General features: G+C 68.8%; 367 protein-coding genes and 5 pseudogenes (2 of these 372 only partly in view). 180 read left to right on the top strand and 192 right to left on the bottom strand.

Features of this window, described 5'->3' with window-relative positions:
* On the bottom strand, positions 1-629 hold the 5' portion of the coding sequence (locus tag ACVTJA_RS28750; protein ID WP_465824372.1) for a C39 family peptidase. 427 nt of this gene lie to the left of the window's left edge; only the first 629 of its 1056 coding nucleotides appear in the window; the start codon lies at positions 627-629; its stop codon lies off the left edge, out of view.
* A 190-nt stretch (positions 630-819) separates the two neighbouring features.
* Positions 820-1308, bottom strand: a complete 489-nt coding sequence (locus ACVTJA_RS28755; protein WP_465824373.1) for a VOC family protein — start codon at positions 1306-1308, stop codon at positions 820-822.
* 146 nt (positions 1309-1454) lie between these two features.
* On the opposite strand from ACVTJA_RS28755, the gene ACVTJA_RS28760 reads away from it, so the two are divergent.
* Complete coding sequence (locus tag ACVTJA_RS28760) at positions 1455-3296, top strand: vWA domain-containing protein (RefSeq protein ID WP_465824376.1); 1842 nt, start codon at positions 1455-1457, stop codon at positions 3294-3296.
* Positions 3297-3563: 267 nt separating this feature from the next.
* Here the strand turns inward: ACVTJA_RS28760 and ACVTJA_RS28765 are convergent, their stop codons facing one another.
* Positions 3564-4301 carry a class I SAM-dependent methyltransferase gene (locus ACVTJA_RS28765; protein WP_465824378.1) on the bottom strand — a complete coding sequence of 246 codons (738 nt, stop codon included), beginning with the start codon at positions 4299-4301 and terminating at the stop codon, positions 3564-3566.
* A 122-nt stretch (positions 4302-4423) separates the two neighbouring features.
* Positions 4424-4696: a carboxymuconolactone decarboxylase family protein gene (locus ACVTJA_RS28770; protein ID WP_465824379.1), complete on the bottom strand. Its 273-nt coding sequence runs from the start codon at positions 4694-4696 to the stop codon at positions 4424-4426.
* Between the two features lie 115 nt (positions 4697-4811).
* Between ACVTJA_RS28770 and ACVTJA_RS28775 the strand changes: the two genes are divergently transcribed.
* Both ACVTJA_RS28775 and ACVTJA_RS28780 read left to right on the top strand, forming a co-directional pair.
* The gene (locus ACVTJA_RS28775; RefSeq protein ID WP_465824380.1) at positions 4812-5423 is read left to right on the top strand and encodes a pyridoxamine 5'-phosphate oxidase family protein; all 612 of its coding nucleotides are present in this window, start codon (positions 4812-4814) and stop codon (positions 5421-5423) included.
* Positions 5424-5707: 284 nt separating this feature from the next.
* Entirely contained in the window at positions 5708-7159 is a 1452-nt protein-coding gene (locus tag ACVTJA_RS28780) for a serine/threonine protein kinase (protein WP_465824382.1), read from the top strand.
* A 136-nt stretch (positions 7160-7295) separates the two neighbouring features.
* On the opposite strand, the gene ACVTJA_RS28785 is transcribed toward ACVTJA_RS28780, so the two are convergent.
* On the bottom strand, positions 7296-7694 hold the full coding sequence (locus ACVTJA_RS28785; RefSeq protein WP_465824383.1) for a VOC family protein: 399 nt from the start codon (positions 7692-7694) through the stop codon (positions 7296-7298).
* Positions 7695-8022: 328 nt separating this feature from the next.
* Here ACVTJA_RS28785 and ACVTJA_RS28790 point away from each other — a divergent pair, with 328 nt between their 5' ends.
* On the top strand, positions 8023-8232 hold the full coding sequence (locus ACVTJA_RS28790) for a hypothetical protein (protein ID WP_465824384.1): 210 nt from the start codon (positions 8023-8025) through the stop codon (positions 8230-8232).
* Between the two features lie 199 nt (positions 8233-8431).
* Here ACVTJA_RS28790 and ACVTJA_RS28795 read toward each other — a convergent pair whose 3' ends face one another.
* The 3 genes from ACVTJA_RS28795 to ACVTJA_RS28805 are packed head-to-tail and all read right to left on the bottom strand — an operon-like array spanning position 8432 to position 9704.
* Positions 8432-8821 (bottom strand): type VI secretion system accessory protein TagJ, encoded by a 390-nt coding sequence (locus ACVTJA_RS28795; RefSeq protein ID WP_465824386.1) that lies wholly within the window; start codon positions 8819-8821, stop codon positions 8432-8434.
* Positions 8822-8851: 30 nt separating this feature from the next.
* Positions 8852-9328 (bottom strand): SRPBCC domain-containing protein, encoded by a 477-nt coding sequence (locus ACVTJA_RS28800; RefSeq protein ID WP_465824389.1) that lies wholly within the window; start codon positions 9326-9328, stop codon positions 8852-8854.
* Positions 9329-9338: 10 nt separating this feature from the next.
* Positions 9339-9704 (bottom strand): ArsR/SmtB family transcription factor, encoded by a 366-nt coding sequence (locus ACVTJA_RS28805; RefSeq protein ID WP_465824393.1) that lies wholly within the window; start codon positions 9702-9704, stop codon positions 9339-9341.
* A gap of 385 nt (positions 9705-10089) precedes the next feature.
* On the opposite strand from ACVTJA_RS28805, the gene ACVTJA_RS28810 reads away from it, so the two are divergent.
* From ACVTJA_RS28810 to ACVTJA_RS28830, 5 genes are all read left to right on the top strand, one after another.
* Entirely contained in the window at positions 10090-10278 is a 189-nt protein-coding gene (locus ACVTJA_RS28810) for a hypothetical protein (protein ID WP_465824396.1), read from the top strand.
* Between the two features lie 183 nt (positions 10279-10461).
* Positions 10462-11454 (top strand): siderophore ABC transporter substrate-binding protein, encoded by a 993-nt coding sequence (locus tag ACVTJA_RS28815; protein WP_465824397.1) that lies wholly within the window; start codon positions 10462-10464, stop codon positions 11452-11454.
* A gap of 15 nt (positions 11455-11469) precedes the next feature.
* Positions 11470-12429, top strand: coding sequence for an ABC transporter permease (locus ACVTJA_RS28820; protein ID WP_465824399.1), 960 nt, complete (start codon positions 11470-11472; stop codon positions 12427-12429).
* Positions 12419-13393: an iron chelate uptake ABC transporter family permease subunit gene (locus ACVTJA_RS28825; RefSeq protein WP_465824400.1), complete on the top strand. Its 975-nt coding sequence runs from the start codon at positions 12419-12421 to the stop codon at positions 13391-13393. Before ACVTJA_RS28820 ends, ACVTJA_RS28825 begins: the two co-directional genes overlap by 11 nt.
* The gene (locus tag ACVTJA_RS28830; protein ID WP_465824402.1) at positions 13390-14148 is read left to right on the top strand and encodes an iron ABC transporter ATP-binding protein; all 759 of its coding nucleotides are present in this window, start codon (positions 13390-13392) and stop codon (positions 14146-14148) included. The genes ACVTJA_RS28825 and ACVTJA_RS28830 overlap by 4 nt, the downstream gene beginning before the upstream one ends.
* 45 nt (positions 14149-14193) lie before the next feature.
* Here ACVTJA_RS28830 and ACVTJA_RS28835 read toward each other — a convergent pair whose 3' ends face one another.
* Positions 14194-14511, bottom strand: coding sequence for an alpha/beta hydrolase (locus ACVTJA_RS28835; protein WP_465824404.1), 318 nt, complete (start codon positions 14509-14511; stop codon positions 14194-14196).
* A complete protein-coding gene (locus ACVTJA_RS28840) occupies positions 14481-15239 on the bottom strand; it encodes a hypothetical protein (RefSeq protein ID WP_465824407.1) in 759 nt (252 codons plus the stop codon). Before ACVTJA_RS28840 ends, ACVTJA_RS28835 begins: the two co-directional genes overlap by 31 nt.
* 284 nt (positions 15240-15523) lie before the next feature.
* Here ACVTJA_RS28840 and ACVTJA_RS28845 point away from each other — a divergent pair, with 284 nt between their 5' ends.
* Both ACVTJA_RS28845 and ACVTJA_RS28850 read left to right on the top strand, forming a co-directional pair.
* Positions 15524-17245, top strand: a complete 1722-nt coding sequence (locus ACVTJA_RS28845) for a hypothetical protein (protein ID WP_465824409.1) — start codon at positions 15524-15526, stop codon at positions 17243-17245.
* Positions 17246-17752: 507 nt separating this feature from the next.
* A complete protein-coding gene (locus tag ACVTJA_RS28850; RefSeq protein WP_465824411.1) occupies positions 17753-20791 on the top strand; it encodes a TIR domain-containing protein in 3039 nt (1012 codons plus the stop codon).
* 5 nt (positions 20792-20796) lie between these two features.
* On the opposite strand, the gene ACVTJA_RS28855 is transcribed toward ACVTJA_RS28850, so the two are convergent.
* A complete protein-coding gene (locus ACVTJA_RS28855) occupies positions 20797-21426 on the bottom strand; it encodes a hypothetical protein (protein ID WP_465824413.1) in 630 nt (209 codons plus the stop codon).
* Positions 21427-21790: 364 nt separating this feature from the next.
* On the opposite strand from ACVTJA_RS28855, the gene ACVTJA_RS28860 reads away from it, so the two are divergent.
* The 3 genes from ACVTJA_RS28860 (at position 21791) to ACVTJA_RS28870 (ending at position 25024) form a co-directional block, all read left to right on the top strand.
* Positions 21791-22951 carry a hypothetical protein gene (locus ACVTJA_RS28860; RefSeq protein WP_465824415.1) on the top strand — a complete coding sequence of 387 codons (1161 nt, stop codon included), beginning with the start codon at positions 21791-21793 and terminating at the stop codon, positions 22949-22951.
* Positions 22952-23046: 95 nt separating this feature from the next.
* Positions 23047-23874, top strand: coding sequence for an SH3 domain-containing protein (locus tag ACVTJA_RS28865; protein WP_465824418.1), 828 nt, complete (start codon positions 23047-23049; stop codon positions 23872-23874).
* A 22-nt stretch (positions 23875-23896) separates the two neighbouring features.
* Positions 23897-25024 (top strand): NHL repeat-containing protein, encoded by a 1128-nt coding sequence (locus ACVTJA_RS28870; protein ID WP_465824420.1) that lies wholly within the window; start codon positions 23897-23899, stop codon positions 25022-25024.
* Here ACVTJA_RS28870 and ACVTJA_RS28875 read toward each other — a convergent pair.
* The 4 genes from ACVTJA_RS28875 to ACVTJA_RS28890 are packed head-to-tail and all read right to left on the bottom strand — an operon-like array spanning position 24961 to position 30460.
* Positions 24961-25104 (bottom strand): hypothetical protein, encoded by a 144-nt coding sequence (locus ACVTJA_RS28875; RefSeq protein ID WP_465824421.1) that lies wholly within the window; start codon positions 25102-25104, stop codon positions 24961-24963. The genes ACVTJA_RS28870 and ACVTJA_RS28875 overlap by 64 nt on opposite strands.
* 24 nt (positions 25105-25128) lie before the next feature.
* Positions 25129-25323, bottom strand: coding sequence for a hypothetical protein (locus ACVTJA_RS28880; RefSeq protein ID WP_465824423.1), 195 nt, complete (start codon positions 25321-25323; stop codon positions 25129-25131).
* A gap of 32 nt (positions 25324-25355) precedes the next feature.
* A complete protein-coding gene (locus ACVTJA_RS28885; protein ID WP_465824424.1) occupies positions 25356-29591 on the bottom strand; it encodes a hypothetical protein in 4236 nt (1411 codons plus the stop codon).
* A gap of 32 nt (positions 29592-29623) precedes the next feature.
* A complete protein-coding gene (locus ACVTJA_RS28890; protein ID WP_465824426.1) occupies positions 29624-30460 on the bottom strand; it encodes an exonuclease/endonuclease/phosphatase family protein in 837 nt (278 codons plus the stop codon).
* 320 nt (positions 30461-30780) lie between these two features.
* Between ACVTJA_RS28890 and ACVTJA_RS28895 the strand changes: the two genes are divergently transcribed.
* Together ACVTJA_RS28895 and ACVTJA_RS28900 are read left to right on the top strand one after the other, a co-directional pair.
* Positions 30781-32643 carry an Ig-like domain-containing protein gene (locus ACVTJA_RS28895; RefSeq protein WP_465824428.1) on the top strand — a complete coding sequence of 621 codons (1863 nt, stop codon included), beginning with the start codon at positions 30781-30783 and terminating at the stop codon, positions 32641-32643.
* A 125-nt stretch (positions 32644-32768) separates the two neighbouring features.
* Complete coding sequence (locus ACVTJA_RS28900; RefSeq protein ID WP_465824430.1) at positions 32769-32951, top strand: hypothetical protein; 183 nt, start codon at positions 32769-32771, stop codon at positions 32949-32951.
* 425 nt (positions 32952-33376) lie between these two features.
* Here ACVTJA_RS28900 and ACVTJA_RS28905 read toward each other — a convergent pair whose 3' ends face one another.
* On the bottom strand, positions 33377-35524 hold the full coding sequence (locus ACVTJA_RS28905) for an FG-GAP-like repeat-containing protein (RefSeq protein ID WP_465824432.1): 2148 nt from the start codon (positions 35522-35524) through the stop codon (positions 33377-33379).
* Between the two features lie 294 nt (positions 35525-35818).
* On the opposite strand from ACVTJA_RS28905, the gene ACVTJA_RS28910 reads away from it, so the two are divergent.
* Together ACVTJA_RS28910 and ACVTJA_RS28915 are read left to right on the top strand one after the other, a co-directional pair.
* On the top strand, positions 35819-36043 hold the full coding sequence (locus tag ACVTJA_RS28910) for a hypothetical protein (protein WP_465824434.1): 225 nt from the start codon (positions 35819-35821) through the stop codon (positions 36041-36043).
* Between the two features lie 282 nt (positions 36044-36325).
* Complete coding sequence (locus tag ACVTJA_RS28915) at positions 36326-39127, top strand: hypothetical protein (protein ID WP_465824436.1); 2802 nt, start codon at positions 36326-36328, stop codon at positions 39125-39127.
* 100 nt (positions 39128-39227) lie between these two features.
* Here ACVTJA_RS28915 and ACVTJA_RS28920 read toward each other — a convergent pair whose 3' ends face one another.
* On the bottom strand, positions 39228-39785 hold the full coding sequence (locus tag ACVTJA_RS28920) for a hypothetical protein (protein ID WP_465824438.1): 558 nt from the start codon (positions 39783-39785) through the stop codon (positions 39228-39230).
* A gap of 27 nt (positions 39786-39812) precedes the next feature.
* Positions 39813-41192: a serine/threonine protein kinase gene (locus ACVTJA_RS28925; RefSeq protein ID WP_465824440.1), complete on the bottom strand. Its 1380-nt coding sequence runs from the start codon at positions 41190-41192 to the stop codon at positions 39813-39815.
* Positions 41193-41677: 485 nt separating this feature from the next.
* Here ACVTJA_RS28925 and ACVTJA_RS28930 point away from each other — a divergent pair, with 485 nt between their 5' ends.
* On the top strand, positions 41678-42049 hold the full coding sequence (locus ACVTJA_RS28930; protein ID WP_465824441.1) for a spore germination protein GerW family protein: 372 nt from the start codon (positions 41678-41680) through the stop codon (positions 42047-42049).
* A gap of 91 nt (positions 42050-42140) precedes the next feature.
* Here ACVTJA_RS28930 and ACVTJA_RS28935 read toward each other — a convergent pair whose 3' ends face one another.
* On the bottom strand, positions 42141-43577 hold the full coding sequence (locus ACVTJA_RS28935; RefSeq protein WP_465824443.1) for a hypothetical protein: 1437 nt from the start codon (positions 43575-43577) through the stop codon (positions 42141-42143).
* Between the two features lie 302 nt (positions 43578-43879).
* On the opposite strand from ACVTJA_RS28935, the gene ACVTJA_RS28940 reads away from it, so the two are divergent.
* Positions 43880-46309, top strand: coding sequence for a WD40 repeat domain-containing protein (locus ACVTJA_RS28940; RefSeq protein ID WP_465824445.1), 2430 nt, complete (start codon positions 43880-43882; stop codon positions 46307-46309).
* Positions 46310-46318: 9 nt separating this feature from the next.
* On the opposite strand, the gene ACVTJA_RS28945 is transcribed toward ACVTJA_RS28940, so the two are convergent.
* A complete protein-coding gene (locus ACVTJA_RS28945; protein ID WP_465824447.1) occupies positions 46319-46591 on the bottom strand; it encodes a hypothetical protein in 273 nt (90 codons plus the stop codon).
* On the opposite strand from ACVTJA_RS28945, the gene ACVTJA_RS28950 reads away from it, so the two are divergent.
* Positions 46592-46987: a hypothetical protein gene (locus ACVTJA_RS28950; RefSeq protein WP_465824448.1), complete on the top strand. Its 396-nt coding sequence runs from the start codon at positions 46592-46594 to the stop codon at positions 46985-46987.
* Here ACVTJA_RS28950 and ACVTJA_RS28955 read toward each other — a convergent pair whose 3' ends face one another.
* Entirely contained in the window at positions 46988-48421 is a 1434-nt protein-coding gene (locus ACVTJA_RS28955) for a serine/threonine protein kinase (protein WP_465824450.1), read from the bottom strand.
* 336 nt (positions 48422-48757) lie between these two features.
* On the opposite strand from ACVTJA_RS28955, the gene ACVTJA_RS28960 reads away from it, so the two are divergent.
* From ACVTJA_RS28960 to ACVTJA_RS28990, 7 genes are all read left to right on the top strand, one after another.
* Positions 48758-49681 (top strand): GNAT family N-acetyltransferase, encoded by a 924-nt coding sequence (locus tag ACVTJA_RS28960; protein ID WP_465824451.1) that lies wholly within the window; start codon positions 48758-48760, stop codon positions 49679-49681.
* A gap of 30 nt (positions 49682-49711) precedes the next feature.
* Positions 49712-50521 carry an SDR family oxidoreductase gene (locus tag ACVTJA_RS28965; RefSeq protein WP_465824452.1) on the top strand — a complete coding sequence of 270 codons (810 nt, stop codon included), beginning with the start codon at positions 49712-49714 and terminating at the stop codon, positions 50519-50521.
* Between the two features lie 367 nt (positions 50522-50888).
* On the top strand, positions 50889-53390 hold the full coding sequence (locus ACVTJA_RS28970; protein ID WP_465824454.1) for a hypothetical protein: 2502 nt from the start codon (positions 50889-50891) through the stop codon (positions 53388-53390).
* Between the two features lie 44 nt (positions 53391-53434).
* Positions 53435-53740 (top strand): hypothetical protein, encoded by a 306-nt coding sequence (locus tag ACVTJA_RS28975; protein WP_465824455.1) that lies wholly within the window; start codon positions 53435-53437, stop codon positions 53738-53740.
* A gap of 352 nt (positions 53741-54092) precedes the next feature.
* Positions 54093-54812, top strand: a complete 720-nt coding sequence (locus ACVTJA_RS28980; RefSeq protein ID WP_465824458.1) for a DUF2652 domain-containing protein — start codon at positions 54093-54095, stop codon at positions 54810-54812.
* Positions 54813-55002: 190 nt separating this feature from the next.
* The gene (locus ACVTJA_RS28985) at positions 55003-57915 is read left to right on the top strand and encodes a hypothetical protein (RefSeq protein WP_465824459.1); all 2913 of its coding nucleotides are present in this window, start codon (positions 55003-55005) and stop codon (positions 57913-57915) included.
* A gap of 131 nt (positions 57916-58046) precedes the next feature.
* Entirely contained in the window at positions 58047-59219 is a 1173-nt protein-coding gene (locus tag ACVTJA_RS28990) for a hypothetical protein (RefSeq protein WP_465824461.1), read from the top strand.
* Between the two features lie 50 nt (positions 59220-59269).
* Here the strand turns inward: ACVTJA_RS28990 and ACVTJA_RS28995 are convergent, their stop codons facing one another.
* Positions 59270-59674, bottom strand: coding sequence for a phosphopantetheine adenylyltransferase (locus tag ACVTJA_RS28995; RefSeq protein WP_465824463.1), 405 nt, complete (start codon positions 59672-59674; stop codon positions 59270-59272).
* Positions 59675-59704: 30 nt separating this feature from the next.
* Here ACVTJA_RS28995 and ACVTJA_RS29000 point away from each other — a divergent pair, with 30 nt between their 5' ends.
* Positions 59705-60520 (top strand): helix-turn-helix domain-containing protein, encoded by an 816-nt coding sequence (locus ACVTJA_RS29000; RefSeq protein WP_465824465.1) that lies wholly within the window; start codon positions 59705-59707, stop codon positions 60518-60520.
* Positions 60521-61247: 727 nt separating this feature from the next.
* The gene (locus ACVTJA_RS29005; RefSeq protein ID WP_465824467.1) at positions 61248-61952 is read left to right on the top strand and encodes a trypsin-like serine peptidase; all 705 of its coding nucleotides are present in this window, start codon (positions 61248-61250) and stop codon (positions 61950-61952) included.
* Between the two features lie 105 nt (positions 61953-62057).
* On the opposite strand, the gene ACVTJA_RS29010 is transcribed toward ACVTJA_RS29005, so the two are convergent.
* Positions 62058-63092 (bottom strand): aldo/keto reductase, encoded by a 1035-nt coding sequence (locus tag ACVTJA_RS29010; RefSeq protein ID WP_465824469.1) that lies wholly within the window; start codon positions 63090-63092, stop codon positions 62058-62060.
* 245 nt (positions 63093-63337) lie between these two features.
* Between ACVTJA_RS29010 and ACVTJA_RS29015 the strand changes: the two genes are divergently transcribed.
* The 13 genes from ACVTJA_RS29015 to ACVTJA_RS29075 all read left to right on the top strand — a co-directional run bounded on the left by ACVTJA_RS29015 (position 63338) and on the right by ACVTJA_RS29075 (position 79916).
* Positions 63338-65047 carry a serine hydrolase domain-containing protein gene (locus ACVTJA_RS29015; protein WP_465824471.1) on the top strand — a complete coding sequence of 570 codons (1710 nt, stop codon included), beginning with the start codon at positions 63338-63340 and terminating at the stop codon, positions 65045-65047.
* 645 nt (positions 65048-65692) lie between these two features.
* A complete protein-coding gene (locus ACVTJA_RS29020; RefSeq protein ID WP_465824473.1) occupies positions 65693-66538 on the top strand; it encodes an HpcH/HpaI aldolase/citrate lyase family protein in 846 nt (281 codons plus the stop codon).
* 52 nt (positions 66539-66590) lie between these two features.
* The gene (locus tag ACVTJA_RS29025; RefSeq protein WP_465824475.1) at positions 66591-67823 is read left to right on the top strand and encodes an aminotransferase class I/II-fold pyridoxal phosphate-dependent enzyme; all 1233 of its coding nucleotides are present in this window, start codon (positions 66591-66593) and stop codon (positions 67821-67823) included.
* A gap of 31 nt (positions 67824-67854) precedes the next feature.
* A complete protein-coding gene (locus tag ACVTJA_RS29030) occupies positions 67855-68385 on the top strand; it encodes a MaoC family dehydratase (RefSeq protein WP_465824477.1) in 531 nt (176 codons plus the stop codon).
* A 4-nt stretch (positions 68386-68389) separates the two neighbouring features.
* Complete coding sequence (locus ACVTJA_RS29035; protein WP_465824479.1) at positions 68390-69388, top strand: NAD(P)H-quinone oxidoreductase; 999 nt, start codon at positions 68390-68392, stop codon at positions 69386-69388.
* Positions 69381-69653, top strand: coding sequence for an acyl carrier protein (locus tag ACVTJA_RS29040; RefSeq protein WP_465824481.1), 273 nt, complete (start codon positions 69381-69383; stop codon positions 69651-69653). Before ACVTJA_RS29035 ends, ACVTJA_RS29040 begins: the two co-directional genes overlap by 8 nt.
* 23 nt (positions 69654-69676) lie before the next feature.
* Positions 69677-71044 (top strand): aminotransferase class III-fold pyridoxal phosphate-dependent enzyme, encoded by a 1368-nt coding sequence (locus ACVTJA_RS29045; protein WP_465824484.1) that lies wholly within the window; start codon positions 69677-69679, stop codon positions 71042-71044.
* Positions 71041-71457, top strand: a complete 417-nt coding sequence (locus ACVTJA_RS29050) for an acyl-CoA thioesterase (RefSeq protein ID WP_465824486.1) — start codon at positions 71041-71043, stop codon at positions 71455-71457. The genes ACVTJA_RS29045 and ACVTJA_RS29050 overlap by 4 nt, the downstream gene beginning before the upstream one ends.
* Positions 71406-71936, top strand: coding sequence for a 3-hydroxyacyl-ACP dehydratase FabZ family protein (locus ACVTJA_RS29055; protein WP_465824488.1), 531 nt, complete (start codon positions 71406-71408; stop codon positions 71934-71936). The genes ACVTJA_RS29050 and ACVTJA_RS29055 overlap by 52 nt, the downstream gene beginning before the upstream one ends.
* A complete protein-coding gene (locus ACVTJA_RS29060; RefSeq protein WP_465824490.1) occupies positions 71930-73051 on the top strand; it encodes a beta-ketoacyl-[acyl-carrier-protein] synthase family protein in 1122 nt (373 codons plus the stop codon). Before ACVTJA_RS29055 ends, ACVTJA_RS29060 begins: the two co-directional genes overlap by 7 nt.
* Complete coding sequence (locus ACVTJA_RS29065; RefSeq protein WP_465824492.1) at positions 73048-73632, top strand: coronafacic acid synthetase; 585 nt, start codon at positions 73048-73050, stop codon at positions 73630-73632. The genes ACVTJA_RS29060 and ACVTJA_RS29065 overlap by 4 nt, the downstream gene beginning before the upstream one ends.
* On the top strand, positions 73629-75041 hold the full coding sequence (locus tag ACVTJA_RS29070) for a class I adenylate-forming enzyme family protein (protein WP_465824495.1): 1413 nt from the start codon (positions 73629-73631) through the stop codon (positions 75039-75041). Before ACVTJA_RS29065 ends, ACVTJA_RS29070 begins: the two co-directional genes overlap by 4 nt.
* Before the next feature lie 63 nt (positions 75042-75104).
* Positions 75105-79916 carry an amino acid adenylation domain-containing protein gene (locus tag ACVTJA_RS29075; protein WP_465824497.1) on the top strand — a complete coding sequence of 1604 codons (4812 nt, stop codon included), beginning with the start codon at positions 75105-75107 and terminating at the stop codon, positions 79914-79916.
* A 104-nt stretch (positions 79917-80020) separates the two neighbouring features.
* Here the strand turns inward: ACVTJA_RS29075 and ACVTJA_RS29080 are convergent, their stop codons facing one another.
* Positions 80021-80932: an AraC family transcriptional regulator gene (locus ACVTJA_RS29080; protein WP_465824499.1), complete on the bottom strand. Its 912-nt coding sequence runs from the start codon at positions 80930-80932 to the stop codon at positions 80021-80023.
* A 102-nt stretch (positions 80933-81034) separates the two neighbouring features.
* Here ACVTJA_RS29080 and ACVTJA_RS29085 point away from each other — a divergent pair, with 102 nt between their 5' ends.
* Together ACVTJA_RS29085 and ACVTJA_RS29090 are read left to right on the top strand one after the other, a co-directional pair.
* Complete coding sequence (locus ACVTJA_RS29085) at positions 81035-81793, top strand: SDR family oxidoreductase (protein ID WP_465824501.1); 759 nt, start codon at positions 81035-81037, stop codon at positions 81791-81793.
* Between the two features lie 200 nt (positions 81794-81993).
* Positions 81994-85098, top strand: coding sequence for a hypothetical protein (locus ACVTJA_RS29090; protein ID WP_465824503.1), 3105 nt, complete (start codon positions 81994-81996; stop codon positions 85096-85098).
* 133 nt (positions 85099-85231) lie between these two features.
* Here the strand turns inward: ACVTJA_RS29090 and ACVTJA_RS29095 are convergent, their stop codons facing one another.
* The 4 genes from ACVTJA_RS29095 to ACVTJA_RS29110 all read right to left on the bottom strand — a co-directional run bounded on the left by ACVTJA_RS29095 (position 85232) and on the right by ACVTJA_RS29110 (position 89249).
* Positions 85232-85453 carry a hypothetical protein gene (locus ACVTJA_RS29095; RefSeq protein ID WP_465824504.1) on the bottom strand — a complete coding sequence of 74 codons (222 nt, stop codon included), beginning with the start codon at positions 85451-85453 and terminating at the stop codon, positions 85232-85234.
* A gap of 460 nt (positions 85454-85913) precedes the next feature.
* Positions 85914-87995, bottom strand: coding sequence for a M64 family metallopeptidase (locus tag ACVTJA_RS29100; RefSeq protein WP_465824506.1), 2082 nt, complete (start codon positions 87993-87995; stop codon positions 85914-85916).
* Positions 87996-88019: 24 nt separating this feature from the next.
* Positions 88020-88370, bottom strand: a complete 351-nt coding sequence (locus ACVTJA_RS29105) for a hypothetical protein (RefSeq protein ID WP_465824508.1) — start codon at positions 88368-88370, stop codon at positions 88020-88022.
* A gap of 213 nt (positions 88371-88583) precedes the next feature.
* Entirely contained in the window at positions 88584-89249 is a 666-nt protein-coding gene (locus ACVTJA_RS29110; protein WP_465824510.1) for a hypothetical protein, read from the bottom strand.
* Between the two features lie 410 nt (positions 89250-89659).
* Here ACVTJA_RS29110 and ACVTJA_RS29115 point away from each other — a divergent pair, with 410 nt between their 5' ends.
* The 3 genes from ACVTJA_RS29115 to ACVTJA_RS29125 all read left to right on the top strand — a co-directional run bounded on the left by ACVTJA_RS29115 (position 89660) and on the right by ACVTJA_RS29125 (position 93902).
* Positions 89660-91189 carry a M35 family metallo-endopeptidase gene (locus ACVTJA_RS29115; RefSeq protein WP_465824512.1) on the top strand — a complete coding sequence of 510 codons (1530 nt, stop codon included), beginning with the start codon at positions 89660-89662 and terminating at the stop codon, positions 91187-91189.
* 149 nt (positions 91190-91338) lie between these two features.
* The gene (locus ACVTJA_RS29120; RefSeq protein ID WP_465824514.1) at positions 91339-92298 is read left to right on the top strand and encodes a hypothetical protein; all 960 of its coding nucleotides are present in this window, start codon (positions 91339-91341) and stop codon (positions 92296-92298) included.
* Positions 92299-92495: 197 nt separating this feature from the next.
* Complete coding sequence (locus ACVTJA_RS29125) at positions 92496-93902, top strand: serine hydrolase domain-containing protein (protein WP_465824516.1); 1407 nt, start codon at positions 92496-92498, stop codon at positions 93900-93902.
* Between the two features lie 105 nt (positions 93903-94007).
* Here ACVTJA_RS29125 and ACVTJA_RS29130 read toward each other — a convergent pair whose 3' ends face one another.
* Positions 94008-94601 (bottom strand): TetR/AcrR family transcriptional regulator, encoded by a 594-nt coding sequence (locus ACVTJA_RS29130; RefSeq protein ID WP_465824518.1) that lies wholly within the window; start codon positions 94599-94601, stop codon positions 94008-94010.
* A 92-nt stretch (positions 94602-94693) separates the two neighbouring features.
* On the opposite strand from ACVTJA_RS29130, the gene ACVTJA_RS29135 reads away from it, so the two are divergent.
* Positions 94694-95071 carry a DUF1304 domain-containing protein gene (locus tag ACVTJA_RS29135; protein ID WP_465824520.1) on the top strand — a complete coding sequence of 126 codons (378 nt, stop codon included), beginning with the start codon at positions 94694-94696 and terminating at the stop codon, positions 95069-95071.
* 88 nt (positions 95072-95159) lie between these two features.
* Here the strand turns inward: ACVTJA_RS29135 and ACVTJA_RS29140 are convergent, their stop codons facing one another.
* Positions 95160-96242, bottom strand: a complete 1083-nt coding sequence (locus ACVTJA_RS29140; RefSeq protein ID WP_465824523.1) for a fatty acid desaturase — start codon at positions 96240-96242, stop codon at positions 95160-95162.
* Between the two features lie 224 nt (positions 96243-96466).
* On the opposite strand from ACVTJA_RS29140, the gene ACVTJA_RS29145 reads away from it, so the two are divergent.
* Entirely contained in the window at positions 96467-98416 is a 1950-nt protein-coding gene (locus ACVTJA_RS29145; RefSeq protein ID WP_465824525.1) for a RecQ family ATP-dependent DNA helicase, read from the top strand.
* A gap of 106 nt (positions 98417-98522) precedes the next feature.
* Here the strand turns inward: ACVTJA_RS29145 and ACVTJA_RS29150 are convergent, their stop codons facing one another.
* The 3 genes from ACVTJA_RS29150 to ACVTJA_RS29160 are packed head-to-tail and all read right to left on the bottom strand — an operon-like array spanning position 98523 to position 99895.
* A complete protein-coding gene (locus ACVTJA_RS29150; RefSeq protein ID WP_465824526.1) occupies positions 98523-98660 on the bottom strand; it encodes a hypothetical protein in 138 nt (45 codons plus the stop codon).
* Positions 98661-98697: 37 nt separating this feature from the next.
* Positions 98698-99360: a hypothetical protein gene (locus tag ACVTJA_RS29155; protein ID WP_465824528.1), complete on the bottom strand. Its 663-nt coding sequence runs from the start codon at positions 99358-99360 to the stop codon at positions 98698-98700.
* Position 99361: 1 nt separating this feature from the next.
* A complete protein-coding gene (locus ACVTJA_RS29160; RefSeq protein ID WP_465824529.1) occupies positions 99362-99895 on the bottom strand; it encodes a carboxypeptidase-like regulatory domain-containing protein in 534 nt (177 codons plus the stop codon).
* Between the two features lie 447 nt (positions 99896-100342).
* Here ACVTJA_RS29160 and ACVTJA_RS29165 point away from each other — a divergent pair, with 447 nt between their 5' ends.
* The 3 genes from ACVTJA_RS29165 to ACVTJA_RS29175 are packed head-to-tail and all read left to right on the top strand — an operon-like array spanning position 100343 to position 102882.
* Complete coding sequence (locus ACVTJA_RS29165; protein ID WP_465824532.1) at positions 100343-101500, top strand: cytochrome P450; 1158 nt, start codon at positions 100343-100345, stop codon at positions 101498-101500.
* A 5-nt stretch (positions 101501-101505) separates the two neighbouring features.
* Complete coding sequence (locus ACVTJA_RS29170; protein WP_465824534.1) at positions 101506-101595, top strand: hyalucidin A family RiPP precursor; 90 nt, start codon at positions 101506-101508, stop codon at positions 101593-101595.
* Positions 101596-101652: 57 nt separating this feature from the next.
* Positions 101653-102882: a cytochrome P450 gene (locus ACVTJA_RS29175; RefSeq protein WP_465824536.1), complete on the top strand. Its 1230-nt coding sequence runs from the start codon at positions 101653-101655 to the stop codon at positions 102880-102882.
* Between the two features lie 58 nt (positions 102883-102940).
* Here ACVTJA_RS29175 and ACVTJA_RS29180 read toward each other — a convergent pair whose 3' ends face one another.
* Positions 102941-103072 carry a hypothetical protein gene (locus ACVTJA_RS29180; RefSeq protein ID WP_465824540.1) on the bottom strand — a complete coding sequence of 44 codons (132 nt, stop codon included), beginning with the start codon at positions 103070-103072 and terminating at the stop codon, positions 102941-102943.
* 197 nt (positions 103073-103269) lie between these two features.
* On the bottom strand, positions 103270-103746 hold the full coding sequence (locus ACVTJA_RS29185) for a transposase (protein WP_465824542.1): 477 nt from the start codon (positions 103744-103746) through the stop codon (positions 103270-103272).
* Positions 103747-104116: 370 nt separating this feature from the next.
* On the opposite strand from ACVTJA_RS29185, the gene ACVTJA_RS29190 reads away from it, so the two are divergent.
* The gene (locus tag ACVTJA_RS29190; RefSeq protein ID WP_465824543.1) at positions 104117-107452 is read left to right on the top strand and encodes a HEAT repeat domain-containing protein; all 3336 of its coding nucleotides are present in this window, start codon (positions 104117-104119) and stop codon (positions 107450-107452) included.
* Positions 107453-107630: 178 nt separating this feature from the next.
* Here ACVTJA_RS29190 and ACVTJA_RS29195 read toward each other — a convergent pair whose 3' ends face one another.
* The 7 genes from ACVTJA_RS29195 to ACVTJA_RS29225 all read right to left on the bottom strand — a co-directional run bounded on the left by ACVTJA_RS29195 (position 107631) and on the right by ACVTJA_RS29225 (position 120179).
* Positions 107631-114458, bottom strand: a complete 6828-nt coding sequence (locus ACVTJA_RS29195; RefSeq protein WP_465824546.1) for an SDR family NAD(P)-dependent oxidoreductase — start codon at positions 114456-114458, stop codon at positions 107631-107633.
* A gap of 82 nt (positions 114459-114540) precedes the next feature.
* Complete coding sequence (locus ACVTJA_RS29200) at positions 114541-116127, bottom strand: phytoene desaturase family protein (RefSeq protein WP_465824548.1); 1587 nt, start codon at positions 116125-116127, stop codon at positions 114541-114543.
* A gap of 12 nt (positions 116128-116139) precedes the next feature.
* Positions 116140-117183: a fatty acid desaturase gene (locus ACVTJA_RS29205; RefSeq protein WP_465824551.1), complete on the bottom strand. Its 1044-nt coding sequence runs from the start codon at positions 117181-117183 to the stop codon at positions 116140-116142.
* A gap of 107 nt (positions 117184-117290) precedes the next feature.
* A complete protein-coding gene (locus tag ACVTJA_RS29210) occupies positions 117291-117971 on the bottom strand; it encodes a TetR/AcrR family transcriptional regulator (RefSeq protein ID WP_465824552.1) in 681 nt (226 codons plus the stop codon).
* 90 nt (positions 117972-118061) lie between these two features.
* Positions 118062-118931: an acyl-CoA desaturase gene (locus tag ACVTJA_RS29215; RefSeq protein ID WP_465824555.1), complete on the bottom strand. Its 870-nt coding sequence runs from the start codon at positions 118929-118931 to the stop codon at positions 118062-118064.
* Between the two features lie 95 nt (positions 118932-119026).
* Positions 119027-119692 (bottom strand): dihydrofolate reductase family protein, encoded by a 666-nt coding sequence (locus ACVTJA_RS29220; RefSeq protein ID WP_465824558.1) that lies wholly within the window; start codon positions 119690-119692, stop codon positions 119027-119029.
* Positions 119685-120179, bottom strand: a complete 495-nt coding sequence (locus tag ACVTJA_RS29225) for a VOC family protein (protein ID WP_465824562.1) — start codon at positions 120177-120179, stop codon at positions 119685-119687. The genes ACVTJA_RS29220 and ACVTJA_RS29225 overlap by 8 nt, the downstream gene beginning before the upstream one ends.
* A gap of 565 nt (positions 120180-120744) precedes the next feature.
* Here ACVTJA_RS29225 and ACVTJA_RS29230 point away from each other — a divergent pair.
* Positions 120745-122424 (top strand): right-handed parallel beta-helix repeat-containing protein, encoded by a 1680-nt coding sequence (locus ACVTJA_RS29230; protein ID WP_465824564.1) that lies wholly within the window; start codon positions 120745-120747, stop codon positions 122422-122424.
* Positions 122425-122463: 39 nt separating this feature from the next.
* On the opposite strand, the gene ACVTJA_RS29235 is transcribed toward ACVTJA_RS29230, so the two are convergent.
* The gene (locus ACVTJA_RS29235) at positions 122464-123471 is read right to left on the bottom strand and encodes an AraC family transcriptional regulator (protein WP_465824566.1); all 1008 of its coding nucleotides are present in this window, start codon (positions 123469-123471) and stop codon (positions 122464-122466) included.
* 281 nt (positions 123472-123752) lie between these two features.
* Between ACVTJA_RS29235 and ACVTJA_RS29240 the strand changes: the two genes are divergently transcribed.
* The 3 genes from ACVTJA_RS29240 to ACVTJA_RS29250 all read left to right on the top strand — a co-directional run bounded on the left by ACVTJA_RS29240 (position 123753) and on the right by ACVTJA_RS29250 (position 127763).
* Complete coding sequence (locus ACVTJA_RS29240) at positions 123753-125327, top strand: SDR family NAD(P)-dependent oxidoreductase (RefSeq protein WP_465824568.1); 1575 nt, start codon at positions 123753-123755, stop codon at positions 125325-125327.
* A gap of 226 nt (positions 125328-125553) precedes the next feature.
* The gene (locus tag ACVTJA_RS29245) at positions 125554-127047 is read left to right on the top strand and encodes a hypothetical protein (RefSeq protein WP_465824570.1); all 1494 of its coding nucleotides are present in this window, start codon (positions 125554-125556) and stop codon (positions 127045-127047) included.
* A 188-nt stretch (positions 127048-127235) separates the two neighbouring features.
* Entirely contained in the window at positions 127236-127763 is a 528-nt protein-coding gene (locus ACVTJA_RS29250; protein WP_465824572.1) for a beta/gamma crystallin-related protein, read from the top strand.
* Positions 127764-127933: 170 nt separating this feature from the next.
* Here ACVTJA_RS29250 and ACVTJA_RS29255 read toward each other — a convergent pair whose 3' ends face one another.
* A complete protein-coding gene (locus ACVTJA_RS29255; protein WP_465824574.1) occupies positions 127934-128143 on the bottom strand; it encodes a hypothetical protein in 210 nt (69 codons plus the stop codon).
* Positions 128144-128154: 11 nt separating this feature from the next.
* A complete protein-coding gene (locus ACVTJA_RS29260) occupies positions 128155-128568 on the bottom strand; it encodes a hypothetical protein (protein ID WP_465824576.1) in 414 nt (137 codons plus the stop codon).
* Positions 128569-128799: 231 nt separating this feature from the next.
* On the opposite strand from ACVTJA_RS29260, the gene ACVTJA_RS29265 reads away from it, so the two are divergent.
* Positions 128800-132651, top strand: a complete 3852-nt coding sequence (locus ACVTJA_RS29265) for an Ig-like domain-containing domain (RefSeq protein ID WP_465824578.1) — start codon at positions 128800-128802, stop codon at positions 132649-132651.
* Positions 132652-132925: 274 nt separating this feature from the next.
* Here ACVTJA_RS29265 and ACVTJA_RS29270 read toward each other — a convergent pair whose 3' ends face one another.
* From ACVTJA_RS29270 to ACVTJA_RS29295, 6 genes are all read right to left on the bottom strand, one after another.
* On the bottom strand, positions 132926-133594 hold the full coding sequence (locus tag ACVTJA_RS29270; protein ID WP_465824580.1) for a hypothetical protein: 669 nt from the start codon (positions 133592-133594) through the stop codon (positions 132926-132928).
* A 432-nt stretch (positions 133595-134026) separates the two neighbouring features.
* The gene (locus ACVTJA_RS29275) at positions 134027-134632 is read right to left on the bottom strand and encodes a response regulator (protein ID WP_465824582.1); all 606 of its coding nucleotides are present in this window, start codon (positions 134630-134632) and stop codon (positions 134027-134029) included.
* Positions 134629-135735, bottom strand: a complete 1107-nt coding sequence (locus tag ACVTJA_RS29280; protein ID WP_465824584.1) for a sensor histidine kinase — start codon at positions 135733-135735, stop codon at positions 134629-134631. Before ACVTJA_RS29280 ends, ACVTJA_RS29275 begins: the two co-directional genes overlap by 4 nt.
* 10 nt (positions 135736-135745) lie before the next feature.
* Positions 135746-137542 (bottom strand): CIA30 family protein, encoded by a 1797-nt coding sequence (locus ACVTJA_RS29285; RefSeq protein WP_465824586.1) that lies wholly within the window; start codon positions 137540-137542, stop codon positions 135746-135748.
* Positions 137543-137754: 212 nt separating this feature from the next.
* On the bottom strand, positions 137755-138831 hold the full coding sequence (locus ACVTJA_RS29290) for a GGDEF domain-containing protein (protein ID WP_465824589.1): 1077 nt from the start codon (positions 138829-138831) through the stop codon (positions 137755-137757).
* A 104-nt stretch (positions 138832-138935) separates the two neighbouring features.
* Positions 138936-139214, bottom strand: coding sequence for an ATP-binding protein (locus tag ACVTJA_RS29295; RefSeq protein WP_465824593.1), 279 nt, complete (start codon positions 139212-139214; stop codon positions 138936-138938).
* Between the two features lie 203 nt (positions 139215-139417).
* Between ACVTJA_RS29295 and ACVTJA_RS29300 the strand changes: the two genes are divergently transcribed.
* From ACVTJA_RS29300 to ACVTJA_RS29310, 3 genes are all read left to right on the top strand, one after another.
* Positions 139418-140761, top strand: coding sequence for a hypothetical protein (locus ACVTJA_RS29300; RefSeq protein WP_465824595.1), 1344 nt, complete (start codon positions 139418-139420; stop codon positions 140759-140761).
* 196 nt (positions 140762-140957) lie between these two features.
* A complete protein-coding gene (locus ACVTJA_RS29305; protein WP_465824596.1) occupies positions 140958-142349 on the top strand; it encodes a Tox-REase-5 domain-containing protein in 1392 nt (463 codons plus the stop codon).
* A gap of 12 nt (positions 142350-142361) precedes the next feature.
* A complete protein-coding gene (locus tag ACVTJA_RS29310) occupies positions 142362-143108 on the top strand; it encodes an immunity 52 family protein (RefSeq protein ID WP_465824600.1) in 747 nt (248 codons plus the stop codon).
* 307 nt (positions 143109-143415) lie between these two features.
* Here the strand turns inward: ACVTJA_RS29310 and ACVTJA_RS29315 are convergent, their stop codons facing one another.
* The 3 genes and pseudogenes from ACVTJA_RS29315 to ACVTJA_RS29325 form a co-directional block, all read right to left on the bottom strand.
* The gene (locus ACVTJA_RS29315; protein ID WP_465824602.1) at positions 143416-143685 is read right to left on the bottom strand and encodes a hypothetical protein; all 270 of its coding nucleotides are present in this window, start codon (positions 143683-143685) and stop codon (positions 143416-143418) included.
* Between the two features lie 84 nt (positions 143686-143769).
* Positions 143770-144066: pseudogene (locus tag ACVTJA_RS29320) on the bottom strand (transposase); the annotation flags it as partial.
* A gap of 330 nt (positions 144067-144396) precedes the next feature.
* On the bottom strand, positions 144397-145140 hold the full coding sequence (locus ACVTJA_RS29325) for a hypothetical protein (RefSeq protein ID WP_465824604.1): 744 nt from the start codon (positions 145138-145140) through the stop codon (positions 144397-144399).
* A gap of 110 nt (positions 145141-145250) precedes the next feature.
* Between ACVTJA_RS29325 and ACVTJA_RS29330 the strand changes: the two genes are divergently transcribed.
* The 5 genes from ACVTJA_RS29330 (at position 145251) to ACVTJA_RS29350 (ending at position 148940) form a co-directional block, all read left to right on the top strand.
* Positions 145251-145631: a 6-pyruvoyl trahydropterin synthase family protein gene (locus ACVTJA_RS29330; RefSeq protein ID WP_465824606.1), complete on the top strand. Its 381-nt coding sequence runs from the start codon at positions 145251-145253 to the stop codon at positions 145629-145631.
* 82 nt (positions 145632-145713) lie between these two features.
* Entirely contained in the window at positions 145714-146466 is a 753-nt protein-coding gene (locus tag ACVTJA_RS29335) for an ABC transporter ATP-binding protein (protein ID WP_465824608.1), read from the top strand.
* On the top strand, positions 146463-147245 hold the full coding sequence (locus ACVTJA_RS29340) for an ABC transporter permease (protein ID WP_465824610.1): 783 nt from the start codon (positions 146463-146465) through the stop codon (positions 147243-147245). Before ACVTJA_RS29335 ends, ACVTJA_RS29340 begins: the two co-directional genes overlap by 4 nt.
* A 22-nt stretch (positions 147246-147267) precedes the next feature.
* Positions 147268-148302, top strand: a complete 1035-nt coding sequence (locus ACVTJA_RS29345) for an ABC transporter substrate-binding protein (protein ID WP_465824612.1) — start codon at positions 147268-147270, stop codon at positions 148300-148302.
* Between the two features lie 14 nt (positions 148303-148316).
* Positions 148317-148940: a Crp/Fnr family transcriptional regulator gene (locus ACVTJA_RS29350; protein ID WP_465824613.1), complete on the top strand. Its 624-nt coding sequence runs from the start codon at positions 148317-148319 to the stop codon at positions 148938-148940.
* Here the strand turns inward: ACVTJA_RS29350 and ACVTJA_RS29355 are convergent.
* A complete protein-coding gene (locus tag ACVTJA_RS29355) occupies positions 148918-149595 on the bottom strand; it encodes a DUF4386 domain-containing protein (RefSeq protein ID WP_465824615.1) in 678 nt (225 codons plus the stop codon). The two genes, ACVTJA_RS29350 and ACVTJA_RS29355, sit on opposite strands and share 23 nt — an antisense overlap.
* 405 nt (positions 149596-150000) lie before the next feature.
* Between ACVTJA_RS29355 and ACVTJA_RS29360 the strand changes: the two genes are divergently transcribed.
* Positions 150001-153258 (top strand): TIR domain-containing protein, encoded by a 3258-nt coding sequence (locus tag ACVTJA_RS29360; protein WP_465824617.1) that lies wholly within the window; start codon positions 150001-150003, stop codon positions 153256-153258.
* An 859-nt stretch (positions 153259-154117) separates the two neighbouring features.
* Positions 154118-155557, top strand: a complete 1440-nt coding sequence (locus tag ACVTJA_RS29365; protein WP_465824618.1) for a serine/threonine protein kinase — start codon at positions 154118-154120, stop codon at positions 155555-155557.
* Positions 155558-155624: 67 nt separating this feature from the next.
* On the opposite strand, the gene ACVTJA_RS29370 is transcribed toward ACVTJA_RS29365, so the two are convergent.
* The 6 genes from ACVTJA_RS29370 to ACVTJA_RS29395 all read right to left on the bottom strand — a co-directional run bounded on the left by ACVTJA_RS29370 (position 155625) and on the right by ACVTJA_RS29395 (position 162379).
* On the bottom strand, positions 155625-157553 hold the full coding sequence (locus tag ACVTJA_RS29370; protein WP_465824620.1) for a M4 family metallopeptidase: 1929 nt from the start codon (positions 157551-157553) through the stop codon (positions 155625-155627).
* Positions 157554-157635: 82 nt separating this feature from the next.
* On the bottom strand, positions 157636-158274 hold the full coding sequence (locus ACVTJA_RS29375; RefSeq protein ID WP_465824622.1) for a hypothetical protein: 639 nt from the start codon (positions 158272-158274) through the stop codon (positions 157636-157638).
* 25 nt (positions 158275-158299) lie between these two features.
* The gene (locus tag ACVTJA_RS29380; protein WP_465824624.1) at positions 158300-159037 is read right to left on the bottom strand and encodes an OmpA/MotB family protein; all 738 of its coding nucleotides are present in this window, start codon (positions 159035-159037) and stop codon (positions 158300-158302) included.
* A gap of 179 nt (positions 159038-159216) precedes the next feature.
* Positions 159217-160464 carry a cytochrome P450 gene (locus tag ACVTJA_RS29385; RefSeq protein ID WP_465824626.1) on the bottom strand — a complete coding sequence of 416 codons (1248 nt, stop codon included), beginning with the start codon at positions 160462-160464 and terminating at the stop codon, positions 159217-159219.
* A 75-nt stretch (positions 160465-160539) separates the two neighbouring features.
* Positions 160540-161955, bottom strand: coding sequence for a carotenoid oxygenase family protein (locus ACVTJA_RS29390; protein ID WP_465824627.1), 1416 nt, complete (start codon positions 161953-161955; stop codon positions 160540-160542).
* Positions 161956-161965: 10 nt separating this feature from the next.
* The gene (locus tag ACVTJA_RS29395; protein WP_465824629.1) at positions 161966-162379 is read right to left on the bottom strand and encodes a DUF2141 domain-containing protein; all 414 of its coding nucleotides are present in this window, start codon (positions 162377-162379) and stop codon (positions 161966-161968) included.
* A 262-nt stretch (positions 162380-162641) separates the two neighbouring features.
* On the opposite strand from ACVTJA_RS29395, the gene ACVTJA_RS29400 reads away from it, so the two are divergent.
* On the top strand, positions 162642-163742 hold the full coding sequence (locus tag ACVTJA_RS29400) for a helix-turn-helix transcriptional regulator (protein ID WP_465824631.1): 1101 nt from the start codon (positions 162642-162644) through the stop codon (positions 163740-163742).
* A 116-nt stretch (positions 163743-163858) separates the two neighbouring features.
* Here ACVTJA_RS29400 and ACVTJA_RS29405 read toward each other — a convergent pair whose 3' ends face one another.
* Positions 163859-164695 carry an N-acyl amino acid synthase FeeM domain-containing protein gene (locus ACVTJA_RS29405; protein ID WP_465824633.1) on the bottom strand — a complete coding sequence of 279 codons (837 nt, stop codon included), beginning with the start codon at positions 164693-164695 and terminating at the stop codon, positions 163859-163861.
* Between the two features lie 153 nt (positions 164696-164848).
* Between ACVTJA_RS29405 and ACVTJA_RS29410 the strand changes: the two genes are divergently transcribed.
* Positions 164849-165742, top strand: a complete 894-nt coding sequence (locus ACVTJA_RS29410; RefSeq protein ID WP_465824635.1) for a hypothetical protein — start codon at positions 164849-164851, stop codon at positions 165740-165742.
* A gap of 92 nt (positions 165743-165834) precedes the next feature.
* Positions 165835-166305: a hypothetical protein gene (locus tag ACVTJA_RS29415; protein WP_465824636.1), complete on the top strand. Its 471-nt coding sequence runs from the start codon at positions 165835-165837 to the stop codon at positions 166303-166305.
* Positions 166306-166364: 59 nt separating this feature from the next.
* On the opposite strand, the gene ACVTJA_RS29420 is transcribed toward ACVTJA_RS29415, so the two are convergent.
* Together ACVTJA_RS29420 and ACVTJA_RS29425 are read right to left on the bottom strand one after the other, a co-directional pair.
* On the bottom strand, positions 166365-166586 hold the full coding sequence (locus ACVTJA_RS29420; RefSeq protein ID WP_465824638.1) for a hypothetical protein: 222 nt from the start codon (positions 166584-166586) through the stop codon (positions 166365-166367).
* Between the two features lie 133 nt (positions 166587-166719).
* Positions 166720-167664, bottom strand: a complete 945-nt coding sequence (locus ACVTJA_RS29425) for a LysR family transcriptional regulator (protein ID WP_465824640.1) — start codon at positions 167662-167664, stop codon at positions 166720-166722.
* Between the two features lie 100 nt (positions 167665-167764).
* Here ACVTJA_RS29425 and pcaD point away from each other — a divergent pair, with 100 nt between their 5' ends.
* From pcaD to ACVTJA_RS29450, 5 genes are all read left to right on the top strand, one after another.
* The gene (gene pcaD / locus ACVTJA_RS29430) at positions 167765-168571 is read left to right on the top strand and encodes a 3-oxoadipate enol-lactonase (protein WP_465824641.1); all 807 of its coding nucleotides are present in this window, start codon (positions 167765-167767) and stop codon (positions 168569-168571) included.
* Positions 168572-168729: 158 nt separating this feature from the next.
* Positions 168730-170277, top strand: a complete 1548-nt coding sequence (locus tag ACVTJA_RS29435) for a hypothetical protein (RefSeq protein WP_465824643.1) — start codon at positions 168730-168732, stop codon at positions 170275-170277.
* Positions 170278-170534: 257 nt separating this feature from the next.
* Complete coding sequence (locus tag ACVTJA_RS29440) at positions 170535-171794, top strand: phophatidylserine decarboxylase associated domain-containing protein (protein ID WP_465824645.1); 1260 nt, start codon at positions 170535-170537, stop codon at positions 171792-171794.
* Between the two features lie 90 nt (positions 171795-171884).
* A complete protein-coding gene (locus ACVTJA_RS29445) occupies positions 171885-173099 on the top strand; it encodes a hypothetical protein (RefSeq protein WP_465824646.1) in 1215 nt (404 codons plus the stop codon).
* 116 nt (positions 173100-173215) lie between these two features.
* Positions 173216-174004 (top strand): DUF4261 domain-containing protein, encoded by a 789-nt coding sequence (locus ACVTJA_RS29450; protein ID WP_465824647.1) that lies wholly within the window; start codon positions 173216-173218, stop codon positions 174002-174004.
* Positions 174005-174066: 62 nt separating this feature from the next.
* Here ACVTJA_RS29450 and ACVTJA_RS29455 read toward each other — a convergent pair whose 3' ends face one another.
* Entirely contained in the window at positions 174067-175719 is a 1653-nt protein-coding gene (locus ACVTJA_RS29455) for a hypothetical protein (RefSeq protein WP_465824650.1), read from the bottom strand.
* A 73-nt stretch (positions 175720-175792) separates the two neighbouring features.
* Here ACVTJA_RS29455 and ACVTJA_RS29460 point away from each other — a divergent pair, with 73 nt between their 5' ends.
* From ACVTJA_RS29460 to ACVTJA_RS29485, 6 genes are all read left to right on the top strand, one after another.
* On the top strand, positions 175793-176053 hold the full coding sequence (locus ACVTJA_RS29460) for a hypothetical protein (RefSeq protein WP_465824651.1): 261 nt from the start codon (positions 175793-175795) through the stop codon (positions 176051-176053).
* Between the two features lie 249 nt (positions 176054-176302).
* The gene (locus ACVTJA_RS29465) at positions 176303-177475 is read left to right on the top strand and encodes a hypothetical protein (protein WP_465824655.1); all 1173 of its coding nucleotides are present in this window, start codon (positions 176303-176305) and stop codon (positions 177473-177475) included.
* Between the two features lie 78 nt (positions 177476-177553).
* On the top strand, positions 177554-180250 hold the full coding sequence (locus tag ACVTJA_RS29470; protein WP_465824659.1) for an endonuclease/exonuclease/phosphatase family protein: 2697 nt from the start codon (positions 177554-177556) through the stop codon (positions 180248-180250).
* A 62-nt stretch (positions 180251-180312) separates the two neighbouring features.
* Complete coding sequence (locus ACVTJA_RS29475; RefSeq protein ID WP_465824661.1) at positions 180313-182121, top strand: hypothetical protein; 1809 nt, start codon at positions 180313-180315, stop codon at positions 182119-182121.
* Positions 182122-182253: 132 nt separating this feature from the next.
* Positions 182254-182973 (top strand): helix-turn-helix transcriptional regulator, encoded by a 720-nt coding sequence (locus ACVTJA_RS29480; protein WP_465824664.1) that lies wholly within the window; start codon positions 182254-182256, stop codon positions 182971-182973.
* Positions 182974-183134: 161 nt separating this feature from the next.
* Positions 183135-186467 (top strand): S8 family peptidase, encoded by a 3333-nt coding sequence (locus ACVTJA_RS29485; RefSeq protein WP_465824667.1) that lies wholly within the window; start codon positions 183135-183137, stop codon positions 186465-186467.
* 146 nt (positions 186468-186613) lie between these two features.
* On the opposite strand, the gene ACVTJA_RS29490 is transcribed toward ACVTJA_RS29485, so the two are convergent.
* The 6 genes and pseudogenes from ACVTJA_RS29490 to ACVTJA_RS29515 form a co-directional block, all read right to left on the bottom strand.
* Positions 186614-188278: a M57 family metalloprotease gene (locus ACVTJA_RS29490; protein WP_465824670.1), complete on the bottom strand. Its 1665-nt coding sequence runs from the start codon at positions 188276-188278 to the stop codon at positions 186614-186616.
* A 467-nt stretch (positions 188279-188745) separates the two neighbouring features.
* Positions 188746-190302 carry a hypothetical protein gene (locus ACVTJA_RS29495; protein ID WP_465824672.1) on the bottom strand — a complete coding sequence of 519 codons (1557 nt, stop codon included), beginning with the start codon at positions 190300-190302 and terminating at the stop codon, positions 188746-188748.
* A 361-nt stretch (positions 190303-190663) separates the two neighbouring features.
* Positions 190664-191471, bottom strand: a pseudogene (locus tag ACVTJA_RS29500) (IS701 family transposase).
* A gap of 94 nt (positions 191472-191565) precedes the next feature.
* Positions 191566-192126 (bottom strand): DUF2381 family protein, encoded by a 561-nt coding sequence (locus ACVTJA_RS29505; protein WP_465824673.1) that lies wholly within the window; start codon positions 192124-192126, stop codon positions 191566-191568.
* A gap of 45 nt (positions 192127-192171) precedes the next feature.
* Positions 192172-192930 (bottom strand): DUF5953 family protein, encoded by a 759-nt coding sequence (locus ACVTJA_RS29510; RefSeq protein ID WP_465824675.1) that lies wholly within the window; start codon positions 192928-192930, stop codon positions 192172-192174.
* 1 nt (position 192931) lies between these two features.
* Positions 192932-193837, bottom strand: a complete 906-nt coding sequence (locus tag ACVTJA_RS29515) for a DUF6310 domain-containing protein (protein WP_465824677.1) — start codon at positions 193835-193837, stop codon at positions 192932-192934.
* 112 nt (positions 193838-193949) lie between these two features.
* Between ACVTJA_RS29515 and ACVTJA_RS29520 the strand changes: the two are divergent.
* Positions 193950-194210 (top strand): annotated as a pseudogene (locus ACVTJA_RS29520) (transposase); the annotation flags it as partial.
* 324 nt (positions 194211-194534) lie between these two features.
* Here ACVTJA_RS29520 and ACVTJA_RS29525 read toward each other — a convergent pair.
* Together ACVTJA_RS29525 and ACVTJA_RS29530 are read right to left on the bottom strand one after the other, a co-directional pair.
* On the bottom strand, positions 194535-195725 hold the full coding sequence (locus ACVTJA_RS29525) for a Kelch repeat-containing protein (protein WP_465824678.1): 1191 nt from the start codon (positions 195723-195725) through the stop codon (positions 194535-194537).
* Positions 195726-196594: 869 nt separating this feature from the next.
* Complete coding sequence (locus ACVTJA_RS29530) at positions 196595-197422, bottom strand: hypothetical protein (RefSeq protein ID WP_465824682.1); 828 nt, start codon at positions 197420-197422, stop codon at positions 196595-196597.
* A gap of 155 nt (positions 197423-197577) precedes the next feature.
* Between ACVTJA_RS29530 and ACVTJA_RS29535 the strand changes: the two genes are divergently transcribed.
* A complete protein-coding gene (locus ACVTJA_RS29535) occupies positions 197578-197973 on the top strand; it encodes a transposase zinc-binding domain-containing protein (RefSeq protein ID WP_465824685.1) in 396 nt (131 codons plus the stop codon).
* On the opposite strand, the gene ACVTJA_RS29540 is transcribed toward ACVTJA_RS29535, so the two are convergent.
* From ACVTJA_RS29540 to ACVTJA_RS29550, 3 genes are all read right to left on the bottom strand, one after another.
* Positions 197948-199075, bottom strand: a complete 1128-nt coding sequence (locus ACVTJA_RS29540) for a beta-propeller fold lactonase family protein (protein WP_465824687.1) — start codon at positions 199073-199075, stop codon at positions 197948-197950. The genes ACVTJA_RS29535 and ACVTJA_RS29540 overlap by 26 nt on opposite strands.
* 201 nt (positions 199076-199276) lie before the next feature.
* Positions 199277-199540, bottom strand: coding sequence for a hypothetical protein (locus tag ACVTJA_RS29545; protein ID WP_465824689.1), 264 nt, complete (start codon positions 199538-199540; stop codon positions 199277-199279).
* Positions 199541-199551: 11 nt separating this feature from the next.
* Complete coding sequence (locus ACVTJA_RS29550; RefSeq protein WP_465824691.1) at positions 199552-199854, bottom strand: single stranded DNA-binding domain-containing protein; 303 nt, start codon at positions 199852-199854, stop codon at positions 199552-199554.
* A gap of 592 nt (positions 199855-200446) precedes the next feature.
* On the opposite strand from ACVTJA_RS29550, the gene ACVTJA_RS29555 reads away from it, so the two are divergent.
* The 3 genes from ACVTJA_RS29555 to ACVTJA_RS29565 are packed head-to-tail and all read left to right on the top strand — an operon-like array spanning position 200447 to position 203621.
* Positions 200447-201685 carry a tyrosine-type recombinase/integrase gene (locus tag ACVTJA_RS29555; RefSeq protein ID WP_465824693.1) on the top strand — a complete coding sequence of 413 codons (1239 nt, stop codon included), beginning with the start codon at positions 200447-200449 and terminating at the stop codon, positions 201683-201685.
* Positions 201682-202629 (top strand): tyrosine-type recombinase/integrase, encoded by a 948-nt coding sequence (locus tag ACVTJA_RS29560; protein ID WP_465824694.1) that lies wholly within the window; start codon positions 201682-201684, stop codon positions 202627-202629. The genes ACVTJA_RS29555 and ACVTJA_RS29560 overlap by 4 nt, the downstream gene beginning before the upstream one ends.
* The gene (locus ACVTJA_RS29565) at positions 202626-203621 is read left to right on the top strand and encodes a tyrosine-type recombinase/integrase (protein WP_465824696.1); all 996 of its coding nucleotides are present in this window, start codon (positions 202626-202628) and stop codon (positions 203619-203621) included. Before ACVTJA_RS29560 ends, ACVTJA_RS29565 begins: the two co-directional genes overlap by 4 nt.
* Positions 203622-203635: 14 nt before the next feature.
* On the opposite strand, the gene ACVTJA_RS29570 is transcribed toward ACVTJA_RS29565, so the two are convergent.
* Complete coding sequence (locus tag ACVTJA_RS29570; protein WP_465824697.1) at positions 203636-204250, bottom strand: tyrosine-type recombinase/integrase; 615 nt, start codon at positions 204248-204250, stop codon at positions 203636-203638.
* Positions 204251-204442: 192 nt separating this feature from the next.
* Between ACVTJA_RS29570 and ACVTJA_RS29575 the strand changes: the two are divergent.
* A pseudogene (locus ACVTJA_RS29575) lies at positions 204443-204646 on the top strand (tyrosine-type recombinase/integrase); the annotation flags it as partial.
* Between the two features lie 269 nt (positions 204647-204915).
* On the opposite strand, the gene ACVTJA_RS29580 reads toward ACVTJA_RS29575, so the two are convergent.
* The 11 genes from ACVTJA_RS29580 to ACVTJA_RS29630 form a co-directional block, all read right to left on the bottom strand.
* On the bottom strand, positions 204916-206061 hold the full coding sequence (locus ACVTJA_RS29580) for a serine/threonine protein kinase (RefSeq protein WP_465824699.1): 1146 nt from the start codon (positions 206059-206061) through the stop codon (positions 204916-204918).
* A 163-nt stretch (positions 206062-206224) separates the two neighbouring features.
* Positions 206225-208003, bottom strand: a complete 1779-nt coding sequence (locus ACVTJA_RS29585) for a serine/threonine protein kinase (RefSeq protein ID WP_465824701.1) — start codon at positions 208001-208003, stop codon at positions 206225-206227.
* The gene (locus ACVTJA_RS29590; protein ID WP_465840535.1) at positions 208000-208881 is read right to left on the bottom strand and encodes a DUF2381 family protein; all 882 of its coding nucleotides are present in this window, start codon (positions 208879-208881) and stop codon (positions 208000-208002) included. The genes ACVTJA_RS29585 and ACVTJA_RS29590 overlap by 4 nt, the downstream gene beginning before the upstream one ends.
* Positions 208882-208935: 54 nt before the next feature.
* Positions 208936-209130, bottom strand: a complete 195-nt coding sequence (locus ACVTJA_RS29595; RefSeq protein ID WP_465840537.1) for a DUF5953 family protein — start codon at positions 209128-209130, stop codon at positions 208936-208938.
* Between the two features lie 44 nt (positions 209131-209174).
* Complete coding sequence (locus ACVTJA_RS29600; RefSeq protein WP_465824702.1) at positions 209175-210023, bottom strand: hypothetical protein; 849 nt, start codon at positions 210021-210023, stop codon at positions 209175-209177.
* A gap of 462 nt (positions 210024-210485) precedes the next feature.
* A complete protein-coding gene (locus tag ACVTJA_RS29605) occupies positions 210486-211571 on the bottom strand; it encodes a phage major capsid protein (RefSeq protein ID WP_465824704.1) in 1086 nt (361 codons plus the stop codon).
* 4 nt (positions 211572-211575) lie between these two features.
* On the bottom strand, positions 211576-212274 hold the full coding sequence (locus ACVTJA_RS29610) for an HK97 family phage prohead protease (protein ID WP_465824707.1): 699 nt from the start codon (positions 212272-212274) through the stop codon (positions 211576-211578).
* A 36-nt stretch (positions 212275-212310) separates the two neighbouring features.
* The gene (locus ACVTJA_RS29615; RefSeq protein ID WP_465824709.1) at positions 212311-212772 is read right to left on the bottom strand and encodes a hypothetical protein; all 462 of its coding nucleotides are present in this window, start codon (positions 212770-212772) and stop codon (positions 212311-212313) included.
* Between the two features lie 76 nt (positions 212773-212848).
* The gene (gene istB, locus ACVTJA_RS29620) at positions 212849-213610 is read right to left on the bottom strand and encodes an IS21-like element helper ATPase IstB (protein ID WP_465824711.1); all 762 of its coding nucleotides are present in this window, start codon (positions 213608-213610) and stop codon (positions 212849-212851) included.
* Entirely contained in the window at positions 213607-215112 is a 1506-nt protein-coding gene (gene istA, locus ACVTJA_RS29625) for an IS21 family transposase (RefSeq protein ID WP_465824713.1), read from the bottom strand. The genes istB and istA overlap by 4 nt, the downstream gene beginning before the upstream one ends.
* 689 nt (positions 215113-215801) lie before the next feature.
* Entirely contained in the window at positions 215802-216785 is a 984-nt protein-coding gene (locus tag ACVTJA_RS29630; protein WP_465824715.1) for a phage portal protein, read from the bottom strand.
* 400 nt (positions 216786-217185) lie between these two features.
* On the opposite strand from ACVTJA_RS29630, the gene ACVTJA_RS29635 reads away from it, so the two are divergent.
* On the top strand, positions 217186-218433 hold the full coding sequence (locus ACVTJA_RS29635) for a pentapeptide repeat-containing protein (protein ID WP_465824716.1): 1248 nt from the start codon (positions 217186-217188) through the stop codon (positions 218431-218433).
* 351 nt (positions 218434-218784) lie between these two features.
* Here the strand turns inward: ACVTJA_RS29635 and ACVTJA_RS29640 are convergent, their stop codons facing one another.
* Positions 218785-219078 (bottom strand): hypothetical protein, encoded by a 294-nt coding sequence (locus ACVTJA_RS29640; protein WP_465824718.1) that lies wholly within the window; start codon positions 219076-219078, stop codon positions 218785-218787.
* Positions 219079-219399: 321 nt separating this feature from the next.
* On the opposite strand from ACVTJA_RS29640, the gene ACVTJA_RS29645 reads away from it, so the two are divergent.
* The 5 genes from ACVTJA_RS29645 to ACVTJA_RS29665 all read left to right on the top strand — a co-directional run bounded on the left by ACVTJA_RS29645 (position 219400) and on the right by ACVTJA_RS29665 (position 223979).
* On the top strand, positions 219400-219684 hold the full coding sequence (locus ACVTJA_RS29645; RefSeq protein WP_465824720.1) for a hypothetical protein: 285 nt from the start codon (positions 219400-219402) through the stop codon (positions 219682-219684).
* A 260-nt stretch (positions 219685-219944) separates the two neighbouring features.
* Positions 219945-221000, top strand: coding sequence for a hypothetical protein (locus ACVTJA_RS29650; protein ID WP_465824722.1), 1056 nt, complete (start codon positions 219945-219947; stop codon positions 220998-221000).
* Positions 221000-222529: a DUF5906 domain-containing protein gene (locus ACVTJA_RS29655; RefSeq protein ID WP_465824724.1), complete on the top strand. Its 1530-nt coding sequence runs from the start codon at positions 221000-221002 to the stop codon at positions 222527-222529. The genes ACVTJA_RS29650 and ACVTJA_RS29655 overlap by 1 nt, the downstream gene beginning before the upstream one ends.
* Positions 222530-222543: 14 nt before the next feature.
* The gene (locus tag ACVTJA_RS29660; protein WP_465840539.1) at positions 222544-222762 is read left to right on the top strand and encodes a helix-turn-helix domain-containing protein; all 219 of its coding nucleotides are present in this window, start codon (positions 222544-222546) and stop codon (positions 222760-222762) included.
* Entirely contained in the window at positions 222759-223979 is a 1221-nt protein-coding gene (locus ACVTJA_RS29665) for a tyrosine-type recombinase/integrase (RefSeq protein WP_465824725.1), read from the top strand. The genes ACVTJA_RS29660 and ACVTJA_RS29665 overlap by 4 nt, the downstream gene beginning before the upstream one ends.
* Positions 223980-224048: 69 nt before the next feature.
* On the opposite strand, the gene ACVTJA_RS29670 is transcribed toward ACVTJA_RS29665, so the two are convergent.
* The gene (locus ACVTJA_RS29670; protein WP_465824727.1) at positions 224049-224738 is read right to left on the bottom strand and encodes a hypothetical protein; all 690 of its coding nucleotides are present in this window, start codon (positions 224736-224738) and stop codon (positions 224049-224051) included.
* A 176-nt stretch (positions 224739-224914) separates the two neighbouring features.
* Between ACVTJA_RS29670 and ACVTJA_RS29675 the strand changes: the two genes are divergently transcribed.
* The 3 genes from ACVTJA_RS29675 to ACVTJA_RS29685 all read left to right on the top strand — a co-directional run bounded on the left by ACVTJA_RS29675 (position 224915) and on the right by ACVTJA_RS29685 (position 228950).
* Positions 224915-226027: an NAD(P)-dependent alcohol dehydrogenase gene (locus ACVTJA_RS29675; RefSeq protein WP_465824728.1), complete on the top strand. Its 1113-nt coding sequence runs from the start codon at positions 224915-224917 to the stop codon at positions 226025-226027.
* A gap of 5 nt (positions 226028-226032) precedes the next feature.
* The gene (locus ACVTJA_RS29680; protein ID WP_465824730.1) at positions 226033-226560 is read left to right on the top strand and encodes a DUF4334 domain-containing protein; all 528 of its coding nucleotides are present in this window, start codon (positions 226033-226035) and stop codon (positions 226558-226560) included.
* 176 nt (positions 226561-226736) lie between these two features.
* Positions 226737-228950 (top strand): zinc-dependent metalloprotease, encoded by a 2214-nt coding sequence (locus ACVTJA_RS29685; protein ID WP_465824732.1) that lies wholly within the window; start codon positions 226737-226739, stop codon positions 228948-228950.
* 48 nt (positions 228951-228998) lie between these two features.
* Here ACVTJA_RS29685 and ACVTJA_RS29690 read toward each other — a convergent pair whose 3' ends face one another.
* Both ACVTJA_RS29690 and ACVTJA_RS29695 read right to left on the bottom strand, forming a co-directional pair.
* A complete protein-coding gene (locus ACVTJA_RS29690; RefSeq protein ID WP_465824734.1) occupies positions 228999-231458 on the bottom strand; it encodes an ABC transporter permease in 2460 nt (819 codons plus the stop codon).
* 124 nt (positions 231459-231582) lie between these two features.
* Complete coding sequence (locus ACVTJA_RS29695; RefSeq protein ID WP_465824736.1) at positions 231583-232356, bottom strand: SDR family NAD(P)-dependent oxidoreductase; 774 nt, start codon at positions 232354-232356, stop codon at positions 231583-231585.
* 332 nt (positions 232357-232688) lie between these two features.
* On the opposite strand from ACVTJA_RS29695, the gene ACVTJA_RS29700 reads away from it, so the two are divergent.
* A complete protein-coding gene (locus tag ACVTJA_RS29700) occupies positions 232689-233804 on the top strand; it encodes a serine hydrolase domain-containing protein (RefSeq protein WP_465824737.1) in 1116 nt (371 codons plus the stop codon).
* Positions 233805-233809: 5 nt separating this feature from the next.
* Here ACVTJA_RS29700 and ACVTJA_RS29705 read toward each other — a convergent pair whose 3' ends face one another.
* Positions 233810-234694 carry an NAD(P)-dependent oxidoreductase gene (locus ACVTJA_RS29705; protein WP_465824739.1) on the bottom strand — a complete coding sequence of 295 codons (885 nt, stop codon included), beginning with the start codon at positions 234692-234694 and terminating at the stop codon, positions 233810-233812.
* A 552-nt stretch (positions 234695-235246) separates the two neighbouring features.
* Here ACVTJA_RS29705 and ACVTJA_RS29710 point away from each other — a divergent pair.
* Both ACVTJA_RS29710 and ACVTJA_RS29715 read left to right on the top strand, forming a co-directional pair.
* Positions 235247-237769, top strand: a complete 2523-nt coding sequence (locus ACVTJA_RS29710) for a discoidin domain-containing protein (protein ID WP_465824741.1) — start codon at positions 235247-235249, stop codon at positions 237767-237769.
* 92 nt (positions 237770-237861) lie between these two features.
* Positions 237862-238239 carry a hypothetical protein gene (locus ACVTJA_RS29715; RefSeq protein ID WP_465824743.1) on the top strand — a complete coding sequence of 126 codons (378 nt, stop codon included), beginning with the start codon at positions 237862-237864 and terminating at the stop codon, positions 238237-238239.
* A gap of 10 nt (positions 238240-238249) precedes the next feature.
* On the opposite strand, the gene ACVTJA_RS29720 is transcribed toward ACVTJA_RS29715, so the two are convergent.
* Together ACVTJA_RS29720 and ACVTJA_RS29725 are read right to left on the bottom strand one after the other, a co-directional pair.
* Entirely contained in the window at positions 238250-239269 is a 1020-nt protein-coding gene (locus tag ACVTJA_RS29720) for a trigger factor (RefSeq protein WP_465824746.1), read from the bottom strand.
* Between the two features lie 197 nt (positions 239270-239466).
* On the bottom strand, positions 239467-240513 hold the full coding sequence (locus tag ACVTJA_RS29725) for a hypothetical protein (RefSeq protein ID WP_465824749.1): 1047 nt from the start codon (positions 240511-240513) through the stop codon (positions 239467-239469).
* 346 nt (positions 240514-240859) lie between these two features.
* On the opposite strand from ACVTJA_RS29725, the gene ACVTJA_RS29730 reads away from it, so the two are divergent.
* Positions 240860-243511 (top strand): NAD(P)-binding protein, encoded by a 2652-nt coding sequence (locus ACVTJA_RS29730; protein ID WP_465824751.1) that lies wholly within the window; start codon positions 240860-240862, stop codon positions 243509-243511.
* Positions 243512-243805: 294 nt separating this feature from the next.
* Here the strand turns inward: ACVTJA_RS29730 and ACVTJA_RS29735 are convergent, their stop codons facing one another.
* The 3 genes from ACVTJA_RS29735 to ACVTJA_RS29745 all read right to left on the bottom strand — a co-directional run bounded on the left by ACVTJA_RS29735 (position 243806) and on the right by ACVTJA_RS29745 (position 248000).
* Positions 243806-245317 (bottom strand): FAD-binding oxidoreductase, encoded by a 1512-nt coding sequence (locus ACVTJA_RS29735; protein WP_465824753.1) that lies wholly within the window; start codon positions 245315-245317, stop codon positions 243806-243808.
* Positions 245318-245369: 52 nt separating this feature from the next.
* The gene (locus ACVTJA_RS29740; protein WP_465824755.1) at positions 245370-246548 is read right to left on the bottom strand and encodes an alpha/beta hydrolase; all 1179 of its coding nucleotides are present in this window, start codon (positions 246546-246548) and stop codon (positions 245370-245372) included.
* A 162-nt stretch (positions 246549-246710) separates the two neighbouring features.
* Positions 246711-248000, bottom strand: coding sequence for a UdgX family uracil-DNA binding protein (locus tag ACVTJA_RS29745; RefSeq protein WP_465824756.1), 1290 nt, complete (start codon positions 247998-248000; stop codon positions 246711-246713).
* A 256-nt stretch (positions 248001-248256) separates the two neighbouring features.
* Here ACVTJA_RS29745 and ACVTJA_RS29750 point away from each other — a divergent pair, with 256 nt between their 5' ends.
* Complete coding sequence (locus ACVTJA_RS29750) at positions 248257-248964, top strand: hypothetical protein (RefSeq protein ID WP_465824758.1); 708 nt, start codon at positions 248257-248259, stop codon at positions 248962-248964.
* A gap of 78 nt (positions 248965-249042) precedes the next feature.
* Here ACVTJA_RS29750 and ACVTJA_RS29755 read toward each other — a convergent pair whose 3' ends face one another.
* The 3 genes from ACVTJA_RS29755 to ACVTJA_RS29765 form a co-directional block, all read right to left on the bottom strand.
* Positions 249043-249576 (bottom strand): hypothetical protein, encoded by a 534-nt coding sequence (locus ACVTJA_RS29755; RefSeq protein WP_465824759.1) that lies wholly within the window; start codon positions 249574-249576, stop codon positions 249043-249045.
* A 123-nt stretch (positions 249577-249699) separates the two neighbouring features.
* The gene (locus ACVTJA_RS29760) at positions 249700-250668 is read right to left on the bottom strand and encodes an FHA domain-containing protein (protein ID WP_465824761.1); all 969 of its coding nucleotides are present in this window, start codon (positions 250666-250668) and stop codon (positions 249700-249702) included.
* Entirely contained in the window at positions 250656-251981 is a 1326-nt protein-coding gene (locus ACVTJA_RS29765) for a S1C family serine protease (protein WP_465824764.1), read from the bottom strand. The genes ACVTJA_RS29760 and ACVTJA_RS29765 overlap by 13 nt, the downstream gene beginning before the upstream one ends.
* 245 nt (positions 251982-252226) lie before the next feature.
* Here ACVTJA_RS29765 and ACVTJA_RS29770 point away from each other — a divergent pair, with 245 nt between their 5' ends.
* Positions 252227-252781, top strand: a complete 555-nt coding sequence (locus tag ACVTJA_RS29770) for a hypothetical protein (RefSeq protein WP_465824766.1) — start codon at positions 252227-252229, stop codon at positions 252779-252781.
* A gap of 13 nt (positions 252782-252794) precedes the next feature.
* On the opposite strand, the gene ACVTJA_RS29775 is transcribed toward ACVTJA_RS29770, so the two are convergent.
* On the bottom strand, positions 252795-253457 hold the full coding sequence (locus ACVTJA_RS29775; protein WP_465824770.1) for a hypothetical protein: 663 nt from the start codon (positions 253455-253457) through the stop codon (positions 252795-252797).
* Positions 253458-253656: 199 nt separating this feature from the next.
* Here ACVTJA_RS29775 and ACVTJA_RS29780 point away from each other — a divergent pair, with 199 nt between their 5' ends.
* The 7 genes from ACVTJA_RS29780 to ACVTJA_RS29810 all read left to right on the top strand — a co-directional run bounded on the left by ACVTJA_RS29780 (position 253657) and on the right by ACVTJA_RS29810 (position 262559).
* Positions 253657-254139, top strand: a complete 483-nt coding sequence (locus tag ACVTJA_RS29780) for a hypothetical protein (protein WP_465824774.1) — start codon at positions 253657-253659, stop codon at positions 254137-254139.
* Between the two features lie 140 nt (positions 254140-254279).
* The gene (locus tag ACVTJA_RS29785) at positions 254280-255377 is read left to right on the top strand and encodes a 6-phosphofructokinase (protein ID WP_465824777.1); all 1098 of its coding nucleotides are present in this window, start codon (positions 254280-254282) and stop codon (positions 255375-255377) included.
* Positions 255378-255398: 21 nt separating this feature from the next.
* Positions 255399-257417 carry a protein kinase domain-containing protein gene (locus ACVTJA_RS29790; RefSeq protein WP_465824780.1) on the top strand — a complete coding sequence of 673 codons (2019 nt, stop codon included), beginning with the start codon at positions 255399-255401 and terminating at the stop codon, positions 257415-257417.
* The gene (locus ACVTJA_RS29795; RefSeq protein ID WP_465824782.1) at positions 257414-258436 is read left to right on the top strand and encodes a hypothetical protein; all 1023 of its coding nucleotides are present in this window, start codon (positions 257414-257416) and stop codon (positions 258434-258436) included. The genes ACVTJA_RS29790 and ACVTJA_RS29795 overlap by 4 nt, the downstream gene beginning before the upstream one ends.
* 24 nt (positions 258437-258460) lie before the next feature.
* Entirely contained in the window at positions 258461-260347 is a 1887-nt protein-coding gene (locus ACVTJA_RS29800) for a sigma 54-interacting transcriptional regulator (protein ID WP_465824785.1), read from the top strand.
* 38 nt (positions 260348-260385) lie between these two features.
* Positions 260386-260934, top strand: a complete 549-nt coding sequence (locus ACVTJA_RS29805) for a hypothetical protein (RefSeq protein WP_465824787.1) — start codon at positions 260386-260388, stop codon at positions 260932-260934.
* Positions 260931-262559: a carboxypeptidase regulatory-like domain-containing protein gene (locus ACVTJA_RS29810; protein WP_465824791.1), complete on the top strand. Its 1629-nt coding sequence runs from the start codon at positions 260931-260933 to the stop codon at positions 262557-262559. The genes ACVTJA_RS29805 and ACVTJA_RS29810 overlap by 4 nt, the downstream gene beginning before the upstream one ends.
* A 7-nt stretch (positions 262560-262566) precedes the next feature.
* On the opposite strand, the gene ACVTJA_RS29815 is transcribed toward ACVTJA_RS29810, so the two are convergent.
* The 5 genes from ACVTJA_RS29815 to mutL form a co-directional block, all read right to left on the bottom strand.
* Positions 262567-263079: a hypothetical protein gene (locus ACVTJA_RS29815; RefSeq protein WP_465824793.1), complete on the bottom strand. Its 513-nt coding sequence runs from the start codon at positions 263077-263079 to the stop codon at positions 262567-262569.
* Between the two features lie 116 nt (positions 263080-263195).
* Complete coding sequence (locus ACVTJA_RS29820; RefSeq protein WP_465824795.1) at positions 263196-264215, bottom strand: tetratricopeptide repeat protein; 1020 nt, start codon at positions 264213-264215, stop codon at positions 263196-263198.
* Positions 264216-264326: 111 nt separating this feature from the next.
* Positions 264327-265061, bottom strand: coding sequence for a hypothetical protein (locus ACVTJA_RS29825; RefSeq protein WP_465824798.1), 735 nt, complete (start codon positions 265059-265061; stop codon positions 264327-264329).
* Positions 265061-265219 carry a hypothetical protein gene (locus tag ACVTJA_RS29830; RefSeq protein WP_206727301.1) on the bottom strand — a complete coding sequence of 53 codons (159 nt, stop codon included), beginning with the start codon at positions 265217-265219 and terminating at the stop codon, positions 265061-265063. Before ACVTJA_RS29830 ends, ACVTJA_RS29825 begins: the two co-directional genes overlap by 1 nt.
* 161 nt (positions 265220-265380) lie before the next feature.
* Positions 265381-267249 carry a DNA mismatch repair endonuclease MutL gene (mutL, locus tag ACVTJA_RS29835; RefSeq protein ID WP_465824799.1) on the bottom strand — a complete coding sequence of 623 codons (1869 nt, stop codon included), beginning with the start codon at positions 267247-267249 and terminating at the stop codon, positions 265381-265383.
* Positions 267250-267351: 102 nt separating this feature from the next.
* Here mutL and ACVTJA_RS29840 point away from each other — a divergent pair, with 102 nt between their 5' ends.
* Positions 267352-268314: an SDR family oxidoreductase gene (locus ACVTJA_RS29840; RefSeq protein ID WP_465824801.1), complete on the top strand. Its 963-nt coding sequence runs from the start codon at positions 267352-267354 to the stop codon at positions 268312-268314.
* A gap of 2 nt (positions 268315-268316) precedes the next feature.
* Positions 268317-270503: a lysophospholipid acyltransferase family protein gene (locus ACVTJA_RS29845; RefSeq protein ID WP_465824802.1), complete on the top strand. Its 2187-nt coding sequence runs from the start codon at positions 268317-268319 to the stop codon at positions 270501-270503.
* 30 nt (positions 270504-270533) lie between these two features.
* Here ACVTJA_RS29845 and ACVTJA_RS29850 read toward each other — a convergent pair whose 3' ends face one another.
* Both ACVTJA_RS29850 and ACVTJA_RS29855 read right to left on the bottom strand, forming a co-directional pair.
* On the bottom strand, positions 270534-271409 hold the full coding sequence (locus tag ACVTJA_RS29850) for a diguanylate cyclase (protein ID WP_465824804.1): 876 nt from the start codon (positions 271407-271409) through the stop codon (positions 270534-270536).
* A gap of 117 nt (positions 271410-271526) precedes the next feature.
* The gene (locus ACVTJA_RS29855) at positions 271527-274139 is read right to left on the bottom strand and encodes a carboxypeptidase regulatory-like domain-containing protein (protein WP_465824806.1); all 2613 of its coding nucleotides are present in this window, start codon (positions 274137-274139) and stop codon (positions 271527-271529) included.
* Positions 274140-274318: 179 nt separating this feature from the next.
* Between ACVTJA_RS29855 and ACVTJA_RS29860 the strand changes: the two genes are divergently transcribed.
* Together ACVTJA_RS29860 and ACVTJA_RS29865 are read left to right on the top strand one after the other, a co-directional pair.
* Positions 274319-274618 carry a DciA family protein gene (locus ACVTJA_RS29860; RefSeq protein ID WP_465824808.1) on the top strand — a complete coding sequence of 100 codons (300 nt, stop codon included), beginning with the start codon at positions 274319-274321 and terminating at the stop codon, positions 274616-274618.
* On the top strand, positions 274615-276138 hold the full coding sequence (locus tag ACVTJA_RS29865; RefSeq protein WP_465824810.1) for a CAP domain-containing protein: 1524 nt from the start codon (positions 274615-274617) through the stop codon (positions 276136-276138). Before ACVTJA_RS29860 ends, ACVTJA_RS29865 begins: the two co-directional genes overlap by 4 nt.
* A 90-nt stretch (positions 276139-276228) precedes the next feature.
* On the opposite strand, the gene ACVTJA_RS29870 is transcribed toward ACVTJA_RS29865, so the two are convergent.
* Complete coding sequence (locus tag ACVTJA_RS29870) at positions 276229-276462, bottom strand: hypothetical protein (protein WP_465824812.1); 234 nt, start codon at positions 276460-276462, stop codon at positions 276229-276231.
* A 350-nt stretch (positions 276463-276812) separates the two neighbouring features.
* Here ACVTJA_RS29870 and ACVTJA_RS29875 point away from each other — a divergent pair, with 350 nt between their 5' ends.
* Positions 276813-278951 carry a lytic transglycosylase domain-containing protein gene (locus tag ACVTJA_RS29875; protein WP_465824813.1) on the top strand — a complete coding sequence of 713 codons (2139 nt, stop codon included), beginning with the start codon at positions 276813-276815 and terminating at the stop codon, positions 278949-278951.
* 33 nt (positions 278952-278984) lie between these two features.
* On the opposite strand, the gene cmk is transcribed toward ACVTJA_RS29875, so the two are convergent.
* Genes cmk through ACVTJA_RS29890 form a run of 3 tightly spaced genes read right to left on the bottom strand, consistent with a single transcriptional unit; the run spans position 278985 to position 281755 of the window.
* Positions 278985-279677, bottom strand: a complete 693-nt coding sequence (gene cmk / locus ACVTJA_RS29880) for a (d)CMP kinase (protein WP_465824815.1) — start codon at positions 279675-279677, stop codon at positions 278985-278987.
* Entirely contained in the window at positions 279674-280765 is a 1092-nt protein-coding gene (gene hisC / locus ACVTJA_RS29885; RefSeq protein WP_465824817.1) for a histidinol-phosphate transaminase, read from the bottom strand. The genes cmk and hisC overlap by 4 nt, the downstream gene beginning before the upstream one ends.
* 21 nt (positions 280766-280786) lie before the next feature.
* Positions 280787-281755, bottom strand: coding sequence for an acetyl-CoA carboxylase carboxyltransferase subunit alpha (locus tag ACVTJA_RS29890; RefSeq protein ID WP_465824818.1), 969 nt, complete (start codon positions 281753-281755; stop codon positions 280787-280789).
* Positions 281756-281848: 93 nt separating this feature from the next.
* Here ACVTJA_RS29890 and ACVTJA_RS29895 point away from each other — a divergent pair, with 93 nt between their 5' ends.
* On the top strand, positions 281849-282535 hold the full coding sequence (locus ACVTJA_RS29895) for a tetratricopeptide repeat protein (RefSeq protein WP_465824820.1): 687 nt from the start codon (positions 281849-281851) through the stop codon (positions 282533-282535).
* A gap of 207 nt (positions 282536-282742) precedes the next feature.
* Here ACVTJA_RS29895 and ACVTJA_RS29900 read toward each other — a convergent pair whose 3' ends face one another.
* The 6 genes from ACVTJA_RS29900 to ACVTJA_RS29925 all read right to left on the bottom strand — a co-directional run bounded on the left by ACVTJA_RS29900 (position 282743) and on the right by ACVTJA_RS29925 (position 291278).
* On the bottom strand, positions 282743-284710 hold the full coding sequence (locus ACVTJA_RS29900; RefSeq protein ID WP_465824821.1) for an ArsA family ATPase: 1968 nt from the start codon (positions 284708-284710) through the stop codon (positions 282743-282745).
* 275 nt (positions 284711-284985) lie between these two features.
* Positions 284986-286434 carry an enhancer binding protein Nla6 gene (nla6, locus tag ACVTJA_RS29905; RefSeq protein WP_465824823.1) on the bottom strand — a complete coding sequence of 483 codons (1449 nt, stop codon included), beginning with the start codon at positions 286432-286434 and terminating at the stop codon, positions 284986-284988.
* Positions 286435-286510: 76 nt separating this feature from the next.
* Positions 286511-287128: a histidine kinase dimerization/phospho-acceptor domain-containing protein gene (locus ACVTJA_RS29910; protein ID WP_465824824.1), complete on the bottom strand. Its 618-nt coding sequence runs from the start codon at positions 287126-287128 to the stop codon at positions 286511-286513.
* 295 nt (positions 287129-287423) lie between these two features.
* Positions 287424-287876: a deoxycytidylate deaminase gene (locus tag ACVTJA_RS29915; protein ID WP_465824825.1), complete on the bottom strand. Its 453-nt coding sequence runs from the start codon at positions 287874-287876 to the stop codon at positions 287424-287426.
* 140 nt (positions 287877-288016) lie between these two features.
* Positions 288017-288892, bottom strand: coding sequence for a S1 family peptidase (locus ACVTJA_RS29920; RefSeq protein WP_465824826.1), 876 nt, complete (start codon positions 288890-288892; stop codon positions 288017-288019).
* A 139-nt stretch (positions 288893-289031) separates the two neighbouring features.
* Positions 289032-291278, bottom strand: a complete 2247-nt coding sequence (locus ACVTJA_RS29925; protein ID WP_465824827.1) for a PrkA family serine protein kinase — start codon at positions 291276-291278, stop codon at positions 289032-289034.
* A 289-nt stretch (positions 291279-291567) separates the two neighbouring features.
* Here ACVTJA_RS29925 and ACVTJA_RS29930 point away from each other — a divergent pair, with 289 nt between their 5' ends.
* The gene (locus ACVTJA_RS29930) at positions 291568-293088 is read left to right on the top strand and encodes an Hsp70 family protein (protein WP_465824829.1); all 1521 of its coding nucleotides are present in this window, start codon (positions 291568-291570) and stop codon (positions 293086-293088) included.
* Positions 293089-293129: 41 nt separating this feature from the next.
* Here the strand turns inward: ACVTJA_RS29930 and ACVTJA_RS29935 are convergent, their stop codons facing one another.
* The 4 genes from ACVTJA_RS29935 to ACVTJA_RS29950 form a co-directional block, all read right to left on the bottom strand.
* A complete protein-coding gene (locus ACVTJA_RS29935) occupies positions 293130-295139 on the bottom strand; it encodes a protein kinase domain-containing protein (RefSeq protein WP_465824831.1) in 2010 nt (669 codons plus the stop codon).
* Between the two features lie 248 nt (positions 295140-295387).
* The gene (gene clpX / locus ACVTJA_RS29940) at positions 295388-296665 is read right to left on the bottom strand and encodes an ATP-dependent Clp protease ATP-binding subunit ClpX (protein ID WP_465824832.1); all 1278 of its coding nucleotides are present in this window, start codon (positions 296663-296665) and stop codon (positions 295388-295390) included.
* Between the two features lie 223 nt (positions 296666-296888).
* Positions 296889-297542: a hypothetical protein gene (locus ACVTJA_RS29945; RefSeq protein ID WP_465824834.1), complete on the bottom strand. Its 654-nt coding sequence runs from the start codon at positions 297540-297542 to the stop codon at positions 296889-296891.
* 27 nt (positions 297543-297569) lie between these two features.
* Positions 297570-298502: an AgmX/PglI C-terminal domain-containing protein gene (locus ACVTJA_RS29950; RefSeq protein ID WP_465824836.1), complete on the bottom strand. Its 933-nt coding sequence runs from the start codon at positions 298500-298502 to the stop codon at positions 297570-297572.
* Positions 298503-298546: 44 nt separating this feature from the next.
* Between ACVTJA_RS29950 and ACVTJA_RS29955 the strand changes: the two genes are divergently transcribed.
* Positions 298547-299398, top strand: coding sequence for a tRNA pseudouridine synthase A (locus ACVTJA_RS29955; protein ID WP_465824838.1), 852 nt, complete (start codon positions 298547-298549; stop codon positions 299396-299398).
* 31 nt (positions 299399-299429) lie between these two features.
* On the opposite strand, the gene ACVTJA_RS29960 is transcribed toward ACVTJA_RS29955, so the two are convergent.
* Together ACVTJA_RS29960 and ACVTJA_RS29965 are read right to left on the bottom strand one after the other, a co-directional pair.
* Complete coding sequence (locus ACVTJA_RS29960) at positions 299430-299594, bottom strand: ribbon-helix-helix domain-containing protein (RefSeq protein WP_015349436.1); 165 nt, start codon at positions 299592-299594, stop codon at positions 299430-299432.
* 61 nt (positions 299595-299655) lie between these two features.
* Entirely contained in the window at positions 299656-300183 is a 528-nt protein-coding gene (locus ACVTJA_RS29965) for a hypothetical protein (RefSeq protein WP_465824840.1), read from the bottom strand.
* 173 nt (positions 300184-300356) lie between these two features.
* On the opposite strand from ACVTJA_RS29965, the gene ACVTJA_RS29970 reads away from it, so the two are divergent.
* A complete protein-coding gene (locus tag ACVTJA_RS29970; protein WP_465824842.1) occupies positions 300357-302165 on the top strand; it encodes a leucine-rich repeat domain-containing protein in 1809 nt (602 codons plus the stop codon).
* Positions 302166-302168: 3 nt separating this feature from the next.
* Here ACVTJA_RS29970 and larE read toward each other — a convergent pair whose 3' ends face one another.
* From larE to ACVTJA_RS30005, 7 genes are all read right to left on the bottom strand, one after another.
* Positions 302169-303065 (bottom strand): ATP-dependent sacrificial sulfur transferase LarE, encoded by an 897-nt coding sequence (gene larE, locus ACVTJA_RS29975; protein WP_465824844.1) that lies wholly within the window; start codon positions 303063-303065, stop codon positions 302169-302171.
* 101 nt (positions 303066-303166) lie between these two features.
* A complete protein-coding gene (cysC, locus tag ACVTJA_RS29980) occupies positions 303167-303955 on the bottom strand; it encodes an adenylyl-sulfate kinase (protein ID WP_465824846.1) in 789 nt (262 codons plus the stop codon).
* Positions 303956-304148: 193 nt separating this feature from the next.
* Complete coding sequence (locus tag ACVTJA_RS29985) at positions 304149-304616, bottom strand: M67 family metallopeptidase (protein ID WP_465824848.1); 468 nt, start codon at positions 304614-304616, stop codon at positions 304149-304151.
* Complete coding sequence (locus tag ACVTJA_RS29990; protein WP_465824850.1) at positions 304574-305215, bottom strand: ThiF family adenylyltransferase; 642 nt, start codon at positions 305213-305215, stop codon at positions 304574-304576. The genes ACVTJA_RS29985 and ACVTJA_RS29990 overlap by 43 nt, the downstream gene beginning before the upstream one ends.
* An 8-nt stretch (positions 305216-305223) precedes the next feature.
* Positions 305224-305496, bottom strand: a complete 273-nt coding sequence (locus ACVTJA_RS29995) for a MoaD/ThiS family protein (RefSeq protein WP_465824852.1) — start codon at positions 305494-305496, stop codon at positions 305224-305226.
* A gap of 3 nt (positions 305497-305499) precedes the next feature.
* Positions 305500-305739 (bottom strand): sulfurtransferase TusA family protein, encoded by a 240-nt coding sequence (locus tag ACVTJA_RS30000; RefSeq protein WP_465824854.1) that lies wholly within the window; start codon positions 305737-305739, stop codon positions 305500-305502.
* A gap of 79 nt (positions 305740-305818) precedes the next feature.
* A complete protein-coding gene (locus ACVTJA_RS30005) occupies positions 305819-306595 on the bottom strand; it encodes a HesA/MoeB/ThiF family protein (protein WP_465824855.1) in 777 nt (258 codons plus the stop codon).
* A 122-nt stretch (positions 306596-306717) separates the two neighbouring features.
* Here ACVTJA_RS30005 and ACVTJA_RS30010 point away from each other — a divergent pair, with 122 nt between their 5' ends.
* From ACVTJA_RS30010 to ACVTJA_RS30025, 4 genes are all read left to right on the top strand, one after another.
* A complete protein-coding gene (locus ACVTJA_RS30010; protein ID WP_465824857.1) occupies positions 306718-307173 on the top strand; it encodes a hypothetical protein in 456 nt (151 codons plus the stop codon).
* A 115-nt stretch (positions 307174-307288) separates the two neighbouring features.
* A complete protein-coding gene (locus tag ACVTJA_RS30015) occupies positions 307289-308572 on the top strand; it encodes a sensor histidine kinase (protein ID WP_465824858.1) in 1284 nt (427 codons plus the stop codon).
* A complete protein-coding gene (locus ACVTJA_RS30020) occupies positions 308569-309354 on the top strand; it encodes a response regulator (protein ID WP_465824861.1) in 786 nt (261 codons plus the stop codon). The genes ACVTJA_RS30015 and ACVTJA_RS30020 overlap by 4 nt, the downstream gene beginning before the upstream one ends.
* Before the next feature lie 124 nt (positions 309355-309478).
* Positions 309479-310042: a peptidoglycan-binding domain-containing protein gene (locus ACVTJA_RS30025; protein WP_465824863.1), complete on the top strand. Its 564-nt coding sequence runs from the start codon at positions 309479-309481 to the stop codon at positions 310040-310042.
* A gap of 59 nt (positions 310043-310101) precedes the next feature.
* Here the strand turns inward: ACVTJA_RS30025 and ACVTJA_RS30030 are convergent, their stop codons facing one another.
* The gene (locus ACVTJA_RS30030) at positions 310102-311343 is read right to left on the bottom strand and encodes a cellulase family glycosylhydrolase (RefSeq protein ID WP_465824866.1); all 1242 of its coding nucleotides are present in this window, start codon (positions 311341-311343) and stop codon (positions 310102-310104) included.
* Positions 311344-311410: 67 nt separating this feature from the next.
* Here ACVTJA_RS30030 and ACVTJA_RS30035 point away from each other — a divergent pair, with 67 nt between their 5' ends.
* Positions 311411-312295, top strand: a complete 885-nt coding sequence (locus tag ACVTJA_RS30035) for an ABC transporter ATP-binding protein (RefSeq protein ID WP_465840540.1) — start codon at positions 311411-311413, stop codon at positions 312293-312295.
* A gap of 11 nt (positions 312296-312306) precedes the next feature.
* Complete coding sequence (locus ACVTJA_RS30040) at positions 312307-315912, top strand: ABC transporter permease/M1 family aminopeptidase (protein ID WP_465824868.1); 3606 nt, start codon at positions 312307-312309, stop codon at positions 315910-315912.
* A 45-nt stretch (positions 315913-315957) separates the two neighbouring features.
* On the opposite strand, the gene ACVTJA_RS30045 is transcribed toward ACVTJA_RS30040, so the two are convergent.
* Positions 315958-316491, bottom strand: a complete 534-nt coding sequence (locus ACVTJA_RS30045) for a DUF2378 family protein (RefSeq protein WP_465824870.1) — start codon at positions 316489-316491, stop codon at positions 315958-315960.
* Positions 316492-316713: 222 nt separating this feature from the next.
* Positions 316714-318237, bottom strand: a complete 1524-nt coding sequence (locus tag ACVTJA_RS30050; protein ID WP_465824872.1) for a DEAD/DEAH box helicase — start codon at positions 318235-318237, stop codon at positions 316714-316716.
* A 351-nt stretch (positions 318238-318588) separates the two neighbouring features.
* Between ACVTJA_RS30050 and ACVTJA_RS30055 the strand changes: the two genes are divergently transcribed.
* The 5 genes from ACVTJA_RS30055 to ACVTJA_RS30075 all read left to right on the top strand — a co-directional run bounded on the left by ACVTJA_RS30055 (position 318589) and on the right by ACVTJA_RS30075 (position 325674).
* Entirely contained in the window at positions 318589-319599 is a 1011-nt protein-coding gene (locus tag ACVTJA_RS30055) for a serine/threonine-protein kinase (protein WP_465824873.1), read from the top strand.
* Positions 319600-319767: 168 nt separating this feature from the next.
* Positions 319768-320367, top strand: coding sequence for a DUF2378 family protein (locus ACVTJA_RS30060; RefSeq protein ID WP_465824876.1), 600 nt, complete (start codon positions 319768-319770; stop codon positions 320365-320367).
* A 437-nt stretch (positions 320368-320804) separates the two neighbouring features.
* Positions 320805-321521 carry a hypothetical protein gene (locus tag ACVTJA_RS30065; RefSeq protein WP_465824878.1) on the top strand — a complete coding sequence of 239 codons (717 nt, stop codon included), beginning with the start codon at positions 320805-320807 and terminating at the stop codon, positions 321519-321521.
* Positions 321522-321712: 191 nt separating this feature from the next.
* Positions 321713-323317 carry a S1 family peptidase gene (locus ACVTJA_RS30070; RefSeq protein WP_465824880.1) on the top strand — a complete coding sequence of 535 codons (1605 nt, stop codon included), beginning with the start codon at positions 321713-321715 and terminating at the stop codon, positions 323315-323317.
* Positions 323314-325674 (top strand): hypothetical protein, encoded by a 2361-nt coding sequence (locus tag ACVTJA_RS30075; protein ID WP_465824882.1) that lies wholly within the window; start codon positions 323314-323316, stop codon positions 325672-325674. Before ACVTJA_RS30070 ends, ACVTJA_RS30075 begins: the two co-directional genes overlap by 4 nt.
* A gap of 167 nt (positions 325675-325841) precedes the next feature.
* Here ACVTJA_RS30075 and ACVTJA_RS30080 read toward each other — a convergent pair whose 3' ends face one another.
* Both ACVTJA_RS30080 and ACVTJA_RS30085 read right to left on the bottom strand, forming a co-directional pair.
* Positions 325842-326780: a hypothetical protein gene (locus tag ACVTJA_RS30080; RefSeq protein ID WP_465824884.1), complete on the bottom strand. Its 939-nt coding sequence runs from the start codon at positions 326778-326780 to the stop codon at positions 325842-325844.
* 272 nt (positions 326781-327052) lie between these two features.
* A complete protein-coding gene (locus ACVTJA_RS30085) occupies positions 327053-329068 on the bottom strand; it encodes an ankyrin repeat domain-containing protein (protein ID WP_465824886.1) in 2016 nt (671 codons plus the stop codon).
* Between the two features lie 109 nt (positions 329069-329177).
* Between ACVTJA_RS30085 and ACVTJA_RS30090 the strand changes: the two genes are divergently transcribed.
* Positions 329178-330530: a hypothetical protein gene (locus ACVTJA_RS30090; RefSeq protein WP_465824889.1), complete on the top strand. Its 1353-nt coding sequence runs from the start codon at positions 329178-329180 to the stop codon at positions 330528-330530.
* A gap of 533 nt (positions 330531-331063) precedes the next feature.
* The gene (locus ACVTJA_RS30095; protein WP_465824890.1) at positions 331064-331486 is read left to right on the top strand and encodes a hypothetical protein; all 423 of its coding nucleotides are present in this window, start codon (positions 331064-331066) and stop codon (positions 331484-331486) included.
* Between the two features lie 4 nt (positions 331487-331490).
* Here ACVTJA_RS30095 and ACVTJA_RS30100 read toward each other — a convergent pair whose 3' ends face one another.
* The 4 genes from ACVTJA_RS30100 to ACVTJA_RS30115 all read right to left on the bottom strand — a co-directional run bounded on the left by ACVTJA_RS30100 (position 331491) and on the right by ACVTJA_RS30115 (position 334201).
* Complete coding sequence (locus tag ACVTJA_RS30100) at positions 331491-331757, bottom strand: AAA family ATPase (protein ID WP_465840541.1); 267 nt, start codon at positions 331755-331757, stop codon at positions 331491-331493.
* Between the two features lie 24 nt (positions 331758-331781).
* The gene (locus ACVTJA_RS30105; RefSeq protein ID WP_465824892.1) at positions 331782-332171 is read right to left on the bottom strand and encodes a hypothetical protein; all 390 of its coding nucleotides are present in this window, start codon (positions 332169-332171) and stop codon (positions 331782-331784) included.
* A 109-nt stretch (positions 332172-332280) separates the two neighbouring features.
* Positions 332281-332820 (bottom strand): hypothetical protein, encoded by a 540-nt coding sequence (locus ACVTJA_RS30110; protein ID WP_465824895.1) that lies wholly within the window; start codon positions 332818-332820, stop codon positions 332281-332283.
* A gap of 139 nt (positions 332821-332959) precedes the next feature.
* Positions 332960-334201, bottom strand: coding sequence for a sigma 54-interacting transcriptional regulator (locus ACVTJA_RS30115; protein ID WP_465824898.1), 1242 nt, complete (start codon positions 334199-334201; stop codon positions 332960-332962).
* A gap of 110 nt (positions 334202-334311) precedes the next feature.
* Here ACVTJA_RS30115 and ACVTJA_RS30120 point away from each other — a divergent pair, with 110 nt between their 5' ends.
* Together ACVTJA_RS30120 and ACVTJA_RS30125 are read left to right on the top strand one after the other, a co-directional pair.
* Positions 334312-335919: a serine/threonine-protein kinase gene (locus ACVTJA_RS30120; protein ID WP_465824900.1), complete on the top strand. Its 1608-nt coding sequence runs from the start codon at positions 334312-334314 to the stop codon at positions 335917-335919.
* Positions 335916-336860 (top strand): tetratricopeptide repeat protein, encoded by a 945-nt coding sequence (locus ACVTJA_RS30125; RefSeq protein WP_465824902.1) that lies wholly within the window; start codon positions 335916-335918, stop codon positions 336858-336860. Before ACVTJA_RS30120 ends, ACVTJA_RS30125 begins: the two co-directional genes overlap by 4 nt.
* Positions 336861-336880: 20 nt before the next feature.
* Here the strand turns inward: ACVTJA_RS30125 and ACVTJA_RS30130 are convergent, their stop codons facing one another.
* Together ACVTJA_RS30130 and ACVTJA_RS30135 are read right to left on the bottom strand one after the other, a co-directional pair.
* Positions 336881-338059, bottom strand: coding sequence for a hypothetical protein (locus ACVTJA_RS30130; protein WP_465824904.1), 1179 nt, complete (start codon positions 338057-338059; stop codon positions 336881-336883).
* Positions 338060-338109: 50 nt separating this feature from the next.
* Positions 338110-340269, bottom strand: coding sequence for an Ig-like domain-containing protein (locus ACVTJA_RS30135; RefSeq protein ID WP_465824905.1), 2160 nt, complete (start codon positions 340267-340269; stop codon positions 338110-338112).
* Between the two features lie 265 nt (positions 340270-340534).
* Between ACVTJA_RS30135 and ACVTJA_RS30140 the strand changes: the two genes are divergently transcribed.
* The 3 genes from ACVTJA_RS30140 to ACVTJA_RS30150 all read left to right on the top strand — a co-directional run bounded on the left by ACVTJA_RS30140 (position 340535) and on the right by ACVTJA_RS30150 (position 345741).
* Entirely contained in the window at positions 340535-341311 is a 777-nt protein-coding gene (locus tag ACVTJA_RS30140) for a spermidine synthase (RefSeq protein WP_465824907.1), read from the top strand.
* Between the two features lie 103 nt (positions 341312-341414).
* On the top strand, positions 341415-342173 hold the full coding sequence (locus tag ACVTJA_RS30145; protein WP_465824909.1) for a TerC family protein: 759 nt from the start codon (positions 341415-341417) through the stop codon (positions 342171-342173).
* Between the two features lie 478 nt (positions 342174-342651).
* Positions 342652-345741: a beta strand repeat-containing protein gene (locus ACVTJA_RS30150; RefSeq protein WP_465824910.1), complete on the top strand. Its 3090-nt coding sequence runs from the start codon at positions 342652-342654 to the stop codon at positions 345739-345741.
* A 134-nt stretch (positions 345742-345875) separates the two neighbouring features.
* Here ACVTJA_RS30150 and ACVTJA_RS30155 read toward each other — a convergent pair whose 3' ends face one another.
* From ACVTJA_RS30155 to ACVTJA_RS30170, 4 genes are all read right to left on the bottom strand, one after another.
* The gene (locus ACVTJA_RS30155) at positions 345876-348020 is read right to left on the bottom strand and encodes a sensor histidine kinase (protein WP_465824913.1); all 2145 of its coding nucleotides are present in this window, start codon (positions 348018-348020) and stop codon (positions 345876-345878) included.
* 343 nt (positions 348021-348363) lie between these two features.
* On the bottom strand, positions 348364-350466 hold the full coding sequence (fusA, locus tag ACVTJA_RS30160) for an elongation factor G (RefSeq protein ID WP_465824915.1): 2103 nt from the start codon (positions 350464-350466) through the stop codon (positions 348364-348366).
* Positions 350467-350887: 421 nt separating this feature from the next.
* Entirely contained in the window at positions 350888-352090 is a 1203-nt protein-coding gene (locus ACVTJA_RS30165) for a cyclic nucleotide-binding domain-containing protein (RefSeq protein WP_465824916.1), read from the bottom strand.
* Between the two features lie 167 nt (positions 352091-352257).
* Positions 352258-352725 (bottom strand): FKBP-type peptidyl-prolyl cis-trans isomerase, encoded by a 468-nt coding sequence (locus ACVTJA_RS30170; protein ID WP_465824917.1) that lies wholly within the window; start codon positions 352723-352725, stop codon positions 352258-352260.
* Positions 352726-352881: 156 nt separating this feature from the next.
* Between ACVTJA_RS30170 and ACVTJA_RS30175 the strand changes: the two genes are divergently transcribed.
* From ACVTJA_RS30175 to ACVTJA_RS30215, 9 genes are all read left to right on the top strand, one after another.
* Positions 352882-354084: a metallophosphoesterase gene (locus tag ACVTJA_RS30175; RefSeq protein ID WP_465824919.1), complete on the top strand. Its 1203-nt coding sequence runs from the start codon at positions 352882-352884 to the stop codon at positions 354082-354084.
* A gap of 153 nt (positions 354085-354237) precedes the next feature.
* Positions 354238-354783 (top strand): RNA polymerase sigma factor, encoded by a 546-nt coding sequence (locus ACVTJA_RS30180; RefSeq protein WP_465824921.1) that lies wholly within the window; start codon positions 354238-354240, stop codon positions 354781-354783.
* The gene (locus tag ACVTJA_RS30185) at positions 354780-355445 is read left to right on the top strand and encodes a DUF1109 domain-containing protein (RefSeq protein WP_465824922.1); all 666 of its coding nucleotides are present in this window, start codon (positions 354780-354782) and stop codon (positions 355443-355445) included. The genes ACVTJA_RS30180 and ACVTJA_RS30185 overlap by 4 nt, the downstream gene beginning before the upstream one ends.
* Positions 355442-355777 carry a Carotenogenesis protein CarS gene (locus tag ACVTJA_RS30190; protein ID WP_465824924.1) on the top strand — a complete coding sequence of 112 codons (336 nt, stop codon included), beginning with the start codon at positions 355442-355444 and terminating at the stop codon, positions 355775-355777. The genes ACVTJA_RS30185 and ACVTJA_RS30190 overlap by 4 nt, the downstream gene beginning before the upstream one ends.
* A gap of 76 nt (positions 355778-355853) precedes the next feature.
* Entirely contained in the window at positions 355854-356276 is a 423-nt protein-coding gene (locus ACVTJA_RS30195; RefSeq protein WP_465824926.1) for a hypothetical protein, read from the top strand.
* A 120-nt stretch (positions 356277-356396) separates the two neighbouring features.
* A complete protein-coding gene (locus ACVTJA_RS30200; protein WP_465824927.1) occupies positions 356397-358217 on the top strand; it encodes a hypothetical protein in 1821 nt (606 codons plus the stop codon).
* Between the two features lie 71 nt (positions 358218-358288).
* Positions 358289-358876, top strand: coding sequence for a hypothetical protein (locus ACVTJA_RS30205; RefSeq protein ID WP_465824929.1), 588 nt, complete (start codon positions 358289-358291; stop codon positions 358874-358876).
* 123 nt (positions 358877-358999) lie between these two features.
* Positions 359000-361954, top strand: a complete 2955-nt coding sequence (locus ACVTJA_RS30210; protein WP_465824931.1) for a tetratricopeptide repeat protein — start codon at positions 359000-359002, stop codon at positions 361952-361954.
* A gap of 121 nt (positions 361955-362075) precedes the next feature.
* Positions 362076-363269, top strand: coding sequence for an MXAN_6577-like cysteine-rich protein (locus ACVTJA_RS30215; RefSeq protein WP_465824933.1), 1194 nt, complete (start codon positions 362076-362078; stop codon positions 363267-363269).
* Between the two features lie 4 nt (positions 363270-363273).
* Here the strand turns inward: ACVTJA_RS30215 and ACVTJA_RS30220 are convergent, their stop codons facing one another.
* Complete coding sequence (locus ACVTJA_RS30220) at positions 363274-363819, bottom strand: DUF2378 family protein (RefSeq protein WP_465824935.1); 546 nt, start codon at positions 363817-363819, stop codon at positions 363274-363276.
* Between the two features lie 151 nt (positions 363820-363970).
* Here ACVTJA_RS30220 and ACVTJA_RS30225 point away from each other — a divergent pair.
* Positions 363971-364521, top strand: a pseudogene (locus ACVTJA_RS30225) (M57 family metalloprotease); the annotation flags it as partial.
* Between the two features lie 90 nt (positions 364522-364611).
* On the top strand, positions 364612-364827 hold the full coding sequence (locus ACVTJA_RS30230; RefSeq protein WP_465840543.1) for an LCCL domain-containing protein: 216 nt from the start codon (positions 364612-364614) through the stop codon (positions 364825-364827).
* 102 nt (positions 364828-364929) lie between these two features.
* Here ACVTJA_RS30230 and ACVTJA_RS30235 read toward each other — a convergent pair whose 3' ends face one another.
* Entirely contained in the window at positions 364930-365556 is a 627-nt protein-coding gene (locus ACVTJA_RS30235; RefSeq protein ID WP_465824938.1) for a DUF7710 domain-containing protein, read from the bottom strand.
* A gap of 155 nt (positions 365557-365711) precedes the next feature.
* A complete protein-coding gene (locus ACVTJA_RS30240) occupies positions 365712-366125 on the bottom strand; it encodes a RidA family protein (RefSeq protein ID WP_465824940.1) in 414 nt (137 codons plus the stop codon).
* A 177-nt stretch (positions 366126-366302) separates the two neighbouring features.
* Here ACVTJA_RS30240 and ACVTJA_RS30245 point away from each other — a divergent pair, with 177 nt between their 5' ends.
* Positions 366303-367157, top strand: a complete 855-nt coding sequence (locus tag ACVTJA_RS30245; protein WP_465824942.1) for a helix-turn-helix domain-containing protein — start codon at positions 366303-366305, stop codon at positions 367155-367157.
* On the opposite strand, the gene ACVTJA_RS30250 is transcribed toward ACVTJA_RS30245, so the two are convergent.
* On the bottom strand, positions 367154-368875 hold the full coding sequence (locus ACVTJA_RS30250; RefSeq protein WP_465824944.1) for a lamin tail domain-containing protein: 1722 nt from the start codon (positions 368873-368875) through the stop codon (positions 367154-367156). The two genes, ACVTJA_RS30245 and ACVTJA_RS30250, sit on opposite strands and share 4 nt — an antisense overlap.
* A 188-nt stretch (positions 368876-369063) precedes the next feature.
* Here ACVTJA_RS30250 and ACVTJA_RS30255 point away from each other — a divergent pair, with 188 nt between their 5' ends.
* Genes ACVTJA_RS30255 through ACVTJA_RS30265 form a run of 3 tightly spaced genes read left to right on the top strand, consistent with a single transcriptional unit; the run spans position 369064 to position 371822 of the window.
* Positions 369064-369816 carry an RNA ligase family protein gene (locus ACVTJA_RS30255; protein WP_465824946.1) on the top strand — a complete coding sequence of 251 codons (753 nt, stop codon included), beginning with the start codon at positions 369064-369066 and terminating at the stop codon, positions 369814-369816.
* Positions 369817-369828: 12 nt separating this feature from the next.
* Positions 369829-371013, top strand: coding sequence for a non-canonical purine NTP pyrophosphatase (locus tag ACVTJA_RS30260; protein ID WP_465824948.1), 1185 nt, complete (start codon positions 369829-369831; stop codon positions 371011-371013).
* Positions 371010-371822 carry a nucleotidyl transferase AbiEii/AbiGii toxin family protein gene (locus ACVTJA_RS30265; RefSeq protein WP_465824950.1) on the top strand — a complete coding sequence of 271 codons (813 nt, stop codon included), beginning with the start codon at positions 371010-371012 and terminating at the stop codon, positions 371820-371822. The genes ACVTJA_RS30260 and ACVTJA_RS30265 overlap by 4 nt, the downstream gene beginning before the upstream one ends.
* On the opposite strand, the gene ACVTJA_RS30270 is transcribed toward ACVTJA_RS30265, so the two are convergent.
* From ACVTJA_RS30270 to ACVTJA_RS30280, 3 genes are all read right to left on the bottom strand, one after another.
* A complete protein-coding gene (locus tag ACVTJA_RS30270; protein WP_465824953.1) occupies positions 371819-373078 on the bottom strand; it encodes an ADYC domain-containing protein in 1260 nt (419 codons plus the stop codon). The genes ACVTJA_RS30265 and ACVTJA_RS30270 overlap by 4 nt on opposite strands.
* Positions 373079-373609: 531 nt before the next feature.
* A complete protein-coding gene (locus ACVTJA_RS30275; RefSeq protein ID WP_465824957.1) occupies positions 373610-377389 on the bottom strand; it encodes an nSTAND1 domain-containing NTPase in 3780 nt (1259 codons plus the stop codon).
* A 62-nt stretch (positions 377390-377451) separates the two neighbouring features.
* Positions 377452-379245 (bottom strand): sigma 54-interacting transcriptional regulator, encoded by a 1794-nt coding sequence (locus tag ACVTJA_RS30280; RefSeq protein ID WP_465824959.1) that lies wholly within the window; start codon positions 379243-379245, stop codon positions 377452-377454.
* A gap of 268 nt (positions 379246-379513) precedes the next feature.
* On the opposite strand from ACVTJA_RS30280, the gene ACVTJA_RS30285 reads away from it, so the two are divergent.
* A complete protein-coding gene (locus ACVTJA_RS30285) occupies positions 379514-381190 on the top strand; it encodes a carboxylesterase family protein (RefSeq protein ID WP_465824961.1) in 1677 nt (558 codons plus the stop codon).
* A gap of 12 nt (positions 381191-381202) precedes the next feature.
* Here ACVTJA_RS30285 and ACVTJA_RS30290 read toward each other — a convergent pair whose 3' ends face one another.
* The gene (locus ACVTJA_RS30290; RefSeq protein ID WP_465824963.1) at positions 381203-381814 is read right to left on the bottom strand and encodes a LysE family translocator; all 612 of its coding nucleotides are present in this window, start codon (positions 381812-381814) and stop codon (positions 381203-381205) included.
* A gap of 116 nt (positions 381815-381930) precedes the next feature.
* Here ACVTJA_RS30290 and gcvA point away from each other — a divergent pair, with 116 nt between their 5' ends.
* Genes gcvA through ACVTJA_RS30305 form a run of 3 tightly spaced genes read left to right on the top strand, consistent with a single transcriptional unit; the run spans position 381931 to position 385866 of the window.
* On the top strand, positions 381931-382815 hold the full coding sequence (gene gcvA, locus ACVTJA_RS30295) for a transcriptional regulator GcvA (RefSeq protein ID WP_465824966.1): 885 nt from the start codon (positions 381931-381933) through the stop codon (positions 382813-382815).
* A 49-nt stretch (positions 382816-382864) separates the two neighbouring features.
* Positions 382865-383197, top strand: coding sequence for a PadR family transcriptional regulator (locus tag ACVTJA_RS30300; protein ID WP_465824968.1), 333 nt, complete (start codon positions 382865-382867; stop codon positions 383195-383197).
* An 8-nt stretch (positions 383198-383205) separates the two neighbouring features.
* Positions 383206-385866: an ADOP family duplicated permease gene (locus ACVTJA_RS30305; RefSeq protein WP_465824971.1), complete on the top strand. Its 2661-nt coding sequence runs from the start codon at positions 383206-383208 to the stop codon at positions 385864-385866.
* A gap of 9 nt (positions 385867-385875) precedes the next feature.
* On the opposite strand, the gene ACVTJA_RS30310 is transcribed toward ACVTJA_RS30305, so the two are convergent.
* The 4 genes from ACVTJA_RS30310 to ACVTJA_RS30325 form a co-directional block, all read right to left on the bottom strand.
* Entirely contained in the window at positions 385876-386385 is a 510-nt protein-coding gene (locus ACVTJA_RS30310) for a hypothetical protein (protein WP_465824974.1), read from the bottom strand.
* A 33-nt stretch (positions 386386-386418) separates the two neighbouring features.
* The gene (locus tag ACVTJA_RS30315) at positions 386419-387483 is read right to left on the bottom strand and encodes a hypothetical protein (RefSeq protein WP_465824977.1); all 1065 of its coding nucleotides are present in this window, start codon (positions 387481-387483) and stop codon (positions 386419-386421) included.
* A gap of 110 nt (positions 387484-387593) precedes the next feature.
* Positions 387594-388736: a hypothetical protein gene (locus tag ACVTJA_RS30320; protein WP_465824979.1), complete on the bottom strand. Its 1143-nt coding sequence runs from the start codon at positions 388734-388736 to the stop codon at positions 387594-387596.
* 94 nt (positions 388737-388830) lie between these two features.
* Positions 388831-389997, bottom strand: a complete 1167-nt coding sequence (locus ACVTJA_RS30325) for an AI-2E family transporter (protein ID WP_465824982.1) — start codon at positions 389995-389997, stop codon at positions 388831-388833.
* A 108-nt stretch (positions 389998-390105) separates the two neighbouring features.
* On the opposite strand from ACVTJA_RS30325, the gene ACVTJA_RS30330 reads away from it, so the two are divergent.
* Positions 390106-390585 carry a hypothetical protein gene (locus ACVTJA_RS30330; RefSeq protein WP_465824984.1) on the top strand — a complete coding sequence of 160 codons (480 nt, stop codon included), beginning with the start codon at positions 390106-390108 and terminating at the stop codon, positions 390583-390585.
* A gap of 30 nt (positions 390586-390615) precedes the next feature.
* Here ACVTJA_RS30330 and ACVTJA_RS30335 read toward each other — a convergent pair whose 3' ends face one another.
* The 7 genes from ACVTJA_RS30335 to ACVTJA_RS30365 all read right to left on the bottom strand — a co-directional run bounded on the left by ACVTJA_RS30335 (position 390616) and on the right by ACVTJA_RS30365 (position 396986).
* Positions 390616-390732 carry an aminopeptidase gene (locus ACVTJA_RS30335; RefSeq protein WP_169350912.1) on the bottom strand — a complete coding sequence of 39 codons (117 nt, stop codon included), beginning with the start codon at positions 390730-390732 and terminating at the stop codon, positions 390616-390618.
* 45 nt (positions 390733-390777) lie between these two features.
* The gene (locus tag ACVTJA_RS30340) at positions 390778-392151 is read right to left on the bottom strand and encodes a DmpA family aminopeptidase (RefSeq protein ID WP_465824986.1); all 1374 of its coding nucleotides are present in this window, start codon (positions 392149-392151) and stop codon (positions 390778-390780) included.
* Between the two features lie 184 nt (positions 392152-392335).
* Positions 392336-394534 carry a D-alanine--D-alanine ligase family protein gene (locus ACVTJA_RS30345; protein WP_465824988.1) on the bottom strand — a complete coding sequence of 733 codons (2199 nt, stop codon included), beginning with the start codon at positions 394532-394534 and terminating at the stop codon, positions 392336-392338.
* Positions 394519-395163: an RDD family protein gene (locus ACVTJA_RS30350; RefSeq protein ID WP_465824990.1), complete on the bottom strand. Its 645-nt coding sequence runs from the start codon at positions 395161-395163 to the stop codon at positions 394519-394521. The genes ACVTJA_RS30345 and ACVTJA_RS30350 overlap by 16 nt, the downstream gene beginning before the upstream one ends.
* On the bottom strand, positions 395160-395669 hold the full coding sequence (locus ACVTJA_RS30355) for a hypothetical protein (protein ID WP_465824992.1): 510 nt from the start codon (positions 395667-395669) through the stop codon (positions 395160-395162). Before ACVTJA_RS30355 ends, ACVTJA_RS30350 begins: the two co-directional genes overlap by 4 nt.
* Positions 395670-395743: 74 nt before the next feature.
* Positions 395744-396712 (bottom strand): porphobilinogen synthase, encoded by a 969-nt coding sequence (gene hemB, locus ACVTJA_RS30360; protein ID WP_465824995.1) that lies wholly within the window; start codon positions 396710-396712, stop codon positions 395744-395746.
* Between the two features lie 64 nt (positions 396713-396776).
* Positions 396777-396986, bottom strand: coding sequence for a hypothetical protein (locus ACVTJA_RS30365; RefSeq protein ID WP_465824997.1), 210 nt, complete (start codon positions 396984-396986; stop codon positions 396777-396779).
* 268 nt (positions 396987-397254) lie between these two features.
* Between ACVTJA_RS30365 and ACVTJA_RS30370 the strand changes: the two genes are divergently transcribed.
* From ACVTJA_RS30370 to ACVTJA_RS30385, 4 genes are all read left to right on the top strand, one after another.
* Positions 397255-398181 carry an ABC transporter ATP-binding protein gene (locus tag ACVTJA_RS30370; RefSeq protein WP_465824998.1) on the top strand — a complete coding sequence of 309 codons (927 nt, stop codon included), beginning with the start codon at positions 397255-397257 and terminating at the stop codon, positions 398179-398181.
* Positions 398178-399014 (top strand): ABC-2 transporter permease, encoded by an 837-nt coding sequence (locus ACVTJA_RS30375; protein ID WP_465825001.1) that lies wholly within the window; start codon positions 398178-398180, stop codon positions 399012-399014. Before ACVTJA_RS30370 ends, ACVTJA_RS30375 begins: the two co-directional genes overlap by 4 nt.
* Before the next feature lies 1 nt (position 399015).
* Positions 399016-400140 (top strand): hypothetical protein, encoded by a 1125-nt coding sequence (locus ACVTJA_RS30380; RefSeq protein WP_465825003.1) that lies wholly within the window; start codon positions 399016-399018, stop codon positions 400138-400140.
* A 102-nt stretch (positions 400141-400242) separates the two neighbouring features.
* Positions 400243-401034, top strand: coding sequence for a hypothetical protein (locus ACVTJA_RS30385; protein ID WP_465825005.1), 792 nt, complete (start codon positions 400243-400245; stop codon positions 401032-401034).
* Between the two features lie 24 nt (positions 401035-401058).
* Here ACVTJA_RS30385 and ACVTJA_RS30390 read toward each other — a convergent pair whose 3' ends face one another.
* The 4 genes from ACVTJA_RS30390 to ACVTJA_RS30405 all read right to left on the bottom strand — a co-directional run bounded on the left by ACVTJA_RS30390 (position 401059) and on the right by ACVTJA_RS30405 (position 406544).
* Positions 401059-402819: a BamA/TamA family outer membrane protein gene (locus tag ACVTJA_RS30390; protein ID WP_465825007.1), complete on the bottom strand. Its 1761-nt coding sequence runs from the start codon at positions 402817-402819 to the stop codon at positions 401059-401061.
* 63 nt (positions 402820-402882) lie between these two features.
* The gene (locus ACVTJA_RS30395; protein ID WP_465825009.1) at positions 402883-403677 is read right to left on the bottom strand and encodes a tRNA1(Val) (adenine(37)-N6)-methyltransferase; all 795 of its coding nucleotides are present in this window, start codon (positions 403675-403677) and stop codon (positions 402883-402885) included.
* Positions 403678-403686: 9 nt separating this feature from the next.
* Positions 403687-404832 carry a DUF1015 family protein gene (locus ACVTJA_RS30400; protein WP_465840545.1) on the bottom strand — a complete coding sequence of 382 codons (1146 nt, stop codon included), beginning with the start codon at positions 404830-404832 and terminating at the stop codon, positions 403687-403689.
* A gap of 68 nt (positions 404833-404900) precedes the next feature.
* Entirely contained in the window at positions 404901-406544 is a 1644-nt protein-coding gene (locus ACVTJA_RS30405; RefSeq protein WP_465825011.1) for a hypothetical protein, read from the bottom strand.
* A 307-nt stretch (positions 406545-406851) separates the two neighbouring features.
* On the opposite strand from ACVTJA_RS30405, the gene ACVTJA_RS30410 reads away from it, so the two are divergent.
* Both ACVTJA_RS30410 and ACVTJA_RS30415 read left to right on the top strand, forming a co-directional pair.
* Positions 406852-408315 (top strand): deoxyribodipyrimidine photo-lyase, encoded by a 1464-nt coding sequence (locus ACVTJA_RS30410; protein WP_465825012.1) that lies wholly within the window; start codon positions 406852-406854, stop codon positions 408313-408315.
* A gap of 104 nt (positions 408316-408419) precedes the next feature.
* The gene (locus ACVTJA_RS30415) at positions 408420-408740 is read left to right on the top strand and encodes a polyhydroxyalkanoic acid system family protein (RefSeq protein WP_206727183.1); all 321 of its coding nucleotides are present in this window, start codon (positions 408420-408422) and stop codon (positions 408738-408740) included.
* 31 nt (positions 408741-408771) lie between these two features.
* On the opposite strand, the gene ACVTJA_RS30420 is transcribed toward ACVTJA_RS30415, so the two are convergent.
* From ACVTJA_RS30420 to ACVTJA_RS30445, 6 genes are read right to left on the bottom strand one after another with little or no spacing between them, the layout of a single operon-like run.
* On the bottom strand, positions 408772-410556 hold the full coding sequence (locus ACVTJA_RS30420; RefSeq protein WP_465825013.1) for a CheR family methyltransferase: 1785 nt from the start codon (positions 410554-410556) through the stop codon (positions 408772-408774).
* Positions 410550-411551 (bottom strand): chemotaxis protein CheB, encoded by a 1002-nt coding sequence (locus ACVTJA_RS30425; protein ID WP_465825014.1) that lies wholly within the window; start codon positions 411549-411551, stop codon positions 410550-410552. Before ACVTJA_RS30425 ends, ACVTJA_RS30420 begins: the two co-directional genes overlap by 7 nt.
* Positions 411552-411585: 34 nt before the next feature.
* Positions 411586-413898, bottom strand: a complete 2313-nt coding sequence (locus ACVTJA_RS30430; RefSeq protein WP_465825015.1) for a response regulator — start codon at positions 413896-413898, stop codon at positions 411586-411588.
* 33 nt (positions 413899-413931) lie between these two features.
* The gene (locus tag ACVTJA_RS30435) at positions 413932-415209 is read right to left on the bottom strand and encodes a methyl-accepting chemotaxis protein (protein WP_465825016.1); all 1278 of its coding nucleotides are present in this window, start codon (positions 415207-415209) and stop codon (positions 413932-413934) included.
* Positions 415210-415214: 5 nt separating this feature from the next.
* Positions 415215-415595, bottom strand: coding sequence for a Frizzy aggregation protein FrzB (locus tag ACVTJA_RS30440; RefSeq protein ID WP_465825017.1), 381 nt, complete (start codon positions 415593-415595; stop codon positions 415215-415217).
* Positions 415592-416074, bottom strand: coding sequence for a chemotaxis protein CheW (locus ACVTJA_RS30445; RefSeq protein WP_465825018.1), 483 nt, complete (start codon positions 416072-416074; stop codon positions 415592-415594). Before ACVTJA_RS30445 ends, ACVTJA_RS30440 begins: the two co-directional genes overlap by 4 nt.
* 168 nt (positions 416075-416242) lie before the next feature.
* Here ACVTJA_RS30445 and ACVTJA_RS30450 point away from each other — a divergent pair, with 168 nt between their 5' ends.
* Positions 416243-417103, top strand: coding sequence for a response regulator (locus ACVTJA_RS30450; protein WP_465825019.1), 861 nt, complete (start codon positions 416243-416245; stop codon positions 417101-417103).
* A 66-nt stretch (positions 417104-417169) separates the two neighbouring features.
* On the opposite strand, the gene ACVTJA_RS30455 is transcribed toward ACVTJA_RS30450, so the two are convergent.
* Positions 417170-418474 (bottom strand): radical SAM family protein, encoded by a 1305-nt coding sequence (locus ACVTJA_RS30455; protein ID WP_465825020.1) that lies wholly within the window; start codon positions 418472-418474, stop codon positions 417170-417172.
* A gap of 199 nt (positions 418475-418673) precedes the next feature.
* On the opposite strand from ACVTJA_RS30455, the gene ald reads away from it, so the two are divergent.
* The 4 genes from ald (at position 418674) to ACVTJA_RS30475 (ending at position 423633) form a co-directional block, all read left to right on the top strand.
* Positions 418674-419801 (top strand): alanine dehydrogenase, encoded by a 1128-nt coding sequence (gene ald, locus ACVTJA_RS30460; protein ID WP_465825021.1) that lies wholly within the window; start codon positions 418674-418676, stop codon positions 419799-419801.
* Positions 419802-420042: 241 nt separating this feature from the next.
* Positions 420043-420684, top strand: a complete 642-nt coding sequence (locus ACVTJA_RS30465) for a sigma-70 family RNA polymerase sigma factor (RefSeq protein WP_169349934.1) — start codon at positions 420043-420045, stop codon at positions 420682-420684.
* A gap of 23 nt (positions 420685-420707) precedes the next feature.
* Entirely contained in the window at positions 420708-421595 is an 888-nt protein-coding gene (locus ACVTJA_RS30470) for an anti-sigma factor family protein (protein WP_465825022.1), read from the top strand.
* A 262-nt stretch (positions 421596-421857) separates the two neighbouring features.
* Positions 421858-423633, top strand: a complete 1776-nt coding sequence (locus ACVTJA_RS30475) for a response regulator transcription factor (protein ID WP_465825023.1) — start codon at positions 421858-421860, stop codon at positions 423631-423633.
* Between the two features lie 69 nt (positions 423634-423702).
* Here ACVTJA_RS30475 and ACVTJA_RS30480 read toward each other — a convergent pair whose 3' ends face one another.
* From ACVTJA_RS30480 to ACVTJA_RS30505, 6 genes are all read right to left on the bottom strand, one after another.
* Positions 423703-424836, bottom strand: coding sequence for a hypothetical protein (locus tag ACVTJA_RS30480; protein WP_465825024.1), 1134 nt, complete (start codon positions 424834-424836; stop codon positions 423703-423705).
* Positions 424833-425603 carry a type III pantothenate kinase gene (locus ACVTJA_RS30485; RefSeq protein ID WP_465840547.1) on the bottom strand — a complete coding sequence of 257 codons (771 nt, stop codon included), beginning with the start codon at positions 425601-425603 and terminating at the stop codon, positions 424833-424835. Before ACVTJA_RS30485 ends, ACVTJA_RS30480 begins: the two co-directional genes overlap by 4 nt.
* A 65-nt stretch (positions 425604-425668) precedes the next feature.
* Positions 425669-426688 (bottom strand): biotin--[acetyl-CoA-carboxylase] ligase, encoded by a 1020-nt coding sequence (locus tag ACVTJA_RS30490; RefSeq protein ID WP_465825025.1) that lies wholly within the window; start codon positions 426686-426688, stop codon positions 425669-425671.
* 99 nt (positions 426689-426787) lie between these two features.
* A complete protein-coding gene (locus ACVTJA_RS30495) occupies positions 426788-427453 on the bottom strand; it encodes a hypothetical protein (protein WP_465825026.1) in 666 nt (221 codons plus the stop codon).
* Complete coding sequence (locus tag ACVTJA_RS30500; RefSeq protein ID WP_465825027.1) at positions 427431-428345, bottom strand: HEAT repeat domain-containing protein; 915 nt, start codon at positions 428343-428345, stop codon at positions 427431-427433. The genes ACVTJA_RS30495 and ACVTJA_RS30500 overlap by 23 nt, the downstream gene beginning before the upstream one ends.
* 195 nt (positions 428346-428540) lie before the next feature.
* Positions 428541-430697, bottom strand: a complete 2157-nt coding sequence (locus tag ACVTJA_RS30505; protein WP_465825028.1) for an HTH domain-containing protein — start codon at positions 430695-430697, stop codon at positions 428541-428543.
* 112 nt (positions 430698-430809) lie between these two features.
* Here ACVTJA_RS30505 and ACVTJA_RS30510 point away from each other — a divergent pair, with 112 nt between their 5' ends.
* Positions 430810-433005, top strand: coding sequence for an outer membrane protein assembly factor BamB family protein (locus ACVTJA_RS30510; protein ID WP_465825029.1), 2196 nt, complete (start codon positions 430810-430812; stop codon positions 433003-433005).
* Between the two features lie 39 nt (positions 433006-433044).
* Here ACVTJA_RS30510 and ACVTJA_RS30515 read toward each other — a convergent pair whose 3' ends face one another.
* Positions 433045-433959 (bottom strand): hypothetical protein, encoded by a 915-nt coding sequence (locus tag ACVTJA_RS30515; RefSeq protein ID WP_465825030.1) that lies wholly within the window; start codon positions 433957-433959, stop codon positions 433045-433047.
* 50 nt (positions 433960-434009) lie between these two features.
* Here ACVTJA_RS30515 and ACVTJA_RS30520 point away from each other — a divergent pair, with 50 nt between their 5' ends.
* Complete coding sequence (locus tag ACVTJA_RS30520) at positions 434010-435041, top strand: alpha/beta fold hydrolase (protein WP_465825031.1); 1032 nt, start codon at positions 434010-434012, stop codon at positions 435039-435041.
* A gap of 10 nt (positions 435042-435051) precedes the next feature.
* On the opposite strand, the gene udk is transcribed toward ACVTJA_RS30520, so the two are convergent.
* Together udk and ACVTJA_RS30530 are read right to left on the bottom strand one after the other, a co-directional pair.
* The gene (gene udk / locus ACVTJA_RS30525; protein ID WP_465825032.1) at positions 435052-435687 is read right to left on the bottom strand and encodes a uridine kinase; all 636 of its coding nucleotides are present in this window, start codon (positions 435685-435687) and stop codon (positions 435052-435054) included.
* A 61-nt stretch (positions 435688-435748) separates the two neighbouring features.
* The gene (locus ACVTJA_RS30530) at positions 435749-437401 is read right to left on the bottom strand and encodes an MbnB/TglH/ChrH family RiPP precursor modification enzyme (RefSeq protein WP_465840549.1); all 1653 of its coding nucleotides are present in this window, start codon (positions 437399-437401) and stop codon (positions 435749-435751) included.
* A gap of 237 nt (positions 437402-437638) precedes the next feature.
* Between ACVTJA_RS30530 and ACVTJA_RS30535 the strand changes: the two genes are divergently transcribed.
* The gene (locus ACVTJA_RS30535; RefSeq protein ID WP_465825033.1) at positions 437639-439612 is read left to right on the top strand and encodes a vWA domain-containing protein; all 1974 of its coding nucleotides are present in this window, start codon (positions 437639-437641) and stop codon (positions 439610-439612) included.
* 6 nt (positions 439613-439618) lie between these two features.
* Here ACVTJA_RS30535 and ACVTJA_RS30540 read toward each other — a convergent pair whose 3' ends face one another.
* Both ACVTJA_RS30540 and ACVTJA_RS30545 read right to left on the bottom strand, forming a co-directional pair.
* Positions 439619-440278: an RNA polymerase sigma factor gene (locus ACVTJA_RS30540; protein WP_465825034.1), complete on the bottom strand. Its 660-nt coding sequence runs from the start codon at positions 440276-440278 to the stop codon at positions 439619-439621.
* Positions 440279-440361: 83 nt separating this feature from the next.
* Positions 440362-444426 carry a protein kinase domain-containing protein gene (locus ACVTJA_RS30545; protein WP_465825035.1) on the bottom strand — a complete coding sequence of 1355 codons (4065 nt, stop codon included), beginning with the start codon at positions 444424-444426 and terminating at the stop codon, positions 440362-440364.
* A 299-nt stretch (positions 444427-444725) separates the two neighbouring features.
* On the opposite strand from ACVTJA_RS30545, the gene ACVTJA_RS30550 reads away from it, so the two are divergent.
* From ACVTJA_RS30550 to ACVTJA_RS30560, 3 genes are all read left to right on the top strand, one after another.
* Positions 444726-446321, top strand: a complete 1596-nt coding sequence (locus ACVTJA_RS30550) for a hypothetical protein (protein ID WP_465825036.1) — start codon at positions 444726-444728, stop codon at positions 446319-446321.
* Entirely contained in the window at positions 446260-447822 is a 1563-nt protein-coding gene (locus ACVTJA_RS30555) for a Dyp-type peroxidase (protein WP_465825037.1), read from the top strand. The genes ACVTJA_RS30550 and ACVTJA_RS30555 overlap by 62 nt, the downstream gene beginning before the upstream one ends.
* Before the next feature lie 101 nt (positions 447823-447923).
* Positions 447924-448757: a hypothetical protein gene (locus ACVTJA_RS30560; protein WP_465825038.1), complete on the top strand. Its 834-nt coding sequence runs from the start codon at positions 447924-447926 to the stop codon at positions 448755-448757.
* A 359-nt stretch (positions 448758-449116) separates the two neighbouring features.
* Here ACVTJA_RS30560 and ACVTJA_RS30565 read toward each other — a convergent pair whose 3' ends face one another.
* Positions 449117-450466: a hypothetical protein gene (locus ACVTJA_RS30565; protein WP_465825039.1), complete on the bottom strand. Its 1350-nt coding sequence runs from the start codon at positions 450464-450466 to the stop codon at positions 449117-449119.
* Positions 450467-450579: 113 nt separating this feature from the next.
* Between ACVTJA_RS30565 and ACVTJA_RS30570 the strand changes: the two genes are divergently transcribed.
* Both ACVTJA_RS30570 and ACVTJA_RS30575 read left to right on the top strand, forming a co-directional pair.
* Positions 450580-451284 (top strand): response regulator transcription factor, encoded by a 705-nt coding sequence (locus ACVTJA_RS30570; protein ID WP_465825040.1) that lies wholly within the window; start codon positions 450580-450582, stop codon positions 451282-451284.
* Positions 451253-452902 (top strand): sensor histidine kinase, encoded by a 1650-nt coding sequence (locus ACVTJA_RS30575; RefSeq protein ID WP_465825041.1) that lies wholly within the window; start codon positions 451253-451255, stop codon positions 452900-452902. Before ACVTJA_RS30570 ends, ACVTJA_RS30575 begins: the two co-directional genes overlap by 32 nt.
* A gap of 72 nt (positions 452903-452974) precedes the next feature.
* Here ACVTJA_RS30575 and ACVTJA_RS30580 read toward each other — a convergent pair whose 3' ends face one another.
* Complete coding sequence (locus ACVTJA_RS30580) at positions 452975-453889, bottom strand: LysR family transcriptional regulator (protein ID WP_465825042.1); 915 nt, start codon at positions 453887-453889, stop codon at positions 452975-452977.
* A 73-nt stretch (positions 453890-453962) separates the two neighbouring features.
* Here ACVTJA_RS30580 and ACVTJA_RS30585 point away from each other — a divergent pair, with 73 nt between their 5' ends.
* Positions 453963-454943 (top strand): NADPH:quinone reductase, encoded by a 981-nt coding sequence (locus ACVTJA_RS30585; protein WP_465825043.1) that lies wholly within the window; start codon positions 453963-453965, stop codon positions 454941-454943.
* Positions 454944-455063: 120 nt separating this feature from the next.
* On the opposite strand, the gene ACVTJA_RS30590 is transcribed toward ACVTJA_RS30585, so the two are convergent.
* Complete coding sequence (locus ACVTJA_RS30590) at positions 455064-456230, bottom strand: hypothetical protein (protein ID WP_465825044.1); 1167 nt, start codon at positions 456228-456230, stop codon at positions 455064-455066.
* A gap of 6 nt (positions 456231-456236) precedes the next feature.
* The gene (locus tag ACVTJA_RS30595) at positions 456237-457568 is read right to left on the bottom strand and encodes a hypothetical protein (protein ID WP_465825045.1); all 1332 of its coding nucleotides are present in this window, start codon (positions 457566-457568) and stop codon (positions 456237-456239) included.
* Between the two features lie 612 nt (positions 457569-458180).
* On the opposite strand from ACVTJA_RS30595, the gene ACVTJA_RS30600 reads away from it, so the two are divergent.
* Positions 458181-459473 carry a DnaA N-terminal domain-containing protein gene (locus ACVTJA_RS30600; RefSeq protein ID WP_465825046.1) on the top strand — a complete coding sequence of 431 codons (1293 nt, stop codon included), beginning with the start codon at positions 458181-458183 and terminating at the stop codon, positions 459471-459473.
* A 312-nt stretch (positions 459474-459785) separates the two neighbouring features.
* On the top strand, positions 459786-461373 hold the beginning of the coding sequence (locus ACVTJA_RS30605; RefSeq protein ID WP_465825047.1) for a hypothetical protein. 1694 nt of this gene lie beyond the right edge of the window; the window shows 1588 of its 3282 coding nt (coding positions 1-1588); the start codon lies at positions 459786-459788; its stop codon lies off the right edge, out of view.

The following is a 461373-nucleotide window of genomic DNA, read 5'->3' on the forward strand; positions in this document are numbered from 1 at the left end:
GCGTCTCCGGAGGCCTTGTTGACATGGCGCGGCGGGGCCACGGGGATGAGCACGCCTCCATCGGGCGGCGCCCGGCGCACGAGCCCGCGGAGCTTTTCAGGCGATATTTCCTGCTGCGTCCGGGCCAGCGGATCCGAGATGCGGTAGTTGCCCTCGGGCGTCATGCCTCGCACCAGGATGTAGTGCGCGCTCTTCTTCCCCGTCTTCGGGTCGACCGATTCCACCTGGGCGATGAGCTTGTTCCCCTGACGCAGCTGCTGCTGCAACTGAGCATCCGTATAGGAGCTGCCCAGCGCCGGGCCGCCGAGGGGGAGGTTGGCGCGCGCGAGCATCTTCGTCACGTCCTGGGGCGACGTCCCGCTCCGGGACACCAGCCCCTCGCCGAGCTCCTGGATGAGCCGGGCATCACTCAGCCCGCCATTCCTGTTGGCCCCCCGGGCCAGCATCGCGACCACGGCGGGACCACAGAAGGAGGCTCCGTTGACGTAGCCCTCGTTGGCGCCATTCGGGCGGAGCTGGTTGATGTGGGGGATGTTCAGCCAGTCGCCCTGCTTCGTGCCCCCCTTGTTCTTGTTCGTGACGCCGGCCTGAGGCGCGAAAGAGAAGTCGCGAGCAAGATGAAGGGCCACAGGTCCGCTCCTCTGGGTTCACTCCACGCAGGTATTCTCGCGAGGAGGAGCACAAGGTTGCCTGTCGTGTGTGCAGGTGCGCCCGAACGCCCTGGACGGCGGTGGCTCGGTAGCGGATGCGCCCTCCCTCGCCAGGGCCCGCATCCGCTCCAGCACCGCCGGGTCCAGGTCGCTGCCCCCTGGGGCCACCTCAGTGCCCGGCAGCGGACAGTTGATTGAACGCCGCGATGACCTCCGGCGGGGCCTGCACCAGCTCGATGAGCACGCCCTCACCGCTGAAGGGGAACTGGTCGTTGCCCTTGGGGTGCACGAAGCAGATGTCGAAGCCCGCGGCGCCCTTGCGGATGCCTCCGGGGGCGAAGCGCAGCCCCTGCCCCTCCAGCCACTTCACCGCGCCCGGAAGGTCATCGACCCACAGGCCCACGTGGTTCAGCGGCGTCTCGTGGACCCGGGGCTTGCCCTCGGGGTTGATGGGCTGCATCAGGTCCACCTCCACCTTGAAGGGACCCGCGCCCGCGACGACGATGTCCTCGTCCACGTTCTCGCGCTCGCTGCGGTAGGTGCCGTGGGGCGTCAGCCCCAACAGGTCCACCCAGAGCTTGCGCAACGGGCCCTTGTCGGCCCCACCGATGGCGATCTGCTGCACTCCGAGGATGCGAAATGGCCTGGCGGTCTGCATGGGCCGGCACCCTGCCAAACGACCCGGGGTCAGACAAGGACGGCGGCCGCGATACGACTCGGGCCGGGGAAAATTCACGGGAATAGACCCATTCCCGAGGTCGTGCGTTTCGAGCCGGCGACCTACCTGTCGTCCTTGGAGACCGCATGACGCCGACCTCGCTGAAGCGCCGCCTGTCCGTGTGGGGAAGTGCCCTTCTCGTCACCTGCACGCTGCCCGGCTGCATGAAGTCCCGGGCCCCCGATGCGACTGCCGAGGTGGAAGCCGCCTACCTGCCCAGGTCGCAGGGCCAGGCCACGTCGGAGTCCCAGGCCGCCCAGAAGCCCGAGGCGAAGTCGGTCGACTTCGCGGACGACGCCGTCGAAGGTGAGCTGGCCTCCGCGTCCGTGGCCAAGGAGGAGGCCCGCGAGGCTCGCCCCACTCGGGCCTCGGCACCCGCTCCCGCCGCGGCCGGCATGGTCATGGCCGAACCCATGATGGCACCGCCGCCCCCGCCCTCAACGCCCGTGGCGCGCCGCGAGCCTCCCGCCAAGGCGAAGACCGCTTCGTCGTACGCGTCGGACAAGAAGGCCCTGAAGGACCTGGACGGAATGGACGCGGCGGACCGCGTCTCCGCCGAGCGCGGCAACACCTTCGAGGCGTGGAAGCCCAACCTCTTCATCGAGACCGCGAAGGACCCGCTGTCCACCTTCGCGGCGGACGTGGACACCGCCTCGTACACCGTGGCGCGCCGCTACCTCGTCCAGGGAACCCTGCCGCCCGCCTCCGCCGTGCGCGTGGAGGAGTTCGTCAACTACTTCAAGTACCGCTACACCCCGCCCGAGACGGGAGCCTTCACCGTCCACCTGGAGGGCGCGCCGTCCCCGTTCGATTCCAAGCGCCACTTCGTGCGCGTGGGCGTGCAGGGCAAGGTCATCTCGCGCTCGCAGCGCAAGGCCGCGCACCTGGTGTTCCTCGTGGACACCAGCGGCTCGATGAACTCGCAGGACAAGCTGCCGCTCGCGAAGGAAGCCATCAAGATTGCCGTGAAGAACCTCAACGAGAACGACACGGTGGCCATCGTCACCTACGCGGGCTCGACGAAGGACGTGCTGCCGCCCACGCCGGCCACGGACGTGAAGAAGATTCACGACGCGCTCGACTCGCTCCAGTCCGGTGGCGGCACGGCCATGGGCTCGGGCATGGAGATGGCCTACAAGCACGCGGTGAAGAAGGCCTCGGGCAGCGTGGTGTCGCGCGTGGTGGTGCTCACGGATGGTGACACCAACATCGGCCCCAACCTGAACCCGCAGTCCATGCTGGAGAGCATCCAGAAGTACGTGGCCGAGGGCGTCACCCTCACCACGGTGGGCTTCGGCATGGGCAACTACCGTGACGACCTGATGGAGAAGCTCGCGGACAAGGGCAACGGCAACTGCTTCTACGTGGACAGCTACAAGGAAGCGAAGAAGGTCTTCGAGACGCAGCTCACCGGCACGCTCGAGGTCATCGCCAAGGACGTGAAGCTCCAGGTGGAGTTCAACCCGGTGGCCGTGCGCCGCTACCGGCTGCTCGGGTACGAGAACCGCGACGTCGCGGACAATGACTTCCGCAACGACAAGGTGGACGCGGGCGAGATTGGCGCGGGCCACAACGTCACCGCGGTGTACGAGGTGGAGCTGACGGGTGACACGAAGGAGGCGCTGGCCACGGTGCGCGTGCGCGCCAAGGCGCCGAATGGCACCGAGGCCTCCGAGCAGGCCTTCCCCTTCCAGCGCTCGCTGCTGCGCTCGTCGCTGGAGGCCGCGTCGCCGGACTTCCGCTTCGCCGTGGCCGTGGCGTCCACTGCGGACATCCTCCGTGGCAACCCGGCGGCGGAGGGCTGGAGCCTGACCACCGCGCAGAAGCTCGCCGAGGGTGCCGCGGCGGGTGACGCGGACCGGAGTGAGTTCGTGCGGCTGGTGACGCAGGCCCGTGCGCTGATGGGAGCGTCGGCGCGGGGGAACTGACGCGCAAGCAAGGAGAAGTGAAGAGGCCCCAGGTTCCGTGAGGAGCCTGGGGCTTCTTGCTGTTTGGAGGCGGCGGAACGGGAGCATCGCTCGGGCGGACCCTCTGCTCCCTCCCTCCCCCTCAACAGGGCCTCCATCCCTCTCATGCGTCATGGAGTCCTCGGAGGAATGCTGCCGAATGCCGTCAGGCGTTCTGGATGCGAAAGAGGTCCGAGGCTCCCGGTCGTCCCAAAAAGTTACGCGCTGAGATTACGTCTGCGGCCAGGCTCACCGCTCACAGCGCAGCGCGACGGCGTGGGGGTTGTCGAGGTAGTCCTGCCAGAACTCCCGTCCGGCCCTGACCACTCCCTCGGGGGAGCACTCCGGCCGCATCCAGGTGAGGGTATGGAATCCCGCCTCGCGGAGCGCCCGCTCGTGCGTGCCCTGGCTCCAGTAGGAGAAGTGGATGGTGAAGGGACTCTTCGTGTGCAGCTCCGCGGAGATGGCCTGGCCATCCCGAGGGGACTCGGGAAAGTCCAACATCGTGATTCCATATCGGGTGCTGTTGGGCCCCCTCGCGCTGAACTCGGGGTTGAAGGCATAGGTGACGAAGCTGCCCCCAGGCTTCAGGTGGGCATGGATGTTTCGGCACATCCGCAACAGGTGCTCGGGTGATTGGGCGTAGTGCAATAGATAGACGGCCGTCACGCAATCGAAGGTGCCCAGCGGCGCCATGTCGGCCACGTCAGACACGTGGTACTCGATGCCCAGCGGCTGTTCTTCTTCGTATCGCCGGGCGCTGCGAATCATCTCCTCCGAGATGTCCACGCCCACCACCCGGCTGGCGCCTCTCACCTTGAACTGCCGCGTGTACAGCCCATCGCCACACGCCAGGTCCAGGACGGTTCGTCCATTCACGGAGCCGAGCGCCTTGAAGAAGGTATGTCCTTCGAGGTACTCCGAGCGCACCGGCAACACATCCCAGTCCGCGACCTTCTCTCCAAGCTGGTCATACTGCGCTGACATATCCCACGACCTTTCCAGGGGAATGTCCGAGCCGCGCTGAGCACGAGCCAAGGCACCCCGGACATCGTGTCACCGCCCCCGCACGTCGTCGATGCGGAAAACCTCGCCGCGGGGAGTCCTTGCTACGACGACTCGCCCACCACCGCGCGCCGGATGCCCTTCAGCTTGTCGGGGTTGCGCATGGCGTAGATGGCGACGAGGGTCTCCCCATGTGCGCGGGCGTCGCGGGTGTGCATGTGGATGCGGAAGGCGCAGCCATTGAGCTGGGACGAGCGGATCTTGACGAGCTCGCGGAGGCTCGGCTCCAACCCCAGGGCCTCTACCTTCTTGCTGAAATCCACCATGAGATTGAGAGCGTCCGGCGCGACCGCGAAGGCATTCATCCGGGGTTTCATGTGTAGGTCCTCGTTCTGGGGGCGAAGTGCCCATCCATCCCCAGGACGACACAGCCGGTGCCGCGTGTGACATGGCCGTTTTAAAAGCCTAAAAGGCCCCAGGAGGCGCCCCTGGATGAAGACCGTGAACGATGTGGAGACGCTCGAACGCCTGTACGGGGTCCCCGGGACGTCGTCCGTGCTCAAGGAGGTGGACCACCTCCACCCTGCATACCGGCCCTTCATCGAGCGATCGCCGTTCATGGTCCTCGCCACGTCCGGCCCTGGAGGGCTGGATGCCTCGCCGCGAGGAGACCCCGCCGGGTTCGTGGTCATCGAGGACACGCGCACGCTGCTGCTGCCCGACCGCCGAGGCAACAACCGCATGGACTCGCTGCGGAACATCCTGGCGGATCCGCGCGTCGCGCTGCTGTTCTTCGTCCCGGGCGTGAGCGAAACCCTGCGTGTCAACGGCCGGGCGAGCATCGTCATCGAACCGTCCATGCTGGAGCGCTTCACCTTCGATGGGAAGGCGCCGCGCTCCGTGCTGCGCATCACCGTGGAGACGGTCTACTTCCAATGCAGCCGCGCGTTGGTCCGCTCCAGGCTTTGGGACCCGGCCCAGCACGTCACCCGCGCCGAGTTCCCAAGCCCCGGCTCCATCCTCGAGGCGCTGAGCCCGGATGACTTCGACGGCGGCGAGTACGACCGCGAGCTGCCCGGCCGGGTGAAGGCGACGCTGTACTGAGCATCAATCGCCTGCTGGTAGACCTCGCTGGCGTACTGCTGTTCACGTGCCATGCATCTGACTGGGGCCGGGCTTGGCGTCGGCATCACGCGGACATGCATCGGGGCGATGGCACGATGGACGAGGCTCAAAGGCTCGCCCGCCTCGCTCCGATGGGTTGGAGGGTATGGGCGCCAGTCCGGTGCGGAGGCCTGCCGTCCACCTGCTGGATAACGTTGGAGTCCAACTACCTCCCGAGTAGCCTCCTCGTGCGGCGCGATGCGCACCGCCTCACGAGGGACCTCATGGAGCCTGACGTCTTCAATCCGGCAAGCCTGCTCCCAGGGATGCACATCGGCCCGTGGCGTCTGCTGGAGCTGCGCGGCCGGGGCGCCTACGGCATCGTCTTCCGCGCCGTCCCCGCCGAGCAGCCGGACGCCGTCGCCGTTGCCCTCAAGCTGGCCCTTCACCTGGGGGATGCGCGCTTCGCACGTGAGGCCGAGTTGCTCTCCCGCATCCGCCACCCCGCCGTCCCACGCCTGCGGGACCACGGCCAATGGCAACCCAGGGAGGGGCTGTCCTACCCCTGGCTCGTCATGGAGTGGGTGGAGGGCCAGCCTCTCTACGAGTGGGCCCAGGCTCAACGCCCCTCTTCCCGGCAGGTGCTTCAGCTTCTGGCCCGGCTCGCACGAGCCCTGGACGCCACCCATTCGGCCGGAGGCCTCCACCGCGATGTGAAGGGGGACAACGTCTTCGTCCGGCGCGCGGACGCTCAGCCCTTCCTCATGGACTTCGGCTCCGGGCACTTCCTGGGCGCCGCCACGCTCACCTGGCAGGCCTTTCCTCCCGGCACCCTCGCCTACCGCTCTCCCGAGGCGTGGCTCTACGTCCCACGCTCCGGCAAGATCCCCGCTGTCCCGTATTCACCAAGGCCCGCAGATGACCTCTTCGCATTGGGTGTCACCGCCTTTCGGCTCATCACCGGGAAGTACCCACCGGTGCCCAACCCGGAAGATGAGGATGTCTGGCTCTGGCGTCCCGAGGGGCTCGCGCACTGGACGGCGCGAGTCTGCAACCGCCGCTGCATTCCGGAGTTGAGCGTGCTGGTGTCCCGCATGCTCTCACCGGTCCCCGAAGCACGAGGCAGCGCGAGACAGCTGGCTGAAGCGCTGGAGCAGGCTGCGCGCAGCGCGGGACGCGAGGCGGATGTGCCGCTCTTCACGGGAGAAGAGCCGCACCCCGTGGGCCTCTTTCCGCTTCCCCAGCACGTCACGGTGCAGCGCCCTCCTCGCTCGCGCAGGTGGCCCTGGTTCGCGGCTGCGGGACTCGGAGGTGCACTGGCGCTGAGCGCCGCGGGGCTCATGAGCGTGAGTTCCTCCGACGAGCCCGCGACGCTCCAACTCGCGGAGCAAGAAGAGTCAGAGGAGGCAAAGGACGGCGGCACCGTGGCCGTCGGAGACACCACGCTGACAGCGCGGGTGGCGCCCGAGCAAGCCCCCTCCGTGTGGTCACCCATCGCGGAAGAGCCGCCATCGAAACCCTTCCCATGGCAGCGGCGCCCAGACGGCAGAGGCCGCTGTCCCGGCAAGGCGCAGGTGGCAATCAACGGCGGCTGTTGGCTCAAGGTGTCCGTGGACCAGAAGGACTGTGATTCCGAGGCCGGCTATTTTGAATACAGGGGCGCGTGCTACGTCCCCGTCGGGGCTCCGCCACGTCCTGCCACCTCGGGCCCTGCGGACCGAGACGGCGGTCCATAGACAGCTGCGTCAGAGCCCTGCAAGTCAGACAGCCAACAGGCCTCCGTTCGCCCCATGAGCGGAGCAGCGCCAGGAGGACCTGCTGTCCGTCGTGGAGCCATGCGGCGGCTCCGGTATCAAGTGTGAATCCGGCACGTCAAAGCGCCCAAGCTCGCTGGTAGAGCACCACGCGGTAGCCGTCCGGATCCTCGAAGGTCCTCCCGTGGACGTCCCAGTACGGGTTGCGCGAGCGCACGGAAGAGAAGCCCGCGGTCTGCATGCGGCGCACCCGGGCTTCCCACGCGGCGCGCTCCGGGATGTAGAAGATGAGCAGGTTCTCCTCCGAGGGCGCACTCGGCGCGGAGTGTCCGCGCTCCACCGTGAACTCCAGGTGGTATGGCGCGCCCTGATGTCCGAGCATCACGCCGTCGAAGCCCGCGTGGTCCTCGAAGCCTCCGAGGACCTCGAAGCCCAGCCCTTCCTGGTAGAAGCGCACCACTTGCGCCAGGCTCCGTGTCGGCCTCGCCACGCGCAGCTTCATCGTCTCCGTGTCCATGCAGCATCTCCCGCCATCGGCTCGCGCGAGCGCTGGCGCCACGCGCGGATCTCCCACGCCGGGATTTCACGTGGCATTCCTGCGCGCCCGGCCTCGTGAACCTTTACACGACGGGGGACACCTATCAGCGGACATGATGATGCGATGGAGGGAATCCAACGCATCATCGCGCCGTGCCGACCGTCATCTCTCCGAAGTTCCGCTCATTGTGTTGATCTCGCTTCGGCTTTCGAAGCGTGTGGTTGGTAAGTGGGCTCGCTGGGTGAAAGCCTTTGAGTGGGAATGATGCTGCCACCGTGCGCGGTCCTGCAACGCGAAGCGAGCGCATGTGACGGCAGTGCACCGGGTGGAGCAGGCGCTGCCGCATGTGCCCTACCGGCAGTGGACGCTGTCCTTTCCGCATCGGGTGCGGTGGGTGCTGCTCAAGGACGTGGGGCTCCTCTCGGACGTCCTCACCCTCTTCCTGCGCGCGGCGTTCGCCCTGCAGCGACGGAGGGTATGGCCGTGCGCTACTCTGCAAAGCCTTTGCCGCCCGTGATTCGATGGGCCTCGACCGGAGGGTACATGCGCAATCCATTGCGAGACTCCATGATGTGGATGGTGGCTGCTCCAGCCTGGCTCTTTCTCGCCGTCGTCCTGCTGACGGCCACGAATGCAGGCGCCGAGCCCTACTATCTGGCCGAGAGCCGGGCCAAGATGTGTGATTTCCAGGCAGCGCTCGACGCTCTCGACGCCACCTACAAAGCCGTCCAGGACGCTCCCGACAATCGCTGCGGCGTCTCGCTCACGGGCCTGTCCGCGACGTCGAAGTCGAGCCGGGCCACCTGGAGGAGCCCCACCATTCCCATGCCGCCCTCTTCATGCGTCAGCTTGAAGTCTCGCTGGCCGAACGCCACGGCGTACCCGTGGGGGTTGTGGTGCCACACAGTCATCTCGCCCTTGCGGACGGGGGCGCTGCCATGCAGTCCCGTGCCTGGGTACAACGAGGGGACCCGGGTTTCGTGCTTGCGGCCATCGCGTGTCTCGAACAGCGCGGGGAGCCAGACGACATCCATGGAGCTCTTCGACGGGGCGAACCGGATGGAGCGAAGCTCGCTGAAGGGCAGGTCCAGCACGGCGCCGCCCATGAAGCAGGGCCGACCGCGGGAACGAGGACTTCATGCCCGTCCTACGCTCGCGCCCAGGGTGACGAGAAGCTCGTCCAGTTGCTGGAACGTCTCGACCAGCGCATCCGCCGCCCCGGTGCCGGCAGCGTCGAGAGCTTCCTTCGAGGGGTAGAGCTCGCTCACGACCAGCAGCGTCTTGCCCCCTTTTTCCTCGAAGGTCACCGTGGTGACGGACCCATTGTCACCACCTTCCTCATTGGTCCAGACGAGGCGCGAGTGCGGTGTCACTTCGGTGTACCTACCGAAGAACGCCATCCCTTGGCCGAACACCAGACGGTACTTGCCCCCGGTACGAACATCCATCTCGCAGGAAACCAGGGTCATTCCCATCGACTTCGGCACCCACCACTTCTTGAACAGCTCGGGCTTTGTCCACGCCTCGAACACGATGCGTGCCGGACCATTGAAAGTTCGCGTGACGACGATCTCACGCTCGGACTTCCGTTCCACAGTCGTGCGGTTCTTCATGGGTGTGGGCTCACTCTCTCTTCTTGCGTCCATCGACCTGCTCCTTCCGTTTCAATTCCTCGACAACCTTGTCCAACTCGTCGAAGCGTGCGTCCCAGAGCTGGCGGTACCTCTCGAGCCATGCCATCTCTTCCTCCAGTCGGCGCGGGCCGATCTTGCAGGTCCGCACGCGCCCGACCTTCTCCGTGATCACGAGCCCGGCCCGCTCCAGGACACCGACGTGCTTCTTCATGCCCGTGAGGGTCATGTTGAACTTCTCGGCGAGGTCCGTGATCGAGGCCTCCGCATGCCCGAGCTGCTCCAGAACACCGCGTCGGGTGGCGTCGGAGAGCGCGGCGAACGAAGCATCGAGGCCGGCATTTGCATACTGAACCATGTGGTTCAGTGTCTAGCACGCGGATAGATGGCACGCAAGGGCAGTTCGAGCGCGCGCGGCTTGAACAGAGCATCGCGTCGCCGCGTGCAGCTCGGGCCGGGGCGCGCGCGTCGGACAGCTCCAGCTCGGCCCCGGTGTAGCCGCATGGGAGCGGGGGCGATTCCTCGTCGCGTACGACCCGTACGACACGGCGGCCGGCCAGGCCCGCGTCAGGATGAGACTCGTCTCCGACCTGGCGAGTGGCGCCAGGTGCATGGCGGGCCCGGACTGCGCGAGTGGCTTCTGCGTCGACGGCGTTTGCTGCGAGAACGCCTGTCCGAACGGAACCTGCGGAAGCGGCGTGTGCGAGGCGGAGCCCGCCCGCATCACCTGCCCGGAGGATGTGGTGGCCGAGGTGACCGGCGCTTCCGGCGCCACCGTCAGTTACCCACCCGCCACGGCCACGGGGAGCGCGCCGCGCACGGTGACGTACAGCCAGGAGAGCGGAACCGTGTTCGCGCTGGGCACCACGTCCGTTACCGCCACCGTCACGGATGGCCTGGGTGGCACCGGGCCTGAGCGGAGGCATTCGTGAGCTCAGGCCGGCGCTCCCGGGAATGAGCCCGGGCTGCGTCTGCCTGGAACGCGGACCTCCGCGCCCCTCCTGCGATTGATTTGCATAATCAAATAGTGCGAATCCGCGCACGGGCTGCTATGTGGGGCCACGCTGTCGAGCGACCTCTCGCGTCCGTTCCGCGAGCACTGGCTGGATGAAACCGTGAGCACATCAGACAAGCGTCCGTTCCCCCTCTTCGCGATTCTCGGTGTCGTCGCCGTGGTGGCCGTCATCGGCGTGGCCGTGAAGCTTCAGCAGCCCTCCGCACCGGTGGCGGAGGCCCCTTCGGCCGGGGCCGCCGCGAAGCAGGCGCAAGTCACCGTCAAGCACGCACAGGGGACGACCGTCGTTCCGCTCAACCCCCAGCGCGTCATCGTCTTCGACCTGGCGGCCCTGGACATCCTCCAGGCGCTGGGCGTGGAGGTGTCCGGCGTCGCGGGGGACCAGTTCCCCCTCCACCTGGCGCCGTTCGCCGAAGCGAAGTACCCGCGCATGGGCACGCTCTTCGAGCCCGACTACGAGGCCATCCACGCCGCGCGCCCGGACCTCATCATCACCGGCGGCCGCTCCAGCGCGAAGTACGCGGGCCTCGCGCGCATCGCCCCCACGGTGGACGTGCCCATGGGCGGGGCGCACTACATCGACACCGTGGTCGCCAACACGCAGATGCTGGCGAGCATCTTCGGCAAGGAGGAGAAGGCTCGCGAGCTCGTGGACGGGCTGCGCCAGTCCCTCGCGAAGCTGAAGGAGACGACGGCCAGTCGTGGCAAGGGGCTCGTGGTGCTCGTCACGGGTGGCCGCGTCAGCGCCTATGGCCCCGGCTCCCGCTTCGGCGTCCTCCACGAGGACTTCGGCGTGCCCGTGGCCGCCGAGGGGCTCAGCGCGTCGCTGCACGGCGAGGCCATCGGCTCGGAGTTCATCCGGGAGAAGAACCCGGACTGGCTGTTCGTGATTGACCGCGACGCGAGCATGGGCCAGCAGGGCGGCGCGAAGCAGGTGCTCGACAACGAGCTGGTGCGCCAGACGACGGCCTGGACGACGGGACAGGTCGTCTACCTGGATCCGCTGAACGCCTACCTCATCGGCGGTGGCATCCAGGCGGTGGGCCGCCTGCGAGACCAGGTGGCGGAAGCCTATTCCGCACGGGCCCCCTGAACGGTCCGGGCATCGATGCGCCTCCTCGCCGCCGTCATCGTCATCGTCCTGCTGGCGCTGGGCAGTCTGCTCATCGGCGTCAGCAACGTGTCGTGGCACTCGCTCTTCTCTCCGAGCCCCGACGAGCAGGCCCTCCAGGTCCTGGTCATCAGCCGGATTCCCCGGATGCTGGCCGTCATGCTGGTGGGCACGTCCCTGGGCGTGGCAGGGCTCATCCTGCAGATGCTCGTGCGCAACCGCTTCGTGGAGCCCTCGACCGCGGGCTCCGCGGAGTCCGCGAGCCTGGGCCTCATGGCCGCCACCCTCCTGGCGCCTCAGTTGCCCGTGCTCGGGAAGATGCTCGTGGCGGCGGTCTTCGCGCTGGCGGGCACGGCCCTGTTCCTGCTCATCCTGCGCCGCATCCCCCTGCGCTCGGTGCTCATCGTCCCCCTGGTGGGCCTGGTGCTGGGCAGCGTCTTCGACTCCATCACCACCTTCTTCGCCTACCGGATGGACCTGCTGCAGTCCGTCAACGCGTGGAAGACGGGCGACTTCTCCAACATCCTGCGAGGGCGCTACGAGCTGCTCTGGGTGACGCTGGCGCTGACGTGCTGCGCCTATGTCGCGGCGGACCGATTCACCGTGGCGGGCATGGGGGAGTCCTTCACCACCAACCTGGGCATGAACTACTCGCGCATCATGGCGCTCGGGCTGGTCATCGTCTCCCTGGTCACCGCCATGGTGGTGGTCACCGTGGGAATGGTCCCCTTCCTCGGGCTGCTGGTCCCCAACCTCGTCAGCCTGTTCACGGGAGACAACGCGCGCCGGGCCATTCCGTGGGTGGCGGTTGGCGGCGCGGGCTTCGTGCTGCTCTGTGACATCCTCGGCCGCGTGGTGCGCTTCCCCTATGAAATCCCCGGGGCGACCATCGCCGGCGTCGTCGGCAGCGTGCTCTTCCTCTACTTCCTCCTGAGGAGGGACGCCCGTGTCGGCTGAGAGCGTCGCGGTGGCGCCGCGCCCCGAGCGCACGCTGTTCCTCCTCGGCGGTGTGGCGCTCGCCTGCGCCCTGCTGTTCATGCTGTTCAACGCGAGCGGCCAGTGGGACTTCGTCCTGCCCTTCCGGGGGCTGAAGCTGGCGACGGCGCTGTTGGTGGGCTACGCCATCGCCGTCTCCACGGTGCTGTTCCAGACGGTGTCGGGCAACCGCGTGCTGACGCCCGCCATCCTGGGGTTCGACAACCTCTACGTCTTCATCCAGACGTGCCTGCTCTACTTCCTGGGCTCCGGCACGGCGGCGAGCCTGGACCCCCGGCTGCTGTTCGGCGTCCAAATCCTCATCATGGTGGCCTTCTCGGCCGTCCTGTACTGGGGGCTCTTCAGCGGAGGAGGACGCAGCCTGCACCTGGTGCTGCTGACGGGCGTGGTGCTGGGCGTGCTCTTCCGCAGCCTCGCGTCCTTCCTCCAGCGCCTCATCGACCCCAACGAGTTCATCTTCCTCCAGGACCGGTTCTTCGCGAGCTTCAACAACCCGGACCAGGAGCTGCTGCTCGTCTCGTTCCTCCTGACGCTGGGCGTGTCCATCGTGGGGTTCCGGATGCTCGCGACCTTCGATGTCCTGGTGCTGGGCCGGGAGATGTCCATCAACCTGGGCGTGGACCACCAGCGCACGGCGGCCATCATCCTGGTACTGGTGGCCGTCCTCGTCTCGGTGTCCAGCGCGCTCGTGGGGCCTGTGACCTTCTTCGGCCTCCTGGTCTCCAACCTGGCCCACGCGCTGGTGCGCACGTACCGTCACGCGCTCGTCCTGCCCGCCGCCGCGCTCGTCGCCGGGGTGTGCCTGGTGGCCGGGCAGTTCATCCTGGAGCAGGTCTTCGCTTTCAACACCAACCCCCGCGTCATCATCGAGTTCGTGGGAGGGCTGGTGTTCATCTCGATGCTCATGAGGAAGTCGCCGGTATGATCGAGACGAGGAACGTCACCAAGCGCTATGGCGACACGCTCGTCGTCGACGACGTCTCCCTGCGGCTGCCCGTCGGGGGAATCACCTCCATCATCGGTCCGAACGGCGCCGGCAAGTCGACGCTGCTGTCGATGATCAGCCGGGTGATGCCCATGTCGTCGGGCACCGTGCTGGTGGATGGGCTGGATGTCCGCACCACGCCGGGGGACGTGCTCGCCCGCCGGCTGGCCATCCTGCGGCAGGACAATCACCTGACGTCGCGGCTCACCGTGCGGGAGCTGGTGACGTTCGGCCGCTACCCGCACTCCAAGGGACGGCCCACGGTGCGGGACCGCGAGCACGTGGAGCGGGCCATCCACCACATGGGCCTGGACGCGCTCGCCGAGCGCTTCCTGGACGAGCTGTCCGGCGGCCAGCGCCAGCGCGCCTTCGTGGCCATGGTGCTCTGCCAGGACACGGACTACGTCCTCCTGGACGAGCCGCTCAATGGCCTGGACCTGAAGCACTCGGTGGCGATGATGAAGCAGCTGCGCACCGCGGTCGACACGCTCGAGAAGAGCATCATCATGGTGCTGCACGACCTGAACTTCGCCTCCTGCTACTCGGACCACCTCATCGCGATGCGAGATGGCAAGGTCGCCTTCCAGGGACGCCCCGAGGAAATCATGCGGCCGGAGGTCCTGCGGGCCGTGTATGACCTGGACATCTCCATCCAGCGCATCGACGGCGACTGGATTGCCACGCACTACCGCTGACGCCTCGATGACGCGTTGGACGAGTCCGCGCACGACCCCGCGCGGCTAGGGGCCCGAAGGCTTTTCGGGCGCCGGGAAAGACGGCCGCCTGAAGGGAGGCGCGGGCAACGTTACGTTGGCGGGTATCGCGCGGGTGTCACCGGTCTTGAGAAACTCGATGATGGCCGCCCGGGCGGAGGGCTGCTGATCGAGAAGGGCATAGCGGGCGCCGTGCCTGCCGCGGTGCACCAGGATGGTTCGGCTGTTCGGAAAATACGGCAGCATGCTCAGCGTATTTTCGACGGGTGTGGACGTATCCCAATCACCATGAATGAAGAGCACCGGGGTGGAGCTCAACACCGGCACCCGCAGCTCGTCGCCCACGTCCGGGGTCGGCCAGACCGGCGCTGATGCGGTATAGGCCTCGAGCGCGCCCGTGCCCAGGAGTGCGACCCGAAGCTCTCCGCGAAGAGCGTTATCTTGTCGTACCCAAGAGCCCTCCGCAGATCGTTCACGTCTTCGGCGCACTGAACGATGGTGTACCCGGCGAGGTCTTTGTCCGGGTGGGCCGAGATCGCTTCTCGGGCCGCCTTCACCATGTTCGCGGCATCCGCCGACGGCGAACCCGGCCTGTCCAGGGGCTGCTGTGGGTAGGCGAATTCCAGCACTTCTCCGCGCTTCGAATAACCGCGTTGGTCGACGACCACCACGTCGCCCGCGGCGCTGAGCTTTACAAAAATCGCGAGCTTGTCTTGCCCGTCGGAGTCTCCGTCGACGAAGGCGTCGAGATTGCTGCCCCCGGGCCCGCCGGGCAGATCGAAGATTGGCGGGGCGCCGGTGGGCTGCGCCGCCCGGATACGGGCGAACCCGACGCCGATGACACGGCTGCCCGGTACGGCCCGGTTCTCTGGCACGTAGAGGGTGCCTATCTCGAACCGGACCGTCTCCCCTCCGGCCGTTTTCGCCGACGCGGTCTCCATCACCACCTCGCCGGCCTTGTGCACGCCCGCCGCGCTGGCCTGCGAGGTGAAAGTGGCGAGAGCGAGGGCCACGAACGCCCCGGTTATGCGACTGAACCCCATCGGTTCGAGGCGCACGACTGATCTCTCCATGGCAAGGTCCTCCGCGTGTGATGCGTGCGTTGGCTCGGCCCCAGGCACCTCTCGAGCGTGCGGGTGACGTCAGGGCCCGTTGGAGGCTCACGTTACCCGTTGTCATGCGGCGAGTCTTGAGCGCGCTCAGGGCAGCGAGTTAACATCAGCAACCATGTTGCATATACAACCCCGCCTCCAGCGCCTCCCCTGGCGACCCCTGGGGTGGTTGATTTCACGCCCCGAGACCGTGTCTCATCACGACGCACACCGTGAATCAGTTCACTGTGGCGAGAGGGGGAGACATGTCCATGCAGGTCCCGAAGCAATCGGCGCCCGTCGCGAGCTCCGCGGCGGAGGAAGCGACTCGGCGCGCGGCGGAGGAAGCGGCTCGGCGCGCGGCGGAGGAAGCGGCTCGGCGCGCGGCGGAAGAGGCGGCGCGCCGGCTCGTGGAGGAGCTGGCCCGCCTGAGCGCGCAGGCCGCGAAGCTCGCCAGGCCCAACGACGCCTTCAAGCCCGCCACCGGGCAGCCGGCACGAGGTCCCGACCTCGCGACGGACGGCACCACGACGCAGGGCAGCTCGCTGCTCACGGAGAATGCCCGGGACGGCAGCGTGAACTGCCTGGACGCCGTGGCCGACTTCCTCTCGCTCTCGCCCTCCGGCATCCGCGCGCGCTCGGAGGTCGTCTTCCTGAAGGACTCGCGCCCTGGCGCGGAGGGACAGACAGGCCATGTCGTCATCCGCCAGGGCAACAACCTCTACGATCCAGCCACGCGCCAGTGGACCGACTCAGCCACCTACCTGCGCGCCCACCCGGAGTACTCCGTGGCGGGTACGGTGTCCGGGGCGAAGGCCCACGCCATCCTCTCCGCGCCTCCGGGCCCTGAACGGCAGGCGGCCCTGGAACAGGCGAACCTGCCGCCCGAGCTGACGCGGATGATGGTCGCGGACGGTGGCGGCACGGTGCCCGAGCCCGACTGGCTCGCGGCGGGTGGTCCGCCCCCCTGGATGGAAGGCGCATGGCACCACCTCGCGCCCAGCGTTCAAGAGAGCGTCATCGCGGACATACGGACGCGTTGGACCCAGCACGTCGAGGAGCTGATGCCCCCGTGGATCAGCGACCCCTCCGTGGCGCCTCCGGCGCTGACACCTGACTGGGAGCGGCTGACACCCGACCAGCAGGCCGCGACGGCCGAGCGGCACTGGAACCGGCTCGTCCAGGAAGAGATGTCCTTCTTCTTCGCCCCGCTGCCCGCTGAGCCCAGGGCCGTCAGGGAGCCTCACGTGCGCCTCACGAATGGCGGGGCCTGGGGCCAGGGCATGACCGGGGAGTGGCTCACCCATCACAAGGCCGGTCAGCCCGACATTGCCCAGTACCTGAACACTGGCGCCATCCTCAACCCCGAGACCGGGGACTACACCCACGGCAATCTGTGTGGACAGCTGTCGGCGATGTCCATCATGGGGCTCGGCGTCGCCGAGGGCATCTTGAGCTTCAACGCGCTGGAGGGGTTCTCATCCATCCTCGCGGATGGCAAGCGTCTGACGACCGCCAAGAACCTCGAGGACTTCCTGTCCAGCCAGGGCTGGCGAATCGTCGGACAGGCGCCCGGCTATGAAGGCAGCGAGGCGATGCTGGACCTCAACGGCGGCTACGACCCCGCCAATCCGGGCAAGAACAACACCGTCCGAGTCACGGAGGATCAACCGCTCACGCCCGAGCGGGTGAACGCGCTCCTCGACCGGGGAGGCGCGCTCATCACCCTCGTCAACATCGACGGTGCCAGCGACGGCTTCCTGGAGCCCGTGGGGACCTCCACCTCCGACATCACCCACTGGGTGAGCGTCCTCGACGTCACCGAGAACGCCCTCGGCCAGGCGTACGTGCGCGTCTACAACCCGTACCAGAACCGCGAGGAGGTCTACGCCTGGGATGACTTCGTGGCAGCCTGGAACAGCCCCGCCGAGTCGGGCTACCTGTACGTGGGCGCGATGCCCCCCGTCGTCCCCGAAACGGCGCCCTGAGCGACGAGGGGCCTGGAGCCCGATGCGCTCCAGGCCCTCTCCGTGGTTCCGAAAGTAGCAGGCATTCGCGGGCGTCTGAGTCGCGGGGGCCGGCGCGGGCGGCGTCTGCGCTCCAGCGCCAGTCATCAACAGACAGCTACCCAGTGAGAAGAGCGTCACGAATTTGCGCATGGTTGTGTTTCATCTCCGGGAGGGGCCCGTGGTGGGTGGGCCTGAATCCACACAGCAAGCCTCATGCCCAGGAGCGACGAGGCTCAGCGCGAGGGCAACCTGCGCATGCCCGAGGTCCGCTCCACGCTCGCTGACATTTCAGTTGATGCGAATGACGTGTCAGCTGGCACGCGGGGGCCGGCACGTGTTCTCCGGCCTTGGTCCAACTTGGGTTCGCCAAGAACCGATGGGGTCACGAAATGCAGGCGGTGCAGTTGGAGGGACGACAGCCTCGCCCCCCCCGTGGACCCTTGGAAATCGGTGACCGGGTCGGGCATGAGCAGTCCGGGGGGTGCGATGAGCAACAACCAGTCGCCCAAGCCGAAGTGGGTCTACGACGCATTCCTCTCCTACAGCCGTGCGGCCGACGATCGGCTCGCTCCCGCGGTGCAGCGCTGTCTGCACCGTCTGGCCAAACGCTGGTACCGGCCGCGTGCCCTGCGGGTGTTCCGCGACGAGGGCAGCCTCTCGGCCAACCCGGATCTCTGGGTCACCATCGAGAACGCGCTGCGCACCTCGCGTTACTTCATCCTGATCGCCTCCCCGGAATCCGCCCGCTCGAAGTGGGTTCGACGCGAGGTCTCCTTCTGGCAGGAGGAACGTGAGCGCGACACGTTCCTCATCGCGCTCACCGATGGGGAGATTCACTGGGACGCGGAGGCACGTGACTTCGACTGGCGGCGCACCACCGCGCTGCCCGAGCAACTGCGCGGCGCGTTCGACGCGGAGCCAACGTGGGTGGACCTGACCTGGGCCCGCACCGAGACCCAGCTCTCCGAACGGCACGTCAGGTTCCGCGGCAGCGTGGGCTCACTGGCCGCCACCATCCACGGCATCCCCAAGGACGAACTGGACAGCGAGGACATCCGCCAGCACCACCTCGCCACACGGCTGCGCTGGGCCGCCGTCACCGGCCTGATCGCCCTGCTCGTCGTTGCCCTCATCACCGCCCGCGTGGCCCTGCAGCAACGCTCCGTCGCCGAGCAGCAACGCTCCGCCGCCGAAGAGCAGCGGAAGCTCGCCGAGGAGCAGCGCCGCCTGGCCACGGGCCGGGCCCTTCTGGCGGAGGCCGCGAACGTCCGCGGGACGCAGCCCCGGACGTCGCTCCAGCTCAACCTCGCCGCGCTGCGAGTGAATTCCACGCCTCAGGCCCGGCTCGGCCTGGTCACCAACCTGATGCGTACCCGCTATGCGGGCAGTCTCAGTTCGGGCGATTCCAGTTCGGATGATTCCCGTTTGCCCTCCCGGGACCGCATCGACTCGGCGGTGTTCAGCCCGGACGCGCGGATGTTGGCCACCGTCAGGAGCACCTCCACCCAGGAAGCGGGCGTGACCCTGTGGGAGGTCACCGACTCCGGCCTGAGCCGGCTGGCGAAACTCTCCAACCAGGCCGAGGACGAGACGGATGTCGCCTTCAGCGCCGATGGCCGCACGCTGGCCACCTCTGCCCCTGACGGCACCGTCATCCTGTGGGACCTGTCCGAGCGCACCCGGCCCCGGCAAGTCGCCACCCTGACCGACCTGCCCAATGTGGCGGCCGTGGCCTTCAGCCCCGACGGAAAGACCCTGGCCGCGGTCTGCATCCCAGGCAAAGGCAAGAGCGAGAGCGGCGGTTCACTCATCCTCTGGAATATCGGCGACCGCGCCAGACCCCGGCGGCTGCTGACACGGACCCGGGTCTTCGACTCCGAAGAGGTGCTCTTCAGCCCGAATGGTCGCCTGCTCCTCACCTCCTCGTCGCGGATCGTCGGCAGGGAGTTGTCCACGGGGGGGATGACGGTGACTCACGGGACGGGCCAGACCCTTTGGGACATCTCCGAGCCCACCCGCCCGAGAGAACTGGTGCGGCTGCCGCTCTCGAACACGGTCCATGCGTTCAGCCCGGACAGCCGCCTGCTCGTCACCACCGATGACCGCGACGCGGACCTGTGGAACATCTCCGTTCCGCGAACCCCCAAGCACCTCGCCAGGCTCATCGGCCACATCGACTGGCTCCGTGCGGTGGCGTTCAGCCCAGACGGCGGTACGCTCGCGACCGCCAGCAGCGACGGCACGGCGCGCCTCTGGAACCTCCGGGACCCGACCCGGCCGAGCCCGGCGGTGCTGGGCGGCCATACGGGCTCGGTCGAGGCCGTGGCGTTCAGCCCGGATGGCCTGACCCTCAGCGCCGCCGACGACAGCGCCACCGTGACGCGCTGGCACACCCGCTCCCCCGAACCGACAGCCGTGGCGACGCTGGCCGAGAAGGAGGGCGTGGGGCACGCGGCCACGTTCAGCCCAGACAGCCGCACCCTGGCGACCGCGGGCAACCAGGAGGCCGTGCTCCTCTGGGACGTCACCGACCCACGCCGTGCGAGCAGGTTGGCGACGCTTCCCGGGCGCATCAGCCCCGTGAATGCCATCTCGTTCAGCGCGGACGGCACCACCCTGGCGAGCGCGGCCGGCAACGAGGCGAACTTCAACTCGCCGGGCGCGTTCGTGCTGTGGGACGTCACGAACCGGGAGCACCCGCGCAAGATCGCGACCAATACCCCTTCAACCGCCGTGACGGCCGTGGTGTTCAATCCGCGCGGAACGACGCTGGTGGCCAAGGGCGGCCGGGTATTCAGTGAGGGATGGGGAGCGCTGTGGGACGTCAAGGATCGCGCCCACCCGAGCCCGCTCGCCCGGTTCTCCGGCATCGAAATCCTGGGCGGAATCGCCTTCCGCCCGGACGGAAAGGTCCTGGCCCTCCCTCAGGATTTTGGGTTGATCCTCTGGGATCTCTCCGACCCCTCCCGTCCGGTTCGCCTCTCCTCCGAATCCCCTCCGGCTCTCTCTTCCGAACCTCGCCACGGCTCCATGAAGGCGGCCTTCAGCCCGGACGGGCGCTTGCTGGCGACCACCCATCCCGATTACGGAGTCGGTCGTCGCCAGGAGATCGTGAACCTGTGGGATGTCACCGCCCCCGCTCGGCCCCGCCACGTCGCCACGCTGAAGGGCCACACGGGAGGGATCAACGACGTCGGCTACCACCCCGGAGGGAACCTGCTGGCGACGGTGAGCAAGGACGGGACCGCGATCCTGTGGGACGTCGCCCAGGCGGCCGCACCCAACCAGGTGGTGACACTCCCGATGCGCTCAGGTGACGTCCAGGACCTGGATCTCAGCGCGGACGGTCGTTGGCTGGTGACCAGCAGCAGCGACTACCACGCCATGGTGTGGGACCTCGGCGCTCTGCCGGCGATCGTCGCCGATCCTGCCGGTGTGGCATGCCAGCTCGTGGCTCCGGGCCTCAGCCCCGAGGAATGGAGGCAGTTCGTGCCCGGAATCCCCTACCAGCCCCTGTGCCAGTAGCGCTGTCAGTGCACGTCGTGGTCCGGGCCCCGCGCGTCCTCGTGCGCACCGGGCCGCTGGTCCCCCGACGCCCCCCGCCGTGCCTCGACCACCTCCCTCCACCGCGAGTGGGGCTGGGACTGCGAGCCCGCCTCGACCGAGGACTCGCCGCGCCGCAGGGAACGGCGGCCGGCACCCGAGCGCACCCAGGGCACCGCCACGCGCCCGGCCAGGAGGGCGCGCCCGAGCGCGGCTCCCACGACGGCGCCCACCACCGCCGCGAGCCCGCTCCACCCCCGCTCCGGCAGGGTGCCCATGCTGCCCATCCCCACCCAGGAGGCCAGCAGCAGCGCACCCGCCCAGGCGAGCAACCCGTGCAGGTACGCGTCCCGGATGCCGCGCTCGCCCGAGGCGCAGACCCCCGTCCACGACGCCACGCCCGAGGCGAGCAGCGGCGCCACCACCCACCACACCCGCATCCCGAGTCCGGGCGCGTTCTCCTTGAACAACTCCGACGGGATCGAGAACAGCTGCGGCATTCCCGCGAAGCGCAGGAGCACCAGCCACACGCCGGCCCCCAACAAGGCGCCCGTGGCCACCGCGCCCCAGCGCACGCCCGGTAGGGGCTGGAACAGTTTCCGATGCGTCTCGTCCATGGTGTCTCTCCTCGCTGGGGATGCTCGCTCAGAGCGCCCTGACGGGCGCTTCACCCTGGACCATGTGCAGCCTGTTCCCCGGCCGCAGTGCACCTCGGGAGGCCGTGCCTCGACACACCGAGCGGGCGCCTCACGGAGAGGGCCGTTCCAAGCCCCAACAAGAAGGGAGAGCGGGCCAGCGGCTGGGAGAATGAACCCGCCCCAGCCCTCCCTCGGACATCGTCCTCGAAACCGGGCCGGCCCTCGCCTGGAGCCTCACCGTGCACGGCTTGCTGTCAGCGACGGCGCGCGCTCGCGTGAGCGAAGGGGGCTCGTTCTCTTGCGCGTCGCCTTCGCGGCGGCGGCTCGATAGAACAATCTACCCATGAATCGCCGCCACCTCCGCCTTCTCGCGCTCGCCGCTCTCGTCATGGCCGTTCTCGTGGCCATGCTCCTCGAGCCCGCGTGGGTCGCCCGCAACGCGGTCCCCTTGGTAGGTTTGATCGCGGTCATGCTCTGGGCCATCGCACGAGAGTTCGTGATGGGAGGTGTCTCCGCGGAGGACTACGCTGCGCTGACGTCGTGGCTCTTCGTCGCCGGTGGCCATGACACCTATCCGGTTGCCCAAGTCGCCCTCGTGGGGCGCCAAGGCTGCTCGCGCGCCGACAGCAAGAAGCTCCGTGACGAGCTTCGCGCCGCTCGACGAGCGCTCGCCGCCGACGGCGTGAACGTCGAGCGCACGAACTGGGAGACGTTCGCGGATCGGCTCGACGAGGCACGGTTCGTCCCCGAGGGCGAGGACGACCTGTTCCGGCTCGCCGTGCTCGGCCAGCTCGACCGCGGGCGCGAACGCATCGTCACCAGGGTCTCCGAGCTGCGGCAGGGCGGAAACGAGGAGGCCCACGCCCTTGCGCTGGTGCTCGAATGGATGGCATCCGGTTCGACCGACGACGCGGAGATGGAGCGGCTCGCAGAGACAATCGATCCCGACGAGGCGTGGGCCGGCCACTTCGACTCCTGTTTGCCATGGCTCCTCTTCGCTCGACCCAACGAGCGAGCCCGGCGCCTGCTATTGCAGGCGCGCAAGGAGTGGAAGAAGGACCGCCGCCAGCTCGCGTCGGACGGCGACGGGGACTTCGCCGAGTACGTCCATCTCGAGGGCGCCGCGGTCGAGCTCTTGGCCGCCGTGGTGTCGGCCTGGGAGGGCCGCGTCTCGCGCGCCGCGCTCTCGAATGCGTTCCGCGAGTACTACGACAAGACCGTCGACTTTTACGGGCTCGCCGGCCCCGTTTCGGCCACCTGGCTCGAGATGAAGATCGCCGAAGAGCCGCTCTTGCCCGGCGAGGCGCTGGCTCGGCTTCGACCCTTGATTCACCCGCCGATCACCCCGCGCCCCGATCGAAGGGCTGCCGCAGCCCCCGCGCTCCGAGCCGTCGACGCGATCCTCGAAAAGCTCGTGCTCGGCACGGGGCTGACCGTTCGTCAGGGCAACGATGGGGTCTGGCTCGTGGCGAAGCCGGGGGAAGCCAGCCAGGACTTCTTCTGATCACGCGCGCGGAGCAGCCAATGCTGGCGCAGGATGTATCACTCGGCGTGAATTACCGGTAAGGTGCCGGACCTCGATACAAATGTGAGGTCTGCATGGGCCGTGGCAATCCTGGCAGTCATTCCCTGAAGTGGGTGGTCGTGCTGGCGTGGGTGGCGGCGTGTGGCGGGACTCCGTCGTCCGTGGAGAGCCTCGAGCTGACCGGCGCGGACGAGGACCTGGGCACGAGCACCAGCGCCATCACCACCTGCGTCACGACGGGCTCCGGCCTCCAGACGACGGCGAACCTGAATCTGCGCAGCGGGCCGGCGACGAGCTACGGCATCCTGCTGACCATGCCGTCCGGCAGCATCGCCACGGAGGCCGGCACCGGCTGTCCGACGAGCGGCTGGTACAAGGTGAGCTACAGCGGCGTCACCGGCTGGGCCTCGGGCTCGTACCTCGTGCAGGTCTCCGGCTCCTCGCCGGTGAGAGACGCCGCCATTGCCCGGGCCGCGAGCGGGGTGGGCTTCTCCTACTGGTGGGGCCACGGCGCCTGGAGGACCGGCTCCGCGGCGGGCACCTGCACGGGCGACTGCCCGAGCTGCTCGCACACGGGCTCGTATGGCGCGGACTGCTCCGGCTTCCTCGCCAAGGTGTGGGTGGTGCCCAGCACCAACACCGACGTGACGGTCGACTCGCACCCCTACGGCACCGTCCACTTCAACGTGGACAGCAGCCAGTGGACGACCATCAGCCGCGATGCGCTGTTGAAGGCGGACGCGCTCGTCTACAACATCGACGGCGCCGGCCACACCTTCGTCTACGAGGAGGGCGACGGCTGGGGAAGCATGTGGGCCTACGAGTGCAAGGGCTGCGCGTACGGCTGCGTGTACAACCTCCGCACCGCCTCCACCGACTTCCACGCCATCCGCCACTTCTGAGCCGCCCGCGGGGAGTGACTTCATGACGTCGCGCGGGCGCGGTGCCCTCGTCGCGGGACTCGTCGCCCTGGTGCTTGGCCTTGCCTGGGTGCTGACCCGCAATCACGGCGAGGGCCTCACGGGCACGCCCGCCAACACGGACGGGCAGCCCTCTGGAGCTTCCACGGCCGGGGATGGCGGCGGAGCGCCCGGGCAGCGAGCAGCGTCCTCCATCGCTTCGTCCCGGCAGGGCGGCGGTAGCGGCCCTGCTCGCGGCGAGGTGCTGATGGAGACGACCTGGGGGAGCGGACCGTCCCAGCTCGGACGGAACCGGCCCCGGGAGGGCAACCCCGAGGCGCCCATGGCCCTGTCCCCCACCCCGCTGGGCGACATCGTGGTGTTGGATCAGGTCAACGGCCGGCTCGTCACGTTCGGTCCGGATGGCAAGGCGCTCGGGACACTGCCGCTCACGCAGCAGACTCCGCAGGACGTCACCGTGGCGAAGGACGGCACGCTGCTGGTGCTGGACCGGCTGAAGGACAAGACGGTGGCCATCCTGGACCCCGAGACGGGTGCGCTCCGGGGCGAGCTCCCCCTGGAGGGCGCGGGCCTTCCCAGGCCGGGCGGCATCACCGGCACCTTCGTGGACGGGGACTCCGTGTACGTCGAGCGGGAGCACGGCGCGCTGGTGCGCATCGGCGACCTGTCGGGCCAGGCGGACCCCACGCGGCCGGAGATTCCCGGGCGGCCAAGCCGCGACGGCCGCTCCTATCTGATTGCCCGCATCATCGACAGGCCGACGGGGCGCGTCTTCATCAACGCCATCGACCGTCAGACGGGGACCCGGCGCTATACGCGCGAGTACCGGCTCGGCATCCCGCTGCTGTACCTCACGCTGCTCGACACGGACCGCGCCGGCGTCATCTACCTGGGCGCCGCGGGGACGCTCCCGAAGAGTCACGGAGGCCCGCCCACCGAGCCTGGCGTGCTGCTGCTCTGCCTGGAGGGGCTGGACGGCAAGGTGCTGGGACAGACGGAGGTGCCCCTCAGCACGATGCCCGAGGAGACCTTCCGGGACTTCGTCGTCCTCGACGAGGGCGGCGTCGTCTACCAGTACCGCACCGAGTCCGGCACCTCGCTGCGACGCGCGGACTGTCGCGGCACCCGGTGACGCACCACCTTCAGCAGCCGCGAGCCCGAGGCGCCGGAGATGTCGATGGACTCGCCCCAGCCGGCGAACTCACCGGCCATGTTCTCCAGGGCGCAGACGCGGCATCACGGGACGGGTAGCTTCCGGATGAGGATGACGTCGTCGTCGTACGAGCGGTCCCCTCCCGAGGCCTGGTCCTCCGTACCCAGGAGCCAGATGTCCGGGTGCTCCGGTGGTGTGACCACCAGGAAGTGGGGCGTGTGTGTGCTGAGCGCGAGCGCGGACCTCGCGGAAGTCCGGCACGCCGCCCGGGGAGCCACTGACTGGTGGCTCCTTCCGAGCCGTCCCCGACTCACCACTTCGACGGGTCGAGCTTCTCGCCAATCTCCTTCGCGGCTTCCTTGAACGCACCGCCGAGACTCTCGAAGGCCTTCTTGATCTCCTTGCTGCTGTAGCCAATGCCTTCCATCACCTTCTTCAGCGAGTCCGGTCCGAGCTTGTACGCGTCCTTCAGGAAGCCGCTCACCTCGTTGATGCCGTAGCCCGCGCCCTTGAGCGCGGCGCCGACCGTATTGGCCGTGGCGCCATAGGCAGACTTCAGGGCGTTGCCCACGTCGTTCATCGCGTACCCTGCCCCCTTGAGCAGCTTCGCGGCCTGCTCCGCCGTGGCCCCATAGGCCGACTTCAGGGCACCGCCCACCTCGCTCGCCGCGTAGCCGGCGCCCCTGAGCATCTTCGCGGCCTGGTCCGCCGTCGCGCCGTAGGCCGACTTCAGGGCGTTGCCCACGTCGTTCGCCGCATAGCCCACCAGCTTGAGCACCTTCGCGGCCTGGTCGCCGGTCGCGCCGAAGGCGCTCTTGAGTCCGTTGCACACCGCATCGGCCGCGTAGCCCGCCGACTTCATCACGGCCGCGACCTCCGCGATGGCCTTCCCGAAGGTGTTCTTGAGAACTCCGGCCACATCCGAGACGCCCTGGATGACGCCGTCGCGCACGAGCCGGGCCCACCGTCCCGCATCCTTCAAGAGGTCCTTCAGCGCCGCCTCCACCAGCGAGAGGACCTTCTTCGGCAGCTCGGGCAGGGACGCGGTCTTTACGTCCAGGTCCACGTCGGGGAGCTTCGTCCGCGAGCCCGCGAACTCGAAGCTGCCCTGGAACTTCGCCCACAGCTTCTGGCCGTCCACGCCCGCATCGAGCGAGCCCTGCGCGCCCGTATCGATGTGGACCTTGCCGAGCGGCCCCAGGTCCACCGTGCCGATGCCGAGCTGCAACGAGCCGCCCACCTTCAGGCGGGTGAGGCCGGAGAACTGGCCGCGCAGCGAATACGTGGAGCCGGGCACGAGGGCGCCAGTGAGGTCGAAGGCGAAGCCCTTGCTGCTGATGCTGACGTACGCGCCCCGCGTCATCCCCAGCAACGTCATGCTGGCGTCGATGAGGAAGTGCGGTCCCTTCATCGCCGCATCCGCCACCTCCGGCTGGTTGAAGGTGGCCGCGGAGACGCGCGGCCCGCCCTGGCCATCCTTGGACTCGAGGCTGAAGAGCTGCTCCGTCCCGATGACGATGCGGTCCATCCGCCCGTCCACCACGATGCCCTGGGAGGGCTTCACCATCACCTTCGCCATCGCATCGAGGCCCAGCACCTTCAGCCCCGTGTTGAGGAACATGCCCTGCTCGAAGCGCAGGGTGCCGATGGCCGTGTTGTTGGGCGCGAAGTAGAACTGCGGGCTCAGCCTGACGCGGATGCCGCCGGACACCTTCTCCAGCTCGTAGTGCACCATGCGCGTCATGTCGGTGATGAACCACTGCTGCCCCGGCTTGCTCGCCACCAGCAGCACCTGCGAGACGGCGGCCGGCAGGGTGATGCCGTGCGTGGCGAAGGCCGCGGAGATTGCGTCCACCTGCAGGTTGTCCAGTGACGCCGCCAGCTCCGCGCCCACGGTGAAGTCCTGCGTCCCCACCAGCTCCACCTGGGGCAGCACCGCGTCCACCTCCGAGGGCAGCACCTTGCCGGCGAGCGTGTCCACGACGTCCCGGAGCGACAAGTCACTCAACGAGCCCGCCAGCATGCTGCGCGACGGGTCCGTGCTGTCGAAGAAGACGGCGAGCGAGGACTGGAACCGGTCCACCGCCAGCGTCGCCGCGATGCCGAGGCTCGGTATCGCCTCCCAGCTCACGCCCACGACGAGCGCCACGTTGGACAACGTGAGGCCCGCGAACTCGACCGAGCCGAGCATGGAGCCCGAGATGAACGCGCCGTTGGCGACGAACAGCGTCGTCACATCGAAGCGGACCGGCCGCCCCTGGATGCGCGTCTCCAATGCGCCCGTGAGGAACAGGCCCACCTGCCCGTCCTTCATCTGCCCGCCCACCATGCAGTGGAAGGGCTGGCCCTGGATGCGCGTGTCGTAGCTGACGTACAGCCGGCTGTCCTTCGTCGGGTTCGTCCCCACCTGCAGGGTGATGCCCAGGCTGGGGTCCAATCCCAGCAGCTTGCGCAGCAATTCCTGCTCACGCGACGACGTGTCGAGCGTCCACCGCGCGTAGGCGTTGAAGCCGGCGATGACGCCTCCCGCCTGGGCCGGCAGCTTCAGGTCGCCCGTGCGGAGGATGGGGCTGTTGAAGGCCGCGAGGCTCGGGAGCTGGAAGCCCGGGTCCTCGAACGAGGACAGCACCAGCATGAGCTGATCCATCCGGAACAGGTCCTCGAAGGGCTTCAGCCCGTCGAGTCCCGGCAGCGAGGACAGCCGCAGTCCCGACAGGTCGACGCCGGCCGCGAAGCCCCAGCTCCCGCTTCCCACGCGCCGGGCCTCGAACGCCACCGTCCCCAGGTCCTCCACGGTGGTGGCGTACCGGAAGACGAGGTTGGAGCCCGCGTACTGGATGAGGACGCTGCCGTCGGTCAGCTCCAGGTCGAAGCCCCCGGGCAGCGAGATGTCCTGGTTGGTGAGCTTGCCCACCAGCTCCATCAGCCGGACGTCCGGCAGCTCCGCCCGGGCGACGAACTCCCCCGGCGTCTGCCACGCGCAGTCCAGCCGCAGGTCATCGCCCAGGGCGATGGCTCCGCTGAAGCTGCCGGTGGACGTGCCCCCTGCCCTGCCCGCCACCAGGCGCAGGTCCGACAGCGTCAGCGGCACGGGGCCCAGGTCCAGCGTCCATGGCGGCGTCTGCGCCATGCTGGCGGCGAAGGTGAAGTCACCGGCCTTCGTCATGCCCACCTGCAGCGAGTCGACCTTCAGGTCCTGCACGCCGGGCAGGCCCACGTGCTCGGTCAGCTTCGCCAGCGGCAGCGTCGCGCCCTCCGTCAACCGGGCCGTCGCGGAGACCTCGGGCAAATCGAGTGTCGCCTCGAAGGGCACGTCGAAGAGCTGCGCGCCGCCGCCCAGGGTGACGGACAGCGCACGCGCCGGCCCGAAGGGCTGGGCGATGCTGAAGCTGGCGAACAGCCGCTGCAGCTCCAGTCCCGGCAGCACCTTCGTGCCCAACTGGGACATGCCGATGGTGAGCCCCACGCTCTGCACGCTCAAGCCCTGCCCCAGTCCCAGGGTGACGCCCTCCAGGGACAGCGAGCTCAGCGCCCCGAGCGCCTGCTGCACGTCGTCGGGGAGCTGTGAGGCCAGGTCTCCGCCTCCCGCCAGGTCCAGCAGATGCTCCAGCTTGCCGAAGCTGACGCCCTCGAACTGCCCGAAGAGCATCAGGCTGGAGCGGGAGCCGAGGCCGGCCGCGGTCAGGTCCAGGGACAGCTTCGCGCTGGGCACCTCCAGCTTCGCGGCGGCGGCGTAGCGTTGCGGGTAGCTCGGGTTCGCGTCCGCCCAGGCCTGGGTGATGGGGCAGTAGATGCGCAGGCCGACGTCATGGAACTTCAGCGCGTTGCCCAGTGAGGCATCCACCCCCAGGTCCGCGGACAGGTGGATGCCGGGGATGAGCTGCGCGAGCTGCCAGGGGAACTTGATGGAGGGCGTCGGAGGCGGCGGCAGAGTCACCTCGCCTTCCTTCGGCAGCAGGATGGGGCCATGCAGCACGTGCGTTCCGCCACCGCTGATGATGCTGCCCAACAGGCCGAGCACCCCGGTCGGCCTGCACCGGGCCACGAAGTTGAGCCCTGCCTGCAAGGGGGCGCCCGTCACGGAGTCGGAGCCCTTCGTGGCGGTCGTCAGCACGAAGGCCGCATCCGACAGCGCGAGCGAATCCAACAGGTGGGGCTCGGGCTTCGCCGTGGAGCCGTCCGCGTCCTTGGTCAGGCTCATGCCCGCGCGCAGCGGCGGCAGTGAGGGAAAGCTGTTGCTGAACCTCCAGGCATTGGGGCCCGGCGTGCCGGCAATCAACGTGAAGCGCGCCGTCACCACGGCGCCGTCGGGACCGGCCTCGGCGGTGGCCGTCACGGGCAGGTCCGCCATCCGCAGCAGGCTGGCGGTGCCGGTGACGGTGACGATGCCGCCGTCCACCTTCCGCGTGGCGTTCTGGATGACGATGGGCGCGCCTCCCAGCCGGATGAGCTGGTCGCGCAGCACGTCACCGGCGGCGGACTGCGCATCGAGGGTGACGGTGGTGCCGCTGAGCGGCAGGAACGAAGAGACGTCCAGGACTCGCATGGGATTCCTCCGGAGACTCGGATGCGGGGGGCTCAGAACGTCACGGTGATGCCGGCGTGGTCCGATGCGTGGGCGACGCGCGTCTGCACGAACACCTGGGCATCCGCGTCGGTGACGTTGGTGGTGTTCACCACCCAGAAGTCATAGGGGTGGACGTTGGTGGTGTTGACGTAGACGCCCGGGGCCGCGAGAGCGGCACGGGCATAGAAGCGCTCATCGGAGCCGCGAGCGCGCTTGCGCGTGCGAGGCAGGAGGTTGAAGTCGCCACCGATGATGACCGTGGCATTCGCGTAGTTGCCGCCGATGTTGTTCCGGGCCCTGGAGGCCATGACGTTGAGGCTCTCGAAGGCCGCGGTCTTGTTGCCCAGGGCGTACATGTTGTGCATGAACGCGATGAGGTAGCGCCGGCCCGTGTTGGCGCTCGTGCCCGCGATGTAGGCGAGGCCGCGCGTGTCCGCCCCCAGCGCGACTCCCAGGGGGAGCGGAATGGAGGTGTTGAATGCGGGCGCGGGCGTCGTGTTGTAGGGCGTCCAGGAACGGTTCAACGGATTCCAGAGCACCTGGCCGACGTGCGTCACGGGGAACGCGACGTTGTCCCAGGCAATGCCGATGAACTCGCGCCGGCCCAGGGCGGTGGTGCCCACCTCGATGACGACCAGGCGCGTCAGCCCGGCATCCAGCGTCTGGGCCAGCAGCGACAGGTTGCCGAGCAGGCCCGGCCCGCTGTTGAGCACCTCGGTGAAGCCCGCCGCGAAGTAGTTCGCTCCGGTGATGCCATTGATGGCACCCAGTGCACCGGTGTACGTGCCGTTCCGCAGGGCGGAGTTGCCCCCGTAGTCGAACATGTTCTGGTGGAAGATGAGGGCCATGTGCGCTCCTGGGGCAGGCGGGGTGGTTGGCGCCCCGGAGTGCATGTCACGGACCACCCACCGCGCGGTCGCCCCTTCGAGGGGGCGCTCCCGGAAATGAACCCGGGCTGCGTCTGCACGGAACGCCGCCGCGTCTGCATGGAACGCTGACGGAATCGACCCCGAAGACACGGCGATACGAGCCCCCAGGCAGGACACGCCGCGACGACGTTGCGTGTTCTGTTTCAAACAGGTTTTACAGAATTGGCGTACTATTCATGAAAACCCGCCTGGAGGCGTTTGCCTCTGCCTCGGAACAGCGGGTTCCCAAAGGGGAAAGTATGAACAGGCTGGTTGTGATTGCCGTCACGATAGGCGGAGCGCTGGTGACAGGGTGCAGTGGCCTGACGCAGGAGCCGCCCGCCGCTGCTCCAGAGTCCGAGGCGTCCGTTGGCTCCACCCGGCAGGCGGTCGTCTCCGTGGCGCTCGAGGATGCGCTCGCGTGCGTGCAGGAGTACGTCGACGCGGGGACCTGCGACTGGACGCACTGGAGCGAGATGTATGAAGCGTGCGCGACCTATGACCACCCTGCGCTCGACGACGGGTTCCTCATCGCGGAGGTCCAGGCGGGACGCTGCACGGCCGCCAACTGGCCCACGCTGCGCGCGCAGCTCGTTGCCGCGGCCTCCCCCGTCCTCGTGCGCACCCACTGTGACTCCGCCTCCGAGGTGATACAGGGGACGGAGGTCGACGGCTGCTTCACCCTGGCTGACGCGGAGGCCTCCTACGTCAGCGTGGAGCCCTACACGACCGTGGCGCTCTATTCCGGCGCGGGCTGCACCGGCGAGACGCTCACCGCCCAGGCCGACACCAATCTGTGCGAGACCCCGTACGCCAGCGGCGCGAGCACGAACGACAACGTGAGGTCCTACCGGATTCAACCGGCCCAGGAGCGCCCCTCGCCTGCACGCTACGAGTGCGCTCCCGACGAGCCGACGTGCGTCAAGAACTTCAACAGCAACCTGGCCGCGGTCAACTCGACTCATACCGTCAGGATCGTCCGCGTCACCCAATCCGGACGTACCACGCCCTCGATTGCCGATATCAAGAGTGACCTCCAGGAGCTGTATGGATACTTCGGCACGGCGTCGCGCGGTCAGGTGGGCCTGAACCTCCTCGACGGGACGCATCGGACCGTGAACGTGGCGAGCAACGCCAGCTGCAAGCAGGCGGAGTCCCAGGCCAGGAATGCCAGCAACGCGGACGCATTCCTGACCGTCATCATGCTGCCTCAGGGTTTGTGCACAAACCCGTCGCACGCGGACTCGCGCCGCATCTACCTCCGCAACCGCCTGCCGATTCTCTACGCCCACGAGACAGGGCACGTGCTCGGCCTCAACCACGGCGAGCGGCTCGACGAGAATGGCGAGCGCGTGGGGAACAGCGACACGACCACGCTCATGGCCCGGATGCCGGCGCTCAGCTACAACCTGCCGCAGCTCCACTGGCTGGGCTGGACGCAGAAGGAGGAGCTCGTCCAGATCAACTCGGCCCTCGAGGACGGGAGCGCGCTCGACATCACCCTCCGGCCGGTGGACCAGAATGCCGGGAGCAACAGCCCCCTCCCGTTGGGTGCCGTCTGGGAAATCCCCAACATCCCCTATCGGCTGTTCGTGTCCGTCCCGAGGTCACGCACCACGGACATCAGCCCGTTGGAAGGCGGCTCGGTGTTCGTGCACCGCGCGCGAATCTGCGAGGGCTGCACGGGCATGGCCATGGGCACGTTTCGGCTCGGGCGGGTGGACCCCAAGTCCACCAAGGGGCTCATCTTCACGGACATCGTCATCACCCCGGTGAGCTACGTGAGCCACGGGATCCGGGTGGACGGGAAGAACGTCGAGGTGTTCGACTCCGTCACGCTGCGCATCCGGAAGGCGACCCCGGTGGTGCGCACTCCTGCCGCCGGCACGGTGGCGAGCAGCAACCGGCCGACCTTCAGCGGGACGGCGCAGGCGGGCCTCAAGATCAATCTATGGGTGGATGAGGTCCGGGTGGCCATTCCCACGGCCACCGCCGAGGGCACCTGGAGCTTCACTCCAACCACGGCGCTGTCGCCGGGGGCCCACACGGTGCGGGTCTCGGCGACGGATGGAGCGGGCACCATCAGCCCGAGCTCCAGCGCTTACACCTTCATCGTTCCCTGAGCACTGGGGGCACATGCGTGGAGTTGCCCCGTCAAATGGCAACTTCAGAGACCCGTCGCGGTCTCTCATCCGGGAGCCGGTGGGGACACCACTCCAGGAGGTCCCTTAACGACTTCTGTGAAGCGGTGCCGTGCACCACCCAGTGTCTGGAGGCCGGCCGCATCACCACCTGCGGTGCCTACGGCGTCTGCAACGGCGCCTCGCCGGCCGCTCCGTCCGAGCCGCAGGCCTCCGTGCAGCCCGCGCCCTCCCAGACCGATGAGGATGCGTTGGAGGCCGTCTGCCGCGAGCCCGAGGCCCGGAGTTAGCCACCCGCCGTCATCCGTTCTTCCTGGAGCGAGGTGCACTCCACCTCCTCCAGGAAGTCTCCCAGCGCGACGTTGACCGCCTGGGGGCTGCTCCAGGATACAAATGTGCCCGCGGGTGCGTCTTTATTTGTTGTAGGGGGCAGGACGACCTTGCTCCGCGGTGGGCGGTGCCGCGGTCGATGCTGAGCCGGTGAAGAAGTCGATCAGCCCGTGCGGAGCGTTGTCGCCGAAGCAGCGCCGGAGGATGCTCGCAGCCTCGGCGGCTTCGTTCGTGCTCCGGGCGAACAGGGGTTCGGTGAGGTCGGGTCAGGCGCCTGCGCGTCTTTCGGTGCGCCGCGCGCGAAGCACGCGGCGCACCGATTCTCCTACCGAGACCGCGCTGAAATCAGGGCACACCGCCCCATAGCGGTATCGCGGACAGCTACTCAGAGTCCGTTGGGGACCACGGTCACGGTGCCGGAGCCCCTGTTGGTCAGGATGAGATCGGCGTACCCATCCGCGTCCATGTCCGCGGTGGCGATGGCGTTGAGGCCAGGCGAGGCGCCGGTCGTGACGACGGTGCCCGAGGTGAAGCCTCCGTTGCCGTCGCCGGTCATCGGGCGGACGCCGCCCGAGGCCGTTGTAACGAGGATGTAGGCGTCGAGCTTGCCATCGCCGTTGAAGTCATCGGCCACGACGCCCAGCGCCGAGTTGGCGGCCGCAGTGGCCGAGGCGGTGGACGGAACGCCGCTCGCGAAGGTGCCGTTGCCGTTCCCTTTGAAGAAGAAGAGGAACCGGCCGGCCGCGCCGTTCGAGAGGATGTCGAGCGTGCCGTCGCCGTTGGCGTCGCCGAAGGCGATGCCCGCCGTCTGGCCGGAGGCGGCGTTGGTGTAGGAGACGGGTGCGGTAAACGAGCCGTTGCCCTGGTTGATGAGGATCGACAGGCGTGCGCTGGCGGGGCTCGTCACCACGAGATCGGAGAAGCCATCGCTGTTCAGGTCACGGCAGGCGATCGTCGACTGCGCGCCGCCGGTGTTCGGGATGCCGATGAGCGTGGGCGCGCCGAAGCTGCCCGCGCCGGTGCCGAAGAGCACGCTCACCTGGCTCAGGGTCACGCTTGTCGTGGCGATGTCAGCCACCCCGTCGTGATTGAAGTCCCCGGTGCAGAGGTGGACGGAGCCCGGGGTGCCGGTGGTGAAGCTCGTCGGCGCGCCGAAGGTCCCGGGCGCGCTCGGGCCCAGGTTCTTGTAGACGCTGATGTCTCCGTTGATGAGGGGCAGGTTGGTCTGGCCGTTGACGGTGACGGCGTCGAGCCACCCGTCGCCGTCCACGTCCACGGCCACGACCGCGTTGCTGGAGAGCGAGGCGCTCCCGTAGTTGACCTCCGACTGGACGCTGGCGTCGCCGTTCCCCAGGAAAACGGAGAGCGAGCCAGAGGGCGTCAGGATCGACCCGGATTCGGCGTTGGCCACCAGGATGTCGAGCTTGCCGTCGCCATTCACATCGGCGACCGCCGGGGCCAGCGGGTTGTGGTTCGCGGGGGAGCTGACCGGCGTGCCGGGGACCTGGCCGGGGGGGGCGGCCTGGCAGGTGCCGTTCGAGCAGATCTGGCCGGTCGAGCACACGATGCCGCAGGCGCCGCAGCTATCGGCGTCGCTCTGGAGGTTCACCTCGCAGCCGTCGGACGAGTCCCCGTTGCAGTCCCCGAGGGTGCCGGAGCAAGCCTGGCAGTTGGTCCCCTCGTAGGTGGGCGCGCACTCGCAGGTGTAGCTACCCACGCCGTCGATGCAGGTGCCACCGTTCAGGCAGGGGCTTGCGGCGCACTCATCGATGTTGGTCTCGCAGTTGGTGCCGGTGAAGCCGGGAGCGCATGCGCACGTGTAGCTATTGATGCCGTCGGTGCAGGTGCCGCCGTTCAGGCAGGGGCTTGCGGCGCACTCGTCGATGTTGGTCTCGCAGTTGGTGCCGGTGAAGCCGGGAGCGCACTCGCAGGTGTAGCTACCCACGCCGTCGATGCAGGTGCCACCGTTCAGGCACGGGCTTGCGGCGCACTCGTCGATGTTGGTGCAGGTCACGCCGTCGCCCTCGTACCCCGCGTTGCAGGCGCAGGTGAAGGAGCCCACGGTGTTGGTGCAGGTGGCGTTTTCGTTGCAGTTGTCGGTACCGGCGGCGCACTCGTTGACGTCGGCGCAGGTGCCGCTCTGGCACGTGAGGCCGTCGCAACAGGGGACCGTGGCGTCGCACGGCGCGTTCACGGACAGGCAGCCCTGGCCGCTGCACGTCGGGTCGTAGAGCGGCGAGGTCGGGTCGAGGCTGGTGACGTAGTCGCCGCTGTGATCGCTGTGCGCGTTGACACACGCCTGCTCGCTAACACGGACGATCGTGTAGGGATGAATCATCGAGCTGGTCTTGTGGCAGATCTGGACCGTACCGTTGACATCGAAGTAATCGCACTGCTCGGCGGTGAGGGCGGAGTCGGCCGAACCGACGTGCACGTCATCCTCTTCGGTCAGGGTCGGGCTGCAACCGCCGATGAGGCCGAGCAAGCCGGCCCCCGTGAGCATGACGAGGAGAGAAATTGATTTGTGTTTCATGGAGATTCCCCCTGAAAAGACGCACCACGGCCTCGCGACGGCTTGCGCGGAGCTCGCGGGCACCCAAGCTGGACTGTCATTGACTGCGGGCTATATATTTCACCCGCAGTGAAAATATACAGCATCCATTGGCAGCCCATCAATTACCAATTCATGACCGCGGTCGGATTCCTGCCGATTCGGCACAATGATCGTAGTTTTCGCACAGTCAAATCCATGCATGAGTCAGCGCAAACCCATCACTTTCGACGTGGGTCGGACACGCGCCAGCGGCGATAAATTATTTATGCTGACATGGTGTACGCGCAGTACGAACTGGCGCATCGCATCCTCGAGAGTGCCGCGCCGCTGCTCGAGGATGCGCGCTGGTACGCCATCCTGACGCAGTGCGAGGATATTCTCGACTGCTGGGAGCTCGTTGCGGGTCGGCTGCGCTACGAGCGGCACCTGACGGAGGAAGAGCAGGCCCGAGAGATGCTGCAACAGCTCGAGCCATCGCTCCGGGGCCGTCTGGACTGACGGCGTAGTAGGACGAGCTGGTCCCGGCTGACGTCTTGATCTCACATCGGCTCGCCCCCCGCCCCATCCGTTTCGTCCCTCCTCGTTCTCATCCCCGCTGGAGCGGCGCTCTGGGCCTGGTGGAAAGCCGCGCAAGCGCCAGCGCCCCCATGCCGCTTCGACACGCACGTCACACAGGGGCTTCTGGACTGATGAAGACCCAAAGCGGTAAAATAGGCAAATCCAGCAATACGCACTTCGGGCGGAACTTTGCATCCCTCTGTGCGAGGCCAGGAGGAAGCCATGTCCAGAATTCGTGCCATACCGATTCTCGCCACCCTGCTGATACTCATTGCCGGCTGTGGAACCGGCGCTCCATCGTCCGAACCGAAAAGCGCGGAAGTTGAACGCCAGGAGAGTCCTTCCGCGCCTCTGACGCTGGATACGGCGGCGCCCACGGCGACGTGGAGCACGGGTGGGCAGGTGGCCACGTATGTCGTTCCTGCCGGCAAGACGCAGGCGGAGTTCCAACTCTGGGGCGCTGGTGGCGGCGGTGGTGCTCCGAACGGTGGAGGCGGCGGAGCCTGGGTGCAGGCCTCCTTCCCCGTCACTGCCGGCGACACCCTGGAGATTCGCGTCGCCAGCGGCGGTGCCGCATACGGAGGTGGCGGCGGCGCCTCCTACGTCCTGCGCAATGGCACCGTCATGCTCATCGCCGCGGGTGGCGGTGGCGGCGGCGTTGACGGTTGCAGTGGCTGCACCCGCTCCGCGGATGCTTTGGCAGGAGCCGGAGGCGCCGGTGGCCCCGCCGCAGGCAGTGGGCAGAATGGCCGTCCCAACAACTACGTGCAGACCGGCTCGGGCGCGGGCGGTGGTGCGACCCAGACGGCTGGCGGCGTGGCCGGCATCAGCAATGACCAGAACCCGTATGGTTATAACGAGTGCACGGCCAACGGCTTCGCGGGGGCCGCCAACCAGGGTGGCGCGGCGCGCGTGTGCACCAGCACCTATACCGCCGCCAGCTTCCAGTTGGGTGGCAAGGGCGCCGGCAATGGCTCCGGCGGAGGTGGCGGTGCGGGCTACTTCGGCGGAGGCAGCGGTGGCCAGAAGTACACCTATACCGGCGGCGGTGGTGGCGGTGGCTCGTCGTGGATTCACTCCACTGCCACGCTGATTGCCACCTCGGGTGGCGATGCCCGCCAGCCGGGTGGCACCACCTCCCCTGACTACGCCAACACCGTGGCCCTCGGCGGCGCTGCGCAGACCGAGCCCTTCGGCACGCCTCCTCAGCCCGGCTCCTCCGGGCTCGTGACCCTGAGGCTCGCGGGAGCGAGCACTCCGCCCACGGCGACGTGGAGCACGGGTGGCCAGGTGGCCACGTATGTCGTTCCGTCGGGCAAGACGCTGGCGGAGTTCCAACTCTGGGGTGCCGGTGGCGGCGGTGGTGCCCCGGGCGCAGGCGGTGGCGGCGCGTGGGTCCACGCCTCCTTCCCTGTCACTGGCGGCGACACCCTGGAGATTCGCGTTGCCAGCGGCGGTGCCGCGTACGGCGGCGGCGGTGGTGCCTCCTACGTGCTGCGCAATGGCACCGTCATGCTCATCGCCGCGGGCGGTGGAGGTGGCGGCGTCGATGGTTGCGGCGGGTGCTCCATGGATCCAGGTGGGCTGACGGGCGCTGGAGGCGGTGGCGGTCTCGCTGGAGGCAACGGCCAGAGTGGCCGCTCCAATGAATACCTGCAGACCAATTCGGGCGCGGGTGGTGGCGCCACCCAGACCGCCGGCGGTGTAGCCGGCATCAGCAATGACCAGAACCCGTATGGCTACGACGAGTGCACCGCCAACGGCTTCACTGGCGCCGCCAACCAGGGTGGCGCGGCGCGCGTGTGCACCGGCGGCACCTATACCGCCGCCAGCTTCCAGCTCGGCGGCCAGGGCATCGGCAACGGCTCTGGTGGTGGCGGTGGTGCCGGCCGGTTCGGCGGAGGCAGCGGCGCTCACAAGTGGACCTATACCGGTGGCGGCGGTGGCGGTGGTTCCTCGTGGGTTCATCCCAACGCCACGCTGATTGCCACGGTGGGCGGAGAGGCCCGACAGGCGGGCGGCACCTCCTCTCCTGATTATGCAAGCCCCGTGGCCCAGGGTGGTGCTCCGCAGACCACGCCCTTCGGTACGGCTCCGCAGCCTGGCGCCTCCGGACTCGTGACCCTGAGGATCGCGGGAGCAACCACGCCGCCCACCGCGACGTGGAGCACGGGTGGGCAGGTGGCCACGTATGTCGTTCCTGCCGGCAAGACGCAGGCGGAGTTCCAACTCTGGGGCGCTGGTGGCGGCGGTGGTGCTCCGAACGGTGGAGGCGGCGGAGCCTGGGTGCAGGCCTCCTTCCCTGTCACTGCCGGCGACACCCTGGAGATTCGCGTCGCCAGCGGCGGTGCCGCGTACGGAGGTGGCGGCGGCGCCTCCTACGTCCTTCGCAATGGCACCGTCATGCTCATCGCCGCGGGTGGCGGTGGCGGCGGCGTTGATGGTTGCAGCGGGTGCACCCGCTCCGCGGATGCTTTGGCAGGAGCCGGAGGCGCCGGTGGCCCCGCCGCAGGCAGTGGGCAGAATGGCCGTCCCAACAACTACGTGCAGACCGGCTCGGGCGCGGGCGGTGGTGCTACCCAGACGGCTGGCGGCGTGGCCGGCATCAGCAATGACCAGAACCCGTATGGCTATAACGAGTGCACGGCCAACGGCTTCGCGGGTGCCGCCAACCAGGGTGGCGCGGCGCGCGTGTGCACCAGCACCTATACCGCCGCCAGCTTCCAGTTGGGTGGCAAGGGCGCCGGCAATGGCTCCGGCGGAGGTGGCGGTGCGGGCTACTTCGGCGGAGGCAGCGGTGGCCAGAAGTACACCTATACCGGCGGCGGTGGTGGCGGTGGCTCGTCGTGGATTCACTCCACTGCCACGCTGATTGCCACCTCGGGCGGCGATGCCCGTCAGCCGGGTGGAACCACCTCCCCTGACTACGCCAACACCGTGGCCCTCGGCGGCGCTGCGCAGACCGAGCCCTTCGGCACGCCTCCGCAGCCTGGCTCCTCTGGGCTCGTGACCCTGAGGCTGTAGCCGCTTCTGGCACGACGAGCGAGAAACGAATCGGGGGCGGACCGCGAGCTGGTCAGGCGCGATCCGCCCCGCGCTCAGATGCTTGGACGACAGCCAGCCCTCAGTCTTCAACCCCGAAGAGGCGGGGAGGCCTCCCCTTCTTGTCGGCCACCTGCTTCACGTAGCCGTCCCACCTGAGAAACACCCCGTTCCACTCCATCGAAGCGAAATACTCGTCGGCGGAACGGTCGAGGTCCACTTCAGGCATATAGAGACCTACGACGCCGCGTTCGAGGACCCCCTCCGCGAGAACACCTTTCTCACGAAGAATCATCAAGGGCAGCCCCAACTGGTATGCCATCGCCACTTCGATGTGCGGCCAAGGGCTGGTGAGCCAATTGCCATCGATTGAGGAGGTATTTGTCCCGGCAATATCCGTCTGATGCCTGGCCATCCCCTTCTCGATGAAGGTTCGTCTGAAGGCGATGGTGAGCAGCCCATTCGACTCCAACATGAGCCTGCGGATGGACGTCAATGGTGCAGACATGTCGTAGTCGGTGACGCCCAGCGTTCGCGGCTGGAAGCCACGCTCGTCCAGGAGTTTCTTGAGGCGATCCAGGAACGCGGCCTGGCGCTGGTGAACGGGCTTGGGATAGCTGAGGAAGATGGAGATCTTCATGTTCGCCGCTGAGCTCGCAGACGCGGGTTATGGGGCGTCGTCCCCAGAGCGCTCCGAGGGGCCCGAAGTGGAAGGGCGCGCCGGTGGGAAAACAGGGCCGTAACACGCGCCTTGATAGACGTAATAGCTGTAGTTCGCGTCACAGTCCTTCAGGCTCACGGCCAGCTTCGTCCAACATCCACCGTTGATGGGAATCTGTGCCCTGTTGGGACAGCGGCCCGCGGCATCTGCCCGTGTCTGTCCTGGGAGGGGTTTGGGCGGTATCTCCACAGAGACGGCAGCCCAAGCCGACGGTACCCGAGTGGGAGGAATCGGGGCGGTCAGTGCGCCGTCTCCGACGGCCGCGGTGCCGCCATCCTTCGCCTCCTCGAATGCTGACGCCTGTTCCTGCTGGGCCTCCTCACCGGGATGCGCGCTCAGCAGCCACCCGGCTCCAATCGCCACGGCACCTCCCAGGCTGGCCGCGGTGAGCCAGGTGCCTCTGGTGCGCCCTTGCTTCCGATGCATAACGGGCCGCCCGGCGCCCCTTGCCTCCACGGGCTCGGACTCCCCCTGTGCGAAGAGCGGCACGTCCGCCTCCGGCCCCGCTCTTCTCGCGGTCTGCTCCAGAGCCTCGGCCAGCTCGCGGGCACTTCCCCTCGCCTCGGGACTCACCAAGAGCATTCTCGACACGAGCTCGCTCAGCTCCGCGCAGCAGCGGACGTTGACGAGGTGTGGAGGCCGTGGGCCCGTCCCCTCCGGGCCCCAGATATGGGCTGTCTCGCCCGGCAGTGCCGGCGTGGGAGGGTACTCGTCGGTCACCAGCCGGTAGGCGGTCATCCCCAGTGCGAAGACATCATCCCCCGGGCCGGGGGCATAGGGACTGGCTGTCGGCTCGAAGGGGATGCGAATGGAGCCCCACGCCTCGGGCGAACGGTAGGGGGGCGTCCCGGGAGGAAACGGTGGCGACGTCAGCGTTGCTGCTCCCACGTAATGCCCGGAGCCGAAGTCGGTCAGGAAGACCCGGCCGTCCGCGGCGCTCACGAGCGCGTTGTCCCCTTTCACATCCCGGTGGACGCCGCCCGCGGCATGCGTGGCCTCCAGTGCCCGCGCGAGGCTGCCAAGAGCGCGGAGCACCTGCCGCGACGTGGGCCGCTGCACTCGCGCCCATTCATACAGGGAAAGGCCCTCGATCCACTCCATTGCGAGGTAGGGGTGAGCAATGCCTCCCGGCTGCAGCCAGGTTCCATGACCCACGAGGCGCGGGATGCCCGGGTGCCGGAGGCGAGAGAGCAGCTCCACCTCTCGCGCGAAGCGTGCATCTCCGGGGTACAGGGCCAGCTTGAGCGCCACGGGCCCGAGGACTTCCTCCACCCCGAAGGCGCGGTAGACGGCACCGTATGCGCCCCACCCTCGTCGCTCCAGCACACGCCATGGCCCTACCCTCGTACCCGGGGGCAGGCGTGCCGGATACAGTTGGCCAGGCTCCATGGAGTGCTCCGCGAGGAGGAAGTGCGTACGCTGCGCGTGCGGCGAGCCTACTCCCTGCATCATCACGTGTCAGCGCAATCTCCAGAGTCGGTACCCTTCTCGAACACCTGGAACTGCCCTCGCGACCTGCTCAGCTGACTCCAGCGCAAGGGTTACCCCTGAGCGCCGGGGTTGAGTCCCAAGCGCTCACGGTCCTCCCAGCAGCCCACGTCCCTGCGGACGGATCCAAGGCGCCGCTGTCGAACCGGCTCAACTCCAGGCATGCCACCAGGCGACCCACGGCCCCTCCGCCCGGAGACCCTGCCAAGGAGCCCCGGTCCGTCGTGTCGCCCTGCGGCCCGCCGACGTGCCCGGCCAGTCGTCATGCCGCACCGTGTCCACCTCTCGCCGTGAGGACACTGACTCCAATTCGAGGGGACGCCATGGACGTCAACGAGGTCATCGACAAGGCCCGCGACAGCATCACCGTGAAGCGCGTCTACGGAGAGGCCATCCAGCAGGGTGGAATCACCCTGATTCCCGCGGCCCTGGTGGCCGGCGGTGGAGGGGGCGGAGGCGGCGAGGGGCCGGCTCCCCAGCAGGCCGGAGTGGAGGGCGAGGCCGCGAAGGCAAGCGGCTCGGGCAGCGGCTTCGGTCTGCGGGCCAGGCCCGCGGGCGCCTTCGTCATCCGCGAGGGCAACGTCTCCTGGGTCCCCGCCGTGGACGTCAACCGCATCGTCCGGGGAGCGCAATTGCTCGTGGGCACGGCGCTCATCCTCTTCGGCATCAACCGCATCCTGAGCACACGCCGCTGAGGGCTCCACTGGAAGAGCGATGACCATGCGCCGACCCGACGGGATGGCCCGGAGCCCCCGTCGGGCGGCGGATACGAACAGAGACATCAGACTACGGATTGACCTTGAGATTCCAATAATCAAAGAAGAAAGCGCCGATGGATTTCCTCAGGCTGTTGAGCTGAGCCCCACCCTGCGTGGTGCCATAATCCCAGACAGTCCCGAACCTGTTGTCGCCGGCCTGGCATTGCTCGTAAACCTCTCCGTGGATGGCCAATGCATAGCCGGTCCTCGCCTCGCTGGTCACCAGCGCGGAGTTCATTCCCATCGCCGACACCTTGCCGTCGAAATCGACACGGTTCATGCTTGAGGTGACGTAGGGCACGTTGACAGAGCCCGTCTTGTCGAAGCTGCCCGTCTCGGTGACGGTCAGGTCGAGCGCGGGTGGATTGGTATCCACACTCCAACGGCCGCGCTCCTTCGCCTCGGGGGAACTGTTGGTAGTCTCGGCGCTGACGGCCGTGCGAGCGCTGATACGGCCGTGATGGGTGAATTGCGCCGGACACCCGTCGCAGTAGCTGGTGGAATCGAGACTCTTGGCGTGGAAGACCTCCTCGCTGTTGTCGGGAAAGTGCACCTTGATGTCCCGCACACCGCGAGGGACATACTGCGAGCAGGTCACCTTGAGCCCCACCGTGCTGCTGCCCGAAGCCAGGGCGAAGCGACCCTGCTGGGTGCTGCCCTGGGGATTGATGACGAGGGTCATCTGGTGCTTCGCGCCCGGCCCGTTCCACCCTGAGACATAGCCCAAGGCGTCATGGACGTTCAGGGTATGGCCCACACCACCCGGGTTGCGGCCCTTCGTGGACTCCCACAAGCAACGGCACTGGATCACATCGGCAACCCGTTGTGCCACCTGATCGGTGTAGACCAGCACTTCGCCGCGCAGGTGGGGGAAATGCTCGCTCACCGCCTTCACCAGGTCGACATGCTCTCCCCCGTACTCCGCCTTGACGAAGTCGAGGGCCTGGGTCAGCTCGGTGCTCACATGCATGACTTCCGGACCGGAGCCGATGCCAGGCGACACCGCGAATCCACATTCATCTTCATTCGGGCAGTCCAGGTTGACGTCGTAGGGCTGGACGGCCAGCGCCTGGCCCCTCGAGTTCTTCAGGATGAGCTTCTGGGCCCAGCCCGTCTCCCAGGGCCTCTTCAGCGCGCCGAACAACTTCACCTCCGACACCTCGCCAGGCTTCAGTTCCACCTCCTGCGCGGCCAGGACATTCTCCCTGCCATCGTAGGAGAGCAGCTTCGCTGACTCAGGCGGCATCCCCTCCCGGTCCTGCCACAGGATGCGCACCGTGAGCGCACCGTCTTCCAGCGCCAGGCCGACGATGCTGGCGGCGGCGTCACTCTCTCCTTCCTCCGTGTCGCCGGCCCAGGCGGGCGAGGCCAGCATCAGGCCTCCCAACACGAGCGAGCGCAGGAACGGCGAACGCAACGAATACGTGACGAGGTCACGAAGACCTCGTGAGAAACGATGGGTCATGGGGTGAGTCCTTGTGCGGGGATGAAACGCGCGGCCTGACCGGGCGCGGCAGGACGCGCGCTCACGTGAAGCAGGCGCCGTGCCATTTATCATCCATGCGACACAATGAAAATAAAGACAGCATGCCTGGAAAACACGCTTTGCTGTTACATGGCAGGGATATGATTTGAGCTCGGAATGTGTCCGTTTCAGTCACGGAACCCCACCCGGCTGTAGCGCGGAACGCTACTCTGGCGGTCGCCGCACCCTCCCACGCGTGACGGCCCACGATGTAGCCTCGCGCCTGACACCCCGCGCCGCTCATGACCGACGAAGCCCTGACCCTCTCCTCCCTCGCTGACTTCTCCACCCTCGAGCGGCTCTTGAAGGAGCAGGGGCTGGACGCGCTCCAGGCCGCGCTCGACCCGCTGGGAACCAGGACGGTTCGCGTCATCCAGCGAGCCCTCTCGCTCGACGCGGAGTTCCTGCGCGCGCATCCGGAGTCACTCTTCCAGTGCCTCTACAACCGCCTGCGCTGGTTCGATGCGCCCGATGCCGCGGAGCATTTCGTCCCCGGCTCCATGGGCCCCTGGAGCGACCCGCAGGCCCAGGTGTGGCAGCTCGCGAACCACTGGCGCCGGCAATGGGAGGCCCGGGGTGACGCGGCGTGGGTGGAGTCCCTGCGACCCCTCCCCGGGCCGCTGGAGGGCAACGACCAGTTCTTCTCGCACGGCGCCCAGGTGCTGTGCACCGCCTACAGCCCCTCCGGGGCGTGGCTGGCGACGGGGACGTGGGAGGACTCGGAGAACGTGCACGTCTGGGACGTGGCCACCGGGACGCGCCTCCAGACGATGGAGGGACATGAGGGCGAGGTGCGGAGCGTCGCGTGGAGCCCTGATGGCACGCGGCTGGCGTCTGGCTCCCGAGACCACGACGCACGCATCTGGGATGTCGAAACGGGCGCCCTCCTGCACGCGTTGACGGGCCAGGAGGGACAGGTGACCTCGGTGGCCTTCAGCCCGGATGGCAGGTGGCTCGCCACCGCGAACCTCGGGTGGCGCGTCCGGCTGTTCGACGTGGCCACGGGCCAGGTGGTCCGCACACTCAAGGGGCATGAGCAGTCCGTGCTGAGCGTGGCCTTCCATCCGTCGGGCCGCTGGCTGGCCTCGGGGGCATCGGACAACACCGCGCGCATCTGGGACCTGGAGACAGGCGCGCAGGTTGCCCGAATCCCCACCCAGACCCACGTGTCCTCGGTGGCCTTCAGCCCGGACGGGGAATGGCTCGCGCTGAGCGACCTGGACGGCATCGTCCGGGTGGAGACGCGGGATTGGAAGCGCATGCCCGGCGAGTGCGGACAAGCCCCCTACTCGCACGTCTCCTGGATCGGCAACTCGAGGCTGGGCGCACTCACCTTCAACCGCGCGGAAGTCCTGGACGCCCGGAGCGGCGACGTGCTGGCCACCCGCTCCTATCTGAGCGATGGACGCCAGCGCGGCGCGGCCTTCCACCCGGATGGGAAGCGCTTCGCCCTGACGGCGGCGGACGGAAGGCTGCTCGTCGGCGACGTGGACGCGGTCCCCTCCCCCACGCTGCTGGCCGAGCAGGACCGCGTGCGGAGCCTGTGGGGGCACGCCGAAGGGGCGCGTGGCGTCGCACGGCTGAAGGAGGCGACCTGGAGCATCGATTCGGAGGGGCGCGCGGACACCTTGCCGCAAGAGTATCGGGAAGCCCCCTTGCAGCCATGGCGGCTCAGTCCGGATGGCGCCATCCTGGCGTGCCCCCTGATGCATCTGGGCGAGCGGCCCTACCGGCCGGGCATCCAGCTCATCGACGCGCGAAGCCGCGAGCCCGTGCGCGTCCTGTCGGCCCCGCCGAAGGACATCCCTCCCGGGGACAAGGGCGGCATCACGAGCACGCTGCCCATGGCCATCTCTCCCGATGGCCAGCTCCTCGCCGCGTCCCTCCTGAAAGGCGCGGTCCATGTCTGGCGCGTCTCCGACGGGGTCCTGCTCCACACGCTGCGAGCCCCACGCGAGCCCGCGGCGATGGTGGACTTCACGCCGGATGGCGGCTTCGTCGTGTCGGCCTACGAAGGCAGCTCGCGCATGTTGCTGCATGAGGTGCGAAGCGGGACGGTGGCCATCGACACCCAGGCGCTCGTGCACCCCGAGCCGGCCTACGCCGCGGCGGCCCAGGCGCCCTGCATCGCCGTGGGACAACACTCCGGAGACCTCCTGCTCTTCGATTTGCCCAAGGGCTCACACCGGAAGCTCCACGTGTCGGAGTCGCCGGTCATCGGCCTGGGCCTCTCCGCGAATGGCGCCATCGTGGCGGCGTGTTGCCAGGACCATCGGGTGCGTGTCTTCGACACGCGCACGGGCGGGCTCCTGCATGACCTCCCCCACCCCTCCCTGGCCTTCTCTGTGGCCGTCGGTGACGGAGTCATCGTCACGCAGGCCAACGACATGCGCACGCGCATCTTCGACCTCCACACGGGCGCGCTGCATGTCGCGCTGAACGGCGGCGCGACGCCCGAGGATGTCGTGCGCCGGCGGTATTGGGAGACGCTGGGAGACGAACCCGTCGCGTTCCACCGGCGGCTGGAGCTCACGCCCTGGGTCCACTTCCACGACACGATGGAGGAAACCCTCATCCTGCGGGACGGACTCGTCCTCGGACGTGGGCGCACCGAGCAGGACCTCCTGTACGTCCTGAAGCTCCACGACCCGGCCCCGCTCCCGCCCGGGTAGCAGGACCCGTCACGCGCGCAGCGGGAGGCCGGCGGACGACGTCTCCAATCGCACACGTCCGTCCACGAACTCCACCACGGCATGGCCATCCGGGGCGTCCGGGAGGTTGACGTGGAAGGTGCCGCGGTACCACCGGGCCCGCTCCTCGCCAGCCGGCCGCGCTGGCAGCCGTGCTCGCAGTTCCTCGGGGAGCGCTGCCGCGGCGGCGGAGAGCCGGGCAGCGGCCTCGGGTTGCTGGCGTATCGCGAAGTCGTCCCAGACGCACCCGTAGGGTGAACCCATGTGCCCCGAGACGGTGAGGTCCTCGACCACGAGGCCTTCGATGCCAACCGGCGGGGTGATTCCGCCCGAGCGCTCGCGCTGTATCGCTCGCTGCCGACCGAAGACGTGCATCCCTTCGCCAGCTATCGCCGGGATGCAGGAGTGGCGTTCGGCCTCCATCGTCAGGGCGCTCGGGACGAGGCACTCTGGATGGCGCAGCGGGCCGTCGAACATGCGGGCGATGGCGGGTACGTGCGTCTGCGGGTGATGGGCCTGCTGATGGTTGCTCGCATCCAGGGCGCACCGGACCATGAGGGCACGCTGGCCAGGGCCGCGGCCATCGCGAAGCGGCTTGCGGACCCGGAGCTGCTGGTCCGGGTCGAACGTGCGCGAGGCCGGATGGCCGAGGTGAGCTAGCTATGGGGCATCGCCCCCAGACGGCTCCGAGGGCCCCGAAGTGGGAGGGCGCGCCGGTCGGAAGACAGGGCCGTAACACGCACCTTTGTAAACGTAGAAGTTCAAGTTCGCGTCACAGTCCTCCAGGCTCACGGCCAGCTTCGTCCAGCATCCACCGTTGATGGGAATCAGTGCCCTGCCGGGACAGCGGCCCGCGGCATCTGCCCGTGCCTGTCCAGGGAGGGGCTTGGGCGGTATCTCCACAGAGACGGCAGCCCAAGCCGACGGGGCCCGAACGGGAGCCATCGAGACGGTCAGTGCGCCGTCTCCGACGGCCGCGGTGCCGCCATCCTTCGCCTCCTCAAATGCTGACGCCTGTACCTGCTGGGTGCCCTCACCGGGATGCGTGCTCAGCATCCACCCGGCTCCAATCGCCACGGCACCTCCCAGGCTGGCCGCGGTCAGCCAGCTGCCCCCTTGCTTCCGATGCATAACAGGCCGCCCGGCGCCCCTTGCCTCCACGGGCTCGGACTCCCCCTGGGCGAAGAGCGGCACATCCGCCTCCGGCCCCGCTCTTCTCGCGGTCTGCTCCAGAGCCTCGGCCAACTCGCGGGCACTTCCCCTCGCCTCGGGACTCACCAAGAGCATTCTCGACACGAGCTCGCTCAGCTCCGCGCAGCAGCGGACGTTGACGAGGTGTGGAGGCCGTGGGCCCGTCCCCTCCGGGCCCCAGATATGGGCTGTCTCGCCCGGCAGTGCCGGCGTGGGAGGGTACTCGTCGGTCACCAGCCGGTAGGCGGTCATCCCCAGTGCGAAGACATCATCCCCCGGGCCGGGGGCATAGGGACTGGCTGTCGGCTCAAAGGGGATGCGAATGGAGCCCCACGCCTCGGGCGAACGGTAGGGGGGCGTCCCGGGAGGAAACGGTGGCGACGTCAGCGTTGCTGCTCCCACGTAATGCCCGGAGCCGAAGTCGGTCAGGAAGACCCGGCCGTCCGCGGCGCTCACGAGCACATTGTCCCCTTTCACATCCCGGTGGACGCCGCCCGCGGCATGCGTGGCCTCCAGTGCCCGCGCGAGGCTGCCAAGAGCGCGGAGCACCTGCCGCGACGTGGGCCGCTGCACTCGCGCCCATTCATACAGCGGCAGGCCCTCGATCCACTCCATCGCGAGGTAGGGGTGAGCAATGCCTCCCGGTTGCAGCCAGGTTCCATGATCCACGAGGCGAGGGATGCGCGGGTGCCGGAGGCGAGAGAGCAGCTCCACCTCTCGCGCGAAGCGTGCATCTCCGGGGTACAAGGCCAGCTTGAGCGCCACGGGCCCGAGGACTCTCTCCACCCCGAGGGCGCGGTAGACGGCGCCATAAGCGCCCCAGCCTCGTCGTTCCAGCACATGCCATGGCCCGACCCGAGTACCTTGGGGCAGGCGTGCCGGATACAGTTGGCCAGGCTTCATGGATTGCTCCGCGAGGAGGAAGTGCGTTCGACGTGCGCGGCGAGCCTACTCGCTGCATCGTCACATGTCAGCGCAATCTCCAGAGTGGGGAGCGTGAGCAGCTCCATCGCCTCGGTACGTGTGGCGGCAACGAGGAGTCGTACAGGAATCAGCAGCGCTCTCTTGGTACCGGGTGTCGTCAACGCGCAAGCGCAGGTTCCAGGACGTTGTCGTAGCGCAATGACGTATGTAGTTCGTTGTCAATCGTGGCAAGCCACACGAACGAGGGAGCCCCGCTGCGGGCGCGGCGGTCATTGATAGAAGCAATGCCGTCGCGTTCACACAGAAGGAGGAGAAATGGGGCAGCACACAATCGAGGTCGTGCGGGATGATGCGGCCCTACGGCAATGGGTGTCAGTGGTGGATGCCGCGGACGTGTGGGGCGTGCCCTCGTTCGAGGATGCGCGCTACCTGCGCACGGCGACGATGGGGCGCGTGGACTACGTGCTGAAGCTGGACGGCGCCCCCGTGGGTGCCGCGTTCATCGAGCCGCCCACATCTGGAAGTGGTGGGACGTGCGCGGTGGCCGGCGTCTGGGTGCGCCGCGAGCATCGGCGGCGGGGGCTGGGCTCCGCGCTGTACCGTGCGCTGTCCGTCCACGCGCATGGGCTCGGCCTGACGGAGCTGGAGGTAGAGGCCTACGCATCCCAGGAGGACGCGCTGCGCTACCTCGTCCAGCGAGGCTACAGGGAAGCCTTCCGGCACACCGAGCTCGTCCTGGAGCTGGCGGGAATCTCCGCCCCCGAGGTGCGGCCCCCGGAGGGCGTGCGAATCATCCCGCGCACAGGCCGGGACGAACTGCTGCCGGGCATGTACCAGGTGGCGCTCGAGGCCGTCCCCGACATGCCCGTCGACCCGCCGGAGGAAGTGGGCACCTTCGAGGAGTGGCGTGCCTCCGACATCGACCGGCCCATCCACACGCCGGACCTGACCTTCGTCGCGCTCCACGACAATGAGGTGGTGGGCTACGCGGTGCTCCAGCGCGGCCAGCGTGGCGTCGCCTTCCACAGCCTCACCGGCGTCAAGCGCGCCTGGCGCGGAAGGGGCATCGCCAGCGCGCTCAAGCGGGCGCAGGTCGCTGGCGCCATCCACGCGGGCTTCGAGCGCATGGTGACCGAGAACGTCGTCGAGAACGCTCCCATCCGCCATCTCAACGAGGTGATGGGCTACCGGCCCCTCCCAGGCGCCATCGTCTTCAGAGGCCCACTGCTCGACGCCTGACGCTCGACGGAACAGGCGCTGGAGACGACAATGCGCCCCATGCAAGGGAAAACAATTGTCATCACGGGCGCCTCGGCGGGCATTGGCGAGGCGCTGGCGGTAGCGCTGGCCGTACGCGGCGCCAACCTGGTGCTGGCGGCGCGCAACGAGGAGGCGCTCCAACGCGTGAAGGCCCGCTGCGAGTCGGCGGGCGGGCGCGCGGTGGTGGTTCCCACGGACGTGGGCGACGCGGAGGCCTGCCGCTGCATGGTGGACCGCGCGGTGGAAGCCTTCGGAGGCATCGACGTGCTCGTCAACAACGCGGGCCTGACGATGGATGCGCGCGTGGATGAGGTGAAGGACCTCTCCCTCTTCGAGCGGCTGATGCGCATCAACTACCTGGGCGCGGTGTACTGCACCTACCACGCACTGCCCCACCTCAAGGCCCGGCGCGGGCTCGTGGTGGCCGTCTCATCGCTCACGGGCAAGACGGGGGTGCCCGGCCGCAGCGGCTATGCGGGCAGCAAGCACGCCATGCACGGCTTCTTCGATTCGCTGCGCATCGAGCTGCGTGGTACCGGCGTGGACGTGACGGTCATCTGCCCTGGCTTCGTCGCCACCGACATCCGCGCCAGCGCGCTGGGCGCGGACGGCCAGCCCCTGCGGCAGAGCAAGCACGACGAGAGCGAGGGCAACATGGACGTGGACACCTGCGTGGCCATCATCCTGCGCGCCATGGAGCGGCGCGAGCGCGAGGTGGTGATGACCGCCAAGGCCCGCGTGGCCCAGTTCCTCAAGCTGGTGGTCCCGGGCGTGGTGGACCGCATCGCCGCACGCACCATGCAGGACCGGCAGCGCTGACCCGCGCGGTCGTGGCTCGGTGTCCTCCGTCAGTCCTGCGCCATCTCACTGGCGGAGCGCACTCCAATACGCGCAAAACCCGGTACTTGTCGTTTGACCTGAGACGAATTCCTGCCTCGCAACACATGCGGGCAGGACGTCGATAACTCCATCAGCAGGTCAGGGGTGAGGGGGAAACACGCAGTCCGCTCCTGGCCGGCACCACACCGGGGACAGTGTCATGAGCGGCATCTCCAGCGTTTCTTCGTCATCCGTCAGCAGGTCCACTGAGTCCGACAACACTCAGGAAGCCGAAAACAAGCGGGAGGTCGAATTCAAGCCGCCCCCTCCCCCGCCGCCGCCTCCCGAGCCGCCTCCGGATACCTTCGTGCAGCCCAGGCCCGCGCGCCGGTTGGAGCTGACGGGGGCACCTCCTCCGCCGCCCGCCGCCGAGCCCGCGGCGTCCAACCTGCTCACCGAGGACATCCGCGACGGCGAGGCCAACTGCCTGGACAAGGTGGGTGACTGGCTCGCACTGGCGTCACCGGAGCTTCGCGCGCGCTCCGAGGTGCTGATACTGAGCGACAACCGCCCGGGCGCGGAGGGACAGGCGGGACACGCCGTCATCCGTCAGGGCAGCGGCATCTTCGACCCCAGCACCGGGCGCAGCTACCCCAGCCTCGAGGCCTTCAACGCGGACGGCCGCTACAGCGTCGCGGGGACGGTGTCGGGCCCGGCCATGCACCGCATCCTCTCCGCGCCGCCGGGCTCCGCCGAGCGCCAGGCTGCGCTCGCCCGCGCGGGCGTGGACCCGGCGCTGGCCGCGATGCAGGTCGCCGACAGCGCGCCGACGGTGAACGTGAGCCAGGCGTGGAACCTGCTCATGCAGGGCTACCGCGACTCGCGCTCGCTCACCGGGGCCGCCAACTTCGCGCTCGAGAAGGCCGCGGGCGACCCGAAGGTGCAGGCGCAGATCATCGACCTGCTCCAGGCGACACCGGCCAGCACGCTCGACAACGCGCTGGCGAGCAACTTCGCCTACGAGATTCAAGAGGCCGTGCCCAACCCGCCGCCGCGTCCGCCCTCCATCTCCTCGGTGGGCACCACCCGCGTGTCCGGCAGCGCATTGGAAGCCGTAGCCGGGCAGGCCAGCCCCGGGAAGCTGACGCCGGCGCTCGACGCCGCGGTGTCTCGGGGCCACCTGCTGAAGGCGGACCGGGACGTGCTCGTCTCGTACCTGGGGTCCACCGGCGCGGCCACCAACGCCCGCATCGACACCGCGGTGGCGGAGGTGCACTCGGCCGAGCAGGCGTACTCGGCCGCGCTGGAGCAGCGTGAGGCGCTGGAGAAGCAGCTCGCGTCGGACATCGCCTCGTTCGGGCCCTACCTCACCGAGGCGCAGCAGAAGAACTACATCTCCGAGTACCGGAAGCTCCACGCGAGCGAGTACGCCGGCTTCGACGCCAAGGCGAAGGCCCTCAACGACGTGCTGAAGCGCAACGAGCCCCTGCTGGAGCAGGGACTCCGGGGCCCCGAGGGCACGGCGCACGCGCAGGTGGTGTACGCCGCCTATGCCGCCGTGGCGCAGTCTCCGCACGCGGACACGGCGCTGGCCTGGGCGGCGAAGATGGAGCAGCCCGGCTCGGCCTTCGCGCCCTTCACGAGCGCCATGGACATGGCCACCGTCCGCTCGAATGCGATGTCGGGCTCGCTGGCCAGCTACATGGAGAAGAACCCCAACGCCACGGCGTCGCAGGCCGTGGACCACCTGCAGTCCGTGCTGACGAATGCCTACCTGGGCCAGCAGGCCGGCGGGGCCGCGGTGGACCTGCGCGCCAGCAACCTGCCGAAGAACTGGCAGGAGGGGCTGCGGGGGCTTCGCCAGCTCGTCGCCGGCAACACGCAGGGCGGACTGAAGACGCTGGCCGCGCTGGAGGCGGGCTCGTCGCCGAAGTGGTCGGGGGCGTTCGCCGCGGCGGGCGTCTTCATCGGTCTGGCGCAGCTCAAGCACTCGGCGGACAACGGCGACGCGCTGGGCACCGCCTGGGCCGCGGCCTTCACCGGCCAGCAGTTCACCAGCGCGGTCAGCTCGGCGCTGACGGCGGCGAACCGCGCGGGCGGCGTGGCGACGGTGGCCGGACGCGTGGCGGGTGGCTTCGGCGCCATCGCCGCGGCGCTCGACATCTTCGTGCAGGCCAATGAAATCCGCGCCGGCCAGGGCAACGCCGGCACGGGGCTCTCCATCGCCGGAGACCTCATGGGGCTGGCGGGCGGCCTGATGATTGCCGCGGGCTCCACGGGCGTGGGCATCCCGCTCGCCGCCGTCGGCGCGGCCGTGTACATCATCGGCGAGCTGGTGAGCGCGGGCATCGTGGCGCGCCAGGAGTTCGAGCGGCAGGAGCAGCTCCGCCAGGACCAGCGCACCGTGCTGGGGAAGATTGGCGCCAACGTGGACCAACTGATGAACCTGGCGAAGTACACGACGCCGGAGCAGGTCGACGAGCTCGTGAAGACGACGGGCTGGTCGCGCGACCAGGTGCTCCAGCTCGGGACGACCTTCCCCGAGTTCTTCGGGAGCACCGGGGCGCTGCAGCAGCTCAACAAGGTGGCGGACGACTTCGGGCTGACGCCCGACCAGCGCTACAAGATGCTCGTCGCCATTGGCCAGACGGGCAATCCCAACGACACGGGCAGCTCGTGGGCGTTGCAGCGCTTCGCCAACGCGGTGAACGGGTTCCCCAACAACACCGCGGGCATCAAGATTCCCCCGGGGCTCAACCGCGAGCAGCAGTGGGTGTATTACCTGCGGGAGCTCGGCAACGCGCTGGGCTCGTATGACGGCCTGGGGCTCCGCAATGCCGCGTCCTACCTGACGCCCCACGCCTCCTGACGCCGGTGGGCGCCACTACAACGCGGGCACCGGCCAGCTCCCCCTTGCCCCTGAACAGGCGCGTCTTCACCTGCCATGCGCTCGCGGCCGACTTCTTGGCGGTGACGAGCAGCGTGTCGATGGAGACCTTCGCCACGCTGTCCGCCTGGGAGTCCACCGAGTGTCGCCGCACCGTGGAGACGTCCGAGGCCCATACGCCCAGGCTGAACCACTTCGTCCAGGTGCCGCTCACCTGCACGCGGATGAAGGTCTCCACCCAGGTGCCCGCGGGAGTCGCCGCCTCCCAGGAGGCAATGGCCTCGCGGAAGCCGAAGGCGCTGCTGATGATGGGGCTGGTGGCCTCGCCCTGAACGAACGAGCCGCCGTTGTAATACGTGCCCCCGTAGTAGCCGCCCGGCCCGTAGGGGTCAGTGCCGGCCCAGGCCTGGCCCGGGAGGAGCTGCAGGGTGCCATCGGCCGCCCTGCTCACGCCGCTGAGCTGCCATGAGAGGAAGTCGCCCCGGCTCGCCGCCCAGCGGGTGGAGGCGCTCTGGCCCGCCAGGGCCAGCGCGGGTGCGAGTGCGAGTGCGATGAACAGCGTGAGTACGGCGGACCTGGACTTCCGCATGGCGCCTCCGGGGATGTTCATGTCTGCCATTCTTGGCTTTTTTGCCTTCCGGAAGCAGCCCCCTGTTGAAGCCCAGAAACCGCTAACCTGGGGGCATGGCCATCCAGCGCTCCATCCTGCTCATCGCGGACATCGGTGGATACACCCGCTTCATGCGGACCCACCGCATGTCGCTCGCCCACGCGCAGGAGATGGTGGCGGCGCTGCTCGAGGCCGTCATCGACGCGTCCAGGCCGCTCAAGCTGGCGAAGCTGGAGGGGGACGCCGCGTTCCTCTACAGCCCGCTCGAGAGCGAGGCGCAGCTCACCTCCGTGGGGCGCACGGTGGCGGGCATCCGCCGCGCGTTCCTGGCCCGGCAGCAGGAGATTGCGATCAACCGGCTGTGCTCCTGTCACGGGTGCATGGGGGTCGACAGCCTCAACCTCAAGTTCGTCGCCCACGTGGGAGAGGTCGCCTTCCAGAAGGTGAAGCGCCACACGGAGCTGGCGGGCTTGGACGTCATCCTCGTGCACCGCATGTTGAAGAACGAGGTGCCCGCCCGGGAGTACCTGCTGATGACGGACGAGCTGCTGCGGAACCTGGAGCCAGCCCTCAGCCAGTCCGTGCGCTCCCTCCTTCACGACTTCGAGGGCATCGGCCCGACGCAGACGCACTACCTCGACCTCGCGGAGGCAGCCGCCGCCCTGCCGCCTGCCCCGCGCAAGAGCCTGGCCGCGCGCTGGTGGGAGCGCATCGTGATGAACGTGAAGCTGCTCCCCTACTACCTCGGGTTGAAGGAGCCCTGCCGGGACTTCCACAACGTCGAGAAGGGCTGAGCGTCGCTCGACTGCCGCGCACCGAGGGGCGGCCCGCTGTCCAAAGACAGACACAGCCTCCTGCCCGGATTGACCCCGCTCGCCGCGGGCGTCGAGATCCGACACGCGCCCATGCGTGTCATGGCCCTCCTGGATTCTCAGCCCCCGCCGCGGCCGGCGCGTGCCGAAGTGCTCATCCAGGAGGCTCGTCATGTCTGTCAGGAAGCCTGGCGCCCATTGGCGCATTCTGCCGATGCTGGCGGTGCTCGCCCTCACCGGCTGTGGACCGCTTCACCTGATGCAGGTGAACATCCCCAACGGAGGAAGGGCTGTCTCCGTCGCCATCCACCCCACCAACGCGGACCGCATGGTCGTCGCCTCGGAGAGTGGTGGCCTCTTCCGAAGCACGAACCGGGGCACCGACTGGACGCATGTCAGCGGGAGCACCACGTTCGGCTTCACGGACCTGCTCTACCTGCCCGCCAACCCGGACATCGTCCTCGCCACGGCCCAGGCGGACATGCGGACCGTCAGCGGCGGCGGCGTCTGGCGGAGCACCGACGGCGGTGGAAGCTGGAGCAAGGCGGCGATGACGCCTCCCACGGCCGAATGCACCAACAACCTCACCGCCTATTCCCTCGCGGTGGAGCCGACGTCCGGCAGGGCCTGGGCGGGAACGAGCTGCGGAGTGGCCTTCAGCGATGACCTGGGCGCCACCTGGCAGCACCTGCCTCCCGCGCCGGGCTATGACAATGACCGGACGTTCGCGGTCCTGGCCCCGGCGGCGAACCAGCTCAAGATCCTCACCGACGCGGGAGTGAAGGTCTCCACGAATGGCGGCGGCTCCTGGTCCCTCTCCAACGCGGGGCTTCCGGCCACCATCGTCAAGGGCGTGCACAACCAGCTGGCTGTCTCCCCGCTGAACACCAACCACCTGTACTGGGCATTCAACCACTGGACCTGGAATGCCGCGGCGTCGCGGTGGGACGGCAACATCGCGCTCTACCGCTCCACGGACAATGGCGCCTCGTGGTCCAGCGTGCTGGACGTCGGAGGCATCAACCGGCCGCCGTTCGTGAAGGCGACGCAGTCACCGGATGGAAGCCACTACACGCTGTACTTCGCGAGTGGGGGCTGCTCCTTCCAGCGCGTGCAGGTGACCCACGGCGCCACGCCTTCGATTGCCACATGGGCGACGCTCACCGTGGACCACTGCGACCATGCGGACCTGGGCTTCGACACGGACCGGAGCACGCCGCTGCTGCTGGCGACGGACGGTGGGCTCCACAAGACGACGGACGGTGGGCTCACGTGGACCTTCACCGGGGCCGCGGGCAAGGGCTACGCGGCGCTGCAGATTACGGAGGTGACGGGACAGGTGGCCTCGAGCGGCCCCGACACGGACCTGTACTTCGCGACCCAGGACAATGACATCTGGGCGTCCAGTGACAACGGCACCACCTGGTCCGGGAGGATCTGCTGCGAGGGCTTCTTCCTGAACGTCTGGAGGGAGCCGCTGCCCGTCGCCGACACCCGGCTGACGGGAGTGACGTGCGCGGGCTGCGGCAACTTCACCTCCGGCCCCGTACTGGCGGGGGCGACGGGCTTTCCGAATCCGCCGAACGACGCCGGCAACCCTCGGCTGTTGAAGCCCGGCTACTACATCCAGAACACCGCGGTGACGGGAGTGCCGGCCAGCATCTTCAACCTGACGCCGGACAACGGCACCACGTGGGCGCCGCGCTACGGCTTCCCGGAGGAGGTCCGGGACCTCTCGAAGACGGCGGGCGGCAGCACGGCCCCCATCGTCTTCACGGCGGTCCGGAGGCCCGGCAGCACCCCGGACGGACAGGAGATGGTCGGCATCAAGCGCATCGTCGACGTGACGGCCTCGGGCGCTCCCGTCCTCTCTGACGTAACGGGGTTCGGCAGCCTCGGAATCTTCGCGACGATGTTCGCCTGGTACAAACCCTTTGGCGTCAACCCGCGGAACCCCAACCACCTCATCGTCCCCGACATCATCGATGACGTGGTGAAGACCTCGACCAACGGAGGCATGACGTGGACTCCGGACGCGGCGCTCACTTCGTTGATTACGGAAGGGGGCAGTCTCAGGTTCCGTCAGGGCCCCTTCACCCAGCTCACCACCGTCGGCTTCAACCCGGTGTGCCCGGGCCATGTGCTCGTGGGCACGCTGCAGGCGGGCATCTTCGAGTCGCTCGACAACGGCGCGAGCTGGCACAAGGTGTCCGGCTCGGAAGTCGTCCCCAACGTGTCCACCTTCTTCTTCCCCGAGGAGGGAAAGGCCATCGCCTCGTCCTACGGCCGGGGCCTGTGGCGGATTGATTCCGACTGCAAGAGCATCCACCTCCCCCCACCCATCATCGTCGCGGAGGAGCCGGTGATTCGCTGGATGGGCGTGTACATCCCCATCCGGCAGATCAAGAACCCGGACGCCTGTCCCGTCTGTAATTGGTTCCTGATGGAGGGTGGCCGCATCCTCGACTACGCCGTCAACGCGCAGAGCGGCCGCATCGAGGAGGTGCGCATCAGCGGCGGGAAGCTGAGAGGCTTCACGTGGCAAGGCAAGGAGGTGGAAGCACCGTTCCGCGTCACCACGGCCAAGGGGGCGGTTCGAGAGGAGAGCGGAAACTTCGCCGGGGACGAGGAGCTCACAGCCCTGCTGCGCGAGGGCAAGGTGCAGGCCAAGGGACTGCTGGTGGACCAGGACCTGCCCAAGGGCATCGTGCTGGCCCGCGAGGACGTCAGCGTGCAGCAGCTCCCGCAGCGAGAGGCCGAGCCACCGCGCATCCAGGTCGACCTCGCGCGCGCGGGGCTCGGGGGCGTTCCGGTGGGCACGGCGGGCCCCATCGTCATCCGGGGCCAGGGTTTCGCGCCGGACGTGCCGCTGGAAATCCTCCTCGACGGACAGAAGGTCCAACTCGACAAGCCGCCGCGCCCCGATGAGCGCGGTGGCTTCACCGTCTCCATCTCCCCGGTGCTGGGCATCGGCGGCCACACGCTCCTGGTGCGGCAACAGGCGGAGCGCCGCACCGTGCAGGAGGCCTTCTCCTTCAACGTGACGGTTCAGGACTTCCCGAAGGGAGAGCGCGAGCGTCCGTGAAGAGCGGCGGCGCTGCTCCGGTCCCCTCGCTACGTGCGCGGGCGGCCGGGCGGGCCGGCCCTGGAACGGACTCCAAGCGCGAGCAGGTGGCATACGCTCCGGCGTTACCCAGGTACCACCCGGAGCCCACCATGCGCACGCGTCACGTCGTCCAGGCCACGCTCGCGGTCCTCGCCCTGCTCACGCCGCTTTGGGGCCACGCACAGCTCCTGCTGGAGCGCGTCGGCCCTACATCTGCCGCAACCGCCACCCTGCACCGGGGTGAGCGCGTCGGCTTCTCCGCGCGGGCCACCAGCCCGGCCGGTGGGCTCCACGGCTCCGAGTGGTATCTCGGCGGCAGCTATCTCGGTGCGCAGTACCGCACCTCGCTCCCGGGCTCCACCGAGTACGACGCCACCTTCTGGCGCGGCATCAACTTCCCGACCCTGGGAACGTTCCGCGTGGAGGCCCAGGCCTTCGACCGCTCCGGCAACTACAGCGGCCCCGCCGCGTGGACCCTCAACGTCGTCGAGCGTCCCCGGTTCCTCTATGTGGACCAGACGGACACGCTGCTCGACTCGCCGCAGGCCACCCAGGATGCGTTCTGGAGCTTCGTCGCCGCACACCGTATCAACCAGCTCGGCATCTACCGCCTCAACCAGATTCTGGGGAATGCCACCCGGACAGCGGCGCTGCGCGCGTTCATCACCCGGGCCCATGCGGCGGGCATCTCACGCGTCTTCGCCATCGTCTCGACGCCGGCCAACGTCTCCACCGTCCGCTCCTACCTCGACGACTCCGCGACTCCGGGCACTGCGCGGTTCGACGGACTGCTGACGGAGCACGAGTTCTGGAACGGAACGACGTCCGCCGACCTGCGCTGGGGCGACTACCTCCGCCTGCTCGCCCATGTCCGGACCCTCGCCGATGAGAAGGGCCTCCTGGCGGCGACGTACGTGGGCTGGTTCTCCGCGGAGGAGGCGCGCAGCCTGCGCGAGCTGGTCGACGTCGTCTTCCTTCACGCCTACGTGGCGACGCCCGCCAATGCGTATCCGTACCTCGTGACACGCCTCGAATCCCTCTCGCGCGAGTGGGGCCGCCCCGTCCAGGTGTGGCCCATCTTCTCGGCCGAGTGCGACTTCTCCGGACGCTGGTTCTCCGACAACCGCTACACGGATGCGCTTGAGCTCGCGGAGACCACGGTGCTCGATGCGTACCGCGCCGATGACCGCACCTTCCGCAATGGGCTGCGCGTCGCGGGCTTCGCCTACTTCGCGCGGACCCACCTCACCACCGCACTCGGTGGCGCGGCGTGCGGACCCTGATGCGGGCCCTGTCCGTGCCCTCTATCGGGTAACCAAGGCGCGCGGTCGACTCACGGCACTCCGGTGGACTGGGGCTCGGGCACTGGGTTGTCCAGCAGCGCGGCGATGGCCAGCAGCGCCAGTGCCGCGACGTCCGTCGCCGCCACCCGTCGGAGCTCCGGGGTGAGCCCGGGAGTCATCAGGTACAGCCCCAGGAAGCTCAGCTTGCTGATGACGGCGAAGGCCAGTGCCGGAAGCCGCATGGAGGGAGCGAAGGCAGCGGCCCCCAGGCCCAGGCCGACACATGCGAGCAGCATGGCCCGGTGGCGCATCAGCAGGGCCATGGCGCCACCGTCGACGCCGATGCCGTACAGGACTACCGTCCGGTCCGGCAGCAGGGCGACGATGCCGGGGATGAGGTTCACAGCGCCCACGACCAGCAGCAGCAATGTCGCGGCCAGCGTCCTGATGTCCATGTCGTAGCTCCCTCGAGCGTGGTGGAGCCCATGTCCTACGGCATCGCCTCACGCCCCCGCTTTCAAGAACCGGCTACCGCGGCGCCGGTGGTCTTCCTGTCCGCGGTCCGCTCCGCGTATGTCGGCCCGTCGCTACGCCTCGCGCCGCACCGGAACGCGGTGGCCTGTGTCGTTCTCAGCCTGGGCGAGCCATTCACCCTGGCGACCGGAGGCAGTCAGCGAGAAGCCCGCTCCGCTCTCATCCCGCCCAACACGCACCACCATCTGACGGCCGGGAGCGGTGCCATCGCATTCCTCTACCTGGACCCGGTGGACATCGCCGCCACGGGAGGGCCGGGGTGGCGCCAGCACACCCGGAGCGGGGTGTTGCTCGAGCATGCCGGCACGGCGGAGGCCGTCGCGGCCCTGTTACGCCTTGGGGCCGCGAAGCCGGCGGCGGCGGGACGGCGGGTCCTGGACGTCCTCGGCGGCATGGTGGAGCCGTCGAGGACGCGCGCGGACCGGAGAATCACGTCGGCGCTCCGGAAGCTGGAGCTGGTGGTGGAGGGACTGGATGCCGCGGAGTGCCGCCTCGACCGCGTGGCCGCGGGCCTGGCGCTGTCCGTGTCCCGAGCCCAGCACCTCATACGGGAGGTGACCGGCGTGCCGTTCCGGCGCTACCGGACCTGGGTCCGCATGCGGGTTGCGGCCCGTGCACTTGCCGAGGGTGGAACCCTGACCGAGGCCGCCCATGCCGCCGGCTTTTCCAGCGCCGCCCACTTCAGCACGGCCTTCCGCACGATGTTCGGACTGCCGCCGTCCGCCCTCGTCTCGGCGGGGACCCGCTTCATCGTGCTCCCGGCCTGACAGGTTCAGGGGCTGCGGCGCGAGATGCTCCCGCATGCTTCGGGGCACCCAAAGCAGTCTTCATGCCACCTGCTGCAGGTTCATGCGGGACGGGTCGCCCTGCCGTCGGGGCTCACCCTTCCCTCTTCGACAGCCAGTATCAATGGGCACCGCCACGACCACGCCAGGTTCCAACAGCCACGCGCGACGCAGCGACATGCCTCCCGCCGCTCACTGTGTCCATATAGAACCCAGAACACACCGGGCACGCCTTGCTCGTGTAGAAAACGTCATGAGCTTCGCAGTGCGACAAGAGCTGGCCGGGAACTGCGTCAGCCTCGATAACGCACAAGCTGTCCTCGACGACGAAGTCAGGGACCCGCTGTACGAAACCCGGGATGTCGCTCCACCCCATCATTCGAGACAGCTGAAGCCACGAGCCCTCGGACTTCTTGTTCACCACGAGCCCCATGGCCTCAGACATGGAGAGCCCGAGCTCCTGAACACACCACTTCACGACTCCAGCCAGCGTTCCGCCGCGAAAACGACCATGAACAACAAAATACGCAGGCGACTCCACGTTCACCTCTTGGGCCCAACCAATCCACCGTCCCAAGAATAACCTTGCAAGCGAAGTCCCTGGAAAGTCGCGGTCAGCGGCGGGTTTCACAGGACCTTGCATCCAGCGTCAGGAGGAAGGGGCTCCTTCGGGTCCCCTTGAACCTGATGACTTGCAAGGACCTCCGCCATGGCCCCCACTCTCGCGCCCGTGCAGTACCCGTACACCGTCGTCGGCGTGCTGGAGATTTTCTACGAAGAGCTCGGAGTGACGAAGAAGTGGGTCGGTACCGGGTACCTCCTGAAGACGGCGGCGTATCCGAACCGCAAGGACATCGTCCTGACCGCCGCCCACAACCTCGTCTACCTGCGGAAGGCGGGGCTGCAGGAGGTCCACTTCACCGTCTACGGGGACCGCGACGTCCACACCATCGCCACGCGCGACAACGGAACCCTCCGGTACGCGATTCCCGACGGCTACGACAAGCACCCGGACAACCCCGCCTTCGACTTCGCGGTGATGATTCTCGCAGGGAAGGCAGGCGGCTCGAATGCGCCCCTGTCGCTGACCACGGTCGGTGAAACGCTCCAGACGGCCGCGACCATCGCTGGTGGCCTGAGCGCGAAGGTGAAGGACGGCGACCGCAAGGTGTACCGCAGCGCCGTGACGGCCGAGAAGAAGAGGAACACCGTGCTGTACTACGCGGCGGACGCGACCGCTCATGGCATGAGCGGCGGCCCCGTGCTCGTCGAGCGGAGCTCCACGTGGACGTCCATCGGCGTCGTCACCGGAACGGGAGACGTGGATGGCACCCTCAAGGGAATCGCGACCCCCATCTTCGAGGAGACGGCGAGGATGATCGACGCGTTGATCGTGACCTCACTCGCCGGCTGACGCCGGAGCGCGGGGTGCTGGGAACGAGGAACGACAGGACTCCCAGCATCCTGGCAACCGTCAGCTCCTGCTCGAAGGGGTCCGGCAGGCTCCGGTGCGTGATGGTCAGGGCGTTGGGAACGGGTTGCGCTCCTTGAACTGCCGCTGGTGCCAATACGGGTAGGCCGGTGCCACGGCGCTGGCGGCATCGAGCTTCGCCACCTGCTCCGGCGTCAGGTTCCAGCCAATGGCACCCAGGTTCTGCCTCAGCTGCGTCTCGTCACGCGCGCCGATGATGACGTTGGCCACGGTGGGCCGCTGGAGCAGCCAGTTGATGGCAATCTGTGGCACCGTCCTTCCCGTCTCCTTCACCACCTCGTCCAGCGCGTCCACCACGCGGAAGAGGTACTCCTCCGGCACCTGCGGGCCGCCCTGTGCCGTGACAGCGTTCTGAAGGCGCGTGCCCTCTGGCAGCGGCTGGCCCCGGCGAATCTTCCCGGTCAGGCGGCCCCAGCCCAGTGGGCTCCACACCACCGCGCTCACCTTCTGGTCCAGGCCCAGCGGCATCAGCTCCCACTCGTAGTCCCGGCCGACGAGCGAGTAGTACGCCTGGTGGGCCACGTAGCGCGCCAGGTTGTAGCGCTCCGACACGGCCAGCGACTTCATCAGGTGCCAGCCCGAGAAGTTCGAGCAGCCGATGTAGCGGACCTTGCCCGCGCGCACGAGGTCATCGAGCACGTTGAGCGTCTCCTCCACCGGCGTGACGGCGTCGAAGCCGTGCAGCTGGAAGAGGTCGATGTAGTCGGTGCCGAGCCGGCGTAGGCTCGCCTCGACGGCGCGGAGCAGGTGGTGGCGCGACGAGCCCACGTCATTGGGCCCCTGGCCCGCGCGGAATGTCGCCTTGGTGGAGATGATGACCTGGTCCCGCCGGCCGCGAATGGCCTTGCCCAGGATCTCCTCGGCGAGCCCGTTCGAGTACACGTCCGCCGAGTCGAACATGTTCAGCCCCGCCTCCAGGCAGATGCTGACGAGCCGCGTGGCCCCCGACTCGCCGCTGGTGCCGAAGCCCTGGAAGAACTCGTTGCTGCCGCCGAAGGTCGCGGTGCCGAAACTCAGCACGGGGACCTTGAAGCCTGAACCGCCCAGCTGTCTGAACTCCATGTCGTGGACCCTTCCTTGCCCCTGGGTGTGCGCCCTCGACTATCGGGGCCCGGCACGGGACGCAAGGAGAGCCATGCACGTGCGCAGGTAGCAACACTGCGTCAAGTCGGGCCTGCGTATGGCCGCCCGTTCGCTGCACACGGGTGCCCGTTCGCCGCATGCCCGTCACCACCGGCTGAACATTCCCCCACATGGTGCTCGCGCGGGCTCTGTCTCTTGCAACCCCGTTGCCACAGAGGCACGCCATGCCACGCAAGTCACTCGTGTCGTCGTTCCTGCTCCTCGGTCTGACGTTCGCCCCCGCCCTCGCCGCCGCGGGTGAAGGCGCCGAGCGTCACCAGGGCTCGCTGCCCGCCGAGCGCCACAAGCAAGTGGACGCCATCTTCGCGCCATGGAGCAGCAAGACCATGCCCGGCTGCGCCGTGGGGATTTCCCGCGACGGCAAGCTGGACTACGCGCGCGGCTACGGCATGTCGAACCTGGAGTACGACGTACCCATCACGCCGCAGTCCGTCTTCCACACTGGCTCCATCACCAAGCAGTTCACCGCGTTTGCCATCGGGCTGCTGGCGCAGGAAGGCAAGCTGTCGCTGGGCGACGACATCCGCAAGCACCTGCCGGAGATGCCCGACTTCGGCAAGACGATCACCATCGCCCACCTGATGCACCACACCAACGGCCTGCGCGAACAAGGCCAATTGCTGAACCTGGCCGGCTGGCGCGGCGAAGACCTGTACACCGAAGCGGACGTCCTCTGGGCGTTGACCCGGCAACGCAGTCTGAGCTTCGCTCCGGGCTCGGAGATCGTGTACGGCAATGCCGCGTACACGCTGCTGGGCGTCATCGTGCGGCGCGTGTCCGGCAAGTCGCTGCGAGCGTTCGCCGACGAGCGAATCTTCAAGCCACTCGGCATGGCCGACACCCATATCTACGACGACCACACCGCGCTCGTGCCCCGGCGAGCATCGGCCTACATCCCCCGCGAAGGCGGCGGCTGGCGGATCAGCGCCCCCCATAACGACTCGGCCAAGCTGTTCTCCACGATTGTCGACCTGCTGAAGTGGGAGCAGAACCTGCTCGACGGGCGCGTCGGCGGGCCGGAACTGATTGCGTTGATGCAGACCTCCGGCAGGTTGAACGACGGCACCGCCACCCTCTACGGCGGCGGCCTGCATCTGGAGGATCATCGCGGCCTGCGCATGGTGAGCCACGACGGCATGGACGGCGGCTACCGCTCGGACGCCATCCTCTTCCCAGACCAGCGCCTGTCCATCGTCGCGTTGTGCAACAACAGCACGATCTCGCCCTCGGACCTCACGCGGAAGGTGGCCGAGGTGTATCTGGGCGGGCTCCTGAAGAACGTGATGCCGCCCGCCGTGAAGGTGCCGGAGGCGGAGCTGTTGGCGCTGGTCGGCAATTACTGGAGTCCCTTGACGGATGCAGTGGTGCGGCTGGAGCTCAAGGACGGAGCGCTGCGCCAGGTCGGCGAGCCCACGGCATTCGTGCCCATCGGCAATGGCGCGTTCCGCCCGGGCGAGTCGATGCACGTGTGGCGCTTCTCGAAACCGGTGGCCAATGCCCCGCGCGAGTTGAGCATCAGGGACACCTGGCCGACGACGAGGGACTTCATCCGCGTGACCGCACCCATGCCCACGGACTCGGCACTGGCAGCGTTCGCCGGGAAGTACCGCAGCGACGAGGTCGACATGACCTACACGGTGCGCGTCGCGGACGGCAGGCTGGCGATTCGCTGGCCACGCCGGGACGAGGTCATGCTGGACGCCATCGGCGGGGACCGCTTCGTCTGCTCGCTCGGCACGGTGACGTTCACGCGGGCGGCATCCGGTGGAATCGACGGCTTGACGATCAGCCATCGTCGCATGCGCCGTCTGCGCGCGGAAAGGCTCCCGGTCGCGGAGGCGCAGCGCGCGGAATCATCGAGCGGAGTCCGTTGACTGTCGCGGCAGCCGTTGTCACCCCAGTCGGTGCCCCGTGAGCCGCGGACGATGAGGACCTCGTCCGCATCCGTGGGCATGGGCTCCAGGTCCCTCTGGCGCTGCGCGTCGAAGGACCTGTAGAGCGAGCTGCCGAAGATGCCGGGGTTGAGCCCTCGGCAAGGCAGTGCTTCAGGCGTCGAGACTCGTGGCCTTCGCCCGCGAAGTCACCGCCCGCCACTGCCCGTCTCACAGTACGTAGAAGTGCGTATGGCGATGGTGTCGGTCGAGCTTTCGATCGCGCCAATGCCCGCCCAGGTGTCCGGCTGCACCACCGCCGCTCCCCGCGCCCACCACTCGACGCCTGGCACATCCGTCAACGGCCCGCCCTGCCCCCGCTGCATCACCGTTCCGCGGGCCCTGCTTCCGGGGTGCAAATCTCCGGAGGCGTCAAAAACACATATCAAAACGTAGAGACACGTATGTCTATGTGAAAAGACATATCAATGATTTTCGGCAATTATTTGCATGTCTCGCTTGACGCCTCGGAATGACGGGAGTACTCAGAAACTCATCCAGCCATCGCGCCTCGAGCGGACCGCCCATGTCTCACCGGGCCGTCTCGCCACGGGTGCGCGCAGGGCAGGCCCTTCCCCGGAGGCAGCCATGAAGTTCACCCGGTATTGCCGCTCCATCCTGTTCACTCCAGCGTTGGCCGTGGACCGTTTCTCACGGGGGCAGCAGTCCGGCGCGGACATCAGCCTGGTGGACCTGGAGGACTCCGTGGCGGCCAGCCACAAGGACGCCGCGCGGCAGCACGCGGAGGCGTTCTTCTCCGTCCCTCGCGGCCCAAGCCGCCTCGCGATCCGCATCAACACTGTCACCCGTCCCGAGGGCCTCAAGGATTTGCTCGCCCTGCGCGCCTATGCCGTGAAGCCCGACGCGGTGCTCGTCCCCAAGGTGGAGTCACCGAGGGACCTCGAGATCGTCGAGCAGGTGCTCGGCCCCGCCTGCGCGCAGGTGGACCTGCTCGCCCTGGTGGAGACGCCGCGCGGGGTGGAGAACGTCCACGCCATCGCCTGCGCGACACCGAGGCTCAAGGCGCTCGTGTTCGGCTCGGCGGACTTCTCCTTCAGCATCGGCGCGTCCCTCTCCTGGGAGCCGCTGCACTACGCGCGCTCCCGGCTCGTCACCGCGGCGCGGGCCGCCAACGTGCAGGTCGTCGACTCGCCGCTGTTCGACATGGCGGACGTGGAGGGCCTGCGCCAGGAGTGCCGGCTGGCCCGGAGCATGGGCTTCAGCGGCAAGGCCGCGGTCCACCCGCGCCAGGTGGAGCTCATCAACCAGGCCTTCTCTCCGGACGAAAACACCCTGCGCAAGGCGCGGAAGATCGTCACCGAGAGCCAGGCCCGCGACTTCAACATCTGCGTGGTGGAGGGGACCATGATGGGTGCCCCGTTCATCGAGGCGGCGAAGCGCACGCTCGAGGAGTTTGGCCCCCAGGAGGGCTGAACCCCGGCGCGTCCCCCACCCCGCAGGCCATCTGCCCCCAGGAGGAGTCCACATGGAAGCAAGCAGCGCGCAGAGCGTCTTGGGTCCCCGGCGCTACCGCAACAACGAGAAGCTCATCGCCGTGGGCGACCGTGGCTGGCAGCACGCCGCGGAGAACGGGCTCATCGGCATCAAGGTGGACTTCAAGTCGAACAACCAGCTCATCGACACCCGGACGGGCCACGAGTTCATGACGCTGTGCTCGTGCTCGTACCTGGGCCTCAACCACCATCCGAAGATCCTCCAGGGCTCCATGGACGCGCTGCGGGAGGCGGGCACCAACAGCCTGGCCATGTCCACCCTGCGCATCCGCCTGAACATGATGGCGCGCATGGAGGAGGGGCTGAGGGACTTGTACGGCTGCCCCACCCTGCCGGGAGCCACGTGCAGCGCATTGACGGCGGGCATCCTCCCGCTGCTCGCCTCCGGCCACGTCACCGAGGACGGCCAGCCACGGGTCATGGTGTTCGACCGCTTCTGTCACTTCTCCATGGCCTACATCAAACCCATCTGCGGCGATGAGAGCCTGGTGCTGACGAGCCCGCACAACGACCTCAACTACCTGGAGGACGTCTGCAAGAAGTACCCCCGCGTGGCCTACGTGGCGGACGGGGCCTACTCCATGGGCGGGCTGGTGGCGCTGGAGGGACTGCTGCAGCTCCAGGAGCGCTACGGGCTGTTCCTCTACATCGACGACTCGCACTCGCTCTCCATCACCGGCGAGCGTGGCGAGGGCTACGTGCGCTCACGTCTGAAGATGAACCCGCTGACGATGATTGTCGCGTCGCTGGCCAAGGCGTTCGGCAGCTCGGGCGGCATCGCCATGCTGGGCAGCGAGAAGATCTTCGACTTCCTCTACCGGAACGCGGGGCCGCTGGCCTGGTCGCAGAATCTCCAGGTGCCCTCGCTGGGCGCCTCGCTGGCCAGCATCGAGCTGCACCGCTCGCCCGAGCTGCGCCAGCTCCAGGACCAACTGCAGCGCAACATCCAGCTCTTCGACAGCGAGTTCCCCTCGGCGCACGCCGGCAACGGCATGCCCATCCGCCTCATCCAGGTGGGCGAGGAGGAGCGCGCCATCCGGCTGTCCTCGGAGCTGTACCAGCGGGGCTACTACTGCTCGGCGGTGTTCTTCCCCGTGGTGGCCCGGGGCGAGGCGGGAGTGCGCGTGATGATGCGCGCGGACATGACGCAAGAGCAGGTCCGCACCTTCTGCGCCGACGTGAAGGACATCCTCTCCCACTTCTGACGCCCGCTCGTGGGCCACGAGGACATGCACCATGGAGGGCACCGGAATCACCGGCTACAAGCAGGTTGGTCCCCAGCGGTACCGGGAAGTCATCGGCTTCCACTTCGAGGACTTCACCGAGGGCGACGTCTTCGAGCACCGGCCCGGCAGGACGGTGACGGAGGCCGACAACGTCCTGATGAACACGCTGAGCATGAACCCGTCGCCGCTGCACCTGGACGCCGCGTACTGCGAGCAGACGGTGTGGGGCCGGCCGCTCATCTCCAGCCTGGTGACGTTCAGCATCGTCTGCGGGATGAGCGTGCGCAGCACGAGCGGTAGGGCCACCGCCAATCTCGGCTGGGACAAGATCCGCCTCACGCATCCCGTCTTCGCGGGGGACACCCTCTACGCGGAGAGCCGCATCCTGTCGAAGCGGCTCTCCACCCGCCGGACGGGCGAGGGAATCATCACCTGCGAGACGGTGGGCCTCACGTCGAAGGGCGAGGTCTTCCTCTCCTTCGAGCGCAGCTTCCTGGTGCCCACCCGCGAGCGGGCCGTCGAGGAAAGGGCGAGGTACTGACGCCATGCGGGCCGTCATCTTCGAAGGCTCCGGCGGGCCGGAGGTGGTGAAGCTGCGCGAAGTCCCCAGGCCGGTGCCTGGGCGAGAGGCGCTGCTGGTGAAGGTGCATGCCACGGCGCTCAACCGCGCGGACCTGCTGCAACGCCAGGGCGAGTACCACGTCCCCGAGGGCCAGTCCTCCATCCCCGGCGTGGAGATGGCCGGCACCGTGGAGGACTGGGGCGAGGACGTGAAGGGCTTCACCCGGGGACAGCGTGTCTTCGGCGTGGTGGAGGGTGGCGGGCTGGCCGACTACTGCCTGCTGGACCAGGGCATGGCCAACCCCATCCCCTCCTGCTTCAGCTTCGCGGAGGCGGCGGCGACCGCGGAGTCCTGCCTCACCGCCAACGAGACGCTCTTCGCGCTGGGACAGCTCCAGCCGGGACAGGCGGTGCTCATCCACGCGGCCGCCAGCAGCATCGGCACCACCATGGTGCAGATGGCCCGGCACGCGGGGGCCACCACGTACTGCACGGTGGGCACGTGGCCGAAGGTGGAGGCCCTGCGCGCGCTGGGCGCCGACGCGGTCTTCAACTACCGGGAGCAGGACTTCGTCCGCGAGGTCCTCCGCCTGACGCGCGGCGAGGGCGTCCCGCTGGTGATGGACTTCGTGGGAAGCGCATACCTGGAGCGCAACCTGTCCGTGCTGGCGCATGAGGGGTGCCTGGTGCTGGTGGGGCTCCTGGACGGCATGACGGCGCAGGTGGACCTGCTGCGCGTCGTGCAGCGGCGCCTGCAGCTCAAGGGCTCGTCGCTGCGACTGCGGCCCATGCGCGAGAAGCGCGAGGTGAATGAGCGCTTCCGCCAGCGGTGGATGGAGGTGCTCGCCCGGGGCGAGCTGCGTCCCGTCATCCACGCGCGCTACCCGCTGGAGGACGTGGGGGCGGCGCTGGCGGACATGGAGGCGAACCGCAACATCGGGAAGCTCGTACTCACACTCGAGAGGAACTCCAGCCATGCATGAAGAGCTGACGGAGAGCATCAAGAAGATTCTCATCAACAACCTGTTCGTCGAGCTCCCCCCGGAGCAGATCGGCGCGGATGACGGCCTGCAGTCCGTCATCGGCCTGGACTCGGTGGGGTTCCTCGAGCTGCGCGTCATCTGCGAGGACGAGTTCAACGTCCGCATCTCCGACGAGGACTTCAACTCGGACAACTTCCGCACGGTGAAGCAGATCGTGTCGCTCATCGTGAGCCTGAAGACCCAGTCGCAGGGGGGCGCGTGGTGAGGGTGCCCGCGCCAGGTGGAAGGTTGGACGCCGCGGAGCTGGAGCGGCTGCGCGCCGGTCTGTCCCTGCACATGGACCACTACGGCGGCGGGCGCCTGCCCTTCGCCTGTCTGCAAGCGCGTGGGCTCGTGCAGCGGATGGTGCCGCTGGAAGGTGAAGACGCGGGCCGGGTGCTGGAGGTGCTGGACGCCAGCGGCGGCTACGCCAGCGCGTGCCTGGGCGCGGGCCATCCCTGCCTCCAGGAGGCGCTGCGGGAAGGCCTCGCGCACGGCTACGTCACGGACGAGCTGGGCTCGCTGGAGCGCACGCGGCTGCTGGAGGAGCTGTTCGGCCCCGGAGGCCGCTGGGCGGACCGCTTCCCGGGAAGCGAGTACCACGCGAGCGGCCGCAACTCCGGCTCGGAGGGGTTGGAGCTCGCGCTGCGGCTGGTGCTGGAGTCCGGCTTCGACCGGCGGCGTCTGACGGTGAAGGCGGGACACGAGACACGGCGGACCGTCCTGGCCTTCGAGGGCGCCTGGCATGGGTGGACGGGCGGCCTGGTGCCCCTGCTCAACCGCCGGCACTACCGGGTGGGCCTGCCTCCGCCGGCCACCGAGCCGCCCTTCGGCCTGGACGTGGCATTCCTTCCCTTCGGCCAGGTGGAGGTCCTGGAGCGCTTCTTCGCTGAGCAGGGCTCGAAGCTGTCCGCGGTGTTCGTCGAGCCCATCCAGGGTGACGCCGGAATCCTCGTGCCACCGCCGGGATATCTGCGGCGGCTGGCCGGGCTGTGCCGCGAGCACGGCGTGCTCCTGGTGGCGGACGAGGTGCTCACCTTCGCGAAGACGGGCCGCTTCTTCGCCATGACGGATGACGAAGGGCCCATCCCCACCGACATCACCGTCATCGGAAAGAGCCTGGGCATGGGCGCCGTCTCGACGTCCATGGTCATCGCGCGGCGCGAGCTGTCCGTGCGCTCCAGCGGCGCGGTGTCCACGTCGGACCTGCGGCCCCTCACCTCCGCGCTGATGCGCGCCGGCCTCCGGTACCTCGAGGAGGAGCGCCTCATCGAGCGCGCTGGAGCGCTGGGCGAGGAGCTGCGCGCCCGGCTGCGGCGCGACGTGGTGGAGGCCTTCCCGGAGCTGTTCCTGGAGGTCCGCGGCCTGGGCTACATGAACGGCATCGAGCTGACCGAGCGCGCCGCCGGCGGCCTCACCCGGCTGCGCCACCGGCTCCTCGAGGCCGGCGTCTTCGTGGAGTTCATGGCCGGAGCGGGCCGGCGCTCCCACGGGCTGCGCTACCTGATGCCCGCCATGCGCATCGCCCCGCCGCTCATCGCGGGCGAGGACGACCTGCGGCTCATCGTCGAGCGCATCCGCGAGGGGACCCGGAGCTTCATCGAGGCGGAGTCATGACGTCCCTGCGCCACCGGGTGGAGCACGTCGACACCGATGCGTCCGGGGTCGTCCACTTCTCGCGCTACGCCTCGCTGCTGGAGACGGCGGCGCTGGAGGAACTGGAGCGCCGGGGCACGGGGCTGGGGCTGCTCGAAGGACAGGGATTGGATTTGCGCGTGCGCGAGCTGCGCATCACGTACCGCGCCGCCGCGCGCTTCCAGGACTGGCTGCGACTGGTGGCCAGCCTGGAGCACGTGGGCCCCGCGAGTCTGAAGCTGGGTGTGAAGGTCTACCGCGAGGGCCAGGAGCCCGAGCCGGTGCTGCTCGCATCAGGAAGTCTGGACATGGCTGTCATCCACCGAGAGAGCGGAGTTCCCTCATGCATTCCACAAACCCTCAGCGCCGCCCTCAAGCCGTCACCCTCCCCGTGAGCGAAGCGGCGCGGCAGCCCAGGCCCCTGGGCTTCACCGAGCTGCGCCAGTGGCTCCGCCACCGGCACCCGATGATCCTCCTGGACCGCATCGTGGACCATGAGCCCGGGAAGTTCCTCGACGCTCTCATCTCCATCTCGGGGAACCTGGACTGCATCGCGGGCCACTTCCCCGAGCGCGCCATCTACCCAGGCAGCAACCTCATCCAGGCCTTCGCCCAGGCGGGCATCATCCTCTACCAGATGAGCACGTCGATGCTGGCGGAGGATGAGCTGACATTGATTGGCTCGGTGGAGAGCCGGTTCCTCCAGGTCGTCGTGCCGGGTGACCAGGTGCTCCTGCGCGTCCAGGTGAGCCGCCTGGCCGGAGGCCTCTTCGTCTACTCGGGCAAGGCGACGGTGGAGGGCCGACGTGTGGCGGCGTTCCGCGCCAGCCTCGTGCGCACCAAGGTCTCGGAGCTGGGCTCGCCGCTATGGTAGCGCCCGTCGTGGTGAGTGGGGCCGCGTGGAGCACGGCCCTCGGCCACGGGCTCGGTGACGTGTGGCGGCGGCTGCTGGCCGGCGAGCACGGCTTCGTCGAGGTGGCCTCTCCGCGCCGGTTGAGGAACGCGCTGGCCGCGGCCATTCCTCACGCCAGTGACGGCCCCGCGGCGCGGCTGCGGCGTCTCGCGGTGGAGACGCTGCGCCATGCGCTGACCGAGGCAGGGCTTGAGGCGGGCAGTCCCCGCACGCGCTTCGTGCTGGGGACGAGCCTGGGAGCCTGGCTCGACGAGCCGCGCGAGCGGGAGGCGCCGCTCCATGCCTGGGCGGATGATGTGGCTCGCACGGTGGGGGCGTGCGCGGCACCGGTCTGTCTCTCCACGGCGTGCTCCTCGGGCGCGGATGCCATCCTCGTGGGCGCGGAGCTCATCCGCTCCGGTGCGGCGGACGTGTGCGTCTGCGGCGGCGTGGATGTCCTCACGCAGAGCAAGCGGCTGGCGCACTCGGCGCTGTCCACCATGTCCCCTACCCGGCCGCGTGCCTTCGACGTCCGGCATGACGGCATGCTGCTGGGCGAGGGCGCTGGCTTCCTCGTGCTGGAGTCCATGGCTCATGCGCGGAGCCGCTCGGCGTCGCTGCTCGCCGTCTTCCGGGGAGCGGGCTCGGCCAACGACGCGGCGAGCATGACTTCTCCGGACCCCGACGCCATGGGGGCCCGGCTGGCGATGGAGCGCGCTCTCTCGGACGCGGGGGTGGCGCCAGGAGACATCGGGCTCGTCAACGCTCACGGCTCGGCCACGCCCGCCAATGACCGCGCGGAGGCAGAGGCCTTCCGCGCTGTCTTTGGATCGGGGCCGCGCCCGCTGGTCTTCGCGACGAAGGGCGCCTTCGGCCACACCCTCGGCGCCACCGGCGCCATGGAGGCGATTGCCCTCATCCTCGGGCTGCGCGAGGGCGTGGTGCCTCCCATCGCCAGCCTGGAGCAGCCCGACGCGGACTTCCCCTGCCCGCTCCCCATGGGCCGGCCGGTGCGGCACGAGGCGCGAATCGGACTGAGCCTCACGCTCGGGTTCGGAGGCTTCGACACCTCGCTCGTCTTCGAGGTCCCTCGATGAGCCTGTCTCCTCTCGCGAAGACGTCCCTCGTGATCCGTGGCAGCGCGGCGGCATGGGGCGATGAGCCCAACCCGTACGCGGCGCGGGTGAAGGCCTCCGTGCGCTATGCGGACCCGATGGCCTGGGCCCTCGTGCTCGCCATTGGCGAGGCCACCGAGTCGCTGGGCGAGGACTTCCGGGGCGCGGTGGAGCGGTGCTCGCTCATCCAGGTGGGCCCCGAGGCTCCAGCGGAGGCCCTGTCCCAGGCCGCGAGCGAGGCGCTGCGCGGCATTGCCTCGCCCATCCGCTTTCCCGCCGCCACCCCGAGCGCGCCCACGGGCCTGGCCTGCATCGTCCATGGCCTCCGCGGGCCGACGCTCGCCCTGACCCTGCCCGTGGCGGAGGGAGCCGATATCGCCCTGGCGCTCTCCGCCGCCTGGCTCGCGCGAGGCGTCGTCGACTACGCGCTCATCGGGACGGCGGCTTCCGTGCCCGGCGGCCCACCCCGCGCCGCCTGTGCGGTGCTCTCGCGGGGCAACGGCCCGGGCGTGGCCCCGGCGCTCCTGGTGAAGACCCTTCTCCCCCGAGCCGCGCACCCATGACTGAAACCGCCACGGACCTCGCGGGCATCTCCCTGCCATCCATCCAAGCGTTCCTGGACCGCGTCCGGGACCTCACCACCGAGTCCGGCGCCCCGGCGGAGTTCTCGGTGGAGCGGCTCGCGGCCTCCTGGCGAACACATGGCCTGCGGCCGGGGGATGTCGTCCTGCTGGCCCTGCCGAACGGGGCGGAGCTGCTGGCCCAGGTCTTCGCGATCCTCGCCGCACGAGGAGTGCCCGCGCTGGTATCTCCCTCCGCGCCCGCCGCGCGGCAGCACGCGCTCGTGGAGTCGCTCCCGGCGCGCGCACTGGTCGCCATGCGCCGCCCGGCACCTCATGCCCGGGACGTGGAGCGCTTCGCGCTGGGCGGGGCCGAGGTGGCCCTGTTCCCCGACGTGCAGCCGCCGGGCGCCCAGGCCGGAGAGATGGTCCTGCTCACCTCGGGCACCTCTGGCTTCGCCAGTGGCTGCGTGTTCGACCTCGACGCCCTCTTCCGGAACGCGAACCGTCACGCGGACGCCGTGGGCCTGCGCGCCGGGGACACCGTGCTGGTGCACCTGCCGCTCTATTACTCGTACTCCATGGTCGCCCAGGCCTTCGCCTCGCTGCTGCGGGGCGCGGACCTGGTCATCAGCGGGCCTCCCTTCCAGCCCGCCGCGTACCTGCGACTGCTGGCCGAGCACGGCGTCACCGTGTCCGCCCTGACGCCGCTGCTGGTGCGCTCGCTGCTCCAGCAGGGCGGAGTCTTCCCAGAGGAACTGCGCTCCCTGGGCGTTGGCGGGGACGTCCTCTCTCCGGAGCACGTGACGCGGCTGCTGCGCTCGCGGCCCCGAGGGGAGCTGTACCTCACCTATGGCCTGTCCGAGGCCGGGCCGCGCGTCGCCACGCTGGCGGCCCATGCCGAGCCGGCCCACCGCTTCGCCTCCGTGGGCCTGCCGCTCCCGGGGACGCAGGTGTCGCTCGTCCCCCGGGGCCCCGGCGGCCAGAAGGAATTGCTGGTGTCCTCGGACACGCTGATGAAGCGGCGCATCGGACTGGTGGAGGGCGAGAAGCTGAACGCCTGGCGTGGCCCCCGCCTGCTGGCCACGGGGGACATCTTCGACATCGACGCGGAGGGCTACCTGTACTTCCAGGGACGGCTCTCCGACTTCATCGTCCGGGGCAGCGAGAAGATCTCCATGGCCTCCGTGCGCCGCCTGGCCACCACGCTTCCCGGCGTGCTCACCGCGCGCACCCAGGTCGTCCCCGGCGCGGAGGGAGACGACTACGAAATGATCCTCACGGTGGCGGACGAGGGGCGCTCCACGGACCACGTGTCCGAGGCGCTCTCCCGCCTCCTGCGGCTCGCGGAGCGTCCACGACGCATCCAGGTCGTCTCCGCTGACGGCGCCACCGCCGCGCTTCACAAGTGAGCCGGTGACGCCACGCGTGCCGCGGTCTCCCCAAACCTGTCCCCAACAGTGAAGGACTCCCCGATGACACTCGCCTCCCTGAATGCCAGCTACCAGCCCCCGCGCACGCCGACGGAGGAGGTCCTCTGCGAGCTCTGGAAGGTGATGCTGGAGGTCGAGCGCGTGGGCATCCACGACGACTTCTTCCAGCTCGGCGGCCACTCCCTCATCGCCACCCGGCTCGTCTCGCGGCTCAACGAGCTCTTTCACCTGCGATTTCCCCTGCCCACCCTCTTCGATGCGCCCACCATCGCGGAGCTGTCAGAGGCCATCGAGTCCGCGCGGGGAGCCGCGGTTCCGGAACAGGACCTCGAGCTCCACCCCGGCTCGCACGGAAGCGACGCCCCGCTCTCCTTCGCGCAGGAGCGCCTCTGGTTCATGGAGCATCTCCATCCCGGGACGGCCACCTACAACATCCCCATCTTCTACCGCATCACCTCGCGGCTCGACCTCGGTGTGCTCCAGCGCGCCCTCGACGAAGTGCTCCGCCGTCACGAGTCGCTCCGGGCCACCTTCGCCTCCACGGCTTCGGGCCCTGTCGCTCGCATCGCGTCACCGCATCCCTTCCCCCTGTCGGTCATCGACCTGAGCCACCTCCCCGTGGACGCCCGCGACGCGGAGGCCTCCCGCATCGCCACCGAGCAGGCGCACCTGCCCATCGACATCCGCACGGGCCCCATCCTCCGCGGCACCCTGCTGCGGGTCGGCGCACAGGACCATCGGCTCCTCCTCACGGTCCATCACATCGTGTTCGACGGCCAGTCCATGGGCATCCTCATGCGCGAGCTCCGGACGCTCTACTCGGACTTCTCCTCCGGCCGGCCTTCGTCCCTCCCCGAGCTCAGCCTCCGGTACGCGGACTTCGCCACGTGGCAGCGCCAGTGGATGCCGGGACAGGCCCGGGAGCGGCTCCTTCCCTACTGGCGCAAGCGCCTCGCCGGTGCCCCCACGCTCCTCGCGCTTCCCACCGACCGTCCCCGGCCGCCGGTCCAGCGTTTCAAGGGCGCCCGGCGGACCTTCCACATCCCCGAGGAGACGGCGCTGGCCGTCGACGCGCTCAGCCGCAAGGAGCGCACGACGCTCTTCATGACGCTCCTCGCGGGCTTCTGCGCCGTCCTCCACCGCTACTCCGGGCAGGAGGACCTCGTCGTCGGCTCCCCCATCGCCGGACGCATCCGGCCGGAGGTAGAGGGGCTCATCGGCTTCTTCGTCAACACGCTCGTCCTGCGCAATGACCTGTCGGGCAACCCCCGCTTCGTCGATCTCCTCGCCCGTGTGCGCGAGGTGACCCTCGGCGCCTTCGCCCACCAGGAGCTCCCCTTCGAGAAGCTGGTCGAGGCCCTCCAGCCGGAGCGCACCCTCAGCCACGCCCAGCTCGTCCAGGTGATGTTCGTCCTGCAGAACGCGCCCACCCTGGAGGCGGCCCCGTCCGCCGCGCTCCAGCTCACCGCCACGGCGGAGTCCTGGGAGGTGAACACCGGGACGACGAAGTGCGACCTCGTCCTCTACATGGCGAGGACGCCCGAGGGCCTCCGCGCCACCTTCGAGTACGACACCGACCTCTTCGATGACGCGCGCATCGAGCGCATGGCCGGGCACCTCCAGGTGCTGCTCGAGGCCGCGGCCTTCGACTCGCGCCAGCCGCTCGCCGCGCTCCCCCTGCTCACGCCCGGCGAGCGACACCTGCTGCTGCACGAGTGGAACAGCGCTTCCGCCGACTTCCCCCGCGACCTCTGCGTCCACGAGCTGTTCTCCCGGCAGGCCGCTCGGACTCCGGACGCCGTCGCCGTCTCCTTCGGCGCCCACGGCCTCACCTACCGGGAGCTCGACGCGCGCTCCAACCAGCTCGCCCGCCACCTGCGCTCGCTCGGCGTGGGCCCCGAGGTCCTCGTCGGCCTGTGCGTCGAGCGCTCCGTTGACCTCATCGTCAGCATGCTCGGCATCCTCAAGGCGGGTGGCGCCTACCTTCCGCTGGAGGCGTCCTACCCCGCCGAGCGGCTGGCCTTCATGCTCCAGGACTCCCGCGTGGCGCTCCTGCTGGTCCACGACGCCAGGCTCCAGCACCTGCCGCCGTTCCCGGGCCCCATCGTCCGCATCGACGCCGATGGGGACGCCCTCTCCCGGCACTCCGCCCTTCCGCTTCCTTCCACCGCCTGCCCCGACAACCTCGCCTACGTCATCTACACTTCTGGATCCACCGGCAGGCCCAAGGGCAGCGCCATCCTCCATCGCGGCATCTCAGCCCTGCTCTTCCACACGAACTTCGTCCGCTTCTCCCCAGGGGACCGCGTCGCCCAGGCCTCCAACGCCTCCTTCGACCCGAGCACCTTCGAGATATGGGGCGCGCTGCTGCATGGCGCCCGCCTCGTCGGCATCACCGCCGACCCGGCGCGCGAGCCCCAGGAACTCGCCGCGCAGATCCGGGACGAGGCCATCACCGTCATGTTCGTCACCACCGCCGTGCTCCACCTGCTGGCGCGCCAGGTGCCGGACGCCTTCCGCCACGTCCACACCCTCGTCTTCGGAGGTGAGGCCGCGGACCCGCTGGCGCTGCACGAGGTGCTCCGGCACGGCCCGCCCCGCCGGCTGCTCAACGGCTACGGCCCCACCGAGTGCACGGTCTTCTCCACCTTCCACGCCATCGACGCGCCTCCGTCGCTCGGCCATCCCGTGCCCATCGGCCGCCCCATCACGAACGGCCCCATCTACCTGTTGGACAGGCACCTGCGGCCGGTGCCCATCGGAGTTCCCGGAGAGCTCTACGTCGCGGGCGAGCGACTGGGCCGCGGCTACTTCAACCGCCCGGAGCTCACCGCGCGGACCTACGTGCCCGACCCCTTCAGCGCCCGGCCCGGCGCCCGCCTCTACAAGACGGGAGACCTGGGCCGCTACCTGCCCAACGGCCGCATCGAGTACCTGGGCCGCGTCGACCTGCAGGTGAAGATTCGCGGCTTCCGGGTGGAGCTGGGGGAGATCGAGGAGTCACTGCGCCAGCACCCGGCCGTGAAGGACTGCACGGTGGTGGCGCTGGAGGTCGGAGGGGACCGCAAGCTGGCCGCCTACGTCGTCGCCCGCGGGCAGGCGCCCGCCCAGGCCTCGCTGCGCACCTGGCTGCGAGAGCGGCTGCCGGAGCACATGGTGCCTGCCTCCTTCACCCTGCTGCCCGCGCTGCCGCTGACGCCCAACGGGAAGGTGGACCGCCGCGCCCTGCCCTCGCCCGAGCCGGCCCGGGGGGATGCGTCCAGCTACCAGCCTCCGCGCACCTTCACGGAAGAGGCCCTGTGCCGGATGTGGGGCACGCTCCTGGAGATGGAGCGCGTGGGCATCCACGACAACTTCTTCCACCTCGGCGGCCATTCGCTCCTCGCCACCCAGGTCGTCTCACGGATTCGTGCCGAGCTCGGAGTGGAGATCTCGCTGCGCACGTTGTTCGCGGGGCCCACGGTGGCCGAACTGGCGCGGCACATCTCCCGCGCGGAGCCGCCGGTGGTGCTCGCACGGCCGGTGCCGCCCCTGCGCCGGGTGCCTCGCGAGGGGCCGCTGCGCGTGTCCTTCGCCCAGGAGCGCCTGTGGCGCTTCTTCCAGCGGGCGCCCGCGTCCAGCGCCTACAACATCCCCCGCGCGTTCCGGCTGAGCGGCCGGTTGGAGCCACGCCACGTCGAGGCGACCTTCCAGGCCCTCATCGCCCGGCACGAGTCGCTGCGCGTCACCTACTCCGAGGAGGAGGGCGTGCCCGTGCAGCGCATTCAGCCGCCGGCCGACTTCCAGCTCCGGGAGGTGGACCTGCGAGGACGGGAGGACCGCGAGGAGGAGGCGATGCGCGACATGCTGGCGTCCGCGCTGCGTCCGTTCGACCTGACGCGAGGCCCGCTGCTGCATGCGTCGCTGCTGCGGCTGGGGGACGAGGAGCACCTGCTGTTCTTCTGCATGCATCACATCACGGCGGATGGCTGGTCCATGGGCGTCCTCGCGCGCGAGCTGGGCCGGCTCTACACGGCCATCGTCGCCGGTGGAGAGGCCGGGCTCGCGCCGCTGGCCATCCAGTACCCTGACTACGCGGCGTGGCAGCGCGACTGGCTGTCCGGCGAAGAGCTGCGGGAGCGGCTCGGCTTCTGGCAGAAGGCACTCGCCGGGGCGCCCACGCTGCTGAACATTCCCACGGACCGGCCTCGGCCGGCGGTGCGTACGTTCAACGGGCTCCAACGGCCGGTCCATCTGGGGGGAGAGCGCAGCCAGGCGTTGCACGCGCTCTGCCGCCGCGAGCAGGTGACGCCCTTCATGGCGCTGCTGGCGGCCTTCGGCATCGTGCTGGCCCGGCGCGCGGGGCAGGAGGAGGTGGTCATCGGCTCGCCCATCGCCAACCGCCTCCGCCCGGAGCTGGAGCCGCTCATCGGGATGTTCGTCAACGGGCTGTGCCTGCGCATCAACCTGCACGGGAGCCCGGGATTCAGCGAGCTGCTCCAGCGGGTGCGCGAGGAGACGCTGGCGGGCTATGCCCACCAGGAAGTCCCCCTGGACCTGGTGATGGCGTCGCTCGGAGTGGAGCCGCCGGCGAACCGGTCTCCGGTGTTCCAGGCCATGTTCGTCCTGCAGAACGCTCCCGCCTCGCCGCTGGAGCTTCCGGGCCTCTCCGTGACGCCGGTCGAGGTCAGCCGCGGCTCTGTCACCTACGAGCTCACCCTGGCGCTGACGGAGACACCCGAAGGCTTCTCCGGCGTGCTGGAGTTCAACACCGACCTGTTCGAGCCGGCCACCGCGGAGGCGCTGGACGCGGACCTGGTGGGACTGCTGGACGCAGTGCTGGCGAACCCGGACCTGCCCGTGGGCCTCCACTGACTCGAAGGAAGCCGACAGACTCGTCGAGCGACTGCGCCGCGCCGCATACCAGCGACGAGGCATCGACTTGCTGTGTCACGTCCTCGCTCATCGCGAGAGCCAGGTCACGGGTGTAACAGTTCCGCCTGCTCCCGCGCGTAGTGCGTTGGTGGCAGTCCGACGTGGCGAGTGAAGGCAACGCTGAAGGTGCTCGCGGAGCTGTAGCCGACCTGCTCCGCGACCTCGGCGACGGTGACTTCCTTGCGCCGCAGCAGGTTCTTCGCCAGGGCCATGCGCCAGCCGAGCAGGTACTCCATTGGGGCAACTCCCACCGCGCGACTGAAGCGCTCGAAGAACGTCGAGCGGGACAGCGCGGCCTCTTTCGCCAACTCCGCGACGGTCCACGCCTGGGTCGGGCGCTCATGCATCCGTCGTATCGCGACGGCAAGGCGCTCGTCGGCGAGCCCGCGCAGGAGGCCGGGCGACGCCGCGGTGCCCGCCGTGGAGCGGAGGGCTTCGATGAGAAGAACCTCGAGAAGGCGGGCGAGGATGACCTCGCGCGCGGGCCGCCGCTCGCGGGACTCCTCTCTCACGAGCTCCACGAGGGTGGAGAGCCTCCGCTCGCCGCGAACGTGCACGAGCTGTGGGAGAAGCGGGACGAGCAAGCTCGCGTCCGGGGATGCGAAGACGCAGTACCCCACCAGCATCCGAACATCAGGCGGTCCACTTGAGTTGCCGTGTCTGACTTCTCCATCCGGCAACACGACGTGCGCGGTGTCGCGCTTCCCTCTTGGCGGTTCGAGGCTCGACGCCGTGAAGTCGAACGCCGACGGAATCAGAACGAAGTCCCCCTTCTCGAGGATCATCGGCGCTCGTCCGTCGACCGCAAGGCGGAGCGCACCCTCGAGCACCGCGCAATAGAAGGGCCTCCCGGCTTCCGCGCGCCGAACGCTCCACCGCCCTGCCCCACTCACCCGCTTCGAGAACGGAGCGCCCGGCTGGAGCAGTGTGACCACTTCCGCGAGCGGATCGACCATTACCGGACTCCTGCAAATGAAACGCGGACTTCCTGTTGTAGCACGTCCGGTCTCCGCTCCCTATCGTCTGGGCCACTGAAACCACCACCCACAGGAGACGCCATGAAAACGATCTTGCTCACTGGATGCTCGTCCGGATTCGGCCTCGAAACCGCCCGCTACTTCCTCGAGCGCGGCTGGAAGGTCATCGCCACGATGCGCACGCCGCGCGAGGACGTGTTGCCCCGGTCCGAGCATCTGCGCGTGCTCGCGCTCGACGTCACCGACCCGCAGAGCATTCGCAAGACGGTGGAGGCCGCCGGCCCCATCGACGTGCTGGTCAACAACGCGGGCGTCGGACTGCTGAGTGTCTTCGAGGGCACCTCGATGGAAACGGTCCGCGCCACCTTCGAAACGAACACGTTCGGTGCGATGGCGGTGACGCATGCGTTCCTGCCTCAGTTCAGGCAACGGAAGACAGGTGTCATCGTGAACGTCTCGTCGAGCACGACACTGAAGCCGCTCCCGATGCTTGCCGTGTACACCGCGAGCAAAGCGGCGCTCAACGCGTTCACCGAGTCGCTCGCGCTGGAGCTCCAGCCCTTCAATGTGCGGGTGAGCCTCGTGCTTCCGGGGCAGGCCAGGGAGACATCCTTTGCTCAAAACGCACAGGCTCAGATGCAGAAGCAGGGCGTCGCCGTCCCCGAGGCGTACTCCGACTTCGCGCGGAGCGTCTTCGAGAGAATCACGGGGCAGAGCCCGGGGCCATCCACCCGGTCGCTCGACGTGGCAGAGGTGATCTGGCGCGTGGTGAACGATCCGTCGAGCCCCATCCGCCAGCCCGCCGGCGCGGACGCCGTGGAGTTGGCCAAGGCCCGTTGAGACGGCGCTCCCCTCCACTTGCCCTTCACCACCTGGGACTACCGGCCGCCCCATCTTCCGCCGGACCTGAGTCCAGGAGCAGGCCCGCCACCAAACCAGGACCGGCTCACGACGCCCGCTCGACATCACAGCGAGGCGCGGGCGCGTCTATCCCTTGAGGCCGGCGGCTCGCCCTCCTCCATTCCACAGAGGACACAACCATGGGATTGCTCGATAGGTTGAAGAGTGCAGCCAATCCACGTCACATACGTCGCCATCGGCAGCGCCACGCCACGCCCTACCGCACGGCGCGCCCCGACCGTCACGTCTCCCGCGGCGCGCGCGCGCTCGCTGCCTCGCTCGCGTTGACCCTCGCCACCACCCCGGCCATGGCGGCGGTCAAGACCGTCACCGTCCTCCCCGACGGCACCTTCTCGCCCAAGGTCGTCAGCATCGCCAATGGCGACTCGGTCGAGTGGGTCGGCCTCCGCCGCACCGACGCGGTGGCCCGCCTCTCGACCCCCGCCCTCGCGCCCGGCGGCGTCCTCGGCGCGGTCGACACCGACGCCGTCTGCTCGAAGGGAGCCAACCCCGACGATCCCGCGTTCGTCGCGCCGGTCTTCGCCTACCGCCAGGCCTACGAGGGCATCAACGCCAACGAGCTGACCGGCCCCGGCCGCCGCGCCCTCTCCGGCATCTGGGCCCTCGGCCCCGAGGGCAACAACACCAGCAAGATCGAGATCCCGAGCGCCGAGGCCGACGAGATCCGCCCCGGCATCGTCGCCACCGAGAGCTGCAGCGCGCTCAACGATGCCGCCCACGACGTCACGATCAGCGACGGGCTCGGCAACCCGATCGCTGTCTACAAGTACGACTACTCCGACGCGGCGATCACCAGCGGCGACAACGGCTGGGAGGTGCCGCTGCCCAACCCGGTCGCCGATCTCACCACCCGCGCCCAGTCCCGGCTATGCAACGCCATCGCCTTACGGTGCGACGGCGCCGGCGACCACTGCGAGCCGGTTGCCCCCGATCCCGCCGAACCCGTCACCATCGCGCCCGGCGTCTATTACAACGGCCTGCTCACCTCGACCTACGAGAACGAGGACGTCACCGGCGTGGTCCTCCGCTACAACTGGAAGGACCTCCAATACGACGACAATGGCGTCATCACCGAGCGCTGGCAGCACCTCGAGCGCGAGCTCGAGCGCGCCATCAAGCACGGCAAGCTGGTCACCCTCGACATCCGCGCCGGCATCTTCGGCACCCCCGACTGGATCTTCTCCGACTGGCTGCGCAACGACGATGCCCTCGACCAGGACGACGCCCACGCCGCGCCGTGGTGTGCGGCGCCCGGTCCGTGCGCCTACGGCGTCGGCGACGCGCCGCCCGGCGCCGGCCAGGTCGAGGACCTCGAGTTCGTCGACTACTACGGCGAGCAGCCGCCAGGCGACGGCTGCGGCAACCGGATGCGGATCGGCGCCCCCGGCGACCCCCACTACCGCGACCTCTACGCCGGCTTCATCGCCCGGCTGGCCGGCCACCTCGCCACCGACACCCGCTGGCACCAGGCGGTCGCCCACATCAAGATCTCGGGCGCCAACCTGCAGTCGTCGGAGGCGGAGCTGCCCCACCACTGCGACGATCAGTACGTCAACCTCGGTGACCACCAGGTCGACCCCAAGAGCAGCACCGCCACGTCCGAGGGCGACCGCGTCCTCGACGTCTTCAAGACCCTCAAGGCCAACGGCGCCCGCAAGACGAGCGAGTGCGAATGCAACACCAAGACCTGGCGCGATGCCGGCTACGAGCCCCAGCAGTTGTTCGATTACTACGCCACGGTCGAGCAGCAGATCATGAACAGCTTCTTCGGCGAGAAGTCGATGGGCTACCAGCTCCTCCAGGGCGGCTTCCCGCGGGCCGACCACGCGACCGGCGGCTTCATGGGCGACCACCTGTACCGCGAGAATCTGGAGTTCGCGGGCCCGCCAGCGGCCGGCCCGCCTGGCGGCTGCGGCAACGGTGTGGTCAACGCCAACCTCGGCGAGCTGTGCGACGACGGCAACGCCGACGAGACCGACGGCTGCCGCACCGATTGCAAGCCGACCTACAAGGCAAACGCCGGCTTCGAGGCCGGCCAGGTCTGCACGACCTCGAGCGTCGGCCCGAGCTGGGTGAGGCCGCCGGACTGCGCCAACATGCTCGAGGACCCGGCCGCGCTGGTGTTCGAGGTCAACGAGGACCAGGTGGCCGGCACCGCCGAGTACTGCACCAGCGACCAGACCCCCTATCCGGCCACCCCGCACAACGTGTTCCTCGATATCGCTCCGCTCGAGCCCGATCCGCTGCTGCCGCCATATCAGAGTATCGCTGATTTCAACACCGACCTGTGCAGCAGCGCGCGTTACCCGCGCGGCACCAAGCAGGCAGAGACCGTCCTCAACCAGGCTGGCGACGGGCGCTTCGCCACCGCCGGGTTCGCCGGGACCGACCCCGTCGCCGGCAAGCTGTTCGTGCCCCAGCACAGCGGCCTCCAGCCGCTGCGAGAGGAGAAATCGCCGCTCGGCTTCACCGATCCGGAGATCGGCCCGAGGGCTGCGTGCACCCACCAGCTGCCGATGCTCGAAGCCGAGCCTGCCGGCTTGCCGGCTGCGGTCGGCGCGAAGGTCGCGGACTTCCCGATCGCCAAGACCACGCCCTCCGATCCCACCGCCGGCTGCCCCAACCGCTGGATCGTCGATCAGGGCAAGGACCGCGACCCGGCGCCGTTCACGCCGTTCCCGTCCCTGCCGTGGTTCACCTACAACATCGACTACCCGCCGCAGCTCACCGGATTCCAGACCAACAACGGCGTGTTCAGCCCGGCCCACGTCGAGTCGACGCTGATGAACCTCGTCTACAACAGCAACGCGGTTTTCATTGAGCTGTACGAGACCGCGATCTGGCAGATCCGCCGCAGCCGCGGCATGGGCCAGACCGCGGTGCCGCTCGACGATCCGGATGCGCCGGTGCGGCTCGCGCTCCCCGCCTGCACCGCCTGCCCGCGGCCCGACACCTGCTACTCGAAGAACCTGTCCCAGTGGTCCGAGGAGCTCCACCTCCGCCGCCTCACCGCCGCCGACCACGCCGCCCAGTTCCTCGGCGATCGCTTCCGCGGCTACGACAACCCGTTCCCGGTCAATTACCGCCAGAAGTTCGTCAACACCACCGGCGTGAACGAGTACCACGCGTACATCGACCCCAGCCACTGCGACCCCGCCCTCCTCAACCTCACCGCCGGCAACGGCGTCCCCGGCGCACTCGGCCTCATCGAGGTCCGCCCCTGATCGCAGCCCGGTGAAGGCTCGGACCTGAGCTTGCCCCGGGCCGTGGACAGCGTGGTGACGCGGCCTGCGCGAGGTCGCCTTTCAGCCCTGAGCCTGCCCGCGTCCCGCTCAACGAAGGATCGTGATTCTCGTACTAGGAGCTCGGGCGCAGCGCGCGCTCGAGCTCCTGCCGGGTCTGGGGCGGCACCTGGTCGAGCCAGCCCGGAGACAGGGTCGCGAGCGGCCGGACCGCGGGGCCCGCGTCCCGCAGGAGCGCGGTGCTGGGGACGCGCGCGGCGTGGGCCGGCACTTCGTACAGCGCCACCGCGAGCGCTGGCAGTTCGTCACGTGTGACCTCATCGCTTCGGAGTCGCACGGCGAACTCTGGGTGCGGGTTGGGGCTCACGTGATGCACCTGCTGCTCCGGCGGGCCGTGCGGGTTGGCGTAGGACCGCCGCACGCTCAGGTCGGGGAGCGAGCCCAGCGATACGCGCCTGCCCCCGACCGTCACCTCATACGCGTAGCCAGGTCCGGCGTCCCGGGGGTCGACCAGTTGCCCTGGCAGGTGGCGTGCGTCGACGATGCGGAGCCGACTGCCTTCGACGCGCAACCGAAGCTGCAGATAGCCGGAGCCCGCAGGTGTGTCGGGCGTCACCGCTGCACGCGAGCGCGGCGGCGACGCTTGCGGCGGTGCAGGCCCACCGCCCGCCGGGGCGCCGGGCGTTCCGGGGAGCGCGGATGTCGGCGGCATCGCTTCAGCGGGACCTTGCGGACCGGAATGCTCGACAGGCTCGGGGTCGCGATTGTCGTGTCGATGCGGAGACATCATCGACTCCTCATGACGGGTTGAAATAGTGGAAGTTGTGAATCCAGCGCACGTACCGTCTCTCGAGCTCGAGACCGGGTGATGACGCAATCATTCCCAGCCGATCTGCGTCGTGAACCACCAGCCCATGGTGCTGCCCGGGGCCTTTGTACGCACACACGTCGAAGCGGTCCTGACTGCCGAAGCGCCATCCCCCGAGCGCATCGCTCACGCGGCTGCACGACAGCTCCGTGCCTTGCGAGGTGATGCGGCCGAGATACGTCACCGCCCAGTCGCGCGCGTTGTGGACGTACATGCCGGTACGCCCGCTGCCATCACAGTCGGCCGGGAGCCATCGGTCATTCCGGCTCATCGTCCAGCCAGGAAGCGAGGCGGTATAGCGCTGGACCGCCTCGAACCCGGAGCCGGTCTGCCGCAGGACGGCCAGATAGGGCACGGCCCAGTCCTGGGTGTTCACCACATAGATTTCATCCCGCATGTCGCCATCGACATCCGCCGGGAGATACTGGTCTGAAGCCCGCATCGTCCAGCCCGGCAGGACCTGCTGTTGGCGCGTGATGCGTGACACGACGCCCCCGTCGACGCGGAGCGTGGCGAGATAGGGCACCGCCCAGTCGCGCGCGTTGAACACCCCAATCTCCGAGCGTCCATCTCCATCGAAATCGCCGACGAAGTAGCGGTCGTGCCTGCGCAGGGTCCAGCCTGGAACCTCGCCATCCACGCGGCTGACCAGCGCGAGCGCCGAGTCGCTCAACCGCAGCACCCCGAGGTAGGGGGTTCGCCAATCACGGCTGTTGCTCACGAGCAATTCACTTCGTCGGTCACCGTCGACGTCGGCCAGCAGCAGCCGGTCGTTGGGCGCCAACCGCCACCCCGGCAGGTCACCGACATGGACCGCGCACACCCGCAGGCCCTGCGCCGGGTCGCGGCGGATGACCGCGAGCCGTGGCGTGTCCCCATCGGTCACGTTGAGCACGACGAGCTCGTCGGCGCCATCCCCGTCCAGGTCCCCCACGAGGTAGCGGTCGTTGGGCTGAATCACCCAGCCACCGGGAATCACGCCGACGTGCTGAGCCGCGAACTCGAAGCGGTCCCCCGCCGAGGCGTACAGGGTCACGAAGCGATCGTTTGCGACCAGGATGCCGTCGTGCCCTGTTCCGAAGAAATCTCCGGCGGTGACCCGGTCGAACCGGCGGCCCGTGAACGCGTCGTGCCGCCGCTTGAGCTCCGAGTAGCAGACCGGGCAGTACGGAGGCAGGTTGCCACGCATCCGGCAGTTCTCGACCGGTCGATAGACCCGGGCATCCTTGTACGACGCTCCCTCGAACAACCCGACGTCCTGGTCAGAGCTCCAGTCCGCTGGACGCTCGCCCTGGTTCCAGTCGGAACATCCGCCGGCCCCGGGCTGTGGATTGGCTCCGGTGGGAATGGGAGTGCCCGGTGCGACGAAGTGGCGCCACTTGAGCGTGGCACGGTCGCTGTTGGCGGTGATGTTGGGGCTCGACGGCTCTCCCCCTGTCCAGATGCCGGGCTGGCAGTATTCGTCGGCGAGCGCGCCGGCGGAGTGCCCGAACTCGTGCGCCATGACCTCCCATCCGCCATTGAGGGTCACCCAGAGATACCCGCCCCCTCCGCAGCCCCCGAAGCCCGTAGAATTCAAGATGACGACGACGAGGTCGTGCTCGGGCGCCCACGTGTTCAACACCGTCTGAAGACGCGTCCAGGAGTCCGCGCTCCCTTCGAGCCAGCAGTGCGCCCACGAGCCGTTGTAGATGTACCCGAGCGGGGTGTCGTGGAGGGTCTCGCTCGCGATCGTGTCGTCACTCGGATCGGTATAGGTCCCTTTTTCGTCGTAGGTGCGCTGGCTCACCCCCGAATCGTGCGAGATGAGGTTGATTCGGACGATGTTGAAGGCACAGCCGTCCTCGGCGAAGTAGTCGTGCCCGAAGACGCCGCGAACCAAGACATCTTCGACCGCGCGATTGAAGGCCTCCTGGTCATTCTCCGCGAAGCCATCTCCCACGACGACAATCGTCTTCTTGCTGCCCGGGGGACCGGCAAACCAGATGTTCGTGGCTGAATCCGCCGCCATGTTCGAGCTCCGGTTCTCGCGTTCTCACGGCATGTAGCCCGAACCGACCCAGGCGGCCTCGTCGGCCACGCCCGCGGGCTCCAGGCCTGTGTGGACGAACACGAAGCCGGGGGGTTGGTCGTTCAGGGTGACACTGACCGGGTCCTCGTTGCGGAGCATGTCGATCAGCAACTGAAACGAGCTCATCCGGAAGTACGCCGTCGCGGACTCGAGATCCGCCATGAGCACCGGCCTTGGCACCGCGGTCGTGTCGGATACGAAGAGGACCGTGACGCGCAATTTCTCACTGTCGTAGAGCCCCACTCCACCGGGGCCTCCAGCATTGGCGTCAAACCTGTATTGATAGCGCGTGATTCGATAAATCTTGAAGGCCATGCGTCTCCCTCTCCTGGTCGGTCGGGAGTCCACGCAGGGGGCGCGTGCTGCCGAGCCAACGCCAGGTGCTCTGCCGCCCGTCGCCCGCCTCGTCCCTCATCGAGCCTCTGATGCCACGAAGGTGGTGCCACGCCGCGCCGTGCGCAACATTCACGCCTGCTTGCCGCTGCTGAGCCATACGTGCCGCGGGAGAGCCACCAAATCGGGACAGGCTCAAGGGGGCGCAAAAAGCGAGAACGCCTCAATCCGGTCACATGCCTCCGAGTAAACCAAGGGGTTCGTCACGCAGGCTCGCCACCATGCGCGAAGCGCCGCGCTGGGCGCGAGTGCGTTGGTCTCATCAGCCGCGAGGTAGTCGCCAAGGCGCAGGCAGCCGTCCAAGGCATCGGAGCTGCACCTGCGTTCCAGGAGCTCGCGTACGGCCTCACTGCGGCCACGAGCCGCGAGGAGGCGCTCTCCGAGCATCTCGCAACCAGCGGCGTCGCCGCGCTCGCACGCCTGATCGAGACGAAGGAGCACCCATCCTTCCGAGGAGTGATGTTCGAGCGCCGCTCTCCGGCATGCATTGCCGCTGGAGGCACTGAAGGCATCGCAGCTCATGACGAGCAAGGAGGACTTGAGCCTCGCGTCGAGGCCCTCGTGCGACGTCAGCTCTTCGCAGCTGTATGTGTCGCCTTGGGCGCATGCCTCGGCGCACGCAGCGCGGTCGCTCTCCTTCAGGCAGGCGGCGATCCATTGCTCGACACCCTTGTTCTCTACCTTGGGCCGAAGTGGCGAGAGCAGCGCGACGGTTGAGGCGTCTATTTCGGACAGCTGGCCGCAATTCTCCCAGCCGGATACCTTTTTCGGGATCCCCGTCGACGCTCGGCAGCAGATCATGTCGCCAGCTCGCCCCAGGTGCCTGCGCTCATCCGCGGAGGGCGTCCAGGTGATCCGATACAGCGCCCCCACCGCGAGCCCGACCGCCGCCGCGGTGAAGTGCAGCCCTGCTGCGTAGCCAAGGAGCCCCGTGCCCCGTCCGACACCAGGCTGACCCGCTCGGGCCGCTTGACGGGAGCGGTGGTCCGCTGGCGACCTCGGCACGGAAATCCCTCGAATGACTGCGTTTCGTTGGTCAATCGGATCTGCTGAAACAAGGGCCGGCTCAGACAATGGGTCAGCGCCACTCCGCGCGGCTGTAGCATTTCTTGTTACAAACGGGCACCGCGAGTAGCGCATTTGTCACATTGATAAATTCGACCGAAGTATTGCACCCTGCCCTGGCAACCCACCCAGCCAGGGGCAACCGGATGAAATTGACATGTCTCATCGTGGCCGCGCTCGTCTCACTCCCATTCCACGCGAACGCCAAGGAAGCCATCCAGATTCAACTCACGGCCAAGGAGACGAAGTTTCCGGCGGACGCGCCCGTGGACCTCACGGTCACGTTCACGAACGTGTCGGACAGTCCGGTCAAGCTCCTCGGCTACCAGACGCCTGTCGTCGAGGGAATCGAGGCGGACATCCTTTCCGTCTCGCTCGGGCGCGAGCCGGTGGAGTACATCGGCCGGCTCTACAAGCGCATGGCCCCCACCGACGGCGACTACCTCATGCTGAAGCCGGGTGAGAGCGTCTCGGGTATCGCCTCGCTCTGGGACAACTACGACCTCTCAGTCTCCGGGACCTATATGGTTCAGTACAAGACCGAGGTCCTGAGCCGGGAGTCGGACCAGGCGGTCGCCGTCTCCAACGTCATCTTCCTGGACATCGAAGGCCGGGAGCCGCCGCTCGATCCGGATGACGTGGAGGAGGACGGCCCCATCACCAAGATCGTCAATGGCAGCAATGAGAAGTTCAAGTCCTGCAGCGACTCGGAGAAGAACGCGCTGGTGACCGCCCGGCAGCACGCCTTGAACTACTCGGATGACTCCTACGACTACCTGGTGGCGGGGAACAACACGGCTCGCTACACCACCTGGTTCGGCGCCTTTGAGGGCTCGCGGTATGGCTCCGTGCGGGAGCACTTCCGGAAGATCCGGAACGCGATGGATAACGAGACGTTCAAGTTCTACTGCAACTGCAACAAGAACAACGTGTACGCGTTCGTCCGGCCCCGGCAGGAGTACAAGATCCATCTCTGTCCCGCCTTCTGGCCCGCGCCGATGACCGGCACGGACTCCAAGGCAGGGACCCTGGTTCACGAAGTCAGCCACTTCCGGGTGGTCGCCAATACCGACGACATTGAATATGGGCACTCCGCGGCCATGCAGCTCGCCAGCTCCAATCCTGGCGATGCCATCCGCAACGCGGACTCTCACGAGTACTTCGCCGAGGCCACGCCGTACAGCCCCTACAATCCCTGCGCGCCGACCGTCACGTCCCATACGGGCGCGCCCATCACCGCGAGCTGGGATGGGGCGAACTGCCATGTGATGAATGTGCCCGCCGGATTGACGCCGTTCGTCTACAACAACGCCTACTACGTCAACGCGCTCCCTGGCACGGCGTGTCCGGCGCCTTCCGGGTGGGACACGGCGAACTGCTACATCCTTCCCTACCCGTCCTGGAGCACCAGCTACTTCGTCTGGGCCGGGAACCTCTACCTGACGCCCGGCCCCGGCAATGCGTGCCCCGCGCCGTCGACGTTCGACGGGGCCAACTGCTACGTCATGCCGCTGCCCTGGGGTTCGACGCCCTTCAAGTACGCGAACAACCTCTACATCACGCCGCCCCCCAACTGCCCCATCGGAGGGTTTGATGGGGCGCACTGCCTGGTCGGGACGGCTCCCGCCAGCCGGACCGCCTTCCTCTGGGGCTCGTCTTTCTATTACGGCCACTGAAGGACGGCACACTGGGGCAGTGGCAGCGGCCGGCTGAATACGAAGCTTGCGCTCCCGTCGTGAATCGTTGATTCACCCGGCCGCTCCATCGAGCGCACCACCCATCGAGCACTGACTGCATGTTGAATTCTCGGTTGTTGAGTATCTGTTTGGGAGTCTTCTTCCTCCTGTCCAGCACTGTCTCGGCGGCGGCCCCCGAGCCGGGCTACATCCACTTCGAGGGGCTCGCCGCCTACGAGTCCAACGGTCAGCTCGTCCTCGATTACAAGGTCCAGGAGCGGAGCTGGGAGTGGATGAAGAGCCGCCGGGTCCAGCCCGAGCTGGTGCTCCGGCTTCAAGGGAAGCGTGGGACGAGCCTCCGGGCCGCGCTGCGCAAGGGCCAGGACCGGCTGAGCTTCCCTCTCCCGTGGAACCAGGGCACAACCGAGCTCCAGGTCCGTGTGGGCGGCGGCAATGACCAGCATCGGCTGGAGTGGATGAAGCTGCACGACGTGGAAATCATCGAGCTCACCCTCCGCGTGAGCCGCAACGCTCCGCCGCCCCAGCCCAATCCCCAGCCCCCGCCGCCCCTGCCCCCGCCTCCCCTGCCGACTCCCCCGCCTCCGCCGCCCCCGCAGCCGCCGCCCCCGCGACCGAACTGGGCTGCGGTGCCCTCGGTGATGCAGGCCTGTGGGCGGAGCTTCGACGGCCAGGAGAACGAAGTGGCCTGCCTCGACGTGGTCTCCGCCTTCACCTACGACCCGACCTCCATCATCCAGGCCTGTGACACGAGCATGGAGGGAGACGCCAACGAGCTGGAGTGCGTCCGCGTCGCCGCCAGGGTGTCCCGGGCGCCCTCCGCCGCGCTGGCGGCATGCGAGCAGGCCATGGATGGGGACACCGCGGAGCTGGAGTGCTTCCACGCGGCGGTGAAGTCCAGCTACGAGCCCGCCAATGCCATCCGCACCTGCGCGGAGGTCTTCGACGGTGACGAGCCGGAGCTGGAGTGCGTGCGACTGGTGGTCACCGCCGACCAGGACCCTTCGAGCCTGATGCGCACCTGCGACCAGGCGATGAGCGGCGACGAGGCGGAGTTCGAATGCCTCCAGCGGAGCCTTCGCCGCCGCTGAGCCCACCGCGAGCGGCTCGGGGCATGGCTGCAGTCGCCATGGACGTGACGGACCGGCCCCGCCGGAGTCCAACAGAACCCCGTCATACGACAACTATCGTAGATCTCACCGTCCCGAATCCTTTACCCCGGAGGAGGGACGGTGTTCCCCTGCGCGGGCCCGTGGGCAATCCCTGCCCTGCGGCCTCTGGAGCTCCCATGCGCGGTTCATTGCAGTCCTTATCCCTGGCGATGGTGTTCCTCGTGGGTCTGCTCGCGGGCCGTCCCTCTTCAGCCCATGAATCGCTCCGTGAGCGCATCGAGTCCTTCGTGCGCGCGGAGCAGAAGCGGCAGAATGCGCCGGGCGTCGCGGTGGCCGTCGTGAGCCACGGCAGGGTCATCGTGGCGAAGGGGTATGGCCTCTCGAACCTGGAGCATCAGGTTCCCGTCACCCCGGACACCCTCTTCCAGTCCGGCTCCCTGGGCAAGCAGTTCACCGCCATGACGGTGATGCTCCAGGTGGAAGCGGGCCGCATCTCGCTGTCCGACAGCATCACGAAGTACTTCCCCGACGCGCCCGCGACCTGGGCCCCCATCACGATTCGCCACCTGCTGACGCACACCTCCGGCCTCGGGGAGCTGGATGGGCTGATCGACGTGCGCAAGGACTACACGGATGAGGAGTTCGCGCAGTTCCTCTACACGCTGCCCCTGGACTTCCCCGCCGGCCTGCGATGGAGCTACAGCAACTCCGGCTACGTCCTGCTGGGCCTCCTGGTGAACCGGGTCGCGGGCACATCCTATGTCAACGTCCTCGGCGAGCAGGTCTTCAAGCCCACCCGCATGAAGACGGCGCGCGGCATCAGCGAGGCGGACATCGTTCCGAACCGCGCGGCCGGCTACCGCCTGCTCGACGGCGTGGTGAAGAACCAGGAGTGGGTCTCCCCCTCCCTCAACACCACGGGGGACGGCTCGCTCTACTTCTCCCTGAAGGACCTGCTGGCGTGGGATGACGCCGTGGATGACCGCGCCATCCTGACGAAGGCGAGCTGGCGGGACATCCTGACGCCCGTGAAGCTCGACAGCGGCGCCTCCTACCCCTACGGCTTCGGGTGGGTCCTCCAGGAGCGCAACGGCCAGCCCCTGCACCAGCACACCGGCTCATGGCAGGGCTTCATGTCCGCGTACTACCGCTTCCTCGGCGACGACCTCTCCATCATCGTGCTGCTCAACTTCAATCAGGCGGACCCCGCGGCCTTCGTCAATGGCATCGCCGCCATCGTCAATCCCGCGCTCGCCGTGCCTCCGCTGGCCGCCATTCCGGACCTCGAGCCGCAGGTCACCGCCCGGTTCGCGACGCTGCTCGAGCAGATGCGGGCAGGAGCGCTGAACCCGGCCGAGTTCGCATACGTCCCCGGGTGGTTCTTCCCGCAGGCCGTGCCGTTCTACCAGTCGCTGCTGCAGAGCCTGGGGACGTCGGGGCCGCTCGTCCTGGTGAAGCGAGAGGTGCTGGGCGATGACCGCGTCTACACGTACCTGGTGCAGGTCGGCTCCACGACGCTGCGCTACCGGGTGGCGCTCATCCCGGATGGCCGGGTGTCCGTCTTCTCGCTGAGCCCGAACTAGTCTTCAGACAGCGTGATTCCGGGGCGCTTCTCCGAGTGGGAGGCGCCTCGACATGCCGCGGTCCAGGGACCAGGCGCAGCGCGACAAGTCTCCCCCGCGAATGCCCTACTCCGCCCAAGCCGCCGCTTCGCTCGCGGTCGCCCTCGCCAACCGAGCTGCCGCCGCCGGGTCCACCCGCGCCGTGACGAGCACGCCAATCACCGCGCCCAGCAGCAACTCCACGCGGCGGGCCACCGTCTTCCGGGGCAGCGTCCCCGCCCGCGCAGCCGCCTCCAACGCCCGCGTCAGGTGTCCGTGCAACAGGGTGCGGTAGTCCTCCACGGCTTGATGTGCGGCTTCGTCATGCGGCGCCAGCTCCGTGGCGGTGTTGATGAGCAGGCACCCCCGCCGCGTCAGGGCCGGCGGCGCGGTCCCCATCGTCGTCGCGAGCGCTTCGAAGTAGGCCGTCACCTGCTCCAGCCCGGGCGCGCCGGTGGCGAAGACACCCAGCCGGGGCGTGATGACCTCCCGCAGGTACAGCGCGACCGCCCGCGAGAACAACGCCCGCTTGCTCTCGAACGCCTGGTACAGGCTGGAGCGGTTCAGCCCCGTCGCCGCCTCCAGGTCCGCCAGCGACGTGGCCTCGTAGCCACGGGACCAGAACACCCCCAGCGCCGCACGCACCGCCACCGTCTCGTCGAACGCACGCGTGCGAGCCACGTCACCCTCCTTGACAATTTTGAACCGAACGTTCCAATATCGATTCGGAACTGATTGGTTCAGAATAGCCGCAACTCGGGAGGGGAGTCACCATGTCGCTGTTGGCCCAGGTCTTCGCGCTCATCGCCGCCGCCATCCATGTGTTGTTCTTCGTGATGGAGAGCATCGTCTTCTCTCGGCCGAAGGTGTGGCGGCGCTTCGGGCTGAAGTCGCAGGCGGACGCGGACGTGGTGCGGCCGATGGCGCTCAACCAGGGCTTCTACAACCTGTTCCTCGCGCTGGGCGTCTTCGTGGGCGTGGCGCTCACGTACAGCGGAGCAGTCACCTCGGGCGTGGCGGCCGTCGTCTTCGGCTGTGCGTGCATGGTGCTGGCGGCCCTGGTGCTGGTGACGTCCAATCGCCGCTTCTTCACGGCAAGCCTCGTCCAGGGCGCCCTGCCGCTGCTGGCGCTCCTGCTCATCGCCTTTTGAGGCCGGTCCTGCAAGGCACGCGCTCGAGACGGGCGAAGCTCCGCGAGCGGGTGCCCGTCGAGCACCCACTCGCCCACGTCGGCCAGCGTCAGGACGCGGCGCTGGAGTCGGGTACCGCGCGCTCGGGCTCCGGGCAGTCCTGTGCCTTCGCTCTCGCCAGCCAGGGCAGATAGTACCGGTCCAGGAAGTCCTGCTTGTAGTCGCGGTACGAAGTGATGGCGCCCATCCACGCCCAGGAGCGGATGAAGAGCCACGCCGGGTCAAACTGATACGGCAGGAAGCCGGCGCGCGCGCCGCTGGGATACAGGTGGTGGTTGTTGTGCCACTCACCCGTGATGAGCCCCGGCCAGCACTGGTTGATGGACTGGTCTCGAGTGTTGAAGTCGATGCCCTCGCGCCGGCGGTCCTTGCCGCCCCCGTGCCCGTCGTAGTTGAACGTGCGCACGCCGATGGCCCACACCCCGGCCCAGCCGAAGAGGGCCAGCGCCAGCGCGTGCCCGCCGATGAGGAAGAACGCGCCGTACCAGAACGCCCAGTTGAGGGCGAAGTGCAGCGCCGTGTACCCCGGATGGCACAACGAGCCCCAGCGCTGGTACTGCTCGTAGCTGTTGAGGTGCACGCCCGTGTGTTTCATCAGCTTGCAGACCTGCGCGTAGTCCTTGTGGTCCAGGTCCTTGTTGATGGCCTGGTGATTCACATCCGCCAGGAAGCAGTAGAGCCAGCCCGCGCGCGCGTTGTACGGGTCCCCAGGCTGCTCCGAGAAGCTGTGGTGGACGTGGTGCGAGACGACGTACGCCTCCTCCACGACAATCTTGATGACCAGGTTGCGGCACAGCTCGCGGAAGAACGCGTTCTTGAACTGGTAGGCGCCGTGGGTGGCGTAGCGGTGGAACCAGACGGTGCCGTGCATCCCGATGACCACCATGCTGTAGACGAAGCCCACGGCCATCAGCCACCAGCTGAAGTGGTGGGTGAAGAAGAGGACGAGCGGAATGCCGAAGCTGAGACTCGTCACCCAGGCGAAGAGCCCCAACCAGTTCTTCCGGGAGCGGGCGACGTTGAGCCGGGAGAAGAACTCGGCGGTGATTTCCCGGTGGGTCGGCACATAGAGCTTGCCATTTCGCTCATAGCCGTAGCTGGGAGGGTCGAGGATGCGATCCAGAAATGCCATTCATCTCCTTTTGCTTACTGCCAGTCCCGCGACTCCACACTCGTCAGATGTCGGTCACGTTGGGGAACCCGGACTCTCTCACACTCCGGGGGAAGCCGCCTGGAACGAACGGCTGGCTCGCTCCAGGCAGGGCGCCCAGGCACGAAACACCCGGAGCTGAAACATGTGTCACCCCCCTGTGACCTCGGGTGTTACGAGGGCGTAGCGCCATGAAAGAAGGCCCCATGCCACGCGGAGCGGATGACCTCGAAGCCACCCTGAGCGAGCGCTTCGGCCTCGCGGAATTCCGACCCGGCCAGCGCGAGGTGCTCACCGCGCTGCTGGGGCCGAAGGCCGCGGCGCTCGCCGTATTCCCCACGGGTGGAGGCAAGTCGCTCTGCTACCAGCTGCCCGCGCTGCTGCTGGAGGGTGTCACGGTGGTGGTGTCCCCGCTCATCGCGTTGATGAAGGACCAGATTGACGCACTGGGACGCAGGGGCATCCGCGCCGCGCGGCTGGACTCGTCGCTCTCGCTGGACGCGTCGCGCGAGGTGACGGAGGCGCTGCGCGGCGGGACGCTGAAGCTCCTCTACGTGGCCCCGGAGCGCTTCAACAACGAGCGCTTCACCGCGCTGCTGCGCGAGCTGCGCATCTCCCTCTTCGCGGTGGACGAGGCGCACTGCGTCTCGGAATGGGGCCACAACTTCCGGCCGGACTACCTCAAGCTGGCGCAGGCGGCGCGAGCCCTCGGCGCGGAGCGCATCCTCGCGCTCACCGCCACGGCCACGCCCGCCGTGGTGCGCGACATCTGCCAGGGCTTCGGCATCCCCGAGGAGAACGCCGTCGTCACCGGCTTCTACCGGGAGAACCTCACGCTGGAGACCACCCCGGTGCGCGCCGACGCACGCGACGCGCTCCTCGTCGAGCGGCTGAAGTCCCGTCCACCCGGGCCCACCATCGTCTACGTCACGCTGCAGAAGACGGCGGAGCACGTGGCGGAGCTGCTCACCCGCGCGGGACTCCCCGCGAGCGCCTACCACGCCGGCCTGGAGTCCGAGGACCGCGAGCGCGTGCAGGAGGCGTGGATGGCCTCGGGACGCGGCATCGTCGTGGCCACCATCGCCTTCGGCATGGGCATCGACAAGGCGGACGTGCGCGCCGTGTACCACTACAACCTGCCCAAGGGCCTGGAGAGCTACAGCCAGGAAATCGGACGCGCGGGCCGCGACGGTGCACCGTCCGTGGTGGAGCTGTTCGCCTGCCCCGAGGACGTGCCCACCCTGGAGAACTTCGCCCACGGCGACATGCCCACGCCGCAAGCGCTCCAGGGCCTGGTGACGGAGGTGCTCGAGGCAGACACCGAGCTCCACGTGGACCTGTACGCGCTGTCGAACCGCAATGATTTGCGGCCCCTCGTGCTGCGCACCGCGCTGACGTACCTGGAGCTGGAGGGCGTGCTGCGCCAGGGCACGCCGTTCTACGCGGGCTACAAGGTGCAGCCGCGCGTGCCGCTGGAGGAGCTGCTGGGCCGCTTCCAGGGCGAGCGGGCCAGGTTCCTGCGCGACGTGTTCGCGAAGGCGAAGAAGGGCCGCACCTGGTACTCGCTCGACCCGGCCGGAATCTCGGAGGCGCTCGGCCAGCCGCGAGAGCGGGTGGTGAAGGCGCTCGACTACCTCCAGGAGCAGGGGCTGGCGCAGACGCAGGTCTCCGAGCCGCGCCAGCGCTTCACGCGGCTGCGCCCCCGCGAGGACGGCGCGGCCCTGGTGGCGCTGCTCGTCCAGCGCTTCCAGCAGCGCGAGGCGCAGGAGGTGGCGCGCGTGCAGGAGGTGCTCCGGCTCGTCACGCACGAGGGCTGCCAGAGCAACGCGCTGGTCGCCCACTTCGGACAGCGGCGCGAGCGGCCCTGCGGACACTGCACCTTCTGCCGCACCGGCGAGGCTCGCGTGCTGCCCGCGCCGCGTCCCCGCCCTCCCCTTCCTGCCGGCCTGGACGTGGCCGGTTTCCGCGCGCTGGCCACGCGCCACCCGGAGGCGCTCGGGCACCCGAGACAGGCGGCGCGCTTCCTCTGCGGCTTGAGCAGTCCCGCCCTCTCGCGCGCGAAGCTGGGCAACCACAAACTCTTCGGCGCGCTGGAGGACCGGCCCTTCGCCGAGGTGCTCGGCTTCTGCGAGGCCCAGGCCCTGCCACGCACCTGAGGGGAGCGCGGCCTGGGCAGGCGTGTACCCCCAAGGGGCTGAGCGCCCGTGAACGTCCCGCGCGCGGCGACAGTGAACGCGGCGGAGTTGTTCCGCATGTAGAGGGTTACTCGAAGAGGGACACCTCCGCGAGGGCGGAGAAGCCCTGCGGAACGCCAGTGTTCCCGCGGGCGTAATTCGCGCGGAACAGCCGCACGTAGCGCACCGGCCCCACGTCCTCCAGGGGCGCCTCGCCGAAGCCCATCCCGTCGAATTCGTAGAGCGGCCCGTCGAAGGGGCTGTCATGCCGGCCGCACCGCCGTCCATGGCGAGGGCGCGTCCCACCAGCGGAACACGGGCTTGCCGCCGCTGGTGACGAGCAGCACCGCCACGGGCTCCGAGGGGTCGAAGGGCACCACCTCTCCGTCCACGTTGGTGGCGTCGCTGATGTCTCCCGTGACGGGCACCTCCGGCGCGGGCGGCGGAGGCCGGAAGGACACAGCGGTGCCCCCGGGCGTCTGCTCCAGCGCCAGGTGCGAGTCCCAGACGCGCAGCGTGGGCAGCTCCACGTCATCCACGAAGAGGAAGGACACGAAGGTGGCCGCACCATCCTCCTCCCGGCGAGACACCCGGAAGCGGTAGGGCCTCGTCGCATCCGGAATGGGCGCGTTGGGGTCCGGCTCCTGCACGTCGCCGTAGCGCATCTCCAGGAAGTAGTCCCCCGACGCCTCCGTGGTGGCCGTCCCGTAGGGCTTCCACTCGGGCTTCGGGAAGGGCTCCGGGGGCCCTCCCGAGCTCGACGGATAGACGACCCGGGCGCGCTCGTACGACAGCGTCGCGCCCGCCAGCGGCGAGCCGTCGCGCTGCTCGGCGCGGCCGTAGGCGAAGATGGGGTCGTCCTGCAGGCGCTCACATGCGGTGCACAGCACGGCGAGCGCCACCGTGGTCCGGAATGGATGGCGCATCTCAGTAGCTCCCCTTCATACCGAGCATCGGAAGCTGGTCCAGGCCGTACTCCCCCGTGACGACCTTCACGAGTCCCTGCTGTCCCGGCTGCGCCATCGTCTCCCGGCCCACGAGCCCCACCTCGTCCAGGCCCACCGTGACGCCCAGCTCGCCCTCGCCTCCCGCCACGGGGTGCGTGCCGCGCAGGAGCTCCTGCCCGTGCAGGCTGATGCGCGTGACTTCGGTGCGCGGCCGGTCGTCACGCACAATCGTCTCGTAGGGATTCACCGCGCCGGGCTGCAGCCGGTACACCACCTCGAGGGACTGCCCTGCAATCAACGTCTCCTCGAAGGTGAAGGGCTCGTGCCCCGGCGCTCGGACCAGGAGGCGGTGCGTGCCCGGGGGGACTTCGAGCTCGAAGCGGCCCTGCTCATCCAGCAGGGCGGCCGGCTCCTCGCCGCCGTCCAGGAAGAGCGCGGCATCCTTCAGCGGCCGGCGCGTGCCCCGGGCGCGCACCTCGCCGAGGAGCAGCGCGAGTCTTTGGGAGGAATTCATGGCCTGTACGGGCTACTTAGCCACGTTCGGCATTTTGCTCTCGCGGCCCCGCGACTGCATGCGCGAGCGAAACTGTCTACCCCTCGCATCGGTGGGCGCAACCATCCGGGACGTGGAATAAAAAACCCTGGTCTCAGGAGGGTGAAGGACGGCGCACAGCCCGTGGCCCCCTGTCCAAGGGGCTGCGCGGTCTGCCCAACGGCCGGGCCCAGCCGCTCACCCGCCCGGCTCATTGACTCGGGTCAAGAAACGAAGGCCGGCGGCAGCAGTAGCGGTTGGGAGGGCCTCGCTTGCCCATGAGCTCACGGCGTGAGTCGCGCCGCTGTTGTGTCCGCGTGGCAACAGTTTATTGATTTCTTCTGTTACGCACAGTGCGGTTGATTCGTGCTTCAGGGATGCTTCAGCCCAGGCCTAATTCGCTGCTCGCGACTCCGAGGGAGCGCAACGATGGCAGAGCGAGAGCCGGCTGTTCAGTTTGAAAGGGAGCCGCTTCGCTTCCTTGACGAGACCTTTCCCGCCGCCGGGGACGCCATCTGGCTGCCGCGAAGGCAACTGTGCCTGTCAGACGCGACGGCCTCCAAGAACGTCCTCGCCAATGGAGAGGGCCTCTACCAGGACCACTCCGACTTCTTCCGCACCCGGCATGGGACGTTTGGCCCACGGCCGGTGCAGGTGCGCATCGGCCGCGAGTCCCGGGCCCTGCTGCGCGCCTATCTCGACGCGCGGAAGGACACGTTGGAGGAGTCCGTGCGGCGGGTCCTGGTGCCCGGCAGTGAGTGGCCTGACGCGGGCAACCGGCTCATGTACCGCCACCTCGCGGCGGCGCTGCTCTCACCGGACAGTCCGGCATGGCTTCGCCAGACGGTGGACGCCATCGTGGAGCGCGCGGTCCTGGCCGGGGCGCGGGAGCGTCACTCCTTCTTGAGTCGCGCTCTGTTCCGGTTCCGCGTGGAGCGAGCGCTGGTGCGGGCGGTGGAGCAGCGGCGGAGGCGAGGCGCGGGTGAGCCCGCCGATCTGCTCGACGTGGTGGTCAGCGCCGCGGGGGCCGAAGTCGCGGCGGAGGAGCTGGCCGAGGTGTTCCTGTCCTTCGTGTTCGCCGCCGCGGGCTCCGTGGGTTTCGTCCTGGGCTGGTCCGTCTACCTGCTGGGCACGAACCCGCCGACGGATGCCGAGCCCGCGTGGGTGGTCAAGGAAGCACTGCGCCTGTGGCCCGTGGCGTGGCTGCTGGGGTCCAGGCCCGCGAAGCGTCACGAGGTGGCCGGCGTCAGCGTCACTCCCGAGGACGAGGTGGTCGTCTGTCCCTACGCCGTGCAGCGCAACCCCCGGCACTGGGATGACCCCTCCACCTTCCGCCCGGAGCGATGGGCCTCCGTGAAGAATGCCCAGGCCTTCATCCCGTTCGGGTGGGGCCCGCACACCTGCCCCGCGGCCCTCCTCTCCATGGAGCTGGTCGAAGACGTCCTGCGGCTCATCGTTCGCGGCTACCGGCTGACCGTCACGCCCCGCGATACCCGCCCGCATGTCACCGCCGCACTCGCGCCCCCTCGCTTCGCATTGTCCCTGGTGCCTCACCGTCGTGACGTTCCAAGCATGGAAAGGAGGTGACTCACATGGCGAAGATCTTCCGTTCCGTGATGGCCGCGCTGGCCATCCGTCGCAAGGACCCCGCGTATCGCTGGTACGTGTATCACCACATCTGAGCCGCACCCGATGGGGAGCGGGTCGTCCCGCTCCCCATCCCACCTGGAGCAGGCCCCATGGATACCCCTCCTGACGAGATCGACTTCGTTCGCGAGATGCGCACGCGGAGCTACGCGGAAGGCGGCGTCTTCTGGACGCAACGGGGCGACCTGGGCGTCTTCGAACCCGAGGCGGCGCAGAAGATCAACGCGCTCAACTACGGCGACCTGACGCTGCCCGACAAGCTCGCCGACCTGCTGCGTGGCCGGAAGGGAGAGCCTGTCTCCTGGAAGCACGTGCGCGCGGCCTGGCTCCCGCACATGAAGCGCCTGTCAGGTCCGGAGTCTGTCGCGCAGCTCGCGGAGCGGATGGAAGCGCTTCTCGAGGCGCGACTCGAGCGCTCGCTCGACCTGGTCTGGGTGGCGCAGGAGGTGTGCACCCAGGCACTGGTGCCCATGGTGGTGGCCAACCTGCCCCGTGCCGACATGGCACGCGTGCTCCGCGACCAGCACCTCAAGCTCGCGCGACTCCTCTCTGTCGAGCCCCTGCGCGAGACGTTCTGGCAGGAGCTTCGCGCCATCTGGATTCAGGTGGGTGCCGGCTCCGCGGTCCGCCGTGAGCTGCGCGGCCGCGCCAGGGGCCGCAGGCCCCGCCAGCTCGACCTGACCGACCCCATCGTCGACCTGCTGCCGGAGCTGGGACTGGACCGGGCTGTCGACGCGGTCACCGCGGTGCTGACGGCCATCGCGGGCCCGCCGGGAGCCACGGCCGCGTGTGTCCTCTACGAGCTGACCCGCCGCCCCGACCATGCCGCACGGCTGACCCGCGAGCTGGAGTCAGTCTCTCGGGAGGAGCTCTACGCCGCCCCCACCCGAGTCACCCCGGCGACCCACCGCTTCGTCAAGGAGACGATGCGCATGTGGAGCTCGCCGCTGTTCCTGGCCCGGTCGGCACGCACCGACATCCAGTTGGAGCAGGCATGCGTCAAGACCGGCCAGCGCTACTTCGTCAGTCCCCATCTGGCCCACCACGACCCGAAGCATTGGAAGGACCCGGAGACCTTCGACCCCGACCGATGGCTGCCGGACGCGGCCAACGGTCCATGCAGCGGCGCCAGCTACGTCCCCTTCGGCTGGTCCCCGACGACCTGCATCGGGGCCGGCCTGGGCATCGCGCAGCTCATCGTGCTGTGCCACCTCATGTGCACCCGCTACCGCATCCAGCTCTCGGAGCCGGAGGCCGTGCGCATGGTGCTGGCCGCCGTACCGCTGCCCCAGAACTTCCGGGGCACGCTCACCCGGCGCTGAGCGGGTCTTCCTCGGCCGCCGCGCCGCGAGCAGGCTCACCCGCCAGGGTTCTCCGCCGTCAGAAGGGGGAACAGATGATGCCCACGCAGTCGCCCGCGGCATTGCTGCGCGCGACGTTCCCGCCTCCGTCGAAGGCGGTGGGCGCGTAGATACCGAAGCCCGTGTTGCCCAGGGCGACGTTGTTGAGCACCGTGAGGTGCTGGGCGCCTGCACCGTGAGTCCATCCCCGTCGTTGCGCAGGAACTCGTTGCCGCCGCAGACGATGCCCGTGAGCGGGACGGGGACGAACGCCGGAGGTCGGACAGGATCAGCCCGTCCGCGTTGTCATAGACGGTGTTGCCGTCGACGTAGGCCGTCAGGGCCGCGATCTGGAGGCCGGAGCCATTCTCACCTGGGCTTGCCCACGACATGTGAGAGGTTGGCCCCGGCACGATTCACACGCGCCACTTGCTTGTCCTGCCGGGCCAGCCGCACGAGCACCCCATCCGGGAAGGCAATCTGCGCGTTGAGATGCAGCATGAGGCCCAGCAGCGGCGCTACCTCCGCATTCAGTCTGCCCAGCAGTGCCAGCACCCCCACCCGCGCCACGAACGCCTCCGCTCCGCCGTCCGCCACCCGCAGGGCCTCGCGCCTGACTTGCGCGCGCACCAGGGCTTCGCGCACGGCCAGTTGCGCACGCTGGTGCCGACTCTCGTCCGAGGTGCGGTGCGCGGGCCGGTACGCCCCGACCTTGCACGGCTCCGCCAACGTACTGGCGCCCCGCTTGTCCGGCTTCACCCGGCGACTACGCGTGGCGTACATGGCAGCGCAGTTCGGGTCGGCCACCACCACGTCGTGCCCGAACTCTTCCAGGCTCCGCGCCACCCACGCGCTCTCAGTCGAGGCATCCAGCAGCACCCGCGCCTTGGGACGCGTGCCCAGGAGCTAGGCCAACCGCTCCCGTTGGGTGCGAAGCCGCTGCTCCAGCACCACCTCGCCCCCTCCGCCAGGATGCACACCTGACTGTCCCGCTTGTGCACGTCGATGCCGATGAACACCATGGCCCACTCCCCCTACCTCGGCGGTCTTGTTCGCGCCGCGGCAATCTAGGGCTCGGTGGGCCTACCTCTGCATTCGTGGCTGGCCGGCCGCTTCATCTCCTCTATGCGTCGGCGACTGGTCGTACCTTGGGCCTGGATTCGCGTCTCGAACAGCGCTTGAGTAGATCCGTCCGGTTCTCAGTTGGGGGGGAAGTATGGGTCCTGCTGCTCTTTATTCGTTCGTACTTGTAACCGTGGCGCTTGTGACCCTTCCGGCACGCGCAATGGAGGCGGAGAGCAGTGGTCCACAGGGCATACGAGTTAACAGGGCTGTCTACGTGAAAGGGGTGCTTGCGGCTCTCAATGATGTTGATATCGCTGTTGCGGCGACAGCTGCGCGTCTCCACTTGGACGCACTGCGTGCATCCGACTTGGAGGGGCGAGAACAGGGGCTTCGCCTCGTTGAGTTGCTGAAGGACGGGGACCCGAACGTTCGACGGGCGGCAGCCGCTGCGCTGGGGAGAATGGGAGGCCAGGCGAAGGCGTACGCACCTCACCTGCTCGCGCTGCTGAAGGATTCAGATCGAAGCGTTCAACAAACTGCGGCCACAGCGCTCAGCCGAATCGGAGAGGAGACGCATGTTCCTGACCTCCTTGAGCTGTTGAGGGACGGGGATGCAAGCGCTCGGTTGGGGGCAGTCGACGCGCTGGGGCAGATCGGAAAAGGGGCGAAGGAGTCTGCGCCTCACCTTATTGAATTGCTGAAGTCCTCCGACATAATCGTCCAGCTGGCGGCGGCCGATGCGCTGGGGCGAATCGGAGAAGGTGCGAGCGCATACGTACCTCAGCTCGTTGTACTCCTGAAGGATAGGGATGCTGGCGTCAGGCGGGCAGCGGCAACTGCGATGGGGGGAATGGGAGCGAATGCGTCAGTGCCACTCCTCATTGAACTGCTGAAGGATGAGAACGCAGGCGTCCGGTGGGCGGCTATTCATTCGTTAGGGCAATTGGGCGATAGGGCCGAGGAGGCAGTGCCTCACCTCGCCAAGCTACTGAGCGCCAAAGATATGGGCAGCCCGTACGCGGCGGCAGAGGCGCTGAGGCGAATCGGTGAAGGTCCCACTGAGGCTGTGCCTCACCTTGTGGATACGCTGCTCGAATGCGACGGCGGTGTACATTGGGCGGCGGCCATTATGTTGAGCGGAATGGGAGAGAGGGCAAAAACGTATGTGCCCCGCTTCGTCGAGTTGCTGAGGAACAAGGACGCAAGCACTCGGCGTGCAGCGGCCGCAGCGCTTGAAGGAATGGGAGAGAGGGCCGAGGCGTCTGCGCCGCACCTCATTGAACTGCTGAAGGATGGGGATAGAAACGTCCGGGAGGCGGCGGCTAGGGCGTTGGGGGCAATGGGAGCAGGTGCGAAAGAGTCCGCGCCTCTTCTTGTGGAGTTGCTGAAAGACGAAGACGTAAGCGTCCGCTGGGCGGCAGCCGCAGCGTTGGGACGAATAGGAGAAGATGCGAAGGAGTCCGTGCCTCGCCTCATTGAACTCCTGCAGGACTCGCATTTAGGAACCCAACAGGCGGCCGTCGTATCCCTTGGGCGAATAGGAGAAGGGGCGAAGGAGTCAGCGCCTCATATCATTGCGTTGCTGAGAGATCGGAACGAAAACACCCGTGAAGTAGCAGCACAGGCGTTAGTGAATTTCACTCCGCTGGATGCATCTATCTCGGCATTTTTTATCAATGCGGCCTTGACCAACCGCGCTCGGTATACAGAATGGCTTGTCCTTGCTCATGTCACGGCGGGAGGAGATCCAATGGTCGAGCGAGTGCTTCGCTGGGCTGTGCGCCCTGATGACGAGAGGCCGAACAGTATTTCCCTGGAGGAGGCGCGGGAAACGCTAGAAGACTTTCGCGAATTTTGGCCTCGCGCCAAGGATTATCCGCGCCTTCAGGCCGCCCTTGCGGATAGCGTCGCTGCTGTATCGAAGATGCATGAGGGAAGCCTGACGAGTGTCGAAGACCTCATGTTGCTTGAGTCTCTCCGCGAGATTTTGCAGGGTTCCTATCGCAGGCAGGCTGATACGCTTGAGCAGGTCATTGCATCAGCCCAGTCTTGGCGTTGGGTTAAGAATACTGGGGGGCTGATTGTCTCCCACTTGGTCTTCTGGCTCCTATTGGTCTTCGTCTATCCCCACTACCCCAGTGTTCAGGCCATCTTTTTCTGGAATCCATGGGTTCGAAGGGTGACAGGCCTTTTCTATGTGGGCGTGTTGCTCACGTGGGTGCCATTCCTCAGGCGTCGTTTGCTCTCACCCTTTGCACGTATCCTCACGGCCGATGCTGGCATTGGCGAATTTCAGGGAGAGGCATACTTCGATCGTTCAGAGGTGATCGTCCGTTCCACCCAAGAGCGCCTGCGCATAGTTAGTGCTCTTCCTCATCTTCGTGGTCAGATTGTTCTTGAGGGCGCATCTGGATTGGGGAAGTCTAGCTTTCTTCGATATCTCTTGTCGCGCTCGAAACGCCTGGCAGTCTATCTATCTGCGGAGCGCTGCAGTGCAGGCGTGTTGGAGGCGATCCAGGCAAAGCTGGAGGGCCAAGCGAAGGATGCTGCCTTTCTCCGGAGCCTTATCTACAGCGGTGCTCTCGACATCTATATTGATGGGTTGAACGAGGTGACCGCGGACACAAGGGCACGCATCGTTCAATTCATGGAGAACCACTTCCAGGGAAATATTCTCGTTTCCACGCAGCGTATTGAGTGGAGTCCTCCAGTGACGGCCCGCGTTCTCTCCTTGCAGCCGCTATCCGACGCAGACATCGCCGAATTCCTAAAGGGGCGAGGGCCATTCTTGGAGTCGACGGCGAAGCTCCGAGGAGATGAGTATGCGGAGCGGTGCGAGCGTTTCGTGGCGGAGTCGTTGACTGAGGACCAGTCTGAGCAACTGCGCCGCGCTATTCGGGAGGTTCTGTCAAATCCCATGGATTTGACAGTGGTTGCACAAATGCTCGCAGACGGCATGTCGCCCGACCTCACCAACTTGCGGCAGCAGCAGTACGAGCTCATGGCAAACGAGTACGCTGCCTCTCACCTCACAGAGTTTCCACTGGGGCGTTTCGCTGAAGAGGCCTACCAGATGCGTAATTCTGGACGGACGATAGTTGATGAGGCTGCTTTCGACCGCGAGCTTCTTGCAATGGAGCGCTTCAGGATGGTTCTGAAGCGACAGTGGAGAGGATCTGACAAGTCGGACCGCAGGGAGTGGCGGTTTCGCCACGACAAAATTCAGGAGTTTTTCATCGCACACACGTTTCTACCATTGGATAGCCAACGCGAACTCCAGCACCTCGGAGACTCGCGTTTTCGTGGTGTTTACGTTCTCTTGGTCTCCCTTTTGTCGTTGGACCGGGCGCGGACACTTCGCGATAGGTTGGTGGAGTACGCTGCGGATACTGGCGATCATTCTGTAAGCGACGATTACGTGAAGCTTTGGAAGAACAGGGAGGCAATGCAGCAGCCCCCCAGCACTCCATCCCAAGGTGCTGCGTGAGGTGTGGAGGCAGGCTTAAAGGGTCTTGGGGTACGAGAAGGGAGCTCCAGGGGTGCAGGCGATAGCGGCCCTCCTCGCTCCTCTGCCCCCACCCTCCCCCAACAGGGCCCCCTTCCTTCTTGTGCGTCGCGCGGCAGCGCGCCTCGGTGCTCTGAGCGCGCGCCGCTCGCCCATGGGGTCATGCCGCTCGCTGGTCCGGGAGCGACTCGGAGGGACGCGAGCGTTGGAGGTGCGCCAGCAACACGGTGGTGAGCTCCCGGAGCGAGGGGCCGCTCACCACCTCCATCGAGGACAGCTTCACTCCCAGCTCACCCTCGATGGCGGTGACGATTTCCAGGGCCATGATGGAGTCCATGCCCAGCTCACGCAGGGGCTGGGCCGCGTTGAGGCCCTCCTCCTGCGTGCGCATGACCCGGGCCACCACCCGCGTCAGCGTCCGGGTGATGAGCGCCCGCCGGGCGTCTTCGTCGAGTCCCCCGAAGGCCCGCTCGACGAGGTCGTCACCCCGTGCCGCGTGCGTCGGCTGCCCCGACGCTTCCATCAGCGAGACGAGCCGGCGAGCGCCGGTCCAGGGTGCGAGGGCCGCTCCAAGCTGGCTCCAGTCCACGTCCGCGACGGCCACCTGCTCGGGCGCGGAGTCCAGGACGCGACCCAGTGCCTGGAGCGCCGCGCGTGTGGTGAGGCCGCGCAGTCCCAGGTGTTCGAGGTGCTGCGCCACGCTCGCGTTGCGTGCGACGAGTCCGGCCTCTCCCAGCGCGCCCCACTGGATGGCCGTGGCCGGCAGTCCCAGCCGACGACGGTGCACCGCGAGCTGGTCGAGGAACGCATTGGCCGCGACGTAGCTGCCCTGCCCCGCGTTCCCGATGATGGAGGAGATGGAGGAGAAGAGGACGAAGCAGTCGAGCGACATCCCCTGGGTCAACCCATGGAGGTTCCATGCCCCGCGGGCCTTGGCCGCCAGCACCCGGTCGAGCGAGGCCCGGTCCAGTCTGGCGAGCGGCTTGTCCTCCAACGCGACGGCGCAATGGAAGACACCTTTCAGAGGCGGCAGCGTGCGGTGGACCTGCGTGAAGACGCGCTCCAGCTCATCGTGTCGAGCGACGTCCGCCGCGAGTGCAAGCACTTGGACCCCGCGAGTCTTCCAGGCCGCGAGCGCCTCGCGTGCCTCCTCCGACTGGGCCCCGCGGCGGCTCACCAGCGCCAGGTGACGCGCGCCTTGTTCCACGAGCCACCGGGCCACCTCCAGCCCGAAGCCACCCAGGCCCCCCGTCACCAGATAGGTGGCATCGGAGGACAGGCGCTCGCGGCCCGAGGGACAGCGGACGCGCAGTGCCGGGTCCTTCATCGTGATGCACACCTTCCCGATGTGCTTGCCGCGCGCCATGGTGCGGAAGGCCTCCTCCACCTGACTCGCCGGCCAGGCGCGCGAGGGAAGAGGCCGGAAGCTTCCTTCCTCGAAGCGCTGCAGCACCTCCTGGTACAGCTCGCGCACCTCCTCCGGGCGGCTTTCCAGGAGCCGGTCGAAGTCCACGGCCGCGTACATCAGGTTCTCGTTGAAGGGTCTCAAGCGAAGCAGCTCATCCTGCTCGAAGCTCATCTTGCCCAGCTCGATGAACCGGCCGAAGGGCGCGAGGCAGGAGAAGCTGCGCGTCATGATTTCGCCCGGCATGAAGCTGAGCACCACGTCCACGCCGCGCCCACCCGTCCAGGCCCGGACGTCCTCGACGAAGCTCACGTCGCGGGAGTGGCTCACGTGTGTGAGCCCCTGGTCGCGTAGGTATTGACGCTTCTCCTCGCTGCCGGCGGTGGCGATGACCTCCGCGCCGCACCAGCGAGCCACTTCGATGGCCGCGAGCCCTACCCCGCCCGTGGCGCCATGGATGAGCACGCGCTCGCCCCGGCGCAGCCGGGCCACCCGCACGAGCGCGTGGTACACGGTCAGGAAGACGATGAGGTTGGCTCCCTGCTCGAAGGAGAGGTGCGCGGGCAGCTTCACCACGTGGCCCGCGGGCAGGACGACGTGCGACGCGAGGAAGCCCGGCGCGACACCGTAGACCCGGTCTCCCACCGCGAACCCGGTCACCCCCGAGCCCACGGCGCTGATGCGCCCTGCCCCCTCCATGCCGATGGCGTCACCGATATACGTGTTCTCCTTCACGCGGTCGGACAGCAACCCCAGCGCCTTCATGATGTCCTTGAACCCGAGGGCGGTGGACTCCACCTCGAGCTCCACCTCACCGGGCCCTGGCGAGCGTCGCGCACGCGCCACGAAGCCCAGGGTGTCGAGCCTCCCGGCCTCTCCCAGCACCAACTCATGGCCCATGCCAGCGGGGACGGGCTCCAGCGGCGGTGTCTCCATGACGGCCTGGAGCGGGGTCAGCGTGCCTCGCGTGAGACGCGCGACATGGAGCAGGCCGCCTCGCTCGGCGACCTCCTGCTCCACTCCCAGCCCACGCAGTCGTGTCAGCACGGTCTCCATGTTCGTGGGCGCTGCGTCGAGGTCCATGAGCGTGAGGCGCAGGTCGGGTCGCTCCGTCATCGCAGTGCGGGCCAGCCCCAGCAGCGGCGCGAGCTGGAGCGAGGGGGTCTCCGAGGGTGAGGCCACGGCTTCGGCACGGGTGGTGACGAGGAAGTAGCGGCCGATGCGGCCGGGGCGCAGGGACTGGACGAGCCGCAACAGGGCCTCCGCCGCCTCCGCTCCGTGCTCCACCGGCGTCTGGCTTTCCCGCGCGAGGTCCGCCCAGCGCAAGTCCACGAGCCTGACCCGGTCCTCCAGGGGCAGCCCGTCGAGCAGGGACGTCAGCGCCTCGGTGCTGGTGACATGGTGCCAGGCGCGTGGGCGGGGCTCGGGCGTAGGCCCTCCGAGGACGACCCACGTGGCTTCCTCGGCGTCGGGCTCGGTGGGCTCGAAGCGCTCCCACTGCCGCAGATACACCGCGCGCTCCAGGACGGCGGAGTCGTCCGTCCGCGCACGAGGAAGGAGCCGGGCCGTGAAGCCCGTGATTTCCGCCACGACGGCGCCATCCTCGCGCAGGAGGGTGATGTCGCCGCGCACCGTGCCCGGACGCGAGGAGCACAGTCGCCCGTGCGCCAGGAGTGTCCGGCCCGCGAGCCCCAGGACCTGGATGCGGTCGATTCCCACGGGGACGATGTCGTGCCGCGCGTCGTCTGGCGCCGAGGCGAGGGGGCTGTGGAACGCGGCATCGAGCAACACGGGATGCAGGTGGTAGCCCCGGTCCTCCACCGCCGTGGGCAGGGACATCCGCGCCAGCACCTCACCGGGAGCGCGGTGCACCGCCGTCACGGCTCGGAAGGCCGGGCCGTAGCGCAACCCCCGCCGCTCCAGGGATGCATAGAGGCCCGCCACCTCGACTTCGCCCGACAGCCGTGCCTGGAGCGCGGAGAGGTCCACCGTGCGCTCGGTTCGCCCGGCGGAGAACAGCTTGCCCCGCGCGAGGACCACGGGTGCCCGCTCCTCGTCCTGCTGCTGGACATGGAAGGCCGCTGTCTCCGCGTTGAAGCCGACGCGCACGCGGACGTTCGTGTCCTCGCGAAGCACGACCGCGGATGCCAATTCCAGCTCGTCGATGCAGCACCGTGCGTCTCCCGTGAGCGCATGTCGGGCGGCCAGGGCCAGCTCGACGTGTCCCGCGCCGGGGAACAGGAGGCTCCCCGCCACGTGATGGTCCGAGAGGAACGGCAACGCCGCGAGGCTCAGCTCCGCCGTCCACGTGGGGTTGGGGCCTGGCTCCGAGTCCACGAGCATGGGGTGGCCCGTGAAGGCGCGGCGGCGTCGCAGGGAGCGGTGGCTCTCCTCCCAATACGACTTGCGTTGCCAGGGCGTGCGCGGAGCCCCCTGGTAGGCCCCCGCGCCGAAGTAGCCCCGCCAGGAAGGCGTCAGACCCAGGGCATGGAGCTTTCCGAGCGCGGTGGTCATCGTCGCCTGCTCCGAGGTCTCCCGCACGAGCGAGGCGATGACCTCCCCACGCGTCCCGGCCGCGCTCAGTACGTCGCGGATGGACGACGCGAGCACCGGATGCGGGCCGACCTCGACGAACGTTCCATGGCCATCCCCCACGGCCTGACGGAGCGCCTCGGCGAACCGCACCGAGCCTCGGACGTTGTTCCACCAGTACGCGGCGTCATGGCGCTCGGAGGACGTCATGAGCCGCCCCGACACGGTGGAGTAGATGGGAAGCCGTGGCGCCCGTGGCCGTAGCGGCGCGAGGGACGTGAGCAGCTCCCCCTGGAGCGGGTCCATCAAGGGGCTGTGGTACGGCACCTCCACCTGGAGGAAGCGGTGGAAGCGACGGGCGGATGCGAGCTCCGCGGCCACGCGCTCCAGCGGTCCGCGCTCGCCGGCGAGTGTGACGGAGCGCTCGCTGTTGATGGCCGCCACGGAGATGCCGGGGCCATGTCGCGCCACCCATTCGAGCGCCTCGTCCGGGCCCAGGCCCACGGCCAGCATTCCCCCCTGCCCCGCGATGCGCTGCTGGAGCCGGCTGCGGTGGAAGGCCGTGAGCAACGTGTCGCGCAAGTCGAGCGCGCCCGACGCCCAGGCCGCGCCGACCTCGCCGATGCTGTGTCCCACCACGGCGTCGGGCACGATGCCCCAGGACGCCCACAGCCGCGTGAGCGCCACCTGCAACACGGCGTTGGCGGGCTGAGCGACCTCCGTCCGGGTGATGCGCGAGGACGCCGCGTCCCGCTTCAATTCCTCGGCGATGGACCACCCAGCGAGCTCGCGGAAGAGGACATCGCACTCCTCGACGGCCTCGCGGAAGACGGGCTCCGTGGCCAGGAGCTGCCGGCCCATGGCCCACCATTGTGGCCCCATCCCCGTGTAGACGAAGAGCAGCTTGCGAGCCTCTGGAGGCTCCGCCACGAAGTCCAGGCCGGCCACGTCCCGCTGGCCGTGCGCGAAGGCTCGCAGCGAGGTCGCGAGCGCCTCCCGGCTCGAGCCGCGCACCGACAGCCGGTGACGTGGATGAGCGCGATGGACGGCCGCGTCGCGGCAGAGCACCTCGGGGGTGCTTCGGCCCGAGTCCAACCAGTCCGCGTAGCGTCCCGCGAGCGCCGCCAGTGCCTCGGGAGTCTTCGCGCCCAGGGGAAGCAGGTGGGGCCGCCCTTCGGGGCGCGGATGCGTCTCGTGGGGCGCTCGGCGTGGTGGCTCCGCGAGGACCACGTGGGCATTGGTGCCGCCGTAGCCGAAGGAGTTCACGCCCGCGAGGAGCGGCCCCTCTCTCCGAGGCAGCGATTCGGGTCGCGTGGGAATGTGCAGCCCCAGGGCGTCGAGTGGAATCTGGGGATTGACCTTCTCCAGGTGCAGGTGGGGAGGGACGGTGCCGTGCTTGAGGACGAGCGCCGCCTTGATGACACCCGTCACTCCCGCCGCCGCTTCGAGGTGACCCAGGTTCGTCTTGACCGAGCCCATCCGGCACCGGTCCTTCTCGCCGCGGCCGACGCCCGTCACCGTCCCGATGGCGCGGGCCTCGATGGGGTCTCCCACGGGGGTGCCCGTGCCGTGGGCCTCCACGTAGGCCACGCGCAGCGGGTCCACACCGGCCTTCGCATAGGCCTCCCGCATCACCGCCACCTGGGCCTCCGCGTTGGGCACGGTGATGCCCGGCGTGCGTCCATCCTGATTCACGGCCGTGCCGAGGATGAGGGAGTGGATGGGATTGCCATCTCGCAGCGCGGCGGACAGGGGCTTGATGACGAGCATCGCCGCGCCCTCGGCGCGCACGTACCCGTCCGCCTGGTCGCTGAAGGCATGGCAGCGCCCGCGGGGTGACAGGAAGCGTCCCTTGGACATGGTGACCTGCGTCTCCGGCAGCAGGAGGACATTCACGCCGCCGACGAGCGCGGCCTCGCTCTCCTTCGCCCACAGGCTCTGACAGGCCAGGTGCAGCGCCACGAGCGATGACGAGCAGGCCGTGTCCATGGAGACGCTGGGGCCGCGCAGGTCATAGAAGTACGACAGGCGGTTGGAGAGCATCGTCAGCGTGCTCGCCGTCGCGGAGTGCGTATCGAGCCGCTCGCGGTTGTCCGGACTGGCGTGCAGGATGAGGTTGTCCATCATGAAGCCGCCGACGAAGACGCCCGTGCGGCTGCCCGCCAGCGAGCTCGGAGGCAGCCCCGCGTCCTCCAGCGCTTCCCAGGACACCTCCAACATCAGCCGTTGCTGCGGGTCCAGGGCGCTGGCCTCTCGCGGGGTGATGCCGAAGAAGCCGGGCTCGAACTCACGCAGGTCCTGCTGGAGCAGGCCCGCGCGCTGCACATGGGTGCGTCCCGGTGAACGGCCTGACGCATCGTGGAACTTCTTCGGATCCCACCGCTCCTCGGGGATGTCGACGATGCACTCGCGCCCCTCCATCAACACCTTCCAGAAGCCCTCCGTGTCCTCGATTCCGCCGGGCAGGCGGCAGCCGATGCCGACGATGGCGAGCGGCTCCCGGGCGCTGCTCTCACCGCTGTCACCCGTTGGGACGCGGCCCAGGCCGAAGTGACGGCGGACGGCCTCGGAGGGCTCGGGTGAGCGGACCTCGCGCCCCAGCGCCTGCTGGATGATGCGAGGCGGGGGCACGGTGCCGTGGGCATCACGGAAGACAGCGCGCACGAAGCCCGTGGCCACCGGACGCTCTGGCTCCGACGGGCGGCGGAACTGCTGCTCGAAGTAGAGCCAGTGCTCGTCCCAGGCGGCGAGCCGGGTGCCCAGCTCGTACTGTTCGAACAGCCGGAGCGAGCCCCGGAACTGGAGCGCTGTCTCTCCGACGGGGACGACCCAGCGGTTGCGCAGCATGGCCGGCAGGAGTCCCGCGCGCACGAGGAGGTCCACGCGGCCCAGGTCCATCATCGCCAGGTAGCGGCTGTTGTTCATGTGGCCGAAGAGGTCCAGGTCCGTGGGAAGGACGCGCCAACGCGTGACGCCCTCCTCCAGCGGGTCGATGCGTCCGCGTGCTTGTCCGCGGAGGAGGGTCTGGAGCAATCGCAGGGAGGGCTTCATGGGTGAATCCTTTCGGCATGAGCCGGGACATCCGGCGGCCCGGGAGACGGGCGCCGTTGGTGAGGAGTCGTGGTGGAAGGGGCTAACGGAGGATGTCGCCGAGGACGTTGCGCTTCAGGAGGATGGTCGCGGCGAGCACGCCGGACATGAGCGAGGCGCCGACACCCACGGAGACGGTGTCCTGCCCCACGAGGAGCAGGTTGCGGATGGGGAGCCTGGGGCGAAGCCAGCGCTGGCGGAAGCGCTCCGGGCTGTGTTCCAGGCCATACGTGGCGCCTCGAGGACGGTTGGCGAAGTGGACGGTGCTGAGCGGCGTGGACAGCTCCTGATGTTCCACGCGCCCTCGGAGCTGGGGGAACCGAGCGAGGACGACGGCGAGCAGTCGCTCGGTGAGCTGGGCCTTGAAGGCGTCATACTCGGGCCCTCGTCGATGCCACCGGGTGTCCTCCCAGCGTGCGAACCAGTCATAGGGCGCGGAGCAGATGGCGGTGAGCGTGGAGCGTCCCGGGTGCCGCTGGGTCCACGTGGGGTCTCTCGCCGAGGAGGACCCCAGGAAGGTGAAGGGAAAAGGCGCCGACGGGCCGCTCCGCGACGCGCGCACGTTCGCGTCGTGGTCGTAACCGGCGTGGACCCACACATTGGTCGCGGGAAGGCGCACCTCGTCCGGGGCGCCCCGGATGCCCAGGTAGAGTGCGATGTGTCCCGTCGAGGGAGGAATCCGGCGCAGCGCCTGGATGGCCTCGGCGGGGCGCCAGCGCTCCGGGAGCAGCGAGCCCAGCGTCAGGGCCGCGCCCGCGCCGCTGATGACGTGTCGGGCCAGCAACGCCTCCCCGCTCGTCAGACGCACGCCCAGGGCGCGCCCATCCCGCACGAGAATCTCCTGCACCTCGGCCCGGGTGCGAATCGCGCCGCCAGCGCGGGTGATGACCGGGGTGATGCTTCGCAGGATGGCGCCGGGGCCGCCCACCGGGTAGCAGCCGCCTTCCAGGTAGTACTCGGCCATGAGCGCGTGCATGGCGAAGCTGCTGTCTCCGGGAGGAAGAGCGTAGTTGCCCCACTGTCCCGTGAGCACGCCCAGCAGCCGCGCGTCGGACGTGAGCGAGCGCAGCACGTCCCGCGTCGAGCGGTTCGCATGGCGGCGAAAGGGGCCACCGAGGACGGGTTGCGTGAGCGGCGTCAGCCAGGTGGGAAGGACGTGTTGGAGGAAGTACCGCTGCGAAGCGCGCTCCACGTCCCGGAGCAGCGAGACGTAGGTGGTGATTGCCTTGCGCTCCGCGGGGAACGCGCGGACCAGCTCCTCCTGGAAGGCGTCCGCTCCCGCGACGAAGTCGTAGCTCCGGTCGTCGAAGACGAGTCGGTCAAACACGCGGTCCATGCGCGCCCAGTCGAGCGCGCCGTCGGTGACGAAGTCGAAGACTCGGCGCAGCGGTGCGTTCGGGTCGTGCAGCTTGCCCAGGTAGTGCAACCCGACGTCCCACTCGTAGCCCTTGCGATGGAAGGTGTGCGTCATCCCTCCGGCGATGGAGTGACGCTCCAGCACGAGCACCTTCCTGCCGTGCCGCGCGAGCAGCGCCGCGGTGCCAAGGGAGCTGATTCCCGAGCCGATGCAGATGGCGTCGAACGACGCACCGCTGGCTGTCTCATCCGAGCGTGGGGGAAGCGGAGTCATGATGGCGCCCCTTCAGTCGCGAGCCGTGGAGGGCTGGCGAGCGGTGGCCAGGCGCCAGAGCAGGTGGGGAACGCCGATGATGGGCCTGGGAAGGAAGTGGCGCCGCTGCTCCGCCGTCAGCACCCGACGCAGGAAGAAGTGCAGGCGGAGCTGCTGGTACCAGGGCAGCGCGGGCTCCAGGTGGTGCGTCAGGTGACACGGCTGGCCCCACGGACCTCCGCCCAACAGCAGTCCCCAGAACCCCAGCCCCAGCTCGCGCGTCCCATTCGCCCGGTCCAGCGGCATGAAGAGGTGCTCGGTGCTCTCGCGCAGGCGGTCCAGGACGAAGCTGAGCCAGCTTCCGACGAGGAAGAGGGCAACAACCATGAACACGGGGCCGTGCAACCACATCGCCAGCGCCGCGCAGAGCAGGAGATAGGCATTGGTCAGCGCGACGGAGAGTCGACGGCTGCGCGTGTGCTCCTGGGGGCGCCACGGAAAGTAGTCCGAGTGGCTGAGCATCGGGGCCAGGGGCAGCAGCGCGCCCAGCAGTCGCCGGAAGCGGACAAAGTGGGTGAAGGAGCCATCCTCGGGTGTGCCCAGGCTCCGGTGATGTGCCGCGTGGGCTTCCGTGTAGTGGACGGGGTCAGCCAGGAAGAGGCGGCAGGCGTTGTTCGCCAGCAGCCGCAGCACCCGCGCCACCCTACCCTTGCCCAGGATGATGAGGTTGTGCGCGGCGCCCTCGTGGACGCTGAACGTGACGATGCCGCACACGAGGAAGCCATGCACCGCGCCGGACACGACGCCCGCCAGCACGGCCCCCTCCGGAGTCGCTCGGGGCCACGGCGACAAGAACGGCAACACCGTCAGGCTCAACAGGTCCGCGGCGAAGAGCCCCAGCAACAGGAAGACATTGAGCGTGTCATGAAGGACGGGGTGGGCCCGGAACTCCTCCTGGAGCGCACGCGACCTGCTCCGGAGGGCGTCGAGCTGCGCCTTCGTCAGGATGGGAAAGGCCTCGAGCTCGCGCTGCTGATACGCGACAGCCCACTGCTGGTCTTCGGGATGTTGATTCATGGAGATGCAATCAAGATGTCTTTGATTGCACCTCCGGCTCAACTCGCATGGGTGCTCACATTCCAGTCTCAGAGGGGAGAGCGCCCCTTCAACCGCCTTCCACGGGCCTACTGCTCATATTTCCGTCCAGGATTGGAGGCACGGCCGCGGGGCTGGTGGAGGACGGGCGGCTCCGGACGGAGGTAGCCGAGCACGAGCGCGCACAGCTCCTCCGGGAACGTGTCGTTCGTGAGGTAGTCGGGCCGGTCCACTCCCGCGTGGTGGCACAGCGCCTCCAGCGTGTGGACGACGATGAAGACGGCCATGTCGAGCTCGCGCGGGCGGATGTCCTCCACCCGTGGCGCGAGGAAGGCGCGGACGAGGCGGAAGAGCTGTTGCTCGAAGGTGTCCACGTACCCCAGCGGGCGCAGGTGCGGCAGCAGGCCATACCGGAGCGGGTCGAGCTGGGGATGGAGCCGCTTGAGCGTGAGGACCTGCTGGATGATGGCCCGGACCGCCACGGTGAGCGGGGCCGAGGCGGATTCATTCAGCCCGACCTCGAACTGCGCCAGCCACCGGGCGCCATGCTGCTCCAGCACGGCCATCACCAGCGCCTCCTTGTTCGGGTAGTACTGGTAGAGCGAGCCGATGCTGACGCCGGCCTCCTGGGCGATGCGGTTGGTGCTCGTGGCCTCGTAGCCGTCCCGGATGAGGATGCGGGCGGTGGCCGTGAGGATGGCGTCGCAGGTGGCCTGGGCCCGGGATTGGCGAGGTTGTTTCCGGCGGGTCGGTGAGGGGCTGCGGGGCATCCAGGCTCCTTGAAATGAGACCGAACCATTTCAAGGGGCCCTGCCCGCGGTCCACACCCGGGTGCGCGACGCCGATCCGCGCCGCACCCTTCAGGCCGGCGGCGACGCCGGCCCCTCCCCCGGAGCATCCATCGCGGGCACCGTCGCCGCGGCGGGATGCGGCGTGGCCAGGCCCAGCTTGAACAGCAGCCGAAGCACCAGACCGCCCACGTCGAGCTGCCACGGTCCGCGCCCGAGCATCGGCGAGCGCGGGTGGGCGTGGTGGTTGTTGTGCCAGCCCTCTCCCAGCGCGAAGAGCCCCACCCACCACACGTTGCGGCTCTCATCAGGCGCGTCGTACGAGCGGAACCCGAGCGTGCTCGCATGGCACACCGAGTTCACCATGTACTGGGCGTGCATCCAGAGCTTGAGCGGCAGGTACATCACGCACGGCGCCGCCTGCCAGCCCCACACCGCGACGACGAGCGCCAGGAGGAGCCCGTGAGGAACGTACCGGTACCGCCGCAGCCAGAGGTAGTAGCGGTCCTGGGCGAGGTCTCGGCAGTAGGTCTTGTAGGCCTCCCGGTCCGTCGACAGATCATCCACCACCCAGCCGAGGTAGCTGTACCAGAAGCCCCTGCGCGGCGTGTGCGGGTCCCGCTCCTTGTCGGCGTGCGCGTGGTGGAGGCGGTGGTTCGCCACCCACTCGAGCGGGTTGCTCTGCAGGGTCAGCATCGCGGCCGTGACCAGCGAATACTCCAGCCAGCGCGGGCAATCGAAGGCGCGATGGGTCAGCTTCCGGTGGAGCCCCAGCGTCGTCCCCAGCCCGGCCAACAGGAAGACGCCGAAGCCCGCGAGCACCCAGTCCAGGCGCCACGGGAGAAAGAACGCCGCGAGCGCCAGTGCGTAGTAGACGACCAGGATCAGCCCGACGAGCAGGTTCATCCGGACCGGTCTTGGGGCCAGAGTGGACGTCCGCATGATGTCTCCACCTTCAGCTCAGTGCGGAGATCTCTATAGCAGCCCTCGCGGACGTCGGTCTCGAAGCGTTCGCTATTCGTGGCGCCGCTGGAGGCTCATGCCTTTTCGCGCTTCCACTGCTCCCGCCGCCGCAGCTCGGCCTCGCTCGGCGGCTTGCTCTCGAACGAGCCGATCCGCACCTCGCCGGCCGGCGCGTAGGTCGCGATGATGACGCCTCTCTTCGACACGAAATGGTCGACGAGCTCGAGCGCGCCTGGCTTCTCCGCCCCGTCGAAGAGGCGCTTGCCCCTGCCGAGGAGCACCGGGAACGTCATCAGTACGAGCCGGTCGATGAGCCCCGCGTCAAGCAGCGGCGGATAGAGGGTGCTGCTGCCCTGGATGAGGAGGTCGCGCCCGTCGCTGCGTTTCAGCGCGGACACCACTTCCACGGTGTCACCGGAGAGCCGATGGCTCCCTTCCCAGCTCAGCGGCTCGTTCGAATGCGTCAGCACATATTTGTTGATGCGCTGGAATGTCGCGCCGATCGGGTCGTCGAGATTGTACGGCCAGTAGGCAGCGAAAATGTCGTAGGTGCGCCGAGCCAGTAACAGGTCGTAGTCCGCGCCGAAGAGCTTGCTGGCCGGCTCCTGCATGCTCTCGTCCCAGAAGTGGAACGTCCAGCCGCCGAGCGTGAAGCCGCCGGTCGGGTCCTCCTCGGGCCCGCCCGGCGCCTGCATGACGCCGTCCAGCGACTGGAAGACGGCGCCCGTGAGCTTACGCACGGACGCGTTCCCCTCTGGCGGCCGCCTCGATCTTCGCGACGTCTATCTTCTTCATCGTCAGCATCGCCTCGAACGCGCGCTTGGCCCGCTCACCGCCTTCGCGCTGCAGATCCATCAGAACCCTCGGTGTGATCTGCCAGGAAAAGCCCCATTTATCCTTGCACCAGCCGCAGGCGCTCTCTTCTCCACCATTCTTGGTAATTGCATCCCAATAGCGGTCGGTTTCCTTCTGGTCTTCGGTCATGACCATGAAGCTGACAGCCTCGTTCGGCTTGAAGTTGGGCCCGCCATTGAGGCCAACGAAGGACTGACCGAGGACCGTGAACTCGACAGTCAACTCATCACCCTGCTGTCCGCCCGGATAGTCGGACGCGGCTTCATTCACGGCCCCGACATGGCTGTCGGGGAAGATGGACGCGTAGAACTCGGCGGCCTTGCGGGCTTCGCCTTTGTCGAACCACAGGCAGGTCACCAGCTTATTGCTCATGAACTCCTCCTTGACGGGTCAGAGGGTGCATCGGCGCAGGATCATGGCATCACCCGGGCCATGGACCGCCGCGAACAGGCGTCCGGCGATGCAGGAGAGATGACCAACGAACAATCCGTGGAACTCGAAGAGCAACCACGTTTGTGCGTGCAGGTGCACCACAGGGCTCTCAGCCGAACGCGCTTGGCGCGGGTGGCTACCGCGACCTGGCGCCACCCCACGCAGGCCAGCGTGGACGCCCTGTACCCCCGTCCTGAATGAGTCCCTCAGCGAACGTCTCGACGACACGCACGCCACAGCGGCGTGCCTCATCCAGGCATGTCTCGAAGCTGCCGCAGGTGCTCACCGGCACCGCTCCATGGGTGACGCCTCGGGCGCGCACGACTTCGCAGAAGCGTTGAGTCAGTGCGACAACTCGCGCAGCCTCCGACCCGGCTGGCACGAAATGACAAGATTCCTGGCGTGAGCTGACATCTCCGGCGGGATTGCGCGGTGCTATAGCCGTCGCGTTGTTCGTCCAGCGGGTTCGACATCACCCCTTGCCAGTCCTGTGAGGAGGTATTCGGTGAAGACAACGCATCCCCGACAAATCCTTGTATTGATGCTGTCCTGTGCTGCCCTCGCCGCGTGCGGTGACGGCAGCGCCGGTGGCTCAACGACCCTCGTTGACGACGGTTCAGGCGGCCCCCGCACGTCGACGAGCCCCAGTGACAACCTCGTCGCGAGCGCGCAGAGGACACCGGTCGAGTGCACATTGAAGAGCGCGGGAGGCACTTGCGACTTCATCGTGAGCGACCTCTCGACCAGCACGGGCCCCGGGGTCGTGATGAAGAAGATCCTGAATCCCGGCTATCAGCCTGGACAACGCGTCTGCCTGAAGGCCGGCAACTATCCATATGCCCGCCTCTGGATTGAGAATGTGTCGGGCTCCGCCGGCAACCCCGTCGAGCTCATCAACTGTGGAGGCCAGGTCGTCATCGGCAATAACCTTGATGCCGATGGCGACGGCTATGTCGACTCGTCTCGGGGCATCGAGTTCTACAACGCCCGGTTCGTCAAGGTGTCCGGAGCAGGCTCTCCCGACCATCTCTACGGAATCAAGCTGGCGGGCACCAGCAGGAATTTCCAGGGGCTTGTATTCTCCTCGATGTCCACCGACATGGAAGTCGAGTTCCTGGAAGTCGCCCACTCCGGGTTCGCCGGCATCATGGCGAAAACAGACGCTGCTTGCACCGACACCAACCCCTCCTCATTCCGGGGCGGCTTCGTGCAGCGGAACAGCATCTTCCACGACAACTACATCCACGACGTCGGAGGAGAGGGATTCTACATCGGTTATTCCTTCTTCTATGGATACACGAATCGCCCCGACTGCGTCGGCACTCGGGTCTACAGTCACCCGGTCGAAGGGACCCGCATCTACAACAACCGGGTCGAAAGAACGGGCTGTGAAGCCATCCAGATTGGCTGCGGAGCCAACAGTGAGGTCCACAGCAACTATATCCGGGGCTATGGACTCAAGCCGTTCGACCCAGACCAGGACAACGGAATACAAATCGGGGCGGGAAGCTCCGGACGATTCTACAACAACTACATCATCAATCCCACTCCCTCGCGCCAGGTGGGCCATGGAATCATCATCCTCGGCTACAAGGATACGCAGGTCTATGGAAACACCGTCGTCAATCCAGCGGATGGCATCTATATTTCCGAAACTGTCACGAAGGGATTGAGCGGTTCCTACGAGCCCTACACGCTCACGGTGGCGAACAACACGGTGTACAACCCGGTGGGGACCGCTTCGAAGAGCCAGGATGGACGGGGCATCTGGTCAATGAATCCCTACGCGCAAATCCGACTGCTCAACAATCTGCTCGTCTTGGGAGAGCCGCTCACCACCATCCCGGCGGCCAGTCATGTCATCCGGAACTCCATCTTCGACCAGACACAGAGCGAGACCAATCGCAACCAGGGCACGCAGGGCCCGAACATCCAGGTGGCCGGTAACATCAAGGCCCCCAAGGGGGATGGCCCGGCCCACTTCACGAACGTGGCCGCGGAAGACTTCCGCCTCACGCCCACCTCTTCGGCGCTGGACTCGGGGGCGGACGTCACCGCCTACAACCTCACGGTCGCGATGGGCCTGGACCACCCGAATCAAGTCGTTCAGTCCCTGCCGCGCTTCCTGGGCAGCCGCATCGACGTCGGCGCGTTCGAGGCGGAGCCTCCAGCTGGTCAACAGTAGGCGCACACCCACTGGAGCATGGGACGGGCCGGCGTCGCGTCAGGCCTTGTCCGCCTGGGCGCGCCACGCGCCGGGGGCGAGGCCGGTCCACCGGATGAACGCGCGGTGGAAGGCGCTCGGGTCTCCATACCCGAGCGCCCAGGCCAGCTCCCCGAGCGAAAGTCTCCCCTCCCGCAGCCACTGGAGCGCGAGCTCACGGCGCACCTGATCCTGGATGCATGAGAACGTGGCGCCCTCGGCGACCAGCACCCGCTGCAATGACCGCACGGAGAGGCCGAGCGCGGCGGCAAGCGCCTGGAGATGGGCGGGCTCACGCAGGGCGATGCGGCGCGCCACCTCGGCGCGGACGCGGTCCGCGGTGCGTCCGATGGGGGGGAGGGCCTCCAGGGCGATGCGGGCCTGGCGTTCCAGGAGCTCCGCAAGCCCTGCGTCCGCGTGGACAATCGGCAGGCGCGCCACGTCGCCGTCGAGCTCGATTTCGTCGGGCCCGCCGAGAGACACCGGCGCACCGAACACGCGCGCGTGCTCCGTGAGGTCCGCGTCCGGGACCGCGCGCGCGAGCCGGACCGCCCGCGCGCCAATCTTGACGCCGGTGAGCTGCCGCACACGCACGAGGAAGCCCGCGAGCCCGTACTCGACCCCGTGACGGAAGTCCGCGACGTGGGGCCGGCGTAGCACGGCGCGCACCCGTATCACCCCTGGGGTGCGGTCTATCTCGAACTCGGCGTCGTCGACCAGGAGCCGCTGGTAGCGGACCAGGGTGTCGAACGCCGACCCCAGGTCGGGGCATGCGCGGGTGAGATAGTCGAGCAGGTCGAAGGCGCCAACGGTCAAGCGCTCCGCGAGGTGGAGGCCATAGGCGGGGTCTCCGGCAATCGCGGCGGCTACGTCCCATGCACGCACGAGCACTGGAAACGGAATGCGCGCGTCGGGCACGTCGAGCGGCGGTGTCCGCAGCTCACTCAGGAACCCGGCCCATGCGGGATGCCCGGCTGGCAGCCCGGCCGCGATGGCGCGCAACAGCAGAACGGAGGCGGTCCCTGCCATCGCGCCGCCATGCCCGGTCGGGCGCGAGGCCTGTTCCGTGGACGTGCTCGCGTGCGTTCCGTCCCGCAGGTCGGCTCGACTCCGCATTCGCGTAGGCTTGCGACGAGCCATCTCTGTCACAAGTTATCACGGGAGCCGTACATGGCGGCACTGCCGGGCGTGGCCGGTGGAAAGCCCTTCGCCGCCGAGCCGAGCTGGCCGCATGGCCGCCCTCCCGCCCATCGAGCCGGTGACCCCATCGCCCTTCCTTCAGGTGCCCCCGGAGGGTATTCACCGGGGGAATGAAGGACGCCGAGACCTCCCCCTCCCCGCCCGATACAGCACCGCCGTCCACCGCCATTCCCCTGGACGAGGTCCGCCGCTGCACGCGGCTCCTGGAGGCCATGGCCGAGGACCGGCTCCTGCTGGCCGAGCTCCCCTCGACGGAGAGGATTGCCCTCCTGACGGCCGCCGGCCGCGTGGTGCACCCGGACCGGCAGACGAAGACGCGCCTCACCAAGGCGCTGCGGAGGGACCGCAAGCAGGCGAAGCAGACGCATGACCGCGAGGCCCGCGCGACGACGGAGATTCGCGCGCTGCGCCGGGCCGCCGTCTTCACCGTGCCCCAGCTTCCACCCCCGCCTCCGTCCGAAGGGCCCGAGCGGCTCCTGACGGTGCCGCGCAAGTGCTACGTGTGCAAGGCGGAGTACCGCAAGCTGCACTTCTTCTACGACGCGATGTGCACCGAGTGCGCGGACTTCAACTACGCCAAGCGCACCCAGCGCGCTTCGCTGGCCGGGAAGGTGGCCCTCATCACCGGGGCACGCGTGAAGATTGGCTACCAGGCCTCGCTGATGCTGCTGCGCTCGGGCGCGCGCGTCATCGCCACCACCCGCTTCCCTCAGGACGCCGCGCAGCGCTACCTGCGCGAGCCCGACTTCGCGGACTGGGCCCACCGGCTGCACATCCACGGGCTCGATTTGCGGCACGCCCCTAGCGTGGAGCTCTTCGCCCGGCACGTGGAGCAGACGCACCACCGGCTGGACATCCTCATCAACAACGCGGCGCAGACGGTGCGCCGGCCGCCCGGCTTCTACGCGCACCTGCTGGAGGGCGAATTGCGCCCGCTGCATGAGCTGCCCGAGGCGGTGCGCCCGCTGCTCGCGGGACACGCGGCGTGCGTCGCGGCGGTGCAGCCGGCCCTCGGCGCTGGCGGCGCGGACGCCCCGGCGCTCGCGCCTACGTGGCGCAGCAGCGACCCGGCGCTGGGCATCCACTCGTCCGCCGCGCTGTCCCTGCTGCCCTACGCGCTGGAGCAGGAGGGCGACACCCGCGCCCTCTTCCCCCAGGGGCGGCTGGACGCGGACCTGCAGCAGGTGGACCTGCGGAACATGAACTCGTGGCGGATGAAGCTGGCGGACGTGCCGACGGCGGAGATGCTGGAGGTGCACCTCGTCAACGCGGTGGCGCCCTTCATCCTCTGCGGCAAGCTCAAGCCGCTGATGACGCGAGGGCGCACCACGCCCGGCCACATCGTCAACGTCTCCGCCATGGAGGGCAGCTTCTCGCGCGGGACGAAGACGGACCGGCACCCGCACACCAACATGGCGAAGGCCGCGCTCAACATGATGACGCTGACGTCCGCGCCCGACTACGCGAAGGACGGCATCTACATGAACGCCGTGGACACCGGCTGGGTCACCGACGAGGACCCGGCCGTGTTCGCGGAGCGCAAGCAGCAGGACCTCGATTTCCAGCCGCCGCTGGACATCGTCGACGGCGCGGCCCGCGTGGTGGACCCCGTCATCTCCTCGGAGAACACCGGCCAGTACGTGTGGGGCAACTTCTTCAAGGACTACCGCCACACCGCCTGGTGAAGGTGGGCGCGCGCCGGGCGCGAGGCCTCCGAGCGGCGACCTGACCGCCCTGGAAGCCGACCGGGCGGTGGCGAGACCGGCCGGGCAGGCCCGGCCGGGAGCAGGCGTACGGGACTGGAGTGGAGGGAGACTCCGGAGCGTTGAAGAGAGAGCCGCGAGCCCCTGCGCGAATGTCCCAGCCTCCTGCTGGGCGCGCTGGAGACTCCGCCGTGGCGCCCCTGTACTCATGCACGCTCGTCCTTTCCTCCCGCTGCCCCCCTCTCCAGACGACAGCCCCACTTCCGAGAGGCACGCACCTTTCCGCCCGCTGGCTCGGGTCTCGGTCCTCTTCGCGGAGCCCCTGCCCGCGACCCCGGAGTCGCTTGCCGGGTGGCTCGAGGAACTGGGGCTGGCGGACCTGGGCTTCACTGTCAGGAACGAGCAGGGCGTCCAGCTCACGAGCGGCCGGCACACCGTGCACGTCCTGCCGGGAAACGGCCCCATGCCCCGTGAGGGACTGGACCTGAGGCAGCTCCCGAACCTGCCCCGGGAGGCGGGCTACCTGACGCTCGCTACCGGTGTCTCTCCGGACGGGACGGGCGAGCGGCTGGCACGGGACGATGGCGACCTGGACCCGTGGGCAGGGGACGGTCGGATGCGCGTACTTTCGATGCTGGTGGCACGCCTGGCCCACGAGGGCATGGCGGTGGTCCTGCACCAGGCAGGCGCTCTCGTGAAGGACAGCAGCACGTTCGCGCGGCTGCTCCGGAGCCTGTCCCATCCCGACTACCGTCCGTTCGCCGCGTGGGTCGACTTCTCTCGCGGCACGGGCAGCCACCTGCTCCGGCTGCGGGGCATGGAGAGCTTCGGGCTGCCGGACCCCCAGCTCGCACTGGAGGAATGGGACACCTGGGAGACCGCGCGTGCCCGCGAGGCCCTGTACTTCGCCGCCTACCGCATGGTGCGCGAGCACCGGACACTCTCCGTGGATGAAATCCTGGAAGTGCCGCTGGACGTGCAGCCCGGCTCCTGGCCCGAGTCCTTTGGCGGAGACACGCTGCGCTACCGCATCCGTGCCAGCGAGCACCCCAGCCTGGTGCTCGAGCGCATCTCCGACGCAGCGGAGCCCTTCGCCCGCTGGGCGCGCGCATCGGCACCGGGCAAGCCGTCCCCTTCGAGCGTGGGCATCAACACGTACCAGGCCCTCTTCCGTCATGCCCTGGAAGGCACCCTCCCGGGCGACACTGTCGCCGAGATGGCACCTCCTGCCTCGCGGGAGCTGCCCCCTCACGTGGTGCTCATCCGCACGCGGCTGGGCACCTCCGGCTTCACGCTGATCACCAACGGCTTTGGCCGGGTGCCCCAGCCGGGAAACCTGCGGGACCCAGGCTCCGCGCATGTGGAGCTGGCGGCCTGGATGGACTCGCAGGGGCCGGAGCGGACCATGGTCCTGTCGACACTCGGAGCGCTGATGCAGTCGAAAGAGGAGGCCTGGGCGCGAGGCGACATCGCGGTCCTCTCCGAGCCGCTCCTGGGGCTGCGCCACTTCCTCCTCGCGCCGGGCCCCGTCGTGCCGCTGCCTCCAGGCTCGCCGGTGAACCTGCTCTGGGTGATTCCCCTGCACGCGGACGAGTTCGAGAAGGTTCGCCGTGCCGGCCCTCTGCTCTGGGCCAACCGTCTACTGAAAGACCCGTCCCGCCGCGCGGAGCTGCGGCAGCGCTGGAGCCTGGGCGTCCATTGACGTTGGCGCGCCCCCCCGCGCTTTGATTGCGAATCCACGCTCTCCCCCGCCCCGGGGAGGGGACCGCAAGGGTTGCGCCCTCGCGTCGCGGTTCCCATGCTTGGGCTGGCTTCTGGCGGAAAACCCTGACTCATAGGAATTCGAGTGAGAGTGAACCAGAGGCCGGGCGTCTACGGAGGATCAAGACAATGGCAGACAAGATCGTCATCTATTACGAGAAGGACTTCAGCGGCAGGAAGGCCGAGTTGCCCGTGGGCGACTACACCAAGGACGAGCTGCAGAAGAAGTATGGCATTGACAACAACACCATCAGCTCGGTGAAGGTGCCGCCCGGCCTGAAGGCCGTCCTCTACAAGGGCGACAACTTCAGCGACAAGTCCATGGACGTGCTGGCCGACGCGCACGAGCTGGACTGGATGCACAACAACTGCTCCAGCATCAAGGTCATGCCCTACGAGAAGCGCCGGGCCACCTTCTTCAAGAAGGAGGACTTCCAGGGTGCGGACGTGTCCCTGCCGCCCGGCCAGTACACCCAGGCCGAGCTGGAGCGTTACGGCATCGACAACAACACTGTCAGCTCGGTGAAGGTGCCGTCCGGCCTGAAGGTGGTCCTCTTCAAGGAAGACAACTTCCACGGACAGCAACTGCCCCTGAGTGCCGACGCCAAGGACCTGCACGCGTTGAACAACGCGTCCTCCAGCGTCAAGATCTCCTGACGCTGGGGCACGCTGGAAGTCCAGGCGGGTGGCGCTCCGGGCACCGCCTCGAGCGGAAACGCCGCGGGCACCGTATTTCCACAGGCTGCGACGCCCGGGAAGACGGTGCCCGCGAGGAGCGGGCCCCCGAGCCATCTACTCCTGCCACAAGCTTCGCGCGACGCGGGGGCCTACTTCGCGAATGTCACCGGCAGCGCCTGCACGCCGTGCATCAGCAGGCTGGGCAGTGGTGAGAGCGACTCCTCTGTGAGCGCAAGGCCCGGGAGCCGCTGCACCATGCCGAGCAGCGCGACCTGCGCCTCCTCCACGGCTGATTCGACGAGCTCGGGCGCCTCGCGCAGTCGCGCGAGCTGGTCCGGGTTCCGGAGCAAGGCGAGCACCGCATTGCCAATCAGGAACGTCGTCGTTTCGTGCCCGGCACCGGATAGGCCAGGTCCGCAATCACGTCCATTCGTCCCCTGGCGCGCGCCGCGTCGATGCGCTCGTCGACGACTTCCTGCACGAAGGACCGGAGCGCCTCGACCCGTTGCTGTGTGAAGGCCCGCCCCAGGAGGGCCCGCAGGCGCGTGTGCCGAGGCGGATCGGCGAGGTTCATCCAGTGGTCCAGGAAACGATCGTAGATGGCGAGCTTCTCCGCGAGCTCCGCCGAGAACGCCGCGGACCGGGTGAGCGCCGCGACGTCGTCGTAACGAGTCAACACATACATCCCCAGGCCCGGGTGCCAGTGCACCGGACCCTCGGCGCGCAATCGATGGAGCGTCGGGTGGGGGTCGGCGAGGAACCGCGGGCTGAGGAGGTCGTGCATGAGCGACCTTCGACGTTACATCGACTGCCCACGGAATGGGCCTCGAGGACAGGAGCCCAGGCGCTCCCGACCCACGAGGGATGTCGCCACGACGCGCCCGGAGTCACACCTTCGCGGGCCGGCGAAACGTCAGACACCCACGGTATGACATCAGCAACTTGATTACCGGACTGGCTCCGCGACCCGCGGCCCCAGGCACGCCATTTCCATATGACTTCGAAGACTTCCTGGATGCGATACGCCCTGGTCCTGTGTGGCCTGTGGGCCTTCACCCCTGGCTGCGCGAACCCCGACGCCGACGAGGGCCGCGAGCCCCCTGACGCCACCCGGCTGGCGCCCGCCGTCGGCGAGTCTGAGCCGTGCGGCGACCCCACGGACGCGGGCACGGACGACGGAGGAACCCCAGCCGACGCGGGCAGCGGCGACGGCGGCACTCCCTCGGCGGACCTGGGCATCATCGACTACGTGCTGCCCGCGCCCGACGCGGAGGCCGTGGGCACCAACGCGCGCGTCATCGTGGGCTTCGTCGAGGCGCTCGACGTCGGCTCACTCGGCCCCGCGAGCCTCGCCGTGACGGAGAACGGCGCGCCGCTTCCGGGCACCGTGAGCCACGACGCGAGCAGCCGGACGCTCACCTTCACGCCGGCGCGCCCGTTCGCCCCGGACGCGCTGGTGACGGCGACGGTGGGCACCACGGTGCGCACCGTGTCGGGGCAGAGCCTCTCCGCGCCCAGGGCCGTCACCTTCTCCGTGGCCACGCAGGCGGACACGACCGCGCCCACCGTGCTGTCGACCCAGCCCACCACCAACGAGGCGAACGTGTTCTTCTCGCGCCCCGTCTACATCGTCACCTTCCAGGAGCCCATGGACCCACGGACGCTCGGCGCCGGGACGGTCCAGTTCCAGCAGGTGCTGGGCACGGGCCCCGCGGCGCCGCTCCTCGGGGCGCTCGCCTATCACGGGCCGACGCGCTCGCTGCTCTTCCGGCCCAACCCGCTGCCCGCGCCCGGCGCCCGCGTCACCGGCACGCTCTCCACCCAGGCGCGCGACCTGGCCGGCAACGCCCTGGAGGCGCCGTTCACGTTCGCCTTCACGGTGGCGCAGTACCTGGACAACCAGGTGCCCAGCGTGCGGACGACGTCGCCCGCCCACCAGGCGCTGGGCGTCTCCACGCGCGTCGCCCCGCTCCTCATCACCTACAGCGAGCCGCTGCGCGCGGACACCGTGACGACGGACCGCGTGTACCTCGAGGAGCTCAACCCGGAGGGCACCCAGGTCGTCCGGCGCGTGCCGGGCACGGTGCGCTATGACGAGACCTTCCTCCAGGCCGCCTTCACGCCGCTGGAGACCTTGAAGTACCAGACGCGCTATCGCGGGCGCTCGCGCGACGTCGTGGACCTGGCCGGCAACTCGCAGTCGCTCTACGGCGGCTTCGACTTCGTCACCGAGCTGCCGCCCTCTCCTCCCCTCGTCCGCGGCGCCACGCCCGCGCCGGACATGCGCTTCGTGCCACTGGGGGGCCCGCTGCGCGTGAGCTTCGACCGCCCGTTGGACCCCACCTCGGTCGACACGACGACCGTCTCCGTCGCGGGCGTCACCGGGCTCGTCAACTACGAGCCCTCCACGAACACGGTGGTGTTCCGCCCCGTGCCGCCCTTCCAGCCCGCCACCGACTACACGGTGACGGTGCAGGGGGTGCGCACGCCGCAGGGCCAGCGCCTCTCCACGCCCTTCACGTACGGCTTCCGCACGGTGGCGGGGCGGACGAAGGTGAGCCAGGACCAGCCCGGCCAGCCCGGCCTGCCGGTGGTTGCCTCCGGCCCCCGGGGCAGGCTGGCCGTCTGGAACGTGAACACGGGCACTGGCGTCCAGGTGCGCGCCTCCTTCGACTCGGGCGCGGGCTTCCCGGACTCGGTCCTCGTCGGCCTGGGCCGCACCATGGACCTGCAGCCCCAGGTCGTCGCCTGGGGTGAGCGCTTCATCGTGAGCTGGTCGGACGCCCTCTACTCCCCGGACCGCGTCGCCATCTTCGACGGGACGTCATTCACGCCCGTGACGCCCACCACCGGGAAGCTGTTCGGCGTGGGCCCCAACCTCTACAACCTGAGCACCGACGGGAAGACCTTCCGCATCCTCAACGGAGACCAGTGGTCCATCGTCTTCCGGGCCACGTACCTGGGCTCCACGCACTCCGTCCTCCAGAACGGAGACCGCGTGCTGGTGTCGTCCGGCTACAACACCACCACGGAGGTCTCGGTCGTCTTCGACGGCGTGCAGTGGCTGGAGACGTACGTCACCTCCTCGCAGGACGCGCAGTACATCGCCGTCGGCGACAGCTTCGCCCGCGCGTGGGTCTCCTCGCGCGGCACGGAGTTCGCCCTCTTCAACCGCGACACGCGTCAGTGGGGCGCCGCGGAGCTGGTCGCCACGACGGTCTCCACCGACCTGCGCATCGCCACGGACGGCAACGTCCTCACCGCCGTCTTCGGCGCCAGCTCCGGCCTGTTCGCCTCCACCCGCGTCAACGGCGTCTGGCAGCCGACCGTGTCGCTGGACACCGCCTCCGTGCGCGACATCTGGGCGCTCGTGTCCCACCAGGGCAACTTCCTCGCGCTGTGGACCACCAACTCCGCCACCACGCAACTGCGCGCCGTCACCCAGGCGGGAGGCTCGTGGAGCTCCGCCACGAAGGCGGTGGCGGCCACGGGCGTCAACCGCGTGCTCGACGTGCGCGCGACGGCCGACGACCTGCTCGTGCTCTCCGCGAAGAACGACCTCTACAGCTCCGCGTATGAAATCTGGGGCACCGCGCTCACGTCCCTCGGCTGGCAGCCTGGCACCCTGCTGCGCGCCAAGGAGGACGCCCCCGCCTTGCTCGTCCAGACTGGCACCGTCCTGGGCACCGTCTTCGTGGCGCCCGGCCAGCTGCCCGTGAGGGACTACCTGGGCAGTGGACAGTGGGCGGCGGCGCGTCCGCTGGCGACGCCGGAGCGCGTGGGCAGCGTGCGCAACACGGCCGTCCACTTCCTCGATGACGGACGCGGCGTGGCGGCATGGGAGCAGTTCGACTCCGGCGCGTGGAGCCTGTGGGTCGCCGAGTACGACGGCGTGTCCTGGCTGGAGCCCGTGCGCGTGGCGCCCGGTGGAACCAGGCACCGGGTGGCCATGGACGAGTCCGGGGCGGCCGTCGTCATGTACCTGCTGCAGTCCACCACCAGCGGCATGATGGATGTGTGGACGGTGCGCTACGAGGCCGGCGTCGCGACGGCGCCGCTCAAGCTGGACACGGTGACGGCCACCGACCCGGACCTCGTCCTGGTCCATGGCCCCGCCGGCTTCATGGGCGCGTGGGGCGAGTGGGAGATTCGCGCGGCCCAGAGCGCGGAGGGGCAGACGTGGAGCGCGCCCGTGGTGGCCATCGCCCGCTACTCTTCGGAGGTCCGCTGGAAGAACACCCGGCTGGCGGTGATGGGCGCGTCCTTCGCGCTCGTGGCCCAGCGCAACAACACCCTCGACCTCGGCCTGCGCCTGAACACCTCGGGCGTCTGGCAGACACCGGGGTCCGAGGTCATGCCCAGCACCAGCTATGACTTCATCGCGGACGGCGGCACCGCGATGCTGATGTCGGCCTTCACCAACGAGTTCCGCTACATCTTCCACAACGGACTCGCCTGGTCCGGCCAGTACATCGTCTCCACGCCCGGGGAGGGCTCGGCCCTGATGGCGACCTCGCCCCAGGGGATTCGCCTGCACACGGGGAACAGCTGGTGGCGTTGGAGCGGGGCCGCGTGGCTGAAGGAGGCGACCAACGTCGGCCGCCCGCAGACGACCGGCCTCATGCGGTGCGACACGAAGGGCTGCGGCCTCGCCACGGGCCCGACATACTCCACGCCCGTGAACCTCCTGCTGTCCTATGCCCCGGGCACCGGCGCGTTCCAGAGCGGCGCATCGTCCACGGAGGCCTCGCCCACCCTCCTCGTCGGAGGGCTGACCTGGGACTTCGCCGGCGGCACCTACCGCGCCACCTGGCGCCACCCCACGCAGGCCAGCGTGGACGCCCTGTACGCCAGCACGGAGCTGTGACGCCCGACGGAGCGACCTGAAGAGAGGCCCCAGCGGCTGGGAGGCGTGCCACGCGCCTCTCCACCCGCGCCCGCCGGGTGCTGGGGCCACGCCACCACGACGGCACGATTACCACCGACAAGCCCGACGTCACGTGGGGCACCGACGCCACCTGCACGGTGACGACGGCAGTGGGCCAGGCCACCGGAGCGCCACACCTTCCTCTCGCCGAGTCAGGCCCGGCGAGAGCTGATGCAGTCGAAGCATGCGGCCTGATGACAACCCAACTGGTGTCTCAACAATCTTTCGGTCCGGTACACGGCTTTAGTATCAAGACGAAACTCGGCATCAGGTTCCCGCACCCCTTGAGTGCAAAGTACTGCTTCATCTGCAGCTCCCCCGCCTTACCCCAAGAGACCTTCTTGTTGATGGTGTACGTGTGCTTCCATCCGCCCGGACCCACGCCACCGGGAGGAGGAGTAGGGGGTTGGCCCCCCCGCCAGACTTCGCTTGCATTGCCATCGATAAGGTAAGCCCCCGTCAACGCGCCCTTCCCGCTTGCATAGAAAGTCACTTCCAGAGTCTGAACGTAGACGGACGTCGGCGTCACGTTGGAGACAGTCCAGGCGGGTTCTATCCTTCCTACGTCTTTGCAGACCCCGGAGTTAGCCCACGCGTCGTACACGGCTTCCTCTCCAGAAGTGCGCTGTTCGTCGTCCGTCGGTAGAACCGTGGTGATCACGATGCCCGGGGGTGCAGCTTCTGAAGCAATTGCTGCAGCGGGTACGAAGGACAAGAGCACGAAGCGTGCAGCCACCGCGGCCCACGACCTGCGCCACCTTGCAGCCGGCCAATGCCCCCGCCCGCGCTGTGGCGGAATCATGTTTGATGTCTCTTTCGGTTGCAGCATCACGGCCTCCTTGCCACGCACGAAGAAGGGCGCCTCTTCTGCACGGACGGCCATGTTCCGCGACTCGTCTGGCTGGCTACGCAGTGAGATCTCTGCGATCCCTGCCGTCCAGCGCCCCCCTCGATGATCCATCTTCTCTTGGTCACCCACTTCGGGTGAGACAACGGGCGTAGGGAGGAAAGGGGCGCCGCCCTGCATGGAGTGCAGTGGAGAGCTCGGGAGCCCGATGCGCCTGGTCAGGCGTGGCCCGATTCCTTGGCAAGAAGCAGGCCCTACCCGCCTCACGTCAGCGCGTCTTCGAGCGGTGGGCCCGCTGCTGGCTGGCGTGAGCTGTAGAGCGACGCAGCGGACGCGTCATGCGGTAGGCGATACGGCCTCCACCTCACCAGCGGTGCTTGCGACGGGGTGGCAAGATGTAACGCCTGAGCTGTTCACGCAGTCGGCGCAAGTGCGCGGGGATGGCCCCCGAGCTGGCGCGCCCGTTTCTCAAAGCCAGCCTGCTTCGCGGGCGATACGGAAGGCTTCAACGCGGTTGCCTGCATTGAGCTTGCTGATCGCTTCCGAAAGATAGTTGCGTACCGTTCCCTCGGACAGCGACAGCTGCTTCGCGATATCGGCGCCGCTGCGGCCTTCGCCTGCCAGCCTCAGCACCTGTCGTTCGCGCTCGCTCAGCGGGTCTTCCCCTCCGCTCCAGCTTGCCACCGCCAGCTCCGGCGCGATGGCCCTGCCGCCCGAATGCACCGTACGGATGGCGGCCGCCAGCGATTCGGACGGGGCATCCTTCAGCAGATAGCCGCGCACACCGGCCGCCATGGCGCGGCGCAGGTAGCCGGAACGCGCAAAGGTTGTCACGATGATGACACGCGCGGCAACATGCCGTTCGGCCAGCGCGGCGGCCAGCTCGAGGCCCGTCATCTGCGGCATTTCGATATCGGTCAGGACAATGTCCGGCGATAGCTGCGCACACATGGCAAGCGCTTCCTGTCCGTTGCGCGCCTGTCCTACCACATCAAGGTCGGCTTCCAGCTTGAGCAGTGCCGCAAGCGCGCCAAGCACCAGCGACTGGTCTTCTGCAATCAGTACGCGAATCATGCGATACCCCTCGTTGGCAGGCGCAGTTCGAGCGAGAGCCCGCGCGCCACTTCCACCCGCAGCTGACCACCCAATGAGGCAACGCGCTCCTGCATGCCGCGCAGGCCATTGCCCTGCTCCAGCGCCTGCAGTGAATCGAGCTTCCTTCCGTCATCCCTGATATGGCAGACCACCACGCCGTCCTGCAGGGTCACACTGACCTCGCAACGCTTTGCATCCGCGTGGCGCAGGATATTGGTGACCGCTTCGCGCAACGACAGCGATAGGACGCTCTCCGCCGTGGCGGGCATGGTAAAGGCCTGGATGTTGGCGTCCAGCGTTACATTCGCGGCGGCCAGTGCGGCACGCGCCTGCGCCAGCTCGTGCGCGAATCCGGTCTGGCGGTAGCCGCTGACGGCGCTGCGTACTTCAGCCAGCGCCTGCCGTGCATTGTTTTCAATGTCCTTGAGCTCACAGCGGGAGGCTTCGACATCACGGTCCAGCAGGCGGCCTGCCAGTTCTGCCTTCAGCGTAATCAGCGATAGCGTATGCCCCAGCAGGTCATGCATGTCGCGCGAGATGCGTTCACGCTCGGCGATGCGGGCCAGGTGTTCCACTTCCTCCTGCTTGCGCAGCAACTGCCGCTGCTTGCGCTTGAGCGTGGCGTCCATCACGCTGGCGATGCCCACCGGCGCACCGACCGCAAGCGTGGGCAGGAGGAAGCTGAGCGGCAAGTCGACCGACAGCGCAATCAGCGCCGCACCGCACAGGATGAGCGCAAGCGCGCCGTACGCGTAGCGCCGGTTCTCGATTCCCGCACACATGCCGGAAGCAAAGATGAAGAACGTGCAGGCGCCGAAGTTGAACGGCGCCCAGACCACGCCCAACGCGAAGGTTGCGAGCAACACGGGGAGAAGGCGCCTGTTGCGCAACCAGAAGCTGGAACAGTACATCGGCACGAAGACGATGACCGTCAGCGCCAGCATCGCCAGCTCCAGCATGGATGGCCGGATGTAGAAGTACTTCCACACGAAGAAATTCAGCGACAGCAGCCACAGATACGGCGCCTTGCCTACCGAAGGCGGCATCCATGGCCCCGCCAGCAATCGCCGTATCCTGTCCATGCGGTTCTCCTTATTCTTCCGTGAGGCGGACGTCGGCGATCTGGAATTGATAGTCGCCCGGCTTGGGGCCGGCGTTGAACGCAATCAGGGTGAGCGCGCTGGCATCCACCCCCTTGAAGGCCGACAGTGGCATCACAACCTCGGCCCATGCCTTGCCTGCCGTGAATGGCTGGCTGATAGGGATTGTCACTCCCTTCGACATCATCGACACCGAGTAGCTCTGGCCGTCGCCGCGCACGCGGAAGCGGAGCACCTTGGCGGCGCTCAGGTCCACCGCCTGCATGGGCTCCGAGCCCGGAATGAAGGAAATGCCGGCCCACGGGTAGGCGAAGCCCGGGCGCACGTTCGCGTTCACTTCCGCCGCGTGCTGGCCGTCAGCCTCCACAAAGGCCACCTTTGAAATCGACTTCCCGCCCATGACGCTGTCGGTGGAAGGCATCCAGCCGATGCCGAAGGGACTGCCAGGCTTCTGTTGAGTGAAGAGGCTGATGCGGCCTTCCGGCGGCAGTGCCAGGGCCATGCCCTCCTGGGTGCTGGCTTCCTCTGCCACGGCCTTCAACCGCGCGGCACGCAGCGGTGAAACCGGCGTGCCGTCCTTCCACACCTCGACAATGCGGCGCGTCGCGCCGATATCCGCCGTGGGGTCGCCCTCTACCAGCAGCAGGTCGGCCTTGTAGCCTTTGGCGATGCGGCCGCGCTGGGGCAGGCGGAAGGCCTGGGCGGGTACGCTGGTTGCGGCGGCCAGCACTTCGGACGGAGTCATGCCTGCCTGCGTCATCGACAGCAGCTCATGGTGCAGGCTGGCGCCATACTGGGTGCCTGCATTGCCCGCGTCGGTCCCGGCCAGCAGCATGACACCTGCGCCGCGCAGCGCCTTCACCACGGCGCGCGGAGCACGCAGCTTCTCGGGCTGCGGGGTATGCCCATAGCTGGCCTTCAGGGACGGCACCTGCTCCTTCAGCAGCAGCCCCATCAGCGAGCGGTCATCCAGCACATCCTGTTCCTGCACGCCTGCGATACTTTCCATGACGCTGAAGGTCGGGATGATGAAGGCCTTGCGGCTGCGAGCCAACTTCGTAAATGCCGCCAGGTCGCCCGGCGCGATGTTTTCGCCCACGAAGAGGTGCACCAGCCCATCGGCGCCCGCTTCGAGCGCGGAGCGCGCGCTGGCCAGCGTGGCAATATGGACCACCGCCAGCTTGCCGCGGCGGTGCGCAGCATCCACCAGCGCCTTCAGGGTCGGCAAGTCGAGGCTGGGCATCGGATGCGCGTCGTCGCCCGATTCCAGCACGATCTTGATGAAAGCGGAGCCCTCGGCGATGCGGTCATCGACCCAGCCCTGCGCTTGTTCCGGCCGGGTCAGCGTGGGGATGGGAATACCGTACTCGGTGCCGTGGCCGCCCGGCGCCGTGGCGAGCGTGCCGGCGGAGAACAGGTCCGCGCGGTCGTGGTTCTCGCCGCGCTGCATGCGCGCCGTCATCTCCTGCATGATGGAGACGCCAGTGAACATGTCGATCTGGGTGGTGACGCCGAACAGGAGCGGCAGGTCCAGATAGCGGTAGGCATGCACGTGCGAGTCGATCAGGCCCGGCATCAGCGTGCGGCCCTTGCCTTCGATGAGGGTGGTATCCGCACGCGGCTCTCCGCGGAAGTCGGGATCGGCGATCCTGGTGCCGTCGATCAGCACATTGCGGTGTTCGTGCGTGCGCTTTCCGTCGAACACGCGCACATCGCGGATCAGCGTGGTGGCGGCGAATGCGGGCAGCGCCGCGCTGAGGGTGGCAGCCAGAAGCAGTGGTTTGAACATCTTCTTCTCCCTGAGGCCTGGTGGGAGAAGTGTCCGGGGGCGGTCTCTCGGCCGCCAGAGCAGAAAGCCATCCATCCAGCATGACAAATGTCATCAGCCGGGTGGCGGCGGCAATGCGGGGGTGCGGGTGGTGGCGCCGCGGTGCGGGTTGGCGAAGGCCAGCGAATCCAGCGCTTCGTCCCTGGCAAGGCGCGACTCCGGTAGATGGACGGTCAGCCGTGCGCCGCCGCGCAGACCTTGTTGCGGCCGGTGTTCTTCGCGGCATAGAGCGCCTGGTCGCCGCGGGACAGCAACTGGTCGAGCCCTTCGCCCGGGAGCCACTCCGCCACGCCCACGCTGACCGTGAACGAGAGCGCCTTCCCGACCTCGGGCACCACGGCCTCCGCGAGGGATTGCCGCAGCCGCTCGGCCACCCGCAGCGCCCCTTCCGCGCCGGTCTCCGGCAGGACGATGGCGAACTCCTCGCCGCCCAGCCGCCCGAGCACGTCCACGCTGCGCAGCGCGTTCTGGCAGGTACGCGCCAGCGTGCGGATGACCGCGTCCCCCACCGGGTGGCCATGTGTGTCGTTGATGCTCTTGAAACGGTCGATGTCCACCATCAGCAGCGAGACCGGGCGTGTGCCGCGGCGCGCGCGGCCGAGCTCGTGCTCGGCCAGTTGCAGGAAGCTGCGCCGGTTGTGCGCCCCGGTGAGCGAGTCGCGCGTGGCCAGCACCTTGAGGTCCAGCTCCAGCCGGAAGGAGCGCCGGGAGAGCCGCTCCGAGAGCGCCGCCAGGATGACGCCCGCCGTGGTCCCCGAGACGAGGAACACGTTCACCGCGAAGAAGAAGAGGCTGCTTGCCCCCAAGACGAGCCCGAGCACGTTCACCACCGCGAGCAGGAGTCCATGGCTGGTGAGCGCCTGGCGCAGCGAGGTGGTCAGCGCCGCGAGCATCACCACCATCAGGAGCAGCGACCCCACCGCGAGCATCTCTCCGAAGAGCAAGCCCACCGAGAGCCGGGTCACCGCCGCGGCCCCCATCCCCACACCCGCCAGCAGCAGCAGCTCCGCCCGCGCCCGCGTCGGCTCCCAGCGCGCGAGCAGGTGCAGCACGAGGTACGCCCCCACCGCCAGAAGCCGCACCGCCATGTTGCGGCCCAGCTTCCCGGGGTCGAGCTGGTAGTCCAACCCCATGAAGGCGAGGAAGAGCGTCGCGGCCACCAGGAAGGTCCAGCGCAGCTTCGCCTGGAGCTCGCGCGAGCCCCGCTCCGCGTAGCGCTGCTCCTCCTCGGTGGAGAACACCGTATCCATCCCTGTGCGCCCCCCAGTAGCCGAGAAAGCTCAGCACATCCGCGCTCAGAACCACCACCATATCTTCTCGAGGTTGGGGTCGGCCCAGCGGATCGCCCGGGTGGCTATCGCGCCTCGGGGGCGGAGGGCTTGCGGCGCCGAGCCGGGGGTGGATTGCGGTAGCTATCGCCCTCGATGACCAGGACGTGGGCATGGTGGAGCAGCCGGTCCATGGCGGCACTGGCCATCAGCGGGTCGCCGAAGAGCGGCGGCCACTCTTCAATGGCGCGGTTGGAGGCGATGACGGTGCTGCGCCGCTCGTACCTCTGGCGGACCACCTCGTAGAGGTCCACCGGCTCATCCTGCGTCAGGCTCCGCAGGCCGAGGTCATCGATGATGAGCAAGTCAGGTTCCGCTTGGCCGACCCCGTTACGAACAGCTTGGGTGACCCGGCTGCGATCCATTACCCCGGCCCGTCACACCTCTGTGCCGATGTACTACAGCCCCGCGCTGCGTACGCGCCGCCGGTCCGGCGTATCTGTCGGACTGAGCAGGTATTACATGGTTTTGTTTCCCACTTGGGAAGCACATCCAGGAGGCGCACGCGATGGGGAGACGCCGGTGGGTGGGGGTTCTGTTGCTGTGGCTCTGGCCGGGGCTGACAGGGGCCTCGGAGCCTTCCACGGAGGATGGCGCGTCATCTGCTCCGGCCTCTCCGCTCCGGCCCTGGCACGTCCTGACGCGCCTGGAGACGGCGACGCTGGCGCTGCTTCCCCGGGCCGGGACTGGTGAGGGGGAAGGTTTCGCGCAGGTAGAGCCGACCGTCATTCTCGACGGAGGCCCGGGCTTGGGCGTCAGCGTGGGCGCTCCCGTGCGGCTGCGACTCTGGGGCGGTGGCGAAGGCGCGGAGGTGGTGCGGCGGGAGGACTGGGACAGCCTCTCGGACTGGGGCCAGTTCGTGCGCGCCCTCAAGCTGGGCAGTGACGCGGCCCCCGTGGCGCTGTGGCTGGGGCCCCTGGAGGGCTTCCACCTGCTCTCCGGCCACCTCGTGCGGCGCTACTCCAACAGGAGCAATCCCGACTACCACCCGGCAGGCGCGCTCCTCACCGCGAAGCTGGCGCCGCTCTACGTGGAGGCATTCGCGTCAGACGTGTTGGGGGCTCGCCTCGTGGGGGCGGAAATCGAGCTGGACGTGCAGCACGTCCTCTTCGGCCCGCCTCGCCAGAAGGGGCGCTACACGTTGGCGCTTTCCGCCGTGCATGACTGGGGCCGGGCTGGAGGACGCGCGCCCCCGGTGACGCTGGCGCACCTGGACGCGACGGCGGTGGTGCTCGTGAGGCGCGGCTTCGAGCTGCATGCGCTTACAGGCTGGGGAGGACGGACTGGCGAGGGCGGCGCATGGGGCGCGGTGGCGGGGCTTGGCGCGGATGCTGTCACCCCCACGCTGGACTTGCTGGCGCGGTTGGAGGTGCGCAGGCAGCATGGCGGCTTCCGGCAGGGCTTCTTCGGCCCGGACTACGAGCTGGCGCGCTTCCGTGCAGCGGGCTCCGAGGGTGCGCCGCTCGCTGAATCGCCCTTCCCAGATGGCTTCTCCGTCTACGGGGAGGCGGTGGTGGGCTGGGATGCGGTGTGGCTCGGAGACGTGGCGCAACGTCACCTGCGGCTCTCGCTGGGGGCGGAGGCGTTTGGTTGGGGGCGCCTGGACGTGGACGGAAGGCTCGCGGTGCAGCTTGCCCGCCGTAACGTCGAGTTGGCTGTGAAGGGGCTCGCGGTGGGCATGGGCCAGCCCGGAGCCCGTTACCTCGTTTCAGGTGAGGCGCGCTGGCGCTTCACCGAGGGGAGGTTCTACGCCACCGGACAGGGCGGCACGTTGCTGTTCCCCACGGTGGACGGGGCGCTACGCCTGGGAGCGTTCGCGTCCGTGGGCCTGGGGGTGGACCATGCGCGCTGAGCCGCTGGGTAAGTGGCTGGTCGTGGTGGCTGCCGCGTGGCTTTGCGCCGGGTGCGCCACACTGGCGCCGCTGCACGGCTCGGGCACCGCATCGGAGCCATCGTCTCACGTGCCCCGCGCCATCACGTTGCAGCGTGGCTCGGGTGGGTTGCAACCGCTGGCGGGGGCAGACGAGCGCCTGCGCCATCGCCGCTCAGTGCGAATACCTGCAGGCACGGCGGTGGACGTGGGCGACATGGGCGTGCTCGCGGCGGAAACCGGCCCGCTGGAGGTGGACGCCTTCGAGAAGCTGCTGGTGTACGCGGGACTGGAACCTACCGGGGATTTGCCCCTGCGCGTCAACCCGCTCACGCCGGAGGAAGCGGCCCGGGTGCTGGCGCTGCTGCTCCAGAAGCCCGTGACCCTCGGCAACTTCCCCCCGCGCATGGCGGCGGCTCACCTGATGCGCGAGGTGCTGGAGCACGGCGAGGCGTCGCGCGAGGAATTGCTGGGCCGGGTAGAGCGCTTCGCGCGTGTCGCGGTGCTGCGGCCGGACGGCTATCTGGCGTGGGCACGCAACGGACGCACGCAGCAGAAGGTGTCCCCGGTGGAGTGGAGAGACGGCGTATTTCGTGCGGGCCTCTTCGAGCTGGGGCGCTTCTACGTGAGCAACGGCTCCGTCTTCCGGCTCGCGAACGAGCGGCTGGAGCCGGTGGACAGCGAACTGTTCGTGGAGGTGTACGACGACGCGGATGTCACCAGCCGTACGCTGGACGGAGCGGAAGAGGCGTTCGTCGAACTGTACCACGCGCTGGGCCAGCTCTTGACGCATCCGCTGGACAGCCTCGCGGCGCTGCGCAACCTCCCGGCGGGAGTGGCGGCCCTCATTGCCTCCTCGCCCGAGTATTGGGAACGCTTCCGGTACATGACGGCAGGCGAGCAGATGAAGGCCGTCGCCAAGCTGACGACGAACCTCATCGCGACCTGGGGCACGGCTTCGGCCACGACTCGAACGCTGGGAGGACTGATGGCCGGTGCCGAAGCCGGCGTGCCGGTGCTGTCGCTCTCGGCCGAGGGAGCGCTGGTCATTGAACGCATTGCCGTGCCGGTGGGACAGGCCGCGTCGGTGCTCAGCGGCGGCCCCGGAGCGGCGCTCATCCTCCAGCGCGCCAACACGGCGTCGAAGGGCTCGGCACCTGCCAACGGGCCCGGGCAGTGGGGACCCGCGAAGGAGTCGATGAAGCCCCGCGCCCGGCGCTATCAGGAGCAGATTACGGGACACTCCGCCGATGATGCCTACTGGGTCGGCGGCATGAGCACGCAGGCCGGCGGCGTGAAATTCGACGGCTTCAAGGGCGGAGTCTTGCTGGAGGCCAAGGGGCCCGGTTATGCGAAATTCTTTGAAGACCTTGACCCGAAGCGGTGGTTCAGGAACTCGGGAGCCCGGCAGCTCATCGAACAGGCCCAGCGACAGATCGAAAAGGTTCGTGGCTCGGGCATCCGGATTGAGTGGCACGTGGCCGAAGCCGATGCCGCGAAGGCCATCCGGAGGCTCCTGGACGGGGCCGGCGTAGAAGGCATAAAGGTCGTCCACACCCCGGCGACTTGAGTGGAGCGCATCATGGCCAAGAGACCGACAGCCGAAGCCTACTATGCAGGTGCGTACTGGGGACCGCGCAAGGAAACGCCGGAGGAGTGCGCCAAGCGCGCTGCGAACTTCCTCAACCTCCTGGCCCCGTGGGACCCGCTCCTCGCCGAATGGTACAGGCCGGCCAAGTCACTCAAGGACGCGCGCACACACCCGCTCATGCCACCCGACGTTACGACCCTCGCCGAATTGTTCCGGAGCGGCGTCAATCGCGAGCGCGGAGGACCGGCCATCGAGCAACTGGGCTTTACTTTCTGGTTCGACAACGGGGGCCCGGATGCGGATTGCGCTGCCCTGCGCATCACGTGCGGCGCGTACTCGGAAGCGGTTCCCAACTCGTGCGTGATGACGCTCCCAAAGCGCGGACCGAATGCGGACAGGCTCCAAACCGCCCGCGTGTTGGCGGGGGTGGTACAAAGCATGGCGTTGGCCTGGGACCCTGACTGGTGTGTCTCTACGTCATGGGACCACCGCGAACTTCTCTCAGACGAAGGCAGAACCGGAACGTTCGTGGGATGGGTCACGTATCTGTCGCGGGGTCGCGGTGCGGTGCCGCCACTTCCAGTTCCGGTACGCATCGAACCGGTCGAGGATAGGGGCACGCTCATCGTCCTGACGCCTGAGCGCTTCACGGTTGCGAACCCGGAGCATTTGGCGCTGGCGCGGCGCGTGCGCGAGCTGCTGGCACGGGTCGGACTCATGCAGCCTGTCACGCCCTGACTCACCATGGCTCCGTGGGATGGAAGGGCCGCCGTGTGCCCCTCCAGCGTGGTTCGAGGCGGCACACCAGGGAACGGTGCGGGACGACAGGGTGGGACGACGGGGCCAGTGGAGAGGCCGTGGAGCCCCTACGACACGCGAAGCGCGCATCGCTCCCGGGCCGGAAGGCCGTTCCTACGGGTATGCTCTGGCCACGATGACCGAGAAGCCCAACCGACTGAAGCCAAGCCCAGAAACGCTCCGTGAGCTGCATCTGAAGTCTGGCAACCTGTGCGCGTTTCCTGGCTGCAACAGCCTGCTGATGGATTCAGACGGAACGTACATAAGCCAGTTGTGTCACATCGAGGCAGCTGAAGATGGGGGCGAGCGCTTCAACACCGCGATGACGAACGAGGAGCGGCGCTCCGTCAAGAACCTGATGCTGATGTGCTACGCGCACCATCAGGTGACGAACGATGTCGAGCAGTACCCTGTCGACAGGCTGCGCCGCATCAAAGAGGACCACGAGCGGCGATTCGCTGGCTCCGAGCGCTCGGAGGAACCGCTGCTCGGCTTCCCCGGAATGCCTGCTCGGCATGCCCGGAACGGCTGCTCACCTTGCTCCGGAATCGCTGCTCGGCTTGGCCCGGAATCGGTGCTCACCATGCCCCGGAACACGCACTTCCACCGGCTCGCGCGAGGTCATCGCCCCCAGCGCGTATTGCGCCGCCGCCCGCCGCACGTCCCGGTCGCTCCACTTCGAGTCTACGGCGAAGTGCAACAGCCGTTGGTGCATGGCATCCACCCGTCCGGGGTCCGGGCATGCGCGGGCGGCGATGGGCTCGACGCTCTTGCGCTCCCCGTCTCCCAGCAGGCCCATGGCATAGAGGGCGAACGAGCCACGCCGGCTCTTCTCGCCGAGCACGTCGCCGATTCGCTGGAAGCACCTCTCAATCCGCGGCACGGCAGCGGCATTCATGAAGGAGTCCATACCTACTTCATGAGTAGGTCGCCGAGCGCACAACGCAATGGTAGCCAAGGGCGCGCACCCCTCAGTCGCTCGCTCCCCCGCATACCCCTAACGCAGTAGTGTTAGTCGGGTCGCATGTGCCCTCAATGTGCCCCTCCAGCGTGGTTTGAGGCGGCACACGGGGGAACGGCGTGGGATGGGGCGGGATGGCGGACCCGAGGGAAATCAATGCGATAGCGGGTAACAGCGCGTCCTGCTTGAGGGTTCCTATCGCCCTGCCCACGGGTTCAAGTCCCGTACTCCTCGCGAGAGGAAGCGCAGCAATCTCAACGCCCTGCTTCAGACCCTACGGTAAGGCGTGCCCGAAAAACCCTCGGCGAGCATTGTGTCGGCGGGCACGAGGTAGGGGTTGGCGGCAGGCTCGAGCGCGCGCAGGAAGCCATCCCATGCGGCACGGTCGGAGGCGTCGTCGTTCGGCACGGTGAGAGTCTCGAACCAGTCGCGTGGCACCGGGCGCTCGTTTCCGTGGTCGATCACCTTCACCTTGCGGTCCGGACGCGCGCCGGCCGGGCAGTTGGCGGCCAGGGCGACCAGCGTTCGTTGCAACCAGGGTTTGAATCCACAGTCAGGAGGCAGGACATGGAGCGCCAGTGCTGCGCACTTGCCGGCCTCGGTCACCATCCGCGGGCGGCCCTTCTTGAACACGAAGTGCAGGTCCTGGATGCGAATCAGTGCGTCCTGACGTGGGCCGTCCGGATTGCCCCGGTTCATCACCGCACTCGTCACGCCGTCGTAGTCGAGGCTGCGCGAGTACGCCACCGCGGCAGTCGAAGCCCATGCCGCCTCCAACCGGTACAACAGGTCGGTGATGTCGGTCAGGCCGTCGAGCCGCCAAGCAACCCACTCGATGCAGGCCAGGCCCACGGCGGCCCTGCCCTTGTAGTTCACCTGCGTGAGGACATCGGCCACGTGGCCGGGGATGTTGTCCGGGTTGTCGAGCGCGAAGGAGACCTCGGTGCCAAAACGGAATGTGAGCGGCGCCATGGAAATCGAAGCCGGAATATGAACGGGGCGCTTCAGCACGGGTCGTTCCTCGGCAGTGGGTTGGAGCGGAGCAGTACCATGGCGCGTGCCCGCCGAGGGTGTTAGACGCGGGCCGGCCGCCCGCTTTCACGACTTCGGAATGGACCGCGATGCACTACTTGAGCCTCACGGGTGAATTCAAAGCCTCCCACGCAGTCACCTTCCCGGACGGCCAGCGCGAGCCCCTGCACACGCACGACTGGTGGGTCCGCGTCTGGGTGAAGGCGCGAGCGCTGAACCATTGGGACGTCATCATCGACTTCAAGGACCTCCAGACCGTCATCGACCGGGTGTGCCGGGAGCTGCACGACACGAACATCAACGAGCACCCCTACTTCAAGACGGTGAACTGCACGGCCGAGCGCGTCACGGAGTACGTCTTCAAGCAGGTGGCATCGGGCCTGCCCGAGGGCGTCACCCTCGACCGGGTGCACCTGCGCCGGACGGGCGGCGAGCTCCCCGAGGCCGAGTACGCGTATGCGAGGGACTGATAGAAACACTCCTTCCATGGCGTCTCCTGGTCTCCCCTCCCCCTCCCCCCTGGACCCCGTTTCCGGAAGTGGGGGCGTCCGTGTGAAGGTCGAGGGCCTGCGTCGCACCTTCCCAGGCAACGTCCCCGTGCTGACGGGGCTGGACCTGGACGTGGCGCCCGGCTCGTTCGTGGCGCTGCTCGGTCCCTCCGGGTGCGGCAAGTCCACGCTGCTGCGGCTGGTGGCCGGGCTGGACCGCGCCGAGGCCGGGCACATCTCCTTCACCCCGACGCTGGAGCGCACCCAGGGCGAGCGCGCCCCCATCGCCTACGTCTTCCAGGACGCGCACCTGCTGCCCTGGCGCTCGGTGCTGGACAACGCGGCGCTGCCGCTGGAGCTGACCGGCGTGTCGAAACCGGAGCGGCAGGCCGCCGCGCGCGCCGTGCTCGAGCAGGTGGGGCTCGGTGATGCCACCGACCGCTACCCGGCGGAGCTGTCCGGCGGCATGCGCATGCGCGTGTCCCTGGCACGCGCGCTCGTCACCCACCCCCGGCTGCTGCTGCTGGACGAGCCCTTCGCCGCCCTGGACGAGCTGACGCGCGGCCGGCTGGATGATCAACTCCGCGCGCTGTGGCGCAAGCTGGGGATGACCGTGCTCTTCGTCACCCACTCCATCTCCGAAGCCGCCTACCTGGCCGAGCGGGCCGTGGTCCTGTCGCGACGGCCCGCGCGCGTGGTGCTGGACCGGACGCTGGAGCTGCCAGGTGAGCGCGACGCGTCCCTGCGCACCGAGGCGTCCTTCGCCCGCGAGGCCCGCCTGCTCAACGAGGCCCTGGAACAAGGAGAGCGCTGGTGAACCGCTCGACCCTTCGCGCGGCAATCCCTCCACTGGTGGCGCTCGTCGTCATGCTGACCCTCTGGGAAGGCACGGTGCGCCTGCTGGACGTTCCGCGCTGGCTGGTGCCGCCGCCCTCGGACATTGGTGCCGTGGGGGCCAGGGAGGCGTCCTCGCTCCTCGGCGCGGCGGTCACCACGGGCCGCTCCGCCCTGGTGGGCTTCGGGTTGAGCGCGGTGCTGGGGGTGCTCGTGGCGGTCCTCCTGGCCTCGTCGCGGATGGTGGAGCGCGCCCTCTACCCCTACACCCTCTTCCTGCAGACAGTGCCCATCGTGGCCATCGCCCCCCTGCTGGTGCTGTGGTTCGGCGCGGGCCCCCGGGCCGTCGCGGTGTCGTCCTTCATCGTCTCGCTCTTCCCGGTCATCGCCAACACGCTCACCGGGCTGCGCTCGGTGGAGCCCTCGCTCCGGGACATGTTCCGCCTCTATGGCGCGCGGCGGCTCGCCACGCTGTGGAAGCTGGAGCTGCCCGCGGCGATGCCACACCTGTTCACGGGGCTGCGCATCGCCTCGGGCCTGTCCGTCATCGGCGCCATCGTCGGCGAGTTCGTCGCCGGCTTCTCCGAGGGCACCGCGGGGCTGGGAATCCTCGTCCTGGCCGCGTACCGTCAGCTGCGCACGGATCTGCTGTTCGCCGCGGTGCTGGCGGCCTCGGGGCTGGGCCTGGTGTTGTTCGGTGCGGTGAGCCTCACCGGTGCCCGGCTGCTGCGGCGCTGGCACCCGTCGGCGCAGGGAACATGAATCGCTTGGGAGGAAGCTGAACGTGAGCGGACGCCTCGTGAAACTGTTGGGTTGCGCGTTGCTTCTCGTGACCGCTGGCGCCTGTTCGCGCCAGAAGGAGGAGCCCAAGCCGGGCCCGCAGGCCGCCACGGGAGCCAGCACCGCCCCGGCGGAGCCGGCCGCTCCGGCCAAGGTGAAGCTGGCGCTCAACTGGGTGCCGGAGCCCGAGTTCGGCGGCTTCTATGCGGCGCGGGAGTCGGGGGCCTTCGCCCGCCATGGGCTCGAGGTGGAAATCCTCGGCGGCGGAGCCGGCGCCCCCGTGCAGCAGATGGTGGCCACCGGCCAGGTGGAGTTCGGCATCAGCGGTGCCGACGAGATACTCACCGCGCGAGCCCGAGGCCTGGACGTACTTCCGCTGTTCGCGGTGTACCAGACGTCACCGCACGCCATCATGGCCCACGCCTCTCGCGGGGCGAAGAGCATCGCGGACGTGCTGTCCTCGGGCACGGTGGCGCTGGAGCCGGGCCTCTCCTACGTGGCCTTCCTCAAGAAGAAGTACAGCTTCGACAAGGTGAAGGTCGTGCCCTACGACGGGGGCGTCGCGCGCTTCCTGGCGGACAAGAACTTCGCCCAGCAGTGCTTCGTCACCGCCGAGCCCATCGCCGCGAAGCGGCAGGGCGCCACACCGGCGGTGTTCCTGGTGGCCGAGGAGGGCTTCAACCCGTACCTCGCCGTGGTCATCACCCGGCGCCAGTACTGGAAGGAGCAGCCCGAGCGGGTGAAGGCCTTCGTGGCTGCGGTGCGCGAGGGGTGGCGGGCCTACCTGGACAACCCGGGGCCCACCAACGCGGTGATGGGCAAGCTGAACACGACGATGGACGCGGAGACGTTCGCGGCGGCGGCCGAGGCGCAGAAGCCGCTCATCGAGACGGAGGAGACGCGGGCCCGGGGACTGGGCACGATGAGCCGCAAGCGGTGGGAGCAGCTGGCCCAGCAGCTCGTGGAGCTGGGCCTCGTCGAGAAGGCGCCCTCCGCGGACGAGTTCCTGCTGCCGGAGTTCACCGGCTCACGCGATTGAAGAGGCGCGGAGCCGTGTCAGCCGAGAGCCGACAGAAGCACAAGCTCATCGACTACTTCTCCAGGCTGTCCCCGCTCTCGGAGGAGGAGGCCCGGGCGATTCTGGACAGCATGGTGGTGCGGACCTTCAGGAAGGGCACCGTCCTCCTGGAGCAGGGACAGGTCTGCACCGAGTGCTACTTCGTCCTGGAAGGCTGTGTCCGGCAGTACTCGCTGGTGGACGGCGAGGAGCGCAGCAACGGCTTCTTCACGGAAGAGCAGTGGGTGCTCTCCCTGAGCAGCTTCGTGAACAAGACTCCCGCCGAGCACTTCCTCGTCTGTGCCGAGGACACCACGCTGGTCGTGGGCAATGAGCAGAAGGAGAACGACCTCTACGCGCGCTTCCCGCGCTTCGAGTCCATCTCCCGGCGCGCCATGGAGCAGGTGCTCGCCGAGCAGCAGGACCGCCTGGCCTCGTACCTCACCGACACACCGGAGCAGCGCTACCTGCGGCTCGTCGAGAAGCGTCCCGACCTCCTCCAGCGCATTCCGCAGTACCAGCTGGCCAGCTACGTCGGCGTGAAGCCCGAGTCCCTGAGCCGCATCCGCAAGCGCCTCGCGTCCCGGGGCGGACGTCCTACGCCTCGGCGGGGCGGGTGACGGGCCGGAAGCCCTTCGCCATCAGCCAGCCGCCCAGGACCAGCTCGAACACTCCCCCCGGCAGCGAGAGGAGGGTGCCCACGCGGAGTCCGAGGAGCTCCAGGACACACCCCAGCGCCAGCAGGGCGTAACCCGCCACTCCGAGCAGGGCCAGGGACGACGGGGCCAGGCCGGAGCGGAACAGCAGCACGCAGAACGCCACGCTGCCCGTGCCGAGCACGAGCATGGCGAGCTGGTAGGCCCAGAAGTTTCCTCGCTCGAGGAGCTTCGTCAGGGTCAGCAGCTCCCGCATCTCGGAAGCGCCGAGAGCGTGCGCACCTTCACCGAGGTGAAGGATGGAGATCAGGAGGAGAATCCCCACGGTCAGCAGCAGCGCCTCCATCACTCTCGTGCAGAGATAGGCCAGGGCGACGTCCGGGTGGTGCCTCCTGCCGATGGGGAAGAAGAGCACGCCGATTCCCACCACCATCACGGAGTCGAGCAACATGAGCAGTGCGCCGGCGACGTATTGGGTGCGGTGCTCGATGATCAGGCCCAAGGGGTCCGCGCCCTCCAGCAGCGAGCCGATGAGGGCGGAGCCGATTCCGTAGGTGAAGAAGGGAAGGATGAAGAGCAGCCCCACGATCCTGCCGGGCTTGTGATTGGCCGTGTTCATGTCGAGGCTCGCTGTCGGGTGGCAACGTTGTGGCCTCGAAAGTAGGAGGAGCCTCCGCCCGACTCATTGACTCGGGTCAAGAAACGAAGGCCCTCGCGGTGGATGCGGAGCAGACGGCTCGCAATCCCGTCGGGGCGTACGGCTACCGTGGCGAAGCGCTCGGCGGAGTTGCGCCGCGGCAACGTGTGGAGGATATCCCGGAGCGGCACGGGCAACCCTTCCGCCGCACGCACTGTGCTGTGAGTCGCGGGCGGGCGAGTGACGGTTGAGAAGCCATCGGAGGGTATGGATGGGCGTCAGCATGGGCGCCGGAGTTCAACGACCTCGCGAGGAATCTCCTCGCGCGCGGTGCGGACCGCCGGGCCATAAACGGAGGCCGCGGAACAATGTACACTGTGCGCCACCGTGGACTTGCCGCTCATCTTCATCAGCTACTCACGCCATGATTCGGATGCACTCGACAAGGTCGTAAGACAGCTCCGGGTCCTGGAGAACCAGGGGCTCGCGCGGATATGGATCGATCAGCGGATGGAGCCAGGCGACGACTGGCGTCCAGCGATTCGCGAGGCCATCGAGCGCGCGAGCATCGCGGTCCTGCTCATCTCCGAGAACTTCTTTGGCTCGGAGTTCATCCTGAAGCACGAACTGCCACGACTGCTGGAGCGCAGCCGTCAGGGAAAGCTCCGGCTCGTCCCGGTGCTGCTCTCACCCTGCGACTGGAAGGCGGTTGACTGGCTCGAGACGCTCAATCTCTGGCCAAGAGGCGGGAGCCCGCTCTTGAGCGGGCGGAGTCCGGAGGAAATCCAAGAAGAGCTCGCCGATCTCACCCAGTGTATTCGTGGGCTCTTGTCCAAGCAGAGGCCCCAGGAGCAGCCTCCGCCGGACATGCTCCAGTTCCTCCAACTCCACGCGGAACGCATCCGGCGGGTGGATTGGGAAGAGAACTGGTCGGCTCCCGTGGAGGTGGCCTGGAGCGAGTCTCACTTCACCGACCTTGAAGCCGAGGTGGAGCCCGAGGAGCAGGAGCCCCTGCTCCCTCGTCTGTTCGAAGGGCGCCGCCTGCGAAGGGAGCAGCGGCTTGCGCGTGCGTTGGTCCGCTCACGGGAGCGGTTCATCATCCTCGAAGGTGCTCCGGGGGCTGGAAAGAGCGTTGTCCTCCGGCAGGTCGCACGGGAGCTCCTCAAGGGGGCGATAGAGACTGTCCGGAAGGGAGGACGTCAGCCCCTCAGGGTCGCGCTCTATCTCCCACTTCGCGGCTTTCGTCCGGAGGCCAGGCCCGACGCGGACGCTGTCCGACGGTTCGTTCTCGATTCGCTGGGAGCAGATGCCGCGCTCCTTCGTGACTCACTCGGCAGACCCGAGAGTCACCTGCAGTGGCTCTTCCTCTTCGATGCCTTCGACGAGATACCGGCCGTATTGTCCTCGACCGGAGACGACAACGCGGTCCGGGACTACGCGTATGCGCTGAACGACTTCATCATCCGGACCCCGGGGTGCAGTGCCATGGTGGGGTCGCGCCACTTTCGCGGGCCCACCCGGTTCGGGTGGACGAAATACCGGATTCTCCCACTCGATGATGAGCGGCGTGCCAAGCTGACGAAGCGCTACCTCCACGATGGTAGGAAGGTGGAGCAGTTACTTGGCTGGCTGGATTCGTCGGCGAAGGGGCTGCCGGTCTTCGGAACGAACCCGCTCCTGCTGGCCATGCTTTGCGCGTGGTTCGAGCAGGAGAACAAGCCTCCCGGCCATCCGCACGAGGTCTTCAACAGATTCCTCGACCAGCGGCTCTCTCGTCACGCGGGAGAACTCAGGACACGCGGGCTCACGCCTGGTGACGTCCGGAAGGCGGCGGAGGCCCTGGCCTTCTGCATGTCGGCGGATACGAGCCTGGGGATGGAGCCGACACACGGGGAACTGGCGGATTCGCTCCGACGGCATTCTCTGCCAGCCGAGTCGCTCCCCGACGTCCTGGAGGTCTTGGGTGAACTCAGGCTCGCGAAGCGCGGGACCGACTCTGGAGGTCAGCCGTCGTTCGCCTTCGTGCATCGCCGGTTCCAGGAGTTCCTCGCCACTCGCTGGGTTCAAGCCGAGCCAGCGCGGATCTCCACGGAGTTGTTGTTCAGCGATTACCGTTGGCGCGAGACGTGCGTGGTGCTGCTGCAGACGGCGAGCAACCCCTATGTCGAGGAGTTGCTCGCGCAGGCGGAAGCGACGCTCGATGAGGTGCTCGAGCTCTTGCAGTCGGATGATGAAAGTCCAGAAGAGCAGGCCGCGACGTCCCCGGAACAGCAGGATGAGGACGCGCCGGAGGGAGGAATCTATGGCGTGTGGCCGGATGGGGTCCGGCATCTCCTCGAGCTTCTCCAGGAAGGATTGCGCGAGCGCCTCCACGAGGTTCCCACTTCGCTCCGCGAGACGATTGGAGAGTTGGTTCACCTCGCATACAACGAGGGGAGCCTGGTGGATCAGCGTGACGCGCTCGATGTGGCAGGGCTCGTTCCGGCGCCGGAACTCGAGGGTTTGCTGATTTCGGCATTCGACAGCCAGAGTCAGGTACTAACAGATGTCGCCTACATGCAGGCCTCCTGGCTTCGACGTCTGCCCGAGCCAATCGTTGATGCGGTGAGAGGCATGCTCGTGGAGCGTGAAAGGTCAGGCCAGCTGTCGCGGCTTTGGCATCGCACGTTGGTGGAGGTCTCACGTCTGCCGGATTCCGGTGAGCTCATCCAGCTTGTTCAGCTGCTCCGACGGGCTGCGTGGGTGCGGAGCTGCTTGTACGTCGGATGGCTGCTGGTCACATTGGTGCTGTCCGCCCAATACGAGCCACCTGCCTCGAAGGTGCCGGGAGTGAGCACCAGGCCGTTTGGGCTTGTCATGTCTGTCGGCTGGGTGTTGCTGCAGTTGCCTTGGCGCAGGCAGAGGGAGACAGTAAGAGGAAAGCGCCCCGCGGAGGATCCGGAGGACTTCGACCTCATGGTTGTAATGCGCGCGGGAATGGAAGGCACGGCGCTCCTGTGTGGCGCGGCGCTGATCGGAATTCCCGAGTGGTTGATCTTTCCGATGGCATTCGCAGTGGTCTCCTGGGATGCCTATGTCTATCTGGCCTGCCGCAAGGGGAAGTGGACGACAGCCTGGTTCTTGTGTCCGTTTTGGTTTGGGTTGGTTCGAAAGTCTGTATGGAGGCTTGGGGGACGGATATTGAGTGTCATCCTGCCGGGCGCCGGCTTGATGCTGCTGTTGGGGTGGTGGCTCTTTTCACGCCAGCCAGACCTCGCACTGGGGATTTTCGGCGTGTTGATGGTCGCTGTGTATGTTTTTGAGTTCATGCAGTTCAAACGGCGCCTTCCGGCGCGCCTTCGCAGGCGCAAGCTCTGGAAGCGGGTCGAGCAGATAGGCGCCAATGCGCTGGATCCGGAAGAACTCATCCATTGGCTGTCGCAGTTCGAGTCGGGCGAGGATGGTGCTCGATTCATCCGAATGATGCGTACACGCAGCGCGGTTCGACCAATGCGCATTGGGGTGCTGAGCGATGCCATCGCAGAGCGCGCCTCGGAGTGGAGCGTCGAGGTGGTCGACGAACTGTACTGGCTGATGACCGCACTGCAAGCCAGGCGCGAGGTGGCCTCGGACCAGGGTCCGACAGAGGAGAGGGCCGCCTCGTAGAGCAGGAGAAGCCGCTACCCCGCCCACTTCCGCCGCTCGCGCTTGCGGCGCGGCTCCGGCGGCTTCGGCTGGGGCGGTTCCTTCAGCTCATCCGGCACGGGCAGTGACAGCGACGGCCGAGTGGCAGGTAGGGGCGTCCCATCCGCGGCCACACACCGTCTACTGCCTGCTCCGTGGGCAGCGCAGGCCTTGCCACGCACCTGAGGGGAGCGCAGCCTGGGCAGGCGTCTACCCCCCAAGGGGCTACGCGGCCTGTCCACCGACCGGGAGCATCGATCAGGCGGCCCGTCAGCTGCCCTCCTCGGCCCCTCCGCACCAGCCCTCCCCCTCAACAGTGCCCCTATCCGACTTATGCGTGCCGGCAAGGCGACCCGTTGATGGCCAAATCCGCGAGGTGCGGAACATCGCGGTAGCACCGTCAACACCGTCCGTCGCTGCACGGGCCGCAGCAGCGAAGCGCCGGGCATGAGATGGCGCGTGTCGGGGCCGGCTCCTCGCCGAGAGGAGCAAACATTTGCGCCGATGAGGCAGTCCTCGCCTTGGCGAGGAACTGTTGCGGAGGCCGGGAGCGACCGGCGGCGTCAAGGACGCGCGGTAGTGCGCTGCGGAGCGCGGGCGGTGAGTTCCTCGGCTGCCGCGGCGAAGCGCTCGGCGGAGTTGCGCTGCGGCAACGTGTGGAGGATGTCCCGGAGCAGCACGGGCAACCCATCTGCCACGCGCGCTGTGCTGTGAGTCGCGGGCGGGCGAGTGACGGTTGAGAAGCCCTCGGAGGGTATGGGCTTCAGCATGGGCGCTGGAGTTCAACAACCTCGCGGGTAATCTCCTCGCGCGCGGTGCGGACCGCCTCACGAGGAGCCTCATGGAGTCTGACTCCCTCAATCCGGCAAGCCTGCTCCCCGGGACGCGAATCGGCCCGTGGCGTCTGCTGGAGCAGCGCGGCCGGGGCACCTACGGCGTCGTCTACCGCGCCGTGCACACCGAGCCGCAGGACTCGGGCGCCGTGGCCCTCAAACTGGCCCTGTACCCGGGGGATGCGCGCTTCGCACGCGAGGCCGAGCTTCTCTCACGCATCCACCACCCCGCCGTCCCCCGCCTGCACGACCATGGCCACTGGCAGCCCCGCGAGGGCGTGTCCTACGCCTGGCTCGTCATGGATTGGATTGAGGGCGTGCCGCTCTACGAGTGGTCCCAGGCCCAGCGCCCGTCTTCACGGCAGGTGCTTCAGCTCCTGGCCCGGCTCGCCCGAGCGCTGGACGCCACGCATTCGGCCGGAGGCGTCCACCGGGATGTGAAAGGTGGCAACGTCCACGTCCGGCAGACAGATGGTCAGCCCTTCCTCATGGACTTCGGCTCCGGACACCATCTGGGGGCTGCCACGCTGACGCGGCAGCCCTTTCCTCCCGGCACCCAGCTCTACCGCTCGCCCGAGGCGTGGCACTACGTCCTCCGTTCCCGAAAGCCCTCGGCGGTCCCTTATGCTCCGGGGCCCGCGGATGACCTCTTCGCCCTGGGTGTCACGGCCTATCGACTCGTCACCGGGAAGTACCCACCGGCGCCGCACCCGGAGGAGGAGGACGCCTGGCTCTGGCGCCCCGAAGCGTTGGAGCACTGGACGGCGCGAGTCATCAACCCCCGCTGCATTCCGGAGCTGAGTGCGCTGGTGTCCCGGATGCTCGCGCCCCGCCCCGAGGCGCGAGGAAGCGCGCGGGAGGTGGCGGAAGCGCTGGAGCAGGCTGCGCGCAGTGCAGGTCCTGAAGCCGAGGTGCCTCTCTTCACGGGAGAAGAGCCGCGGCCCGTGGGCCTCTTTCCCCTCCCCCAGCGCGTCACGGTGCGACGCCCTCCTCGCATGCGCAGGTGGCCCTGGGTCGCGGCCGCCGGCCTCGGAGGCACACTGGCGCTGAGCGCCGCAGGGGTGCTGAGTGTGAGTCGCTCCGAGGAGCCCGCGACGCCTCACCTCGCGGAGCGGGAAGAGTCAGAGGATGGCGGCACCGTGGCCGTTGGGGACTCCGCGCTGACAGCGCGGGTGGCGCCCGAGCGAGCCCCCTCCGTGTGGTCACCCATCGCGGTAGACCTGCCATCGAAACCCATCCCAGGGCAGCGGCGCCCGGACGGCAACGGCCGCTGTCCCGGCAAGGTGCAGGTCGCAATCAATGGCGGTTGTTGGAGGAAGCTGTCCGTGGACCTGAAGGACTGTGACGAATGGGACGGCTTTGAATACAAGGGTGCGTGCTACCAACCCGCCATGACTTCGCAACGCCCTTCCACCTCGGCCCCCGCGAATCGAGACGACAGTCCATAGCCAGAGAAGTGCTCCCCCGCCCCTCCCTGGATGAGCCCGGGGAGGAGCGGCGGCACCGGCAGCGCGGCTATTGCCTGCCGAAGCGCTGACGGTACTCCGAGGATGTGATGAACCCATTGACGACCTGGCGGTAGTCGCTGCGGTTCAGGACATCCAGCCACCAGGAATGCTCCGACGCCGTCGGCTGACGCCGCAGGAAGTTCGTGTAGCAATGGGTGATGAAGGCGGCCTTGTAGTTCGGCGAGGCCGGGTTCAGGTCCGGGTCCTGCTGCCGGTTCTCCGACGACTCGAGCATCCCCTGGGCGATGAGGGCGCGGTAGTTGGCCAGACACGTGGCGTCCCCGTTACAGCTCCCCAGGATGTTCAGGTAGTAGGTCAGCCCGCTCGCATCCGCCGAGCGCGCGAGGACGTCCTGATACGTCTGGCGGACGAAGAACTCCGAGTGGTCGATGGCATTGGCGCCAACCCCCACGGCGTTCCATGCGGCGGTCACCGAGGCAATCTCCGCGGCGCTGTACCCAAGCTGCGCCGCCGCCTGCTCCGTCGCGACCTTGGCCTCGGCGAACCCGGCGAGCCTGTTGCCAAGAAGGTTCACCGTGATGGCCCGGTAGAAGACCTGCGCCGCCTTGGCGATGCCAATCCCCGTCACCTGGGTATAGGAACGGGCGCGCGGGTGCTTTCCTCCCTGGGCCAGCAGGTAGAAGGCCAGGTTCGGGATGCCCGAGCCCAGGTGGACCTCGACGAACGTGTCATAGGTCTTGTCGTAGTATTCGAACGAGCGACCGTCCTTCTTCGGGTCGTTCATGTAGCGCAGGGCATCTCCCGCGACCCCCGGCGTCCAGATTTCCTCGCCGGCCTTCCAGGTGTTGGCGCTCACGACCTGACCATCGCGGTACCACTCGCAGACGGCGCCCATGCTGTCGGCCATCGACTCGTTCAGGGCCCCCGGCTCCGCGTAGTAGTGGAGGTTCGAGGTGGCGTTGATGACCGCGTGAGTGAGCTCGTGCGCCGTCACGTCCAACGCGTTGGCGAAGTTGCCCCAGGTCACCCCATCGCCATCGCCATACAACATCTGCTGGGCCGTGCTGCTCCAGCCCGCATTCGTGTAGTTGGTCCCATAGTGGACCGAGCTGACAATCTTTGCCCCCGCATTGTCGTAGGAATCGCGGTTGAACAGGTTCTTGTAGCAGTCGTAGGTCAGCCCCAGCAGGTTGTAGTTGGTGTTGACCACCGCATCGGCGACCGCCGGGCCACCCTCCACCCGGGCGGTGGGGCCCGGGAGGACCGTGCCGTGGTTGAGGTCATGAATCTCCCGGTTCTTGAGCGTCTGGAGATTGGAAGCTCGCGCCACGATTCCGCCATGCATGGCGTCGACCACCACCTCCTCGTCCACGGGAGCACCGTCCTCGCGAACCCCGGCCACGTTCACCCGGTACACCAGCGAGAGCGCGTCCCCCGTCTTCCAATAGGCCAGCTGTGGACGCGCTCCAGCGTCGAGTGGCCCCACCAGCGAAGTGTCCTTCCTCGCCAGGGCCACGGCCTCCGTCATACCGAGTCGCGGGATGCGCGGTGCGTCCAGGTCGGCGCGAGCGCTTCCATGGACCGCATAGACGGCATCGTTTCGCGAGTGGAGGACGAGCCCTCCGCCTACCACCTCGAGTCCATGCTTGTGCTGCGCATAGACGTAGTGCCGATCTCCGATGTTGTCCGTCACGGCCTGTTGGAAGACCAGCTCCTCGGGACTCGCGTGGAACAAGGGCTCCAGGGCGGCGAGGATGGGCCGCAGCGCGACCTGCTCCGTCTTTTCAGAGCGGAGTTCCTTGCTCACGGCGATGTGGCCGAAATCCCCCTTCACGAACGTCGGAACGTGGGAGGAGTCGAGAGAGACCACCACGAGATTCTTCATCGCCTCGGCGCCGGGCGCCGCGACCTGTTGGGCGTCTCCCGCGCTCGTGGCTTCGTCTCCCAATCCCTGGCAGGACACGACGCCCGCCATGAGTCCCGCGACTCCCAGACCTCGAAAAAGACTGTTCATCGTCATGAAGTTCCGTCCTTGGTTGACCCGGTGAGCGCGGGGACTACCGCCCCGAGCCCGAGGCCATCGCGCCACTGCCCGCCAGCTCGACGACGCTGGCGGAGAACTCACCCTCCAGCCAGGCCTCGAAGGCACCGGGCTCGCTGCGAGCGCGGATGCGGCCCTTGGCCGTGCCACCCTCGGGGATGAGCGACACGGTGATGTCCTCAAGCGCGTACACCTCCGCGGGCCACGTGCGCGTCACCTTCAGCACGTAGCCCTTGCAGCCGCGCAGGTCCCCTGGCCTGTCCAGGTCCGTCTTCCCGCACGCCAGCGCGAGCGAGTAGACGGCCAGCTTCGCGCTGCCGCCACCCGAGGCCTCGCTGCGCACCGTGCCCAGCAGCACCACGCCCTCGCCGGGCGCCAGCGTGCGCGCGGCACGCATCAGCTTCTGCGGATCGCCCTGCCCCGTGCCGCTCTCCGCCGCCTTGAGCAGCTCGGAGGGGCGGATGTAGCGAAGCGTCGCGTCGCCGATGAGCGTCGTGTTGAGGACGAACTCCTCCTGGCTCCGCTCCCGGAGCACTCCCTTCTCGGGAGCCTCGAGGAAGCGCATCTCCACCGTCGGGAGCCGGGAGCTCCGGGCGGCGCAGGCCGAGAGGGTCAGGGCCGCCAGCGCGGCCGTGCAGCACAGTCGCGGATTCATGCGTGTCTCCTGGGTGTCTTCCGGCCTAGCGGCTCGCCGAGCGGTTCTTGATGCCGGGCGCCTGGTCCTCGGGCGCGAGCACGATGTCGATGCGGCGGTTGAGGCTCTTGCCCTGCGGCGACTTGTTGGAGGCGATGGGGCGGTACTCGCCATAGCCCGCCGCGGAGAGCTTGTCCGCGGCCACGCCCTGCTCCTGCAGCAGCCGCACCACCGCGAGCGCGCGCGTGGTGGACAGCTCCCAGTTGCTGGGGAAGGGCCCCTTGGGGTCGGTGGGCACGTCGTCGGTGTGTCCCTCCACCCGGATGAGCTTGCCCTGCACGTCCTTGAGCGCCTGGGCCACCTTGGCGAGCGCCGCCTGCCCCTCGGGGTTGATGGCCACGCTGCCCGACGAGAACAGGATGCGGTCCTTCATCTTCACCACGGTGCGGCCCTTGAGCTCCGACAGCTCGATCTTGCCGGCCTTGATCTCCTCCTTGAGGCTCTGCGCGAGCTGCTCGTACTGCGAGGACTTCTTCTCCAGCTCCTCACGGGCCTGCGCGAGCGCCTCGTCCGAGCGGGCCCGGTCCTTGCGCAGCGACGCCAGCTCCTCGTTGAGCTGCGCCACCTTCGCCTCCAGCGCCTTCACCTTGTCCGCCTCGTCTCCGTACTGGCGGCGGTAGTTCTCCGCCTCCAGGGACTTGGCCTCGAGCTGCGACTTCGACACGCCACAGCCCGCCAGCAGTCCCAACATGGCCAGCGACGCCAGTTTCCGGTTCAGGTCCATGACCCCTCCGTGCGCGAGTGAGTGCGGAACTCTTCGCATCGAAGCCGTGTGGGCTGAAACGGGCCCAAGTGCGTGCCACGGACGGAATGGCGCAACGCTGGCGCAGTCATTCAGCGCGACTGTGAGCCGTGTTCACCGTCTGGGACTGACGGTGAACACCGGGGAGCAGGTCTGACGACTCAGACGTCCCACGCGACGTCGAGGCTCTCGTGCCTCCGGACGGTGACGCTCTTCAGGAAGCCCGGCCGCTGCCCCGGCACGAGCCGGAGCCCCGGGAGACTGCGGAGCAGGGCTTCCAATGCCAGACGAGCCTCGAGCCGTGCGAGCGGCGCGCCGATGCAGAAATGGAGGCCCTGGCCGAAGGCGAGGTGCTTCTTCATGTCCGGCCGCCGGATGTCGAAGCGCTCCGGCTCGTGGAACCGGGCCTCGTCGCGATTGGCCGACGCGTAGACGATGCGGATGTGCGCGCCCTTGGGAATGGAGACGCCCCCAAGCTCCACCGGCTCCAGCGCGGTACGGAACATGGCATGCACGGGGGAGCTCATCCGCACCGCCTCCTCGACCGCGCCCGCGATGAGGCCCGCGTCCTCCCGGAGTGCCCGCCGTTGCTCCGGGTGCTCGAGCAGCAGCTCCACCGCGCCCACGATGAGGCCCGCGGTGGTCTCGTGCCCCGCGAAGTGCACCTGCATCAGCAGGCTCACGAGCTCCGCCATGCTCATGGACGGCGTCATCCCCTGTGCCCCGGTGACGATGTCGCTCAGCAGGTCTTCCCGGGGAGACGTCTTCCGCTCCTCGAGCGCCGAGGCGAGGTAGCGCTGGAACTCGACCACGCCGCGCGCGCACGCGACCTGGTGCTCGACGGGGCCATGCGCCGCGAGCACCGTGGACAAATCGTCGGACCAGCGCCGGAACCTGTGGGTGTCCGAGCGGGGGATGCCGAGAATCTCCGCGATGATGCTGCACGACAGCGGATGGGCGAACCGGAGGAACAGGTCCGCGCGCCCCTCGTGCCTGAAGGACTGGATGAGCTCGTCCACGAGCGAGCGGATGAAGGGCTCCTTCTCCGTGAGGCGCCGCCCGGTGAAGGCCTTGCTGACGAGGCTCCGGAAGCGCCCATGCGCAGGCGGGTCATTGTCGACGAGGCTTGGCACCAGGGGGAAGCCGTCCATCAGCGCGGCGACCACCTCCGGCGGCGTCGTCGCGGCGCCCACGGTGATGGACTCGGCGGACGAGAAGCGCGCGGTATCGGCGACCACGGCGCTGATGTCCGCATGGCGCGTCAACACCCATGAGCCAAGCGCCGGGCTGAAGAACACCGGCTCCTCGCGCCGAGCACGCGCGAGGAACGGGTGGGGGTTCTCGAGCTGGGGAGATTCGAGCGGCTGGTACTCGGACCCGAGTCCTGAAGCGGCGTGGGGCTTGGACATGCGTTCGCTGACCTCACTCAAAGGGTTTGTCGAGTGTGGTGCGGGCGCCCCCCACGCGTCCACCGGGCAGGAGACCTACGCCTTCACGAACGTCCCGTGGAAGCCCAGCGGCAGTGCGCGCGGCAGCACCGCCATGGCCACGGGGCCATCCTCCAGGTGCTCCGCGTCGAAGGCGGCCACGCGTGTCTCGGCGCGCACGCAGTCGAGCGACGTACCCACCAGCCAGCCTTGGCCCTCGCGCGCGCCAGACGGCACGAACAGGTGCTCCTCCGGGATGACGCCCGGACCGTAGTCGAAGCGCCGCACCCGGCCGGATTCCACATCCACGCGCCCGATGGCGCTGCCATGCGGCCGCGACGCGTCCGGGCCCTCCAACGTCACGAAGTGCACGCGCGCACGTTGCTGCAGGAAGCGCGCGTCCACCACGGGGAACTCCGCACCGTGCGAAGAAGGCGTGACGCGTCCCCTGCCCTCCCCCAGCGGCATTTCCACCTCCGCCAGCCGCGCGTGCTGCATCCCCGCCGCGCGCCCGCGCTTCATGGTGGCGACGTCCGTGTGCATGAAGTCCGCGTCCTCGTACCAGCACGCGTACGCGCGCACGCGGTCGCCGTCCTCCCATGCGTGGCCGAAGTGGAACACGAAGCCCGCGGGCAGCTCGCGCACCGTGACGCGCGAGAGGTCCGTCTTGTCCACCAGCAGCGCCGCCGTGCCGCGCGAGGGCTGCCAGGCCTTGGCGTCGAACCACGTGACACCCTGCTCTCCGTCCCACACGAGCGGCGCGAGCAGAATCACCAGGTGGCGCTCGGTCTGCGTGAACGCGTGCGCATAGCCGGGAAAGGGCGTTGGCAGGTGCGCCCACCGCAGCAGGCGCCCGCCCGCGTCGAAGTGGTAGAGCAGCAGCAGTCCCTGCTCGCTCGCATAGGGCGCGAGCCCGAAGTTCCAGTAGCTGCCGTCGCGCTCCGGCAGCGGGTGCGCGGAGAAGGGCAGCGACGCGAGCTCCGGAGCCCATTCCTTGGGCCCGCGCGTCTCCAGCGTCCGCGGGTCCAGCCGGTACGCGGACCCCGCCTCACAGAGCGCCAGCAGGTCGTCGCCCGCGGCGAGCACGGAGGTATTGGCGGGGTTGAACGCCTCGTTGCCGCGCACGCGCTCACCGCGGTGGATGGGCGTCTGCACGAAGCGGCCGTGGTGCGTCACGCCTCCCGAGCCGATTTGGAAGGCCTGCACCATGCCGTCGCCCATGAACCAGTGGGACAGCGGCTCGCCCGCGTGCTCCAGGCGAGCGGGGCCGTTGCGGTAGAGCGTGCCGTGCAGCGGCTCGGGGAAGCGCCCTCGCACGCGTGCGGCGACGGGCTCCAGCGCGTCCACCGTCAACGAGCGCCAGCCGAGCCCCCAGTCCGGGGCGGCAGCCGGTGTGGAGTTGGAGGGCTTCGGGCCCACGCAGCCGGCGAGCAGCGTGGCGGCAATCCCTTGCAGGAGTGAGCGGCGGTCCATGGTGCCCCCCTCAGAACACGTGGATGTCGAGGGTGGTGCCATCGGCGGCGAGCGTGAACTTCGCCTCGGCGAACTTCGGCCTACCGCGCGCTCCCACATTGTTGCTGAAGCCGTAGCCCTCCTTGGGGATGCCGATGAAGTTGGTGTCCAGCTTGCCGTTGCCGTTGGCGTCGTGGAACAGGCTCACCGCGTAGGTGCCGGGTGCGAGGTCGGGGAAGGTGACGGTGAGCGTGGGCCCCGTCACCTCCACGCGCTGCACGGCCGCGGGCTTGGCCTTGCCGTCGAACTCGGCGGCGTCCGTGGCGACGGAGATGTAGACGTGGCCCTTCGCCTCGCTCAGGCCGTCGAGCTTCAGCGTGAGGGTGGCGGCCTCGGCGCTGGCGCCGAGGAGGAGGAGGACGGGAAGGAGGAGCTTCAGGTTCATGGGGCGTCGCCTCGCGGATGTGGCGTGGATGCGAGACAGGATGGCGTGGCCCGTGCGCGTGCACATGTGCCGGAAGTCACATCCTCTTCGCCTCGGGCCCAGGGACCGGAAGGGTACGTCGAGCTCCTGCCCTGGCCGGGCCTGCCCCGCCCGCCCCGATTGCGCAATACCTCTGGAGGGTGAGGGACAGATTTTCAGTCTGCGTCTATGAATGGGGCGAACCTACGTGCACCCCCACGGGGTGCCTGGTCTTGGAGGGCGGATGTTCAATCCAGCGAATTTCAACACCCATGAGCTCGTGCTGAGGGAGCGGGTCATCTCTGCCCTCAACAGCTCGCTGTCCTTCCCCAAGGTCCTCGAAGCCGCACGAGAGCCCCTCCTCGAGTTCGCCCAGGCCGACGCCGCGGCCCTGTGCCTGATGCGCGTCACGCCTTCGCTCGCCTTCCAGTGGCACGTCCCGGGCCCCCGCATTCCCCTGCTCGATGAGGGTGTGTATGAACGCGTGTCCGCGCATGACTTCGTCCGGGGCCCCATCTTCGCCCGGCCCAACGTGGTCATCCGCGACGAGGAGATGCTCTCCCGCGAGGAGTACAATCACAGCCTCCTCTATCAACACAGCCGGGAGCTGGGGATGGGGCTGGATCGCGTCATGGCCATCCTCCTCCCCATCGGTCCTGATTACTTCGGCGCCTTCGCGCTCTACCGGACCCGCCATCGCTCCTTCGAAACCCAGTGCGCCACCGCCCTCTCCAGCATCACCGAGCATCTGATGAACTCGGTGCGCAACTGCGGCACCTACCAGGCCCTCACCACCAGCGTCGGGCTCCTCGATGAGCTCTACAGCCAGCCCGACACCGGCTTCCTCATCGTGGAGCCTCCCTCCCGCGTGGTGCAGCGCTCGCGACGCGCCGACCGACTCCTGGAGAAGTGGTTCACACCCTCTGACTTCGACTCCTGCGGGCTCCCCGAGATCTTCCGGACGCGGCTGAACGCCCTGGTCCGCATGGACGCGGACGCGAGGCTCGGGAAGAACGTCTGGGTCTCCCTCGTGCACGATGCATACCGCGTGGTCCGGTTCATCGAGCTGCCCGCCCCCGAGGGCCCCCGGCAATGGGCCCTCGTGATGAACGAGCTTCCCATGTCCATCCCGCTCCCCGTGGCGATGCGAAGCCAGCTCACGCTTCGCGAGGTCGACATCGCGAGGCACCTGCTCCGCAACCAGACCAACGAGCAGGTCGCCGAAGAGCTCGGGGTCACCTGCCATACCGTGAAGACCCACGTGCGGAACATCTTCAAGAAGCTGGGGGTCGACGACCGCGCCGACTTCCTCTACCAGGCCGCCCACCTCAACAAGCCCGTCTGAGGCAACACGCGCGCCGCCGCGTCCGGTAGGGATTGCCGCGAGCGACCGCATGGAAAGACGCCTCCCGAAGGCCAGGGTTCGAACGGAAGGCTCTCCCATCTTGCGTGCGGCTGTCTCTACCCCTCGAGAGTGAGGCGGGCCTGGACGGCGGAGCTCACGCCGTTCTCCAGCGCGTGGAAGCACGCCAGGGTGTCCGCCGGAATCTCATCGAGCGCGATGATGAGCGGCAGCGTGAACCAGTGGAAGTACGTGTCATAGAGCGGCTCCGCGATGAAGCGCGCCCCCAGCCTCCTGGCGAAGAGCGCCGGCGCCCTGGGCAGCCGCAGCCCGTCCAGCCTTCCCTGCGCCGCCCTTGCCCGCTCCTCCGGCGTGTAGAAGGGGCTGCGGGGCTGCGCCGGAGCCTCCCGCGGGTCGGGCACGTCCACCCGCCAGCGCGGGCTCAGCAATCCCTTGCTGGCCGCCACCTTCCACGACAGCAGCGCGTCCTCGCGCGAGTCCGTCTCCAGGTTCGCGGACGCAATCCAGTGTGTCACCCCGCGCCGCCGGCTCTCCGCGTACATGCCCGCCTGCAGCCACGTGGCGGCCTGCGAGTGGCGCCACGACTCCAGCACGCACAAGCGCGAGGGCTCCGCGAACACCCTCCCCGGCTGGAGCAGGCCCGAGAGGTCCACCCGCTGCTCCAGGTCGAGCCCCACCGTCCCACCCTGGCTCGCCGCCAGCTCCGGGTTGGGCAACAACAGTCGCAGCGTCGCCACGGGCTCGGCGCCGGCATAGACGAGCACGTGCACCGTGGTGTCGAGCGTGTCGAGACAGGTCACCTCCCGCCGCGACGGCGTCGTCCGTTCGTTCATCAAGCCCAGCTCTCCGCCAAAGACAGCCCAGCGGATGCGAGCCGCGTCATCGAGCTCCCGCTGGGTGGTGGCGACACGCCAGTGCCAGTGCCTGCACGTCATGGGTCCTCTCCCGGTAGCGAAGCAGGGCCGGTGTCTCACCGCCCTCGCACGTTCTTTCGTCGCCGGAGACCCGAGTTCGAGCCCGGCGACGGTCCCCGCGAGCGGCGTGTCATCGGCTTGTGGTACGCGGGAGCCTTCCCCTGGAGACTCCCCATGCAACTTCGCACTCTTGCCCTCGCCAGCCTCACCGCGCTCGCGGCCTGTTCCAGCGCCACCGACACCGAATCCGCGGAGGAGACGGGCGTCAGCACCGCCGCGGCGACCACCACCCGCCTCTACGCCTCGGTGGGCGACAACGAGCTCAGCTTCGAGACGCTCGGCACCTTCGAGGAGCGTGACGGCGTCCGCGCCCTCATCATCCACGCCACCGCGAACCGGTACCTCGCGGACGTGTTCAGCTTCATCCCTGACGACATCTTCGGCGACGCGCACATCATCAGCGAGCGCCGGTTCGAAATCGTTCTCCACGAGGGCTACGAGCTCAACACCGTGCTCTCGGGCCTGCCGCTCTTCGTCAAGGTCACCACCAACACGGGCACGCCGCGCTCGTACACCGCGCGCATCGTGATTGCCCCCCGCTTCTATGACTTCCGCGGCGACAGCGAAATCTGGATCGACGAGGCGGTGAACCCCGTCTACGTCCTCCAGGGTGGCACCAACCTCCTCTACCGCGGCCACGCCTCCGTGTCCGACGGGTACGTCGACTGGCTCTCCGTTACGGCGCCGGACGGTGCCCCGCATGTCGATGGCCATCCCAACTTCCGCCTCGACTGGACGTACCCGCTGCTGCACCAGGCCATCGATCCGCACACCGTCCCCCTCACCTTCGGCGCGGGCGCCGATGACGGCGTGGCCTATCAGAAGACGGCGCGCCTCGTCGCGCGCGTGACGGAGCTCGCGGTCACCGACGGCGACGCCTACGAGGTCTGGCCCGCCCCGGACTGCGACCCCGCCGTCTACACCTGCTACCACTCGAAGCCCGCGGGCACGACGGACTTCAGCCAGTGTGGCACCTATCGCCAGGTGCTGCGCTGCACCTACCAGTGACACCGCGGGCCTTCTGCAATCACTCTCGTTCTGGTAGAGATCCGCACTGTCGGCAAAAACCGACTTAACCGACAGAGCGGAGAATCGAAGCCATGAAGAAGCTCATATTCCTGAGCCCGATGCTGATGGTCTGGATGGCCTGTGGAGCGCCCGTGGAGGAGCGCTCGGACCTGGCGACCCAGGAGCAGGATCTCGGCGCCTTGTACACCTGCGGTACCCAGTGCCCTTCGGGCTACTACCCCCAGTACACCACCGTCAACTCGGCCTGCGCGGCCCTGGGCAGCGTGCAGACCTACTGCCTCTCGCTCCCCGGCGGCACCACTCCGTATTACACGTGCGGAACCGCCTGCGCCTCGGGCTACTACCCCGCGAACACCAACTACAACTCGGCATGTAGTGCGGGCTTCGGCAGCGTGCAGACGTACTGCCTCTACCTCAACAGCACCGCCTATTACACGTGCGGAACCACCTGCGCCCCGGGCTACTACGTCCAGAACATCAGCTACAACCCGGCATGCAGTCAGGGCTTCGGCGGCGCTCGGGCCTACTGCCTCTCGCTCTAGCAGGCCTTCGTGAAGGCCCTGGGGGTCCCCCGCCCCGGTGGGGGACTCTCCATGCAACCTCAACGAGGAATGAGGCAGGAGTGTTGGTGCGCGTCGAGCTGCCTGCCCCACCGCTCGACGAAGGCCCTCTGCAGCGTGCGTCCGGAGGCGAAGCAGAAATAGGCCTCGCGGCTGAGATAGGAGAAGGTCATCGAGTAGCGGTCCACCGTGGTCGGCGGGGAGGCCCGGTGCAGGCAGCGAGCGGTGTCGCAGAACACCGCTTTGTGAAACTCATAGGGCATGGCCGCGGGACACTCAGCACGGAGCGAACCGTGGGCAAGTGGGCAGTGTCTGATTCCGTGCTCGCGAACCATTCGTGCCCTCCGCAGTGACGCGGGTCTGACACAGCGGTTCTCTTATTTGCCATGGGCCTCCTCATCCGCTTCCGGAGGCCCCCTTCGTCCGGGGCATGCGGCCCAGCGACGGCTGCAGCACCGGTGCATTTCGAGCCAGGAAGTCCCACAGCCGGCTGGCGACCGGCCCGTGCGGACGGTCACGCCGTCGCGCTGCCACGAGGTCCTCGACCACGCCGGGAAAGTGCCGTCCGGCGATGGACAACAGGCGTCCGTCCCGCAACTCGGTTTCGATCATGAACCGCGGCAGATGTCCCCACGCCATGCCGTGCAGGACCAACTCCTTCTTCATGAGCTGGTCCGGCACGGAGCACTGAGGCGCGCCCTCGACCAGGAAATGACCCTGTTCGGGAGGATGCCGCGCCGAATCCCGAAGCACGCACTGGGTGAAGTCCTGCAGCTGCCGCGGCGTGATGGCGGCCGTCGGCGGGAAGGGCAAGAACCCCGGCGCCACCACCGGCACCAGCGCGACGCGGCCCAGCTCAATCCACTCCATCCGGACGTCGTTCTTCGGCAAACGGTGCACGACGAGGTCGGCCTCGTCCTCCAGCAGCCGCTCCCATGGGCCACTCACCGCCTCGAAGTGCAGATGCAGCCGCGTCTGCGGACACCTCGCGAAGAAGCGACTGAGCAGCCCCAGCACCGGCGGCAGCGGACACAGGTCCCCGAGCACCACGCGCAGCTCCGCCTCCTCGCCCATCGCGAGCTGACTGGCGTGCGTGCTCAGCTCTTCGGCCTCGCGCAGCAGCGATAGGGCCTTGCGATGGAAGGCCCGCCCGGCCTCGGTGAGGCGCACGCGATAGCCGGAGCGATCCAACAGGCTCAGGCCCAGCTGGTGCTCCAGCTTGGCCACCGCCGCGAACACCGACGGATGCGAGCGGTGCATCCGCTCGGCCGCGGCCTGGAAGCTGCCGCCGCTCACGACGGCGTCGAAGCACTGCAACTCATGGAGCGTGAAGGCGGACATTGTCGGACGAACCTACAGGGTTTTTCCAAACTATGTAGTGTCTCTCCAGCGGCCCGGCTCCTATGGATGAGAGCGTCCTCTTCACCTTCCTGGAGCCGACATGGAATCCCAGCCCCTCTCCTTCATCACCACCGGCGATGGCGTGCGCATCGCGTACCGCTTCGACGGCGCGCCGGAGAAGCCGGTGTTGTTGCTCTCGAACTCCATCGGTACCGACCTCCACATGTGGGACGCCCAGGTTCCGGCGCTCACCGAGCACTTCCGGCTGCTGCGCTACGACGCGCGCGGCCACGGCGCCTCCGGCGCCCCCTCCGGTCCGTACTCGATGGACCGGCTGGGGCGCGACGTGGTGGAGCTGCTGGACGCGCTGGGCCTGCAGCGGGTGCACGTGCTGGGCCTGTCCCTCGGCGGATTCGTCGCGCAGTGGCTGGGGATTCATGCGCCGGAGCGCGTCGACCGCCTGGTGCTGTCCAACACCGCCGCGAACCTCGGCCCGGCGCGGCAATTCGACCGCTCCATCGCCGAGCTGCTGGCGGCCCCCGACATGCAGGCCGCCGCGGAGACGTTCCTGCGCAACTGGTTCCCGGCTCCCCTGCTGCGGGCGAACGACGAGGTCGTCGGGGCGTTCCGCCGCACACTGCTCGCCACGAAGCGAGAGGGCGTGGCCGGCAGCTGGGCCGCGGTGCGAGACGCCGATTTGCGCCGCACTGTCACACTGATTCGCAACCCGACGCTGGTCATCGCGGGTGAGCACGACACCGTCACATCCGCCCGTCATGGCGAAGAGCTCGCCTCCGCCATCCCCGGCGCGCGATTCAAGGTCCTGCCCACCGTGCACCTGCCGAACGTCGAGCGCCCGGCGGAATACCTGAACGCCGTGGTGAGCTTCCTCACGGCTCAGGTCTGACGACGCAAGACTGAGGGTTCTGGCTCATGGCCGGAGGCGTCAACTGCAAAATTTCACTGGCGCGCCAATTGACCCATCACTCAATAAGTATTTCACCCGACATACCGTCAGTAAACAGATCGCTAGAGTCCGCCGCGCAGTTCACACGGAGGAGCTCCATGCTCTCGTTAGCAGTTCTCGCGGTGGTGACAACGGCCCTGCCACCCGGATTCATTGTGAGTCCAAACAATGGCTCAACCTATTCCTTTTCCTCCACCACGCACGGCCCGATCCAATTCTCGGCGTGGGTCAGTACGCCAGCCAGGGTCTATTTAGAGGTGCTCAAAGAGCCCGGGCTCGACCCGACCCAGAACAGCAACTGGACCGTGTTTGACGTGGCGATTCCAAGCACGACTCCCTACTACTGGAACTCGAACTCGCCCGACCCGCTCTTCTATGTCTCCAAGCAGATCGTCCCGGTCCGCGACGCCTCGGAGTTGGCGCGCTGGCCCATGGGCAAGCTGGGGAAGATACGAGCCCGCCTCGACGTTCCGCCGGATGCTCCCATCCTGAGTTTCTTCGACGCGGATACCGTCAACGGCTGTTACAACGCCAACGTCCAGGCGAAATGGCAAGATCTTCTGACGGCGTGCGCGTCACCATTCTCACCACTCACTCTCGTGTCGTCCTGGTCCAACCCAGCGAACATCTACGCGGGGGTCAACACGTATGACTATCTGGGCAAGAAGTCGGACTCGACCACGACCGCGACAGACCTCTATTACACGACCTTCTCCCTTACGCATCTCCCCTTCACCCTGGCCGGCTTCAAGACACTGTACGGCTTCCCCACCAATGAAGTGACCGCCGTCTACTATAATCATGCCGATCTCGGGTTCGGGCGCGAGATGCACTGCAAGTCCTTCGACGTGCTCTTGCAAACCAACAAAGGCGTGGCGTGCTACGTGAACAACTACGGCACCTATTCAGGGCAGCCAGCCTTCCCCGCGGATCCAGGATCCGCGGTCGCCCTGGCCCACAGCGGGAATGGCCAATTCGCGACCGTGGCGATGGTCTACACGCCGCCCAATGGCCCCAACGCCATCAAGTTCGTCGTGTATAACGCCGCGGGAAACCGGGTGAACACGGCTCAGCTCGAATCCACGGGAGCGCACAAATCCATCCCCAACAACTGCATGGCGTGTCACGGCATCAGCTCCCAGGTTTCCCAGGTCGGGAGCCCGTTGCTCATCACCGCCAGTCAGGATACCCGGTTCCTCCCATTCGACCCCTATTCCTTCATCTATCGGAGCCAGGCCGACTTCACGGCGCAGTTGGAGAACTTTCGCCGGCTGAACGCGCTCGTCGAGCTCACGCCGCTCACGCCAGCGACCAGCCAGTTCCTCAAGGGCCTCTACGGAGGAAAGCTCCCCTCGGCAGCCACCTCGGCGGATACCACCAACGCGTTCGTTCCTCCCGACTGGAACACGACGAGGGCCGACCGGGCGGTCTACGAGGGCGTCGTCAAGCCGCACTGTCGGGGGTGCCACATGACGAGCACGTCGCCCTATCTCGACTTCGACAGTCCGAGCGATTTCTACCCCTCGCCCGCATGCAGCGCCCACGCGATGCCGCACGCGGAACATACGCTCCGGAACTTCTGGAACAGCGGCGCGCGCGCATATCTGACGCAGAGATACAATCTCACGAATTTCTGCTCACCGTGAGCCGGCGAGGACTCTCTCCTCTCCACGCGGCGCAGGCCCCCAAAGCCTGACGACCTCGAGGCGCCGTCGAGCTTCTCGACGCGCGCCTTTCTTCGCCGCTGCGTCGCCGGAAGAAGCGCCAGCGTCCATCGCGGACGCACGGCGCCTTCCAGCAGCACGCCTCTTCCAAGGCGCGCCGCCGTGGCCCACCTCGAGGCGCTCATGGCACACACAGTGCATCACCCTGGCGGCAACCCCCTCCCAGGATGGTGCTTTCCATGAAGCGCGTCTCCTATTTCGAGCTCCTCTCCAGGGTCACGCCCGCCCAGTCGGCGTTGAGGGCCTCGGAGTCAAACCGGCTGTTCGCGGAGAGCCCTCGCAAGCATCCCAAAGAGCTCGCGCCCTCCGTGCAGGCGCTGGCCGAGTACGTGAAGCGCCCGGAGAACGACTTCCTCCGCATCTACATCGGGAGCATGCTGGACGAGGCCAACCAGAAGAATCCGCTCAACATCAAGACGCCGGCTGACTTCTTCCAGCAGCTCGACAACGCGCTCTACAGCCTCCCGAAATACGACTCGAACTTCATGGCCGCGCTGCCGTTCTACACGGTCCTGCAGCCCTTCATGGAGAACAGCTACGGCTGGGCCTTCTTCACCAACGAGGCGGTCCGGCCCTACTTCGCCAAGATCCTGAAGGCATATCACGCGAGGCTGGAGACGCCCGCCTCTCTCGCCTACCTGAACGACTCCTATGGGAATTGGCTCAGCGCGGATGCCAGGCAGTACCTGAGCCTGGACGAGTACGTCTACAACCCCGACGCGCCGCACGGCGGCTTCAAGTCCTGGAACGAGTTCTTCATTCGCAGGTTCAAGGACATCAACGCAAGCCGCCCCCTGGCGCCGGACCCCACGGGGAAGGTGGTGGTCAGCCCCGTGGACGGGCAGGTCTGGAAGATCTCCAAGCAGGTCCAGCGCGAGGCCTCGTTCGACATCAAGGGCGAGCAGTACTACCTCACGGACCTCCTCGCCGAGCCTCCCGACAGTCCCCTGCTTCAGCCCTTCGTCGATGGGCTGGCGGTGCAGATCGTCCTGATGCCCTTCAACTACCACCGGTGGCACTCGCCCGTGACGGGCAGGATCAAGAAGGTGCGGACGGTCCCGGGCTTCTTCTTCGCGCAGCCGGCCCCGAACCAGGACTACGCGTCATCGTTCCCCTTCCTGAGCCACGTCAACACCCGGACGATTGTCTTCATCGAGCCCGAGAATCCGGCCATCGGCGAGGTCGCCGTCATCTTCGTGGGGCTGACGGAGGTGTCCTCGTCCACGGCGACGGTCAAGGAGGGGGACTCGGTTCAGCGAGGAGACGAGATTGGTCACTTCGCGTTCGGCGGATCGACCTGCTGCATCCTGTTCGACCGGTCGAAGATTGCCTCTCTCTCCATCACGGACAACGCCTCGCTGAGCGACGGCGGCAGCGGGTCTGGTGAGAAGCTGGATAACGTCGTGATGGTGAGACAGCACATCGCGCTCGCGCTGTAGCAGAGGCCTCGGCTTCCCCCGAGAAGTGAATCACCCAGGGAAACATCACCATCTCGCTTGAATAGACAACCAGCACACAGGACGAATCTCATGACAAAGCTTGTCTTCCCCGCCATCGTCGGCTCGGTGGCCATCATCGGCGGGGCATGCTTCGCCACGTCGAGCCCGACGAAGAACTCGACGACAGAGCAACCCACGGTCGCGGTCGCGGTTCCAGCGAGACCTGGAGCCGTGACTGGGACAAACCAGAACTCGGACGAATTCATCTGGCGCCTGCTCGCCCAGTTCGCGGCGCCGGTGAATCCCTCGCAGCCTTCGCCGGTGGTGTTCGAGACGTGGGCCTCTGACGCCGACGTCTTCTCGACCACGCCTCACTGGCCCGGCCTGAACGAGCCGAAGAAGTTCCAGCGGAGCGTGCTCCAAAGGGAGTCGACCGGGACGGCTGGCCCCATCGACGTCAAATGCGCCACACCCGGAAACGCTCCGGTCGGCGGGTTCCCGACCCACGGCACGCCGACACCGTGCATCGCCGAGGAGGTGAAGCGGAACCGCCCGCAGTTCGACTACATCGTCAACAACAACCTCAACACGCAGGACGGGCTGAAGGCCGCCTACGCGAAGAGCTTCAAGGTCGCGATGCCGACGGAGGCCATTTCCGTCAAGGGCGACTGGGTTCCCGTGCAGACGCTGCTGCAATGGCTGCCGTCCCTGGGCAGCATCGCCAACATCAAGAAGCTGTACTACACGAACACCTCCGAAGGGGTGGACTATGCCCTGGTCGCACTGCACGTGAGCAGCCGGCAGAACACGAACTGGGTCTGGGGAACCTTCGAGCATCAGATGAACCCCGGCCGCTGCGACGACATTGGTTGCTACGACACCTTCGGCGCGACGAACCCGGCCGTTCCCCCCAACCGGACGGCCGTCAACACGCAGTACGGCGCGTGCGACAAGACGCCCCAGCTCAAGGCCGTGATGACGCAGGCAGGCCTGTCCGCGGTCTGGGACAACTACTGCCTGAAGTCGACGATGGTGGACTACACCGCCCCCGACGGCACGCCCTACGCGCTGGGCAACTCGGTCATCGAGCGAATCGTGGGGAACGGGACCGTGGCCGCCTCGTCCTGCATCGCCTGCCACGTCTACGCCTCCTTCGGGGCTGACGGCCAGGCGACCTCCGCGGCGCAGGCGATGCTCCCCTACAACCCGACGGGCAAGCCCATCCCCGCCGTGCTCGACGGTTCGCTGCAGTTCGACTTCATGTGGGGCGTCCTGCTGGCGCCGCCTCCGCCGAAGGCGAAGTGACCCTCCTCCGGGCGGCGGGTGCAGCGGACCGGCTCGCCGCCCTGGGAACAGTTCGTCAGGCGCGCTCATCCCCGATGAAGCTCAGCCCCCACCGAGCCTCGGGATAGAGTCGCCTCATGCGCGTCTCCTTCGTCCTTCTCTCCACAACAGTGCCCCTGGATGGCGAAGCCATCTCTCGCAGCCACCTCGAGCTGTCTCCCGAAGCCACGCGGCTCGTCCCGGAAGAGACGCAGGAGGAAGGCATCACGTGCCTGCGCCTGCAGGACGACTCGGGAGACGTCATCCTCGCGCCCGTCCCGGTCGCCATCGCGACGGGCGAGGTCGAGGCGGCAGCGGCCCTGAGCCTCGCGTCCTTCGCGTCGATGCCCGAGCTCGCGCCGCATACCGCGCACATCATCGTGACGTTCAGGGACGAGGCCCGGCGCGCACCGGCCGCCGAGGCGCTGGTGCTCGCCCAGGTGACGGCGGCCGTGGCGCACGCCACCGGCGCCGTCGGGGTGTACTGGGGCATGGGCCACGTGGCGCATCCCGCCGAGTTCTTCATCGATGCCGTGCGCGACCTGGAACTCCCCTTGCCCGGGCTCACCGGCCTGAACATCGTGCGCGACAGCAAGGGCCTGAGCATCCTGGGCGTGGGCATGGAGCAGTTCGAACTGCCGAACATGCTCGTGCTCGCCGACAAGGCCGAGGGCGGCGAGGCCATCCAGTTCCTTTTCGACATGCAGGGCTACGTCCTCAAGCGCGGGAAGGCGCTGCCGGACGGCGACACGGTGGGACGCACCGCCGAGGAGCGCTTGCAGGTGCGCTACGTGCCGTCCCCCGCCGACGCCTCCGCGCAGGTGGTCCAGGTGGACATGCGCAAGCCCGGGCTCTGGGCGCGCGCACGCAAGTTCCTCCAGAACTGAGATGACGTGCGGAGCTCCATGAGCCGGAGCCTGCTATTCGCCGCAGGCGCCGCGCACCCCTCTCAAGGCGCGGGCAGCTCGGCCACCTCGATGGTTTCGTTCGCGGACGGCCAGCCGATGCCGGGCACGTCCACGCGGAACCGCGCCAGCATGGCGGGCGGTGGGCCTCCCCAGTACGGCGACGTGTCGTGCATGAAGTCGCTCGGCCGCCACATGGCGGGGTAGTCCACGAGGTAGCGCACCTGGCGCTCGCGCATGTACGCGAGCAGCTGGCCACGCTTCAGCGCGCGCGCCGCGTCCTCGTTCACGACGCCGTCCAGGTTCACGACGGTCTGCTCGCAGACATAGCCGATGATGCCGGAGTTGAACGCGCCCACCACGGCGTCCCTGGGAAGGCGGTCGGCGGCGGCCTGGCCCGCGGCCAACATCTCGCGCTGCCAGGGGTAGCTGTGGTGGCCCTCTGTCGCGCGGGTGCGCTCCAGGTCCCGGCCCAGCGTCACCGCGCCGAGCCCCAGCGCCACCGCCGCCACGGTGGCCGCCAGCCGGGGCGTCGCGCCCGAGGGCATCAGCAGCCGCGCGAGCACCGCGGGCGCCAGGCACACTCCCAACGAGGCCGGGATGAAGTACCAGGAGCGCGGCAGCCACCGCACGTAGCCGTGGATGAAGTGGAGCGCCAGGAGCCCCACCACGAGTCCGCCGAGGATGGCCGGCGCGGCCAGGTCCTCCACGGTAAGGGGACGCGAGCGCCGCAGCGCCACGCGCCCCACCAGTGCCAGGAGGATGGCACCGGCGCAGAGCCAGAAGAGCTGCACCTGGGGCGGGCCGAGCGCATTCTCCGTGAAGCGAAGGGCCTCCCGGAACACGTCCCACCCGTGCTGGCGCGCCTGCTCGGGGAGGGCCCCGGGATGGAGGCGGCTCCAGTTCGCGTGGAACAGCCACGGCACGGCGGTGGCGCTGCTCTGCAGGAGGGAGCCCGTGCGCAGCCAATTGACCAGGCTGAGCGAGGCGACCGCGGCCGCGGAGCCTCCCGCCACCAGGGCCGCGTCCCGCCACCATGAGCGCCGGGCCAGCAGCACCGCGCACGCGGGGGCCACCACCACCAGCGCATCCGAGCGGGCCAGCAGCGTGAGGACGAGCAGCCCCGTCAGCTCCACCGCGCGCCGGCGGCTGGGAGCCTCCACGTAGCGCACCAGCCCCAGCACGCTCGCGGCCACGGCGGCGAGCGCCAGGGCCGTCTCCAGGCCGTTGAGGGACTCGCGGACCACCCAGGGATTCACCGTCAGGCACGCGCCGAGCGCCACGCCCACGTCCCAGCGCCGGGTCCACGAATAGGCGATGCGCGCGACGAGCACCGACGCGAGCGCCATCAGCCCCGTGGCCAGCCACAGCGAGGCAATCACCGGCTCGGTGCTGCCCGCGGGGAAGAAGGCGAACAGCGGCAATATCAATCCCAGCCACAGCATGTGCAGCCCCGTGGCCGGGGCCGTCCCGTCGAACGTCACGCCCTGGCCGGACCAGACCCGGTGGGCAATCTCGAAGTAGTAGAAGGCATCGTCCGGCAGCACGCCGGACACGAGCTCCGGCAGGCCCGAGTGCAGCCAGTTCCAGCGCACCGCCGCGGAGAGCGCGAAGGCACCCACTCCCAGCGCCGCCAGGCCCAGCCACCTCCGGACCCGCTCGAATCTCACCGGTCCGCCTGCCTGCATCTCCTGCATTGCCGCCTCGTGCTGTCGCCGTAAGGGGCGCGGAGGCTACCAGGAGGGGGACGTCGAGCCCAGGAGAGGTGCGGTGGGCGAGGTCTCCTCTGCCGCGGTCCTTGCGCACGGAGACTTCGCGGCCGCGCAGCGTCGTCTCCTTCAGCGCGGCGATGACGTGGTTGGCATCCGGCGCCGCGCCGTGGAGCGGCCGCACGGTGATGCCGAGCGCCTCGCCATGGCGGTGGATGGACTTGGAGACCTGCCTTGCCAGCTCGCGAGCCTGCGCCGTCGCGAATGGACAGTGCCCGGCCGCGCGCGGCCGACCGAGCGCACCGCCGCCTGCTCGACGTGAACAGCCAGGCTCTGTCGCGACGCCCAGGGCCCTGCAGGCGGACGTGCCCCGGGAGGGACGCAGGCCCTCGACAAAGACATACATCACACAGAGGCGAGACCCACCCGTCCCGAGTCGCACCGGCCCCACACGGATGGGAGAGAAGGCACGCACCCTGCGCTCCTTAATTTCCGGAAACATGAACTGTTATTTGTTTACAGCCCTGCGAGCTTTCTGCGGCAGGGCCGTAATCACCCAGGACAGTCCCCCATGAACAGACATCTCGTTTCCGTCCTGGCCGCAACGGCTCTCGCCGCTGTCGCCTATGGTGCCCCCGCGTCGGCCCAGTCCCGCACACCCTGGCAGATGCATCAGGGCCTGGAGGTAACGCAGAGCAATCCCCTGGGACTGGTGCAGTTCTCCTGCACGCCGTCACGCAATGGAGACCCGTGCGAGTACGACGTGGCGACAATCCCTCCCGTGGGAGACCCGGCCTGGGCCCCCGCACCGGATGGGGAGATCATCGACTTTTCCGTGTATCCGTCGAACGTGTGTAGCGCGCCGGTCGCCTGTCTGGCCTACGGCGACTTCACCTATTTCCAGACATTCGTTCGGATTCCGGCCGACTTCGTCGTGACGGAATTCAACATCGTCTTCGACGGCATGGACGACGGCTCGCGGGTGTCCATCTTCAATTCCAGCTATCCGAACGGAATCGTCATCCCTGGCAGCTACGTGTATCACAACGAGTGGGGCACCGCGAACCTGGGCTCCTACGTGCGAGCCGGCGAGGTGAACCGGGTGGTCGTCACCCAGGTGGATGACTGCTGCATCCACAACCAGATGGACAACGCGTGGGTACGGCTCAATGGCCACCCCGTGGAGCTGGTGTCGGGCCCTCCACCGGAGCTGACCATGTGCAACATGCCCCGCTATACCAACGTGCCCCTGCGGAAGATCTGCGCCTGGGTGCACGCGAACGATGAGGGCGCTCCGATCGCCAACGTGAGCCTCACCATCGACCATGACGCACCCATCACCCTGTCGCCGGACGAGAGCGGTGGCCACGCGGTCGTCTGGATGAACCTGTCCGAGGGCACCCACGACATCCGCATCACCGCGACGGACGAGCATGGCCAGGCCACCATGCAGCAGAAGATCGTGACGGTGGACCTGACTCCTCCGGTCATCTCCGTCCTGTCCCCCACCAGTGACGAGGTGAGCCCCACCCCCGTGGTGGACATCACCACCCACGTGCAGGACGCGACGCCCACGAGGGTCGTCACGCAGTGGGTGCAGTCCTCCGAAGTGGAGAGCGGCACCGGCACGGTCACCCACACGGTGGACCTGGTGAACTGGGGCTGGAATGAGGTGCTCATCTCCGCCACGGACGCGGCCGGCAACATTGCCGAGGTGAACCACCTGGTGCACGTGGCCGACTGAGGCGGCCCTCACCCCACCCTCGTCCCCAGCCGCGCGGAGGTACAGAGAAGGATTCCAGTCCAGGCCGTTGATGCTGGCATGGGTCAATCCTTCTCGTCCCTCCGCCGGTGGCTGGGGGCCCTGGTTCTCGGCGGGTTCACTCTGGGGAGCCTGCCCGCGCACGCAATCTGTCCGGCGCCAGTGGGTGCCTCGCTGCGCATCAAGACCTGGAACCTCAACCTCCAGGTGGCGCCCAACAACACGGAGGCCAACTACGGCAGGCCCCATGTCGAGCGGGCGAAGGACATCGCGAAGCAGATCCTCGCCGAGGACCCGGACGTCGTGGTGCTCAACGAGGCCAACGAGGACGCCGCGCGCGACGTGCTGGTGAAGGAGCTGTCCGGACGCTACCCGAACTACATCTACACGCTGGACGAGCACGACACCGACAACGACAGCGGGTTGATGCTCTTCTCCAGGTATGGCTTCTCCGCGCTGGACACGACCGTCAACACCGAGGGCTTCCAGGAGACGTGGCACGACGGCGCCTACGACGAGAACATCGCGAGCTGGGACATCTACTCCAGCGACAACACCAACGGCGCGGACGCGTGGTCCAACAAGGGCTTCGCGCTGGTGCGCATCGTCAACGAGTGTGATGGCCGGCTGCCGTTCAACGTCGGCTTCACCCACATGCAGTCCACCAGTCCAGGTCCGGGGGCCTGGCGCTGGTACGAGGACTTCGACGACCGCCGGGGCCAGCTCCACACGATTCGCAGCATCATCGAGCGGTCCATCAGCGCGCCCAACCGCAACGTCCAGCCCATCTACGTCCTGGGTGACCTGAACATCAACGGCAGCCGCCACCACGAGAGCCCCAACCGCCCGCCCTACGTCCCCGTCTGTGGCTACGGCCCCATGGGCAACCTCTCCTGCGACGGCGACCCGGACCTGGACGCGGTGGTGTGGCAGCCGTTCACGGAATGGCAGAACACCTTCCGAGACACCAGCAGCGACCATGGCGGCTTCTGGGCCTGCCAGAACGCCCCCTGCACCTACGACCCCGACAAGAGCGACGGGACGTTCCTCGTCGACAGCTGGGCCCATGAGACGTCGCCGCTGGACGTGGGGCAGACGCACTCGGCGTCCAACGATGGCGGCGCCACCGAGTTCACCGGCCCCACCGACGGCGAGCGGCTGGACTACATCCTCCACAACAAGCCCGTACCGGGCGGCGCCAACCATGAGCGCGAGTACTGCACCCAGCACCTCACCCGCGCGGTGCGGGGCCGGGAGCTGTCGGACCATCTCTCCGTCACCATCGACGTGAACCGGGCGGCGCCACGGTGCAGCCCGCACCCGCGCAAGGTGGACGACGCGAACAACCCCACGCCCGGCGTCACCCACCCGAACGGGCCCGAGCCGGTGGTGTTCAACCTCGCGGACCCCAGCTCACCACTGGCGAGGACCGTCACCTTCTCGGATGGCCTGCTCACCTTTCCCGGCAGCATGCAGTGGTACGTGCTGGACCAGGCGGAGCCCTTCCGGGTGACGGTGACGGGCTCCCGCGTGAGCTGGATGGTGTACCAGGGCAGCGACCTGTCCCGGCCCCTGGCTCCCTTCGACGGCGAGTGCCAGGAGGTGAAGGAGACCCGAAGCTTCCAGTGCACGTATCCCGCGCCCAGGCCTCCCTACTTCGTGCGCGTCTTCGCGGTGGACACCCGGGCGTCGGACCCCAACGCGAAGCCGGACCGCACGGTGGGGAGCGTGCCGTACACCATCCAATTCCACCGCTTCGACTGCGCGTCCCCCGCGGAGGCCTGCCCGCTGGAGCCCGCGGTGGCCGTGACGCGCCAGTGGCCCGACCGGCGCCTCAATGCCAACGACACCCTGTACTTCAAGTTCGTCACCGCGCACGACCGCTTGAACGAGCCGCCGCGCGTGACGTTCCACGTCCAGACCTCGCTGCCTCCAAAGTCGACGGACCCGGTGGTGTTCAGCCCATCGCCCTTCAACGCCGAGCTGGCGGACAGGTTCGACAACCAGATTCCGAGCGGCATCAAATCCGCGGAGCCATGGGCGGCCAACACGGAGGGCTACGTGCAGGTCCACACCGCCAGGCCGGGGGCCTTGCCTGGCAATGCGTACCAGCTCCCGGAGAAGTACCTGCTGCGAGTGATTCGAGACCTCGAGTACGTGAGCAAGCCGGCCGACCTGAAGGTCTGGTTCGAGACGTCGCTGAGCTACTTCCATCCGCTGCAGATTGCCTGTCAGGTCGAGGAGACGGACCTGGGCGGCGACGACATCTGGACGCGCTTCGTCTTCGACGGGCCCAACGAGATCTCCAAGTGCCGCGAGTCCACCGGCCCGGCGTACCTCGACTGCTATTGGGTGTCCCGCATGTATGACGGAGACGGGTCCCCGGACGCCACGAACGAGATGTACGACGGCTCGCTGTTGAGCGAGGCGGGAACCGGCGACCCGAACCGGACCCTGCCGCACGCCCTCACCGGTGCCTTCCTGAAGAGCGTGGTGCCCAACCTGTGGCAGGACGGCGAGGGAATTGGCGGAGAGCAGTACCTCCAGCCCAGGCCCGATGTCCTTCGCATCAAGCCGCTGTCCCCCTCGCTCGCGGACAAGGACGCGGCCCCCGGGAAGTACACCTGGCGCGCGGACGACGACGAGTACTGGTACGACATGGTGTACCGCCTGAGCCACTCCCGGCCCGCCTGCCACGTGGGCCCGAACGACGGCTGCCCCTCGGGCACGTCCTGCAAGGCGGGGAAGTGCCAATGAGCCCTCCACGCTCGCGCCGCTCCCCGTCCGCTGCCGCTCACTCCTTCGCCGCGCCCATTCCCATGCGAACCGTCCTGCCGTGCGCCCTGGCCCTGCTGACGCTGCTGTGCCTCCCCGCTTCCGCCGCGACGCGCATGCCCGTCATCGACCGCCGCATGGAGCGCCCGGCCTCCATGGTGAACCAGCATGGTCAGGTGGCCGTGCTGGAGCGCACCATCGCGTTCCCCGCGGGCACCAACGCCATCGAGTTCGACTACTTCGTGGACTCGGAGGAAGGGAGGGACTTCCTGCGGGTGTATGTGAATGACTTCTTCAACCCGGTGTGGTCCATGTCCGGACTGAACCGCCGGGGCCGCGCGCGGCTCAACGTGGCCGCCAGCGGCAACGTGAAGGTGCGCTTCGCCTACCAGAAGGACACGGCCGGCACCGAGGGGACGGACACCGCCTGGGTGGATGACGTGGCGGCGTTCTCCTCGGGAGCCCAGGGACGCTTCGAGATCCACCGCTTCGACGCGCCGACGAACACGCTCCCCGTGGGGTGGCTGACGGCGGGCTTCGGTGGCGGATGGCAGCTCACCACTCCCGGGGTCCAGCAGAGCGCCGCGAGGCCGGTGGCGCAGGCGGGGCAGGACGGCAGCGTTTCATACATGGAGCGGACCATCACCTGGAGCCCCGAGCCCTGCACCCCCACCTGCACCCCGTGGAAGGGCGCGCTGGAGTTCGACGCCTTCGTGGACGCGGCGGCGGGAGACTCGCTCAACGTCTACGTCTACGACGTGATGAAGAAGCCGGGCGCGCCGGTGTGGTCGGCGACCGGACGCAACCAGGCCGCGCACGTCCGGCTGAACGTGGGGGTGGGCACGAAGAATGTGCGGTTCGCGTACGTGAAGAACGGCAGCGGCAGCGAGGGCCTGGACACCGCTCGGGTGGACCGGGTGACGGTGCGAGCGGGCTCGGGCCGCGTGGTGGAGGAGCACGACTTCTCCGGGCGCACTCCGGACGTGTCGCCCATTCGCGTGGGCAGCGGCCCCGTGGAGTGGGCGGGGGGTGGAACCCATGGAGGCTGGACGGTGACTCGCGCCACGCCGAATACCTCGTACGTCCCGTCGCAGGAGGCAGGGCTGGCCTGGGCGCCCGGCTGGGCCGTCTTCGCCGAGCCGGTGCTGGATGGCGTGGTGCGGAGTACGGACCTGAAGAACGCCACGCGCTTCCTGGTGGTGGACCGGGGCAACCCGACGCATGCGCCCGCGCAGGTGTCCCTGGTGCACTCGAAGGACACGGGCATGCTGTATGCGTCGATGAAGCTCACGGGCCATGACGCGGCCGCGGGCGAAGAAGGCGGCACGGTGACGCTGTGGCTGGACGACAAGCGGCTCGCCACGCTCCAGGGATACGGGTGCCAGCCCGACACCGCGTCGCCCGGACAGGAGGACCGACGCATCCGCTTCAGCTACACCATCGACCCCGGGGAGACGGTGGGAAAGGTGTTCGCGGAGTCCCAGGGGATGGGGACGTGCGGAGGGAGCTTCGAGGAGGTTCCCGGCTCCGAGCAGTGGCGCTGGAGGGCACGCGTGTCCGAGCCCGCGGACGACCTGGGCACCGTGCATGTGGAGGTGCGCGTCCAGCTCCCGCCGGGGGCGCTCGCCGAGCAGCGCGTGGGACTGGGGTTGAAGCACGAGCCCGAGCACGCCGGGGGCGCGCTCATCCACCTGCCCTTCGCCGACGATGGCGTGGGCCCCACCGATGGCGACGTGCGGAGCTGGGAGACGGTGAACCTCACGTACACGGAGGGAGCCCCCGAGCTGTCGGAGAACCCCTACCCCGCGTGCTGCTACCCCTATCCGAGCCGGCCCGGCATGGCTGGATGGTAGGGCGCGGTAACGTCCGCCCAGAGGTTGATGGTGCTCATTCCGCGCAAGAAGGTCATGGGTCTCTCGTGCTCTGGCCGCGTTCGTTCGCGACCCGGTGACCCTCTCCCCCAAACGTGACAGAGTGGGTCACGTTTGAAGCGCGAACCCGTCACCGACCGCCTGGACCGTGTCCTCGGCCTCCTCGCCTCCCGGCCTTCGTGGACGGCTCCGGAGTTGGCGGAGGAGCTGGGTGTCTGCGTGCGAACCATCCGGCGAGACCTGTCCCGGCTCGCGGCACGCGGCGTCCCCATCGAGTCGGACGCGGGGCGAGGCGGCGGTGTGCGCGTGCCGCCACGGACGGGGCTGGGGCGCGTTCAACTCGACGCCCGGGAAGTACTCGACCTGTTGCTCGCGTTGGCGCTCGCGGAGCGACTGGGCTCGCCGTTGATGCTGTCGACCGTCAAGGGCTTGCGGCAGAAGCTCTCCGCCTCGTTTCCACCGGAGGAGCGCTCGCGGGTGAGCGGGCTGCGCCGGAGGATTTTCGTCGGCCCCATTTCGAGGAACGTCACCGCGACGTGGAAGGCCCCCCGCGCCGCGGTGCTCCGCCCCATCCAGGAGGCGTTCTTCGAGCAACGCGCCCTGGAGCTGACCTACCGCGCGAACGACGTGAGCACGGTGCGCGTCGTGGAGCCGCACTACCTCCTGCTCAGTTGGCCCGCCTGGTTCCTGCTCGTCTGGGACCACCTGCGAGGGGCGGTGCGTATGCTCCGCGTCGACCGCATCGAGTCGGCGCGCCTCACCGGGTCGACGTTCCGCGTGCGAAGCTCGGAGTCGATGCTCGCCACGCTCGGCGACATCTTCGCCGCGCTCTGATGTGAGCCCCACGCCACGGGAACCGCTCACGGCTCCCGTGGCGCGCTTCAGGACCTCAGAGGCAGTCCGTGCAGGGCCGGTTGTCACATCGCTCTCCGGCGCTCCCTGCCCTCTTCTGTCAGGGGGAGGTTCCGATGCCGTCACGTCGTCGTTCGCGGATCTTGAGTTCATGGGGAGTTGTCTTCGCGCTGGGACTCATCACGGCGCCGTTCGCGGGGGCGGCCCCCGGCGTCTTGCAGGAGAGGCCCGCCGCGGACAAGGCGCGGCCCAGGCTGGCGCCGGATACCTCCCTGGAGCGGCTGGTCGTGAAGTTCCACGAGGGCACGCGGGTGCGACTGCGCGGGGGCCGCATGCTGGCGCTCGCCCAGGAGCGCGAGCCCGACGAGCGCGCACGGCTCGCGCGACGGGGCCTGTCGGATGCTCGGTTGGAGGCCGACCTGACCGCGGCGCTCGCACTGCTGGAGCGGGCGCCCCGGTCGGGCGCAGTGGACCGCCTGTTCAAGGAGCAGGAGTCCGTGCTCGAGGAGCGCAAGCGCACCGGAGAGGCGCGTGACGGCCGCCAGCTCGCGGACCTCAACCTGTACTTCGAGGTGCCGCTGGTGCCGGGAACGCGGGAAGCAGACGTGACCAACCTGGTGGAGCGCCTCAACGCGCTGGACAGCGTGGAGGTCGCCTACGCCGAGTCCCGCCCGGAGCCCGCCATGGTGGGCTTCGGGATGGACGCAGCGGTGCGCGGCCTGCTGGCCGCGGCGGACCTTCCTCCCACCACGCCGCTGTACGAGAGCAACCAGGGCTACCTTGATGCAGCACCCACCGGCATCGACGCGCGGTACGCGTGGACGGTGGCCGGCGGCACGGGCGCGAGCGTGCGAATCGTCGACGTGGAGGGCGGCTGGCGCACCACGCACGAGGACATGCCATCCCTCTTCCGCCAGGGCGGCACCCAGGTCAACGACATCAACTGGCGCAATCACGGCACCGCCGTGCTCGGTGAGATGGTCGGCGTGGCCAACGACTATGGTGTGACGGGCATTGCCCATCAAGCCCAGGTCGGCGTGGAGAGCATCGGCAGCCAGAGCCCCGCGAGCGCCATCTCCCAGGCGGCGGCCTCGGCCGGCAGCGGCGGCGTGGTGCTCATCGAATTGCACGCGCAGGGCCCCGCGGACAGCACGCCCTGCACGTGCAACACCACCCAGTGCAACTACATCGCGATGGAGTACTGGCAGGCCAACTACGACGCCATCGCCACGGCGACTGCCAACGGTGTCACCGTGGTGGAGGCCGCCGGCAACGGCAGCGCCAACCTGGACGACGCCGCGTACGGCAACGTCTTCAACCGCAACGTGCGGGACTCGGGCGCCATCGTCGTGGGCGCCAGCACCGCCACCACGCGCGTGCCCATGTGCTGGACCAACTACGGCAGCCGCGTGGACGTCCACGGCTGGGGCGAGCAGGTGGTGACGATGGGCTACGGCGACCTGTTCGCCAGCGGCGAGGACCAGTACTACACGGCGGGCTTCAGCGGCACGTCGAGCGCCTCGCCCATCGTGACGGGCGCAGCCGCCAGTCTCCAGGGAGTCGCTGTCGCCAACGGGTATGGCCCGCTGGCCCCGCGCGACGTGCGGCAGGTCCTTGCCTCGACGGGGACACCCCAGGCGGCCTCCAGCCAGAACATCGGACGCCTGCCGGACCTGCGCCGGGCCATCGACCAACTGAACACCGTGCCTTCCCCGGTCTGCAAAGGCCAGACCCCGCGGGGCGCGACGGGCTGGCAGCAGTACGGCGCCGACGGCATCTACCTGGACGTCAACACGTCGGGCTGCGGCTTCACGTCGACGCCGCTGTACTTCGCATCCATCGGTGGTGCCACCAACCACTGGCTCAGCAATGGCGCCACCGCTATCTACAGCCCGACGCCCACCGGCTTCCGCGTCTACGTCAACTCCCCGGGCATCACCCCCGCCACGGCCAACGCCTGGGGCTGGCACCTCAACTGGAAGGCCGCACCCGACAACCTGCGGCAGCCTTCCCTCTGCACGGGACAGACGGCGTATGGCGCCACGGACTGGCAGCAGTACAGCTCCGACGGCATCTACCTCGACGTGGACACGACGGCCTGCGGCCTCTCGTCGACGCCGCTGTACCTCACGTCCATCGGCGGTGCCACCAACCACTGGCTCACCCGGGGCGCCACCGCCATCTACAGCCCCACGGCCACCGGCTTCCGTGTCTACATCAACTCCCCGGGCATCACTCCCACCACGGCCAATGCCTGGGGCTGGCACCTCAACTGGCAGGCCACGCTGAACGACCTGCGACAGGACTCCCTGTGCACGGGCCAGACGGCCTATGGCGCCACGGCCTGGCAGCAGTACGGCTCCGACGGCATCTACCTGGATGTGAATACCGCGGGCTGCGGCTTCACCTCGGCGCCGCTGTACTTCACGTCCCTCGGTGGCCTCAGTGCCCACTGGCTCGCGAAGGGGGCCAACGCCATCTACAGCCCCACGGCCACCGGCTTCCGCGTCTACCTCAACTCCCCGGGCATCACTCCCGCCCTGGCCAATGGATGGGGCTGGCAGATCAACTGGCACGCCGAGCCCAGGAGCCTGCGTCAGCCCACGCTCTGCAAGGGGCAGTCGGTGTATGGCTCCACCGCCTGGCAGCAGTACGGCACGGATGGCATCTACCTCGACGTGAACACGGCGAGCTGCGGCTTCACCTCGACGCCGCTGTACTTCACGTCCATCGGTGGTGCCACCAACCACTGGCTCGGCAATGGCGCCACCGCCATCTACAGCCCGACGCCCACCGGCTTCCGTGTCTATGTCAACTCCCCGGGCATCACTCCCACCACGGCCAACCAGAACGGCTGGCATCTCAACTGGCAGGCCACGCCGAACAACCTGCGGCAGCCTTCCCTCTGCACGGGCCAGACGGCGTATGGCGCCACGGACTGGCAGCAGTACAGCTCCGACGGCATCTACCTCGACGTGGACACGACGGCCTGCGGCCTCTCGTCGACGCCGCTGTACCTCACGTCCATCGGCGGTGCCACCAACCACTGGCTCACCCGGGGCGCCACCGCCATCTACAGCCCCACGGCCACCGGCTTCCGTGTCTACATCAACTCCCCGGGCATCACTCCCACCACTGCCAATGCCTGGGGCTGGCATCTCAACTGGCAGGCCGTGCCGAGCGACCAGCTTCAGCCCACGCTCTGCACGGGCCAGACGCCGCCGGGTGCGACGGCGTGGCAGCAGTACCTCGCGGACGGCATCTACCTGGATGTGGATACGGCGGGCTGCGGCTTCTCGGCGGCGCCTCAGTACTTCACGTCCATCGGGGGATACGGCAACCACTGGCTCAGCAACGGGGCCAATGCCATCTACACCCCCACGGCCACGGGCTTCCGCGTCTACATCTACGACCCCGGCATCACTCCCGCCGTGGCCAACATGTACGGCTGGCATCTCAACTGGAGTGCGCGGTAGCGCGGCAGGTCCACCGGGCCGTGGCGTGTCGCACGCCACGGCCCGAGAACACGCCGCAGGCCTGGCAGTCAGTGCCCGACGCCGAAGGCGTGTTCTCGCCACGCCCCCTGCGCCGGGCACACACCCGATGCCGTGAGAGCCCCGCGCTACCGGGCGCCGGGGCTGGTGCCCCCGGCCATGCCGTAGCCGAGGTCGCCTGAGCCGGTCCCGCCGAACTTCCACAGCGTGCCGGTGTTCGCCTGGAACGCGATGTCGAAGCCGCTGGACGACCGTGGCGCGATGCTCGGGCTGGTGTTCGCCGCCATGCCGAAGCCGGTGTTCGCCGAACCCGCCGAGCCCGTGTAGAAGAGCGCGCCGGTGTTCGCCTGGAAGGCAATCTGGAACCCGCTGCCGGTCAGGCGGGTGATGCTCGGGCTGGTGTTCGCCGCCATGCCGTAGCCGGTGTTCGCCGAGCCCGCGGAGCCCGTGTAGTAGAGCACGCCGGTGTTCGCCTGGAAGGCAATCTGGAACCCGCCCGTCGCCAGACCGGCGATGCTCGGGCTGGTGTTCGCCGCCATGCCGTAGCCGGTGTTCGCCGAGCCCGCGGAGCCCGTGTAGTAGAGCACGCCGGTGTTCGCCTGGAAGGCAATCTGGAACCCGCCGGTGGTGAGTGTCGTGATGCTCGGGCTGGTGCGCGCCGCCATGCCGTAGCCGGTGTTCGCCGAGCCCGCGGAGCCCGTGTAGTAGAGCACGCCGGTGTTCGCCTGGAAGGCAATCTGATAGCCACCGTTGGGCAGCGCCGTGATGCTCGGGCTGGTGCCCGCCGCCATGCCGTAGCCGAGGTTGGCCGTGCCGGCGGAGCCCCAGGTCCACAGCGCGCCGGTGTTCGCCTGGAACGCGACCTGGATGCCGCCGTTCGTGAGGCGTGTGAGGCTCGGGCTGGTGCCCGCCGCCATGCCGTAGCCGGTGTTGCCCGGGCCGCCGGGTCCGACGACCCACAGCGTGCCGGTGTTGGCCTGGAACGCGATTGGGTAGTCGAGCACCGGGGGCGGCGTCGCGCCCGAGTACAGCGTCTGCAGCGCCGTCACGTCGGTGCTGGTGAACTCGCCGGTCTCGACCGAGCGGAAGCACGAGTTCATGATCGAGCCGCCGACCACGGCCGTCGTCGGCGTGCCCGGGATGTGGATCGCGCCGACGCCGCTGTCGCCCTCGTCGCCGCCGCTGCCGCAGCTGATGCTGCGGTTGTAGTAGTCCGAGTGGCGGAAGCCGATCGTGTGGCCGAGCTCATGGGTGATGACGTGCTCGATCACATCGACGCTGTACTGGCTGAGCAGGCCGCCGATGGTGATCTGCCCGAACGGCTGTCCTCCCGAGGGGAACCCGGCGACGCCGCCGTTCAGGTTCGGGTCGATCACCGCGTTGATGGTGAAGCTGCACCCACTGCTTGGCGTCCGCGCCATCGCGAAGCTGAGCGGGAGCTCGTCGTAGTTCTGGATCGCCAGGTCGAGCGCCGTGCTGAAGGCGCCGGTGAACGTCGAGCCGTTGACGCAGATCTTCGTGATCGCCGCGCCGACGAGGTTCGTCGTGCGGTACTGCTCCTCGATGGTTTCACCCGTCTCGAGCAGCTCGCGCGACGCCGCGAGGGACACCTCCGCGTCCCGTCCGGCGTAGACCTTCCCGTCGACGAGCAGGATGTCGTCGGCCGGGAACCCGGCCTGCTTCAGGTTCTCGATGATCTCCTGCGTCTCGGAGAGCTCGGACTCCTGCGGCTGCTCGGCACAACCGATTGCCAGGGCGCACCACACTGCGACCAGCATTCGAATCTTCATCATGTGCGGCACCTCCTCATCTTCAGCAAGGTGAGTTACTCATGCATCTGTGTTTGAAAATGTCACATCCACGTTGGCGTGAGTCTTCGTGTCGCTGCGGTCGAAGCTCGAGCCAATCAGGCGCGCTCCCCTCTCCTGATAGATTGCATACTTAAACAAGTATTCCGTGTTTATCAAGAATTCTTTGACCCTGAGTCATCCTCGCGTTGAACGCATCCCATGACGGGACGCGCTCCACGGTGCGGACGGTGCAGTCCGAGGTGTCGGCCCCGGGCCATGAGACGGGCGGCAGCTTCTACACCGCCTTTGGCTCGGCGGAGGGACTCCCCATGGGCCGGCCCACAACGTGTTCCGCGCTGCGTCGACGAAGATGCCCGCCGTGCCGACAGCCTGGCCACGCGCGACGTGCAAGGCCGCAGCGAGGCTTGTCAGGACGAAGCCCCGGCTCCTGGGAGCCGGGGCAGCCCGCCTCAGGGCGTGGTGAGGACGCCGCTCACCGTCGTCGCGCCGTACAAGGGAACCCTGTTGAAGCTCACGAGCGGAGCGCTCGACAGGTCCACCCCGGGCGAGGAGTAGGCCGTCAGTCGCAGGACGTAGTCCTTGCCCGGCTGGAGGATGCCGGCGGGCAGCCGCACCGCGCGGGCGGTACCGGGGAGGTGGAAGCGGCCCACGGGGACCGCGAGTGGCTGGGTGCTCTCTGGTAACGGGGCGTCGTACCGGACGAGATTCAGCGTGTAGAGGCTCGGCGTGCCGAGCTCTGGCGGCGTCCAGCTCACGACGGGGCTGCCCTCCAGCCTGCGGGCCACGTACGCGTCCTGCCCGTCGATGGCAAGGCCGCGCGGCGGCGAGATGCGCGGGACGATGGCCCCGGCGACGAGGGCGGACATCCGGTCGGTGGTTTCAATGGAGCCGCCGAGGACAACCGCCGCGCCGTTGGACAGCGTGGTGGGATAGCGGAAGGCATGGCTGGCCCGGCCCAACACGCCCCAGGTGGACGGGTACGGGTTGCCGTAGCTCAGGGGGAGGACAAGGTCCACGGTGGTGCCGCGGGGAGTGAGGAGCTCGAGCAGCTCGCCCGAGGAACCCACCCACCCGTACTCCAGCCCGTGCGCGGCCGGGAACACGCTGAGTTGCGAGCCGCTGGACGTGGCGCCGGGGTGGGCGGCCGAGGCGTAAGCTGCGAAGGCCGACAGGCGCCAGTCGAGCGAGACGTCCGTCATCGGCGCTGGTTGGAACGTCCCCCGCACCTCCAGGGGCGTACCGGCGTCATGGGAGAAGGGGGGAAGCTGGAGGCTGCGTACGACGGTCTCGTAGCCGAGCCTCCCGCCGTCAGGCAGGTGGCCCGCCTCGCGCGTGGCGAACTGGTTCACCCAGGCCCGGTCCCCCCGCTCCGCGATGAATGGGGGAACGTTGAACATGCGCCCCTCGCCAGCGTAGGTGCTCTGCCCCGGACCGAGGCCCGTGTCGAAGTAGAGGTACCCCGTGGAGTCCCCGTCGTTGGAGATGAACTCGAAGGGGACGAAGGGGAACAGGTGGTTGGGCCACTCCGGGGTCGGCGACTCCAGCCCGCTCACGTCGAGGAGGACGGCCACCTGGCCACTCTCGCTCGCGGGGCCCGCGTCGGAACGGCCGAGCAGGTCCAGGGTGAGGTCCACTGCGCGCGCGTCGGTGACGACGTAGTCGAGGCCGCTCTTGAGATAGTAGGAGGTGCCCGCCGGGATGCCGGTGAAGTGGTGGTTCCCGCCGTCCATGGCGGTGCCGTCGATGCGTCGGAGGGACGTGCCTTCGAGGATGAACAGCTCGGGGGGCGCGGAGGTATCGACCACGGTCTCCACCCCGGCGGACGTGTGGTAGCGAAGGCCGCGCTTCACCGTCACCGTGGTGGGGTCGTCCGGCGTCGAGCCGTCCGGGCCTCCTGCGTCGGTGTGCGTCGGCGTGCCGGCGTCGGGTGGAGTGGTGGGCTCGTCATTACACCCCGCCGATGACAGGGATAAGGCGAGCAGGAGCAGCAGGCGTTGCCAGGACATACCCCCCCTCTTTCGTGAAAGATAATCCAGACTAGAATCAGTCAACGCCTCCCCCGCATCGCCCCGCGGGTTCGTCAGCCGCGAGTCGTTGAGTTCTGGACCGTTCGTCTGGACAAGTTTGCTCAGGATTGAGTGGACAGGCGGCCAGTCATTGGACAGGCATGTATCAACGTCTGATGAGTCGTTCCGGAGCGTCCTGGGTATGGGGTTTAGTACTACAGTTGCACTTTGAGCCGAGGATTGCTGCGGCGGTAATGGCACAGTTTGGCAATGGCTTGGTGGCGTCTCCGCCAGCGGCTCCACCGCAGCACAAAGTCCACCGTCGGGCGCATCCTCCAGACGAGCGCCAGCAGCAGACGTCTTATCTCCTGGACAGAGAAGCGAACGAGGAGAGCAGGCCCTGGCGCCTTCGAAACGCGACCATCCGGTTTCTGCGGCGCGGCGGGCCCAGCACTTTTGGGGGAGGCAATAACTCCTCGGTATTGGCCAGCGAGCGCGCGGCGGCCAGGTACGTATGGGCCACCAAGCACAGCGTCATGTGGCGGTACCAGCCGGCGTAGCTGCGCACTTCATAGTCAGCCAGCCCTACCTCGCCCTTGCCCGACTCGAAACACTCCTCCACCGGCCAGCGACTGCCAGCGGCCTTCACCATGGCTTCCAGCGAGGTATTGGCGGGGGTGTGCACCAGGTAATGCGCCACGTCAGTGGCGCATCCACTCCTCGGGCAGGTACAGCTCCCGGTCTATCAGCGCGTGGCCCCGGGGCGTTTCGTAGGCGAGGAAGACTCCCACCTGGCAGTTCTCAATCCGCCCGGCGGTGCCCGAGTACTGGCGTGCCACCCCGGCCGACTTCTCGCCCTTCTTCAAGAAGCCTGTCTCGTCGACCACCAACACGCCGCCCTCGCCGAGCCGCTCGCGTGCGTAGCCCAGGACGTCATCGCGCACGGCCTCCTCGTCCCACCTCGCCCGCAGCAGCAGGTGCTGGAAGCAATACGGCGCGGGCTTGCCAGCCGCCTCGGCCAGGCCCCATGCATTTTTCCTCTCGGCTCGCGACAACAGCGCCTTCACGTAGAGGCTGGCTGCCTCGTGCGCTTCTCGTCGGCGGAAGTGCGGTTCCAGCCATGCGGCGACTCGCTCGAACTCCGCGGCCAGCCTTCTCGCCAGGACCACCTCGTCACGTTCGGCCTCGACCTGTGCCCCATGGGAAACCTCCGGCTACCTCTCCTGTTGGATCAACAGGAGGCCACCCATCAGGTCTTCCGAACTACAACTGTAGTACCAAGTTCCTAACCATCACGTCCACCAGCGCCCACACCTTCCCGCGATACGAACTGCCCGGAATCGACCGCAACCCGCCCGCTTCGTCCTGCCCCGGGCCAACCGCGCCCGTTCTGACCCCGTTCCCGTCGACGTAGCCCAGCAACAGGAAGTCTTCCGGCCTGGGAGGGAGGCGCGGCGCTTCGGCAGGACAGGGACCGCTCGGCGACATGGGACGATTCACGTCGAGCCGAACATCCGTTTCGGCCGGGTCCGTCACGAGCGCGAAGGCGGCCCGTGCCGGTGCCTGTCCGTCCGCGAAGAAGACCGAAAGCTCGTGACGCTCGCCCGGCCGGAGATCCTCCACGGGTTGAATGAGGATCGTGCGCTTGCCTATGTCGAGAACCCGAATCCGCGGCCCATCGCCCGGAACCGCCGCCGTGTCGACCGTGCGCGGCTTCTCGTCAACAGTGAGCGTACTTTCCGCGATCGTCGTCGTCGGGAAGAACAGCAACGTCGGGGCTGCCGCTTCGACGCGAATCTCGGGCAACGGTTCGGCCGGGTTCACGACGACAGCGACCGGCCGCTCTCGCTTCGTGCGCCCGGGGAGGGGTCAAAGCGCTGAGCGACCACCGATCTCCGGGAAGCGCTCATAGGCCCGTTTAAGCGCGTCCAGGTGCGCGGGGTTGTCCAGGTCGAGCGGCACGTCGGTGAGCTGCACAACCCACCCTCCCGATGCCGTGCGCCGCGACCGTGAAAGCAGGTCCGTGTCGCGGGCAGGGTCCGGGAACCCGATCGCTTTCGCGGAAGCGGCAGACCAGTAGTTCAGCCACCCAAGGCGATGCGGAATCTCAGGCGCGCGAATTTCCCTCGAAAGCTTGAGTGCTGGCAGCCCTCGGGGCGGGGACGGTGGCCCGGCCAATGTTGGCGCCGTCTGTTCGGCGATCTCCACCCCCACGTTGAACGGCGTTGCATGTCCCCAGAAACCGCGAGCCCCCTCCCCAATGGCAGCCAACACACCCGCCGCCGCTGAAATGGTGGCGGCGTCCAGGTGCAGTGAACCATGAACTTCCAAATGCGCCCCCCCCCCTGCCGAAAGCCCGTTCGGGTTCTCCCAGGCGGTAATCGTCACTGGGCGGCTTCTGTCATCGTTACAAATGAACGGAAATCCGTTGTCAGTCCTGTCTGCCGCAACCCACTCATCGCGGTGAGGCAACGCAACAAACTCTTCCTTCTCGGAATACGTCCAGTCTAGCCGTAGACCAGGAAGCGCGCTTTCCATGCCATGAACGATAGCGAGGGAGCGATTGTCATCGCGTCCGAGCGCAGGCGCATAAACAATGATGCCGAGTTCATCAGGGAAGACTGACATATTAGCACCAGTCCATCACTACGACGTCAAGGTTGGGATCCAGCCGCTTAAGTGCAGCCTTGTGAGCGGCACTTCGCACACCAACGACAAAGTTATATCCACAAGCCTCTGCAAGCCTTTTCTCGCGTTGCAATTCCGGCAGCTTCACTCGGGCAAAAAACTGCTGGGAGTGCAGGTTATGTTTGTCGAAATTGTCAGTCTTGATGTCCCATAGAGTCCGCGTAACAAGCACCAGCGCATCGAATTGCTTGCCATTGACAAGCACGTCCCAGCCGGGGAAGCTGTTCTGCGGAATGAGGTCGGCGCAGTCGTCGTGAGGGTCATTGCCGCCACGATGCGACACCGGGACGGGCCGGCACTCAGGGCGGCGCTCTCGGTCCAATGGCTCGGTCGGTCCTGGAGGGAACCAATCCTGCCCTGCTGGCTCGGGCTCGGGCTTGCGATTCGCGGAGGGCTCCTGCTCATTGGAGGGCCGCGTTTGGGTCTCGGGCTTCGCACGCTCACGGGATGCCCTTCGATATGCATCCAACTCCTCTTTGATGGCGACTGCCACCACGACTGCGCCAGCGACAATCACGGCCCCAACGACTATCTCGGGTGCTATCAGAATGCAGACGCCCAACCCCAAGGTCGCAGCACCGGCAGAGGCGACAGAGCATCTTCCCGTGACATCGCGAAACTCGATCCGGTCATGGTCGAGCGCGTGATAGCACCGCTCCACAAGCACGGCCCATTCGTTGGATGCCTCCCGCACCACGCATCGCCCCCCATCCGCCCACGGCAGCGTCGCCGCTCGCTGGAGGTTGGCGATCCTCGGGTTCCGGACTGCTGGGCCTTTCGGGCTCGGCGCCGACGTAGCACAGGCTGAGAGAAAGAGCAGAAGTGCGGCGCAGGCGCGGAGTCGCATGGTCACATCCTTCAATCAGGCCAGGGGGTTGTGGGTCAAGGCGGGCCTGTTCTGGGGTATGACAGCACGCTCTGACGCCTACGGTGCTCGGAGCGCGCCGGAGTGCGGCACGAAGATGCATGGCGACAAGGCGTACGCCTCGCGGAAGAACCGTCGAGAACTACGTCGGCGCGGCATCGCTCCTCGCATCGCTCGCCCTGGCATCGAATCGAAAGAGCGACTGGGGCGACATCGCTGGGTGGCTGAGCGAACGAACGCGTGGAAGAATCGGCTGCGTCGCCTGCGGGTGCGCGATGAGCGGCGGGACGATATCCACTTCGGCTTCCTCGTGCTGGGCTGCTGCCTCATTCTCTTCCGAGGCCTTCAAACCTGACTTTTGTTAGGCGCTCTTACCTGCCAAGGCAGGCTTCTTGCTCCCGCAGGGAAAACACGACAGACATCCCCATGAAACATCTCAAGCTTGAGCTCCAGGTGCGTCACGTCGTGGGTGCATGGCGCCGTCTCGCTCGTCCTCTTCGTGCCGCAGGTGGGCCGCAGCCGAGAGCTGAAGAGCGAAGTGCGCGCTATTGCTTCGCCATCGACGGGCCCTCGCTGAAGGCGGTGCTGGAGCACCTGGGCCTGCCCACATACGCCTCGAGAAATAGACACCCATGCCTCGGGGCTCCCGCATGCGAGCGGGAGCCCCGGGACGCTCAGGTCACGGCGTGTAGAGCTCCGTGGAGGCGAGCCCCAGGCCCGAGCTGTTGGTGCCTCCCACCGCCAGCACCTTGCCCGACGGCAGGGTGCTGAGCGTGAAGTGGTTGCGCACCGCCAGCATGCTGGTCGTGGCGCTCCAGGTGCCGGTGGCCGGGTCGTACAGGCTCGCGCTGGACAGGAATTGCGTCGTGGTGCTGCCGCCAATCTTGTTCAGGCCCCCCGACACCAGGATGGCGCCCGAAGGCAGTGCGGCGGCGGCGTGGCCGTGGCGCGGGCTGCTCATCGTGCCCGCGGACGACATGGTGCCCGCGCTGAACAACTCGGCCGCAGAGACCGAGTAGTGGCCGGGGAGCTTGCCGCTGCCGGCCAGTCCTCCCACGATCAGCGCATTGCCGGAGGGCAGCAGGAGCGACAGGTGCCCGCTGCGCCCCGTGGCGAGGCTTCCTGTCGTGGACCAGGTGCCGGTGACCGGGTCGTACAGCTCCGCGCTGTTGATCCGGAACAGGGAGGTGAAGACCATGTAGAGGCCGCCGCTGACGAGCACCTGCCCGTTGCCGAGCTGCACGGCGGAGTGGTCCATGCGTCCCGCGGCGAGGCTGCCCGTGGCGGACCAGGTGCCGGTGGCCGGGTCGTACAGCTCGCAGCTGGTCAGGTAGACGCCACCATTGCCACGGCCGCCCGTGACGAGGACCTGTCCCGAGGACAGCAGGGTCGCGGTGAAGTTGGTGCGCAACGTGGCGAGGCTGCCGGTGGCAGTCCACGTCCCCGTGGCCGGGTCGTACAGCTCCGCGGTGGTGGTGGTGCCGAAGGTACCTCCGATGACGAGCACCTTGCCCGACGCCAGCAGGACGGCGACGTGGGCCGAGCGGGCCTGCGTCATGCTCCCCGTGGCGGACCAGGTGTTGGTGGCCGGGTCATAGAGCTCCGCGCTGGCAAGGTAGCTGGTCGTGCCCGGGTCGCCGCCGGCCACCAGCACCTTGCCCGACGGCAGGACGGTGGCGCTGTGGTCGAATCGGGCCGTGGACATCGACGCGGCGGAGCTCCAACTGGCGAGGGCCTGACGCTCGGTGGCCACTTCGACCGCGGCGGAGGGCCCCGTCGGCTCCTGGTCGTGGTTCGGGCCGGGACCGCAGGCCGCGCTGGCAAGCAACAACAAGATGGATGGGAAGGCGGATGCGAAGGAACGCGTCATGGATTGCCCCTTTGGAGCGAAGCCCTGCCATGGCAGGAAGGTCCTTGTCATGTCCGGGCGTGATCGCCAGCTCACGCGAAGGTGGAAGCCTTTCCAACCCTCACGGGCCGGCGACGCGCATCCTTGTCACCGACAACGGGAGACTTCAAGCACGCACGTCAACACCCGGGCAGCGCCGCCATGCCCAGCGGGAGATCGGCCGTCACCTGCCAGAACGTCACGAAGGGCCACCACACCCTCTCCCCCAGGACGTCTCCGCCCCGGGCTCCCGCAGCCAGTCCGGTCGCTTCAGTAGGAGGTCTGGGCTCCACCAGATGCCTCCGCCGGTCCTGAGCAGGAGGCGCTGTATCAGCACCATGTGCCAGGGAAGTGCCTGTCCATCCAGCCCTTGAACTCAGCAGTGACCTTTACCGCAGTGGAGGGACTCCGGTGAGCCCTGCTGAAGGGCGCACCGGTCCAACGAACACTGGCTACTGAAACGACACAGCTGCCATTCGCCTGACACCTGAACGCAGACGCATCCCCAATCAGTGCAGAAGGCGGGACCATGACACACTTCACTTCCTGGACAGGAACAAAGCGTGACCCATCGAACGTGGAGCTGGCTCCTGGCTCTTGCTCGCCTCCACTGGGACCATCGTGTTCTGCGAGGTGCGTAACGCCCATTCGGAGCCCGTTGGGTGCTACTACAAGCACAACAACACGAAGCTGCGTTGCGCGAGCTGCCAGAACACGAATGACTGCGTGGCCGCAGCGAAACGCGCCTGTGGGCCGTGAGCGCCTTCCCGGCTCCTCTCTGGACCGCGCCCGGACGCGCCGGATGACCGGCCCGCCGGGTCGATTCCCGCTCACGAGCTCAGGGACAGCTTCTAGGGCACGTAGACGGTGTTGATGCCCGGAGCCGCCGGGTCATAGAGCGCGACGATGACGTCGCGGCTGGGAAGGAAGTCGAACTCGGACGCGCTGTCCAGGGAGAGACAGCCCTCATACCGCTCGCCACGCACGATGAAGCTCCAGCGCAGCTCCGTGGGCGGCGGCCCCTGCTTGCGCACCGGCTTTCCGTCGCCGAAGTACGTCACCCGCGCGAGAATCGGGATGCCCACGCGGGCCGCGCGCGACTCACGGTGGTTGGCCCGCACGACGAACAACAGGCCCACGGCGCCCGCGAGGGGGAACAACAGCGCGAGCCCTCCCAGGCGCCCCATGGGGGTGAGGGTGGTGCCGCGGATACGGGCCTGGTCTCCGCGCCGCTCGAGGACCACGCGCTGGCCGGGCTGAAAGCTGCCGCCCGGCTCGCAACTGCGCCCCACCAGCGTGCCGTCCTCCGAGTGGAAGCGCGCGCAGTACACGGGCGGGCGGGACCTGCGCTTGCGCATCCCCACCTCGACCGAGTCGACGACGCCGGGGACATCGAAGGACTGCAGGTCCAGCAGCAGGTCCCCCACGGCACGAGGGGACTGGAAGAAGACACAGATGAGCCCACCGGCAAGCAGGAAGAAGAGGCTGCCGTAGAGCATGACGCGCTGGGGGCCCGCGAAGGCGAGCACCAGGCGCCGGGCCTCCTTCGAGGGCACGCGCGGCGCTCTCGGCACGCTCGCGAGCAGGCCACGCGCCCGCTCGAGGTCGTCGGACAGCACATCGGCGAAGGTGGCTCGGTTGTTCTCGGGAGGCGGGCCGGACAGTGGGTGCGAAGACATGGGCCGCCATTAGACCAGACCTTGGCGGCCCCACAGGGTCAACCCGCTCACGGACGCGAGCGGCCCGAGTTCCCCAGTCTCGCAGGGCTCACGAGAAGCCCGTGGGAGGCTGACGGTAGCGTGTGCCCTGGCGAGGTGGAGCTGGGGAGGGGCAGGTGGAGGAGCGGGGGTGGGCGTACCGGCGGAGGCAGCCGGAGGGGACGGTGCTGTACGAGGCGGTGAGGGAGAACCTTGCCACGCTGCTGGCGGAGGCGAGCGACGTGGGGCGCGGCCTGCCCCGGTATGTGGAGCGGGCCTTCGCAAGGTACCTGGAGTGCGGCGTGCTGGTGCACGGATTCGCGCGGGTGCGCTGCGAGAGTTGTAAGGACGAACTGCTCGTCGCCTTCTCGTGCAAGGGGCGAGGGGTGTGCCCCTCCTGCAACGCGAAGCAGGCGCAGGTGACGGCGGTGCACCTGGTGGAGCGAGTGCTGCCGCACGTGGTGCCCTACCGTCAGTGGACGTTGTCCTTTCCGCACCGGGTGCGATTCATTGCGAGTGGTTCATGTGGTTGACGAAGGAGACGCACTCCCCCTGATTCATGAACTTCGGGTTGGTGAAGGTCTGCCAGCCGCCGTTCTTGCACTGGTCTTTGCCCGTCGGCCCCTGCGTCCTGACCGCGAAGGCGATATAGAACGGGCCGCTTCCGACCGGCCCGGTCGGGATGGTGGCTGTCACCGTATTCGTGGCCGTGCTGATGACCGAGACGGTGGCGTCGCTGTTGTTCACCACGTAGACGGAGGCGCCGTTCGGCGTGACGGCGACTCCGTACGGGTTTGACCCGACGGGGATGGTGGTGACGACGGTGTTGCTCGCGGTCGCCAGCACCGCGACGGCGCTGCTACCCGCAATCGACACATAGCCGGACGCGCCGTTCGGCGTGATGTCTATGTCGATGGGAAAACTCCCGACCGAAGGGGTGGCGGTCACCGTGTTGGTCGCCGTGTCGATCACCGAGAGCGTGTTGTCAAAAGGATTCGTCACGTAGGCGAAGGCCCCGTCAGGCGAGACGGTGACTTCTTGCGGGGAGTTTCCGACTGGCACGGTGGCGATGACCGTGCCGGTCGCCGTGTCGATCACCGAGACGGTGTTATCGACACCATTCACCACGTAGGCACGCGCCCCGTTCGGCGTGATGGCGATTCCTAGTGGATTGGCGCCGACCGGGATGGTGGCGGCGACGGTATTGGTGCTCGTATCGATCACAGAGACCTCGCCGCCAAAGCCATCACCATCCGCCACGTAAGCGAAGGCCCCGTTCGGCGTGACGGCGACTCCGAATGGAGTTGCCGCAAGCGGCACGGTGGTGATGACGGTGTTGCTCGCCGTGTCGATCACAGAGACATCGGTGCCGCCGAAATTCGCCACGTAGGCACGCGCCCCGTTCGGCGTGACGGCGATTCCAGCCGGACCTGACCCGACCGGGATGGTGGCGGTGACGGTGTTGGTGCTCGTGTCTATCACCGTGACCGAGTTGTCATAACCGTTCGTCACGTAGGCCTGAGTTTGGGCGTGGGCCGCGGCCGCGCCGAAGACCGCGAGAAACAACGCCAGCGTCGCTACACGAACCGCCGCGCCGACCGACGGCGTTGAAATCTTCCGGGGGAAATTCTTCATGGTCTCTTTCTCCTTTAGCATCCGAGCTTGGCGCTGACTTGGTCGAGCTTATTGATTAATGCGTTGCCCTGATTCTGCGTGAGGCCCGCCCAGCGAACAGCGCATTGACCTGAGCGATGAGCGCCGCGATTTGGGCTTGCGGTGACTGTGCCGGCTGGAAGGCTATAGAGTCGGGGCTGGCTCCGCCCGGGATGGTGGCGGTCACGGTGTTGGCGGATGTCCTCCGGTAACACGGGAGCCACTTCGTGCTCCCCGAGGAACTCTCCGCTGAAGCCCTGGATGACGACGCGCTGGCCCTTGCTCCAGCCCGCTCACGTCGATGCCCGTGCCGGCATTGACGAACACGAAGGTGGGGCCGGTGCCATCATCCACCGCGAACTTGAACCCGAAGGGGGCGTCATCCTCGATGTCGCTGACGAGGGTGCCCTCGATGCGGACGAGGCGGCCCTCGGTCTCCTCGCTCACATCGCCCGTCATCACGGGGTGAGCGGGAGCACGTTCGCCTCCCCCAGCACCTCGATGGAGGTCGGAGCGACGCTGAGCACCTGCCCGAAGGAGTTGGTCAGCGTGCCCGTCACCCGGACCACCTGGCCGCTCTGGATGTCCGCATCGAGCGGGTCGAGGATGTAGATGCCGACCTTCTTCTCCTGGATGGCGAAGCCGTTGTCATTGGGGAAGAAGGCTCCGGTGAACGACGTCGCCACGCCCACCACCGTCACGGTGCTATCCAGGGGCTGCTGGCGCGCCTCGGCGATGGAGTCGTGCGAGCCCTTCGCCACGACCGCTCCTGGAACAGCGAGGACCGTCACCGCGCAGGGCTGCCAGCCCGACCTTTCACTGCGTCCGTAGCATGAACATAGAATGCTCCTGGTTCTGCATCCCGAAGGAATTGGTGAGCGCCCGTTCCATTGGCGCGTCCAATCTCATACTCCGAAGTTCGCGCACGCATAGCCGTCCCCCGGATGTAGTTACCCGTCCGGAGTTTGACATGGTGGTAGGGCGCTGGAGGCGAGGTGGCGGCCACCGCGCGGGAGCCGGCATCTCGCGCGACGGAAGGCGGGGCGGGTGCCTGGACCTCCGGAGCTTGCGCCACCGGGGGCGTGGAGGGGCGCAGCAGTGCGTAGGCCGCCAGTGCCGCCACGCCGAGCGCCACAGCGGCCACCGCGCTCGCTACGCGCCGCCGTGGAGACCATCAACACAGGGGCGCATCGGCTGGCACGACCTGCGGCATTATGCCGACCTCCGAATAATGCCGACTCGAGCCGCGACACGCGCGTGGCGCCGAGCAGCGAGCGACGCCGAGGCCTTTCTGGACGCGGCATAATCAGGGTGACTTCTCCCGGCGGCACTGACGCCGCCCAAGGAGAAGCCATGTTGGACGACTACTTCAGGCGCGCAGAGATCCTGCGCCGCCACCGCGCCGGGTTCTTCGGCGCGTACCTCGATACCTACACCTCGACGGCAAAGGAGCACGGGTACCCGCCAGATACGGTGCGCAATCACTGCTACGTGTTCCGACTCTTCGGCCAATGGCTCGAGCGACGCGGGCTGAGCGTCGCGGAGATCGACGACGACGTCATCGCGGAGTTCTGGCGGAAGCAGCGACGAGTGCCGCGCGTGCGCCACACGGGGACGAAGCCGCTGCGACGGCTCCTCGGCCTCCTGCGCACGCAGGGAGTGGTCCCATCGCAGCAGCCCCCGGAGCGCACCGAGGCCGCCGCCCTGGCACACCGCTTCGCCACGTACCTCGAGCAGCGTCGTGCGCTGATGCCCGAGACCGTGCGTCGGCACATCTCCGTGGTGCAGGAGTTCCTCCAGCGCTGCTTCGGTCACGGTCCGCTTCAACTTCATGCGCTCGGAGAAAAAGACATCACGCGCTTCGTGTTGTGGACAGCCAAGCGCCTTTCTCCACGCACCCAACAGACCCACATGAGCATCCTGCGGTCCTTCTTTCGCTTCCTGCTCGAGCAGGGAGAGATCGAGGTGGACCTCACCGGCGTTGTGCCCACCGTCGCGAGGTGGCGGTTCGCCGGCGTGCCGAAGTACATCACTCACGGGCAGGTCGAGCAGGTACTGGCTTCGTGCGATCGAGGCACGTCGATGGGACGGCGCGACTTCGCGATTCTTCTGTTGCTCGCGCGGCTTGGACTGCGTGCGTGTGAGGTCGCGCGTCGCGAGCTCGACGACATCCGATGGCGGACTGGAGAGCTGGTCATTCGGGGCAAGGGCAGCACGATCGAGACGCTGCCGCTGCTCGCCGAGGTGGGAGAGGCGCTGGCTGCGTACATCAAGAGGGACCGGCCCAAGTGCGAGACGCGCCGGGTCTTCACAAGGATGCGTGCTCCCATCGCCGCGATCGCAGGCCAGGGCACGGTGACGACGATTGTGCGCGACGCCACGCTCAGGGCTGGGCTCGACGTGCCGACGCGAGGCGCGCACATGCTGCGCCACTCGCTCGCGACCAACATGCTCCGCGACGGCGCCTCGATGAGCGAGATCGGCGTCGTGCTCCGCCACCGCAGCCCCGCGACGACGGAGATCTACGCGAAGGTGGACATCGCCTCTCTGCAGCGGCTGGCCCAGCCCTGGCCTGTCGGAGGTGCCCGATGAGCACGCTGCGCAAGTCATTGGACGACTACCTCAAGCTCCGTCGCGCGCTCGGTTTCAAGCTCGAGAGCACGGAGCAGTGTCTGCGCGGCTTCCTCGGCTTCCTCAACGCCGAAGGGGCCAAGCACATCACCACCGAGCTCGCCCTGCGCTGGGCGCGCCGACCGGCCAACGGCGACCCGTTCACATGGGCGCAGCGGATGCAGCGCATCCGCCTGTTTGCGGCGTGGTACCTCGCGCGGGACCCGCGCACCGAAGTGCCTGACGCGGGGTTGCTGACGGCGTCGGTGCGCAGGAAGCCGCCCTTCATCTTCAGCGAGGAGCAGATCGCCAACATCGTCCGCGAGGCGGAGAAGTTGTCGTGCCGTCGAGGCATGCGGTCGTCCACGTTCTCGACGATGTTCGGGTTGCTCGCCGTCGCCGGACTGCGCATCAGCGAAGCCATCGCCCTCGACCGCAGCGACGTCGACCTGCAAGAGCGCCAGCTCACCATTCGCAACACGAAGTTCGGCAAGACCCGACTGGTCCCCCTGAGCAACTCCACCATCGCGGCGCTTCGCCGGTACGCCAAGCAGCGGGACCAAGCTCTCCCGGTGGTGACGACGCCTGCATTCTTCGTCTCCGAGCGTGGGTGGCGCGTCACCGACTGGGCCATGCGGTACAACTTCGCGATGGTGTCGCGCGCCGCCGGTCTGCGCGCTCCTGCCGGGGGCTACCGGCACGGGCACGGACCTCGGGTGCACGACCTGCGGCACAGCTTCGCGGCACGCACGATGGTCGCCTGGTACCGCGCTGGCGTCGACGTCGAGCGCGAGTTGCCCAAGCTGTCGGCCTACCTCGGGCACGCGCACGTCAACGACACCTACTGGTACATCGAGGCGGTTCCCGAGTTGCTCCAGCTCGCGACCGAGCGAGTCACGGGCCAGCGCGCGGGAGGCCGCCGATGAGCATCGCCACGCTTCCCTCATTGCTTCAGTCCTTCTTCACCGAGAGGATGCTCGCGCAGCGGCGCGCCAGCTCGCACACCGTCGCCAGCTACCGCGACTGCTTCCGGCTCCTGCTTGGCTTCGCGACGAAGCGCCTGGGTAAACAGCCCAGCGCGCTCGCGCTCGAAGACCTCGACGCCGCCCTCATCAGCAAGTTCCTCGACCACCTCGAGCGCGATCGCGGCAACAGCGTGCGTTCGCGGAACGTGAGGCTGGCGGCGCTGCACTCGTTCTTCCGCTACGTCGCGATGAACGAGCCCGCGTACCTGCTCCACTGCCAGCGCGTCCTCGCGATCCCCAACAAGCGGTACGAGCGGAAGCCCGTCGGCTTTCTCGACGACGGCGACGTCGCCGTGCTGCTGAAGGTGCCGGACCTCACGAAGTGGATCGGGCGCCGCGATCGAGCGCTCCTGCTCGTTGCGACCCAGACCGGCCTGCGCGTGTCGGAGCTCGTTGGGCTGCGCCGCGAAGACGTCAGCCTCGGCACCGGCGCCCACGTGCGCTGCCGTGGCAAAGGCCGCAAGCACCGGGCGACGCCGCTGCGCAAGGACGCCGTCGCGGTACTCAAGTCGTGGCTGGCCGAGAACGAAGGGCCGCCGTCGGCGCCGCTCTTCCCCAGCTCGCGCGGCGGCCCGCTCAGCCGCGACGCTGTTGAAGCGCTGGTGAAGCGCCACCTCGCCAGCGCGCGCGAGCAACGTCCGTCGCTCAAGGCCAAGAGGGCCACGCCCCATACGCTGCGTCACAGCACGGCGATGTCGCTCCTGCAGCACGGGGTCGACCGCTCCGTCATCGCGCTCTGGCTGGGCCACGAGTCCGTCGAGACGACGCAGCTCTACCTGCATGCCGACATGGGCTTGAAGGAGAAGGCGCTCGCCCACACCACGCCGACGAAGCAGAAGCCCGCTCGCTATCGCCCCGGCGACAAACTGCTCGCCTTCCTGGTGGGGCTGTAGCCGTGACGTCGTCATCAGCACGGCAGTTCCTGCACGGCCCGGAACAGCGCCTCGTCGGTGGGGTGCGTGTAGAGCTGCGTGCTGGTGATCGACTTGTGGCGGGCGAATCGCTGCGCCAGCCGGATGTCGCGCGTGGCCTCGTAGATGTTCGTGATGGCCGAGTGACGAACGCTATGGAACGAGAAGCGCCGCGCGAAGCCGGCACGCTCCTGCCAGAGCTGGAAGGCGTGGCGAACCTGCCTCGTCGACAACCGGTTGCCCTTGCGGCTCACGAAGAGCGGCGCATTGGTCGTCATCGACTCATCCCGCTGCCGCTTCCACCGGAAGAACTTCTCCAGCTTCGCCTGAACGCCCGACGACAGCACCACCTCCTGTCCCCGCGCGTCCTCACGGCTGCGTTTGAAGATCCGCAACTGCACTCGGCGTCGTGCCTTGCCGTCATCGGTCAGCACGTCGCCGACGTTCAGGGCCACCAACTCGTGCTCGCGCATCCCGGTCGCGAGGGCGAGCGAGAGGAGCACATGGTCACGGTATCCATCGAAGCGCTGTCCCGTCGTGCGCAGGAGCAGGAACTGCTCGCGCTTTGTCAGCGTGCGCGGCGACTGCGTGGTGTCAGCGTAGATCGTCATGGGCGTCTCCTCGTGAAGGCCATCGGGCCACGACCAATGACGCTCGTTCTTCGCCCACCAGCAAGGCACTTCGCGGCCTCGGATTATGCCGTGTGCATCTCCACCACCTCCTCGATGATGACCACGCTGCGGCCGGGACGCGGCATTACTCGGAGGTCGGCATAATGGCGCTAATGCCGCGCTCGGCATTACCGTCACACCTACGGCAGCCACCTCGCCATGAGGGGCGTCCCGCTCAAGGTCATCCAGGAGCTGATGGGTCACGCGACCATCGCGATGACCATGCGGTACGCCCACCTCGCGCCGGAGGCCCGGGAGAGCGCGCTGCAACAGCTCGACCGGCCCGTGCCCCAGTTCCACGCCGCACCGGGCAGAGACGCCGGAGGGGCACACTGAGGGAACATGCGGCACCGAGGGCAAAGAAAAAGCCCAGCAACCCGGTGAGATTGCTGGGCTTCTGAATGTGGAGGCGGCGGGAATCGAACCTGCGCCGGGCGGTGCGAAAACCCCAACAGGATCGCGCCCTTACCTCGTAACCGCCCGGAATGCTTGGGAGTCGATATCCCGCCGCGTCCCATCCCGTCCCCCCCTGTTCCAGCCCGTTCCGCAGGCTCACGCGACATAGACGCAACATGGCGGGAGCCGTCAGCGGGGCCCGCTCTTTGTTACGCGCTGGCTTCGCCTTGGGTGCGCGCGTCAGGTCGGGGAGTCCGAAGCCCTAGCTCCGCGAGCGCCTGTCCCGCCTCGTCGTAAGCGCGCCTGACCTCCGCTGCCGCATCGCGCTTGCCGTAGGTTCCCCCGAGCCACTCACGAAGGGCCGCAGTCAGCTCGCTTGCCGATTGGAAGCGCTCGGAGGGCTTCCGTTGGAGCAGCTTGCGCAGGGGCAGGCGTAGTGCCTCGGGGAGATTCGCCGTTGCTGCGTCCACGTCTTCCGGCGTGTAGGTCGCCGCGCGCCAGATGGCCGCTTCGCTACCGGGGCCCCAGCCGGCAAGGCGGGCACGCTTGATCGCGCGCCTGACCTGCTGGAGCTGCCGCCGTGACAGCTTCGCCTTGACCGCGTCGGGAACCCCGTCGGGCGCGTCGAGCAGGTTCTTCCCCGTCGACAATTCGAGCATGACGAGTCCGAGCGCGTAGAGGTCGGAGCGAGCATCTACGCGGCCGGTCAGAAGCACTTCCGGGGAAGTGGAGTGAACAGGCACCTGCGGGCGGGCCGTAGTGGAGGACACGCGCCCCGGCAAGCTGGAGATCGACAGGCCGAAGTCGGCCACCTGAACCCCACCGTTCCAGTCCATGAAGACGTGTTCCAGGTCGATCGCCCGGTGGACAATCCCGAGCGGTTGCCCGTGTTCGTCCGTTGCCGCGTGCGCGTGCTCCAAGGCGCTCGCCACTTGATCGCCGACGTACAACGCGAACAGCGGCGAGAACCAACGCCGGCACTCCGAAACGATCGTCAAAAGGTCGTTCAGGCTGTTCCCTGTCGGGTGCTCGGTGATGACGTACCAAGCACCTTCGGCCTTGTGCAGCCCGTGGACACGCAGGATCGCCGGGTGCTTGAGGTACGTTGCTAGGCGCACCTGCTCTTCGAGTTTCGCCCTTGCCCGCTTGACTCGACCGCCTTCCGGGCCCGTCGGCGCTCCAACCGCCTTGAGCAGCACCTTCCCCAGAATGCGCCCGTCCCCCGCGCGCCGCCGCGCAACGAAGAGGCTCAGCCCGTGGTGCGCCTCTCCCAAGTCTTCGCGGAACTCGTAAGCGAAGGCGTCGTCGCTGAACAGGATCGCTCCCTTGGGGAGCTTGAACTCGATTCTCGGCATCCTCGATCCTCCCGCCGCTCGCGCAGGCACCGGGCCCGCGCGACCTGAGACCACGTTACCCATGGGATGGGGCGGAAGGGAACTCCCTCACAGGGTGGTGTGCCGAACTTGGGCCCGAGCCGAAAACGGACCACCTACCCGGCACGTCACCTTGCGGAAGTGCTCAGGGCCAGCGAGTGACCGGGAACCCGCTGGAGCTGTTGTGAGCCCGCCCCGCCGTGTCCTTCAGCTCTCTCGCGGTTGCGTCCACCACGAAGCACACGGGCAGCTCGTCGTTTCCAGGCAGCTTCACGCGGTCATACTTCACGATCACGCGTCCGGGGTTCCCGCCGGTCGTCTTCTCCGGAATGAGGTAGACCTTGCCCCCAAGGAAGCGCGTCCCCGGGGGAGCGACCTTCCGCTGACGAGCGCCGACTGACTCAGGAACAACTCCGACAACGTCTGATCCCGCCGAGAACCACAGAACCCCGTCAGGGTCCTGCCGGTCGTCAATGACGACCAGAAACCGCTCGCCCTCAATCCAACGAAGCTGCTCGCGCATCGCCCGTTCTGCGCCAGCCGGGCAATCGAAAGGCTCGGGCCTGACTTGGACGCCCGGACACCCCATCGCAAGTGCGGCGACGAGCGGCAGCGCTTTGCACACGTCCGGCAGGGGGGGCGCCTTCTGGCCGCGTCCCGTGCGCGCCTGCTTCGAGGTTTCGGGTCGCTGGGTCTTCACGGTTGAACCTTCCTCCGGAACGGCGGCAGGTGACGGACCTGCGCCCCCCGGAACGATGGGGGCAGGGGCTGACATATCAGGCGAGACTGTCTTGGGGGGCACGGAAGGAACACTAGGGGGCACCGGGCGCGCGGCGACGTGCGGCTCGGCGGGCGGGGTGAGCACTTCACCAGTGAGGGCCCAGAGGGCTAAGACGGCGGCAAGCACAGCGGCAGCGGCCCCCGTCGCGAGTCCCCACCGCTTGCGCGAGCGGGGCTTGATCGTCGGCGCCACAGTAACCGGCGCCTCACCCTCGGAGGGCTCGGTCTGCCACTGTTCCGAGGGTAGATGAACCGGCGCCGCGTAGTCCGCTCCCGGCTGCGCCAGAAGCTCCGCAAACTCGCGCCGAAGCGCCTCGGTATCGACTGGGCGCCGCTCAGGGTCTCGGGACAGGATGCTGTCGGCAAGGTCGCTGAGTGCCTCGGGGACGCGAGCGTTCAGCAGCCTTGCCGGTGGAGGAACGGCAGCAGGGTTGTTGAGGGCGAAGCGGTCGCGGTGCTCCGTCGGTCGCGCGTCGGTCAGCAGCTCGTAGAGCATCGCCCCGACCGCGAAGATTTCGTCGGCTACCTGGAAGGCGTACCGCGCCCGGTGCTCGTCCTTGCGTTCGTTCAGAAACCGGAATTGCTCAGGCGCTCGAAATCGATCGGTGCCGGGGGGCAGCCCTGAATCGGTCAGCTCGTCAGCTTGAGCGTAGGTCGCACAGCTATAATCAATGATGACCGGCTCACCGTCGCTCTTTCGAATCAGAACATTGGACAGCTTCAAGTCACGGTGAAGAACGCCCCGGCTGTGCATGTAAGCCAACGCCGAAGCGATCTTCACGAACACGCTCAGAATCTCATGCGCGGTTGGGTGCTTGCGTTCCTTCCACTCTCCGAGCGTCCAGCCGTCCACATACTCAAGAGCAAGGTAGAAATTGCCTGCTTCCGCGTACCCATGGCCACGAAGCGCGACGATGTTCGGATGCCGCAGCATCGAGAGAACCGTCAATTCACGCTCCGAGCGAGCATGAGTCTGCTTTTCGTCCCCGCTGGCCTCCCGGTGACGCGCCACTTTGAGCGCGCGACGCTGCCCGTTCTTCTCCCCAAGATAGACGACCGCAAAGCCGCCGTTGCCGAGTTCCTTCACGACGCGCCAACCGTCAATGACAGTGCCGGATGGCAATCTAATTAGATTGGTAGTCATCGGCTGTCCTCCGACGAACCCCTTGAGAAATGCACGCGCGGAATCACAAGGTTCCGGCCACCCGACCCGCGTATCTCCAACGCGAAAAGCTCGCCGGCACCTGCGGGCGGCGTGTCGGCTACCACGAGCACCCGCAGCGACTCGCCGGGCGCAATCTCCTCGCTTCCCTCTGTTACAAGCCGCGCCCGAAGCGAGACCCCACCCTTGCCCCTCAACGTCGCCTCGCGCGGCGTCCAAGGTCGTTCACTTGCCGAGTTCTTGATCTGGACATCCACCAGCACCCAACCGGCCCCACGGAATGCGTCACCTTCAATCGACCGCAGCCCCCGCGTGTCGTCGGATGCTTCATCAACCCGGCTCGTTTGGACGCCCGCCCTGTTCACGTAGCCCAGCAACACGAAGTCTTCCGGCCCGGGAGGGGGGCGCGGCGCTTCGGCAGGGCACGCGGCTGTCGGCGGCTCGCGGCGTTCCACGTCGATCCGCGCGTCCAGGTCGGCCGGGTCGGTCACGAGCACGAACGCAGCCCGTGCAGGTGCGCGCCCATCCGCGAAGAAGACTGAAAGCTCGTGGCGCTCGCCCGGTCGGAGATCCTCCACGGGTTGAACGACGATCGAGCGCTCGCCTACGTCGACAATCCGAATCCGCGCCCCATCGACCGGAAGCGCCGCCTTGTCGACCGTGCGCGGCAGTCCGTCAACCGTGAGCGTGCTCTTCGCGATCTCCGTCGGGAAGAACAGCCACGTCGGCGTTGACGCTTCGACGCGAACTTCGGGCAACGGTGCATCCGGGTTGACGACGACAGAAACGGCCCGCTTTCGCTCCGTGCGCGGCGGGGCGTCATCGGCTCGCGGTGCAGCTCCCCCTAGCAGCGCGAGCACAAGGGCCAATCTAACGGGTTGCAGCAATGGTGCATGACCTCCCGAGACGGGACGCTAGCACCGACTGCGCTCGCGCAGGGGCGCCCCGAGCAGAGAGGGTGAAGGCGCCGAGCGCCCGCCGATCTCCGGGAAGCGCTCATAGGCCCGCAGGAGCGCGTCTAGGTGGGCGGGGTTGTCCAGGTCAAGCGGTGCGTCCGTGAGTTGCACGACCCAACCCCCCGTCGCCGTGCGCCGCGCCCGTGATATCAGCTCGGCGTCGCGCGCAGGGTCGGGAACAGTCTCTACGGGACCGACTAACGCTCCTTAACTTGGAACGTGAACAGGTAAGGTGAACCACCCTTGTCTGCACAAGCATCGAGGAACCGGATCTCGGCCTCCTGTAATGGAGACAGATTTTCCGATGGAACCTCGTCTGGGTTCAGAATGTTGAACATCAGATCGGTCCAACCCCGGCGTTCCCTAGACCACACGGTTAACCGTTCGGGTGCCCAGAGAATCCACACACTGTCAACATCGCACAAGTAGCCCAAATCAGGAAGAAGCGGCCCAAGTACTGGGTGCTTCAGGTCAACGGCGAGCGCATCAAAGGGATGCACAACAAGGAAAATATTCCTTGATGTCGTCGCTGAATTTCCAATCTTGGATGCCAAACCCTCCTGAGCGGAAATCAGCATCGGTCCAGCCTGCTCAAGAACTTGCCGAGCCGTCTGTGTACGGAGCGAGAGGTAATGCCCCCTGGCATCCCCCCCTCTGGCTTCTATGCGATTAATCGTACTCTCGAACTCGCGGAACCGCCCCGGCATGGACTTAACTTCAAAAGCCACAGTCGAGGCCCCTTGAGAAAAGGGGAGAAACTTTTTCCTCTTCACAGATAGGTCAAACAGCAGGTCCGGCCCTCCATGGGTATCAACCTGGAAAGGGGCCACGCCCATAAATGACGTTGTCAGGATCGCAGCCAAGTGCTCCCCCGCCCGCACTTTGAGAGATTTTAGCTTGTCTGGGCCCAACTTGACTAATTCATCAACTGCCCACGCAAGGGTCCGGTGCCAGATTGCTACGACGGGGGCACCCTTAAGCTCAACAGGAGCACCCGTATTCTCGTCGATTACGATCATCGCACCAGCCCTCATGCAGTTCTTCAAACCTATTCTTACGGCGCGTGTCGATGCCTAAGCGCCTTCAAGGAACGTCCAGGCAATCCCACTCTCTCGCACATACGCAGCTACGAAAACCCGCTTATTCAGTATACGCGCACGGCGGCCATGCCTGACACGTACATCGCGCCCCACCAGTTCAGGCGCGCAAACTGCTAGCGGCACACCTTGCCGCCCCAGAGGAACGCGCCGACGGCGAGCGGCACGCTGTAGGCCGCTACGTGCCCCGTCGGCATCAGGTACGCGACGAGCAGCTCGTTTTCCCAGCCGCCCGGCTTCCCTTCATCCAGTCGGGTTCAAGCGTGCGCCCTGCGCCGACCGCGATTGCCCGGCAGTTTCCCTCTCGCCCCGCCCTGACGTGCATCCCGGGCCGGTGCGAGTGGTCGAAGGCAACGGTCAGACTGGGGCCGCCCCAATCGTCGGCGACTTTCGCGGTGTCACGCCGTCGGGTTAGTAGGTGATCGAGCTGAACGCCTTTGGCTGGCGCAGCTTGAAATCGCCCTTCACGATCGCCCGGATGGTCGTCTCGTCGTACTCGGCGCGGGTGTCGTGCTCGGAGAGGATCAGATCCTCGTCGAGCCCGTAAATGAATTGGCGCCAGTCGGCACAGAACGTGATCCGCGTCACCGGGACGCGCGTCGTCATCACGAAGGGGAAGCCGCGAATCGTCCCCTTGTCGAGCATCTCCTGACGGAAGATGAAGATGCCCGAATCCTTGAGCTGCATCAGCGCGGTCGCGCGGGTCGGGTGAATGACCCACGCCGCAGCGCCCATGCGAACGTGCGCGGTCAGCGGCAGCTCAACCGCCTTGTCGATGTCGGCGAGGTATGCCGCAGCGGTCGTGCCCGTGCTCGCGAAGACCTGAGCGGCGTCGAGCTGCACGAAAAGACCCTTCGGCGCGGCGCCCGTGCCGTCACCGTTGAAGCCAGCGTCGTCGAGGGCATCGGCCACGGTGGCGCGGATGTCCTCACCGACTCCCGCGTCACCGACCCCCGGCGTACGCAGCAGGTCGTTGCTGATGTCGGTCAACACCATTCCCTTGTGCGCCTTGAGGACGAGCTTCCCGTACTTCGGCGCGCTCCTCGGGACGGTCTCCCCCTCGCCAACCCACTTGAAGACCGAAGTCCCCGTCTGCGTGCCCATGTGCAACTCGCCCTTGAACGGCTGGGTTCGCACGCCGAGCTTGAGCAGCGCGGCGTCGGGCCGCAGGAACTCGATCACTTCGCCGCTCTGCTGGATCGGCACGAGCACGCCCGCGCTGTCGAACTTGCTGAGCTGAACCGCCTTCTGCACGTCAGCGTTGCCGAAGCGCTTCGCGGCGTCGGTCAGCTCGGCCGCGCCCGTGCGGCGACCCAAGGCGATGACGCTCTTCGTGAACGCGCCGAAGTTCGCAACGCTCGCGTAGACGCTACCCTCGCGCGTCGCCCTGTCTGTACCCACGCGGCCGGGGGCGCTTCGGGCCGCAGCGTTGATTAGCTCACGCGCGACCTCGGGGCCGAGCGCCTTCACCATTTCCGCAATCTGCTCGCGAGTCATTACTTCACACTCCTGGGATGTAGCTTTTGAATGCCTCGACGAAGCTGTTCGCGGCGTCGGCAGCGTTGAAACCCCTCGTCTTCTCCTCGTCCTCGTCCTCGTTGTCGGCCTTCGCTTCCGCTTGCGCGTCGAGCAGTTCGACGACCCGCTTCGCGATCCGCTCGACGATGTCTTCACCCTCACCGTCGAGCGACTTCGCGCGCACAGCTCGCGCGTTCGCCGGGATCGTCACGATCGAAACTTCGAGCAGCTCTTGAGCGTCACAGTCGAAGCCGCCCCGCTCGTTCTGCCGGTAATGACCCGGGAGCATCAGGTAGCGGACTGAGACAGCGTTGAGGATGCCCTTCGCGACCTTGCGCTCGACCTTGCGCGCGAAGTCGTCTTCGTCGTCAAATTCGACATCGATCATCAGCGCGTCGCCTTCGACGTAGACGCGCCCCTTGCCGATGGGAAGCGGCGGCTCAGCTCCCGTGAGTGCAGCCTGAGCGCCGTCATCGTGATTGAAGAGAACGACGCCGTTCGCGTTGTACCCGTCGATCCTCCAACCCTTGACGTTCAGCCGGTCGGAGTAGCGATCGAAGTCGCCGTCGCTCGCCCGGAACGTGTAGACACGCCGACCGCTGCCAGCCTCGACGGCGGTCAGCGCAGCCGCATCCTTCCGAACGGCGGCGAGCTGAAGAGAGCGTGTAATCGGGAGCGGCATACCTCCCGGTAAATGGGTGCGCTTTTCCCGAGTGGTTCAGTCGCCCTTCGCGGCTTCGGCGTTCGCTTCGGCCGAGCTGCCCGCGGCTGGCGTCGGCGTCGCCTGCGGCTCGTTTGGTTTCTGTCCGGGCAACAGCTCGGCGAAGCCTGTCCGCTCGGGGTGCGGCCTGAACCCGGCTTCGGTGCGCCACTCGTCGAAGGTGAACGCGCTCGGAAGCGTGCCCATCACACGCAGCCGGTGCTCCCGGTCGGCGGGCACGGGCGAGTCGTAGGAAAGGATCACGTCGTCTTCGAAGCGCGGGGCAAGGTGCTTTTGCATCGCGGCAAGGAAGACTTCGGCGCGCGGTTTCGTCGCCTGCTCTGCCAGGTGCTCACGCGCCGCGTAGCTCGTCGCCCTGTTACTGCTCGTCACGTCGCCGACGATCTCGGGCGGCACGCGGTAGACCATCCGCACGAAGTCCATGTTGGCGGTCATCGCGGAGCGCGGAAATCTGGTCATCGGATGCAGCTCGGCCCCGCCCCCACCGCGGAGCGGGAGAGCGGGGCCGGCTGGCCGCAGTGGGACGCGGAGGGGGTCAGCCCTTCTTGGCCTTGCGCTCGGCGCGGGACTCCTCGGCCACGCGTCGGCGGTAGCTGTCGCCCTCAATGCTGATGATGCTGGCGTGGTGGATGACGCGGTCGATGAGAGCGATGGCGCACGCGGCGTTGGGGAAGATGGTGGTCCATTCCGAAAACGGCAGATTGGTCGTCAAGACAATCGGCTTTTTCTCATACCTGCGCGACACCACTTGGAAGAGCAGGTCCGCGTTCCGGGCGTCGTAGGAGAGGTAGCCAATCTCGTCGATGACGAGCAGACCCGCCTGGGTGCAGTAGTGCTTCAGGCGCCGGTCCAGGGCCCTGGCGGAGTCCTGACTGCCCAGGTCGAGCAGCAGTTGGGAGGCGGTGGTGAAGAGGACGGAGTGGCCAGCCTGCACGGCGTTGTAGGCGATGTTCTGGGCAATCATCGTCTTGCCCAATCCCTGAGGGGCGACAAGGACGACATTGGCGGGGCGGGCCATGAAGTCCAGGGCCAGGGCGCTCTCGACGGCCGGCCTGTCAATGCGCTTGGGCCAGCCCCAGTCGAAGTCGGCCATCGTCCTGAGCGCGCCGAGCTTGCTGCGTGACAGGCGCCGCTCCACGCTGCGACGAGCCCGGTCCTTCGTCTCCTCCTCGGCGATGGCTTCCAGCAGCTCGGTCGGCCCCCACCTGCGCTTGGTGGCCATGGCAATGAGGTCATCGAGTGCGTCGCTGGTGTGGCTCAGGCCGAGGGCGGTGAGACGTTCTTTCAGGGGCATCATGGTGCTTGCTCCGGGTCGCCCTCGAGGAGGGCGTCGTAGGCGTTGAGGGAATGCTGGGGGACGCGCTGCTCACGCACGCGCGGGTCATCTGGCAGCACCAGGGGCAGCGGCGGAGGCGCCCCCTTCTGACGGCGTCGCTGGTCGAGGACGTGGGCGACGGAGGCGGGCCCGAGTGCGCCGCGCTCGAGCGTCTCGGCCAGGGCGGCGTCCAGTTCCGCGGCGCCGTAGCGCTCTGCTAGCGCCAGCAGCTTCACGGTGTGGTTGCCGAGGTTGTCACCGCGGTCGGCGAGCGCCTGGAGCATCTGGTCGGCGCGTGGGCAGCGGGCGCGCAGCAAGTCCCGTCCGCGCAGCTCGTGGGCGTGGGCCTTCTTCCTGGCCAGCGCGGCCAGGTGCTGGGCGTCCTCGACGAGGGCGCCCTTGTCCCAGCTGCGCACGTGCGAGGCGACCTGCTGGGCGCCGTCGAGCAGGCGCACCGTGGTGGCAGAGGCCACCAGCGTGAGAGGACGGCGTACCAGGCCATCCGGAATCGAGTAGTCATTGCCGTCGAAGCGCACGTAGGGCGTCTTGCCGGAGGAGGCGGGGCGCACCACGTCGGTGGGCAATGGGTGGGCGGGCAGCGGCAGCAGGCGGGGACGCTCGTCTTCCAGTGCCTCGGCCACCGTGCGGCCCGAGGCGTCGCCGGGCACCCGACGCTGGTGGGCCACCTCGTCCACCCAGCGCTTGAGCTGCCGATTGAGGTCGTCCAGGCCGTGGAAGCTGCGAGCGGCGAAGAAGGAATCGCGCAGGTAGCGGATGGTGCGCTCCACCTTGCCCTTCTCGTTGCCGCGGTAGGGGGCACAGGGTTTGGGCGCGAAGTGGTAATGCCCGGCGGCCTCCAGCACGCGGGGGTGGAAGCGGATGGCGTCTCCGGCCCGCTCCAGCACGACGGACTTCAAGTTGTCGTAGAGGAGGCTGCGAGGCACGCCCCCGAGCGCCTCGAAGGCCTGGACGTGGCCCTGCAGAAAGCACTCCATCGTCTGCCCCAGGAAGAAGCGTGCGTACATGGCGCGCGAGTGGCCCAGCACCAGCACGAAGCAGGAGAGCGTCCGGGAGGCCCGCCCCACCTGCACCTTGCCGAAGCTGCCCCAGTCCACCTGCGCCTCTTCGCCAGGTAGGGTGCAGCGGCGCAGGAAGGCCTCGGCCTGGGGCCCAGGGCGCACCCGCCGCACGTAGCGCTTCACCTGCTCGTAGCCCCCCGGGTAGCCCCGGGCCTTCACCATGTGGAAAAGGCGCGTGGCCCTCAGGCGCGGGTGGGCCTTGAGGGTGGCGTCGATGAAGTCCGTGTAGGGGCCCAGCACGGTGGGTTTCACCGTGCTCCTATCGGCAGGGGCCACCTGCACGTCCTCGAGGGCCGCCTCCACGGTGTCGTGGTGCAGGCCCAACTCCGTGGCGATGGTGCCCACCGGCCAGTGCTCCGCGTAGTGCAGCCGGCGGATGCGGGCACGTACCTCCGGGGCAATCATCCGCCCACCTCCTCACGGAAGGCCGCGCCGCCAACGCGGGCCCACTCGGGTGCGCGCCAAGGTGGTGTGGCGGAGGAAGGGGCTTTGGCGCCCGCAGAACGTGCAGGCGGGAGAAGGCGGCAGTGCATGCGGAGGGGGCCTCGCTGCGCTCGGCTCCGAGGCCACCTGCGTGGTGGCCTGGACCGGCGCGAGTGGCACCGTCGCCTCGTGAGCCGCCTCCGGGGGAGCCTGATGCGTCACTTTCCTGCGTCGCTCCCGGTATGCAGCCTGGCGCGCAGCGTGGGCGTGCCGCCCGTCCCGCGTGCGCTGGTAGCGCCGCCCGGCCGCACGCACCGACTCCGCGCGCGCCCTCCTGCCGCAGGCCCGCTCGCAGTAGCGCTGGCCCCGGTCGCATCCGGTGCACAGCTGAAACAGCCGTCGGCACTCCGGCCGACCGCACACCGCCAACCGCAGCGACTCCACGCGCAGCCTCCCGCGCGCGCCGACTTCTGGCGCTACGCCCCGGACTGCGCTACCCCTGCCTCACCGGCCCGCCCCTCTCGCACACCAGGGCGCGCCTCCAGGAGGGCCCTCCAGGTGTCGCTGGTGGGCCTTCCGTTTTTCAGGACGCGCGCGACCGCGGACTCCACCGGCGCACTCCCCACCCCTCAACTTTTTGGCTGCACGCGCCGACGGTGCCGGCCACGAAGTCACGGAACTCCGGGCGACCGATGACCAGGAATCAGCGCTTCCTGGAGACCATCAACAAAGTCCATGAGGAACCGGCGCAGGTCGACGAGCTGCATATCTTTGAATGGGGTGTCGAGCCTCGCGAACGTGGTTCGGCCTGACGTAATCATCACCCGCCCGGCGTTCGTCGGCCCGCCATACTCACGAGCGAGTGATTCCTTGAACGCCTTCGCGGGACCTGCCTGCGATTCGTTGAAGCCCTCGATCGCGATGACCGCGCCCGGCAGCATGTTGTTGTAGAAGGCGTTCTTCGTGTAGTGCGCCGCGTGCTCGTCGGTGTCGACTTCGTCGCCGAGCGCATAGGCGATCCCGATGCCGCGCCCGAGCGGGTCAGCCGGGTTCAGGCGCTTCACGTAGACGACGCTCGCGGCTGGAATCGTGAACATGCGACCGCCAGCCGTGACCGTGTATGTCCGCTCAGCCTTCGGCTTGCTCAGGTCCGGCAGCGCGAGCACGCAATCGGGCGGCACCGGCCACAGACCGACCGGCACGCCCGCGACTTCCTCGACGACAGCGAAGAACTCGCCCGTCAGGTCGTAGTGCGTACAGAACAGCTTCGCGAAGTCGCGACCCGTCATGTAGTCGTTAGGGTCCGCGAGCAGCCGCAGCAGTGGATGGTCGGGCAGCTCGACCGCACCGGCCACGTCGACGAGCGCCTTCAAGCGCTCGCGACGCACGTCGCCGCAGGCCCGACGAAGCGACACGTCGACGAGCGTCTTCCGAGTCGTAGGGTCTCGCCGCTGGAAGGCACGCCAGGTCACGTCAGCGAAGGCGTCGCCCACCGTGTCGACGATGGTCCCGAGCCATGGCATTTCGGCGTAGGACGCGAGCAGCGCGGGCACCTCGCGACGTGGCGGGGCCGCAGCCCATCGGCTCAGCTCCAAGCCGGTCCCCTTGCGCTTGCTCCCGCTCAGCGCGGCGCGCACCCTGTTGAGCATTCCCATTGCGTGACCTCGGACGGCGAAGATCTGCCCAAGCTAAATGGGTGCGGTTTCGCGAAGTTTTTCTGTCGGTTGCAGGGGGAGCAGGCTCGGCGCAGTGGAGGTTTCACCTAAAATCATCGACTCGCGAGCCTCAAAACTCCATGGGGCGCACGCGGGCCTAGCCGCAGCGGGCGATGCGTTCAGGACCACGCCTCCGCCATGAGCAAATCGCCACAGGGCCGCGCGTTTTTTCTCAAAATTTTCTGAGCGTGTGTGCGCGCCGAGCAAGGTTAGTCCTTGCCGCATGTAGGATAAGGAGCCCGGAGGGGTCGGGAGGCACCCACCCACCCCCTCACACGCTCGGCCATGCGCGCTATACTCCAGCCCTATCCAACTAACAGACTAACCCTTGACCATAGCCATGAAGCCAGAATCAGAACGGGTCATAGAAGCAGATGTAGACGCGCTAAGAAAACAAGCCGAGCAACTCTCCGCAGACAATGCCCGCCTGCAAGCCGAATTGGACGCTTACAAAGCTGATCGGCGATCGGCAGGGAAACGCCGCAGTCAGCTTGTAATGTGGTTCAGTAAAGTGGTGTGGAACCTATGGGCTGGTCCTGACCTCGCAGCAAGCGCAAAACGCATAATACAACGCCTGAAAGATACGAGCACGCTTGATGGCGACGAAGTGATCGATTTGCTTGCCGCTGCATTCAACCGAATCTTTCAATACGGGAAGATCGCTCTAATCATCGCCCTCGTTCCTTTCACACTCAGCACATGTCAGACCCATCTGCTAAACACACAGAACGACCTAATCGCCGAGCAGAACCAGTTTCTTCAAACACAGATCAAGCTTCAGCAAGAGCAAATACAATCACAGCGCAGCGAAACCAATACCCTTCGTGCCACGTCACTGATCGGGACTCTATATGACAGGTCGGAATGTCAGCTAGAAGATCGGAGCCAGTGCCCTATCGCCGCTAGCGCCCGAGCACGAGCTGAAGCGGCTGTTGCCTACGCAGGTATCATGCGCACTAACCTTGAAAAGCTACCTATTGGCAACTGGCCATTCGCTTCCCAGAAGTACTCAACACCACACCCTTACGCCCCTAGGGTCAATCTGACTGGCGTAAACCTAGAAGGCGTGAATCTGTGGAGCGCCGATCTTTCACGTACTGACTTCTCATTCGGGAACCTTGCGGGCGCAAAACTGAACGGCGCAAATCTTAAGACAAGTGCCTTTTACGCCACAAACCTGAGCCACGCAGATTTGAAATTAAGCTATCTGGACGAAGCGAGCCTAATCTTTTGTAAATGCCAAGACGCACAATTTATTCATGCCTCGCTCAGGAATGCTCTGCTTATCAGGGCGGATTTTACAGGCGCATTGTTCGGATCGACCGATCTGTCGGGGGCAGATATTCGAGGCGCAAACTTTGCCAAAACCACTTTCGGGTCACCCGAAATGCCTCTTAATCTTAAGGGCGCCATCTATGACGACTTTACAATTTGGCCAGATGGCCATGATGCGAGCATAGCCCGTAATCGCGGGGCGGTTCATGTAAATGAGTTACCAGCAGACGCCGTGCGGGGTCTCATGCGAATCTCCTATCCTGACACTGTCTTCGCTCCTGAGACACTATACTCTCCCTACGTAAAGCAGTGATTCCGACAATTTGCTTACAAGAAATTCAAGGATACTTGTCTTCGCTCATTGACGAGAACGTCCGCCTTCGACACTTCACCGCCTGTACGCAGTATGCGATCCATTGGCGGCGCCAGCCGCTCGGCGTCTTGCGCTCCTCGCAGCGCAACTCGCCTTGCCCACGCAGCAATCGCACGCCACACAGCTCGCAACGCACAGGGTACAGGTTACGCCGCCGAGCTGCCGGTAGCTCAGCGCAGGCCATGTGCCGCGCCCCCACGGTGCGCTCGTAGACGATGACCTCGCCCGGCTCCAAGGGGAGCGAGCACACCGCACACGGCCCGCGGCGCCTTGCGACCATGACCGGCATGCTCAGCGCCCCCGCTCGACGAGCATCAGGCGCAGGTCGGCTAGAGCACGCACGAGCATTCGGTCGACCCGGCTATTCGGCGCTCCCCAGGCTTCGGCCACCGAACGCACAGACTGAGCCGCCCGGTTGATGCCGAACACGCGGGAGACCAGCTCACGCCGATCGGGTGCAAGGTGGCGCACGGCTTCGAAGACCCGGGCTCGGCGCTCGGCGGCGAGACACAGCGTCGCAGGGTCGGCAGCTGCGGGAGAATTCACGTCGAGCGTGCGAAGTGCGGCTTCGGCTTCGTCAACCAATCTCGCACGGCCCGGCTCCCTCTCGGCATTGGCGGCTGGAGCATCCAAGCTCTCGCACCGGACGGGGCCGTGATCTCGCTCCCTCGACTTCTCTGTTCTCCCCTTGTGCGCGCCGAGCACGGTTCCAAGTGCCCGGGCTGCGGAAATCGGAACCGGGAGGGTGTCTCCAGGTTCGTCCACCGCGAGGGCAAGCTGCGGAATGCTAGGCCCTTTGGGTTGCGAGCGAGCGGAGCACGTTCGCCCATCGGTGCCGGTGCCCGTGAACCACCGGCCAAAAAACGCACGCATTTACCGTGATGGGAGAAACAACGAAAAACAAACATGATTGAAGTTCTCGAAAAGTACATTCCGCAGGTCATCGCAGCGCTCACCCAAGCCGGGCCTGATGGCCTCACCGTGAAGGAGCTGCGCGGGCACCTCGTCGCGGGTGAGCAGTTCACTCGACGGGCCCTGACCCTTCTGCTGGCCACCGGCGCGGTGCGCGTGTCCCACCGTCACAGGCCCGGCGTGCGCGGTGCGGTGCCGCGCGTCTACATGCTCGCCGACCCCAACGCGCTGACGCCGGTAGCTACGCCGGCCCCACGTCGAGAGGAGGTGACGGAGTGACTGACGCGGCTCGTATTTCCTTCCCCTCTCTCTCTATTCTCCTTAAGGAAGAGAGAGTTCCGTCACTCCGTCACGTCCAGAGTGAAAACCCCAGTGACGGAGCAATGACGGAGCCCCAGCGCGTTGGGACTTCCGTCACAGCTCCCCCCATGCCGGCCCATGTTGACGCGGAAAACCCGGCGTCGGGCCCTGTGCAGGTGCCCGCTTCCTGGACGGTCTGCCTGACTGACTCGCGCTTCACTCCCGGGAGTCTGGAGGTCGTGGAGTTCCGCTCAGCGGGCGAGCTGATGGGCGCTCTTTACGAGGTGGCAGCCGCTCCGCTCGTGCGCCCGGAGAAGGACGGCCGCGCCATCATCCCGGCCAAGCCGCATCCGCCCCGCGCTGATGGGCTCTACGAGGGCAAGGACGGTCAACCGACGCCAGCCCCCTACCGCCGCAACGCGAACTTCTCTCACGTCACCCTGGCCATCGTGGACTTCGACGGTGAAACGCAGGCCGCGCTCGATGCGTGGCTCGCGAGCCTGCGCCGCCGTGGGTTGTGGTTCCTCGCCTACCCGACGCACTCCTACGGGCGCACCGCGAAGCCCATCCGCTACCGCGTCGTCTTCCCGTTCAGTGAGCCCGTGCCCGTTGGCTCGGCGAGCCGCTGGTCCGAGCGCCTTTGGCCGCACCTCATGCAGTGCGTGGGGCTCGGGGGCCTGACGGAAGCCACGTTGAAGGCCGATATCTCCTGCAAGGACGTTGCGCGGCTCTACTACCTGCCAAGCTGGGACCCCTCCAACGCGCTGCCACGTCCAGCCCCGGAGCACCACCAAGGCCAGCCGCTCGACGTGCAGGCCGAGTTCGGTCCTCTGCTGCGGCAGCCCTTCGCACGCTACGCCGAGAGGCCCAACGAAGAACAGGTGGACGGCTCGCGGGTGGCCGACCTCAAGGACGTGCGCAATCGACTCCGGCGCTTCAAGCGTCCCGACGCCGTGACGGTTCTCACGCAGATGGACGCGGGCGAAGTTCTCATGCTCGACGGACAGCGGCACCTGGGCATCAACAGGCTGACCGAAATGCTCGCCCGCGTGGCCACGCATGAGGAGAGTTCGGAAAGCCTCCTCGAAATCGCGCGCCGCTCGCTCGATGCGCTCGTGCGGCTGGAGCCCTCCCGTGACGTGTGGGGTGAAGCGCTGCGAGGCCTGCGCGGGGCTCGCGCCAAGCTCACGCAATGGGACCTCCAGAGAGCGGCCCAACGAGCAGCGGAGTACGCGGAATGGCGCCGTGCGCTGGGACTGGTGGCCAGCTCGGGCCACCGAAACGAGGGCGCGTAATGAGCACGATTATCCATCCCAGTGACGCGCTGGCGCACGCAGCCGATACAGCAGCAGCGCTTACCCAGGTTGCCAAGCTGCCGCTCGTGAAGGTCGTTCCGCTGGAGCGCTACCTTGCACGGCGGCACGATGGGCGCGGCTTCGCTCCGGAGTTCCTGACGCAGAAGGCAGCCGAGGACTACCTGATTCTGCGAGGGCTGGTGGACCCGCGAAATATGTGGCCGCGTGGAGTCAGCCCGTTGGCCGCTTCACCCAACGTGCCGGGCCTCTGCGCGGGCGTCATGGCCATTGAGTGCAAGCCGAACGCGCCCGATCTCCTCATGCGCAAGGACGAGACGCTCGCGGTCAACACCTGGGAGGCTCCTACGCTCGTGCCGGTTTCGGGCGATTGGTCCGACGTGCGGCGCGTTCTGCTCTGGCTCGCCGAAGACGAAGCCGGCCTTGACTGGCTGCTCAACTGGATCGCGTTCAAGGTGCAGAATCCGGGCTCCAGGCCGGGCACCGCCATCCTTCTGCAAGGGCCCCCGGGCTCCGGAAAGAACGTGCTCTATCGCGTGCTCGCGCACCTGCTTGGGCCCTCCAACTGCGTCCAGATTGGCGAGGCGGACCTGGCCAAGCCCTACAACCTCCACTTCGCTACGAAGCTCCTCATCTTCGCCAACGAGCTGCTCGACAACCACAAGCGCGGCGGCTCGCTCGGCGACGGGCTCAAGGCGATGATCACCGACAGCGAGGTCTTCCTGGAGAGCAAGGGCGTTCCCCGAACCCCAGCATCCAACCGCGCCGGGCTCCTCGCCGCTACCAACCGAACGAAGCCCATCGAAATCGAGGAGAACGACCGCCGCTGGACGGTGTTCCACAACAAGACCAAGCCCGCCGAGTATCAGCACCCGGACCTCGGCATGACGCATCGGGAGTTCTTGGAGTCGCTGCACGCGCCGGGTGCGGACGACGCCTTTACGCCGGAGTTCATGGTGCAGGTGGCGGCCTTCGCTCACGCCATGCTCAACCGCGCCGTGGACGCGCGGCGAGTCCGCAGGCCGCATGTGAACGCCTCCCGCGAGGAGCTACAGCAGCTCAGCGAGCCGGTGACGGAGCAATTCCTGCGCGAACTCAAAGAGAGCCCAGATGGGGACGGGCTGCTTCGCGACTGGGCGACGAAGAGTCCCACCGCGCCGTCGAACATGCACGCGCCTCCGGGGCCCGTGGTCGGCAAGACGAAGGCGTTCACGAACGACGTGCTGTATGCGGCGGTCTGCGGCTTCTGCCGTGTGGTGGGGCAGAAGCATCCGCCGCAGAAGAGAACCTTCCTTTCCGCGCTGAAGTCGGCGGGCTGGACTGAGCAGCGCGACAGCAAGACGCGGGGCTGGCTACCTCCGTGGCATCAGACGGGCGACGATGCAACGGCGCTCGCAACGAACGTCGTTCCTCTCACGGGACCGCGTAGCGCTGCCGGGACGAGTGCCAATGCCGCACACTCGACAGCCGAGCCCAGACCGGGTCACGCAACGCCCAGCAACGGGAGCTGAGCCCTGCGATGAACATGCCCACGGAAGCGGGCTCCAGCGCGCCCGAGTTTCTCACCGTCGACGAAGCCGCCGATCTCCTGCGCGTGAACCGTAAGACGCTCTATGAGTCGATCCGGCTCGGGCAGGTGCCGGGGGTCGCTCGCATCGGGAAAGCGCTGCGGATCCGCCGTGGCGCCCTGGTAGAGTCCTCCCCCAGTAAGGGACGCGGTCCTGACGACAGGTGTCGACGATGAGCGTCAGGCTGCGGCGGTGGAAGAACAAGGCAGGGAAGTCCCTGGAGGCGTGGACCGTGGACGTGGTGTTTCAGTATCCGGACGGAAGCGAGCGGCGGGTCTCCAAGACCTCGCCCGTTCAGACCCGTCGCGGTGCTGAGCAATACGAACGCGAGCTGCGGGCCGCCCTCCTCAACGGGACTTTCGGAAAGGAGAAGTGCGGCGAGGAAAGCGCGATCACTCTCGCGGAGTTCACCCCGCGTTTCCTCACCTACAGCGAGAACAACAACAAGCATTCGAGCGTTTTCAGCAAGAGACAGATCCTCACCCACCATGTCCTCCCGTTCTTCGGGAAGATGGCGCTCGCGAAGATCGGCCCGGCTGAAATCGAAGACTTCAAGGCGCTAATGCGGAAGAAGAAGTCAGCCGCTCGCGCCCGGAAGGAAGCTCCCACAAAGGCGGCGATCCGGAAGCGGCAGGACGTGGAGCCCAAGCCTCTGAGCTTGAAGACCATCAACAACGTTCTGACCGTGCTTCACAAGCTGCTGACGCTCGCGGAAGAGCAGCGGGTCATCCCGCAGGCGCCGCGCGTGAAGCTCTTCGGAAAGGTGCCGAAGGCTGCCTTCGACTTCCTGAACTTCGACGAAGCCGAGCGGCTTGTCACCGATGCCGAGCCGGACTGGCGGCCGGTGCTGCTCGTCGCCCTCAAGGCGGGGCTGCGGCTGGGGGAGCTAATCGGGCTCCAGTGGACCGACCTGGACTGGCAGCGGAGCACCCTTCACGTTCGCCGGACTATCTGGCGCGGGGTGGAGGGCTTGCCGAAGGGCGGGCGCGAGCGGGCGGTCGAGCTGCCTGCGTCCATGGTGGATGCCCTCAAGGCCCACCGACACCTGCGGGGCCGCTTCGTGTTCTGCCAAGAGGCCGGACAGCAGCTCACCGAAGGGAAGATGAAGCAGCCGCTTCGTCGGGCCCTCCGGGCAGCGGGCATCACCCGCGAGCAGGGGCAAATCGGCTGGCACGACCTGCGGCACAGCTACGGGAGCCACCTCGCAATGAAGGGGGTTCCGCTCAAGGTCATCCAGGAGCTGATGGGGCACGCGACCATCGAAATGACGATGCGCTACGCCCACCTGAGCCCCGAGACGCGAAAGCAGGCTGTCGCGGTGCTCGACGCGCCCTTTGCGCCGGCACGCGACATAGACGCAACACGGCTGGAAGGTGCTGCTAACCAGCCGTGATCACGGCCTAAAAATGTGGAGGCAGCGGGAATCGAACCCGCCGCTTCCCATTCAGGCTTCGCGAGTGCTTCAGCGCGCCGACTTTGTCGAGTCCCGTGCGGCCAGCCAATTGTCGTGCAGCCACTTCTCCGTCTGCCGATGGCCGGGCATGTTGATCCACACGATGTCGCGCTCGAACACCATGACGCGCTCGTTCGCCCCGACGATGACCCAGAACCAGCGGCCGTCCCCGGTGTTGCGCATCTTGACCTTCATGCCCGTCACGGTGATGACCTCCGGGCGGCCCTGGCGCGTGACACGGATCGGCTCGTCATGGGGCTCTATCCAGCTGATCTCCATGCGCGGCAACAGGTCGGGCGCGAACTCCTTCAGGAAACCCATGGCAATTTCCCGGGTGCGCTCCCGGGAGGGCAGCTTGTCGCTCTCGTAGGCCAGGTCCATGTGCGCGAAGCCCTTGAGCAGGCCGGCACCGTTGACGACCAGGCTGTAGTGCTCTCCGCCGAGCCCCGCGTTGCGCCCGTCCTGGCGCTCGAAACGGGTCAGGGTGGCTCGCTCACCATCGACGGTGACGTCGCGCGTGGAGACCTGCTTGTACCCCTCGGGCGTCAGGCTGTTGAACGAGGGGGTCGTCTTCGCGGTCTGGACGGCACTGGCTGGCATCTTTCGCTCCTTCGCTGTCTGGGCATACGCGGTGACACTGGCTGCCAGGACCAGACTGGCGGCCGCGGTCCACCCCGCGATGGCATTGCGCTTCTTCATGGGGGGCTCTCCTCGGGATTGCGTCGGCATGTCCGCATGCCTGTCGATTGCTTCAAGTCATCCCGCGGCTGTCACGGCCCTCCCCTGCGCTCCAGCCCTCCCCTCGACAGGCCCTCCATTCCTCCGTGCTCCGAATATTCCTGGCGAAGTTATTGGCAGAGTGCCAATAATGCCCCATGCATCATTCCGCCCGTGCCGCGCTGCTGCAGGAGGTGAACGGTCCCTTCGTCATCGACGAGGTGGAGCTGGAGTCGCCACGCGCGAACGAGCTGCTGGTGCGCGTCACCGCGAGCGGCATCTGCCACACGGACCTCACGTACCGCGCGGGCGCGGGCCGCTTCCCGCTGCCGGCGGTGCTGGGGCACGAGGGGGCGGGCGTGGTGCAGGCCGTGGGAGAGGCGGTGACGGACTTCGCGCCGGGCGACACGGTGGTGCTCAGCTACTTCTCGTGCCGCGCCTGCGGCACCTGTGTGAGCGGACACCCCGCGTACTGCCAGCAGGGGCCGGCGGGCAATGTCTCGGGGGCGCGGCCGGACGGCTCGTTCCCCATGCGCTGGCGCGGGCAGCCCGTCCGCTCGAGCTTCTTCCACCAGTCGTCGTTCGCCACCCATGTGCTCGCGCATCAGCACAACGCGGTGAAGGTCGACGCCTCGGTGCCTCCCGAGCTGCTCGCTCCGCTGGGCTGCGGCTTCCAGACGGGCGCGGGCGCGGTGCTCGAGGCCTTCCGGCTCCAGGCCGGGCAGCAGCTCGCCGTCTTCGGGGCGGGCGCCGTCGGTCTCGCGGCCATCATGGCGGCGCGGGTCGCGGGAGCCTCCTCGGTCATCGCCGTGGACCTGAGCGCGGAGCGCCTCGAGCTCGCTCGGGAACTGGGCGCCACGGACACCTTCCTGGCGACGGAGCCTGACCTCACGAAGAAGATTCTCAAGCGCACGCGGGGTGGCGCCGACTTCGCGCTGGAGTGCGTCGGCCTGCCGCAGGTGCTGCGCCAGGCGTTCGACGTGACGCGGCCCCTGGGCACGTGCGGACTGCTGGGCATGCCCGGCCGCGACAATTCGGACGTCACCCTGCCGATGATGGGGCTGCTCGTCGGCAGGCGGCTGGTGGGCATCCTCGAGGGTGACGCGGACCCGAAGACGTTCATCCCCCGCCTGGTCACGCTGCACGCCGAAGGGCGCTTCCCGCTGGAGAAGCTGAGCCGCCCCTACGCATTCGAGGCCATCAACGACGCGGTTCACGACATGGAGACGCGCACGGCCATCAAGCCGGTGCTGCTCATGCAGGGAGGGTGAAGCCCATGACGTTCGACGAAGCGGTGAAGGCCGAGCGGATTTCCCCGGAGCAGGCGCTCGCGCTGTTCGACAGCCTGCCCACCGTGGACCTCGCATTCATGCGTGGGACCTGGAAGGGAGGCGAGCTGCGGACGGGCCACGCGCTGGATGGCCTGCTCGGCGCGACAGGCTGGTACGGCAAGCAGTTCCTCGACGAGGAGCGCGTGCACCCGTTGTTGTTCTTCACCGCCGACCGCTCGGCGGTGTTCCCCGTGGACCCGAGGAAGTGGCCATCCCCCACGCTTCAGGGCGCCGTGGGGCAGCACCGCGCGGACGTCGAGACGGACACGTTCAAGGCACGCCTGCGGCTGACCGTGTATCGGGGGAAGCTCAGCGCGACGATGGTCTACGACGACCGGCCGATTCTCGACGTCTTCCGGAAGGTGGACGACAGCACGTTGCTCGGGGCGATGGACGCGCGCGACATGCCGCAGCCGTACTTCTTCGTACTGCGACGCGACCCGGGCGCGGCGAAGCTGTTCCCCGCCCGCTGAGCCGGGCAGGGCTGCGCGGCCTCGTGCGCGCCTTGCGCGCCGCGACATGGAATTGCCTTGCATCTGTCATGCATCTCCATCTGCACCGATATGTCTCCGCGTGATGGGCATTCGTCGGGTGCTGCAACGGCATCCCGCCGCGGTGCAGAGGGGACAACACCATGTCGAGACCCGGAATGGCCGCGCCACGCGGCCTGCTGTGCACGCTATTGGCGCTGTCCTTGTTGACCAGTGCCTGCGACGACGGGACGGCGCGTTCCGGAGAGAGCTCCGGCCCGTTGCTCGAAGGGCCCTTCGTCGCGGTGTCACGCGAGCTGAGCGCCGAGTCGTGGGAGCGCCTGCGCCTGGGGCTCGGCGTGACTCCGGAGACACGCAACGCGGAGGGAAACGGGACGTTCTACCTGGCGCTCCGCAAGAAGGAGCTGGACCAGCGCTGGTTCATGTCCGCCATCTTGAAGCATGACACCCCGGCGGACGTCTTCGGCAACTTCGTCTACTCGCTGGGCGCGCGCGTGGTGTCCTTCCAGGTGCAGAACGGCAAGCTGTATGCGTTCGACGTGGATGACACCAAGGTGCGCAGCGATTTGTTCAAGCCGGACGAGGTCATCGAGGCGTGGCCCATCATCACCGACGATGCCAGCTTCAACCGGCTGCCGGGCTCGGAGGACTACATCCTCTTCGACCCCGCCGCGGGCCTGGACCGCCTCGCGGGAACGGACTACCGGGGGCCTGTCTATGGTGCCGGATTCGAGGTGGAGCTGGCCTTCGCGCGGCGCTTCCGGAAGCTGGACACCGGTATCGCCATCGAGAAGCTCGTCACCGGCCGTGCGCTCCCCTACTCCGCGCTCGACAACATCCCCTCGCGAGTCACCGCGACGCTGGCTCTCGAGCTGAAGCGCTACCAGGAAGGCGCGGGTTTCACGACGCCCCCCGCGCCGCCGCTCGCGCACTACTTCCTCAGCAGGCCGCGACTCATCCCCAACAGTGGCCTGCTCACCGAGGCGGTGCCCATCAAGTGGAACATCCGGCCGGGGATGAAGCCCATCACCTGGGTAATCTCTGACACGCTGATGAAGGCACAGCAGGACCCGCGCTACAGCGCATATGACATCGTCGGCGCGGTGAAGCGAGGCGTAGAGCAGTGGAACGAGGCGTTCGGCTTCCAGGCGCTCTCCGCCCGGGTGGCAAGGCCGGGCGAGTCCCTGGGGGACCTGGACCTGAACTCCATCTTCTTCGACCCCGACCCCTCCTACTCCAGCGCGTTCGCGGACTTCCGCTCCAACCCGAACACCGGAGAGATTCTCGGAGCCAACGTATACCTCCCCATCACCTGGCTGGACGTGGCGGTGGCGGCGGGAGAGGCGGAGCCCATGACGACAGGGACGGGGGGCGCTTCCCGCTCCCGGCTCAGGCTGTCATGGAACGGCATGACGCCCGAGCGGCTGTGCGAGCTGGATGTCTCGGAGGCACTGGCGGACGTCGCGGCCCCCGTCGCCGGACTCACGGGCACGCTGCCGCCCCTGACGACCAAGGAGCGCGTGGAGCGCATCTTCACGGACGTGGTGATGCATGAGATTGGCCACACGCTGGGCCTGCGGCACAACTTCAAGGGCTCCCTGACGTTCCCCTCCTCCTCGGTGATGGAATACACATACCTGCCGGAGCAGGCCTGGCGCGGTGGCGGCGTGGGGCCCTACGACGTGTCCGCGATCCGCTACCTCTACGGGCTGTCCTCCAGCCTGCCGGAAGAGGCGTTCTGCACGGACGACGACACCTTCGTGGACGTGGACTGCAACCGCCGGGACACCACCTCGAACCCGCTCGAGCTCTTCTATGGCCCGGCGTACCGGGAGCAGCTCCGCGCGACGTTGGAGACGGGCGCCCCGGCTCCGTACGACGCGGTCCTCAATAGCGTGTTGCAATACGTGCGCTCGGGCCGCTCCAGCCAGGAGAAGCTGCGGGCCTGGAACATCGCCACGGAGGGGCTGCTCGCCCCCATTCCTCCAGAGACCCTGGCGGCCTTCCCGGGCTACGGCGACAGGGCGGATGCCCAGTCCCGGCGAATCCTCCGGCGCCTGTACCTGGACGACGTCATTACCCGAGGCTTCTATTTCACGGCGGACCCGCGCCCCAATTCCCTCTTCACGCCCGTCCTCCTGGCGCAACTGCGCGGCAACCTGCTCAACGTGGACGGCGTGCGCAGCCGGGCCACGCGCCGCACGGCCATCGACATCCTGAAGAAGCTTCAGACGTACGAGGCCTTCACCGTGCTGCGCGAGGCGCGTGACGTCGTGGAGGCGTCCCTGCCAGGCCTCTCCGGACAGGCGCGGATGGATGCCGAGGACGTGCTCAGCCGCCTCGTCCAGGCAACATCGCCGTACTTCAACTGAGGAGCGCGCGGGCCCGGGCGTGCAACGAGCGCCCGGGCGTGACGCGGCTCAGGCCTCCGCGCGGAGCACCGTCATCGGGTCCACGCGCGCGGCGCGCCGGGCGGGTAGCCAGCTCGCGAGCAGTGCCACGCCGAGCAGGAGGAGCGCCACCGCGGCGAGGACGAGCGGGTCGGTGGTGCTCACCCCATACACGAGCCCCGCGAGCACGCGGCTGAGCCCCACGGCGCCCAGCATGCCGAGCGCCACGCCCACCCCGGCGAGCAGCGCCGCCTGCCGGAGCACCAGCCCCAGCACGTCCCCCGCCGTCGCGCCCAGGGCGAAGCGGATGCCGAACTCCTTCGTGCGCTGCGCTACCGCATAGGACACGACGGCCGCGAGGCCGGCCACCGAGAGCAGCAGCGCCACCACGCCGAAGGCCCCCAGCAGCAGGAGGCTGAAGCGCCGCTGGGCGAGCGAGCCCGCGAGGAGGCTCTCCACGGTGCGCAGGCGTACGGGCAGCTCGGGGGCGAGCTCGCGCATCACCGGCCGAGCCAAGGTGGCCAGGACCGTGGAGTCCGCCGGGCCGTGCACCGCGATGTGGAAGCGCTCGGAGGCCCGCAGTCGCTGACGGGAGCAGCCATAGAGCGTGGGCTTCGGCTCCTGGTCCAGGCCCTCGTATCGCACGTCCGCCACCACACCCACGATGGTGAAGGGGCGCAGGTCGCCGTCCATGTTGCCGAACTGGATGAGCTTGCCGAGCGGGTCCTCGTTGGGCCAGCGGGCCTTCGCGAGCGACTCGCTGACGACGGCGACGTGCGGCGCCTCGAAGGTGTCACGCGCGTCGAAGAGGCGCCCTCGCACGAGTGGAATGCCGAGCGCGCCGAAGTAGCCCTCGCTCGCCACGCGGTAGTCGGCGGAACCCGTGCGCGCGGGCTCGTGCACCAGTCGCTCGAAGTCGTCGAAGTTCATCACCTCGTCGGGGCGGTTGAGCACGATGAAGGTGCCGTCACCCGCCGGACTCCCCTCGAGCGGGAAGCTGCTCACTGCGCCCACCGCGCGCACGCCGGGCAGCGCGCCCAGCCGGGAGATGAGGTGCTCCTGCATCTGCACATTGCGCAGCCGCCCCGCCTCGTCCGCGGCCGAGGGAAGCACGAGGCTCAGCACCGCGACGTTCTCGGTGCGATAGCCCGGGTCCAGCGAGAGCAGGCGCGCCAGGCTGCGAGCGAGCAGCGCCGCCCCCACGAGCAGCACCAGTGCCAATGCGAGCTGTCCCACCACCAGGGCGCGGCGCGTGCGCTCCGCTCCCCCACCCCCGGCCTGCGTGCGCGAGCCCTGCACCAGCGTGGCCCATGGCCCCTGGCGCGCCGCGCGCAGCGCCGTCACCAGGCCCAGCCCCAGCGCGAGCAGCAGCGAGAGCCCGAGCGCGAAGAGGAGCGCCGTAACATCCACCGCCACCTCGCCCACGCGCGGCAGGTTGCCCGGCTCGGCGGCGAGCAGCGCCTGCACGCTCCATGTGGCGAGCAGTGTCCCCAGCGCACCGCCTGCCAGCGAGAGCAACAGCGACTCGGTGAGGAACTGCCGCACCAGCACGCCGGGCCCAGCGCCCAACGCCACGTGGATGGCGAGCTCGCGCCTGCGTGTCGCCGCCCGGGCGAGCAGCAGGTTGGTGACGTTGGCACCCGCCACCAGGAGCAGGAAGGCCGCCGCGCCCAGCAACACGTAGAGCGTGGGCCTGGCACGCCCCACCAGGCTCTCGTGCAGGGGCACCGCGGCGATGTCGTGCATCCGGGTGTCCTGGCCGTACTGCTCCTTCAGCGCGCGTGCGATGCCCGTGAGCTCCGCTCGCGCGGCCTCCAGGCTGACCCCGTCCGCCAGCCGCCCTACCACCCGCCAGTTGTGCGCGGTGCGGCTGGGCAGGCGCGGCTCCAGCTCACGGGGAATCCACAACTGCGTGCCCACCGGGTAGTCGAAGGACTCGGGCATCACTCCCACCACGGTATAGGTGCGCCCGTCGAAGGTGAGGGTCCGAGACAGCGGCAGTGGTTGTGAGCCGAGGTGCCGCTTCCAGAATGTGTGGCTCACCACCACCACGGGAGCGCCTCCCGCTTGCTGCTCGTCCGCGTCGAAGAAGCGGCCTTGCACCGGCTGCACCGCGAAGGCTCGGAAGAAGTCGCGCGAGGCCAGCGCCAGCGTGGCGAAGGTCGGCTCGTCCGTACCGGTGACTGCGACGCTCGCCCCTCCCGACACCTGGGCCAGCGCCGTGAAGCCGCGGCTCTGCGCCTGCACGTCCTCGAAGTTGGGGTCCGAGAACTGCATCAGGTGGCCGTCGGCCGCCCGCTGCGAGACCTGCATGAGGCGCTCGGGGCGCGGATAGGGCAAGGGGCGCAGCAGCACCCCTTCCACCACGCTGAAGAGGGCCGTGCTCGCCCCGATGCCCACGGCCAACATCAGGATGCAGCTGAGCGCAAAGCCGGGGCTGCGCCGCAGCGAGCGCAGGGCTTGACGCAAGCCACCATGAAGGGTGTCCATGCCGGCAGTCTCCTGGAGACGAGGGAAAATCCCCGGGAGGCTACGTCCTTGGCTCGGAACGATTGCCTTGCACGGTGCGAATCACGGCGACGGATGCGAGCGACGACGCGCGGTTCGGGTGGGGTCAGGGCAGGCTGGAGGACCAGCCACCGTCCACGGGGAAGGCGCCGCCGGTGCAGTAGCTGCTGTCGTCGCTGGCGAGGAAGAGGTTCAACCGGGCGACCTCCTCGTTGGAGGCGAAGCGCTTGAGGGGCACGCGCCCGGCGACCCAGGCCCGGACCTCTGCCTCCCTGCCGACGCCAAGGGTCCGCTCCACATTGGTCATCATGTCGTTGTCGACGGGGCCCGGGCACACCGCGTTGACGCGGATGCGGTGGGGCGCGCCGTCAATCGCGGCCGCGCGCGCGATTCCAATGACGGCGTGCTTGCTGGTCACGTACGGCGAGGAGATTCCCATCCCACCGAGGCCTCCCGCCGAGGAGGTGAGGACGATGCTTCCGCCGCCGCGCTTCTGAAGCTCGGGGAATGCGAACTTGATGGCCAGCCACGTGCCGCGCACGTTGATGGCCATCACCGAGTCGAAGGCCTCGACGGAGATGTCGGAGATGGGGCGGAACTCCCCCTGGATGCCCGCATTGCTCACCAGGATGTCGAGCCCGCCGTGGCGCTCCACCGCCTCGCGGAGGTAGCGCTGGGTGTCCTCGACCTGGGAGACATCCGCCACGGTGTAGCTGAGGTTCTCGTGGTTGATGGCCTGCACCGTCTTGCGGAGTTTCTCCTCGTTGCGGCCAACCACTACCACCCGAGCGCCCTCCTGGATGAAGAGCGCAGCTGTCGCCGCTCCGATACCACTGCCACCGCCGGTGATGACCGCGACCTTGTCCTGCAACCGCTTCATGATGTGCCCCCTATCAACGTCGGCTGATGCCCAAGCCGCCACGGATTCTAGAGAGCACGCATCAGCGGTACTAGTAGCCGCGATACCAATACAGCGGTGCTCACGGTGCGGATGGAGGCCGAGGCGCAGGTCGAGCAGCGGCGAGGCCACTCGAATGTCTCGCGCGGCTCAAGCGCTGCTGCTGCCTCCGCAAGCCCGCGCCATTCCACGGAACGGGGCAGCTCCGGGCGCGGCTCGCGTCCGCCCACAGTGACATCTACACGCTCAAGCGGTGTTCGATGCACATGCACATCGTCAACTCTCGGAGCCTCCGTCCGCCCCAGAGGCGCGCAGTGTCGTTGTCCCTCGTCCTCTTTCTCTGCCTGGTAGGAGCAGTCATCGGCTGCGGTGACGACGACGCCGACCCCTCGTCACTGCACACCGACCTGCAGGCCATTCTCGAAGACGCCGTTGCCAAGGAAGTGACTCCCGGCGTCACCCTTGCCGTCTCGTCGAGCAAGGGCCCGCTCTGGACGGGAGCGGCCGGTCTCGGTGACATCGAACAGAAGCTGCCGCTATCCGCGCAGGACCGCTTTCGAGCCGGCAGCATCCTCAAGCCTCTCGTCGCCACCGCCGTGCTGCAGGCCGTCGAGCAGCACGTGCTCGCGCTGGACGACACCCTGACGGAGCGACTGCCGGCGAGTGTGACGAACCGCATCGCGAATGCGGAGTCCATCACCCTGGCCATGCTGCTCAGTCACCGCTCCGGCATCCCGGATTGGGTCACGGACGAGACGAATCAAGTCGTCGCGTCCGACCCGGAGCACGTCTGGACACTCGACGAGATTCTCGGCGTGGCCGAAGCACAGCCGCCCGCATTCCCTCCCGGTACGCAGTACAGCTACTCGAACACCAACTACGTGCTCCTCGGCGAAATCCTCTCGGCCGCGGAAGGCCGAAGCTGGCGGGCGATTGTCCGCGAACGCGTCATCGCGCGAGCCGGGCTCTCGCATACGATCCTGCCCGAGCCGGGAGACCTGGCCTGCCCTGCGCCTTGCGCGCATGGGTACGTCCCGCTCGACGGGCTGGTGGACTTCACCGCCGTCGACCCTTCCATGGCCGGTGCATCCGGCGGCCACGCCCTCGTGACCACCGTCTCCGACCTCGCCACCTTCTGGAAGAAGCTCCGCGCCGGTGCGCTGTTCGAGCACGCGGAGACCCGGGACACCATGCTCTCGTTCGAGCCGGCCCTCAACCCCGAGTCCCGGCTGGTCGGATACGGGCTCGGTGTGATGAAGCTCGACTCCAAGGGAGCTGTCGCCATCGGTCACCTGGGCTCGACGGCGGGCTACCAGAGCTTCATGCTCTATGTGCCCGCGACCGACCGCTACGTGACGGGGTACATCAACGTGATGGGTGACCTGGCCGCCGTGCTCGAGCCCATCCTGGACCGCGCGTCACGCCCCTGACCCCGTCATGCCTCCCGCCGCGTCCGGGCCTCGAGGGCATGCACGACGGACACCATGTCCTCCTGGCCATGCCCCAGGTCCTCGGTCTCCCCATAGAGGCTGAGGCACACGTCGAGCAGCGGTGAGGCCACGCGGGCGTCTCGCGCGGCCTGGGCGATGAGCCGGTTGTTCTTCAGCACATCGGTGATGGCGGCCTGCACCGCGAAGTCGCGAGCCGCCAGCTTGCTGGCCTTCCCTCGCGACACGCTGCTGGCCATGGGGCCGGCGTCGAGCACGTGCAGCAGCGTCTGCAAGTCGAGGCCATTCTGCTCCGCGAAGTGCACCGCTTCCGTGAGCCCCGTCACCATGGTGATGAGGAACAGGTTGACGGACAGCTTCATCAGCAGCGCGCGCGGAACGGGGCCACACACCACCGTCTCGTGGCACATCGGCTTGAGCAGGGGCCGCACCTGCGCGAGCGCCTCGGGCGCCCCCGCGAGCATCGCCACGAGCTGGCCTGTCTCGGCGGGCTTGCGCGAACCGGAGACCGGCGCCTCGACGTAGCTGCCGCCCACGGCCCGGATGTCCGCGTCCAGTCCTCGCGAGTACTCGGCCGAGGTCGTCCCCATGTGGACGATGATGTGCCGCGCGACGCGGGCCTCGAACTCCGGCGTGCCCCGGGCCAGCACCGCGTCGATGGATGCACCATCCGCCAGCATGAGGAACACGATGCGCGCCTGCCGGAAGACGCTGGCGGCATCCTCCGCCACTCGCGCACCGGCAGCGCGCAGGGGCTCACTTCTCTCCGCGGAGCGATTCCACACGACGAGCGGCACGCCGGAGCGCGCCAGGTTCAGCGCCATGGGCTGCCCCATGACACCCAGGCCGATGAAGCCGAGGTCCGTCTGCATGCTGCATCCCTCCCCTGCGTTGCTGTCCAAGCTGGCAACTCGACGCCGGCAAACTAACGACGCACGTGGGACGGAGACAGAGCCAGTTTCCGCACGGTTTCGTGGATACAGTTGCGACAGCCGAAGGTGGCGCTCCGCCTCCGCCGACGCCCGTCAAGCTTCGTGTGACGGGAACCGCCTGCACACCCGGGACAACCAGCTTCGGGCCGGCCCTACGTATGCGATGTCAGCAGCCTGTGCGCCTTCGCGCCCTGGCAGGCAGGGGCCTTCACGGGGTTCAACCCCTCGTCTCGCATTGGAGTACAGGTGTTCCTCAACACGAAGCGTGTCGCCCGGATGCTGCTGGCATCCTGGCTGGTATCAGCCCCTGCATGGGCCGTGGCCACGAACATCCCGGTCGCGGACCGGATTCCCAATCCTCCCTCCCGGGAGGAGAGCAGCCGTGACCTGATTGCAACGGACTTCCAGGGTGGATGGCAGGCATTCCTGGGAGACCTGCACGTCCACTCCCGAGGACATAACAGCCCGAGTCCGAACATCAACCGCGACGAAGTGTATCAATCGGCGTGGTACTTCGGGCTCGACTTCCTCGCCATCACCAACCACTCCACGTCCTGGGACATCTTCGACGATGGCTGGGCCTTCACCTACAAGCACAGCTCGGACACCGATTCCCGGGGCCAGCCCAACCTGGTGTCGATGAATGGCGTGGAGAGCTACCTCGGAGCCAACGACAGGTACCACTTCAACGCGTTCAACGAGCTCCTCATCATGAACACGGAGAGCTGGGACGCGTGGCATGACGCGATGGCGTCGAACTACACGCCGAACCCGTCCTACAGCACCCACGTGCAGCTGAACCACCCCGATGGAGAAGACGTCGGGTTCTACCTCCCCTCGGACCCGGAGAAGCGCCGCAAGGTGCGGGAGGTCGTCGAGTTGGCCGAGTACAACGGCAACCCCACCTTCTTCGAGCTGCTCCGCCGGGGCTTCCGCGTCGCCCCGGCTTCGAACTCGGACACGCACGCCCAGTTCCGCGAAGGTGACTACCTGCACAAGAACCCGGATGGCTCGTGGGTGCATCCGTACATCCCGGAGCCGGGCGTGCCCATGGAGAAGATTACCGGCATCGACACGAGCCAGGGGCGCACCGGCATCCTCCTGCCCCCGAGCATGCCCTTCAACTACTCCAACTTCCTGAGCGCGCTGCGCAACCGCTGGGTCTTCAAGACGAGCCTCCCCGGCGCGTCCGGGTTCCTCGTGGCCAACGGCCACGTCATGGGCAATGAAATCATCCTGGGAGACAACGAGCGGCGGCTCGACTTCACCGTCTACGGCACCACCAAGAACGGGACGGGCGGCGGAGGCAACGAGTGGAAGCGGCTGGAGATCTGGTCTCCGTACCAGCCCGACGCACCCATCACCGCCCTCAACTACAACGACCCGGCGCTGGTGAACCTGCGGCAGACCTTCTCGCTCACGCCCTACGAGTCCATCTACGTCGTCAAGCTCATCCAGAACTGGCAGAACGCCGAGGTGGTCCTCGCGCCCCTCTGGGTCAACAACCCGCGACCCAAGCCCCGAATCTCCTTCAGCACGTCGTCCAACATCTACCGTTCCACCCACCCGTGCCTGGTTGTCTTTGGCGGCGGTGATGACATGCAGGTGCAGCGGGCGACCTTCGTCAGCGGGAACCCGGTCTGGCAGGCCGTCGGCACCGCGTCCGAGGCCTATTGCTACCCCATCGACACGACGCACCTGCCGATGGCCTCCGAGTGGCGGGTCGTCGACCGCTACCAGCAGGAGGTCGTCTCCAATTCCATCGTGCTGACCGTCATGGATGCCCTCGACGTCAGCGTGCCCACCCCGTCCGATATCGTCTACGAGGGCGACTCCGTCACCCTCCAGTGGAAGAGCAACCGGCTCGAGCGTGTCGCCTATCACGTCTCCCGCGACGGCGGCGCCACGTGGACCCAGGTGGGCGAGGAGACCGCGGAGTATGGCAGCCGGCAGTGGAGCTTTCCCACGGCGGGATATGGCAACGCGGAGGTGATGCTCAAGGTGGTGAGCCTGAGCCACCCGGGCCTGCACGGCGCGACGGCTCCCATCTACATCCGGCCCGCGACCATCACCGCGACGGCGCAGCCCTACCCGCAGCCCGTCATGGAGGGCGACATCCTGAGATTCAACTGGACCAGCCAGGGCGACAAGCGTGTGAGCTACCTGCTGTCGAAGGACAACGGCGCGACGTGGACCACCGTGTTCACCGAGCCCGTGGCGAAGAGCCAGGGCGAGCTCTACTGGAACACCTCCGGGTGGCAGGGCCCCTGCAAGGCGCGCATCGTCGACACGGCCAATGAGTACCACCGGTGGACCAGCAACACCGTGGTCATCAACAAGGCCCCGCTGAAGCTCACGAGCCAGCCCGCCTCCGTGCCCTACCGCGAGGGCCAGGTGCTCACCTGGACCTGGAACAGCGCCTCCGACACGCAGGTCGCCATCTCCACGTCCGTGGACAACGGCGTCACCTGGACGCAGGTCCGCGTGGAGACCGAGAAGAAGAAGTCGGGTGACTTCGCATGGAACACGACGGGCAACTCCTGCACGCAGTGCCGGGTGCGCTTCCACGACGTCGAGGCGCCGTCGAACAGCCTCGTCTCCAACCCCGTCTGGGTGCAGAAGCTGCTGCGCGCGACGTCCGGCAACGCCTCGGTCAATGCCATCGCGGCGTACACCGTCACGGATGGGAGCCCGAGCTCCTGCTGGTGGACGAGCAATGGAAACGAGCAGTGGATCGACGTGGACCTCGGCGTGGAGACCACGGTGGGCGCCATGGAAGTTCTCTTCGGGACCTGGAATCCGTCGAGCTGGCGGGTGTCCACCAGCCTCACGGGCTCGTCCTGGGGCACGACGGACAGCGGCAGTCTGTCCTTCGGCTCGAACCAGACGCTCGTCCGGGACTACCAGAGCCGGTCCGGCGGAGGACTGAGGACCCGCTACCTGCGGTTCCACCCCTCCGGCACCTTCACGGGCACGAACTACTCATACGTCTGCGAAATCCGCCTCTTCCAGTAGGGCGCTGACCGCTGTTGCGTGGGCACGGTTCCACAGGGTGAGCCGTTGGCTCCTGCTTCAAACGAGCGCCGGGCTGCACTAGAAGACGTTGCGTGCCGCCCACCGCCCCTCGACGCCATCGTGAGCCCCAGGAGCCGCCCCGCTCCTGGTGGCGGCAGTTCCTGGACTTCATGGAGCTGTCCAGTCCCGAGGGACAGTGGGGCGTCGCACTCGTGCTCGCCCTGCTCGTCATCGGCTTCTGGCCATTGTTGGCGCTGGCGGTCCTGCACGTGAGCGGGACGGCGCGCAAGCTCCTGGTCGCCCTGGGGCCCGTGTCCATCTGCATGGGGCTCGCCGCCCTCGTCCTGGTGTGTGGCTACCGGTACGGCGAGTCGCTCAAGTGGTCGCGCGGCCAGACGTGGGGGCTCGCCGCGCTGTTCCTGGGCATGGGCCTGCTGGGCGGCCTGGGGCTGTGGTTCAGCGAGAGCTGACGGCGAAGCCTCAGCCCTGCTCCGCGCCCTCGAAGGTGACCTTCGCCTTGTTCATGACGTGCTCCACGGCGAGCAGGTGCCAGGCCAGCTCGGTCAGGCGCTTCGTCGTCTCCGGTGACTCGCGCAGGGCGGCGTGGACCTCCTCCGCGCTGAAGCCGAAGGGCTCCATGTGGGCGAGGATGAGCTGCTCCAGCTTCTCCGGAGTGAGCTGCAGGTTCTCCGCCTCGGTGACGGCCTTCAGCGCGATGCCGATGTGCAGCCGGCGCTCGACGTCCGCGCGCGTGGTGGGGTCCACGAGCCAGCCCCGCAGCGCCTCCTGCTGCTCCTCGACGTCGAACTGGTACTCGACCATGGCCTGGCCCTCGGCCTGAACCCAGCGGCGGCGAATCTCCTCGTCCACCAGCGCCTTCGGCAGCTCCACCGGCGTGCGCTGGGCCACCTCGTCCAACACCATGTCCTGGGCCTGCACCCAGAGCCGCCCCGCGAGCTCGTCCTCCAGCTCCTCGCGGATGTTGGACATGACCTCGTCCAACGTGCTGCCCATGCCGAGCTTCTCCAGGAACTCGGGGGAGCTCTCCGGCGGCAGCGTCACCTCGCGGGCGGCCACGATGTCCACCAGGAAGCGCGCCGGCTTCCCCTGGAGGGACTCCACCGGGTACGTCTCCGGCAGTTCGAGGGCAATCTGCATGGACTCGCCCACCTTGCCCCCCTCCGCCACGGCCTCGCAGAACCCGGGCAGCGCCTCGATGGGCGCCAGCTCCGTCGTCATGCCGAAGCGCGCGGAGAAGGGAATGAGGATTCCATCGCAGTAGCCCACGATGGTGAGCTGGACGTCGTCGCCCATCTCCAGCGTCTCGCCCTGCTGGCGCTCGCGCGAGGTGGCCACGGCCCGGCGCTTCTCGTGGAAGCTGCGGAGGATGTCCTCCTCGGTCAGGTCGTCTGGGGTGGGAACGCGCACGGCCAGCCCCTCCAGGGAGGGGGCCTTCACGCTGGGAAGCTTGAGGGCCTCGGCGGAGACGGCGCTGAACACGGGGCTGATTTTCAGAAGGCGCTCGACGCCCCGACCTGGTCCTTGAGTCCCTTGATTGCTGCTCACGAATGCTCCCGGAAGATAGGCGTGCCAGCGTCCGCGCCAATGGGGAACAAAGCGACGGCTCGGCATGGACCTAGGCTTAGTCCAGCCGAGCCGCTCTGACAAACCGGGAAGGGATGGCCGCCTGCTACTGACTAGAAGAAGGCGCCCACGATGCTGGACACCGTGGAGACCGCGGCGCCCACCTGGCTGACGATGGGGATGTTGGTGGCCGCGGCAATCGAGCCCACCGCGGTGATGACCGACGTCACCTTCTTGCCGGTGCTCGCGTTCTTGTCCATCAGCGTCGCGCCCGCGTTGGCCACGTCGACGGCGGCGATGGCCACGTTGACGCCCGGAGCGAAGCGGCCCAGCGTCTTGGCGGCGGTGCCCGCGGCGGCCTTCGCGCCCGCCTTGACGGCGGCCTCACCGGCCTCGCGACCCACCGTGGCCAGCGCGGCCTTGGCGGCGGAACGCGTGCCGCTGCCCAGGATGCCCTTGGCCAGGGTGCTGCCCGCCTTCGCGGCGTCGCCCGCGGCGGCGCTGACGGCCCGGCCCACGGTCTTCGCCGTGCCCGACTCGAAGATGCCCTTGGTGGCGGCGTTCTTGACGGCCTTGAGCACGTCGTCGCTGGCGTTGGGGAGGGCCTTCTTGAAGGCGTCGACGGCCGTCTTCCCGGCGTCCAGCTTGCCCTTGAAGATGTTGCCGCCGAGGACGCCGCCCATCACCTTGCCGCCGACGATGCCGCCCGTCGCGGCGGAGATGCCGGCCTTGGTCGCGTCCAGGGTGGAGCGCGTGGCCGTGATGATGTCGTCCTTGCTGCCCGTGCGGATGGCCTGACGGATGTCCTTGACGGCCGTGGCGCCCGACATCACCGCACCGGGGATGCCCGCGTACCGCAGGGCGGCGCCCATGTTCGCGCCGAGCTTGGAGAGGCCCTTGAACCCCTGGGAGTAGGTGGGGTTGCGGATGAACTCCAGGTTCGTCTTCCCGAGCAGACCCTCGGCGCCGTTCTTGATGTTCTTGATCTGCTGGAAGGCGTCCTTGCTGAAGCCGATGGCCTTCGAGGTCTTGGTGGCGACCGCGGTCGCGCCCTTGATGAGCTCCTTGTTGTCCTCGTAGGTCTTCTTGACGGTCTGCACCGTCTGCTGGACGTTGGTGCGGACGGTGTTGAAGGTCTTCTTGATGTCGGGGAAACCCATGGGGGGCCTCGCAAAAGTCGGATGGAACCTGCCTGGATTATCGACGCTGGCGCGCGCGAGTTGCGTGAGCCATCTCTCTTTTTCGCTCCGCGCGAGTGAGGCTCCAGGGGCCCGGAATCATTACCCTTTTTTGAGGACCGCGCGAGGTGGGATATCGCTCCGCCGGTGCGGCTTCACCGTGAGTCGGGGGCACTGCGGCTCCGGGAGTTGCCCCGCGGTACCAGGTCGGGAGCGCGGACCGCGCTGGCGGGGCCCGGCCTGATGACGCCCTTCCCCCACCCCGGGGCCATTCCTCCAGGCAACGTGTGCAGTGAGCATGCCGCCCCCCTGCCTGGAGGCGCACTGCATGACTGGAGTGGGCAATGAAACGCCACCCGTGCGGAAGGTCCTCGGCCGCGTCCACATCTATGGCGGCGGAGTCTCCGGGCTGACGGCGGCGCACGAGCTCGCCCGCCGCGGCTTCCGGGTACGCCTCTACGACTTCGCCCAGGAGTACGACGAGACGGGACAACCCGAAGGACCGCCGCGGCCCTACCGGCAGAAGCTGGCGGTGGGAGGCCTTGCCCGCTCGCAGTACGTGCGCGTGGAGAAGGGCGCCATGGGGAACTTCTCCCAGGACGACGACGCGCTCACGACCAGCGACCAGTACGTCTACTTCCACGTCTCCCCGGGGGACTTCGACACCGAGGAGGAGCGCATCCAGGCGTTCGAAGCGGACCCGGGACTGTTCGAGTTCGCCACCCGGAGCGGAGTCGGCAGCGGCAAGTCGCCAGGAGTCATCTACATCCGTCCGCCGCCCAGCAAGAACGCCAGGCGCTACTTCTACCGCTGGAGCAATGCGAAGGCGATGCAGCGGTACATGACGACGCCGCGCCCCAATGGCTGGGGACTCGAGGCACGAAGGGTCGTCGTCGTGACTCCGGATGAGGAGCGGCTCGCGAAGGAGCTGGGTGCCCCGCTGCGCCCGCTGGAGGACACCGAGGGACTGCTGCTGCAGGTGGTGCACTTCCTGCCCGGCGAGCACGGCTTCCGCTTCTTCCCCTCGTACTACCGCCACCTCTTCGCGACGATGGTGGAGACGCCCATCCTGGACGCGGACGGCAATCCGACGGGGCGCCGCGTCTACGACAACCTCGTGCCGTCCAGCTTCTACGGCATCGCGGCCCGGGGCCGGCGCATCCGCTTCTTCCGCCGCAAACCCTCGACACGCCCCATCGAGCTGCTGCGGGACGTCCAGGACCTGGCCGCCTCCGGCTATCCGCCCTCGGACATGCTGCAGCTCACCCTGCGAATCTGGCGCTACATGTGCACCAGCTCCGAGCGCAGGAAGGCCGAGTACGAGAACATCTCCTGGCGCGAGTACCTGGAAGGCCTCGAGCCGCGCACGGGCACGCGCCGGTACCGGTACAGCGAGCCCTTCATGCGCGACATGCAGTTCGCGCCGCGAGTGCTGGCCGCCTTCGACGGTGCCTGGGGCGACGCGCGCACCAACGGCAACACCTTCGTCCAGCTCTACCTCAACAACCTGCTGCCGCTGCCCAAGCCGGATGGCACCCTCAACGGCCCCACGACGCCGGCGTGGTTCGCTCCGTGGCGCCGCTACCTCGAGGAGTACCTGAGGGTCGAGTTCCGCGAAGGCAGGCTGCTCCGGCTCGAGCTCCGGGAGGGCCGTGTCGTCCCCTTCGTGCAGCGACGGGACACTCCGGCCCCCGGGGGCACGGAGGACACGCGGGTGGACGAGCCCGGCACGGAGCCGGAGGCGGTGGACTACTACGTCGTGGCCACCGACGCGGTCTCCGCGGAGAAGTTGACGCAAGGCCTGCCGCGCATCGGCGTCATCGCGAAGCTGCAGGGCTTCACCACGACCATTCCCCCCAACCCCCGTGGGAGCGAGCCGGAGCAGCCGCGCAAGGAGGACGTCTTTCCCGGTCACGTGCCCTGGGACCGCTTCCAGACGCTCACCGGAATCCAGTTCTTCTTCCCCTCCTCCGTGCGCCTCGCCGAGGGCTACCTCTACTTCCTCGACGCGCCGTGGGGCCTGTCCGCCATCAACAGCCACCAGTACTGGGCCACGCCGCCCACCTTCGACCAGGACGGCTTCGGCGCGGTGCTCAGCGTGGACATCGGCAACTGGGTCCTGCGCGAGGGACCGAAGAGCCCCTCGGACTGCTCGCGCCAGGAAATCGCCCAGGAGGTGTGGACGCAGGTCAAGGCCGCCACCCTGCAGCACACGGGGGCGATGCCCGGCGCGAGCGAGGAGGAGTTCGCCCTGCCGGACCCCGCCTGGTACCACGTGGACCGGTTCATCGCCTTCAAGGAGCACCCGGCCCTCCTCAAGGAACGGCCCCACAGGAACCTGGCGCCCTATCTCATTCCCATCGTCGGCGACTGGGACCGCCGGCCCGGAACGGACCCCTGGGACCCGCTGGCTCCGGCGCGCGAGGGCAAGGCCGAGCGAAGCCTTCCCGAGGGGCTGACGCAGGCCACGCACGGTGGTTACCCCGTGCACTGGGGCCAGCTCGTCTTCGCCGGGACGTACCTCAAGACCTTCACGCGGATGACCACGATGGAGTCCGCGAACGAGTCCGCCCGGCACGCGGTCAATGCCATCCTGGACCACTACCTGACCCACAGGCTGACCCACACGCTTCCGGAGATGCGGGGCCCGAGGAGCGCCGCGGCGCGCGCGGGGCCCGTCATCCCGGACTATGGCGGGGGCTCGCTGACCGGCTCGCCGGACTTCCGGGTGACACCCATTGGTGAGTACTGCCGCATCTGGGACCCCGAGCAGCATGAGCTGCCCGAGCTGGTCCCCCTGCGCGAGCTGGACGCGAAGCTGTTCGCCGCGGGCCTGCCGCACCTGTGGGACCTGCTCCACCTGGAGCCGCTCGTCATGCCTCTCATCCAGACGGATGACGGCACGGGTGGAGCCCGGGCGGTGCTGGCACTCCTGCGCAAGGTGCTCGGCTCACAGATAGGAATGCCTGGCTCCATCTGATGAGAGGACTCACCTCTCCAGATGCCCCTCCTCGACAGGAGCCCTCATGCCTATTCCATCCATCGCGCGTGTCCGTATGGAGACCGGACTCGCCGCGAACACCCGCGAAGCCGCGGCCACCCGAGTCCTCCAGAAACTATCGGGCCCCACCACCGACGGTGAGATCTGCATCGACAGCGCCCCACTGGGCATCCGGCCGAACAACACCACCGGCAAAGGCCTGCTCCTCAAGGGCCAGCGCCTGTGGGTCTACGAGATAACCCATGAATACGCACACGTGTTCGTGCTGTCGGGTCAATGTAGAGGCGAGACAGGGTGGGTGCCGCTGGACGCAATTGGTATCCCGGGAGAATGCGGTTGAGCCTCGGAAGCAGGCGGTGGTGGGCTCTCAGCGCCCGCCACCATGCGCGGCCCGTGAGTCCCCACCATCGGTCCGCCGGCGTAGCGCTCATTCGGATCCACCTGGCGGCGGATGTCCATGTCCTTGGACGTCTTGGTATGCATGTAGCGTAGGGCCTGGTGCCGCACGCAGAGCGCGTCCATCCGTGCCACCAGCTCGTCCATCACCTCGTCCGTCGCCGCGTCCGGGTTGATGCCCGCGTAGAACATGAGCTCGCAGAAGGGCTTCGAGCCGTCCCCCTGCCCCAGGTAGCTCGAGCGGATGGCCTTCACATACAGGCTCAGGAAGGTGAAGCACCCGTGGCGTTCCCGGTACTCGCGGAACAGGGTGAACAGCTCGCGGAAGAGCACGTCATACTTCGCGGCCGGCCCCAGGACGATGAACATGCGCGTGGGGTCGCCCACCGACGCGTCCAGGATGCGGTCGGTGAATACCTCCACGTTCTTGATGGAAGCGTAGCGCGGGCTGAGCATCACCCCGACCATGCCCACGGCCTTCAGCAACTCGTCCAGCCGCCGGGGCAGCCGCCCCGCGATGTGGCCAATGCCATGCAGGTATGCGTAGGACACGCGATTGATGAATGACTTCCATCGGGCGGGCTTCGTGTCCTTGTACGTCGAGAACTGGCCGACCGACACCTTGCGGCCCAGCACGGGATATTCCAGGAACACGCCGCGCTCCATGCGCGCCTCGCCCGGGTCGAGGATGGCAGGCATGGTGCGCTCGATGAAGCGCTCCATCTTCATCGCGAAGAGCGGCGTGTTGTGAAGGATGGTGCCGAGCTTGTCCACTTGGATGACGTCCAACACCAGCTGCGTGATGACGCCGAATCGGCCGGTGCCCCCCAGCAGTCGGTAGAACGTCTGCGCGTCCCGGGTGCGGCCACAGCGGCGCACCTCGCCGGTCCACGTCACGTATTCCAGCTCGCGCACGTTGTCGATGAAGATGCCGTAGCGGTGCGAGGCCGGGCTGATGCCACCCACCGAGGCGAACCCACCCGCGGTGATGTGATTGTGGTCGCCGATGATGGGCAGGCCGAAGCCGCGCTCCAGGAGGTACGCATCCACCTTCGCCAGAATCGCGCCGGACTGCACCGTGACGCAGTCGTCGCGCTCGTCCAGTTCCATGACACGGTCCATCATCTGCATGGCCAGGATGGCGCCCCCCTCCGCCAGCACCAGGTCGTTGCTGGAGTGGCCCTTGCTGCGGATGACGAGCTTCTGCCCGAGCGCCTTCGCCTCCTGTACCGCCTTCACCACGTCGTCGGTGGTGCGCGGCAGGTACACCTTGAAGGGTGGGCGAGCGGCGATGCGCGGGTTGGCGATGCGCTCCCAGTCGTAGGAGAGCGAGTCGAGGCTGTCATGAGAGAAGGACTCATGACTGGAGTACTCGTATTTCGGTGCCATGTAGACATTCCTCGGGCGTCAGTTGCGGAAGAAGGAGGTCGCGGGACGGGCCTCAGCCCGCGTGCGTGGCGGTGGGCTCGACGGGAGACACGGACGGGACGAAGCGGACGGACGGGCGCCTCGCGCCGCGGTTCCGCTCCAGCCAGGACACGAAGTGCGGGAACACGTCGCGGTCGCAGTCCTTGCCCATGAAGACGTCCTGGTGCCCGTAGCCCTTCACCACACGCAACGAGTGCCGCCCGGGGACGATGGCCTCCAGCCGCTGATGGCAGACGATGTTGGAGTCGGTGAAGACGTGGTTGTCCGCCCCCGTGAAGAAAAGCACCGGCGTTTGTATGTCTTTCGCGTACTGGAAATAGTCGTTCGGCAGATGGCGGATGGAAGCCTTTGCCGGGTCGTACTTCACCGCGCCGCCCGCCTGTACCATCTTCCGGACGTGGCGGTAGTAGTTGAAGCCCGTGGCGCCGTAGAGGTCACCGCCCCGCTCGTGGGTGACGGGGTGCAGGTTCTCGTGTGCGTAGAGCGCCGGGAAGCCCGTGCCCCACATGACGCTGAGCATGTGGCAGGCCGGCACGTCGCACTCGCGATGGAACACGCCGGCCACCTTGGCCAGCATCTTGTTGGGTGACAGCCCGCCCTCCTCGGCGCCAGAGGCGTTGAGGTAGGTCCAGCCCCCGAGTTGCTCCAGGAAGAACGGCGCCAGCGTCAGCTTCACCTTGGACCACCTGGGCACGCGCGGAGTGAGCGCCACGCTGTTGGCGATGACGCTGGTGATGCCCGTCACCGCCTTGCCGAACAGGCTCATCATGAAGGACACCGCCCCCAGGCAGTGACAGATGACGTGGATGCGTGCGTCGGGCCCCACCACCGCGCGCAGTCGCTCCAGGGCCGCCGGGTAGTCGAAGGCGGCGATGTCATCCATGTCGAAGCGGTGGCGCTGGAGGTTGTAGGGATGGCGGTTGCTCATCCGGAAGTCCAGCGTCCACACGTCGGAGAACCCGTGGTCCAGCAGGTAGCGCACCAGGTTGTAGTGCTCGGGCATGATGAACATGTCCGAGGACGTGGTGAGCCCGTGGATGATGAGCACCACGTCGTCACCCGGCTCGCGCAGGAAGCGCAGCATGCTCAGTCCCAGCTTGTCGCCGGTGGTGAAGGCATGCGTGGTGATGTCGGCGTCCGGGACGCCTTCCAGCGTGTAGAGCGGAATCTCCCGATGGTACGGCTTCAACATGACAAACTCCCCTCTCAAGTGCTCCTCGCGCGCAGGGAGGAAAGGCCTCGGCCACCGGGTCCGGAGGCCGGACGGTAGCGCGAGCGTCCCTGCGTCCAAGACGCAGTGCTCAAGAACAGGGAGTCAGCCCGGGAGAGGTGTGAGTTCGACGGAGGGCGATGGTCATGGGCTGCTCGTCTGGTCACCCGCGCGAGCCTGACGTGCGGCCAGGCGCAGCATCGCCCGGCTGGCGGAGCCGCCTTTCGGCGGAGCAGGACTCCGCCGCTTCAGCCACTCCGCCGCCGAGCGCAGGTCCGCTTCGAAGTGGATGCGCGCTTCCGCCCGCTTGCGCGGGTCTGCCATGCGCAGCAGCGCGGAGGGATGGAATGTCGCCATCCATCCGTCGGCCCAGGGCGTCTCGAATATCTGCCCACGGAAGAGATGGATTCGGAACCCCGGCCCCAGGAACGCCTGCGCCGCCGTGGCTCCGAGCGCGACGATGAGCCTCGGTCGCACCGCCGCCACCTCCGCCTCCAGCCACCCTCGGCACGCCAGCACCTCCGTTCGCCCTGGTGACTGGTGCAGCCGCCGCTTCCCGCCCTCTCCTGCCGTCCACCCGAAGTGCTTCACCGCGTTGGTGACGTACAGCTCCGAGCGCTTCAGCCCCGCCCGCCCCAGCACCTCCTCCAACAACCGTCCCGAGGGGCCCACGAAGGGCCGACCCTCACGGTCCTCCAGGTCTCCAGGCTGCTCGCCTACCAGCATCAGCGGCGCGCCCACCGGCCCTTCACCGAACACCACCTGTGTCGCCCTCGCGTGCAGCGGACACGCCCTGCACCCACGCGCCGCCTCCGCCAGCACGGGCAGCGGCTCCAACACGTCCTCGTCCGGTGCCTCCGAGCGCGGCATCCCCATGCCGAACGTGAGCCGCTCCAAGTCCCAATGCACGCATGCGTCCGGGGTGAGGATGCTCCAGCGCATGGACGGGAAGCGACGCACGAAGAACGGCGCCACGTGCCGGACGATGAGGTGGTCCGGCCGGTGCCACGCGATGAAGTGCTCCGCTCCGTCCCGCTCCACCCGCCGGAAGCGCACGAGGGCCGTCATCCTGTGCGCGTCCCTCCGCACCTCCCGCTCCATCATCCGCAGCCGGTGCACGTCCACGTCGCTGTCCACCTCCAACAGCCCGCGCTCCCCATGCGTGAGCCGCCACAGCACGCGGTACAGGAGCGCCCACTTCTCCGCGTCCCGGTGACACGCCACCTTCTCCGCCAGCCCCAGGAAGTCCCGGGGCACCGCGGGCACGGGCCGCGACAGCCCCAGCTCCGTCACGGGCACGCCCGATTCCAGCAGCGAGCCCCGCGCCGCGCCGGCCTCCTCGAAGAACACCCGTTCCGGAGGCTCGCCGCGCGCGAGCAGCCCTCGCGCCACCGCGCGAAACGACGTCAGGTCCGGCTCCACGCTCACCCGCATCAGAGCTCTCCCATGGCCCCTCCAGGCCATCCTCCCCTCACCGCTCGTCCTACCCGCTCGGTCTGACATCCCCCATCCGCCCTGTAGCATCCGGACGTGCGGTTGCCCCTCGCGGTCCGCCGGGCATCCGCCCTGCCAGAAAGTCCCGGTTGCCACACCCCGCCGCACGGATGATGAAACCATGAGGAACCCGTGAGGAATGACCGCCCTGTCTGCCTTTACGGTTCATCGCATCCGACGCCGAAGGGAGCATGCGATGATGCAGCGAAAGGCACAGTGGGCAAAGTCTGTCATTGGTTGCATCCCCGTGGTCATGGTGCTGCTGTGCCTCGGGCCCGGAAGGGCGGCCGCGGAGCTTCCCCTGCTCTCGCTGCCGTCCATGGGCTCGGAGAGCTGGCGGACGGACCTGCTCACGGGGACGAACCAGGTGGGCCTGGGAACGTACGTGCCGTTCCCCTGCACCGAGGTGTCCGACGGCCTCGTCCTCGAGGCACGCCAGGGCTTCCACCGCGCCGCGTTCAGCGCGGACGCGGCCTACCACAGGCGCTTCACGCCGGAGGACCCGGACGTCCTCTCGGACGGCCTCAACGTGGCGATGCAGCTCGGGCTCCATGTCCACACGGCCACCCGATACAGGGATGACGCGGGCGTGGGCTCGGCGATGGGCTTCTCCGTGTCACGGCTGACGCAGGACGTGCCCGGGGTGAGGTACCTCGAAGCCTTCCTGGGTGTGCAGGGCGCCGCGGTGATGGCGCCGGCCAGCGTGCGGCTCGAAGCGCCCGTGCGCGCGAGCCTCGGCCTCCAGGGCCGCGTGGGAGCCGTCCACCTCCTGCTCGTGGCTCGCGGCGGGTACGACGACATCCGGCTCGGACTGGACAGCCGCCGCACCGTGGAGGCCACTCTCGCCGTTGGCCTCTGGCACTTCGAGGAGCACTTCAGCCACCTGCTCCGCCGGCATCGCTGACACGCGCCCGACAGCCAAGGTCATGAGGCGGGAGTGGGCCCGGCGGTGACGCGGGCCCACTCTCGCGACGTCACACGACTACTGGCAGTCGTCCAGGTTGTAGTTGAAGTCCTTGCGCGGCGTCTGGCCCGGGTCCTGGTTGATGGCCGCGATGTCCAGCTCGAAGTAGGAAACGGTCTGCGTGCTGCCAATCACCATCTGCGTCTTCTGCACGCGCGTGGTGGACAGCACCACCTTGCCAATCGAGCCGGTGGGCTCGACGCGGAAGCAGTTCATGATGCGCGGGTCGACCGTGGACTTGTAACAACGGGTGTACTGCCCCAGCACCGTGCGCTTCGTGTACGTGCAGCGGCAGTCCCACGGGTCATACTCCTCGGACACGTGCGCGGCCTCGTAGCCGGTGGCCGTCTGCACCACCTCCAGGTACGTGCCGTCCTGCGGCTGCTCGCAGCGCAGCAGCGTGTCGCCGACCGCGCCCTGCTCCACCTCCACCAGCTCCGGCACGGCCTGCTCCGCCGGCTGCTGCGGCTCCTGCTGGGGCGCGCCGCCACAGCCCAGGCCGAGAATGGATGTCGCAAGGAGGAACGCCGAGAAACGCAGGGGGGAACGCATGCTGAGTGCTCCAGGTGTGAAATCGGGGTCATTCCCGACTCACGCACATGGGAGCCTTTCCTGGGACTTCGCGCAATGCACTTCTGCGTGAATCCACCGCCACCTCGCTCCTGACCGGAGCGCTCACTCCTCCTTCGTGAGTGCGTCCACTTCGTCCTGCAGGCCCGCCGTGTCCTCGAAGAACTCCTCCACCGGCTGCGCGCGGGCCAGCCGGAACGCGGGCGGCAGCAGCGTGCGCGGGAAGTCCAGCCCCTCGTCGAAGCCCTCGTTGCCGAGCAAGTCCCCGGCGCGCGACAGCACGCCGAAGACGAGCGTGACGACGGTGAGCACGCGCTTGAGCCGCCGCGAATCCCATCGCGTCACGTAGCGCAGGTGCCAGTAGAGCCCCCACCCCATCAGCCCGAGGAAGGCGAGGTAGTGCAGCACCGGCAGTTCTCCGCCCAACGCGAGGCTGAAGCTCACCAGGGTGAGCAGCGCGGGGATGATGATGGTGCCCAGCATCACCAGCGTGCCGATGGCCGCGTGGGTGCGGTAGTGGAACTGCCGGCGGGCGATGCGGCTCGCCACGGACCAGCCGCCGGCCCACAGCAGCAGCAGCGCCAGCGGCACCACCACCGCCACCGTCAGCTCGCCCCAGTCGGTGCGGCCGTAGTTGGTGAGGTACGCCTCCAGCAGGCTCGCGCCCACCAGGGCCCCCAGCGCGAGGCCGAACGTCCGGGGCTGCTCGAAGACGCGGGGGCGCGGCGCGACGGGCGCGGGGCCGACGACGGTGTCCTCCACCGGGTGGTTGCGCCCGCGGAAGCGCAGCACCGTGTCGCCCACCGACACGCGCGTGTCGGGCGTCAATTCCATCTCGACGAGCTGCGTCCACGGCTCCACGCGGAAGGTGCCGTTGTGGCTGCCCACGTCGCGGAGCACCAGCGCACCGTCCTCGCGGCGCTCGATTCGCAGGTGCTCGGCGGACACCTTCGGGTCGTCGAGGATGACGTCGTTGGTGTAGCCGCGCCCCACGCTGGCGGGGAAGCGCTCCAGGCGGTGGCGGGCATGGACGGCGTCGCCCTCCAGCACCTCCAGGAAGATCACTTCGTCCACGACAGCCCCTCCAGGTAGCGGCGGGCAATCTTCCGGCCGTTGTCCGCGGTGAAGCCAGCGAGCGTGAGCGAGGTGTCCACGCCGCTCGTCCCCGCGTTCAGCGTGGCGGCGCGCAGCACCACGTCATAGAGGCCGGGGAACTTCCGGTACGCGCGCATGCACAGCGCCGCGCGCACGGGCAGGCCTCCCACGTCCACGAACTCCGACTTGCAGCGGTAGTTGGTGACGTCCTGCCGCGTGGCCTCCACCGCGTCCGGGTCCTGGGAGAAGAGCGCGCTGTACAGCGCGGAGAACCGCAGCGCGCCCAGCTTCTGCGTGGTGGCGTGCTGGTGCAGGTAGGCCACCACGCCCGTGCGGTGGCTCGACGACAGGTAGATGTCCTCCTCCGACGAGCACTGGTAGTTCGTCACCGTGTACGGCACCTCGGGGTCGTGCGGCGTGTCGCCCCAGCACTTGAGGAAGGGGCTCCAGCGGCCGGGCACGTGGTAGCCGCCCAGCGCCTGCTTCGGCAGCGGCGACTCCAAGAGCCGCTCGGTGAGGCGCTCCTGGTTGTCGAGCAACTGCGTGCGCACCGTGTCCAGCAGCGCCTGCGGGTCCGCGGCCTTCTCCTTCAGCGCGCGGGCGAGCAGCTCGCGCGCGTAGCGCACGGGCACGAGGAAGCCCACCTGGTTGCCCATGGTGGCGACGTTGATGCCCACCACGCGGCCCTCGCCGGTGAGCGTGGGCCCGCCGCTCATGCCGGGGTTGATGGCGCCGCTGAAGTGGAGCCGCTCGTAGAGCGCGTCCTGGATGAAGCCGTTGTACGTGCCCTCGACGATGGTGGTGCCGAGGTCCCTCGGGTTGCCCATGGCGAACAGGCGCGCGCCCTGCGGAGGCTCGCGGTCCTCCAGGGCGAAGAAGTCACCCACGGGCGCTTCCATCTGGATGACGGCGAGGTCATGCACCACGTCCACGTCGACGAGGCGCACGGGGACGGGCTCCGTGCTGCCGCTGAGGACGAGCTCCGCGGAGTAGTCCTCCGGGTGGATGACCACGTCGGAGACCACGTGGTAGTTCGTCACCGCGTGGCCGGCGGCGGAGACGAAGAACGCCGAGCCGATGGACGAGCGCGTCCCCGAGCGGCGCTCGATGATGCGCACCTGGGCGACGCGGCCCTGGATGCGTTGGAACAGCTCGTGGGTGGCGGGCGGCAGCGCGGAGATGGGCACCGGCGGCGCGGCCTCGGGGGCCCCGGCGTCCTGCGAGGGCGGCCCCGGCTCCGCGGGGGCCACCGACGCCTGCGCGAGCACGGCGGCGAGGAGGAAGGCGAGCATGGATGCCTCCCACCCTACCCCACCCCGCCCACGGCGGGGGCGCGGAGAGACAAGGCACACGCCTTCTACCGCGCACTGTCGGTGGAGTGATCAGCTCGCGTGCGTGGGGGTCCCCTCGACACCAGGAGCGGGCGGGCATCCGAGCCTGATTGCGGCCCTCGCATTCGATGGCGGCGCGAGCAGAGAATGCGTTCTGGAGCCGGGCCATGGCGCCCGGCACTGACACCTCAGGAGACAAAGACAACATGGAGATCAAGGGCACGGCGTTCCTGGCGAGACAGGATTCCGTGGTGGCCGACTTCGGCGCGGAGGCGTGGCGCTCCTTCCTCACGGAGTACGCGAAGAAGGACCCCGTCTTCACGAAGCCGGTGATGCCCATGACGTGGATTCCGGCGGAGTCGTACCTCCGGTTCTCGGAGGCGCTCATCGCGCGCTTCTACAAGAACGACCCGATGGCCTACTGGGGCTTTGGCGAGAGCGCGGCGGGGCAGGCGCTCACCAAGGGCCAGCTCAAGGCGATGTTCGCGCAGGCGGACTACCGCCGCTTCCTGCAGTTCTTCCCCGGCGTGTGGAAGGCCTACTTCAGCGCGGGCACCGCGCACGTGGAGGCCGGCGAGGGCTACGCGGACCTGCGCATCACCGGCGTGCCCCATGTGCACGCGTACTTCGAGTTCATCACCATGGGCTTCATGCAGGGCGGCCTCAAGGCGCTCGGCGCGAAGAACGTGAAGTGGGAACGGCTCAAGGGCTTCTCCAAGGGCGACGCGGAGTGCCTGTACCGCTTCTCGTTCACGGGGTGATGCGACTTACCGCTCACGTGCCCTGGCGCACGCGCCGCCTGCGCCAGGCCGTGTAGGAAGCCACGAGCGCTCCAGCCAGGGCCCCCGCGAGCGCTCCCAGCAGTCTGCGCGGCACGGGCCCCGCGGCCATCGTCGGCTCCAGGCGGAAGGTCTCCAGCGAGGCGCGCACGCGCGGCTCCAATTCCTCCCACCGCACCGCGGGCGCGCTCACCGCCACCACCGCGTGACGCCCTTCCGACGCGAGCCCCGCCACCAGCACCGTGCGCACCTGCCCCGCCTCGCGCAGCGTGCCCAGCACCTCCACGCGCGGTACCGCGCCGCCCAGACGCTCCACCCGCTCGGGTGACAGCGTGAGGCCCAGATCCCTCTGGAAGTGCTGCATCACCGCCGCCGCGAACTCGTCGCGCGAGGACGGGCTCGCGGTGAAGCCTCGCTCCACCACGGCAACCATCAGCGTCGCCGCGTCCGGACCCTCGCCGTCCGTCAGCGCGGCGGACAAAACACGCGGCGCGTCCGCCTCCAGCGCCACCGCTCCCGCGCGCGAGCCGGCGTACTGCTCCCACCGCACCATGTGGAAGCCCTCGGGCGGACGGAACTGGTAGCCGTCCCGGCGCAGCTCGGAGCCGAGCGCGCCCGTCAGCGCCACGAGTCCCAGGGCCAGGAGCGAGGAGTGCACGCCCTCCAGCATAGGTCCGCGCGCGCCACGTGCCGACCCCGGCACATAGCCGTGGATTCCACGTCAGAGCCTCCAGTGGTGAGCGCATGACGCCCGGGGCGGCCTGCACCCGGCCGTCACGGAGCGCGTCCGGACTTCCAACGCCCGCGCGCCTTCGTTGTGACATCCCCCCGACGACGCGGGTAACCTCCCCGGCCCGATGACCCCTGGAGCCCGGGCCGACATGGAGGCACGCGCTGACCGCGCCCTGCGCCGGGGCGAGCTCGCCGAGGCGCTGCACCTCTACGAGTCCCTCGTCCAGGCCTTCCCCGACGACGCGGGGCTCGCCCTCAAGCTCTCCAACCTGCGCGACTCGCTCCAGCCCGCGGAGCTCCAGGTCCTCCGGGCCTCGCGCCCTCCCGAGGAGGCCACCCTGCCGCTGGCCCCTTCCTCACCCGCGCAGGAGGGCGAGCGCCTCTTCGCCCTCGGGGACTACGTGGGAGCCGCGGCCGCCTACCGCCGCGCCCTTCAAGAGCGCCCGGACAGCGAGCTGCTCAAGGAGCGGCTGATCGAGCTCTACCGCCTCGCGCGCGAAATGCCCCTACAGTCCCCCACAGACAAGGCGCTGCCCAGGGAGGCGGAGCCCCGCCTACAAGCGCTCCTGGACCGGGTGGCCTCGCGGCGCCGGCTGAAGCGCGATTGACGGAAGGCCCCGTCTTCACTCGGAAATCCACCGTACCGGGTGATTCGCGCGTTGCACCCCCCGTAGGGCACCCCTAGAATCAGGTCCGACGTCGCTGTCATGGTGTCGCCCCTTCCCTCTGACACCCGCGTCCGACCCGTATGCCCCGTTCCCTCCGACTCGGAGTCCTCACCGGTGGTGGCGACTGTCCCGGGCTCAACGCGCTCATCCGTGGCCTCGTGAAGCGGGGCACGCACGAGTTCGGCTACGAGTTCGTCGGCATTGAAAACGGATACATGGGGCTGGTCGAGCCGGGGCTCACCCACCCGCTCACCGAGGAGGACACGCGCGGCATCCTCCCGAAGGGCGGCACCATCCTCGGCACGTCGAACAAGGCCAACCCCTTCGCCTACGCCTTCCGTGAGAACGGGCACTGGGTGGAGCGGGACGTGTCCGACCAGGTGCTCCGCCGCTGCGAGGAGCTGAAGCTGGACGGGCTCGTGGCCGTCGGTGGCGACGGCACGCTTTCGATTGGCCACCGATTGGCCGCCAAGGGTCTCAACGTCGTGGGTTGCCCGAAGACCATCGACAACGACCTCTCCGGCACGGACCAGACGTTCGGCTTCGACACCGCGCGCCTCATCGTCACGGAGGCGCTGGACCGGCTGCACTCCACCGCCGAGGCGCATGACCGCGTCATGGTGGTGGAAATCATGGGCCGCCACGCCGGCTTCCTCACGCTGGACAGCGGCATCGCCGGCGGCGCGGACGTCATCCTCATCCCCGAGATTCCCTACCGGGTGGACTCCATCCTGGAGAAGCTCCGCAAGCGCGCCACGCGCCGGCGCAGCTTCTCCATCATCGCCATCTCCGAGGGCGCCTACCCCGAGGGGGGCACGTTGGCCGTGCTGGAGAAGGCCGAGGATGTCCCCGGGCGCGGCGTGGTGCGGCTGGGCGGCTCCGGCAAGGTGTGCGCGGACCTGCTCGCGAAGCACGTGGAGGCGGAGATTCGCGTCACGGTGCTGGGCCACCTGCAGCGCGGCGGCAGCCCGAGCGCCGCGGACCGGGTGCTGGCCACCCGCTACGGGTGCAAGGTGTTGGATCTCGTGCGTGACGGGCAGTGGAACCATATGGTGGCACTGCGCGCCGGGGAGATTGTCGCGGTACCGTTGAGTGAGTCGCGCAAGGAGCGCCGGGTGGACCCATCCGGGGAGCTGGTGCGTTTCGCGAAGAGCATGGGCATCAGCTTCGGGGACTGAGGGGGAGGACTGCCGCACGCCATGACGCTCGTCGGCCGCCATATCGGTCGCTATCGCATCCTCGAGCAGCTCGGCTCGGGGGGCATGAGCGTCGTGTACAAGGGGCTCGACACGGCCCTGGACCGCGAGGTCGCCGTGAAGGTGCTGCACCCGCACCTGGCCGGCAAGGACGAGTCTCGCAGGCGGCTGGCCCGCGAGGCCCGCGCGGTGGCCAAGCTGCACCACCCCAACATCCTCGAGGTGTTCGACTTCTCCTCCGCGGACGCGCAGGACGCGTTCATCGTCACCGAGTACATCCGCGGCCAGACGCTGAAGTCCTTCCTGGATGAAGGCCCCATGGACCCGCCGGAATTGGCGGCCATGGTCATCCACGAGCTGGCGGCGGCGCTCGCGCATGCGCACGAGGCCGGCGTCATCCACCGCGACCTCAAGCCGGAGAACGTCATGGTGCGCGAGGACGGCATCCTCAAGCTCATGGACTTCGGCATCGCGAAGCTGCTCGACATCGAGGAGCGGATGACGGTGACGGGCACGCTGGTGGGCTCGCCGGCCCACATGGCGCCCGAAATCATCGAGGGCCTGGAGGCCGGCCCCGAGGCGGACGTCTTCAGCGTGGGAATCATGTTCTACGCGGCGATGACGGGCCGGCTCCCCTTCAGCGCAACCAACACGACGGCCACGCTCAAGCGCATCCTCGACGGGGACTACGAGGACCCGCGCCGCCGCGTGCCCACGCTGTCGGACGAGCTGGCGGAGATCTGCGCCACGTGTCTCCAGCGCGACCCGCAGCGGCGCTACCCGGATGCGGGGAAGCTCCGGGACGCGCTCGCGGACTACCTCGCCGGGCTGGGCTTCGCGCGCGTCGGCGAGGAGCTGGTGTCCTTCTTCGCGGACCCGGCCTCGTACCGGAAGCTGGCGCGGCAGCGCATCGTCGCGTCGCTGCTGGAGCGCAGTGAGCGGCTGCTCGCGGAGAAGCGCACGCCGCGCGCGTTGGCGAGCCTCAACCAGGTGCTCGCGCTGGACGCGACGAATGCGCGCGCGCTGGCGCTGCTCAAGGGCCTGCAGCGCGCCCAGCGCATCAAGACGTGGCGCCGCCGGGGCGTGCGTGTGGGCATCGGTCTGGCCACGCTGGGTCTGCTCGGGCTGGGTGGGTGGAGGGTGCATCAAGCCGGCGCCGGTCAGCCCACGACGGTGCCGGGCACTCCGGGCACCGTGAGCGGCACGACGGCGAGCGGGACGAGCGCGCTCGTGCAGCCGGGCCTGTCGGGCTCAGCGACGTCCGGACAGCAGGGCTCGGAGGGCAGCGGGCTCTCGCGAGGCGCGGCGACGGATGAGGTGGCGCAGCCGGGCACCTCCACCGCCACGTCCAGCACTCCCGCCATGGTGCAGCCGCCTTCCGGCCCCACCGCTCCTGGCAGCACCACCACCCCGCCGCGCACCGGCCACACCGCGCCTCCGGGCGGGCTCACCCCGCGTGAGGAGTCCCCCTCCACGTCGGGCGGCACGGCCCGCGCCGGCGCCACGCGCCCCGGGGTCGCCGAGCGGGCCGCCGCGGACGACGCAGCCCGCAAGCCGCTGGTGCGCAAGGTTCCGGTGTCCATCCTCGTCCGGCCCTTCGGCACCATCCGCGTCGGAGACGGCCCCCCGAGCGCCCAGCCGCTGCAGAAGCACGACCTGGAGGTGACCCCGGGCCGGCACACCGTCACCATCTCCTGCGACTACTGCGAGGACGTGGAGGAGACCATCGACGTGAGCGCGGAGGAAGAGAACGTCTTCCACCTGCGTGCCCAGCCCAAGCCCACGCCGCTCTCGGTCGAGTTCGAGCCGGGCGACGCCATCGTGCGCGTGGGCGAGGAGCAGCGCACCGCGCAGGAGTGCCTCCAGAAGCCCTTCATCGTCCGCTCGCCGCGAGGCCCCGCCGGCTTCCAGCACACCGTCGTGGTGGAGATCTCCCGCCCCGGCTACGCGCCGGAGCGCCGGGTGATCCACCTGCGGCCCGGCGAGCCCTTCACCCTGAAAGGGAGCCTCCGCCAAGAATGAGCCGCGGACGCTTCCTCCTCCTGCTGTGGCTGCTGGCCCTGGCGGCTCCCACCGCCTTTGCCCAGGGCTCCGCCCAGAGCTCCGGAGACCCGGAGGTGGACGCCCTGCGCGCCAGCTTCGAGTACGGCAAGTACGCCGAGGTGTTGGACCGCGCCGGCGCCCGCATCGACCGCGGCGGGCTGGGCGAGGACGACCTCATCGAGCTGCACAAGCTGGCGGGCCTCGCGGCCTTCAACCTCGGCCGCAACGAGGACGCCACGCGCCACCTGCGCGCCCTGCTGCGCCTGGACCCGGACTACGGCCTGGACCCGTTCGTCGTCCCGCCCCCGGCGGTGGCCTTCCTGGACGCGCTCAAGGAGGAGATGTCCAGCGAGCTGGAGTTCCTCCGCCAGGAGCGGCGCCTGCGCCAGGAGCGCGAGAAGACCGAGGCCGAGCGCCGCGAGCGCGAGCGCGTGGAGGCCGAGGTGCAGCGCCGCCGCGCCGAGGAGCTGGCCAGCCAGGTCACCGTGCGCACCGTCGAGAAGCGCAACTTCCTGGTCAACTTCGTCCCCTTCGGCGCCGGCCAGTTCCAGCAGGGCCGCAACAGCCTCGGCATCGTCTTCGCCGCCACCGAGGGCGCGCTCGCGGTGACGAGCATCATCTCCTTCTTCGCGTACGAGTCGCTCTTCGAGGAGCAGGTCATCGACCTCGACAACGTGCTCGACCCGGACGGCAAGGCCTCCATCCGCGTCCGCTACATCCCCACCAACCGGAGCCGCCAGCGCGACACGTGGCAGCTCCTCAAGCTGTCTTCGGCCGCGGGCTTCTACACCATCTACGCGCTGGGCGTGGTGGACGCGCTGTACCACCACGAGGACCAGGTCACCCGCACCACGGTGGAGCCCCGCAATGAAACGCCCATGCCCGCGCCGAAGAGCCTGCCCACGCCGCCGCGCGTGGAGGCGCCCGCACCGCCGCCCCGCTTGAGCATCTACTCCACCTCCGGCGGACTCGGCGCCGGCCTCACCCTCTTCTTCTGAGCCCACTCCCAGGTACGCGAACCCATGGCCAGCCTCACCGTCCGCTCTCCTGATGGCAAGGTCCGCTCGGTCTCCCTGCACAAGCGCATCACCAGCATCGGCCGGGGCCCGGACAACGACGTGCAGCTCGAGGACCCGGGCGTTCCCGACAGCGCCCTGCACGTAACGTTCGATGGCAGCCGCTACGAGGTGGGCAGCCTCGGCGCCACGTTCCAGGTCAACGGCAAGAAGCGCGACGCGCACGCCCTGGCCACCGGCGACGTGGTCCGCGTGGGCAGCACCGAGCTGACCTTCGCCCGCGAGGACGCGCCCCGCGCGCCGCCTCCGTCCCCCACCCCGCCGCGCGAGGTGAGCCGCACCTCCACCTCTGACTCGCACACCTCGGAGCTGCCCGGCGTGCCCGGCCGCGAGCTGGTCCTGCTGCGCCGCCTCACCGCTTTCAGCGAGCGGCTGCTCGGGCTCTACGACGTGGACCGCATCCTGGAGGGCCTCATGGACGAGGCCATCGAGGTGACGCGCGCCGACAAGGGCTTCCTCATCCTCATGGAGAGCGGAGACCCCCGCGTGAAGGTGGCCCGCAACGTGGCGCGGGAGAACATCGAGGACGCGGTGGAGAAGCTGTCGGACTCCATCATCGCCAAGGTGGTGAAGGACCAGAAGCCGCTCATCGTCGCGGACGCGGTGGACGCTCCCGAGTTCAAGGCCAGCGAGTCCGTCGTCAACCTGCGCGTGCACTCCGTCATGTGCGTGCCGCTCATGCACAAGGGCGACCTCTTCGGCGTCATCTACGTGGGCAACGACAGGCTCGTGAATCGCTTCGAGCCGAAGAGCGCGGACATGCTCACCATCTTCGCGGCGCAGGCGTCGCTGGTGCTGCAGAACGCGATGCTGGTGAACGACCTCAAGCTGGACAACACCGAGCTGCGCCGGAAGCTGGAAGACCAGCGCTACGGCGACATCGTCGGCGCGTGTCAGGGCATGCGCGACGTGTACAAGCGCATCGACAAGATTGCGCCCACGGACATCTCGGTGCTGATTACCGGCGAGACGGGCACCGGCAAGGAGCTCATCGCCCGTGAAATCCACCGCCGCTCGCCGCGCACCAAGGGCCCCTTCATCACCATCAACTGCGGCGCCATTCCGGAGAACCTCCTGGAGAGCGAGCTGTTCGGCCACGTGAAGGGCGCCTTCACCGGCGCGGTGGCCACCAAGGCGGGCAAGTTCCAGGCGGCCATCGGCGGCACCCTCTTCCTGGACGAGATTGGCGAGATGCCGCAGCAGCTCCAGGTGAAGCTGCTGCGCGCCCTCCAAGAGAAGATTGTCTACAAGGTCGGCGACAACCGCGGCGAGCCGGTGGACATCCGCGTGGTGGCGGCCACGAACAAGGTTCTCGAGGACGAGGTGAAGAAGAACACCTTCCGCGAGGACCTCTACTACCGGCTCAACGTCGTCACCCTGAAGCTGCCGCCCCTGCGCGAGCGCGGCGAGGACGTGGTGGTGCTGGGCAAGTTCTTCCTCCAGAAGTACGCGCGCGAGTTCAACTCCAAGGCCCGGGGCTTCACCCCGTCCGCCGCGGTGTCCATGCGCAAGTACGGCTGGCCCGGCAACATCCGCGAGCTGGAGAACCGGCTGAAGAAGGCGGTGGTGCTCGCGGACAAGCCGCTGCTCGGGCCGGACGATTTGGACCTCAAGCCGGAGAACCTGGAGCCCATCATGCCGCTGCTCCAGGCCAAGGAAGAGTTCCAGAAGCGTTACATCAACGAGGTGCTGGCCCGGAACAACGGCAACCGCACCAAGACGGCCAAGGATTTGGGCGTGGACCCGCGCACCATCTTCCGCCACCTGGAGAAGCTGGAGGCGGAGAAGTCGGGCCGGCCCCTTCCGCCCGAGGAGGGCGAGGAGCTGCTCTAGTGCCTCGAGAGCGGCCCGGACGGACGATGGAACGCACGATGCGGCGACAAATCTGGGCGGGGCTGCTGATGGCCACGGCGTGGGCCTCGACGGGGTGCCTCATTCCCCAGGACGACACCCAGCTCGAGAGCATCCCCGAGTTCATGAACCGGCCGCCGCGCATCATCGAGAGCCTGGTGACGCCGCAGTCGCGCATCATCTCCAACTTCGGCGCGGGCCAGTGCGACCTCACGTTCGAGGTCGTCGTGGAGGACCCGGACGTGGATGACCCCATCTACGTGAACTGGTTCGTGGACTACAACCCGCAGGACCCGAGCCAGGCCTACCGCCAATACAAGCTGGCCCCCACCAACGAGCCGCGGCGGGCGGACCGGGGCACGCTGCTCATCAGCCTCGCCTCCGCCAACAACCCGCTGGGCACGCCGGGTCCCCACCTGGTGGAGGCCCTCGTCAGCGACACCGCGCTGGCGGACCGGGTGCCCGAATCGCAGCCGGTGCAACTCCCGGACGGCACCACCCTCCAGAACCCGGGGTTCGTCACCACGTACGCCTGGGTGGTGAACACGGTGCAGGGGGACTGCCGGTGACACGCCGTGGCGCGGGGCTCGCGCTGCTGGCGGTGCTCGCGGGTGCCGGATGCGCGCTGCTGGACGAGGAGCCGGACCCCAGCCAGCTCGTGTGCAGCTCGGATGCCGAGTGCGGAAGGAACGAAATCTGCTTCCCCGACGGATGCGGAGACCCGGGCCGCGACATCGTCGTGGAGGTGGTACCCAACCCGCAGAAGCGCAGCCACGCCCAGGACTTCCGCGTGGACAACCTGCGGCCGGAGCAGGACCTGACGCTGTTCGAGCCCGCGGCCGTGGCGGGCCGGGTGATGCGCGCCACCACCCTCCCCTCGGCGGACGGAGGCGTCGTCCTGCGCAACTACAACGAGGTCCTCCACCTGCGCGCCACCGGAGAGAGCCTCCTGTTGCCCGGCATCACCCGGCAGTACGACGCCACGCTGGTGCCCCTCAACGGCGCATGGAGGCTGCCGGTGGGCTCGGGCGACTACACCGTGACGTTGTCGCCGGAGGACCTGGAGGTGCCCCCCGTCAGCGGCACGAGCCGCGTGGAGCCCGGCGCCTCGGTACCGCTGGAGTGGGTGCTGCCCGCCGCCGACACGCTGGTGCGGCTGAGCGGCAAGGTGGAGCGCCAGGACGGCGTGCTGGTGGACGCGCCGCTCGAAATCCAGGCGTTGGACCTGGACCTGACGGCGCTGTCCCAGCGCGTGCCGGTGACGCGGGGCACGGGAGCGTTCACCGTCGTCATGTCTGGCGAGGCGGCGCAGCGCTCCGCCGTGCTGCTGCGGGTGACGGCCGGCGGCGAGTCACCGTGGGTGCCCCAGAAGACCTTCACCGTGGACCCGCGCGCGCCGCTCGCCGCGCCGCTGGCCCTGGGCGACTACGGCACGCCGGTGCGCGTGACGGGCCGAGTGGTGGGCCTGGACGGGCGCCCGGTGTCGGGGGCCACGGTGTCGCTCCGGGGCGAGGTGGGCGGAGGCGGAACGTTCCAGGGCCCGCTGGCCACCACCGGCGCGGAGGGGCGCTTCGCGGCGGACACGCTGCCGTCCGCGCCGGGCGGGACGCTGTCGCTGGTGGTGGTGCCGCCGCCCGGCAGCACCTCGGGCCTGACGGTGGTGCCGGTGGAGGTGCCGCGCACCGGCGTCGCGCTGACGGACGTGCTCTGCCCGGACCGCCGCGTCGTGCGGGGCACGCTGCTGCTGCCGGACAACGCCACCGCCGCGCCAGGCGTGCGCGTGCTGGCCGAGCCCATCGGTCAGGTGCCGGGCTGGCCGCGCCCGCCCGCGGGCGGCGAGGCGCTGGGCACCACGGACGACACGGGCACCTTCCGGCTGCGGTTGGACCCGGCCGTGTACCGCGTGGACTTCGTGCCCACGGAGAACCTGCCGCGCCTCAGCCGCACCGTCACCGTGCTGCCCGGAGAGGACTCCACGGAGCAGGTGCTGGCCACCCTCCCACTGCAGCGCGGGCGCACCGTGAGCGGCCAGGTGACGGAGGTCACGGACGCGGGCACCACACAGGGCGCGCCCTATGCCTCCATCCGCTTCTACCGGGTGGTGACGGTGGAGGGGCAGCCCTCCTCGGTGCTGCTGACACAGGCGGTGTCGGACCAGCAGGGCCGCTACACGGCGCTGATACCGGTGCGGTGAGAAGCGCTCACGGCAGCTTGCCGGCGCCCGGATCCTTGCGCGCGGTGGCGAAGGCGGCGTGCAGCGCGTCCACCACGCCGCCCACCTCGCCCGCGTACTGCACCGCGTGGATGGTGTAGAGGTCCTGCACGCCCTCCAGGCGGCGGAACACCGCGCGCAGGGCCTGCCTGTCCCGCGAGTCGAGCCCGCACATGGACTCGCGCAGGCGCAGCCGCTCCAGCCAGCCGGTGCGGAAGGCCATCCACTGCTGGTCCACCTTGCTGGCCGGAGACACGCGCACCAGCTTCTCGCGCTCGGACTCCAGCTCCGCCCACAGCGCCTGCGCGCCGTCCAGGCACTCGCGGAAGGTGAGCAACTGGGGCGCGGGAGGAAGCTTCTCCGGCGTCATGGCCGCCACCGAGCGGCTCACGTTCCAGATGATCCACAGCGAGAAGACGCTGGAGAGCGCGATGTGCACGCCGTACGCAGCACCGCGGAAGCGGCGGTAGCGAGGGTCTTTCCGGGGGTCGGGAACGGACACGGGGCCCAGGTCTTACGACCGTGGACCCCGTGTGGCAACGCTTCCGTGTCACCGCACCGTCATCCGGTGGGCGGTTGTGGGCCCCTGCTGGCGGCTCAGGGGCCCGGCTGCCCGGGCTACTGGCCGGCGGGCGTGGCCACCGGCGGGGTGGCGGGCGCGGCGGCCGGAGCGGCGGCGGGCGCACCCGGCGCGGCCTCGGAGGGGCCACCCATGGCGCGCTTCACGGTGGCGATGCGGCCGCGGAACTGCGGCTGGTACTGGCTGTTGGGGTAGGCACCGGCGGCGTCACGCGCCGTCTCCAGCGCCTTCTCCATCTGACCGACCTCCTGGTACGACTGGGCCAGGAGCAGCATGGCGTAGTCGCGCGTCTTGGACGACTTGTCGCCCTCGACGAAGCGGGCCAGCATCGGCACCGCCTTGTCGTGCTGCTTCGTGTTGTTGTAGGCCGTGCCGAGGAAGAAGGACGCGTCCAGCGCCTGCTCCTGCGGCGGGTTCATGGCCAGGAAGCGCTCCATCTCCGAGATGACGCCGGCCATGTCGTTCTTGCGGAAGGCAATCTTCCCGCGCTCGAAGGCGGCGTCGCCCGTCTCGCGGCGCAGCATGGTGGCGCGGTCATTGAGGGCCTGGCGCTCCAGCGAGGACAGGCGCGAGGTGTCCAGCTTCACCAGCGCGTCGATGCCCTTGAGGCGCTCGTCGCCGGGGAGCGTGGTCATCATCTTGTAGACCTCGCCCGCGGCGCGCTGGGCCGTCTGGTGCGCGGCCACGTCCGTGCGCTGCTTCTCCATCTGCGTGGACAGGTCGGCGACCATCTTCTCCAGCCGCTCGCGCTCGCTGTTGGCGCTGGAGCTGCGCGCGCCGGTAATCATCAGCGCGGCACCCACGGCGATGACGGCGAAGAGGACGTACGCCGCCGCGGACGAAATCCACTGGCGCTTCTGGAAGTCCTCGTGGCGCTTGCCCACCGCCTTCACCTCCGCATGGAGGTTCTTCAGCAGGTTGTCGCTCTTGATGACGAGGTTTCGGGCCTCGACGATTTCGCGGCGGAGGTCCGCCAGCTCCTTCTCCACATCGGTCTTCGGCTGCTCTGGCATGGACATCTTCCTGGGCGCGGAAACGACTTCGGCCGACTCACGCATCGTAAGGAGTTCTCCGGGGCGTATGGCGATATAAATTCCGGAGCGGAACAGCCCCGCGCGGCCGTTCCATTTCCGGAAAGCAGACAGACGGGCCCCGCCCGCCTGCCTCCCCTACAGTCCGCCCGGCAGGGGCCGCGTCGGCTCCGACGGGAAGCTGTACGTCACGCCCACGGAGAGCCAATTGCCTCCGTTGCTGAAGCTGCCCACGCGCTCGCCCTTGTCGTTGGGGAGGCCCACGGGGCCTCGGAGGAAGGCGAGCCGGTACTCGGCCGTGATGCCCCAGCGAGGCGACAGGCGCAGCGTGGCTCCCAGGGAGCCCATCCATATCTGGGCGGTGCTCTCCTGCACCGCCTCCCCCGGGCGCTTCGAGGAGGCGAGCGCGGGGCCGGTGAGGATGCCCGCGAAGGGCACGAGCCCGTTCGGCCCCACCTCGGGCAGCACCGTCTGGAAGCGCAGGCCCAGGGCGGCGCCGTAGCACAGGGTGTCGATGTGCTGCTCGCCGTCAGACGAGTTGAGGTAGAGCCGCCCGCCCGTGGCGAACAGGTCGATGCCAATCTCCACCAGGTCGGTGATGGCGTAGGCGAAGGAGCCCACCGCCAGCGGCCCACCCGAGACCTCGCGGGCCCGTGGCAGCTGCGGGTCCTGGGGAAAGCCCTGCTGGCCGTACCAGGCCTTGTAGAACGTTTCGTTGGACGTGTAGCGGTAGCCGGCCTGGATGGAGATGCGCCCCACCCCGTTCAGCGACGTGGAGACTTCTTCGTCCTCGGGCGACTCGGGCTCGGGGTCCTGGGCGAAGGCGGGAGCGGCGAGGAGCAGGGCGAACGGCGGAAGGAGGCGGCGGAGCATCAATGGGACTCTGGGGGGCGCAGCGCGATTTCGAGGAACGTCGTCTGCTTGCGGCGCAGCGACGCGAGCAGGCAGCGCACGACGCAGAGCGCGCCGAACTCGCGGAGCACGACGCCCAGGTTGGCCACCACGTCCCGCAGGGTGATCACACCGCGCATGTGCCCGCTCCTGTGCGTTGCCGTGGGTGTCCGTCGCGTACGTCCTTGCAGAATCCGCCCGGTGCTACAGGCGTGTGGCGCACCGTAGCAGGGGCCTCCCACGCGTCAATTTTCCGGACGGCGCAAGCACCCGGTGTCACAGGGGTTTCCGGCGCATGTGCTCACCGGGCGCGGCGCTCCAACTCCAGCAGCGGCATCTCCAGCACCACCACCGTGCCGTGGATGCAGGTGGGGTGGAAGTCCGCGCGGTCCAATTCGCCCAGCAGCGCACGGAGCTGCGCATCGGTGAGCGGCGTGGCGCTGGCGCGGCGCGCGGCGTGGCACGCCATCACCCGTACCGCCTCCGCGAGGGACACCACGTCCAGCGTCGCGCCCTTGGGCGGCAGCGCGCGGGCCAGCGCCTCCAGCAGCGAGCGCGCGTCCACGCCCTCCAGTCCCGGCGGCGCAGTCTTCAGCGCCACCGTGGTGCCGCCGAAGGGCTCCACGTCGAAGCCCAGCTTCGACAGCGCCTCGCGCCCCTCCACCAGCGCCTTCGCGGCCGGCAGCGGCAGCTCCAGCGTGGTGCCGAACAGCGACGGCGCCGGGGGCGGCTTCTCGTCCTCCAGCGCGCGCAGGTAGCCGTTGAGGCGCGCGCGCTCCAGCGCGGCGTGCGGATCCAACACCACCAGCGTGCCGCCCGGGCCCTCGCAGACGTGGAAGCGTCCGCCCAGCAGGCCCATGGGCTTGAGCGCCGCGAAGTAGCCCGGCGGCGGGGCCTCGTTGAGCTGGGGCTGGGCCTGACCGAAGGCGGGCGCCTGCCCTGCCCCGGGTGCGAACGGCAGCGCGCCCGGAGGACGAGCCACCGTGGGTAGCGGCCCCAGCGGCGCGCGAGGCGGCGTGGACGGAGCTCCGGGCGCGTCCATGGCGGTGGGCAGCGGCGCGCCCCATGTCGCCTCCTGGGCGCGGGTGAGGAAGCGCTCCACGGCGAGCGCGTAGTGCGCGGCCTCGCGAGGCTGGGCCGCCTGCTGGGCATTGGCGTCCGCCGCGGCGCCCAACCATGGAGCGGCGCGCAGCATGCGGCTGAGCGCGGCGATGATGGCCTCCTGCACGCCGCGCGCGTCCGCGAAGCGCACCTCCAGCTTCTGCGGGTGCACGTTGACGTCCACCGCCGCCGGGTCCACGTCGATGTGGAGCACCACCACCGGCTGCCGGCCCGCCGCGAGGAAGTCCTGGTACGCGCGCTGGATGGTGCCGATGAGGCCCCTGTCCCGCACGTAGCGCCGGTTGACGTACGTGTAGAGGCCGCGCGCGTTGTTGAAGGTGAATTCAGGTGACGCGGCGTAGCCGGTGACGGAGACGCCCAGCCGCCGCTCCTCCACGGGGAACAGGTGCGGGTGCGCGGTGGGCCCCAGCGCCGCTGCGATGCGCTCGCGCGGGTCGTCCGGACAGGCCGCGCTGGAGAAGAGCGTGCCGCCCTCGTGCTTGGCGAAGAAGCCCACCTCCGGGTACGCCAGCGCCAGGCGCACCACGGCCTCCTCCGCATGCTTCAGCTCGGTGTCACCGCGGCGCAGGAACTTTCTTCTCGCGGGCACGTTGAAGAAGAGGTCCTCCACGGTGATGACGGTGCCGGTGCGCGGCGGAGCGTCCTCCACCACCGGCGGCGCCCCTCCCTCCACCGTCACGCGGGTGCCGACCTCCGCGCCCACCTCGGCGGTGTGGAGTGTGAAGCGGGAGACGGAAGCAATGGCCGGAATGGCCTCGCCCCGGAAGCCCATGGAGTGGATGTGGAAGAGGTCGTCCAGCTCGCGCAGCTTGCTGGTGGCATGCCGCTCCAGACAGCCGATGGCGTCCTGGCGGCCCATGCCGTGCCCGTCGTCGGAGACGATGATGCGGTCCACGCCGCCGCCCTCCAGCTCGACGCGGATGGTGCTCGCCTCCGCGTCGATGGAGTTCTCCACCAGCTCCTTCACCACGGAGGCGGGACGCTCCACCACCTCGCCGGCGGCAATCTTGTTGATGAGGACGTCACTGAGACGGGCGATGCGAGCCATGGCTTTCGTTCACCCTCCGCCACCCAGACGACGTTGTAAAGCGCGGCGACACCGTCAATGGCTGACATTCCCGAGCGTCTGGGCTAACACCCGCCACCGCGAATGGACGTGTCACGACCAGGCAAGGGGCGGCTGCGCGTCGCAGTGACTGGCGCGAGCGGAGACTACGGGAAGCTGCTGCTGCATCGGCTGGAGCGCGATCCGGAGGTGGAGAGCATCCTCGTATTGGACGTGGCACGTCCCGAGGGTGACAAGGTGGAGTACCACCGCGTGGACCTCACCCGGTACGACGCGGAGGGCGAGCTGACCGACGCGCTCACCGACCGCCCCGTGGACGCGCTCTACCATCTGGCGTTCCTCTTCGGGCCCATCCGCAACGGCTCGCTGGCGCACGAGCTGGAAGTCATCGGCACGATGAACGTGCTGACCGCGGCGGGGCGCGCGCGGATACCGCGGCTCATCGTCCCGTCGGTGACGGCCGTGTACGGGGCGCGCGGAAACAACCCGGCGCTGATGCGTGAGGACTCGCCGCTGCAGGGGTGCCCGGGCAGCCGCTTCGTCACCGACAAGGTGGAGGTGGAGGGCCAGGTGCGCGCCTTCCGCGAGCGCCACCCGGACATGCGCGTGCTGGTGCTGCGCTTCGCGCCGGTGCTCGGTCCCTCGGTGGACAACCCCGCGACGCGCCTGCTCCAGCGCGGCGTGGTGCCGACGTTGCTCGGGTATGACCCGCTCTGGCAGGCCCTGCACGAAGAGGACGCGTCGCGCGCGCTGCACCTCGCGCTGCGCGCGGAGACGTCCGGCGAGTTCAACATCGTGGGCCGGGGCGTGCTGCCGCTGTCCGGGCTCATCCACCAGGCGGGTGCCCGCCCGCTCCCCCTGCCAGGGCCGCTGTTCCGGGCCGCGCTGCGCACACTGGACGTCGTGGGGGCCGACACGTTGCCCATCGCCCTGCTCGACTACATCCATTACTCGTGGGTCGCGGACGGCGAGCGCGCCGAGTCCGCACTCGGCTTCATCCCCTACCACCACGTCAGGGACGCCGCTGCGGCGCTGAGGAGGAGCTAGTCATGGCCAAGGGAGTCCTCGGAAACGACCCCTTCCAGCGCGGCGCCGCATCCCGCGCGGGCGACGGTGCGAAGGAGACCCCGGACGCGGAGGAGAAGTCCGCGCGCAAGGGCACCGCGAAGAAGGCTCCCGCCGCGAAGACGCCCGCGCGTGGGAAGGCGGGAGCGAAGACGGCGTCCGCGAAGACGCCAGCGTCGAAGGCACCGGCGGCGAACGCGGGTGGTGGCGCGACGGCCTCCGCTCCGAAGGCATCCGCCCACGCGGGAGGCGGCGCGGCTTCCCCGAAGGCATCCACTTCGCGGCACACCGCGAAGCAGCCAGAGGAGGCAAAGGCCGGGAGTGCCAGGGCCGCGAAGTCCGGGGGCTCCGCGGGCAGGGGCCCGAAGGAGTCCGGCGGCACGCAGCGCGCGGCCGCGAGCACCGACACGCGGGAGCGGCAGCGGACCTCGGGTGAGCCCACCCACGCCGCGCCCGTGGACGAGGACGCGGGGATGCCGCTGCGCGAGCCCGCCGCGCCCGTCACTCCGCGCAGGCCGCCTCCGCCTCGCAAGCCGGTGATGGCGGACGAGGTGGGCACACGCACGGAGCGGCAGCGCGAGGTGGACCACGCGCTCGCGGAGGCGCTCGCCGCCGAGGTGGCCGAGGCCACGGCGAAGGTCGCGGTGGACGAGGCGCTGGAGCGCCGGCCCGGTCAGGAGCAGGACGTGGACCGGCTGATTGCCACCGAGCTCGCCACCGAGCTGGCCGAGGCCGCGGTGGAGCAGGTGCTCGACCACAGCCCGCCCTCGCAGCGTCCGGAGCGTGAGCGCGAGCTCGCCGCCGCCGTGGCCGCGCAGGTCGCCGAGGCCGCCGCCGAGGTCGCCGTGGCCGAGGTCCTCGACCGCCACGCCGGCACGCAGCCGCCGCCCACCTTCACCCCTGACGACGAGGCGGAGCTGGAAGAGCGCGCCGCCAACGCCGAGGAGGCCGAGGACGGCACGGGCTACGACCTCGAGGCCGAGGCCGAGGGAGGCTTCGGTCCCGGAGAGGAAGACGAGGAGGCCGAGGACGAGGACGAGGGGTCCACCTTCGACACGTCCGGGCTGGAGCTGTCCGTGACGCTCTCGGTGCAGAACCCCGAGGAGCGCGACGCCTCGACGCTGGAGCCGGAAGTCGAGGTGCCGGATGCCACGCGCGACGAGCTGCCCCTCGGCCGCCGGAATCCGCCGCTGACGCTGGTGCCTCCCGCCGGCTCCGAGAGCGGCCCTCGCGAGCCGTTCTTCACGGAGCAGGTCCGCGAGCCCGAGGGCCCGCGTCCCCTCGCGCAGCGCGCGGCCGGGATGCTGGCGCTCGCCCGGGACATCGCCGGTCAGGCGCTGGCGAGCCAGGGGCTCGGCCGGGCGATGGGCGCGGTGAATGGCCTGATGGACGCGCTGCGCGCCGGGCTGGGCACGGGCGGCGGCGCCGCCATCGACGAGTACGGCAAGGACCCGTCGCTGGTGGAGCGGCTGGACCCGGTGCTGGAGTTCCTCTACTCGCAATACTGGCGCGTGTCGGTGACGGGCGTGGACCAGGTGCCGCAGGGCGCGGCCATCCTGGTGGCCAACCACTCGGGCGCCCTGCCCTACGACGGGCTCGTCATGTCGCTGGCCATCTCCCGCGAGCGTCCCGACCTGCGCGAGCCGCGGTGGCTGGTGGAGGACCAGGTCTTCCACGCGCCGGTGCTGGGCACGCTCTTCAACCGCCTCGGCGCGGTGCGGGCCTGCCCGGAGAACGCGCTGCGGCTGCTCGACGAGCACCGTCCGCTGGTGGTCTTCCCCGAGGGCTATCAGGCGCTCAGCAAGCCCTTCGCGGAGCGCTACCGCCTGAAGCGCTTCGGGCGCGGCGGCTTCGTGAAGCTGGCGCTGCGCACGGGCGCGCCCATCGTCCCGGTGGCCATCGTCGGCGCGGAGGAGACGTCGCCGCTGCTGGGCCGGCTCCCCGCGTCCTTCCTCGGCCTGCCCTTCGTGCCGCTCACCCCGCTGGGCCCCCTGCCCCTGCCCGCCAAGTGGAGCATCCGCTTCGGCGAGCCGCTCGGCATGGAGGGCCTGTCGCCCGAAGCCGCGGATGACCTGGGCGAGGTGCAGCGCCTCACCGAGCGCACCCGCGAGTCCATCATGGGCATGCTCCAGTCACTGCTGCGCGAGCGACGCTCCGTCTTCGCGGGCTGAGGGCTCGCGGCCAACCGCGTGGAAGGGACTTCAGCCCACCACGCGGTTGCGGCCCGAGGTCTTCGCCTCGTACAGCCGCTCGTCCGCCGTGCGCACCAGGTCTCCGGGCTCGCGGTGCTGCGGCTCCAGCGTGGAGATGCCCACGGACACGGTGACGGGGATGTGCTGCTTGTCGAACTCGAAGCGCTGCTTCTCCACCAGCCGCCGCACCTTCTCCGCGAGCTGCCGCGTACCGCCCAGCCCGACTTCCGGCAGGAGGATGGCGAACTCCTCGCCGCCATAGCGGGCGAAGACGTCCTCGCGGCGAATCTTGGTGCGCACCGTGGACGCGAGCTGCTTCAGCACCGAGTCACCCGCGAGGTGCCCGAAGGTGTCGTTCACCTTCTTGAAGAAGTCGATGTCCAGCAGCACCAGCGACAGCACGCGCTCGTAGCGCCGGCTGCGAGACAGCTCGCGGTCCAACTGCTCGTCGAAGTAGCGGCGGTTGTAGATCTGCGTCAGGCCGTCCATCGTGGTCAGCCGGTAGATTTCATCGTGGTACGCCGCCTCGATGTTCCCGCCCGCGATGAACTTGAAGATGGTGCGGCCAATCTTCACGAGGTCGCCGTTGCGCAGGCTGCAGGTTCCCTCCACCAGCTCGTCGTTGATGAACGTGCCGTTGGTGGAGCCCAGGTCACGGATGCGCACGCCCTCGCGCGTGTTGGAGATGCCCGCGTGGTTGCGGCTCACCGACTCCTGGTCGATCTGGATGTCCGCCTTCGACGAGCGCCCGATGAGCGTCTCCTCGCGCGTGAGGTCGAACTTCCGCCCCAAATCCAGCCCGTAGATCACCACCAGCGCCGCGTCGAGGTTGACCGGCCGGTCGGAGATCTTCGAGATGACCGTGACGACCGTCTCCTTCTGCACCGTGCCTCCCGATGAGCTCAACGCTACCACCCGGTAAATCACGAAAGCGAGTCGCACACGGGAGACCGGGCGGAGCGCTCCCGAGGGTGCAGCGGCGACCTACCACGCCCTACCCCGTCAGGGGATATCCACGCCACGCACGGCGATGACGGGCGGGCGCAGGGGCCGTCCCTCGGTGTCAGCCAGCTCCGCTGTCAGTGTCACGCCGGTGCCCGAGCAGGTGGCCGGAAGCTGCAGCTCCACCTCGCCCTGCCCCTGCGACACGTCCTCATCACCGAGCAGCACGGTGCCCGCGCAGCCGGAGCCCCCTCGCAGCGACAGGCGCACATGGCCGTCCGCGCCGGTGCCGCTGCCCACCTCGAAGCCGGTGACTCGCACGCGCACGGCGCTGCCCCGGACGAGCCGCTGGCCCTCCAGCTCCGGGAACAACCACGTCACCGCAGGGCGTCCCACATCCAGCGCGGACACGGCACGCGTCAGCGCTCCCACATGCTCCAGTCCCGGGCCATCCGCCGCGGCGAGGCGCGAGGGGCCGAGCCGCTCCTGCGCCGTGAAGCCGCCCACGGTGAGCACCTCCGCCTGGAGGCGCGCGCGCGAGCCCGTGGCATCGCCCCAGAAGGTGCGGTCCGCGAAGCCGGGCGGCGGGAGGGGCACGCGAAGGCCCTCGCGCGCGGCGTCCGGGTCCGCGAGCACCGTCCAGCGGCGGCCGGCCCGGTCGGTGAAGACGACGCGCACCAGGCTGGCGCGCGCGTCCACGTCGGCGCGGAACTGCCGGCCCGCCAGCCCCTGGTACGTCGCGGGGTCGAAGTTGTAGCGGGCGTCCTCGGGGATGCCGAGGAAGCCCGCGCGCAGGTCCACGGGCCGGCTGCCCGTCGGGTCGAAGTCGAGCGCCGGCAGGTCCGCCACCAGCGTGGAGGTGGCCACGGCCGCGGCCGCGTCGTTGCGCGAGGCGCCGGAGGTGGCGGCCACCACGAGCCGGTACGGCTTTCCCTCCAGGCCACCGTGCGCGGGGGCCATGCGCACCAGCACCAGCCCGGCGTCGGACAGCCGCGCGTCCTTGTCCGTGTTGGGGTCCGCGGGTGACACGTTCGTCGCGGCGCCCAGGCCCAGCGGCACCAGGCCCCGGCCGGGCGCGGCCACCGTGGCCAGCACGTAGGCGCGGTCCAGGTACGCGTCGCGGTAGCGCGGCAGCTCCGGCACGCGCACGGCGAAGGGGAAGGCCAGCCGCACGCCGCCCTCCTCGAAGGACGCCGTCTGCGTGTACCGCACGTCCTCCAGGTCCGGCGTCCCGTTGGCGCCGACGGGCGTGGGCGCGAGGGAGAAGCGCGTGTCGCGCCACACCGTCGAGGTGAAGCGCGGCGAGCCCGGCACCATCTGCCCGAGGAGCAGCAGCGGGTCCGTCCCCGGCTCCAGCGCGTTCAGGGGCAGCTCGCGCAGGGGCAGCTCGCCCTGCAGCGCCCACGCGGCGCGGGTGCCGCACGCGCCCTCTCGCACCGCGGCTTCTGGCTCCAGCACTCCGTCCGGGGACTCGTCACAGATGCCGGCCACGCCGGGCGCGCGCACCTGCATGGCCGAGGAGCCCGCCAGCCACACCCCCGCGCCCGCGGGCAGCTTCAGTTGCCGCCGGGTGCTGCCGACGCTCACCTCCACCTCGCGCTCAGGCCCCAGCAGCGCCTCGGGAGACAGCTCCGCCGGCAGCCCCGGCACGGACAGGCCCGCCACGCCCAACCGCAGCGACTGGGCGGATGCGTCGGGCTTGCTGCCCGGGTCGAAGGTGCCGACGACGCCGCCCGCGCGGTCCAGCGGGTTGCGCCGCAGCGCCACGCGCACGTCGCGCGCAGTCGTCGCGTCGTGGCGCGCCAGCGTGAGGTAGCCGTAGTCCGGGTGGAAGACGGACAGGCCCACCTCGCCCACGGCAGCCACCCACGCGGCGCCCTGCGGGCCCGTCACCGTGCTGGCCGTCACGACGCCCGCCGCCGAGGACGCCGCCACGGTGGCCAGCGGCACAGGGCGCCCGGTGAGCTCATCCACCGCCAGCACGCGCACACCGCCGGGCGGCACCTCCGACGGCAGCACCGTGACACGGGCACGACAGGTGGCGCTGCCCACGCGCACCTCCACCGCGTCGCGCTCGTCGCCGGGCACACCGAGGACGAAGGTCGCGCTCATCCCCGTGCCCGCTCCCGTCACGGCCGGCGCGAGCGCGCGCCACGTCCCGCCCTCGCGAGGCACCACCGGTTCGCCCTCGCGCGTGCGGGCCCACACGGTGAAGACGACGGACATGCCCGGGCGGCCAACCACGACGTCCGGCGTCACCTCGCAGGCGTCAGCGCTCGACGCGGCGGGAGCTTCCACACAGGCACCATCCCGGCACACCAGCTTGTCGCTGCCACAGTCCGAATCCTTCGAGCAGACGCCCGGCAGACAGCGGTTCAAATCACACTGACATCCCAGCGGAGAGCCGTCGCACTCGGGCAGCGCGTACTCGCCGCGCCGTGCCGCGCGACAGTCATCGGGCGTGCGGCACGCGGGCGCACAGCGCGCGACAGCGGTGTCGCAGAAGAAGAAGGCCGCGCTCGGACAGTCCTGGTCCACCGCGCACGTGCGCTGCGGCGGGTTGTCCTGCGGGAAGCCCGGGTCCAGGCCCTCGTCCGACGCGCACCCCGCCAGGGCCAGCAGCAGCGCGCAGATGAGGCCTGGCAGCAGTTGGAAACGGGGGGAGGGGCTCATGCGGTGCGGCTCCAGGGGGACAGTCCACGACCTTACAAGCAGCGAGACCGCCGTGCGACCGTCCCCGACATCGACCGCCGCCCTTCCGACAGCCGCGGTGTCCGCCCGCCCGCCCACCGCGCCGGACGCATGCCACGAGGGTTGGCTTTCGGGTGGCCGGCAATCAGAATCGCCCGCGAATGGCGCGCAGCGAGCCCAAGTCCATCGAGAGCCTTCTTCCCCGTGTCCTCGCCCGCCTCGCGGAGGAATCCGGCCGTGGCCAGACGCTGGCCCCCGTGTGGGCGGCGGTGGTGGGCCCCCACCTCGCCCGCTACACCACCCCGCATTCCCTTCAGGGCAGCACGCTGGTGGTGGATGTGGCCGGCCCGGAGTGGCTCCGCAGCCTGGAGGACGAGGCCGCCTCGCTGTGCGAGCGGCTCAACGCGCGGCTCGGGGACAACACGGTGAAGACGCTCTCCTTCCGGCTGGAGCTGCGATGATTGTGCTGCTCGCGCTCGGCGCCTTCCTGGCCGCGGCCCCGCCTCCACCTCCGTCCGTCGGAGACATGGAGGCCGAGGCCACACGACACGTGGTGCGAGAGTTCGAGCGCGTGGGCCGGCGCGCGCCGGTGCAGGACCCGATGCTGGGCACCGCGGCGCGGCGGCTCGCACTGGAGGCGCTCACCCGATTCACGACGGGCGCGCCGGACCACTACACCCTCACCGAGGCCATCAGCGACGCGGGCGGCGCGGACCCCACGCCGCGCACGCTCGTCATCCGCGCGTGGACGCCGCGCAACGGGCTCGACACCTTCCTCGCGCGCACGGACTTCAACATGGAGCGCGCCTCGCACTTCGGCCTGGGCGTGGCGCAGCAGGGCCAGCGCACCGCGCTCGTGCTGTTGCTGGCGGACCGGAAGGCGGAGCTGCTGCCCTTCCCGCGCAACCTCGCCGGCGGAGAGCGCGCCGCGAGCACCCTCTGCGGCACCCTCGTGTCACCCCTGCGCGAGCCGGACGTCTACGTCACCCGCCCGGACGGCGACGTGGACCTCGTGCCCCTCAGCCGCAAGGGCGCGAATGGAAGCTTCTGCGTCCGCCTCCAGTTCCCCACGCCCGGCAGCTACACGGTGGAGGTGGTGGGCACGGCCAATAGCGGCCCGGAGGTGGCGGCCCTCTTCCTCGTCCAGCTCGGCCTGCCCCGCCAGCGCGACGCACGCACGGAGGACGCCGAGCCCACCACGCTGGACGAGGCCCGCGAGGCCGTCTACGCGCGCATCAACTCGCTGCGCCGTGCGCACAACGTGCCCGAGCTGACGCCGGAGCCGGTGCTGGAGCGCGTGGCGCAGGCCTACAGCGACCGCATGGCCACCGAGGACTTCTTCGCCCACGTGGCACCGGACGGCTCCTCGCTCACGCAGCGCCTGCCGGCCTCCCTGCGCAGCGTACGCTCCGGGGAGAACCTGGGCGCCGCGGACGGGCCGCTGGCCGCGCACTTCGGCATCGAGCACAGCCCCGGCCACCGCCGCAACCTGCTGGACCCCGCCTTCCGCTTCATGGGCCTGGGCGTCGCCTTCCGGAAGGTGGGCGGGAGGGATGAAGCCATCCTTACCGAGGTCTACACGGCCGCTTCTCCCACCTCGGAGGCGGCGCCGGAGGACCCGCGGCAGGACGTCTACGACACGCTCGCCCGCTGGCGCACGGCGCACAAGCTGCCTCCGCTGGAGCGCAGCCCCGCGCTGGAGGCCCTCGCGCAGTCCCACGCGAAGCGCGCGCTGGCGCTGGACCAGCCGTCGGAGGACGCCGGTCCGCCCCTGCACGAGCGCGTGTTCCAGGCGTTGCCGGACGCGGGCACGGCGGCGGTGGACTTCTTCGTGCTGACGGACCCGTCCGCGCTGCCGGAGTCACGCAGCCTCGCGGACGCCACCAACAATCGGGTGGGCATCGGCGTCGTGCGCGGTGACTCGCGCCGCTTTGGCAGCCGGCGCTACTGGGTGGCCGTCATCTACGCCTCGGTCCGCTGAGTGCTTCAGCGCGGGCCGTGTGGCGAACCTCGGGCGTGACGCCCCTCTCTACCGAGCAGGGGCGACCCCGGGACGTGGAGCATTCTCGCTTCAGACAGGACGGCGCTGCGTGGCGTAGGCCTCGAGCCCCATCTGGGGCGGCGCCACGTGCTGGGACATCGGGCACTTCATGCACGTGAACGACTGCCAACCCCGCCGGACGGCCTCGTCCAGACAGTTGTCGTAGTGGTGGCAGTTGAGGTTGCGATGCGTCTCGACGCCGGCACGCTTCGGCCCGGCCTCGGGGTTGATGGTTTGCGGCAGATCGGCTGGACACGGCTTCATGGAGCCCTCCCTCTGTTTCCCCCCCGAGCGCTGAGAACGAGCTTGTGCTACCGGACAACGTGCCCACCAACTGGGTGAGCCAACCGGAGTGGCGCGTAACGGCCGCGCAAAGTAGTGATTCACTCCTGGTGACGCAACGGGTCGACTTCTCCTACCCAAGTGCACGTAATCGCCTGGACTCTTTCGGCGAATGTTGACGGGTGACGAACAGTCCGGCCCTGCCCGACGCCGCGGGGATCTAGGACTTGTCGCTCGTTCTGTCAAACCACCCCCGTGAGAATGCAAGGGGAATGATCGGCGCGCGCATCCCGTTGGCAGGCCGCAAAGCCGCGTCAGGAAAGGAAGACCACATGAGTTGGACCGGGCTGGTGGCGGGGCTGGTTGCGGGGGTGGCCCTGGGGCAGTCGCCAGCGACGCTGGAGGCGGTGCGGCTGCACAAATCCGACGCGGGCGCCCTGGCGAAGGACGAGCTGGCGGCCTGTGTCGCGAAGAAGTGTCCGGACGCGGGGCGGCTCGCGCTGCTTGCGGGCACGCTCGCCCTCTCCGACGGGCAGGCGGCCGAGGCGAGAGACCTCCTGTCCGCTCACTCGCCTCCGGAGTCCCTCACGCCGTACCACGCCTTCTACCTGGGCCAGGCGCGCTTCTATTCGGGTGATGCCGTGGGCGCCGCCGCGGACTTCGCGCGCGTGCTGGAGGCCCGGCCTCCGGCGCAGCTCGCGGCCCGGGCGCGCGCGCGGCTGGGCGAGGCGCTGCTGAAGTCCGGCAAGGCGAAGGAGGCGGCCGCGGTGCTGGAGGGCGCCGCGAAGGCAACGCCTACTCCGGAACTTTTGTATCAGCGTGGCATCTCCCGTGGTGCCTCGGGCAACCGCGCGGGCCAGGTGGCGGACCTGCTCGCGGTGGCGCTGCGCTTCCCCGCCCACCCGTACGCGGATGAGGCGGTGAAGTGGCTCACCGAGGGAAAGAAGCCCGCCGCGAAGCTGGGCTTCGCCGAGCGCACCCGCCGCGCGGACGGCTTCCTCGACGCGGGCCAGCCGCAGCGGGCGCTGGATGAGCTGAACGCGCTGGAGAAGGGCGCGAAGCTGGCGAAGCCGCAGCAGGCGAAGGTGGCCCTGCTGCGCGCGCAGGGTTACTTCGGGCTGAAGCGGACGGAAGACGCGGAGAAGGCGCTCGCGGTGGCGGAGAAGGGCCCGCCGGACGTGGCTTCCGAGGCCGCGCTGGTGGTGGCTCGACGCGCGCTGCGCACCGACGACAACGCGAAGGCCCGCGCGCTGATGGCGGCGCTGGACGCGAAGTACCCCTCGCAGGCCGCGGGCGACGAGGGCGCCTTCTTCGCGGGCTGGCTGGACTTGCAGGCCGGCCGCTTCGCGGACGCGGTGAAGGCGCTCACGGGGTTCGACACGCGCTACCCGCGCTCGCGCCGCCGCGACGAGGGGCTGTGGTTCCGCGCGCTCGCGCACCTGCGCATGGAGGAGTACGCGAAGGCGCGGCAGACGCTGGACGCGCTGGTGGATGCCTTCCCGCGCAGCAGCATGGTGCCGCAGGCGCGCTACTGGTCCGCGCGCAGCCGCGAGCTGGAGGGCGCGAAGGTGGACGTGGTGGGCCCCGCGTATGAGACGCTCATCGCCTCCGCGCCCGCGTCCTTCTACGCGCTGATGGCCGTGGAGAGACTGAAGGAGCTGGGGCGCACCCCGCCCGTCCTCTTCCCGCAGCCGCCGAAGCAACTGGAGCTGCCGCGCCCGCCGGAGCTGGAGCTGGCCATGGAGCTGACGCGCACGGGCCTCTTCCGCGACGCGGCGGACGAGGTAGAGGAGCACGCGGGCCGGCTGCGCACGGCGGACCAGGCGTTGCCCTTCGCGCACGCGCTCCTCAAGCTGGGCGAGTACGGCCAGGCGCACGCGGTGGCGGCGCGCTACCTCTGGGGCCGCGCCTTCGGCTCGCGTGAGCCGGACGCGCTGGCGGCCTTCTACCCGCGCGCCTTCTCCAACGCGGTGGAGCAGGCCGCGGCGCAGGCGAAGGTGGACCCGTTCCTCGTCTGGGCCATCATGCGGCGCGAGAGCGCCTTCCGCCCGGAGGTCATGAGCGCGGCGGACGCGCGCGGGCTGATGCAGATCATCCCGCCCACCGCCACGGCCATCGCCGAGCACCTCTCCGAGCCGGCCCCCGCGCCCGCGGACCTCTTCTCCCCCGAGCGAAACATCCGCTACGGCGCCTGGTACCTCGCGCGGCTGATGCAGCGCTTCGGGCACCCGGTGCTCGCGGCGGCGGCCTACAACGCCGGCCCCAACGCCGCGGTGAAGTGGGCGCAGGAGCGCGGCTCGTTGCCCCTGGACCTCTTCGTGGAGACAATTCCGTTCAAGGAGACGCGCGGCTACGTGAAGCAGGTGGTGGCGGACCTGTTCCTCTACCACGCGTTCTACGACGCGAATGGCAAGGGCCTGCGCCTGTCGCTGAAGGTGCCGGAGCCGTCGGTGGAGGGCGTCACCTTCTGACGTGACACCCGGACGTGCGCGGGCGCGCGCGGACTACTTCCGCGCGCCCATGCGGCGGAGGATTTCGGCCTCCAGCGAGTGCACCACCTCGGAGAGCGGGAGGCTGCTGGAGTCCACCTTGAGGGCATCCTCCGCGGCCTTGAGCGGAGCCACCGCGCGCGCGGAGTCGTCCTTGTCGCGCTTCATCTGGTCCGCGAGCACCTCTTCCAGCGTGCTCTCCACGCCCTTCTGGAACAGCTCCTCGAAGCGGCGCCGCGCGCGCACCTCGGGGTTGGCCTCCAGGAAGAACTTGGCGTCCGCGTCGGGGAACACCACCGTGCCGATGTCGCGCCCCTCCAGGATGGCGCCCTTCCCCGCCTCCAGCGCGAGCCGCCGCTGGAGGTTCAACAGCCCCGCGCGCACCACCGGACGGCCGGACACGCGGGAGGCGGCCATGGAGATTTCGGGCGTGCGGATGTCCGAGGACACGTCCTGCCCGGCCAGGAACACGCGGTTCTCCTCGCCCACCACCTGGAAGTGGATGCGCACGCGGCCCAGCAGTGCTTCCAGGGCCGTGTCATCGTCGAGCGCAATCCCCTCGCGCGTCGCCATCAGCGCCACGCAGCGGTAGATGGCGCCGGTGTCCACCAGCGCGAAGCCCATCCTCCGCGCGAGCAGCTTGGACACGGACGACTTGCCCGCGCCGGCCGGGCCGTCGATGGCGACGATGAAGGGACGCGGGCTCACGACAGAATCTCCTTCAGTGCCACCACGCAGCGCTCGTTTTCCTTGGGAGTCCCCACGGAGATGCGCAGGCAGGTGGGGAAGCCCTGGTTCGCGAAGGGCCGGACGATGACGCCCTTGCGCAACAGCAGCTCGTAGAGCTCCGGGGCCGGACGGTGGAAGTCCGAGAACACGAAGTTGGCGTGGCTCTGCGTGAGCGTCGCGCCCAGCTTCGGCAGCTCCTCCGCGAAGTAGCGCAGGCCCTGGCGGTTGTTCTCGCGCGTGCGCCGCACGTGCTCGGTGTCCTCCAGCGCGGCCATGCCCGCCGCCTGCGCCACCACCGTCAGGTTGAACGGCATCCGCGTGCGGTGCACGTAGCCCGCGAGCTTCGCGTCCATGATGCCGTAGCCCAGCCGCACGCCCGCCAGCCCGTGAATCTTGCTGAACGTCCGCAGCGCCACGAGGTTGGGGTACTTGCGGAACAGCTCCACGGCGCTCGCGTACTCGGGCCAGTCGACGAACTCGAAGTAGGCCTCGTCGTGCACCACCAGCACCTCGGCGGGGACGGCGGCGAGGAACTGCTCCAGCGCGGCGCGAGAGAAGGCCGTGCCCGTGGGGTTGTCCGGGTTGGCCAGGAACACCATCCGCGTGCGCGGCGTCACCGCCTTCGCCATGGCCTCCAGGTCGTACTGGTAGCCCGCCTTCATGGGCACCTCGACGAACGGGCGCCCGTGTGCCTGCGCGGAGATGCGGTACGCGGAGAACGAGCCCTTGCAGAGGAGGATTTCGTCCTCCGCCGTGGTGAAGGTGCGGATGAGCAGCTCGATGAGCTCGTTCGAGCCGCTGCCCAGCACCACTTCCTCCGGGCGCACGCCCACGTGCGCGGCCAGCCTGCGCACGAGGTGGAAGGACGTGGCGTCCGGGTAGAGGTGCGTCGCGGTGGAGGCCGTCCGCATGGCCTCCACGGCACGGGGCGAGGGCCCCAGCGGGTTCTCGTTCGAGGCGAGCTTGATGACGCCCTTCAGGCCGTACTCGCGCTCGGTCTCTTCAATCGGTTTGCCCGGGACGTAGGGCTTGAGAGTCTCAACGTAGGGTGGAACGAGAGGTCGCATGCTGGGCCAGAGGTAATGCGTTCAGCGCCCGGAGAACACGCCCAGCGCGCGGAACTTCGCGTACCGGTCCTTCACCAGTTCATCGGGCGACAGCTCGGCGAGCTGGCTCAGGTGCTTGCGGAGGACCTTGCCCAGGGCCTCCGCCATCTTCGCCGCGTCGCGGTGCGCGCCGCCGGGCGGCTCCTGCACCACCTCGTCGACAATCTTCATCTCCAGCAGGTCCTTGGCGGTGAGCTTCATCGCGTCCGCCGCCTTGGCCGCCTTGGTGGAGTCACGGAAGAGGATGGAGGCGCAGCCCTCGGGGGAGATGACCGAGTACACGCTGTTCTGCAGCATCAGCACGCGGTTGCCCACGCCGATGGCCAGCGCGCCGCCGGAGCCGCCCTCGCCCACCACGGTGGAGATGATGGGCACCTTGAGCCGGCTCATCACCTCCAGGTTGACGGCGATGGCCTCCGCCTGCCCGCGCTCCTCCGCGCCGATGCCCGGGTACGCGCCCGGCGTGTCCACGAAGGTGAGGATGGGCTTCTCGAAGCGCTCGGCCAGTTCCATGAGCCGGCGCGCCTTGCGGTAGCCCTCCGGGCGCGGCATGCCGAAGTTGCGCGCCATGTTCTCCTTGGTGTTGCGGCCCTTCTGGTGCCCCATCACCAACACGGGCTTGCCGTCGAAGCGCGCGAAGCCGCCGACAATCGAGGGGTCCTCACCGAAGGAGCGGTCTCCGCACAGCTCCACGAAGTCCGTGAAGAGGTGCTGGACGTAGTCGAGGAAGTAGGGCCGGTTCGGGTGGCGGGACATCTGCACCACCTGCCACCGAGACAAGTCACTGAAGATCTCCGACTGGAGCTTCTTCGCCTTCTTCTCGAGCTTGGAAATCTCCGAGGAGAAGTCCACGGAGCCGCTCGTGGAGAGGCCCTTGAGCTCCTCGATCTTCTTCTCCAGCTCGATGAGGGGACGCTCGAAGTCGAGCGCATAGCTGGTACTGGTTGCCATGTCGCGGGACTAGCACCAGGGTTGGGAGGCTTTCAACGCGCAAGAGGTTACGCACCCCGCCGAAAGGGCGGGCCCTGCCATCCGACGGACGACATGCTCTTCACGTCTTTGCTCCTCGCCTTGACTCTGACGGCCACCCCACCCGCCCCCGCCGCGAGGGCGCTGAACACCGAGGGCTTCCGCCTGTACCAGGCCGGCCGCTATCCGGAGGCCCTGGAGAAGTTCCAGGAGGCCGCACGGCAGGCCCCGGACTATGCGCTCGCCCGCTACAACGTCGCCGCCACGCTGGGACTGCTGCGCAAGCAGGGGAAGGTGTGCGAGTACAGCGCCCACCGGGACGTCATCGTCGAGCACCTCACCCAGGCGGTGAAGCTGGACGCGCGCCGGCTGGCCCGAGCGAAGGTGGACCGGGACTTCGACTCCATCCGCGACACGCTCGGCTGGCAGCGCCTGCTGGGCCGCACCCCGGAGCGCGAGGCGGACGTGCCAGCCCTGCTGCCCGCCGTCTCCTGGTTCGGCCCCGGCGTGGGCGTCTACGGCTCCACCCAGGGGCTGCGCTTCAAGTCCGGCGGCAAGGTCTCCCTCTGGACGAAGGAGGTGGGTGACAGCGGCACGCCCCGGCTCCGGGAGGTATCCGGCACCTACGGGGTGAAGGGCCGCCAGGTGGAATTGCGGCTGAAGGGGCGGGCCGCCCTGGTGGGGATGCTGACCAACACCGGCGCCCTCACCTTCCCCGAGCTGGGCACGTTCACCGACTCACCGTCGGAGTGCGATGCCTGAGACACCTCGCGGGCCAGTGACGAAGGCCCACCACTCGGGGTGATGGGGCCCGCACGCTTACACGACGGGCAGGCAGCCAGCCCTTGGCGCCCACGACGCAAGTGGTCAATGTGCGCGCCGGGGGCGGGGCGGCAGAGACTTTTCGGGGAAGTACCGGGGCTGGAGGCACGCGGGCGGCGGGCCCCCTCTTTTCCCAGGCAGCGGCCCTCAGGCCGCCTTGATCTTCGCCGCGGGCGGAGACAGCGCGTACCACGCGGTGCGGAACGCCTTCAGCTCGCGCAGGCCCGCCGGGTGACGGCCCAGGGCCGGCGCCATGGTGACGGGCAGGCCAATCTTCTTCTCGATTGCCTTGGCCGCGTTGAGCTCCAGCTTGCGGCGGTTCTCGCACTTCTCGCAGGTGGACTTGGGGCCCACGCGGTTGACGAGCACGCGCTCCACCGGGAGCTTCTTCTCCTTGAGGTACTCCACCAGCCGCTCGGTGCGGGCCGCGGCCAGCTCCTCGCCGCGCGTGACGACGACGAAGCGCGCCTCGCTCGGAGAGGCCAGCGCCTCCTCGAAGCGCTTCACGTGCTTGATCATCCCGGCGATGTCGTCCGCCAGGTCGCCGAGGCCCTTCGCGCGGTGCTTGCTCAGCACGGTGTGCAGCGCGCCCAGCCACGTCCTGGCCGTCTCCGCCAGCTCCACCACGCGCACCGACGTCACCACCGGCGAGGAGTCCACGACGATGCGCTTGAAGCGCTCCTGCACCAGCGCGTCGGTGAGGCAGGACAGCGCCGCCAGCTCGTCGATGCCCGGGGGCGCGCAGTCCAGCAGGTTGCGCAGGTAGAGCAGATCCGCCGGCACCTCGCTGCCCGCCTTGGGCGCGCCCTCGAAGGCCTTCTCCGCCTTCTCCTTCAGGCGCTTGCGCAGGGCGTTGAACCAGCCGGCGATGTCCAGCTCGCGCGCGTACAGGCCCTTGGTGCCCTTCACCTGCGTCTCGGTGTCCGTCAGCCGGCTCTGCAGCACGTCCGACAGCGAGTGCGACGGATCCGTGGAGATGAGGAGCACCGGCCCCTCCTTCTCCGTCAGCGTCACCGCGGCCGCGGCGGCGCAGGAGCTCTTGCCCACCCCACCCTGGCCCACGAAGAAGATCAGCCGCGTGGGAGGCAGCGGCGGCGCGGCGATGGGCGGCATGGACGGCGCGCGCACCAGGGCCGGAGGTCCTTCGGCGGCGGCGAACTCCAGCGCCTTCGTCTCCTTGCCGCCGGCCCACGCCTTGGCGAACAGCGCCAGCCCGTCCAGCCCGCGCGGGGCCAGCTCACGGCGGCCCAGCAGGTGCACGGGTACGGCCTTGTCCAGCGCCTGGAACTTGCGAACGTGCGGGGCCTGCAGGCCCCGGCGGCCCTGACACGCCGGACAGCCCTCCCGGTCCTCCACCTGGTTGACGATGATCTCCGTCACCGGGATGCCGCGCTCGCGCAGCTGCGTGAAGAGCATGCGCGTCTGCGCCTCGGGCACCGGCTCCGCCAGCGCCACGAGGTGGAAGGCCGTGCGCGCGGGGTCCTTCAGCAGCGCCAGCAGCTTCTCCGCCTTCTGACCCACCTGCTCCAGGAAGCCCGGCGCCGCGGGCTCCGCGGCCTTCTTGCCCTTGCCCGTGGGGGCCGGCTTGTCACCGCCCGCCTTCACGAAGCCCAGGAACTTGCGCAGGCCCACCGGCAGATCGAACAGCCGCAGCGTGTGGCTCGTGGGCGAGGCGTCGACGATGATCCGGTCGAACTCCTTCTCCTTGCCCTCCAGCAGGTCCACGACGTGGAAGAGCGCCACCAGCTCCTCCAGGCCCGGCACGGCCTGCTGGTACAGCTTGCCCATGTCCTCGTCGGAGATGTGCGTGCCCTTGGCCGCGGCCTTCTGCAGCGCGGGCAGGTACTCCGCGAGGAAGGGCTTCATCAGCGTGGCCGGCTCCACTTCCATGGCGTAGACGCCGCCCTCGCCCTTGCCCGGAACCAGCTTCGTCGGCTTCGCCGTGAGCTTCTTCTTCACCAGGTCCGACAGGGAGCGCACCGGGTCCAGAGAGACGAGCAGCACCCGTTCCTTCGGCGCATCTTCCGACAACCTCAACGCGTATGCTGCCGCGAGCGTGGTCTTGCCTGCCCCGCCCTTGCCGCCGAAGAAGTGAAGAACTCGCGCGTCGCTCATTGGGTTGTGGCCTTCCTTGTGCCCCCCCGGCGGCACCTGATGCACACTCTTGACGGCCCAGAAGAAGGCGTCGGAGTGGCCCGGTGCGTCGACTCGTGCGGCCGGGCCCTCCCTGTGGGTGGGAGATTACCGCAGAATCCCCCGTCCAGAGGTCAAAAGTCAAGAATTGACGCGGGGTTTCGAGGCTGGAAGGGCCCTCTTCGGGCTCACCTTTCGAGCCCCCTCCGAGCCCCGCCAAGCTTGCGGAATCCGGAGGGGAATTCCTACCCGTCAGGTCAGCGGACGACCAGGCTGTTGGCGCCCAGCGGCCCCTCACTGCCCTGCCCGCCCAAAGGTCCGCCGCCGTGGCCGCCACCCGGGGTCTGCTGTGCCCGGGCCTCGGCCGCGTAGCGGTTGAGTTTGTTGTACAGCGTCTTCTCGCTCACCCCGAGCACCTCGGCCGTGCGGGCCTTGTTGTTCCCGTTGCGCTGGAGGCTGCCGAGGATGTACTCGCGCTCCACCGCGTCCAGGCTGAGGCCGAAGGGCAGCCGGAAGGTGTGGCGCTCCGGGGCCTTGCCGGCCATGTCCGGCGGCAGGTGCTCGCGGGTGATCAGCTCGCCGTCGCAGAGGATCACCGCGCGCTCCACCGCGTTGCGCAATTCGCGGATGTTGCCCGGCCAGTCGTAGTTCTTCAGGACCTCCATCGCCTCGGGGTGCACGCCGCTGACGCGCTTGGCCGAGTCCCCGCGGTACTTGTCCACGAAGTGCTGGACGAGGATGGGCACGTCCTCGCGCCGCTCGCGCAGGGGCGGCAGGTGGATCTGGAACACGTTGAGGCGGAAGTAGAGGTCCTCGCGGAAGCGGCCCGCCTTGATCTCCTGCTTGAGGTCGCGGTTGGTGGCGCACAGCACGCGCACGTCGACTTCAATCTCCACCTTGCCGCCCAGCCGCCGCAGCTTCCCCTCCTCCAGGACGCGGAGCAGCTTGGCCTGCAGCTCCAGGGGAATCTCGCCCAATTCGTCCAGGAAGAGCGTGCCGCCGTGGGCCATCTCGAACACGCCGGGGCGGCGCTGATCCGCGCCGGTGAAGGCGCCGCGCTCGTGGCCGAAGAGCTCGGACTCGATGAGCGTGTGGGGAATGGACGCGCAGTTGATGGCGATGAAGGGCTTGTCGCGGCGCAGGGACAGGTTGTGCACCGCGCGGGCCACCACCTCCTTGCCCGTGCCGGACTCGCCGCTGATGGACACGCTGGCCTTGGACGGGGCCACCTTCTCCACCAGCTCAATCACCTTCCGCATGTTCGCGGACTGGGCGATGAGGTCCGACGAGCCGAGCTGCTTCAGTCGCCGGCGCAGCGTCTGCACCTCGCGCATCGTCTCCTTCTTCTCGAGCGCGCGGTCGATGCAGACCTTGAGCCGCGCGGTGTCGAGCGGCTTGACGATGAAGTCGTAGGCGCCCTCGCGGATGGCCTCCACGGCGGCGTCGATGGTGCCGCGGCCCGTGAGGAACACCACCGGGCAGTCCGGCAGCTCTTCCTTCAGGTTGCGCAGCAGCCACAGGCCATCCGTCTCCGGCATGGCCAGGTCCGACAGGACGACGTCCGGCCGGAACTCGCCCGCCTTGCGGAGGGCGTCATGCCCGTCGAAGGCGATCTCGACCTTGTGCCCCCAGGCACTGAGCATCTCCGCCAGCGCCTCGCACGTGTCGCGTTCGTCATCCACGGCCAGGATTCGTGCGCTACCCAAGATGAAGACCTCCCGTACTGCGTCGTGACGCGAAGTTGTCTGAATCCGAAGAGGCCCGCGGTCGCGCGGGCGAAGCTCATGCGCGGGGGAACACCAGCCGGCAGTGGCCGGCGCGGATCTGCGGCTCCACGCCCAACTGCACGCAGCGCAGCTCCAGGGCGGCCACAATCTCAGGCGACAGCTCGGGCGCGATGCCCGAGTCCTCCACCTCCAGCACCGCGCAAGCCCCGTCCGCCCGCACCAGCACCTTCACCGCCCCGCCCCCTTCCGCGCGGCGGAAGGCGCGCAGAAGGGACTGCACGAGGAAGAAGCCCAGCTCGGACGTGTCCGGCAGCCGCACCCGCACCCCGGCCTCCACCGCGGACTGCACCTGCACCCGGCGCTTGCGGCCCTCGTGCCCCAGCACGCCCAGCGCGCGCGTGGTGGCCTCGGACAGGTCCGCCTCGCCCGGCGTCGCGCCGCGGTGGACCACGAACTCGGAGAACAACTTCAGGATGCCGTCCACGCGCTGGATCTGATCACGCATGGCCTTGAGGTTCTTCTCCTGCGACGGAGGCACCTGGCCCGTCTCCGCCTTCAGCTTCTCGGAGAGCACCTCCAGGTGGATGGCGAGCGCGTTCAGCGGGTTGCGCACGTCATGCATCAGGCTGTCCATCAGCGTCGGTACGGCGCCGTAGCGGACCGCGCCCACCATGGGGTCCGCCGGCTCCTGGACAGAGGGTGCAGAACTGGACACAGCCGTCGAGCTAACCAACGGAAACTCCTCGGGATTTTGCCGCCCTTCCTGCCCGCCGCCCTTACCGGTGCCAAGAGTTAGGGAGCCCCTTCCGGAACGTCAACCCTGGGTCGGTAATTCTTGCCGGAACCGGCAAATTCCCGTGGCAGGACGCCCACTTGGATGGGCTCCCGAGTGTCCGTCAGCCGACGATTCCGGGCCCCACGCGATCAGCGCGGGGCTTCCGGTGTCAGGCATCGAACGGAGGTGTGAATCACGCCGTCGTCGGCGGGGGGCGCGCGCCCTCACCCAGGCCGACGAGCTCGAGGTTCAGCCGGGCGGCGAACTCGAAGATGCGGGGGTCCCTGTAGAACTCGCCGTAGACGATGCGGACGAGGCCCGCGTTGGCGATCAGCTTGAAGCACGGCCAGCAGGGGCTCGCCGTCGTGTAGATGGTGCCGCCCTCGATGCCGACGCCGTTGGTGGCCGCCTGGATGATGGCGTTGGCCTCGGCGTGGACGGTGGCCACGCAGTGGCCGTTCTCCATCATGTGGCCCACGTCATCGCAGTGCGGCAGGCCGCGGATGGAGCCGTTGTAGCCCGTGGACAGAATCGTCCTGCCGCGCACGATGACCGCGCCCACGTGCTTGCGATCACACGTGGCCCGCGTGGCCACCTGCTTCGCGATGTCCATGAAGTACTGATCCCACGAAACGCGTCCGGACATGCGCTACCTCCAGGCCGGGATGTAACCCGGCCCATATACGCGTCCAGTTCTCCGCCCGCCGCGCGGATCAGCCCGCGTGTGCCGGCCAACGACCGGCGGCCCGCGCCGCATTCGTCACGGGCCGCGTGCGGGTGCCGGCCCTAACGTCCGGCGGCCTGCGCCACGCCGCCCTCGGTGGGGGCCGCGTGCTTCAGCAGCCGCGCGAAGCCCTTGGACTGGAGGAACTGGCGCACCTTCGCGCTGGGTGCGGCGAACGTCTCACCGGGCATGGGCACGTCGAAGCTGTAGCTCTGCTCCTGCACGGCGAAGTCCACCTTCGCGGTGCGGTAGCCCTCGACGATGGCCAGCAGCCGCCCCGTCTCCAGGCTGAAGATGCCGCCGCCCGAGGCGCCGTAGCCGATGGGCGCGTCCGTCTTCACCATGCTCGGGCGCTTCGTCTCCCGGTCCCACTCCACCTGGGACAGCATGCCTCCGGACAGCGACAGCGCGCGGCCGAAGGGAGACGCCGCCACCACCACGTCCTCGCCCAATTCCAGCTCCGCGTCGTCCGCCAGCTCCGCCGCGGGCAGCTCCAGGCCCGGCACGCGGACCAGCGCGAGGTCCAGCTCCGGCACCTGGCCCTTCGCCATCACCTCGCCGGTGTGCTCGAGCACGTCGCCCTGGCGGTCCACGAGCACACGCAGCACGGGGGTCTTCAGGTGATCCATCTCCACCGCGTGCGCGTTGGTGACGACCCACGCCACCACCCCGCCCCGCGCATCACGCTCCGAGCCCACCACCACGCCCGACGCCGTGCTGCGCGCCCTGCCCTCCTCCGTGATTTGTAGCCGTACGTTGTGCGGGAGGATGCGCCGCACCTGCTGCTTGCGAGAGGGGCGCGGCATCTCGGCCTTCACGACGTGCTCCACGACAGGAGCCGCCTCGGCTACGGGAGCGCTGGCGGACTGCTGCGAGGGAGCACTGGCGCAAGACACGAGGGCGAGCAGGGCGGGGACGCCCGGGAAGAAGCGGCTCATCGACTCTCCGGCTGGGGGACGGCTGCGCTGCAATGGGTACAACTCACTTGCAGCCCGAATCATCCCGGGCTCCCGCCAGCATTGGAAGCAGGCGTCCGGCGTGGCCCCGTCCGCCTGCCCGCTCATGCGCGGGGGTGCTTCACCCGTAGCGCTTCTTCATCAGGAACAGGATGGCGTCCTTCGCGCAGCTCTCGCAGTAGCCATAGCGCTCGGACATCGTCTTGAGCGTGCTCTGCACCTGCGCCTGCTCGCGCGGGGTGAGCTGGTTGCGGTCCTCGGAGAGGTACTTGAGGACGTTCTCCTTGTTCTTGCGGAGCACCCGCTTGCGCTCCTCGAAGTAGTGGTCTCGCAGGCGCCGGAACATGTCCGGGAAGATGCGCGGGTAGTCCATCTCCAGGTCCGGGTTGTCCAGCCGGTGCGCGCCGATGGCGGAGATGAGGCCGCGGCGGAAGTCGGCGGCCTGCTCGCCCTTCGGCATGACGATGGCCTCCACCTCCGCCATGCGGTTCTCGTCCGGCTTCTCCATCTCGCCGGTGATGCGGTTGCGCATCTTCTCGCCGCGCACCCAGTGGCTGACGCTCTGGATGTAGCGCTCCACCAGCTCGCGGTACTGCCCTTCCGAGACGAGGCCCATGGACTCACGGACCTCGGTGTCCACGCGGTCCAGGTACTCGGCCTCGGCCACGCGCACGAAGGCCTCGTGGTCGTGGTAGCCGTCCACTACCTCCTGGAGGAGGAACTCGTAGACGCTCTTGTCCTTGCAGATGGCCTGCAGTTCCTCCAGCACGGCCAGCGCGTTGAGGCACTTGTAGTCCGGGTTCTGCGCGGCGTTGAACAGCGCCGTCTTGATTTCACGCGCGCTGGCGCCCGAGCGGCCCTCGTAGTTGGGGTACGCGTCCGACTCGGTGAAGAGGTCCTCGCGCAGCTTCCTGAGCTCCTTGGTGTTGGCCAGGCTCAGCCGGTCCGGCGGCGCGCCCTCCTCGTAGAGGTGCAGCTTCTCCACCGGCGAGACGTGGTCGATGAGCTCCTTCACGTCGTTGGGGTAGCGGTCCGGGATGGGCTTCTTCAGGCGCGTGAGCACGGCCCACATGGCGGCGACTTCGGTGGCGTGAGGGGCCACGTGCTTGCCCACGGTGGTCGCGGTGATCTGCGCGTCGTAGATCTGCAGCTCCGTCTTGTAGCGGCGCAGGTAGGGCACGCGGACCAGCTCGATGCGCCCCTTGAAGGACGCGAAGTCCGGCAGCTCCTTGAAGGCCCCCAGGTGCTTCTCGTTGGCGGAGGCGATGAGCACCTCGTCCAGCTGGAGGACGAAGGGCTCCAGCGGCACCTCGCCCGTCTCGCTGAAGCCGAGCAGGTACTTGAAGGCCTCCAGCGGCCGCTTGAGCAGGTCCGCGTACTCGATGAGGCCGCGGTTGGCGTGGATGAGCGGCCCGTGCGGCTCGTAGAGCACCGTGCTGTGCAGGGGAGCGGGCACGTTGAGCTGGGTGCGGTCCGCGGTGATCTGCTGGACCATGGCGTCCACGCTCATCTGCGGCTCCACCGTCACCGTGCCCACCTGGTAGCGGCGCGAGACGTAGAAGCGCTCCACCTGGACGTGGCGCATCACCTTCAGCCAGTCCCCGCCGTACGAGTTGAGCAGCGCGGTGTAGATGCTCCGGCACTTGGAGCACAGCTCGCCCTCGCGCAGGTAGTCGGAGAGGATGAAGTCGCCCGTCTCCCCGTCACCGTTGCCCAGCCCCTTCTTCTTGAGGGCGGTCTCCAGCAGCTTGCGACGCTCGCCCGGCGGCACGACGAAGAGCGGGTGGTCCCTCAGCTCGCAGGGCATGCGCAGGTCGATGGCCTCCGACTCCAGGTGCGCGTAGCTCGCCACCTCCCCTTGCGCGCTGTCCCGCTCGCCGAAGCCGATGGAGCCCTTGATGAGCTTCTCCGAGGGGAAGACCCAGGCGATGCGGTAGAGCGCGCCCTGCGGCAGCCGGGAGTACGCCTCCATGCCCTCCTTGAGGGCATTGACCAGCGTGGACTTGGCGCTGCCGTTGGGGCCATGCAGGAGGATGAGCTTGTTGATGTGGCCGGCGCGCACGAAGTTGCCGAGCAGCCGGTAGATGGAGTTCTGCACCTCCTCCTGGCCGGCCACCCTGCCGTCCCGGTCGCCCGAGGGGGCGTCGAACACCTTGAAGCGGCGGATGGTGCCGGTGGGGTGCGGCACCGTCTCCGTGCCGAAGTGGTCCATCACGTCCCGGAGGTACTGGGCGGCGTTGCGCGCCTGGCCCTTCGGGTCGTTGAAGAAGAGGGAGAGGTATTCCTCGAAGGACAGGATCGACCGGTTCTTGACGAAGTCGGCGTTCACCTGCGCGCCCACTTCCTGCAGATAGCCCTTCGCGTCCACGGGTGTCTCTCCTCGGTACGGGTCAGTTCGATCTAGCCATGGCGCCGGACGGCCGCACGGCCCCATCATGCTTCCGAACTTTTCCGCCAGCCGTGCGGATGTCCAGCCCCCGCCACGGTGTCTGTTCGGGTCCGCGCGGTCCAGCCCGGCGAGTGGCCCTGCCTCCCACCCGGGGGAGCAGGGAGCCTGCGTGCAAGCATACTCGCGCACATACTCGCGCATGTGTTCGCGGTGAGATACCGTCCAGACCTCCAACCCCGCGGCGCCCCCCACCCGGAGTCCAAGCACGATGCACAAGGAGCCCATCATCGGCATCGACCTCGGCACGACGAACTCGTGCGCGGCCATTGTCGAGGACAGTGGGAACGTGAAGCTCATCCCCTACAAGGGGGGCGAGTACACCATCCCCTCCATCTTCGCCATTGACGACAAGGGGAACGAGCTCATCGGCTACGAGGCCAAGCGCCAGTGGCAGCTCAACCCGCGCAACACCGTCTACGGCGCGAAGCGCCTGGTGGGCCGGCCCTTCAACAGCGACGTCGTCGAGACGATGAAGAAGGTCGTGGCGTACAACCTGCGCCCCGGCAAGAAGAACGACGTCTCCCTGGACGTGGGCAAGAAGGAGTTCACGCTCCAGGAGATCAGCGCGAAGATTCTCGCGAAGATCCGCGAGGTCGCCTCCAACTACCTGAAGATGCCCATCAAGCGGGCGGTGGTGACGGTGCCCGCCTACTTCAACGACCGGCAGCGCCAGTCGGTGAAGGACGCGGGCAAGCTCATCGACCTGGAGGTGGTGCGCATCATCAACGAGCCCACCGCCGCGGCGCTCGCGTACGGCGTGGGCAAGGGGCTCAAGGAGAAGGTCGTCATCTACGACCTCGGCGGCGGCACGTTCGACGTGTCCATCATCGAGATTCGCGACCGCGTCTTCGAGGTGAAGGCCACCGGCGGCGACGTCTTCCTGGGCGGCATCGACTTCGACAACGCCATCATCCACCACGTCCTCAAGGACTTCGCGGCGAAGACGGGCATCGACCTGGCCACGGACCCGGTGGCCATGCAGCGCATCAAGGACCTCGCCGAGCGCACGAAGATTGACCTCTCCGCGCGCGAGGAGGTGCCCTTCAACATCCCCTTCATCACGATGACGTCGCAGGGCCAGCCCCTGAACATCGAGATGAAGTTCACCCGGAAGATGCTGGAGCAGCTCACCAACCAGCTCGTGGACCGCACGCTGCAGATGGTGGCACGCGTGCTGGTGGACTCGGGGTTGTCCACCAAGGACGTCGACGAGGTGATGCTGGTGGGCGGGCAGACGCGCATGCCCGTCGTCCAGGACCGGCTCACGAAGTTCTTCGGCAAGCCGCCCAGCAAGGGCGTGCACCCGGACGAGGCCGTCGCCATCGGCGCGGCGCTCTACGCGCACTCGCTGCAGGACGACACCAACCTGCGCATCCAGCTGCTGGACGTGATTCCCATGGCCATCGGCCTGGAGAAGGCGGGCGGCGCGTTCCACGTCGTCTTCCCGCGCAACGCGCCCATTCCCAACGCGAAGCAGCTGCTCGCCACCACCAGCATGGACAACCAGACCGAGCTGGCCATGCGCATCTTCCAGGGCGACCACGAGATGGTGGCGCGCAATGATTTGCTCGGCGAGTTCACCTTCTCCGGCATCCAACAGGCCCGCGCCGGCGGAGTGCAGGTGGAAATCACCTTCGACGTGAACGTGGAAGGCATCCTCACCATGCGCGCCAGGGACCCGGCCACGGGCCGGGAGATGAAGACCACGGTGCGCGTGACGCAGAGCTGAACACGCGAGGGGCGGAGCTGAAGCGCCCCGCCCTCCTTGCGCTACCGGGAGGGCCCGGCCACCAGCGCCGCCGTCCCCGGCTCGCCGTGAGACGGGGGCTGGGACGGCACGAAGGGCGTGGGCTCGTCCGGGGCCACGCGGGTGTCGCCCTCGCGGCGCACCAACTCGAAGACGGCCACTGGCGCGCTCGCTCCGGGCAGCGCCTGCTCCCCCAGCGCGGTGTACTCGAAGGAGGCTCGCGACTGCTCGCGGGCGCGCGCGCTGACCAGCACCTGGCCCCGCCCGGCGTGGGCCGCGAGCCGGGCGGCGGTGTTCACCACCTCGCCCAGCACGGTGAAGTCCAGCCGGCCGGAGGCCTTGGCGCCCACGCTGCCGGACACCAGCTCTCCCGAGTCCAGACCGATGCAGACGCCGTGGGCATACGGGGCCTGCTCGCCGCCCCGGTCCGCGAGCGTGCCGAGCTGCCGGCGGATGGCGATGCAGGCCTCCTGCGCGCGGTCCACGTGGCCCGGCCCCCGGAAGACGGCCATGACGGCGTCCCCGACGAACTTGTCCACCGTGCCGCCGCGCGCCAGCACCTCCGGGACGATGGCCTCGAAGTTGGCGTTGAGCCGGCGCAGCGACTCCGTGGGCGCCTCCTGGTGGAGCACCGGCGTGAAGGCGTGCACGTCGACGAACACCACCGTGGCCTCGACGCGCTCACCCGCCAGCGCGTCCGAGCCCTGCAGCAGCGGAGGCAGCCGCTCCAGTACGCCGCCGGGGACGAACATGCGCAGAAGGCCATTCTCCTCCGTGGAGCGGATGGTGCTGCGCAGCTCGCGCACGTGCTTCAGCGTCTTGACGAGCGTCGTCTCCAGGTCCGGGAAGTCGATGGGCTTGGTGACGAAGTCGTACGCACCGCGGTTCATCGCCGTGCGGATGTTGTTCATGTCGCCGTACGCGGACACGATGACCACGCGGGTCAGCGAGCTGACCTCGCCCACGCGCGACAGGAAGGTGAGCCCGTCCATGCGCGGCATGTTGATGTCGCAGAGGACGACCTGGACGTCGGGGTGCTGGCGGAGCTGCTCCAGCGCCTCCTCGCCGTCCGCGGCGAAGAGGAACTGGTAGACGGAGCGGCGGATCTGCTTGCGGAAGCTCTGCTCCATCAGCACGACGATGTCCGGCTCGTCGTCCACCACCAGCACCTTCGCGGGGCGCGACGGCCGGCCCGCCTCCACGCGCGAGGTGAAGGCCGCGGCAAGCTCGTGCGCGGACTGGTAGCGCCGCGAGGGCTCCGCGTCCAACGCGCGCGCGAAGAAGGCATCCACCTCCGCGCCCAGCTCGGGGACGATGCTGGAGGGCGGCGGAGGCGGCGGGGGCACGTTGCCCATCCGCATCTGCCGCAGCGCCTCGAGGGGGAACGGGTGCTGCCCGGTGAGCGCGCGGTACGCGACGACGGAGAGCGCCCAGAGGTCGCAGCGGTGGTCCAACCGCGGGTCGACGCCACGGAGCTGCTCCGGGCTCATGTAGCGCGGCGTGCCCGCCATCTCCTCTTCCGGGTGGGGCTTCGCCGCGCCGCCGGACATGAGGAGCGCGAGCCCGAAGTCGAGCACCTTCACCATCTCGCCGCTCGTGGTGCGGGCGAGGAAGAGGTTGGCGGGCTTGAGGTCGCGGTGGATGACACCCGCGGCATGCGCGGCCGTCAACGCGCGCGCCGTCTGGGTGAGGAGGCGGTCCACCATGGCCAGCGACAACCGCTCGCGGCGGTTGAGGAGCGCCTCCAGGTCCTCGCCCTCGAGCAACTCCATGACGATGTACGGCGTGTCGCCGGACAGGTCGCAGTCGTGGACCTGGATGACGTGCGGGTTCTGGAGGCGGGCAATGGCCTGCGCCTCCCACTCGAACTGCTGGCGTGCGAGCGGGGCCGGTGCGCTGTGGGACGCCATCAGCTTCAGCGCCACGTGACGCTGGAGCTTGGGGTCCAGCGCCACCCAGATGGTGCCCATGCCGCCACCGGCGAGGCGCCGCTCCAGGATGTACCTGCCGCCAATGGTCTGGCGCTCGGACATACCGTGTTCATCCATGGTCGTGGCCTCGGGGGAGGGGCCGCCCCGTGCGGCGGAAGTGGGGGCTCCCGCAGAACAACGGGGGGAATCTTCTCACACCCGGTGTGCCGGGGGTACTCCTCGAAATAGCGGGCAACGCTCCCTTCTCCACCGGACGAGCGGCCCCCACCGCGTGCGGATAAAAGCGAAGGCCCCTCTTCCCGGCATGGGAAGAAGGGCCTTCTTGCTTCGGAGACGAGAGAAGCGCGGCGCTAGGCCGTCTTCTTCTCCTTCTCCATCACGAGCTGCGGTGGCTCGTGCTTGGTAATCACCTGCTCGGTGATCTTGCACTCCTTGACGCCCTCGCGGAACGGCACGTCGTACATGATCTCCAGCATCGCGTCCTCCAGGATGGCGCGCAGGCCGCGCGCTCCGGAGTGACGGCGCATCGCCTCGCGGGCAATGGCGCGCAGCGCTTCCTTGGTGAAGGTCAGCTTCACCTTCTCCATCTCGAAGAGCTTCTGGTACTGCTTCACCAGCGCGTTCTTCGGCTGGGAGAGGATGGTGACGAGGTCCTCTTCCTTCAGGTCGTTCAGCGTCGCAATCATGGGCAGGCGGCCGATGAACTCGGGAATCATCCCGAACTTCATCAGGTCCTCCGGCTCCGTCAGCGCGAGCAGCTCGCCCACGCTGCGCTCCTCGCGGTGCGTGATCTTGGCGCCAAAGCCCAGGCCCTTCTCACCCACGCGGCGCTTGATGACGCCGTCGATGCCGTGGAAGGCACCGCCGCAGATGAAGAGGATGTTCGTCGTGTCGACCTGGACGTACTCCTGCTGGTTGTACTTCTTCCCGCCGCGCGGCGTGACGTTGGCGCGGGTGCCCTCGATGATCTTCAGCAGGGCCTGCTGCACGCCCTCGCCGCCCACGTCGCGGGTGGCGCTGGGCATGTCGCCCTTGCGCGCAATCTTGTCGATCTCGTCGATGTAGACGATGCCGCGCGCGGCCTTCTCCACGTCGTAGTCGGCGTTGTGGAGGAGGTTCTGGATGATGTTCTCCACGTCCTCGCCCACGTAGCCGGCCTCGGTGAGGCTGGTCGCGTCGGCGATGGTGAAGGGCACATTGAGGAAGCGCGCCAGCGACTGGGCCAGCAGCGTCTTGCCGCTGCCCGTGGGGCCGATGAGCAGGATGTTGCTCTTGCTCAGCTCCACGTCCTCGCCGCCGGGGCTCTTCACACCGGGGCGCGGCCGGGCGGCCGGCTTCTTCTGGTAGATGCGCTTGTAGTGGTTGTACACCGCCACCGCGAGGACCTTCTTCGCCTGGTCCTGACCGATGACGTAGTCGTCGAGGAACGCCTTGATTTCAGAGGGCGTCGGCAGGCTGACCTGCGGCTTGCCTTCCTCACGCTCGTTCTCATCCGCGATGATGTCGTTACAGAGCTTGATGCACTCGTCGCAGATGTAGACCGTCGGCCCGGCAATGAGCTTGCGGACCTCGCGCTGCGATTTACCGCAGAACGAACAGGACAGGTTGACGTGGTGCTCCTTCTTCACTGCCGCCTCCGAGTTCGCCGACCCCGGGTCCCCCGGAGCCTACTACGCCGTCCACCGCTCCCCTACCCTCACGGCCTGCCCACGTCTCGAACAGCCGTCAGGCCCACCTACATGGGGCCCTGAACCACTATAGGGCCCTCCCCCTCGGGCAGGAAGCCCGGCGGTACAGGCCCGTTGCCGAGCGTACATGCCCGGCAGCGGGTCAGCGTTCAGTAACAGCGGTCTAGGCGTCCGTCACGCCCGCGGCAATGTCCTCCACGTCCTCCGCCAGGGCGGACGCTCGCTCGGCGACGGCGTTCGGGATGCGCCGGCACCCCGCCAGCTCACTGGCGAGCTTCCGGGCCATCTGCGCCAGCTTGCGCACCTGGGCGCTCTCGGGCGGGGGCTCGGGGGCCGGGCGGGGGAAGCGCTCGGCAAACTCCTTCTTCAGCTCGGCCGGGGGCTTTTCCGGGCTCCAGATGCTGTCACGCAGGGAGCGGTACTCGCTGGGTGAAAGTTGCCCCCGCTCCTCGGCGTCGGCCAGGACTTCGATGACCTCGAAGGCCGGGGCCTTTTCCGGGAACTCCTGCGCCTTGAGCTCTTCCTCGGGCTCGTGCTTGGCCAGGAAGCTGAACGAGCGGGTGAGCTTGAGGGCGGTCTGCTTCTTGATGTGGAGCTCCTTGAGGCAGTAGGCCTCGAAGGTGGGATAGCCCCATTCCTCGAACTTCGCCTCGTCCCGGACCTGAACGAGCAGCTTGCCCAGCTCGGCCCAGGTGGACTTGAAGCGCTTGGCGGCCACCAGGACGGTGTGCCGGAAGGTCCCCGGGGGGACGCTCATCGCCTTCTTGGCAATCTCGGTCTCAGCAACAGAAGCGGACATGGCCCTGGTATCGGCCATGCCCGGGGGGTGGGCAAGAAAGTGACCCTACCCCCGCTTTCCGATGGTGAACGACAGGCCCACCGTGGCGCGCTCGCCCTCGTAGGCGCGGAAGGGCCACTTCTGCAGCTCGGCGAAGAGGCACTCGTAGAGGGGGCCCTTCTTGAACTGCGGGTTGTCCACCCAGAGCTTGGACACCTTGCCGTCGTTGCCGATGACGAACTCCAGGGGGATTTTCGCGTAGAGCCCAGGAGTGCGCTCGGCCTCCTCCTTCAGGCACTTGAAGAGCGTGGACTTGTTGCCGGCCACCACCCGGTTGATGGCGGACTGGTCGAACTCCTGCGTCATCTCCAGGCCGTCCGGGTCCGTGCTCACGCTGCCCGCCGGGCGGGGGCGCTTCGTAGGGTCCGTGCGGCTGGCGGACGCCACCGCCGTCTTGCCGGTGCCCGTGCCGGGGGTGGTGCCGGTGGCGGGCTTCGTGCCCGTGTCGGTGCCCGGGCGGCGCGTGCCGTTGGTGGGGTACTCGAAGAGCTCCTCCTCGTCGGCGCGGGCCTGGGCGAGGCGGATGGTGGGCGGATCCATCTCGATGCCCTCGAATTCCTCCTCGCCGCCGAGCCACCCGTAGACGGCGGCGTTGCGCGCCACCCAGAGGCCGCCGATGCCGAGCAGCAGCACCATGACGCCCGCGCCGGCGCCGAGGTACGTCAGCCGCTTGCGCGACTTCTCGCGCTCCACCGCCACGGCGGCGTCCACCCGGGCGCGAGCCTCGGCGCGGGCCACGTGGACGCGGAAGGCATCCACGTCCGCCATGCGCAGGAAGTTTCGCTCTCCGGCCGGCGCCACCGGCGTGTCGGGCGTCAGCTCTCCCGACTCGAGCTTCGCGACAATCTGCCCGCCGCTCAGGGGCCCCAGGACGAGGTCTCCCTGACGGAAGAGCCAGTGTCCTTCCACATCCACCGCAAAGTCTTGTCCGGCCGCCATTTCGCGCGCGATTATCCGTTGTTCCCCCACACCCTCGCAACGCCGTGCTCCCATCGACTTCCAAGCGGATTCCCGTCGCACTGTGGATCTGGTACCGCGGCGGAAACTTCCGTGGCTTCCAGCGTCAGGCGGAGGGCCCCACGGTGCAGGAGGCGCTCGAGGAAGCGCTGGCTTCCGTCGGCGTGCCTGCCACCGTCATGCCGGCGGGGCGCACGGACAAGGGCGTCCACGCGCGAATGCAGGTGGTGAGTGTGCGGCTGGAGCCGGGGGACTCGGCGGAGGCCCTGGAGAAGCGGCTGCCTGCCCGGCTGCCTCCCGGCTTGGGACTGTGCGCGGTGCGCCGGCCCGGCTCCTTCCATGCGCAGTGGAGCGCGAGCGGCAAGGCGTACCGGTACCGCGTGCGCCTGGGCGGGACACCCGACGCGGCGTGGGCGCCCCATGCGTTCGACGTGCGCCACGAGCCGCTGCTCCAGGGCGCGGGCGTGCAGGTGACGCCGGAGCGGCTGGAGGCACTGCTCGCGCAGGCGGTGGGGACGCGGGACTTCATCGCCTTCCACGAGAAGTCCAGTCCTCGCAAGCCGCGCACCCTGGAGTCCGCCACCCTGCATGCGCTGGGCGGTGGGCTCTACGAGGCGAGGCTGAGCGGGGACGGCTTCGCGCGCTACCAGGTGCGCTACCTCGTGGGGAGCGCGCTGAAGGTGGCGGCGGGCCTGTTGCCGGAGGATGCGTGGAAGGCAGCGCTGGAGACGGGGGCGGCCATGGTGGGCTTCAAGGCGCCCGCGCACGGCCTGGTGCTCTGGGAGGTGCGCTACCCTCCCGGGTTGGACCCCTTCACCGCCGGAGAGCGCCTCCACCCTCCGGGACTGCCGCGGGAGCCACCGTTCCTTTCGGAGTGACTCGCGGCGGGGTCCACAACAGCGGCGGTCTTCAGTCGACCAGCCGCTCCTCGTACTTCGCCAGCAGATCCGAAATGGCCTCTCGCAGGTACTCGCTCTGACGGATGCGCGTGGAGCGCGACAGCTCCTTCAGGGCGTCGAGCTTCTCGCGGTTGAGCCGGAAGACCACCGAGGTGAGGCGGGGATTCATGTCCAAGTGCGCGACCTCCTACAGATGCGCACACCCTCTCACAGACCTGATGGATCGCAATTTTTTCTCACTGCGATCCGACCGGGAAGATCCACTGCACCCCGGTGAAGACTTCGGCATCCCCGCGCAGGCCTGATCCGAACCCGAGCGTGACTCCGAGCCCGCCGAACACCGCGAGCCGCTCGGTGAAGGTGTGTCTGAGGCCGAACCCTACGCGAGGCCCCACCCACGGCCCAGAAAACGGCCTCACCAGGACGCCGACGTCGAAGAAGGACTGCCACGCGTCCCTGCCGAAGAAGTTCCGGTAGCCGCCGCCGAGGGCGAGATCCAGGCTCCGCACGCTGCCGCGGATCAGCACGTAGATCTCATTCCCGTCGTAGCCCACCGTCCGGGTGCCCATCAGGTCCAGGTGCGCATCGACGCCGGACTCCGCGTCGTCGTCGTTGGTATCGATGTACTCGGTATACGAGGCCCCCGGGCCGATGATCAGCGAGAGCGCGCGGCGGTCGGCGTAGTACGGCGCGTCGACGGGCTCGGCGGCCGAGGCCACGGCGGGCAGCGCCAGCGCGGCCAGCGGGAGCACCGCGCGGATCATCCGTGTCAGCCAGGGCCCTCTTCCAGATGTCATGCGCCGCTCGCGAGTCATCGGTGGGCGGGCTTTCTACCAGCCTTCTGACCGGGTCCGCCGCTTTCGCGTTGACCCCTCACGGGGGAGAGCACTTGGCTTGCGGCCCCTGACCGTGAGGAGGTGCCTGCGTGGGTTGTCGGATGTTGCGGTTCGTTGGGCTGCTGCTGCTCGCACTGGGCTGCGCCACGGTTCCACCTCCCGCGCCGACTCCGGCTCCCTCCCCCACGCCACCGCCGCGTCCGTTGCTCAGGGTGTACCGGCTCCAGGCCAACGGAGCGTCCTCCGAGTGGGCCCTGCTGCCCCCGGGCACCTCCAGCTTCCAGCCGCCTCCCTCGGGGGACTGGTACGCCGAGCCGCTGGAGCCCGTGAGGACCGTGGATGACGCGCGCGCATTGGCCACCGTGCTGCGCGAGTACCGCGTGCCCGGCCTCTCCTTCGGGGACGTGGGCCTGCCTGCCCCTGCCCTGCTGACGCCGCTCCTCGAAGGCACTGCCGTGGTGTCGCTCCAGCTCTCCGGCACCGGCTTCGGTGATGCGCACCTGGCCGCCATCCAGGGCGCGACGTGGCTGGAGGCGCTGCACCTCGACGGCACCCGCGTGACGGATGCGGGGCTCGTCCACCTCCAGGGAATGCGGCGTCTCGCCACGCTGCGGCTGGATGAGACCTCCGTGTCCGACAAGGGGCTCGCTTCGCTCTCCGAGCTGACCACCCTGCGCCGCGTCTCGCTGGCTGGCACGGCGGTGAGCACGAAGGGCCTGGGCCTGCTCGCGGCGCAGGCGGAGCTGGAGTGGCTGGACCTCTCGGACACGGCCGTGGACGACGCGCTGCTCGCCTCCGTGCCTGGAGCCCACCTGCGCACGCTCATCCTGAGCGGGACTCGGGTGACGAACGCGGGCCTCGTCGCGATTGAACGGATGCCCGGCCTGACGTGGCTGGGGCTCGCAAGGACGGAGGTCACCGACGCGGGGCTCGCGCATGTGGCGGGGCTGCGCGCTCTGGAGGCCCTTCATCTGGGAAGCACGCGGGTGACGGATGCGGGGCTCGCGAACCTCGCGGGCCTGGAGGCGCTGCGGGCGCTGGTGCTGACGAAGGCGCACGTGCGCGGCCCGGGGCTCCGGCACCTCGCCGGGCTCGCGAGGCTGGAAGTCCTGCAGCTCGATGACACCCGCGTGGGCGACGCGGCGCTGCGGCACCTGCGCGAGCTCTCGCGCCTTCGCGAGCTGGACCTGTCCCGCACCACCGTGACGGGAGCCGGCCTCGCGGAGCTGGCGGGCCTGGGCACGTTGGAAGTGCTCGGGCTCGCGGGCCTCAAGGTGGACGATGCTTCGCTCGCGTCACTGGCTCCGCTGCAGCAGCTCTCCCGGCTCGACCTCGCCGCTACGCCCATCGGCCTCGATGGGCTGAAGAACCTGGGCCAGCGCCCTGCCCTTCGGCACCTGGACCTGAGCCGGACGGGCTTCAACGACGAGTGGGTGCCGCACCTCGGAGCCTTCCCTCAGCTCCGGGCGCTTCGCGCCGAGCGTACGCTCCTCACGGACGTGGGCCTGGGACAGCTCGCCGAGCTGAAGGAGCTGGAGGCCCTCCACGTGGCGGTGACGCTCGTCAACGGCTCCGGAATCGTCCGGCTCCAGCAGCTCCCGCGCCTCGTCACGCTCGACCTGGGAGCGACGACGCTGGAGGCGGACGGCGTGCAGGCGCTCCGGGGGCTCAAGCAGCTCGGCTGGCTGAACCTCGGGGGCGTGCCCATCGGCGACGAGGCGCTTCCCCTGCTCCCGGCCTCGCTGCGCACGCTCTATCTGGCGCGGACGAAGGTCACGGACGCGGGCGTTCCCGCGCTGCATGCGCTGCCGCTGCTCCGGGAGCTGGACCTGCGCGGGACGGCCGTGTCCGAAGCCGCGCGCGCTTCTCTGGAGCGCGAGCGCGGCATCCGGCTCGTCACCGGGCCGTAACCGTCAGCTCACCACCGGAAGGGAGAACCCCTCCGTCTTGCCGGAAGGCACGGGGCGCGCCACTCCGGCCGCCTCGTTCATGCGTCCGGAGCGGAACGGCTCCAGGTCCAGCGCCACGAACTTGAACCCCAGCGCCAGGAACGCCGCGTTGACCTTCTGCCGCACGTCCACGGCCAGGAAGCGCTCGTACTCCTCGGCCGCCACCTCCAGCCGCGCCACCTCCTGGTGGTAGCGCACGCGGAACTGGCGGAAGCCCAGCTTGCGCAGCTCGGACTCGGCGGCGGCAATCTGCAGGAGCCTGTCCCGCGTCACCGCCGTGCCGTACGGAATGCGCGACGCCAGGCACGCCATCTGCGGCTTGTCCCACGTGGGCAACCCCAGCGACTGGCTCCAGGCGCGAATCTCCTCCTTCGTCAGCCCCGCCTGCGCCAGCGGAGACACCACCTTGTGCTCCTGCGCCGCCTTGTGGCCGGGCCGGTGGTCCTTGAAGTCGTCCGCGTTGAAGCCGTCCAGCACCACCGCCAGCCCCAGCTCCTTCCGGCGGGCCTCGCAGATGTCGTACAGCTCCGTCTTGCAGAAGTAGCAGCGGTTCGTGGGGTTGGCCGCGTACTGCGGGTTGGCCAGCTCGTTGCTGCCCATCACCACGTGCCGGGCACCCATGCGCTCCGCCAGCTCCCGAGCCTCCTGCGCCTCCTCCGGCGCCACGGACGCGGACAGCGCGGTGAGCGCCAGGGCCCGCTCGCCCAGCTCCTCCACCGCCACCTTCAGCACGAAGGTGGAGTCCACACCGCCAGAGAACGCCACCAGCGCACTGCCATGGGCGCGCAACGCGGCGCGCATGGCCTCCAGCTTGGGACGCGAGGACTCACACAGGCTCTGGATCCGCTCGGGGCTCAGCATGGGGCAACTCCTAAAACGGAAGGGCCCCGGATTGCACGCGGAAGGCGCGGCAACCTGGAGCCCTTCTCATCATTGCGAACGCAGGCCCGGGGGCCTGGCGCTCAGCGGGCCTTGTTCTTCGCCGGCTTCTTGGCGGCGGCCGGCTTGGCCACCCGGGCCGCGCGCGTGGCCGGACGCGCCTTGGCGCCCTTGTCCGCCTTCGGAGCCTTGGCGGCCGGACGGGCCTCGTCACCGCGGCGGGCCTTGGCGCCCTTGTCCGCCTTGGCGGCGCCCTTCTCCGCCTTCTCGGGCTTCTCACCCTTCGCCGGCAGCGGGTTGGCCTTCATCTTCTTGCCGGTGATGATCTTCAGCTCTTCCGTGGTCATGTAGCCAAGGTCGAGGAGCGACTGGAAGATCTTCGCCGCGCCGTCCTCCACCGACTCGGTGTCGGAGTGGATGGTCACTTCCGGCGAGTTGGGCGGCTCGTACGGCTCGGTGATGCCGATGAAGTTGGGGATCTCCCCGTTGAGCGCCTTCTTGTAGCGACCCGTGGAGTCGCGCTCGATGAGCTTCTCCGTCGGGCAGTCCACGTAGACTTCCACGTAGCGGCCGATGGCGCGGCGGTTCTCCTCGCGGCCCGGCTTGTAGGGGCTCACGCAGGGCACCAGCGCGGCCACGCCATTCCGGGTCAGGAGGTTGGCCACGAAGCCGAGACGGCGCACGACCGTGATGCGGTCTTCCTTCGCGTCGCTCAGACCCGCCCAGAGCGCCTCGCCGAGCTCACCCTCGTCGAGGATCTCCACGTTGCGGCCAACCTGCCGCAGGCGCGCCGCGATGTAGGCGGCCGTCGTGCTCTTCCCGGTCCCGGACATGCCGGTCAGCCAGAGGGTGAAACCAGTGTTGGGGGCCATAAGCCTGTTCAACTCCCTGCGTCCGGAGCGCTTCTTGCAAGCTGCGTGTGGACGCCGCAGATCCAGAAGATGCGCGCGGTTATAGACGAAAACCCCCTCACTTGACAATTCGCGCACACCTTTCCGCAGGTGGGGTGAGCGGGCAGCCAAGTGCCTGCCGATACATGGGTTTTTCGTTTATGAAATGACTTTTTCAGGCCTCTTTGAGCCTGAAAACGCCCCCCTGCCACTCGTACTCCGACACGCAGGCGACACAGCCTCGATGTACGGATCCGATGAGGTAGGAAACTCCAGGCAGTAGTGGCACCCCCTCCGGGGCTGCTCGGGCGCAGTCTTCCAGGGAGAACGTGGCGGGTGCTTCCACGTGAGAGTGGAAGACGCACACCACCCGCTCTCCCCGTGCGTCCGCCTCCATGGAGACGGCCAGCCACTCCTCGAGAGCGAAGGCGTAGGCGGTGCAGGGCGTGGGGGAGACGTTACTGAGCGAGCGAACACGCCAGGGGCCTTCGTCACGGGCGCGCAACACCACGCCGCAGCCCTCGTGGGGGTATTCGGCCTCCAGGTGGCGCACCACTTCGTCGCGGACGCCCTGCGGCCAGGCGGGCTCGGGCCAGCGGATCACGGCCGGGACGGCTCCTGGCTCCCGGCACAGCGGGCACACTTCCGCACTTCCAGTTCCTCCACGACGCCCGGGGCCACCAGCCAGCGGCCTCCCAGGGCAGGCCCCAGGCCCAGCCGCAACCGCTGGAAGACGAGCGCGCCCAGGGCGCCCAGCGCCACGCCCAGCGCTCCATCCGGGGGCTGGACGAGGTGCCGCACCGTCTCGCCGAAGCACCAGACGCAGCCGTCCGTGCCCCGGAAGACGACGGCGGCGCGCATGCCGTCTCCACCCAGGGCCACCCAGGGGGCGTCACCGCTCCAGCCCGAGGGCAGTTCCGCCACCAGTCCCCCACCCCGCGCGGATCCAACCGCGTCGGGGTTGAGGTGCGGCACCGCCTCGGCCAGGGCCTCCACCGCGGGGCGGCCCACGGCGTCCGCCGGCACCAGGAAGCCGGGCGCCCAGGGGCCCAGCGTCAGCGAGCCCGTGCCAGCCACCGGCGTGCCGCTCCCGGCGAGGTACGCCGCGGCCGTCATCCCCGAGGCGCCGGTGGCATCCACCCGCGCGGGCACCGACAGCAGCGCTTCCTGCCCGCGTCCGCCCACCTCGCGCAGGAGGATCTGCCGGGAGTAGCGGAGGATCTGATCTTCTCGCAGCGCCATGACGGCCGTCAGCCTCCCGCCATGGCGGGGATGAGGGTGAGCCGGTCCGTGTCCGTCACCGGCGTGTCCAGCTCGCGCAGGGCGCGGATGTCCTCGTCGTTGAGGAAGACGTTGACGTAGCGGCGCACGGCCCCGCGCTCGTCGAGGACGCGCGCGCCGATGCCGGGGTAGCGCGTGTCCAAATCGCTCAGCACCTCGCGCACGGTGGCGCCGGAGGCCGTCACCTCGGCCTGGTTGCGCGTGAAGGTACGCATCGGAGTGGGAATACGGATGGTCGCCATGGATCAGGGTCCCTGCTTGCGAAGGAGCAGCACGTGCGTCCCGTCCGGGCGTGGCTCCAGGGAGATGACTTCGTGCCCCTCGTCCCGCGCGTTGCGGGGCACGTTCTTCAGCGGCTCGGCGCCCCGGAGGACCACCTCCAGCAGCGCGCCCGGCTCCAGCGACTCCAGCTTGAGCTTGGTGCGCACGTAGGTCATCGGGCAGACCTCGCGGGTGATGTCGAGCGTCGCCTTCACGTCGGACATGACTCGGCCTCCAGCGGAGTCGGCGTCGGCGCGTGGTCGCGCCTCGGACGAGGCCCGCGGTGCGGCTGAGGCGCTGCGCTCACCGGGCACACGACTCGGTCTCCCGCGCGGCTTCGGGGTACTCCGGGACGGCGGTGACGCGGCAGCCCGGGCAGTCCGGCGCGCGCTCCACGCGGACGCGGCGGCCCAGCAGCGACACACCCTCCAGCACGTGCAGCGTCGCCTCGCCCGGGACGGGGCGCGCGGCGCCGGACAGCAACTCCAGCGCGAGCATCGCCTGCACCGCGCCCACCAGCCCCGCCAGCGAGCCGAGCACCCCCGCCTGCGCGCACGTGGGCACCGCGTCCGGCGGTGGCGGCGCCTCGTAGAGACAGCGCAGACACGGCCCACTTGGATCCACGCGCATCGCCTGGCCCTGCATGCGCAGCACGCCGCCGTAGATCAGCGGCACGCCCGTGAGCACCGCCACGTCCGACAGGAAGAACTTCGTGTAAACGCCATCCGTGGCGTCGATGACGGCGTCGTGAGCGCGGAACAGCGCTTCCACGTTGCCCGCGTCCACGCGCTCCGGCAGCGCCTCCGTCGACAGCGTGGGGAACGCGCGCGCCAGGCCCGCCGCGGCGGACTCCGCCTTGTTGCGGCCCACGTCGGACGGCCGGTGCCAGAGCTGGCGCGGCAGGTTCGTCACGTCCACGCGGTCCGGGTCCGCGAGCGTCAGGTGGCCGACACCCGCCTGAGCCAGCGCCAGCGACGCCGGGCAGCCCAGGCCGCCTGCGCCCACCAGGAGCACCCGGGCGCGCTCGAGCCGGGAAGCGTGGGGGATGCGGGGATGATGGTCGGTATCGTGCCCGTGCATCGGATTGCCCCTTCGCGAGGGGTCGGAAGCGAATAAGGTGCGTGCCCCTGCGTCCACCGTGAAAAGGGCGCAGTCGCCCACCCACCGTGCCGCTTCGACGCGGACCTCACCTGCCAGGACATATGAGAAACCTGACCGGCGTGCTCGTCTTTTCCACCGCCCTCCTCCTGGGGGTGGGTTGCCACAAGAACACCGGCGAGGGCCCCGGCCCCACCGACGCGGCCTCCCAGCCGGACCCGCGCGACGCCATGGAGGCCGTGAAGGACGCGGGCGTCCCCTCGGACGGCGCCCAGACGGGCACCTCGCGCGGCGCCCTGACCTCCTCGGACGACGCGGGTACCACATCCAAGGACGCAGGCGGCATGACCAAGGGCACCGGCGGCGGCGACCGTCAGGCCATGGAGGCCTGCGTGGACACCTGGCTCAAGAAGCACGGCCTGGACACATACGGCCACCCGGAAGGCACCATGTACGCGGGCGGCACGCCGCTCTTCGACGAGCGCACGGGTGAGTCGAAGGACCGGCTGGAGTACGTCTTCCAGCGCAAGCCCGAGGCCCGCCAGGCCTGCGTGAAGTGACGCGGGCGGGGTGACTCGCGGCGCCGCGAAGCAAGCCCCCTCCCCCTCCCGGGAGGGGAGCAAGGCGTGCCCCGGGTTTCCGCCCCCCCGACCACTCCCGTAAGCTGCCTGCCCGATGAACCCCCATCTCGCACTGGGCGAGGACACGCCAGCCAACGACCTGCGCGCCCGCGTGCGGGAGGTGCTGGAGCGCCGCAAGCTCACGGACAGCGTCTCCGCCGAGCAGGCCACCGCTTCCTGGGAGCAGGACCGCTTCGTCGCCCGCGCCCGCGCGCTCTTCTACGCGCGGATGATGTTCCTCACGCTGGGCCTGCTCATCCTCGCGGTGCCCGCATGGAGCGGCTACTTCGGCCTCACCGGGCCGTTCGCCTTCGTGGGCTACTTCACGATGCTGCTCTACAGCGTCGCGAACCTGCTCGTCATCGACCACCCGAAGGCCGGCCGCTGGGTGACGTACACCACGCTCTGCCTGGACCTGACCATCATGGTGGTCCTCATCGCCAAGCCCCAGGTGGGCGGCGGTCTGCAGAGCCCGCTGCTCGCCACGCAGCTGCTGTTCACCACGCTGTTCTCCATCCTCTACCCCAAGCCGCTGGCCATCCTCCCGCCGCTGCTGGCGCTGCCGATTACGACGCGCCTCGATTTGCTCCTCAACCGCTCGGTGACGGCGGTGGAGCTCCTGACGCTGCTCTGGTACCTCGCGCTCAACTTCATCATCGTCTACGTGCTCGTGTACCTGAACGAGCGCGAGGCCGCCGCGCACCGCGAGGTGGTGGCCCTCCAGGGGGACTTGAAGGAGCTGGCCGTGGTGGAGGAGCGCAACCGGCTGGCGCGCGAAATCCATGACGGCCTGGGCGCGTCGCTCTCGTCCATGATCATCCAGGCCGAGTACATCCTGAACCTCGCGCGCGAGGACGGGCTGCGCTCGGAGATTCGCGAGCTGAAGGCCACCGCGGAGGAGTCCATCGAGGAGCTGCGCCGCAACCTGCGCATGATGCGCGAGGACTTCGAGCTGGCGCAGGGCCTGGAGGACTACGCGAAGACGTTCCGCGAGCGCACCGGCCTGGACATCCGCTTCGAGCGCACCGGCCTGCAGCGCAAGCTGTCCCCGGACGCGCAGCTCGCGCTGTTCCGCATCCTCCAGGAGTCGCTCTCCAACGCGGTGAAGCACGCGGAGGCGAAGACCGTGCAGGTGCGGCTCGACTTCAGCGAGGACCGCGTCCACCTCATCGTGCGCGACGACGGCAAGGGCTTCGACCCGGCCCGCACGCCGCGCGGCCACTACGGCCTGTTGAACATGCGCGAGCGCGCCATGAAGCTCGGTGGCCAGCTCATCGTGGACTCGACACCGGGCGCTGGCGCCCAGGTGGCCTTCTCCCTCCCCTGCCTGCCGTCATGACCGGAGCTCCCGTGGACGCCGCCCCGCCTCCCGCCACGCCCCCCATCCGCGTCTTCGTGGTGGAAGACCAGACGAAGATCCTCAAGAACCAGCTCCGCCTCTTCGAGGGGCAGCTGGACATCGACATCGTCGGCACCGCGCTGTCCGGCGAGGCCGCGCTCGAGGAAGTGCCCAAGGTGATGCCGGACGTGCTCCTGCTGGACCTCGGGCTGCCGCGCATGAGCGGCATCGACGTCACGCGCGAGGTGAAGGCGCGCTTCCCGAAGATGGAGATCCTCATCTTCACCATCTTCGACGAGGAGGACAAAGTGCTGGAGGCGGTGAAGGCCGGCGCGTCCGGCTACCTCCTCAAGGGCGCCCCGGTGGACAAGATCATCGAGGCCATCAAGGAGGTCCGCGCGGGCGGCACCGTCATCCAGCCCAACCTCGCCCGCCGCCTGCTGCGCCACTTCCGCGTGGACCCGGACTCCAGCCCCGTGCCCACCGACCCCGTGGCACCGCTGCCTGCGGCCCCCGAGCCCGCTCCCGTGGAGGCGGCCGTCACCGTGGAGGCCGCGTCCTCTTCCTCGCAGGAGCCGCCGCTCAAGCCCCTGTCGGACCGCGAGCGGGAAATCCTCCAGCTCATCGCCAAGGGTGTCTCCAACAGCGAGGCGGCCCGGCTCCTCAGCCTCAGCAAGGCCACCATCCGCACCCACCTGGAGCACATCTACCGGAAGCTCGAGGTCACCAACCGCGTCGAGGCCGTCACCGAGGGCATCCGCAAGGGCTTGATTTCCGTGTGAAAAGCCGGCGGACATATCCCACTCCCACCGACCTTGCACACCTTGCGCGCAACTTCAGGACATGGGCCCCGATAACTCTCTTGTACCGGGAAGTTCGTCCCCCCAAGAGAGAACGAGGCCCCCCATGCTCCAGGTCGGTTCGCGCGGTTCGGATGTGACGCGGCTCCAGCAGACCCTGTCTCGCGCTGGCTACAACGCGGGTGCGGCGGACGGAATCTTCGGGGCGAAGACGAAGGCGGCGGTGCAGGCCTACCAGCGGGCGCACCACCTGAGTGCGGACGGCGTCGTCGGCAACAACACGGGCCGCTCGCTGTTCAACTCGCGCAACCAGGACCTGTGGGACGGCAAGCCGGACGGTGGTCGCCCCGGCGGCACCCAGGGCACCCCGGGCAACTTCCCGGTGAATGGCAGCAACCGCCAGAAGCTGGACTTCGCTTCGAACCTGGCGCGGCAGATGGGGCTGACGATTACGTCCACCACGGGCGGCCAGCACACGCCGGGCTCGTACCACTACAAGGGCCGCGCCATCGACGTGGCGGGCAGCCCGTCGCAGATGGCCGCGTACTACCGCCGCCTCGCCGGCACGCGCCCCACGGAGCTCTTCTATGACCCGGTGGGCGGCATCAAGAACGGCAACAACATCGGCGCCATCGGCGGCCACCGCGACCACGTGCACGTCGCGTACTGAGTCTCGCTGAAGTCACCGGGGCCCGGCGGGAGCATGACTCCCTCCGGGCCTTCGTGCATTCAGGGCCGTGCCGCCGCGGCCGCCTCGATGATGAGGTCCGCGTAGCGATTCACCGGGTCCTCCGGCGCGGTGCCGTCGCGGAAGTAGAACGTGTGCGCATCCCACGCGTCGGGCCGTGCGTCGTTGGCGAACATCCACAGCGCTCCGGCGCCCAGGCCCTCCTCGCGCATGCACTCCAGCCAGCCGCGATAGAGCGCGCGGCGCTGCGACAGGTCCAGGTCCCCTTCGTTGCGCAATCCCAACTCACCGACGAACAGCGGCTTGCCCAGGCTGCGAGCAATCGCCGCGTGCTCCTGAATCCACTTCGCGCCCGCCACCGCCGTGCCCGGACCATCCAGCCCCCAGGCCTCCGGATAGAAGTGCACCGAGGCGAAGTCGATGAACGGAGACGCCGTGTTCCGAGAGAAGCTGGAGCCCGGCGTGCGCAACATGGTTGAACCAATCACCGACCAGAAGGCCCCGTCATAGCCGTCCGATGAAGGCTCGAAGCCCTCCTCTCCCGTGCCCACGAGGTGCCCGGGCGCGTGCGCCTTCACCTCGCGCGCCACGTCATCAATCCAGGCACGCAGCTTCACGCCTTCCTTGTCGAGCCCTCGTCCACGCGGCTCGTTGAGCAGCTCCCACGCGAGCACCGCCGGGTGGTCTCCGTAGCGGATGCCATCCACCGTGTTCACCCGGTCCAGAAGCCGCGCCACGTGCGCCTTGTAGTGCGTCACCACGGACGGCTCGGTGAAGAAGCGCGGGTCGCCCTCCACGGGCCGCGGCAGGCCGGCCCATTCCACATACTGGCGCGCGCCTCCGTACGCGTCCCAGTAGTTGCCCAGCGTGAGCACCAACCGCACGCCGTGCACCCGCGCTCGCGCGAGCACCCGGTCCAGGCCCACGAGCGACACCTCGTCGTACTGGAGCGGCGCCACCTGCATCGCGCTGTCGCCAATCTTCGACGCCGCGTCGTTGTGCCCGTTGGTCCGCACCGCGCGCACGCCCAGGGCCGCCGCCTTCGCGAACACCTCTTCCAGTACCGGCGACTCCGCCAGCCCGCGCCGCACGTCGCGCGCCGCCTCCTCCTGGAGGAAGTACGCGTTGAGCACCATGCTGCCCGAGGGCATCCGGTCCATGTGCAGCGCCGGGCCTCCCGCGCAGTCGGCGGCCACTGCCTCCAACATCACCGGCTCACCCTCGCCGCACGCGCAGAGGGCGAAGGCCAGCGCGGCGGCGGTGCTCCGGCGAAAGAGGGACATGGCCCGCATGCTACCCGCGCTCTCCGTCACACACACCCATCCCGTGAATCCGCTACGGTACGCCCCCATGGAGCTACGACTGGAAGGCGTGTCCAAGACGTATCCCAATGGCACCCGTGCACTGCAGGGAGTCAACCTCACCATTCCTCGCGGCATGTTCGGCCTGCTCGGCCCCAATGGCGCGGGCAAGTCCACGCTGATGCGCAGCATCGCCACGCTGCAGGACGTGGACACGGGCTCGATGACCTTCGACGGCATCGACCTGCGCCGCGACAAGGACAGGCTGCGCGAGGTGCTCGGCTACCTGCCGCAGGACTTCGGCGTGTACCCGAAGGTGACGGCCTGGGACATGCTCGACCACCTCGCCCAGCTCAAGGGCCTGGCGAAGCGCGGCCCGCGCCACGACGCGGTGAAGGCACTGCTCCAGAAGACCAACCTCTGGGACCACCGCGACAGGCGGCTCGGCGGCTTCTCCGGCGGCATGAAGCAGCGCTTCGGCATCGCCCAGGCACTGCTCGGCAACCCGAAGCTCCTCATCGTCGACGAGCCCACCGCCGGCCTCGACCCCGCCGAGCGATTCCGCTTCCACAACCTGCTCGCCGAAATCAGCACCGACGTGGTGGTGCTGCTGTCCACGCACATCGTCTCGGACGTCGCGGACCTCTGCCAGAACATGGCCATCCTCGCGCACGGCAACGTGGTCCTCAGCGGCCACCCGCTCAAGCTCGTGGACGCGCTCCAGCAGCGCGTGTGGAAGCGCTTCATCACCGAGCCGTCCGAGCTGGACACGCTGATGAAGGAACTGGAGGTCATCGCCGTGCGGCGCGTGGCCGGCCAGCGGCTCGTCCACGTCCACGCGGAGAGCGCGCCGCCGGGCTTCGAGCCCGCGAATCCCGACCTGGAGGACGTCTACTTCCACGCCCTGTCGCGGGCCCAGAAGCAGCAGGCCTGAGAGGACACGCCATGTTCTCCGCTCTCGTGTTCTTCGAGCTGCGGCGCCGGGTGAAGATGATCTCCACCTGGGTCTACGCCGTGGTGCTGGCCGGCTCCGGCCTCTTCCTGGGGCTCGCCACCGGTGGCGCGTTCAAGAGTCTGTCCGTGGGCTCGGGCGCCGAGCGCGTCTTCGCCAACAGCCCCCACACGCTCTTCGCCATCATCACCCAGCTCGCCCTCTTCGGCCTGTTCATGGTGGCCGCCGTCTTCGGCCAGGCCGCGTACCAGGACTTCGGGCACGGCACCTGGATGCTCATCTTCACGAAGAACGTGAAGAAGGCCCCGTACCTGCTCGGCCGCTTCCTGGGTGCGTACGTCTTCAGCGCGGTGCTGATGCTGTCCATCCTCCCCGGTCTCGCGGTGGGCCTGCTCGTCGCGGGGTTCCTGGACCCCTCGCAGCTCACCACGCACCAGACGGCCGCGTACTTCTGGCCCTACATCGTCGGTGTATGGCCCACGCTCTTCTCCGCCGGCGCCGTCTTCTTCGCCCTGGCCGCGCTCACCCGGCGCATGGCCCCGGTGTACGTGGGCGTCGTGGTGCTGGTGCTCGGCTACTTCGTCATCAACGCGGCCATCGGTGACGTGCAGTACCAGCAGCTCGGCGCGCTGGTGGACCCGTTCGGCTTCATCACCTTCGAGACCGTGACGCGCTACTGGACGCCCGCGGAGCGCAACCGCGACCTCATTCCCCTGACGGGGGTGATGCTCGGCAACCGCCTGCTGTGGCTCGCCGTGGGCGGGGCGCTGCTGGGGCTGACGGTGGCCCGGTTCCGCACCACCGTGGAAGAGCACCGCGGCGGGGGCGCGAAGCACGACGAGGCCGCCTCCGCCCCCATCGCCCTGCCCTCCGTCACCGCCGCGCCGACGACGGGGAGTTGGCTCGCCACCGCGGCATCCTCCGCGTGGCTGGCCTTCCGGGACGTCCTCCGCTCGCCGGTGTACTGGGCCTTCGTGGTGGCGGGGCTCACCTTCGTCACCATCGGCGTCCTGGTGTCGGGCCAGATTTTCGGCACGCCCACGTACCCGCTGACGTTCCAGGTGCTGGAGCTGGCGATGGGCGCGTTCCGCCCCTTCACCCTCATCATCCTCACCTTCTACGCGGGCGAGCTGGTGTGGAAGGAGCGGGACGCCGGGCTCGGCGACATCGTGGATGCCACGCGCGCGCCGACGTGGGTGGCCTACTCCAGCAAGCTGGGCGCGCTGCTGCTCGTCGTGCTCTCGCTCAAGTTCGTCGCCTTCGCCGCCGCGCTCATGTGCCAGGTGGGCCGAGGCTTCTTCGACATCGAGTGGAGCCTCTACTTCAAGCAGCTCTTCGTGCTGGACTTCCTGCGCGACGTGCTGCTGTGCGCGCTCGCGTTCTTCGCGCAGGTGCTCATCCACCAGAAGTACCTCGCGTACCTGGTGATGGTGCTCTACTTCGTGGCCCAGGCCGCGCTGGGGCTCTTCGGCGTGGAGGACAACCTCTTCCGCTATGCCGCCGAGCCCCAGGTGCGGTACTCGGACATGAACCACTACGGCAGCCTGCTGCCCGTCATCTTCTGGCACCGGCTGTACTGGTACGGTCTGGCGGCGCTGCTCGTCCTGACGGGCTACCTGCTCGCCGTGCGCGGGCGCGAGGCGCGGTGGCGCGAGCGCCTGGCCGCCGCGAAGGCCCGCCGCTCCACCGCGTGGACGCTGGCGGCCGCCGCGTCGCTGCTCGTCTTCCTCGGGACCGGGGCGTTCATCTTCTACAACACGCACATCCTCAACCCGTACGTCACGGCGAAGGACGAGGAGAGCGAGACGGCCCGCTACGAGAAGGAATACAAGTCCTGGGCGGCGCTGCCCAACCCTCGCATCATCTCCGCGGACGTCACCTTCCACATCTACCCGGAGGCGCTGCGACTGGAGTCGCTCGGCACGTACCGCGTCCGCAACAAGACGCAGACGCCCATCCAGAAGGTGCTCATCTCCCTGCCTCCGGACGCGCGGGTGCGCAAGCTGGCCCTCGCTGGAGTGGACAAGGCCGCGTCACACGACGAGAAGCTGGGCCTGTTCGTCTACGAGCTGCCCACGCCGCTGGCCCCCGACGCCGAGGCCGACCTCGTCTTCGACCTGGAGTTCGGCACGCGAGGCTTCAAGCACGGTGGAGCGCAGCGCACGGACATCGTCGGCAACGGCACCTTCTTCAACAACAACAACCTCCCGGTGCTCGGCTACCAGCTGGACGCGGAGCTGGACGAGGACGGGGAGCGCAAGAAGTACGGCCTGGCTCCGAAGGAGCGCCTCCCGGACCGCGATGACCCGAAGGCCCTCGAGGTGAACTACATCCGCCAGGACTCGGACTTCATCTCGTTCCAGGCCACGGTGAGCACGTCGCCGGACCAGCTTGCGGTGGCCCCGGGCTACCTGGAGAAGGAGTGGACGGAGAACGGCCGGCGCTTCTTCCGCTACAAGATGGACCAGCCCATCCTCAACTTCTTCTCCGTGCTGTCCGCGCGCTACGAGGTGACGCGAGACACGTGGCGCGACGTGCGGCTGGAGATCTATCACCACCCCACGCACACCTATGCGCTGGACCGGATGATGCGCGGCATGAAGGACGCGCTGGAGTACTGCAGCGAGAGCTTCGGGCCGTACCAGCACAAGCAGGCACGCATCCTCGAGTTCCCCCGCTACGCGTCGTTCGCCCAGTCCTTCCCCAATACGATTCCGTATTCGGAGAGCATCGGCTTCATCGCCCGCGTGCGCGAGAACGACCCCGATGACGTGGACTACCCGTACTACGTCACCGCGCACGAGATTGCCCACCAGTGGTGGGCGCACCAGGTGGTCGGCGCGCGCGCGCAGGGCCAGACGATGACGTCGGAGACGATGGCGCAGTACTCCGCGCTGATGGTGATGAAGCACCGCTACGGCGCGACGAAGATGAAGCGCTTCCTCAAGTTCGAGCTGGACCAGTACCTCATGGGCCGGGCCCTGGAGCGCAAGAAGGAGCTGCCCCTGTCGCGAGTGGAGAACCAGCAGTACATCCACTACCAGAAGGGCAGCCTCGCCATGTACGCGCTGCAGGACTTCATCGGCGAGGAGCGCGTCAACCGCGCGCTGAAGCGCTACGTGGAGAAGGTGCGCTTCCGCGGCCCTCCGTACACGGGCTCCGCCGAGCTGCTCGGCTTCCTCCGCGAGGAGACACCGCCCGAGTACCAGTACCTCCTCGAGGACCTCTTCGAGACCATCACCCTCTATGACAACCGCGCCGTGTCCGCGACGATGCGGAAGAACGGCCAGGGCACGTGGGACGTGACGCTCAAGGTGCTGTCGAAGAAGTACCGCGCCGATGACCAGGGCGCCCAGACGGAGCGCGACTTCAACGACTGGATGGACGTGGGCGCGCTCGACGAGAAGGGAGAGGCCGTGTTCCTGGAGAAGCGGAAGGTGGGCAAGGGCGAGTCGGAGATTTCCTTCACCGTGCCTGTGAAGCCCGCGAAGGTGGGCATCGACCCGCTCAACGTGCTCATCGACCGCGTGCCGAATGACAACGTGACGGAGCCCACCGAGGGACAGCCGGTGGCGATGGGAACTCCGCCCACGCGCTGAGGCATTGCTGCCTTCCGGCGGTATGCCCGCCGCCGGGAGGAGCGCTCACCAGCGGATGCGCAGGTCGAAGGCTTCCGCGCCTTCGTTCCGCTCCACCTCCACGCGCGGCTGGGGCGCGCCGGCCATTCGCAGGGCGCCCTCGCACGTGCCCGCCGCGGCGTCCGGCGGGAAGGGGTAGCCACGGAACTGGACGCGCCAGTCCGCAGGCCCCACCTGCACGCTCTCGATGTCCACCGGGGACATCACCGAGCTGAAGCTCAGGGCCGCGCGCTTCATGGCGCGCTCGGGGCCGGCCACCTTCAGGGCCATGCCCACCACGCGGCCCACCAGCGTCTCGAAGTACATGCGCACCAGCTCGCGGCCGAGCTCGCGCTGCGCGGCCTTGCGCTCCTTGCCCGCGAACAGGTGACGCAGCACCGCTTCCTGGCAGCCGAGGTAGACGGAGGCCGGGTACGTCGCACGCGGCTTGTCCACGTCGTAGCCCGCGGCGAGGAAGTCCGCGCGGAGCTTCGCGTCGGGCTTCGTGAAGCGCACGAGGGACTCGAACAACGTGGACTGGACGGTGACCTCGGTCTGCATCCGGGGGACGCTAGGAGAGACGGCGCTACCTGGGAAGTAACGTGCCCGGGGTCTTTCTTGACGCGGTGCTTCGCGGCGCGCGCCGCCACCTGGAGCCGGCGGCCCGACGGGCACCTGCTGACACTTCGTCGGGGTACGACGGACCACGAAGTGAAAAGGGAGCCGGACCTCGCGGCCCGACTCCCCATTCATCGACACGGTGCTGTCACTGCGCCGCGTGCATCAGAACCACTTCGGCGAAGGACGCGGCGGAGGGGGCCGCGGAGCCTCGGCGGGCTTCGCGACGCTCTGCACCACCGGAGCGGCCGAACGCGGATGCGCGGACGGGCCACGCGGTGCGGGCGCATTGGCGCGGTTCGAGCCACCACCATTGCCCTGCGCGGAGCGGTTGCCGTCGAAGCGCTGCTCGCCCCGGCCTCCCCCACCCCGGCCACCACGGCGGCGACGCGAGGGATGCCCGCCATTGCCTCCGCCACCACCACCGCCGTTGCCGGCGACGCGCTGCGGAGCCTGACCCCGGCCACCATTCCTGTTCCCACCCTGCTGCGGACGCCGGTCCTGGGAAACGGCCACGGCCTCCACCGAGTCCTCCACGGGACGCGGAGCCGCGCGGCCGGGACGGTACGGGTGGTCCTCCACCACGGGCACGCTGCGGCGGATGGTGCGCTCGATGTCGCGCAGGTACGCGCGCTCCTCGCCGTCGCAGAAGGACACCGCCGTGCCAGTGGCGCCCGCGCGGCCGGTGCGGCCGATGCGGTGCACGTACTGCTCGGGCACGTTGGGCAGGTCGTAGTTGATGACGTGGCTCAGCCCGTCGATGTCGATGCCGCGCGCGGCGATGTCCGTCGCCACCAGCACGCGGATGGAGCCGGAGCGGAAGTCGTCCAGCGCGCGCTCGCGGGCGTTCTGGCTCTTGTTGCCGTGGATGGCCGCGGCATGCACGCCCGCGCCTTCGAGCTGCTTCGCCACGCGGTTCGCACCGTGCTTCGTGCGCGTGAAGACGAGCGCACGCGGAATGCGGCCCTCCTTCAAGAGGTGCGTCAGCAGGCCGCGCTTCTGCTCGCGCTCCACGAAGTACACCGTCTGGCTCACCGTCTCCGCGGTGCTGGAGACCGGCGTCACCTCCACGCGGACGGGGTTCGTGAGCAGGTTGCGCGACAGCTCCACGATTTCGGGCGGCATCGTCGCGCTGAAGAAGAGCGTCTGCCGCTTCGAGGGCAGCGCCTTGATGACCTTGCGCACGTCATGGATGAAGCCCATGTCGAGCATGCGGTCCGCCTCGTCGAGCACGAACACCTCGAGCGAGCGCAGGGACACGAAGCCCTGGTCCATCAAGTCCAGCAGGCGGCCCGGCGTGGCCACCAGCACGTCCACGCCATTGCGCAGCGCCTGCACCTGCGGATTCTGTCCCACGCCGCCGAAGATGACCGCGTGCCGCAGCGGCAGGTGCTTGCCGTACGTGCCGAAGCTGTCGCCCACCTGCCCCGCGAGCTCGCGGGTGGGGGTGAGCACGAGGCAGCGGACGGGCCGCGCGCCGCCCGGGGGCGCCTTGGCGGAGAGCCGCTGGAGGATGGGGAGCGCGAAGGCGGCCGTCTTGCCGGTGCCCGTCTGCGCCACGCCCAGCACGTCCCGGCCGGTCAGCGCCTCGGGGATGGCCTTCGCCTGGATGGGCGTGGGCGTCGTGTACCCCTCCGCCTTGACGGCGCGCAGGAGGGTGTCGTGAAGCTGGAGTTCGTCGAAAGTCATGTCGTCCTGAAGAAGCAGTGAGCCCGCCGCCTCGATGCGAGGCGGCCCGCGCAGCGCGCCCTTCCGGACTCATGCCGGCGGCGCCTGGCGGTGCGCAGTCAGACCCGAGTGGCCAAACCGCTTGGGGAACGTGGTGGAACAGGAGGCCCCCCCCACCCATTCCGGTACAGCGGCGCGGGAACCTGCCTGCTCCCGCCCCGAAAGTCTTGGTAAATCAACGTCTTGACGCACGTTTTCATCGGAGACCGGGCGGACTCGACGGCCCCTGCCCGCCTGCTTGCTTGGCAAGCCGCGATTCACCATCGAGAGCCGTAAATCGGGACAGCCCGCCCTTGTTAGAGTCCCGTGGCGATGCAGCGGGATTCGAGCCTCGATGACTTTGTCCTCCTCAAGCGGCTGGCCCTGGGCGCGATGTCCGAGGTGTTCCTCGCGGAGGTGAAGGGCGCGGTGGGGCCGGACCGACTGGTGGCCTTGAAGCGGATGCGTCCGGAGGTGGCGGGCGACGCGCTCTGGGTGCGGCAGTTCCTCGACGAGGCACACCTCGCCACGCTGCTCAACCACCCGTACCTCGCGCGCCTGCGTACTTTCGGACAACACGAGGGCCTGCTGTTCCTCGTGTTCGAGTACGTACACGGCCTCACGCTGGCGCAGCTCCTGGATGCACGCCGAGCCGCGGGACTGGGGCCGCTGCCGTGGGCGCATTCGGCGCGCATCGCCGGCTACGTGGCCGAGGGCCTGGGGTACCTGCACACGCTGCGTGGAAGAGATGGGCAACCGCTGGGGCTCATCCATCGCGACGTGCACCCGGGCAATGTCATGCTCGCGGACACCGGGGCGGTGAAGCTGCTCGACGTCGGCATTGCACGGAGGGCCGGACGGCTGACGGAGACACAGCCCGGGCAGGTGAAGGCCCGCCTCGAGTACGCCGCGCCCGAGCAGCTCCGCGAGGCGCCATTGAGTGACAGGACGGACGTGCACGGGCTCGCGCTGACGCTCTACGAGCTGCTCTCCGGCACACAGCCGATGCGGCGGGCCAGCCCGGGGGAGACGATGGACGCGGTGCTGCGGGAGGTGCCGCGAGGACTCCGCGCCGGGGTGCCCGAAGCGTTGCAACGAGTCGTGATGGCGGCCCTCGCGAAGGAGCCCGCGCGGCGGCCCTCTTTGCTGGAGCTGCGCACCGCGCTCGACCACGTGTTGAGAGTGGAAACACCGATGGTGGGCCTGCCAGAGCTGGCTGAGCTGGTCGCGCCCTGGCTTCCTGGGGCTGGTCGCCTGCCCTGGAGTCAACAGGGTGAAAGGGAGCAGGCCACCGTCACCCGGTCGGCCACGCCGCCCCGCTCTACCGCGAACCCCGAAGTGTGAGCTGGCCACGCAGTCCGAGAGACGTATGGCGTCTGGCTCGGCTTCACCACGCCCTTCCGGGGCGGTTAACGATTCTTCATACACTCGCAACGCCAGGGACAGGAGGGGACGGCAGTCTGCCGCTCATTCCTGGAGCGCGAAGACGCTCCTGACCGAAGGAGCGACCTCATGACACTGGCAACGATGCAGGCCCCCTGCCGCGAGCCCATGGTGTTCGGCTACGCGCTGGACACCCTGCTGGCGACGGTGTCGCCGCTGATGCCCCTCACTCTCAAGGCCCTGGAGCGGAAGGGCGTCTTCGCCAGCCGCCCCCTGCACACGGCCTACCCCTGCTCGGTGTGGCCCGCCACCATCCGCCTGCTGGCGGGCACCACCCTGCCCCACCTGGAGCGCGACGAGGCGGAGTACGTCCTGGGCAGCGCCTTCGCCGAGCGCTTCATCCAGGCGCGCATGGGCTCGGTGCTCCAGGGCTTCGCCCAGGTGGTGGGCACCGAGCAGATGCTGTTGCGCCTTTCTCGCGCGCTGCGCTCCACCAACAACTTCCTCGACGTCTCCGTGCGCCCCCACGGCGACGAGGGCGGCTGGGAGCTGCGGCTGCACCCGGTGCTCGAGTTCTCCCACCACCCGCGCCTCCTGGCAGACCCGCCCCACTTCGCGCGGGGCCTGCTCACCTACGCCTTCCAGCACGGCGGAGCCCCCACCGCGCGGCTGACCCTCGTCGACCACGACGAGGGCCGCGCCCTCACCACCTTCCACGTGGGCATGTAGGGCCCGACGCGCGGCACGCAGAGGTGGACTCGCCATGGATGGAGTGGATCGGGCACGACGATGCCCTGCCCCGCGCCAATCACTCACATGTCCCGGGAGGGCACGTCACGCGCGGACGGCCCCAGGCTCGGGACACCCGCTCACCCTGCATCGGGTCCATGCCGAGGAGGAGCGTGCCATTGCGCGCGGACCAGCAACGGCTATCGGTGGAGCCGTATGCAGCCTGCGAGCTGGTAACTCCTCGCGGGCAATCGAGAATTACCGATACGCAAACGGCACAAGACATTGTCAGGATAAGGTGTCAGCCCTGACCCGATTGTGAGAAAGCCAGCATTGCACTTACAGTGCACCCACTCCGCAGAGCATTGCAGGAGGGGGGAAGCATGCCACGGATTGCCTCAAGACCCGGGAGCACTGCCGGGAGCCTCGTGTTTTTCATGGCGCTCCTGCTGGGAGGCTGTGCCTCCAGGTTTCGCGTTGCCCAAGCGCACGAGTCGGACAGGAAGGCCCTGGTCCTCACGTGCAGCGGCGCACCACAACGGTTCTCCGTCCTCGAATCAGGCATCGTGGTCCCGATTGGCGAACTGGCGCTCAACTGCCTTGACGATGAGTCGTGCACGCAAGGCAAAGCAGGCTCCTGGCAGGTCAAGGCGGGAACCTGGCTCGAGGCGAGGGTCAGTGACCAGATGGCCCATGGCACGTCTGCCGGAGCGATCTGCTTCAAGTCAGACGCTTCGAGTTCCTGCGAAGCCGATGACCGGGGCATCCTGGACGTCTCCATCGACTGCAGCAGGGAGTCCACGGCACTCATCTATCAGGACCTGCGGGATAACGGTCGCTGGAAGCCGGTCCGTGGCCGGCTGAGCGTCAACAATGCCGAGCCCCATGAACTTCCGATCATTGCGCTCCGCGATGTCAGGATTCAGGTCCTTTCAAACTCGGGCGGCGGCAAGCTCACGGGGCAGGATATCCAACTCAAGCCAGGAGACTCGCGCTACATCAAGCTGCCCAACGGCGACGCGGACCAACTCCTCGTCCGCCTGTGCATGGACCGCCCTTGCGGAACCGATGATGGTGTCTCGGTGCATGCAGCAAGAACCACACAGCAGGGCACCTCGGTCACAAACGAAGATCCCGGAACAGTCAATCAATGACTCGTCTCCATGGAGCATCGCTCGCGCGAGCCTTGGATTGACCGACCATGAGGCACCGGACGTCTCTTCTACTGTTCATGGCGTTCGGACTGGCACTGACATTGCCTCCGCGAACGTCCCACGGCGAATCCCCGCCAGGAGCCCACGTACCTCAGCAGCAAGGGGCTGATGCAGGCACCCTGGTCGTCTTCATGGTGGACCTGTCCGGCTCGGTGAATGAACCCGCGGATGGGGGCATCTCCGCCGCACAGGCCCTGAACGCCGAGACAGGACGGATTCTGTCGGCGCTCGAGGACAGTGCCAAAGAGCTGCCCGACTTTTGCGGCTTCGACGTGGAGGTCTGGGGGTTCTATTCGGGGCAACAAACAGGTGACGGCTGGGAGCGGGCCTGTCGCGGCGACAGTGTCAATGCGCGCTTCGTGCAGCCGGGGAGCCCACACGAATACGACCTGACCTCCCGAGAACCTCCCGCTTGGAAGAGCCCCGAAATGGCACGGGAGGGTCTGTCAGCACTCAAGCGCGCCTCCGCCTCTTACGACACGCCGCTGAAGCAGGCGCTTGCGTTCGGCCAGCGCCGATTGGAAGAAGCCCCCTCACAGCGTGGACTGCGCATGCTGGTACTCGTGAGTGATGGGGTCCCTGATTGCTATCTCAACGGGGAGCCCCGAGGCGCGGCTCCCCTGTCCTACGTGCCGGACCGTACCGACCGCCTGAGGTCGCTGTGGACGGATTATCTCCGTGACTGGTCGAGCGGAAATGCCCAGCGCACGCATCAGTTCGCCCTGATTGACCCACGCCTCCGCCAGACGCTCGGCGCGAGAGGTGTCACCTACTCCGCCGACGACGAGTGCGTCCTGTCCGAGAATGGTACCAGCCGGTGCTCTGATGGAAGGCAGCTTGCCCAAGTGCTGACCGAGCTGAACCTCGCAGGGTGTCCATCCGAATGCGGCTGTGCGAGCTCTACCACCTATGAAAAGGTCGAGCTCACCTGTGACGGCATCGACAATGACTGTGACGGGATGGTGGATGAGGCGCCCTGTTACCCTGTTTGTGAGCGAGAGGCTGCGTTCCCCGATGTCGTCGCCGTCGGCCAGTCGAATCGCTGGCGCTGCTCGGGAGTGCTCATCCATCCCAACCTGGTCCTGACGGCCCGGCACTGCCTCCCCGCGGACCGGGTCATGGTGGGAGACTCCATCGAGCAACCTCAGTCCATCGTTCGGGTCCTCGCGTCCGAGCCCTATCCTGATCCAGCGGTGGACGTAGCACTCCTGACCCTGGAGTCCAGGGTGGAGGTTCCGCTGCACGAGCGGCGCAGCGCCGGCGAGCAGGTTGCGCCCGGAATTGTTCTTTCGCACGTGGGATTTGGCGCGTCGAACCCCACGGGGCGGTCCGGCTTCGGCGCCAAGCGCGAGCTGCTGCTGGACGCGGACGGCTGGGGCTGTACCCCGGAGCGCTCACTGCGCGAGGGGTGCGAGCCGCGCTTCGAGATGCGTGTGGGCGGAAGCCCGGGCCGGGACACCTGTTCGGGAGACAGCGGAGGCGGGCTGTTCGAGTTCATCCCCGCCAAGGAGCCCTGCATCGAAGCGCGCTTCTGCGGCGAACCCGAGACCTTTCCCCGCTTCGGGTTGGACCGGCGCCTGGTGGGAATCACCTCCCGGTCGCTCGAGGGCGCAGCCTCGCGATGTGGGCAGGGCGGCATCTACACCCGTGTCGACGCAATCCGTCCCTGGCTGGAGTCGAGAATCCGGGAAGTGGCCGACAAGCAGCAGCCGATCAGTACTGGAGGTGCACCATGAAGTCCAAGACGCCGTACGGGGGAGCGTTCTTGAGGAGCCTACCTCCATGCCTGATGCTCCTGATGACCTTGAACGCACAGGGCGAGGCGAACGCTGGAAACATTGTTGGCGGCTTCGTCACTGTTGAGAAGTCCCAGCGGTTCATGCTGCTGCCCGAGAGCCTCCCTCCATCCACCACTCGAGCCAGCTTTGAAAGGGTCAGCGAAGCAGGTCCCGCCAAGAACGACGCAAACTATGTGGGCGAGCACCTGGAAGTCGTGTGGGAACCCTCTCTCAATACACCCCTCTCCAAGACAGTCATCCTGGAACCTGGAACCTGGAGGGTATCGTTCTTCGCCACTTCGCTTCAGCATCCCACCAATCCCTTCTCGGATACTTCGTGGTCCTACTTCGTACCTGCATCAAAAGAGGAGTGCGCCAATGACGCACTCGCCCAGTGCGAACGCGCTGCCGGAGCAGCACCGAACATCTGTTCATTGGATGAAGAGAGTGCAGGCTTCAGCAATAGCAATGGGACCCACTGGCAAGTCATTGCCTGCGCATTCCGGCGCGTTGGAACGGACTCCCAGAAGACCCTGCCTCCTGCATTCTGTCATGAAGCGGTCCGGGTTCATGCGCCAGGGTGGGTGCAGGTCAAGGTCTGGGGAGCGCTTGATAAGCAATTGAAGCCGGAGCAACTCCTGGCCCGGTTCGGCCAGCGAGGTGAGGCAATAACCCCCCTCGCCGCCAGCACGCGCGGGTTCTCGGACACCGCCATGACCGCGACGTCGGACCTCTTCCAGGCTGTCGCCGACGTGGCGCTCGAACGTGTTGAGGTGGCGGCCCTGGAGTCCGTGCGCGAGCGACTGCTCTCCACGCTCTGCGACCACAGCATCGAGAGCCTCGTGCGACGGGCCTTTCCCCAGGTGCATTGGGAAGATGGGGTCTCCCCGCCACAGCTCCTTCCAAGGACCTGCAACATGCTCAGACGCGTGCGGCTCCAGGAGCTGGCCACCGCGAGCTCGGGGCTCCAGCTCGCCCTGAAACAGGACCTGACGGCGTTCGGGGCAACGCTCCTCACCGTTCCCCTGGGACAGGCCCTCGGCTCGAAGCTCGCCCGTACCGGGGCTGGCTCCGACAAGCTGCTGTCAGGGTCCTCCCAGCGTCTGGCGGCCATCATCGGCGGGGTCGCCTTGTTGCTTCCCCTCGCCCTGGAGCCCGAGTCCTCGGATGCGGGGGTGGCCACCTCGCAGCTCGTGGTCCGGCAGTTCGTCGACTTCATCCACCAGGAGCTGCTGAACCAGGCCACGGACCTCTGGCAGACCGAACACGCCAATGTCATTCGAAGTGGGCTCGTCGTCGCCGCAACGGCCATCGCCGCCTGCCATGCCAGCAACGACTGCGACAGCCACATCATCCGCCGCTACATCGAGCATCCGGAGAAGTTCTTTACGCTGACCGACCCATTCCTCGAGCACCTGGCGGAGGACCCTGGATACGGCGCGCTCCAGGGGCGACTGGTCAGCCTCGTCAACCACGCGCTGGCCGTCATGTCTCCTCGCAGCAGGAACGACAGCCGCCGGTCGGCGATGGAAGCGTCCGCGATGGTCTTCGAAGCGTTGGATCTCCTGATTGACGCGCGCTACGACGAGCCGGGAGAGCGCGTCCGGCGTAAACAGCAGCTTCAGTCCTACCGCGAAATGGCCGACGCGCTCCTCAAGCAGGACTTCTCCCTGGCGCTCGTGGCGGCGGGAACCATCGCCGTGGCGCAACTGACGGAGCAACCTCGCGAGGACTTCGACCGCAAGGTGCGCTACGCCAGCGCCTTCGCCAACTATCTCCACTCCTACCCTGCTCTTGGAGCGCTGAACGGTAAGGAGAATGCGCTGAGCGTCGAGGAGCAACGGCGGCTCAGGAGGCAGGCCATCAGCACACTCGTCGATCTCGCTGGAGATCGAAGCCAGCAGGTCGGGGGCTGGTCCGCGGCGCTTGAAGTCGTGCCCGGAGCCCGGGTCTTCAAGTGGTCCTCGACCCGGCTGAACTCAGTGCCGGCCGGTCTCCACCTCACTCTTCCGTTGGGCGTTGCCGTCGAGAAATCGCTGTCCGAGCACTGGCGCTTGGGGCTACACGCGTTCGTATTCGACCTGGGGCAATATGCCGCCATCCGTGATGATGGGGACGAGGCGCGCACAGCCGTTGCGGAGCCACTGACCGCGCTCGCGCCGGCCCTTGGTGTTGGCGCGAACTATCGCAATTGGAGCTTGTTGCTCGACGCGCGCTATGCCCCGACCTGGAAGTTCGAGGGCTCGCCAGCTCAGAAGGATGTCTCTCTGGGCCTCACACTTGGCTATCAGGTGCCGCTGCTCTGGCTGCACTGACGTTCCCCAACTGGGATGCCACCGAACAGCAACGGGTGTTCGAGCTGTCCGGTGACGAGCTCAGCTACCAGGTGCCCGCTTCGGCAACCGGGAATGGGGCCGTGTCCGTCTCGGTCTGGCGGCGCGTGAAGTAGGCCTCGCTCCGGGTCCGCGACACCACGGGGACGTCAGGGTCGAGTGTTACAGGCGGACAAGATGCAGTTCCACCTGAACGAATAAGCGAAGTGGTATCCGTCGCCGTCCGCTTCCAAGACATCCCAGCGATGGTTGCGAATGTTGTAATCCGTCGCAGTGCTGTCGCTATGCCACCAGAACGACCACCACTCGCCCTGGAAAAGGGCCCAGCCTCCCGTTGGGGCATTCTCGTAGGAGAACTGCATTCTCATGTTGCCCCTGTAGGGTGCGAGCTCTGTGAATGATGTCTTGGTGTTCGCAGACGCCCATGCATTGCCGGTCCTATTGGGCAAGCAGCTGAAGAAGTCCCCACCCTTGAAGCAGACGTTGTCTCTCCAGAAGGGGCCATCGGTACTCGTCAGGGATTGAGTCACGGACGAGAGCCCGTCTCCGGGGTGCCCACCGAGATCCGGGGCAAATCCCCCTGAAGATTCCAGATTGGAAACAGCTTCCGCCCGCCCGGAAAGCTGGGAGTCATCAGAGGTCCCGCGACGCGACTCGGCCCTGACCAGGGCTTCTGGCGGTGTGGCCCCTCCCGCAAGCCGGCGATAGAGCTCGACGGCGGAGTGCTCGGTCACATCCTGGTGACGCAAGATTCGTCCATCTCCAACGGGCCCGCGCTCCACGACGAGGAGACCACCGGGCTGTAGATCGTAGAATTCGACGAAGTGCTCCGGTGCCATCTCGACACGCGTAATCAAGTGGTTGAGCTCGTCGAGCTTCGGGCGCAGTTTCCGCACGGCGTCCCGCGCGGCCTCCGGGTCGGATTCGTAGAGTCGGTCGATGCGCTGGAAGGTCACCTGCGCTTCAGCCAATGAGGGCGGTGCGAGGTCTATTGGCGCTTGCTCTTCGCCAGGAGACTCACTGCATCCTGTTGACGCCAGGGCGAACGTCAGCAGAAGACCCAGCCGGAATGGGTATTTGCTCTTCATTGTGTGTTCTCCAATTCAGAGACAACGCACCGCACACCCATGGTCCAATAAATTGGCAACCGCATCAATTCGTGATTTCCACTATGGATGATTATGATTTGATTGGATTCCCAAGGCGGATAGTCGGCATCTGGTCATCAGCGACTGACAGGCCGCACGGCGTGACGTGGAAGTGCGATGACACGAACGGGTACCGCAGCCGCCGTTTGTGACAGCGAGCCCTGCTATCGCGAGCGGGGGGCACTGGCGGCTGCGCAGGCGCCCCACGAGCATCAACGCGCCTTCGTGGCCAGCACCGCCCTGCCCTTGCGCAGCAGGTTGAAGAGCTTGTGCCTGTCGAGCCCTTCCGCGGAGAAGGCCTCGCGCGCGAAGACCTTCTTCAGCGCGGCGTCCGATTCGTCGAACTCGTCACGCTCGAAGTGGTGCCGGGCCTTCACGAGGGCCTGCACGTCGTGGTCGTCCTCGATGACCACGTCCGCCTTCAAGACATTCCCCACCCGGAGGGAGTGGTCGTTGTAGTGGCCCCACACGACCCGGGATTCCAGGTCCTTGCCCACCACCACCTCGCCGCTCGTGTCCACGCCGGTGGCGCGCAATGAGCCGCCCACCACCAGGAGCCCTTCCGGCCCCGCGTTGCGCAGCACTCCTTCCACCGTCAGGTTCCCCGTCACGAGCAGCGGGCCAGAGAGGTTCACGTCCTTCTTCACCGTGAGGTCGCCTCGCACGAAGCGGGGCGCCTTGGAGAAGGACGGAGTCTTCTCCTCGCGAGGAAGAGCGGCGCGGGCGAGCTCCACCACCGCCATGGCCGTCCACGGCAGCGAGCCCTGAAGCGCAGCCGCGGCCTGGTCCCAGGAGGTCGCGCCTCCCAGCACGAGACTCTTCAGGACGCGCTCCACGTTCTCCACGTCCTCGTCCTCGTAGTACCAGGCCTTGAGCAGCGCCTTCTTCCGGCGCGCCAGCTCATCCAGGAGAGGCTGCACGTCCAGGCGCCCGGCACCGCCGGAGGGTGCCTTCGCCCCCATGAGCACGGCGAGGTGCGGGTTCTTGTGGTCCAGCGCCTCCTGCACGGGTGTGCACCGAGTCGAGTCCTTGCGCTTCGCATCCGCTCCTGCCTGGAGCAGGACCTCGATGATCGGCCCGTGAGCCTCGAAGCGCGCGTGCATGTGCAGCGGCGTCCAACCCTTCCCCGCGTTGGGGTCGGCCCCGGCGTCGAGGAGCGCCCGAGCCACCTCCGGCCGTCGTGCCAGGAAGAGCGCCGTCCGGCCGTTGCTGTCGAACGCATCCACCGGCACCCCGCCTCGGACCAGCAGGGGAATGCAGGACACGGCGTCATGCTCGGCGGCCGCGTGCAGGGCCGTGGCCTTGTCATCGGCGGTGCCCCGTGGAGAGAGTCCCAGGCGGAACAGCTCCTTCACCAGCGCCGCGTCGTCCACCATCGCGGCCAGGTGGAGAGCGCCTTGCTTCGCGTCGTCTCGCGTCTCCAGGTTCGCCCCCAGCGCACGCAGGGCCAGCACCCGGCCGACCCGCCCCGCATCCCGGAAGCCGGGGCCGTAGTCGGTGGTGCTGGCATCCAGCCCCGCCGCGAGGAGGAGCCCCTCGTCCAGCGCCTTGCCCTTCTCTCCCCTGGGGCGAGCCACGGGCTTCTGCTTGCGCAGCCACGCGACGAATCCCTTGTCGGAAAACGCCCCCTCCAGCCCCTGGAAGTTGAGCGGGTCGTCGTCGCCCTCCGCGCCGAAGGCTCGCAGCTCCGGCGACTCCGCGATCCGGGCGAGCAGTTCCTGATACCCCTTCTTGCCCTGGGCCAGCAGGCGCCAGGCCTCGAGCCCCCGGCGGGCGCGAGCATGGTCCACGAGCTCCCGCAGGCCATGGGCCTCCTCCAGCGCGGACTCCACCGCGTCGAGCTGGGCCGGACTCGGGCTGCCCTTCACCACCTCTTCCGCCCACTGGCTCAAAGCCAGGGAGCGGGCCCGCTGCGCATCGCTCAGCTTTCCGCCGGGCTTCGTGCCCCGGGTCAGCTCGAGGATGCGGTCACGAATCCGCCAGTGCTCATCCGCGAGCTCGCGCTCCCACCGCAGGGGCGCCCACCGCCTCAATCCGTCCAGCGTCCAGTTGAGGGAGTGCAGCGCCCGGAGGTGGTCCGGCTCGGCATCCAGAATCCGCCGGAGGAGCGGAATGGCCTCGTCCAGCTCGGACAGCGACCAATCGGGGACCAACGCTTCGAGCAGCCGGTCCACCTTCTTCATCAGCGCGGCGACGTTCACCTTCTTCGAGGCCTGGGTGCGGGGCATGGGGCGAGAAGCTGCCACATCGTGCGGCCACGCGCCGGAAAGAAGGGCATGCTTCACTCTGGATATGGAGTGCCGTAAGCCAGTCAGCTCCGGCGCGGAGGACACCTACGTGGGACGCAGCATTCAGCAGGTCAAGGCACTCAACAACGGCAGGGCTGTCCACAGCGACAGCCGGATGCTCGTGTTCGACCATCCCGACGAGTGCTGGTTCCACAGCGCGGGTTTCCAGCTCCACGTCTGGAGCCAGGGGACGTTGCTCGAGGAGGAGCGCGTCCCCAGTCCCGCTGCGGCACGTGAGCGCGTGTTCCTCGTCCAGAAGCCCGACGGGCTCTATGTCGACATCGCCCTCTTCGAGGGTACGGCCATCATCACCCGGGGCAGCTTCGGAGGCCGCTGCACCCAGGCCCCGCTGAAGCCCACCGACGTGGAGGCCCTCACGGCCCACTACCAGAAGCTGGGCTTCCAGCGTGTCTACGGATGGAACGTGTCACGCGAGCGGCTTCTCAGGCGGGAGCTTCGACTCACCCTGCCTGGACTGGTGCGCGCGGAGCAGGTGCAGGTCGACGGGGCCGTGCGGCTCACGGTGTCCACGCGAGTCGTGGGGACGGAGAAGACCGTGGCCGAGGAGCGCACGCCCTTCGCCAGTCGCGAGGAGGCCATCGCCTCGGCGGAGCAGCGGCTCTTCACGCTGGAGCAGGAGGGACTCAGCCCCTTCACCCTGGCCATGCCCCGAGGCACCGAGGTGAATCCGGAACCTCCGGGGCCGCCGCAGGTGGAGCTGACCACTTTCGCCCGCCCGGAGACGCCTCACGCCGCCGTCGATGCCGCGGTCGCCCGCCTGACGGAGCTGCACCACAAGCTGCGCGCGGGCCACTTCATCGTCGAGCTCCTCCAGCCCGACGCGGACCAGGACAGGCTCGACGCCATGGGACATGGCAGCCGGTTCTTCAGGGACATGCACGCGGAGCGCTTCGGCCGCTGGCTGCGGCCCGCGGAAGCACCGGCGGAGGGCTCGTCCTTCGACTACTTCGTGCGGCGTTATGGGACCGCGACCTGGGTCGTCAAATGGGCCGACGATGTGCCGACGCACTACAGCGGAAACGTCAGCGGCGGGGGCCAGTGTGTCCTGGAGGTGAACGCGGACGAGTACAACGTCGAGGAGCTTGCGGAGAATCTGGACCAACCCCTGCCGGGGCTGGCGGAAGCCCACGTCTTCCATGGAGGCTGGCATGACGGCTTCAGCTTCATCTTCGACCGGCGCACCCGCACTCCCGAGGGCGAGTTCGGCATCCACGCGTTCAACGAGAACGACCCTGGGGTCTCCTGGCCGGAGGAACCCCTGGCTCCCGACGAGATTCAGCCCTTCGGGTTCTGGCTCTTCGACCGCGTGGAGGCCATCTGCCAGAAGCTGGTGCCCGAGCTGCGCGAGATGCAGCCGCCGCCCTCGCCCGGGGGGGTGTAGTCCTGCTCGGGTCATCGACCCTGCAAGCCCGAGACATCCAGCGGAAGCGAAGAAACGTAGCCCCGCCAGAAGTCGCGGGTCGTCGGAAGCCGGCTGAATCCATACATCGGCTGGCGTTCCGGAGTGGCGGGATTGTCATCCTGAAACAGTGTCTTCACAATCCGGAGCCTCGTGGGTTCCGCGACGTCGTCCGATGCGGGGGCTTCCGTCGACGCGGGCCTCATCATCGACGCAGGTGACGACGACGCGGGCACACGCGACGCCGGTCAGCCCTTCGATGCAGGCGTGCGCGACGCTGGTGACTCCCCTGGCTGGGGTCATGGCACCCATGCCGGCACGTTCCTCAACGACGTGTGGACGCCCGGGCGCGACAGCGACGGTCGCGTGAACGAATCGAGCTGGGCGCTCGTGCCTCACGGCCGGTGGGTGAGCGTCGCGGGCACGAAGCTCGAAGCCCTGGGTGCGCAGGTACAGGCCGCCATTCCCGGGTGGAGGGACTACGGCAGCCAGGGCTGGGGCGGCGTCACCGAGGCGTGGAACGCGCCGGCCTCTTCATGCCACCGCACAGCGCCGGGAACTATGCCTCACATGGTCGCTGGCAGCGCTACGACGTGGCCACCCATACCGTGCTCGCGTCGGGCTCGACGTGGAACTACGAAGGCGGCCTGTCGCTCGCCTCGTTCCCCGACACCGCTCATGCCACCGACGGTCACGGAATGGTCTACGTGCCGACCGAGGACGTCTACTGGGTGTACACGAAGCTCAACAGCGGCATGACCTGGCTGGAGCTCGACCTCAAGACCACGCCCGCGACGCTGCGGCCGAAGACCTTCGCCAACGCCGCTCCCGCACTGCAGAGCGGCATCGCACGGCGACGGGCAATCTACTTCCCCAGTCTCGATGCCATCGTGTGGATGAGCCCGGCGGATAAGGACGTTCTCGTCTACCGTCTGTGAGGCTTCAGAGCGCGGCATCCACGGCGGCCACGAAGATGTGCAGCCGCTGGCAGACGAGCGGGTCCTCGATGAGCTCGAGCGCGGCGGTCAGGGAGCCGAGCAGCGGCACGCCGATGAGGTCCTCCGGGGCGAGCTGGCTGCCCAGGAGCGAGACGCTGGGCAGCCCCACCTCCTGGGCGAAGCGCTGGACGATGGACGACTTCCCGATGCCGGGCGGCCCCCAGATGAAGACGGGCCGGATGACAGCGACATGCAGCAGGAAGTCGGACAGCGACGGCGCTTCGGGCGTGGGCCGCTACGGAGCCTTCGGCGCGAACGTCGAGAAGTTCGAGATGAAGAGCGAGGTACAGGCCCCGGCGGTGTCCCAGTAGAAGCGAATGTACGTGTCGCCGGAGATGGCACGAATCTGGGCAATCAGCTCGGGCACGCTGGTGCTGCAGTTGCCGGTGACGCTGCTCGCGTTCCGGGCCGCGCAGTAGCCATACACGGAGCCCGTGCTGGTGGTTTCGACCCAGCAGCCCATAAGCTGGGCGGTGTCGGCGCTATTGCGCGCCGTACCGAGCGAGCCCTCCGCGTACCGGCTCGTCGTGTTGACATTGACGTTGTACACCCCCTTCTCCCCCGCCCACGCGGCCGGAGCGACAGCGACGATGACCAGCATGGAGGCAACAGTGCTGAGCTTCATGGGTGCTCTCCCGGAGCAATGCGCCAGGATATCCAGCGCAAACCCATAAAACACGATTTCACCAAAAGTGAAAAGACCCTTGGGTCCCGAGCGGTCCCTGGCCTCGTGTTCAGAAGGGGGAGCCCTGGGTCTCCACCTGGATTCGCCCCTCGTTGATGGCCACCACGAGCTGTTGCATGAACGCCCGGCGCTTCGTTTCCGGCAGGAGCGGGGCGAGCCGCCGGAACGACTCGGCATCCTGCTCCGTCCAGCGTCGTGCGCCCAGGGCGGAGTCCACGAGGTGCTGCGCGTCCTGGACCATGGCCAGGTGCTCCTGTGACAGTTCCTCGGCCCGCGGTTTCTCCGGTGGCGGCTCGGCGGGGCGCGCCAGCTCTCCAGAGCGCAGCTCCTCCCGGACGATGCGAGCGAGCTCGGCGCGGAGGGCCGCGGTATCGGTGGTGCTCAGCGTGGCGACCGTGGTGCACGTCCCCTGGAGCGGGGGCGACGGTGCCTGCGTACGCAGCGCGGCGAGCTGCGCGTCGTGCGCGAGGACGAGCCGGTGCAGCTCGTCGTCCGCCCCTGGCACCGGGGCTCCGGCCCGACCTGCCCAGAAGCCCAACAGCCCTGTCATGGCCCCCGTGAGTGCCAACCAGACGGCGGGAGTCCTCATTGGTAGCTCCTGTTATCGACAACCTTCGACACCCCGAGCATACCTTCGACGAAGGCGAATGGCAGAAAGGCACGCATCTGGCGTACGTGACGTCACCCGGTGGGGTGCGCCACTCAGGAGCATGTACTGGTGAGCAGTATCAATCTCCGCCCTTCAATCCATACCGGTTGAGCAGACCATGCACGTGGCTGCGCGCGAGCCCCGCCGTGCGTGCCACCTCGGAGATGTTGTTGCCGCACCTCGCGAGCAGCGCCGTCAGGTACTCGCGGGTGAAGGCCTCCACCATCCGCTCCTTCGCTTCCTTGAACGTCAGGCCGCTCAGGTCCTCGGTGACGGCGGGAGTGCTCACAGGCTTCGCATCCGGCAGCTCCGCGTCTCCCGCAGCGAGGACGCGGTGCACGAAGTTACGCAGCTCGCGCACGTTGCCCGGCCAGTCGTAGGCGACCAGCCGCTTCACCAGCTCGTCCGTCAGCGGGAAGTCCGGCTGCCCGGCCTGCGTAAAGAGGTGCCGCGTCAGTAAAGGGATGTCCTCGGTGCGCTCGCGCAGCGCGGGGACTCGCACCGGCACCACCGCGAGCCGGTAGTAGAGGTCCGCTCGGAAGCGTCCCGCGGACACCTCCGCCTTCAAATCCCGGTGCGTCGCCGCCACCACGCGCACGTCCACGTCCCGCGCGGCGCTGTCCCCCACCCTGCGCACCGTGCCGGACTCCAGCACGCGCAGCAGCTTCGGCTGCAAATCCAACGGCAGCTCGCCCACTTCGTCGAGGAACACGGTGCCGCCATGCGCCTGCGCGAGGTGTCCTTCGCGCGCGGACTGCGCGCCGGTGAAGGCGCCCTTCGCGTGGCCGAACAGCTCGCTCTCGATGAGCGAGGGCACCACCGCGCCGCAGTCCACGATGACGAAGGGCCCGCTGCTCCGAGGCGAGGCTTGATGGATGGCCTCGGCCAGCAACTCCTTGCCGGTGCCTGTCTCTCCCAGCAGCAGCACGGAGAAGGAGGAGCGCGACGTGCGCTCCAGCGTGCCGAAGAGCTTCTGCATCACCGCGCTCTGTCCCAGCGCGCGCCCGAAGCTCGTGCGCGGCGCAGCCGCTTCCGCGTCCTCGGCTGCAGGTTCGGGCGTCACCAGCAGCGTCGTCTTCCCGAGAGTGAAGCGAGCCTCGCTGGCCACGGTGACTTCGTGGATGCGCACGCCCAGGGACCAGGTGCCATTGCGCGAGCCCACGTCGCGGACGCGCACACCCTCCGGTCGGGCCTGGAGCTCCAGGTGGACTCGGGACACCGTCGGGTCGCTCAACCGCAGGCCGCCTTCCACCTGCGTGCCCACGAGCAGCGTCCCTTCGAGGGGCACCTCCCGCCGTGCATCCGGACCGGTCTCCACCACGACACGAAAACGTGGTCCGGAGCCAACGGGCCGTCCCTCCGCCAGTGCACCGGGTGTCAGCGGTTCGGTGGAGGACGCGACCATGAGGTGTGGCAACATTAGGAGCGTCCATGGCGCCCCACAAGCATCCCCCCGCGTGCGCAACCTGCGGGGTGCCGCTGCCCTTTCCCGGCTCCCCTTGCGCGGAGTGCACCGTCATCACCCGACATGCGGGCGGCCCGGTAACGGAGCGCACCCTCACGGCGGCGCGGCGGTCGCTGCTCCCCGGAGATGTGTTGGAGGGCAAGTGGCGGCTGGGGGAACTACTGGGCGCCGGCGGCATGGGCCAGGTGTTCCGCGCTCGGGACCTCGCGCTCGAACGGACTGTTGCCATCAAGTTGCTGCACGAAGCACTGTGCGAGGACGCGGAGAGCGTGGCGCGCTTCGAGAGGGAAGCGCGGGCGATGGCGCGGTTGGAGCATGCGCACATCACGCCCATCCACGCCGTGGGTCAGGAGGGCGGGCGGCCCTTCATCGTCATGAAGCACCTGGAGGGGATGTCGTTGGCGCGCTACCTGCGCTCGGTGCCTGGGCCACTGCCCGCATCAGAGGTGCTCGCGCTGGCCCGGCAGTTGTGCGCAGGGCTGGAGTTCATCCACGGACGCGGCTGCGTGCACCGCGACATCAAGCCGGGGAATATCTTCGTGTCGCCGAGCGGGCACGCGACGCTGCTCGACTTCGGCATCCTCTGGGAGCACCGGGGGCCGGAGGTCACTCCGAGCGGCGCGCGCCTCGGCACGCCGAGCTGCATGGCGCCGGAGCAGTCGCGCGGTGAGGCCATCGATGCGCGTGCGGACCTGTACTCGCTGGGGCTGGTGCTTCTTGAAGCGCTGACGGGCCTGCCGCCTGCGACGACGTGCCGGCTGCTCGCGGAAGGGCCTCAGGGTGCGGCGCAGGCGCTGCGGGCGCAGGCTCCGTGGGTCTCCGCTCCGCTCGCCGAGGTGCTGATGCGGGCCACCGCGCTGAATCCGGAACTGCGTTACGACAGTGCACTCGCAATGCTCTCGGCGATGGAGGCAACGGAGCGCGCGAGCACGGCACCCGTGGTGCCAGTGGCTGAAGCGCCGATGACTGCGCCAGCTCCCGCGCTGCAACCGAGCGGCCCGGAGAAACGCATGCGCCGCATGTCCCTGACAATTGCCGGTGGCGTAGGTGTCGGGGCGCTGCTGCTTCTCGGTGTGCTCGCGCCGTGGAGCACGCGGGGCTCCCAGGCGGCTCTCCCGACGACAGCTTCGAAGACCGTGCCTGCTGGCACTGCCGCTCCAGAGTCACGCATCGTGCCTCCGGCCAACGCGGAACCGACGACTGGCGCGGTGCGCTCATCCTTGGCCACAACGTCGGATGGCGCGCGCACCTCTCCGCCCCCACCCTCTTCGGTCGCGGCGTCCGCCGCGACCCCTCGAACCTCGCGCGCGGCGGCGCCCTCGAAAGGCGTCTCGCGAAAGGCAACTGCCCAAGGTCGTGGCGAGCTGCGCGTCGTGACGGTGAATGGTGGCAAGACCGTCTGGGCCGACGTCAGCGTGGATGGCAAGCATCACGGCGCCACACCCGTGTCCCTCGACCTTCCGGCCGGACGGCACTCCGTGCGCGTGGAGCGCGATGGCTTCGCTCCCGCGCAGCGCGAGGTGGAGGTTTCCGCCGGTAAGACCGAGGTGGTACGCATCGAGCTCCACGAATGAGCGCATCCCTGCTGCTGCTGGCACTTTGCCTCTCCGCGAGCCCTGTCACCGACGGCCCTCGCGAACATGAAGCCGCGCTCCAGTCCCTCTCCGAGGGCGACTTCGAGGCCGCGCTCGCTCATGTGGAGGCAGGCCTACGCCAGAGTCGCGATGACACCACCCGCGCACAACTGCACCTCGTGCGCGGCGAGGTGTACGCGGCGCTTCGCCAGTACTCCCAGATGGAGACCGCCTTCGCCCAGGCGCTCGAGTCCGACCCGGACGCGCACCTGGACCCGGAGCGGGTACAGCCCACCGTGGTGACGCTCTTCGAGCGCCTGCGCGAGCGGCTTCGCGGCGAGCTGGTCATCGAAGTCGAGCCCCGCGACGCACCCTTGAGCCTCGATGGACAACCGCTCGGGACGTCTCCATGGCGAGGCCACGTCCGCATCGGCACGCACACGCTCGACGTGGGCCCGGGAAGGACCACGCTCCAGGTCACCGTGCGCCCCGGCCGCACGGAGCAGGTGCGCGTCGTCCTTCCTGAATCCCCATCGGCGGACTCGTCCTCGGGGCTCGCATTCAGCGCCCAGGTCCGCGCCGCGCTCGGCCTCGCCCCCAGCTCCGGCGTGGGCATGGAAGCCGGTGCACGATTGTCGAGTCGTCACCTCTACGGCGAGCTCAATGCCACGGTGGGCAGCAAGCTCGGAGCCTCCGCGCGCCTCGGAGCCCAGGCGCCGGAGCTCGTGGGGCCGCTGACGCTCTTCCTGTCGCTCGATGCCTATGCGCTCGCAAACCCCGGCCTGCTTGGTGGCGGGCTTTCGGCCGGAGCCAGCCTCCCGCTCTCCACGCGCTTCACCCTCTTCGCGGAGCTGAGCGGACGCTGGCTCCCGTCGAGCGACACGTACAAGGACACGCACCTGCTGGGCATCTCCGGCCTGCGCTTCGACGTCGTCCCATGACGTCCCCGTCGGAACCCGCGTCAGGTCCGACGCGCGCGTCGGCGGTGAAGCCACGGCACCAGGAGCACCGGTAGCGCGACGAGTGCGCCAGGAGCGGACGTACAGCCGAGGTCCGTCGTCCACGGCCCCTCGCCGCCTCCGTCCTCCGGCGCACCATCGTGCACCACGTCGACCCACGCGGAGAGGAAGTCCGGATGCGACGCGGTCAGTGACGCCCTTCCGGCGGCACCTCCAGGACGGAAGTACACGCGTCGCTCGCTCGCTCCGGCGGGAATCACGAGACTCGTCACCCGCGATTCGCAGTACGCGTCCGAGTGGAACGTGCCCTGCCCGTCCTTCACGGCGAGGCCCACCTCCGTCTCGTACGGCGCGGGCGCGAGCGCTCCGGACGCGGAACCGACCAGGCCCACGTCCACCTCGAGGCAATCAGGGAACGCGTCCTCCGGCAGGCGCGGCTGCAGTCGCAGCCGGCTCGCCATGGGTACAGCGCTCACCCGCATGTCATCGAAGTCGATGGAGCCGAGAAAGGTTCCGGTGTCGGTCCACGGCTCGCCCACGATGAGCTGGCGAAGCGCATAGGCCGCATCGCGCCAGTCTCGTCCGGAGAGCACGCCCTGCTCGGCGCCATCCACCCAGAGCCGCGCCTCACCGTTGGCGGCGCCCAGGTTGCGAGCGGAGAACTCGACCAGGTACCAGCGCTCCGGCTCCACGCGCGAGCCATGGAGGCTGACATACGTCTGATTCGAGCCGTTCCGCACCGCCAGCTCCCAGACGGGGCCCTGCTCCATCTGCATGACCCGCAGCTCCACCAGGGCCGGGAGTGCCTGCACGACCACCACGCTCCCAGGTGTGCTGACGGCGCGCAGACGCAGCCACGTCCGCACGTGGAACTCCGAGCCGGGTGTGGCCCGTTCGACGTTGATGCCCGCCTGGGCGCCCGCGGTGCTGGTGCGGTCCACCACCGAGAGTCCGTACCGCCCACGGTGCGCCCCAGCCGCGCCGCTGCCGAGCGTATTGGCACCGGCGACGCCCAGGTCGTCCCAGCGGCCCGGCGGCGTGTCGCTCGACTTCAGCGTGCCTGTCTCGAAGTCGTCCGCGAACCACTCGCCGGGCGCCGCCACGGCGGGCGCGGACTGGAGGAGCAGGAGCCCGCCCAGCACCGCGCCCGGCCACTTCCGATGGACCCTTCCCACGCGCATCGCGGCGAACTCTACCAGCATGCCGCATGGGAAGGGCCCGGCCCCTTCGACTAGCGGACCACCGTCAGGTCCACGCGGTCCGCGTTGAGCGTGTAGCCCGACGACGACGCGTTCTTCCGGCCCGCCACCGTCACCGTCACGGTGTGCGTCCCGGCGGTGAGCAACGGGCTGGTCCACAAGAGCTTCTGCTCCTGGCGCGTGGAGGCATAGAAGTCCACGTCCACCGCGGTGCCATTGTCGATGGACACCGAGGCGATGCCGTGGTGCGACGCCACCGAGCCGTACAGCCGCGCCTGCGTTCCGTTGAAGCGCACCGAGTACGAGGCGCCCGTGGTCGACGCGTAGTGGTCATCCCCCTGGAACTTGCCGGTGCCCGTGCCCGTCTGCCACGTGCCCGAGTACTGGAACTGCTCCAGCCCGGTGCCCACCACGCTGTCGTTCACCTGCACGTCCACGAGCTGCTGACCCACCGTCACGCTGACCGCCGCGCTGGTGCCCCAGTTGCCCGCCGCGTCCTTCGCCTTCGCCACCAGCGAGTGTGAGCCGGCGGTGGCATTCCACGTATACGCGTACGGCGACGTCGCGTCCTCGGCCAGCTTCACGCCGTCCACCCACAGCTCCGTCGTCGCCACGCCGCCCGCGTCCGTGGCGGACACCTGCACCGTCACGTTGCCCGCGGCCACCGTGCCGCCCGTGGGCGAGGTGATGCTCACCGTGGGCGCCGTCGTGTCACTGCCCTGTGCGCGCGTCACGTCCACGCGGTCCGCGTTGAGCGTGTAGCCCGACGACGCGGCATTCTTCCGGCCCGTCACCTTCACCGTGAGGGTGTGCGTGCCGGATGCCAGCGTGGAGCTCGTCCACAGCAGCTTCTGGTCCTGGCGCGCAGAGGCATAGAAGTCCACGTCCACCGCCGTGCCGTTGTCCATGGACACCGAGCCGATGCCGTGGTGCGCATCCGCCGAGCCGTAGAGCTTCACCTGCGTGCCGTCGAAGCGGACCGTGTACGTGTCATTCGTCGTGCTGGAGTAGTGGTCGTCCTGCTGGAACTTGCCGGTGCCGTCGCCCACCTGCCAGGTGCCCACGTACTGGAACTGCCCCACCCCGGTGCCCACCGCGCTGTCGTTGAGCTGCACCGTGGTGCCCGTGGGCGGCGGAGGCGTCGACGCCAGCGGGAAGTCGCGAATCATGGGCAGCAGCGGGTCATTCGGACCGAAGCTCAGGTCGCACGACGACATGGCGCCAGGCTGCCAGTTCCACACCATGACCGCGGACGCGCCGCCCGCGAGGTACTGCTCGAACTTCTGGCGCATGGCATCCCGGCGCGTGTTGGGCGACGTGCGGCAGTTGGAGGGGGCGGCCTCGATGCCCGTCTCTCCGACGATGAGCGGCTTGTTCAGCGCGTTCATGGCCCGCACGGCCGGCGCGAAGTGCGGCGAGACGATGGTGTTGCCGCTGTTGTAGTCGTAGTCGTACTCGTGGAGGCTGCCCACGTCGATGTTGGGCACGTCGTGGATGGACTGGAAGCCCGCCTCGCCGCCGTAGGCCCACGGCGCCCACGCGCCCGAGCCCACCAGGTGGTTCGCGTCGATACCCTTGATGATGGTGCTGACGTCGTTGAAGAAGGCCTTGAGGGTGGTGTTGTCCGCGTCACCGGGCTCGTTGAGCAGCTCCCACATGCCCACCGAGGCAGAGTCCTTGAAGCGCGTCACCACCTCTCGCACCCAGGGGACGTAGTTCGCCTTGTAGCCCGTGGAGTACCAGGAGGCCTGCTTGCCGCTGCCGTCCGAGCCGTTGTAGCCGTCCCACTCGCCGCAGTAGCTGCGCCCGTCCGCGAGCGTGAGAATGAGCTTCTGGTTGTACTTCTCGGCGGCGGCCACCACCTTCGCGAGGTTCGTCATGCCCATGGGCTTGAAGGCCCACGTGCGCGTGAGGCTGTTGGGACGCAGCCCGGCGAAGTAGGCATCCAGCTGCGCATCGGTGGGCGCCATACCGCAGCCGGTGAGGGTGAAGCCGTTCATCCCCACCATCTGGTAGGGCGCGCCGTTGAGGTAGAGCTGCTTGCCCTGGCGGTAGAGGAAGTTGGCGGGGACCACGGCCTGCGCTTCGGACTGGAGGGGCGCCTCGTCCACTTCGGGCGCGGCGTTGCACGCGGCCAGCAACGACAGGGAGAGCCAGCCGAAGAACCGGCGGACAGGGGGGAGTGTTCGCATGGTGTTGCTCTTGTCAGGGGGTTGAAAAGGGGCCGTCGCGGCCCCGCTCCGTCCCTGAGCAAGTCCGGGACCAGCTGGGATTCCCGGAGTCCGCCTCTCTGTGCGAAGCGCGCAGGCCCGGGCTCCGCGCCCCACCTGTTCACTCGAGTGAACAGGTCCTGTTCTCTCGTGAGGACAGGGATGCTTCGCGGTAGGCGCAGCGGCTGCACTCCAGGGCTGGGGGGCTCCCAGGCGAGGCGCGCGGCTCCATGTTAGGAGCAGTTCCGTGAGTCACCGCGTCGTCGTCACCGAGGACCCCGAAGGTCTGCGCACCCTGCGCTTCGAAGAAGGCGACGCGCGGCAGAGTGTGGTGTGGCCCGGTGAACCGCTGCGGCTCGAAGTGCCGTACACGCGCGTGTCCATGGTGGGGCTCGCCTTCGTGCCCAGGCCCGAGCGCATCCTCGCCGTGGGCCTGGGCGGCGGCGTGATTCCCATGTTCCTCCGCGCGGTGCTGCCCGAGGTGCCCATCGACGTGGTGGAGCTGGAGCCGGACGTGGTGGAGGCGGCGAAGCTCTACTGCGGCGTGAAGGAGGACGACGTCCTGCGCATCCACGTGGGCGACGGACGCGAGTTCATCGAGGCCTCGGGGCCCGCATACTCGCTCGTCTTCCTGGATGCGTACGGTATCAGCAACATCCCCGGCCACCTGGCGACGCGCGAGTTCTTCGGGGCGGTGCGGGCGCGGTTGACGCCGGACGGCGCGGTGGTGGGCAACGTCTGGGAGTCGGTGTCCAACCCGCTGTTCCACTCCATGCTGCGTACGTGGCAGGTGAGCTTCCGGCAGCTCCACCGCTTCGACGTGGAGGACACGACGAACCGCATCCTCGTGGGGCTCGGGCGCGCGGAGATGTTCTCACGCGCGTCACTGCTGGCCAGCGCCCGGGACGTGCAGCGCGACCTCCACCTCCCCTTCGACCTGACGCCGCTCATTGCCCGCGGGTACCAGGCCGTGCCCCGGCTCCTGAAGCACGGGCACGTACTGACGGACGCGGAGCTGCGCTGAAACCTCGTAAAATCAATAACTTGCCCGCCGTTTTCGCGGCACCCGGCGCACGCTTAGAGGGCCCAAGGCCCCTTCGCAGCTCCCTGACGAGGACGACCGGAACATGCTTGCTGGCATCGAGGACCCGCAGACCTGGATTGCGTTGCTGACGTTGTGCGCGATGGAAATCGTGCTCGGCATCGACAACGTGGTGTTCATCTCCATTCTCACCTCGCGGCTTCCGGTGGACAGGCGGGACAAGGTGGCGAGGCTGGGCCTGGGGCTCGCGCTGTTCATGCGCGTGGGGCTCCTGTTCACCATCTCGTGGATCATGCGCCTGAAGGAGTCCCTCTTCACGGTGCTGGGCCACGGCGTCTCCGGGAGAGATCTCATCCTGCTCATCGGCGGCCTGTTCCTCATCGCCAAGGCCACCACGGAGATCTACGGCAAGGTGGAGAACGCCGACGAGGAGGACGCGGCCAACGGCAAGTCCGTCAACGTCGGCGCCATCATCGCGCAGATTCTCGCGCTCGATATCGTCTTCTCCCTGGACTCGGTCATCACCGCGGTGGGCATGGTGCCGCCGGAGCAGATCTGGGTGATGGTGACGGCGGTCATCGTCTCCGTCGGGGTGATGATGCTGTTCGCGAAGCCGCTCTCCACCTTCGTGATGGCGCATCCGTCGGTGAAGATTCTCGCGCTGTCCTTCCTCCTGCTCATCGGCGTGCTGCTGGTGGCGGACGGGCTGGGTCAGCACATCCCGAAGGGCTACGTGTACTTCGCCATGGCCTTCTCGCTCGGGGTGGAGCTGGTCAACATGCGCTTCCGCTCGCGCCGCACGCGCCGGGTGCCCTCGGCTCCGGAGCCCAGCGCGAGCGCATGACCTGAGCGGCCCGCCCCGCTGAACGCGGAAACGGCCGCGGTCTCCCTCACGAGGCCGCGGCCCCGCATTCCCGCGCGAATGTTTTCCAGTGACTTCTTCCTTTCTGCAATCCAGTTGAAGCATACGGACAGCCGCGTCCTGGGGCTGAAGCACCGCCGGCCGGCCGCTGTTCCACATCCAAGGGAGAAGCTCCATGCGTTTGCCGTTTTCGGGTCTGCCAGCCGTCTGGCTCGCGTTCGCGTTGATTGGCTGTTCACCTCCACCCCAGGACGAGGGGAAGCCCGTAGCAGCGGGCAACGCCGCGCAGTCGTGTTCCGCCCTGACCGCGCCACAACCGCAGCTCCTTGCGTCCGCGACCTCCGCGCCTTCGGACGGGCTCGCGTACGTCACACTCACCATCACTCCGCGAGACGCGAATGGAGCACCCCTGGGGTCGGGCCTTCACGTCGAAGTGCTGAGCACCGACGGAAATGTCACCTTGGGTGGTCCGGGCACCTCGGCCTGCACCGTCAACGCTCCGTCCGCGACCTGTCTGACGGCGGTGGACTCGGGAGCCGGGAGCTACGTCGTCACCGCGAAGAGCTCGACGGCGCTGGCCGTGCCGACGACCTTCTCCGCCACCGTCACCGATGCGAACGGCACCGCGACGCTGCCGGACACGGCGGACGTCACGTTCGATTCGACCCGGTTCGATGGCGGCCCCGGTTGCAGCGGCACCTGCGGCACCACCATCACCACGGGCAACGTCACCATCACCAGCGCTCACGCCGGAGGCCGGAACCTCTACATCACCGGCGGCACGGTGACGTTCGATGCCACCACGGAGGGACAGACCTTCGGTGACATCTTCATCACCGGCGGCACGGTGACGCATCTGCAGGCCACCAACGCCGCCATGTACAAGCTCGACATCAACACGGGCTCGTGGAACCTCCTCGGCGGCACGGTCAACACCACCAGCAAGGGCTATGGCATGACCTGCTTCGCCAATGGCTCGTGCAGCGGCAACGGGCTGGTCAGCTTCAGCGCCAACGGCGTGCCGTCGTCCGCGCTGGCCGGTAGCACCGAGAAGTACGGCGCCAGCCACGGCGGCATGGGCTCCGGCAACTACCGCATCAACATGACCGCGGCCAGCAACGCCCACTCGGGCAATGCGGGACCGACGTACGGCGACTACCGCGACCCGAAATATCCCGGTGCCACCAACAGCACCTATTCGGGCTTCCATGGAGGCGGAGTCGCGCGCATCACCTCGTCGGGGACCTGCGTGCTGGCCGGCACCGCGTCCATCACCGCGAGCTCTCCTTCCAATGGCGCCGGAGGCTCCATCAACCTCCGCTGCCGGGGCATCACCTCGACGGGGTGGACGGGAACCATCAATGCGGACGGCGGCCCTGGCTCGGGCAACTCCTCCATCCCGGTGGGCGCTGGCGGCGGAGGCCGCATCGCGCTGGTCAGCACCGGTGACGCCGCGACCCTCACCGGCGCTGTGAGCTACCCGCCGACGAATCTCACCGCCCGGGTCCACGCCTTCGGCGGCGCGCCGGCCAACTCCAGCTACGTGATGGGCGCTGGCGGCGCGGGCACCATCTACCTCAAGCACAGCGGCTTGACGTACGGCGACCTCATCGTCGCGAACAACTCGCCCGCGCATTACCAGAACGAGGGCACGACGCGCCTGCCCGCGATTGCCGGCACCGTCACCGCGAACGTCGCCGCGGGCGCCACCCAGCTGCCGGTCTCCATCACCAGTACCAGCCTCAACGCGACCTACTACGAGAACGCCGGCGCGCCGCTGAACAACAACCCCGCGCTCACGCAGAACACGACGCCCTCTTCCTCGGCGGCCTACAACCAGGTGTTCGCGGGCGGCTGGCTGCGGCCCGACATCAGCGCCGGGAGCGGAGCGCTGCTCGACCCTTCCAACCTGGTGAGCGTCACGACCAACGCGGTGGGGAGCCTGACGACCAGCGCCCTCCCCTCCGACGTTCCCGCGGGTGCGGTCTTCCGGAGCGTGGACGTGCTGGACCACCTCGACGTGCTCGGCAACGCGATGCTCGAGACCAACGGCGACATCTACGTCCTGTCGGGCAACACGACCAACTCCGGTGCGGGCACCATGACGGTGAACGGCATGGTGCTCTTCGACACGACGGGCAACCGGACGGGCCGAATCCAGTACGCGGGCGGCTCGGTGAACGTCGTGCAGAGCACCCAGGCAATGCCTCCGGTCGCGGGCGCCACACTCGTCGCGGACAACGTGTCGGTGACGGCGGGCTCGCTCACCGTGCCCTCCATCGTCGCGTCCGGTGACGTGGTGGTGTCCGGCGGCACGCTGACCACCAACTCACTGACGGCGGCGCGCTATTCGCAGACCGCGGGCGTCCTCAGGCACTACCCGCCGATCTTCAAGACGTCGCCGGCCTCGGCGGTGGTGTACGGCCTCAACCTGACGCTCTCGGACACCTTCACACTCACGGGCGGCTCGGTGGATGTCGCGGGGCTGGGCTATCCGATGGCGTGCGACCCCCAGGGCGCGCCGCTGACGGCCTGGGGCTTCGGGGCGAATGGCCCGCTGGCGGCGACGGGCGTGGCGAATGGCTACGGCGCGGGCCACGGCGGCGTCGGCGGTGGGTACGCGGCCGGGGCGGTTCGCGGCATGGCCTACGACGACTATCGGGACCCGAGGTATCCCGGTGGCGCCGCCGCGACCGTGGGCGGCTCACCGGCGTACTTGTCGTTCCTGGCCAACGGGGGCGGTGTCTTCCGCCTCGATGCCGCCGGGGTCTGCACGCTGAGTGGCGGGTCGCTCATCAAGGCCGGCGCCGTGACCACCGGCGCCCAGTATGGAGCCGCGGGTGGCTCGGTCTCCCTGCGCTGCGGAGGTTTCGACACCACGGGCTGGAATGGCTCCATCAATGTCAACGGGGCGAACGCCAAGACCTCGTCATCGACCGGCAACGTGCGCGCGGGCGGAGGCGGCCGGATTGCGCTGGTCAGCTCGGGCGGGGCCTCGAGCTTCATCGGCGCCCTCACCTATCCGCTCCCGACGACCAACGCCCAGGTGCAGGCGCGGGGAGGCACGGGCATCAGCGCCACGTACCCCGACGGTGGCGCGGGCACGGTGTTCCTCAAGCACCGCGACGTGGCGTACGGCCAGCTCATCATCAACAACAACAATCAGACGCACTACGCGGCGGGCGGCCACACCCCGCTCATCTCCATCACGGGAACGGTCAACAGCGCCGTCGCGCCCGGTGACACCACGATGGCGGTGAACATCACCAGCGCGCCGCTCCACGGCTCGGCCGCACTCAACCAGCGCCTCTCCGGCATGTGGCTGCGGCCCGACACCAGCGTGAACAGCGGCAACCTGCCCTCGGACAACCTCGTCACCGTCTCCGGCAACACCTTCGTGAGCACCTCGCAGACCCAGCTCACCATGTCACCGGCCCTGGCCGCGGTGCCGGCGGGCGCGAGCTTCAAGAGCGCCGACCTCTTCGACGTCTACAACGTCGTGGGCGGTGCAGTCGTCCAGACGAACGGCGACATCTACGTCGTCCCGTAGCCCCACCCGTCCCGCTCCGCTTTCCTCTCGTGCGGAGCGGGACGAAGAAGGCCCTGGCACCTGTGTAACCATCGGGGTCTGGGCCTCTTGACGCCAGACGAGGGCGCCCCCGTTGGCCGGCGCTCCCGCACTTCTCAAGCACCTCCCGGCGCCGGGGCCTCGTGCGGCACAGCCAGCGGTAACACCACCGTGAAGACCGAGCCCTCCCCTGGCTTCGACTCGAGATGGATGGTGCCACCCATGGCCTCCACCGCCCGCCGCGCGATGTGGAGCCCCAGCCCGAACCCGCCGAAGTGTCGCACGGACACAGCTCGCTCGAAGCGCCCGAACACGCGCTCCTGGTCCTGCTGAGCAATGCCGATGCCGCGGTCCCTCACCACCAACCGGGCCAGCGCGCCTTCCCGTCGGGCCTCCACATCAATGGACCGTCCCTGGCCGTACTTGAAGGCGTTGGATAGCAGGTTCTCGACCACCTGCTCCATCCGCAGCCGGTCCCATTGCCCGACCACGTCATCCGACAAGCTCAACCGCACCGGGCTCTTGCTGCGCACTCCCTCTCCCGCTTCCTCCAAGCGCGCCACGATCTCCCGCACCAGTGCCGCCAGATCGACGGGTTCCAGCTCCACGTCCAGCCGGCCCTCCTCCAGCCGCGAGATGTCCAGCATCTCGTTGATGAGCCGCGCCATCCGGCCGGCCTGGCGTTCGATGACCGCGAGCTGCTGCTCGAACCACGCGGCTGCCTCCGGGCTCCGGGCCAGCTCCCTGCCGCGCCGACGCAGGACGTGCAATCGGAGCTGCAGCGGCGTCAGTGGGGTCCGCAGCTCGTGCGCGGCAATCGCAAGGAAGTCATCGCGCAGACGCATGGCACGCTGGGATTGTTGGAAGAGCTGAGCATTGTCCACGGCAACCGCGACGCGCCGTCCCAGCATCTCCGCCAGGAGGGTTTCCTGACTGGTGAAGGGGCGGCTCCGTGAGTTTCGGCCGAGCGTGAGAACGCCCGAGAGATGCCCGCGCGCCACCAGCGGCACCAGGAGAAGGGAGTCCGCCCCCAGTGCCCGCAGCATGGAAATGCGACGCAGGTCCATCCCAGGCGGGCTCTCCTCTCCGGAGAGGGTGACCCTGCGCGGCTCGAGCCCTCCTGAAAAGAGCTCTGCCGGAGTGCTGGCGCCTCCCGTCTGCTCCCGCGCTGCAGGTGAGACAGCTTTGGCTGCAGCGTCGTCAGGCATGAGCGCCGCCAGCCGCCACTCTCCAGTCTCATCGAGCAGATCCAGCAGGCAGCAGTCCGCGAGCAGGGGGATGGCCAGCTGTCCCACGCTCTGGAGGGTCGTGCTGAGCTCGAGAGATGAGGCAAGCAGGGTCCCCGCCTCGCTCAAGAACCGGAGCGCCCCCTCGGCCGCTTTTCGCTCCGTGATGTCGGAGCAGGCACTCACCCACTCGAGCAGTTGGCCGGAGGCAGCGAACACCGGCACGCTCCGCGCGAGCATGAAGGTCGTGGAGCCATCGGGATGGAGCAGGCGGAACTCGCACTCATAGGACACACGGCCCTCCAGCGCCCGCCTCCAGTCCGCGAGGAGCTTCTTCTGATCACCGGGATGGATCATCTCGAGCCATGTCCGCGGACGCGCCTGGAGCTCCCCTTCGCTCTTCCCGATAAGCCATTGCTGGTCCGAGGAGACCTCCAGCGGGTTCCCCCCTGGGGGGCTGATCCACACCGCCTTCGAGGATGCCTCTGCCAGAGACCGGAAGCGCTGCTCGCTCTGTTGGATGTACTCGAGCTGCTGCCGCAGCCTGCTGCTGTACTGCCATAGGAGCAGGCAGATGAGGACACCTGGGGCAGTGATGCTCACGAGGAGCAGCCCGTCCATGAGGGCCTCGGAGAACGGGGCGGGTGAGGATCTCAGCACAGCGGCCAGGACCACCAGCACCATGGTGGCCAGCACCGCGAAGAGATAGATCTTCAGGACCCTGCCGCGAGCGTAGGGCAGGACGCAGGCCACACCCACCAGAGCGAGAATGAGATAGGCGGGGTACAGGACTGGAAGGATGAAGGCGAAGAGGCTCGCCAGCACCAGCACCGTGTAGCCCGCTCCGAGTGCCGCGGCATGCAGGCGGCCCTTCAGCGCCAGCTGTCGGATCCCGAGGAGAGGAAGCGACCCGGCGACGATGAGAGCGCCAGCCATGAGTAGCAGGTCGATGCGCCCGAGCAGGAGCCCGCTCACCCCGTAGAAGAGAATGAACAGTGGCCCGCTCAGGAAGGAGACGCGCAGGAAATAAAGCATCTGCTCCTGTTGAGAGCTGAGCCCTGTGGGAGCAGAGGGACGAATGGGCGAAGGAGGCTCGCTCAGTGGTGCGTCACCGCTCCGGCGTGTCCTCGCCCCGAAGCGCATCGGAGTACGTGGCATGCGCCAGGGTTACGCAGCAAGCGCGGCCTCCTCCTCCAACCCCAGGGCACCCTGTCGTCCACCCACCGCCCACGAGCAAACAGCTGTCCATTCCGCGGCAATCGCTGTCATGCCGCGCACATGGCGCCGCGACCTGCGGTGGCGGTTGTGGACGCGGAGCGGGCCGAAGAAGGCCCCGGGACCTGTCGCCAGCGTCCCGGGGCCCTCCCCTCACCTCACGTCACACGCGCGCTTCGGCCTGCGCCGGCTGGAGCGACTCCGGCACCGGCTCGTACGCGCCCAGGCGCATGCTGGCCTGGGCCCGTCCCTGCGTGCGGCTGCGCAGGCTGTTCACGTAGCCGAAGAGGTTGGCCATCGGCACGCGCGCGGAGACCACCCGCACGTTGCCTCGCGCCTCCATCCCCAGCACCCGCCCGCGCCGCGCGGACAGGTCTCCGAGCACGTCACCCAGGTACTCCTCGGGCGTCGTCACCTCCACGTCCATCACCGGCTCCAGCCCCAGCAGCCCCGCGTTCCGTGCCGCCTCCTGAAGCGCCATCGAGCCCGCCACCGCGAACGCCTGCGGCGTGGAGTCCTTCACGTGCGTGTCGCCATCCACCAGCCGCACCTCCACGTCCACCAGGGGTACGCCGTCGCGCACGCCCCGCGCCATGGCGCCGGCCACGCCCTTTTCGACGGCGGGGACCAGCTCCTTGGGAATGTTGCCGCCACGGGTGGCGTCCACGAAGACGAGCCCCGCCCCTCGCGGCGCCGGACCCACGTCCAGCACCACCTTCGCGTACTGCCCGGTCCCGCCGGTCTGGCGGACGTGGCTGTACGCCTGGCGCACCTGGCGCCGGAGCGTGTCGCGGTACGCCACCTTCGGCTGTCCCACGCTTGCCCCCACGCCGTACTCCGTCAGCAACCGAGACACGACCACCTCCAGGTGAAGCTCACCCATGCCGGACAGCAGCACCTGGCCGCTCTCCGGGTCCACGCCCACGCGGAGCGACGGGTCCTCCGCCGCCAGCCGGTGCAGGCCTTCCTCCAGCTTCGTCAGCTCCGCGGGCGAGCGCGCCTCCACGGCGAGCTGCACCACGGGCTCCATGACACCCAGCGACTCCAACACCACCGGAGCCTCCGGGTCCGTCAGCGTGTCGCCCGTGCGCACGCCCTTGAGGCCGAGCGCCGCGCAGATGTCTCCCGCGTGTACCTCCGCCACCTCCTCGCGGCGGTTGGCATGCATGAACATGAGCCGGCCAATCCGCTCCCGCTTCCCCGTGGAGGGGTTGAGCAGGACGGTGCCCGCGCGCAGCGTGCCCGAGTACACGCGCAGGAAGACGATGCCGCCCACGGACTTGTCGTTCATCAGCTTGAAGACAAGGGCCGTCGGAGGACCCGCGTCCGACGCCGGACGGGACACGCGCTCATTCGTGCCGGGGACAAAGCCCTCGACGGCGGCCGGGTCCGACGGCGCGGGGAGGTAGTTGACGATGGCATCCAGCAACATCTGCACTCCCTTCTTCTTGAAGGCGGACCCGCCGAGCACCGGCACCAGCGTCCGCGCGAGGGTGCCCGCGCGCAGCGCGCGCTCCAGGTCCTCCGCCGTCACCTCTTCCAACCGACCGTCCACGAACTTCTCCAGCACCACCGCGTCCACGTCCGCGGCCGCCTCGATGAGCCGCTGCCGGTACACCTCCGCCAGCTCACGCAACTCCGCCGTGAGGGGCTCCTCGCGGTACTCGCCCTCGTCTCCCTCGAAGAAGACGGCCTTCATGCGCACCAGGTCCACGAGGCCGCGGAACTCCGAGCCCTCGCCGATGGGAAGCTGCACGGCCACCGCGCGGGCGCCGAGCCGCTCCTCCATGGACGCGATGCTCATGGCGAAGTCCGCGCCCACCTTGTCCATCTTGTTGAGGAAGGCGATGCGCGGCACGCGGTACTTGTCCGCCTGACGCCACACCGCTTCCGACTGGGGCTCCACGCCCTGGCTGGCGTCGAACACCGCCACCGCGCCGTCGAGGACGCGCAAGCTGCGCTCCACCTCGATGGTGAAGTCCACGTGTCCCGGCGTGTCCAGGATGTTGATGCGGTGGGGCACACCCGCCGCCGTCCCGTGCACGGGCTTCCAGTACGCGGTGGTGGCCGCGGACGTAATGGTGATTCCGCGCTTCTTCTCCTCCGGCATCCAGTCCATCTCCGTGGAGCCGTCATGCACCTCACCCGTGGAGTGGATGCGGCCGGTGAAGAACAGGACGCGCTCGGTGAGCGTCGTCTTGCCCGCGTCGATGTGCGCCATGATGCCGATGTTGCGGTACCGCTCGATGCGAGTGTTGCGAGACATAAAAGACTCCCATTGCCGTCGGGCCGAGAGGCCCGCGGGTGGCGAAAAGACAGACGGCTGGTTGAGATTGAAGGAAGGGCGTCAGCGCGGCCCGGGGACACGCACGCGAGACACGCCGGAGGGGCACGAAGGGCCCGCTCCGGGACGCGTGAGGACACACGAGGGCACCGACAACACGAGGGCGGAGCCGGGACTCAGGGCACGCGGGAACCAGTCAACCCGCGGGCCGGAGCACACCGGTCCGCCAGCTCAAATGTCGAGCAGAACCTCGTTGCGGGGGGCGAGGCACACGTCCGCCGCCGGCGCGAACGTGCGCGCACTCAGCAGGGCGATGTTGGAAACGGGCCTCATGATGCGAATGAGATAAAGCACCCGGGCGGGCTTGTCAACCCGGGGGCCCTGTCTGTCTTTATTCCGGTGCTTACGAGCTCAGCGCACGCACGCGCGCGGCCAGGTTCTGCGTGAACAAGCGGAAGATGCGCAGCGCGGCGGCTTCGTGGGTGTCCAGGTAGTGCTGGAAGCCGGCGCGGGTGATGCGCAGCGCCCGCACGGCCGTGCGCGCCTTCACCTGCGCGGACACGGGTGCGTCCTGCACCAGGGAAATCTCGCCGAGGTACGCGCCGGGCCCCAGCGTGTTGAGGCGCCGCGCGTCCGGCTCCGCGCCGCTGTAGACCTCCACCGTGCCCTCCAGCAGCACGAAGAGGCCCACGCCCTGCGCGCCCTTCTCCAGCAGCACCGCGCCCGCGGGGATGAGCACCTGCCGCGCCACGCGGTAGAGGTCCTTCATGTCCTCCAGCGACAGCTCGCCGAAGATGGGGATGGCCTTCAGGTACCCGTAGCCGTTGGCCTCCGGAGCCGACGCGCTCGCGGGCAGCCGCGCGATGACGGCCTCGGCCTCCGCCTCCATGCCCATGCGGCGCAACAGGCGCGCCTTCTCCGCCGCCAGCGCCGGGTCCGCGCGCGCCGACTCCGAGCCACGCATGGTGTCCGCCAGCAGCGCCAGCGCCCGCCGCGTGAAGCCCTCGCCGTCCAGCAGCTTGCACATGCGCAGCACGGACTCGAGGTGGCGCGGGTCTCCCGCGGGCACGCTGCCCAGGGCCTCCACCTCCGCGTGGGACTGGCCCAATTCGCGGTAGATGGCCGCCGCTTCGTAGGGGCGGCCCAGGCGCACCAGGCACTGCGCCATCGGCTCGCGCGCACCCAGGCCGCGGTACACCTCCAGCGCCCGCTCCAGCGCGCCGCCGCGCTCGAGGGCCGCCGCCGCGCGCTCCACCTGGCCGGCGCGCAGGTACGCCTCCGCGGCCTCCACGTACTGGCCGCCCTGCACGTACAGGTCCGCCACGAGGCCATCCGCGCCGCAGCCGTCCAGCATCCGCGCGGCGCCGGAGAAGTCGCGCGCCTGCCGCATCACCTCCGCCAGCCGCTGGCGCTCCTGGACGGGGGCCTGCGCGGCCTCCTTCTGGAGCCGCTCACGCTGCGCGGAGCTCAGCTCTTCGTAGAGCTGCGCGGCCCGGTCCGGCTCGGCGAGCATCATCAGCGCCTGGAGCGCCTGGAAGGCCCCCTCTCCCACCGCACCGGCACGCGCGCCGCCTTCGTTGAGCATCTCCGCCTCGGACCGTGACATCGCTCGTCCCCCCGATTCCGGGATGTATTGAAACCGTGTTTCAGGAACCAGGAGGTGCCCGGCCCTGACGCCCCGGAAGACAGGCCGAGGCTATATCACCGTGACACACCGTCCGGGCCCGCGACACGGACGGAGGTGTCGGCGCGTGGACGCCCGCCTGCCGTCCCTCACCTCACGGACACCAGCTCCGTGTCGAAGATGAGCACCGACCACGGGGGGATGGCGCCGGACGCCCCTCGCTCGCCGTAGCCGAGCGTCGCGGGGATGACGAGCCGGCGCGAGCCGCCGACCCTCATCCCGGCGATGCCCTCGTCCCACCCCTTGATGACCGCACCCGCGCCCAGCATGAAGGAGATGGGCGGCCCGCCCTCGCTGGTGTCGAACTTCGTGCCGTCGGGCAGGTAGCCCGTGTAGTGCACCTGCACCCGCTTCGACGCCACCGCCTCCGTCCCCGTGCCCACCGGGTCATCCTGGATGTAGAGGCCGCTCGGCAGCAGCGTCATGGCCGACAGGTCCACGTTCAGCGACTCCGCGTACGTCACCTTGGCGGGGTCGGCGGAGTCCGGAACCTGGGTGTCCCCTCCACATCCGAACAGTGGGACGAGCAGGGCACAGAGCAGCAGCGAACGGAGCATGAAGTCCTCGACACGGACGGGGCCGGGAGTCGGCCTCGCGAATGGAGGGAGCCTGCCCCGCCCCGGCACCGCGCGAAAGGGCCGTGTGGCGTGCCTGCCTGCCACCCTGGAATACAGGGGCGCTCCGAGCAGGCGTCCGTTATGCAGGGGCCCTCCATGTCCCGCTGGGTCAGCCTCCTCCTGTTCTTCGTTCCGGTGCTCCTGCTGTTGACGGCCGGGCACGTCTACCTCTACCGCCGGCTGGTCCGCGACGTGACGAAGCGCCGGGGCGTCCGCCTCGCGGCGCAGGCGCTCTTCGCGGTGGGCTTCGCCGGAGCGCTGGGCGCGCGGGCCCTGGGCGCCGTGCTCCCGTCGGACGCGTTCCGCGGGGTGGGCATCGCCTTCCTGCTGTGGACGGGGCTCGTCCTCTACCTGCTCATGTTCGTCCTCGCGGCGGACGGGCTGCGCGCGCTGGCGCGGTGGCGGGCGCGGCGCAAGGCCCAGGGGACACCGGCGGCACCGACGCCCTCGGAGCCCGCGTCCCCGGAGCGCCGGGCGCTGCTGGGCCGGGGGCTGGCGCTGGGAGCGGGCCTGGCGGGCACGGCCGTCAGCGGCTACGGCACCTGGCGCGCCTTCCATCCGCCCGAGGTGCGGGACATCCCCGTGCGCCTGCCCGGGCTGCCGAAGGCGCTGGAGGGCTTCACGCTGGTGCAGCTCACGGACATCCACGTCGGCGGCATCCTTCAGCGCCGCTTCGTGGACGAGCTGGTGTCGCGCACCAACGCGCTGAAGCCGGACCTCATCGCGATGACGGGCGACCTGGTCGACGGCTCCGTGGAGGCGCTGGGCCCCTTCGTCGCGGGCTTCGGCGCGCTGCGTGCCCGGCACGGGACCTTCTTCGTCACCGGCAACCACGACTACTACTCGGGCGTGGACGAGTGGGTGGCCTTCGTGAAGGGGCTGGGCATCCAGGTGCTGCGCAACCGCTCGGTGGTGATTGGCGACGGCGCGGCGTCCTTCCAGCTCGCGGGCGTGGACGACTGGAGCGCGGAGCGGTTCGGCGAGCCCGGGTATGATTTGGACGCGGCGCTGAGGGACGTGCGGCCGGACCGCGCGTCGGTGCTGCTGGCGCACCAGCCCTCCAACTTCGACGAGGTCGCGAAGCGCGGCGTGGGGCTCCAGCTTTCGGGGCACACCCACGGCGGGCAGATGTTCCCCGGCACGGTGATGGGCGGCCTCATCTGGGGAGACCGCAACGCCGGGCTGAGCCGGACGGAGGCCTCGCAGCTCTATGTCAGCCGGGGCTGCGGCTTCGTGGGCCCGCCCATGCGTGTGGGTGCGCCGTCGGAAATCGCACGGATTGTGCTGCTGCCCGGGTAGTCTCCGCCCCACGAGGCCGCTCGTCCGCCCTCCGGCCTGGAGGGGCACCGTTCCCTGAATCCACCCGTGTTTCCGCCGATTTGGCGCGAGCCGCGGGGCGGAGAGGGCCTCCGGAAACACTTTTCGGGCTGGCCCGTACGGGGGAGTCGGGAGATGGGGAGTCCAACGGACGAAGAGCTGATGGAACGGTTTCGCGACGGCGCGCAGGATGCATTCGAGGTCCTCTTCTCCCGGCACTCCGGTCGGGTGCAGGGTTTCCTCGCGCGCATGGTGCGCAGCGGCCCGCTCGCGGAGGACCTCTTGCAGGCCACGTTCCTCTCCGTCATCCGCTCACGCGGACGCTACGAGCCCGGCACCCGCTTCCTGCCGTGGCTGATGACCATCGCCGCCAATGCCGCGCGGGATGCGCTGCGGCACCAGCGCCACGTGGATGCGTATGCCTCGCACGAGGACACGTCCGCGCCCACCTCGGCGCAGCCTCCGTCCGGCGACCCGAGCATGCGCCGGCACCTGCTGGACGCGCTCCAGCAGCTCCACCCGGACCACCGCGAGGCGGTGATTCTCAGCAAGGTGGAGGGCTGGTCCTTCGAGGAGATTGCCGCGCTGCGAGGCATCAGCGCGGGGGCGGCGCGCCTGCGGGCGCACCGGGGTTATGAGCGACTGCGGGAGCTGCTGGGCTCCCTGGAGGAGGCGCGATGAGCCCGCCCCTCGACCTCGACTCGCTCCTCTCCGAGGAGCCCGCGAAGGATTCGGCCGCGGCCTCGCGGGTCCTCGCGGCCGCGCGCGGCGAGCTGGCGCAGGCCCGGCCCTCGCGGAGCTGGCGCACGCATGCGGCCTGGGTGGTGGCGGCCTCGGGCGGACTGTCGCTCCTGGTCGCGGCGGTGCTGCTGGCCCTGGGCGTCACCTCGGGGGCGCTGCTGCTGAGCCGTGCGCACCTGCTCGTGCTGCTGCTGGGCACGAGCGCCATGTGCGCGTGGGGCGCGCTGTCGCCTCGCGGGCGCGTGCTGCGGCGCGTGGGCGTGGTGCTGTCCATGCTGACGGCGGCCGTGCTGGTGCTGGCGCGGGACACGCCGCACGCCGTCTCCACCGTGCCGGAGTGGGTGTGCACGGCGAGCCACCTCGCGGTGGGCGCGGTGCCGCTGGTGGTGGCGCTGCTCGTCCTGCGCACCGCCGTCTTTCAACCGATGCGGGCCCTGTGCGCGGGCCTCGCGGTGGGGACGACGGGCGCCTTCCTCGGCGAGCTCGCGTGCGAGCGCGGCTGGCGTCACGTCGCCGGCTACCACCTGCTGGCGTGGGGACTCATCGTCGTTGCGTCGCTGGTCATCTCCAAGTCGCTCAAACCCCGTTCCTATGCGCCATGAACCAGGACCCCTCTCTCATCATCTGCAGTGACGTGGACGGCGCGCCGGTGCGGATTGGCGAGACCGTGAAGGTCGTGAGCCGCTCGGCGGATGGCACCATCAGCCAGCGCTTCCTCGGGCGCACGGGCCTGGTGGTGGGGCTGGTGTACGACGACCCGCCGAGTCAGTACCCCGATGACCCGCTCATCCAGGTCCACGTGGAGGGGTTGGGCGAGGACCTCTTCTTCCCCGAGGAGCTGGACCTGGCGCCCGAGTGGGCCCGCAACCGCATCGCCCAGCACCGGCAGGCCACGCGCGACGTGAGCCGGTCCGCTCCGGACCGCATGCCGTGACGTGAAACGCCGCCCTCGCTGAACTTCCAGAATCACAAGCCCGCGCCTCCGACGTCGAGAAGGAAAGGAGGCAGCGATGGAAGAGTCAGGCGAATGGATTGTCGGCAACCACCAGCTCCGCTTCGAGCCGCCCGACGTCCATTGGGCCATCGTCCGTGGCTGGATTACCCAGGCTGACGGTGAGAAGTGGGTGGAGCTCCTCAACGGGATGACCTCCACCGGCCCCGTGTATTGCGTGGTGCAGATGACGCCGATGCCGGGCTTCCCCCAACCGCGCCTGTCCCAGGAGGCCCGCCAGCACCTCGCGAAGCACGCCAGCTCCGACTGGTTCAAGGCCATGGTCTACATCGGCGGTGGCCTGCTCCAGCACATCACCGCCAAGGGGCTCACGGTGGCCATGCTGCTGTCGGGCAAGAAGCGCTTCGACGTGCAGTTCGTCAAGGACGAGCACGAAGCGCGGCAATGGATTACAGAGCACCGCAAGCGAGCGCGGCGCTGACACGAAGCGACTGCGATTCGCATCCACTGCCACGTCTGGCTTGTCAATACCTCCGCGCGGCGAGTGTGCCTCGACAAAGAATCGCATATCCCCCGAGCTCCACACCCTGGAGGGGGGAACATGCGCGCATGGATTTGGGTGGCAGCACTCGCCTTCTGTCTCGGAGGCTGCCCGTCATCGAACGAGGACGACCCGGATGATGGCCCTTCGCCATCCCGCGATGCGGGGACGTCCACGGAAGTAGATGGCGGCCAGACCTCGCGGGATGCAGGCACCCTGGCATGCGGCGGAGTCCCGACGGAGGGACGCTGCGCCTCGTCCACGCGCATCGAGGCCTGCATCACTCCAACGGGCGCATCGATTCCGTCCGTCTATCAGTATGACTGCCGTCAGGGTGAGAGCTGCGCGGTGCGGGCTGGCCGCGCCGAGTGCGTCCTGACGGCGGCGTGCCGCGAGGGCGAGAGCCAGTGCAGCGGCACCGGCGTGCTGCAGACGTGCACGGGCGGGGCCTGGGCGACCACGGCATGCGCTGGCGGATGCAAGGCCAGCGTCCTGGGCAGCTTCTGCGCTCCGGCGATACCGAAGAAGGTGCTCAGCGCAAAGGTGACCTACGAGGCGCGGAGTCCGAATGCTTCGCTGACGGATTGGGGCTCGGTCTTCGTGGCCAATGGCGTCAGCCTCCTGGTCCTCTCCTACTCCGGCGACCAACTCCTGGATGTCGCCGTGACGAATGGGACCGGCGGCTTCTCCATCGACGTTCCCCAGACCCCGACGAGCACGGACTTCGTCGCCGTGGCGCTGGCCGCGAGCGATGGAGCGGACGGGCTCGCGTTCGCGGTGGTGGCCCCGGGCTTCCCGGCACCAGGGATTCAGGACATCGCAGCCCAGAAGCCCAATCCGAGACTCTGGTCCTACGGGTTCCTCACATCCTCGCTTGGCGCGTCCTCCACCCTCAGAATCACGGAAGCAATGGGCTCGGGCGCGGTCCGCGTCTACGACTACCTCCGCTACGCCCATGCGGTGACCCTGCAGCGCTTCGCGGGACGTCCGGGCCTGCCGCTCGTCATCTGGCTGGGGTATGGCACGAGCTGGTCGTGTGGCGCCTGCTTCGCGCCCGTGCCCACGCGCGTCTTCGGGCTCCCCTTCCTCGCGCAGATGTGGATTCCGGCCGATGCGAATCAGAGCTTCTGGGCGGACTCCGTCACGGGGCATGAGCTGGGTCACTGGACGATGGCCAGCTACGGAACCAGTCCCAATGAAGGTGGCTTCCACATGCTCGGCAATCCCACCTTCCCCGGCCAGGCCTGGTCCGAGGGCTACGCCACGTGGTTCAGCTCCAACCTCCGTAACGACAGCTATTACGTCGACAAGCAGAACGGAGCGATGTTCTGGTTGAACATCGACGCTCGGGACTATCAGGGCAACACGCCCTGGACGCGTCCCTCTCCGAGTCTCGGGCTCATCCAGCTCATGGATGAGAACGAAGTCTCCGCCATCGTCTGGCGGCTGTCCCGCGGCCGTACCTGGGGCACCGCCGCCGTCGACCGGGCCCTGGTCTCGCGGCAGCTCAACACGCCGCCCTTCACCCGTGGCTACACCCGGCATGTCTGGGAGGTGAACAGGGACACCGGCCAGTACATGAACGTGCAGGACACGGGCCTTCCCCGCCCCATGCTGGCCGACTTCCTGGATGCGGTGAGATGCGAAGGGTATCCGGCGCAGGCCGTGGACACCGCGACGGAGCCCACGACCGCGTATCCGTATCCCAGCAACGCACCTCTGTGCTCCACCTCGAGCTGCAGCAGGACCTGTGGAGGATGCTGCATGGCCGGAAGCTGCCAGCCCGGAAACACGGTCTCGGCCTGCGGCACGGGCGGCAACGCCTGCGAGGCCTGTGCCCCTGGATATGTCTGCAGCGCGGGTACCTGCCGTCCAGGATGAGCACCGAAGGCGGATTGCAACAGCGTGCCACGCCCGCTTGTCATTGAACCCCAACCCGATTCGAGAACGCGATGATTCGCACTATTTCCCAAACCGTATTGGTCGTGACGCTTCTGGTGACGACAGGCTGCCATCACGCCGACAACAGGGCTGCCACCCCCTACGCGAATGCAGAACAAGGCAGCCCCTCCACGGAGGCGACACAGGAGCAGACTCCCACGCGCCAGGATGGGCCACGGGCGCCCGCAGTCGTGCGCTGGGTCCGGCTGGAGCAGAGTGACTCGCGGCTCAAGCTCCGCGCCGAGGTCCTGAAGCAATCACCCTTCACGGCCCCCCTGGCCGTTCAGGTGCAGGTGCCTACAGGGGTACGACTGGTGGCCGGCTCGGACGCGTGGGAGGTCCCCGCGGATGCGCCACAGGGCGTCCATGCTCGTGAGTTGGCGTTCACCATCGACAGGGCTCCGAGCGACCCCATCCAGTTGACCGCACATGCCCAGGGCGCAGGCTTCGGAGTGCATGCGACAGACGCGTTTCGCGTCACCGGAAGCGACAAGTCGTCGTTGCGCGAGGCCGAGAGTCAAGGGCCCATGCCTCGGCCGGTCGGCCCGCCGGTCAAGGTAGGCAACACGGACTTCGGCAATACCGTCCCGAGTCCCTGACCACGGTTGACAGATGAGTGCCCCCGGATGGCATCCCGGGGGCACGGGGTCTGGAAGTCGAGCCGACTCCCCCGGTAGCGTGCGGGCAGGGCCCTCGGGCCCGGGACGTGGGGAGGTACGCGGATGAGCGACGAGGCGCGGAGCGGGCACGGCCAGCCCCCTCCACCGGACGAGGACCCCTCGGCCCCCACCTTCGTCCCCTCCTCTTCCGCTTCCTCCGACGAGGCCAACACGGCGACGTGGTCCTCGTCCTCCGCGAAGCGGGACGCCGCGAACGCCATGCCGGAGCCCGGCCACGTGCTGACCGGCCGCTACACGGTGCTGGAGCAGGTGGGCCAGGGCGGCATGGGCATGGTGCTGGCCGCGTACGACTCGCGGTTGGACCGGCGCGTGGCCCTCAAGCTGCTGCGCTACCGGAGCGCGTCGCCCGGCGGCACGGCCGGCGAGGCCCGGCTGGTGCGCGAGGCGCAAGCCATGGCCCGCCTGTCTCACCCGAACGTGGTGGCGGTGTACGACGCGGGCTCGCTGGAGGATGGCTCCGTCTTCCTGGCGATGGAGTTCGTGGAGGGACAGACGCTGCGCGGCTGGCAGGAGTCGCAACCCCGCCCGTGGCGCGAGCTGCTGTCCGTGTTCATCGCCGCGGGCCGGGGGCTCGCGGCGGCGCACGAGGCGGGCCTCATCCACCGGGACTTCAAGCCCGACAACGTGCTGGTGGGCCGCGATGGACGCGTGCGCGTGACGGACTTCGGGCTCGCGCGCTCGGGGACCACGGGCGCCGTCGAGGTCGCTCCGTCCGTTTCCCTGAGCGCGGACACGTCGCTGAGCAGCTCGCTCACCGTGCCCGGCGCGCTGATGGGCACGCCCTTCTACATGGCGCCCGAGCTGCTGGAGGGCCAGGCCGCCCATGTCCGCAGTGATTCGTATGCCTTCTGCGTGGCGCTGTACCACGCGCTCTACGGGCAGCCGCCCTTCACGGGCCAGAGCCTGTCGGAGCTCTTGCGCTCGCGGCGCGCGGGGCCGGCGGCGCCTCCGGCGCGCACGGAGGTCCCCGCCTGGGTGACGCGCGCCGTGCTGCGCGGGCTGAGCCCCACTCCGGAGGACCGGCCCGCCTCCATGGCGGAGCTGCTCACGGCGCTGGAGGATGACCCGGAGGCGCGGCGCCGCGTGCTGCGCCGGAACGTGGCGCTCGCGGCGGCGGGCGTGCTGCTCGTGGGGCTCGCCGTGGGCGGTGTGTCCCTCCAGCGCGCACGGGAGCCGGGCTGCGGAGGCCAGGAGACGCGGCTCGCGGGCATCTGGGATGCGGACATGCGCGAGCGCGTCCGGAAGGCGCTCACGAGCACCGGCGCGCCGCATGCCGCGGATACCGCCGAGCGCGTGGGCTCGGCGCTGGACAGGTACGCGGAGCGCTGGGCCCGGGGGAGCACCGAGGCCTGCGAGGCCGCGCACGCGGAGACCGTGGGCCCGCTGCGCCTCCTGCAGCTTCGCGAGTCCTGCCTGGAGCGCCGGCGCACCCGCCTTCGCGCGACGACGGAGCTGCTGGCGACGCAGGCAGACCGGGCGCTGCTGGACAAGGCCGTGCAGGCCGTTCAGTCGCTGCCTCCCGTGGAGGACTGCGCGGATGTCCGCGCGCTCACGGCGGCCGTGCCTCCGCCCGAGGACCCGGCGGTCCGCGCGAAGGTGGACGCCCTGCAGGAGCGGGTGGACCGCGTGGACGCGCAGCTCGGCACGGGCCAGTTCAAGCAGGGCCTGGCCGCGGCCGAGCCGCTGCTCGCGGAGGTGAAGGGGGTGGGCCATGCGCCGCTGCTCGCGCAGGTCCTCTACCTGGTGGCGCGCCTGCGAGATGGCGCGGGCGACTACGCGGGCGAGGAGGCACCGACGCGCGAGGCCCTGGCCGCGGCCGCGCGAGGACATGACACCGCGCTCATGACGCGCGCGCTGAGCCACCTGGCCTTCGTGCTGAGCAAGCGGCTCTCCCGTCATCAGGAGGCGCTGGCCCTTCAACCGGCGCTGGACGCGCTGGCGGAGGCCTCGGAGGACGACGCGGTGCGCGCGTATACGCACGGCATCCTGGGCAACGTGCTGCTGGAGCTGGGGCGCTACGAGGAGTCGCGCGCTCGGCACGAGGAATCGCTCACCCTGCGAATGAAGGTCTTCGGACCCGAGCACCCCTCCGTCGCCGAGGCCATCGCGAGCCTCGGCCGGGTGTCGTGGTGGATGGGACAGAACGAGGACGCCCTACAGAAGGCCGAGCGCGCGCTGGCGCTCCGGCAGAAGGTGCTCGGCCCCAATCACCCGGACACGCTCCAGTCGCTGACGAACGTGGGCGCGGTGCTCAAGGAGCTGGGACGGAACGAGGAGGCGCTCGAGAAGTTCGAGCGAATCGTCGCGCTCGACGAGAAGCTCCTCGGCGTCGACCATCCTGCCTTCGCCACCGCGCTCAGCAACCTGAGCATCGCGCAGTACGACGTGGGCAGATACGAGGCCGCGGTGAAGTCGGCGGGGCGGGCGCTGGAGCTGCGGAAGAAGGTGCTCGGCCCCGACAGCCCCGAGCTGGCCAGCACGCTCCTCAACCTGGGCAGCTCGCTGGCGCAGCTCGGACGCGGAGAGGAGGCCCGCGTGCTGCAGGAGCGCGCGCTGGCGATGTGGGAGAAGGAGCTGGGCCCCGAGCACGCGATGGTGACCACCGCGCTCACGGGGTTGGGAATCACGCTGGTCAAGCTGAAGCGCTACCCGGAGGCGGAGGCGCGCTTCAGTCGTGCACTGAGCGTCATGGAGAAGGCGCTGGGGAAGGAGCACCCGAGCCTGGCCTACAATCTGGTGGGGCTCGGTGACGCGTGGCTGGGACGGGGCAGGCCGGACCGGGCGATGCCGCTCCTCCAACGCGCGCTGAAGCTCGCACCGCCAGCGGCTCGCGCCGAGGTGCACTTCGCGTTGGCCCGGGCCACGTGGGAGCTCGGCGGGGAGGAGCGCTCCCGCGCGGTGGAGTTGGCGGGTGAAGCCCGGGAGGAGTGGCTGCGCAACCACCACCCGAATGCCGAAGAGGCGTCGCAGTGGCTTGCGGCGCACGGCACGAAGTAGGGCCCGCGGCGAGATGTGAAGCAGGCGGCACTCCCCTGCCCTCCGGTGTCGCTTCCCCGGGCGGTGCGGCTCTCTACCCTTGGGGGACCTCGAATCCGTAGCGCGGAGGACGCCGCACGACATGCCGCGCGAGTTCGCCATCACCGCCCCGTCCCCCACGCTCTCACTTGGCGCCGACGGGCGCGGCGAGGTGGCCTTCACCGTCTCGAATGTCTCCGGGCTCGCGCTGCGGGCCGTGGCGCGGTTCGCCCCCGAAGCACCGCTGAAGCCCGAGTGGCTGAGCGTCCGGGGCGCGGACCATCGCGACATGCCGTCGGGAGCGACGGAGGTCTTCACGGTGGACCTCCACGTGCCACCGGGCGCGCCACCGGGGCCATACACGTTCCGGCTGGTGGTGTCGGACCAGGACCAGCCCGACGAGCGCTTCGCGGAGGGCCCCGCCATCGCCGTGTCGGTGAGCCCCGCGCCGCTGCCCGCGAAGAAGTTTCCCTGGTGGTGGCTCGTGGTGGGTGGGCTCGTCATCATCGGTGGCACGGTGGCGTTGATCCTCGGCCTGCGCGGGGACGATGCCGCCGAGCCCGGCACGTGCCCGGCCGGACAGGTGACGTGCGGAGACAGGTGCATCGACACGAGGACCGACGCACAGAACTGCGGCGCTTGCGGGACGGTGTGCGGTCCCTCGGAAGTCTGCGAGGGCGGACGCTGCGAGTGTTCTGGGGAACTGGAGCGCTGCGGAAACGTCTGCATCGACACGCGGCAGAACGACCGGAACTGTGGGGCCTGCGGCACCGCGTGCGGTCGGGGGCAGTTCTGCAGGGACGGCCGCTGCCAATGCCCGTCGGGCGTGGAGTCGTGTGGCGACCGCTGCGTGGACACGCGGACGGACGCGCAGCACTGCGGCGCCTGCGATAGACGGTGTGTCACGGGACAGGTCTGCACGAATGGCCGCTGTGCCTGCACCGGGACGCTGGCGCTCTGCGGAAGCCAGTGCGTGGACGCGAAGACGGACGAGCAGAACTGCGGCGCCTGTGGCACGCGCTGCGGGTCGACACAGCAGTGCGTGGCAGGCAGGTGTCAGTGCAACCCGGGCCTGACGCTGTGCGGGAGCGCGTGTGTCAACGTGCAGCTCGACAGCCGCAACTGCGGGCGCTGCGGTGTGGCCTGTGCCTCGGGCAAGACGTGCAAGAGTGGCGCGTGTGTCACCAGCATCACTCCCGCGTGCGGGCTCGGGCAGATACTGTGCCCGTGCACGGGGACGTGCCTGCTGACCGCGACGTGCTCGAAGCTGTGCGCTTCGGGAGTGCAGCCGAAGTGAGCGGCTACGCGCTCCACCTCACGCGGTACGTGGTGCCGTCGCCGTCATAGCGGAGCACGTCGACGCGGGGCTCCTTCGCGCCGGAGGCCCGCATGCCCGCGAGCATGGTGCCCTTGGTGAAGTGGCGGGCGATGTCGAGCTCGTTCATCCACAGCTCCATCTCCCGCTCTCCGAGCACGGTGGTGCGGACCTCCGTGTAGCTGTTGCCGGAACGGAAGTTCTTCTGCGTCCGCTCCAGCATCCGCCGGGGGCCGAGGAGGCGCAGCACGCCGAACAGCGCGCTGCCCACCGCCGTCTCCTTGTACCCGTCGACGAGGCGCTCCCCCAGCCAGCTCAGGGCATCCTCCTCGGCCGCGTCCGGGTGCAGTGCCCGGACGGAGCACTGCAACCACCGCGTGAAGCGCGCCTGCGGGTAGCCGGGCAGCAGCTTGCGGTCCAGGTCCAGGCCCTCCTCCCGGAGCCGGGCCTTCAGCTCCGGCGTCACCCTTTCGCCGAGGCCCCGGATGAACAGCGCCTCCACCGTGTGCTCGAAGACGATGCGGTCTGCCATGCCCGTAAGCGTAGGCCTCCGCGAATCTCCGCTGTCGCGAGCGCCCTGCTTCGGCTCCGGCGGAGGACATTGCAAGCGCCTGGAGTCACAAGCGGTGCCCCGCGTCTGCGACTTCAGTCGGGTGGGCACGGCACGCACCACGGATGCGACCGAAGGGAGCGAGGAGCAGTACCGCGCGACCAACCTCGTCGGCACGGGCGTGACGAAGATCTGTGTCAACCCCACCGCCGATTTCAACAACTCCCCCCGCCTGAGCCAGGGTCTCGACCTGGCCATCGCCAACTACAACGAGCGGGGTCTCCGGCTCACCTTCGCGCGCGGACCGACCACCGGCTGTACCGCGAACATCACCGCGCAGACCACGACCGGCACCGGCGGCTCCGCGGGCTTCCCCTCGGGAGGCCTGCCCTACCCGACCATCAACATCGCACCGGCCTGGATGGCTACAGCGTCGACGTGAACGAGCACGTCATCACCCATGAGCTGGGCCACACGATCGGCTTCCGCCACACGGACTACTACAATCGCAGCATCAGTTGCGGCATCGGCGGCGACGAGGGCGATGCCGGCGTGGGCGCCATCCACATCACCGGGACGCCGACCACGGCCACCGTGGGCGGGGCGATCATGAACTCCTGCTTCCGGACGACGGAGACCGGCGAGTGGACCAGCTCCGACATCACCGCGCTGGACGCCCTCTACTCCGGCGGTGGGGTCGCGAGCTGCTCGACCTACAACTTCACGTCGTACCGTGGGCAGAACGGGACGCAGATTACGTGCAACTGCGACGCGGTGAGTGGTGGGGCTGTCTGGGGGACGGACCTCTACACCGATGACTCGAACGCCTGCGTGGCCGCGGTACATGCCGGTGCGATTCCTTCCACGGGCGGGACGGTGGTCGTCACCATCCAGCCGGGACAGAGCAGCTACACGGGCTCCACCCGCAACGGCGTCACCACGTCCTCCTACGGCTCCTGGCCGGGGAGCTACTCCGTTCGACGGTGGTAGGAGGGCTCGTCTCATCGGGCGAATGGGAGGCCCGTTGAGCGTGGGGGCTGTGCGCCCGGCCGGTGTGGAGGCCGCACAGCCCCCATGCGGTACTTCGTCGCGCTAGAGCCCAGCCCCATCTGTCCCTGGAAGCTGCCTGCCATCCACATACTCGTAGCGCTCGCCGAGCGTCCCGACGAACGCTTGCGCCTCGGCGGAGTTGGCGGGAGGCAGGTTCGGGCTGTCGCAGCTCCGCTCGATCTCATAGCGCGAGTAGTCGAGCGGATAGGCGACCAGCACTCCCGAGAAGCCGGTCTTCGCCAGCCAGCGATCAGCGCTCTGCTTCCTGGAGAAGACCGCCGTGGGCTGCGTGGCCCCCTTCCCCGTGAACACCCAGACAGCGCCCCGAGCGTGCCGCGGCTTCGGCTGGAGTTCCTCCGGGAGCTGTCGCTGCTCGAAGGTCGCATCAATGCCAAGCGCTCGCAGTGCCGCGATGACCTGCTTTGCATCCGGCGGGTCGGCAAGAACCGAGGCAAATTCCATGGGCTCGCTCCATTCGACGGAGAAGCGGAACCCATCCTCCTGCTCGAAGCCCCAGTAGAGCTCGCGCCCACTGGCCGTTCGGGTCGGGTCTTCTTCGATGAAGCTCGGCGGTCCCAGCGGCGCTAGTGTTTCGCGGGTGGCAGGGAACTCCACCACCCAGTCGTACCGGCCGAAAGGCATCACGTACGGGAAGCTCAGGCGGCGCATGCATCCTCCAAGGGATGGAGCAGGCACTGTAGCCCCCGAGCTCCCGGACCTGCACCGAAACCGACGCTCACGATTCTCGAACGAGGTCGAAGAGCCCGAACAAGAAGCGTGGCCTGCGCGGAAAGCGTGGCGCTCCCCCGCGCGATGTCAGCGGATCATCGCGCTAGCTGCTCCGGCATGAGAGGTCGCGAGGCCACGGCCTCGATCTCCAGCAGCCATGCCGGGTCGTAGATACCCGTGATGATGATGGTGAGGGTCGGCAGATGCTCACCCAGCACCTCGCGGCGCACACGCGCGTTCACCTCGCGGTACTTTCGGTCGCTCAGATAGGTCGTGACCTTCACCAGGTCACGACGCTCCATGCCGGCCTGGGCGAGCAGGTCGTCGATGTTGGCCCACACCTGCCGGGCCTGCGCCTCGATGCCTTCCGGGACGCTCCCGTCCGGCGCGACCGGAATCTGGCCGCCGATATACAGCGTGCGCGCGGGCCCCGTCACCTCGTAGGCGAGCGAATAGGCCCCTCCGGAAGCAATGGCGATGCCGCGGCTTCGGGGTGTGTCGGTACGCATGGATGACTCCTGATTCGCACGCCCCGACAGACACCCTGTGAGGACGAGGCAGAAGCATGTCGAGGCGAAGGTCCGTGGGTGCACAAGCAAGGCGGGCTCCTTGGGTTGACAGGCCAGGCATGTACCGCTACCCCGCAGCCGTTGGCTTTCACGTCCTTGCGCGGAGTGCTCGCTCCCATGCCGCACCTCACCAGCCTCGGCCGAGTGGTCACCGACTCGCTGCACGCGTGCCTCGTGGCGTGCGACGGCGTGGACGCCGGGAGTCGCGGCGAGGGACTGCTGTCTGGCGAGCGCATCTGGCTCGTGCTGCGGGGCCGCTTCCGCTTCCAGAGCGCCCGCGTGCGGTGCGCTGGAGACCCGGCCACGGTGCTCTTCACACGCGACCGGGAGCCCCACCGCGTCCTCCACCACGACGGTGGGGATGTCTGCCTCACCGTCGCGGGGGCACTCGCCTCGACGCTCGTGGATGGAGCAAGGCCCAGGGCCTCCCTCACCGTCGAGGGCTTCGTGCGGCTGCACATCCTGGCCCGGCAACTGCGCCGGGACAGGGGGACTGACCCGCTGGCGGTGGAGGAGCAACTTTGCACCATCCTCGACCCGGGCCCGGCCCGAGCTCCACGGCGAACAACTCCACGGCAGCGAAGGATGGCCGAGACGGTCGCCGAGCAACTCGCGCTTCGCTTCGATGAGCGGCTGTCTCTCACCACCCTGGCGGCTCCCTTTGGAGTCTCTGTGTTCTCGCTCTGCCGGGCGTTCAGCGCGGTGCACGGCGAGCCCGTGCACCGGATGCAGCAGCGCCTGCGCGTGCGCCACGCATTGGCCTGGGTGCTCGACACGGCCGCACCGCTCGCCCAGGTGGCGGCGGAATGTGGCTTCGCCAGCCACGCGCACCTGTGCACGCAATTCCGCCGGGAGTTCGGCCTCACCCCGAGCGCAGTACGGCGCCCCGAGGGCTGGCGAGCCCTTCTGTCTCGCTCAGCCAACGGGTCGTCGGTGGTGGGACGCGCAAATCGACCTTGGACTCGCTGTTAGAACGCCGAGCCGTTCGCGCGAGTCCCCGGAGACGCGCCGCTCGTGGACAGGCTCGTGTGGAGCACGAAGCTGCCCGTGGCGCTGCCATCCGGATTGCGGTTCATCGACACGCCGTCCTGCGCCGCGAGCGACGCGGCATACGTATACGTGGACACCACCGTGCCGCCCGACTTCTGGAGCGTCACGGTGTCTCCACCATTGTTGAGGCTCAGTCCGCCCGTCGTCGCGCCCACCGCGTTGCTCACACCGGCCGGAATGGACGCGGCCTTGCCGAACACCACGAGCGCCTTCCCCGCCTCGAGGATGGTGCCGCTGGCGAAGGTGTGCCGAACCCCCGTCGCATCCCACAGCGTCCATCCACTGAGGTCCACCAGCGAGCCCCCCGTGTTGAGCAGCTCGATGAACTCCGTGCCGGCATCCGAGCCAATCTCGTTGGCGAGAATCTCGTGCAGCACCACGTTGCCCGGCGTGTTCGTGGACGTGATGGTGAACGCCGCGTCGCTGCTGTCCGCGATGGCCGCATTGGCCACGTCACTCACCCGCACGCGGGCCGACGAGGTCGCGATGTCCGGCACCGTCCACGCGAAGCTGCCCGCCGTGCCCGGCGCCGTGCCGATGAGGGCCCAGTTGCCGCCGTCATTCAGCGAGTACTCCAGCTTCACCGTCGGCACCTGGTTCGCCATCCAGGTGATGGTCGCCGAGCCACCGCCCGCCCAGCTCTCCCCGCCATTGGGCGAGGTGACGCTCACCGCCGCGTCCTCGTTGCCCCACGTGTAGCGCGTGAGGACCGGATAGTGGTCCGAGGTCGTCGTGTCGTAGTTGGGGATGTACGCGTCCACGCGGTACGCCTCGGCCGAGCCCGGCACATGGAGCGCCTGCTGCTCGTTCGTGGCGAGGTGGTGGTCGATGACGGCCTTGTAGCCCACGGTGGACGTGAGGTTCGCGTCGGAGAGCGCCTTCGTGGGGAACGTGTAGTCCGCCGAGTCCACCACGAAGTTCTCGTACGGCGACGCGTAGCCGGAGGCGATGGACACGTCCACGTCGTCATTGAAGTCGCCGATGACGAGCACCTTCGCCGTGGGCCACGTGCTGTCCAGGTACGCCTTGAGCGCCTGCGCGCCCTCCACGCGCCGCTGCCAGCTATCCGCGTCGCTCAGCGCCTTCGCGTGCATGATGATGACCACGAGGTCCTCGGTGTGCCCGTTGAGGCTCACGCGCAGCCGCACCTCGAGCGGCGGCCGGCCGCCGAAGAGCGTGGCATTCGCGGTGAGGATGACGCGCGCGCCCAGCACGGTGGCGACGGACGGCTTGTAGAGGAAGCCCACCTTCTGCTCGCCCGGCGTGTAGTACGTGCTGCCGCCCACCACGATGGAGTCACTGCCGAGGAGTCCCGCGTAGCCGGGGAGCTGCGAGACGAGCGTGTTGAAATGCGCGGCGCTGACAATCTCCTCCACGCCCCAGAGGTCCAGGTCGGCCCCGAGGATGACGTCTCGCGCGTTCTGGAGCTGGAGCGTCTCGTCGGCGGGACCGTGAGACGTGGAGCCGAAGTACTCCAGGTTCCAGCACCCGACATCCAGCGTGCTGGAGAAGCCTCGGGACGGGATGGTGATGGCGTCCTCGCGCTCGCCGAGCGGAGGTTCGGAGACGAAGGCGGACGGGTCGCCACCACAAGCGGTGGCCAGCGAGAGACACAACAGCAGGGACTTCAACCGTGACATGAGCGGGTCCTTGTCGGAGTGCTGCGGAACTCGGCGGATCTGATGCTGCCGGTGTGGCGCCGCAAGGACCCTGTTGGGCGCTCGAAGTTCACGTCTCCATGGACGTGTCACATGGGTGTCGCGAACTCCGCCTCGAGGACGTGATACATCCGGCCGGCGACACGGCACGCGGTGGTAGCCTCCCTCCGGTGCAACCGCACCCCACTCCGGACTTCCGTCCACTGGGCCGAAAGGCCTATGGCTCCATTCCCCACCTCCCTGGCTCGCGCACGGGGCCGGCGGACCGGCACCTCTCTCCTGCGCTGGCGCGGCTGTGCACCGAGCGCACCCGCGACGCGAGAGACCATGTCGTCGTGCTGGAGAAGCTCGACGGCTCCTGCGTGGCCGCGGCGCGCGTGGGGGACTCGGTGCTGGCGCTGGGGCGCGAGGGACGCCTCGCGGCGCAGTCACCCAACGAGGCACGTCGGCTGTGGGCAGCGTGGGTCGCGGAAAATTCGGCACGTTTCCTCGCGGTGCTCCAGCCGGGAGAGCGAGTCGTCGGCGAGTGGCTGGCTCTCGCGCATGGCACCCGCTACGCGCTGAAACACGAGCCCTTCGTCGCCTTCGACCTGATGCGCGACGCGGAGCGGCTGCCATGGCACGAGCTCACCGCGCGCCTCGGTCCGGGTGGCTTCGTGACTCCGGGTGTGCTGCACGAGGGCGGACCGCTGAGCATCGACGCGGCGCTGACGCGACTCCAGGCGGGCGGTTCACATGGCGCCGTGGATGCCGTCGAAGGGGCCGTCTGGCGGGTGGAGCGGCGGGAGAGCGCGGGTGTCAGGGTGGAGTTTCTCGCCAAGTATGTACGGCCGGACAAGGTGGACGGCAGCCTCCTACCTGAGAACACCGGACGGCCCGCCGTGTGGAACTGGCGCCCCGCACCCGGGGTGTCTTCGACGTAGGGAGTGCTGGCCGTGACACGTGCGTTCTTCGTCACTGGGAATCAATTCAAAGCCGACGAGGTCGCCCGCCTGCTCGCGGGGCTCGACGTCACGTGGCAGAAGCTCGCGCTGCCGGGGCTCGACGACGTGTCGGCCCACCTCGACCTCGCGGCGCTGGCGAAGCGCAAGGTGCTGGCGGCGTACCGCGAGCTCGGCGCGCCCTGCTTCGTGGAGACAACGGCGCTGGAGCTGGACGGCGGCCCCGTGCTCACAGGCGCGCGCTTCAAGAAACAGATGCTCACGATGGGCGAGCACGCCTTCCTCGCGGCACACGGTGGCCGCCGGGGCCGCACGCGTGTGGCGGTGGCGTACTCGGAGAACGGCCAACCCGAGAATGTGGCCCTGTTCGAGGACGCCATCGAGGGCACGCTGCTGGCGGAGCCTCGCGGCGAGGGCGGCTACGGGTGGGACCGCGCGTGGCTGCCGGACGGCTTCCAGCGCACGCTCGGCGAGATGCCCAGGAACAAGTGGTTCCTCAACATGCGGCATCGGCCCTACCTGGAGCTGGCGGATCGGCTGCGCGCGCAGTCGCAGGGTGGCGCGTACGAGGCGCACATCACCGTGTCCGCGCGCTCGGAGGAGGACCTCCGGCGCTTCCGCGCGTTCTGCGACGCAGCGTCGGTGAAGTGCATCTTCATCGAGCTGGGCAGGGGCGCCGAGGTCTTCCAGCCCATGACGGCCTCCTACCACCACGGCACGCTCCGCCAGGCGCGCGAGGAGGTGCAGACCATGGCCCGCGCGCTCGCGGCGGAGGGCTTCGACGTCACGCGCCTCAAGCTGGAGGCCCTGGGGAAGAACCGGGACATTCCCGAGGACGACGCGACGGCGAAGGCACAGCCCTCGAACTACTTCGAGTTCCATGTGAAGGCGCTGCTGCCCTCGGGAGACACGGGCCTGGAGGCGCTGCGGGCGCGGTGCGAGAAGCACGGCGCGCACCTGTCCCGCAACGCGCGCAAGGTGCGCGAGGACGGTGCGTCGGAGCGCTTCGTCACGATGCGTGTCTACGGTCTGGGCCGCGCGAATGCGGATGCGCGCTTCACCGCGCTACTGGAGGACCTGTCGGGGACGGGGCTGACGCTGACGCAGCGGCTGCGCGAGTGGACGGTCTACGACTCGAACCACGGGATGGACCGTGGCTGGCTGGAGGATGCGAAGTGAGTGCCCATGAGTTGCCCCTGCGCGCGGGGGCGGCGGTGTTGCGCCGCCTCGCGCGCTCCTCCGAGGTGGAGACGCTCGTCCTGCGGGGCGGGCTGATGATGCGCCTGTGGAGCGGCCCGGTGCCGCGCCCCGTGGAAGATTTGGACTTCCTCGCGCAGTTCCCCTTCGACGCGGCGGACACGGTGCGGCGGTTGGAGTCCGTGCTCCGTGTCGAGGTGGACGACGGGTTCTCCTTCGGCGCGCTGAGGTCCGAGGTCATCTGGGCGGAGACGAAGTTCCCCGGCGTGCGCGTCTTCGTGGAGACGCGGCTGCCCGGGGTGGAGGGTGCGTTCGAGCTGCGCATCGACACGGGCTTCGGCGACCCGATGGAGCCGGGTCCCACGTGGACGGAGTACGACGTCGGTGAGGGTGGCGCGGCACGCGTGCTGGCGTGCCGACCGGAGACGCTGCTCGCGTGGAAGATGCACGGCCTGTTCGAGCGCGGAAAGGGCCGCTTCCGCCCGAAGGACTTGTTCGACGTGTACCTGCTCACCCGGCACGCGCAGCTGGAGACGGCGCTGCTGCCTCGGGCACTGAAGCTGGCCTTCGAGTCGCGCGGAGATTCGGTGGAGTTGATGGAGCGGCTGATGGCGGGCGAGTTCGGCCGGAGCCCTTGGAGCAACGAGAAGTGGGCGCGCTACCGGGCCAGCCAACCGGAGGGACGGCCCGAGGCACTGGCGGATGTCGTGAGTGCCGTGGCCTCCGCGCTGCGGCCGGTGTGGGACGCAGCACGGGTGCTTCCCATCGGAGTGCCGGAAACGGCCTCTTAGTGAGTCTTCCCGGTGCCGGTGCCCGCCGCGCTGCCACCTGTTCGAGCCCCCGCCCACACCCTCGACGGCAACATCCCGACTGCGGGCAGGAACCCCAGGGGCTTCCCCCCATTCGGATTGTATCCCTCCGGGCACTCGGTGCTGACGGCGAAGGTCCCCGTTTTCGTGGCGTGCTCCCAAACCTGAAGCAACCGGCTTTGCTGCTTGGCCGCCTTATCCACGCCATTGAAGACATAGCCTTCCAACGCCGCTTTCGCGTCGCCGTCCAGCGTGTAGCCTTTGGGGCAGTTGCCCTTGGTGAGGACGAAACGTCGCTGCAAACCCATGTCCTTACAACGGTAGAGCGGGATGAGTTCCAAGCGGCTGCTGAGCGAGGCGGGGATGCTCTTGCTGAAGATGGCGCCTTCCACCTCAAGCTGCTTGGAGTACTCACCTTTCACATTCAGTTCGGGCAGCACCGTGTAATTCGGGGCCAGGGAGTTGAACAGGCCTGCTTTCAGCTCGACGGCAGTCGTGGTCAACATTGGGTCATCTGCCCCTCCTCCAAAGCGCACCAGCACCGCGTCGATGGGTAGTGAGTACGAGAGGAATACCGCGCCGTTGTGAATCAGGTCATCGAAGGTCCGCTTCTCGCAGGTAATGGGGCCCCCCGAGAATTGGGTTTTCATGGCCATCCGCTCGACGGATTCACGGTCCATGCAAGCCGCGTCCAGCGGCAGGCTATTCCAACGCTTCTTTCCGAGGCAGAGTGGCCGGGTCCTGCCACAATCTCCCTCCAGCACCCAGGCCGCCTCAAGCTGACCTCCCCCGAGCTCCAGTTCCTCCGGGGGGACGCTCTTCAAATTCGTCTCGGAGACGGTCCTCAAGTCCAGGAAGGTGAGGGGGGTGCCATCGATGGTATTCGCCCGGCCTTCGCCACAGTAATCCGCGGTGGCCATTCGGACACAGGCTTGGTGGAGCCGGAGTGCCTCCTTCAACTGCGTTTCAGGTCCCCAGGGCGGGAAGCCCCAGTCAATGCACTTCGCGATGACTCCGCCCCCGGTGAGTAGCGTCTCTCTCGCGGAGGGCGGCACACAGGCGAAGGTGAAGTAGCTCGGGTTCTTATAGAGTTCGCCGGACATCGACCACGCGTTCGGCACCGCCAGCGCATAGCCATTATTCGGACAGAGGGGCACGCATTTATCGCTCCAGTTTTTGCCCGGAGCGCAGGCTCCATCCTTCAGCTCATGCCCTACCTGGTACTCCCATTCCGGCATGGGGGGCCGCGTTCTAGGCCCTCCGTCGAAGGGGAAGGGATTGTGGGCTTGCACATCCCGGATGACGAGCCGCACTACCTCCCCATCGAGAGGCGCGAGGAGTGTAGCTCCCGTGACCGCCCTTGCATCGCTTTCTGTCGGTGTGGCCGAAAGACAGCGCGGCGCAATGCTGAGCGTGCCCGTGTTGAGTGTAAGAGCGTTTCTACAGATTGCCGGGTTCAAGCGCGGCCCCGACCCTGGGGTGCTAGACAAGCGTGACTTGCCTCGATTGAAATTCGGCGGCGGCTGGAAGTTCGCGAGTGGGATGTTGAGGTGCTCCAGCTCCGGGTCCACGGTGCCATGAAGCCGCGTGCCCTGCTCGCTGTTCGTCGGTGGAGGGTCCGCGCGAGCCCTCAAGCCCATACACAGAACCACGAGCCCGGCCAGCCAGCGCCAGGTCTTCATCTTGGGAAATGACATCCCCGCTCCTTCTCGGCTCGGGAATTCGAGCCCCCTCGCTCCAAAGCAAGGCACGTGCCCTCAGCGCACAGCTCAAGACGAAGGGGGTTCCGCGCAGACCCGGAGCCCGACGAACGGATTGCGCATGAGCGGCTCGCCGTCTCCGTGGTTGAGGCTCCGAGCCGTCATGACGTCCTGGTAGAACGAGCCACCGCCATAGGCCGCCGTTCCGTCCCGCGGCGTGGTGACCATCCACTCCCAGACATTGCCGGCGAGGTCCGCCACGCCAAAGGGGCTGTCCGACACCGGGTACGAACCCACTGCGTCCGGGCCGAATGCGAGCGCCCGGCGGCCGTGGGTGATGTCGACATTGGCGTCCCCTGGATCCAGGCGCTGACCATGCGGGTAATCGCGCCCGTCCGCGCCTCGCGCCGCGCGCTCCCACTCCAGCTCGCCACAGAGCCGGGCGCCTCGCGGGCGTCCGGTGCGGTCCAGCCAGGCCACGTACGCCCGCGCGTCCTCCCAGGAGATGGCGGACACCGGGAAGCGCAGCCAGTCCTGCGACGCGAGCCGCGAGCGCTCCGGGTACTGGAGCCGCTCTCCCTCTCGCGCCCGCAGCACGTGCCCCGGACGCGTGATGACCAACTCCCACGTCCTATCAGCCCGCTCCACCAATTCGACGGTGCCGAACTGATTCGAGCCCAGGGGCCGCCGAAGGAACCGCTCCTCGCGAGGCAGCGTGCGCAGGAACGTGAGCCACTCCGCGTACGTCACTTCGTGACGGGCGATGAAGAAGCCTCCGGTGTGCGCCTCATGAAGCGGGCGCGTGCGCACGAGGGTGCGACGGATGGGCTCGTCGTCTCCACTGCCGTACAGGAAGCGCCCGGGAGGCACGTAGACGTAGCCCTCCGGCACCGTCGCCGGCATGGGGATGCGCGCGCGGAAGCGCTCTCCCCGCCCGAGCAACACCGGGTAGCGGACATCGGGCCGCCCCTGCGTCCGGAACGTCAGGCGATACGAGCCGGGAGGAAGCGCGGCGTCCACCAGCGGTGTCGCGCCCATCCGCTCGGGCGCGGACCAGTGCAGCCGGCCGTCCTCGCTCACGGAGCGCTCCATCCACACCTCCGCGCCGGAGGGCTCCGTGTCCAGGTCCAACCTCGCCGGCTCCGACAAGCGACGCCGGTGCTCGCCCCCGTCGTCCACGGCATCCAGGCGCTGCTCCAACAATGCGCGAGCCTCGGTGCGGCGGTCGCGCTCGGCGAGCAGGATGCGCTGGTGGAGCACCTCGGCCAGGCGTGCTCGCAGCAGCGGGTGCTGCCCGTCGCGCAGCAGCGCCGACTCCAGCACGCGCGTGGCCTCCTCGTGCGCATCCCCCACGTTCGCTTCGAGAGACAGGGCTCGCGCCCACGTGGCCTCCGCCTCTGGCGCGCGCTTCGCGTCGAAGGCGGCGAAGGCCTGCTGGCGAAGCGCCTCCACCTCTCCTTCTTCCGCCTCGGCCCGACGCTCCAAGCTGTCCACCGTGGCCAGTGCTTCCGCCACCCTGTGCGCCCGTGAACGAGCCTCGCGCAGCTCCGACACCCCGTACACGCAGGCCGCGGTGAGAGGCAGCAACACCACCACCCCGGCCCACACCGCGCGTCGCCGCCACACGCCCCGCCTCGACGCGCGCAGGAAGGCCACCTCTCCCGGGCTCAGCGCATCGGCCTCCAGCCGCGACGATTCCTCGAGCTGACGCCCGCTCCAGAGGACCTCACCCGCGCCCCCCAGCCTGCGCCACTCGGAGGAGGCTCGCTCGAGCCGCTGCCGCAACGCGCGCAGCTCCGCGTCTCCCGCGAGCCAGCCGCGCAACGTGTCCCAGCCACGAACCAGCGCCTCGTGTGCCAGCTCGTAGGTGCCCTCGCCCGGCACGTCGGCCTCGCGCGCGAGCAGCAGGCGTCCCCGCACCAGCGCCTCCAGGGCCTCGCGCGCCGCGCCCTGCCCTCCCATCAGCTCGGTGCGCGTTCGCCGTGCGCGCGTTCCCTCCTCCAGCACCAGCTGGGGCAACAGCCTCCGTGCCGCCTCCCGCTGCCAGGGCCGCATCCCCGCGAGGACGCCATCGGCATAGCGCGCGAGCGCCCCCTCCACACCTCCCAGCGTCTCCAGCGCGGCCGACGGCACCAACTTGCGCTCCCGGTCCCTGCGCTCCCACAGCTCCGCCAGCGTAAACTGCAGGAGCGGCAGCCCCCCGTCGCCACGCCCCGCGGCCACCAGGGTGTCCACCATCGCGTCACTCTCGAAGGTGAAGCCCTGCGCCCGCGCGGGACCGACGATGGCCTCTTGCAGCCCGGCCTCGTCCAGGTGCGGGAGCAGGTACAGCCCGGCCGACAGGTGCTCGCTCATCCCGGGCACGTCCGCGAGGCGCGCGAGGAAGTCTCCCCGCGCGGTGGCCAGCACGCGCAGCCGGGAGCCGGTGCCCGTGAGCGCCACGAGGATTTCGATGAAGCGCTCCGCGTCTTCCGGCGCGGCCTGCGTCAGCAGCTCCTCGAGCGCGTCCACGAACACCAGGAGCCCCCTCGCTCCACAGGCCGCGAGTACCCGCCGCGCCAGCTCCACCGGTGACTCCCGAAGGGACTCGTGCAACTCCGCTTCCCGCAGTCCAGGCAGCAGCGCCAGCGCCGTCACCAGGGAGCGCACGGGCCTGCGCCCGGGGAGCACCTCGCACACCAGCCATGGAGCGCCCAGCGCCCCCTCGGCCACTCGGGGCAGCACGCCTGCGCGACACAGCGAGGACTTGCCCGCGCCGGAGTCTCCCGCCACCAGCACCCACGGCTCCGCGCGGAGCCGGTCGAGCACGGCGCGCACGTGCGCTGCGCGCCCGAGGAAGGTCGCACGCTCGGCCGCGGTGAAGGAGTGGAGCCCCGGATACGGACGCTCACGCGGACCGGAATCCTCGCGCGCACGTTCCTGCAACGCCTCCAGTGCCTCGCGGAGCGCGTCCGCCGAGACGAAGCGCTCGGTCGGCTCTCGCGACAGACAGCGGCTGAGGATGGCATCGAAGGCGGGCTCCACCTCCGGCGCCACCTGACGCAGCGGGATGAAGGGCTGACCGAGCACGGCCTCACGAAGCGTCGCCACCGAGTCGGCCGGATGCGGAGGCGCGCCGCAGCACAGCTCGTAGAGCAGCACCCCGAGCGAGTACAGGTCACTGCGCGCGGTGGCCGGCTCGCCGCGCCACACCTCCGGCGCCATGTACAGCGGAGTGCCGATGCGCCCGGTGGCAGGAAGCGGTCCGGGCCCGGTTCGGAGCGTGGGCTCCACGGTCGCCGTCTCCGCGGCGTCCACGGTGTCGCGCACCTGGGTGCCTGGAACGCGCGCCTCGTGCGGCGCCGGGCTCACGGCCCCCGTCACGCCCAGCAGCTTGGCCACGCCGAAGTCGAGGAGCTTCACCTCGCCTTCCCCGGTCAGCATCGCGTTCGCGGGCTTGATGTCGCGGTGGAGCACGCCGCGCCGATGGGCGGCGGACAGGCCCCTTGCCAGCCCGATTCCAAGCGAGAGCACGCGCTGCCACGGCTGTGGCCGGGGCAGCCGGTCCAGGCTTTCTCCGTTCACCCACTCGGACACGAGGTAGGGCCGGCCCTGGACCTCGCCCACGCGGTGGACGTCCACCACGTTGGGGTGCCGCACGCGGGCGATGGCACGAGCCTCGGTGCGAAACCGCTCCCGCTGCGCCGCATCGGGCGACACGCCGGAGAGGAACTTCACCGCCACCCGCCGGTCCAGCAGCGTGTCGTGTGCGACGTAGACCTCGCCCATGGCCCCTCGCCCAATCGGGTGCAGGAGGCGGTACTCACCGAAGGTGGCGGGAGGATGCCAGGGCACGGACGCGGGCCGCATGACGCCACTCTATCGGCGCCATGGGTGGCCCTCGAATCGCCCCGGAGCGCGACTCCGGCGCGTCACGACTTCTGCGTACGCGAAGGGATGCGGTACTGCTTGAGCTTGAACGCGAAGGTGCGCAGGGGCATGCCGATGCGCTGCGCGGCGCGTGTCTGCACTCCGCCCGTAGCCTCCAGGGCCTCCACCATCCGCTGCCGCTCCAGCGCCCGCAGCTCCTCCGCGAGAGATGGGTAGCTCCGAGGCGGAGCGGGCGCGACCGTGTTTTGCGCCTCCAGCGTTTCCTCGGGCGCGGAGCTACCGGGGCGCACGGACTCGGGAAGGTGTGACAGCTCGACGAGGGAGCCCGACGCAGTGGCGGCCACGTACTCCATGGCGTTCTTCAGCTCGCGCACGTTGCCCGGCCAGCCGTGCGCGGCCAGTGCGTCCATGGTGGAGGCGGAGAGCCGCGGCACGGGACGGCCCGAGCGAGCACACGCGGCCTCCAGGAAGGCGCGCGCCAGCAGCGGCAGCTCACGGGGGCGCTCACGAAGCGGGGGCAGCACCACCACCGCGGCGGACAGACGGAAGAACAGGTCCTGCCGGAAGCGTCCGGCCTTCACCTCGTCCACGAGCACGCGGTGCGTAGCGGCCACCAGCCGCAGGTCCACCTCGCGCTCGCGTGAGTCTCCGAGGCGGGTGATGCGCTGCTGGTCCAACGCGCGCAGCAGCTTGGCCTGGATGGGAAGGGAAAGCTCCGCCACCTCGTCCAGGAACAGGGTGCCTCCGCTGGCGCGCTCCAGCACGCCCGCGCGTGCGCGGTCCGCGCCTGAGAAGGCGCCGCGCTCGTGGCCGAACAGCTCGCTCTCCGCGAGGCTCTCCGGGAGCGCGGCGCAGTTGACCGCGACGAAGGGCCGCTCCGCCCTGGCGGACCAGTGGTGCACGGCCCACGCGGCGTTCTCCTTTCCCGCGCCCGTCTCGCCATGGATGAGCACCGGGAGCGGGCTCGCCGCGAGGCGCCGCAGCAGATCGAAGAGGCGCACCATGGAGGCGTCCGCCACCACCACGGAGCGCTCGCCCAGTTGCAACCGGTGGAGGTCCGGCGCACTGACGCGCAGACCTCCAGGGACCGCCGCCAGTGCCGCGGCCCGCGCGGCGGACAGCAAAGCTTCCGTGTTCAGTCCATCATGTGGCGACATGGCAAGACCCGCGCGGACCTGGGGTGCCAGCGAAGCGAGCGAGTCCAGCACCCCCGAGGCAGTGGCCTCGGCGTCGTCGCCGTCCAGCTCTGGCAGCACCACCGCCAGCGAGGAGCCGCTCCGCCCCACGAAGTCCATCAGCCTCAGCCCCTCGCCGAACGCGCGCGTCAGCTCTTCCAGCGGCGCACTGGAAATTCCCGGCTCCAGCACGAGGACGCTCACCGCGCGCTCGTAGCTGCGCACCCGCTCCAGTTCCTCGGCCAGCCGGGCGCGCAGCGCTGGCACCTCCAGCAGCGTCCGCGTCGGTGGACGCGCGGACTCGCCATGGAAGACGAGGGTGACGTTGCCGAGCGTCACCACGTCTCCCGTCTGGAGCACCTGGCTTCCCTCGGTCCGCTCGCCGTTGACGCGGATGCCATTGTGGCTGTCGAGGTCGGAGATGAAGACCTCACCCGCCTCCATCACGAGCCGCGCGTGCTGGCGGCTCACCGACGTGTCTTCCACGGCGATGTCCGCGGAGGAGCTCCGGCCGATGAGCAGCGAGCCGGAGCGCGGCAGCGGGTGCACGGAGGACGTGTTCCCCTCCACGACGAGCAGGTACTGGCGCGCCTCGGAAACAGGCGCCTCCGCCTTGGAGCGCCGTGCATCCTCGGTCTCGACCAGGTCTCGCGACGACATGGCCCCAGGATGCCCGGGCGGGTGAAACGCGGGCAATTGCCCTACGGCAAGAGCTGCACGGTATGCAATGCCAGCACGACCGGGCACGCGCCCCTGTGCAAGCCTTGCACAGCTCCGTCCACGCCGGTGCCGCGCGAGTGGATGGAGCTTGAGGGGACCATCGCCAGGTAGACTTCCTGTCAAGCTTGTAAATCATTGAATTCATGCACAATCGGTACGGTCCGTGGTTTGCTCCTCGAACGGCTTCAAGTTCGAGGAGGGCAACGGGATGACACGGAATCGATGGACGCAGTTCCTTCTGTCCGGCGTGCTCGCGGGAGCGCTGTCCGGGTGCGCGGAGCCCGGCGACGCGCAGGAATCGCAGGTGGCCCAGCAGCCCCTCGCCCTGGCCCCGAGCGCGTTGATCATCATCACGCCGTCCATGGTGCACCTCGACACGGTGCGCCCGGCGAAGGGCAACTACGACGCCCTCTTCGACGAGCAGACGCTGATTGGCGACCCACGCGCGGGGTCGACCTTCAAGCCAGCCACCGAATGGTCGACCCCGAGCTGGGTGGGCACGGACTATCCGATGGGGTTCTACGTCGACCTCGGCCAGGAGTACGACGTGACTGAGGTCGGCGTCTTCGACACGTTCAACTCCGACACCGCATACTTCGACGTGGGCTCGCCGGGTGCGTGGACCTCCGTCGTGACGTTCCCGACGAATCTGTACGAGCGGTGGAAGCTCTTCCCCATCACCGCGCGCACCCGCTACGTCCGCTTCACGCGGAACATGTTCGCGAGCGTGAATGAACTCGTCATCTACGGCGCCCCCGTCGATGGCCAGCCTCCAGCGAACCAGGCGCCCACCGTCTCCGCGGGCACGGACCAGACGGTGACGCTGCCCACCGCGTCGGCCACGCTCTCCGGCACGGCGAGCGACGCCGACGGCACCATCGCCGCCCGCCAGTGGACGCAGCTCTCCGGGCCGAGCACCGCGACGCTCGCCAATGCCACGTCACTCACAGCCACGGCGTCGGGGCTCGTCACGGGTGTCTATGAGTTCCAGCTCACCGTCACCGATGACGACGGAGCCAGCGCCTCGTCGAAGACGAAGGTGACGGTGAACCCCCCGCCGAGCGGGCGAGGCACCACGATTGAGGTCTACAAGTCGTCCTCCACTCCCGGAGGCTTCGGCCACGTCGTCTACCTGCCACCCGGCTACGAGGCGGGCTCGAACTGGCCCATCGTCTTCTTCCTGCACGGCGTCGGGCAGCGAGGCGACGGCGGTCCCACGCAGCTCCCCTGGGTGCGGCAGCAGGGCCCGCAGCGGCTCATCGACAACGAGGGGAAGGACTTCCCCTTCATCCTCGTGTCGCCCCAGACGGGCCCGAACGGTCAGTGGAGCGCGTACGAGATGCAGTACTACCTGGACCCGTTCATCGAATTCATCCTGGCGAAGTACAAGACCGACCGGAAGCGCGTCTACCTGACGGGGCTCAGCCTGGGCGGCAGTGGCACGTGGGACTACGCGTCCATCTTCCCGACGAAGCTCGCGGCCATCCTCCCCGTCTGCGGAGGCTCCTGGGGCGCGAATGCCACCGACGCCTCAGAGATGATTGCCGGGGGACTCGCCATCTGGTCGGCCCACGCGAAGAATGACGGCACCATCCTGTACACGGCTACCGCGAGCTGGTTCACCGAGCTGGGCAAGGCGATGGGCGGCACGGGCGGAGTGCTGGACACATACACCGCGCCGGCGGCCTGGCAGACCGCGTTCTTCCGACCGGCCACGGGCAAGTGGGAGTGGGTCAACGGGCAGACGGCCACGGACTCGACGGGCGCGGGGCCCGCGAAGCCCGTGCTCTTCACGCTGTACGACGCTGGCGGCCACGAAATCTGGGACCGCATGTACAAGGACCCGCAGGTCTGGAACTGGCTGCTCGCGCAGCACAAGCCGTAGCCGCAACGCGGCTCACGCCGGAGCCACGAAGGCCACGTAGCCGGCGACGGCGAGCATGCAGAGACCGAACGTCCAGCCCTGGATGCGCATGGCGCGCTCGGAGCGGAAGCGTCCCAGGATGAGCTTCCCTCCATAAATCCATGGGAAGTGGCACACCACGCAGACGGCGAGGAACGCCACCGAGAGCATCGCCGTCTGTGTGAACAGCGGGCGCGCCGGGTCCAGGAACTGGGAGAACATCACCACAACCATCGAGTGGATCTTCGGATTGAGGGCGACCACCAGGAAGCCCTCGCCGTACCCGAGCCGCGCCGGTTCCTCGCTCACACCACCGGACGACGCGGTGGAGCGGAAGAAGCCCCACGCGAGGTAGAGCAGGTACACCACCCCGCCCCACTTCAGCACCGGGTGCAGCCAGGGGATTCCGTGCAGCACGCGCCCCAGCCCGAAGCCATAGAGGGCGCAGAGCGCGACGTTGGCCACCTCGAAGCCGAGCCAGAAGGCCAGCGAGCCCCGGATGCCGAAGCGCCCGCCCGCCGTGGCGAGCACCGTGTTGCCCGGTCCGGGACTGAACACCATGGGCACCGTGTAGCCCAGGAACAACCACCACACTTCCGCTGTCATGTGCGCCGACTCCCTCGCGCGTGCGTCGCGCGTTTCACTGCGCACGACAAACACCGTTTCGAGGCGAGTCCCCAGCGAGCTATCCTCGCGCGCTCGATAAAGGGAGTTCATCGAGCATGCGCCGCATTCCCCCGCTCGGCGCCCTCCGCGCCTTCGAAGCCGGAGCGAGGCACCTGAGCTTCACCCGCGCCGCCGCCGAACTGTGCGTTACGCAGGCCGCCATCAGCCATCAGGTGCGCCAGCTCGAGGACTGGCTCGGCGTCTCGCTGTTCGAGCGCCGCGGCCATGAGCTGCGCCTCACCGCGAAGGGCGCCGCGTACCTCCGCGAGCTGACGCCCGCATTCGACCGCATGTCCGAGGCCACCGCGCGTCTGTACGAGCGCGCGCAGGGCCCGCTGCGAATCACGGTGCTGCCCGCCTTTGCCTCGTGCTGGCTGCTGCCCCGGCTGGAGCGCTTCCGCGCGCAACACCCGGACATCGAGCTCCACCTCCACAGCTCCGCCGAGCTGTGGGACTTCCTTGATGACCGCTTCGACATGGGCATCCGCTCCGGCCTGGGCCGCTGGACGGGGCTCAAGGCGGAGCAGCTTGCGCGGGAGGCGCTCAGCCCCGTGTGCACGCCCGCGCTCGCGAAGAAGCTCCGCTCGCCCGGCGACTTGAAGAAGGTCCGCATCCTCCACGACACGCCGAAGGATGGCTGGCGCCGGTGGCTGGACTTCGCGGGCGTCGAAGGCGTGGACGCCGAGTCGGGCCCCGCGTTCAACGACGCCAGCCTCGTGCTCCAGGCCGCGCGCCAGGGCGAAGGCGTGGCCCTGGGGCGGCTGTTCCTCGCGTCCGAGGACCTGAAGGCCGGCCGTCTCGTGCAGCCCTTCGCGAAGGCGATGCCCAACGACTTCAGCTACTGGCTCGTCCACCCGCGTCCCCTGTCAGGCCGTGGCGACGTGGCCGCATTCAAAGCCTGGCTGCTCGCCGAGGCGGGGGCCCTCCCCTTGACACCTTAGGGGAGCCTGGGACACGCTCCCCTAAAACGTTGAGGGGAGAGCCGGGGACATGGCGGACGCGTCGCTGGAGCTGGTGCAGGGCACGCTGGACGTGCTCATCCTGAAGAGCCTGTCGTGGGGACCGCGGCACGGCTACGCGGTGGCGGAGTCCATCGGCGAGCGCAGCGGCCAGGTGCTGAAGGTGGAGGAAGGCGCGCTCTACCCCGCGCTGCACCGGCTGGAGAAGCGCGGCCTGCTCGAGGCGGAGTGGGGCCTGTCCGAGAACAACCGCCGCGCGAAGTTCTACAAGCTCACCTCCGCCGGCCGCGCGCACCTGCGCGCCCAGGCCCAGACGTGGACGCGCTACGCCACCGCGGTGTCTCGCGTGCTCGAAGCCTCCTGAGGGCCGCCATGCAACTGCCTGACGGCTTCAAGCGCCTGCTCAAGCTCACTGTACGCCCGCGCGCGGTGGAGCAGGACGTGGAGGACGAGCTGCGGTTCCACCTGGAGATGCGCACGGAGAAGCTCCAGCGCGAGGGCCTCTCCCCCGCCGAGGCACACGAGACGGCCCGGCGCGAGTTCGGAGACCTGGAGCACGTGCGCGCCGAGTGCGTGCGACTGGGACACGAGAGGGAGAAGGAGATGAAGCGGAGCCTGTTCCTGGATGCGCTCGTGCAGGACGTGCGGTACGCGCTGCGGACGCTGCGCAAGGCGCCCGCGTTCTCCCTCGTCGCGGTGCTCACGCTGGCGCTGGGCATCGGCGCCACCACCGCGCTGTTCAGCGTGGTGCGGGGCGTGCTGCTCAAGCCGCTCCCCTTCCCCGCTCCGGAGCGGCTCGTGCGCCTGTGGCAGGCGAGCCCGCAGCAGGACCTTCCGCGCGTCAGCGTCTCGCAGAATGACCTGGAGGACTGGAAGGCGCGGCAGCACAGCTTCGCCAGCCTGGGCGCGTGGTGGCACGTGGAGAACATGTCCGGCGTGGACCTGAGCGGGCTCGGAGACCCGGAGCAGCTCGAGGCCACGTTCGTGACGGACGGCTTCTTCTCCACGCTGGGAGCGGCGCCACAGCTCGGCCGCGCCATCCTCCCGGAGGAGAACGTGCCGGGCCAGGACGCGGTGGTGGTGCTCAGCCATGGCTTCTGGACGCGGCGGTTCGGCGCGGACGCTTCGCTCGTCGGCCGCAGCATCACCCTGGACGGCGTCCCTCACACGGTGGTGGGCATCATGCCGCCCTCCTTCACCTTCCCCGCCGAGCGGATGGACGTGTGGCTGCCGTTGTCCAACATCCCGGAGAGCGGCATCCCCCGCCAGCGCTTCAATCGCTTCCTCAACGTGGTGGGCCGCCTCGCGCCCGGCGTGACGCTGGAGGCCGCGCGCGTGGAGCTGGGAGGCATCTCCCGGCAGCTCGCGGAGCAGTATCCGGACAGCAATGGCCAGGCCGCCGGCATCACCGCCATTCCCCTGCATGAGGCGGTGACGGGCGACGTGCGCGCGGGCCTGCTGGTGGTGCTGGGCGCGGTGGGGCTGCTGCTGCTCATCGCCTGCGCCAACGTGGCCAACCTGCAGCTCGCTCGTGCCACGCTGCGCGAGCGGGAGCTGGCGGTGCGCGCGGCGCTGGGCGCGGGGCCGGGGCGGCTCGTGCGCCAGTTGCTCACGGAGAGCGGGGTGCTCGCGGGGCTGGGCGGTGCGCTCGGCGTGGGGCTGGCGGTGTGGGGCACGGAGGCGCTGGTCGGCCTCTCGGTGCATCAGCTTCCCCGGATGCATGACGTGCGGGTGGATGGCGCGGTGCTGGCCTTCGCCGCCGGTGCCACGCTGCTCACGGGCCTCTTGTTCGGACTGCTGCCCGCGCTGCGCGCGAGCGGTACCCGACTGGAGCCGGTGCTGAAGGCGGGTGCGCGCGGGACGGTGGGTGCGAGTGGAGCGCGGCTGCGGGGCATTCTCGTCGTCGCGGAGGTGGCCATCGCGGTGGTGCTGGCCACCGGCGCGGGGCTCGCCACGCGCAGCCTCGCGAGGATGCTGGCGGAGGACCCGGGCTTCCGGGCGGAGGGCGTCGCGGTGGTGAGCTTCTCCGTCCCCGCTTCGCGGATGGACCAGATTCGTCCCTACTTCGCCGAGGTGCTGGAGCGAGTCCGCGCCGTTCCGGGCGTCGAGTCCGCCGCCCTCGTGAAGCACCTGCCGCTGGAGAGCACGGGCGAGCCCATCACCTTCACTCGCCCGGGCAATCCCGACGACGCGGCAAATTCGCTGCGCGCGATGAGCATGTTCGTGAGCACGGACTACTTCCGCACCATGGGCATTCCCCTGCTCGCGGGCCGAGTCCACGAGCCCACGGACACGGCAGACCGGCCCGTGGCGTTGGTGGTGAACCAGACGTTCGCGCGGCGCTACTTCCCGGGCGAGGAGGCCGCCGGCAAGACTGTGCGCCTCGGTGATTCGGAGTTTCCCATCGTCGGCGTGGTGGGTGACGTGCGACAGGCGGGTCTGGCGGAGCCGGCACCTCCGCTCGTGTACATCCACGTGCAGCAGTTCTCCCGCTCCTTCACCAATCTGGTCCTGCGCGGGAAGGGAGCGCTTCTGCCCATGGCCACCGCCGCGCGCCAGGCCATCTGGTCGATTGAGCCGAACCAGACCATCGCCCGCATCACCACGCTGGAAGCCGTGGCGAGCGAGGCGGTGACGCGCCCTCGCCTGCTGTCGGTGATGCTGGGGTTGTTCGCGGTGCTGGGGCTCGCGCTCGCGGCGGTGGGCATCTACGGCGTGCTGGCGTACACGGTGAGCCAGCGGCAGCGGGAGATGGGCGTGCGGCTGGCGCTCGGAGCGAAGCCGGCGGACGTGCTGCGGCTCGTGGTGACGAGCGGCATGCGGCTCGCGGGGACGGGAATCGCGGTGGGCGTTGTCGGAGCGCTGGTGCTGGCTCGGGTGATGGGCAGCATCCTCTACGGCGTCGCGCCGCATGACCCGCTCACCTTCGGTGGTGTCATGGCACTGCTGCTCGGCGTAGCGCTGTTGGCCTGCATCATCCCCGCGCGCCGCGCCATGCGCGTGGACCCGGCGGTGACGCTGCGGGGGGAGTGAGTTTTCGGTTCAACGCGAAGCCCGGCGCTGGGCTTCCTCCACCGCCCGACCAATCGCGGCGGAGTCCGGGAGGATGCGCCTCGCCTGGTCCGCCACCTCCATTGCAGCATCCAGCTTGTCCTGTTGCCCCAGCGCGTGAATCCATCCCGCCCACGCGTCTTCCAGCAGTGACAATGCCGCGCTTGCAGCGGAGGCGAACGCAGCCTCCGCGTGCTCCGGTGCATTGCGCGCGGTGGCGAGGAAGCGCCCCAACTCGATGAGCGGCTCCGGCGCTCCGGCGGAGACATCCGCCGCGCTGCGCAGGGCACGCTCGGCCTCGTCGAGGCGGGCCTCGGGCTCGGCGGCCTGCTCGCGGTGGAGCAGGCACGTCCGGCCCAGGGCCAGCAGGTTGGGAACGAAGGCCGGGCAGGCCTCCGCCACCTCGCGGTACGCGTCGAGCCGGCGCTCACCCTCCACCGGCTCCGCGTTCGCCGCCTTCCACTTCCTGCGCAACTCCTGGGGACTCGGGTGCGTGCTCATGCCCGCACTCTAGGGCCTCGAGGCGCGCCGTGCTCAGGGCTGGTTCGGGTCGCCGATGCCCTTGAACGGATTGAACGTGTACGTCGTGGAGAAGCGCGAGGCCGGGCTGAAGTAGTACGCCGCGAGCTTCGCCGGGTCGTAGGCGAGGTCGCCGCGGACAATCGGGCCGTCGTTCTGATCGTCCCAGCCCCACGGCGAGTTCGCCGAGTTCGACGTGCACTGCCCCGCCACCGAGCCGCAGCCACCGCCCGTGTCGCCGCGGAACGTGCCATCGGACGCGAAGAGCTCGGACTGCGCGCGGCGCGGCCACAGCCCTTCCGAGCCGTACATGTCCAGCAGCTTGTAGCGCACGTCCGAGTCCGTGGCCGACGACGGCTCCTCCGCCGTGGTCAGCGAGGGGAAGTACTTCACGCCGTCACCGACGATGTCGTACGCCGGCCACGCCTTTAGCCCGTGGCCCTTCGCCTCCTGCGCGGTGATGGGGTGCAGCACGCCCTCGAAGGACAGGTACGACAGCTTGCCGTCCACCGTCTCCGCGCCCGAGGTGATGGGGCTGCCATCCGGCACGAACGAGAAGAAGTCCTTGTGCGCCACCGTCACCGCGCCGATGAGCGTGCCGTACTCGGTGCCGTTGCGCTCGACGATGAGCAGCACGCCCTCGGCGTCGTTCTCGTGCTCGGAGTCGAAGATGTTGTCGGCCCAGTCGCGCGGGTGGAAGAAGGTGTACGTGAGGTACCAGTGCGTGCTCGTCTCCACGAGCGACTGGTACGCGTGCGCCGTCAGCGCGCGCGAGCCCGTGTTGTCCCAGTTGTTCGTCCCGCTCCAGTCCCCGTCGAAGTCCACGCGGGTGAGGTAGTCCGACCTACCGCTGAGCGAGTGCGAGCCCGTCACGTCCACGTCCTGGTAGTGCACGGGCGCCCAGCGCTTCGCGAGCGCGGCGCGGAACGCGGTGGAGGTCGGGCCACCCGCGAGGGCCCAACTGGACTCGCCCAGCTCGTCTCCTTCCAGCGACTCGGGACCGCAGGCGGACAGCAGCATCAGCGCGGCCGGGACGAAGGCCTGCGCGAGGACACCACGAAGACGACGGACGGAAAGCATGAGGGACCCTCCCTTTCAGGCGGATCCCTACTCGATTTCTGGATTAACTGACTAACGCGATTTTGCCGTTTGCGGACTTTTTACGGCCACTGGAGCAAGTGCCAGCTTTGTCAATACGACGCGGTGACGCCCCAGTGGAGGCTGGAGTACGTCTCCTCAGCCACGCCGCCGGCCTGCCAGCCGGTGCGGGTGCCGGCGCCGGTGAAGGTGTCCTGGAAGCGCGACAGGCTGAAGCGGACGGAGTAGCCGAACGGGCCCCAGACCTCACCCGCCACGCCCACTTCCGCCTGCCAGCCGGTGCTGGACACCTTCGTGCCGTAGTCGCTGACCTCCAGGCCCAGCGCGCCGCCCTCGTCGTCGAAGCCCTCGCCCGGCTTCGGGCCGATGAAGAGCTGCCCCGCGCCCTCCAGCCGCACCGCGCGCAGGAGCGGCACGGAGAACTCCAGGCCCACCGCGGGGAACAGCCGGTGCGTGCCCGGGAGCGGGCTCTCCGCGGACTCGTCCACGTCGAACGAGTGCGTGAGCAGACCCGCGCGCAGCCCCGCGTAGCCGAGCAGCTGCTTCGACTGCCCCATGCCGAAGTAGTAGCGGTACATCGCCTGCGCGGTGAGCACCGAATCGGTGGCCGTCACCTCGCGCGTCACCGACTGCCCCGCATCCCCCACCAGCGTCACGTCAGTGGACGCATACCCACGCCGGTAGCCCAGCACCGCGCCCAGGCCGCGCACCGCCGACTCCTTGCGCGCCAGCGGCAGCAACTCCAGCTCCGCGGAGATGCCGAGGTACGGCACCGATGACGAGTAATCCACCGTGTCGCCGAGCTGACTTCCCTCCGCCTTCCGGTCGAACTCGGCGCAGGACTTCACGCCGGGGCGCGCGCAGTACTTGCGCCACGTCGTCGTGCCTCCGAGGAAGAGCCGCGCCAGCGGCGGGCGCACCAGCTCGTCGCCCACCGTGCCGCCGGAGCCCGTGTCCAGCACCACCTCCAGGAACGGGGCCGTCGTGGCGCGCGACTCAGGGCCCGCCGCCATCGTCTTCACCGGAGCGCGGGAACCAGGCGCCTGGGCCAGGGCTGGCGGATTCTTCGGCGCATCCGCCCCGGCCGTGGCCGAGCCCTCCACGTGAGGCCGCGAGGCCGGGGGCGCCGACTCCTCCCGCTCGATGACGGAGGCCTGCGCCGACGGAGAGGCCAGCACCACTGCCAGGGCGAACACCATGCCCCAGCGGACCATCGCGTGTTCGGTGTTCATCATTCCGGGGCGAGGTTCACCCACCCCGAATGCGATGTCCAGGCTCCAAGCCCAAGGTCCACGCGCCAGGCATGGGGGCCAGAAGCCCCCTATCCGCTCAGGCGTTCACCGTCGCCGGAGTGCCCAGGGCCGGCCCATCCACCGACACTGCCACGGGCTCCACCGCTTCCGGCGACAGGGACGGAGACGAGTCCGCTGCCGCCTGCGTGGCCGCGAGGTGCTCCGCGCGGCCGATGCCGAGGAAGTCACGCCGGTAGATGCGCACCATGGCCATGAAGATGGAGGCGATGAGCGGCCCCACCAGCAGCCCCATCATCCCGAACACCGCCAGCCCGCCAAACATCGACAGGAAGACGAGCAGCGGGTGCAGCGCCATGCGCGCCCCGCACAGCTTCGGGCGGATGACGTTGTCGATGCTGCCCACCAGGAAGGTGCCCCACGCCAGGAGGAACACGCCCTCCGTCACCCGATTCACCGCGATGAGCACCACGCCAATAGGCCCCCACACCAGCGCCGTGCCGCCCACCGGCACCAGCGCCACCAGCACCATGGCCGCGCCCCACACGCCCGCGTGCGGCACCCCGGCGATGAGCAGCCCCACGAAGCCCACCGCGCCCTGGATGAGCGCCGTCACCGTGTTGCCGTAGATGATGGCGTACGCGACGTCCGTGAACTCGCGCGCGAAGGCCTCGAAGTAGCGCTTGTCCAGCGGGACGAGGCGCATCACCTCGGACACCAGCCGGCGGCCGTCGAGGAAGAAGTAGTACATGGCCACGGTCATCAGGAACATGTTGACGACCAGCTCCGCGCCCGCGCTCACCACGTCACCAAGCAGCGCCGCGCCGCCCGTCACCGCCGTCATCAGCGCGCGCTCCGCCTCCGCGCTCTCCGGGTCGAAGTGGATGTGGCGGCTCAGCCCCCGGGGCAGCGTGGAGACGAACTGGTGACGCAGGTCCACCTGCTCCAGCAGGTCCTGCGCCTGCCCCACGAACTGGAGCAGCTCGCGCGCCACCATCCATCCCACCAGCGCCAGCGGCGCGAGGATGAGCAGGAACACGCTGAGGGTGGACAACCCGGCCGCCAGCGACTTGCGGCCCCGCAGCTTCTGGCTCAGGTAGTCCTGCACCGGCATGAAGAGGACGACCAGGAAGCCGCCCAGCAACACCGGCATGAGAAACGGAAGAAGAATCCGAGAGAAGAGAATCAAAGCCAGGGCAAAGAGCCCCGCGAATACATAGTTCGACCAGCGCCGAGTATCACCCACCGCCCACCCCACCCCGCCCGCCCCCGCGGGCCCCACCAACCCCTCCCCAAGCTAGGAACCGCGCTTCCCACCGGGAAGTCCGGCTTCACACCCCGCCGAGGATCAACCATGACTTCTGGACGTTTCATGCCTGCGCTGCTCACCGCCGTGCTGTCCCTCGGGGCTTCCGCCTGCGGGAACGGGACCTCCCCCTGCACGGACTGCCCGGCCATCGAGGGCCGCTACCGGATGGGCTTCGGGGACGCGGGCGCGCCCGCCGAGTGCACACAGATGGGCGTGGACCTGCCCCGGGGCCAGCCGCTGGACATCGCCCGTACGGGGGATGCGCTCACGGGCTCGCTGGTGGGGGTGCCCCTACAGGGCACGGTGTCGGCCCAGGGGACCTTCAACCTGGCGGGGAGCGCCGCGGGCACCCCGGACGGGGGCAGCAGCAGCAGCTTGAGCCTGACGGGCTTCTTCACGCCCCCGGTAGAGGATGGCGGAACGGCCTCGCTGGCGGGGACCTACACCGGCAACTTCATGCGCGCCGGGACGAACGGACCCCAGCGCTGCAACATCGTCAGCCCGTTCTCGGCGACCCGGGAGTAGCACCTCGGGCCGCTCGAGCACGGAGGCTGGTTACTTCTTCTTCTCGCCGGCGGCCTTCGCCTCGGCCTTCTGCTTCTTGGCCCGCTTCTTCCAGGCCTGCTTGATCTTCATCTGCACGCGACGGTGCTTGCTCTTGCTGCGGGCCATCTGTGACTCCTGCGCTCCGGAACGGAGCCGTGAAAAAAGACGCGCTTAACTATCAGAACCGGATGGGCTCCCGGAAGAGGAACCCTCTGGAGGGGTCTCCGAAGGGGTCTCTGAAGGGGACTCCGGAGAATCGTCCGGGGCCGGACGGGTGGGGAATGGAATGCCCTCCGCCCCTCTCACCTGGGTGGGTCGGGCGGACGACACCGTCACCTCCCCCTCCCGGTCCTCGTCGCTCGGCCGCTCGCGGGACGCGGGGGCGCTGGTCTGCTGGGGGCGCTTCTTCACCGAGGCGAAAATGGGCTTGAAGGCGTCCAGGGCCCGGCGGACCTCGTCCAGGGGCAGCGCCGGGCTGTGGTTGCCATTCACCCCCGTCATGGACGTGGCCATGCACATGGCGTTGAGGATGGCCTCCTCGGTGGCCTCCATCACCGCCTCGTAGAGGGGGTCCAGCCGCTGATCCAGGAGGATCTTCAGCTTGTAGACCATCTTCTGCGTGCGCCGGGGAATGATGTTCGCGGTGGAGAAGCCGACCACGATTTCGCCCGAGCCGTGCGCCGCGTAGCTACCCACCCGGCCGATGCCCAGCGCCACGCGCTTGCACAGGCGGTTGATTTGATGGCTCAGCAGCGGCGCGTCCGTGGCCACCACGGCGATGATGCTGCCGTAGGTGTGGCCGCGCTTGGGGGTGTCCTTGAACTTCTCGGCCAGCACCTCGCCCACGGGTAGGCCGCCCACGCGCAGGTTGTGCATCTTCCCGAAGTTGGACATCACCAACACGCCCAGCGTGTAGCCGCCGAGCACCTCCGGCAGCTTCCGCGACGACGTGCCGATGCCGCCCTTGAAGTCGCACGTCAGCATGCCGGTGCCGCCGCCCACGTTGCCCTCGGCGACGGGGCCGCTGGCGCAGTTGCGGATGGCCTCGAAGACGTGCTCCTCCCGCACGTGGCGGCCGGAGATGTCGTTGAGCCACGAGTCGTCGCACTCGCCCACCACGGGGATGATGACGTCGTGCTCGTCGCCGATGCCCGGGTTGCGCTCCACCATGTAGCGGGCCACGCCGTCCGACACCGCGCCCACCGCCATGGTGTTGGTGAGGAGGATGGGCGTCTCAATCAGGCCCCACTCCATGAGCTGCGTCATGCCGGAGACTTCGCCCGCGCCGTTGAGCACGAAGCCGCCGCCCGTCATGCGCTCCATGAAGATGTTGCCGTTGTTGGGGAGGATGGCCGTCACGCCGGTGCGCACCGGGCCATGGCCGGGCCGCAGCGGGCCCTCGCCCTTGATGATGGTGCTGTGGCCGACGAGGACGCCGTCCACGTCGGTGATGGCATTGAACTTCCCGGGCTTGAAGCGCCCCAGCGGGAGGCCCAGGTCGCGCGCGCGCACGCGAGGGCCGTTTTCCTCGGGAATGTGCACCATAGACGGCGGACAGTAACCGACCCCCTCCCACCGTCAACCACTCCGCGCATGCCACGCCGGGGGGCGTCCACGCATGCGGCCCCGGCCCGTCAGGTGGGCGGGCGAAAAGACGACGCCCCGGCCCGCCGCCAGGAAGGCGGACACGGGACGGGGCGCGAGGTCCTTCAGCCGGAGCGCGTGGGCGTCAGGCCTTGGCTTCCATGCGCGTGGGCGGCTCACCGTGCGAGGACGAGCCGTTGCCACCGTTGGAGCTGGACACCGGGCTCGACGCGGCCGACGTCTGCGTGGCGCCCTGCTCTTCCGCGCCCTTGCGCAGCACCGTCGAGGGCGTCTCGGTGGCCGCGCGCCTCGCCTCGCGCTCCTTGTAGCGGCGGATGGCGGGGGCCATGATTTCACCGATGAGCGTCCGGTAGTCCATGCCAGCGCCCTGCGCGATGAGCACCAGGTCGCTCCAGCCCGGCGTCAGGCCCGGCAGCGGGTTGCACTCGATGAAGTAGATGCGGCCCTTGTCGTCCATGCGGAAGTCGATGCGCGCGACGTCGCGGCACCCCAGCGCCATGAACGAGCTGCGCGCCGCCGTGCGCAGCTTCTCCAGCAACGCGGGCTCCAGCTTCGCGGGCGCGTCGTACCGGATGCGGTCCGTCCAGTCGAGCTTGTGCTGGAAGCTGTAGACGGGGTTCTTCTCCTCCTTGTCGAGGAAGACGATCTCCATCGGCGGCAACACGCGCGGGCGGCGCTCGCCCAGGAGGCCCACGGTGAACTCGCGCCCGCCGATGTACTCCTCGATGAGCGCGGGCTGCTGGTACTTGCCGGCAATCTCGCGCACCACCTCGCGCAGCTCCGCCTCGCTGTGGCAGACGCTCTTGGTGACGACGCCCTTGGAGCTGCCCTCCGCCACCGGCTTCACGATGAGCGGGAAGCTGGTGAACTCCTTGTTGAGGCGCTCCTTGCCCGTGGCCATGAGCTGGAAGTTGGGCGTGAGGATGCCGGCCTGACGGACGATCTTCTTCGCCAGCGCCTTGTCCAGGGCGATGGACAGCGTCGCCGGGTCCGAGCCCGTGTACGGGATGTCCAGCAGCTCCAGCAGGGCCGGGACCTGGCTCTCGCGGTTGCGGCCCTTGAAGCCCTCCGCGATGTTGAACACCACGTCCAGCGGCGTGCTGGCCAGCACCGTGGGCAGCTCCGGGGTGGCCTCCAGGTCGATGACCTCGTGGCCCCAGGACGCAATGGCCTCGCGGATGGCCTGCAGCGTGTTGGGCGAGTCGTACTCGGCCTCGCTGTCCTCCACCGACTCGTTCGTGGCCGTGGGCTTCACGCGCTTGACGTTGTAGGTGAAGCCCACGCGAAGCGGGCCCGTCTTGCGCGCCGGCTTGCCCTGGCGCCGCGCGGAGTCCTTGATTTTGTTCCGCTTCGCCGCGCTCTGGATGATGGAGTTGATGACGCCGTCGAAGTGCAGGCCGTCCAGCTCCGCCGAGGCGTAGATGCCCGCGCCCGGCTCCAGGCTGGGCAGCGCGTTGATTTCGAGGAAGTACGGCACGCCCGCGTCGCTGAGGCGGAAGTCGATGCGGCCGAGGTCGCGGGTGTCGAGCGCCTGGAAGATCTTCTGCGCCATCTTCCGGACGTCTTCCGCCGTGCGGGCCGGAATCTGCGCGGGCGCGCGCACGCTGACAGCGCTCTCCCGCTTCGTCTTCAGCTCGTAGTCGTAGATGGCGTACTTGCGGCCCGCGGTAACGGCCGGGTCCACCACGTACTCCACCGGCGTGAGCACGCCGTCGTAGTCGTTGTCCACGGCGGCCAGGAACGGCACCGTCAGGTCGCGGCCGGTGATGTACTCCTCCACCAGCACGCCGGCGGGGTACTTCTCCAGCGCGGCGGCCACCTTGGTGCGCACCTCGTCCAGCGTCTCCGCGATGGAGTCCTGGGTGATGCCCTTCGAGGAGCCCTCGAAGTTGGGCTTCACGATGACGGGGAAGCGCAGGTTCTCCGCGGTCAGCTCGCTGAGCTTCTCCACGTACTGCCAGCCCGGGGTGCGGATGCCCTGCTTGGTGAGGACGAGCTTGGTGAGCTGCTTGTCCAGCGTCAGCGCCAGCGCGTACGCGTCCGAGCCCGTGTACGGGAAGCCGAGCTCGTCGAAGAGCGCCGGGTAGAAGGCCTCGCGGAAGCGGCCACGGCGCCCCTCCGCGGTGTTGAAGATGAGGTCCGGGCTGTAGGCCTCCAGCCGCGCCACCGTGCGCGACGCGGGACCGCTGACCTCGAAGCGCTCCAGACGGTGACCGAGGCGCTCAATCGCCGCGGCCAGTGCGTTGACCGTCTCCTGGGTGTCGAACTCCGCTTCTTCTTCCGAATCAGACAGCCTGAGGTTGTGGGTCAGCGCGATGCGCACGGTTGCCCCTTTCTCTTCTTGAACGAGCGACCGCGGCGCACCTTCGCCGCGGACATGATTCTCCCCGGTGCTCGCTGATGAGCCACCGGCGTGCGGGCTGCAACGGTTGCGCCCGCGACAACCTTCCCGTCCACCACCTGCGTCTGGGCCCAGGTGTCACCGAGCCGCCAGCCGAGCGGGTCTCTCACCACGCGCCACGCCTCGACGCCGCCGATGACGAGCAGCCCGCCCACCATGGCCACGAAGCCCAGCGGCGCGGGCATCATCCCCAGGAGGACGATGAGCGCGAGCGGCGCGTTGCGCAGCGTGCTGTCGCGGTGGCGCGCCGCCGAGCGCGTCGGCAGGTGCATCACCTTCACGCCGAAGATGCGCTTGCCCACGCTCTGGCCCTGAATCATGCCGTCCGCCAGCAGCAGGAAGAGCAGCGCCACCACCATGCCGGCGCCGCCGCACACCACGTACAGGCCCCAGGCCACCGCGACGTCCACCACGCGGGCGCCCAGGCGCAGGACGAGAGACGCCTTCGGGTACGGCGAGCCGGGCTCCGCCGCGTCGTCGGGGACGACACGCAGCACCCGGCTTCCCCCGCGGCCTCCCGTCATGAAGACGCGTTCGCGCTCGGTACTCACTCCTCGGGCTCCAAGGTGAGTCCCTCCTCGTGGGGCTCGGGCTCGTCGAGGCCCGCAAGCCGGGCCAGGCGCTCGTGCGCACTCAATGGGTGGAATGGCGGCGCGGACCACTCGGCGTGCTCCCGCGCCTGTCCCGCCGCGAGCGCCGCCGTGGGGCTGCCCGTCTCGGACATGCGCAAGAGGCGCTCGCGCGCGGCGTCCTCGTCATGCCGGGCGGGGGCACCCTCGCGGGTGAAGAAGACGAAGGCCATGGCCGGCCGCTTGGAGGCCTCACGCATGGCGAACTGCACGCCGTCCAGGTTCCAACCCTTGCCCGTCCACTCGTTGAGGGTGCGCTCCAGCGTGCCCTCGTCCACCGTGGACAGCTCCACCACTTTGTACTGCAACGGCCCGGGCGCGCGAATCACCGCGGAGCGTCCGCTCCCGGGGCGCTGGCCGGCCCTCCGCCGACGTTGGGGCGGGGGCTTCTCGGACTTGCGTGCGGGACGCTTCTTCTTGGTGGGCATCTTGCGCGGTTCATTTGGACGCAATGCGCGGTGAGGATCAAGTCCTCGCCGCGCGACATGCGTCCGGTTGTCGCCTACAGGAGCTTCGCGGCCTCCAGGGCGTGGTAGGTGATGATGAGGTCCGAGCCCGCGCGCTTGATGGACGTCAGCGTCTCCAGCATCACCCGCTCGTAGTCAATCCACCCGTTCTGCCCGGCGGCCTTGAGCATGGAGTACTCGCCGGAGACGTTGTAGCTGACCACGGGGAGCTCGAAGCGCTCCTTCACGGCGCGGATGATGTCCAGGTAGGCCAGCGCGGGCTTGACCATGATGAGGTCCGCGCCCTCTTCCACGTCGAGGGCCACTTCCTTCAGGGCCTCGCGCACGTTGCCGGGGTCCATCTGGTAGCCGCGGCGGTCGCCCGTCTTCGGCGTGCTCTGGGCGGCCTCGCGGAAGGGGCCATAGAAGCCGGAGGCGTACTTGGCCGCGTAGGCGAGGATGGGCACGTCCACGAGGCGGACCTCGTCCAGCGCGCGGCGGATGGCGGCCACGCGCCCGTCCATCATGTCCGAGGGGGCGATGATGTCCGCGCCGGCCTGGGCGCAGGTGACGGCCATCTGGGCCAGCAGCGGCAGCGTGGCGTCGTTGACGACGTGTCCCTCCTCCAGGATGCCGCAGTGGCCGTGGTCCGTGTACTCGCACAGGCACACGTCGGCGATGACCTGGAGGTCCGGCTCGGCCGCCTTGATTTCACGGATGGCGCGCTGGACGATGCCGTCCTTCGCATACGCCTGGGTGCCCTGCGCGTCCTTGTGGTTCGGGATGCCGAAGAGGATGACGGACGGGACGCCCAGGGACTTCGCCTGCTTCGCCTCGGCGACGGCGTGCTCGAGGGACAGGTTGAAGATGCCCGGCATGGAGGCGATGGGGCGGCGCACGTCCCGGCCTTCCACGACGAAGAGCGGATAGATGAAGTCGCCCGGGGACAGGCGCGTCTCGCGCACCATGTCTCGCAGGACGGGGTTACGACGGAGGCGACGGGGACGGTGGATGGGAAAGGCCATGACGGTCGCCGGTATAAACCGGCGGCGTCCGGCATTCATCGTTTCCGTACCCCTGCCCGGCTGCTCAGCCTGCGACGAGCCGCCAGCTCTGCTGATGGCGTGCCTGCTCCCGCGCGTACCGCGTGGCGCGGCGCTCCGCGATGTCCGCCTCGTGCAGCGCCCGGGCATAGCGGACGCGCGCAGCCTCGGTGCCCGCCTTCAGCCCCTGCTCCGCCGCCTCCAGCTCACGACGGGCCTCCTGAAGCTGCTGCTCGACGCGGTTCTCGGACGCCATGTGCCTCTTCCTCCTTGGGGGTGTGGAAACTGCCCGCTACGTCTGCACGGGTCGGACCATGGAGCTCCAACTGCGCCAAGCTCGCGGAACGACGAGGTGTCGCGGCGCGGCAGAGACGGAAAGGGTGCGAAACCCGTTTCTCAGGTGCGCGAAGGTGCCGTCGCGGAGGAAGGCACGGGTGCTCCCCCGGCCGCACGCCCTGCGCCGGAGGTGGCGAGGCAATCGCCGCCGGGCCCGCTCGTCTACAGTCGTGACCGTGACAGCCAGCGTGCCAGCCATCGAAGTGAGGGGCCTGCGAAAGACGTACCGCCGCGCCTTCCGCAGGACGGGGAACGATGCCCTCAAGGGCATGGATTTGACGGTGCCCGAGGGGAGCGCCTTCGGGCTCATCGGCCCCAACGGCGCGGGCAAGACGACGTTCATCAAGAGCATCCTCGGCATCGTCCAGCCCACCGCGGGCACGGTGCGCGTGTTGGGCGGCTCGCCGGAGGACCCGCGCATCCGCGCGCGCATCGGCTACCTGCCTGAGCGGCTGCACCTGCCGGGCGCATGGACGGCGACGGCCTTCCTGTCCACCGTCCGACGCTTGAAGGGCCTGAAGTCGGATGCGCAGGAGAATGCGCGCCTGCTGGAGCGCGTGGGCCTGACGGACGCGGCGGGCCGGAAGATTGGCGGGTACTCCAAGGGCATGCGGCAGCGGCTCGGCCTGGCGGCCGCGCTGGTGGGCGCCCCGGCCCTGCTGATTCTCGACGAGCCCACGGACGGCATCGACCCCATGGGCCGCCTGGAGGTGCGCCGGATTCTCCTGGAGGAGGTGCGTAAGGGCACCACCCTCTTCCTCAACTCGCACCTGCTGGCGGAGACGGAGCGCGTGTGCAACCGCGTGGCCATCCTCGCGGACGGTCGCGTGGTGCGCGAGGGCCGGCTGGAGGACCTGGCGCGCGGCGGAGCCCGGTGGATGGTGCGCTTCGCGCCCGGCGTGGACGCGGCGGCGCTGGCGCCCGCGGGCTTCTCACGAGGCAACGCGGAGGGGGTCTTTCACGTGGACGCGGAGGACCCGGCGGCGCTCAACGCGGCGTTGGACCGGGCGCGCGCGGCGGGGGCGCTGCTCGTCGAATTGCGGAGGGACGGGACTGATTTGGAGTCCGTGCTGCTGGGGACGGTGGCCCCGGGTGCGATGGGGGTGGCGGCATGAATCCGGTGTTGGGAATCGCGGGGTACGTGCTGCGCGAGGCGATGTCGCGCAAGTTCATCCTCGCCTTCGTCGTGGGCATCACGCTGGTGCTGTCGGTGGTGGCGCTGAGCCTGCGGCTGGACGTGGTGGATGGGGCGCTGGCGGCGTCGCGGCTGTTCGGCGAGGAGATTCGCGCCAGCATCCGCTCCGTCGACGTGGCGCTGCGGCCCGTGTACACGGCGGCGGCGTTCATCGTGTTCTACGGCGGCATCCTGTTCGGCATCGTCGCGTGCTCGGACTTCGCGCCGTCGCTGATGTCGCCGGGGCGAATCGAGCACCTGCTCGCGCTGCCGATTCAGCGCTGGCACCTGCTGGCCGGGACGTTCCTGGGCGTCATGGCGCTGGCGCTGGGCGGGACGCTGTATGGCACCACGGGGCTGGTGCTCATCTTCGGTGTGAAGGCGGGGTACTGGACGGCGGGGCCGCTGATTGCGGGGCTCATGGCGTGCGTGGGCTTCGCGGCGGTGTACGCGGTGATGCTGACGACGGCGACGCTGGTGCGCAGCGCGGCGCTGAGCGCGGCGTCGGGGTTCCTGTTCCTCATCGGCGGCATCATCGCGGGGTTCCGGCAGCAGATTGCCTCGGCCTTCGAGGACGGCCTCAGCCGGCGCATCTTCGAGGGCGTGACGCTGATGCTGCCGCGCCTGTCGTCGCTGGCGCAGGCCGCGGGAGACATCGCCGCGTCCACGCCGCTGGAGGTCCACTCCCTGGGGGCGATGCTCACGGGAGTGCTGGTGTTCGGGCTGGGCGCGCTGGCCGTGGGGTTCTGGCGCTTCGAGGGAAAGGACTACTGACGTGGACAACCGTCGACGGCGCAAGGTGTGGCTCGGGGTGGCGGGACTGCTGTTCGTGCTGGCCGCGGTGTTGATGTTCACCGGTCAGGGTGACGAGCTGCCCAAGGGTGAGGCCCCCCGGGTGGAGTTCCCCCGGAGGATGAGCGGCGAAGAGCGTGAGCGCGCCGAGAAGCGCCGCACGTGGGTGATGCCTACGGTGGTGGACGCTGGCACGGCGCCGGAGCACAAGCGTCCGAGAGATCCGCTCCTCGCGGCGCTGCCCCGGGGCACGGGCCGCACGGCGGTGGTGATTGAAGCCAACGCGCTGAGGCACTCGCCAATCGGGGAGCTGCTGCTGGACTGCATGCTGCGGGACGGAGGCAAGGAGCTGAACGAGTTCCGCCAGAAGAGCGGCGTGGACCCGCTCCAGGATTTGGACCGCCTGGTGATTACCGACGAGGGAATGATGCTCTCGGGGAACTTCGGCAACGCGAAGGTCCAGGAGCTGCTGGGCGACGCGGTGTCGATGGACTACGGCGAGGGCGCGCGGGTGTACGAGCCGGGCGAGAGGACGGTGACGCTGTCGGACGGCGGCACGGAGACGCGGCGCAGGAACGCGGCGGTGGGCATGTGGAACAACCAGCTCCTGATGTTTGGCAAAACGCCCGATGACATCAAGGCGGCCGTCGACCGCGTGGAGGGGCGTGGCCCGGACGAGCCATCCGTGATTCCGGAGAACAGCACGTACGGCGAGATGTACGGGGTGATGGCGGTGGACCAGCTCGCTCGCCTGCTCCCGCCGGACCAGCAGGAGCTGGCGCAGCGGCTGCGCGACGTGGCGCAGAACGTGGAGCTGCACGTGGATGCGAGCTCGGACGTGGCGCTGGTGGCGGAGGTGCGTGGCCCGGACGCGGACAAGGTGACCGATTTGGGCAAGTCGCTGGGCGCCGCGCTGTCCCTGGCGCGCATGAAGGCGCAGGCCGAGGGACAGAAGGACGTGGCGCAGCTTTTGGACTTCGCCCGCGTGCAGCCGGATGGCTCGACGTTCAAGCTGGAGATGGCCGTGCCGCTGGAGGCCATCAAGGAACGTCTGGCTTTCTGCAAGCAGGAGCGCGAGGCGGCGGAGGCGTCCGCGGACACGAAGTAGCCCGGGTGTGCACGCACCCGGGAGCCCCCACAGTGCGTGCATTCCCTTGCAGTGCGTCGACCCATTACATTCACGCCCACTCTTGGCATTCGAGGGGATGAGATGGATTGGTCGAGCGTCCTGGTCAGCGGTGTGGTGGGCGGAGTCGCGGGAGGTCTCGCGGCAGCGCTGGGCCATGCGTCGAAGCTGGGGAAGAACGTCACGCTGGCGCTGGTGACGGTGGCGGCGGTGGGCTCTGGCTTTGGCTGGCGGGCGTACCAGAACCGGCGGCCGGTGGACTACGAAGGCATGGTGGCGGAGCTGCTGGCGAAGGAGCCCACCAACGGCATGGAGCGCTACCTGCGGCACTGGGCGCAGGCCACGCAGAACCACCCCGAAATCCGCCAGTGGTTCGAGTCCACGCCGGGCATGAAGCTCGATGAGCGGCAGCAGGCGTCGATGATGAAGACGAAGGCCGGGCTGAACCGGCTGTCCGACGAGGACCTGGTGCTGCGGATGGAAATCCTCGCCCGGATGGTGGAAGGGGCGGAGGTGAAGGATTGCGCCGCCTTCGGCCGTGGGGACATCAAGGAGGAAGGGCTCGGCCGGATCTTCAACGGGATGGACGACGAGTCCCTCCAGAAGTTCAGCGTGATTGTGGCGAAGGCCATGGCCGCCGACCTGCGGCAGGACCCGTCCCGCAAGCCGTGGCATGCGGATGTGACGCAGGCCTTCGGTCAGATTGGAGCGGACATGGGCTCGATTGAGCGGCAGCGGCTGGCCACGAATCTCCAGACCATGACCAGCCTCTCCGACGACGACGCCTGCTGGACGACGCGGACGCTGTACCAGAAGGGTCTGGATTTGCGCGGGCGGCACAAGAGCGCGCTGGCGCTGGCGCTCACGGGGAATTGAGACGTCCTGCCATTCATGGCGCGCCTACCGCAGTGGCGTGTCCAGGAACGCGGGCCGGTTGTCTGTAATCTGCCCGCCGGCCGCGAGGAATCGGCTTCCCACCGGAGGCCGCGCGTCATCGAGCACGTAACCGAAGTCGAGCCGGAACGGGATGATGTTGAACTGCGGCAGCAACACCCGCAGCCCCACGCCCACCGAGCTCACCAGCTTCGGGCGCCGCTCGAACGCGCTCCCTGCGTCGTAGAACAACACCCCGCCCACGTGCAGCGTGCGGATGATGAGCGGCGGCGTGCGGTACTCGGCATTGAACAGCAGCAGCCTGCGACCGGCGTATGCGTCCACTGGCGCACCGCGCAGCCCGTTGCCACCGCCCAGCAACACCACCCGCTCATTCACGTCGTCGATGTTCACATCCAAGAGCCCGCGCACGACGAAGCGCCCGCCCAGCAGCTTCGGCGAGACGCCGTGCACCTCCGTGGCCCAGCGGCGGTTCGTCCATCCTGCCCCGTCTCCGAACTGGCGTCGCACCGTGCCCGCGACGGACGCCGTCAGGAGCGCATCCCCCAGGCGCACGCGGTAGCGCGCGGACACGCCGGTCTCCGCGAAGTGAGCGCCAGCGGCGAGCACGGGTGGCGCGTAGCGCACCGTGGCCGTCATCGAGGGCCCCACCTGGAAGTCCTCGGACAGCGAATAGGTGTCCACGTCGCGCAGCACCTCGAATTGCGAGCGATAGATGCGCAGCGCTCCGGTGGCGTAGAGCGCGTCCTCGGAGCGCGGCAGGAAGTTCGCCTGGAACCACGCGCTCTGCCCCGCATCCAGGCGTGACTCCACCGGCGGCGAGTACGCCTTGTGGTACGCGCCGGCTCCGCCACCCGCCTCCCACTTGAGCACCTCGCCCCAGGAGCGCAGGTAGAGCACGCTGCCCGCCACCTCGCGCGCGTTGAAGACGTACGGCACGGGCTCACCGCCCGGGTACGGAAGCTGCCAGACATCCGCACCCCGGAACGTGCGGGACGTCTCCATGTTCCACGTCACCTGGGACGTGAGGCTCCACCGCGTGGCCAGCGAATACAGCGGCCGGCTCAGGACGATGTTGCCGCGCGAGCCCTCCGCCCGGCCGCTCTCCCTGCCGAGGATGACGGCCGCGGACTCATTCAGCGTCCAGCGGCTGCCGAGCAACTGCTTGTCGATGTAGCTCTGCCCGAGCGAATACGTGTCCAGCGTCAGGGAGAAGTCGAGCGCCACCTTCTTCCCGCGGCCGAGGAAGTTGTCCTCGGTGGCCGACAGGCGCAGGTACTGCAACAGCGAGCCCACGGCGGAGAAGTCATTGTTGAGCCGCAGCGACCACACGTCCTTGGTGACGACGAGCAGCGTCACCGAGCCGGGTGTCTCGCCGCGCACCGCCACCGTGCGCACCACGGCGAAGATGCCCAGTTCACGCAGGTTGCGCGCCGTCTCGTCCGCGAGCGCCGCTGAGTAGGGCTGTCCCGGCGTGAGCAGCACTTCGCGGCGGACTACTTCCTCACGTGAGCGAACATGGAGGCTGTTGAGAAAACCTGGATACGGGTCGCTCTCGGCGACCACGTACTCCCGCGCCACCAGCACGGTTTCCAGCGGCTTGCCCTCGGGCGAGGGGTCCACCTCGCGGCCGTGCTGGGCCAGGCCCCACTGCACGAGGAGCTCCTCGTAGTTCACCTGGGCGCTGGAGACATCCACGGGCTCCGGCGAAGTCGACGCGAGGGGAACGAACAGCAGGGCCAGCAGCGGGAGCGACACACGCGGCATCCTGGCAGGACACCGTGGCGGCACCGTTGCATCTGTGTGTCACGAGCAAGGCAACCGTGTGGCTCAGACAATCATCGCCCGCACTTCGTCGGTGAAAGCATGTTCGTCATCCGCATGCACCACGAGGGGCGGGAGCACCGTCAGGTCCGCCCTGCCCCCCTTCACCGCGTGGAGCAGCACCAGCTTCGCGGGACGGTCTCCGCGCGGGTGCACCCAGCGCACGGTGCGCGGCTCCAGCCGGTGCGCTCGCAGCACGGCCACCAGGTCTCCGAAGCGCGACGCTGGATACACCATGCACAGCGAGCCCCGTGACACCAACAGGTGGTTCGCCGCACGCGCCACATCCGGCAGCTCACACGCCAGCTCGTGCCGTGCAATCGCCTTCTCAATCGACAGGCTGCTGCGCCCCGACGTGCGCGCCCGGTACGGCGGATTGCAGAGCACGTGCGCGAAGCTGCCCACCAGGAACTGGTCCTGCACGCGGCGCAGGTCGCCCTGCACCAGCGTCACCTCGCGCTCGCAGCGATTCAGATACACGTTGCGTTCGGCCAGCGAGAACAGCCGCGGCTGCAGTTCCAGCGCGGTGATGTCCTTGCGGCCCAGCCTCCGCGCGAGCACCAGCGGGATGATTCCGCAGCCTGTTCCCAAATCCATCAGCCGGCCCCGCAGCGCTCCGGCCTCGTACACCGCGAAATGCGCCAGCAGCAGCGGATCCAACGTGAAGCGATAACCGAGGCGGCGCTGCAGCACCTGCACCTCTCCGCCACAAATCGCATCGAGGGTCTCCCCGGGCCCCGGATGGAGCTCGAGCCGCACGCGCCGGGGCCAGTCCGGCAGGGTTCGTGTCAGGACCCTCACGCTGGAAAGCTAGGCTTCACGATCCAGGAACAAAAGGCCCGCGGGTGGAAGCGGCTCCACCCGGAGTGTCCTCGGCGGCAATGTCGCCTGCGCCTCCATCACGGCCCGCACCTCCCACACCGGCGGAGGGTTGAGGGCGAAGCCCGCCTGGAAGGTGCCCTCTTCCACTCCTCGCACCAGCGACTCCAGTCCCTGCACCGGGAACACCTGCGGGTGTCCCGGCGCCTCCGGGTCCTTGATGCCCAGCACCGTGCGCAACACCAGCGCGTTGAGCAGCGCCAGGTCCAGGCTCCGCAGCGTCGGATTCCTCGGCGCGCCCTTCAGATGCGCCAGGTCCAATCCCTGACGGAAGCGCAGGATTCGGCCCCGTCCACCCGGCAACACCAGCAGCACCGCGTGGTGTCCGGTGATGAGCGTTGCCAGGCGCTCGCGCGCGGCGGCCAGGCCTCGCGGCGTGTCCAGCGGCTCATCCAATTCATAGACGCGCGCATACGCCGTCACGAGCGTGAGGAATGTCTCTTCCTTGAAAGTCTCCACGCCCTTCAGGGCGCGGTGGATGGGCTGGAGCTCCAGGCCGGGGTCCGACAGAGGCACCACCGCCGCCAGCGCGGGGCCACCCTCGTCCAGCGCCGCCAGCGGGCGCATGGGCGCCTCGTCCAGCACCGCCTGGATGCGCTTGGACAGCGGCGAGGGCTCGATGCGCCGCAGCGATATCGGGTGGCCGTCGAACTGCCCCTGCCAGACGGTAATCGCCCGCTCCGAGGCCTCCGCCAACAACCCGCGCAGGACACCATGGTCGTCCGCGGTGAGGGTGACGGCGGGCTCGGCCTCCCAGGCGCGAGGCCGGTACGGGTCATGTTCCAGCGGCTGGCCCGCGTCCGCGTTCAGCGCGCAGAGGAGGAAGCGCACCGGCGGGCCGCCCAGCTTGCCGGCGGAGCTGTGGATTTCGGCCAGGTACAGCGCCGGACGCGCGTCGCGCAGCAGGGCTCCCGCCTCGCGCAGCCGTCGCAGTTCCGCCGTGGGGTTCGCCGCCCCCAGCAGGGAGCGCACGTGGGAAGGCTGGGGCGCCGCGTTGCTCCGCGGCACGTAGTCGCTGGGCTCCAGCCGGGACTCCAGCGAGGCCATGAGGGCCGAGAAGGGATGGACGCGCGCCATGTCGGGGGGAAGGTGGTGCTTCCTGCCCCGCCGTGCCATGGCGCCCGCCCGGCCGCCCAGCGGCCCGTCTACCACCAGACGTTCGTGTAGCGCTTCTCCCGCTTCGTGGGGCCGCCCACCATCTTCAGCGACGAGCGGTCCACGCTCTCCTCCCACAGCAGGCTCACGGTGGTGATGGCGCCCGCGGAGCCGAGGAAGGACAGCACGTACGGCGTGGACTGATCGAAGCCGCCCAGCACCAGACCGGAGATGAGCAGCACCGCCGCGCCCACGCCGGCGCCGAACATGTCGGCGCGGAGGATCTGCGATGGCGTCGGGTTGTAACGCATGGTGGCGAGCGCCAGCGCGCCCGCGCCGATGCCCGGGGCGAGCAGCAGCGCGTCGCGCCACGTCTTGCCGGACACGTCCGTGCCGGAGAAGTGGATGACGGCCAGCAGCAGCGCCGCATACGCCGTGGCCCACCCCGCGCCGGACGCCACCAGCAGGCCGTCGTTGAGCGGCAACTGCCCGCCGCCCAGGCCCGCGGTGAGCCACGCGCCCAGCTCCGCGCCGATGAAGGCGGACCAGGTCAGCACGCCCGCGTCCTGGGTGAACAGGTCCATGAAGCCGGCCATGAACATGCCGCCCACCACCGAGTTGCCGATGCCGAAGGCGGCCATCGGCTTGTCCACCCAGTTGTTGAACTGCCACCATGCGGACGCGCCGAAGCCCAGGCCCGCGCCGATGAGCGTGCCGGCCAGCATCGCCTCGCGAGAGCTCTGGTTGAAGTTGAAGTCGTTGGCGAAGGCCTGCGTGAAGAAGCCACCCAGCGCGCCGAGCGTCGTGTGGTGCAGCATGAACGTGAGGCTGCCAGGGCCAGACAGGAACGGGCCCTGACGGGGACGGCCGTCCAGCATCACCCCGGTGTCCTCGGGCGGCGGCGTGGAGGAAGCGGTGGCCGACGACGGCACCGCGGAGGGCTTCGACGGCTCCGTCTGCCCGTCCGGCGTCAGCGGCGCCTGCGGCTGCGTGATGAGCGAGCCCGGGTCCGGAGGAGCGCGAGGCGCATCCGTCGCCGTGGCGCCCGAGCCCTGTGGATTCTCCTGCGCGGGGACCTGCTGCGCGGTGGTGGGCTGCCCGTACGTGGGCTGCGGCGGCGCCGGGTACGTGTTCGGCGGCGGGTACGCGGGCTGCTGCTGAGGCGGCGGATACGCGTTCTGCGACGTCGGATCCGCAGGCTGCTGCGAGGGCGGGTACGCGCCCTGTGACGGCGGCGTCGCCTGCTGCTGCGGCGCGGGGTAGCTGTTCTGCGAGGGCGGGTAGCCCTGATTCACGGGCTGCTGCTGGGGCGGCGGATACGCGTTCTGCGACGCCGGGTCCGCGGGCTGCTGCTGGGGTGCCGGATAGCTGTTCTGCGAGGGCGGGTAGGCCTGATTCGCAGGCTGCTGCTGGGGCGCCGGGTAGGAATTCTGCGGTGGCGCGTACCCCTGCTGTGGAGGTGGGTAGCCTGGCGACGTGCCCTGTGGCGGGGACGCGGGCGCGGGGGCCGGTGGAGCGGCGGGCTCCTGCGCATAGGCCGGCTGCTGCGGCTGCGCGTAGCCCGGCTGCGCGGAGGACGGGGGCGGCGTGGAGGGGTACGAAGTAGACGCCTGTGCGCCGGCGACGCCCGGCACGGCGAGCGCCAGGGCGAGGGCGGCGCTGGAGAGACAGCTCCAGAATCTCGGATGTGGCACGCAACGGCTCCTTGGGTCTGCCGGCGGCGCAGAAGACCACAACCCGTGCCGGAGCGCCGGTTTTTGGGCACTTCCGTCCACTTCCGGGCCCTCAGGCCTACGCCGGCACCGGCCACTCCCCACGCCCCGCGCGTTCACGGACACGCGAAGAAGCGCCTGTTGCTGCAACTCCATGGCGGCTGGCGGCGCGTGGTGCAGCGCCACCTCCCGGCCCCCGCGGCCACTGACGCGACACGTCCGAAAACTGTATACGAAAAACATGTATTAAAATTCGCGACGCGGAAGTCGCCCGCGCATCGGGAGCCGTATGCCCATCGGGTTCTCATGGTCCGAGCTTGGCGTGGACTCCGCGCGCGTCGTGGTCGCGAAGGACGTGCCTCTTCCCTCGGACGGGCGGGACTTCGTCCTCTACTGGTGCATGGTGAATCACCGGGCCGAGGAGAACCACGCGTTGGATGTGGCCATCGCCCTGGGCAATCACCTCGGCCTCCCGGTGGTCGTCTATCAGGCCATCCGCCCGGACTACCCCTACGCGTCGGACCGGCTCCACGCCTGGGCCCTCGAGGGAATGGCGGACATGGCGACGGGCTGTGCCTCGCGCGGCCTGCCCTACTGGCTGGAGCTGCCGCGCCGGAAGAAGGAGCACCGTCCCCGGCTCGCCGAGCTGGGCCGCCGCGCCGCCGCCGTCGTGTCGGACCTGTTTCCCACGTACATCATCCCCGGCCACCTGCGCGGCGCCGCGAAGGCGCTGGACGTGCCGCTGTTCGCGGTGGACGCGTCGTGCGTGGTGCCCATGCAGCGCATCGCCACGGTGCAGGCCGGCGCGTACACGCTGCGGCCCAAGCTGCAGAAGCTGTGGCCGGAGTACCTCGGCCGCACCCTGCCCGCCCGCGCCGTCAAGGCGGCCGCCGCGGGGCGCAAGCTGGAGCCGGGCTTCGACCTCGCGGACGCGCGCGCGGCCCGCGAGGCGCTGGGCTCCTTCGACATCGACCACTCGGTGGCTCCCATCCCCGAGCGCGGCGGGCGCAAGGCGGGGCTCAAGGCGCTCAACGCCTTCCTCCAGCGCATGGACGGCTACGACACGCAGCGCAGCGACCCGGGCCGCGCGCTCCAGTCCGGCCTGTCTCCCTACTTCCACTGGGGCAATGTCTTCGCGGGGGAAGCGGCGCGCGCCGTCATCCGCTCGCGCGGCACGGACCACCCCGCCGTACGCACCTTCCTCGAGGAGCTGCTGGTGCGGCGCGAGCTGGCCTTCAACTTCTGCTTCCACACGCCCGTGCCCCGGCAGATGACCGTGGACTCCCTGCCCGCCTGGGCGCGCGAGACGCTGGCCACGCACCAGAAGGACGCGCGCGAGCACCTCTACACGCTGGAGCAGCTCGAAGCAGCGAAGACGGGCGACGGCCTGTGGAACGCATCCCAGCGCGAGCTGCTGGAGCGCGGCCGCATCCACAACTACCTGCGCATGCTCTGGGGCAAGAAGCTCCTGGAGTGGAGCCCCACCCCCGAGGAGGGCCTGCGCCGCATCGCCCTGCTCAACGACAAGTACGCGGTGGACGGGAGAGACCCGGCCAGCGTGGCCAACTTCATGTGGGTGCTGGGGCTGCACGACAGGCCCTTCCAGGAGCGGAAGGTGCTGGGCAAGGTGCGGCCCATGAGCTCGCCGCGCACGGCGGAGAAGTACGACCTGGCGCCCTACATGGCCCGCTGGGGCCGGCCCGGAGACCCGCCGGTGAAGCTCAAGCGCCCTCGGGGCGTGGCCGGCCGGTGAGCAAGCCTGTTGACATCCGCGCCATCAAAAGTGAGACGGCGGTTCCCTTCCCGTCCGTGGGCCACTAAAGCCACGGACGGGTCACCGACATCAGGAGCCGGGCCATGGGCATGATGAAGTTCGATATCCCCCACTCCCTCCCGAAGGAGGAGGTGAAGCAGCGCGTCGAGCAGCTGCTGAAGTACTGGAGCGGCAAGTACGGCGTGAAGACGGACTGGGCGGGCGACGGCGCCAAGATCGCCGGCAAGGTGATGGGCATCCAGATGGATGCGTCCTTCGTCATCACCGACAACCAGGTGCAGGGCGAGGGCACGGACCCGGGCATGCTCCTGCGCAGCAAGGCGAAGTCCTACCTGCAGGAGAAGTTCGCCTCGGTGCTGGACCCGAAGAAGACGCTGGACCAGGTGAAGAGCAACCTGTCCTAGCGGCGCGGTGGGCTCGCGGCCCCTGCGACACTCAGCGCAGGGGCTGCTCCTCCAGCGCGGCGAGCGCATAGCGCGCCGCGCGGGAGATGGCGTCCGCCGAGTCCGGCATCTCCGGGTAGTGCCCGGCCAGCGGCCGCTGCGGGTAGCGCAGCTGGGCAATGGCGTTGCGATAGCTGCGCCGTGCCGAGTCCGGCTCCTGAGAGCGCTCGAACACCTGCGCCAGCAGGTAGTGGCCGATGGCCAGCGTGGGCTCGAGGAACAGCGCCTTGCTCAACTCCGAGCGCGCCTCCTCCAGCTTCCCCGCCTGCAGCGCCGCGACGCCGCCGAACACGCGCGCCTCCACGCACAGCGGCTCGCGCTGTATCGCCTGCGCGAAGGCCTCCCGCGCCTCGGGGATGCGGCCCGTGAGCGAGAAGAGGTTGCCCAGCGTCAGCAGCGCGTCCAAGTCACTCGGCTCGTCCGCGAGCAGCCGCTGCACGCCGGCGATGGCGGCCGGGAAGTCGCCCTGCGCCATCTTCCGCACGGCCATGGCCAGGCGCTCCGCGGGCGGCAGCAGCTTGGGCCACGCGGCCACCTGCACGTCCGGCACGGCGCTGCGCGTGGGCGTCACCGCCGGAAGCTCCTGGGTGATGCGCGGACGCGGGGCCTCCGCGGGCGTCACCGCCGGGAGCTCCTGGGTGATGCGCGGGCGTCCCAGGTCTCCGGTGCGCGGCAGCGTCCCCACGGGCGGCGGCGTGGACGGCGTCGCCGGGGCGCCCGGGATGTGCACGTGTCCCTTCGGCGCGGGAGGCGGCGCGGAGGGGGCCGCGGGCTTCGCGGTCGCCGCCGGGGCGTGCGCGCCCTTCGACAGGGCGCCGGACGCGGTCTCGGCCTGGATGCGCTTGCGCAGGTCCGCGGCGAAGGACTCGGGCGTCTGCTGCGGCTTGGACGCGTCCGACTCACCCGGATACGGCGTGATGCGCAGCGGCGGCGGACGGGCGCCCTTGTCGCTCAGCGGGCGCCGGTACACGAAGGCGCCGTCCACTTCGATCATCTCGAAGCGGTCATAGACCTTGAAGAGGCTCTCCGAGTACCCCAGGAAGAGCAGCCCGCCCGGCCGCAGCGCGGCGAGGAAGCGGTCCATCAGACCGCGGATGGTGGGCAGGTCGAAGTAGATGATGACGTTGCGGCAGAGGATGAGGTCCAGCGAGGACAGCCCCACCTTGTCGAAGACGGGGGCCGCGAGGTTCTGCCCGTCGAAGCGGATGTAGTCGCGCAGCGTCTGCTGCGCCTCGTAGCCTTCGTCCACGGGACGGAAGAAGCGCTTGAGCCGCTCCTGGCTGATGCTGATGCAGCGGCGCTGGGTGAAGCGCCCCTGCCGCGCGGCCTCCACCGCGGCCAGGTTCAGGTCGGTGGCCAGGAGGTCCACCTCCATGGCCAGCGCGCCCAGCTCGGCCAGCACCATGGCCACGCTGTAGGGCTCCTCACCCGTCGCGCAGCCGGCGGACCAGACGGACACGCGGCGCATCTCCCGCCGGGCGCGCGTCACCAGCTCCGGCAGCACGCTCTTCTCCAGCGCGCGGAACTGCTTGGCGTCGCGGAAGAACTCGGTGTGCCCCACCGTCACCAGGGGGAGGAACGAGCGCAGCTCCTCCTCGCCACCCGGGCCGAAGAGCTGAGCGAGGTACTTCTCCGGCTCCTCCACGCCCACCACGGGCATGCGCGTGGAGAGCGCCAGGCGGAGGCTGTGGAAGCCGTCCGGCGTGATCTTCAGGCCCGCACGCTCCAGGAGGAGCGCGGCGAGCTGCTGGAGGACCTTGTTGCTCGGGGTCAGCACGCGTCCACCCACTGGAGCAACTGGGCTCCAATCCGGTCCAGGGGCAGCACTTCCTGCGCGGCGCCCATCAGCACGGCCTCGCGGGGCATGCCCCAGACGACGGACGTGGCCTCGTCCTGCGCGATGGTCCTTCCACCACGCTCCCGAATCTCCTTCAACCCTCGCGCGCCGTCGCGCCCCATGCCCGTCAGGATGACCCCGATGCAGCGCGGGCCGAAGGCCTCGCCCGCGGAAGTGAGCAGCATGTCACACGAAGGTCTGAAACCGCGGAGCGCGGGCCCGGAGTCCAGCTCCAGTCTGCCCTCCGGTCGGACCAACAGGTGACTGCCCGACGGTGCGATGTACACCGTGCCGGGCCCCATCACCACCCCGTCCTCCGCCTCCTTCACTCGCAGCGCCGTCTCCATGGCAAGCCAGTGGGCGAGGCCCTCGGTGAAGCCCTCGCTGATGTGCTGGCAGTACGCCACCGGCGCGGGGAAGCCGCGCGGAATCATCCGCAGCACCTGCGCCACCGCCTTGGGTCCGCCCAGCGACGCGGCGATGGCCACCAGCGGATACGGCGGAGGCGCGTCCTCGCGCGGCGTGCGCGGCAGCGGGCGCGTGCTCACCTGCCGCACCGCCTTCACCTGCGCCAGCATCACCAGCTTGCGCGAGACATGGCCCCAGAAGTCAGCGCCGGGAGTCGCCGGGCGCTCCACCACGTCCAGCGCGCCCAGGGCCACGGCCTGGAAGGCGTCCTGCCCGGACAGCGCGCCCGGGTGCAGCGCGAGGATGGGCACCGGCCGCTCCACCATGACCTGCTCAATCGCCTCCAGCGACTCGCGCGCGCTCAGGTCCACGAGCAGCACGTCCGGGAAGTGGCGCTGCACCGCCACCAGCGCGTTGGCGAACTCGACTTCCATGGGGCCCACGGGGACCAGCGACTCCCCGTCGAAGAGGCCGCGCGCGGCGAGCGCACGCAGCCCCTTGCCCACCATGAGCACCCGGAATGCCATTCCTGCCGCTGGAGGACCGCCCAAGCGTGGCTCCTCAGGTCAGCCGGTCGATGGCCTGCGCGAGAATCTCCACGCCCAGCTCACCCTTGACGAGGTAGGCGTCCGCACCCGCGTCCAGACCGCGGCGCTTGTCCTCCGGAGAGGCCAGCGAGGACAGGATGATGACGGGGATGCGGGCCACCGCCGGCGTGGACTTGAGCCGCCGCGCCAGCGAGAAGCCGTCCATCTTCGGCATCTGCACGTCGGTGAGGATGAGGTCGTACTGGTTGTTCTGCACCTTCGCGTACGCCTCCTCGCCGTCCTGCGCCTCCTCGAGCGAGTGCCCCAACGCCTTGACCAGCGCCCCTTCCGTGGCGCGGGCAATGGGCGAGTCGTCCACCAGCAGCACCCGCAGGCGCTTGGCCGCCGGAGCCTGGGTGACGGGACGCGCCATGCGGCGCACCTCGGCCATGATGTCCGGCACGTGCAGCAGCACGGCGATGCGGCCGTCCTCCAGCGCGGCGGTGCCGGCGATGAAGGGCGCGCCCTTGAGGAACTCGCCGCCGCAGGGCTTCACGGCCACTTCGCGCTCGTCCACGAAACCGTCCACGACGAGCGCCGCGTGGTCCTCGCCGTGACGCACCACCACCGCGGGCGGCTTGTCGAAGCGGTTGCCACCGTTGAGGCCCAACAGCGGCCCCAGCGCCACCAGCGCGGTGGGCTTGCCACGGTGACGCACCGCGAGCGTGCCGAAGATTTCGAGCCGGTCCTCGGGCTTCACGCGCATCACCGCTTCCACGTCCGCGGCGGGCATGCCGTAGACGTCGTCGCCCAGGCGCACCAGCAGCACCTTCATGAGGGCGAGCGACTGCGGCAGACGGAGCGTAATCGTGGTGCCACGGCCGATGCGGCTGTTGACGCCCACCGAGCCGCCCAGCGTCTCCACCTTCCGCTTCACCACGTCCATGCCCACGCCACGGCCGGACAGCTCGCTGACCTGGTCGCGGGTGGAGAAGCCGGGGCGGAAGATGAGCTCGATGGCCTCGCGCTCGGACAGCGCGGCGGCCTGCACCTGGGTGATGAGGCGCTTGTTGACGGCGGCCTGGCGCAGCCGCTCCGGGTCCATGCCGCGGCCGTCGTCCTCCACCTCGATGTGGAGCATGTCGCCGTCCACGCGGACCTTGATGCGGATGCGGCCCGTGAGCGGCTTGCCGAGCTGCTGACGAACGTCCGGGTTCTCCACGCCGTGGTCCACGGAGTTGCGCAGGAGGTGCACGAGCGCGTCGCGCACGTCACCGAGCATGGAGCGGTCCACGCCGATGTCGGCGTTCTCGATGACGAGGTCCACCTCCTTGCCCTGCGTGCGCGACATCTCGCGCACCGCGCGCGGGAAGGCGTCGAACACGGTGGACAGCGGCACCAGCCGGGCCTCGGCCACGTGGTCCGCCATCTTCGCGAGGTTGCCGTGCAGCGTGTTGATGCCGTCGTCGTTGCGCCGCACGAAGCGGAACGCATCGTCGCGCAGCATGTGGAGGTCGCTCTCCACGCGGTCCAGCAGCGCGCGCACGTCGGACGAGATGTCCAGATGCTCCGCCAGCCGCATGAACCTGTCACCGAGGCGGCTGAAGCGCTCGAAGAGCTCCTCCGTCTCGGAGCTGCGCAGCCGGCCGCGGGCGCTCTCCACGAGCAGGTCGCCCGCGAGCAGGCCCAGCGAGTCCAGCACCTCCACGTTGACGCGGATGGTGCGGTCCGCCACGGCGGACTTCGCCACGGCCTGTGCCTCTTCGGCGCCAGCAGCCGGAGCATGCGCTGCGGGAGCCTCCGCGCGCGGAGCCGGAGCCGCGGGCGCGGCGTGGGCCACGGGCTGCGCGGCGACCGGAGCCGGTGCAGCCACCGGAGCCGGAGCCGCCACGGGCGCCGCCACTGGAGCAGCGGGCGCCGCGGGCTTGGGGGCCGCGGGCTTGGGCCCGAACGAGGGCGGCTCCTGGCCGGAAACCTCGGCGAGCGCGCGGACCATCTCCGCGCTCGCGTCGTTGCCGGTGTTGGCGGACGCCAGGTCCTCGTTCAAATCAGAGAGGACGTCACACGCCCTGAGCAGGACGTCGGTGGCAATCTCCGTGGCCGTCTTGCCCTCGCGCTCGGCGCGCAGGACGTCCTCGGCGGCGTGCGCCAGCTGCCCGATGGCGGCCAGACCCAACATGCGGGCCTCGCCCTTCATCGTGTGCAGCTCGCGCGCGACGTCCTCCGCGGCCTGGTCCGCGGTCTCCTTCTCCAGGTCCAACACCCCCAGCTGAATCTTCTGGAGTCGGTCGGCTGTGACCTCCTGGAACTTCTTCAGGAGGGACTTCTTGAGTGCCTCGGTGTCCATGGCCGGCGTTCGCCCCTCCCGCTCCAGGAAGTGCTAGTCGGCCTTGAAGCGCTTGATGAGCTCTGCCAGCCGGCCCGCGAGCTGAGTGAGCTCCGCCGCCGCGCCCGTGGCCTGCTTGGACGCCTGCGTCGTCTGGCGCGTCACGTCCTCGATCTCCGCCATGGACGCCACGACCTGCTCCGTCGCCGTGCGCTGCTGCTGCGTGGCGAGGTTGATGACGCGGGCCGCGTCGCTGGTCTCCTGCACGCCGGCGAGGATTCCCTCCACCGCCTGCGCCGCCACCGCGCCCAGCTTCTCGCCGGACTCGGTCGCCGTCTTGGAAGCCTCCGCCGCACCGGCCGCCGCGGCCGTGGCCTCGCGAATCTCGGTGATGAGGTTCTTGATCTCCTTGGTGGAGTCCAGGACGTTCTCCGCGAGGCGCCGCATCTCCGCCGCGACGATGGAGAAGCCCTTGCCCGCCTCACCCGCGCGGCTGCCTTCCAGCGCCGCGTTCAGCGCCAGCAGGTCCGAGCGGTCCGCAATCTCGTCGATGACCTCGACCACCGTGCCGATGCGCTCCACGCGCTTGGACAGCTTGGCGATGGAGTCCGCCACCGCGACGCCGTCGCTGCGAATCTGCTGCATGGCCTGGATGAACTCGCCGATGGCGCCACGGCCCGCGCGAGCGGCACCGAGCGTCTCCTCGGCCACGCGCGCCACGCTGCCCGCGTTCTCCGCGATCTGCGCGGACGCGTGCTTCAGCTCCTCCATGGTGGCGGTCGTCTCGTGGATGGCCGCCGCCTGCTCCGTGGAGGACGTCTCGTGCTGCGTGGAGGCCGCGAGCACCTGGTTGGCGGACGAGGACAGGCGCAGCGCCGCCTCGTTGATCTCCCGCACGAAGGTGCGCAGCGTCTCGATGACCTTGCCGAAGCCCTCGAGCAGGGGCCCGAGCTGGGGGTCTTCGGTGGTGGTGTTCCACCGGGACAGGTCACCCTCGCGCACCAGGCCGATGAGCGAGTCCAGCGCCTGGTCGATTTCCTGCGCCGACACCTGCTTGCGGTGCTCGGACGCGGCGAGGTTGTCGAGCACCTGGTTCAAGAGGTGCGCCATCTCCGCGCCGCCCTCGCCCGCCAGCTCCTTGGGGACGCGGGCCTGGAGGTTGCCGGAGAGCACCGACAAGAGCGTGTCGGTGAAGGCCTTGTACTGCGCCGGGTTGGGGGACGTCGCCGTGTTGGCGCTGGCCTTGGCGCCCGCGGCCGCCTTGGAGGCGGGGGCCTTCCGAGGGGAGCGAGCCTTGGACGTGGACTTGTCGTTGGGGGTGTCCAGGGACATTGCGGTCAGTGCCTTCCTTGAGTTCCTTGGGTCCTGGCGGTTTCGACCAGATCGATGAGCAACACGGCGCGTTCCTCTTCGAGGCACACGCCTACTGCATAGGGAGCCGCGCCGGCCGTGGGGGGCATCCGGCGGAGCGAGGAGAACGGGATGGTGCGGACGGCGTGGACGGCGTCCACCTTCAGGTGGCCCTCGCCTTCCGGCGTGTCGAAGACGAGCGCGCGGTGGCCTCGGTGCGGCAGGCCCAACTCGGGCAGCGTGATGTCTTCCGGCAGCGAGCGGTCGATGCGCAGCACCTGCGACGCGTCGGTGCCGTACACCGAGTCGCCGATGTCGAAGAAGAGGATGTCCACCTGGTTCTTCTCCTGCGGCTGCTCGTCGTTCATCGAGCCACCGCCCGCTGCCGCGCCGTCTGGAGCAGCTTGGAGAAGTTGAGGAGGTTGATGGCGTCCTGCGCGCCGTGGCCATGCACCACGCCGAGCAGGTGCTCGGCGGCGGCGTCACCGCCCAGCGGCGGAGGGAGGATGTCCGCCACGGGAATGCGGCGCAGGCCGAGCACCGTGTCCGCGACGACACCGGCCACGTAGCTGCCGGTGATGCCGACGAACAGGCGGGTACGCGGGCCGATGCGCGCCTCTCCCTTGGAGAGGAAGCGCAGCAGGTCGACGACGGGCAGCACCTCGCCCCGGTGGCCGGTGACACCCATGATGAAGGAGGGTGTCCTCGGCAGGGGGGTAAGCAGGCCGGCGCGGAGTACCTCGAGCACATTCTCGCTGGGCACGCCAAGCCTCAGGTCTCCCACTCGGAAGCAGAAGAACTCCTGCTCCGGACGGGCCTGGGCGGCCACAGCGCGGTCCGGGGCCATCCGGAGAGCTCGCTGGAGGGGTGTCGGGGTCGTGGTCAAGGCGGCAAAGTATCCGGAGGGGACGAAAACCGGTCAAGTGGACGCGATGGGCCGGCCGCCTGGTCGCCGTTTCGATGGTCCGCGCGGATTCAAAGGTGTAGGGTTAGCGGGATTCCTTTGAGGAGGACGATGTCGCGCGTACTGGTCATTGACGACAGCCCGATGCTGGTGGAGCTCACCGTACGGGCCCTCACCGCCGCCGGCTACCAGGCGAGCGGCGCGCAGGACCTGGCCAGCCTCGACCAGAAGCTCACCGAGGGGCCGTTCGCGCTCATCCTCATGGACGTGAACATGCCGGAGATGTTCGGCGACGACGTCGTCGAATACCTCCGCCGACAGAAGAACGTCACGGCCAAGCTGGTGCTGTACTCCGACATCCCGGAGGCGGAGCTGGCCGGCAAGACGAAGGCGTCCGGCGCGGATGGCTACATCCTCAAGAGCGGCGGCCTGGAGGCCGTGCTCGGCGGCGTCATGGGGCTCATCGGACCTCCGGCGCTGGGCGTGCCCACCGCCGTACCCGGGGCACCTGCCGCCGCCCCCGCCGCCGCACCGCAGGCTCCCGCCGCCTCGGCCGCGCCCGCCCCCGCCGCGAAGCCGGCCGCCACGGGCGCGCGCAAGCCGCGCATCCTCATCGTGGATGACAGCGAGATGACGGCCCGCATCATCGAAGCGGACCTCGTGTCCAAGGGCTTCGAGGTGCACGTGGCCGACACCGCGGACAAGGCCACGAAGATCATCCTCAAGAAGCAGACGCGTCCGGACCTGGTGCTGCTGGACGTGCGGATGCCCAACGTGAATGGCGAGCAGTTCTGCCGCTTCATCAAGAGCAACAGCCTCTTCAAGGGCATCAAGGTGCTGCTGTGCTCCGGTGAGAATGTCGAGGAGCTCCAGCGCATCTGCCGCGAGGCCGGCGCCGACGGCTACATCCCCAAGGACGCGGTGATGGGGAACCTCGTGGCCAAGGAGCTGATGCCCACGGGCAACGAGTAACGCAACGGTGGAGTAACGAGGCTGCTGAGCCAGCCCCGCCCCTCTTCCGACCGCGCCTCGACGCGTCTACCTGCGCCCCGCGGCGTTCTCGCGCTCCTCCAGCCCGCGCGCGAAGTTGCCGATGACGAGCCCCGGCCGCGCCGCCTTCAGCCGCTGGAGCAGCGTGCGGATGCCCACGGGCTCACCACCCGCGCCCTTGTCTCGCGCCACCTCCAGGTACTGAATCGGGTCGATGCACAGCGAGCGCGTCTGCACCTGGTCCACGCGGTACTTCTTCACCAGCCGCTCCAGCGCCTTCACCTCGCCCTCGCGGTCCGTGACGCCGGGGAACAGGAGCAGGTTCAGCGCGAGGTACGCACCGCGCTCACGCGCCAGCGCAATGGACGCCTCCACGTCCTCCCAGCCGTACTTCACCGGCTTGTAGTAGGCCTCGTAGAGGTCCTTCACCGCCGAGTTGAGCGACACGCGGATGGCGTCCAGCCCCGCGTCGAACAGCGCCACCAGCCCCTTCGTGAGGCTGGCGTTGGTGTTGATGTTGATGGAGCCCTTGTCCGTGTGCGCGCGCATGAAGCGGATGGCTTCCGCAATCTGCTTCCAGCGCGTGAGCGGCTCACCCTCGCAGCCCTGCCCGAAGCTGACCATGGTGCGGCCCGGCGCGTGCTCCAGGTGGAACAGGCCAATCTGGCCCATCTCCTCGCCGGTGGGCCCGTCGTCCATGCGCTCGTGCGACGCGGGCGGCCCGTCCGCGGGCTGGTCTGAGATGCAGCCCACGCAGCGCGCGTTGCACATGACGGACGCGGGGATGGCGGCCTCGTCCCGCACGTAGAACGTGTTCTGCGACGTGAAGCACCGGTAGATGAGCGCGCACGTCTTGAGCTGCTTCAGCACGCGGTTGTCGGGGAAGCGCTCCATGTGCTTCTCCACCAGCGCCTTCATGTCCGGCGTGGAGTAGCGCTCCGGGTCCCAGTGCGCGCGGCGGTCCGTGTGAATGGCCCACGCCACCGGCCCGTCATCCACCCACGCGGCCGCGGTGTACGCCCACTGCGGCAGCACCGGTCCGCTGCCCTTCACCTCACCGGGGAGGAACGTGCGCGTGTAGCCCGGTGGCAGCAGCGCGCCCACTGCATTGGGCACGAATGTCTTCCCGCCAACCTTCATCTCCCGCACCAGCTCCAGCTCGCCCGTCTCCGGGTGGAGCCCCACGGGCAGGCGGCCGGGCAGGTGCACCAGCCTTCCGGCCGACGGCAGGGGAATGGGCTTGTCCTGGGGCGGCACGAGCTCCTCGCCGCTGCGCAGCGTGGCGAGCAGGTAGGGGTGCTCCATCACCTTCCCCTTCGGGTCGGCGAACAGCAGCTTCGGTGCGGACGTCATGTCTTCCTCAACTACCACCTGCCTCGCGTTTCTTCGACGCTGAAGCACCGCGAGACGCATTGCATTCAACGCCACGCGTCATACGTCAGGGGTTATTCCCTCTCAACGAAGTCATGCGTCCGGCTACCGGGCGCGGCTTGATTCCGGACGGCTTTTGTATAGGGTCCGCGCGTTTTCAAGACCCCTTTTGGAGGCAGCCGTGATCGTCGGAGTTCCCAAGGAGATCAAAACCCGTGAGTACCGCGTCGGCATGGTTCCGGCGGGCGTGCGCGCGCTCACGAGCGCGGGCCACACGGTGCTGGTCGAGACGAACGCCGGCGTTGGCTCCGGCATCCCGGACTCGGAGTACCAGCGCGTCGGCGCGCAGATTGTCGCCAGCGCGGACGAGGTCTGGAAGCGCGCGGAGATGATCGTCAAGGTGAAGGAGCCTATCGCGCCCGAGTACGAGCGCATCCAGCCCGGGCAGATCATCTACACGTACTTCCATCTGGCCGGCGTGGACCCGGAGCTGACGAAGACGTTGATCAAGAAGAAGGCCGCGGCCGTCGCGTACGAGACGCTGCAGCTGGATGACGGCAGCCTGCCGCTGCTCAAGCCCATGTCCGAGGTGGCCGGGAAGATGGCCATCCAGGTGGGCGCCGCGTGCCTGGAGAAGGCGCACGGTGGCAAGGGCATCCTGCTGGGCGGCGTGCCCGGCGTGCGCCGCGGCCGCGTCACCGTCATCGGCGGCGGCGTGGTGGGCCTGTGCGCCGCGAAGGTGGCGGTGGGCATGGGCGCCGAGGTCACCATCCTCGACGTCAACCTGGAGCGCCTCACCTACCTGGACGACGTGTTCCTCGGCCGCGTCAGCGTGCTGGCCTCGGACACGGAGAGCATCGCCAAGTCCGTGCGCGAGTCCGACCTCGTCATCGGCGGCGTGCTCATCCCCGGCGGCAAGGCCCCGAAGCTCGTCTCCGAGGCCCTCATCTCCGAGATGGGCGCCGGCTCCGTCGTCGTCGACGTCGCGGTGGACCAGGGCGGCTGCATCGAGACCTGCAAGCCCACCACGCACGACAACCCCACGTTCACCGTCCACGGCGTCGTCCACTACTGCGTGGCCAACATGCCCGGCGCGGTGCCGCAGACGTCCACGTACGCGCTCACCAACACCACCCGCCCCTACGCCCGCAAGATTGCCGACATGGGCCTGGTGGAGGCCGTGAAGTCCGACCGCGCCCTGGCCCGTGCGATGAACACCTACAACGGCCACGTCACCTACGAGGCCGTCGCCAAGGACATGGGCTACGACTACGTGCCCCTGACGGACGCGCTCGCCGGCCGCAAGTAGGCCCACCGAGCGGCCAATCGAGCAGTGCCCGGCGGGGAGGTTCGGATGGCGACATCCGGCCTCCCCGCTCGTTATTCACGGTGGGGAATAACTTCTCCCGTCCGGCGTCTTGCGTTCCCGAAGCGGGCGTGCGGGCGGGTGTCGCAGGGATGCCGTTGTTGCCCAGTCTGTTCCCATGCATACATTGATGGGCAGGCGACAACTCATTCCCCAATTGTTTCGGGCCCTTGGAAGGCGGGACATGTTGGACTTCAGGCAACCCAACCGAACGAAGCAGGAATTCGAGGAACTGGCGCTGGCCCATCTGGACCCGCTCTATTCCGCGGCCCTTCGGCTGACGAAGAACGAGCGCGATGCGGAGGACCTCGTCCAGGACACCTGCATGCGGGCCTACCGCTTCTTCGACAAGTTCGAGCGGGGCACCAACATCAAGGCCTGGCTGTTCAAGATCCTCACGAACACGTTCATCAACCGGTACCGGCGCAAGGTGAAGGAGCGCACGGTGGTGGAGGGCGTGGAGCGCGAGGCCGTGCACGAGCGCTTCGTGAGCCGGGACGCGACGGACTTCGCGGCCAACCCGGAGCAGTATTTCTTCGACCGCCTGCTGTCGGACGACGTGCTGCGCGCCATCGACGCGCTGCCCATCGACTTCCGGCTGGTGGTCATCCTCGCGGACCTCCAGGAGTTCTCCTACAAGGAGATTGCGGAGATTCTCGAGTGCCCCGTCGGTACGGTGATGAGCCGCCTGTTCCGCGGCCGCAAGCTCCTGCAGAAGAACCTGAGGGAGTACGCGGAGGGCCAGGGCGTCTTCCGGCATGATGGTGAGCCGGTGAACGCTCCCGCGGACCTGGAGGAGTACCGCAACAGGAAGAAGACGGGGTAGAAACAGGTTCCACCCGCGCGCCCATGACCTGCCAGGAACTCGAACGGCTCCTCTATCCGTACCTCGACGGCGAATTCCAGCCCGGGGAACGTGCGGACCTCGAAACCCACCTCTCCGGGTGCGCTGCATGCCAGCGCCGCGTGGAGGAGGAGCAGCAGATGCAGCAGGCGCTGCGGCGGGCCGCGCGCCACTCCGTGCAGCAGATGCGGGCCCCCGCGTCGCTGCGCGCGGGCATCGAGGTGGGGCTCAGGCAGCAGCAGCGCCGCGCCCAGTACGGTGTGTGGCTGCGTGCGGGCGCCATGGCCCTGGTGGTGGTGACGGTGGGCGGAGGCTGGGTCGCCTACCAGGCGCAGCAGCAGCAGCGCCTCGCCCGCCGCGAGGCCATCCAGCGCCACAACAAGGTGCTGCCCTTCGAAATCGCCTCTGCCTCGCCCGAGCAGATGGAGCAGTGGTTCAAGGGCAACGTGGACCCTCGCGTCACGGTGCCGCAGTTCCCCAAGGCCAAGCCGCTGGGCGGGCGCATCTCCATCCTCAACGGCAAGGAAGTCGCGTACATCAGCTACGAGACGCTGCCGGAGAACGAGGGTGAGCCGAGCCGCCGGCTGGGCGTCTTCGTGCTCCCCGACGACAGCGAGGCAGCCGCCCCGAAGGTGCAGGCGCTGAAGGCCGTCGAGGTGGACTCCGCGCAGGGCTACAACGTCGTGACCTGGCGGGACGACGAAATCGTCTACGAGATGGTCACCGACATGGACGAGGACGACATCCGCCGGCTCCTCGCGGAGCGCGACAACGGTGGCGCCCTGGCCCGCAAGTCGGAGCCCCAGCAGTCCGAGGAGCGGCTCTTCACGCCCGCGCCCGCGCAGCACTCGCGCTCGTCCGTTCCCTTCGAGAAGACGTCGTACCCGCGCTGATCCGCGCGTCGCGCTCGCGCTCCCGTCCCTTCCGTTGCCTTCGAGACGGTGACGTCGCCGCGCTGAATCAGGCCGCTACAGGTCCCCGCAAACGTCGGCTGCCTGACGCCTGCCCGCTCGACGGGCGGGCGGATTTCCGTCTGGCCCGAACATTGACGCTCCCGTGTATGGCCGATAGCCTCGACGGCGAATTCATATTTCGCGCGCTGCCGCCCGAGGGTTGCCCACGCGCGCGCCGCACCGCAGGACGGGCCGTCCTTCCATGTCCAAGAAAATCCTGATCGTCGAAAAGAGTGACTCCGGCCTCGCAGGCACGCTGCGCCCCGCGCTGGAGGCACGCGGCTTCACGGTGGAGGACACCTCCGACGGCAAGAACAGCGTGGAGCAGATCCGCCGGGACAGGCCGGACCTGACCATCATCGCCGTGGAGCTGTCCGCGGGACAGAACGGCTACCTCATCTGCGGCAAGCTGAAGAAGGACGACGACCTCAAGAACGTCCCCATCGTCATCGTCGGCAACCCGGACGGCTTCGCGCAGCACCGCAAGCTGAAGGCGCACGCGGACGAGTACGTGGCCATGCCGGTGGACGCCAACCTCCTGGTGGAGCGCGTGGGCGCGCTCATCGGCTTCCCGGAGCTGCCGGCGGCCGAGGACGTCGTGGACGAGAGCCTCACGCTGGACGCGCTCGGCGACGAGCCGATGACGGCGGACTTCGGCGAGGAGATTTCCGTCGACACCGGCGAGGAGGCCGCGGTGCAGGGCGAGGAGCTGGACCTCGACGCGGCCTTCAGCGACATGTCCGCGCCGGAGAACGAGCCCTCGATTGACGAGGAGCCCGTCGTCGCCCCGCCGGAGGCGGTGGTGGAGGGCGTGGAGGAGGACTTCTCCTCGCTGGACGCGCTCGGCTCGGACGCGGATGACGCGCTCGACGCGCTGGATGACTCGGAGAAGACGGTGGTGGGCTTCATGCCCCCGGCGCCGCCGGAGCCCGTGCGCCCGCCGCCGGAGCCCGTGCGTCCCCCGCCCGAGCCCGTCCGCGCCGCGACGCCCGCCCCCGTGGCCACGCCCGCGCGCACGCCTCCTCCGGCCGCGCGCCCCACGCCGGCTACCGCGCCCGCCGCGGCTCCGGCCATGTCCGCGGCGGACGCGGCGGAGCTGCGCAACCTGCGCGCGAAGGTGGCCGAGCTCCAGGGCGCGCTCACCGACGCCAACGGTCAGGCCTCGCAGGCCGAGGACCGCGTGCGCGAGCTGGAGGCCGAGCTGGAGAGCAAGGCCACCGAGCTGGAGACGGCGCGCGCGGCCAGCGGGAAGAACGACAAGGACACCTTCGCCCTCCGGGATGCCGTCAACAAGCGGGACAAGGAAATCCTCCGCCTGAAGACGGAGCTGAACCAGAAGGACCAGGAGATTGTCGAGCTCAAGGACCAGCACCTGGAGCTGGAGCAGAAGGCCAGCACCGCCGAGTCCGAGATTGCTCGCCGTGACGCGCAGATCAAGACGCTGACCACCAAGGCGGACACGCTGGCGGCGGAGCGCAAGCGCGTGGATCAGCAGCTCGCCGCCGCGAAGGAAGAGGCTCGCGGCGCCAACGCGCAGCTCACCGCGCTCCAGGCGGAGCTGGACCAGCACCAGGCCCACGCCCAGGCACTGGGCGCCGAGGTGGAGGAGCTGCGCGGCCGCACCGGCCAGCTCGAGGCGGACCTGCAGGCCGCCCAGGAGGAGGCCGAGAATCTGCGCGGCCAGGTGGACGCCGCCCAGCGCGAGGCCGAGTCCCTGCGGGCACAGCTCGAGGAGGCCAACATGCAGCTCTCCGAGCATGGCACCCGCGCGGCCGAGGAGGCCGAGTCGCTGCGCAAGCGCATCAGCGAGCTGGAGGCCGCCGCGGTGCGCGACGAGGAGCGCGTGACGAAGCTCTACGCGCGCATCAAGAACGACGAGAAGCTGCGCGAGAAGACGAAGAAGGCGCTCGCCATCGCCCAGCAGCTCCTCGACGAGCCCGCGTCCTCCGTGGCCGACGCGGACGAGGCCGCAGCCTGAAGTCCTCCGGTGCGTCCCCCGGGCCCTGAATGCAGGGCCCGGAGTTGATGCCCAGCGCCGCGCTCCGCCCTACCCCTGCTTCTTCGGAGCGGTCTTCTTCTCGTGCAGCTTCTTCGCGAAGCCCTGCACGGCGGCGGGCACGTTCTTGTCGCGAGCCAGGTCCTTCAGCTCGGCGTCGCGGAACGCGTTGAGGAACTTCATGGTGACGGTGAGCGGCACCTTGGGGTTCTTCACCAGCGCCAGCTTCACCTTGTGGTTCTTCGTCCACTCGCGGTTGTTGTAGATGACGCGCAGGACGTCATCCATCATCGCCTTGTTGGCCGCGCAGGACAGCACCTCGCCGTCGGTGATGCGCGGGCTGCGGATGACGGCCACCGCCACCAGCTTGTTGGTCTCCCGGATGAGCGCGCCGCGGGCCTCCTTGTTGCCCAGCGTGGCGAGCTTGATCTTCTCCGCGATGGACATCTTCATGATCTTCTGGGCAAGGGTCAGCTTCTTGCCCTCCTCCATGGGGGCGGCGTCCTCCTTCGCCACCTCCTCGAACTCCTGGAGGATCTGCTCGGCGGTGGGCCCTGGGTCCGGCGGGGCCTCGGCGGCCGCGGGGCCAAAGAGGCGCACGCGCGCCGCCTTCATCTGCGGCACGTCCGCGAGCATCATCCCGCTGCGCACCGCGAAGTCGCAGACGCTGTCGGTGAGCGACACCGGCACGTTGGGGTTGATGCAGAGGTTGCGGAGGATGTCCTCGTGGCGCAGCAGGCGGAGCTGGTTCTGCCCGATGATTTCCGCCAGCTTCGCGGAGCAGTCCTTCGCCACGTCGGCCACGGCCTCGTCGGGGGTGCTGGCGTTGAGGACCAGCATCTCCGCGTAGGTCTCCTTGCCCTTGAGCAGGCCGAGGAAGTAGCCCAGCACGGGCGGCTGCACCTCCTCGTCGCGCGTGGCGGAGCCGAGAATCTTGTCCGGGAGGCCGGCGGCCGTCTTCGCCGCCGTCTCGCGCACGCCGGCGTCCGGGTCGAACGTCAGCATGAAGAGCGCGCCGAGCATGTCCGACGGGCTGAGCGGCACCAGAGACTTGGCCGCCATCATCCGTAGCGGCACCGGCGCGGCCGGGTCCACGTGCTTACGCAGGTTGGGCGGCAGGAACTCCGCGTTGAAGGGACACCCGGGCGGCGGCGCTGGGACTGCGTTGGGGACGGCGGTGGTCATGACGCGTGATTCCTTCCGTAGATGATGCGCAGGCCCTCGAGCGTGAGGAACTCGTCCACCTCGTGGATGGCCTTGGACTCGCTGGCCACGAGCGGCGCCAGGCCTCCGGTGGCGACGACGCGCACCGGGAAGCCGAGGTCCGCCTGCATGCGCGCGCAGATGCCGTCCACCAGCCCCACGTAGCCAAAGACGAGGCCGGACTGGATGGAGTGCACCGTGTTGCGGCCGATGACGTGCGGCGGCCGCGCGAACTCCACGCGCGGCAGCTTGGAGGCGTTCTGGAACAGGGCCTCCATGGCGATGTTGATGCCGGGGCAGATGGCGCCGCCGAGGTACTCGCCCTTGGGCGACACGGCGTCGAAAGTCGTGGCGGTGCCGAAGTCCACGACGATGATTCCCGAGTGGTGCTTCTCGAAGGCGGAGACCGCGTTGACGATGCGGTCCGCGCCCACCTCGCGGGGGTTGTCGTAGAGGATGGGCATGCCCGTCTTCACGCCGGGCCCGACGAACATGGGGCGCGTGCGGAAGTAGCGCTCGCTCATCTTCTCCAGGTTGAACTGGAGCGGCGGCACCACGCTGGACACCACCACCGCCCCCACCTTGTTCGGGTCGATGCCGCTGTGGGTGAAGAGCTGGCGGACGAGGATGCCGTACTCGTCCGAGGTACGGCGGGTGCTCGTCTCCACACGCCAGTGGTCCAGGAGGCGCCGGCCTTCGAAGACACCCAGGACGGTGTTGGTGTTGCCAACGTCGATGGCCAGGAGCATCACGACGCGCACTCTACCGCGAAGGCGGGCCCCACGAATCTCCCACCTCCGGAGCCAGGGGGGCGCTACCGGGGACGGACCGGCTTGCGGGGGCGGAGCTGCTCCACGTCGCCCGCGAGCACCCGCTCGAGCGAGCCCCCCTCCGTCCGCACCAGCAGCGCGCCGGACGGGTCGATGTCCTCGGCCCGCCCGCGCAGCTCCTGCCGGTCCGTGCGCACCAGCACGTCCTGCCCCAGCGTGGAGGACAGCGCCTTCCAGCGGGCGCGCACCGGGTCGAAGCCCTCGTCGAGGTAAGTGTCCAGCCACTCCTCCAACCGGCCCCAGAGGGCGGCGGCGAAGCGGGCGCGCGGCACGCGCTGGCCGCTGGCGAGGGCCAGGGAGGTGGCCGTCTCGCGCAGCTCCTCGGGGAAGTGCTCGGCCTGGGAGTTGAGGTTGACGCCCACGCCCACAATCACGAAGTGCACGCGCTCGGGCTCGGCGGACAGCTCCGTGAGGATGCCCGCCACCTTGCGGCCGTCGAGGTGGACGTCGTTGGGCCACTTGATGGCGGCCTCCGTCTTCCAGTCGCGCAGCGTCTCGGCCAGCGCCACGGCGGCCACCAGCGTCAGCTCCGGGGCGCGCTGCGGTGGCAGCTCCGGGCGGAGGATGGCGGAGAAGTACAGGTTGAGGCCCGGCGGCGACACCCACGCGCGGCCCCGGCGGCCCTTGCCGGCCGTCTGCTGCTCGGCCACCACCACCTCGCCGTGCTCGGCGCCGTCCTGCGCCAGCCGGAAGGCCAGCTCGTTGGTGGAGCCCACCGAGTCGTGGTGGTGCACGGTGCGGCCCAAATCATGCGTCGTCAGCAGCGGGGCCAGCTCCAGCGAGGTGAGCCGGTCCGGCACCTCCAGCAGGCGGTAGCCCCGGGCGGACACCGCCTCGATGCGGTACCCCTTGGTGCGCAGCGCCTCCACGCGCTTCCACACGGCGGTGCGGGACAGGCCCAGCTTGCCGGAGAGCGCCTCTCCAGAGGTGTAGTCGCTGCCGCTCTCGGAGAGGAAGCCCAGGATGAGCTCCTCCTGCGTCTGCTCGGCCGAATCGACAGGCATGAAAGAACCCTCGGAAGAAACGCCAGGGTACGGAGGGGCGGCCGGGCTTTCAACCCGCCACGTCTCCCCCCGTCCCCTCCCCGTCCCTCCGGAGGGCTTTCAGCCGGCCGGAGCGGGCGCGGGAGGCGTCCGTCCGCCGCCCTGGCCATCCGCGAGCGTCCAGGCCGTGAGCTCCATGAGGACCTGCGGGGTGCGCTGGCCGTCCTTCGCCTCCACGGAGATGTCCAGGCGGACGATGCCCACGCCGGGGGCGAAGGTCATGGTGTTCACCAGGGTGGCGTTGGCATCCATGCGGTTGCGGCCCTCCACCTGGACGCAGCCCTGGAAGGTGCCGGCGGGCGCCTGGCACGTCACGCCGACGCCGAGGATGCGGTAGCGCTCCGTGGACGAGACGGACACGACGTTGGTCCACGCGTGGCCCTCCTCCAGCGGCCCCCGCAGCAGGTAGCGCTTGTCGTCGCGCAGGCCGTAGGCATCCACCGCGAGGCGGCCCCGCTGGTTGTCGATGAAGTAGCCGTCCTCCTGCCCGAGGATCTCCACCGTCACCTGCTTGTTGGCGATGCCGTTGAGGCGGTACGTCCAGCGGTTGCCCACCGCGAGCGGGTAGTACTGGGCCACGTTGTCGGTGGTGGACGACGCCTTCGGCGCGGTCTCCACATTCTTCGAGCAGCCGCTGCCCAGCACCAGGGTGGCCGCCATCAGGGCTGCCACCGCCACACCGAATGAACGCTTCATCAGGTTGTCAGTCCGCGTGACCCGTGCCACGCGCCTCCGCCGTCGCATGCTTGCGCGAAGCGTAGAGCGTGTCCAACGCCTGCTGCGCCGCGGCCTGCACGGCGGGCGCGTCGTGGCCCTGCGCCACCGTGTAGAGGTACGCCTCCGCCTCCGGGCCGCCAATCTCGCCCACGGCGAAGACGATTTCCTGCACGAAGCCGAGGTCCTTGCCCCGCGCCAGGTCGATGAGCACGGGCACCGCGGAGCGCGCCTTCATCTCCACCAGCGTGCCCATGGTCTTCCGCAGGGAGTCCGCGTCGGTGGCTTCCTTCAACTGGTCGATGAGCAGCGGCGCGGCGGCCGGGTGACGGCGCTCCGCCAGCGTGCGCAGGGCGACGTTCCGCGTGGGCGGGTCGTTGGCCCGCAGGTCCTGAACCAGCACCTCGTCGGAGCGGTCCAGCGCGGCGAGCTGCAACGCGGCGGAGCTCGTCACCTGACGCAGCACGCTCTGCAGCGCCTCGCGCATGGCCTTCTGGCGGCCCGCGGGCGAGTCCTCCTCGACAGGGGCCTCGCCCAGGCCGACCACTTCGTATTGCTGCGGGAGGTCGCCGCCGAAGCGCTCCAGGGTGAGGCTGCCGCCGACCTCGGCGTAGCTGCGGGGGTCTCCGTCCTTCAGCACCTCGCGGGTGAAGGGCACGTCCAGCGTCAGGCGCCAGGGACGGACCTCACTGGGGGCGTCGTCCGACTGTGGCTCGAAGCGACCGGAGGCCTTCAGGGCATCGGTGAGGAGCACCGCCACACCTTCAGGGGCGAGGCCCAGCAAGGCGTTGTCCTTCACCGTGGAGCCGGAGACCTCCACCGGCGCCACCGGGTAGCGCGGCGCCTGCGAACGGCAGGCACCGAAAAGGACGACGCAGGAGGCGAGCACCAGGGCCGGCTTCATCGCCCCTTCAGGTTAACACCCGGAGAGCGACGGCGCCGACCATTCCCCGCACGGCTGGCGCTCCCCGCCGGCTCTGGCAGGCAGTGGAGCGGTTCGGAGGCGTCTGTCGGCGCTCGGCTGCTTGTCGCAAGTGGAGGCGTCCGGAGGCGTTTCACCACGCGCCCGGACGCCGTTTCCTACACCAACGTCGCCAGTTCAGCCCTGGCCGCCGCCAGACGAGTCCGGAGGCGTGTCGCGACGCTCGGACGCCTCTCGCACCTCCTGCGACTCGGTGGCAGTCGGGGACCCGACAGTCTGGGAGGCCTCGGTGCCGGGCTGGGCCGCGGTGGCCTCGCTCGAAGCAGCGGCGGCCGCCTCACCCGACGGAGCCGCGACGGTGACCTCGGCCGAAGGAGCGACGGTTGCCGCACCCTCGCCAGGAGCCTCGGCAGTGGTGGCCTCGGCGGACGGAGCCACAGCAGCGCCCTCGGCGGCAGGCGTACCCGCACTGGTGGCAGTGCCCTCGGCGGACGGAGCCCCCTCGGCGGCGGTGGCTTCAGCGGAAGGCGCCACGGTGGCAGCCCCCTCCGTCCCCGGAGTCGCGGCAGCGGCGCCCTCGGCCGAAGGCGTCGCACCCGGCGCGGCACCCGCCTCACCGGCGCGGTTGCCACGGCCGCGACGACCGCGACGACGACGGCGGCGGCGCTTGCGCTCGCCCTGGGCGGCCTCGCCACCCTCGGCGGCACCCTCCGGCCTGGCCCCGCCGACGAACGCGGTCGCGGCCTCCAGGTCATCGTCCTCGCCCTCGTCGTCCTCGTCGCCCTCCTCGTCCTCGCCCGCCTGCTGCACGGGCGCGGGGGCCGGCGCGGCGAGCGGCGAGCCCTCGGTGGCGGGGGTCGCGGACGTGGCCTCGGCGGCCTCGGACACCTCGGAAGTCGCCTCCGCCTCGCGGGCCTCGCGGGCCTCGCGCTCGCGGCGGCGCTTCTCGCGCGGGCGCTCGGGGGTGGCCTCCGCGGAAGCCTCCTCGCCCTCGCCTCGGGCCTGCTTCTCGCGCTGACGCTCCTCGCGGCGCTTCTGGGCCTCCTCGGCGTCCAGCTTCGCGGCCTCGAAGAACTTCTCGTCGACCTCGTACAGCTCCACGCGGGTGACGGTGACGGCCGTCTCCGCCTCGAGGAACTTCTCGCCCAGCGCGTCACCGCACCAGAGCATCACCAGCGAGCCGCTGGCCTGCGCCTCGGTGCGCGCGTCACCGCGCACGTCGCCCGCGCTCACCAGCAGGCCCACCTGCGCCGAGTAGTGGCCCAGGTCGCGCCGCAGCTCCTGCACCGTCTTGCGGTCGATGGCGGGCACGCCCTTCAGCATGCGCACCGCGTAGCGCAGCTCCACGCTGCCCTCGCGCTTGCGCGCCGTGAGCAGCGGCCCTTCCTTGGACCGCTTCGCCACCTTCAGCTCGCGGAAGCCCAGGCCGTGCATCATCTTCACGACGGACTTCTCGAACGTCCCCACATCCAGCTCGCCCAGGCGCTTGCGCAGCCCGCGCGCCACGGCGCGGCGCGCGTCCTTGAGCGTGGTGCGCAGCGTGGTGAGCAGCGCGACGTCCACCGTCGGCTCCGCGGCGGCCGCGGCGGCCGGCTTGCCCAGCACGGGGCGGCCCGCCTCCAGCGGAATGCCCAGCGCCTGCGCGAAGGCGGCCTGCAGCTCCAGCGGCGGGGCCTCGCTCGGCGCGCCAGCGCGCTCCAGCGTCACCTCGCCGGTCTCCTTGTTGAAGGAGTACTGCGGGCGGCGGCCGGCGTCGATGCGGCGCTGGTTGTCCTCCAGCAGCGCGGTGAGCACCGCCTCCACCGTCGTCTCCTCGGCACACAGCTCCTTGCCCCGGGCGCGCTCGATGAGCTGCTCGGTGCGCAGCGCGATGCCCTCTTCGCTGAGGATTTCGAACACCACCTCCGGCAGGGGCGGGAAGCGCTTGCGGCGGCCCCCCCGCTCCTCCTCCTCGTCGCGGCGGCGCTTGCGCTCACTGCCGCGGCCCGCCACCCGCACGTTGTCCACGCGCGGCTCCGGATGGCGCTCCGCCGGACGCAGCGGCGGAAGGTCCTCTTCCGGATGCGGCTCGATTACGCCAGTCTGTGCCAGGGCCTCCGCATCCTCGGGAATCGACCAGTCCACCAGCGCGAAGGTGTCCTTCGCCGTGACAATCACCTTGCGGTCCCTCGTGCGGCGCGCCATGGCTGCGAGGCGCGACAGCATCGTCACCTCAGGCGTCTTGCCCACGTGGGAAAGCAGGCTCTGCTGGATGGACTTCTCAGTGATTTCGAGAAAATGGAGGGGACGACCTTCGCTCTCCAGGACACGGAGCGCGGCCTCGTAGAATGTCATCGAGTATTCCCCAAGAATTCCGAACGGTTACAAAAATGTAGGTCCGTATGGGTGGCGGATGCTAGCCATCGCTAAACTGGCTTGTCAACGAACGGAAGAAGCCCATTAGAAGATGACTCGCATACGCATCGGACAGCGTTGGAAACGCGAACCCGCGACTTCCCCGCTCGATTCCATCGCACTGGAATTGGACGGGGTGGACCTGCTGTCCGGGGCCGTGGAGGAGTCCTTAGCAGAAGTAGTGCCCGCCCTGGTGCGCTCCGTTGCGGCCATCTACGGCGGGCGACAGCGGTTGGCCCAGGTCTCCCTACCCGAGGCCCACCTGGAGCTGGTGCTCCGCCGGGTGGGTCCGGAGGTGGAGCTGCTCGTGGCCAGCCTCGCCCGCCCGGCCCGGCTGCTACGGCCGCCGGTGCGCGTGGAGGTGGAGGAGCTGGCCGAGGCCGTGCGGGAGGGCGCCGAGCGGTTCCTCGCGGACGTCACCCGGGTAGCCCCCAAGGCGCTCTCCGCCTCCCTGGCCCAGGCGCTGGGCGAGCCGCTGAAGACCCTGCGCCGCTCCGCCCGGCCGCCCGAGGAGCCGCGCGCGAAGCCGGCCACGAAGCGGGTGGAGCCGCAGGAGGTCCCCGGCTTCGGCTTCGAGCTGCGCGATGTAGGCGTGCCCGCCGGCCGGGCGAGCGACCGGGGCACCGCCGGCACACTGGCGCCGCTGCTGGCCGGAGGCGAGGTGTGGCTGTCGCTGCCGGGCAAGCCCCAGGCGTGGCGGGTGCCCGGGCCACCGTTCCTCTCCGTGCTGGAGCTGTCGCGCCAGGCGGTGGAATTGGCCCGCGCGGTGGAGCTGGGCGAGGAGCGCTTCGAGCTGGCCCCCGCGGGCGCCAGGCCCGTGCTGCTGCTGGACCTCAAGGCCGGCAAGGCGAAGCCCGGGCGCCCCGGCACGCCCTTCCCGCTCGACGCCAAGGCGCTCGCGGGCGCCCTCTTCCACCTGGGCGAGTCCCTGGCCGCGGCCTTCGTGGAAGAGGACCGGACGCAGGTGGGCAACCCCTACCTCGTGGAGCTGGCGGAGCGCTGCCGTGAAGGCCTGTCGCACCTGCGCGGCGCGGTGCAGCCTCCCGAGGCGCAAGGCGCGGCGCGCGAGAAGAAGGCCCGCGCGGGCCGGGGCACGTCGAAGCCGCTGAAGGTGCCGGGCCGCCTGCGCCGGCTGCGCTTCGACCAACTGTGGGAGAAGCGCGGGCTGTCGGATTCCGAGGAGGCGAAGCTGCTGCTGGGCCGGCACGGGCCGGTGTACTGCGCGCCGCAGCTCGCGGCGGCCTTCTCGCGCAAGGACGGGGCGCTGCTGTGGAAGCGCGCGGCGCCGCTGGGCGTGGCGGCCTCCGCGGACGGACACGCGGTGGCGGCGGACATGACGCGCGTGTACGGCTTCACCGGCCGGGGCGCGGGCGCGCGCTGGCTGCACGACCACGACGGCATTCCGCTGGGCCCGCTGCTGCTGCGCAAGGACGGGCTGCTGCTCACCCTCTCCGAGGACCGCACCGTCGTCGCCTTCGCCGAGGCCACCGGCCGCGAGGTGTGGCGCCTCGCTCCGCCGCGCACGCAGCGAAGCTGGCTGGCCACGCAGGGCCACCGCGCGCTGGTGGGCACCGACTCGGGCTACCTCTACGGGCTGGACCTCACCGACGGACAGGTGCGCTACCGGATGCGCGCGCCCATGCCCTTCCACTGCCCGCCGGTGGCGTGGGGCCGGCGCTTCCTGTCCATGCTCGGGCGCGGCTCGCATTGGGTGGTGCTGCTCGCGGACGCACACACCGGCGAGTCCGTGTGGACGTACGAGCCGGACCTCACGCACCTCTCCGTGCCATTGCCGGTGGGCCCGCGCGTGTTCCTCGCCGGAGAGCGAGAGCGCGACGGCGTCCTCGTGTGCCTGGACTCGAAGGGCAAGCGCGTCTGGGAGCGGCCCCTGAACCTGGGGCCGGGGCCGTACGCGCTGTCGCCGCTGTCGCGCGCGGTGGTGGTGACGAGCCCCTCCGGCGCCGCCGCACGCGTGGCCGCCAACGGCACGGTGGACTGGCGCGTGGGCGCCGCGGGTGAGCCGCTCATCAACGCGCTCCCGGCCCGCACCGCACGAGGCGTGACGCTGGTTCCGGGCGAGCGCGTGCGGGCGGTGGACCCTCGCGGCGGACAGGTGCTCGCGGAGGTCCGGGTGGGCGTGGGGCTCGTCGCGCTCCAGGCGGACGTGCGCCTCAACCTCTACTTCCTCGACGACACCGGCACGCTGTCCGCATACCGGCTGGCTTCCCACTTCACCGTGGTGGAGTAGGCGCGGAGCTTCGTCTCCGCGCCCCTCCCCACCCGGCGGCTACTCGCTCTTCGCGGACTTCGCCGGGTCGATCTCCTCCTCGGGGCGCTCCTCCTGCGTCGCGCCCTCCCACGTCTCGCCGGCGCCGAGCTTCCATTCGGCGGGCACGTCCAGCTTCCACACGTACGTGGACGCGGCGTTGCCGCCCGAGCCGCTGTGCGAGGAGACGTTGATGGTCATCTCCATCTTCGCCACCTCGTTGGGCATCAGGTCCAAATCGTAGTGGCCGAGCACCATCTGCGGGGGGAACTGGGGGATGTAGCGCTCCGGGAAGTCCACCTTCATCGACGGGTCGCTGCCGCGCATCTCACCGAGCAGCTTCCCCTTCGCGTCCGTGAGCTTCCACACCGTGTCGAACGAGGCGCTGGTCAGCATCTTCCGGACCTTGCCCTCGTCCTTCATCGAGCGCTGCGCGCCCCACAGCACGAGCTGCAGGCGCACCTGCGGCTTGCCCATCACCATGGTGACGTCCGAGGACACGATGTCCAGGCGCATGCCCTTGTCGGTGGCCGTCCACACCGGGCGGTAGCGGCCCTCGCGGAGGCTGTCGAACACCTTCTTCGTGTACTCGTAGAAGGCCTTCTTGTCCGCGGCGCGCTCCTCCTTGCCGCTGCTCTCGCGCTTCTCCAGCTCGTCCAGGTAGCCGTCGAACTTCTTGTTGCCACCGAACTGGGTCAGGTGCGTGTCCACCTGGTCGAAGTACGCCTTGAAGAAGGGCGTCAGCTCGTCGCGGTAGGTGGCCTCGTCCGGGTTGGAGCGCATCCAACCGACGCGCTCGAGGTACTCGGCCAGGATGCGCTGGGCGTCCGCATCGCGCTGCGCGTCCCTCGCCTTGGAACTGGCGCTGCGGTAGCTCATGACGGCGGCGAGCAGCACCCCCGCGATGATGACGATGACTCCGAAGTAGCGCTTCACGAGCTGACTCCTGTGCGTTGGAGCCGGCAGTGATATGAAAATTCCCCAACGTGATCCAGGCCACCGGCACCCACCTGTTCGCCGTGCCGCTTCCCTTGGAGGAGGGGGAGCTGCTGGGCAATCCCCAGGTGGCCTGGGAGGCCTACGGGGAACCGTCAGACGGCAAAGCGGTGGTGCTGCTGCACGACGTCTCGCACTCGCATCGCGCGCTCGGTCCGGTAGAGGACGCTGCGTATCAGCCTTCCGGGTGGGCGCGTGCGCTCGTGGGCGAGGGCCTGGCGTTCGACCCCGCCAGCACGCCCGTGGTGGTGCCGGGCCTGCTGGGCAGCCCCTTCGGCACGACGTCTCCGGCGTCCGCGGACCCGGGGACGGGCGAGCGCTGGGGCCTCAGCCTGCCCCCGCTCACGGTGCTGGACATGGCGCGCGGAGTGTCCGCGTTGCTGCGCGCGCAGGGGCTGAAGCGGGTGCGCGCATTGGTGGGCGTGGGCCTGGGAGGCCAGGTGGCGCTGCGGCTGGCGGCGCTGTTCCCGGACCTGGCGGCGGGCGTGGTGACGCTGGGCACGGCGCGCGCGCTGCCCGAGGGCGTGCGCGAGAAGCTGGGCTTGTCGTGGCAGCTGCTGCGCGCGGACCCGGACTTCCGCGAGGGGCTCTACGGGCCGGACACGCTGCCGCGCAAGACGATGCGCCGGCTGCGGCTGGACTTCCAGAAGCTGCTGTTCGGGCGCGAGTACCTCGCCTCGCGCTGGCCGGACCCGGAGACCGCGCGCGTGGCGCTGGAGGCCGAGGCCGACGCGTTCGCGGAGACGTTCGACCCCGTGTCGTGGGCCACGCTGTGCTCGGCGTACGCGGGCTGCGACGTGGCGGACTGCTTCCCGCATATCCGCGCGCGGGTGCTGCTGGTGGCGGGCTCCACGGACGCGCTCGCGCCCGTGAATCGCGTGCGGGACACGTACCACCTGCTGAGCGCGGCGGGCGTGAGCGCGCGGCTGCTGGAGCTGCCGGGCCCGGGAGACCACGGCGCGCTGCTGTCGGACGCGGACCGGCTGCACGGCCCGCTGAGCGACTTCCTGCGGCGGTGCTGACCTCGCGCGTCTACTCGCGCGGCGTCGGGCCGGAGAGCTTGCCGCGCAACGCGCCCACGAGCATGCCGATGGCAATCTCGTTGTTGCCGCCGTGCGGGATGATGATGTCCGCGAAGTGCTTGGACGGCTCCACGAAGCCCATGTGCATGGGGCGCACGTGGCGCAGGTACTGCGTCACCACGTGGTCGAAGTCGCGGCCGCGGTCCTTGATGTCGCGCGTGAGGCGGCGAAGGATGCGCAGGTCGTCATCCGCATCGACGTAGATCTTCACGTCCATCTCGTCCCGCACCTCCTTCATATGCAGGACGAGGATGCCCTCGATGAGGATGATGTCGCCCGGGTCCACGCCCATGGTGCGCGGCTGGCGGGACGAGGTGACGAAGTCGTAGACGGGCTTCTGGATGGCTCGGCCGGCCTTCAGCTCGCGCAGGTGCTTCACGAGCAGATCCGTGTCGAACGCATCCGGATGGTCGAAGTTCACCTCACGCCGATCCGCGAGCGGGAGGTCCTTCAGGTCCCGGTAGTACGAGTCCTGATCGATGAAGGCCACGCGGCAGTCAGCCAGCGCCTCGCGAACCTTGCGAGCGACGGTGGTCTTGCCGGACGCGGTGCCGCCCGCGATGCCGACGACGAGGGGGGACGCCATGGCGGCGGCACGTACCCCACTGAACGGGTCAGTGCAAGGCTTCGGTCCAATTCCCGACGTTTTATCCCCGGCGGATCAGCCCGCGCCCCTGGGCCTCGGCCAGCAACCCGGCGGGTGCCTCCTCTACCGGCACGGCTCGCAGGGCGAGCTTGCGCAGCCACTCCGTGAGAGCGGGCGGCGTGGTGAGCACCTCGAAGCTCCCTCCCCCTCTGCGGCGGACGAGGAAGTTCCATGGCCCTGGCGCCGGCCGGCGAGCCACCTGCGCCAGAGACTCCAGGCCGGACATCTCCAGCGAACCACAGGCCCACGCACGGGCCGTGAGGTGCCGGCGCACGGCGCGAGCGGCGAAGACCAACTCCGACAGGTCCGCCGGGAGCGCACCCGGCCGTACGTCCTCGGCCAGTCCCACCTGCCCTGGACCGGGCGCCGGCAGCGGGCGGAGGAAGAGCGTGGGCAGGAGCATCTCCAGCGCCAGCGCGGCGGAGGCGCCTTCGTCGCGGTGCCCGCGCAGGTACCGCATGGCCCACCGGGAGAAGACCTGTCCCAGCGAGCGGCCCGTGCCGCCGAAGAGACCGCGGTACTCGGGCGAGCTGGTAAAGGCGGCCAGTCCCTCGCGCGTTCCCGCGACGAGCAGGCGCGTGAGCGGCCACTCCTTGTCCAGCACCTCGGCAATCACGGCGAGCCGGAAGTCCTGGTCCGCCTGCGTGCCCTCCACATCGTCCACCGTGGGCGCGGGGCTCGAGCAGTGGCCCGCGTCGAACAAGTCCCACGGGCGACTGTCTCCCGTCAGCGGCAGCACGGTGACTTCGCGAGGCGCGCGCAGTGACAGCGCAGGCCGTGGCCCCGCGGGCACGAGCTTGCGCAGACGACGCAGCGAGAGGAGTGCCACCTCGGACGGGTGCCCGTCTCCTTCGAAGGTGACGGCGCGCAGCGAGGGGCAGCGCGGCACGAGAGACTCCAGCAACGCGAACAACTCCTCGCGCACCGGCTGCGTGTGGTCATCCACGTAGAACTGACGCGAGCCCCGGCGAGTCACCACGCCACCGGCGATGTGGATTTCGACGACCTTGTCCAACGGGAAGCCATCGAGCCCCGTCTCCAGCGGCAGGCCCGCGGAGAGCTGATGGCTGAAGAGGTGGCCCAGGTCCAACAGCAGCGGCAGTCCCGTGCGCGCGTGCAGCCGCGCCATGAAGTCCAGCACGTGCCACTCACCGCGCCGAGCGAGCACCGCGGGGTTCTCCAGCACGAGCGGCACGGAGAGGTGCTTCTGCACATGGAGCGCATGCGCCGCGCAGTCGATGAGGCCCGCCTCGTTGAACGGCGGAGTGAAGTACAGGTAGCCCGGGAAGGGCTGGCCGCCCACGTGCCACCAGCCCACGTCATTGCCCACCCACGGACTGCCCACCGCGCGTGCGTGCGCATCGAGCTCCGCGAGCACCGACGCCGGCTCCAGCTCCGGTCCCCAGAGGTTGAGGTGCACGGGATGGAAGAGCACCGGCACGTCTTCGCGGCGGCGCCACATCTCCGGGAACAGCGATGCGTGCGCGCGTGCTTCATCGAGCGACAACGGCGCGCTGTACTCGACGAAGTCGAGGAGGCCCGGAGACGCATCGAGCAGCTTGTACGGTTGAGGCACGTCCGCCGTGCTCAGGTTGCTGCTCAGCCCCAGCCCGCGCCAGGGCAGCGTCCACATGTCGGCTTCCACGTACGTCATTCCATCAACGTAGACGCGCTCCGCTGACACCGCCACGGTGGAAGCACTTCACCTGTCGGATTGCAGCGCGACAGCGCGTGCTTCTTCGGAGTCACGGCGAGCAGCCGGGATGGCGGTGCAGTCCCCTCCCCCTTCACACCTCGCCGCGGAGTCCACGCCATGCCGTGAGGTCGCGGGAACCTTTTCGCGCGTGCCGCTGTCGGAAGCCTTCGCGATTCGGAAACACGGAGGCTGCGAATGAGGCGGATGCATCAGGCCGTCATGGGAGTCGTGTGCGCGCTCGCGCTCGGGAGCACGGTGTCGGGCTGCCGTTCACGGGAGGACAGTGAGCAGGCCGAAGCACAGCGGAACTACTTCATCGCCCCGGCACAGAAGCAACGGACGGAGGGGCGCATGGCATCGCAGGCGCCCCAGGTCGATGCGCCCCCGCCCGCCGAGAGCGCGGCAGCCCCCAGCAGCGCGGTATCCGGAGGCACGTCCGCAGACCCGATGCTCCCCTTCGAAGCCTCGAAGAAACCCGCGCCAGCGCCATCCGGCATGCCCATGAAGGCGACCAACGGAAATCTCGGCGGGCTCGGCCTGAGTGGCACTGGAGCTGGCGGTGGAGACCTGCAGGGGAAGGGCCTCGGTCTGAGCGGCAAGGGCTCCGGAGGCGGTGGCATCGGTGGCATCGGCACGAAGGGGCGCGGTGGCGGAATGGGCTCCTACGGCGCGGGCGCCTCCGGTTACGGTTCCGGCAGTGGCATGGCCGCCTCGTCGAGCCAGTCCGCTGTGATTCTCGGGGGCAAGCTCGCCGGCCCTTCGCCCAAGGGCCAGGTCGTGCAGGCCGAGCCGCCCTCCTCCGGCGAGGGCTACCGCGACTACGGCGTGAATCCCTTCGTCACCGCGTCCGAGGACCGGCTGTCCACCTTCGCCGTGGACGTGGACACGGCGTCGTACACGCTCTCACGGCGCAAGCTGCTGGAGGGCTCGCTGCCTCCGAAGGAGACCGTGCGCGTGGAGGAGTTCCTCAACTACTTCCGCTACACGTACCCCGAGCCCGCCGCGAGTGATGGCCCGCTCGCCGTGCACCTGGACGCCGCGCCGTCGCCATTCACGCCGGGCCGTCACCTGCTGCGCGTGGGCGTGCAGGGCCGCCGCCTCTCCATCTCCGAGCGCAAGCCCGCGCACCTCACCTTCCTCGTGGACGTGTCCGGCTCGATGCAGTCACCGGACCGGCTGCCCCTGGCGAAGCGCGCGCTGCGGATGCTCGTGGACAACCTGCGTGACGGCGACACCGTGGCGCTGGTGACGTACGCGGGCAACGTGCGGCGCGTGCTGGCGCCCACGGGCATGGAGCAGAAGGCGCTCATCCACACCGCCATCGAGGACCTGTCCGCGGGTGGCTCCACCGCGATGGCGTCCGGCATCGAGCTGGCCTACCAGGAAGCGATGAAGACGCTGGATGGCGGCTCCGTCTCGCGCATCGTCATCCTCTCGGACGGCGACGCCAACGTCGGCTCGACGAGCCACGAGGAAATCCTCAAGCGCATCCGCGGCCACGTGAAGGAGGGCATCACCGTCACCACCGTGGGCCTCGGCATGGGCAACTACCAGGACACGATGATGGAGCATCTCGCGGACCAGGGGAATGGCAACCACTACTACGTGGACTCGCTGCTGGCCGCGCGCCGCATCTTCCAGGAGCAGCTCGGCGGGACGCTGGAGGTCATCGCCCAGGACGTGAAGCTGCAAGTCGAGCTCGACCCCGCGCAGGTGTCTCGCTACCGGCTGGTGGGCTACGAGAATCGCGACATCGCGGACCGCGACTTCCGCAATGACCGCGTGGACGCGGGAGAGATTGGCTCCGGGCACACCGTCACCGCGCTGTACGAGGTGGAGCTGAAGCCGAACGCGGGCGAAGGCCTCGCCACCGTACGCGTGCGCGCGAAGCGGCCTCGCGGCGAGTCCGCCACGGAGCGCGCGTACCGCTTCCCCGCCGGAGCCCTGGCGACCCACTTCAAGGACGCGAGCGCCGACCTTCGCTTCGCGACGGCCGTCATGGGCGCGGCGGAGTTGCTGCGCCGCAGTCCGCATGCGGACCGCTGGAGCTTCGAGTCCGTGCGCGAAATCGCCCGCGCGGCCACGCCCGCCGGCAACGCCGAGCGCGAGGAGTTCCTCTCCCTGCTCGAAAAGGCCCGGCCCCTGCTCCGTGGTGTCGCGGCGCGATAGTCCTCCCTACGAATCAAGCCGGTCCGCCGGAATCACCCCCTGCTCAATCGCGAGCGCCCGCAGCCGCGCCTTCACTCGCTGGAACTGCTGGCGCAGCGCCGTGGCGCGGCGGTTCAGCGCATCGCGGGTGACGGGCTCGTCCGGCTCGGCCATCACCCGGGCAATCTCCGTCCAGGCCAGCCGCTGGTCGACGCGCAGCATGAGCAGCATCCGCTCGTGCGGCTCCAACTGGTCACGCAGCGCGCGGAACCGCTCCTTCACCGCCGTGCGCCGCCAAGGCTGCGTATCCGTGCGCTGCCGCTGTGCCTCGTTCGCTCCCGGCTCGCTCACCGGCTGCTCACGCGAGGCCGGCGTGTGGAGCTGGTGGTAGCAGGCATTGCGTGCCAGCCGGTAGGCCCACGTCCGGAACGAGCTCTCCCACCGGAAGCCCGGCAGTCCCTTCAGCAGATTCTCGCTGAAGAGGCTGAAGGCATCCTTCGCCATCTCCGGGTTGTGGAGCACCGACGCCATCAGCCGGCGGATCTCCGGCCCGTAGGCGCGCATCGCCAGCTCCACCGCATTCCCGTACTCTCCTCGCAGGCACTGCGCGTGGAGCTGCGCCTCCACCTGCTCGCGCGCCGCGGCCGCTTCGTCGCCCGCGCCCTCTTGCATCGTCGGAGATGTCATCTCGTCACGCTCCTGCTCTGCTCCCCGACGGTATGAGTGCCCTCGTGCGCGCCGTGACGCGGACTCACTCGTGCCCGGTCCCTTCACGCAAGGGGCGCCGGGCCCTCCGCCTGAGCGCCCGGTACCAGCGGCATCTCCACCTGCGGACGGCCGACCCGGCGCTCTCGCACCAACCTGCCGTAGCCCAGCGCCCCCTGCTCCTCCGCCACGCGCAGTGCCCGCGCGAAGGCCTCACGCGCCTCCGCCTCCCGTCCGAGGCCGCGCAACGCCTCCGCTTCCAGCCCCCGCAGCATCACCTCGTAGGAGAGCTCGTGCGTCGACTCGGCCCGCTCGAGGGCCTCGCGCACCGCGCTCAGCGCCTCCTCCGACTGCCCCAGGATGAGGTGGATTTCCGCCAACATGCCCAGGTCATGCGGCAGGCCCGCCTCGAAGCCGGAGCGCCGCCACTGCGCCAGGGCGGCCTCCATGAACGCCAGCCCTTCGCGCGCGTTGCCCAGCATCGACTGCGCCCACGCGCGGATGAGCGAGGCCCAGCCGAGCCACAGACGGAAGTGGTGCTCGCGAGACAGTGCGATGTTGCGGTCGCACAGCTCCAGCGCCTCGCGTGGCTCACGCCGCAACTGGCACGCGAGCGACACATACAGCAGCGCGAAGCCCGTGGTGTTCGGGTGGCCGATGTCCATGGCCAGGCGGAGGGCCTGGCGCCCGTACTCGCGCGAGCGCTCCGGCGCGTCCACCACCGCCTGCACCACCGCCCCGTACGCCAGCGCCGCCACGCGCGGGTTGACCCAGTGCTTCACCGCGAGCGCCTGCTGCTGCTCCAACCCGAAGTCGGAGAACGCGAGCGCCAGCTCCACATGCTCCAGCGCGGCGCGCACCTTGCCCCAGGTGAAGAAGTCGGTGGCCATCATCCGGTAGCCCAGGGCCAGCAGCTCCTTCTGGCCATGGCGTCGACCCAGGCGCACCAGTCGCTCCGCCAGCTCGTGCGCCTCGTCCCACCGCGCCCGCGCGAAGGCGTGGACGTACGACACCCAGTACGGCGGGTCCAACCGCGGCAGGTCCTCCTCCAGCTCGCGCATCAGTGCCCGCACGCGCGTGTACACCTGCTCGCCCTCGGCCGAGTGGTAGCCCTGCACCTGCATCAACGGCTGTTCCAGCGCGATGAGCAGCTTCAGCTCCTCACCCGCGCGCTCGCGCGTGGACGGCAGCGTGCGCAGCAGGTCCACCGCCTGCCGGAAGTGGCTCAAGGACTCCACGTTCGCCGAGCGGTGGCTGGCCAGCTCGCCCGCGCGCGCCCACCAGCGCAGCGCCGCCTCCACCTGCCCCGACTCCGCGTAGTGGCAGGCCAACAGCTCCGGCTGCGCGTCCGACACCTCGGGGAACTGCTCCGCCAGCACGCGCGCGACGCGCCGGTGGTACTGCCGCCGCTGGTGCCGCGGCAGCGAGTCCGAGGCCGCGTCCTGGATGAGCGCGTGCCGGAAGATGAACCGGGGCTCCGTCCCCTCCTCGGGTAGCAACAATCCCTCCTCGACGAGCCCGGCCAGGTCCTTGCGCAGCGCCCCGTCCGTCCGGCCCGACAGTGAGGCCAGCAGTGCGTGCGAGAAGCTGCGCCCCACCACGGCGCACAACTGGGCCAGCTCCTTCTGCGACGCGGGCAACCGGTCCAACCGCGTGAGCAGCAGCTCACGCAGCGACGTTGGCACGGACGACGCCAGCGCGCGCGGCGGCCCGCGCTCCACGTCGGGCTGCTCCACCACGGTGCGCGTCAGCTCCTCCGCGAAGAGGGGGACGCCGTCCGTGCGGGCCACCAGGCGAGCCACCGTCTCCGAGGGCAGCCCCTGCCGTCCCGCCGCCTTGCGCACCAGCTCCCCGGCGATGGCGGCCGGCAGCCGCTCCAGCGAGAGCCGCCGGATGCGCGAGCTCACGGGCCAGGGCGGGCGGAAGTCGGGGCGCGCGGTGAGCAGCAGGCAGGTGCGTACGCTCGGCAAGCGCTCCAACAAGACACCCAGCAGCTCCAGCGTGGACGGGTCCGCCCAGTGCAGGTCCTCCACCTCCGCGAGCACCGGTCGCTCTTCCGCCAGCCGCAGCAGCAGGGCCGTCAACGACTCCAGCGTCTCCTGCTTCAGCCGGTCCGGCGTGTAGCGCAGGTGCGGCACGCCCCCTCCGCCGGACAGGCCCACGAGACCGGACAGCACCCACGTGCGCTGATGCCCCAGGCCGAGCGCGCCCAGCCCCGCCTCCAGCCGCGCGCGGTGCTGCGAGGGCGAGTCTTGCGTGTCCAGTTGGAGCAGGTGGCGCAGCAGGTCGATGATGGGCGCGAAGGCACTGGTGCTCGCCTGGGGCCAGCACTGACACCGCAAACGGAGCGCGGTGAAGGGCGGCACGCGCTCGCGCACCTCGCGCAGCAGGCGCGACTTGCCCATGCCCGCCTCGCCGGTGATGAGGCCGCACACGCCGTGCCCGCTCCTCGCCTGCTCCCACCAGCCCAGCAGGCATTGCAGCTCCGCGCGCCGCCCCACCAGCGGAGTGAGCGGCCGTGCCACGAGTTTGCGGTCGAAACGGCTCGCCGCGCGGCGCGGACGCAGCACCTGGTGCAGTGCCACATCGCGCACGCCGGACAGGCCGGTGAAGCGCATGGGCTCCGTGGGCTGGGTGATGAAGGCGCCGCGCACCAGCGCCAGCGTGGCGTCGCTGACGTACACCGTGGCCGGCTTCGCCTGCCGCGCCATCCAGGTGACCATGCGCGGGGCCTCCCCCTGGATGGACGTCCCGTCCATCACCACCATGTCCGTGTGGATTCCCACCTGCAGGGCCACCTCACGCCCAGGAGGGAGCAGCAGCGACTCCTGGAGCGCGGGCGCCAGGGCCGTGGCCACGCGCAGCGCCGCGTTCACCGCGCGCTCCGAGTCGTCCTCGCGAGCCACCGGGTGGCCGAAGCAGCCGAGCACCTCCTCCCCCACGCACAGCACGACGGAGCCCCCGTACTCCTGGATGACCTCGGAGCAGCTCCGGTGGAAGGACGCCTCCAGCTCGCTCACGTCCTCCGCGTCGAGCCGCGCCGTCAGCCCCTCGACGTCCGCGAGCCGGCACGCCACCAGCGTCACCTGCCGCCGCTGCGGCGCGGCGATGCGCGACATCCGGTGCCGGGGCGCCAGTCCCTCCTCCACCTGCCGCAAGCGCTCGCGCAACTCCACCGCGGAACCGAGCCGCTCGTCCGGCGACTTCGCCAGCAGCGACGCCAGCATCCGGTCCACCGCCTCCGGCAGCGCCGACACGCGCTCGCGCACCGAGGGCGCGGGGTCCGGCGACGTCACGCGCGCGCGAATCTCCTCCGGGTTGCCCGTGTACGGCGGCTCGCCGGTGAGCATCTCGAAGAGCAGCACGCCCGCGGACCACAGGTCCGTGCGTGCGTCCTGTGCCTCGCCGCGCCACTGCTCGGGAGACATGTACGGGGGCGTGCCCGCGGTGGACAGCGACACGTCGGGCGGCGCGCTGGCGGCGGCGAGCCACGCGAGGCCGAAGTCGAGAATCTTCACCACGCCCTTGCGGGTGATGAAGACGTTGCTGGGCTTGAGGTCGCGGTGGACGATGTGGTGCTCGTGCGCGTGCGCCAGCCCCGCGGCCACCGCATCCAGAATCTCCATGGCCCTGCGCGGGCCGGGCCTCCCGCGTCGCAGGAGCGCGGACAGGGACTCGCCCTCCAGGCACTCCATGACGAGGAAGGGGACCGGGGGCTCACCCGGCTCGCTGCTCCACACGTCCACGTTGAAGATTCGGACGATGTGCTCATGGTCCAACTGGGCAATCGCCCGCCCCTCCTGCCGCAGGAGGGCAATCATCGGCGCCTCGGCGAGGGACTCGTGCGGAATGAGGAACTTCAGCGCCACCAGCCGCTGCAGCACCTGGTCCCTCGCGCGGAAGACCTGCCCCATGGCGCCGCCGCCCAATTCCTCCAGCACCTCGTAGCGCCGGCCATCGCGGTCTCCCAGCCGCATGCCCGGCACGGGCAGGCGGGGGGGCACCGAGGCCCGCGCCACGCGGCGCAGGAAGGTGTCCTCGAAGTCCTCGCGGTCGAGTGCTTCCAGGTCCGGGTCGTACTCCGGCCTGGAGCCCTCGCGCTGTCTGTTGTCACCAGTCCAGTCTGGCATCGCCGAATTCCCCCCGGCACGGCTCGCGCCCGGCGCCGCCCCGGTTCACGTTAGGAACGGTGTCCGGGCACAACAAGGAAACGCATGGTGGCTGCCCTGGCCGTCCTCCCACGCACGGGGGCTCGCATCACCCTCGGGTCCGGGGCAGGGCATCGCCGCACCCGTCTGCCCTCGTTCCCCGGGGCGGGACGAGCGGGCGCGACCCCGCCGCCGTGCCGTTCTCTCCGCCCCCGTCCGGCGTCACATCTGTGGCGCGCGGATTCGCTCTTTGGGAGCCCGCATCAAGGGGGGACACGTCCATGCGCCACGGCACAGCCACCGTCATCACGCGCATCCTTCCGGACGCGCTCACCGCCCTCGAACGTTCGCTAACGGAGGCCATGCGGCTGCGCACGGCGCTCTTCGCCGGCGTGCCCGGACTCCACTTCGCGCGCTGGGCCATCATCGACCTCGCGCCACCCAAGCAGGACGTGAAGGATGACCGGCTCCTCTTCGCCGCGGACTTCACCGTCCCGGGCGAGGACGGAGACGCGCGTGAGCTCGACCGGAGGCTCATCCAAGGCTTCGTCGCGTGGCTGCGGGAGCTGCGCGCGCAAGGGGCCAGCGCAGCCACGCTGTTCGATGACATCTACCGGACGTGCCGCGACTATCCGTCGCAAGGGCTCGCGGACCCGGCCGCGGTGGAGGCGTACCTCCTGCGGCACCGGGCGGAGACCGCCACGCGGCACGTGGACTTCGCGTACCGCTTCGAGCCCCCGGAAGAGCTGCGCGAGTCGGTGGACGTGCTGCGCGAGGTGAACCGGCACCTGGACGCGCGGGCCCGCCTGCTCGCGCACACGCCCTGGCGCGGAGGACGCGGCGAGCTGCCGCACCTGCACCGCGAGCTGCGGGAGGTGGCGCTGTCCGTCTCGTCCACCGTGTTCGACTCCGGCTGGCACGAGCGGCTGGAGTCCGCCCGGCGCGACGCGGCCCTCGTCACGCTGACATACCCCTACCACCGCTACGTGCGCGCGACGCCCAGGGTGTACCTGCTGCGCTTCCGGATGTGGCTGCATCGCCAGAGCCGGCCCGCCAGCCTTCCGGGCCCCTGCGCGCCGGAGTTGGGCGTGGCGCGCAGTCCCCCGCCTCCCTCGGACGCCTTGGTGCAGAACCCGATGGTGCACGTGGCCCGAATCACCGGGGGCCCATTGGCGGAGGAGCTGACGGAGGTGGTGCTGCCCAACGTGGACAAGCGCCTGAGCCGCTACGTCGTGGGGATGGCCCACATCCAGACCATCCACTGCGCGCGCTGGCTGCTGCACTCGGATGCAGCCGACGGAACGAAGCACCTCATCTTCCTCAGCAACTACGACGATAGCTGGGAGGCGTACATCGACTCGTTCGTGGACCACACGGACGTGCGCAACTTCCTCGAGCTCATCTGGAGCCACACGGACGGCTTCCCCGAGAAGACGCGCGGCTTCTTCCCCAAGCGGAAGTGGTGGGGAGGCTGGGTGATGCGCCTGCCCGTGGAGCCCTTCAAGGCCTGGCTGCGCGGACACGAGGTGCCCACGCGCGTCTGGTATAGCGCCGCGCTGGACGGCGGCCCGTACCAGCGCCACTCCCTGCTCCTGCTGCACAACGCGCTCCGGCTGCGCGAGCTGCTCGGGCGCGAGCGCATCGACCGGCCGCTGCGGGACTGGGCCGCGAGGCGCGCCTTCGCCGCGTTCCTGTCCCGGGGCGCCAACAATCCTGGCCCGGCGAAGCTGCCCTTCCCGGCCCGCGTGAGCCACCTGCTGCCCGCGCTCTCCGCCGCCCTCCGTGCGCGGTGGCGGGAGCTCTGGAGGAAGCCCCATGTACTCGAGCCCACTGGACTCCGCCCGCACCTCGTCCCGAAGCAGCACGCAGTCGCCTGAGTCTCCAACCGAACTGGACCTGCGGGACATCCAGGGCCTGCTGCTGCACGGCTACATGCGGATGAGCGAGCTGTCGCTGCTCTTCCTCCGCATCGAGGACGCGGAGCGCTGCCGTCAATGGCTCGGCGAGCTGGCCCGCGACGCGATTACGTCCGCGGACCCTGGGAACCACCAGCGCACCAGGCGCGAGCGCGGGAAGGATTACACGTGCGTCAACGTCGCGCTGACGCCCCACGGCCTCGCGGCGCTCGGGCTGCCGGAGGAGGTGCTGGCCACCCTGCCCTTCGAGCTGCGCGAGGGCATGGCCCACCGCGCGCGAGAGCACCTGCGCGACGTGGGGGACAATGACCCGGACCGCTGGGAGCTGGGCGGCACGCGGCACGAAGGCGACCTCCATGTGCTGCTGCTGCTCTACGCCTCGAATGGCGAGCGGATGAATCAACTGCTCCATGACCACCGGATGCGCGCGGCCGGGCAGGGACTGCGCGAAGTGTTCGTGCAGCAGGGCCACCGCGAGCAGCGCCCCGATGACCCGCCCGGCTACTTCCGGGACCACTTCGGCTTCCTGGACGGGCTGTCCCAGCCTCGCATCGAGGGCGTCAGGGACTCCGGCAGACATCCTCGCGACTATGACCGCCCGGTGAGGCGCGGGGAGTTCATCCTCGGCCACGCCAACGAGTACGAGGACTACCCCCTGTCGCCCTGCGTGCCCGCGCGGCTCGACGTCGCGAACGAGCTGCGGGACAGCCCGGGCCGCACGGACTGGAGGGACCTGGGCCACAACGGCAGCTACCTCGTGGTGCGCAAGCTGGAGCAGGACGTGGACGCGTTCGACGACTTCCTGAAGCGCAACGCCGACCTCGCGCCGGAGGGCACGCCCGAGGACCGCCGCGAGTGGCTGGCCGCGAAGCTGGTGGGCCGCTGGCGCAACGGCGCTCCGCTCGCCTCCGCGAAGCGCTGCCCGCTGCACCGCCTCCTGCCCTTCCTCTTCCGCGAGAAGGCGAAGCCACCGGCGGTGTCGCGCGCCGGCCCGAAGGACGTGGACAACAGCTTCAAGTACGCGCGCGATGATTTGCACGGGTACGGCTGCCCGGTGACGGCGCACGCGCGCCGCTGCAACCCGCGCGATGCCCTGCCGCCCAAGGCCGAGACATCGCTGGAGGTGACGCGGCGCCACCGGCTGCTGCGACGTGGCTTCAGCTACCAGGACACCACCGGCAAGGGGCTCCTCTTCCTCGCGTTCAACGCGAGCCTGGGCCGCCAGTTCGAGTTCATCCAGCGCAGCTGGGTCCACTATGACCAGCTCGGCGGGGTGGAGGGCGCGGAGGACCCACTCTCCGGCGACGGCGGCGGAAGGCTCATCATCCCCCGCGAACCGGTGCGCGAATGCGTCGCCGACCTCCAACGTTTCGTGACCACCCGAGGAGGCGGGTATTTTTTTATGCCGAGTCTGAAAGCGCTGCGCTTCCTCGCGGCTCTCGGCGCGGCTCCGCGCGGCTGAGCGCGGGCGTGCATGCTGGACCTCCCGCACGATGTGGCAGACTCGTGTCGCAGGGGGGCTTCACAGCATCCATGGTCGCCACAGCACATGGGAGTCCGCGCATGTCCAGGTGGGAGGAGCTCGTCACGGCGGTGCCGAAGCGCGAGGGCGCCAGGCTGGAGGATGCGGCCGCGGCGACGCTGGTGCGGGCACTGCTCGGGACGCAGGAGGAGCAGCTCACGCTGCTGCGCCAGCTCCACCGCGACGTGCGGCTGCTCCAGGAAGGTCCCTTCCACGCGGGCCGCATCCACCTGGAGTCGGCGCTCAAGCCCCACCGCACGCGCGAGGAGCAGCTCGAGCTGCTCAAGGCCGCGCGCGGCAGCTTCACGGACGCGCTGGGCCTGGAGCGCGACAAGGCTCGCACGTCGTTGATCGCGCTGCACCTGGGCCTGTGCTGGCTGCTGCTCGGCGCGGAGAAGGACGCGCGCGAGTGGACGCTGATGGCGCACCGCACGGCGGTGGAGTCCATGAGGGACATCCTCGCGGAGGCCGCGAAGGACCAGGGCCTCACGCACAACCGCTACCTGGACCCGGCGCTGAACTTCGTCATCTTCTTCACCAGCGCGGCCACGCTGGGCGCGGGCTACCTCTTCTGGGACCGCGTCCTCAGCAAGCGCACCGACAAGGTGCTGCGGCGCGCGCTGGCCCAGTTGGAGTGCCTGGCGGACTACGTGGACACCGTGGGCGAGATTCGCGTCCGGCTGGGCGAGCCGCCCACCTCCGTCCCCCGCTACGAGCTGACGCACGGCCTGGACGAGAGCCAGTTCCTCTCCCGCGTCACCATCCGCAAGCTCATCAGCGACAAGGAGGCCATGTACTTCAATGGCCGCGAGACGCGGAAGGTGACCTGGAACGACAAGGAGCGCTCCGAGGTCGTCACCCGCGAGCTGCTGTAGGCGTCACCGTCCAAACACCCCTGCCCCGCCCGCCTGGATGCAATCGCGGCGGGGCCCCGTCGTATCCCCTGGCAGACCCACCGCGAACACAGGAGAGCGGACGGATCCGCTCCAACTGTCACGTTCCTGTCCGGCGGTGTTTTCAGGAATGCCCCAGAAGGCACGTCAGAGGGGCGCGACATAGTGCGCGACTTCCTGAAAGGAGGGCGACGGTGATGGCTCAGACGATGCTCGTCTTCATTCCAGTCATTCTGCTGCTCGCCGCCGCGGTGGCGATTCCTCGTCCCCGCCGGCGTTCGCGGCGGTGGTAGCGGCAGCATTCGGCGGGGTACCCACGGAGGTACCCCGCCCCTTCGGCTTCATCGGTTGAACGGCTGTTCGTTGATCCAGTGGAAGCCGCGGTCGAGCAGCAGCAGCTTCGACGCATCCACCTTCGAGAGCAGCACCCGGAGCGAGTGGTCCCCGAAGGCCCCCTCCAGGATGAGCGCTCCATCTTCCTGCCGGGCGTAGTCGAGAAGCATCGGCGCCTCGGCCCCATCCATGAACGTCAGTGTCAGGGCCCGCTCATCCGGACGCAGCGTCACGCGGTAGCGCTTCAGGGAGTCATCCATCATCTGGAGCTGCGCGCCGTCCTGCTCGTTGAAGACGAGCCTCTTCCACCGCGTGCCGTCCGTCAGGAGTGGGGGTACCTCCTGGCCGTCCCATGCGAAGGACTCGACCTTGTAGATGCCCGCGAGCGCGGACCTGGCCGCCATGTCCGCGCGCATCTGGAGCATCTCCAGCTCCATCGCCGTGCACTGGTAGGCGAACCCGATGAGGAACAAGACCTTCACCGCCCGGCTCCCCCACTCCATCCATCGGGATTTGAACGGCGTGCGGAGCACCACGGGCGAGGTGGCGCGGTTGAGCACCAGGAAGTCGATGAGCCGCCGAGCGTCGGGAAGCAGGAGGAAGCCCGCCATCAGCAGCAGGTGCGACGAGCTGAGCTTCACCGGGACGTCGTAGAAGAAGTTGAGCGCCACCACGTTGCTCATGACGCCCACCACCACCATCGCGCCCAGCGTCGTGGTGCGACGGAAGCACAGCAGCACCGCGCCCAGAACCTCCGCTCCGCCCGTGAAGATGTTGTAGCCCGTCGAGTAACCCATGAAGCGCCAGACGAGCCCCATGGGGGACGCCTCGGCCATGGGCACCATCAACTTGTCCAGCCCGGGGAACGGGAACTGCGTCTTGAAGACCTTGGCCAGTCCGTAGCTCAGCATCGAGGTGATGAGCAGGTATCGGACGTAGACGCGCAGCCCCGCGTGCAGCGTGGGGTACGCGGTGCGGCGCCTGTCCGCAATGGACCAGACGAGCGTCACCGCCACCGATAGCAGGGCCAGGAGCAATAATTGGACGTAGTCGAACAGCGTGTCCCCACTGCCCGAGGGCATGCGGAAGACCGCCTCGCCCAGGAAGCACTCCCCCGTCCAGGAGACGAGCGCCTCCCACAGCGACTCGTGGCGCCCCGTCAACCCGAACAGCCTTCCGGGGATGAGCATGGCGATGTCGGGGAAGTTGAAGAGCACGAGGTAGGCGAAGGCCCACCGAAAGGCGATGCGCCGGCCCAGGCTCCATCGCGGCTCCGCGGGCACCGGGAGCGTGCTCGTGCTCGCGAGGTCTGGCGCTTCGGATACGGACGGACTGGGAACGGCCTCGGGCTGGCTCATGGCAGGGCCCCTCGGGTTGGCGGGAGCGGAGACTGCGAGAACCCCGGGACTCTACGCCGGGTGAGGACAGGCGCCCCAACGAAGGCGGCTTGGAGCGTGTAGACTCCGCGCCCGTGGCTGAACGTCCCACCGTCCTCGTCGTCGATGATGATCCGCACCTGCGGGAAATCGTCCGCTTCGCGTTGGAGCAGGGAGGCTTCCACGTGGTGGAGGCCTCGGATGGCCGCGCCGCGCTCGCCCAGGTGCAGCGCTCCGCGCCCGCGCTCATCGTCCTGGACATCATGATGCCGGAGCTGGACGGGCTCGCCGTGTGCCGCGAGGTCCGCCGCAAGCACGAGCTGCCCATCGTCTTCCTGTCCTCGCGAGACGACGAGGTGGACCGCATCCTCGGGCTGGAGCTGGGTGGTGATGACTACCTCACCAAGCCCTTCAGCCCGCGCGAATTGGTAGCGCGCGTGAAGGCCGTGCTGCGGCGCGCGCGTCCCGCGTCGAACGCGGCGCCCGAGCCCGAGCCGCCCGCCTCGCGAATGCAGCAGCGCGGCCCGCTGCGCATGGACGCGGAGCGCTGGCGTGCGTGGTGGGGAGAGCAGGAGGTGGTGCTCACCGTCACGGAGTTCCAGCTGCTCGCCACGCTGCTGCGCGTGCCCGGCAAGGTGTTCACCCGCGACGAGCTGATGACGCGCGTCTACGACGACGTGGTGGTGAGCGACCGGACCATCGATAGCCACGTGCGCCGGGTGCGGCAGAAGTTCACCGCGGCTGGTGGGGAAGTCATCGAGACGGTGCATGGCCTCGGCTATCGGCTCGCCCTCCCCTAGCCCTCGCGCGCGTCCGCGCCTGTGGATGGTCTTCGCCGCCGTGGGTGTGGCCGGCTTCGTGCTCACGCTCGCGGGCCTGTCCTTCGTGCGCGTCTACGACAACCAGCTCATCCGCCAGACGGAGACGGAGCTCATCGCGCAGGGCACGGTGGTGGCGGAGGTCTTCCGCGAGCAGCTCAGCGGCGACGTGGATGTCGAGCGCTACGGCCGGGTGCGCATCTCCGCCTGGCCCTTCCCCGTTCCGGATGACAAGCAGCTGAAACCCATACTCCCGTCGTTGAAGGCATCGGACGCGCCGCTCCCTCCAGACGAGACACCCCTGCCGTCACCGGTGCCCGGAGAGCCTCGCGCGATGGCGGCCGGCTCGCGGATGAACCCGCTGTTGGAGAAGGTGCGTGCCTCCACGCTGGCTGGCATCCGAGTGGTGGACACGGAGGGCGTCGTGGTGGCCAGCAGCAGCCCGGACGTGCTCGGCGTCTCGCTGGCGGACCGCATGGAGGTGCAGAAGGCCCTGCGCGGAGAGCCCACCAGCGTCCTGCGCCGCCGCTACGCGGAGCCCGAGGATACGCCGCTCGCCTCGCTCAGCCGGGACACCGGCATCCGCGTTTCGGTGGCGCTGCCCGTGCTGCAAGGAGAGCGCGTCTGGGGCGCGGTGGTGCTGGCGCGCACGCCGATGACCTTCGCCAAGGCCGTGTACACGGACCGGTGGAACCTGACGGCGACGGGGCTCGTTCTGCTGGGCGCGGTGGCGCTGATGTCTCTGGCCGCCGCCGCGCTGGTGGGCCGGCCGGTGCGGGCACTGGTGAAGCAGACGCGCGCCATCGCCGCGAGCGCCCCTTCTGGCTTCGAGCCTGTTGCGCGCCCCGTGGTCGCCGAGCTGGCCGAGCTGTCCGAGGCGCTGGCGGGCATGGCCACGGCGCTGCGGGACAGGAACCAATACATCCGCTCGTTCGCCGCGAATGTGTCGCACGAGTTCAAGACACCGCTGGCCTCCATCCAGGGCGCGGTGGAGCTGCTGCGAGACAGCGCGGACGTCATGTCGCCGGAGCAGCGGGCGCGGTTCCTCGCCAACGTGGACGCGGATGCAAGGCGCCTCACGAGGCTGGTGCAGCGGCTGCTGGAGCTGGCGCGCGCGGACTCGATGACGGCCAGGCCCGCGCAGGTGGAGCTGGCACCGCTGCTGGAGGGGCTCGCCGCCCGGGCCCGCGCGGAGGGCGTGACGGACGTGCAGGTGGCACCGGTGCCGGCGGGTCTCCAGTTCTCGCTGCCGGCGGAGGTGCTGGATGACGTGCTCTGGCAGCTCATCACCAACGCGCGTCAGCACGGTGGCGAGGGCGTGCGCGTGGACCTGGCGGTGGAGATGGATGGTGCCGGCCCGGTGCGCGTGGTGGTGAGGGACAACGGACGTGGAATCTCCGAAGCCAACCGCGCGCGCATCTTCGACGCGTTCTTCACCACCGCTCGCGAGCGGGGCGGCACGGGACTGGGACTGACCATCGCCCAGTCCATGCTGCGCGCCTTTGGAGCGGCGCTGGAGCTGCTGCCCGCGCAGGAGGCGAGCCCGGGAGCCGCCTTCGCGGTGGTGGCAGCGCCCGCGCAGTTGATTCAGCGCAGGTGATGCGCGGCGCCGTCCTGGCCGCGTTCCGTCAGTGCGGGCTGGAGATGCTCGATAGCCACCCGCGCAGGCGCATCAACGCAGGTAGCTCTCCCCTCCCGTCGAAGCTCCTCCCGGATGGAGCAGCGGCGACACCCGCGCCGTCAGGTGCTCCACGGTGGCGCGAAGCACCCTCGAGCGGCGCAGCGTCTCGTGAAAGGCGAGCCACAGCGTGTTGTGCACCTTGCCCTCGCCATCCAGCACGCGCCGCAGGTCCGGGCATGAGCAAGCGAGCAGCACGGGCAGCACCGCGAGCCCCGCCGCCGCGCGTGTCCCTTCCAGCAACGCGAGCATGCTGTTGGTCCGCACCGTCACCCGTCCCTCGCGGATGAGCCGTGCCTGCCATTTCAAGTGAGGCAGTCGCGCGGGAGGTCCTTCGAGCACGCAGAAGTCATGACCGGCGAGGGCCGCCTCCTGCGTGGGCACGCCACGACGGTCCAGGTAGCTCGCGCTCCCATAGACGCCATACTCGATGACACCCAGTCGCCGCGCCGCCAACGACTTCTCCTCCGGACGGCCGACGCGCAGCGCGAGGTCGGCCTCACCCGACGCGAGGTCCGCCACCTGGTTCGACACGAGCAGCGTCACCGTCAGCCGGGGTGCCGACCGCGCCAGCTCCGCCAGGATGGGCGTGAGCAGCCGAGCCCCCCACTCCGCGACGGACAGCCGGACCTCCCCATGCAGCGAGGACTCGTCCGAGCGAAGCTCGCGCTCCAACTCCACGAGGCGCGCCTCCTGCTGCTCGGCGGCACGCACCAGCTTCGCGCCCGTCGAAGTCAGCTCCAGCCCACCGCGAGAGCGAAGAAAGAGCGCCAGGGACAGCCGCGCTTCGAGCGCACTGAGCCGGCGCCCCATGGTCGACGCATCGATTCCGAGCTTCCGCGCCGCCGCACCCAGCGAGCGCGTCTGGGCGATGGCGAGCACATCCCTGAGGTCATTGGGCTCCAGCATCCCTTGCATCCTCGCATGGTGGCCTTGCACCAACGCAAGAGCATCCGGGATGCGACTGGGCTACGTAACTCCCATGCAAGCTGCCATCTACGACAGAACAGGTCCCGCGGCCCAGGTGCTGCGGATTGAAGAGCTGCCCAGGCCCGAAGCAGGTCCGGGAGAAGTCCGGGTCAAGCTACATACCTCCGGCGTCAACCCGTCCGATGTGAAGCGACGAAGCGGCATGTTCGGCACGGAGCTGCCCTTCCCGCGCATCGTCCCGCACAGCGACGGAGCCGGAGTCATCGACCAGGTGGGCCCCGGCGTCCCACCCTCCCGCGTGGGCGAGCGGGTCTACGTGTTCAACGCCCAATGGAAGCGCCCCTTCGGCACGGCGGCCGAGTGGGTCACCCTCCCCTCCGCGCACGCCGTCGTGCTCCCGGAGACGATGTCCTTCGCCCAGGGCGCTTGCCTCGGAATCCCCGCGCTCACCGCGTGGAGGGGCCTGGACCTCGTACCCGTGGAGGGCCGGACGGTGCTCGTCCACGGCGGAGCGGGCGCGGTGGGGCACTCGGCGGTGCAGCTCGCGAGGGCCATGGGCGCTCGCGTCTTCACCACCGTGAGCAACGAAGAGAAGGCGGCCATCGCCCGCGAGGCCGGAGCGAGCGAGGTCTTCGACTACCGCGCAGCGGATGCCGCCGAGCGCATCCTCGCGGCCACGGGCGGACGTGGCGTGGACCTGGTGGTGGAGGTGGACTTCGCGCGCAACGCGGCGCTGGACCTCCGCGTGACGGCCGACCATGGCACCATCGCCGTCTACGGCACCACGGGAGTCGTGGAGTCCTTCGACGCCCGCATGCTGCTGCTACGCACGCTCAACGTCCGGGGCTACCTCGTGTACGAGCTCCAGGAGGACGTGCTGGCGCGAGGGCTCGCGGAGCTCGACCGCTTCATGCGCTCCGGCGCGCTCACGCCGCGAGTCACTCACGTCCTCCCCCTGAAGCGCATCGCCGAGGCACATGCGCTCGTGGAGGACGGCAAGGTCGTGGGCAACGTCGTCGTCGAGCTGACCTGAACGCGGATGCGTCGGACGCGGCCCACCTGCGAAACGGATGCCCGGGTGAACGTCATGCCGGGAGAGGAGCTCCTCGCGCGGGGTGTGCCGCGCGAGGGCTTCCACTTCCGCTGACGTACCTCAGCGGAAGTAGCTGTTGGAGATGTCCACCGAGTAGCCCAGCTCCAGCGTCGGCGCGGAGGCCGCCACGAGGTACTGGCGGAAGTTCAATTCCTTTCCGGGCAGGTCCGCCTCGGCCGCATCCGTCGCGGCAGCGGCTTCCACCTGCTCCAGGCTGCCGCCCTCGCGGCGGTAGTTGAACACCGCGGGGAAGTGCGCGCGGGCACGCAGCTCGGCCACCGGCCACGAGACGCGCGGCAGCTCCAGCTTCAGCTTGCCGGAGAGATGGAACACGCCCAGCTCTCGCGCCAGCACCACCTCCAACGTGCCGCTCGTCTCACCGAGCCGCGCGGGCGCAACCTTCAGCTTCAGCGTCCCGTCCTGCGTCTCCACCGGCACGGGGACGGAGTTGAGGGTGATGCGCTCCAGCCGGTGGCCCTCGGGCAGCACCAGCTCCAGCGGCTGCTCGCGGTCCAGGCTCAGCGCGTAGCTCACGCGCAGCGTGGCGCGACCCTCCAGCGTGGACACCCAGGACGCGGTGCCCTCGGTGATGCGCGGCTCCAACGGCGGGCGCACCTGCTGCTTCGGGCTCTTCTCCGCCTGCGCCATGGCCGCGCGCCAGCCGATGCGCAGCGCGCCCTGCACGGGATAGACGGAATAGGACTCACCGCCCGAGACGGGCAGCGGCTCCATCAGCGTGAAGACGGCCGTGTCAGCCTCCAGCTTCAGCGGCACCGGCGCCACGTGTGGACCGAAGCGCAGCTGCACGCGCCGCTCGGGACCCGCGCCCGGCGAGCGCACGGCAAGGTTCACCTCGAAGGCATAGCGGCCGGCCTTGCGCGTGACGAGGCAGAGGTACCCGTCCACCACGCCCACCGTGGCGCCCTCCAGCGTGGGCAGCTCGCTTGGGTAGGTGTCCGCGTCGAGCTGGAGCAGGCGCACCTGCGTCCAGCGCGCGTCCGCGAGCACCTCCACGTCGAACTGGCCCACGACGTGGAGCGAGTCCGCGGAGAGGCGGCCCTGGAGCTGGCTCTTCACCAGGGCCTCGGTGGGAGGAGGCGCGGGCGCGGCCTCATGCTGCTTGTAGAGGGGAATGAGCTGGTCCAACGGCACGGTGGCGGTGCCCGATGGGACCGACGTATCGGCCGTGCCCAGGAGCAATCCGACGACGAGAGGAAGGGTCCACATGGCGAATCAGCTCGCTTCCGGGGTGACAGGGGTGGAAGGAACAGCGGCGACGGCGGCGGCACGCGGCGGCTCACCGGGCTGCGACAAGTCGGAGAGGAAGGCGCGCACGCTGGCGCGGGTGGAGAGCACCATCAGGCCGAGCAGCGCCGCGAGGATTTCCAGCGTGTAGATGAGGCCGGTGTAGCCCTCGAGGATGACGGCGGCGGTGGGGACGATGAGCGTCGCGCTCCACAGGCCGATGAGCACGCCGAGGCGCTCCTTGGGGAAGATCCACCGGACCCAGGCCACCACCGCCGCGCCCAGTCCCAGCGCGGAGATGGCATAGGCGACGTAGAAGTTCATGAAGGCGGCCAGGTACGAGAGCAGCACGAAGAAGAAGCCGTAGACGGCGGCCAGCAGGTACGTCTCGTGGAGCGCCATGGGCCGGCGGTGGCGCAGGCCGAGCGCGGCGAGCAGCACCAGCAGCGCGACGAACGGCACCCACGCGCGGCTCGCCATGGTGGAGACCATGGCGTCGAAGGTCTTCTCCGAGGGGAGGATGACGCCCAGGTTGACGCCGGACTCGAGCGACTGGAAGGCCCAGTCCAGCGTCACCGTGTCGCTGTCCGTCTGCACGGACGACGCGGAGAGCACGCCGGCCGGGTAGTCGAAGTTCTCTCCGCCCTCCACGGCGACGTGGACGCGAACGTCACGCGCGGGCAGCGCCGGGTCCAGCTTGTACACGAAGGAGTTCAGGCCCCGCGCGCGGTAGCGGATGGCGAAGCGGGACGTTGCGTCCTTGGCGATGCGGCCCGTCCAGACGAGCCGGTTGCCGGACTCGCCCAGGTCCAGGCTGGACTCCTTGCCGTCGACGAGGAACTGGAGCTCCGAGAGGAGCACCTGCGACTTGTCCATCTCGATGGGGAAGATGAAGGCCACGTCGATGTCGCGGCCCTCGCGGTTGACCACCGCGTAGTCGGCGTCGAGCGTGAAGTCGAAGCCGGAGAAGTAGCGCAGGCCGCGCTTGCGGTAGTTCATCTGCGCCTTCACCTGGACGTGCTGCCGGTCGAAGGCGAGCGGCTTCAACTCGGTGAAGATGGTGCCGCTGTGCACGTAGCGCAGCGAGGGCGCGGGCTGGGTGACGGGAGCGCCCCAGCGGTCCTCCACCCCGGCGGCGAGCTCGGAGTTGGCGAAGTCCGTCCGGTTCGCCACCTGCCCGGCGATGACGGCCGTGGCGAAGACGACGATGAACAGACTGCCGAAGACGTGGTGCGCGACGAGCCACCGCAGGGCCCGGCGGAAGGTTCCGTCAGGCGCGCGGGGCGGACGGGGAGAAGGCGGCGGAGGCGGAGCATTCATGAGCGCAGGATGCGTGGCGGGTGTGCAACGCGAATGGCCCGCTCGTGCGCTTCGTGAGGAATGATTGTGCAGAAATCGTGCAGGCCAAATACTCACAAATGCATACAAATACGCCTGATCACCTCGATTGTGCGCTGATCAGATCGGCCTGATCGCGATCAAAAAATTTTGAGCCGGAGATCCGCCGGATCTGCGCACTTGATCACCACGCACGGTGTAAACAGCGACTCCCTCGTCCGGCGCGGATCAGCCCCGGGTGAACCCTGTTGCACGCTGTAGTGGACGCGCTTCGGGAGCGGATCATCCCACTCTCGCGACACACCCTCCGTGAAGGGGCGCCGCGCGGCGAACCCAGGGGGTAGACGCCTTCACACGCGCGACACAGATCGCACAGGTCTGGATCAGCGACACGTCTCTGTCGTAGTGGTGGGCCGCGATCTGCTCATGCGCCCGGGGCCCCTCCGTGCTGGGGGTGCGACAGGGTGGAACAGGCATGGAAGGTGCGTGTCGCGGTGTCCCGCGCACCTGGAAAACGGTTGGGGACACCGACGAGCACCAGACGCACGCAACGGGCCCGACGCTTCGAGCGCGGGCCCATTGGGAGGCAGTGACGTGGGCGGGTTGGACTGGGTGCAGGTGGACGTCGGCTTCCCCATGAGCCTCGCCGTGGTGGGTGCCGCGCGCTCGCTGGGCATGGAGCGCCGTGCGTTCCTCGGCGCCATCGTCGAGCTGCAGATCTGGGCCGTTCAGGCCCTGCCCTCCGGACGCTTCGAGCCCTTTCCCGCGTCCGCGGGACGTCCGCGGGACGTGTCCGCGGACGAGGCCGTCTGGTGTGAAGCGGTCGAGGGCGCGGTCCGCTGGACGGGCGCTCCCGGCGCGTTCTGGGACGCGCTGCTCCGCACAGGAATCCTCGTGCGCGAAGGCGACGACATCCGGCTCACCCTCTGTGATCGCTACGTGCAAGTCCTCGAAAAGAGGAGGAAGGAAGCCGAGCGAAAACGAAAGGAGCGCGCCGCCAAGGCCGCCGTCGCGTCCGCAGGACGTCCGCAGGACGCGACCGGGACATCCGCCGCCAGAAAGAAGAGGGAGAAGGAGACGGAGAAGAAGAGTCTTCTTTCTGCAGCAGCAGCGGCGATGGATCTCGGATCATCCCTGGCGCATCTCGCGCCCGTTCCACCGCCCCCGCCACCGGACGAGGTCATGTCCGTGGAGGATGATCCGGTCCAGCTCGCCCTGCCCGGCACGCATCTCGTTCCGGTGTCCCTGCCGCCCGGAGAGCCGGCGCCGCCGGAGGCCCCGCCGCGTGATCCAGCGGCCCAGGCGCAGTCCTTCTTCGAGCGCTTCCAGGACGAGCGCACCCGCGCCTTCCGGGGCGTGCCTCGCGAGGACATGCCCCAGGGCTGGTCGGACTGGTACCGCCACGCCCTCGCCAAGGTGGGCGGTGACGAGGGACGTCTGCTGACGGCCTGCCGCGGCTACCTCCAGTCCGACTGGGGCCGCTCCCGTCAGCCGGTGGGCACGGTCATGGCCTTCTGCTCGCCCAAGGTCTGGGTTCGCTACGTGCCGCATGACGCGCCCGACGCCGCCGAGCCCGCCGACGCATCCGGAATGCCGTCCGTGGACGTGACGTCGCAGGCGGGGCTCTCGTGGCAGCGGTGCCTGATCCGGCTGCACGAGCAGGGCAAGCGCTACGCCCTCCTGTGGCTCCAGAAGGCCCATCCGGTGGACGTACAGGATGGGCGGCTGATCCTCGCCGTGCCCGACCTCTACTTCCGGCAGTGGGTGGAGGAGAACTACGGCGCCCTGGTGGACTCGCTGGTGCGCGACTGTGGGCTGCTGGGCGTGCGGTGGCAGGTCCCCGGCGAGGAACACGCGGCCGAAGTCGCAACGGGCCTGCCCGGATAATCGCGGGCCGGAATGCAAAAGATTTCCCCCTGCCCCATCCCCTCGTGAAGCCGAGGTCGCTTCGACTCTTCGAGGGGGTACACGATGGGCGTCCAGGGTCCCGCAGCGCGCGTTCCAACATCGACCTTCACGGGGGCATCTCCCCTCCGCCGCACCGAGCTGACACCGTCCAGCTCCGTCCCATCGAACAGCCCGCGTCCGCAGCCGCGGCTCCAGGACGGCTTCACCTCCAGCTCCTCCAGCACGCCGCGACGACTGGATCTGCTGGGAGGTCCGACGCCGGGGAACAGTCCGCTACTCGGCGGCGACTCCGTGCCGGCCACGGCGCTGCCTCTGCTGCTCTCGAAGCCGACGAGCGCGTTGCAGCCCTCGGCGCTCGTGTCCCTGTCGCCCGTCATTTCTCCCGGGAAGACGCAGACGCAGAAGACCGTGTCCGTGCCCTTCACTGTCGACGTGCGGGAGTTCATCCAGCTCAACGGCCGGAACCCCAACAGCAAGGAGGCGCTGGAGCTGCTGAATGACCAGCTCCACCGGCGGCACCCGAAGGCCATGGATCAGAGTTGGAGGGATCCAGTTCCCACAGACGCGCAGATGGGAGCCCTCATCAAGAACGGCTTCATGGTCATCAACGTGGAGCTCGAGGTGAAGAGCCCCGCGGAGTCGAAGGAGGCGGCCGAAGCGGACAAGGACTTCCAGGGGCTCGGCGCTGGTGACAAGGACTGGCTCAACGGCGAAGCAGATCGCCTGTACGGGCAGAAGACCCAGGGCGGCACGAAGCCCACGACGCCGCAGGAGCGGGAGTACCGCGATGACCTGCGCCGCGAGCTGACCCGCCGGCTCAAGGACGTCCAGGGCCTGCCGCCCCACCTGCGCGAGTTCCTGGTGAAGGGCACCACGGAGTTCAAGTGGGACGGCGAGGCGGCCCGCCGCATCGCCGAGAAGCTGGCCACCTTCTCGCCGAAGGACCTCGCCGATTACCTGAGCAGCACCACCGGCTACACGACGGACTGGGGCGAGCTGGAGAAGTCCATCGACGCCTACCGTGAGCACCGTGCGCAGCGGGCGGCGACCAGCGACCGCGTCCGCGAGCTGCAGACGCGGCTCTACACGCCCGTGGAGCTATACCAGAAGTACCGCGGGTATCTCTCGCTCGAGGCCAGTGCCGGACCGGACTCGGGCATCACCCCGCAGAACCTCTTCGACGCGAAGAAGGAGCTCGAAACGCAGCTCCAGGCGTACGGCTACAAGGACGTCGAGTCCTTCAGCGCCGCCATCCGCGAGTTCACGCAGGCCTTCCAGCAGGACACGCTGGAGCGCGGCCTCGACCGGCTCACGCAGTACGAGCACGTCTTCGTCGAGGCGCAGAAGCGCTACGAGAACTCGTCGGACCTCTACGCGGAGCTCGACCAGGCGCGCAAGCTGCTGTCCGAGGCGCAGAAGCTCCGCGCGAAGGTGCAGGCCATCGAGAATCCGCCCAACGCGGCGAAGTCCATTCCGCCGGGCGACCCCAAGAAGCTGCGGGACGAGGTCCGCAGCCTGGAGTTCAGGGCGGAGCAATTGCTCAAGGGGCTCTCCGACAAGCACCCCATTCTGCGCGACCCGGAGTTCGCCGCGCGGCTCGCGAAGTCCGCGCCCGCGGACTTCAAGCGCACGCTGCTGGAGCAGATCTCGCAGCGCAGGGCGGACATCAAGGCCACGCGTGAGAACCTGGCGAAGAACCCCGAGCTCATCTACAGCATGGAGCCGCTGCTCGACGCCTCGCGCGCGGTGCACGGCATGCAGCCCGGCTCGCTCTTCGGGCTCGTCCTGGATGATCACCTGCGCGACAAGCGCAAGGTGGAGCTCGCCACGACGGCACTCAAGACGGGCGTGCTCATCGGGGCCGGGCTCCTCTCCGGAG

It is taken from the genome of Pyxidicoccus sp. M6 (assembly GCF_055568925.1).

Bases quoted from the DNA above. Each gene is read 5' to 3' on its own strand.
- ACVTJA_RS30540 (WP_465825034.1), bottom strand. From the start codon at position 440,278: ATGACATCTCCGACGATGCAAGAGGGCGCGGGCGACGAAGCGGCCGCG.
- ACVTJA_RS29160 (WP_465824529.1), bottom strand. From the start codon at position 99,895: ATGAATTCCTCCCAAAGACTCGCGCTGCTCCTCGGCGAGGTGCGCGCC.
- ACVTJA_RS28780 (WP_465824382.1), top strand. From the start codon at position 5,708: ATGGAGCCTGACGTCTTCAATCCGGCAAGCCTGCTCCCAGGGATGCAC.
- ACVTJA_RS30235 (WP_465824938.1), bottom strand. From the start codon at position 365,556: ATGCGCCGCCTGAGCTTCCCGTACGTGATGCCTTTCGGCCGGTACGAC.
- ACVTJA_RS30275 (WP_465824957.1), bottom strand. From the start codon at position 377,389: ATGCGGCCCGCGTCCGTGCCCTGGCATCCTCCCGCCACCTTCGGTGAG.
- ACVTJA_RS29285 (WP_465824586.1), bottom strand. From the start codon at position 137,542: ATGTTCAAACCACTGCTTCTGGCTGCCACCCTCAGCGCGGCGCTGCCC.
- ACVTJA_RS29425 (WP_465824640.1), bottom strand. From the start codon at position 167,664: ATGTCCGCCTTCACGCTCCATGAGTTGCAGTGCTTCGACGCCGTCGTG.
- ACVTJA_RS29215 (WP_465824555.1), bottom strand. From the start codon at position 118,931: ATGCGGACGTCCACTCTGGCCCCAAGACCGGTCCGGATGAACCTGCTC.
- ACVTJA_RS30555 (WP_465825037.1), top strand. From the start codon at position 446,260: ATGTACTCGAGCCCACTGGACTCCGCCCGCACCTCGTCCCGAAGCAGC.
- ACVTJA_RS29875 (WP_465824813.1), top strand. From the start codon at position 276,813: ATGAGTTGGACCGGGCTGGTGGCGGGGCTGGTTGCGGGGGTGGCCCTG.
- ACVTJA_RS28885 (WP_465824424.1), bottom strand. From the start codon at position 29,591: ATGCGAGTCCTGGACGTCTCTTCGTTCCTGCCGCTCAGCGGCACCACC.
- ACVTJA_RS30045 (WP_465824870.1), bottom strand. From the start codon at position 316,491: ATGCAGACCGAGGTCACCGTCCAGTCCACGTTGTTCGAGTCCCTCGTG.
- ACVTJA_RS30125 (WP_465824902.1), top strand. From the start codon at position 335,916: ATGAGCGCATCCCTGCTGCTGCTGGCACTTTGCCTCTCCGCGAGCCCT.
- ACVTJA_RS30015 (WP_465824858.1), top strand. From the start codon at position 307,289: ATGAACCCCCATCTCGCACTGGGCGAGGACACGCCAGCCAACGACCTG.
- istA (WP_465824713.1), bottom strand. From the start codon at position 215,112: ATGATTGCCCCGGAGGTACGTGCCCGCATCCGCCGGCTGCACTACGCG.
- ACVTJA_RS30545 (WP_465825035.1), bottom strand. From the start codon at position 444,426: ATGCCAGACTGGACTGGTGACAACAGACAGCGCGAGGGCTCCAGGCCG.
- fusA (WP_465824915.1), bottom strand. From the start codon at position 350,466: ATGTCTCGCAACACTCGCATCGAGCGGTACCGCAACATCGGCATCATG.
- ACVTJA_RS29275 (WP_465824582.1), bottom strand. From the start codon at position 134,632: ATGATTCGCGTACTGATTGCAGAAGACCAGTCGCTGGTGCTTGGCGCG.
- ACVTJA_RS28870 (WP_465824420.1), top strand. From the start codon at position 23,897: ATGACGTCGCGCGGGCGCGGTGCCCTCGTCGCGGGACTCGTCGCCCTG.
- ACVTJA_RS29555 (WP_465824693.1), top strand. From the start codon at position 200,447: ATGTTGGACGACTACTTCAGGCGCGCAGAGATCCTGCGCCGCCACCGC.
- ACVTJA_RS30000 (WP_465824854.1), bottom strand. From the start codon at position 305,739: ATGTCCGACGTGAAGGCGACGCTCGACATCACCCGCGAGGTCTGCCCG.
- ACVTJA_RS29010 (WP_465824469.1), bottom strand. From the start codon at position 63,092: ATGGAGTTCAGACAGCTGGGCGGTTCAGGCTTCAAGGTCCCCGTGCTG.
- ACVTJA_RS29855 (WP_465824806.1), bottom strand. From the start codon at position 274,139: ATGAGCCCCTCCCCCCGTTTCCAACTGCTGCCAGGCCTCATCTGCGCG.
- ACVTJA_RS29870 (WP_465824812.1), bottom strand. From the start codon at position 276,462: ATGAAGCCGTGTCCAGCCGATCTGCCGCAAACCATCAACCCCGAGGCC.
- ACVTJA_RS28830 (WP_465824402.1), top strand. From the start codon at position 13,390: ATGATCGAGACGAGGAACGTCACCAAGCGCTATGGCGACACGCTCGTC.
- ACVTJA_RS29080 (WP_465824499.1), bottom strand. From the start codon at position 80,932: ATGGTCGATCCGCTCGCGGAAGTGGTCACACTGCTCCAGCCGGGCGCT.
- ACVTJA_RS29150 (WP_465824526.1), bottom strand. From the start codon at position 98,660: ATGGGCTTCGGCGAGGCGCCCCTGGAGGACGTGGGGCCGGTGCGCTAC.
- ACVTJA_RS30565 (WP_465825039.1), bottom strand. From the start codon at position 450,466: ATGAGCCAGCCCGAGGCCGTTCCCAGTCCGTCCGTATCCGAAGCGCCA.
- ACVTJA_RS30190 (WP_465824924.1), top strand. From the start codon at position 355,442: ATGAACCAGGACCCCTCTCTCATCATCTGCAGTGACGTGGACGGCGCG.
- ACVTJA_RS29765 (WP_465824764.1), bottom strand. From the start codon at position 251,981: ATGCTCGCCTTCCTCCTCGCCGCCGTGCTCGCGCAGGCGTCGGTGGCC.
- ACVTJA_RS30530 (WP_465840549.1), bottom strand. From the start codon at position 437,401: ATGACGTACGTGGAAGCCGACATGTGGACGCTGCCCTGGCGCGGGCTG.
- ACVTJA_RS29005 (WP_465824467.1), top strand. From the start codon at position 61,248: ATGGCCCCCACTCTCGCGCCCGTGCAGTACCCGTACACCGTCGTCGGC.
- ACVTJA_RS29515 (WP_465824677.1), bottom strand. From the start codon at position 193,837: ATGCGACTCCGCGCCTGCGCCGCACTTCTGCTCTTTCTCTCAGCCTGT.
- ACVTJA_RS28990 (WP_465824461.1), top strand. From the start codon at position 58,047: ATGCGCACGCGTCACGTCGTCCAGGCCACGCTCGCGGTCCTCGCCCTG.
- ACVTJA_RS29245 (WP_465824570.1), top strand. From the start codon at position 125,554: ATGCACGCTCGTCCTTTCCTCCCGCTGCCCCCCTCTCCAGACGACAGC.
- ACVTJA_RS30025 (WP_465824863.1), top strand. From the start codon at position 309,479: ATGCTCCAGGTCGGTTCGCGCGGTTCGGATGTGACGCGGCTCCAGCAG.
- ACVTJA_RS30490 (WP_465825025.1), bottom strand. From the start codon at position 426,688: ATGCCTGTCGATTCGGCCGAGCAGACGCAGGAGGAGCTCATCCTGGGC.
- ACVTJA_RS30500 (WP_465825027.1), bottom strand. From the start codon at position 428,345: ATGAAGCCGGCCCTGGTGCTCGCCTCCTGCGTCGTCCTTTTCGGTGCC.
- ACVTJA_RS29990 (WP_465824850.1), bottom strand. From the start codon at position 305,215: ATGGCGCTGCGAGAAGATCAGATCCTCCGCTACTCCCGGCAGATCCTC.
- ACVTJA_RS29400 (WP_465824631.1), top strand. From the start codon at position 162,642: ATGTTCAATCCAGCGAATTTCAACACCCATGAGCTCGTGCTGAGGGAG.
- ACVTJA_RS29845 (WP_465824802.1), top strand. From the start codon at position 268,317: ATGGCCAAGGGAGTCCTCGGAAACGACCCCTTCCAGCGCGGCGCCGCA.
- ACVTJA_RS29200 (WP_465824548.1), bottom strand. From the start codon at position 116,127: ATGACTCCGCTTCCCCCACGCTCGGATGAGACAGCCAGCGGTGCGTCG.
- ACVTJA_RS30010 (WP_465824857.1), top strand. From the start codon at position 306,718: ATGAGAAACCTGACCGGCGTGCTCGTCTTTTCCACCGCCCTCCTCCTG.
- ACVTJA_RS30315 (WP_465824977.1), bottom strand. From the start codon at position 387,483: ATGCTTTCCGTCCGTCGTCTTCGTGGTGTCCTCGCGCAGGCCTTCGTC.
- ACVTJA_RS30385 (WP_465825005.1), top strand. From the start codon at position 400,243: ATGGATTGGTCGAGCGTCCTGGTCAGCGGTGTGGTGGGCGGAGTCGCG.
- ACVTJA_RS28985 (WP_465824459.1), top strand. From the start codon at position 55,003: ATGTCTGTCAGGAAGCCTGGCGCCCATTGGCGCATTCTGCCGATGCTG.
- ACVTJA_RS30065 (WP_465824878.1), top strand. From the start codon at position 320,805: ATGGCGCTCCTGCTGGGAGGCTGTGCCTCCAGGTTTCGCGTTGCCCAA.
- ACVTJA_RS29645 (WP_465824720.1), top strand. From the start codon at position 219,400: ATGATTGAAGTTCTCGAAAAGTACATTCCGCAGGTCATCGCAGCGCTC.
- ACVTJA_RS30200 (WP_465824927.1), top strand. From the start codon at position 356,397: ATGCGCGCATGGATTTGGGTGGCAGCACTCGCCTTCTGTCTCGGAGGC.
- ACVTJA_RS29900 (WP_465824821.1), bottom strand. From the start codon at position 284,710: ATGAGCGACGCGCGAGTTCTTCACTTCTTCGGCGGCAAGGGCGGGGCA.
- ACVTJA_RS30580 (WP_465825042.1), bottom strand. From the start codon at position 453,889: ATGCTGGAGCCCAATGACCTCAGGGATGTGCTCGCCATCGCCCAGACG.
- ACVTJA_RS29840 (WP_465824801.1), top strand. From the start codon at position 267,352: ATGGACGTGTCACGACCAGGCAAGGGGCGGCTGCGCGTCGCAGTGACT.
- ACVTJA_RS29470 (WP_465824659.1), top strand. From the start codon at position 177,554: ATGGGTCAATCCTTCTCGTCCCTCCGCCGGTGGCTGGGGGCCCTGGTT.
- ACVTJA_RS30415 (WP_206727183.1), top strand. From the start codon at position 408,420: ATGGGCATGATGAAGTTCGATATCCCCCACTCCCTCCCGAAGGAGGAG.
- ACVTJA_RS29140 (WP_465824523.1), bottom strand. From the start codon at position 96,242: ATGGCATTTCTGGATCGCATCCTCGACCCTCCCAGCTACGGCTATGAG.
- hemB (WP_465824995.1), bottom strand. From the start codon at position 396,712: ATGGCCTTTCCCATCCACCGTCCCCGTCGCCTCCGTCGTAACCCCGTC.
- ACVTJA_RS29655 (WP_465824724.1), top strand. From the start codon at position 221,000: ATGAGCACGATTATCCATCCCAGTGACGCGCTGGCGCACGCAGCCGAT.
- ACVTJA_RS30060 (WP_465824876.1), top strand. From the start codon at position 319,768: ATGACACTGGCAACGATGCAGGCCCCCTGCCGCGAGCCCATGGTGTTC.
- ACVTJA_RS29860 (WP_465824808.1), top strand. From the start codon at position 274,319: ATGGCGCGCAGCGAGCCCAAGTCCATCGAGAGCCTTCTTCCCCGTGTC.
- ACVTJA_RS29090 (WP_465824503.1), top strand. From the start codon at position 81,994: ATGGGATTGCTCGATAGGTTGAAGAGTGCAGCCAATCCACGTCACATA.
- ACVTJA_RS30365 (WP_465824997.1), bottom strand. From the start codon at position 396,986: ATGGCGTCCGAGAACCGCGTCGAGCAGCAGCTTCAGGAGGCCCGTCGT.
- ACVTJA_RS30170 (WP_465824917.1), bottom strand. From the start codon at position 352,725: ATGCTCCGTTCGCTGCTGCTCTGTGCCCTGCTCGTCCCACTGTTCGGA.
- ACVTJA_RS29375 (WP_465824622.1), bottom strand. From the start codon at position 158,274: ATGAATCCGCGACTGTGCTGCACGGCCGCGCTGGCGGCCCTGACCCTC.
- ACVTJA_RS28805 (WP_465824393.1), bottom strand. From the start codon at position 9,704: ATGGTTCAGTATGCAAATGCCGGCCTCGATGCTTCGTTCGCCGCGCTC.
- ACVTJA_RS30050 (WP_465824872.1), bottom strand. From the start codon at position 318,237: ATGACTTTCGACGAACTCCAGCTTCACGACACCCTCCTGCGCGCCGTC.
- ACVTJA_RS28765 (WP_465824378.1), bottom strand. From the start codon at position 4,301: ATGTCAGCGCAGTATGACCAGCTTGGAGAGAAGGTCGCGGACTGGGAT.
- ACVTJA_RS30195 (WP_465824926.1), top strand. From the start codon at position 355,854: ATGGAAGAGTCAGGCGAATGGATTGTCGGCAACCACCAGCTCCGCTTC.
- ACVTJA_RS29790 (WP_465824780.1), top strand. From the start codon at position 255,399: ATGACGCTCGTCGGCCGCCATATCGGTCGCTATCGCATCCTCGAGCAG.
- ACVTJA_RS29025 (WP_465824475.1), top strand. From the start codon at position 66,591: ATGGAAGCAAGCAGCGCGCAGAGCGTCTTGGGTCCCCGGCGCTACCGC.
- ACVTJA_RS29800 (WP_465824785.1), top strand. From the start codon at position 258,461: ATGGCCAGCCTCACCGTCCGCTCTCCTGATGGCAAGGTCCGCTCGGTC.
- ACVTJA_RS30290 (WP_465824963.1), bottom strand. From the start codon at position 381,814: ATGACAGCGGAAGTGTGGTGGTTGTTCCTGGGCTACACGGTGCCCATG.
- ACVTJA_RS29405 (WP_465824633.1), bottom strand. From the start codon at position 164,695: ATGACGTGCAGGCACTGGCACTGGCGTGTCGCCACCACCCAGCGGGAG.
- ACVTJA_RS28920 (WP_465824438.1), bottom strand. From the start codon at position 39,785: ATGAAGATCTCCATCTTCCTCAGCTATCCCAAGCCCGTTCACCAGCGC.
- ACVTJA_RS29705 (WP_465824739.1), bottom strand. From the start codon at position 234,694: ATGCAGACGGACCTCGGCTTCATCGGCCTGGGTGTCATGGGGCAGCCC.
- ACVTJA_RS29315 (WP_465824602.1), bottom strand. From the start codon at position 143,685: ATGCCGAGCAGGCATTCCGGGGAAGCCGAGCAGCGGTTCCTCCGAGCG.
- ACVTJA_RS30165 (WP_465824916.1), bottom strand. From the start codon at position 352,090: ATGTCACGGTCCGAGGCGGAGATGCTCAACGAAGGCGGCGCGCGTGCC.
- ACVTJA_RS29055 (WP_465824488.1), top strand. From the start codon at position 71,406: ATGCATTCCACAAACCCTCAGCGCCGCCCTCAAGCCGTCACCCTCCCC.
- ACVTJA_RS30285 (WP_465824961.1), top strand. From the start codon at position 379,514: ATGACACGGAATCGATGGACGCAGTTCCTTCTGTCCGGCGTGCTCGCG.
- ACVTJA_RS29020 (WP_465824473.1), top strand. From the start codon at position 65,693: ATGAAGTTCACCCGGTATTGCCGCTCCATCCTGTTCACTCCAGCGTTG.
- ACVTJA_RS30450 (WP_465825019.1), top strand. From the start codon at position 416,243: ATGTCGCGCGTACTGGTCATTGACGACAGCCCGATGCTGGTGGAGCTC.
- ACVTJA_RS28940 (WP_465824445.1), top strand. From the start codon at position 43,880: ATGACCGACGAAGCCCTGACCCTCTCCTCCCTCGCTGACTTCTCCACC.
- ACVTJA_RS29475 (WP_465824661.1), top strand. From the start codon at position 180,313: ATGCGAACCGTCCTGCCGTGCGCCCTGGCCCTGCTGACGCTGCTGTGC.
- ACVTJA_RS29680 (WP_465824730.1), top strand. From the start codon at position 226,033: ATGACGTTCGACGAAGCGGTGAAGGCCGAGCGGATTTCCCCGGAGCAG.
- ACVTJA_RS30550 (WP_465825036.1), top strand. From the start codon at position 444,726: ATGCGCCACGGCACAGCCACCGTCATCACGCGCATCCTTCCGGACGCG.
- ACVTJA_RS28820 (WP_465824399.1), top strand. From the start codon at position 11,470: ATGCGCCTCCTCGCCGCCGTCATCGTCATCGTCCTGCTGGCGCTGGGC.
- ACVTJA_RS29585 (WP_465824701.1), bottom strand. From the start codon at position 208,003: ATGACTACCAATCTAATTAGATTGCCATCCGGCACTGTCATTGACGGT.
- ACVTJA_RS29435 (WP_465824643.1), top strand. From the start codon at position 168,730: ATGCTCTCGTTAGCAGTTCTCGCGGTGGTGACAACGGCCCTGCCACCC.
- ACVTJA_RS29415 (WP_465824636.1), top strand. From the start codon at position 165,835: ATGAAGAAGCTCATATTCCTGAGCCCGATGCTGATGGTCTGGATGGCC.
- ACVTJA_RS29570 (WP_465824697.1), bottom strand. From the start codon at position 204,250: ATGACGATCTACGCTGACACCACGCAGTCGCCGCGCACGCTGACAAAG.
- ACVTJA_RS29635 (WP_465824716.1), top strand. From the start codon at position 217,186: ATGAAGCCAGAATCAGAACGGGTCATAGAAGCAGATGTAGACGCGCTA.
- ACVTJA_RS29250 (WP_465824572.1), top strand. From the start codon at position 127,236: ATGGCAGACAAGATCGTCATCTATTACGAGAAGGACTTCAGCGGCAGG.
- ACVTJA_RS30300 (WP_465824968.1), top strand. From the start codon at position 382,865: ATGGCGGACGCGTCGCTGGAGCTGGTGCAGGGCACGCTGGACGTGCTC.
- istB (WP_465824711.1), bottom strand. From the start codon at position 213,610: ATGATGCCCCTGAAAGAACGTCTCACCGCCCTCGGCCTGAGCCACACC.
- ACVTJA_RS28840 (WP_465824407.1), bottom strand. From the start codon at position 15,239: ATGGAGAGATCAGTCGTGCGCCTCGAACCGATGGGGTTCAGTCGCATA.
- ACVTJA_RS29970 (WP_465824842.1), top strand. From the start codon at position 300,357: ATGTTGCGGTTCGTTGGGCTGCTGCTGCTCGCACTGGGCTGCGCCACG.
- ACVTJA_RS29195 (WP_465824546.1), bottom strand. From the start codon at position 114,458: ATGAAGCCCTCCCTGCGATTGCTCCAGACCCTCCTCCGCGGACAAGCA.
- ACVTJA_RS29355 (WP_465824615.1), bottom strand. From the start codon at position 149,595: ATGAACACGGCCAATCACAAGCCCGGCAGGATCGTGGGGCTGCTCTTC.
- ACVTJA_RS30155 (WP_465824913.1), bottom strand. From the start codon at position 348,020: ATGCTTTATTTCCTGCGCGTCTCCTTCCTGAGCGGGCCACTGTTCATT.
- udk (WP_465825032.1), bottom strand. From the start codon at position 435,687: ATGGCGTCCCCCCTCGTCGTCGGCATCGCGGGCGGCACCGCGTCCGGC.
- ACVTJA_RS29830 (WP_206727301.1), bottom strand. From the start codon at position 265,219: ATGCGCGGTGTGATCACCCTGCGGGACGTGGTGGCCAACCTGGGCGTC.
- ACVTJA_RS29310 (WP_465824600.1), top strand. From the start codon at position 142,362: ATGGCCAAGAGACCGACAGCCGAAGCCTACTATGCAGGTGCGTACTGG.
- ACVTJA_RS30030 (WP_465824866.1), bottom strand. From the start codon at position 311,343: ATGTCCCTCTTTCGCCGGAGCACCGCCGCCGCGCTGGCCTTCGCCCTC.
- ACVTJA_RS29920 (WP_465824826.1), bottom strand. From the start codon at position 288,892: ATGAGCCGCTTCTTCCCGGGCGTCCCCGCCCTGCTCGCCCTCGTGTCT.
- larE (WP_465824844.1), bottom strand. From the start codon at position 303,065: ATGCTGAGCCCCGAGCGGATCCAGAGCCTGTGTGAGTCCTCGCGTCCC.
- ACVTJA_RS30410 (WP_465825012.1), top strand. From the start codon at position 406,852: ATGCCCATCGGGTTCTCATGGTCCGAGCTTGGCGTGGACTCCGCGCGC.
- ACVTJA_RS30185 (WP_465824922.1), top strand. From the start codon at position 354,780: ATGAGCCCGCCCCTCGACCTCGACTCGCTCCTCTCCGAGGAGCCCGCG.
- ACVTJA_RS29695 (WP_465824736.1), bottom strand. From the start codon at position 232,356: ATGAAGCGGTTGCAGGACAAGGTCGCGGTCATCACCGGCGGTGGCAGT.
- ACVTJA_RS29730 (WP_465824751.1), top strand. From the start codon at position 240,860: ATGACTGGAGTGGGCAATGAAACGCCACCCGTGCGGAAGGTCCTCGGC.
- ACVTJA_RS29560 (WP_465824694.1), top strand. From the start codon at position 201,682: ATGAGCACGCTGCGCAAGTCATTGGACGACTACCTCAAGCTCCGTCGC.
- ACVTJA_RS30240 (WP_465824940.1), bottom strand. From the start codon at position 366,125: ATGCGTACCGACACACCCCGAAGCCGCGGCATCGCCATTGCTTCCGGA.
- ACVTJA_RS29690 (WP_465824734.1), bottom strand. From the start codon at position 231,458: ATGGACACCCTTCATGGTGGCTTGCGTCAAGCCCTGCGCTCGCTGCGG.
- ACVTJA_RS28965 (WP_465824452.1), top strand. From the start codon at position 49,712: ATGCGCCCCATGCAAGGGAAAACAATTGTCATCACGGGCGCCTCGGCG.
- ACVTJA_RS28855 (WP_465824413.1), bottom strand. From the start codon at position 21,426: ATGGACGAGACGCATCGGAAACTGTTCCAGCCCCTACCGGGCGTGCGC.
- ACVTJA_RS30215 (WP_465824933.1), top strand. From the start codon at position 362,076: ATGCCGCGCGAGTTCGCCATCACCGCCCCGTCCCCCACGCTCTCACTT.
- ACVTJA_RS28800 (WP_465824389.1), bottom strand. From the start codon at position 9,328: ATGAAGAACCGCACGACTGTGGAACGGAAGTCCGAGCGTGAGATCGTC.
- ACVTJA_RS28895 (WP_465824428.1), top strand. From the start codon at position 30,781: ATGAACAGGCTGGTTGTGATTGCCGTCACGATAGGCGGAGCGCTGGTG.
- ACVTJA_RS30435 (WP_465825016.1), bottom strand. From the start codon at position 415,209: ATGTCCCTGGACACCCCCAACGACAAGTCCACGTCCAAGGCTCGCTCC.
- ACVTJA_RS30595 (WP_465825045.1), bottom strand. From the start codon at position 457,568: ATGAATGCTCCGCCTCCGCCGCCTTCTCCCCGTCCGCCCCGCGCGCCT.
- ACVTJA_RS29365 (WP_465824618.1), top strand. From the start codon at position 154,118: ATGGAGTCTGACTCCCTCAATCCGGCAAGCCTGCTCCCCGGGACGCGA.
- ACVTJA_RS30590 (WP_465825044.1), bottom strand. From the start codon at position 456,230: ATGTGGACCCTTCCTCTCGTCGTCGGATTGCTCCTGGGCACGGCCGAT.
- ACVTJA_RS30105 (WP_465824892.1), bottom strand. From the start codon at position 332,171: ATGAAGCTCAGCACTGTTGCCTCCATGCTGGTCATCGTCGCTGTCGCT.
- ACVTJA_RS30445 (WP_465825018.1), bottom strand. From the start codon at position 416,074: ATGGCCCCGGACCGCGCTGTGGCCGCCCAGGCCCGTCCGGAGCAGGAG.
- ACVTJA_RS29825 (WP_465824798.1), bottom strand. From the start codon at position 265,061: ATGCTCCGCCGCCTCCTTCCGCCGTTCGCCCTGCTCCTCGCCGCTCCC.
- ACVTJA_RS29530 (WP_465824682.1), bottom strand. From the start codon at position 197,422: ATGTCTTCGCACCCACTGTCCGGCCCGCCTCCCGAGAACAACCGAGCC.
- ACVTJA_RS29115 (WP_465824512.1), top strand. From the start codon at position 89,660: ATGAAATTGACATGTCTCATCGTGGCCGCGCTCGTCTCACTCCCATTC.
- ACVTJA_RS29935 (WP_465824831.1), bottom strand. From the start codon at position 295,139: ATGTCCGAGCGCCAGACCATTGGCGGCAGGTACATCCTGGAGCGGCGC.
- ACVTJA_RS29725 (WP_465824749.1), bottom strand. From the start codon at position 240,513: ATGGGTTTCCCCGACATCAAGAAGACCTTCAACACCGTCCGCACCAAC.
- ACVTJA_RS30560 (WP_465825038.1), top strand. From the start codon at position 447,924: ATGTCCAGGTGGGAGGAGCTCGTCACGGCGGTGCCGAAGCGCGAGGGC.
- ACVTJA_RS30440 (WP_465825017.1), bottom strand. From the start codon at position 415,595: ATGAACGACGAGCAGCCGCAGGAGAAGAACCAGGTGGACATCCTCTTC.
- ACVTJA_RS29370 (WP_465824620.1), bottom strand. From the start codon at position 157,553: ATGGCGGGCGTCGTGTCCTGCCAGGGATTGGGAGACGAAGCCACGAGC.
- ACVTJA_RS29300 (WP_465824595.1), top strand. From the start codon at position 139,418: ATGGGGAGACGCCGGTGGGTGGGGGTTCTGTTGCTGTGGCTCTGGCCG.
- ACVTJA_RS30335 (WP_169350912.1), bottom strand. From the start codon at position 390,732: ATGGCCCGCAGCAAGAGCAAGCACCGTCGCGTGCAGATGAAGATCAAG.
- ACVTJA_RS29260 (WP_465824576.1), bottom strand. From the start codon at position 128,568: ATGCACGACCTCCTCAGCCCGCGGTTCCTCGCCGACCCCCACCCGACG.
- ACVTJA_RS28875 (WP_465824421.1), bottom strand. From the start codon at position 25,104: ATGGCCGGTGAGTTCGCCGGCTGGGGCGAGTCCATCGACATCTCCGGC.
- ACVTJA_RS28795 (WP_465824386.1), bottom strand. From the start codon at position 8,821: ATGGGCGGCGCCGTGCTGGACCTGCCCTTCAGCGAGCTTCGCTCCATC.
- ACVTJA_RS29995 (WP_465824852.1), bottom strand. From the start codon at position 305,496: ATGGCGACCATCCGTATTCCCACTCCGATGCGTACCTTCACGCGCAAC.
- ACVTJA_RS29165 (WP_465824532.1), top strand. From the start codon at position 100,343: ATGGCAGAGCGAGAGCCGGCTGTTCAGTTTGAAAGGGAGCCGCTTCGC.
- ACVTJA_RS29380 (WP_465824624.1), bottom strand. From the start codon at position 159,037: ATGGACCTGAACCGGAAACTGGCGTCGCTGGCCATGTTGGGACTGCTG.
- ACVTJA_RS30075 (WP_465824882.1), top strand. From the start codon at position 323,314: ATGAAGTCCAAGACGCCGTACGGGGGAGCGTTCTTGAGGAGCCTACCT.
- ACVTJA_RS29040 (WP_465824481.1), top strand. From the start codon at position 69,381: ATGCATGAAGAGCTGACGGAGAGCATCAAGAAGATTCTCATCAACAAC.
- ACVTJA_RS28845 (WP_465824409.1), top strand. From the start codon at position 15,524: ATGTCCATGCAGGTCCCGAAGCAATCGGCGCCCGTCGCGAGCTCCGCG.
- ACVTJA_RS29865 (WP_465824810.1), top strand. From the start codon at position 274,615: ATGATTGTGCTGCTCGCGCTCGGCGCCTTCCTGGCCGCGGCCCCGCCT.
- ACVTJA_RS28960 (WP_465824451.1), top strand. From the start codon at position 48,758: ATGGGGCAGCACACAATCGAGGTCGTGCGGGATGATGCGGCCCTACGG.
- ACVTJA_RS30305 (WP_465824971.1), top strand. From the start codon at position 383,206: ATGCAACTGCCTGACGGCTTCAAGCGCCTGCTCAAGCTCACTGTACGC.
- ACVTJA_RS30210 (WP_465824931.1), top strand. From the start codon at position 359,000: ATGAGCGACGAGGCGCGGAGCGGGCACGGCCAGCCCCCTCCACCGGAC.
- ACVTJA_RS28860 (WP_465824415.1), top strand. From the start codon at position 21,791: ATGAATCGCCGCCACCTCCGCCTTCTCGCGCTCGCCGCTCTCGTCATG.
- ACVTJA_RS30575 (WP_465825041.1), top strand. From the start codon at position 451,253: ATGGCCTCGGCTATCGGCTCGCCCTCCCCTAGCCCTCGCGCGCGTCCG.
- ACVTJA_RS28910 (WP_465824434.1), top strand. From the start codon at position 35,819: ATGGTGTACGCGCAGTACGAACTGGCGCATCGCATCCTCGAGAGTGCC.
- ACVTJA_RS29675 (WP_465824728.1), top strand. From the start codon at position 224,915: ATGCATCATTCCGCCCGTGCCGCGCTGCTGCAGGAGGTGAACGGTCCC.
- ACVTJA_RS29170 (WP_465824534.1), top strand. From the start codon at position 101,506: ATGGCGAAGATCTTCCGTTCCGTGATGGCCGCGCTGGCCATCCGTCGC.
- ACVTJA_RS29085 (WP_465824501.1), top strand. From the start codon at position 81,035: ATGAAAACGATCTTGCTCACTGGATGCTCGTCCGGATTCGGCCTCGAA.
- ACVTJA_RS30145 (WP_465824909.1), top strand. From the start codon at position 341,415: ATGCTTGCTGGCATCGAGGACCCGCAGACCTGGATTGCGTTGCTGACG.
- ACVTJA_RS30270 (WP_465824953.1), bottom strand. From the start codon at position 373,078: ATGCCGGAATGGGAGTACCAGGTAGGGCATGAGCTGAAGGATGGAGCC.
- ACVTJA_RS29795 (WP_465824782.1), top strand. From the start codon at position 257,414: ATGAGCCGCGGACGCTTCCTCCTCCTGCTGTGGCTGCTGGCCCTGGCG.
- ACVTJA_RS30390 (WP_465825007.1), bottom strand. From the start codon at position 402,819: ATGCCGCGTGTGTCGCTCCCGCTGCTGGCCCTGCTGTTCGTTCCCCTC.
- ACVTJA_RS29390 (WP_465824627.1), bottom strand. From the start codon at position 161,955: ATGGACCGCCGCTCACTCCTGCAAGGGATTGCCGCCACGCTGCTCGCC.
- ACVTJA_RS29580 (WP_465824699.1), bottom strand. From the start codon at position 206,061: ATGCCGAGAATCGAGTTCAAGCTCCCCAAGGGAGCGATCCTGTTCAGC.
- ACVTJA_RS30280 (WP_465824959.1), bottom strand. From the start codon at position 379,245: ATGTCGTCGCGAGACCTGGTCGAGACCGAGGATGCACGGCGCTCCAAG.
- ACVTJA_RS29895 (WP_465824820.1), top strand. From the start codon at position 281,849: ATGCTCTTCACGTCTTTGCTCCTCGCCTTGACTCTGACGGCCACCCCA.
- ACVTJA_RS29525 (WP_465824678.1), bottom strand. From the start codon at position 195,725: ATGACGCGTTCCTTCGCATCCGCCTTCCCATCCATCTTGTTGTTGCTT.
- ACVTJA_RS29155 (WP_465824528.1), bottom strand. From the start codon at position 99,360: ATGCGCCATCCATTCCGGACCACGGTGGCGCTCGCCGTGCTGTGCACC.
- ACVTJA_RS29070 (WP_465824495.1), top strand. From the start codon at position 73,629: ATGACTGAAACCGCCACGGACCTCGCGGGCATCTCCCTGCCATCCATC.
- ACVTJA_RS30510 (WP_465825029.1), top strand. From the start codon at position 430,810: ATGACTCGCATACGCATCGGACAGCGTTGGAAACGCGAACCCGCGACT.
- ACVTJA_RS28865 (WP_465824418.1), top strand. From the start codon at position 23,047: ATGGGCCGTGGCAATCCTGGCAGTCATTCCCTGAAGTGGGTGGTCGTG.
- ACVTJA_RS28980 (WP_465824458.1), top strand. From the start codon at position 54,093: ATGGCCATCCAGCGCTCCATCCTGCTCATCGCGGACATCGGTGGATAC.
- ACVTJA_RS29915 (WP_465824825.1), bottom strand. From the start codon at position 287,876: ATGTCCGGACGCGTTTCGTGGGATCAGTACTTCATGGACATCGCGAAG.
- ACVTJA_RS29615 (WP_465824709.1), bottom strand. From the start codon at position 212,772: ATGACCAGATTTCCGCGCTCCGCGATGACCGCCAACATGGACTTCGTG.
- ACVTJA_RS30135 (WP_465824905.1), bottom strand. From the start codon at position 340,269: ATGCGAACACTCCCCCCTGTCCGCCGGTTCTTCGGCTGGCTCTCCCTG.
- ACVTJA_RS30035 (WP_465840540.1), top strand. From the start codon at position 311,411: ATGGAGCTACGACTGGAAGGCGTGTCCAAGACGTATCCCAATGGCACC.
- ACVTJA_RS29805 (WP_465824787.1), top strand. From the start codon at position 260,386: ATGCGGCGACAAATCTGGGCGGGGCTGCTGATGGCCACGGCGTGGGCC.
- ACVTJA_RS28760 (WP_465824376.1), top strand. From the start codon at position 1,455: ATGACGCCGACCTCGCTGAAGCGCCGCCTGTCCGTGTGGGGAAGTGCC.
- ACVTJA_RS29000 (WP_465824465.1), top strand. From the start codon at position 59,705: ATGTCCTACGGCATCGCCTCACGCCCCCGCTTTCAAGAACCGGCTACC.
- ACVTJA_RS28935 (WP_465824443.1), bottom strand. From the start codon at position 43,577: ATGACCCATCGTTTCTCACGAGGTCTTCGTGACCTCGTCACGTATTCG.
- ACVTJA_RS29385 (WP_465824626.1), bottom strand. From the start codon at position 160,464: ATGTCCAAGCCCCACGCCGCTTCAGGACTCGGGTCCGAGTACCAGCCG.
- ACVTJA_RS28770 (WP_465824379.1), bottom strand. From the start codon at position 4,696: ATGAAACCCCGGATGAATGCCTTCGCGGTCGCGCCGGACGCTCTCAAT.
- ACVTJA_RS29075 (WP_465824497.1), top strand. From the start codon at position 75,105: ATGACACTCGCCTCCCTGAATGCCAGCTACCAGCCCCCGCGCACGCCG.
- ACVTJA_RS29630 (WP_465824715.1), bottom strand. From the start codon at position 216,785: ATGGGAATGCTCAACAGGGTGCGCGCCGCGCTGAGCGGGAGCAAGCGC.
- ACVTJA_RS28955 (WP_465824450.1), bottom strand. From the start codon at position 48,421: ATGAAGCCTGGCCAACTGTATCCGGCACGCCTGCCCCAAGGTACTCGG.
- ACVTJA_RS29755 (WP_465824759.1), bottom strand. From the start codon at position 249,576: ATGCGTTCCCCCCTGCGTTTCTCGGCGTTCCTCCTTGCGACATCCATT.
- ACVTJA_RS28775 (WP_465824380.1), top strand. From the start codon at position 4,812: ATGAAGACCGTGAACGATGTGGAGACGCTCGAACGCCTGTACGGGGTC.
- ACVTJA_RS29225 (WP_465824562.1), bottom strand. From the start codon at position 120,179: ATGAGCAATAAGCTGGTGACCTGCCTGTGGTTCGACAAAGGCGAAGCC.
- ACVTJA_RS29750 (WP_465824758.1), top strand. From the start codon at position 248,257: ATGATGCAGCGAAAGGCACAGTGGGCAAAGTCTGTCATTGGTTGCATC.
- ACVTJA_RS29490 (WP_465824670.1), bottom strand. From the start codon at position 188,278: ATGATGAAGATTCGAATGCTGGTCGCAGTGTGGTGCGCCCTGGCAATC.
- ACVTJA_RS29660 (WP_465840539.1), top strand. From the start codon at position 222,544: ATGCCCACGGAAGCGGGCTCCAGCGCGCCCGAGTTTCTCACCGTCGAC.
- ACVTJA_RS29605 (WP_465824704.1), bottom strand. From the start codon at position 211,571: ATGACTCGCGAGCAGATTGCGGAAATGGTGAAGGCGCTCGGCCCCGAG.
- ACVTJA_RS28995 (WP_465824463.1), bottom strand. From the start codon at position 59,674: ATGGACATCAGGACGCTGGCCGCGACATTGCTGCTGCTGGTCGTGGGC.
- ACVTJA_RS30310 (WP_465824974.1), bottom strand. From the start codon at position 386,385: ATGAGCACGCACCCGAGTCCCCAGGAGTTGCGCAGGAAGTGGAAGGCG.
- ACVTJA_RS29290 (WP_465824589.1), bottom strand. From the start codon at position 138,831: ATGGATACGGTGTTCTCCACCGAGGAGGAGCAGCGCTACGCGGAGCGG.
- ACVTJA_RS29890 (WP_465824818.1), bottom strand. From the start codon at position 281,755: ATGGCAACCAGTACCAGCTATGCGCTCGACTTCGAGCGTCCCCTCATC.
- ACVTJA_RS30020 (WP_465824861.1), top strand. From the start codon at position 308,569: ATGACCGGAGCTCCCGTGGACGCCGCCCCGCCTCCCGCCACGCCCCCC.
- ACVTJA_RS29145 (WP_465824525.1), top strand. From the start codon at position 96,467: ATGCCACGCGGAGCGGATGACCTCGAAGCCACCCTGAGCGAGCGCTTC.
- ACVTJA_RS30485 (WP_465840547.1), bottom strand. From the start codon at position 425,603: ATGCTCCTGGCCATCGACGTTGGCAACACCAACACCGTCCTGGGTGTC.
- ACVTJA_RS29210 (WP_465824552.1), bottom strand. From the start codon at position 117,971: ATGCCCCGCAGCCCCTCACCGACCCGCCGGAAACAACCTCGCCAATCC.
- ACVTJA_RS28905 (WP_465824432.1), bottom strand. From the start codon at position 35,524: ATGAAACACAAATCAATTTCTCTCCTCGTCATGCTCACGGGGGCCGGC.
- ACVTJA_RS30480 (WP_465825024.1), bottom strand. From the start codon at position 424,836: ATGACCACCGCCGTCCCCAACGCAGTCCCAGCGCCGCCGCCCGGGTGT.
- ACVTJA_RS30340 (WP_465824986.1), bottom strand. From the start codon at position 392,151: ATGGTGCACATTCCCGAGGAAAACGGCCCTCGCGTGCGCGCGCGCGAC.
- ACVTJA_RS29030 (WP_465824477.1), top strand. From the start codon at position 67,855: ATGGAGGGCACCGGAATCACCGGCTACAAGCAGGTTGGTCCCCAGCGG.
- ACVTJA_RS29820 (WP_465824795.1), bottom strand. From the start codon at position 264,215: ATGCGTGAGTCGGCCGAAGTCGTTTCCGCGCCCAGGAAGATGTCCATG.
- ACVTJA_RS29735 (WP_465824753.1), bottom strand. From the start codon at position 245,317: ATGGCACCGAAATACGAGTACTCCAGTCATGAGTCCTTCTCTCATGAC.
- ACVTJA_RS29745 (WP_465824756.1), bottom strand. From the start codon at position 248,000: ATGCGGGTGAGCGTGGAGCCGGACCTGACGTCGTTTCGCGCGGTGGCG.
- ACVTJA_RS30430 (WP_465825015.1), bottom strand. From the start codon at position 413,898: ATGGACACCGAGGCACTCAAGAAGTCCCTCCTGAAGAAGTTCCAGGAG.
- ACVTJA_RS29965 (WP_465824840.1), bottom strand. From the start codon at position 300,183: ATGATCCGCGCGGTGCTCCCGCTGGCCGCGCTGGCGCTGCCCGCCGTG.
- ACVTJA_RS29455 (WP_465824650.1), bottom strand. From the start codon at position 175,719: ATGCAGGAGATGCAGGCAGGCGGACCGGTGAGATTCGAGCGGGTCCGG.
- ACVTJA_RS29035 (WP_465824479.1), top strand. From the start codon at position 68,390: ATGCGGGCCGTCATCTTCGAAGGCTCCGGCGGGCCGGAGGTGGTGAAG.
- ACVTJA_RS29445 (WP_465824646.1), top strand. From the start codon at position 171,885: ATGACAAAGCTTGTCTTCCCCGCCATCGTCGGCTCGGTGGCCATCATC.
- hisC (WP_465824817.1), bottom strand. From the start codon at position 280,765: ATGCGACCTCTCGTTCCACCCTACGTTGAGACTCTCAAGCCCTACGTC.
- ACVTJA_RS29270 (WP_465824580.1), bottom strand. From the start codon at position 133,594: ATGGCCGTCCGTGCAGAAGAGGCGCCCTTCTTCGTGCGTGGCAAGGAG.
- ACVTJA_RS29420 (WP_465824638.1), bottom strand. From the start codon at position 166,586: ATGCCCTATGAGTTTCACAAAGCGGTGTTCTGCGACACCGCTCGCTGC.
- ACVTJA_RS29685 (WP_465824732.1), top strand. From the start codon at position 226,737: ATGGCCGCGCCACGCGGCCTGCTGTGCACGCTATTGGCGCTGTCCTTG.
- ACVTJA_RS30130 (WP_465824904.1), bottom strand. From the start codon at position 338,059: ATGCGCGTGGGAAGGGTCCATCGGAAGTGGCCGGGCGCGGTGCTGGGC.
- pcaD (WP_465824641.1), top strand. From the start codon at position 167,765: ATGGAATCCCAGCCCCTCTCCTTCATCACCACCGGCGATGGCGTGCGC.
- ACVTJA_RS29265 (WP_465824578.1), top strand. From the start codon at position 128,800: ATGCGATACGCCCTGGTCCTGTGTGGCCTGTGGGCCTTCACCCCTGGC.
- ACVTJA_RS30205 (WP_465824929.1), top strand. From the start codon at position 358,289: ATGATTCGCACTATTTCCCAAACCGTATTGGTCGTGACGCTTCTGGTG.
- ACVTJA_RS28785 (WP_465824383.1), bottom strand. From the start codon at position 7,694: ATGGACACGGAGACGATGAAGCTGCGCGTGGCGAGGCCGACACGGAGC.
- ACVTJA_RS29910 (WP_465824824.1), bottom strand. From the start codon at position 287,128: ATGGTGGGCGCGGTCCGCTACGGCGCCGTACCGACGCTGATGGACAGC.
- ACVTJA_RS30355 (WP_465824992.1), bottom strand. From the start codon at position 395,669: ATGCCCACCAAGAAGAAGCGTCCCGCACGCAAGTCCGAGAAGCCCCCG.
- ACVTJA_RS29050 (WP_465824486.1), top strand. From the start codon at position 71,041: ATGACGTCCCTGCGCCACCGGGTGGAGCACGTCGACACCGATGCGTCC.
- ACVTJA_RS29950 (WP_465824836.1), bottom strand. From the start codon at position 298,502: ATGGCGGCCGGACAAGACTTTGCGGTGGATGTGGAAGGACACTGGCTC.
- ACVTJA_RS28755 (WP_465824373.1), bottom strand. From the start codon at position 1,308: ATGCAGACCGCCAGGCCATTTCGCATCCTCGGAGTGCAGCAGATCGCC.
- ACVTJA_RS29785 (WP_465824777.1), top strand. From the start codon at position 254,280: ATGCCCCGTTCCCTCCGACTCGGAGTCCTCACCGGTGGTGGCGACTGT.
- ACVTJA_RS28915 (WP_465824436.1), top strand. From the start codon at position 36,326: ATGTCCAGAATTCGTGCCATACCGATTCTCGCCACCCTGCTGATACTC.
- ACVTJA_RS28930 (WP_465824441.1), top strand. From the start codon at position 41,678: ATGGACGTCAACGAGGTCATCGACAAGGCCCGCGACAGCATCACCGTG.
- ACVTJA_RS30585 (WP_465825043.1), top strand. From the start codon at position 453,963: ATGCAAGCTGCCATCTACGACAGAACAGGTCCCGCGGCCCAGGTGCTG.
- cysC (WP_465824846.1), bottom strand. From the start codon at position 303,955: ATGGCCCCCAACACTGGTTTCACCCTCTGGCTGACCGGCATGTCCGGG.
- ACVTJA_RS29330 (WP_465824606.1), top strand. From the start codon at position 145,251: ATGCACTACTTGAGCCTCACGGGTGAATTCAAAGCCTCCCACGCAGTC.
- ACVTJA_RS29135 (WP_465824520.1), top strand. From the start codon at position 94,694: ATGTCGCTGTTGGCCCAGGTCTTCGCGCTCATCGCCGCCGCCATCCAT.
- ACVTJA_RS30250 (WP_465824944.1), bottom strand. From the start codon at position 368,875: ATGTCACGGTTGAAGTCCCTGCTGTTGTGTCTCTCGCTGGCCACCGCT.
- ACVTJA_RS30470 (WP_465825022.1), top strand. From the start codon at position 420,708: ATGACCTGCCAGGAACTCGAACGGCTCCTCTATCCGTACCTCGACGGC.
- ACVTJA_RS29110 (WP_465824510.1), bottom strand. From the start codon at position 89,249: ATGATCTGCTGCCGAGCGTCGACGGGGATCCCGAAAAAGGTATCCGGC.
- ACVTJA_RS30505 (WP_465825028.1), bottom strand. From the start codon at position 430,697: ATGACATTCTACGAGGCCGCGCTCCGTGTCCTGGAGAGCGAAGGTCGT.
- ACVTJA_RS30400 (WP_465840545.1), bottom strand. From the start codon at position 404,832: ATGGCGCGCGTCCATCCCTTCTCGGCCCTCATGGCCTCGCTGGAGTCC.
- ACVTJA_RS30535 (WP_465825033.1), top strand. From the start codon at position 437,639: ATGAGGCGGATGCATCAGGCCGTCATGGGAGTCGTGTGCGCGCTCGCG.
- ACVTJA_RS28945 (WP_465824447.1), bottom strand. From the start codon at position 46,591: ATGGGTTCACCCTACGGGTGCGTCTGGGACGACTTCGCGATACGCCAG.
- ACVTJA_RS30180 (WP_465824921.1), top strand. From the start codon at position 354,238: ATGGGGAGTCCAACGGACGAAGAGCTGATGGAACGGTTTCGCGACGGC.
- ACVTJA_RS29510 (WP_465824675.1), bottom strand. From the start codon at position 192,930: ATGTCAGTCTTCCCTGATGAACTCGGCATCATTGTTTATGCGCCTGCG.
- ACVTJA_RS30080 (WP_465824884.1), bottom strand. From the start codon at position 326,780: ATGAAGAGCAAATACCCATTCCGGCTGGGTCTTCTGCTGACGTTCGCC.
- ACVTJA_RS29665 (WP_465824725.1), top strand. From the start codon at position 222,759: ATGAGCGTCAGGCTGCGGCGGTGGAAGAACAAGGCAGGGAAGTCCCTG.
- ACVTJA_RS29410 (WP_465824635.1), top strand. From the start codon at position 164,849: ATGCAACTTCGCACTCTTGCCCTCGCCAGCCTCACCGCGCTCGCGGCC.
- ACVTJA_RS30175 (WP_465824919.1), top strand. From the start codon at position 352,882: ATGTCCCGCTGGGTCAGCCTCCTCCTGTTCTTCGTTCCGGTGCTCCTG.
- ACVTJA_RS29125 (WP_465824516.1), top strand. From the start codon at position 92,496: ATGCGCGGTTCATTGCAGTCCTTATCCCTGGCGATGGTGTTCCTCGTG.
- ACVTJA_RS29015 (WP_465824471.1), top strand. From the start codon at position 63,338: ATGCCACGCAAGTCACTCGTGTCGTCGTTCCTGCTCCTCGGTCTGACG.
- mutL (WP_465824799.1), bottom strand. From the start codon at position 267,249: ATGGCTCGCATCGCCCGTCTCAGTGACGTCCTCATCAACAAGATTGCC.
- ACVTJA_RS30220 (WP_465824935.1), bottom strand. From the start codon at position 363,819: ATGGCAGACCGCATCGTCTTCGAGCACACGGTGGAGGCGCTGTTCATC.
- ACVTJA_RS30070 (WP_465824880.1), top strand. From the start codon at position 321,713: ATGGTGGACCTGTCCGGCTCGGTGAATGAACCCGCGGATGGGGGCATC.
- ACVTJA_RS30330 (WP_465824984.1), top strand. From the start codon at position 390,106: ATGACTTCTGGACGTTTCATGCCTGCGCTGCTCACCGCCGTGCTGTCC.
- ACVTJA_RS29280 (WP_465824584.1), bottom strand. From the start codon at position 135,735: ATGGACAGGATACGGCGATTGCTGGCGGGGCCATGGATGCCGCCTTCG.
- ACVTJA_RS28850 (WP_465824411.1), top strand. From the start codon at position 17,753: ATGAGCAACAACCAGTCGCCCAAGCCGAAGTGGGTCTACGACGCATTC.
- ACVTJA_RS29930 (WP_465824829.1), top strand. From the start codon at position 291,568: ATGCACAAGGAGCCCATCATCGGCATCGACCTCGGCACGACGAACTCG.
- ACVTJA_RS29100 (WP_465824506.1), bottom strand. From the start codon at position 87,995: ATGGCGGCGGATTCAGCCACGAACATCTGGTTTGCCGGTCCCCCGGGC.
- gcvA (WP_465824966.1), top strand. From the start codon at position 381,931: ATGCGCCGCATTCCCCCGCTCGGCGCCCTCCGCGCCTTCGAAGCCGGA.
- ACVTJA_RS29190 (WP_465824543.1), top strand. From the start codon at position 104,117: ATGGGTCCTGCTGCTCTTTATTCGTTCGTACTTGTAACCGTGGCGCTT.
- ACVTJA_RS29175 (WP_465824536.1), top strand. From the start codon at position 101,653: ATGGATACCCCTCCTGACGAGATCGACTTCGTTCGCGAGATGCGCACG.
- ACVTJA_RS30320 (WP_465824979.1), bottom strand. From the start codon at position 388,736: ATGATGAACACCGAACACGCGATGGTCCGCTGGGGCATGGTGTTCGCC.
- ACVTJA_RS29610 (WP_465824707.1), bottom strand. From the start codon at position 212,274: ATGCCGCTCCCGATTACACGCTCTCTTCAGCTCGCCGCCGTTCGGAAG.
- ACVTJA_RS29540 (WP_465824687.1), bottom strand. From the start codon at position 199,075: ATGAAGAATTTCCCCCGGAAGATTTCAACGCCGTCGGTCGGCGCGGCG.
- ACVTJA_RS28890 (WP_465824426.1), bottom strand. From the start codon at position 30,460: ATGGCCCTCATCTTCCACCAGAACATGTTCGACTACGGGGGCAACTCC.
- ACVTJA_RS29205 (WP_465824551.1), bottom strand. From the start codon at position 117,183: ATGAATCAACATCCCGAAGACCAGCAGTGGGCTGTCGCGTATCAGCAG.
- ACVTJA_RS29395 (WP_465824629.1), bottom strand. From the start codon at position 162,379: ATGAACCTGAAGCTCCTCCTTCCCGTCCTCCTCCTCCTCGGCGCCAGC.
- ACVTJA_RS29780 (WP_465824774.1), top strand. From the start codon at position 253,657: ATGACCCCTGGAGCCCGGGCCGACATGGAGGCACGCGCTGACCGCGCC.
- ACVTJA_RS29235 (WP_465824566.1), bottom strand. From the start codon at position 123,471: ATGGCAGGGACCGCCTCCGTTCTGCTGTTGCGCGCCATCGCGGCCGGG.
- ACVTJA_RS29240 (WP_465824568.1), top strand. From the start codon at position 123,753: ATGAAGGACGCCGAGACCTCCCCCTCCCCGCCCGATACAGCACCGCCG.
- ACVTJA_RS30425 (WP_465825014.1), bottom strand. From the start codon at position 411,551: ATGGCATTCCGGGTGCTCATGGTGGGCAAGGGGCTGCGTGCGCTCGCC.
- ACVTJA_RS29945 (WP_465824834.1), bottom strand. From the start codon at position 297,542: ATGGCCGATACCAGGGCCATGTCCGCTTCTGTTGCTGAGACCGAGATT.
- ACVTJA_RS29465 (WP_465824655.1), top strand. From the start codon at position 176,303: ATGAACAGACATCTCGTTTCCGTCCTGGCCGCAACGGCTCTCGCCGCT.
- ACVTJA_RS30110 (WP_465824895.1), bottom strand. From the start codon at position 332,820: ATGAGGACTCCCGCCGTCTGGTTGGCACTCACGGGGGCCATGACAGGG.
- ACVTJA_RS30465 (WP_169349934.1), top strand. From the start codon at position 420,043: ATGTTGGACTTCAGGCAACCCAACCGAACGAAGCAGGAATTCGAGGAA.
- ACVTJA_RS30085 (WP_465824886.1), bottom strand. From the start codon at position 329,068: ATGCCCCGCACCCAGGCCTCGAAGAAGGTGAACGTCGCCGCGCTGATG.
- ACVTJA_RS29770 (WP_465824766.1), top strand. From the start codon at position 252,227: ATGGAGATCAAGGGCACGGCGTTCCTGGCGAGACAGGATTCCGTGGTG.
- ACVTJA_RS29565 (WP_465824696.1), top strand. From the start codon at position 202,626: ATGAGCATCGCCACGCTTCCCTCATTGCTTCAGTCCTTCTTCACCGAG.
- ACVTJA_RS29105 (WP_465824508.1), bottom strand. From the start codon at position 88,370: ATGGCCTTCAAGATTTATCGAATCACGCGCTATCAATACAGGTTTGAC.
- ACVTJA_RS30040 (WP_465824868.1), top strand. From the start codon at position 312,307: ATGTTCTCCGCTCTCGTGTTCTTCGAGCTGCGGCGCCGGGTGAAGATG.
- ACVTJA_RS29060 (WP_465824490.1), top strand. From the start codon at position 71,930: ATGGTAGCGCCCGTCGTGGTGAGTGGGGCCGCGTGGAGCACGGCCCTC.
- ACVTJA_RS30455 (WP_465825020.1), bottom strand. From the start codon at position 418,474: ATGACGTCCGCACCGAAGCTGCTGTTCGCCGACCCGAAGGGGAAGGTG.
- ACVTJA_RS30245 (WP_465824942.1), top strand. From the start codon at position 366,303: ATGCCGCACCTCACCAGCCTCGGCCGAGTGGTCACCGACTCGCTGCAC.
- ACVTJA_RS30005 (WP_465824855.1), bottom strand. From the start codon at position 306,595: ATGCACGGGCACGATACCGACCATCATCCCCGCATCCCCCACGCTTCC.
- ACVTJA_RS29740 (WP_465824755.1), bottom strand. From the start codon at position 246,548: ATGTTGAAGCCGTACCATCGGGAGATTCCGCTCTACACGCTGGAAGGC.
- ACVTJA_RS30055 (WP_465824873.1), top strand. From the start codon at position 318,589: ATGCAGCGGGATTCGAGCCTCGATGACTTTGTCCTCCTCAAGCGGCTG.
- ACVTJA_RS30375 (WP_465825001.1), top strand. From the start codon at position 398,178: ATGAATCCGGTGTTGGGAATCGCGGGGTACGTGCTGCGCGAGGCGATG.
- ACVTJA_RS29670 (WP_465824727.1), bottom strand. From the start codon at position 224,738: ATGAAGAAGCGCAATGCCATCGCGGGGTGGACCGCGGCCGCCAGTCTG.
- ACVTJA_RS29495 (WP_465824672.1), bottom strand. From the start codon at position 190,302: ATGTCCTGGCAACGCCTGCTGCTCCTGCTCGCCTTATCCCTGTCATCG.
- ACVTJA_RS30120 (WP_465824900.1), top strand. From the start codon at position 334,312: ATGGCGCCCCACAAGCATCCCCCCGCGTGCGCAACCTGCGGGGTGCCG.
- ACVTJA_RS29440 (WP_465824645.1), top strand. From the start codon at position 170,535: ATGAAGCGCGTCTCCTATTTCGAGCTCCTCTCCAGGGTCACGCCCGCC.
- ACVTJA_RS29450 (WP_465824647.1), top strand. From the start codon at position 173,216: ATGCGCGTCTCCTTCGTCCTTCTCTCCACAACAGTGCCCCTGGATGGC.
- ACVTJA_RS30475 (WP_465825023.1), top strand. From the start codon at position 421,858: ATGTCCAAGAAAATCCTGATCGTCGAAAAGAGTGACTCCGGCCTCGCA.
- ACVTJA_RS29065 (WP_465824492.1), top strand. From the start codon at position 73,048: ATGAGCCTGTCTCCTCTCGCGAAGACGTCCCTCGTGATCCGTGGCAGC.